Origin of the sequence: Mesorhizobium sp. NZP2077, assembly GCF_013170805.1 — a bacterium.
GTDB lineage: Bacteria > Pseudomonadota > Alphaproteobacteria > Rhizobiales > Rhizobiaceae > Mesorhizobium.
In genome coordinates this window covers 6,932,431-7,325,125 of sequence record NZ_CP051293.1, presented here as the reverse complement: position 1 = coordinate 7,325,125, position 392,695 = coordinate 6,932,431, and the positions used below count along the sequence as shown (strand labels likewise).

Below are 392,695 nucleotides of genomic sequence, written 5' to 3'. Positions count from 1 at the left end.
GATCGAGTTCCTTGCTTTTCTGTACCTGTTTTCCGCTGGGGATGCGCCTCCTGCATCCATTTTTCCAGCGACTATGTCTTCGCTACGATGCCCGTTGCCGCCGCCGGCCATGAACGTCGCCCACTATTCGGAGGGAACCGGTGCCGGCCCATGGAAGCCAGTCCGCGTTGGGTATGTCAGGGCAATACAACACCGTCCGGCGTAAAAGCGCCGGCGCGCCGTCTACCTGCCATGTCTTGTTACGCCAGTCCCCTTACCCACATCAAAAAAGACAAACCAATCCCGTTCACGGACTTGATCCGCGTTGCAAATCCGGCCAATTTACGCTGGCTGATTCGGACTGGGTTAAGGGCCACGGGCCCGTCCCTCTTGATGACCCAACATTACCGAAATCGCTGTGGATAGGGCAAGGCCACCCCTAACTGATTTTTAAGGAATCTGGTTACCTCGGGCTGGTTCGAGCCGCATGCCGCAACGGCATATTTTGACAAAGCCATTGTGATTCAAACCCTTTTCCGGCGAATATGAAAAAGTCGGGCCGGCGCGAAATATTCTGAAATAATTCGCTTGACAGCCGGTTGTCCTCCCGTCCGTTTGGAACGTTGTGGACAAGCTGTGGACGACCACAGATAACTATCTGAAAAACATCGTTTATTTTTGATGGTTAAGAATTTTCAAGTCGCCATTTTTCAAGCATGTCAACGATCAACACGCATGCATGTGCCGGCAAAGCATTTGGAAGATTGGAATCCGCCTTGGGCACCGTTTCCGAGCATTCTTTTTAAGTACTTGCCGGCAAACGAAAAAACCCGGCACGACCGGCCGGGTTTCAAAGAAGCTTAATCTGTAAAGGCGATGTCAGGCAGACAGCACCTTGAGGCGCGCGGCCAGACGCGACACCTTGCGGGACGCGGTGTTCTTGTGGATCACGCCCTTGGTCGCGGCACGCATCAATTCCGGCTCGGCGACCTTGAAAGCGGCCTGGGCGGCAGCCTTGTCACCGGACGCAAGTGCCTCCTCGACCTGGCGGACGTAGGTGCGCACGCGCGAGCGGCGGTTCTTGTTGATCGCCGCGCGACGGACGATCTTGCGCGTTGCCTTTTTGGCCGAGGATGTGTTGGCCATGATGCCTCTCTTCTGATCTGGTCGGCGCACGCGGCATGCCGCAGGGCGCAAAAAACAAACGGGCAGCCACAGGGCCGCCTCGGTTGGTGCGGCTTATAGTTCAGCTTTTCCGGCGCGTCAACGCTGCCTGGCGTTCTTTTTGGCCGACGCCACAGGGTTTCGATCGCTAGCCGGCAACGCTCTATCGATTTGTGAAATTCGGCTTCCGCTTTTCGGCGAAGGCGGCCATGCCTTCCTTCTGGTCTTCGAGCGCGAAAAGCGAGTGGAACAGGCGGCGTTCGAACCGCAGTCCCTCGGCCAGCGTCGTCTCATAGGAACGGTTGACGGCTTCCTTCGCCATCATCACCGACGGCAGCGAGAAATCGGCGATCTTGGCGGCTGCCTTGACCGCCTCCTCGACAAGCTCGGCTGCGGGCACCACCCGCGACACCAGCCCTGAGCGCTCGGCTTCCGATGCATCCATCATCCGTCCGGTCAGGCACATGTCCATCGCTTTCGACTTGCCGACGAACCGGGTCAGGCGTTGCGACCCGCCCATGCCTGGAATGACGCCGAGCGTGATTTCGGGCTGGCCGAATTTGGCCGTGTCGGCGGCAATGATAAAGTCGCACATCATTGCCAGTTCGCATCCGCCGCCCAGCGCATAGCCGGCCACCGCCGCAATGATCGGCTTGCGTGTGCGCGTGAACTCTTCCCAACCTGCGAAGAAGTCCTGGCTGTAGGCGTCCACATAGGAGATCGCCTGCATCTCCTTGATGTCGGCACCAGCGGCAAAGGCCTTGTCGGAGCCGGTAAGAACCATGGCGCCGATGCCAGGATCGGCGCCGAAACCGTTCACGGCTGCGACGAGTTCAGCCAGGATCTGGGAATTCAGTGCATTGAGCGCCTTTGGCCGGTTCAGCGTGATCAGTCCGACCTTGCCGCGCCTCTCGGTGATGATCGTTTCATAGGCCATGGCTGCTTCTCCTAGCTATACCCTGGTCTAACTCAGCTCTGACACGTGCGGCAATAGAAGGTTGAGCGTCCGCTCTGCACGATACGCTCGATGTGGCCGCCGCAGCCGAGCTTCGGGCAAGGCTCACCCTCGCGGCCGTAGACGGCGAAGGAATGCTGGAAATAGCCCAGTGATCCGTCGGTGTGCACATAGTCGCGCAGCGACGACCCGCCGGCGGCGATGGAATCTGATATGACCGAGCGGATCGCCTCGGCCAGGCGTACGCTCTGTTCCCTGGCCTTCTTGCCCGGCTTGGCGATGGTGCCCGCCTCGCGCAAGGGCGACAGGCCGGCACGCCAGAGCGCCTCCGAGACGTAAATATTGCCAAGTCCGGCGATCAGCTTCTGGTCAAGAAGTGCTGCCTTCAGCGGCGATCTGCGGCCTTTCAGCAAAGAGGCGAGCAGCACGCCGTCCAGCGCATTGCCCGTCGGCTCCACGCCCAGTTCGGCCAGCATCGGATGCGTCTCCGGTGGTCCTTCCGCAAACAGCATGAAACCGAAGCGGCGCGGGTCGTTGAAGATCACGCGGGACCGGGCCCCGCTGGCGGCGACGACATCGAACACGACATGGTCGTGTGCCGTGCTTTTCGAGCGTTCGTGGTGGAACACGCCGGGTGTCTCGCCGTCGTGGTCGGTCTCGATGCGAAAGGAGCCCGACATGCCGAGATGGCAGATCAGCACCGGGCCGTCCTGCACATGCATGGTCAGATATTTGGCCCGGCGACCGAGCGCCGTGATGGTCCTGCCGGTCAGCCGTTCCGAAAACCGTTCGGGAAAGGGAAACCGCAGATCCGGCCGTCGCGCCTCGACCTTGGTCAGACGGGCACCTTCAAGGACCGGCTGCAGGCCACGCCGGACTGTTTCGACTTCGGGCAATTCAGGCATGGCCGCCAATCATCGCATGGAAAGAAGTGCCGTGGCGGCCGGGCGCCAGCCCGAGGTGTTCGGCGACGGTCTCGCCGATATCGGCGAATGTCGTTCTCAGTCCGATGTCGCCACCTCTCAAACCGGGTCCCGTGCCGATCACCGGGATGCGTTCCCGCGTATGATCTGTCCCTCGCCAGGTCGGATCATTGCCATGGTCGGCCGTCAGGATGAGAAGGTCGCCCTGCCGCAGCATTGCGAGTGCTTCCGGCAGCCGCCGGTCGAAGGCCTCGAGCGCGGCGGCATAGCCGGCGACATCGCGGCGATGGCCGAATTCGGTGTCGAAATCGACGAAATTGGCGAAAACGAGATCGCCGTCACCGGCATCATCCATCGCCCCGAGCGCCTTGTCGAACATGGCCATGTTGCCGGCGGCCTTGCGCACTTCCGAAATACCCCGATGGGCGAAGATGTCGCCGATCTTGCCGACGGCGATAACGCGGCTCCCCCGCGCCGTCAGCCGGTCGAGCAAGGTCGGCTCCGGCGGCGGCACGGCGTAGTCATGGCGGTTGTAGGTGCGCTGGAAGGTGGCGGCGGTCTCGCCGACGAATGGCCGCGCGATCACGCGTCCGATCCTGAGCGGATCGACCAGCCGGCGCACCACTTGGCAGAATTTATAAAGCCGCTCCAAGCCGAAATGGACTTCATGCGCGGCGATCTGCAGGACCGAGTCGACGGAGGTGTAACAGATCGGCTTGCCGGTGCGGATGTGTTCCTCACCGAACCGTTCGATGATCTCTGTACCCGGCGCATGGCAGTTGCCGAGAATGCCCGAAACCTCGCCCTCGCGGATCATCGACGCGGTCAGATCAGCCGGAAAGGCGGGAACCGTATCCGGGAAATAACCCCAGTCGAACCGCACCGGCAGGGCAGCGATCTCCCAGTGTCCGGAGGGTGTGTCCTTGCCGCTCGAAACCTCCTGCGCCGCACCATGGAAGGCATTGGCCAACAGATCCGTCCCGAAATGGGCAAAAGCCAATCCTGTCGCGGTCTCGGCCGCCTTGCCAAGCCCGAGTGATGCCATGTGTGGGACAAATAGCGGCCCTTGTCGAAGCCCCTCGCGATCCGCGCGCCCTTCGGCGCAAGCTTCGGCGATGTGCGCGAGCGTGTTGGCGCCGGCGTCGCCATAGCGCTCGGCGTCCGCCGCACCGCCGATGCCGAAGGAATCCAGGACAAAGAGGAAAGCACGCGCCATCGGGTCATTGTTGCCAGTGTGGACGCCCAGACATAGGGTTCCACGGCGGCATTGGCAATTCGGAAACCAAACGGCAACGGCTTGGCGCGGATAGTGGCATGTATCGTATGAAGCACAGGACGGTCCTGCCATGAACGCTGTGCTGAAGGCGTGCACCGCTCTCATGGTCGTTCACGGCTGGTGTGGTCTAGCGCGGGCCGACTGGCGCGATGATATCGGCACATTTCGCATCGGGATCGTCGCCGAGCCTGGCGCCGGCAACACCGTTCCGGGGCTGGCGCTGTTGACGCAATCCTTTACCAACGCGCTTGGCATGAAGGTGGAGTTCGTCGTTGCGCGCGATTATGCGGCACTGATCGAGGCGCAGGCCAATGCCCGGATCGAGTACGCGATCTATTCGGCGACGGCTTACGCCACGGCGCTGCAGCGTTGTGGATGTATCGAGCCGCTTGTGGCGCCGGTCGATTCCGATGGTGCGGCGGGCATCCGCTCCGTGCTGCTGACCAGGGACGGCAAGCTGTCTGATCTGGCGGCGATGGTGACGCACCGGATCGCCATGCCGCCGCCGGACAGCGTCGGGGGCTCGCTTTTGCCGCTGGCGGAGTTGGCCGCCGAACACGTCAAGATCGCCGGAGATGCCCCGTTCTTGATCTATGCCGATTCGGCATCCGCGGCGGAAACCATGCTTGTCGACGGCCAGGCCGACGCCTCGTTCGGCTGGGTGAGGGCGGCAGCCGACGGCCAGCCGCTGCTATCTGATGGCACGCAGGCAAGGCTCGAAGCAGCCGGCCTTTCGCCGTCGGCTCTTCAGGTCGTGTGGATGTCGGGCCTGCTGAGGTATGGTCCCCACGCCGTACGCACTGATCTCGACCCGGAAGCCAAGCGTCGGCTCACCGTGTTCCTGACCAACCTCAAATCGACGACGCCGGATGTCTACGATCTACTGGAATCGAAACACTCCGGCGGCTTTCTGACCGTGGCCCCAAAGGACTATGCGACGGCGGAAGCTATCGTGCGCCTGGTGTCGACAGATGGTGGGCAGCAGTGAAAGTCTCAGCAATCGCTGCAGGGGATCGTCAGGCTTCTGCGCGGGCGCAGATAGTAGGTCTCGCCCATCGGGATCGTGGTGGTGAGGGACTGGGTCAATCCAAGCTTTGTTTGGGTGTCCGTCGTCCAGCCGATAATCGGCGTGTAGCTCAGATTGCTGTCAACGCGGATGAGGAAGGTGCCGGCGACCTTGAGCGTTGTCGGAACCGTGGTGGCCGTGCCTGCCGTGGCATCGGCACTATAGACGCCACTGGCAACCTTGCGCGACCACGCCACCAGGACCTTGGGCGGCGTATCGGTGGTGACCTGTATTGCCGTGATGGTGATGTTCGGCGTCGAGCGGTTGTAGGGCTGAATGGTCGAGGTGCCGATTTTCATAATGGCGTCGAGATCCGCCTTGACGATGGTCGGCTGCTGCGTGACGAGGTCGGCGACCATGCTGCCGATGCGGCTGACCTTCTTGCTGGTCTCGATGGCCTGCGAAGCCTCCATGGTCATGAAGTACATGACCAGCAGGATAGGAACGATAAGAGCGAACTCGACCGCCGCCACCCCACGGCGATTGGAGCAGAATCCGACTGCCTTGCTGCAGAGTCCTGCAATTCCCGGATGTGCCCCCGCACGCATCATGCCATTGCCTTTTTTCTTGTTGGTGCTTCCGTACTCAATTGTCGAACGGCTCGTTCTGCCAGGTCACCGAAGAAAAATGCAGCGTCCTGCCACCATTCAGATTGGCCATCGACTTGGCCATCAGATCGGTCACGACAGGCCATTTGTAGAAGACCCGCAGCATGTTCTTCGATTCCGCCAGGCCAGGCGTGTTGGCGAAAGTCTGTGAGTTCGTGCCTTGCATCAGCACGACATCGCCATTCTGGATCTTGAAGCCCGCGGTGGCCGCGTCCGCGAAAGTCGGATACTCGCGAAGGTCCACGAGCAGCTGAGAGGGACAATCCGTGGAGACGATGATCTGCAGCTTGCCGCAGATCAGGGTCGTCAATTTGGTCCCGGCGACGTCGGCCGGCCGCAACTGACCCGTGCGCAACTGGCGCGCGACATCGTCGGTGATGTTTGCCATCACTTCCTGGCCGGCAAAAGAGATGCAGCTTTCAAGGATGCCAAAGACAAGAAGCGCGAACGGCAATGCAAGAATTGCGAATTCGATGGCCGTGCTGCCACGCCGGTTGCGAACGAATCGCTTCAAAAACCCGACGCGCTCCACCTTGTGCTGACCTGTCGTGCCGAATTCGTTGCCCATACCTTGTTCCTGCCACCCCTGGACGGTTCCGACAGGTGTATTAGCGCAAACCAATTGAGGTCCGGTTTGTATGATCGTTAAAGTCGGCGCGAGCGTCTTAACCGGCCGGTAACCTGGTCGGCTGTTGAGAGGCCGCGCAGCCTATTTGCTCGCACTCATCTCGGCCTCGGAGGATTTTTCAGCCTCGCTCTTGTAAGAGCTTTCGCAATAGGGCGTGCAAGACATGGTCTGGACCTCGGCACGCCGGTAGATGCGAACCGATGAGGCAGCCTGCCGCACGACGGTAACCTGCGCGTCGACGATCGGGCTGCCCTCCTGGTCGAGGACAACGAGATTGGTGACACCGAAACCCTTGCCGGTGAGCACGATCGTCGAGGCGTCCTGTACGGAGGCATCGGCGATTGCCGGGTTGCCGACGACGATCGTGTCGGCGGGGCGCGACAGTTTCACGATCTTGGCCTGATTCATGGTGACTTCTATATCGGCAGCGGCTCTGGCGGGCGTGATCAAGCTCGTGGCGGCAAGAAGCACGGCAATCAGGATTGAGGATCTCTGCACGGCCATCGAGGCGCTCCACAAGCAAACTGTTCAACGGAACATGAACGAGATTGGTGAACCAACGGTTAAGTCGGCTTGCTGGTGCCGGATGTAGCGATCGTCATGGTTGCTCGCATGGCCAGATCCACGCCGGGTTGCAACCTTCATCAAGCCCTTGCCTTTTGCGGCGTTGACCTGAGAAGCGGCACTTTAGCCGGCGCTTAGCATGGAGTTAACCACACACTCCGTTCGAGTCGGGAAAGGAATCGGTAAGGCTGTTTATTAAGCCGATCGAAAGAGCTTCTCCCTAGATTGGCAAGCATCCGATCAACCATCACAGAAGTTGACGGAAGTGCTGTAACACGTGGAGTAGGAGCTCTCAAATGTCTAACCTTTTTGCACGTTTCGTGAAGGACGAATCCGGCGCGACCGCTATTGAATATGGTCTGATCGCCGCTCTCATCGCGCTTGCCATCATCACCGGCGCCGGCGCCCTCGGCAATGCTATCAACGCCAAGTTCACCGCGATCGGTGGCACGCTGAACTCCAGCGGCAGCTGATCTGGCGTACTGCTGACAATCAGCTTGTTTCTTACAGCAAGGGCCGCCCACTGGCGGCCCTTGCTTCGTTTTATCTGGTTTACAGCCAGTTCTGGTCCTAATTTTTAGAGAACCGCCTCATCAATCGTTAATTGAAAATACCTAGGCTTGGCTGATTGGAATTGAACCTTAGGCGCGACACCGATGCTTGAAGCCCTGATCTTCGTCGTCTTTCCGTTCTGCATGCTCTTTGCCGCGATCTCCGATATGCTGTCGATGACGATTGCCAACCGCGTGTCCGTGCTGCTTGTCGCCGTCTTCGCGCTGATTGCGCCGCTGACGGGTATGGAATGGGCAGCCTACGGTTGGCATTTCGCCGCCGGCGCCCTGGTCCTTGCCGTGACGTTCGGCCTCTTCGCAATGGGTGGCATGGGTGGAGGCGACGCCAAGCTGCTGGCCGCAACAGCCGTGTGGATGGGGTTGAACATCCATCTCGTCGAATACCTTGTTGTCTCGACAATGATCGGCGGCCTGCTGACGCTCGCCATCCTGCTTTACCGGAAGTCGCCGCTGGCGGTTATAACCGGCCGCAATGCATTCCTGCGTCATTTCGCGGATGACACGACTGGGGTCCCCTATGGAATCGCGCTCGGCCTTGGCGGCCTGCTGACCTATCCGGATTCGCCCTTGATGGTGTGGGCGCTGGCAAGGCTTGCAAGCTGAACACGAGCTGATTTCCGTTACCCGGACCGCGTTGCCCGATCCCTTTGCAAACAGCCGTGGCCGTGCCCTCCGGCGCGATCCAGCTAATTTATGTAAACCTTAAATTAATCACGATCGTAAGCATTACATTAACCTTGTTTTGACGATTGCCGCTGCAAAGTCCGGCCTGGCTACGTGGTTTGCCAAGGGCGAGGGTTCGGACAGATGCCAGCATCCCGACTGATTATTCTGAGCGTGGCGGTGGCCGCGGCGGGCGGCGCTGGCTATGTCGCAAAAAATATGGTCGCCGCCCCACCGCCGCAGATCGTCGTCGATTCGGGCCCCCAGGCTCCCGCCGTGCCCCTGCAGGACGTTCTTGTGCTCTCGGGGGATGTCTTGATGGGTAATGCGCTTCAGAACAACATCTCCTGGCAATCCTGGCCGGCCGACGGCGTCAACGCGAATTTCATCACCAAGGCCAATGCTCCCGACGCCCTGGAGAAATTGAAGGGGTCGATTGCCCGCGTGCCGATGTACGCGGGCGAGCCCGTGCGGCGCTCCAAACTGATCGGCGAGGGGCAAAGCTTCATGTCCTCCATCCTGCCTTCCGGGATGCGGGCGGTCGCCACAACCATATCGGCCGACACTTCGGCCGGCGGCTTCATCCTTCCAAACGATTTCGTCGACGTCATCATGACCCGCAGGGCGGATGCCAACGGCGGCGGCACCGGTTTCAACACCGAAACCATCCTCAAGAATATCCGCGTCCTGGCAATCGACCAGACTATCCAGGAGGACGAGGAGGGCAAAAAGACCAGGGTTGGCCAGACCGCCACGCTGGAACTCACACCCAAACAGGCTGAGATCATCACCGTCGCCCAGCAGATGGCGGATCGCCTGACGCTGGCGCTGCGCGCGATCACGGACACCCAGGAAAAGAATGTGGACGAGGCCGACTATCTCGTTTCCGGCAATGGCCGCAAGGGAACGGTAAGATTGATCAAGTCGGGTGAAGTTTCCGAAGTAGGGGCAAGGAAATGAGGCTAAGCGGTAAACTGCCGGCAATCGCAGCCGCGGCATTCGGCCTGCTGCTCGTCGGAACGAATGTGCAGGGCGTTGTCGAGGCGAAGAGCACGCATGTGACGGCCACGACCGCCACCCAGCGTGTCAAGCTTGGCCTAAACAAATCGGTGGTCATAGACCTGCCGAGCGATGCCTACGACATTCTTGTCGCCAACCCGACCGTTGCCGATGCGGTGACCCGCACCGCAAGGCGTATCTACCTGTTCGGCAAGGCGGTCGGCGAGACCAATATCTTCGTCTTCGGTCCGAACGGCGAACAGATCGCCAGCCTGGACCTGGCCGTCGAACGCGACGTCGCCGGCCTGGAGGATTACATCAAGCGCTTCCTTCCGACCTCGGCCGTCAAGGTGGAACTGCTGAACGACAACGTCGTGTTGACCGGAACGGTAGATACGCCGCTGGACGCGAAACGAGCGGTCGACCTGGCGACGATCTTCGTCTCGGGCGGTGAAGCGACGACGGGTCAGTATTCACAGACCGCGGCCGGCGGCTCGGCCCAGAGCGGTGTCGATATCAACAACCCCGACACGCAGCGCCGTACCAGCAAGATCGTCAATCTGTTGCAGATCATCGGTGACGACCAGGTAACGCTGAAGGTTACCGTCGCCGAGGTCAGCCGCTCTGTGATGAAGCAACTCGGCGTCAACATGATAGGCAGCGGTGGCAGCAACGGCATAAGCTACGGAGCACTCAGTGACCCGTTCACTGGTCTTGGCAAACCGCTGTCGAACGCGGGCTTAAGCATCGGCAACTCGGCGCTGCAGGCCTACATCAATGCCATGGAGGAGTCCGGGGTCATGAAGACGTTGGCGGAGCCGACGTTGACCGCGGTATCCGGTGAGAAGGCGACCTTCAAGGTCGGCGGCGAATACAATATGGTGAGCTCGGTCGACGCCAACGTATCCACCGACAATCAGACCGGTCTGAAGACCTATTCAGTCAACAAGATCGAGTACGGCATCGGCCTGGAATTCCAGCCGGTGGTTCTGTCGCCCGGTCGGATAAGCCTGAAAGTCAGAACCTCGGTTTCCGAACCGACAACCGAGGGATCCGTGTCGGCATCGACGGACAATAAGAGTATCGGCATGAATGCCTTGTCACTGCGCAAGCGTCTTGCAGATACGACCGTCGAACTGCCCTCGGGCGGCTCAATGATGATCGCCGGCCTGGTTCGCGACGATGTCAGGCAAGCCGTCACCGGCATGCCAGGGCTGACAAAAATCCCAGTGCTCGGCGCGCTCTTCCGCAGCAGGGATTTCGTGCGCAACGAGACCGAACTCGTCATCATCATCACGCCCTATTTGACGAAGCCGGTGGCACGCAACGATCTCGCCAAGCCGGACGACAATTTCAATCCGCCGAGCGACGGCGCCGGCATGTTCCTTGGCAAGGTCAATCGCGTCTACGGCACCATGCAGACCGACAAGCCCAACGGCCGGTACCACGGCGTTGTCGGCTATATCTACAAGTGAATGAGGAAGCGGACATGTCTCAGTCAGCGTTGAAGACAAGGACCATCGCCACGACGATGCGAGCGCTGCCGCTTCTGGCAGTGGCGGTGACGGCCTTGCTGTCAGGTTGCGCCCATCGCGACAGCATCACCGTCGGCGCCATTCCCGACGATTATCGCACCAACCATCCGATCGTGATCGCCGAGAAGAACCAGAAGATCGACCTGGCCGTCGGCGCCGGTGACCGCGGCATGACCGGCTCGCAGCGCGACACGCTGCTGGGTTTCCTCGACGGCTATGACAAGAGTGCCGCGCCGACATTGACGATCCAGATTCCTAGCGGATCGGCCAATCAGGTCGCGGCGACGGCGGCCGGCCGTGATTTCGCCAGGCTCGCGGTCGCCAGCGGCATCAAGCGCAACCGCATCGTCGTGGTCTCCTATCAGGCCGGCTCGAGCGAGACATCCGCCCCGGTTCGCGTCTCCTTTATCGCGGTGAGAGCCCAGACCGACAAATGCGGCCGTTGGCCCGACGATCTGGCCGAAACGTCGGAAAACAAGCACTATGCCGACTTCGGCTGCTCCTATCAGAACAATCTCGCCGCCCAGGTTGCGAACCCGTCCGACCTGCTTGGGCCGCGCAAGCAGACCACCATCGACGCGGAAAATCGTGGTGCGGTGATCGATGTCTACCGCAGCAGAGGTATTTCGGATGAATTCCTCGGCAATTCGGAAGTCACGTACTGAGCCGAGCCCTTGAGGAAAGAAGCCACGGAAAGAGCATGACCATGAGCAACCTTGCCTATGACGCCACCGTGGACGGCGGTAATACCTCGTCGCAGGACATCGCCGCGATGCAGGCATTGCGCCCGGTTCCGCGCATCTCGATCCAGGCATTCTGCGAGACCGAGGGCGTTGCCAATCCGGTCGAGCGCGCCGGCGAGGACCGCCGCATGACCAAGGCGCATCTCAAGGTCCATATGGGCGGCGTTCCCACGGCAATCGAGTTCTATCAGTCGGCGCCGACGCCGAACCTGATCCTGCTGGAATCACGCAGCGAACCCAAGCAATTGCTGGAGCAGCTCGCCCAGCTCTCGGAATACTGTGATCCATCCTCGAAAGTGGTGGTCATCGGCCACTACAATGATGTCGGCCTCTATCGCGAGCTCATCCGCTCCGGCATCTCCGAATATGTCATCGCGCCGGTGTCGATGGCCGACATAGTCAGTGTCGTGTCGTCGATTTTCGTCGATCCGGAGGCCGAACCGCTCGGCCGTTCGGTCGCCTTCGTTGGCGCCAAGGGCGGCGTCGGATCTTCCACCATCGCCCACAATGTAGCCTGGGCAATGTCCACCCTGTTCAAGTCCGAGGTCGTCGTTGCCGATCTCGACCTCGCCTTCGGCACGGCCAACATCAATTTCGACCAGGATCCGGCACAGGGCATCGCTGAAGCGGTATTCTCGCCTGAACGCATCGACGAAGTCTATCTCGACCGTCTGCTGACCCAATGCGCCGAGCACCTCTCGCTGCTGGCGGCGCCCTCGACGCTTGAGCGCGTCTACGACTTCGACCCCGATGCCTTTGCGCAGCTTGTCGATACCGCGCAGCGCAGCGTGCCGCTTCTGGTGCTGGACGTTCCCCATATCTGGACGGGCTGGGCCAAGAACACGCTGGTCAAGGCCGACGAGATCGTCATCACGGCGACGCCTGAACTGGCCAATCTGCGCAACACCAAGAATCTGGTCGACATGTTCAAGCGGCTTCGCCCCAACGACCCGCCGCCGAAGCTGATCATCAACCAGGCCGGCGTCCCCAAGCGGCCGGAAATTTCGCCATCCGATTTCGCCGAGCCGCTCGGACTGACGCCGATGTCGGTCATCGGCTTCGATCCGCTGCTGTTCGGCAATGCGGCCAACAACGGCCGCATGCTCGGCGAGATGGATGCCAAGAACCCGGTTGTCGCGACCATCAACGAGATTGCCCATGTGCTGACCGGGCGCAGCGAAATCCGGGCGAAAAAGAAGGCTGGCCTGGGCAGTCTGCTCGGCAAGCTCTCGCGCAATAAGAAGTGACGCAGTGGGGTCGGTAGTCGATCATGTTCGGTAAAAGAGGCAACGACGACGGCAACCGGTTCACGCCGGAATTCCGCCAGCCAGCACCGGCGCCGGTCGCCCCGCCGCCTGCGGGTTCGGCGGACACGGCGGTTCTGGCTGCCCGGCCCGCGGCACCGCCGCAGCCAAGCGCACCTGTCGCGCCGCCCGCGCGCCGCGCGGTCGAGGCGCCGCCCATCGCGCCGGAGGCGAGGCGGGGCCGTGAAAAGAGCGAAACCTACTACGACACCAAGAGTCAGGTTTTCTCGGCGCTCATAGACACGATCGACCTGTCACAGCTCGCCAAGCTCGAACCCGAAAGCGCGCGCGAGGAAATCCGCGACATCGTCAACGACATCATTGCGATCAAGAACTTCGCGATGTCGATTGCCGAGCAGGAGGAACTGCTCGATGACATCTGCAACGATGTGCTTGGTTATGGCCCGCTCGAGCCATTGCTCGCCCGCGACGACATCGCCGACATCATGGTCAACGGGTCGAAGAACGTCTACATCGAAGTCAACGGCAAGGTCGAGCAGACCGGCATTCGCTTTCGCGACAATCAGCAGCTTCTCAACATCTGCCAGCGCATCGTCAGCCAGGTCGGCCGCCGTGTCGATGAATCCAGCCCGATCTGCGACGCACGCCTTCCCGACGGCTCCCGCGTCAACGTCATCGCCCCTCCGCTCTCCATCGATGGAGCAGCACTTACCATCCGAAAATTCAAGAAGGACAAGCTGACGCTCGATCAGCTGGTCAAGTTCGGCGCCATTTCCCCGCAGGGAGCCGAGGTCCTCAAGATCATCAGCCGCGTTCGCTGTAACATCGTCATCTCGGGCGGCACCGGCTCCGGCAAGACGACGCTGCTCAACTGCCTGACCAACTACATCGATCGCGAGGAGCGCGTCATCACCTGCGAGGACTCGGCCGAACTGCAACTGCAGCAGCCGCATGTCGTGCGCCTGGAAACCCGCCCGCCCAACCTCGAAGGCGAAGGCGAAGTGACGATGCGCGACCTGGTCAAGAACTGCCTGCGCATGCGGCCCGAGCGCATCATCGTCGGCGAAGTGCGCGGACCCGAAGTGTTCGACCTTCTGCAGGCGATGAACACCGGCCATGACGGCTCGATGGGAACGATCCACTCGAACAGTCCGCGCGAATGCCTGAACCGTATCGAATCCATGATCGCCATGGGCGGCTATTCGCTGCCGCAGAAAACCGTGCGCGAAATCGTCGTCGGCTCCGTCGACGTGATCATCCAGGCGGCGCGTCTGCGCGATGGATCGCGCCGCATCACCCACATCACCGAGGTCATCGGGATGGAAGGCGACGTCATCATCACCCAGGATCTCGTCCTCTACAACATCAAGGGCGAGGACGCCAACGGCAGGCTGCTGGGCGAACATGTTTCGACCGGTATCGGCCGTCCGCATTTCTGGGACCGGGCTCGCTACTACGGCGAGGAACAGCGCCTCGCCACCGCGCTCGAGGCGATGGAGAAACGTGCTGACTGAGGTATCCGCTGGCGTGAAGGTTCTGGTCGATGTTTGGAATTGACGGCACCGTATTGGCGTTTGTCGTGCTCGCCGGCTTCAGTGCCGGAGCGGTCGCTTATGCATTCCTGTTCACCCAGATCAGCAATGAGAAACAGGCGGGCAAGCGGCTTGAAACGATCAAGGCCGCCGAGACGGACCGTTCCATCGTCAAGGCCACGCGCGACCGTGCGGCGGACGCGGCCAAGCGCCGTAAATCGGTGCAGGATTCGCTGAAGGACCTCGACGAGAAGCAGAAAACCAAGGACAGCGCCGTCAAGAAGCCGCCACTGAAAGCCCAGCTTCGCCAGGCCGGCATGAAGGTTTCGATCGAACGGTTCTACATCTATTCCGCCATATGCGGGATCGCGCTGACGGTGGTCGCCTTCATGGCCGGCGCTCCGCTGATTGTTGTGCCAGGCGTGCTGTTGGCCGGCGCGCTCGGCCTGCCGCGCTGGTTCGTCTCGTTTCGCCGCGCGCGCCGGGTCAAGGCATTCCTCAACGAATTTCCAAACGCCCTCGACATCATCGTGCGCGCGGTCAAGTCCGGCCTGCCGCTGAACGATGCCATCCGCCTGATAGCCAACGAATCCCCCGAGCCGGTGAAGACCGAGTTTCGCCGCATCGTCGATTCGCAGCAGATGGGCCTGTCGATCCCCGATGCGACCTTGCGCATGCCCGAAACCATGCCGTGCACCGAGGCGAGTTTCTTCGGCATCGTCATCCAGATCCAGTCGCAGGCCGGCGGCAATCTGTCCGAGGCGCTGGGCAACCTTTCACGCGTGCTTCGTGATCGCAAGAAGATGAAAGCCAAGGTCCAGGCACTGTCCATGGAGGCGAAGGCGTCCGCCGCGATCATCGGTGCTTTGCCCTTCATCGTCGCTTTTCTCGTCTATCTCTCGAGCCCGAATTACATGTTGCCGCTGTTCAACACGAGTGTCGGCAATCTCATTCTCGGTTGCGCTGGCGTTTGGATGTCGATCGGCATTCTCGTGATGCGCAAGATGATGAACTTCGAAGTCTAGGACCACGGCATGACCGAACAAGTCATCAAATCGCTGACTGATCCGACGCTGCTGATCGCACTTTTGGTCGGCATTGCCGTGTTCGCGACGGTCTTTACGCTGCTGCCGGCGCTTGGTGGCAATCAGCTCAAGTCGCGAATGAAGTCGGTCGCGCTGGAGCGCGACGAGCTTCGCGCCAAGCAGCGCGCTCGGCTTGCCAGCGATGCCGATCGCCGCCGCAAAGGCCTGCGCGAGCAACAGTCGGAAGGCATGCGCAACATTGTCGACCGGCTCGATCTGCGGCGCGCCCTGGCCGACGAGAACACCTTGCAGAAGCTCAAGGTCGCCGGCTTCCGGGGACAGAACCCGCTGACGCGGTTTCTCTTCTTCCGTCTCGTGCTGCCTTTTGTCGGCTTCGCGCTGGCTCTGGTCTACATATTCGTGCTCGGCGGGTTGCCGGACAAACCGTTGGTCGTCCGGCTGTTCGTCTGCGTCCTCGTTGCCTATGGCGGCTTCTACACACCGGTCCTCTATGTCAACAACCGCGCCACCAAGCGCAAGCAGTCGATCCAGATGGCCTGGCCGGATGCCCTCGACCTGATGCTGATCTGCGTGGAATCAGGCATGTCGGTGGAGGCAGCACTGCGCAAGGTCGCCGACGAGATCGGCGCGCAATCGGTAGCTCTGGCGGAAGAGTTTATCCTCACCAACGCCGAGCTCTCGTATCTACAGGAACGCAAGCAGGCCTATGAGAATCTCGCAAGCCGTACCGGTCTGGAATCGGTCAAATCGGTATCGCAGGCGCTCGTCCAGGCCGAACGCTATGGCACGCCGGTGGCGCATGCGCTGCGCGTGCTTGCCGCCGAAAGCCGCGACATGCGCATGAATGCCGCCGAGAAGAAGGCTGCCGCCTTGCCGCCCAAGCTCACCGTGCCGATGATCCTGTTCTTCCTGCCGGTGCTTTTCGCCATCATCCTGGGTCCGGCCGGCATCCAGGTCAGCCAGCGCGGCATCTTCGGCGATCATTCCGGTGCGGCAGCGGCAACCAGCCAGTAAGCGGCACGGCAAGTCCTTGCGAAAATACGAAAGCCGCGCTGCATGCAGCGCGGCTTTCAACGTCTATCAGCGAAATCTGTGTGTCAGTTGGTTGCCGGCTTCGACTTGTCCTGATCCTTGAGCTGGCTCCAGGCATTCTGCTGGGCCAGCATCTGCCTGAGATAAGCGATATTGGCCTGCGCCTGCTCGGGTGAGAGCTCCTGCGAGGCGATCTTCTCGGCCTCGTCGAAGCGCCCCTGCAGGCCGACGACCAATGCCAGGTTCTGGCGCACACGGCTGTCGGCGCCGGGCTGCTGGGCGGCCGAACGCATATAGGTCTCGGCGGTGCGCAGATCCCCCTCCAGCACATAGGACATGCCGAGATTTGAGAGCACCGAGGGTTCGTTCGGTTTGAGTTCGAGGGCCTTGCGGTAGAGCTGGCGCGCTTGGTCCTTCTGGCCGATCTGATCAAGGATGGCCGCTTCCGCCGACACCAGCTTCCAGTCGGGATATTCCGGCGTCTGCGCACGGCGTACGGCGTCGAGCGCTGCCTCGAACTGGCCGTTGGCGGCGAGCGCCTTGCCATAGGCGGCAAGCACGTCGCGATCCTTGGGGTAGGCGATCGCCAGCTTGCGCATCACGGCAAGCGACTGGTCGGCATCGCCGTCCATCTGCAGCGCGGCCGCGAAGTTGGTCGCTATACCCTTGTCGTTGGGGTTCCTGGCGTAGGACTGACCAAGCGCGGCGGTGGCATTGTGCACTTCTCCCGCCGACATGCTGTCCAGCGGTTTGCCGCCGGTGCGGCCGATCGAGCCGGTGGTCATCCTGCTGGTTCCGCAACCGGCGACGCCCGCCGCCAGCGCCAGCATGAGGGCCGTGGTGACGAGCCGTTTTCCCGTGGAATTCACTGTCCGGTTGGTCGGCATCACACCCTAAGCCTCCATTCATGCGCGCGGCCATTGCGTGGCCATCTTCCCTCCCGCAGAAATATTCTGTTAACCCTAACGGACGGTTAAGAAACGCCGACTCGGCTTGGGCTCGGCAGGGAGAACATCGAATGCCTGTCGAACTCGTCGAGACGAAATTGCAAGGCGCGTTGCCGGTGCATCTGGTGGCCCGGGACGGTCTGGAGGCCGCGGGCCTTGCGCCATCTGCTGTCGCCTGGGCCAGGGCCAACGGCTTTTCCGGCGAGGCGGGCAGGATGCTGGCCGTGCCCGGCGAAAACGGTGCGCTTGCCGGCGCACTGTTCGGTATAGGTGATGGGGATGGCGCGCTCGCACTCGGCGCGCTGTCGAAAACTTTGCCGGAAGGCGACTGGCATTTCGCCTCGACGCCTGCCGAGCCGGAACTTGCGGCAATCGCGCTGGCGCTCGGCGGCTATGTCTTTACCCGTTACGGCAAGAAGTCGGGCAAGGCGCTGCGCTTCGACCTGCCGGCCGGCGTCGACGCGGCGCGCGTTCGCCGCATCGCCGATGGCATCTTCCTGACACGGGACCTGGTCAACACGCCGACCAATGACATGGGTCCGGATGATCTGGAGAAGGCGGTGCGGACTCTCGCTGAGGTTCACAGGGCTGAAGTCTCCGTGATCAGGGGCGACGATCTGCTCTTACAGAATTTCCCGATGATCCATGCTGTCGGCCGCGCCGCATCAGGCGCGCCGCGGCTGATCGACATGATCTGGGGGCAACCGGGCGCGCCGAAGGTGACGCTGGTCGGCAAGGGCGTCTGCTTCGATACCGGTGGTCTCGACATCAAGCCGTCGTCCGGCATGCTGCTGATGAAGAAGGACATGGGCGGCGCGGCCAACGTGCTTGGCCTGGCCTCGATGATCATGGCGGCCAGGCTGAATGTGCGGCTGCGCGTGCTGATCCCGGCAGTTGAGAATTCGATTGCCGGCAATGCCTTCAGGCCGGGTGACGTGCTGGCGAGCCGCAAGGGTATCACTGTCGAGATCGGCAACACGGACGCTGAAGGGAGGCTCGTGCTCGGCGACGCCCTGGCGCTGGCCGATGACGAGGAGCCGCAGCTCCTGGTCGACATGGCGACGCTGACCGGAGCCGCCCGTGTCGCGCTTGGCCCTGATCTGCCGCCTTTCTACACCGGTGACGACGCACTTGCCTCGGAGCTGGCGGCGGCATCGCTGGCGGTCGAGGATCCGCTGTGGCGCATGCCGCTGTGGCGGCCCTACGATGCGAAACTCTCGTCGAAGATCGCCGACATCAACAATGTCACCACGGACGGTTTCGCCGGTTCGATAACGGCGGCTCTGTTCCTCAAGCGTTTCGTCGAGAAGACGGCGAGCTGGGCGCATTTCGACATTTTCGCCTGGAATCCCGCTGACCGCCCATACGGTCCTTCCGGTGGCGAGGCGCAAGGCATTCGGGCGTTGGAGCGGATCATCTCGACACGCTTCGGCTGATTTGGGGCCGCAAGCAGAGCCGGCAAATCGGTGAAACTGAAACGGAACCGAAACAATTTGCCGTCATGCTGGCGTAATGTCGATTGCTATGCGCCCAAGCCAGGCCTTGCGACTGTGGCAGCAAGTGATGCTGTCGCAGGTGCGCGAAGACGCGCCCGACCTGACCATGCGCCAGACAGCCATCCTGTTCACCATCTATCTCGATCCGCCGCCGCACACCGTGCGCGGCCTGGCCGCCCGCCTCAACGTCACCAAGCCGGTGATCACCCGCGCGCTTGATACGATGGGCGCGCTGAAACTGGTGTCGCGCCATCGTGACGAGCTCGACAAGCGCAATGTGCTGATCAAGCGCACGGTTGAGGGCGCGCTCTTTGTCGAGCGCTTCGGCGATGGTATCATCGCCAGGGCGCACGAACTGCCCATCTGACCAGTTAGCCATTAGACCGAGTTAGTGATTTGACCGCCAGGGATGCCCGCCTTCACGCCTTTCGTTCCGATCTTGCCGATGCAAGGCTGAAAGGTGAGGTTACCGCCGACCGTTTTGTCAGCGGCCGTCCGGCGCGGATCACCGCGTCGGTCGCCGATGTCCGCAAGGCGCCGCGGCCTGATGCCGGTGTCAACACGCAACTCCTGTTCGGCGATGATGTCCTGGTCTTCGAGGTCGCCGAAGGCTGGGCCTGGATCCAGGCCGAACGCGACGGCTATGTCGGCTATGTCGCTGACACCATGCTGGGCGGGCGGGACCATGCCTCAACCCATATCGTCACGGTCCCCCGTACCTTCCTCTATCCCGGTCCCGACTTGCGTTTTCCGGTCGCGGGACAGTTGTCGATGGGATCGACGGTGACGGTGACGGGTGCCGCCGAGACGCGCGGCACGCACTATGCTGTCCTGCCTTCCGGCGAGGCTCTCATCGCTGGTCACCTGAGGTCAATCGGCGAAGTTGCCGCTGACTATGTCGCGGTTGCCGAGACATTTCTTGGAACACCGTATCTGTGGGGTGGCGTGTCCGGCTTCGGCATCGATTGCTCGGGCCTGGTGCAATTGGCGATGCGCATGGCCGGCAGGGACGTGCTGCGCGATTCCGACATGCAGGCGGCAAGCATCGGCGAGCCCCTTGAGCCTGGCCCGAACTATGCAGGATTGCGCCGGGGCGACCTCGTCTTCTGGAAGGGCCATGTAGCCGTCATGACCGACGCCGACACCATGATCCACGCCAATGGCCACACCATGCTGGTCTCGCGCGAAGGGCTGAATGAAGCGGTGGCTCGCATCGGCTATCTCTATGGCGGGCCGACGGGGTTTCGGCGGCCGTAAGCCTCTTCCTTCTCCCGTAAACGGGGCGAGGAACCCCAACGATCCCCTTTTGTTCCGATTTTTCTTGGCGATTGCCCACGGTCGCGCTACCTCTGGCGCGTGACAGAGCAACCGCGCATTGCCAATCAGAATGCCACTGTAGCCCTGCCCGAGCCATTCGTCAGATGGTTCGGCGAGAAAGGCTGGTCGCCGCGCGCCCATCAGATCGAATTGTTGGCGAAGGCTCAAAGCGGCCAATCGGTGCTGCTGATCGCGCCGACCGGGGCCGGCAAGACGCTGGCCGGCTTCCTGCCTTCGCTGACCGAACTGGCGGTCAGGCCGAGGCGAAAGCCAGGGCAGGCGCATCGCGGCATCCACACGCTCTACATCTCGCCGCTCAAGGCGCTGGCGGTCGATATCGAGCGCAATCTCGCCAAGCCGGTGGAAGAGATCGGTCTGCCCGTGACCATCGAAACGCGCACGGGCGACACCCCCGCCCACAAGCGCCAGCGGCAGAAGCTGGTGCCGCCCGACATGCTGCTCACCACACCCGAGCAACTGGCACTGCTGATCGCAGCAGGCGATGCCAGGCGCTTCTTCGAGGATCTGCGTTATGTCGTGCTTGACGAATTGCATTCGCTGGTGACGTCGAAACGCGGCCATCTCTTGGCGCTCGGCCTGGCGCGGTTGCGCAGCTTTGTGCCCGGCCTGCAGACAATCGGCCTGTCGGCGACGGTGGCCGAACCGGACGAATTGCGACGCTGGCTGGTCAGCCAGAACCCGCCGGGTGATATGTCCGAATTGATCGTCGTCACCGGTGGCGCGAAGCCCGAAATCTCCATCCTCGATTCCGAAGAGCGTGTGCCGTGGGCGGGCCATTCGGCGCGCTACGCCACGCCGGAGATTTACCGCGAGATCAAGCGGCACAAGACGACCCTGCTGTTCGTCAACACCCGCAGCCAGGCGGAACTGCTGTTCCAGGAATTGTGGCGGGTCAACGAGGACACCTTGCCGATCGCGCTGCATCATGGCTCGCTGGATGTCGGTCAGCGCCGCCGGGTCGAGAAGGCGATGGGTGAGAATGCGCTGCGCGCCATTGTCGCGACGTCGACGCTCGATCTCGGCATCGACTGGGGCGATGTCGATCTGGTGGTCCATGTCGGTGCGCCGAAAGGCGCCAGCCGGCTGGCGCAGCGCATCGGCCGCGCCAACCACCGCATGGACGAGCCGTCCAAGGCGATCCTGATCCCGGCCAATCGTTTCGAGGTGCTGGAATGCCGGGCCGCGCTCGACGCCAACTATCTCGGTGCGCAGGATACGCCGCCGCTGGTCGATGGCGGCCTCGATGTGCTGGCGCAACATGTTCTCGGCTGCGCCTGCGGTGCCCCCTTCCGAGCCGATGATCTGTTCGAGGAGGTGCGAACGGCGGCACCCTATGCCAGCCTTGACCGATCGACATTCGACCGCGTCATCGATTTCGTCGCCACCGGCGGCTACGCGCTGAAGAACTACGAGCGCTACGCCCGCATCCGCTTGAACAAGGACGGTTTGTGGCGCGTCTCCAATCCGCGCGTTGCCCAGCAATACAGGCTGAATGTCGGTACCATCATCGAAGTGCCGGCGCTCAACGTCCGTTACGTCAAAGCCGGGAGCAAGGGCTCGGCTACGCGCGGCGGCGCCGTTCTCGGCAAGATCGAGGAGGCCTTCCTCGAAACGCTGACGCATGGCGACACCTTCATGTTTGCCGGCAAGGTGCTGCGCTTCGAAGGCATTCGCGAGAATGAATGCTTCGTGTCGAATGCCCCCGGCAGCGATGCCAAGGTGCCTTACTATGGCGGCGGCAAGTTCCCGCTGTCGACCTACCTTGCCGAGCAGGTCCGCATCATGCTGGACGACCCACAGCGCTGGAAGAAGCTGCCGGAGCAAGTGGCCGACTGGCTGCGATTCCAGGCCGATAAATCGGTATTGCCCAAGCGCGATGATCTGCTGATCGAGACCTTTCCACGCGGCAACCGCTATTATCTGGTCGCCTATCCCTTCGAAGGCAGGCTGGCGCACCAGACGCTGGGCATGCTGCTCACCCGCCGTCTCGACAGGGCGGGCGCCAGGCCCCTCGGCTTCGTCGCCACCGACTATGCGCTGGCCATATGGTCGTTGGGCGACATGGGTGCGATGTTCAAGGCCCGGAAGCCGTCGCTCGGCGCGCTGTTCGACGAGGACATGCTGGGCGACGACCTCGAAGCCTGGCTGGCCGACAGCTGGCTTCTCAAGCGCACCTTCCGCAATTGCGCGCTGATTTCGGGGCTGATCGAGAAGCGTCATCCAGGCCAGGAGAAGAGCGGCCGCCAGGTCACTGTGTCGACCGATCTGATCTACGACGTGCTGCGCAGCCATGAGCCGGACCATATTCTGCTGCAGGCGACGCGTGCCGATGCGGCGGCCGGTCTGCTCGATGTCAGCAGACTTGCCGACATGCTCTCGCGCATCCAGGGTCGAATCATGCATAAGAATCTCGACCAGATATCGCCGCTTGCCGTGCCGATCATGCTCGAGATCGGCAAGATGCCGGTGAACGGCGAAGCCGATGAAACACTGCTGATGGATGCGGCGACACTGGTCGAGGAGGCCATGGGGCCGGGAATGGTAGAGGAATGAATTTTTCGCTGGCGCGCACATCGCTGATTGGTGAGGCCGATCTTGTAGGCATCGCCGGCGAACGTGCGGTCTGCGATCCGCGCGGCGTGCTCTATTTTCCGGAGCTCAGGCTTCTGGCCGTGTCCGACCTGCATCTGGAAAAGGGGTCGTCGCTGGCACGGCGCGGCACGCTGATCCCGCCCTACGACACCGGCGCGACCTTGCTGCGGTTGCAAGCGGTGATATCGGATTATCAGCCATCGATCGTCATCAGCCTGGGCGACAGCTTCCACGATGGCGGCGGCGCCGAGCGCATGCATGCGAGCTTTCGCGAGCGGCTGGAAGCGCTGATGGCATGCCGCGACTGGTTCTGGGTGGCCGGCAACCATGATCCGGAAGCGCCGGCCGATCTGCCCGGCGAAACCGTACGGGAACTCGCTATAGGTTCGCTGCTGTTCCGGCATGAGCCATCCAAGGTGCGCATCGAGGGCGAGATATCAGGCCATCTGCATCCCTGCGCCCGCATCGTGCAGCGCGGGCGCTCAGTGCGACGGCGTTGTTTTGCGGGCGACGGTGGCCGCATGATCATGCCGGCTTTCGGCGCCTATACCGGTTCGCTCAACGTGCTGGACCGCGCCTATGCCGGGCTGTTCCGCCTGGAATCGCTGATGGCCTATATGCTTGGCAGCGACCGCATCTTCGCCATCTCCCGCTCGATGCTGCGGCCAGGCTGACCTCAACGCCCGTAGTACAGGGTAACCGTGTGCTTCGCCTCGGCGAAGAACAGCCAGCGCTCGACCAGCATGCCGGCGAACTGGACGGTCGCGGCGAGCACTGACGGCGCCGCCGCAAAGGGCCAGGGCAAGGCAAAGGTGGCAGCGAGAAGCAGGACGGGCAGGGCGAAGGCCAGAGCCTGCGTGATCCGGCGCAGGCGTGCACTGTGCTTGCGCGCGATGCGAAAGCCCATTTCCTTGAGCAGATAATTCTCTTCGGTATGCGGCCATTCCAGTGGCCGCACCGTGCCGCCGGCCAGCCCGGTCGCGGTGTTGGCATTGGTTGGGATTTCAAGCGTGTCGTTGTAGCGCCAGGTCGCCAGTTTCCAGCCCCAGCCGAGCAAGGTGAGCAGCATCGAAGCTGCCAGAAGCATTTTTGAACCGAGAGCAAAACCCTGCAGCAGCGCATTCAACAGAACGCTTCCGGTCATGGTCGCGAAGATCAGATAAGCCGGCAAAGTATAGCGGCTGTGCCACTGGGCGATCGGCTTTAGCGAGGCATAGATCATGCCGGTCGTGCAGATGGTGACGATCGCACCTATAGCTGTCAGCAATCCGGCAATGGCCGCCCAGCCGCTTGTACGGCCGAAAAACACCCAGCCGATGCCGAACAGTCCCGCCGGGATGAAGGTGATGACCGACGACACGCCTTCGCGCGACAGCCATGAACTGCGCCACTGCGAGAACGCCCGCCAGGCGCGTTCGGGTCTGCCGAGATGGCCGGTTGAAGACAACAGGCCTGCCGCGATCAGGCCTAGCGCCAGCCCCAGGCCGACGAGGCCCAGCCAGAAATCGGCCGGGATGATCTGGAAGCCTCCGAGCACGCCAAGCAGCGCGAGCAGCCCATAGCCGGCGCCGGTGGCGGTGGTGAAGAAGACGACGGAGAAGGCGGGATGCATGGGCTAGTTCGAAAGCATGCGATCGACCCAGCCGAGGAAGCCGCCTTCGGCGCGCACCGGCTCCAGCGCCTTTGCAGGCACCGATGCGGCGCGTTGGGTGTGGGCGCGTGGCGGGAGATATTTATTGGTCGGGTGATAGCCGAGTTCCGGCATCAGGTCGACGCCACAACGCTCCGCCACCAGTTGCGAGACGGCAGACTGGGGATCGCCGAGATCGCCGAAATGCCGAGCGCTCGTAGGGCATGCGGCGACGCAGGCCGGCACGCGGTCTTCTTCGGCCAGATTGTCATTGTAGATGCGGTCGACGCACAGCGTGCATTTCTTCATGACGCCGACATCGGTGTCGAATTCGCGCGCCCCATAGGGGCAGGCCCAACTGCACAATTTGCAGCCGATGCACTTGTCCTCGTCGATCAGCACGATGCCGTCCGAGGCCCTTTTGTAGGAGGCACCGGTCGGGCAGACAGTGACACAGGCCGGCGTCTCGCAATGCAGGCAAGAGCGCGGGAAGTTGACCGTGCGCCCGCCTATCTCGGTGGTGTGCTCATAGCTGTGCACGCGGTTGAACCAGACGCCGTCGACGTTACCACCATAAGGCTCGATATCGGTCAGCGGCGCCATGTGGCCGCCGGTGTTCCACTCCTTGCAAGCGGTGACGCAGGCCTGGCAGCCGACGCAGGTGTCGAGATCGATGACGAGACCGAGCTTCTTGCCGCTTTGACTTGGCAGACAGGTCATTCGGCCGCCTCTCTTGCTCGCCGAAACTCGGCACCGAAACGGAGCGTGTCGGGCGAAGGTTCGAAATGCGGCGGCTGGTGGAAACGCTCGAATTGCGGCTCGGTGAAGCCGGCTTCCTCGGCCATGCATTTGACGATGCGCACGCGCAGGTCAAACCACGCCGCCTGGCCGGTCACCGGATCGGAATTCGAATAGCGTTTGCCCTGCCCGTCGGCCGAGGTCTGGTCGCCGATGATGTGGTTGAGCAGGAAGCCGCGGTTGCTCTCGGCGGCGTCGTCCTTCAGTCCCCAACTGCCGCGCCGCTTGCCGATCGCGTTCCAGGTCCAGACCGTGCTTTCGTTCACCCCGTCGACCAGCTTGATCTGCCCCTTCACCCGGCCATTGATGCTTTCGATCCAGACCCAGTCGTCATCGACAAGGTTGAGGCCGGCTGCGGTCCGGTGATGCACGAACAGCCGGTTCTGGCTGGTGATCTGCCGCAGCCACGCATTCTGCGAACCCCAGGAATGGTACATGTGCATCGGCCGCTGCGTCAGCGCATGCAGCGGATATTTTTCGAGGTCGACGGCCGCTTCCTCGAACGGCATGTACCAGAATGGCAGCGGGTCCATATAGGTCGCGATACGCTGGCGTTCGCTCTCGGGCGGCATCGCCCGGCCATGACCACGCGCGGCGAGCCGAAAGCGCTGCAACGGCTCGGAGTAGAGCTGGAAGACGATCGGCTCGGCTTTCGGGATAAAACCCATCTGCTCAGCAAAGTCGAGATAGGAGCGGTTGGCCATCTTGTAGTAGCGCTGGTCCTCAGCGAAGTCGTGATGCCAGAAGCCGCCATTGTCGATGTAGCGCTGCAGCTGGTTTGGGTTGACCTCGCCCTTGCCGACCGCCGTCCCATCCTTGCCACGCCAGCCGGCCAGCGGGCCAATGCCCGGCGTGCGCTCGTGATTGACGATGTAGTCGGCATAGTCGGCATACTTGGCCGATCCGTCGTCATTGACGAAGCCGGGCAGGCCGAGCCGCGCACCGAGTTCGATCAGCACCGACTGGAACGGCCTGACGTCGCGGTCCGGTTCGACGACGGGATGGCGGATGGCGTCGCCCGGCCCATCCGCATGGCTGATCGGCCGGTCGAGCAGGCTGATGCAATCGTGGCGCTCGAGATAGGTAGTGTCTGGCAGGACGAGGTCGGCGAACGGCACGGTCTCGGAATAGTAGGCGTCGGAATAGATGATGAAGGGGATCTTGTGAGTGCCCGTTTCGTCGCTGTCGGTCAGCATCGCGATGGTCTCGATGGTGTTCATCGAGGAATTCCACGCCATGTTCGACATGTACATCATCAGCGTGTCGATCCTGTAGGGATCCCCGGCCCAGGCGTTGCGGATGACTGTGTGCATCAGGCCATGCGCAGCCAGCGGCGCATCCCAGGAATAGGCCTTGTCGATACGGGTCGGAGTGCCGGCCTCGTCGACCAGCAAATCGTCCGGCCCGCAGACGAAGCCGAGCGGCGTGCCGTCCAGCGGCGTCATCGGCTTGACGCTCTTGCCGGAGGGTTTCGGGCCCGGCGGCGCCGATCTGGGGTAGGGCGGCTTGAAGCGGAAGCCACCGGGGACATCCACAGTGCCCAGAAGCACTTGCAGCAGATGGATGGCGCGGCAAGTGTGAAAACCGTTCGAATGGGCTGATATACCACGCATGGCGTGCATCGAAACCGGCCGGCCCCTGATCGTTTCGTGCCGGCGCCCGGCCCAGTCGGTCCAGGCGATAGGCAGCTCGATCGTCTGTTCGAAGGCGACATGGGCAAGTTCGGCGGCGATCCGGCGGATCGTATCGGCGGCAATGCCGCAGCGCTCGGCGACCGCATCCGGCGCGAAACTGTCATCGAGGTAGCGGTCGGCGATCAGCTGGAACACCGGCGTGCAGCGGCGGCCGTCGACTTCGAAGCTGCCGGTCAGTGCCGGCTTCGCTTCCGGGTCAGCCGCCTTGACGGAGGTCTTCGCCACCCTGTCCCAGGCCAGAGGATTGCCGTCGGCGTCGCGCACGAACAGCCCATCGTCGGAGGCGCCGGGCTCCTGCGCGACGAGGACATGGGCGTTGGTGTAGCGGAGCAAATAGTCGAGATCGACGCGGCCTGCCTTTAGCAGTTCGTGGATGAGCGCGAACACGAACAGGCCGTCGGTACCCGGGCGGATGCCGATCCAGTCGTCGGCAATCGCATTGTAGCCGGTGCGGCACGGATTGATCGACACCACCTTGGCGCCGCGGGCCTTGAGCTTGCCCAGCCCGATCTTGATCGGGTTGGAATCGTGGTCCTCGGCGACACCGAACAGCATGAAGTATTTGGTGTTGTCCCAGTCGGGCTCACCGAACTCCCAGAACGAGCCGCCGATCGAGTAAAGCCCGCCGGCGGCCATGTTGACCGAACAGAAACCGCCATGGGCAGCGAAATTCGGCGTGCCGAACTGGCCTGCCCACCAGCCGGTGAGAGACTGCGACTGGTCGCGCCCGGTGAAGAAGGCGAGTTTCTTGGGATCGGTCTGGCGGATGGCCGAGAGCCGTTCGGTGGCGATCGCGAATGCTTCTTCCCACTCGATCTCGCGGAACTCGCCGGAGCCGCGCGGGCCGGTGCGCAGCAAGGGTTTCTTCAGCCGGGCTGGGCTGTAGTGCTGCATGATGCCGGAACTGCCCTTGCCACAGATCACGCCGCGATTGACCGGATGGTCCTTGTTGCCGTTGATGTAGCGGACCTTGCCATCCTTGATGTGCACGTCGATGCCGCAGCGGCAGGCGCACATGTAGCAGGTCGTTTTGGCGATCCTGTCGGAAACATCCGGCGAGGTATTGACGCCGTCGCCTTCATCGGGCGCGCGCGTGTCGGCAAGCGGGCGTTGCGATGGTGCCGAATTTGCGCCGCGTCGCGGTCCGTTAATCATGGGCTGGTGGTGCCCGCGCGGCCGGCGGACTTGGCGCGCGTCTTCGGCCCGGGGCCGCGCATGTAGTGCTCTTCAGGGTGATAGCGATCGCCGGCCAGCCGCCGCCTTATGCCACGGGCCCAATGGGCAAGCAGGGATCTGAACCGCCCGATCATCTCTATGCGCTGCGACCTGAAGGCCAATTTTTTCTAACTTCGCCTGAAAAAATAGAATAAAGCTATCGATCTGTCTAATCAGTTGTTCTTGTAAATTCGATCGATATTGGTTCTTAATGTGCGCATGACTCTGGATCAGTTGCGCATTTTCGTCGCCGTCGCCGAACGCGGCCACATGACCAAGGCGGCGGAGCTTCTGGGTATTTCCCAGTCGGCGGCATCGGCCGCCATCCGCGCGCTTGAAGAGCAGCACGGCGTCCATCTGTTCAACCGAGTCGGCCGCAACATCGAGCTCGCCCAGACCGGCCACCGGTTCCTGCCGGAGGCCAAGGCCGTGCTCGAGCGCGCCGCCGCTGCCCGCAATGTGCTGGAACATGTTTCCCAGACGGTCACCGGCAGCCTCTCCATTGCCGCCAGCCTGACCATTGCCAGTTACTGGCTGCCGCGCCGGCTGGCGACCTTCCATGAGGCCTACCCAGCGGTGCGGCTAAGCGTCAGCATCGGCAACACAAGGCAGGTCGAGGCCAGCGTGCTGGATGGAACCGCCGATCTCGGCCTCGTCGAGGGGCGCACCGAATCCGACATATTGCGCCGCGCCAAGGTCGATACCGATCGGTTGATGCTGGTGGTCGCTGCTTCACATCCCGAGATCGCCGAAACCGCGCCGGGCCGGCCAGATATCACAGGCCTGCGTTGGATCATTCGCGAGGGCGGTTCGGGCACGCGCGAAGTGTTGGAGGATCTGGCGCGGCGTGAGGGGATTTCGCTTGCCGACCTGCAGGTGTTCCTGGTGCTGCCCAGCAACGAGGCGGTCCGCCAGGCGGTCGAAGCGGGCGCCGGCGCCACCATCATTTCGGAACTCGTCGTCGGACGCGCCGTCGCCGAAGGCAGCCTGCGGTCCGTGCCGATCGAACTACCGAAACGCGATTTCGCCATGATCACGCACCGCGATCGCCAGGCAAGCCTGGCCCAGATGGCGCTCAAGGCGCATCTCGGTGCGGAAACTAAGCGGAGTGGCGCGTCTTAGTCAGCCGAATTTCCGTTGCGCGTCGAGCGCCAGGCCAAGCCCGACCGAGCCGAACATGTCGCCGTCGATGACGGAAGCCTGCGGCACCAGCGACAGGATTTTTTCTCTCGCCAGCGGGATCGCGGTCGAGCCGCCGGTCAGGAACACGGCGGTGATGTCAGAGGGCTTGACCTGCGCGTCGCGGATGGTCTGCCCGACCGTGTCGCTGACCCGCTCGATATCCCGAGCGATCGAGGCGTCCAGCCCGTCACGCGTGATCTCGGCGGCGAACTCCATGTCAGGGAGCCTCACCGCGACTTCGGCTGATGTTTGGTCGGTCAGCTCGATCTTGGCCTTTTCGACCAACGCCGCCAGCGCGTGGCCATAGCGGTGCTCGACGATGTGGATGAAGCGGTCGACGAGATCGGCGCGCGCGGCCTCGTAGCGGATCTGGCGCAGATGCGTCATCGCCTTGGCGGTGTAGACCAGGTTGATGCGCTGCCATGTCGCGAGATCGATGAAATAGCTGGCCGGCAGATTGCGCTTGCCGTCCTTTGTCGGGGTCAGATAGCCAAGCTGCGGCATGACATGGGCGATGCTGAGCAGCCGGTCGAAATCCGTACCGCCGATATGGACACCCCGGCTGGCCAGGATGTCGTCCTTGCGGTCCGGGGATCGGGCACGCTCCGGCGAGACGCGCACGACCGAGAAATCCGATGTGCCGCCGCCCATATCGATGATCAGCGCCAGCTCCTCTTGCGTCACCCTCTGCTCATAGTCGAGTGCCGCGGCGATCGGCTCGAACTGGAAGGCGATGTGCTTGAAGCCCTGGGCATGCGCTGCCTTTTCCAGGTCGCTCTGTGCGTTCGCGTCGGCTTGCGCATCGTCATCGACGAACTGCACCGGGCGGCCGAGCACCACGGTCTCAACCAGATCGCCGCCATCCTCCTCCAGCTTTTTCCTGAGATGCCCGAGGAACAGGCCGATGATCTCCATGAAGCCGATCGAACGCGCCTTGATGCGCGTCTTTTCATGCGCCAGCGAACTGCCGAGCACGCTCTTCAGCGAGCGCATCAGCCGACCTTCCACACTGTCGGTGTAGTTGGCGATGGCCTGGCGACCAAAACAGATGCGGCCATCCTCGAAGTTGAAGAACACCGCGCTGGGCAGCGTGACCTGGCCGTCTTCAAGCGCGACGAGGTGGGGTTGCCCGTTGCGGACCACGCCGACCGTGGAGTTCGAAGTGCCGAAATCGATACCGGCGAATGCTGGTCGCAAAGCAGCCTCCTCATTGGCGCCAGGCAGCGGATCGGCGCTCGCGGGAGAAGCGTGCGCTGCGGTTCGGGCGACCGGACCGCTCTGCCGAATTGAATTGTGCGTGCTTGCCCGTTGGGCGGGGAGGTGCGGTCTATAGCATGACGCGGGAAAGGGAAACCCCTTTTGGGCGCCTCAATCCTTGCGGAAGATCAGCCTGCCGAGCCAGCCCGTCAGCATGGCCAGCGATATGGCGAAGACGCCATAGAGGAAGGAGTAATTGTGGGCGATCCGGAAGATCGACTGTTCGAAACCGGATTTGCGGATTTCGAGTTGGGCCGAACTCTCCTTGATGAACAGGCCGCTCTTGAACAGGAACGCGCGGGCTTTATGGGTTCCAACCGGAACATTCGGCGCCAGCCTGACTGTGGCACGGAAAAGGTTCTGTGACAGGAACTGCACGCCGCCGACATTCTCGCTGTAGAGGCCGGTGGCGGCCTTGCGCTCGCGCAAGGCCGTGGTGAATTCCTCGATCGTCGCCGGGCTGTCACCGGCATCGGCCGGCTGCATGTAGAGGTTGGAGGCGCCGAGCGACAGCTGCTTGTAGCTGTTCGGTTCGGTGATGTCCTGCAGCGGCCGCGTCGTCGCCACCGAATAGGACATCGGCACGTTCTCGAAGGTTTCGGAATCGAGATTGACCCAGACGCCGAGCACCCGGTCCTTGCGGCGCACCACCACCGGCTTGGGTGGCCCTTCGAGCACGACGATGACGTCGTAGCGGCCCTGGCGGGCGACCAGCGGGTCGGGGTTTTCCAGCGAGCCGAAAATGGTCAGGTCGGCACCGGAAAAGCCGGCGGTGATCGACACATTGTCGGTGGAGAGCCCGATCTGGATGCCCTCCGGCAGCGGCGTCTGTGCCTTGGCGGATACGACGACCGCAAGCAGTGACAGGACAATGGCGGTTGCGAACGCTTTGCGGCCCGTCATCAGTTGAGGCCTAAGGCAGACAGCGAATAGAGATTGGGCGGGGTGACGAAAAGATCGATCGCCAGCCTGATCGCTACAGCCAGCACCAGCAAGGCCAGCAATGCCCTGAGCTGCTCGCCGCGCAGCCTCTGGCCGGCCTTGGCGCCATATTGCGCGCCGGCCACGCCACCCGCCATCAAAATGAAGGCCAGCACGACATCGACCGTCTGGTTGGTGGTGGCGTGGACCAGCGTGGTGTAGGCGGACGTGAAGATGATCTGGAACAGCGACGTGCCGATAACGACATTGGTCGGCACCTTGAGCAGGTAGATCAGCGCCGGCACCATGATGAAGCCGCCGCCGACGCCCATGATCGACGACAGGAAGCCGATCCCGGCACCAAGGCCAAGCACCGGGATGACGCTGACGAACAGTTTTGACGCCCTGAAGCGCATCTTCAGCGGCAGCCGGTGGATCCAGTTGTGCTGGCCGGATTTCTTCAGCACCGGGGCAGCGCCACTGCGTGTGGCGCGCAGCGCATTGATGCTTTCGACCAGCATCAGGCCGCCGACCGTACCGAGGAGCACGACATAAAGCAGCGAGATGAACAGGTCGAGCTGGCCGAGCCGGCGCAGGAAGGCGAAAACGTAGATGCCGGCGGTGGAGCCGACGATGCCGCCGGCCAAAAGTACGCCGCCGAGCTTGAAGTCGAGCGTGCCACGCTTCATGTGCGAAAGCACGCCGGAGACAGAAGAGGCGATGACCTGGTTGGCGCCGGTGGCAACCGCGATCGCCGGGGGGATGTTGTAGAAGATCAGGAGCGGCGTGATGAGGAAGCCGCCGCCGACGCCGAACATGCCCGACAGGAAGCCCACCGCCGCACCCATGGCCAGCAGCACGAAGACGTTGACGGAAATTTCCGCAATCGGGAGATAGATGCCCACCCGTCAGTCTCGATCAGTTTGCCTGTCGGCGAATACAGCCGTTGTCGGCAGTCTCGCACCGAAAAGCCAATTTTTCCTTGCGCCGACGCGGCGGCGGGGCCAAACCCCGTCGCCGCGCCGAAACAAAAAATATCTCAATCAGTTAACAGGCAAATGTGTGGCAAGAGCGTCGTGGAAACGACGCTTCTCTGTTATTTGCGCGCCAGTAGCGCCCGGACCAGTTTTTCATCGACGGCACCCGTTGCCGGCAGCTTGTTATCGGTCTGGAAAGCGATGATCGCGTTCTTGGTCTTGTCGCCCATGACGCCATCGGCGCCGCCCGCATCATAGCCGTTTTTGTTGAGGATGAGCTGGATGTTCTTGACCGCCTTCTTCATGTCGATGCCGGCGGTCGTTTGCGGCGTGCCTTCCTGCCAGGATTCCGGAATGTCGGCCGAATTGGTCGCCGCATTGAGCGGCTTGGCCTTCCACAATTCGGTCGCGGCGCGCGCCCGCTCAAGCTGCTCGGGCCGCAGCGCGTTAGCGATCTCGTCGCGCTTGGCGGCTGCATCCTTGTCGCCGGTCTTGGCGACGAGCGCGAACCATTTATAGGATTCCTCGAGGTTCTGCTTCATGCCGACGCCCTTGGCGGCGAGGATGCCGAGGTTGAACTGGCTATCCTTGACGCCGAGGTCGGCGGCCTCCTGGAACCAGTGCGCGGCCGATTCATTGTCAGTCACGCCATCGGCGGCCATGGCGAACAGCACCGCCAGATTGTGCATGGCGCTGGCGTTGCCCTGTTCGGCGGCGAGCTGGTACCAGGTCTTCGACTTCTTGATGTCGCGCGCGACGCCGATGCCCTTTTCATAGAAATTGCCGATGCGGTATTCGGCCGGCGCGAAGCCGAGTTGCGCCGATTTCTCGTACCATTTCGCGGCTGCCGCCATGTCTTCCTTGACGCCGCGCGACTCGGCGTAGCGCGAGCCGATCTCGAACAGCGCCTTGGCGTCGCCACCAGCGGCGGCATCGCGCAGCGCGGCCGGGCCGGCATCGGCCGGAATGTCGAACTTGGCCGTGGCTGCCGCTGCCGGCGCATCCGTCGGCGCAACCGCACCTGTGGTGTCCTTGGCGGTGGCCTCGTTGGCCGCCGTTGGCGCGGCCACGACCGGCTTGGCATCCACATCCGTCGCTTGCGCACCCGTGGTGACAGCGGCCGGCTCTGAAGCCGTCGCATCCATCGGTGTCGTAGCAATGGGCGCAACTGGCGCCGGAGCGACCGAAGCCATCGCGTCAGTGCTCGGGCTGGAAGAGGCGGCCGAAGCCGCGGGCTCTGCAACCGGGGCGGTATTCGCCATCGCATCCGTGTCCGACGGCATCGCCACGGCGGTCTGCGCCACCATCTCGTCTTTGCTTGCCGGCACCGACGGTTCGGCCTGCCTGACGGGACGGGCCGGTGCGCTGTCCGTCGCTGCCGGCTGCGTTTCCGCCTTCGGCGGGCTAGCCGTGCCGACGGATGCCGTTTGCACCGGCTGCGCGGCTACGATTGGTGCCGCGTCGTTGCTGGCCACCTGGGCCGGGTCCGAGAGAAACGCCTTGCCGAGCTGCAGGCCGGCAAGCGCCAGCATGATCGCCGCGGCCGCCATCAGGATCGGCTTGCGCCGCGCCTTGAGCAGGTCGCCGATCCTGAGCGCTTTCACTGGCCCTTTCACCGTCGACTGGCGCTTTAAGGCGTCGGCCTCCGCGGCGGCAGCCTGTGCAGCGCGCCGCGCAGCAGCGATGAAGTCCGATTTCGCGGCGTCGCTGTCGCTGAGCTTGGCCGGCTGACCACGCTCGTCGCGCACCCGCTTCATGATCGCATTGAGGTCGGGCGCGCCGGAGCCGGGTTCCAGCGGTCGGTTGGCCACTTTCGGATCGAGCGGCTCGTCGAGATCGACACTCGGTATGTCGGCGCTTGGCGCCGAGCCGGCCAGCGGCGGAGCGTCCGCCGCCTTCTTGCCCTTGAAGGCGCGTGCCAGCCCGCCGAACATCGATTTGCGGCCTGCCGGCTGATCTTTCTCGGCGATGGTGTCGGAGCCGAGCGCGGCCATGGCAGCGGCAGCGGCGGCCTCCGCTGGCGTGCGGCTACCCAGGTCGCCACGCGGGTCGCTGCGTGTGCCCGGGTCGCTGCGCGTACCGAAATCACCACGCGGGCCTGGGTCGTTGCCCAATAGGGCGGCGGCACGGCCGTCGAGATCGGCCATGTCGCCGGTCAGCGGCATCGGCTCGTCGATATCCAGCGATGGCGCCTCGACAGCCATCTTGGCGGTCCGCGTACGGCGCTTGCTGACTGCCTCGTCCTGGCGCGTGTCCAGAAGCTCGCTTACCGCCTCGGACGGTTCGCTGGTCTCCAGCGACCCCAACCTGTCGACGATCTTGAGCAGCGTGTCGTGGATGGCTTCGAAAGTTCGCGAATTGCGCTCGTCGGAACGCCGCGTCAGCGTTTCCAGCGTCTTCAGATCCTGGGCGAGCCCGGAAACTGCCGACGCGTTGGCATTCGACCCAGCCAGCGAACGCACCGCGTTCTCAGCCGCCTCGCGTGCCGCACCGAGGATGGAATCGCGGGTCCCGGCCAGTGTCTTCTCGATATCGTTCAGGCGCGGGCTGATGTCTTCGAATTCTGGCAGCGGGGTGCTGGGCCTGGAAAGGTGGGCGGACAGGCCGGCGACCTGCGCCTCCAGGCTACGGATCAGCGCCGGATCGATGCCGGCCACCTGGGCCGCCGATGCGTCGAGCCGGCTGGAAATGTCCTCGAGCCGGCTTTCCAGTCCACGGATCGCCGCTTCGCCGGCAGGATCGGGAGCGCGCGTCTCCATGCGCGTGGCGAGTGCGGTGAAGCGGGCATCGATGGCTTCCATGATGCCGGCGCTGTCGACTTGCGGCGCGATGCGCTGGTCGAGCCGGTCGGCAACTTCGTCCAGGCGGCGCTCGAGATCCCGAAACAGCATGTTGCCCTGTTCGATGGCGTCGCCCTGGCGGCGTTCCATCATGCTGGACAGTACGTCGAAGCGCTGCTCAAGCCCCTGGAAGATGTAGTCGGCATCGGGCATGGCCGGCGCCTGGTCGATCTTGTCGGCGATCAGCGTGATCTGTTTGGCCAGCCGTTCCATCGCCTGTTCGGGCAAATTGGCGCGGCCGGCGAGTTCGTCGACCCGGCTCGATAGCGTGCCCAGACGATCCATGACCGCATTGCCGGGGTGGTCCTGCGCCACTTCCTCGATCTGCCGGGCGAGCGAGTCGATCCGCTTCTCGATGCGTTCAAAGGCTTCGTGGTCGACCGAATTGGCCTGTGCCGCGACGGTCGAGGCAACGATGGCGCGGGAAATTTCGTCCAGCCGCTCGTCGATCATGGCAAGCGTATCGCTGCCGCGATTGTCCTGCTGGCCCGCGAAGTGTTCGACGGCGCCGGCCAGCGTGCGGACCTTTTCCTCGAGCGAGCGCAGCGACAGCGATTCCGGCAGATTGTTGACGGCGTTGCTGATCTGCTCCAGCCGGTCGGTCAGGGTTGCAAGGGCGGGATCGTCGGAACGTTTACGCTGGTCGGCGTCGACGCGGTCCTCGAAAGCCGTCCAGCGGCGGTCGAAGTCGTCCCAGCGGCGGTCGACCTTCTGCACGCTCTCCTCGCGCGCCAGCGTGTCGAGCGCGGCCTTGACCTGCTCGAGCTCCAGCCGCAGCAGGTTGACGCTTCTGTCGTCGCTCTTCTCCGATAGCGTTTTGATGGCGCCGGAAAGCCGTTCGAATTCGACGCCGAGTTCGGCGCTGCCCTTGCCTGCCGCGCCGGGCTTGGCGTTCGCCTGGAAGGCGCGATCGATGTCCTTGCGCAGCGCATCGAATTCGCGCTGCAGGCCCGCCGTCATCTGGTGGCGCAGCTCCTCGCGCATGCCGCGCAACTCGCCGGCGATCTTGCCGACCATGGCGACGCTGTCTTCCTGGCCACGCACGCGGTCGATGTCGCGGGCGATGGCCTGGTAGTTCTGGTCGAAGGCGGGAGCCGGTGCCGGGTTCTGCGGGCGCGGCGCCGGCGGCTGCGGATCCTCGTACCAGCGCTGCTGGGCGGTTGGCTGGGCGGCGGGATAACGCGGCTCCGCGGCGGGAGCGCGCGGATCGGTGGTTGGATAGCGCGGGTCGGCGCCGTATTGGCGCGGAGCGGGACGCGCCGTCACCTCCTCGCGCGTCTGCCCCAGTCGCTGTTCCAGCGTCTCCAGCGAGCGGTTCAGTTGCTCGAGCGTGGTCTGTGGCCTGCGCTGCCTGCCGGCGTTGAGTGTGTCGAGATAGGACCGCTTGCTGTTCATCTGTGCGTCCGTCTTTCAGATTGGCCGGCTTGCGACCAGCTCCCCAAGTCCCTGCCGGAACGAAGGCGACCGCGCTTCCATGCCACGGTGGAAGACAAGCTTCCCGGGGGTTCACCCGCGCTCCGAAAAACCGTGAAAAATTCGATACAGGATAAACACGGGTAGCCGACGCGCCCACATTTCCCCCAACGTGGTAAACAACGCGTTAACCAAGCTTAAGAAGTTGCAAGGAAGTTGGCTTCGCTGTCCGCGCTGCGGCATAAAGCACCTTGTTAGAACGCCCCTTGCGTCATGAGGCGGCTATCGGTATAGAATTGACGTAAACGTAAAAGGCGCATTTGAGTGTGCTGTTTGCGATTTTGTTTGTCGAAACCACGGCCGGAAGCACGCCCCCGCTTCCAGTCAGGCGACGCATGGTCCAGGACCGCGACGCCACCAGACGGGGAAAGCCAGTGACCATGAAGCTTATCTCGGCCGGCGAGACCGCGGCCAATACCAACAATGCATCTATCGAAGCCGGTGAGGATCTCGTCCGCATCGGCGAAATGGCCAAGAAATACGGCGTGACGCTGCGCACGCTGCGTTTCTATGAAGACAAGGGCCTGCTCAACCCGCAGCGCGACGGTTCGACCCGTCTCTACACGCGCCGCGACAAGGCCCGGCTGAAGCTGATCCTGCTCGGCCGCAAGGTCGGGTTCTCGCTGCGCGACGTCAAGCAGATGATGGATCTCTACGATCCGACCGGTTCCAACACCAAGCAACTGCGCCTGGCGCTGGACAAGTCGGAGAAGCAGCTTGCCCGCCTGCAGAAGCAGCGGGCACTTATCGACGACGCCATCAACGAGCTTTCCGGCTCGATGTCGGCGGTGCGCCAGATGTTGACCGAGCGCACGGCGCCGCAGGCGAGCGTCGCGAGCTAACTGCCGGCTCCGCATCTGTCGGATTTTTGCCCATCAAAGCCGCGTGGCTCTGCCGCGCGGCTTTTTTGATTCTGCATCTCGCTGAGTCCTTGGTACTGGCCCGCACGACGTTGCACCGTTAGCTTCACCAAGCGCGGGGCGGGGCGGAAATCTTGTCGCATCGAAAGAATTGACGTTTACGCAAACGTCAATTTTTGCTATCCCCGCCTCAGCACGGGTCCGCATGCTGCCCTGACATGAATTCGGGGGCTTTCGGACCAGGTCCGCAGGGTGGAGAAAAGGCATGCCGACATACAGGGCTCCGGTCCAGGATACGCTGTTCGTGCTCAACGAGGTGCTGGGCTATCAGCGCTATTCGAACCTTCCCGGATTTGCTGACGCCACGCCCGACGTGCTGGAGGCGATCCTCGCCGAAGGCGCCAAGCTTGCCGAAAACGTCATGCATCCTTTGAACCGTGTCGGCGACATGGAAGGCTGCGTGCGTCACGAGGACGGCTCGGTGACGACGCCGAAAGGCTTCAAGGAAGCGTTCGACCAGTATCGCGAGGGCGGCTGGATGGGGCTGGCCGCACCGGTCGAGTTCGGCGGCCAGGGCCTGCCCTATGCCGTGCACACCGCGGTCGCCGAATATATGGTGTCGGCCAACATGTCGCTGATGATGTATCCGGGCCTGACGCAGGGCGCGATCGCGGCGATCATCACCCACGGCACTGACGAGCAGAAGGCCAAATGGCTGCCGAAGATGGTCGAGGGTTCCTGGACCGGCACCATGAACCTGACCGAGCCGCATTGCGGCACCGATCTCGGCCTGCTGCGCACCAAGGCGGTGCCGAACGGCGACGGCACCTACAGGATTTCCGGCCAGAAGATCTTCATCTCGGCCGGCGAGCACGACATGTCGGACAACATCGTCCATCTGGTGCTGGCCCGCATCGAGGGCGCGCCGGAAGGCGTCAAGGGCATCTCGCTGTTCATCGTGCCGAAGCTCAAGCTCGACGCATCGGGCAATCCGGGCGAACGCAACACACTCGCCTGCGGTTCGATCGAGGAGAAGATGGGCATCCACGGTAATTCGACCTGCGTCATGAACTATGACGAGGCGCAAGGCACGCTGCTCGGCGAAGCCAATGGCGGCCTCAAGGCGATGTTTACGATGATGAATGAGGCGCGCCTCGGCGTCGGCCTGCAGGGCCTGTCGCTTTCCGAGATCGCCTACCAGAATGCCGTCGCCTACGCCAAGGAGCGCTTGCAGGGCCGCTCGCTGTCGGGCCCGAAGGCGCCGGACAAGAAGGCCGACCCGATCATCGTCCATCCCGACATCCGCCGCTCGCTGATGACCATGAAGGCCTTCAACGAGGCTGGCCGCGCCTTGGCGCTGTGGACCGCCATCAAGTCCGACATCGCTCACCGCTCCGCCGACGACAAGGATCGCCAGGCGGCCGACGACTACACCGGGCTGATGACGCCGGTGGTCAAGGGCGTGCTCACCGACAAGGGGTTTGATCACGCCGTCATGGCGCAGCAGGTGTTCGGCGGTCACGGTTACATAGAAGAGCACGGCATGAGCCAGTTCGTGCGCGATGCGCGCATCGCCATGATCTATGAAGGCGCAAACGGCATCCAGGCGCTAGATCTCGTCGGCCGCAAGCTCGGTCTGAATGGCGGCCGCGCCATCCAGGCCTTCTTCAAGGAGGTCGGCGAATTCTGCGAGGAGAACCGCACTGATGAAAAGATGGCGCCCTTTACCAAGGGATTGAAGAAAGGCCTCAACGATCTGCAGGCGGCAACCATGTGGCTGGTGCAGAACGGTATGGCCAAGCCCGACAATGCCGGTGCGGCCTCGACCGACTATATGCATCTCTTCGGTCTTGTGGCGTTGGGCTACATGTGGGCGCAGATGGCCAAGGCGGCGCAGGGCAAGACCGGCGCCAACGGCTCCCAGTCTTTCTACGACAACAAGGTCGTGACGGCGCGCTTCTTCATGGAGCGGATCATGCCGGAGACCTCGGCCCACCTCGCCCGTATTTCGAGTGGCGCGGACACGCTAATGGCCCTGCCTGTGGAAGCGTTCTAAAGATGGTTGCCCTCCCCCTTGAGGGGAGGATGGCCCGAAGGGCCGGTGGTCCTGCGTGAAGTACGCCGACCTCAACTCTGACGATGTGCTCTGGGAGGAGTATCATAACAGCATGACCAACCCAGCCGAAATCCTGAACCTCCCGAAGCCCGCCTGGGCGGCGGATGAGGTCGGCATGCTCTACGACATGGCAACCCGGTTCATGTCGGAGGAGATCGCGCCGCGCTACGATGAGTTCGAGAAGAACGAAATGGTCGACCGCGAGAGCTGGCTGAAGGCAGGCGCGGCCGGCCTGCTTTGCGCTTCTATGCCGGAGGAATATGGCGGCTCCGGCGGCACCTTCGCGCATGAGAGCGCCATCATCGAAGCCATCGGCCATGTTGGTGTCGACGGTTTTGGCATCGGACTGCATAATTCGATCGTCGCACCTTACGTCCTCCATTACGGCTCCGAGGAGCAGAAGAAGAAGTGGCTGCCGAAACTCGCCACCGGCGAGCTGATCGGCGCCATCGCCATGACCGAGCCGGGCGCCGGCTCCGACCTGCAGGGTGTCAAGACGCGGGCGCAGAAGGACGGCAACCAGTACAAGATCAACGGCTCCAAGACCTTCATCACCAATGGCCAGCTCGCCAATCTCATCATCGTCGTCACCAAGACCGATCCGGAAAAGGGCGCCAAGGGCACCTCGCTGATCGTCGTCGAGACCGACGAGGTCGAAGGTTTTGAGCGCGGCCGTAACCTCGACAAGATCGGCTTGAAGGCCAACGACACCTCGGAACTGTTCTTCAACGACGTGCGCGTGCCAACCTCCAATTTGCTCGGCCACGAGGAAGGGCAGGGCTTTATCCAACTGATGCAGCAATTGCCGCAGGAGCGGCTGCAGATCGGCACCGGGGCGATCGCCATGATCGAGCGGGCGCTGGCGCTGACCCTCGACTACGTCAAGGAGCGCAAGGCTTTCGGCAAGGCGATCATCGATTTCCAGAACACCCAGTTCAAGCTCGCCGAGCTGAAGACCGAGGCGACGATTGGCCGTGTCTTCTACAATGACTGCGTCACCCGCCACATAAATGGTGGCCTCGATCCGGTGACGGCGTCGATGGCCAAATACTGGCTCAGCGACCTGCAGGGCAAAGTCGTCGATGAATGCCTTCAATTGCATGGCGGCTATGGCTACATGAATGAATATCCGATCGCCCGCATGTTCCGCGACGCTCGCGTCCAGCGCATCTACGGCGGCACCAACGAGATCATGAAATTGCTGATCGGCCGCTCTCTCTGAGAGCGACATCAGGCAACCCAAGGAGCAAGGAAATGGCTGACGCTTATGTCTACGACGCCGTGCGCACACCGCGCGGCAAGGGCAAGAAGGACGGATCGCTGCACGAAGTGCCGGCGGTACGGCTTGCCGCCAAGACGCTCGAGGCGCTGCGCGACCGCAATGGCCTGGATACCGGCACTGTCGATGACATCATCTTCGGCTGCGTCGATCCGGTCGGCGAGGCGGGCTCGGTCATCCCGCGCGCCGCCGCCTTCGAGGCCGGCTACGACACCAAGGCGCCTGGCATGCAGATTTCGCGCTTCTGCGCTTCGGGTCTCGACGCCATCAATCTCGGCGCCGCCAAGATCGCGCAGGGCGCCGATGAGATCGTCATCGCCGGTGGCGTCGAATCCATGTCGCGCGTCGGCATGGGCGCCTCGGGCGGCGCCTGGTTCATGGACCCTTCGGTCGGCCTGCCCGGCTGGTTCGTGCCGCAAGGCATCTCGGCCGACCTGATCGCCACCAAATACGGTTTCTCGCGTGACGACGTCGACGCCTATGCCGTCGAGAGCCAGAAGCGGGCGGCAAAGTCCTGGGCCGACGGTCGCTTCAAGAACTCCGTCATTCCGATCAAGGATCAGAACGGCCTGACCATCCTTGACCATGACGAGCACATGCGCCCGTCGACCGACATGCAGTCACTCGCCTCGCTCAACCCGTCCTTCATCATGCCCGGCGAAATGGGCGGCTTCGATGCCGTCGCGGTGCAGAAGCACCCCGAGGTCGAAGAGGTCAACCACGTCCACCACGCCGGCAACTCGTCGGGCATCGTCGATGGCGCGGCGGCCGTGCTGCTCGGCTCGAAGAAGGCTGGGAAAGCCATGGGCATCAAACCCCGCGCGCGCATCCGCACCTTTGCCAACATCGGCTCCGAGCCGGTGCTGATGCTGACCGGCCCGGTCGATGTGACAGAGAAGCTGTTGAAGCGCGCCAAGATGAAGCTGTCGGACATCGACCTGTTCGAGCTCAACGAAGCCTTCGCCTCGGTAGTGCTGCGCTACATGCAGGCCTTCGACATCGATCACGACAAGATCAACGTCAATGGCGGCGCCATCGCCATGGGCCATCCGCTCGGCGCCACCGGCGCGATGATCTTCGGCACGGTGCTGGACGAACTCGAACGCCGCGACCTCAACACCGCGCTGGTCACGCTCTGCATCGGCGCCGGCATGGGCACTGCCACCATCATCGAACGCGTCTGACGGGGAGAAGACCGATGACCTACACCAATTTCACCCTCGACACCGACGCCGACGGCATTGCGCTGGTCACCTGGAACATGCCCGACCGCTCTATGAACGTCTTCACCGAGGAGGTGATGAACGAACTCGACAAGATCATCGACCAGGTGGTGGCCGACGCCAGCATCAAGGGTGCGGTGATCACCTCGGGCAAGGACAGCTTCTCCGGTGGCGCCGATCTCACCATGCTGCAGAAGATGCTGACGGTCTTTGCCAAGGAGAAAGGCAAGGACCCGGAGAAGGCGGCAAAGCTTTTGTTCGACAATGCCGGCCGCATGGGCGGCCTGTGGCGCAAGCTCGAAACATCGGGCAAGCCTTGGGTGTCGGCGATCAACGGCACCTGCATGGGCGGCGCCTTCGAATTGTCGCTGGCCTGCCATGGCCGTGTCGCCGCTGACTCCGACAAGGTCAAGATGGCCTTGCCGGAAGTCAAGGTCGGCATCTTCCCCGGCGCCGGCGGCACCCAGCGTGTGCCGCGGCTAACCGACCAGCAGCAGGCGCTGCAAATGCTGACCTCGGGCCAGAATCTCTCGCCGCAGAAGGCGAAGGCCATGGGGCTGATCCACGAGATCGCCGAGCCGGCCAAGCTGGTCGAGACTGCAAAGGCGATGATCAAAAATGGCCTGAAAGCCGTCCAGCCCTGGGACGAGAAGGGCTTCAAGCTGCCTGGTGGCCAGATCTATACGCCTGCCGGCTTCAATCTGTGGCCGCCGGCAATCGCCATCCTGCGCCGCGAGACCTATGGCAACTATCCGGCCGCCGCTGCGATCCTGAAATGCGTCTATGAAGGCCTGCTGGTGCCGTTCGATACCGGCCTGAGGATCGAGCAGCGTTATTTCACCGAGATCATGCAGACCAAGGAAGCGGCGGCGATGATCCGCTCGCTGTTCGTGTCGCTGCAGGAACTGAACAAGGGCGCCCGCCGCCCGGCCGGCGTGCCGGAAACCAAGTTCAAGAAGATTGGCATTCTTGGCGCCGGCTTCATGGGCGCCGGCATCGCTTATGTCACCGCCAAGGCCGGCATTCCGGTGATGTTGCTTGACCGCGATATCGAGTCCGCCACCAAGGGCAAGGCGCATTCCGACAGCCTGGTCTCGGATCAGGTCAAGAAGGGCCGCGCCAAGCCCGAGGAGCGGGACAAGCTCCTGTCGCTGATCACGCCGACTGCAGACTATGCCGATCTTGCCGGCTGCGACCTCGTGGTAGAAGCGGTGTTCGAGGATTCGGCCGTCAAGAAGGCCGCCACCGAGCAGGCGGAAGCGGTGCTGAAGTCGTCGGCGATCTTCGCGTCGAACACCTCAACCATCCCGATCTCCGGTCTTGCCAAGAATTCGACGCGGCCGAAGAACTTCATCGGCATCCATTTCTTCTCGCCGGTCGACAAGATGATGCTGGTCGAGATCATTCTGGGCAAGAAGACCGGCGACAAGGCGCTGGCGACGGCGATCGATTTCGTCCGCGCCATCAAGAAGACGCCGATCGTCGTCAACGACACGCGCGGCTTCTACGTCAACCGCTGCGTGCTGCGCTACATGTCGGAAGCCTACAAGATGCTGATCGAAGGCGTGCCCGCGCCGATGATCGAGAATGCGGCCAAGGCCGCCGGCATGCCGGTTGGCCCGCTGGCGCTGACCGACGAGACGGCCATCGACCTGGCCCAGAAGATCATGAAGCAGACCATCAGGGATCTCGGCGACAAGGCCGTCGACCCCAAGCAGATGGCGCTGATCAACACCATGGTCGACGACCACGGCCGCTTCGGCCGCAAGAACGGCAAGGGCTTCTACGACTATCCGGCCAAGCCCGCCAAGAAGAAGCTGTGGCCTGGGTTGAAGGACCTCTATCCGCAGCTCGCGGCCGACAAGGTCGACTATGAGGAGCTGCAGCAGCGGCTGCTCGTCACCATCGCGCTGGAAGCGGCACGGGTGATGGAGGAAGGCATCGTCACCGATCCGCGCGAGGCCGATGTCGGCTCGATCCTGGCTTTCGGCTTCGCGCCCTACACCGGCGGTGCGCTTTCTTATATCGACGGCATCGGCGCCAAGCGCTTTGTCAAGATCGCCAAGGATCTACAGAAGAAGTATGGCGCCGAATTCAAGGCGCCGAAGCTGCTCATCGACATGGCCGAGAAGGGCGAAACCTTCTACCAGCGCTTCGACCCCTACGCCAAGGGCGACGTGAAACAGGCCGCCTGACGCAAGGATATGTACGTTTGGGCGCGCATGGCGCGCATGCTGGCCACGGCGCGCAGCCGTGGCCCCTATATGATGGGCGGTGAAAGCCGGCTGGCCTTTCGCTGCCTGCCGACCGACATCGATTTCAACATCCATCTCAACAATGCGCGCTACATGATGCTGGCCGACCTCGGCCGCATTGACCTGTTCGTCCGCGCCGGGCTGATCACGCTGGCGCGGAAGAACGGCTGGGCGCCGATGATGGGCGGGCTGCAGGCGGTCTATGCGCGCGAGATCAGGCTGTGGCGCCGCTTCGAAGTGGTGTCCTCGATCGAAACCTGGGAAGGCAGCCAGGTCATCGGCAAGCACCGCTTCGTCCTCGACAATGGCGAGACGGCCGCCTTGATCCTGACGACGGCCGGCGTCTACGACCGCAAGGCGCGGCGCTTTCTCGATATCGATGAGGTTGTCGCGGCACTTGGCCGCTCAGTAAGCCCGAGACCGCCGACGCCGGCGGAACGGCTTTTCATGACGTCGCACCAGGGTTTGCGTAGCCTCGCCAAGGCGGCCGATTGATCCCTGGAATCGGATTTGCGCAACCGCAGAAACTGCGCCCGGGGGGAGAGCGGCCGGTGGACAAATCGACATTCGCGGACTAGAAGGAAAAGGCATTTTTTCCTGTCTCGAAGGAGAGCCGCACATGCTCTCGCACGACCGCGTCTGGGCCGCCATCGATGCTCTTGCCGAGCGTTATTCGCTTTCGGCGTCAGGTCTGGCAAGGCGCGCGGGGCTCGATTCGACCGCCTTCAACAAGTCGAAACGTCTGTCCTCGGACGGTCGGCCGCGCTGGCCTTCAACCGAATCACTCGCCAAGATCATCGAGGCGACAGGCGCGTCACTCGACGAATTCACCGGGCTGATCGAAGGCCGCATGGGCGCCGCACCCGCCCACAGACGAGCCGTGCCCTTGCTCGGTTTTGCCCAGGCCGGCGCTGGCGGCTTCTTCGACGATGCCGGCTTTCCGGCGGGGCAGGGCTGGGATCTGGTCGAACTGCCGGCGCAATCGACCGAGAGTTCCTATGCGTTGCAGGTACAAGGCGATTCCATGCTGCCGCTCTACCGCAATGGCGACGTCCTCATCGTCGAGCCCGGCGCGGTCACCCGCAAGGGCGATCGCGTCGTCGTCAAGACCACATCAGGCGAGGTGATGGCCAAGGTGCTCGAGCGCCAGACCGTCAAGTCGATCGCGCTGGTCTCGCTCAATCCCGATCATCCCGACCGCGACATTGCCATGCGCGACGTCGAATGGGTGGCGCGGATTGTCTGGGCAAGCCAGTAGGTCCGGCTGGTGCGGTTTCCTCATCTTGCCCTGGCGGTTGTGATGGTCCCGGTGATGGCCGCCTTGGTCGTCGCCGGCGGCCGCACGCTGAAAGAGAGCGAAAGCACTGTTGCGGTGGATCAAATCGATCCCGGCGCGGACACGATCTCACAGGCAAGCGCCGATGCCGGGCCCGACGAGCCGGCCACGTCAGCCATTCCTGCGCCGGCCGCTGCGCAGCCAAAGCCGACGGTGCATTCGCGGGCGATCGACCCGGATGTCGTTGCGCCGCCGGAACTGCCCGCAGGCGAACTCGAGCGGGTCGAGCCGCGTCAGCCATTGAGCAAGCTGGCGCTCGCTACGCCGCCCAAGCCGAAGATGCCCGACGACTGGAACGGCACGAAGCTGTTCCAGCCGGTCGCAACGGCCGCCGGCCTGATCGAAGCGAAAGGCTATTCGGTCGCGGTTTCCGGCGTCGATGTCGTCAGCCAGGACGAGACCTGCACCACCGACGGCAAATCCTGGCCGTGCGGCATCCGTGCGCGCACGGCGTTCCGTGCCTTCCTGCGCGGCCGCGCCGTGGTCTGCACGGTGCCGCCCGAAAGCGGTCGCGACCGGATCGCGGCGGAGTGCCGGATCGGCAAGCAGGATGTCGGTCAATGGCTGGTCGACAACGGCTGGGCGCGTGCCGCCAAAGGCGGGCCCTATGTCGAGGCTGGCGAAAAGGCGCAAAGCGCGAAGAAGGGCATTTTCGGATCGGCGCCCAACCTTGCCGGCATCTCGGCGGTGCCGGCCGCGCCCGCCTCGGCGCCTCAGGCGCCGGGCTCGATCCTGGAGGAGGTCGACGGCGCCCTCAAACCAGCTGACCAGCCAGCGCCTGCTGAATGAGCGCGCGGGTCTCGGCGACGCCGTAGAGCGCGGCGAACGAGCCGAAGCGCGGGCCGCGCTCCTGGCCGATGAGCACCTGGTAGATCATCTGGAAGAAGGCGCCCGAAACGCCGGGACCGCCTTCCGGGCTCTGCTTGGAATGGTCCTGATAGCGTTCGATCTTGCGTGCCACGTTGAGCGAAGCGTTCTGGATCGCTTCGCCGCCGGCGTCCGCCGGCAATTCGCCAAGCGCCCTGTCGAGGGACTCGAGCGCCTCGCGCTCGACCGCGTCGGCCGGGCGGAAGGTTTTCGTCGGCCGCACGAAATCGTCGAAATAGCGGATCGCATGGCCGACCAGCTGGTCGAGCTCTGGATGGGTCTTTGGCGTCACATCCTTGGTGTGGCGCGAGATGAAGCCCCACAGCACGTCCTTGTTCTGCGCGTTGGAGGCGCTGACCAGATTGAGCAGCAGCGAGAACGGCACCGGCATGTCGATGGCGGGCGGGTTGCCGTCATGCATATGCCAGACCGGGTTGCCCAGCCTCTCCTTCCAGTCCTGCCGGGGATAGGCGGCGAGGAAGGTGTAATACTCGTCCACGGCCCTCGGAATGACGTCGAAATAGAGCTTCTTGGCCTGCCGCGGCCGCTGGTACATGTAGAGCCCGAGGCTTTCGGTCGGCGCATAGGTCAGCCACTCGTCGATGGTCAGGCCATTGCCCTTCGATTTCGAGATCTTCTGGCCGTTTTCGTCCAGGAACAGCTCGTAGACGAAATGCTCCGGCGCCCGCCCGCCCAGAATGTTGCAGATGCGGTCATAGACCACCGCATTGGTCTGGTGATCCTTGCCGAACATCTCGAAATCGACGCCAAGGGCCGCCCAGCGCATGCCGAAATCCGGCTTCCACTGCAGCTTCACCCGGCCGCCGGTGATCGAAAGCGTGGTTTCGGTGCCTTCGTCGTCGAAGGTGATGGTACCGGCCTTGGCGTCGACATGCTTCATCGGCACGTAAAGTACCCGGCCGCTCTTCGGCGAAATCGGCAGGAACGGGCTGTAGGTTGCCTGCCGCTCCGGCCCGAGCGTCGGCAGCATCACCGCCATGATCTTGTCATAGCGTTCGGCGGCGTGCAGCAGCATCGCGTCGAAACGGCCGGACTTATAGTAATGCGTCGCGCTGGCGAATTCGTAGTCGAAGCCGAAGGTGTCGAGGAAGCGGCAGAGCATCGCGTTGTTGTGGTCGGCGAAGCTCGCATAGTCGCCGCCGAACGGATTGGGAACCGAAGACAGCGGCTTGTGCAGGTGCGGCTCGAGCGCGGCGCGATCCGGCACGCTGTCGGGGATCTTGCGCATGCCGTCCATGTCGTCGGAGAAGCACAGCAGCTTGGTGGCAACCTTGTCCTGCGTCAGCACGCGGAATGCATGGCGCACCATCGAGGTGCGCGCCACTTCGCCGAACGTGCCGATATGCGGCAGGCCGGACGGACCATAGCCGGTTTCGAACAGGATGGTTTCGGGAAAGTCGGCGCCCTTGTAGCGCTCGATGATCTTTTTGGCTTCTTCGAACGGCCACGCCTTGCTTTCGGTCGCGGCCGCCAGCAGTTCGGGGTTGAGATCGATGATGTTTGATCCCGCCATGGTCTTGTTTTCCAAATTATTCGCCGGCCAGATTATTCGCTGGTATGGCCGCAGTGTCGATTTTCAACCGGTCCTCTAGGCGTGCATGGCCGGAGCGTCAACGAGTGGGGCGCTTTTTCCTTGCGACGCAGATGGCGCCTACCTACCTTCGAAGCCCGTCAAGGAGTAAAGAATGCCGTCGCCGACCCCGCATGAAGCCCTGATCTACCTGATGGTCATCACCTCGGCCTCCGACCGCGCCATGACCGATGTCGAACTGGCCAAAATCGGCGACGTCGTCCGCTCATGGCCGGTGTTCGAGGATTTCAAGCAGGACCGGCTGGTTCCCGTCGCCCAGGCTTGTCAGAAGTTGCTGCATGAACAGGATGGTCTGGAGGGTCTCCTGTCGCAAGTTGCCGAAGCCCTGCCGGAGCGCCTGCGCGACACCGCCTATGCCGCCGCCTTCGAAGTTGCCGCCGTCGATCTTGAAATGCGCCTGGAAGAAGTTCGGGTGCTGCAGCTGATCCGCCGTGAGCTCGATCTCGACACACTGACCGTCGCAGCCATCGGCCGCGCGGCCAAGGCGCGGCTGCGCACGCTGACCTGAAAATCTTGGCCAGGACAGCCCCTAGAAAAAGCTGACCGGGAAATAGCGCAGGTAGAATTCGGTGAAGGTGCCCTTCATCGAAATCTCCTGCAGCGCGTAATCGATCGCGGCGGCCAGCGCCGGATTGTCCGCCCTCGTGGCGATGGCCATGCCCGTGCCCAGATATTCGGGCGCCAGATAGGGACCGCCGGCAAAACGGCAGCAGCCGGCCGCATCGGAGCCGCCCAGCCAGAAGGCGAAGCGCATGCCGTCACCGAAGGCGGCGTCGATCTTGCCCGCCTTGAGATCGCTGTAGAGGGCTTCCGGTCCTTCGAAGGAGACGATCTGGACCGTGTTGAAATAGTCGCGCAGCATGCGCTCATGCGCCGAGCCCGCGAGCACGCCGACGCGCTTGCTGCGCAGCTTGTCGAAAATCGGTTCTGCAAACGCTTTGCTCTTCGGCATGATGAAGCGCGCCGGAAACTGCAGATAGGAGCGCGAAAAGGCGTATGTCTGGCGCGATTGCGGCGTTGCGGCGATGCCGGCGATGATGGCTTCGCCTTCACCTTTCTCGAGTGCCCCATCGAGTTCGCCCCAGGGCAATGCCTGGATCTGGCATTTGTCGACGATGCCGAGTTCGGCGCAGATGGCGCGTGCCAGGTCGATGTGGAAACCGGACAGTTTCCCGGCGCCATCGAGAAAATTGAACGGCGGAAAATCCGTGGTCGTCAGGAATCGCAGGCGTGGCAGCTCGGAAAGGTCGGGTTTGGGCAACCGTTCCTTGGCGTCCCACAACACCGGCACCTGCGGTTCCGCCGCGCGCCCGCCAGCCAATGGCAGCGCCGCGATCAGCAGCGACGCCAGCACCAGGGACCTCCATTGGAACGCCACGATAGGACTCCGCCGCACTCGTATTCGCACAGGTTTTGGTACGAAAATGGTGCAGGCACAATGGTTTTTGATTTCAACGCGCCGATTTCAGGGTATGCTTTAGCGCGTTTGCAAACAGCGGTGGCCACTCTGGTTGGGGGATCAGGGTTGAGAACCACAACCGGAAATGAGCGCGTTGCAATCCGCGGTCGGTGGCAAAGTGCGGACAATGGATGGACCATTGATCTCAATGCATAAGGCAACATGGGGTTGATGTTGCGATGGGTCAGTTCGATCGCACGCTGGAATACATAGACCAACTGCAGCACGCCGGAACGGCGGCGGCGGTTTGCGATAAGCTGTTGGGGATAACGTCGGATTACGGTCTGACCGCGCTGATGGCCGGAACCGTTCCACAACCGGGCACGCCGACCGGGCAGCAAAAGCAGCATGTGCTGCTGTGCGACTGGCCTGTCGAATGGTTGGAGCGCTACGTGGCGCGCAACTACGTCGATCACGACCCCGTGGTCAGCCACATGAAGCAGCTGCAGGCGCCATTCCAGTGGCGCGAAGCGGCGCAAGGCATTCGCATCGACAAGAGCAGCGGCGAAGTGATGGGCGACGCCGGCGCGTTCAAACTGCGCGACGGGCTGGCCTTTCCGCTGATCACGCTCGATGGCCAGATCGTCATGGTGTCGCTGGGTGGCGAGGCCGTGGAACTGTCGGCCGCCGAGTTCGGCCTGGTGTCGCTGGTCTCGACCTATGCCGTCGGTCGCGCCATGCAACTCCACACCATGGCGACCAAGACCATCGACCATATCGAATTGACGCCGCGCGAACGCGAATGCCTGCAATGGGCCGCCGTCGGCAAGTCGGAATGGGAGATTTCTCAAATCCTCGGAATCTCCGAGCACACGTCGGAGAAACATCTTCTTAACGCCAAAAGCAAACTCGGTGCCGTCAACCGGGTTCAGGCTGTCGCCGAAGCGATAAGGCGCGGCTACATTAGTTAGGTCGGCCGTGCCGACCTAGAACTTCATGCCTACGTGATCACGCAATTTTCTCATGAAAGCACGGCCGTATCTTCCTCTTAAACCCAGGAGACGACGGAATGCTTTTTTGTCTTACAACTCAAGAATTGATGGAACGTCCCGACCTTTGGGAGGCCGTCCATCGACTGCGCTACCAGATATTTGTCGAGGAGATGGGGTGGGAGGACCTGCGGCGCCCGGACGGATTTGAAGTCGATCAGTTCGACCATGACGAGGCCGTGCATCAGATCGTCATCAGAGGCAACGAGGTCGCGGGCTATCAACGGATGTTGCCGACCACGCGACCACATCTTTTGACCGAGGTTTTGACCGACCTTTCCGAAGGAACACCGCCATCGGGGCCTAACATCTGGGAATTGACCCGCTATGCGGTGGCTTCGGGCTTTCGCGATGGCCGTCGCGGCGTTTCGACCGTCGGTACCGAATTGATCGCCGGCTTCGTCGAGTGGGGGCTGAAGCGCGGCGTCGACAAGGTGATCATCGAGTTCGAACCGATGTGGGTGTTGCGCGCCTTGCAACTGCATTTCCTGGCGACGCCGCTGGGCTATCAGCGCACCTACGGCAATCAGCAGGTCGTGGCAACGTTGCTCTCCTTCAACGAGCACACGCTGGACGTGGTGCGGTCGCGCCGCAATCATCATGCTCCCGTTCTGGCCAGGGGATATCCCGACATGTTCGGCCAAAGGAGGGCGTCATGAGATCGCCGATGGGCGCGCACCCGCAACCCGAACTGCGCAACCACACGCTGATCGTCACCGTGTCGTCGAATGACGGCCGCCCGGTGCTCGATAGAAGGGCCTATGAAAGCCTGGCCAGGACCTTCCATGAGGCCGCCGACAATGACGAGGTTCGTGTCGTCGTGCTGCGGGGCCTGGCGGGCTGCTTCTGCCTTGGCGGCGACTTTTCCGAGTTCCTCGACGCCACCAAGCACCAGAAGCTGATTGCCGCTGTCACCGACATGTTCCGCACGCTGGCGACGTTCCCCAAGCCCATCCTCGCCTGTGTCGACGGCGATGCCGTCGGCGTCGGCTGCACCATCCTGTTCCACTGCGACATGGTGATCGCCTCGAATGAAAGCACGTTCCGGGTGCCGTTCGTCGATTTCGGCCTTGTGCCGGACGCGGCGACCAGCATCCTGGCACCGCAGAAGCTCGGCTATGCCGGCGCCTTCCGCTTCTTCTGCCTCGGCGACACGCTCCGCGCCGAGGACGCCAGGGCGCTCGGCCTCGTCGCCGAGATCGTGCATGACGGTGTGGAGGAGGCGACGCTCGGTCGGGCCAGGCAGCTCGTCAAGAAGCCGGTCGCCGCCTTGCTGCAGACCCGCGGCCTGCTCAAGGGCAACACCGGCGCGCTGTGCGATCGCATAGACCAGGAGATATCGCTGTTCCAACAAGCGTTGCAGGACGACACCACGCTGCGGCGCCTTCAGCGCATTGCCAGGCTGGCCGCCTGAGCGATTTCGAAGAAACCGCGCCGCGCTGCCCAATGGCCGCGCGGCGCGGAAGCATCAACCTTCCTTGCCGAGGAATGACGGCCCTTCGCCGATGATCTTCTTGTCTTCCTTGCCGATGACATCGAGATCGCGCCCCTCATAGGGCAGCGACAACAGGATGCGCCGCATCACCGCCAGTCGGGCACGGCGTTTGTCATTGGCCCGCACGATGATCCATGGCGCGAACTGCTTGTGGGTGCGCTCGAACATCGTATCGCGCACCTTGGTGTAACCGTCCCATTTGGTAATGCCGGCGACATCGATCGGCGAGAACTTCCAGCTCTTCAGCGGGCTGTAGCGGCGATCGTGAAAACGCTCGAGCTGCGTTTCCCGGCCGATGTTCAGCCAGAATTTGAAGAAGTGGATGTCGTCGTTGACGATCATCCGCTCGAAATGCGGCGTCTCGTCGAGAAATTTCTCATGCTGTTCGGGCGTGCAGAAGCCCATCACCGGCTCGACGCCGGCGCGGTTGTACCAGGAACGGTCGAAGGTGACGAACTCGCCCGATGTCGGAAAATGGTCGACATAACGCTGGTAGTACCATTGTCCCAGCTCGGGCGGGGTCGGCTTGGTCAGCGCAACATTGCGTGCCGTGCGCGGATTGAGATATTGGTGCACCACGAAGATCGTACCGCCCTTGCCGGCGGCATCGCGGCCTTCGAACAGCGCCATCACCCGCTTGCCGGTCGCTTGCAGCCATGCCTGCGCCTTGACCAGCTCGATCTGCAATTTCTCGAGCGTCTGGTCATACTCGTCGGTTTTCATCTTCTTGTCGTAGGGGTAGCCGCCCGCGGTCAGCTTGTTGTCCTCGACCCAGTCCGGAAGCTCCGGATTCTCGATGTCGAACTCCCGTTCCTTGCCGCCGATCCTGATCTTCAGCGGACCTGACGTCGGCGTTGCGGGAGATTCCTTGGCTTTTTTCATCGAGACGAACCCTTTTAAGCTTGTGGACTCATGCTATTGGGAGCCTCCACGCCGGTCTAGCAGGAACTTGCCATATGGCCGGACAGCGCCCGAGAGGGCTATAGGACGCGCGGATGGCTGAGCAAAGCGCAGAGCAGGCAAGTGTGGTGCAAGCCATGGCCATCCGGCTGTGGAACAGTCGCTGGCTGCTCGCCGCCGGCGTTGTCGGTATCCTGATCGCTTTCGCCTTCGCGGGGATCTCCGCCTATGTGCTGGTGCCGGCATTTCTTCTGCTCCTCGCTGCCGCACTCTTGCCGACCACCGGCACTCGCCAATCGGCCGAGAGTGCTGCCGCGATCGAGGCGATCGGCCTCCAGCGCCTGTCGGGCGAATATCTGGCTGCAGCCGTTGCCGATCCGTTGATCATCTTCGATCACGCTGCAACAATCGTTCACGCCAATGCCGCCGCCTTTGCCGCCTTTGGCGGCATCGCACCGGGTCTGTCGCTGCCGCTGAAATTCCGGGCGCCGGAAATGCAGGCCCTGCTCGACAGCGTGCTTTCGGGCAATGTCGCCTCCGATGTCGTCGACTATACCGAGAAGCTGCCGGTCGAACGGGCCTACCGGGTCAGCGCGTCCTCGGTCGGTCACGCCACAGACCTCTATGTGCTGGTGTTCAAGGACCAGAGCGAGGCGAGGCGCATCGATCGCATGCGCGCCGATTTCATCGCCAATGCCAGCCATGAACTGCGCACGCCGCTCGCATCCATCGCCGGCTTCATCGAAACCCTGCGCGGGCCCGCCCGCAACGACCCGGCGGCGCGCGATCAGTTCCTGCAGATCATGCAGAGCCAGACCGGCCGCATGGCACGGCTGATCGATGATTTGCTGTCGCTGTCGCGGCTCGAGATGAAGCCCTATCTGAAGCCCGGAACGGAAGTCGACCTGCGCGAGACGGTCGATGGCGTCATCGATTCACTTGGACCGCTGGCCAGGGAAAACGGCGTCGACATCGAGCGGAGCTACGCCGACGGACTGCTTGGTGTGCCGGGCGACCGCGACGAGCTGTTCCAGGTTTTCGAGAACCTCTTGGAAAACGCCTGCAAATACGGCCAGTCGGGCGGCCGCGTCCTGGTGTCGATCGCGCGTAGCAATGCCGATTCCGAACCCGGCATCGACGTCACGATCAGGGATTTCGGTCCCGGCATTCCCGAGGAGCACATTCCGCGCATCACCGAGCGGTTCTACCGCATCGATGTCGAGACCAGCCGGACCCAGAAAGGTACAGGCCTTGGCCTGTCGATCGTCAAGCATATCCTGACGCGCCACAACGCGAGGCTGACGATCAAGTCAGAGGTCGGCAAGGGCGCCGCCTTCTCGGTTCATTTGCCGACGCACTGATATCGCCCTAGTTTTCCCAGGGACCGTTTCTTTTTTCTGTCATCCGGCTAGCGTATCAGCGGGGATTCGAGGAAACGACTCAAGATCAAGAACCCGTGGGAAGGCATTTCATCCATGCAGTCCGTGCACATCATGAGCGCCTATGACGAGGAGCTGAAGTATCTGTCCAAGCGCATCGCCGCGATGGGCGGTCATGCCGAGCGCATGGTCGAGCAGGCGGTCGCTGCTCTCGTCAATGCCGATCCGGGATTGGCCCAGAAGGTCATCCGCGACGACGCCATGCTCGACGAAGGGCAGCGCGAGATCGACGACAAGGCAATCATCATCATTGCCAAGCGCCAGCCGATGGCGACCGACCTGCGCGAGATCGTCGGCGCCATCCGCATTTCCGCCGATCTTGAACGGGTCGGCGATCTCGGCAAGAACGTTGCCAAGCGCGTGGTCGCCGTCATCGATGGACGCCAGCCGACCAGCCTGTTCCGTGGCCTGGAGGCCCTGGCCAATCTGGCGCTGACCCAGCTTAAGGAAGTTCTCGACGTCTACGCCTCGCGCTCGGTCGACAAGATCGGCTTCGTGCGCGACCGCGATGATCAGATCGACGCCATGTACACGTCGCTGTTTCGCGAATTGCTGACCTACATGATGGAAGATCCGCGCAACATCACGCCCTGCACGCATCTTCTGTTTTGCGCCAAGAACATCGAGCGCATCGGCGATCATGCCACCAACATCGCCGAGACCATCTACTACATCGTCACCGGCGACCAGATGCCCGCCGACCGGCCGAAGGGCGACAAGACGGACAAGATCAGCCTTTCGGCAACGCAGCCGGCGCAATGAACTTCCTCTCGAACGCTTGATCATATTGCGCTAAACTATCCCGACGTTAAGCTTCTCGGGCCTTGATGAAGGCCGTGCTTTCCGGAGGCTGCGATGGAATATGTCCGAGAGTTCAAGCCCGCGGCGCCGACATCAGGCATCATCGCCTGCAGTGTCTATACGGCGGGGCGGCGTATCGCCGACATTCCGATCGAGGAAGCCGGCGAATGGGCCAAGAAATCGGGACACGTCGTCTGGATCGGGCTGCTTGAGCCCGACCGTGAACTCCTGCTGCGCGTCCAGGCGCAATTCCATCTGCATGAGCTTGCGATCGAGGATGCCGAGCATCCGCACCAGCGGCCGAAGATCGAGCAATATGGCGACGCGCTGTTCATCGTCGCTCGCACCGCGCAGCTGATCGAAGGACGGGTGACTTTCGGCGAGACGCATCTGTTCGTAGGATCGGGCTACATCGTCAGCGTCAGGCACGGCCCGTCGACATCCTACGCCGCCGTGCGCCAGCACTGGGAAAGCTGCCCGCATTCGCTCGCCAAGGGCGAGGATTTCGTCCTCTATGCCATTCTCGACTTCATCGTCGACAATTACATGCCGGTGCTCGAGCAGATCGAGGACGAGGTCGAGGCGATCGAGGACAAGGTCCTTTTGAAGCCGATGACCGGCCCCGACATCGAACGGCTTTACATGCTGCGCCGCGATCTCCTGCGCCTGCGCAATGCAGCACTTCCGCTGGTGGAGGTCTGCCGCCGGCTGACCAGCGCCGACCTGCCGCAGATCCACACTGCCATGCATCCGCTGTTCCGCGATGTGACCGACCACATCCGCACCGTCCAGGAAAAGATCGACAGTTTGCGCGAGGTGCTGGCGTTCGCGTTTGAGGCCAGCCTGCTGGTCGGCCAGAGCCAGGAAACGGCGATCTCGAAGAAACTCGCCTCCTGGGCGGCCATCCTGGCGGTGCCGACAGCATTCGCCGGCATCTACGGCATGAACTTCACCGACATGCCGGAACTGAAGCTGCAATATGGTTACCCAATGGTGCTCACCGTCATCGCGCTGATCTGCTCGTTTCTCTATTGGCGGTTTCGCAAGAATGGGTGGCTGTGAAAGAGAGCGAATGGCGAATAGGGAGTAGCGAATAGCAACAAAAAACGGCTTGCTCCCAGTCATAGAAGCCAAGCCGTTCCTATTCGCTACTCCCTATTCGCTATTCGCTATTCGCTATTCGCTAATCGCTAATCGCTAATCGCTTAGCGATTCCGCCTCCGCTCCGCTGCCGGCTGGAAGGCCACGCGGGCGTGATACTTGCAGTAGGGGCCGGTTTCGGCGGCCTCGTTGCCGCAGAAATTGAAGTCTTCCGACAGCGGATCGCCGTTCGGCCATTTGCAGGTGCGCTCGGTCAGCTCGACGAGGTGCAGATGCTTTGACACTGGCACCACGACGTTCTCGACCGGGCGGATGTAATGATGGCGTGTCACCGGCTCGGCATCGAACTGGGTCTGCAAGGCCGTTGCGCCGATCGAAGTGGTGACGTGGCGTGCCGTGCTTGCGGCGCGCGCCACCGATTTCTGAACGGTCGACCCCTGAGCCGTCTTCTTCTGGCGTGCCGGCGTCGCCGTTGCGCGACCACGGCCCGACAGCTTCAGGCGGTGCACCTTGCCGATGACGGCATTGCGGCTGACCCCGCCAAGCTGGGCAGCAATCTGGCTTGCGCTCAGACCCTCCGACCACAGTTTTCTGAGAAGTTCGACCCGCTCGTCAGTCCAGTTCATGAGACCGCGCTCCTGCTAAGCGTGCGGCAATCGGAATCCATTCCCGACCCAGCACCACTGCTGGGGCAGACACCACATATATCTAGTGATTAGGTCCGCCGCACGAAATCTAGTTATTTCTCGCCTACAACTACTCTATGCGCTGACTCGGTGACAAGAGTCTCAAGTGCAACACGAATCGGTTTTTTCGGTTTTCCCCAACTTGCCCGGTCGCTGATGAGCCGGAGTCTTGTCGGAGTGCTTGCCGCGCGCCACTACGCGACGTTTTCGTTGACTTCATGGCCGAAAAACCCGATAAGCCGCACAGGCCGCCGCTTTGGCGGCTTTTTTGATTTTCCGGTACCGGAGACGCATATAATGAGCGGTTCGGCGCTTTACGAGACCTTTGCTCGCGCACCCCTGGCCTTCGACCACGGGGAAGGCACCTGGCTGGTTACCGACAAGGGCGAGCGATATCTCGATTTCGCCGGCGGTATCGCGGTCAATTCGCTCGGCCACAGCCATCCGCATCTGGTCGCGGCTCTCACCGAGCAGGCGGCAAAACTCTGGCACGTCTCCAATCTCTATGAGATTCCGGGGCAGAGCCGGCTTGGCGAGCGCCTGGCTGATGCTACCTTCGCCGACAAGGTGTTCTTCACCAATTCCGGCGCCGAGGCGCTGGAATGCGCGATCAAGACGGCGCGGCGCTACCACTTCGTCAAAGGGCATCCCGAGCGCTTCCGCGTCATCACCTTCGAAGGCGCCTTCCATGGCCGCACGCTGGCGACCATCGCGGCCGGCGGCCAGTACAAATATCTCGAAGGCTTCGGCCCCAAGGTCGAAGGCTTCGACCAGGTCGGCTTCGACGACATCGATGCCGCCGAGAAGGCGATCACACCGGAAACCGCCGCGATCCTGATCGAGCCGGTGCAGGGCGAGGGCGGCATCCGCCCGGTGCCGACGCAGTCACTTAAGCGGCTGCGCCAGCTCTGCGACCAGCACGGCCTGCTGTTGATCTTCGACGAGGTCCAGTGCGGCATCGGCCGCACCGGCAAGCTGTTCGCGCACGAATGGACGGGCGTGACGCCCGACATCATGGCGATCGCCAAGGGTATTGGCGGCGGCTTCCCGATGGGCGCCTGTCTGGCCACCGACGAGGCCGTGGTCGGCATGACGTCGGGCGTGCACGGCACCACCTTCGGCGGCAACCCGCTGGCGATGGCGGTCGGCAACGCCGTGCTCGATGTGGTGCTGGCAGACGGCTTCCTCGAAGACGTCCAGCGCAAGGCATTGCTGATGAAGCAGGGTCTGGCGGCGATAGCCGACGAGTTTCCCGACGTCATCGAAGACATCAGGGGCACCGGCCTGATGCTTGGCCTCAAATGCGTCATGCCCAACACCAAGGTGAACATGGCACTGCGCGACCAGCATTTGCTGGCGGTTCCGGCCGGCGACAATGTCATCCGCTTGCTGCCGCCGCTCACCGTCACCGATGCCGAGATCCACGAAGCGCTCAATCGCATCCGCGCTGGTGCCAAAGGCCTGGCGGATGCCATAGCCGCGGCGGCCGCGAAGTAATTCCGGAATATTGCTGATGTCAGTTCGCCATTTCACCGATCTCTCTACCGTTTCCGAGGGCGACCTGCGCTTCATGCTGGACGACGCAGTGGTGCGAAAGGCACGCCTCAAGGCCGGCGAGCGGACCAGGCCGCTCGAAGGCAAGGTGCTGGCGATGATCTTCGACAAGCCGTCTACGCGCACACGCGTCTCCTTCGACGTCGGCATGCGCCAGCTTGGCGGCGAGACCATCATGCTGACCGGCACCGAAATGCAGCTCGGCCGCTCCGAAACCATCGCCGATACCGCCAAGGTGCTGTCGCGCTATGTCGATGCCATCATGATCCGCACCACCTCGCATGAGCGGCTGCTGGAACTGACCGAGAATGCGACCGTTCCGGTGATCAATGGACTGACGGACGACACCCATCCATGCCAGTTGATGGCCGACATCATGACCTTCGAGGAGCATCGCGGTCCGGTGGCCGGCAAGACCATCGCCTGGACCGGCGACGGCAACAATGTGCTGCATTCGCTGCTCGAGGCCTCGGCAAGGTTCCGCTTCAACCTCAACGTCGCCGTGCCCGAAGGCAGCGAGCCGGCGCAGAAGCATATCGACTGGTCCAAGGCGCATGGCGGCAAGCTGCACTTCACCCGCTCGCCCGAGGAAGCCGTCGACCAGGCCGACTGCATCGTCACCGATTGCTGGGTGTCGATGGGCCAGGAGCATCGCGCCCGCGGCCACAACGTCTTCTCGCCCTACCAGGTCAATGCCAAGCTGATGGCGCATGCCAAGCCGGACGCGCTGTTCATGCACTGCCTGCCGGCGCATCGCGGCGAGGAAGTGACGGACGAAGTCATCGACGGCCCGCATTCGGTGGTCTTCGACGAGGCCGAGAACCGGCTCCACGCCCAGAAGGCGGTGCTCGCCTGGTGTTTGGGCGCTTGATCTGCGGGGGCGCGATGCCTATCTGCGCCGCATCACGCAAATCAAGCGCGTTTGGACGCATGTGCCTCTCCGGGTCGCATGGCCGCGCCCTGGAGCTTTGTCATGTTGGAAATGCATCAAGTGACTGAACATCACCCCAAACTCGGCGAGTTCGGCTATGCCGGCGACGACCATGTGGTCCCGTTCGAGGTCGGCCCGCTCGATGTGCGCGGCCGCACAGTGCAGCTCGGGCCGATGCTCGACGCAATCCTCAGCCGCCACGATTATCCCGAACCGGTTGCCCGCCTGCTGGCGGAAGCCTGCGTGCTGACGGTGCTGCTCGGCACCTCGCTCAAGTTCGAGGGCAAGTTCATCCTGCAGACCCGCACCGACGGGCCGGTCGACATGCTGGTGGCGGATTTCTCGACGCCCTCGGCATTGCGCGCCTATGCACGCTTTGACGCCGACCGGCTGGAGGCTTTGGTCGCGGCGGGCGAAACGTCCCAGCAGACGCTGCTCGGCAGCGGCGTGCTGGCGTTGACTATCGACCAGGGCGCCCATACGCAACGCTATCAGGGCATCGTCCAGCTCGACGGCGAAACGCTGGAGGACGCGGCGCGCACCTATTTCCGCCAGTCGGAACAGATCCCGACGGATATCCGGCTCTCGGTTGCCAAGCTGTTGACGCCAGGTCCTGGCGGCGCGCGCGAACAGTGGCGCGCCGGCGGCATCCTGGCGCAGTTCCTGCCGCAGTCACCCGAGCGCATGCGCGTTCCGGACCTGCCCGGCGGCGATGGCGATCCGCGCGAGGAGATCCACGATCCGGCCGACAATTCCTGGCAGGAACTGTTGGCGCTGCTCGGCACGATCGAGCCGACCGAGCTGATCGATCCGACGATCGGCGCCGAGCGGCTGCTCTATCGCCTGTTCCACGAGCATGGCGTGCGCGTCTTCGGCGGCGTCCCCGTCGCCGACCAGTGCTCATGCTCGCGCGACAAGATCCGCGGCATCCTCGAGGGTTTTTCCGCGCAGGAGATCAAGGACAGCACCGAGGATGGCGGCATCCATGTCGCCTGCGAATTCTGCTCGACGCAGTACGACTTCGATCCGGCGGAATTCGCGGCGCAGTGAGGAATCCTTTCTCCCCGTATTAGTGACGGGGAGAAAGACCCTAATTCACCGTCCGCCTCGTCCCCGGCAGATCCAGCGAAAACGCCGGGATGGCGATATCGAAAGTCTCGCCCCGCTTGTTGCGCATCGTGTAGCGCCCGACCATGATGCCTGACGGCGTCGAGAGCGGGCAGCCGGACGTGTACTGATAGCTGTCGCCGGGATTGAGTTCGGGCTGGTCGCCGACGACGCCGGGGCCGCGCACTTCCTCGACCCGGCCGGCACCGTCGGTGATGTGCCAATAGCGCGACAGAAGCTGCACGAATTCGTCCGACTGGTTGTCGATCGTTATCTGATAGCCCCAGACATAGCGGTTCTCGGAAGGATCAGAGCGATCCTCGAGATAGAACGGCCTGACCTGCACTTCGATGTTGCGCGTCACGGCGCGGTACATAAGCGGCTCCAAAACAATCTCAAGCATGATCCCGAAAAGTGGGAACCGGTTTTCCCGGACAAACGGGTTTCCGTTTGTCCAGAGGTCATGCAACAAACAGAACCTTTCGGCGCTCCCGGCGAGCAGGTCAACGTGCGCGTCTTGTCGCGCCTGGTCTTGAAACGCAGGTGCCGGCAAAGAATGTCATTTAAGTGACACACGACAATGGTGGTGTGCAGGCACCGGGCGACTCGGCGCTCTGTCGAACTGCTGAAAACGGCCACGATGCAGGCCGTCTCTCCTGGAGTGACCAGATCTCGATGGAACTCACTCTCATAGCCGCCTCGCTTTCGACTGCCCTTGTCCTTTCAAACGTTGCCAGTATCCTGCTCGCCGCTTCACAGCTGAAACGGCGCACGACCATCGCACGGCGTGCCGGCAAGTCGCCGGCGGTGTCGATTGTCATACCGTCGCGCGGTGTCGAGCCGTTCACGCAGGAGACGCTGGAGCGCGCCTTCTCGCTCGACTGGCCGCGCTACGAGCTGATCTTCTGCGTCGCCCATGCCGACGATCCGGTGGTCAGATTGATCCGCGCCGCCATTGGCCGCTTTCCAAAAGTGCCAGCCCGGCTGTTGATCGGGGACGATCGCGTCAGCGCCAATCCCAAGCTCAACAATTGCGTCAAGGGTTGGGAAGCCGCGCGCCATGACTGGGTCATCCTGGCCGACTCCAACGTGCTGATGCCAAGAGACTACGTCCAGCATCTGATGGCGGCGTGGCGGCCGGATACCGGCCTTGTCTGCTCGACACCGATCGGCTCGCGGCCGGACGGGTTCTGGGCCGAGGTCGAATGCGCCTTCCTCAACACACTGCAAGCCCGTTGGCAGTATGCCGGCGAGGCGCTCGGCCTCGGCTTTGCCCAGGGCAAGAGCATGTTGTGGAACAAGCCGATGCTGGGCGCCAATGGCGGCATCCGCGCTCTGGCCGCCGAAATCGCCGAGGACGCCGCCGCTACCAAGCTGGTCAATGGTCTTGGCCTGCGCGTCAATCTCGTCGCAGCGCCCTTCGAACAGCCGCTCGGCCGACGCAGGCTTGGCGAGATCTGGTCGCGCCAGGCCCGCTGGGCGCGCCTGCGCCGCGTCACCTTCCCGCTGTTCTTCGCACCCGAAATCCTGACCGGCGCGGTGGTGCCGCTGCTGCTCGCACTGGTTGCGGCGGCAAGTGCCGGCTTCAGCCTGCCGCTGACGGCCATCGCCGTGCTGGCGACCTTCTATCTTCCTGAATGTGTCCTGGCCTGGTCCAAGGGCTGGCACCTGTCGCCGCGCATGGTCGCGGCGATGATTGCGCGAGACTTGATGCTTCCAATCATGTGGGCTCGCGGCTGGCTTGGCGGCGCTGTCGACTGGCGCGGCAACGCGATGACCATCGGCACCAAGGCCGCCGAACTGGAAGAGACGCCGTCGCGCGCCTGATCGCGGCGCGGACGAAAGCTGCCTCGACTGGTTCTATTTTGCGGCCTTCAGCGCCTGCGCGATGTCTTCCAGAAGATCGTCGGTGTCCTCCAGACCGACCGACAGCCTGAGCGTACCTGGCCCGATGCCGAGTTCGGCGCGAGCCTCGTCGCTCAAATTCTTGTGCGTGGTCGTCGCCGGATGGGTGATCAGGCTCTTGGCATCGCCGAGATTGTTCGAGATCAGCACGATGTCGAGCGCGTTCTGCAAGGCGAAGGCGGCCTGCTTGCCGCCCTTGACGTCGAGGCAGATCAGCGTCGAACCGCCCGACATCTGCTTCTTGACGATATCGGCCTGCGGGTGGTCGGCGCGGCCGGGATAGATGACGCGGGCAATCTGCGGCTGCTCGGCGAGGAAGTCGGCGATCTTGCCGGCACTCTCCGTCTGCTGGCGCACGCGCAGCGGCAGCGTCTCCAGGCCCTTGAGCAGTGTCCAGGCATTGAACGGCGACAGGCTGGGGCCGGTGTGGCGGAAATAGTCGTGCAAATTCTCGTCGATCCACTTCTTGTCGGACAGGATGACACCGCCCAGGCAGCGCCCCTGGCCATCGATGTGCTTGGTCGCCGAATAGACGACGATGTGGGCGCCGAGCTGCAACGGCTTCTGCTGCAAAGGCGTGGCGAAGACATTGTCGACCACGAGCCGCGCGCCGATCGAGTTGGCCAGCGAGGCGACGGCTGATATGTCGACCACTTCCAGCGTCGGGTTGGTCGGGCTTTCCAGGAAGAACAGTTTTGTGTTGGGCCTGACCGCCTTTTCCCAGTTGGCGATGTCGGTGCCGTCGACCAGCGTCGCCTCGATGCCGTAGCGCGGCGCCAGCGTCTCGACCACCCAGCGGCAGGAGCCGAACAGCGCGCGCGCCGCCACGATATGGTCGCCGGCCTTGACGCTGCACAGCATGGCCGCCGTCACCGCGGCCATGCCCGATGCCGTGGCGCGCGCATCCTCGGCGCCTTCGAGCGCGCACATGCGCTTTTCGAACATGTCGACGGTCGGGTTGGCGTAGCGCGAATAGATGAAGCCGGGCTCCTCGCCTTTGAAACGGGCTTCAGCGGCCTGTGCCGTTTCGTAGACATAGCCCTGGGTCAGGTACATCGCTTCGGAGGTCTCGCCGAATTGGGAACGCAGGGTTCCGCCATGCACGAGGGCTGTCTGAGGCTTCCAGTTGCGCTTCTTGCTGTTCATTGCTTTTGTTCCAGACACAAAAAAACCGGCCGCGAAAGTCGCAACCGGTCCATACGGCCTCGCGGCCAACGGTCCTTTAGCGACTTGTTTAACGTGGCTGCAAGCCGACCGGCCAAATCACCACGGGATAACGATCCTTTAGACCCGCGCCGCGCTTGCGTCAATTGCCGGCTTGATTAAGAGGGTTGTACCAACGGCCCAGGAGTGGAGCTTTGCGGCAGACAGGCATCCTTCCCGATCAGGACATTGCGGCGCTGTTCCAGTCCGGCGCGCTGAAGTCGTCGCGCGCGCTCGACACCGACCAGATCCAGCCGGCAAGCCTGGATCTGAGGCTCGGTGACAAGGCCTGGCGGGTGCGCGCCTCGTTCCTGCCCGGCCCCAACCACAAGGTTTCGGAAAAGCTCGACCGGCTGAAGCTGCACGAGATCAATCTGGCCGAAGGCGCGGTGCTGGAAACCGGCTGCGTCTACATCGTGCCGCTTCTCGAAAGCCTGGCATTGCCGGCCGAGATTTCGGCCTCCGCCAATCCGAAGAGCTCGACCGGACGGCTCGACATTTTCACCCGCGTCATGACCGACCGCGGCCACGAGTTCGACAAGATCGCCGCCGGCTACAACGGTCCGCTCTACCTGGAAGTCAGCCCGCGAACCTTCCCGATCGTCGTGCGCACCGGCTCGCGCCTGTCGCAGATCCGCTTCCGTACCGGCAACGCACTGCTGTCAGAAGCGGAGTTGCATGACCTGCACCGCGCCGAGATGCTGGTCGCCACCGAGCCGCCGAATATTTCCGGCGGCGGCATCGCGCTGTCGATCGACCTCAATGGCGACAGCGACGGGCTGGTCGGCTATCGCGGCAAGCATCACACCGGCCTCGTCGATGTCGACAAGCGGGCCGCGCAGGATGTCGTCGATTTCTGGGAACCGATCCACAAGAGTGGTGCCGGCGAACTCGTGCTCGATCCGGATGAATTCTACATCCTCGTCAGCCAGGAAGCGGTGCATGTGCCGCCGCTCTATGCGGCCGAGATGACGCCCTTCGATCCACTGGTCGGCGAATTCCGTGTCCACTATGCCGGGTTTTTCGATCCGGGCTTCGGCCACTCGGCGTCCGGCGGCACCGGGAGCCGGGCGGTGCTCGAAGTGCGCAGCCACGAAGTGCCGTTCATCCTCGACCATGGCCAGATCGTCGGCCGGTTGGTCTACGAGCATATGCAGAAGCGGCCGCAGGCGCTCTACGGCACCGATCTAGGCTCCAACTACCAGGCCCAGGGCCTGAAGCTGTCCAAGCATTTCCGCGCTGCACGCTGAGGCGGCCGATCTCCCCCACGAGGGGGAGATCATCTACTCACAGCGCCTTCACTGCCACCTTCACCGGCTGCTCAATCTCAAGCGGGTTGCGCAGCGGCAGGCCGAAATCCCCGGCCTCGATCTCGAACACGTCGCCGGCCTCGGTCTTGACGCCGTCGGCGAACGACAGTGTCGCCGTACCGAACATGTGCACATGCACGTCGCCTGGCTGGCGGAACGCCGAATATTTGAAGTGATGGTGTTCGAGATTGGCGATGGTGTGCGACATGTTCGCTTCGCCCGACAGGAACGGCTTCTCCCACAGCGTGTTGCCGTCGCGCACGATGCGCGACGTGCCGCGGATGTCGGAAGGCAGGTCGCCGATCAGGATCTCCGGTCCGAACGAGGCATTGCGCAGCTTGGAATGGGCGAGGAAGAGATAGTTCACGCGCTCTGTCACATGGTCCGAGAATTCGTTCGACAGCGTGAAGCCCACACGGAACGGAGCGCCGTCGTCGCCGATGACATAGATGCCGGCGACCTCAGGTTCCTCGCCGGCGTCCTTGGCGAAGGCCGGTGACAGGAGTGCGGCACCCGGCGCCACGGCCATCGTGCCGTTGCCCTTGTAGAACCATTCCGGCTGCACGCCGACCTGGCCTTTGGCGGGTTTGCCGCCTTCCAGGCCCATGCGGAACATCTTCATGGAATCGGTGAGCTGCTCCTCGCCATCGGTGCTGAGCTTCTTGTGCATGGAATCGCGCGTCGCCGCCGAGCCGAGATGCGTCAGTCCGGTGCCGGTGAGATGCAGGTGTGCCGGATCGGGATGGTTGATCGGCGACAACAGCCGCCCCTTCTTGTAGGCGGCGTCAAGATCGACCGTCTCGCCAAGCCCCTTGCGCTCGATTAGCGCGATCAGGCCGACGCCGGTGCGGGCAGCCTCCATCGCCAGCGAGTAAACGCTGCGGGCGCCGTTGATGATCCGGGTCTTGCCGCCATTGCGGGCAACGACACGGATGGTCTCGGCGTCGTCGAGAATCTGCGAGATCAGCATGATCAGTCCTCTCTCATGTGTCTTGGCCTGGTTGCCTGTCGGCAAACCCTGACCTGCGCGGCTCGGACCTCGCCGCGCCACGGGTGAAATTCTTCGTCCGGATTGCGCTCGCGGGCTTGATCCCCGAGGGGACTTCTTGATGCCGACGATTTGCCGGCAGCATCGCGATCTAGACCCGTATGCCTTCCTCGTTGCCTCGCCGGAGCGGTTCGACCCGCCCCCAGTATTTTCTTTCCATGCAATTCCTGTGGAAAACCGCGATGCAGTTTTCCTGGAATTGCTGCTGTCAGGCCTTGTTCTTGTTGTAGACGTCGAAGATCACGGCGCCGAGCAGAACCAGCCCTTTGACCACCTGTTGCCAGTCGACATTGACGCCCATGATCGACATCCCGTTGTTCATCACGCCCATGATGAAGCCGCCAACCACCGCGCCGATGACCTGGCCGACACCGCCCATCGCCGAGGCGCCGCCGATGAAGACGGCGGCAATGACGTCGAGCTCTGAGCCCAGACCCGCCGCCGGCACGGCCTGGCCAAGGCGCGCCGCGATGATCAGGCCGCCGAGCGCCGACAGCACGCCCATGTTGATGAACACCATCAACGTCAGCCGCTCGGTGTTGATGCCCGACAGTTGCGCCGCCTTGGGATTGCCGCCCATGGCGTAGATGCGGCGGCCGATGGTCATGCGCTTGGTGACGAAGACGAACAGCGAGATCAGCACGCCCATGACGAGCAGCACCACCGGCAGGCCCCTGTAGCTGGCGAACTCATAGACCAGGAACAGCGCCAGCGCGCTGGCGACCAGCGTCTTGACGATGAACAGCGGGAACGGCTCGGCCTCATAGCCATGGCGCTCGCGCTTGCGACGCGTCCTCACCCCGAAATAGGCATAGGCCAGCACGGCGATCAGGCCGAGGACGATCGTCGTCATATGCAGCGTCAGGCCGCTGCCCATGATGGTCTTGCCGGCCGCATTCACCGTCGGCGGGATCAGCGTCAGTGGGCCGATGACATCCGGGATGAAGCCCGAGCTGAGCATTTTGAAGTCGTCGGGAAGCGGACCGACCGAGGATCCGCCGCCCAACAGCGCCTGGCATATGCCGCGGAAGATCAGCATGCCGGCCAGCGTGACGATGAAGCTCGGTATTCGGTGATAGGCGATCCAGTAGCCTTGCGCCGCGCCGATCAGGCCGCCGACGATCAGGCAGACGATCGAAACCACCAGCGGATTGCTGAGCGGTCCGAGCTGCCATATGACCATCATGTTCGCCGCCAGCGCGCCGATGAAACCGGCGACCGATCCGACGCTGAGGTCGATATAGCCGGAAACGATGACCAGCAGCATGCCCAGCGCCATCACGATGATGAAGGAGTTCTGCTGCACCAAATTGCTGAGGTTGACCGGCTTGAACAGCGTTCCCGACGTGGTGAACTGGAAGAACAGCATGATGACGATCAGCGCGATGATCAAACCGTATTCGCGCAGGTTCGTCGTCAGCGCCGAGACGGCAATGCGTGGACGCTGCTCTTCGGCGACGTTGCCCTGCGGGGCGGGGGCGCTTTCGGTGCTCATGCTGCTTTTCCTTCTCCGCGAACGATGGCGCGCATTATTTTTTCCTGGCTCGCGTCCGCCGCCGGCATTTCGCCCACGATGCGGCCTTCGTTCATGACGTAGATGCGGTCGGTGATCCCCAACAATTCCGGCATTTCCGACGAGATGACCACGATCGCCTTACCCTCCGAGGCAAGCCGCGCGATGATCGTGTAGATTTCGTACTTGGCGCCGACATCGATGCCGCGCGTCGGCTCGTCGAGGATCAGCACTTCCGGGTCGGCGAACAGCCATTTCGACAGCACCACCTTCTGCTGGTTGCCGCCCGAAAGATTGCCTGTCAACTGGTAGACGCTGGACGCGCGGATATTGGTCTTCTTGCGATAGTCGTTGGCAACGGAGAGCTCGCGCAAATCGTCGATGACGCTGTGGCGCGACACGCCGCCGAGATTGGCGAGCGTGATGTTGTGCTTGATATGGTCGATCAGGTTGAGACCGTAGGTCTTGCGGTCCTCGGTCACGTAGGCAATGCCGTGTTGGACCGCCTTGCTCACCGAGGAGACATCGATCGGCTTGCCCTTGAGCAGCACCTCGCCGGTGATGCGGCGGCCATAGGAGCGGCCAAACAGGCTCATGGCGAATTCGGTGCGGCCGGCGCCCATCAGTCCGGCAATGCCGACCACCTCGCCTTTGCGCACGTTGATGTCGATGCCTTTGATCACCTGCCGCTCGGCGTGGATCGGGTGGTAGACCGACCAGTTCTTCACCTCGAACACGACCTCGCCGATGTGAGGCTCGCGCGGCGGATAGCGGTCGTCGAGCGAGCGCCCGACCATCGAGGTGATGATGCGGTCTTCCGAGATGTCCTTCTTGGCCAGTGTCTCGATGGTACGCCCGTCACGAATGACGGTGACCTTGTCGGCGACCCGGTTGATCTCGTTGAGCTTGTGCGAGATCAGGATCGAGGTCATGCCTTGGCGCTTGAATTCGAGCAGCAGATCGAGCAGCGCCTGGCTGTCCTTTTCGCTGAGGGACGCCGTCGGTTCGTCAAGGATCAGCAGCTTCACTTCCTTGCTCAGCGCCTTGGCGATCTCGACCAGCTGCTGCTTGCCGACGCCGATATTGGTGATCAGCGTCTTGGGGTCTTCCTTGAGGCCTACCTTTTTCAACAGCGCGCTGGTGCGCTGCTCGTTGGCGTCCCAGTCGATGACGCCGTATTTCGCGTGCTCGTTGCCAAGGAAGATATTTTCGGCGATCGACAGCATCGGCACCAGAGCAAGCTCCTGGTGGATGATGACGATACCCTTGTGTTCGCTGTCCTGGATGCCCTTGAACTGGCATTCCTGGCCCTGAAAAATGATCTGGCCGTCATAGGTGCCGGAGGGATAGACACCCGACAGCACCTTCATCAGCGTCGATTTGCCCGCGCCGTTCTCGCCGACCACGGCGTGGATCTCGCCTTCCTCGACGCTGAGGTTGACGTTCGACAGCGCCTTCACGCCGGGGAAGGTCTTGGTGATGTCGCGCATCTCCAAAATCGTCGAGGCCATGGGAACTACCGCTCCTTGAGAGGTCGGCAAACACTGCCGGCGAGGTCGGTAACAATACCGGGCTCGCTGGTGAACGAAAAGGGGCCCTGCGTTGCGCAGGACCCCTGTCTTTGTAACCGAGATTACTTCAGGTCTTCGGCCTTGATGTAGCCGGAGTCGACGACCAGCTTCTGGTAGTTCGTCTTGTCGACCTCATGCGGCGTCAACAGGATCGAAGGAACGACCTTGACGTCGTTGTTGTAGGTCTTGGTGTCGAGGCCGTCGGGCTTGCCGCCCGACAGCACCTTGTCAACCAGACCGACAGTGGCCTTGGCCAGGTCGCGGGTGTCCTTGAACACGGTCGAGTACTGCTCACCCGTGATGATCAGCTTGACCGAGGCGGTCTCGGCGTCCTGGCCGGTCACGATCGGCCAGGGCTGAGCGGCCGTGCCGTAGCCAACGGCGCGCAGCGAGGCGGTGATACCGCGCGACAGGCCGTCATAGGGCGACAGAACGCCGTCGACGCGGCTGCCGTCCGAGTAGTTGGCGGAGAGCAGGTTGTCCATGCGCGCCTGGGCGGTTGCCGCCAGCCAGCGCAGCGTGCCGACCTTGTCCATGCCCATCTGGCCGGACTTAATCTTGATCGAGCCGTCGTCGATCAGCGGCTGCAGGACAGAAATCGCACCATTGTAGAAGAAGAACGCGTTGTTGTCGTCGGGCGAGCCGCCGAACAGTTCAACGTTCCATGGCTTGGTGTTCGGGAAGCGCTCCTTGAGGCCCTTGACCAGCGAATTCGCCTGGATCACGCCTACGCCGAAATTGTCGAACGTGGTGTAGTAGTCGACATTCTTGGTCTTCTTGATCAGGCGGTCATAGGCGACGACGACGACGCCCGCATCAGCGGCCTTCTGCAGCGCATCCGAGAGCGTGGTGCCGTCGATCGAGGCGATGATCAGCGCCTTCGGGCCCTTGGTAATTTCGTTTTCCAGCTGGCTGAGCTGGTTGGGGATGTCGTCCTGCGCATACTGCAGGTCAACGGTATAGCCGAGAGCCTCGAGCTGGGACTTGACGGCATCGCCGTCGTTGATCCAGCGCTGCGAAGTCTTGGTCGGCATCAGCACGCCGACAAGACCCTTGTCGGCTGCGTGCGCCGAATAGGTCATGGCAGCGATGCCAAGCGCCGCGACTGCGGCCAGTGTCTTGATGATTTTCACTTAAACTCTCCCTGGTTGATGGACGCGGCACCCCGGGGGTCGCGGGCCGCGCAATCGTGCAGAAGCGCCAAGGCACCACTGCCGTCATATCGATCTCCGGTATCCTCCCATGGCCCCGAGGCGCGGATTTCAATCGATACGATTTTTATCGTGGCGACCGTTGCGTCTCGGAACATGCTGACGTTGCGACCCTTTTGCCATAACTGTCAAATGCGATCTTTGATGGTTGCTATACCGCAAGTGGTATATGTTATGAGCCATGGCGGGTTGCTGGCAAATGCCAGAGGGTCGCGAGCTGAGGCGGGGAAAGACCATGGCGGCGTTACGGAATCCGACAGGGGTTTCAAATGGTTATAATGAGACTCCAGGCGATGGCGAAACCTTGCTGCGCAGTGGTCTCAGCCTGCGCCACATGCGCATGATCGTCGCGCTTGATGACCATGGCCGGGTGAGCGCGGCGGCGCAGGTCATGAACATTTCGCAACCGGCGGCATCGCGCATGATCGCCGAGATGGAGGCGGTGCTCGAGGTCAAGCTGTGCGAGCGGCTGCCGCGCGGCATCACGCTGACGCCCTACGGCAAGGCGCTGGCCAGGCGCGCACGCTCGATCCTGCTGGAGATGCGCGAGGTCGACCGCGAAATTTCGGAACTCAAGGCAGGCAAGGGCGGTTCCGTGTTTCTCGGCGCCGTGACGGCGCCGGCGATCGAACTGGCGGTGCCGGCGATTCGTGAAATCCGCCGCATCTACCCGCGTATCGAGATCACCATGCAGGTCGAGACCTCCAATGTGCTGGCGCGCGAACTGATCGCCACGCGCCACGATTTCATCATCGCGCGCATTCCCGACGACCTCAATCCGCGGCTGTTTGAATCGCGCGTCATCGGCGTCGAGAAGGCCTGCCTGATCGTGCGCCGTGGCCATCCGCTCACCAGGGGCAGCGTGGTGCGGCTGGAAGACACCGCAGCCTATGACTGGGTCTTCCAATCGGGCGGCTCCCCTTTGCGCCAGGCGATGGAGAGCAATTTCCTCAACCGCAACATCGCGCTGCCGGACCGCATCCTCAACACCTCTTCGCTGCTGCTCACGCTGGTCATGGTCGCGCACTCCGACGCCATCGCGCCGGTTTCGGTGCAAGTGGCGAAATTCATCCAGAATCCCGACGGGCTCGCCGGCGCCATCGACGTCGTCCAGACCGAATTCGACATCGAGGTCAGGCCCTACAGCCTGATCACGGTCAGGAACCGTGCGCTGTCGCCGGCCGCCAAGATGCTGCACGATTTCATCCTGCGCGAAGTGGGATGATGGAACAAGAAGTGCGGTCGCTCGTTCAGGCCGATCGGCATGCTCGCTGGAGCCCGTTTTGGGTGAGGGAACGAGGTGCCGATGGTCAACAACTCGGGAGGTTTTGATGGAACGTCGGTTGTTTCTCACTGGACTGCTGGGCGTTGCGGGGGTCGTGGCGTTTGCTGGAGTAGCCGGACCCGGCCGCGCGGTTGCCGGTATTCCGCAGGGCAACGGAATTCTGGATCAACTGGACAAGCCTGATGCTGCGGTCTTCGAAGGCGATGACGCGGTCGAAGTGGAGCAGGTCTCCCACCGTCGCTGGCATCACGGCCGTGATGGTGACTGGCGTCGTCGTGATGGCGGACGGCGCCGCGGCTGGAGACGAGTTTGCCGCAGCTACTGGCGCCATGGCCGGCGCCATGTCCGCTGCTGGCGCAAGCGCGTATGGCTCGGCGTCTGGCTGTGACGAACCATTGATGAAAGGCCGCCACCGTAGCGTGGCCGGTGTCGGCTCTGCACAGACGCGCAGGGTCCAAGGCTTGCGTGTTGTAATGAATGGCTTGGCACAGACCACCCGTGACGGAATCGTCCGTTCCAGGTATCCTAAGATCGAATTGACGGAATCATATTAGACTTTACTAATTGAAATGCCGTCAGATAGAGGTGTGACCATGCCGAGTGGCCATTAAGGAGCAGAACCATATCCCGTAACACCGGCTACAAGTTTGCAGACCAGGGGCAATCGGCACGCATGAAAGGCGTGGCGATACTGACCGAAGCCCGCAGTGGCTCCGAATGGCTTGGTAGTCTGGCAAACAGCACCGGAATACTGGGGCAGTCGGGCGAATGGCTCGACCCTAGCAAGCTTGGGTTCAAGCCAAAATCCTTCGACGAACTTCTTCGCGCGGTGATCGATCGCGGCAAGACCGCGAATAGCAGGTTCGCTGTAAAAGTGTTTTCGCGGCACCTTGAGACGACGCAGGCGAAGTATGGAGTCGACTTCCTCACCGAATGCATCAGGCGCCATGACATCGGATTGGTCTTGCTCGAACGGAGAGACCGACTTCGTCAAGCAATTTCCTATTGTCGGGCGAAAGCGTCGGGCCGTTGGCAGAGCACGACGAGCGCTACTGATCTGGTCCCGGAGTACGACTTCGCCAGCATCTGCCAAGTCTACTTCCGGATCGAGCAGAGTCATGCCTTCTGGGGTGCCTACCTGCACATGGCCGATCTGCCCTACGACCATTTTTTCTATGAAGATCTCTTGAGTGACCCTCGTCCGTATGTCGCGTCGTTGGCGCGCCAGTTATCGGTTGAAATGCCGAACTGCAATTTCAAGACGAATTTGCGGTTGCAGCGGGACGCCTACACCGAGGAATGGGTTGAGCGCTACCGCAATGACGCCAGGTCGAAGAATTTGCTGGCGCACCTCCCCGAAAAGGTGGCGCCGCGCAACGTCGATAATCTCGCTCGGTTCCTTCTGAAGAAGCAGATGCGAATCAGTCAACTCTAGGTCGTGGCCAGCATTCAATCTCTACCTCAAGAGGCTTGGATAGCGCCGAGGCGGGGGTTCGAAACCCTCAACATCAGGCGTATGGCCCTATGGCATATGCTGGAGCGGGTAGCGGGAATCGAACCCGCGCGTTCAGCTTGGGAAGCTGACAGGCTACCATTACATCATACCCGCGCGTGCCCTCGTTACCATGAGGCTCGGGCTTCCGGCAATCGCAAAGCGATCCTCGAAACAAACGCTTTAGCGGTTGCCTCGGCGCTGGTCCGCGATTCCTATTTTGCCTTCGCGACTTTGTTGGTGGCGGCAAAGCTTGGCCAGTATTTCGAGATGGCGAGGGTCGCGCCGGCCGAAGAGAAATGACCGTAGTCGAAGTAGAGAAACTGCCTGGTGCCGGCGTCGGCGTAGGAACAGCCGGCCGCGTCGCACAGATAAGCCAGCGGATCGATGAAATCAGCCCCTTCGACGAATGGCTGCACCTGCTTGTTGATGTCCGGATCCATGGCCATCGGCCAGGATGTGTTGGCGACATGATCCCGTCTCGCGAAGAAAGCGATCTTCTGGACGTCGGCGATGAATTCCGGAGACTGGCCGATGACATAGACCTTGACGCCCATGTCGCGCAGCCGGTCGACCGTCTTTTGCAGGCCCTCAAAACCCCTGGCCTGGTAGTCGGTCCATCTGCCGCTCAGGATCACGGCTTGGATGTTGGCTTCGTGGATGATCGACAGCGCCCGTTCGTTGAAGCGGGTGCAGGCCGGCCGGGCGTAGGAAAAGTAGGTCAGGTTGGGTGGGCAGCCGGCATAGGTGTACTGGATAACATTGGCCTGGATCTTGTCAGCATTGGCCTCCAGCCCCGACACATAATGCGCGGCGAAGGAATCGCCCCACAGCAGCACATTGGTAGCAAAGCCATGCGTACGGGTGCAGTCGGCGAGGTTCCAGTTCTCGATCCGGTCCGCACCCTCGTTGAAACAGACGCCGTTGCGCCAGTCACCCACCACGACCCGTTCCGTCGAGAAGTCCGGGAACCGTTGCGGAAAACCCTTACCCAGCACGCCGGCCACGCCGCCGACGCACAGCAAGGCGATCGCCGCGGCCGAGAAAGCGAAGATGGGCAGCGGGGCGGTGAAGGCCCCCTTCTGGCGGAAGGGCTGCTCGACATACTTCCATGAGAATGTTGCCAGCGCGACACTCGCCACCATCATCGCCATGATCGTTGGCACACCGATGGCTTTCAGCGAGAGATAGTGGACGAACGAATTGATCGGCCAGTGAACGAGGTAGAGCGAATAGGAGATGAGCCCCACCCAGACCAGCGGGGTGAGCTGAAGCACGCGCGTCGCGACAGGCACCGGCCTGTCGGCATGCGCCTGGCCCGCATAGATGAGCAGCGCCGTTCCGATGCAGGGAAACAGGGCATTGTAGCCTGGAAACGGGTCGCTTTCCGAAATCGTCAGAAAGCCGAAGGCGATCAAGCCAAAACCGGCGAGGCCGATCAGTTCCGTCAGCGGACGGCTGGCCAGCGCCGGTGGTTTTTTCAGCATCAGAATCGCACCCAGCGCCAGTTCCCAGATGCGCGTCGGCAGGAGGTAGAAGCCGGCGGTCGGCGCCAGTGTGGTTGCCATGACCGCCAGGGCAAAACTGCCGATGGCGATCGGCAGCAGTATCGTCAGCCAACGCTTCGAGGCGTATCGGTAGATCAGATACACTAGGATCGGCGCGAAGATATAATACTGCTCCTCGACCGAAAGCGACCATGTGTGCAACAGTGGCCGCAGTTCCGCGTCGATGGAGAAATAGTTGGTGGTTTTCCAGAAATAGATGTTCGACCAGAAGGTCGAGGCCGCGATCACGCTGAGGCTGTATTCGTGAAGGTCCGACGGCAGAAGAATGAACCACGCCGCAATGCTCGCGAGCAGGATGACGAAAGTCAGCGCCGGCAGGATGCGCCGCGCACGCCGCCAGTAGAAGCGGCCGATCGAGAACTGGCCGCGCTCGAGATCGTCGAGCAGGCTGCCGCTGATGAGATAGCCCGATATGACGAAGAAGATGTCGACGCCCGTGAACCCGCCGGGAATGGCGGATACGCCGAAATGGAAGAGCACGACGGGCAGCACTGCAACGGCCCGCAGGCCGTCAATGTCGCGCCTGTAGTTCATTCTGCCGGTCCGTAGGCGGTGGCCCGTGGCAGTCGTGCGGCGGAACCTGACATGCTGCTCATACGGCGATCCCCGTCGTAGTCGTGGCTCGTGGGTTCCACGGACTGTGCTCTGCAACACAAGTTTGCTGCACTGCAACATGCGTGTCAAGGCAGATGCTGCGCTTTGAACGCTGGCGAAGCCGTTCGCAGGAGCGCGGTAAGTCAGGCGCCGGGCAGGTAGATCACAGCGTCGTCGTCGGCATAGGCCCGCTTCCAGCCCAACTCCGTGAAGAAGGGGATGCGGGTATCGTCCACCGTCAGCAGTGCCCAGCCGATGGCGTATTTCTTCAACTGGGCTTCGAGCAGCGGTTTTCCGTCGCTGTGTCCCGTTGCATCGTCGGTTTTCGTGAACCCGCCCAGGAACAGCTGGTCCGTCCTGCCGTCAATATAGGTCTTGATGCCGTGGAAGATCAGTGTGCCGCCGAAATTGTAGGAATTCAGCACGTTGCCCGCGAGGTGGTGATCCCTGGCGAATGCGAGGGCGCCGCTGGCCGATGTCTTCGGACTCGGCGCCACCTGATAGGCACTGCCGAGGACCAAGACCGAGCCGAACAACAAGACAGCCATCGCGCCGCCGATTGCGTAGAACCGGCTGGCGAAGAGTTTTTCCAGCCCGTCACGCTTTTCCGCCAGCCAGCTCGTGGTTGAGAGCGAAGGGTATTGCAGGGCGACCTCGACCGCGATCACCAAGGGTATCAACAGGAAGGGCAGATACACAAATCGCAGATGGGCGAGATAGATATGCAAGGCGAAGACGATGAACAACGCCTGGGCCCAGCCGATCCGCAGCCTCGATACCAAAAGCCCGAAAAGCGCCAACAGAATCGCCGCTTCCTGGAAGAGCTGCTCCTGGGCATTGAACGGCCGCCATTCCAGGATAAGAGGCACCGCCTCGTTGCCATAGGCCACGGTGAACGTCGCCAGGATGGCCTTCACCCCATAGGGATGCAGCAAGCTGACCAGGGGGCAGAGCAGGCCGAAAGCGACCCATTTTGCCAGCAGGACGGGTTTCGACAGGCCCGAGCGGGCCAGCAGAACGAGCCCGGCAAAGGCGGCGATGACGAAGCTAAGGGTGAACGTGGCATGCAGGTTGGCCCACAAGACGACAAGCACGAGCATCCACAGGGGTGGGGCCTTCTCTTCCTGCGCGGCACGAAACAGCATTGCCGTCCAGACGACGATGATCGGTAAGGTGAAGACGTGGGGGCGCGCCGTATAGATCGAGGCGATCAGGAAAGCCGCGGCGAAGGCCAGCGCTATCGCCAGTATCGGCTTCAGCCATGCGCTGAGGAACCATCCCATCAGGAAGACGGTCAGGCCGACCGTGGCGATGATCAGCGTGACGACGCCATTCCAGCCGCCCGCACGGTAGGCAAGGGCCAGAAAGACCTGCCCAAGCCATTCCTTGGCGATCCAGGGTTGGCCGGCGAAAGTATAGGAATAGGGATCGACGGCCGGAAACGTCCGGTTTTCCAGGAAGTCCAGCCCGACCTTCACTTGCCACCAATTGTCGGGATCCTGCAGGATCGCACCGGCAAAGGCGGTGAGTACAGAGGCCACGACACAGGCGCAGAGAAGGCAGAACATCAGCCGGATGCGCTGCGCGTCCCCGAGTGACGGCGTCGCCGTCGCGATTACCGCGGCCTGGGTCATGTCGCAGCTCCGGGCCATTTCGCGTTCGTTGCGGCCACGGGTTCACCCGCGCCGCCGACAAAGACGAACCGGGCCGAGCCAAGATAGAAGATGATCGAGTACAGGCAGTTTCCCGCCAGATGGACAAACGGGTTCTCGATGAAGCCAGCGGACATGGCGGCAATCACGATGCCCAGATTGGCGCTGTAGGCGACGACGAAGGTGACCGCGTAGCGAGTGGCCGCACCGGGGCGAAAGCCGCCGGCACGTCCGAACGTCCATTGGCGATTGAGGAAGAAGCCAAGCGTGAGGCCCGCGGCATAGCCTGCCGCATTGGAGACGATGTCGCCGAGGCCCAGCGCCAGCCCGGCCAGGATCAGCGTATATCCAAGCGCCGTGTTGAGAAGCCCGACGGCGCCAAAGCGCAGCAGCCGCGAGACATCAGACGGAAGAGCCGACCGCATCCTGCCCATGCCGTTCCCGCTGCATCCGCCCGACCTTCGCCTCAGCCACGCGCCGCTCTTTTCGCCATCTCCTGCAGGCGATGGACGGGCAGGTCGCTGTCCTTGGCCGGCCGGTCGCGCGCAACGATTTCGTTGACGAAGTAGAGCGGCCGCCGCTTCGTCTCCATATACATGCGGCCGAGATACTCGCCGAAGATGCCGAGCACCAGAAGCTGGACACTGCCCATGATCAGCATGATCGCGGCAAGGCTCGTCCAGCCGGGCACCACGTTGCCCCTGGACCACTCTAACAGCGTGTAGCCGAGCACGACCAGTCCGAGCAGACCGAACATCATCCCCAGCAGCGAGGCAAACCGCAACGGCACGATCGAAAAGCTGGTCATCGCGTCGACCGCCAGAAGAACCATCTTCTTCAGCGGGTAGTGGGTGGTGCCGGCAAAGCGCCGGTGCCTTTCATAGGGGAAGGCGACCTGCCTAAGCCCTATCCAGCTCACCATGCCGCGAATGAACCTGTAGCGTTCGGGCATCGCGTTCAGATGATCGAGCGCCCGGCGGCTCATCAGCCGGAAGTCTCCGGAGTCCGGCGCGATCTCGACATCGACCATCCGCCCGAGCAAGCGGTAGAACAGCGAGGCGGAAGCCCGCTTGAACCAGCTTTCGCCGTCGCGTTTCACCCTCTGGCCGTAGACGACGTCGAAGCCCTCATCCATCTTCGCCATCATCGCGCTGAGCAGTTCGGGCGGATCCTGGAGGTCGGCGTCGAGAATGAGAATGCGCTCGCCGCGGCAGAACTCCAGCCCCGCGCTCAAGGCGATCTGGTGGCCGTAGTTGCGGGCAAGGTCGATGGCGACGACATGGTCGTCCTTTTCGGCCAGTTCGAAGATAGCCTCGCGGGTCCCGTCGGTCGCTCCGTCGATGACAAGCACGATCTCGTAGGAAGGGCTTTGCTCGAGGCACACGGCGCTGAGGCGTCGGTGAAGCTCGGCCACGCCGTCGCGCTCATTGTAGCATGGCACCACGACCGACAGGGTGATTGCGCGATGCGCGCCGATTTTTCCCGTTCCCACCAAAGCCTGGCTCCCACTCTTGGAATGGCAAATAGCGGCAATTGGTTAGAAAACAGATAAGCCAGGCACCGAAATGGGGTCATCGGCCGACCGACGCCATGGGCTTTGCATCGTCAGGAGCGCACCGGCAACTCCATGCGGATGCGGGCGCCGCGCCGTGCGCCCGTCAGGATGCAGATCGTGCCGTCATGCAGCAACGCGATCTGTCGGGCGAGATTCAGTCCAAGCCCCGCCCCGCGCGACTGCGGCTGCAAGCGGTAAAAGGGCTCGAAGACGTTCTCGTGCTCTTCCGCGGGAATGCCCGGGCCTTCGTCGCGCACCTCGACGCCGCCGGTCCCGTCGACGGCGATCGTGATCGTTCCATTGCCGCCGCCATGCTCGATGGCGTTGCGCACGAGGTTGGCGAGCGCACGCTCGATCTGCAGGACATTGACCTCCACCTGGGCCTTGCTGGGTGGAGGCTCGAAAGCGAGGTCGTAACCGGCCTCGATGGCCAGCGGGGCGAAGTCGGCGGCGACCCGGCTGACGAGATCGTCGAGATCGATGATCTGGCGCTGGTCCGACGGCCGGTCGAGCAACTGATGGTCGAGCAGTTGCTGGGCAAGATGCGACAGGCGCTCGATGTCATGCAGCAGGCGCACGCTCTGCGGCTCCTGCTTCAGCAGTTCGGCGCGTGTGCGCAGGATGGCGATCGGCGTGCGCAGTTCATGCGCCGCGTCGGTGAGGAAACGGTTGTGGCGGTCGTAGCCTTGGGCGAGGCGGGCCAGCGCCTCGTTGAAGGCATGCACCAGCGGCGCGATCTCCTGGGGCACCTGCTTGACCGGCAGTTGCATGGCGCGGGTGCCGATGTCGATACGCGCCGCCTGGCGGACCGTTTCGACAAGACCGGCGAAGGAGCGGCGCACCACGGCTGGCGTCGTCACCAGCGTCGTCGTGCCCATGACGAGGATGATGGGCAACAGCAGGATCGCGATCACCAGCGCGAGCGCCGGCAGGGCGCGCTCCCAGTTCCTGCTGCCGTCTGGATTGCGGGCGACTTCGACGGTGGCCGAAATGTTGATTTCGAGACCGTCGGTCTGCTGGCGCGACGACTGTGTCGCGGCGACGATCTGCACAGTGCCGGCCCTGGTCGAAGCGTTTTCGATATAGGCTTCCGGCCGCATGTCCTTGTCGGAGAATCCGATTGTGGCGTGATCGGCCCCGCCAAGCATGTCGCCGAAGCTTTTGGTGTAGATGTCGGGGATGTTGCCGGCACGGACGCTCTCGCCGCTGCCATCGCGAACGATGTACCAGACATTGGGGAAGCTCTCGCGAAACGCGGAGAGGTCTTCCGTTTCGCGTACGATCAGCCTGCCGTCCTTGTCTCGATCGACGGCATCCTTGACGGCCGCAACGGCTGCCTCGTTGTCGATCAGCAAGCTCGGATTGGCGATCCAAAGCGCTGCCGCGCTAAGCACGATGAAGATCAGCAGCGTCGCCGCCTGCAGCAGGATTAGCCGCCGGACGAGGATCCATTGCAGCGAGCCTGTGCGGACCTTCCTCACGAGACCGCCCGCAAGAGGTAGCCAAGGTTGCGGATCGCCCGGATCTCGATACCGGCGGCGACATCGTCGAGCTTGCGGCGCAGCCGCGAAATATGCGCATCGAGCGCATTGGAGCCAATCTCGTCATCCAGCGCGTAGACGGCTTCCTCCAGCGCACTGCGCATGATGGTCCGCCCCGGCCGGCGGATCAGCGTTTCGAGCACCAGCCTTTCGCGCCGCGGCAGATCGAGCGCTTGTTCCTCGACCAGCGCCTCACGGTGGCGGAAATCATAGGTGAGGCGGCCGACCATCGTCTGGTTGGCGCGCGATGTAAATGAGCGCCGATGCAAGGCATGAAGCCGCGCGACCAGTTCCACCGTGGCGAAGGGCTTGACCATATAATCGTCGGCGCCGGCATCGAGCCCGGCGACGCGGTCTTCCAAGCCGCTCATCGCGGTCAGCGCGATGACAGGCACATCCAGGTGCAAGGCACGCAGCCGCGGTATGAGGCTGAGACCGTCGCCATCCGGCAGCCGGCGGTCCAGCACCACCGCGTCATGATAGCCCAGACGGGCCATCGCCTCGGCATCGGCCAATGTGGCGGCATGGTCGACGATGATGTCCAAACGCTCGAGAGCGGCCTTCAGCACGGAGGCCATTTCCGGTTCGTCCTCGATCAACAGGACGCGCATGCATATTCTCCTTTATCCGCGGCCGATCGGGGGCCGCGGCCGCGGCAAATCATTCGCATTGCAGCTTTGGCTGGCGGAAATTGGTGATGAACCAGCGGCCGCCGGAAGCGCGCGCGTAGAATGTGTAGAAGCATTCCTGACGCTCGATATAGCCGGGCGTCTCGGTCCCTTCATAGACGGTACCGTGTTTTGTGTGGCGAACCTCGCCGCTCGATGTTCCGGAAACCGCTGAGGTCGATACCTTGCGCCATTGATAGGCGCGTTCGCCCTGGCCGAGATCGACGACAGCGGTTGGCGGGCCGTAGTCCAGAATTACCGATTCGACCGGCTGTCCGACATAGTTCTTCATGATGTCGGAGGCACAGCCCGCGAGCGTGAGCGCGACGAACACTATCTTCAGGCCCCTTGTGGGGAGGCCGGCGCCATATGTGGACATATCGGAACAGATTCCCATCATGAAAATTCACGTGCGGGGACCTAGATCGCGAAGATTACATCGACATTGCAGCAGGGCGCGGGAAGGGGGCAATTGCGCAAAAAGCCGACCGTCCTGGGCCGCGCATGTCGAAACGATGGATCGCGCGATGCCCGGCGTGCATCGCGCGATCCAATTCGACCTGTTCTAAAACCGGTAGTTGATGCCGGCCTTCAGCTCATGGCTGCCGATCGTCGTCTTGGACGTGCCAAGGGCCGATGTCGTCTCGACGCCAGGGGTGCGGACATAGTCGTACTCGACCTTGGCGGACAGCCCGCCGGCAAAGCCCTGCTCGATGCCGGCGCCCAGCAGATAGCCCACCTTCCATCCATCGGCGCTGGTGACATTGTCGCCCTTGTCGAATTTGGTCAGCGCAACGCCACCGGTTCCAAACAACAGCGTCTGGTCGAAGCTCACGCCTGCCTTGGCCTTGGCGGCACCACGCCATTTCTCCTTGATCTTGCCGCCATGGACGTCATGTTCGGCGCCGCCCAGATAGGAGCCTTCGATCTCGGCGCCGAGGACCGCCGGACCCATCTGCTGGTTGTAGCCTGCCTGAACGCCGCCGCTGAAGCCATTTCGATCGGCGAACGGATTGGGCATCCTTGTGAACGAGGTGCCGCCATGGACGCCGACATAGGCGCCGCTCCACTGGAAGGCGGGGGGATCATTGTAGGTCGGTGAAAAGTCGGCGGCCATCGCCGGCCCGAGAAGGCAGATGCCAAGGACACCGGCCGTCATGACGATCTTTGCTTGAGAGGACACGAACATTACTCCAACACAAACGCGCATCCGGCAAATCGGTACGCAGGTTAACTCCCGGGGAGCCTGACCGTTGCGGCGGTCAGGCTCCGATTTGGTGTCTTTCAGGGATGGCTGCACGGTCCTGAAACTGGCGTTCGCCAGCTGTGGTAGGGGGGTCAGAGCGCCGCGCGGTCCATCACCTGAAAGACGCCGACTGTCTCGCAAGTGAAAATTGCACGCACATTGCGCAAAATTCGAAAATTACGATTTTGTGCTTTATTTTCAATAAATTAAAATGATCTTGTTTACCTATATTTAAGAATTGTGAATCTTCGCAAACCCGGAATTGCGATCACTTGTTCGAGATGAACAGCCTCTCCTGTTGCCCGGCTCTTGCGCGGCGGCGTACAAAATCCGTGGGCAACTGGCCTCCGGCCGGAGGCCTCGGTTCGCCGTGCCCAAAGCGATTCGAGGAAAGGCAATTCGGGGGAATTTGCTTTGCGGATCATCTATTTCCATTCGGATACGCATTCGTATGACAAGGCGATCTACCCGGGTGTGGGCCCGGCCTTCACCAAACCGTTGTCGTGGGAGGCCCGGCCGATCAGCCAGATCGGCCAGGGCGATTGCGAGGTCGCCGTCGTCGACAATCGTCTCGAACCCGGCGATGTCGAGGTGCTCAAAAAGCATCTCGCGGTTCCCGCCAGCCGTCGGCCGCTGCTCTTCTTCCGGGTCAGCGATCCGGACATGCCGGAAACGGCCAATCCCTGTGTCAGGTTCATCTTCGATTGCGCCGACCATCCCGGCGTCCACTATGCCACGACCTACGATCCCGAGGGACCATTCCTGGCCTTCGTGACGACGCTGAAAGTCTCGCGCGTCGTCCACCTGCCCTACGCATACGATTCCTCGCGAGAACTCGATACTCCGCTTTCTGGCCGTCGCCGAAAGATCTTCCTGTCGGGCAGCAATTCCAGGATCCTGTATCCGCTGCGCTATGCCCTGCGTCGCAAGCGCTCCCGGTTTCCCTGGTTGAGGCCGCTCCTTTTCGATCTCAAGCATCCTGGCTATCCGGAGGATGGAAAGCCGCCGCGTCACGACATCACACACGCACGCTTTATCAGCCTTGCCTCGCAATTCACCCATTTCTTCCTTTGCGGGACGCTCCACAATGTCGAGCTGATGAAATATGTCGAATGCGCCTATGCCGGCTGTGTGCCGGTTGGCGTGCCCGCAACCTCGCTGAAGGCGACCACGGGACGGTTTTTTCAGCCCTACACCGCGCGCGGGTTCGACCTTGCCAGGGATGTTTTCCAGGCAATGCCGGTGCTTGAGAAACGGGCGGCGGGTTACAGGGCCGTGATGCGCGAACTGAGGTCGCCAGCCAGGATCATCAAGGATTTCTCGGCCGAGGTCAGGAGCATTGAGCGCCAGTGACGGCCATGGATGACGAACGTCGAGAGACAAGGCCGGACGGCGCCATCGAGCCAGTCGTCAACGCCGTCTGGATCGGCGCGTCGCTGGACGATCTGCATGCAGCCTGCCTGCGTTCCTTCGTGCTGGCGGGTCACCGCACGCGTCTTCATTGTTACGACATCCCAGGCAATATGCCGCCCGGCGTCGAGACGGTCGACGCCTCGAAACTGATGCCGAGGGAGCGGATCGTCTACTACAAGTCGAACGGAAGCCCCTCGCTGTTTTCCAATCTTTTCCGTTTGAAGATCCTGGAGGCGGGGCTCGGTCTATACGTCGATTGCGATGTGTTCTGTGTCAGACCAATACCGAGGCAGGACTATATTTTCGGCTATCAGACCGGTGATCAGCTCAATGGCGCGGTGCTGAAATTGCCGGCCGGCAGCCAGACACTGATCGAGATGCTGAAGTTCGCGGACGATCCCTACTACATCGTGCCATGGCTCGTGCGCTCGAAGCTGCTGCGCTACAGGTTCCGCAAATTCATAGGCCTGCCGATCCACATCTCCAATTACAGCTGGGGCAAGCTGGGACCCGAGGCGATCACCTATTTCACCCGCGAAACCGGCACCATTCATCACGCGGCACCGATCGACGTCTTCTACCCGGTTAGCCATCATCAGGTCGCCTTGCTGGTCGATCCGCATCTCTCGCTTGCCGATATCGGAACACCGCGCACCCTGTGCATCCATTTGTTCGATCATACGCTGAGCCAATGGATGAAGGGCCGCGCCATTCCGGCGAGCTCGCCGCTCGGCCAGCTACTGGAGCGGTGCGGATTTTCCGCGACCGTCAGAAGCTAGCAACGGATGCCGGCTCGGCGTCCCCGGGTTAGCGCACGGACCGGGCCGGCTTGATGGATGGCCGCCAAGCACGTATCTCTGGACCGTGCCCATGAGTCCGGGCATCTCAATCGGGAGACGGCCTTGTCCGCACTGACGCGCTTTCTCGGCGACTCGCCATTCAGGGTGATCCTGAAGCTGCTGGTGGTGTCGTTCCTCGTTGGCCTTGTCATGAATGCCTTCGGCTGGTCGCCGATGGATGTGTTTTACGGCATCCAGAAATTCTTCATGGACCTGTGGAACCTGGGCTTCCACGCCATCGACCGCTTCCTCGGTTACATCCTGCTGGGTGCCGCGATCGTCGTGCCTGCTTTCATCCTGCTCAGGATCGCCAACTACCGGAAATGACCTTTTAAGCGTAGGCCGAGGCTACCTCGAACAGGATGGCGTGCCGCGCGGCAAGTGTCGGCACATCCGTGGAATAGCCGCCGCCGATGACACCGCACACCGGAATGCCGATCGCGCGGAAACGATCGATCACCATTGTGTCGCGGGCGCGCAGGCCATCGTTGGAAAGCGCCAGCCTGCCAAGCCGGTCCTCGGCATGGACGTCGACGCCCGCATTGTAGAAAACCATGTCCCAGTGCGCCCGGGCCGACAGCTCCGGCAGGATGGCGGCCAGCCTTTCGAGATAGGCGGCATCGCCCGTGCCGTCGGGCAGTGCAATGTCGAGATCGGAAGCGATCTTGCGCACGGGGTAGTTGCGCTCGCCATGCATCGAGAAGGTGAACACGCGTGGCTCGTCGCTCAGAATGTCCGCGGTGCCGTCACCCTGATGCACGTCGAGATCGACGACCAGGATGTTTTGAGCGGCACTGTCAGCGAGCAGCACCAACGAGGCGACGGCGACGTCGTTGAAGGTGCAGAAGCCGGCACCTTGCGCGCGCCGCGCATGATGGCTGCCGCCGGCGGTGTTGCAGGCAATGCCGTGGCGCAAGGCAAGGCGCGCCGCCAGTATCGTGCCGCCAGCGGCAAGCTGGGCGCGCAGCGAAACGCGAGGACCGACCGGAAAGCCGATCTCGCGTTCGATTTTTTCCGGCACCGAACAGCCGAGGACCTGGTCGACATAGTCGGACGCATGGGCAAGCTTCAGCCATGATGCCGGCGCGGGTTCCGCTGTGTTGAGCGCCTCGGGTCCGGCCAGGCCGCGTGCGCGCAAGGCCTCCATCAGCAGCGGATACTTGCTCATCGGGAAGCGATGGTTGGTGGCAAAGCCGGCGTCGTAGTCGGGGTGGTGGACGATCTGCAGGGGCATAAACGGGATCCGGCGGATTCGCGCCAGACCGGGATTTCGGTTGGCCATCGCGGCAAGGGTAATTGCGCGGTGGCCGAAAAATGGGGCACATCGGCTCTTCGATCAAGCCGCAATCAGCAAGGCAGCAATCCCTTGGACAAGGGTGCAATCCCAGCCGACGCGAGACCTTTCGTCGTCACCAACCGTTCCGTGCTCGCCATTGCGGTGCCGATGACGCTTGCCTATCTGACCACGCCGATGCTCGGTCTGATCGACACGGCGGTGATCGGGCACTTTGGCGACGCGGCACTGCTTGGCGGCCTGGCGGCGGGCGCGTTGATCTTTGACGTCGTCTTCACCAGCTTCAATTTCCTGCGCTCCGGCACCACCGGCCTTGTCGCCCAGGCTTTCGGGCGCGGCGATGTGCTCGAGGAACAGGCGGTGTTCTGGCGCGCCGTGCTGATCGCGGTCGTTGCCGGCATCGCCCTGGCGGCGCTTTCGCCGCTGATCGCCGTCGGCGGCCAGTGGTTTATGGGCGCCGAACCGCGCGTCAGCGAGGCGATGGGCGTCTACATCAGGATCAGGCTGCTTGCCGCACCCTTCTCGCTTATCAACTATGCCATCCTCGGCTATGTGCTGGGGCGCGGCGAGGGCGGGCTTGGTCTTGTGCTGCAGCTGGTGCTCAACGGCATCAACATCGCGCTCTGCTTCCTGCTTGGCCTGAAGCTCGGCTGGGGCGTTGCCGGCGTCGCCTGGGCGACCGTTACGGGCGAATTCCTGGCCATGCTGCTGGGTCTCGCCATCGTCGTCCTGCGCTTCCGCTCGACCCAGTCCTTGCCGCGCCATCGCCTGCTCGACATGAGCGCCTTCTTGCGCATGCTGTCGCTCAACCGCGACATCATGATCCGCTCGTTTTCGCTGCTCGCCGCCTTCGCGCTGTTCACCCGGCAGGGCGCGCAATTCGGCACGGTGACGCTCGCCGCCAATGCGGTGCTGATGAATTTCTTCCTCGTCGCCGGCTATTTCCTCGACGGTTTTGCCACCGCCGCTGAACAGCTCGCGGGCCGTGCCGTCGGTGCGCGTGCCGAGCAGCCCTTCCGGCAGGCGGTGCGGTTGACCCTGTTCTGGGGGTTCGGTCTGGCTGGGGCTGCCTCTCTGGTGCTGCTCTTGGCCGGCCCCAATCTGGTCGCCGTCGTCACGACGTCGCAGGAGGTGCGCTCGGTGGCCGACATCTATTTGCCCTGGGCGGCATTCACCGCGCTCAGCGGCGTGCTGGCGTTCCAGATGGATGGCGTCTTCATCGGCGCGACCTGGTCGCGCGACATGCGCAACATGATGCTGCTTTCGTTCCTTGTCTTCGTTGTCGCGCTGCTGACCTTGGCGTCGGCCTTCGGCAATCACGGTCTGTGGGCGGCGCTGCATGTGTTCCTGCTGGCGCGGGGCTTCAGCCTGCTGACGATTCTGCGATTGCGGGTGCGCACAGCGTTCAGCTGAGTGGTTTGGACGCCCATCGATCGAGGCGGCTGTCGCGCAACTCGCGGATGGACTTAAGCCGCTCTCTTTCCGCGAAACGGATCATCCCGGCGACGATCCGGCCCGGCAGAGCCGGCCCGGCATAGATCATGCTGGTGTAGAGCTGGACAAGATCGGCACCCGCGCGGATCTTCTCCAGCGCCGTCTCGGCGGAATCGACGCCACCGACGCCGATGATGGCGATATCCGGCCCGAGCAACTTGCGCATCTTCGCCAACACGATGGTCGAGCGTTCGAACAGCGGTTTTCCCGAAAGCCCGCCGGTCTCGCGCACAACGTCGCCGCTGCGCAGCGGCGGTCGCGAAATGGTGGTGTTGGAAACGATGACGCCGTCGATCCGTTTTTCAACGACCTCGGCTGCAATGTCCTCCAACTCGGCCTCGACCAAATCCGGCGCGATCTTGAGAAAGACGGGCGGCTGGGCCGCGGCTGATGCACGCGCGGCCATGACCCGTGACAACAGCTCACCGAGCTGCTCGCGCGCCTGCATGTTGCGCAGGCCAGGCGTGTTGGGCGAGGAGATGTTGATTGTCAAATAGCTGGCATGGGAAGCAAAGCGGGCGACGCCGCGCTCATAGTCATTGACGCGGTCGGTGCTGTCCTTGTTGGCTCCGACATTGACGCCGACAATGCCGGAGCGCTCCTTGCGCGCGGCAAGGCGTTCTTCGGCCGCCGCATGGCCTTCATTGTTGAAGCCCAGCCGGTTGATCACAGCGTCATCCGCCGTCAGCCGGAAGATTCGCGGTTTCGGGTTGCCGGCCTGCGGCAGCGGCGTGACGGTGCCGACCTCGGCAAAACCAAAGCCGAGGCCAAGCAGCGCGTCCGGCACCTCGGCGTTCTTGTCGTAGCCGGCCGCCATGCCGAGCGGGTTGGGGAAATCGAGACCGCAAAGGCTGACCTTCAACCTGGTGTCGCGCACCGTCCGCGCACCGACACGCAGGCCGCAGCGCAACGCCGCGATCGACAGGCCATGCGCGGTTTCCGGATCGAATGTGAACAGCAGTTTTTGGCCAAGCCGGTCGAACAGACTCATTCGGCCTCCAGTGCCGGGAAGAGGTGGGTGCCATCGGCGCCGAGCGGCAGCGGTTTGACCCACAGCACGGTGTCCAGTTCCAGCACGCTGTAAAGATGCGGAAACAGCGCGCCGCCGCGCGAGACCTCGTATTTCAGCGCGTCGCCCAGCCTGGCGCCGTCGATGGCGACCAGCAGAAGGTCCGTTTGGCCGGAAAAATGCTTTGCCGCGGTTTCCCGAACCTGTGCTGCCGTGGAGAAATGGATGAAGCCGTCGGCGACGTCGATCGGCGCGCCGGTGAAGCGCCCACTGGCTTCGGCCTCGCGCCAAGGCGCTTGCGGGGTTATCTTGTAGATAAACTGAGACATGGTTGCGCTATAGTCCGAACCAGCCACGCGGGAAAGGCCACGCCAAGGGTCTTCCCCATTTCCGGCGCAAACATGCGATAGTTCAGGCCTTGGCCATGGAGGACAACATGCGTCTGCAACACATCTTGATCCCCGCCGCACTCGTTTCACTGGTCGCGGTGTCAGCCTATTCGGAAGAAACCGACCGCTACCGGCTGGAAAAATCCGCCAACGGCTATGTCCGCATGGACACGCAGACCGGCGCGATGTCGATCTGCGAGGAACGCTCCGGTCAGCTCGTCTGCAAGGTGGCAGCCGACGAACGCGCCGCTTTCCAGGACGAAATCGACCGCCTGCAAACCTCGATGAAGGCAATGGATGAGCGTGTCACCAAGCTGGAGAATTCGCTGTCCGCGCGGCTGGAATCGAAACTGCCGAGCGAAGAGGATTTCAACAAGACGATGAGCTACATGGAACGCTTCATGAAGGGCTTCATGGGCATCGTCAAGGATATGGACAAGGACAATGGCGGTGGCGCCCAGCTGAATTCGCAGAAGACCTGAGCGCTGTAGACAAGGGAAAACGCTGCGCGCTGGTTTTGCCGCTTGAAAACAGCGCGCAGCCTCTCATAATCGTCCGACTGGTCCCGAAAAGCTTAAAAATCATCGACGGGATTAGGGGAGGGACATTTGCCGTCAGGCTATTCTTTCGTCATCGCCGACGATCATCCGCTGTTTCGCGGTGCTCTGCGCGAGGCACTTGCCGGCATCGGCAATGTCGCCGCCATTCACGAGGCCGGCGATTTCGAAAGCGCAAAGGCGCTGGTCGTGGCCAATGAGGATGTCGATCTGGTGCTGCTCGACCTGTCAATGCCAGGTGCCAGCGGCCTCTCCGGCCTGATTTCGTTGCGCGGCATCCATCCGGCGGTGCCGCTTGTCGTGGTCTCCGCGCATGACGATCCGGCGACCATCAGGCGCGCGCTCGATCTTGGCGCCTCCGGCTTCATCTCCAAATCGGCGAGTATGGAGGAAATCCGCAACGCCGTGCAATCGGTGCTCGCCGGCGACATCGCGGCGCCCGTCGGTGTCGACCTCGGCGTCGAGCGCGATCCTGAAATATCGGACCTGATCAAAAGGCTGCAGGCGCTGACGCCGCAGCAGACCCGCGTGCTCGGCATGCTGGCCGAAGGCTTGCTCAACAAGCAGATCGCTTACGAACTCGGCGTCTCCGAGGCGACCATCAAGGCGCATGTTTCGGCCGTTCTGCAGAAGCTCGGCGTCGACAGCCGCACCCAGGCGGTGATCCTTTTGTCAAAGATCGGCAGCGATCCGTTGCAGCCAGCGCACTAATCGTTATTCGGCCGCTGACGCCAGCGGTCTGACCCGGGCCATCATCGAGCGCAGCACCGCCGGTTTCAGCGGCTTGTTGATCACCGGAACGTCGAGCTCGCTTGCTGCGGCGCGCACCTCGTTGGAACGGTCGGCGGTGACCAGCACGCACGCAAGATCCTGGCCGTAGGCCACGCGCAGGGTCCTGATCGCGTCGAGCCCCGTGGCGCCGTCGAGGTGATAGTCGGCAAGCACGATATCGGGCCGGCGCGCGCCGGGTCGCAAAAGATCCTCCGACCCGGAGGCGGTGTCGACGCTGCACCCCCAGCCTTCGAGCAGCAACCGCATGCCGTCGAGGATACGCGCGTCGTTGTCGATGCAAAGCACTGCCAGCCCGGCAAGCGAAGAAGCCGGGCGCGCCGGTGCTTTCTCGGTCTCGCGCCGCGGCACCGCCACCGCCGCCACCGGCAGGATGACCGAGAACCGCGTGCCTTTGCCAGGATTTGAGAAGATGCGGATTTCGAGTCTCAGCACGCGAGCGATGCGATCGACGATGGAGAGGCCGAGGCCGAGGCCCTCGGCTTCGCGTGCACCTTCATCCAGCCGGGTGAATTCATGGAAGACCGTGTTCAGCTTATCGCCGGCAATGCCGATGCCGGTATCGATCACCTGGATTTCAGCAAGTTCGCCGCGCCGTCGCACGCCGACCAGGATGCGGCCGTGCCGGGTGTATTTGATGGCGTTGGAAACGAGATTCTGGATCAGGCGGCGTAACAAATTGCGGTCGGTCATCACGGTGAGCGACGAGGTCATGATGGTCAGCTCAAGCTTCTTTTCGGCTGCCATTGGCCGAAAATCATTGCCGATCTGGCGCAGCAATCCGTCGAGGTTGAAGGCGGTATCGTCCGGCTTCATGGCGCCGGCGTCGAGGCGCGAAATGTCGAGCACGGCGCCCAAAATGGTCTCGACCGATTCCAGCGCGGATTCGATGTTGACCGCCGCCTTGCCGGCCGGACCCTTGCCGGCCTTCTCGATCAGCGACGAGCAATAGAGCCGGGCGGCGTTCAAGGGCTGCAGGATGTCGTGGCCGGCGGCGGCAAGGAAGCGCGTCTTGCCGAGATTGGCCTCCTCGGCCAGCATCTGCGCCTGCGCCAGTTCCTCGTTGACCCGGGTCAACTCGATGGTGCGGGTCTTGACGCGCTGTTCCAGCGATTCATTGGCGCGTTTCAGCGCCAGATCCTGCTCGACGCGCCCGGAAATGTCGGCATAGGTGGCAACGATGCCGCCATCCGGCATCGGGTTGGAGCGCAGCTCCAGGATGCGGCCGCTGGTCTTCAGCTCCATCTGCCAGGGGCTGACGAAACTGGTCAGCCGGTTGAGCATCGTCACGCGCTGGTCGGAGGGGATGTCGCCGCGCTCGGCGAGATGGCGCAGAATCTGGTCGAGCGAGACGCCGACCTGGCCCATCTCGTCGGGTAGGTCGAACAGCGCCCGGTATTGGCGATTCCAGCAGATCAGGCGGAAATCGCGGTCGAAGACGGTGATGCCTTGCTCCATCTGGTCGAGCGCGATCTGCAACAGGTCGCGGTTGTGCTGCAGCGCCTCGGTGGCGTCGTCGAGTAATCGGAAGGCATCGCGGGATTCGCGGTCATGGCGTCGAAACAGCAGCGACAGGATGAGCCGCGCCGAGGAGGAGCCCACGGCACTGGCCAAAAGCTGCTCGGAGAAGCGGATGACGTCCATGCTCGCCTGCTCCTTGCCGAGCAGCGTGGTGCCGTTGGTCTTCTCGAACGACTGGAACGAGCGCTCGGTGCGCTCGACGCCGAGGTAGCGCCCGATCGTGTCCTTGAGATCGTTGACGGTGATGGCGGTGCGGAAGCGGCGCAGGCTCGGCATCGGGCCGGCATCTCTTGGCACGAAGATCGACGCCTGGATGCGTTCCAGCGGCACTGATGCGCGCGACAGCGAGCCAAGGGCGAAAAACAGCGTGTTGATCGACAGGCTCCACAACACGCCATGATTCAGCGGTTCGGCCACCGTGCCGAACAATGCCTGCGGCCGCAACGCCTCGAAGCCAAACAGCCCGTTTAAGAGGATATCGGCATCGGGCGCGACAAGTGACGGCAAAAGCAGCGTGTAGCCCCAGACGAGGATGCCGGCGACCATCCCGAGTGCGGCACCCCGGCCATTGGCGCCGCGCCAGATCAGCCCGCCGACCAGCGCCGGCGCGAACTGCGCAATGGCCGCGAACGACATCAGGCCGATCGACGACAGCCGCGCGCTGTTGGTGCTCTGGCGATAGTAGAGAAAGGCGATGAACAACAGGATGAAGATCGCCCCGCGCCGCACATTGAGAATCAGCGTCGACCAATCCTCGGTCTCCGAGGTTGAGGTCTTGAGCAGGCGGCGCACGAACAGCGGAATGACGAGGTCGTTGGAAATCATGATCGACAGCGCCACGCTTTCGACGATCACCATGGCCGTTGCCGCCGACAGCCCGCCGACGAAGGCCGCCATGGCGAGCAAATCATGGCCGCTGAACAGGGGCAGCGACAGCACGTAGAGATCGCTGCTGGTGCCGGTGCCGACCAGCGACAAGCCGGCAAACGCGATCGGCAGCACGAACAGGTTGATCGCCACGAGGTAGAGCGGAAACACCCAGGTCGCGGTGCGCAACTCGGCCTCGCCGCGGTTCTCGACGATGGTGACGTAGAACTGCCGCGGCAGCATGATGATGGCACAGCCGCTGAGGCCAGTCAGCACCAGCCAGGTGGCGAGCGACGTGTTGTAGCCCATCGCCTGTCGCACCTGGGTATTCTGCGCCAGCTTCGCGAACATGTCGCCCGGGCCGCCGAAGATCAGGAAAGTCACCATCAGGCCGATCGCCAGGAAGGCGGCGAGCTTGACCACGGTTTCGACCGCCACCGCCAGCACCAGCCCGTCCTGATGCTCGGTGGCGTCGGCATGGCGGGTGCCGAACAGCACCGCAAACAGCGCCAGCAGCATGGCGACGACCAGCGAGATGTCGCTGACGAACGGATCGAAGGAGGGCGGCGATCCCGTATAATGCTCGACCATCAGGCTGACCGAACCGGAGATCGCCTTCAGCTGGAGCGCGATATAGGGCACCGCGCCGATGGTGGCGATCAGGGTGGCGATCGCGGCGACGGTAAAACTCTTGCCGTAGCGCGCGCCGAGGAAGTCGGCAATGGAAGTGATCTTCTCGGTCTTGGCCAGCCGCACGATGCGGTTGAGCAGCGGAAAACCAAACACGAACACCAGCACCGGGCCGGTATAGATGCCGAGGAATTCGAGGCCGCGTTCGGAGGACAGGCCGACCGAGCCGAAGAAGGTCCACGAGGTGCAGTAGATGGCAAGGCTGAGCGCGTAGATGAAAGGGCGCGCCCGGCTCGGCCCTGAAATCGCCGAGCGGCGGTCGCCCAGGCTGGCGATGGCGAACAGCAGCGTCACATAGGCGATCGCAATGATGACGATGAACAAGCCCTGCACGCCGGCAAAATCCTCCCTGTGCCGAATTTCAACCCGGCTTGCCCAGACGCAATCACAGCTCAGGGCCCATGTCCACCGAGGCTTTCGGAGCATGAAGGCTACGGTTTTCGCAAGCTGCCGTCAGGGAAGGAGAAAGAGGTTGTTTTCCCCTTTTTGCCCATGTTGCAACCTCAGGTTTTTGTTATGTTGCCTTCAGGTCGATGCCGCAAGGACGGAGCGGCAGCGCGGCCGGTCATGACAAGGAGGGTCGAATGCTGAAAGAATTCCAGGAATTCATTTCCAAAGGCAACGTGATGGACCTTGCGGTCGGCGTCATCATCGGCGCTTCCTTTGGCACTATCGTCAAGTCGTTGGTCGACGACGTCATCATGCCGATTGTCGGCGCGATTTTCGGCGGACTGGATTTCAACAATTATTTCCTGCCGCTGTCCTTGGACAACAAGGCCACGACGCTTGTTGATGCCAAGGCGCACGGCGCCGTCCTCGCCTATGGCAGCTTCATCACCGCGGTGCTGAACTTCCTCATCCTCGCCTTCATCATCTTTCTCATGGTCAAGGCCGTGAACAATCTGCGTAAGAAGCTCGAGCGCGAGAAGCCTGCTGCGCCCGCAGCACCGCCGCCGGCTGATGTCGCATTGCTCACCGAAATCCGCGATCTGCTCGCGAAGCGATAATTCAGCCAGGTATTGCTGGACCAAAACCCCGGCCGTTCGCGGCCGGGGTTTTCTGTTCTAGCATCTGGTAAAGAGCGGCAGCCCTAATCAAAAACGGATTTGTCCATGAGCCTGATCGACAGCTTTCGCGCTGAAGCCCGCGCCGCACCGGAAAGCGGCATTGTCGCCGTCGTCAATTACGGCCGCCTGCGTGAGGGTCTGATCCCGCTCTGGGCCGGCGAGGGTGATCTGCCGACACCCGCCTTCATCACCGATGCCGCGTCGAAAGCGCTGGCCGGCGGCGAGACGTTCTACACTTGGCAGCGGGGCATTCCGGATCTCAGGCAGGCGCTGTCACGCTACTACGCCAGGCATTTCGGCAAGACGTTCCCCGAGGAACAATTCATCGTCACCGGATCCGGCATGCATGCCATCCAGATGTCGCTCACCGCTCTCGCCGGCGCGGGCGACGAGGTGATCTATCTGTCGCCAGCCTGGCCGAATTTCGATGCCGCCGCCGCCCTGTCGGGAGCTGTTCCGGTGGCGGTCACGCTCGACCATTCCGGCAATGGCTGGTCCTGTGACGTCGAGAAGATCGCCGCGGCGATCACGCCGCGTACAAAGGCGCTGTTCATCAACACGCCGTCGAACCCGACCGGCTGGACCGCCGATCATGAGACCTTGCAGGCGATCCTCGATCTCGCACGCGCCAGGAATGTCTGGATCATCGCCGACGAGATCTATTCGCTGTTCCACTATGGCCATGGCCGCGCGCCGTCCTTCCTCGACATCGCGACAGAGGAAGACCGCATCCTGTTCGTCAACTCCTTTTCAAAGAACTGGGCGATGACCGGCTGGCGTGTCGGCTGGATCAAGACGCATCCTAGCCTGCAGCAGGTGTTCGAGAACCTGATCCAGTATTCGAATTCCGGCGTCGCTCAGTTCATGCAGCGCGGCGCGGTCGCAGCCCTTGACGAGGGCGATGGTTTCGTCGCCGAACAGGTGGAGCGGGCGAGGAAAGCACGCGACCTGGTCTGCGGCATTCTTGGCGCCACCGGCTGCGCAAGGTTTACCGTGCCGCAGGGCGCCTTCTATCTGTTCTTCACCGTCGACGGCATCACCGATTCCCGCACGGCGGCCTTCGACATCGTCGACAAGGCCAATGTCGGCCTGGCGCCGGGCACCGCCTTCGGTCCCGGCGGCGAAGCCTTCCTCAGGCTGTGCTTCCACCGCCGCCTCGACCAGGTCGAGGAAGCGGCGCATCGACTGGCGAAATGGATGAAAACCGTCTAGCTGAGCCGCCGACGAAGCCCGAATTGAAAATCGCTCCGACGAGTCGGCTGGCGTGGGTTTCGAGAACCGGAGCGCGGTGGACATTCAGTTCCGTGAGCACCGGAAGCGCAGAAACCTGCGTCAGATGGCCGTCAGAGTAGAGTTTCAAACGGGCTTCAACCGCCCGACTTCGGCACCAGCAGAGGAACGATCCGGTCGCTCTTGGCGACAGTGGGCCGGCCGGCGGAGCCGTAGGGAATGCCCAGCGCATCCCAGGTCTCGATCAGCGCGTCCTGCAGCCCCGCGATCAGCGTGTCGGAATGGAACGGTGTCGGCGTGATGCGCAGCCGCTCCGTGCCGCGCGGCACGGTCGGGTAGTTGATCGGCTGGATGTAGATGCCGTGCACGCCGAGCAGGCGGTCACTGGCCATCTTGCAGAGCTCGGGGTCTCCGACCAGCACCGGCACGATATGGGTTGGCGACTCCATCACCGGCAAACCGGCCGCCGACAGGATCTGCTTGGTCCGGCTCGCCTGCTGCTGCTGTGCGTCGCGCTCGGCCTGCGAGCGCTTCAAATGGCGGATCGAGGTGGTTGCCGCCGCGGCGATCGCTGGCGGCAGCGCCGTGGTGAAGATGAAGCCCGGCGCATAGGAGCGCACCGCGTCGATGACTGCACTGGTGCCGGTGATGTAGCCGCCCAACGTGCCGAACGCCTTGGCCAGCGTGCCTTCGATGATGTCGATACGGTCGGCCAGGCCCTCGCGCTCGGTGATGCCGCCGCCGCGCGGCCCGTACATGCCCACCGCATGGACCTCGTCGATATAGGTCATGGCGTTGTAGCGCTCGGCGAGTTCGACGATCTCTCTGATCGGCGCGATGTCGCCGTCCATCGAATAGACGCTTTCGAAGACGATCAGCTTGGCGCGCTCGCGCCCCGCCGCCTGCAACAGGCTTTCCAGATGCGCGACATCGTTGTGGCGGAAGATCTTCTTCTCGGCGCCCGAGCGCCGCACACCCTCGATCATCGAGGCGTGGTTCAGCTCGTCCGAGATGATCAGGCAGTTGGGCAAAAGCCGCGCAATGGTCGAAATCGACGCTTCGTTGGAGACGAAGCCGGAGGTGAAGACCAGGGCGGCGTCCTTGCCGTGCAGGTCGGCAAGCTCATGCTCGAGCTCGACCAGCGGGTTGGAAGTGCCGGAAATGTTGCGGGTGCCGCCGGCGCCCGAACCCATCTTGCCGGCCGCTTCCTGGAACGCGGCGATGACATCGGGATGCTGGCCCATGCCGAGATAGTCGTTGGAACACCAGACGGTGATTTCCTCGGCACGGCCATTGGAACGCCATATGGCGCGCGGAAACTTGCCCGCGATACGCTCAAGGTCGGCGAAGACACGATAGCGACGCTCCGCGTGGAGCTGGTCGATCGCTTCTTCGAAGAACCGCTGGTAGTTCATGTCGGCTTCCCAATTTTGCGCGGGATCATAATCATTGCCCTATTGGTCGTCCACCGGACCATTTTGGTCAAAATGCCACGCCCCGGACCTGTTCCTAACGACCACGGATCGTGGCCTATTCCTTTGATGTGGATCAACTTTGTTTCAGCACGATGCCAAATTTGGTGAACGCCGGTTACCAAGGGTTCTAATGGCCACGCGGCGGACTTTCCAGTAGAGCGGGGGTTGAGACAGTTTCCGAAAAATCTTGAGATGCGAGGTCGCGGATGACAGTGTTGGTAACAGGCGGTGCCGGCTATATCGGCAGCCACATGGTCTGGGAATTGCTGGATGCCGGCGAAAGTGTGGTCGTTCTCGACCGGCTTTCCACCGGCTTCGAATGGGCGGTGGCGCCGGAAGCAAAGCTCGTCGTTGGCGATGTCGCCGACAAGGAATTGGTCGGATCGATCATCCGGGAGAACAAGGTCGACGCCATCATCCATTTCGCCGGCTCCATCGTGGTCCCGGAATCGGTCGCCGACCCGCTTGCCTATTACGAGAACAACACTTCGAAGACGCGCACGCTGATCGAAACCGCGGTGCGCGAGGGCGTGCCCAATTTCATCTTTTCCTCGACCGCCGCCGTCTATGGCGGCGCCGGGCTGGAGCCGGTGCGCGAGGATGCCCGCCTGGCGCCGGAATCGCCTTACGGCCTGTCCAAGTTGATGAGCGAATGGATGCTGCGCGACGCGGCGACAGCGCATCCCATACGCTACACGGCGCTGCGCTATTTCAACGTCGCCGGCGCCGATCCGAAGGGTCGCACCGGCCAGTCGACGCCGGGCGCCACCCATCTGATCAAGGTCGCCTGCGAGACGGCACTCGGCAAGCGCCCGTTCATGCAGGTGTTCGGCACCAACTATCCGACGCCAGACGGCACCTGCATGCGCGACTATATCCATGTCAGTGACCTAGCCGCGGCGCATCGCCTGGCCCTGCAACGGCTGCGCGCCGGGGGCACGAGCCTCGTCGCCAATTGCGGTTACAGCCATGGCTATTCCGTGCTCGAGGTCATTGAGAGCGTGCGGCGCGCCTTCGGCCATGATTTCGAGGTCAAGATGGGCGACCGGCGTCCCGGCGATGCGGCGGCCGTGGTCGCCAATTCGGACCTCGCCCGGGCGGAACTCGGCTGGACGCCGCAACGCGACGACCTCGACCAGATCGTTGCCGACGCGCTCGCCTGGGAACGTATCCTGACCAGCAAGAATTCCGCGCGGGGCTGAGCCAACCCTCAGGGCTCGCAAGGCGCGCGGCGAAGCGCTATGGAAGGCATTCGCGACGCAGCGTGGAGGCGCCGCGCCGCGACCAGCTTTGGGGGATGGCATGAAGATAGTGGTGCTTGGAGCCGGCGTTGTCGGTACGGCGGCCGCCTATTATCTGGCCGCCGATGGCCACGAGGTCACCGTGATCGAGCGCCATCCGGCGCCGGCGTGTGGCACCAGCCAGTCCAATGCCGGCCTGGTGTCGCCGGGCGATGCCACCGCCTGGGCCTCGCCGGCGGCTCTGAAGACATTTTTGCGCGCGCTCTACAACCATGATCTCGGCATCAAGGTGCGGCTGCGCTTCGATCCCTATTTTCTGGCCTGGAGCCTGCGCTTCCTGCGCCAGTGCACCGTGGCGCGGCTACGCGCCAACAGCCAGGTCAAGCTGCGGCTGGCGCTCTATTCCAGAGATTGCATCAACGCCATCTCGGCCGACACGGGCATCCACTATGACGAGCGCAAGAAGGGCATCCTCTATTTCTTCCGCTCGCAGCACAGCCTCGACACCGGCACCGACAATTACCGCTATCTCGCCGAGCATGGCCTGCCGATCGAGATCGTTGGCCGCGACCGGCTGGTCGAGCTCGAACCCGGTTTGGCCGGGGTGAAGGAAAAGATCGCCGGCGGCGTCTATTCGCCGATCGACCAGACCGGCGATTCCAGAATGTTCGTCGACAATCTCGCCGCCTATGCGCGCGAAAAGCTTGGCGTCAAATTCCTGTTCGACACCACGGTCGAAGGCCTCGATATAGACGGCGACCGCGTGCGCGCGGTGATGACCTCCGCCGGCCCCATCACCGGCGATGCCGTGGTCATTTCGATGGGCCCGGAAAGCGGCCTGCTCGGCCGCCGCTATGGCATCGACCTGCCGGTCTATCCGGTGAAGGGCTATACCGCGACCATTCCGCTGGAAGACGAGAGCAAGGGGCCGACCATGGGTGGCGCCGACGAGGACCAGCTGATGGCCTATTCGCGCCTTGGCGATCGATTGCGGTTGGCTTCGACCGCCGAATTCACCGGCTTCGACCGCACCCACAAACCCAGCGATTTCGCCACCATGTTCAGGACCGGAAAGGACCTGTTCCCCGGCGCCTTCGACGAGAAGAAAGCCGTACTCTGGGCAGGCCTGCGGCCAATGATGCCGAACTCCGTGCCGGTCATCGGCCAGGCGAAATACCGCAACCTTTACCTCGACACCGGCCACGGTCATGTCGGCTGGACCATGGCCTGCGGCTCGGGCAAATTCCTCGCCGACCTCGTTGCCGGCCGCAAGCCGGAGATCGACCCGCAGGGATTGGTCTACGTCAACTGAGGGAGCACTAATCGTCGTGCTGGCATCGAGTCCATTCTCCCCGCACCCATTCAGCGAGCCATCCGCGCTCAAGCTGGCCAATCTGTGCCAGATTGTCCTGTCTTGCGGTCAAATGGCCGAAACCGACGACTTCGAAATCTCCGCAGTCCGCGGGGTGATCATGTTCGCCGCACGTCAGTTGCCACTCACCATCGGAATGATGAACGACCAGTGTTACAGGCCTCTCCGATCGAAAGACGTGCCCACACACAATTGCTCTGGTTTCCAACATTGAGACCGTCACCGCGCCAAGTTTGACAAGTTTTGACGACGATCTGGACGATGCTTCTGACTGACAGATTCTACAAACCCTGAGTGAAAAAATGTCGGGACCGCAAGTCGCCATCGACCTTGGCCGCATCGAGCGCAACGCCCGTACCATCGTCGACCGCTGTGCACTGTCTGATATCGAGGTGTTCGGTGTCACCAAGGGCACGTGCGGCATGCCGCAAGTGGCGCGCGCCATGCTGCGCGGCGGCGTCGCCGGCATTGCCGAATCGCGTTTCGAAAACATCCGCCGGCTGCGCGACAGCGGCATCAACGCGCCGATCATGCTGCTGCGCAGCCCGCCCATGGCACGCGTCGAGGAGGTGGTGCGCACCGTCGACATCAGCCTGCAATCGGAACTCGCCACCATTCGCGAGATTTCGCGCATCGCCGAGCGCATGGGCCGCGTCCACGACATCATGCTGATGATCGACCTTGGCGACCTCCGCGAAGGCATCTGGCCGAACGACCTGATCCCCACGGTTGAGCGCATCCTCGAATTCAAGGGCGTGCGCATTGCCGGCATTGGCACCAATCTCGGCTGTTTCGGCGCCATCATGCCGACACCGGAGAATCTTGGCCAGCTCGTCGCCCATGCTTACAAAACCGAGCGCCTGTCGGGCAAAAGCCTCGACTGGATATCGGGCGGCGCCTCCTCGTCGCTGACGCTGCTGCTCGAAGGCAAGCTGCCCGCCGGCATCAACAATCTCAGGGTCGGCGAAGCGATCCTGCAAGGTGGCGTCGAAACCTTCCGCGACGTGCCGTGGCCGGAACTCGAACCAGATGCCTGCCGCCTGACCAGCGATATCATCGAGGTCAAGCTCAAGCCGTCGCGGCCGATCGGCGAGTCCGGTTACGACGCTTTCGGCAACCAGCCCGTTTTCCCCGACGAGGGCGACCGGCTGCGCGCCATCGCCAACATCGGCCGCGAGGACGTGCTGGTTGAAGGACTGACTCCCATCGCCAAAGGGATACGCGTGCTCGGCGCCTCCAGCGACCATCTGCTGCTCGACGTGCAAGACGCCGATCCGCGGCCCACCGTCGGCGACCGCGTCGCCTTCCGCATGAGCTACGGCGCTATGTTGTTGGCTATGACCTCGGAATATGTCGAGAAGGCGCCGATGCACGACGTCGCCGACTTTTCCGGCCGCAGAATGGTGTCGATCTCCGCCGAACAGGAAGCCGCCCGCATCCTCGCCCGCGAGGGTACCGGCGCGCGACTGGAAGCAATGAATTTCGACGTCGTCGAACTCGCCGATATAGAACGGCCGCCCTCGGGCATGATCCGGCTGACCGTCGGCACCGACCGTCGCGTCGCCCACAAGGCGCTGACAGCGACGGCGCGCGCGACCCATTCTTTCGGCCTTATCTGGATCGATTCCATCGCTGCCCTGATGCCCGAGGACGAGGACCGCATCGACCTGCCGGAAGCGTCGGTGTTGGCGCGTACCCTTGGTCTCGACCATAAGGCCGGCGCGCTGCAGCCGCAGCTGTCGCCGGAAAATGTCGTGATCGTCGGCCTGCGCCATGCCGATCCGGCCGAGGCGCGGGTGCTGAAGGATTCGCGGGTATCGGCCTTCACCATGACCGACATCGACGCCATGGGCATGCGCGACCTGATGCATGAGGCGATCCGCATCGTCACATCGGGCACGCAGGGCTTTCATGTCAGCTATTCGCCGACGGCCACCGAATTCGCCGGCTGGGCGGCCGGCTCCGGTGGGCTGACGGTGCGCGAGACGCATCAGGCGATGGAGGCGATCGCGCTCTCCGGTGGCCTGCTGTCCATGGATGTTTCAGGCCTGACCGCGGATCTGGAGCCGCGGATCGGCACCGACACGGTGAACTTCGTCATGTCTGCCTTCGGCAAGCGGATCCTGTGATCAGCCCTGCGCTTTGACCGCCGCGCGCCACGCGCTGACATATTCGGCCCAGACCGCGTCGGTCGGCGGCTCCATTCCCTCGCCCTTGCCGTGCGTCGTTGCCTGACCCGATGCCAGCAATGCTGCGCCAATGCTGGTGCCGGTGGCGGCCTCCGACGCGACGACGCTGCGTGCGGTTGCTGCCGCCAGCATGCGGACAAAGAGCCGGTTGCGGGCAAAGGGTCCTTCGACCGTGGTCGGGCCGTCGGCGCCGATCAGGTCCAGGCAGGTCGCCGTCATCAGTGCCAGATAGAACGAGATGGCGGCAAAACGCCGGCCGTTGTCGATGCCGTCGGCATTGATCCACGTCGCGGCATGATGCGGGAACGGCCCTGATCCTTCCTGGGTCGACGGCAGCAGCAAAGTCTTGTCCGCCAGGACCGCCAGCACATCGCTGCCGCTGCAATCCTGCGGCTTGTCGGCAGTGAGCAGCGAAAACTCGCGACCACCCATGAAACGGGCCGACGGCACGGGTTCACCCAGCGCACTGACATTGACCAGCGTATCGCGTGCCGCGTCGAGTGCAATCTCTCTGCCGCCGACGGCCATAGACACCACCCAGGTGCCGGTCGAAACGACCGAGAAGGGCGGCGCGTCCGACAGAAGATGCGGCAGCAGCGAGGCGTTGGAATCGTGGAGACCGCAGAACACCGGCGTTTGCGGATCAAGGCCGGTTCGTGCCGCCAGCGCCGGCAGGATCGGGCCAAGGCGATCCCTGGCCGGCCGCACCGGTGCCATCAGGCCGCGCCAATCCAGACGGTCGACCATCGTCGAAAAGTCAGCACCCCACGGATTCCATAGATCGGTGTGACAGCCGAGCGAGGTCATCTCGTTGGCGGCCACTCTTGTGAGCCGCAGCGCCCAGTATTGCGGGTACATCAGCATCGCTGCAGCCCTGGCGAACTCGGCCGGAAAGCGCTTCTGCTGCCAAAAGAACTGCGCGCCAAGATTGAGGCCGAGCGGCAGCCGCGGCGTGCCGGTTTCGGTGAACGGCGGGCGGATCGCGTCATAGTCGGCAGCCAGCCTGTCGGGGCCGTCGAACTCATAGTCGAGGACAGGCAGCACCAGCTCGCCCGCGGCGTCGACCAGCGCGCCCGTCGCGCCGTGCGTGGTGATCGAAATGGCGTCGATATGCTGTTCGCGGTTGAGACTGGCCAGGCTGTTGAGGATGAACGTCCACAGGGCCTCGACATCGTGATGCGGGTAGGGCGCCTGGCGCAGCGGTGCATTCGCCATGCGGCGCAACGCCACCTCGCTCAGCGTAACGAGATCGACCAGCGCCACCTTGGCGTTTGTCTTGCCGATGTCGATGACGGCGATATGGCGCAGAGCACTCATGCCATATGGAACACGGTTTCCAGGGGCACGGCCAGCGGCTCGTTGTCCGGTTTCGTTTCCATGATGTCGGCCATGTCTGCCCACCAGCGCTGCATCACCGGATGCTTCGGCAGGTCGGCCATGCCATGGTCGTCGCGCCGCCACAGCACGCCAAACAGGATGTTGGTCTCCTCATCGAGATGGATCGAATAATCCGAAACCCCGGCCTGTTTCAGCAGCGCCACCAGCGACGGCCAGATCTCGTCGTGGCGCTTCTTGTACTCAGCCCTCATGCCGGGCTTGAGCTTCATCTTGAACGCGTATTTCTCCGGCATCAGCGTCCCCCGCGCAGCCGCCGCCAAACGATCGGCAGGGCGATGACGATGATCAGCAGCAGGCCGATGAAGATCGACATGACGATGCCGGGCACGTTGAGCAGGCCGAGCCCGAAGGTCACCAGTCCCATGATGAAGGCGGCGAGCACGACGCCGACAATGCTGCCGGCGCCGCCCAGAATGCTGACGCCGCCGAGCACCACCATGGTGATGACTTCGAGCTCGTAGCCCTGCGCGATCGATGGCCTTGTCGAGCCGAGCCGCGAGGTGATCAGCACCGAGGCGATGCCCGACATCAGCCCGGTCAGGCAGAACAAGATGAATTTGATACGGCCGACGCGCACTCCCGAAAACTGCGCAGCTATCGGGTTGTTGCCGATCGCAAAGACGCGACGGCCAAAACTCGTCCGGTGCAGCAGGAACCAGTAGACAACAGCTGCGATCAGGAAGAGCACCAGTTCGAACGACACCACCCACCAGACGTAACCCTGGCCGAAGAAGGCGAAGCTTTCCGGATAGCCCTTATAGGCCTGGTCGCCGAGAATGATGAAGGCGATGCCGCGAAACAGGCTCATCGTGCCGATGGTGACGACGATGGAGGGCAGGCCCAGCCTTGTCACTAGCAGCCCATTGAAGGCGCCGCAGCCGAGTCCGACGACGATGCCGATCAGAACCAGCACCGGCGTGCCGGCGCCGGCCTGCACCGCCATGCCCATCATCGTCGAGGCCAGCGCGATGATGGCGGCGACCGAGAGGTCGATCTCGCCCGAAATGATCAGCAGCGCCATGGCGAAGGCGATCAGGCCCTTCTCGGTGAAGTTGAAGGTCAGGTCCGACAGCGAATAGGGGTCGAGAAAATAGGGCGAGGCAAAACTGTTGATGGCGAAAATGGCGACGGCCACCACGACCAGCAGCGCTTCCCAGGAAAAGATCGCCGAGGAGAGCGGCTTGTCGAGCCGGTCGGGAATATGGCGCGGGGCAGGGACGTCGGTCATGTCACCGCCTCCACTTTTCGCAGGATGATGCGTCCCTGCTGGCGTTCGCCACGTGCATTGAGCACCACGGCCAGGATGATGGCGCTGCCCGAGATCGCCATCTGCCAGAAGGGCGAGATGTTGATGACCGGCAGTGCGTTGGAGATGATGCCGAGGAACAGCGCGCCGAGCACCGCGCCGCCGACCGAGCCGATGCCGCCGGCGATAGAGATGCCGCCGATGACGCAAGCGGCGATGATGTTGAGCTCATAGCCGTTGGCGACTTCGACCGAGGCGATCACGTAGCGCGAGATCCAGAGGTAACCGGCAAGGCCGCCGATCATGCCGGAGATGCAGAAGACGATGAACTTCGTCCGGCCGACATCGATGCCGGTATAGACCGACGCAGTCGGATTGACGCCGATGGCGTAGATCGAGCGGCCAAGCGCGGTGCGCGTCATCAGCACGAAGAACAGAGCGATGACCAGGATGGCGATCCAGGACAGCACCGGAATGCCAAGGAAGGCCGCGCGCTGGAAGCCGATGAATTCAGGGCTCATCTTGTCGGCATTGACCCATGCGCCGCCGGACAGGACGAAGGTGGCGCCGCGATAGATGGTCAGCGTGCCCAAAGTGACGACGATGGATGGAATGTTCAGCCGCCACACCAGAAGGCCGTTGATGGCGCCGAGAACCAGCCCGACGGCGAGCGCGATGATGATCAGCAGCGGGATCGGGATCGCCGGGTGTGCTGCATTCAGCATCGCCACCACCATGCCGGTGAAGCACAGGTTGGAGGCCATCGACAGGTCGATCGAGCGGGTCAGGATGACAACCATCTGGCCGAGCGCCAGGATCATCAGGATTGAGGTGTCGTTGAACACCTGGCGCAGATTGCCGGGGTCGGCAAAGGCCGGGAAGCGGGTCGAGATCAGCCCGATCAAAACGATGATGGCCGCAGCCAGCCAGATCTCGCGGTATTTGAGGAAAGCCTTCATGCCGCGATCCCCGCTGCCGCCCGGACCAGTGTCTCGGCATCCAGTCCCTTATTGTCATAGACCGCCGCCACAAGGCCCTCGCGCATGACGACGACGCGGTCGGACATGCCGAGGATTTCGGGCAGTTCCGACGACACCATGATCACTGACAGGCCCTGTGCGACGAGCTCGGCCATGAAGCCGTGCACGGCGGCCTTGGAGCCGATGTCGATGCCCTTGGTCGGCTCGTCCAGGATGATCACCTTGGGCGCGGTCGCCAGCCATTTGGCGATGACGATCTTCTGCTGGTTGCCTCCCGACAGCGTGCCGACATCCTGGCTGAGCGACGAGGCTCGGAGGTCGAGCCGCTCGGTGTAGGAGCGGGCAAGCGAAAACTCTTCCGACAGCCGCAGCAGGCCCGACTTGGACGTGCGTTTGAGTGAAGGCAGCGACACGTTCTGGAAGATCGGCAGGCCGATCACCACGCCTTGCTTGCCGCGTTCCTCGGGCACATAGACGATGCCGGCCTCGATTGAATCCGCCGCCGATTTCGGCGCGATCACCTTGCCTTCCAGCGTGATCGTACCGCCTGAGGTTCGGGTAATGCCCGATATCGCCTGCATCACTTCGCTGCGGCCTGCGCCGACAAGGCCGTAGAAGCCGAGGATCTCGCCCTTGTGCAGCTCGAAGCCGATGTCATTGAACTCGGTCGGGTGCGACAGGCCGGCGACAGACAGCACCGGCGCGCCGATCTCGGCCTTGCGCTGCGGAAAGATGTGATCGACGGAGCGGCCGACCATCATGCGCACGATCTGGCTCTGGCCAGCATCCTTGATCAGCCCTTCGCCGACCATCTCGCCGTCGCGGAACACGGTGTAACGGTTGGCGATGCGGTAGATCTCGTCGAACTTGTGGCTGATGAACAGGATCGCCTTGCCTTCGCCCTTGAGGAATTCGATGAGCAGGAACAACTCCTCGATCTCCTTCATCGAAAGAGCGGCGGTCGGCTCGTCCATGATGACGATCTGTGCGTCGATCGACATGGCGCGAGCAACGGCAACGAGATGCTTGTTGGCGATGCCGAGATCCCTGAGCCGCGCATCGGCGTCGATATGGCCGGCATGCATGGTGTCGAGCACTTCGCGTGCATTCTTACGCATCGTGCGCCAGTCAATGGTGCCGAGGCGCGTGCGTGGCGCATGGCCGAGAAAGATGTTTTCGGCGACGCTCAGATCGTCGAACAGCACGGTTTCCTGATGGATTGCGGTGACGCCATGGCCGAAGGCGGCATGCGCGCCGGGCAGAGTGACGGCCTGGCCGTCGATGCTGATTGTGCCCGCGTCGGGCTGGTAGATGCCGGTCATGATCTTGACCAGCGTCGACTTGCCGGCGCCGTTTTCGCCGATCAGCGCGGTCACCTGGCCGGGATAGAGCGACAAGCTGACATCGTGCAGCGCCCGCACGCCGGGAAAGCTTTTGGAGATGCCGGACAGCGTCAGGCGTGGGGCGGGGGTCGGAAGCCCCTCCTTCACCGTGCCGTTGTGGGCTGTCGTGTCCATATCAGTATCAAGCCCTGAAACAAGGTCCGTTTAAAGTCGCGGGGGGGCGTGCGCCCCCCCCGCATCAGGTTGAAGAGTTCCAGATCAATAGATCTTGGAGAACTTCTCGATGTTGGACTTGTCGAACTGGAAGGGCGGAGCCATCGCAGCCGAGTTCGAGTCGTCGAGCGTCACCTTGCCGACGCGGCCGATCGACAAAGTCGCACCGGGCTTGGCCTTTTCCTTCTTCACCGCCAGATCATGGGCGAGGTAGACGGCGGAGTAGCCGAGGTCGATCGGGTTCCACAGGGCAACCGCCTGGCTGGCACCGTTGTCGATGAACTTCTTGAACTCGGACGGCAGTGCGAGGCCGGTGACATTGACCTTGCCGATCAGGTTCTCGTCGGTGACGACCTGGGCGGCGGCAACGACGCCGACGGTGGTCGGCGCGATGATCGCCTTGAGGTTCGGATAGGACTTCAGCAGGCCCTTGGCTTCGTCGGTGCTCTTGGCCGAGTCGTCATCGCCATAGACGGTGGCGACGAGTTTGATCTTCGGGAACTTCTCCGGCAGGATTTTCTTGGCCGCGTCGATCCAGGCGTTCTGGTTGGTCGCGGTCGAGGAAGCCGACAGGATGGCGACGTCGCCGCCTTCCGGCAAATAGTCGGCGGCAAGCTTGATGATGGTCTCGCCGATCAGGCCGGTGTCGGACGGGTTGAGGTGAAGCTGGCGGCCTTCCTTGGCGACGCCCGAATCCCACGAGATGACGGTGATGCCGCGCTCCATGGCCTTCTTCAGCACCGGCACCAGCGCATCGGCGTCATTGGCCGAAATCGCGATGGCGTTGACCTTCTGGGCGATCAGCGAGTTGACCACTTCGATCTGCGCTTCGGCGGTCGCCTTGGTCGGGCCAGTGTAGATGATGTCGACATCGCCGAGTTCCTTGGCCGCCTCTTCGGCGCCCTTGTTGGCGGCATCGAAGAAGCCGTTGCCGAGCGACTTCACCACCAGCGCGATCTTGACGTGCTCGGCGGCGTAGGCTGAATTCACGAACATGGCGGCCGAGAACGCGGCCGTAACCATCAATTTCTTCAGAAAGCTCATCGAATATCCTCCCTTGAGCGTTGCATTCCATCGTCGCTGCGGGCGTGAGGGTGTCTCAGGCCTGCAGTGAAGATTCTTCCTTTGCCGACTTGCGGGCGACGATCAGCGTCACGCCTGCGGTCTCCAACATCTTGGCTTCCCGATCCTCGATACCGTCATCGGTGATGACGGTGGCGATGCGCGACAGTCCGCACAGGATCAGGCTGGAGCGTTTGCGGAACTTCGAGGAATCGACCAGCACCACCAACTCGTCAGCCTGGTCGATCAATTTCTGTTCAGCCTGGATCAAAAGCGGATCGCCTTCCATCAGGCCGAGGGGCCCCAACCCTTGAGCGCCCATGAACATGCGGCGCGCATAAAAGTTGCGCGTCACGTCATTGTCGAAGGGCGACAGGATGATGTTCTGCTCACGATAGATAGTGCCGCCCGACAGCATCACCGTGTTCTTCGAGTGCTTGAGCAGATGCTCGGCGATCGGGAACGAATTGGTGAAGATCGGCATGCGGCGGCCGGTCAGGAAATGCACCATCTGGAAGGTTGTGGTGCCGCCATTGATGATGATCGGCTCGCCATCCCCGCACAATTCGACCGCTTCGCGTGCGATTGCCCGCTTTTGCGAAGCATTGATCGTTTCGTTGACAGAAAAGGGCCGGCCGGCCAGGCCGATGAATTGCGGCGGCGAGATCGCCTCGGCGCCGCCGCGCACCCGGCGCAGGCGCTTTTGCACGTGGAGAGCCGCGATGTCGCGCCGGATCGTCGCCTCGGAGGACTCCGTCAGGTCGACCATCTCCTGCACCGTCACCACAGGTTTTTCCTGGACGGCGGACAGAATGATCCTGTGGCGCTCTTTTTCGTGCATGGTTCCTCCCTGCCTGGCCATCTAGGCACTCAAAACGAGCAGTGTCAATCAATTCCGATCATATAATTTCATTGTGCAGTGCAATATGATCGATCTTGATCGTTTGTGATTGACATCAGGCCCGCTTGCGTAGACATTCCCGGCAAAATGGACTGCGGTTTTTTGCGTCCCAGGGAGGATACCTATGCTCGACAAGCGCTCCGGCTCGCGCCTCGCCAACCTTTGGAATGATGCGAAAGCCCAGGGGATGAGCGATCCCGAGCTTCTGGTCTATCGCTCGAACACGCTCGGCTCCGACAAGCGCGTCACCAACTATGGTGGCGGCAACACTTCGTCCAAGATCTGGCAAAAGGATCCGCTCACCGGCGACACCGTCGAAGTGCTGTGGGTCAAGGGCTCCGGCGGCGACAGCGCCTCGATCAAGCTCGACGGTTTCGCGACGCTCTACATGGACAAGTTGCGTGCGCTCAAAGGCCTCTATCGCGGCGTTGAGCACGAAGACGAGATGGTCGGCTTCCTGCCCCACTGCACCTTCAACCTCAATCCGCGCGCGGCCTCGATCGACACGCCGCTGCACGCCTATGTGCCGAAGCCGTTTGTCGACCACATGCATCCCGATGCCATCATCGCGATTGCCGCAGCGAAGGATTCCAGGGCGCTGACCAAGGAAATCTTCGGCGACGCCATCGGCTGGCTGCCCTGGAAGCGGCCGGGCTTCGAACTCGGCCTGTGGCTGGAGAAATTCTGCCTCGAACATCCCGACGCCAAGGGCGTCATCCTCGAAAGCCATGGCCTGTTCACCTGGGGCGACACGCCCAAGGAATGCTACGAGACGACGATCTCGGTGATCAACCAGGCGATCGAGTGGTTCGAGCGTCGCTCCGAGGGCCTCGCCATATTCGGCGGCGAAGTGGTCAAGTCGCTCGACGCTAGCGAGCGCCGCGCCATCGCGGCAAAACTGATGCCGAAAATCCGTGGCCTGATCTCGGAAAAGAGCCACAAGCTCGGTCATTTCGATGATTCCGCTGCCGTGCTCGAATTCGTCAATTCCAGGGATTTGCGCCCGCTGGCGGCCCTTGGCACGTCATGCCCGGACCATTTCCTGCGCACCAAGATCCGCCCGCTGGTCATCGAGTTCGATCCGGCCAAGCCTGATGTCGATGCCGTCATCGCGCGCCTCGCCGACGATGTCGCCGCCTACCGTGTCGGCTACCAGGCCTATTACGACAGCTGCAAGCATCCGGACTCGCCCGCCATTCGCGATCCCAACGCTGTCGTCTACCTGATGCCGGGCGTCGGCATGTTCACCTTTGCCGGGGACAAGGCGACAGCGCGCATCTCGGGCGAATTCTATGTCAACGCCATCAACGTCATGCGCGGCGCCTCGACCGTCTCGTCCTATGTCGGCCTGCCGGCGCAGGAAGCTTTCGACATCGAATACTGGCTGCTCGAGGATCTGAAGCTGCAGCGCATGCCAAAGCCGAAGTCTTTGGCTGGCCAGATCGCGCTGGTCACCGGTGGCGCCGGCGGCATCGGCCGCGCGACCGCGAACCGGTTGCTGCGCGAAGGCGCCTGCGTGGTGCTGGCCGACATCGACGAGGCGGCACTTGCCAGCGCCAATGAGGAACTGGCCAAGGCCTATGGCAAGGATTTCGTCCGCCCGGTGGTCATCAACGTCACCTCGGAGGATCAGGTCGTCTCCGGTTTCGCCGAGACAGCGGTCGAGTTCGGCGGCATCGACATTCTGGTGTCCAACGCGGGCCTCGCCTCCTCGGCGCCGATCGAGGAGACGTCGCTGGCGCTGTGGAACAAGAACATGGACATCCTCTCCACGGGCTATTTCCTGGTCTCGCGGGAAGCGTTCCGGCTGTTTCGGGTGCAAAAAATCGGCGGCAACGTCGTCTTCGTTGCTTCCAAGAACGGCCTCGCCGCCTCGCCCAATGCCGCCGCCTATTGCACCGCCAAGGCCGCCGAGATCCATCTCGCCCGCTGCCTGGCGCTGGAAGGTGCGGAGGCGCAGATCCGGGTCAACGTCGTCAATCCGGACGCCGTGCTGCGCGGTTCAAAAATCTGGACCGGCGAGTGGAAGGAACAGCGCGCCGCCGCCTACAAGATGTCGACCGACGATCTGGAGGAGCACTATCGCTCGCGCTCGATGCTGAAGCGCTCGGTGTTTCCCGAAGACATCGCCGAAGCGATCTATTTCTTCGCTTCCGACATGTCGGCCAAGTCGACCGGCAACATCATCAACGTCGACGCCGGCAACGCGCAGAGCTTCACGCGCTGAGCTAACGGCGGAGCGCTTCCCTTCTCCCGAAGGGCCGGATGAGGGGCAGCGCCAGCCGAACGCATTTTGGGAGGAATAGCAGTTTGTCCGAAACGATCATTTCCGCCGACCTCGTCGCCAGCCACAACGCCGCCCGCAAGGCCAACCTCGACCGCGACTACGCCTCGCTCGGCGAACGCCTCGACAGCCGCGGCTTCGCCATAGATACCATCCGCGACAAGGTCGAAAAGTTCGCCGTGGCCATCCCGTCCTGGGGCGTCGGCACCGGTGGCACCCGCTTTGCCCGTTTTCCCGGCGCCGGCGAGCCGCGCGACATCTTCGACAAGATCGAGGATTGCGCCGTCATCAGCCAATTGACGCAGGCGACACCAACTGTTTCGCTGCACATTCCATGGGACAAGGCTGACCCGAACCGGCTGAAGCAGGCGGCCTCGCGCTTTGGTCTCGGCTTCGACGCCATGAATTCCAACACCTTCTCCGACGCGAAAGACCAGAGGCTGTCCTACAAATTCGGCTCGCTGTCGCATGCCGACGCCGGCACGCGCCGGCAGGCGGTCGAGCACAATCTCGAATGCATCGAGATCGGCAAGACGCTCGGTTCCAAGGCGTTGACGGTTTGGATCGGCGACGGCTCGAATTTTCCCGGCCAGGTCAATTTCGCCAAAGCCTTCGAGCGCTATCTCGACGCCATGAAAGAGGTCTACGCAGGGCTGCCGGCGGACTGGAAGCTGTTCACCGAGCATAAGATGTACGAGCCGGCCTTCTATTCCACGGTCGTCCAGGATTGGGGCACCAACTACCTCATCGCCAAGGAATTGGGCGACAAGGCGTTCTGCCTGGTCGACCTCGGCCACCATGCACCCAACGTCAACATCGAGATGATCGTGTCGCGGCTGATCCAGTTCAAAAAACTCGGTGGCTTCCACTTCAACGATTCGAAATACGGCGACGACGATCTCGACGCCGGCTCGATCGATCCCTACCGGCTGTTCCTGGTCTTCAACGAACTGGTCGATGCCGAACTGTCCGGCGCCGAGGGCTTCGATCCAGCCCACATGCTCGACCAGAGCCACAACGTCACCGATCCGATCGAAAGCCTGATGCTGTCGGCGGTCGAGGTGCAGCGCGCTTACGCGCAGGCGCTGCTGGTCGACCGCAAGGCGCTGGAAGGCTTTCAGGACGGCAATGACGCGCTGATGGCTACGCAGACACTGAAAGCCGCCTACCGCACCGATGTCGAGCCGATTCTCGCCATGGCGCGGCTGAACACCGGCGGCGCCATCGATCCCGTCGCCGCCTACCGGGCGGCGGGCTACCGCGCCAAGGTCGCGGCCGAACGCCCGGCTGTTGCGGGCGGGTCAGGCGGCATCGTCTAACGCCGAGCCGGCCCCCCTCATCCGGCCGCTTCGCGGCCACCGCCCGGAGGGGAGAATAGACGGGCGTCGGCGCTGACAAGTTCCTCCCCCTCGGAGAGAGGTCGGATTGCCCCGAATTGCCTTTCGCAATTCGGATGGCAATCCGGGTGAGGGGGCTCTTTCTCACGCTCCTTCAATTGTTAGTGGACTCGATCAGCCCAACACGGTCTTCTAGGCATTCCCGCCAGGAGAACCCGCAATGCATCTCACCCGTCGGACACTGATCGCCGCCAGTCTTTCCCTCACCTTTGTCCTGACGCCTTTGACGCGCGTCTTCGCCGCGTCACCCGCACCGGCCAAGGGCGAACACGGCATGGTGGTGACAGCCCAGCATCTGGCCTCGGAAGTCGGTGTCGACGTGTTGAAGAAGGGCGGCAATGCCGTCGATGCGGCTGTGGCCGTGGGCTATGCTCTGGCTGTGGTCTACCCCAATGCCGGCAACATCGGCGGCGGCGGCTTCATGACCATCCGTTTCGCCGATGGCAAATCGACCTTCCTCGATTTCCGCGAACGGGCGCCGTTGGCTGCGACCAAGACCATGTATCTCGACAAGGGCGGCAACCCGGTGAAGGGCGCTAGCCTCGACGGCTATCTTGCTGTCGGCGTGCCGGGCTCGGTGGCCGGCTTTGAAATGGCGCGCGAGAAATATGGCACCCTGTCCCGCCAGGACCTGATGGCGCCGGCGATCAACTATGCCAAGGATGGCTTCATCCTCAATCAGGGCGATGCCGCTTCTTTTGCCGGCAGCGCGAATCGGCTGGCGAAGGATCCGGCCGCGGCCGCGGCCTTCCTGAAGCCCGATGGCAAGCCCTTTGGCATCGGCGAGCGGCTCACCCAGCCCGACCTTGCTGCCTCGCTCTCGGCGATTTCCGAAAAAGGCGCCGACGCCTTCTACAAAGGCGCCATCGCCGACGCCATCGTCAAGGCGAGCGGCGCCAAGGGCGGCATCCTGGCCAAACAGGATTTCGAGCAATATGCGGTGCGCGAACTGAAACCCGTGACCTGCTCCTATCGCGGCTACGAGATCACCTCCTCGCCACCGCCGAGTTCCGGCGGCGTCATCATCTGCGAAATCCTCAACGTGCTGGAGGGGTATCCCTTGTCCTATCTCGGCGCCGGCTCGGCCGAGACGGTGCATGTCATGGTCGAGGCCATGCGCCATGCCTATGTCGATCGTAACTCGGCGCTCGGCGATCCCGATTTCGTCGACAATCCGGTCTCGAAACTGCTTGATAAAGCTTATGCCAAGGATATCCGCGACAAGATCGATCCGTTCAGGGCCGGCGTCTCGCAGGACCTGATGCCGAAGGGTTTTGGCGAATCGAAGGAGACGACGCATTATTCGATCATCGACAAGGACGGCAACGCGGTAGCGGTCACCTATACGCTGAACGGCTCCTTCGGCGCCGGCGTGGTTGCCGACGGCACCGGCATCCTGCTCAACAACGAGATGGACGACTTCACCCAGAAGCCGGGCGTGCCCAACCTCTACGGTCTGGTCCAGGGCGAGGCCAACGCCATCCAGCCGAGGAAGACGCCGCTGTCATCGATGAGCCCGACCATCGTCGCCAGGGACGGCAAGCCGTTCATGGTCATCGGCAGCCCGGGCGGCTCGCGCATCATCACCATCACGCTGGAAGCGATCGTCAATGTCATCGACCATGGCATGAACATCCAGGAAGCGATCGACGCGCCGCGCATCCACCACCAGTGGCTGCCCGATACGGTCTATGTCGAGCCGTTCGGCCTGTCGCCTGACACGGAAAAACTGCTGGCCGGCATGGGCTATCATCTCGATCTGAGTGACCAGACCTGGGGCCAGGCGGCCGGCATTCTCGTCGGCGGCAAGAGCCTCGCGGAAATCGAAAAGGGCGGCGGCGCGCGCTACAATGGCGCTATCGACAGCCGCGCTGCATCGGGCGAAGCGCTCGGATATTGATACCGGTTTGCACTTTCGGAAAGGTTCTGGTTCACAGCCCGGCAAGGGCCGTCAGGTAACCAGCGTGATGGTCGATGCGATCAGCATCAGGGCGGCGATGCCGACGAACAGCGCGTAGATGCGCGGCCGGTCGAGCAGAAGCGCATTTCCGGAGATCCAGGCCGATGTGGCGCCGCCAAGTGCGAAAAGGAACCCGTTTCGATGGCCGAAGGCCATCGATGCGGCCATCAGGCCGCCAATGATCAGGGCGCCGAAAACGATAATCACGGCGACAGCGTATTTCTCGAAATCGTTGTTGCCGATCCCCGGCCCGATCGCGTTCAGATTGGGCAGGTCGTCCGGATCGAAGGGGTTCGCCGACCCATATTCGTCTTGACCGATCGATTCTCGCATCACTCGTTCTCCGCTGACCGGCAACAAACCATCAACACTTGCCGAGTGCAACCCGATCGCACGTCCCTCTCTGTGTTGACGGTCATCTTCAACACGTTCCGGCCGCACTTGTCACCGATTTTTCGGACGCCTGGCTCGCATGCAACACGCGTCCGCACTCGGATGGCACGCCGCCGTATTATTCCATATGGACCGTGTTCGCGGGGAAAAGATGATGCCGCCGATCAATTCGGCGTCGCCATGCGTTGCGCGACTGCGGCGGGGAGTCGCAGCGCCCGACATGCGACCGCTGGATTGTTCACTGTTGGTGGCATCTTTAATATTGACTATGAAACTCATGTTTCAAAGTCAACCGGCATGGGCCGCCGGGCAAGACCTATCCGCCCTTTTATGAGGGCACATCAGAGGTCAGGACCGGCGGGGCAGGGGATTTCTGGCCTTCATCGAGGATGAACTGAAGCCCCGGGTCGCCAGCCGGACCAGGATCGATGAGAAACGCCAGGCGCTTTACGGCCATTTCTTCGGCGGCCTGTTTGCGCTCTACGCCCTGTTCACGCGCCCGCTTTCGTTCCGCACCTTCATTGCTGCCATCTACTGGGAAGACCGCGCCATCGATCGCTTTCTCGAAGCTTTCGAGACAGCTGTCCCAGATGACCTGAAGGCCGCTGTGATCCTGTCGGCCGGCGAGTACGAGACCGAGAAGCTGGCGCCGTTTCAGATCGGAGCGGAGGACGAGGAAAAACGCCTGCAGCAGAAGAAGCTGACGCGCACCGACGAATTCGCGCGGGCGATGGCCGAGCGCCTCGATGCATTGCCTGGGGTACGCGCAAGCTTCGAATTGCACCCCGGCGAAAACCACATGTCGATCCTGCCGGTGACGGTCAACCGCGCGGTGCAGGCGGCGTTGGCAGTCAGGGATGAACGCTAGGCGACCCCGGTCCGAATCTCTGAAATCAACTGTTCCTGCCTTGCGGCCTCCTCCGCGTCCATCGCGCCAAAGAGCAAGCCGCAGTGGAATGTTTCCCCAGCGGCGACGCGAACGAGGCGGCCTCTTTCCTTGGCCGCGAGATAGCCATCGGGTTCGGCAGTTGCCGGCAGCACGAGGCCAAGCGCATCCTGGTCGGCGCCGCGCGTAATCCAACGAACGGCATAGTTGAGCTCGGATGGACGAAAGCTGACGAAATCCGCTGTGCGGTCCGGATGGACCTGCAAGGCGTGCGCCCAGCCTTCGGCGTCCGCCTTGGCTTTCATCGTCAGTACGAGTTCGGGGTCGATTGGCTCGTTCTTGGTCAGCGTGCGATGGCGCGACGGGGCAGCGACAATGGCGTCGCGATAGGCAAGGTAGCTTTCGCTTGGCTTGAAAAAGGGTGGCAGCACCTGGCGTACGACGATGTCGGCGTCATCATCGACCACGCTGTCGACCAGACGACCGTCATCTGCCGGTCTGAAATTGATGTGCGCCAGATACATCAGCTCCATGGCAGAGCGTTTCAGATTGGTGATGGCGATGTCGACGGCAACGCCGGTGGCGTCGCGCTGCAGCCGCACGGTCGGTTGCGTCACATAGTCGTGGCTGAAGGCGACAGTCTGGCGGCAACGCCCGGTCAGGGCCATGAACGGCCCTTCGGCATTGTCCCCGATGATCAGCTGGACATCCCCATAGGGTGCATTGGGCAGGTCGCCATGCAGCGGATGGTGGTCGTCGGGACCCGGATTCCCCATCGCAGTGGCGCCACAGTGAAGGAAAAACGCGCCATAGTTGGAGAGGTAGTCACGGGTCGCAACCGGCACGTCGAACATCGATCGCATGGTCAGCGAGCGGTTGAGGAACGTTGCGTCCCAAATCTGTTGCCCCTGGAACGGCAGCATGACGATTTCGCCCTTCGCATTGCTGATGCGAAGACCGGCAACGCCGGATCGGTAGCGAAAGGCGGTGGCGACAAGCCCGCTGTATCGCGCCACGGTGGTGTCCAGCGGACCAAACTGCTCGGGCACGAGGTCGACGAAGATATGATCGGAGTAATCGTAATGCATTGGTTCGACCTCTATCTGCCGCAAGCGCACATGCCGATAGTCGCAGGAAGCGTCTGGAAATCAACGGCAGTGAGCCTCAAATGGTCCGCCGAACCGGCTGACGTTTTCGACAGGGCGGACCGGCGGTTTGGAGATCGCGCCGGATCGTTTGTTCGAAGGTTGCGGTGTTGGTCCGACCCTAGCGAATTCCACCGGGCAATGGTCCCAAGTCAGTACGTACCTGTCAAAGTCGGTAGACTTCTCCGAGTTCGCCACCTAGCTATGACTTTGAACTGTACCTCCTGGACGGCGGGCAGGACACGAAGGAAAGCTTTAAGGAATTCGCACTCATCCGAAGCGATGGATGGGCTGCCTTCATGGCAAAGTGGGTGGACACACGGGCTAAATTCGAACGCCTGTTGGTGGGTACGAAGATTTTGTCTCCGACCCGCAAGGGACCATGAGACGCGTCATCCCGTTCTTTGCGCCAGAGGAGACACCGGATGAAGGGCGCCTGGCGCAAATCGTGAAGCAACGAAACCCACGTCGCCGTCACCAAGCAAGGCGGCGAGGAGTGGACCCGAATGCCGGTGTGAAGGCGTTCCGGAAAGTCGAGGCCTTTCGGTTCTATGACGCTGGATTGTTCCGGGAACTGGAGTCCATCGCGCAGGAAAAGCGGGATTACGAAAGCGGCCGCACCGCGCCCTTTGAGTGGCCGCTTCAGACTGCCGCTGACGAAAGCCAATTTCAGGCGCTAGATCAACAGGCCCCGCGCCATCATTCCTGTGAAGGAGGGGCGCTCAATCGACGATAGGGGATGCCATCGAAGCTTGCCGTCACAAAATCCGTGACGGACATCTTGCGCTTGCGTCCGTCGCTGCAGGCGTAAACCGGCCAACCGGCATCGCTGCATTCGCTGGCAGCGCAGATACGCGCCAAGCAGTTACCGACAGTCAACCGGAAGCCGCCCTTGCCGGCGAAACCTTGCAACAAGCTGCCGTCCGCCGAGCGCCATGTCCGCGCACGGAATTCCGCCCGCAAAAGCGATGGTTCGAGAGGGACCGCAAGATTGGTTTCGCCGGGACGTCCTGTGAGCTGCAGACGGAAGCGCGCCATTGCAGTCGTGTATGCGGTCACAAGATCCGATTCGCGAAAATAGGCGATCGGGAGGTTGGAGCGGTCAAGCAGATGAGACATGCGCTCGCTTGCCTCAACCGGCGTCAGCAAGCCAACAAAGGTAAGAAAGGCGAAGCAAGCTCGCGACATTTTCCAGCAGCCATATCGATCTCGGCCTGCCGGTTTGGCCCCGGTTGCCCCCAATAACATCCCGCCAATCGTCGCCCTGCGCAAGCCGCTTGCTGAGGCAGTCAAAAGCGGCCGAGTGTGCAATTCGCAAGGCCACCGGGTTAAAGCGCCTGGAGCCCCATCGGTCAAAGCCTGGAGCCGAAGAGGTAACCCGCATCCACGAATTTGCGCGGGCGATGGCGATGTACATCAGGCGTTTACGGCAAGGAGGACCCTCTCGCCAGCCCGGGTTCCTTAGCTGGCGGCGCGCGCCGGCGGCAGTTCGAACAGATTGGCGCCATTCTCCTGGCCGCTCTCGACATAGCCGATAATGCCGAACCATCTGGAGACGTCAGGCCCCTGCAGCCAGCTGCGCGAGTGAATGGGAAGGTTGCCGGCCAGCGCCTGGATGTGCCTGATATGCCGCTTGCAGAAGCGCACGGTCGAGCCCCGGAAGAAATCCTCCTGCGCGGCAAACAGCGTATCGGCGGCATCGCTGTTCTCATGCCAGGCGACGATCGCCACTGCCTTCTCGCCCTCGACAAGCGCGTGCGCCCGGCCTTCCTTCAAATTCATCATCAGATTGTCGTAGGCGATCTTGCTGTCCTTGCCGGCCGCCGCGTACTCGTCCGACATCCGCTTGGACAGGCCATGGAAGACATCCTCGAGATCCCCGAGCGTCGCTGCACGTGCTCTCATTTCACCTCCTGCAGCCCCGCGGGAAGTTTGCCCTACGGTCGAGGGGGCGCCAAGCAAATTGAATCCCGATGTGGCCCTGTGAGAGCAAAGTTGTTTCGTCAGACTACAGGCGATGGTTCGGAGGGATCGGCGGACATTGGCAATCGGGGTGCTAAGGGAGAATGTTGACAGTCGGGGCGCCGCTAATGCCGCTCGGCCATATTTGCCTCAGCAAGCTTTGCCAGCGCTTGCTCGACTTCCTGAGCCGAGGCGTCGGTGCGCTCGATGTGGCGCATCATCTGCCTGGCCAAATGCTCCAGTCTGGCGGAGCGATATACCTCGCCGTGCCTGGCGATCTCCGAGTGGGTCGTGATCATTGTGCAGAAGCCTTCCGGGCTGGTGGGACGATCTTCGCCATCCTCCGTTTGGCCTCGCTCATCCGACGTTGAGCGGACCGTATCCGGCCGCACAATGCCAAGCTGATGCCAACGTATATCGGCAGCGATCAACGCCAACACGGAAAACAGCGATCCGATCGAGGAATGTGTGTAAGACTAATGGTTCGCCTTTAACGCGTCTAGCAGATCTCCCCACTCCTGCATTAGCGTGACCCGCTGCTCCCAATAAGTCGCTCGGTTGTAGGTCCGCCGGATGGCGTTCTTGTCCTGGTGCGCCAGGACAGTTTCAATCACGTCTGGATCGTAGTCGCGGGCGTTGAGGATGGTGCTGGCGGTCACCCTGAAACCATGTGCGGTCACTTCGTCCTTTCCGTAGCCCATACGTCGTAGCGCAGCGTTCATGGCGTTCTCGGAAAGCGGCCGTTTTGTGGAGCGGATCGAAGGAAAGACTAGGCCGCCGTCCTCTGAGAGCTGCCAGACCTCTTCCAAGACCGAAAGCGCCTGTTTGGACAGTGGCACGTCGTGCGGAGCACGCATCTTCATGCGCTCGGCCGGAATATGCCAGACGGCTTTCTTTCGGTCGAACTCGTCGCGCGTGGCCCCCCGTACTTCGCCAGGGCGGACACAGGTGAGGGCAAGAAACCGGAGGGCGGCTCTGATGGTCGGCCAGCCGTCGTATTCGTCGACCGTCATCAGGAGCTTGCCGAACTTCTTTTCATCGGTGATAGCGGCACGACCGTTGACTTTCGGCGGCTGGAGAGCGCCCCGGAGGTGTAGGGTTGGGTCGGCCTCTGCCCGTAAGGTGACAATGGCCAAGCGGAAGACGCTGCCTATCACGCCGCGTAAACGCCGCGCTGTCTCTCTTCGACCACTCTTTTCGATCTTCTGGAGGAGTTGGAAAATTTCGGCTGGAGTGATCTCGTTAATGGGGCGCTTGGCGAGTGGGCCGGCCAGATCTTCCAGGAGCCATTTGGTTTTGGTGACGGTAGCCGCTGCAGCGTCCCGTTCCTCCATCCGCGTGACATACTCCTGGGCGACCAAGGCGAAGGTCGTGCGTGCTTCCGTGATGGCTGCGTTTTTCGCCTCTTTGCGTTTGGTGGAGGGGTTGATGCCGGCGATCAACAGCCTCTTGGCGTCGTCGCGCTTTCCTCTCGCGTCGAGAAGTGACACCAGCGGGTATTTTCCAAAGGAGAGGATATTTTCCTTCTCCAGGTAGCGGTACCGCAGTTGCCAGAGTCTGGAGCCGTTGGTGCGGACGAGGAGATAAAGCCCGTCGCCATCCGCAAGACGATACGGCTTGTCTTTGGGCCTAGCGTTCTTGCAGGCGAAGTCAGAGAGAGACATGGGTAACGGACCTCCCGGGTAATGGGTAACGCCTAAATCGTTACCCACAAACCGATGCGTTGCAACGGTACGCGTTGGGTCACCATAAACCGCCAAACTAGGCTATGTCATTGATTTGTATTGATTGGTGAGACGTCGTGGGAAGCGCTGGGAAAGTCAAATGGTGCCCAGAGGCGGATTCCAAAAGAAACAAATTTGACTTTGTTTCCAAGTGTTTGGCCCCCTGGCATCGTCACTACGTGCCAACAGAAGTACCAACTAAATATTTCTGTGGATTGTTTTGATGAATGAGGAAGTGACGCCCTCCCGCCATCCAACAGCTCTCAGCGGTCGTGACATTTACTCACAAAGGCCGAAGCCATTCCCATAAACTCATTCCCGACCAGCTCTTCGGAATTCGTTACGGCGACAAGAAGCTCTGCTTCCTGCTCGAAACCGATCGCGCCACTGAGTTGGCTTCGCATGGATCGTTCGAGCGGAATTCGTTCCTCAGGACCTTTTTGCAGTACCGGCAGTTTGTTGGCGGCCAATTGTACAAGAAGCACTACGGCATGGAGGAGGGGATGGTTGTTCTCTTCCTAACCACCACAGAGCGACAGATGCAGAGTATGATCGACTTCGTCATGTGCGTCACAGAGGGGAGAGGGAACAACTATGTCCTCTTCAAAAGTGCTCACGAGTTTGGTGGCAGAGGTACAGTTTCGTCACCACCTCTATTGGATCTACTCCTAACACCGTGGAAGCGCGCGGGAATGGCGGACCTCGCCCTTTGCTCTCTTTAACGAGTTCCCCTCCGCTAGGTGCTCCCTGTCGGAACCAGATTTTGTCGGCAACAGCAGCCCAAGACAACCGCCTTTACTGCTAAGCGTCCCGGAGTAAAGCCCTTAGCCACGCCCCGCTCAACTCTGAGTATGGCGCCTTGGGGTCCATGAGTTCTTTCAACTTGCTACGGATTTCGGTCGCGAACTCTTCTAGCCTCTTGCAAACTTTCTCATCAGTCTCGATATCTTTGCCTGCAGTTTTGGCCCTGGCGGCTGGCAATTTGGCAAGTCTAGCTTTTCGCATGGCGATTGCCTCACCGAACTCTGCTGAAAGTTCTGCAAGTTCGACGCTCAGTTTGTACAGAAATTCCAAGTCTCGTAGGTGCCTAGTGCGTGCCTGAACGAGTCCAAGGCGGTTGAGGCCATAGACCTGGATCGACACGGCACCCATCGCGCTGACGCCGGCTCGCGCCGCCGCAAGGGCAAGGTCCGAGAGATTAACCTGCGGGTTGGGAAGGATGGCCGTTTCGCCTGCGGGATAGACAAGTCCCACGAGCCGGGATCGATCCACATAGAACCGTAAGTGAAGCCGGGGGTCGTCGCGAGTTGGGTCAAGCAGTAACCGCTCCTCGCTATCGATATTGCGGTCTATCTCCGTTGCGCGAAAGGATTCCCTTGCAAGGGGGAACAGGGTCGCTTTTCCCGCAAGCAGGCTTTGCGAAGGATCCATCGCTCCTGGCATGAAGAACGGTTCGGCAGTTGCCTCGGTGGGGACGGGCACTTTCTGATCTCGACGTCGGTTACAGTCTATGCAGCTAGGAAGTAGGTTGTCCCATTGCATACCAAGCCACCAATACCCCCTGTGATTACGCACGCCCTCGACAGCGCTCTTCGGGCGATAGTGCTCGACGTCTACTGGGTGGACATTCGAATATGCACTCTCACAGTAGGCGCACTTCCCATGAAACAGTGTCTCAAGGGCCTGCTTCACGGATGCGTCACTGTATCTAGCGAATTCGTACGAGCCAGCGCTCCCGCCCGCGTAGTGAGCTGCCGCTCGGTCAAACTCCGTCCGGCCATCCTTGAAGGGTTTCTGCAGGATCGCCGGTTCCGCTACCGATGCTCGATCGACCCGCCTCATCCGACCCCACCTCGCAGGTAGTCAAGCACCTGCTTCTTCGCGCGTCGGCGCAAATCCTCGGAACGGTCGCTGCCCTCGGTACGTCGTTCCGCCAGATACTCAGCGACAGCCTCCTGCACTAGCTGCGTGACCTCCGAGCGGCCATAGGGAAGAGCGCTCGCTATCTCGTCATTGAAAGCATCGATGGCGGCCTCTGCCGGCCCCGAGAGGGGATTAGAGGACGGTGGATTGCGACTGAGAATGCTCGCAGCTTTGGCGAGCGCGCTGTCGGTGCGTTGGTGGTCGGTTGAGAAGAGCTGGAATAGGTTTGAAGTGAGCAACTGCTCGATAGTGAGGTTCTCAAAGTTCGTGAAGTTCGCGACAAGCTGCACGGCTTCCGCCTCCCGGTCAGGAAGCAGGTAGCGGTTGAGCATCCCAACCTCCCCGTTTCGCATTCCGCGCAAGCAAAGTGGATCATGAGAAGTGACTATGAAGTTGGCATTCGGCAGGGCGCGCCGGAGACCAGTCATGATACTCAGCTTCCACCGCGGATGCAGGTGCGCTTCAATTTCGTCAACAAGGACGATCGCGCTGAGGCGCCGCGCCGCGCGCGCATGATCCAAACGAGAGGCCCGCCGTTTGCCCGGACGGCTACTGCTACGCTCGGACTTCATCAGGCCCTGTAATACATCGCAGACGAGAGCAAGGATAGCACGATAGCCCGAAGATGCAGCATCGAGGCGCTGCAGCATAATGAATTCTTCACCGTTGGAGCGCTGCTTCTTAAGCTTGATCATGCAGTGCTCCAGCCCGCTGGCATCGACCTCTACGTCGATGTCCTCGAACCGTCCTTCGATCTGAATGATGTGGCGCAACGCACTCACTACCTCAGAGAGTGCGTCGCGGTCCCTTTTCCAGAGGTCGATGAGCCACGGCTCAGGGTTCGATATTTGGGCGTCTCTTTTGAAAAGCGTGTCGACGTGCCGGATTGCGCCGCGCCGGCGAGGTGAGCCAAAGAGCCTGCGTGCACCGTAGGCAAATACCACCGGCTGAAACACATTGTCCGCTTGGAGTTCGATTTCCCCGCGCTGCGGGTCGATGCTGATAGAACGCTGCTGTCCCCCTTCGAAGACCAGATGGACTTCCGCCGAACGCCGCTGGGGGCCCTGAGGTTGCGGCGCCAAACTCTCCATATACCTCGGATCAAGAGGAATGAGTTCGCGATCTGATCGCACGATCACGTTGTTTGCCTGATCGCTTGGCATGGCCGCGAGCGCGATCGCTTCGAGGAGGCTGCTCTTTCCCGCTGCATTCTCGCCGAGAATTAAGAACCCCTGGGAAAGCCTCCTGGCGTCATCCTCGTCACCAGTTAGGGTGAGCAAGGGGTCATTGCTGACATCAGGTGCCGGAGGAAGCTTAATACTAATATTCGCGAGCGACTTGAAATTTGTAATCGTCACACCCTCAAGGCGACCTCCAATTTCTGGTGGCTCCCACGCAGCAGTCCCTGGCGAGCGGCTCCCGGCCGCCAGCCCTGCCTCTCTGAGAGCTCGCAGAGCTTCGTGAAGGGTCGTGTGATAGTCGGATCGCTCCATCCAGCGATGAAAGGACGCTTGTATTGTCGCCTGACCCACCGGGAGCGTGGATCGTGCCTGCCTGCCGAATTCCCAAGCAACCCGGCGAAGCACCAAATACAAGAAGCCGCCGAACTCTCTGTGCGTGAAAGGGGTTGCCGGCGCATCATCAACCTTAGGTCTGGTCTCGAGTTCGACAAGCAATCGCTCGGTCGCGGCAGACCGCTCAGCGACCAACTCCGTTCGGTTGAGCCCGAAGTGCTTAATGGTGGCGGCGGCCCGCTTTGTCCTTCCAACGAGCGTACCATCGAGCTGCGCGGTGAACGCTGTTTGCGGATTTTCCAGCTCTCCAGGGTAGAGCAGAAGAGGCCTCTCCAAGGTCGCCAAACTTTTCAGGTCGTCGCTGGTGCTGGTCGAAGCTGGATTGGGGGCTCGATCGGCAGAGACAGGGAAAAAGTTTTTTCGGCGAGGGACACAGTCGTCACAGATGGGAAAGAAGTTGTCCCAATGGAAAGCCAGCCAAAGGTACGACGCCTTTTCCTCGGGCTTGCTGATAGGCTCTGCGTAGGCAGGTGGCCGAAACCGATAGGGTTGAAGAGCGACATTTGCCCGTTCGCAAAAAGGACACCGCCCATAGGACAGTGCCTGCAAAAGCCTCAGAACACGACTGTCGAGCGGGCGTTTCCAGACAGGCGGAACGTCCATCTGAACGCGCTCCGCAGCATTGATCTCGTAGTAACGAGCGACGCTTTCGTAGCCTGTGGCAACAAGCTCGTGGAACTCGCTGGCGCTCTCTTCATACCGAGTCTTATGATCAAAATAAAACATGTACCGCACCCCTGAGGACGTCAGCATAGCGCGAAAGGCACGGTTTTCTAGCGTATTTCTGACGCCGGGACCCGAGCGTACCTAGGATCCACCTTGGCAGTTTTGAGCGCATTGTGTATCACACATGGGGGGCAAGGATTATGCGTAGATCAACTATCGTCGCTAACCTAGATACCGCACGGAACAACTTGGCTACGTCATTAGCGGACTATGCCGCGAAGCGCGCCCGCTTGCACCCGCCGTATGGTCAGCTGCCGGGAGAATTTCTGGACCAAGACGGCGCCAAAACCCACCAATTCGGGCTCACTGCCATTGCGCTCTGGATCGCAATAAGCGACCATTCCGACACGATCGACTCGATCACCTCACTTATTAATCGTTGTAAGGAGGTCTTCGGTGATACACGCCGCGGGGCGATAAAGGATCCACTCCTAGAAAAGCTACAAGAGCATTACAGGAGCATCCTGGTAAAGCGGTGTTTGTGCCTGCTAGCGCTCGAAACTCCCGCCGAACTCGAGCAGGAGATACAGTTCCTTCTTGAAAACACGGCGGGGCCAAAGCAACGCTACGCAGGCTGGCGACCAACGCTCCGTGCCGAATCGGACAGGCGCTCAAACAATGGTGGGGCCGCGGGCAAAAGCGAAACGACAACCGCGGAGCAATCGGACCCAGAAGAGGGCGCAAACTCCAAGGACGCTGCTAACAACCTCATCACGGCCTATGTGCTCATGGCAATTGCCGACGCGATGCAGCGGTTCGACCTGAAAGCGGATGGCCTCTCAACAGAAGTGCGAGCGCGGCTTGAGCAAGTGCTGGACACACACCGCGCAAACGCTAACCGCGTCTCGGACAGCGGGGCCTACAACCATCCGATCCACAGCCTCTTCTACATCAACTGCATCTACCGGATGAGGTCGCTCGGATTCAGCGGAGAAGATCTGAACGATGTCCGCCAGGATCTTCGTCGCTTGCTTGTAAAAATCTACAATGGCTCAGCCATTGACCCGGCGTATGTGGGAACTGAGATTATTGCGTTCTACACCGACTCCGGGAAGGATCGGTATTTTCGTTTTAACATCGATGCGATCCTGCTCGAGTCGCACTTCTTCGCATACGGTGAGACGCTAGCCGCCTTCCAAAACATGCGTGGGAAGCTAATTTTCCAGCGGGTCATGAAAAACTACTCCCGATCCGACTTTCGGATCGATTCCAATGGGCAGCGCCTCACGATATACGCTGCATATCATGTCCTACGAGTGATTCGGCTGCTTCAAGGGGCGGTAGAGAACAGGCGGTCGGATAAGTGGTGGGGGAGAATAGCAAATTGGTGGTCTCTTACGGTAGCTTTAGTCAGGACCGAGTTCGATTTCAATCGCCCCGCGATCGCCCGCTTAGTCGCGTCCACGACCACTCTCTCGGTGATCGCGCTGGTTGCATTCCTATCGGCATCTGACGAGTATCGCCGGGGCTTCAGTTTCGTCTTCCTGTTGGCCGGTTTGGGTCCGCTTTCGGAGTTCCTCATGGCGAAGTTGACGGAGAGGCTAACCATTGGGAGAATGATGTGATGAAGATGCCGCCCGAAGGCGTTCTCATCGGTCTCATCCGAGATATCCTACACTCTTCGAGTGGCGAGGCAGCAGTTGGCGTCGCTGCCTTGGACGACGCCGCAGTTATCGAATGCGGCGGCGATCGGCAATTGGTTATTGCATCCGACTTTATTCGTGGCACAGAGTTCTATCTCTTTCAGCTCGGCTACCTCGATTACTTTGACGTCGGCTACTACTTAGCGATCGCGAACATCAGCGACATGGCAGCGATGGGGTGCACGCCATCTGGGTTGCTTACCGTTGTCCGCTACTCCAAGAACATGTCTGTCACTGATTTCGAGCAGGTCTTTCGAGGTATCAAAGCGGCCGCCGACGCCTATGGCACTCAGGTGGTTGGAGGAGACACTGGAGGATACGTCTCAGACGTGTTCAGCGCCACCGCCTTTTCGATTATCAAGCGAGGTGCCTACCTTACACGCAGCGGAGTTCGGGACGGCGATCTCATATGCGTGACCGGCCCTCTTGGTGGCGCAATCGGGGCCCTTACGTACTTTAAAGAGCTAAAACCCAAGGGCCTTCAAATTGACGTGAGCGACGAACAGGCGCTGCTTCAGTGCTGGAAACGCCCCCGTGCACGTGTTGATATCGGCATGCTGCTTGTGAAGCATGAGCTGGCAACGTCCTGCATGGATATTTCAGACGGCCTCAAGGCAACGATTGATCAATCTTCAGCCCTTGCTGGAATGAAATATCAGCTACAAGAGACCGATATCCCGGTGCACGAGTCAACACGCAAAGTCGCCGAACTGGGCCAACTCGATCCAGTCGCTCTGGCGCTTAGCGCCTCGGTCGACTTCGAACTGTTTTTTTCGGTGTCGCCTGAGAAATGGACAAAGGCCGAGGAGGTGCTTGCAGCGCATGGTCACCATATTTTCCAAATCGGACGCGCGGGCCGTCATTTCGGCAATGATCTCGTCAAAAAGGACCATACGGTGGTGCCTCTACCTGGGGTGCCTTGGCAACACCAGCTTGGCGATCACGTTAAGGACGTGGTGACCGCAACAACCAGAAAGTCCTCCCTATGAAAGAACAAGCCCACTATCAGAAAAGGGCACGCTGCTTCCTGTGTGGGGATGTCGAGGATCGCGGCGGAGCCGCAGGCTGTTTTGAGTCCCTCCGCGTGATTGCCGATCGTTCTCCACTTTGCCAGGGACATTTCCTACTTTCACCCATCAAGCACGAGCTTTCTTTCGCTGCGCATCTTAATTCCCGCGAAGCGACGCCGGCGATACGCGCGTGGGCATCCGCTTTGGTAGGACGGTCAAGGCCGTTCCTTCTCATGGAGAATGGGTCGTCTTCAAACGTACAGTTTTGCGGGACTGAGCACGCCCATCTGCACCTCCTGCCCTCCGAAGTGATCGTCCGCAATGCACCGCGAATAGTCGATCACATCATATCCCGGCTAACAGGTGATCATCACGTATCTGCATGGTGGCCCGATGCTAACGTCATGCGATCGGGCAATTGGACCGGCTACATCCACATCTCCTCTTCGGATGCGAAGTTTGCGCGAACCATTTACGTTCGCGAGCCTCAGCAGAGGCAACTGAGTCGCAGCGCAGTTGCGGCTGCGATCGGCAAGGGGAGCTACCTGTATGACGAGACTGTCGACTTGACTTCCGCGCGCAGGACTACGGCCCAATTGCGCGCTGGCATGGAGCGGTTGGTCGGAGCATCACCTGCAGACATAACGCTGATTGAAGGACTATCAGGTTCAGGAAAGTCGTCTGTCGTCAGTAGTCTCACGGCTGCGGATGGGCATCTAGCTATCCGGACAGGAGCGACTTTCTGTGCGCTCGCCAAGGCATATGGCGAAGCGGTGCTCAGCGCGACGCCCAATGACCTGGTTGCTATGCTGCTGGGGTTGAATGAGCCCCAGATGCCAGAGCCTGAGATTGATGAGCCTCTTAGGTCAAGGGCGGCAGCAATCGCTGCGGACGGCAAGCGGTGGCGCGCTGTGATGGATTGGCTATGGGAGCAAACTCGAGTCGCTCGTCCCTTTGTGGAGGGCATAGTGGTGGAGGGGCGAGGTTTCGAGGACAGTCGGTTTCGTGGCGTTGGAAATCGGTACTATCTCAACGCACCGGAGAGTGTGCGAGCGGCTCGAACGGCCGGCAGGATAGTCACGGGGTCTGGAAGCCTGCGGGATTATACCGATCAGAACCGGTTGGTGGGGCGGACTAGCCCGGGAAGCGGCACAGTCATAGAGACTGGGGGGAAGTCTGTAGCCGAGATTTGTGAACAGATCACTGCGCTGACTGCCCGTAAACGTCGGCAGAAGGCGCACATTGCGGCGAGCTTTGGTTCCCTAGGAAAGAGACTTGTTGGTAAAAATGGTGGGGTCTGAATAGAAGGCCGCCACTGCCTCCGCCGTGTATGGCCGTCGGTGGGGTTGGCGAAAGGTCGCGACAGGATAGACCCCACCGCGCTATCTCAATCGCAGAATTGTCCGGTCCTGGGGTTAATCCACCTACGCAACAGCGTATCATAAATACAGTCCGTCGACATTGAGGCTTGCGAGTACGGTTGGTGGTATGCGGCCGGCTTGCCCGCCGGCCGACTTGTTCTAGCCTTCTTCACGGACACAGACTTGGTCACGGCTCGTCGCCAGCGCGACTGGGAGAACGCGTTGCGTGAAACCAAACTTATTTCAGGGTTGGCAGCGGCGGCTCACGATCTCTCTCCCGTCCACGTTGTTGGAGCCTCATGTGGACGGCTCACACAAATCGTAGGACCAGGTTGGCTTTCGGTTGGCGATGCAGCTCGTTGCTTTGATCCGTGTTCAGGACAGGGAATAGCTACAGCGCTAACGACCGGCGTGGCGGCTGCCCAAGCAATTCACTCAACTGGTGCAGTAAGTGGCGCTGTCGCAGCCGAATATTCACACCTCGTTAACTCGGAGTTTGAGAAATTTCGAACCGCTCGGTTTGCCCAGTATCGACGTGAACTACGATGGACAGATAGTGCCTTCTGGCGTCGACGTTCTCAAGAAGGACTGCCCCCGGTGGGGTGAACTCGGAAAGGCCAGATGGCGAAGAAACCACAGAAATCCATCCGAAAACTAATTATCCGCCTGCTAAGAAATGGCATTGAGCCAAACGATGCTGTGCGACCTGGTGTAGCGCTCGTTCCGTTCGCCCAGTTCAAGGACTCGAGGATAGCCCTTGGCTCAAGCGGCGGCGAGACCCCAACATGGGCCTCGTTTCTGAACTTGGGTGCCGATGAAAAGGCCAAGCTCAAGAATTCGGGAGCATATGGTCTCCTCTTTCTCAAGTCAGCCGAACGATGGTTTGCCATCGCATTTGGAGGCGGCTTTCAAAAAATCAGCTCGACGAGCTTCGAACATGATTTCGGGTTGCGGGTGGTCATCAATGCTGTGGACGCAAAGAAATTGCGAAGCGCGGATATCCGCACGCCCGATGAAAATACAACGACCACGCGAACACAAGCTAGCCGCCATTCACCTCAAGAGGTGTTCGAAATCAATCATGAGCGAGACCTCGTTAGAGGCCTTGAGGGAACTCCGAGGGATGCATCCTTTGCGTCTCGAGTGTCCGGAAGCGACGCGTTGGTCATATGGAAGCGCGCCGATCTGTCGGATATTCCGACGGTTTGCAGTGATGCACTGAGTGTCTATGGGAAAGATGACTACAAGGACAATTTCAAATGGATTGACGACATCCGTCACGAGCGCGACACCGCAGTGATCGGAAGGCTCGACGGCCTATTGACAGCCGCCGTGAACGCCGCGATCGCCGACGATCGGTCGGAAAGTCTCCATCTGGCTTGGCCAGTTATATACAATGCCGAGAGCTCGAATTGGGTGCAATACGGTGGCTTTCGAAGCACTCAAATCTTCGATGATCTGGATATTCGCAACTACCTCCAGGAGCTGTCGGCTAAGGGAATTACCAGCCTAACCGCCGACCAGTTGTCAAAGCACCATGTCGCCCAGACGGACGAGGACGGCAGGAGGTCGGGAGATGATTTCCCCTTGCGAGACTGCTTCGTGTTTGAGACCGAGCATGAGGGCCGAAAGTATGTACTTTCGGGAGGTCGTTGGTACGAGATCGATAGGAATCTAGCAGCGCAAGTCCTTGCCTTTTTCAACAAGGTGGATGCGTTCGTTCTGCCGCCGCCAGCAGGAGCCGAAAACGAAAGCGAATACAACGAACGACTGGAGCGGGAAAAATCGTCGGAATGGGTGTGCCTTGACACCAAGCTCGTAACTCCAACCGACGCTCGCACCCCGATAGAGGTGTGCGACTTCTTGATATCGCCGCGCGTCTTCATTCACGTGAAGGACCAGGCAGCGTCCTCAAAACTAAGTCACCTCTTTAGCCAAGGCCATGTGTCGGCACTCACTTTCAAGACCGATCCCGACTTTCGGGACCGTGTACGAGCGAAGGCGTTGGAAATCTCCGGCGGACATCTTGGAGGTGATATGCCCGGCAGTGGTGATTTCGTCGACCCGTCCAAATTCACCGTCGTCTATGGTGTCCTTCGCGAAAAGCCGATGAAGGGCAAGCCTGTGCTTCCGTTTTTCAGCCTGGTTACCTTTAGGTACCACGCCAAAGAGCTGGACGCACTCGGCTTCAAATATGCATTCGCATGGATCCTGAAAGAGAAGGCCAGCGAGGGAAAAAAGAAGAAGAGAAAAAGTCGCAAAAAGGAAGCATAGAAGGATGCCGCTTTCGATTGCGAAAGCTCTGAGAATTGCTTCACTACGCGTAGAGGGCTGAACATCTATAGACCGCGCGCCTTGGATCGCATACCTGGGTTTCACCCGTGTTTGGTTGTTTGAGCAACCGGTTATCGGGACGACGTAAGACTCTGGTTGGCGCTTCTGGCATCGAATCGCGTATCACTGCGACATGCTCGCAGGTGCCGGCGACTTTTCTGGGTAGCCCACGAAACGGTCGGCTCGTTGCGCGCGTGGTTGAATTTAGGCAACGAACATGAGCGTTTTCGAGTCCGGACCGCGCCTTGGCGCGCCGCATGGCGATCCAGCTCGCCAAGCGTTCGCTGCGCTGCGTGGATATGGCTACCAATTATACGCCTCAGGCCTTGCTTGGCTTGGGTTAGCCGACGGGGAATTGCTCCACCTCGAGGTAGCGGAAGACTATTCCATTGTAACCGGCGAGGCGTTGGCGGGGACCCAAGTCAAAGATACGGCTGCGAGCGGCAAGATAAGCTTGCAAACCGAAGCGGTGCGTTCGGCCATTGACAGCTACGTGGAGCTGGTCGCACGCAATTCATCGCGCATCGTGTCCTTCCATTATCTCACAACGGCAGAGATTACTCTCGAGCGCCGCAAAGACCGGCGCGTGGCGAACGGATCCGCGCTAAGTTATTGGCGCCATGCTGCCGCCGGCGCAGACGTCACACCGCTACGCAAGGTACTCGAGGCGCTTGATTTGAAACCTGCCACGAAGGCCTACATTGCGGCACGGAATGATGACGCGCTCCGACGGGAACTACTCGGCCGAATGCACTGGCAATGCGGCGCCCCGAGCCTCACAAACCTCCGAGACGACCTAGAATTGGGTCTGATCGAGTTTGTGGCATCGACGAGGCGGCTTTCCAGCCAAGTAGCGAGGAACGTGTTGCCAGCGATGGTAGAGCGCCTTCTGCTGACCGCGGCGTCCAAAGAGTCACGCGAATTGCGCCGTGCCGACCTCCTCACCCTGGTCGACGACGTTTCCATGGTATCTGTGCCCGTAGACCAGATAGCCCTTCTGCGTCGCGAGTCTGGGAGTGCGATCGGCTTCTCGCGTCCATCGCTGTTAATCCCATCTAACGAATTAGCTCTGCCAAAGATTGTTGCTCCTCGCGAGGCGTTGGTGGCGAAGATCGACGCCGTCCGTCGGCAGGCGGGACTTGCAGTCGCGAGTGCGGCGACAGGACTCGGAAAGACATTCGTTGCCAGGCTTGCGGCAACCACTGGCGATTGGGCAGTCGTGGATTTTCGCGATCTTAGCCCCGCCGACACCGCAGCGCGTCTGTCGCTTGTGCTTGGCGAGTTGGCAGTGTCATCCCCAGTGCATGTCATTCTGGATGACTTGAATGAAATCGACCATCCGAACGTGCGCGACCTCGTTCGTCGTTTGTTGTCTGGCCTTCGCCGCCGAGATGCAACCGCGATCATAACCACCTATCGACCGCCTGCTCCGGCGACATTGCACCTGCTGTCTCCCGATGTCATGCCCGTCGTTGAGGTTCCTTACTTTGAAGAAGAGGAAGTATGTGAACTAGTCCTGTTGACTGGCGGCGATTCGAAATATGCCGGCGCCGTGCATCGCGCAGCGTCGCATGGTCATCCGCAGCTCACCATGGCAATGATTCTGCATCTGTCGACCATGGGTTGGTCTCGCGCGGCGGCCGCGGCTTTGCTTGGCGGAAACCTCCAGACAGAACTCGGAGCTGAGCGACGTGCGATGCGGCAGCGGCTTGTCGCCGCAGTCCCGGCCGAGGCGCAATCGCTCCTTTTCCGTACCAGCATGATCGGAGGCACTTTCGATCGGGCACTAGCCATGACTCTTGGAGAAGTCGCTCCGCCGGTTCCGCTAGTCGGTCTGTCACTGGATCGGCTCGTCGGCCCCTGGATTGAATCAATGAACGGAGACCGACTTCGAGTATCACCTTTGCTCGAAGGCGCAGGCCAGGAAGTGTTTTCCGCTGGCGAGCGCCGGGCTATTCACTCATGTATCGCGGATGCCTTGATGAGTGCGGAAGACCTTTCAGTGCTTGATGTCGGCACCGCAATGCGACATGCGCTGAAAAGCGAGGATGCGGGCCTGGTTGTGGGCTTCGCTGACAGCTTGATACGCTGCAGCGCCGATACGCTGGACCTTGTCGCGCCGTTTCTCGGAGAACTCGGTCTGTTCGAGACCAGGACGCTCATCTTTCCGCAAAATGTTTTCGCGTCCGTAATGATGCGATTTGCTCAGCTGTTATCCTTGCTTCCCTACGGATCGGTCGCACGCGCGCAGCCGTGCTGGGAAGCACTTGAGCGTGAGCGCCGCAACGTCAAGGGTAGGGTCCTGCTCGAGGGCTCGATTCTCTCGAAGCTGTTGCTCCATGGACGAGCCGGCGAGCTATTTCCGGACTGGATTGAGCTCCTTATAAGCTTCGATAGTCTGCTTGATAGGGAAAGCCGCTTAGCTAAAGCTAGCCGGAGGTTTCAATCTCAGAGTGGCGGCAACCCCCATGTTACCGGCGTGCTCTTCGCATGTCAGATGCGCAATATCAGGACTGTGGCTGGATTTCGCGCATTGCTTGAGAGGCTTGACCGCGAGTCTCCAGAGCTTCGGCAGCGCGCGTTCTCTTCCTTTCAGCCTGGCCGCGGTGATCTGTCGATTTTGGTCACACATGCCTGGCTCAAGGAGTCGCGAGCCGAAGGGTTCGATTGGCAAGCCGCGGCCGCGAATTATGCCGCCTGTGCAGAGACTGCAATGCGGTGGCAAAATCCGATGCTCGCGACACGATGCGCGATCGCTCAGTCGATCTGCCTTGATGAAAATGGCGACGACGCTGAACGCGCGCTAGCCTGTCTTTCTGATGCAGAACGGCGCTATGGATTCGATATTGCTTTGGTGCGCGCGCGAGCCAAGATCTACTGGCGGCGACGCGATCACTCTGCGGCACTGCCGCTGTTGGCTACAGCCGCGCTAGTCGGTGGTCAAGATGCGATCGAGCGCGCGTACATCGCCCGAGAGGCTGGCATCAGTGCCGCCGAGTTGGGCGACTGGTCAGCGGCTCAAACCTGGTTCGAACGTGCACAGGTTGAAGCATCGAAGCTGAAGGTGCCATCTGTTCAAGCGATGGCTATTGGCTTGCTTGCCGACACAGCGCATGCCGCGTATTTTGCTGGACATCCTGACGTCGCCATTCTGAAGCTGCGGGATGCGCTGGTGCTCCTGCCGACGATCAATCCTGGGGGAACGCTTGCTGAAGCCTATTGTCACCGCGTCTTGAGGCATGCGGTCTTGTGGCTCTTCAATGAAATCACGGGAAGCATAGCTAACGACATTCAGGATATCCGATACTCGCCTGGTTGTGCCAGCAATCCTGACCCCTCTGAGGCAATCCGATCTCATCCTTTGGCCGACATTGATCTCGCATATTATATGCTCGCTGATGCCGACGAGGCGTTGGCAGAGCCGACCGGCTTTTATCTCAAGTTCCGCCAATTCTTGATTAGAGGACCAATTCTGTCCACGGAAATTTCGCGCGTGATAGCTGGCGGCCGGAAGGCTATCCTGCGTCACGATGCCAATGACTTTGTGAGACGGCTCCGCCAGCATGCGACCATGGCCGCGATGCTGGCATCTGGCAGAGGAGGCGATCTGGGACAGCACTTGCAAGATCCCGAGCGAGGCATAGTCCCTTTGGCGACAATCGATCACAAGGCAAATGAGGATGTGCTCAGGGCAGGAGAAGACTTTCTCTTAAGCTTTTCAATCGCTGCGGCACTTGCAGGCGAGTTCGAGGCTTTGGACACGATCATCGAAGATGGGCTAGGCGCCCCAGAGATCGTCGCGCTACATACGCTTTTAGAGTTCATGGCGGGTAGCGCAAAAAAATTCAAAACAGACCGCGAGGGTGTGGCAGCGGCGGTCAGTGCTCTGCGACAGGACTTGGTAACCAACCCAACTGTGGTCTGTTGGGTTGGAATTTGGATGCTCCTTCACGTGCGCAGTTCAAAGTTGCGAGACGGGGTCGCCGATCCTGTCACCGAATGGCTCTTTGACACGTGGCGATATTTGATTCGAGAGGCTCGTTTCCGGCTGGAGGCACCGATCGTAAATGTCCCGCCGATAGAAGAAATTCTATCCAATTCCGACCGTTCATTGGCGGCTGCAGCGCGCTTGCTGCTTGTGGTTGCGCCGGCCGCCTCGACGAACATACGAGCGGACGTTCGTGAACATTTGAAAGCGATGGTAGACGGTTAGGTCTTGTCGCAAGCAGACCTTGGATGCTGGAAGCGGTCGTGGCGTGGCTCAAACTACAAGGCGAACGAAAAGGCCTACTTTCGCTGAAGGTGCCCAAATTACTCCGTGAGGCGAAGTTATAAGTCCTTCCCTCGCACTACGACTCACGATCAAGATGATCTTATGAAGAGGCCGGCGCTGACGTCAGGACTTATAGCTGAGTCCACGCAGATATGGCAGCAATGCTATGGTGAGTCATTGACCGAAGAGGCGGCGGCGGAAATGTTGACGAGGCTAGTCACGTTGGATGGTGAGCTCCTGGATGCCACCCGAAGTCATCTGCTTGGATAACGTCGCCGGGTTTGAATAGCGGCGATTGCGAGGCGATGACTTCACCGACACCCCCGCCTTGCATGAGGTCTCCGATTTTTAGTCCCGCAGCATAGTTTTTGGCCGGGCTAAGCCTTGCCCGCGTATAGGGATCGACCGACAGCCAGAGCGTCTTCACCAGCAATTCGCCGGGTTTGGGGCGCGGCACATCGCGTTCTTCTAACGTGAAGTCCTCAGGGCCTGCATTCCTGCAGGAAAACGATTGAGGGTCCAAGTAGGGTTCGATGTCATGGTGCTACCTTGATGGGAGTCAAAACAGGCTAACTGCGACCGCTACCAGTCGGTAGACGCGCCTTTGGAACTGACTGTCCGAATCTTTGAACGATGCTCGAAGGAGTCTACGACCTATCTCGCGCGCTTGGCGGAAGAGTGTTTCACTCACGAACACGTAGGGTACGGATCGACCAGCAAGGCTCGGAAATGCTGTTGCTACCGTCTGACGAACTATCAGCCTGTTGGGAGAAAACTGGTGCTGAAGGGGGTTGATCGGGCCTTGTCGGCCGAAATGCTGATGGTCCTCATGTCTATGGGCACGGGGACGACCCTCTCGTCTGCGACGTGAATCATCCAGCAGTCAAGGTCGCCAAAGACACCACCTACGGGCGGCTCATAGACATGCCTGGCTGCGATATTCCACGCGCCGTGGAAGCCATTCTCTCGTTAATGCCCCTAGACACTTTTCGTCACCGAGCCGGTGAAGCGCATAAAGGTCGTGGATAAGCCGGACTAGATCATGCCGATCCGTCAGCGCGTGCAGGAACGGATTAATCGCCTCGAGGGGGCAGATTCCGTGCCTTTTCAGGGCTCGAGCGTTTTGATTTCTGCGCCGTTCCAAGGGCCCGTTTCGCTGTTGTGCGAACCTCGGACCCTACCAGTTCGCGATGGTCGCGCCTGTTTGATTTTGGGTACCTTCGAGCCAAGAAATCGAACTACGACCGAGTAAGTTTCGTGGGCGCAACCGGCGCCGGCTGGAACGACCATCAACCCTCAATTGCCATCCCGCTCGCCCCCGAAGAGCCAGACACTACCGGGTCTTTCCGCGCTTGGTTGGCCCCTTCTTTGATTTCGCGCTCTTGCGGCCGAGACCCGACGACTTTGCAAGGTTAGAGCGGCTCGCCGAATAGGTGGGAGCAACCATCGGATAGTCGTGTGAAAGCCCCCATTTTTGGCGGTACTCGTCCGGCGTCATACCGAAGTGCGTCATCAGGTGACGCTTAAGCGATTTGAACTTTTTGCCATCCTCGAGGCAAATAATGTAGTCCGGCGTCACCGATCGCTTGGGGTTAACTGCGGGAACCTGTGCGGGCTTTTCAGCTTCGACAGGTTGACCAATACGCGCCAGCGAGGAATTCACGCTTTCGATGAGCTCCGCCAGAGACGAAACAGGCACAGCATTTTTGCTGACATAAGCTGAAACGATATCGGCGGTAAGTTCGATAAGTGCTCCAGCGTGGCTATGGGGTTCGTCGGCCAACTCTAGGCTCCATCACATGCTTGCGTGCAATCAGACATCGTTTTAATCGTTTCAATAGAAAAAGCCAGACGATCCGGAGCACAATTTCGCCCAAGTTTTTAATGGTCGTTCCTCTCCAGCGCGACATTGCTTGCTGGTGGTATATTGGCCAATCAGTCGGCTTGATTCTGTATCTGGTAAATGCGTGATCACTAAATTGTTGACATTGAACCAAGGCCACAGGCGTACTTCAGCATGACGGCGGCAAGATTCCGCATCGTAGCTTATTCGGTCTTGGGCAAAGTAGCCAAAATATGAGCGACTGCATGGTTGCTGGTGCCGCCGAGTTACCTTGAGCGAATACGCTCGTTGTTGCGGCAGTTTGGGGGATGCATGCGATACTATCCATACGGTCCATTCGAACTCACACGTTCGGACGACAATTATCTGTTTTTGGAAGAACGGGAGCGCGCCGTTTTCTGGGCGGAGGTCGATGTTCCTGGGCTTTCACACGCCTGCGGATGCTATGTATTTGCGCTCGGTTCGGGCCCGGTCCCGGTTCCTTGGTATGTGGGCAAGGCTGAGCGGCAGAGCTTCCGGGAAGAGTGCCTGACGGAGGACAAGGTCGGCAAATTCAACAGCGTGCTCGAAGGCAGAAAACGGGGACGGCCGTACCTTTACCTCTACGCTCGTACGACCGCTGGCACGAAGGCGTTCTCGAGACCAAGCCGCTCCAAGCATCATGATGTTAGGTATCTGGAACGCATGTTGATCACATTCGCGCTCGACCGGAACGCGTTTCTGATCAACAAGCAAGAGACCGCGATGTTGAGGAATATCGTTGTGCCTGGGCTGATGAACTCGCCGCCGGGCCAACTCAGCGCGGCGGCAAAGGAATTGCAGTCAGTGCTTGGCTACTGAACCATTGAGGGACTCCGGAAAGCTAGGAGCCTTCATCTGATTGCGAGCTTCGCCGGACCTGTTGAGCCGGCGAACAATCCATTGGTTGAGAAATTCGTCACCGACAATAAAAAAAGGGGAGTATTCTCCCCGCGAACTAATACCATCTTGATTATTACCTGAAGATGGTGAAGTATTAGTCGCTGCTTGGGGATGGGAGGTCGTCGCGCGGGGCGTGTAGCAGCTCTGGTCTTTGTTGCGTCGGTGGAATCGGAAGCTTTCTCTAGCTGCTCACTGTCGCCAAGAAATCGCTGATACCACTTAACGCTTGGCTTGATACGGGTTTGCGGCGGCTCACTACGGTGGCCGGAGGGGGTGTAGATTGGCCAAAAAGAGCGGATCTGTCCAAAAGAAGGAAGCGCCTAAGGCAACGCTTGCCGCTGCGGAGATGCGGGATGTTTACGCGTCGCGTCGATTTTTGGACGGTGTGACCCAAAGGAAGCTCGGGCTTAAGATTCCCATCGATACCTATTACAAAGATCCCCTCATCGCGAAGGAGAACCCTGGCTTGGAAATCGACAGCGATTTCTATGTGCCTTGGGAGCCGCGAATTGGCGATGGTCCAACAAGTGCTAGATTTGCAATCGTCGACTACGACAGCACCGCCAACAAATTGGAAACCCCGGCCAAGTGGAGCCGCGACAACAAGGCCTTCATCGATCCAGAGGGGCGGAGGGTAGACAAGTCGCTGAAAGACACGGCTCATTTTCGACAAGTGAGCACGTGGGCAATCGTGCAGAGCACGCTTGATTTCTTCGAGAGCCCGAGTGGTCTTGGCCGCCGCATTTCCTGGGCCTTCGAAGGCAACCGGTTGTTGGTCACACCTAATGCCGGGTACGGCGCGAACGCCTATTATGACCGTGAGAGTAAGTCGTTGCAGTTCTATTATTTCGATGACGAGGGCGGCCAGCGGATCCACACCTCTCTGTCGAGTGACATCGTCAATCACGAGTTTGGTCATGCTGTGCTGGATGGGATCAGGCCCTATTATCTGGAAGCCGTGTCACCGCAGACCGGCGCCTTCCATGAGTTTCTGGGTGACCTAACCGCAATTTTGATGACTCTGCGAAACAGCTCCTTTCGTCGGCAGCTTGCCGTCAGAACGAAGGGTGACTTGAAGACCAAGACCGGCCAGCAATTGATCGCTGCCGTCGCGGCTCAATTTGGCAAGGCCGTGTCCGGGCAGCCCTACCTGCGCAGTGCCGCCAATCCTAGCAAAATGGGCCAATTCAAGGATAAGATTGAGCCGCATGCGCTGTCGGAAGTGATGACGGGTGCGATGTTCGATATCTTTGTTGCGCTGACAGAGCAGTATCTGAGGCGCGAACGGGCGACTGGAGATACCCATACGCCAGCGCAATCCCTTCAGTTTGCCTCCGCTCGCATGCAGGTGATTGCCATCCAAGCGCTCGACCTGTTGCCACCTGTTGAGGTCACCTTCAATGACTACGCGCACGCTGTCTTGCGCAATCTCGCGATCGCCGATCCTACCGATCCGCACGACTACTGCCCGATGATCGCCGACATTTTTGTAAAGCGAGAGATACTAAGCAAACAGGAAGCCGCAGATATCCTGGCGCGCGCATCTTTGTACGATCGTATGCCCGGAACGATCACGCATGATCCGGAACTCATCGGCAGTTCACGCGCCGAGGCGTATCGGTATCTTGATGACAACCGTGACAAGCTATTCATCCCGGACCACGTTGATATCATCGTGGACGAAGTTTTCACGGCGCGCAAAATGGTCGGCATGGGTCTATTCCAGCCCAAGCAGATCATCCTCCAGTATCTGTGGCGGGAGGAGCTGATCCTTGAAGGGGATCGCTTCGGCACCTTCAGCGGCAAGACGACCAGCTTGTTGTGTGGTGGCACGATGGTTTTCGACGTGAACGGTAGCTTGCTCTTCTGGACCCGCAAGCCAGGCAGTGAAGCTTCTGCCCCCGCTATTGTGGCCCTGGAAAAGCGGGCGAGGCGCAAAAAGCTTTTTGGAACCGACGAGGCCGCTCTGGCCGAGACCGACGCCGGGGTTAGGCGCAAGGAAATGTATCTCCATGCGCTTGCCCGGCGAATTGAAGAGGGAATGGTAGGCGAAGAGTTGGGTGGACCAGAAGGCCTTGTCGGCAGCTTATCGCCACCGCTGATTGCTCGCGACATCGAGGGTTCGATCCGCTTCGAGCTTTCGCCCCATTTTCACATTCATGACGATGATCCAAACCTCGGAGCGATCAGATGGCAAACCAGCTCCTGATCCGCCTATACGACGTTGGACTGGGCGATTGCATTTACGTGCGTATCCCCGGCGAGACGGACGCAAAAGACGATGCATTTCACATGTTGATCGACTGCGGCACGTGGAGCGATGGAAAGCTGCTTACTAAGGCAATCGAGCAACTCAAAAGCGAGCTCCCAACCTTAGCAAATGCCAAAAAGCGCCTCGATCTTATCGTGGTCACGCACGAGCATAAGGACCATATAGCGGGCTTCGATCCTAAGCTGTTTAAGGATATTGCGGTCGGCGCGGTTTGGATGAATTGCGTGATGAACCCGAAGCATCCTCAAGCCGGGAAAACGCGCAAACTGAGGGCCGTTGCCGAGAAGGCAGTGCAAAGCCTAGCCGTCCTTGGCAAGGATCTGAGCCCTCGTGTCGCTGAGCTGCTTTCGGTTTTCCAAATTGACAATAGGGGGGCGATGCAAACATTGCGCAGTACTTTGCTCAATGGCCGCGATCCTACCTATGTGAGTGCCGGCGAGACAAACAAGACGCATGGGATCAAACTACATCGGGCAACGATAAATGTGCTCGGACCGGAGTCTGATTTCGACGGCTTCTACCTTGGTGCAACCGTTCAGCGTGCATTGCGAGGCGCGCTTGGCCCAGCTGCATTTGACACGGATGAAGGCAATGAAGTGGCGTTGACGTCGACGGATGCTCCTCTCCCGAGCAATATTAGTCCGGCATCATTTCGCGCACTTCGTGCACGGATGCAGTCCAACGGACTGGCGTTTGCCGAGCTGGATGGCAAGCTAAAGAACAATTCGAGCGTCGTGCTTTTGATCGAATGGAATAAAAAACGCCTGCTCTTCGTTGGCGACGCCGAATGGAGCAGCGATTTCAAACTGGGCAAAATGAACGGCTCATGGAACGTAATGTGGAACAAACGCAAGGAACTGCTCCGTAAGCCTGTTGATTTCCTCAAGATTGGGCATCACGGCAGTGAGAACGCCACGCCTTGGGATATGGGCAGCAGTGATAAAAAGACAGAGGCGGTCGACATACTGAATTCAATCCTACCCGTGCCCGGAACGGGTAAAAAACCAACAGCTACGGCTGTCGTGTCAACCGAGCGAGGAAAATACGCGACCATTCCACGCGCACTGTTAATGACCGAAATCGCCCGGCGTATTAGCGACACAAGGGTTTACGAGGCCGACCTAAAAGGTTTCAAGCCTAAGGACCCGGGCGACTTTGCGGCTTACGAGAGTAAATGGCTGAACCAAGCTCAGCCGCTACGAACTGATTTCGAGCGGATCAGGACAGCGGCTGGCTACATCGATGTAACCTTCCAATAGCGGGGATGTCAGCGCGACGTGTGACGCCACCACATCTTATCGACTGTACGTGATCAATCGCGGCGGAGTGGCTTGCCCAAGAGGATCAAGCCGACATAAAGCCCCAGGGAGCTCGGCCCTGCTTCATTCAGAGATTCAACTCGGTGCCCGGATAGAGGCTGATGAGCAAAAACATTGTGGTTCTCTGCGACGGTACGGGGAACGAGGTTGAGGGCGATCTCTCTAATGTGATGAAGCTATTTCGGATTTCCAAGAAGAACGCGCAGCAGGTCGTCTACTACAATCCGGGTGTGGGTACGATTGGACTGAGCGGCGAATGGAGCCGGCTCTTTCAGAACGCAAAGGGGGTTTTCGGCCTTGCGACCGGATACGGCCTGGATCAAAACATAATAGATGCCTACCGCTTTGTATGTGAGCGCTATGAAGACGGCGACAGGCTGTTTTTCTTCGGGTTCAGCCGCGGTTCCTATACGGTACGGGCCTTGGCCGGCTTAATTCATATGGTTGGTTTGCTTCGGCCAGAACAGCTGAACGTAGTAACGTATGCGCTGACTGCCTATAAGCGGGCAAGTCGAGACAACAATCTTCACCTTGCGTGGGATTTTGGACGCTTGATGGGTGGGCGCCATGCCACGGTTCATTTTCTCGGCGTTTGGGACACTGTGGCATCGATGATCGTGCCGCGTCCCGACCGGTTCTATGTTCCAAGCCTGCGTACTTTGCCATTCACGCGCAAAAACCCAAGTGTTCGCTGCTTCCGTCACGCTGTGGCCATCGATGAGCGGCGGCGCCTTTTTCGTCTGAACCGGTGGGAGGCAGGACAGATGTATGAGCCTGTACCGTTTGCCGATCCACCTTCTAATATTGCGCAGGACGTCGTGGAGATGGCATTCGCGGGCGTGCATTCCGACATCGGTGGCGGTTACGAAGAGTCAGAAAGCGGGCTTTCAAAATTTCCGTTAGCTTGGCTTGCGGATGAGGCAATCGCTGAAGGGCTCCAAACCGACACTTCGTTGTACGGACACCTTGTGAACGGCAATCCCTTGCCGGATGGCAGACACTTCTATGTCCCGCCCAATCCTGGCGCCAAGCTGCACAATTCGCTCACTTGGGGGTGGTGGATCCTAGAGCTCCTTCCGAAATGCGTGAAATGGCGAGAATGGAGACGATGCTCACTTTTGGGCTGGTATCTTCCTTTAGGAGAGCCAAGACGATTGCCTGACAGCCTGCAGGTCCATCCTTCGGTCGAGAAACGGCGGGCGGTTGCGGGTGACTACCAACCCGTCAACATCGCTTTCTCAAGCGCAGGTCCAGCACGGTCGGTGGTTCGAGACGATACCGAAGGATGTTTCAAGAAGGGCTAATGCAACGAAACCAGCGGCGGCGTCTTGAGAGCCCGCGTTGCCAAACTGCCGACTGCTTCTACAGAAGTGCAGATCGCGATGTGTCGCTTCAGGTCTCACACCTAAGAGTCCGGCCGGCTTATGCGAGAGGAAATTCTTCGTAGGTCGCCGACAGCTGGCGGATGTATTCGTGCCGCTTTTCTGTGAACGTGAGCTTGCTGCGGGTTGAGCCGCCCGCAGAGATGAGCCCGTCCCTTCGGATTGTGCCGCGCGCCCACGAGTATGCAAATACACTGCTATCAAAGTGGCGTGCAGCCAGGGACGGGCGGAAGAGGCAGCTCCCTGAATTGAAGTCCTGTTCTCAATTGTCAAGAAAAAACCGAGTCAAAAGATATTAAGACATTAATTCTTTCAACTAGTTCAGCACAGTGATAGTCTTCCGCAAAATCATTGGGCAGCGTCACTTAGGGGGTTAGATTTGGATCTGGAGGACTTGCTTTCGCCGGATGGCGAGAAGGATAATTCGTCGATCAGCCGGCAAGGCGGTCGAGTTTCCCTCGAAAAGGACGCGATCTCAAAGGCCGGACATAAACTGTTCGAGAAGCTATCGCGACAGCTCAACGCACACGGCTTTTGGACTGCGGCCCCTACTCAGAAGCAATATCTCCCCGATCGCGGCCTTTGGGCCCCACAGCGTCGTGCCGTGGGTCTTTCTCTCGCCTACCTCGCCGCTCGTCTCACGGCAAAGAATGGCGCGGGCGCTGCATTGGTCAAAATGCCGACCGGTACGGGCAAGACTGGCGTAATCGCAACGCTGGCATGCGCCGTCGACGACATTAAGCGAACGCTGGTCATCACACCGCGTCGAGCACTTGTCGATCAGATGTTGGTCGACCTTCACACACGCCTCTGGAGTCGTTTTGGTCTGATTTATTCGGGTACCGAGGTCCGCACGCGGGCAGCAGATGATCCCGATGTAGGATCGCGGACAATAAAGGGCCCAGTTTGGCGATTGCTACCGAGTGATGCCGCCACCTTGACGACCCTTGCAAACGATCGGATCGTAATGGTAGGCACGTTCGCCGCCCTCGAGCAGATACTTCGACCTGATCGTCCTGCGCATCGCCTGAGCGGCCGCCGCCCTTTGGGTGCGGACGAGATCCCCCCCGATCCTGACGAGAGCGCGGACCTTAAAGAGCCGGATCGCAAGAAACTCGTTGAACTCTTGAAGAGCTTCGACCTCGTGATTGTTGACGAGAGCCATTACGAGCCAGCGTTCATCTGGTCTCAGTGCATCAGAAACCTTGGCCTTCCAACTGTACTTTTCAGCGCGACCCCTTATCGCAACGACTTTCGCTATTTCGATATCGATGGGCGTTTCGCGTTCAATCTGTCCTACGACGAAGCAAGGAAGAGACGTCTCATTCGCGATGTCAAAGTTTTGGCAGATGACCCCTCTGCGCCTGCTGGGGAGAGCTTCCCACAACGACTCATCCGGTTCGCCGACCAGGTCGGAAGGGAAACGAACCCGGATCATCCGGAGCGAGCCCGAATTATCGTCCGAGGAGACACACACGAAAGTCTGGTCACGCTGAGACAGGAGCTTGGCGCGCTCGGTCAGAGCAGCGTTCTCATCCATCATAAGGAGAAGCGGAACGCTACCGCCCTACGATTCCAAAACGTAACGGACGCGCTTGCTGCTCGCGAAACTGACGACGTTAGATTCTGGCTGCATCAATGGAAACTGCTTGAAGGCGTGGACGACAGCCGGTTCGGCGGCGTGGCCGTCAGCGAGCCCTTCACGACCAGCCGTGCCGTGGTGCAGCAGGTCGGCCGTGTGCTTCGATATGCCGACCGCAAACGGTCGGAGACCGCGCTCGTCGTCGGGAGGGAGGGGCTGGGTGTCGATCTGGCGGAGCGTTTCGATCGCTACATGTCCTATGAGCAGCGTTTCAACGCCAATCCCAGTGACGCCCTTCGTCGCGAGACGCAGTTCTTCGAAACGCTGCGAGCCGCATCGCCGGCGGTCCAGTACATTTCCGGCGACTTCCGCGACCGGTTCGACCTGGACGATGACCAGGTTGGCTTTTCTGATATTCAACTGCCCTGTCGCGCCTACGTAATGCGGAACACAGGCGGAAGATCGTTGGACGAGATCGCCGAGGCCTCGCGACTGGCGATGGGCCTTGAGGATCGTCACGACGCCACCGTTCTCCGACCCAGCGGCGACAAGGACCCCTTAGGGCTGCGCCTTATCGTCTATGTGTTGTGGGGCAACTCCCCGCTGCTCATCCGCCGTGCCATGCCAACATGGAATCTTGGCGTAATGGCGCTCGTTGAAGTCGGCAACCGCATCTTCCTTTTGGATACCGAAGGGCTCGTCATCGACCCCGAGAAGCTCGGCCTCGAACCAGAATCCCCGGAAAAGATGCAGCTCCTTGTGCCAACTGCCGGCCCCGGCGAAACGTCTCGGGTGACGGTCGCATCGGCCCTCAGTCTCGATATATCGGACATGGGCGTTCGAGCTGCCACGGTAAGAATGCGGGACTTCAGTGAAGGGTTCTATGACCTCGCACAAGGCATGCAGGCAACTACGTCTGTTCGCGCTTCCATCCGGCGGAAGGGCGCCGCGACTACGGCCTTACGCTATTTGTCGCTACAGCGTTCTTCCGTATCGGATGGCAGCGGCAAGTACGTGCCAATCGTCCAGTATGCGATTTGGGTGAGTTCCGTCGCGGCCCAATTGGACTCGAAAGACACGCCGAGCAGGGCTTTCCAGCGGTTCGCGCAAGCGGTCCCGGCCCCTGCTGCAGGAAAGGCAGTTCCTCTGAATGTACTCTTCGATTTTGCCGAGATGATCGGTGATGGTGGAGAACACGCGCCTCCACATTGGAACACCGATCACGTCGCAGGTCTGATCTCGGCGGACCGGTGTCTCGATGTCGAGCCAGACGGCTCCTTCACGATACGAGTGGACGACCAGCTTTTCGACGGCAAGCTCAAGTACGAGATAACCGGCACTCTACGGCGCCGCGGCCGATACATCGTAGAATGCGCCGAACTCGATGCTTACCTTGTGGGTCACGATGTCACTCGCAAGGAGAAGCCACAGCTACTATCAGGTATGCTGACCCGGGATCAGGCGTTCCGGGTGATCCCGACGGATCCCACGCTCATTTACGCACAAAAGCACTTTTATCACCCCAGAATGTCAATCGACGAGATCGCAAAGAATCCACCGGGCGGACCGTTGGAATTCCTGACAGGATCTCCGTGGCTCGCGACCGTCACGTCCGAAAAGGGCAACGGCAAGTCAACCATCAAGGAGTGGGTCTCTGGAAGCATTTTTGGAGGGTTCTACGCGCAAGCCGGTCTGGCGTCTCGCGGCGCCGCCAACACAAAACATTGCAACGCCATCCGTGCCCTTGATCCCACGATGGCTGACCTTCTGGACAAGTTTTCTTTCGTCGTTTGCGACGACGGCGGCACCGAGACCTGCGATTTCATTTCTGTCGATGACGTGGACCCTCGCTTCGTACTCATCCACGCTAAGGTTGATGATACCATCATGAGCCTGAACTCCTTCCAGGCGGTGGGAAGGCAAGCTCAGGCAAGCATCGCTTTTCTGACGCGTATCGAATCGTTGCCTGACCGCACGGCGGATTGGCAGACGCCGGTCACGATTAAGGACGGACAGATCGTTTCACGCATCGTCAAGGGGACTGATCCCGTCCCAAAGCTATGGGAGCGCGCCCGAGATGCAGCGCGGTCGGTGCGCTACAAAAAAGAAATCTGGATCATGGCGGGCAGCATCCTCCAGCGTCAGGCGCTTGTCGAAGAGCTCAAGAAACCTGCTCCAAGTCCTCGGTCGCGACAGATGATTTACTACCTTGCGTCACTCCAAACGTCAGCCAATCGCGCCAACATCGGCATGCGTATCTACTGTTCCCCTTAGAGACAAAGTAAGTTCCAGTGATTAGTGGTGTTATCGTTCGTTGCGCATGCGAATGGGGGCTTCAGGCCAGTTCAGGCCATGGTCCAGGGCCGGGCGACCGCTATCGCTTTTGCGCCCTCGGGACCGCGAGATTCCTCGCCTCCCGTATTTGTTCTTCTTCCGCTGCCGCTTTCAGCCACAACTGCATTATAAATTCTACGTTGGAACGCTGAGTCGCTGAGAGGGCGCGGGGTGCACTGTATCGTCAATTTTCCCTCGACGTGGATCGACGCCTCGAAATTCGAGGCAGCGTTGACGGCATCGTGTGGCCCGCACGCGTCGAGCACCTATACTGTCGCATTCAATTTTCCTGCCGGATGCAAGATCATGGTTGATGTCGGCATCCGCCTACTTTCGCTCGCCAATCAGCTCGCCTCGACCAGTCGCCGTGTTCGCTTGAGCTTCGATGAGGGCGAAGCCGGCACGATGGGATATCTGAATCGGATGGGGTTCTTCGACCACCTTCATGAAGACGTCGAAGTCGACCCCGCTCGGCCGATGCATTCCGTTGCCCGGCTGCGACGTGGCTCGAATAGCATGCTTGTCGAGATCGCGCGCATCAATAAGGATGCCCGCGACACGAATCTGCCGAGTCGCCTTACGCAGGCCGTCAAACAAGCATGTGCCGGACGAGAAGATATCGACGAGCTCAGCGGCGCCGCTTGGATGATCTTCGCCGAACTGATCGACAACATTTTCTCTCATAGCAGGACACCGCTCGACGGCTATGCCGCGCTACAGGTCTATTCAGGTGGGAATAGACTCTCCGTTGCGGTATCGGACAGCGGCCTTGGAATCATGGACACGCTAAGGCCATCGCTGAAGACGCAGTTGCCCAACCTGGAGCGCCTCTCCGATACTGAGCTTGTAGTCGAGGTGTTCCGGCAGGGCCTCTCTCGCCATGGATCTGATCGGGGGCTGGGGCTGAAGGGTTGTGCTGCAAAGGCGATCAAGTTTAATGCGACACTTGATGTGAGGCTTCCGACGCAGCGGGTACTTCTTGTGCCAGCCAGGGGCGCATATGAACCAAACAACGCCTACTGCTATGAGGGGCTTCCGTTGCTGTGGGGAACGCACATCGGATTTGCCTTCAAACTTGATGTTTGACCTCGAGCCCGAATCTGATTAAATGAATCCGATGAACGAGGTGGTGAAGCGGGTGCTTCCTTTACGAGAGTTTATGAACCGGCCCGAGGGGTGGGGCAGGAATGAAGGAAGAGAAGTTTTCCCGCGGCTGCTTGCGTTCGTCGAACTAAACCCCGGGGTCGTGATCTTCCAGATCTCGATGACCGGCATTGAGCGGATGGATATGTCTTTCGCCTCGGAAACGATCGTCGAACTAGCGCGCCGGTTTAGGCGGACGAAGGCTTTCTGCCTGATCAACATCGACGATGTTGACCTGATCGAGAATGTCGATGCGGCGGCGGCAAAGAAGGAACAGCCGCTTCTGGTGTGGGAGGGAAATTCAGCGAGGCTGATTGGCATCAAACCGAGTGAAGGGGCACGCGAGGCATTTCAGTTTGCGATGGGTCGACCCTCATCAAGGGCAACCGAGTTCGCTGTACACAAGGGCCTGTCGATTGCCAATGCGAGTATGAAGTTCAAGCAGCTGTGGGAGCAAGGTTTCCTGCTCAGGCGGGAAAGCAACGCGGATACCGGCGGGGTGGAGTTCGTGTATTGCCGGATAGGGTAGAGACCGAGCGAAAGCTATTTTTTTTGAATGCCGTTAAGTGGATTCATTGAACCAGAATAATGCTCCCAACTAATGCAAGCTGAAAGCGGCGGTGCGACTGCTAGAAGGACGAGACAAATGATGAAGCATCAGTCACTGATGGATGTCGAAGAGAGGCCCAAGGGCATCCAGAAGATCAGGCGCCTGCCGGATGCGGCCCTTGGGGCACTCTGGGACTCGATCATCATGGACGAGAAGGAGAAGGCGCGCTTGCTGTCGCAAGCGGTGCTGAACTTCACCGTCCGGCCGAAGGTCCCGCGCAGCGTCATCCCGCTGCACGGTGTGATTCTGCTGGTCGGCCCGCCTGGTACGGGCAAGACCTCGCTCGCCCGGGGTCTCGCGCATCGGGTGGCCGAGTCGTTCAACGGTGGGCGCTTCCGCCTCCTGGAAGTCGAGCCGCACTCCCTGGCGAGTGCCGCACACGGCAAGACGCAGCGTGCCGTCACCGACCTCTTCTCGCAGTCAATTGCCGAAGCAGCCGCTGGCGGGCCGACGATCGTGCTGCTCGACGAGGTGGAGACGCTGGCGGCCGATCGCTCCAAGCTAAGCCTTGAAGCCAACCCCGTCGATGTTCACCGCGCCACCGATGCAGTACTCGTCCAGCTCGACGTTCTCGCCGAAGAGCACCCCAACCTGCTGTTCGTTGCAACCAGCAACTTTCCGAAGGCGGTTGATGGCGCCTTCCTCTCGCGCTGCGACATGATCATGCCGGTGCCGCTCCCTGACAAAGACGCGTGCGCTCGCATCCTCGCCGACTGCCTGATTGGGCTTGGCCAGACCTACGCCGCGATTGCCAAGCTAGCATCGTCGCCCGGGTTCCCGCCTTGTGCAGAAGTATGCGTCGGGCTCGATGGGCGCGCTATCCGCAAGATGGTAGCGAACGCGCTGGCGACGAACGCGAAGACCGCTTTGAACCCAGCGCTGGTAACGATCGAAGATCTGCTCGCCGCCGCCCACGCCGCCCGGAAATCCCGGACCGCCCTGGAAGCCCGCTCATGAGCACCGTCGCCAAGCGCACCTTCCGCAGCATCCCTCACCGCGACGCGTACGACACCTGGAGGGCAATCGCCGCATTGCTAACTCAGGGCCGGACCGGTTCCGACCACACCGAGCTGATGGCGGTGGCGGGCGTAGCGTCCAGCCTCATCACCGACCAGACACCGCAGGATGCCGCGATCATCGTCACCTGCGACGGTCCGCGCACGCGCATCTACTGCCTCTATTACGACGACGCTATCGACGGCGGCGACGCCAACGAAGAGAAGCTCGGCTTTGACCCGCTGAACGGAGACTGGGCTGTCTCCCTCCCGTGCCCGGCCGAGGAGCTCGACTGGGTCAGCGGCGCGCTCCAGAAGCACAGCAGCCGCATCACAGCGCGCGACAGCGCCGAAACGACCGTAGGCAAAGAGAACAGCGCAGCCACAGCGGGCGCGACCGGCCTTGTCCTCAACACTAAGGGGTTCCTCGGCTCATGACCATTGTTAGCATCAACACCTATGCCCACTCGGTCGTCTACGTGGCCGACAACATCCTCAACAGCTTGAAGAACATTATCTGGTTGAGCGGTCTCGACCCGTCCGCGCTCGTCGAGGACTGGCAGACCAACATGCGTGGCGTGCAGAGCTGGCTCGCCTCCGGCGACCTAGAGTTGGTTGTGCTCGAGATTTACAATCCCCGCACGAACGAACTGGTCGGCCGCTGGGACATAGATGTTGTCTACACCACGAGCTACGGCGACGATGGCGGCTTCTGGACCGACACCGATCAGATTCGCTACGCGGTGAAAAAAGCTGGCCTGCTGCCGAGCGAGGCGCGCTACCGTCTCCTGCTTCACACCAAGCCCGGCCGGCCCGATGTCACCGGCTGGAGCCCGGCATCCTACCGCTCAACCGCCGGCTTTGTGCGGCACAGTCTCGGCTCGACCATCGAGCACAACGGACTGGGCGCGAGCGCCGCCTACTGGAGGAAGAACTGATGCTGACGCTCGATGAGGCCTTCCGCAAGTTCAAGAGCAGGCTGGAGCTGAACGACAAGGAGCAGAAAAATGCATCGGCCCGGCAGCAGGAGGTACGCAATTATCTCGACACCAAGTTCTCCATCGCCAACAGCTTCTTGACCGGCTCCTACGCCCGTTACACCAAGACCAAGCCGCTAAAGGACATCGATATCTTTTTTGTCCTGAAAGATTCCGAGCGCCACTATCGCAGCAAGGCGCCGTCGGCAGTGATCAACGCTTTCTATGACGCCCTGGTCGAGAAGTACGGCGAGGAGGCGGTCCGCAAGCAGAGCCGGTCCGTCAACGTCGATTTCGGCGTCCATGTCGATGCCGAGGACAATACCGACTACCGCATCTTGAGCGTCGATGTCGTGCCCGCCTTCCCCAAGGGCGATGACTATGAAATCCCCGATACCGACACTGGGCAGTGGATCAAGACCAATCCCAAAATCCACGCGGAGAGGGCCACCGCAGCGCACCAAGCTTTTTCCTACGAGTGGAAGGGCCTCGTGCGCATGGTCAAATACTGGAACAACAATCCGCGCCACGGCTCCGACAAGCCGATCAAGCCGTCGTTCCTGATCGAGGTCATGGCGCTCGAATGCCTGTACGGCGGCTGGCAGGGGCAGTTCGACCGCGAGCTGCAGAGCCTTTTCTCGACGTTGGCAGACCGCATCTTCGATACTTGGCCCGATCCCGCCGGCCTCGGTCCAGCGATCAGCAACGGGATGGATCAGGCGCGCAAGCGGCGGGCGGGCGACCTGCTGATGCAGGCCAGCCGCGACGCCACCGCTGCCATCAACCTCGCCCGTCAGGGCCGTAACGGGGAGGCGCTGAAAGCTTGGCGCGCGCTGTTCGGCCCGAAGTTTCCCCTCACCTAAAGGAGCGCCCCCATGGCAGACTGGTCCCTCGCGCAATTGCTCGCCTCGCTGCATGAGGACATCCAGCAAAAGCTCTCGATCGTGCGTCGGTCGATAAATCACCCTGGATCGAAGGGCGACGCCAGCGAAGAGGTGTGGCTGGAGCTGCTGAAGACCTACCTGCCCAAGCGCTATGAGGCAGCAAAGGCACATGTCGTGGATAGCAAGGGCCAGTTCAGCGAGCAGATCGATGTTGTCGTGTTCGACCGGCAGTACTCGCCGTTCATCTTCACCTTCCAGGGGCAGACGATCATCCCGGCCGAGAGCGTCTACGCTGTGTTTGAGGCCAAGCAGACGATCGATCTGGGGCTCGTGAACTACGCCCAGGACAAGGTGGCTTCAGTGCGGCGTCTGCACCGCACCAGCCTACCTATCCCCCACGCGGGCGGGACCTTCGCCGCCAAGCCACCGATCGCCATTCTCGGCGGCATCCTGACCTTTGAGAGCGACTGGAGCCCGGCGATGGGCACCTCGCTCGCTTCGGCGCTGAATGCCGGCACCGGTGACCGGCAGCTTGATCTCGGCTGCATCGCTTCGCACGGGCACTTCGAGCGCGATCCGCAGACGGGCAGCTACAGCTTCGGACACGAGACGAGGGCGGCGACGGCCTTCCTGTTCAAGCTAATCTCTCGGCTGCAGTTTAGCGGCACAGTCCCGATGATCGATGTTGAAGCCTACGCTGAGTGGCTGGTGAAGTAGGCGCGACGGCTAAATGCGCCGAAGAGACTGAGCCACGCAAAGCGTTGACGAGACCTGAGGTCATGTACAACGGCGGCTTTACGCACACTCAGCGGCGCCTCGATATTTCCGCGAAACATCTCAGGCACCTTGCCAGACTGCCGACTGCGTCAAAAAAATTAGATTAGGCCTCTGGCACCTCGGACAGCGATGTCGGGCAAAGTGAAAAACTCGATGTTGTGAGCGTGCAGCCCCAGACCGCTCATCGTGTAACGGAGATGCTCGTTGCTGCCATAGAAGCTTACTGCCCAGCGAGTGGATGGCAGTGTATGGGAAATGATCTCCTCGAAATAAGGGGGATCCACTTCTGACAACGAGTGTCCTAGGACAACGATCAGGTCGACGTCAGTCAGTGAGGTAAAAAGCCTGCCTTCTCTTTCAATATTCGATCTGTCGGCTTGAACGTGTCTTTGAAATAGGTGTCGATCAGCTCAATCCCTTCAACGACTCGGATATCTGCCGCCTCGGGATCGGTCTCGAATCGATAGGGGTCTGGATTGCCAGGATTACGTCCGTGTCCAAGGACGAGAGCCTCGTCTGGAACTACTGCAGACCCATGTATATGCAGTCTCAGCAAAGCTGGCTGAACTTTTCTGCGTCTGCCCGGCAAGAGCCGGGCAGACGAGCCCACAGACAATCCCCCGCAGACCGGGGCAGCAGATTGTGGGAAGCTGCTACTGGAAGAAGATGCTTGCGAGTGAAGAGGGCGGGTCCCCGGCTTCTCATATCCTGCAGCAGACTCACAGTGGCGCTGAGTGACGCGATCATCTGCCGGTTGTCCTAGCCCCCAAGCGACGCGGGTGATCGCCACACTTGATTGTTCAGGTAAGACGCCGTGACCCCCTGTCGCGTCGACCCAGATCCTCACAGGAATGGTGCGTTCTGGGCGACAACCGCAGCGAGATGCGCCGCGAAGGTCGCCAGAACTCCTGACGCTGAGACGATCGCAGGCAATGAGTTGATGGTGCGCGGTCTCGCCCATCTAGCCGATGGCGCAACCGGCCCTATCTTCGCGAACGTCGCTGTCGATCAAGAAGGCCCGAACGAGTTAGAGCTGGCAGCACCGGCTCGACTATCTATCCTCAACTGCCCGAAGGAGCCGGCGAGCACAAGGACCTTAGCGGTTGCTAGCGCCGGACCACCCGAAGATCACGGCAGCAGTCGAGCAGCTCATGGCGAAAGGCATTCCGGTTTTCTCGCTGCTTTCCGACTTCGCGGCCGGCGTGCGCGAGGACTATATTGGCCTGATCAATCGCAAAGTTGGGGGGCAGCCGCTTGGATGTTTCCAAGATCGCAAAAACGGCCCAGCAAGGTGGCGGTCTTCGTCTGCAGCCACCGCTTCCAAGGGCACTAGCTCCACGCAATCGGCTTTCGCTCCTATTTCCGTGATCAAGGTGCTCGATATGCTCGTGAACCTCGAGAAGCGCCAAATCACATACCAGATCACGCTGGATCTCATGCGCCGCAACCTGAGCTCGTCAGGGCATCAGGGGCTCCGCGAGGAGGGATCTCGTCGTGCTTGAACCAATCACGCCGGAGTCGCGGTCGGCGCCGGCGGATGACATTATCGAGATGGCGGTCGCCACGCCACTGCGCCAGCTTTGCCAGGAGCTGATTATGCTGATGGCCCGGGCCATCAGCGCCGGCACCGTGGAGATTTCGGGACAGAAATTTTCTGCTGCCGGAGATGTATGAAACTGATGGAATTCCATCATGAGGGCCGAGTTTCCTTTCGCAAATGAAAGAAAGCTCGATTGACTCTCCTGCCCCATTCCGGTCTCGTGAATCAACGTGCGGTTGCGGCGTGCAGAAGCCAGTCGACGGTCGCTATTCATCAAGATCCAGCGTCCTGAAAGGACGACGAGGCAAATATTAGGGACAAATCAAGCGTTGGTTTTGGCGGAGCCTTGGCCCGATGACGAGTGGATGCGGACCCGAGCGTCGGCGCCAATTCGGCCCGGAGGACAGCCCGCCCGACCTCACGGGGTCAATATGCTGACAAAAGCGGTGTGAACGCACCGTCGGTCGGCCATGTGCTCTAGACCACCAGTTCATCGCGGATTCCCTCAGCACCGAAAACGGAGAAAAACATGTCCGATGCAAAACTGCAGAGTGTGCTTTCGTCTCTTTCGCAAGTGGCGAGACAGTTAGATGCTCTGCCATCCGATAGACCAGCGCCGGATACAAGTTGGGTAAAACTAAACACGAATGAGAACCCATTCCCGCTTCCAGCAATCATAATGCAAAGTGCGATTGCAGCCCTCGAACGGCAGTATCTATATCCAGAAGACGATAACATCAGCTTGAGGGAAGCAGCCGCGACTGCCTACGGCGTCTCCATGGATCAGGTGATCGCCGGCAACGGATCGTCTGAACTGCTTGGACTTGTCTACAGAGCTTTCCTTGCCCCGGGGGATAGCGTGGCGATGATGTCGCCAGGTTTTTCGTTCAACCGCAAACTTGCAACGTTGCAGGGTGCTCAATTTGTCGAAATCGAATTTAGCGAAGATCATTCCTTGCCGATGGAGCAATTGCTCTTCGGTCCTGCAAAGGAGGCCAAGTTCATTCTGTTAGCCAATCCGAACAATCCGACCGGAACGTTCGTTCCGGTGGCCGATATCGAACGCCTGGTAGCGAAATCGGACCGCTTGATCGTGCTGGATGAGGCCTACGTCGACTTTGCACCCGAGAATGGTCTACGCCTCATCAATCGCTATTCGAACCTTCTGGTCTTAAGGACATTTTCGAAAAGCTATGCTGCCGCCGGCGTTCGCGTCGGTTTCGGTTTCGGTCACCCTGAAATTATCGGCAGGCTACGCAACATCCAGAACGTCTTCAACATGAATGTGATCGGGCAGGCGGTTGGTATCAGCGTCCTTGCGCACCGCGCCGCCTATGCAGACAACCACAGACACATCAGGCATGAACGGCGGCGAGTGACGCTCGCGCTGTCGCAACTTGGATTTTCCGTAATCCCTTCCCACGCAAACTTCTTGCTTGCCCGCGTGCCAACGGGACAGGACGGCTCATGGTGGCAATCAGCCTTTGCAAGGCAAAAAATACTTGTTGCCTTCTTTCCCGATAAAGGCTTGGAAAATTACATCCGCGTCAGCATCGGCACAAAAGAGCAAATGGATGCGTTTCTTCGTGCCGCTAGTCGAATTAGTAGAATATTGAATATGTCAAGACCCCCGCATTAGGTTGCTAAGGCTCTGCTTTAGCATTTCGCAGGCAATAATCCGAGCGATTACACAAGCGAGAAATCTTTAAATTGCTTGGAATAACAAGCAACCGGACTTGTCGCGTCAAAAATGGAGACAATATCATGGAAAAGGCCTTTCCTTCAGGCCTAGCTGTCGGCATCTTCGATCATCTGGACGAGGACGGCCTCGATATCGCCCGACAGTACGAAGATCGCCTGATGTTAGCGGAGGCGTGCGATCACCTTGGGTTCTATGCATATCATCTCGCAGAGCACCATTGTACCCCACATGGGAGAGGTCCATCACCGAATCTGTTCTTGTCGAGCGTAGCCCAGCGAACCCGGCGCCTTCGTGTCGGCCCGTTGGTAATGCTGCTTGCCCTCTATCATCCGCTACGTGCGTTCGAAGAGATCTGTATGCTGGACCAATTGAGCGGTGGCAGGCTCGAACTTGGGATAGGGCGCGGCTCGCTCCCGATCGAATTGGGTTACTTCGGGATTGGCTCGGACGCGGCGCCAAACCACTATGCGGAAGCCAGCGAAATTCTTATCAATGCGCTGAAGGGCGGCACGCTATCCTATCAAGGCCGCCATTTTGAGTTGAACAGCGTTCCGCTGACGCTAAGAACTCATCAGCGTCCACATCCGCCGACTTGGATCGCCACCAATCGACCGGAATCGGCAGTCTGGGCCGCTGCGAATGGCGTGAACATCGCGTGCGTGGGGCCTTCCTCTTCCGTTCGAAGAATCACTGATGCCTTCCGCGCCGGTCGAGAGCACACCAGTGAGCCGGACGGCCAAGCGCCATTTCTTGGATTGCTCCGAATGGTCGTGATTGGGCGTTCTGAAACAGATGCACGTTCACTCGCCGCACCTGCTTACGAACGGTGGCTCAAGAGCTTTAAATTCCTTTATGATCTCAATGGCATGCCGACTCCACCAAACCTGCCGCTGACCTTCGATGCAGCAATCGAGAAGGAATTGTGCGTAGTAGGAACGGCAGCATCTGCGGGACAAGCTCTTCTTGATCAGCTGGAAGCGGCAGGTGCAAACTACCTCCTTTGTCAACCGGCGTTTGGGAATCTGTCGTTAGATGCTTCCCTATATACCGCAACGGCGATTCAATCCGCAATTATGGCTCGAGTTGGCTAACCCCGGTTCGAACGTTCGCTCACCCAACAACGTGCCAAGCGGCATGCTGTCGCTAGCGACGACTAGGTGCGGGTTTCGGATGACCCATCAACCGGTTGGCACAGAGGCATGCGGCTTCCTCCTCAAAGCGGCGTGTTGTTCATAGGCGAAAGCGACCGTGTATGCCGCATTCTCACCCCTCGGATAGGGCCTTCATGTCCTAGCAGTAGACCCACGATCGCCTGCCAGACTTGATCGGAGCGTTGGATACGTTCGGCCCGATCAGCTTATCGGCCCGATGTCCTTCGATCCGGCAAGCGCATCGAAAACATATTGCTTGCCTTGGCGCACGCTCGCTTCCAGCGACGCTCCAAGAGCAAGCGAGGCGGCGACTGCGCTGGCCATCATGCAACCCGTTCCGCGCATCCCTCGCGGCAAGCGGGGCGCCTCGAACCGAACTGCAGGTTGGTTCGGCTGCAAAAGCACGTCGACGCAACGGGTTCCTTGTGCATGGCCGCCCTTGACGAGTACGGCGGTCCTCACCGTCCTCGATAGCTCTTCAGCCTGACGACAAGCCCCTTCTTCGTCCGCGGCCGGTGACGAGCCGGTAAACGCAGCCAGCTCGACCAGGTTAGGCGTTACAAGCCGGCAGATCGGCATCAGATCGTGGCGCAGCATATTAATGGCATCGTCCGCCAGCAGATTGCGTCCCGAGGTAGAGGCCAGGACCGGGTCGAGTACCACAGGCACTTGGCGGTTGACCAAAACAGCGCTGACTGCCTCAACAGCCGCCGATGTCCCAATCATGCCTATCTTGACGGCTGCGACAGCGTTGGCAGCGAACGCGGCGCGCATCTGAGCGGCGACAAGCTCCGACGGCACAAGCTTGACGTGCTCGACAGCCGAGTGCGTCTGGACTGTCACGGCGGTGATGGCAAGACAACTGCGCAGCCCGAAGGCGGAAACCGTTTCTATATCGCGGGCAATTCCAGCTCCACCGCTGGAGTCCGACCCGCCAACGACAAGCACATGCGGTTCTCGCCTCAGCGCCATCGCTCCGTCTTTTCGATCCATTCTCGTGTGCGCGCTTCGGGATCGGCATTCAGCGTGATGTCGGTGACCACTGCCGCGCTATCGGCGTCCGCCGCGAAAACACCGTTGAGCCTGTCAGGGTTGAGACCGCCAATGGCGACCAATGGGATTGGCGCGACCCGGCGCTTCCACTCGCTGATCCGTTCGAGCCCTTGCGGCGCCCATTTCATCTTCTTCAGGATGGTCGGGTAGATGGGGCCGAGCGCGATATAGTCGGGCTCGGCAAACATGGCCGTTTCCAGCTCGACATGATCATGCGTGCTCAGCCCGAGCCTGACGCCGGCTGCCCGTATTCGCGCGCGGTCGGCGGTCTGCAAATCCTCCTGGCCGAGATGGACGAAGGTGCAGCCTTCCTCGATTGCCAGGCGCCAATGGTCGTTGACGATGAGCTGGCACTGATGCTCGGCGCATAAGTCCTTTGCCTTCCGGATTTCGGCGCGCAACCCGGCCTCATCCATGGTCTTGATACGCAGCTGCACCAGCCTGACGCCGAGCGGCGCCAATCGCTCGATCCAGGCAGCGCTGTCGACGATCAGGTAGAAGGGATCAAGCTTCATGAAAAACCGCCCTGCCGAATGTCGGCGTCGACGGCACGGCGACATCGCGCGGTTCGAGCATTCCCGAACCAAAAGCTTCGCGACCGGCTTCGACCGCCTTGCCGAACGCACGCGCCATGCCGACCGGATCGGCCGCCCTGGCGACCGCCGTGTTCAGGAGCACGGCGTCGAAACCGAGCTCCATGACTGTTGCTGCGTGTGACGGTCGCCCGAGCCCCGCATCCACGATCAGCGGGACACCTGGGAAATGTCCGCGCATCGAGCGTAGCGCCATGATGTTGACCGGCCCGAGGGCGGAACCGATCGGCGCACACCACGGCATCAGGACCTTGCAGCCCGCTTCCAGCAGCCGCCCGGCCACGACAAGATCGTCGGTGGTGTAGGGGAATACCATAAAGCCGTCCTCGCACAGGATGCGGGCGGCTTCGACCAGGCCGAACACGTCTGGCTGCAGCGTGTCGTGGTTGCCGATCACTTCGAGCTTGATCCAGCTCGTACCGAAGACGTCGCGCGCCATTTTCGCAGTGGTGACCGCTTCCTTGACGGAGTGACAGCCAGCAGTGTTGGGCAGGATTCTGACGCCCAGCGAGCGGATCAACGACCAGAATTTCTCGCCGGCCCTGCCATCTGCCATCTCACGGCGCAGCGAGACGGTCACCACCGACGTGCCCGATGCCTTGACCGCATCGGCAAGGATGGCCGGCGAAGGATATTGCGCGGTGCCGAGAAGCAGGCGGGAAGGAAGCGTCGTCCCGAGAAGCTCGAACATGCTAGCCTCCCTGCATGGGCGAGAGGATTTCGATCCGATCGCCGTCGCTCAACCGGAATTCCGCCCGGTTGGCTTTGTGCACGAGGTCACTGTTGACGGCGGTCGCCAGCCAATCGCCCTCATAGTCGAGCGCGGCAAGCAGCTCGGCCAGGGTGGTGGCGGCAACCTCATGCGCTTCGCCGTTGACGATCAGTTTCATTGGCAAGCTCCATGGGTTTGTCCTGACGGAAGACGAGTTCGGCCCCCTGGCGCGCCATGGCTGGGGCGAGCAGAAAGCCATGGCGATAGAGGCCGTTGATCGCGACCGCGTTTCCGCGTGCCTCGACGCGCGGCAGGTTGTCTGGAAAGGCTGGACGGATGCCGACCCCGGTTTCAACGATCTCGGCCTCGCCAAAGGCTGGATGGAGGGCATAGGCAGCACCCAGAAGTTCCATCATCGAACGCGCCGTGACCGGTCCGACGGACTGGCTTTCAATCATCGTCGCGCCGATCATGAAACGGTGGTCGGTGCGCGGCACCGCATAGAGTGGAAAGCGCGGCTGCAGCAGCCTGACCGGGCGCGACAGCGAGATGTCAGGCGTGCGCAGGATCAGCATTTCGCCGCGAACGCCGCGCAGCCTGTCATCGAAGGCGGCCATTCCCGTGCAGTCGATCTGGCGATCGAAACCGGAACCATGCCGGGTGTCGGCGCCGAAGCGGAACTCGACACCCATGGCCGTGAGCTTGTCATGAAGTGCCGCCATCGCCTGGTGCGGGTCGAGATGCGCCTCATCGGGAAAGAACAGGCCGCGCCGGAAGCGGCCGGCGAGGTCGGGCTCCAGCAGCGCGATTTCATCTTCATCGACGCGCCGATGACCCGACGTGCGGCTGGCGAACCGCTCGAGTTCGCCCGCATCGCGCGGCGCGGCCACGACCAGTGTTCCGGCCCGCGTAACCTGGCCCGGCGTTGCCGCCTCCCACCAGTCGGCGGCATCGCGTCCCAGATCCAACACTAGCTGCTCGGCGCTTTCGCGCTCGCACCATGGTGCCAGCATGCCGCCCGCGAACCATGATGCGTTGCCGCCGAGAGCATGTCTTGTCTCGGCAACTGTCACCGCCGCGCCGCGGGTGGCGAGTTCGAAGGCTGCGGTGAGACCGGCGACGCCGGCCCCTTGGACCAGCACCCTCATGATGGCTCATGCGCCTCCGACATCAGCGGTGCGCCGGCCTCCTCCGCCGGCACATAGAGATCGCCGCCCTCGCGATATTTCGCCGCCATCGCCGCCATGCCCTCCTTTTGTGCTTCGGCACGAATGTCGTGGGAAATCCGCATCGAGCAGAATTTCGGCCCGCACATCGAGCAGAAATGCGCCAGCTTGTGGGCCTCCTTGGGCAAGGTCTGGTCGTGGAAGGACCGCGCGGTTTCGGGGTCGAGCGACAGGTTGAACTGGTCCTCCCAGCGGAACTCGAAGCGCGCGCGGGAGAGGGCATCATCCCTGACTTTCGCCGCCGGATGGCCCTTCGCCAGATCGGCGGCATGGGCGGCGATCTTGTAGGTGATCACGCCAATCTTGACGTCGTTGCGATCGGGAAGGCCGAGATGTTCCTTCGGCGTGACGTAGCAGAGCATGGCGGTGCCGAACCACCCGATCATGGCAGCACCAATGCCGGAGGTGATGTGGTCATAGCCCGGCGCAATGTCGGTCGTCAGCGGTCCAAGCGTGTAGAACGGCGCCTCGCCGCAAACGGCGAGCTGCTTGTCCATGTTCTCCTTGATCTTGTGCATCGGCACGTGGCCAGGCCCCTCGATCATCACCTGGCAATCCTTGGCCCAGGCGATCTGCGTCAGCTCGCCAAGCGTTTCCAGCTCGGCGAATTGCGCCGCGTCGTTGGCGTCGGCGATCGAGCCGGGACGAAGACCGTCGCCAAGCGAGAAGGACACGTCATAGGCGCGGCAGATGTCGCAGATTTCCGCGAAGTGCTCGTAGAGAAAGCTTTCCCGGTGATGCTGCAGGCACCATTTGGCCATGATCGAACCGCCGCGCGAGACGATGCCCGTGACCCGGTCGACAGTCAGCGGGATGTAGTGCAGCCGCACGCCGGCGTGGATGGTGAAATAGTCGACGCCCTGCTCGGCCTGCTCGATCAATGTGTCGCGGTAGACCTCCCAGGTAAGGTCCTCGGCAATGCCGTTGACCTTTTCGAGCGCCTGATAGAGCGGCACCGTGCCGATCGGCACCGGCGCATTGCGTACGATCCATTCACGGATGTTGTGGATGTTGCGGCCGGTCGACAGGTCCATCACCGTGTCGGCGCCCCAGCGGATCGCCCAGACCATCTTTTCGACCTCTTCGGCCATCGAGGAGGTGACGGCGGAATTGCCTATATTGGCGTTGATCTTCACCAGGAAATTGCGGCCGATGATCATCGGCTCGCTTTCGGGATGATTGATGTTGGCGGGAATGATCGCACGCCCGCGCGCAACCTCATCGCGCACGAATTCCGGCGTGACGAAGTCTGGGATCGCCGCGCCGAAGGCTTCGCCGTCGCGCTCAAGCTTGCCACGCAGCATCTCGCGGCCGAGGTTTTCGCGGATGGCGACGAACTCCATCTCGGGCGTGATGATGCCGGCGCGCGCATAGGCGAGCTGGGTCACCGCCTTGCCCTGCTTGGCCCTGAGTGGCCGGTTGCGAGTGAGAAATTCCGGCGTCAGGCGCTCGCCGGTCGCAAATCCGTTGTCCTCCGGCCGGACATCTCGGCCGTCATAGGCCTCGACATCGCCGCGCGCTGTGATCCATTCGTTACGAAGCCGGGCAAGGCCATTTTCGATATTGGTTTCGACAGTCGGGTCGGTATAGGGGCCGGACGGATCGTAGACGGTGACGGCCGGCTCGCCGGCCGTTGGATGGACGGAGATTTCGCGCATCGGCACCCTGATCTGCGGATGGAGGACGCCGGACTTGTGGATTTTCCGTGAGGCGGGCAGTGGTCCCGTCGAGACGGCGGGGGTGAGGGCATTCATCGTGAGGCTCCTTTGCTCATGCATTGGAGACCCAGTTCTGTGCCGGAAGGATGAAAAGACGCTTTGGTCGTAGGACGTCGGGCGTGGACTCCCGCAAAGCGCTTGCACCGTCCCTACGCCAGTATGAACTGGATCAGGTTCAACGGGTCACTGCGCCGCGAAAGCCAGCAGTATCTCAGCCCCTTGCCGGGACTCCCCTGGTGAATGCGTCGAATTGAATGGGCCGGCGCTATTTTGTCAAGCGCATTCGTCCCGCAGCGGTGATCGACGACCAAACAAACCCAGCGGAAAAGCATGCTAGTATCGAGAGCAAGTGACGCCCCAGAGCAGCGGTGAAGCGCCCCCAATAAGGCGAGCCCTCATGCGGATTCGGTGCCTTTTCCAGCACGGTATTTTCGGGGCTTTCCGGAACGACGCTGCTGCCACCCAGTTGGGTGAGATTGCTATAGATGTCTGTCTTGCTCGTCGTCGGCAATCCTTCCGCTTCGGCTAGACGCCCCGTTTGTTCCCCCAGAGCAGAACATGAAGCTGCGGCAGTACACGCGCCTTGAACCACCTGTCACGGGTCACCTTTTCAACCAGCCATTCCATGCGCCTCATCACACCGGCCATGTCGATGAACGCGTCTTCGTTGCCGGGACGCGGCGGCGTGTGATTGCCGGGCTGCAGATAGATGGCCAATTGCGGGTAGCGCGCCGCGGCGTCTTTGCCATAGGCATAGTCATCATCGTCGAAGACAACGAGCTTGAGCGCCATCTGCGGCTTATCCTGCGCCGCCTCTAAGCAGGCGTCGAACGCGGCCCAATCTGTCGTCATTTCGCTTGAGGGTGGCTTGGGGCTGAGCACCAGCACGTCGAGATCCGCGAACCATTGCTTAGGCACCGAGCCTTGGGTTTCCAATGCAAAGCGGTAGCCCTCACCATGCCCGCGGTCGATCAGCGGGCCAAGCGGTTGGATGGCCGGATTGCCGCCCGACAGCGATACCATCACGGGCTGACCGCCGGAAAGCGCAATGACCTTTTGCCAAACCGCGTCGGGAGACATCATCTCCCAATCATGGCGGAAGCGACGGTCCACCGCATGCAGGCTGTCGCACCAGGAACAGCGATAATCGCACCCGCCGGTTCTTACGAACACCGTCGGCAAGCCGATCAGCACGCCTTCGCCCTGAATGGTCGGCCCAAAAATCTCGCTCACCCGGATTCCGGGATGCAACGCGCAAGTCATGGTCGGTATTCCGCCCAGGTTTTCGGCGTCTCGCTCACCCGCACGGCGGAGGTTTCGGGTAGCCGCACCTTGCACCAGTCGTAGAAGTGCCTGGCCAGACATTCCGCTGTGGCATGGTCATGCCCCAGCACGTCGTTAAGATGCCGATGGTCGAACGTCCCATCGATGTAGTGCTTGAACGCCGCCAGACCTTGGTAGTCGCGCACAAAGCCGTGTTCGTCCAGTTCGCCACCTGAAAGCTCCACTACGACGATGTAGTTGTGGCCGTGCAGACGTGCGCACTGATGGTCGGGTGGCAAGGAGGTGAGCTGATGCGAGGCCGAGAAGTGGAACTCTTTGGTAATGCGGAACATCACGCGCTCCTTGTCTGGATAGCGTGGAGCCAGAAGTCCGCGTCCTCATAATCTGTCGGGTCGGCAATGCCGGCCAGATTGAATGCTTCGCGCCGTTCGACGCATGTCCCGCAGCGACCGCAATGACGTGCGCCGCCCTTGTAGCAGGACCACGTCGCCTCGAACGGTGTGGCGTACTTTGCCCCCTCGCTGACGATGTCGGCCTTCGACATATTCACATAGGGAGCGTAAAGGCGGATATCGGCGTAGCCTGCGAGCGCATGGTTCTGCATCGTCTGAAAGGCGTCGATAAAAGCGGGCCGGCAATCGGGATAGATGAAATGATCTCCGCCATGGACGGCAGTGGCCACCGCATCGGCCTTCTGCGCGGCGGCAACCCCGAAGGCGATAGCCAGCATGATGGCGTTCCTGTTCGGCACCACCGTGATCCTCATGGAGTCTTCGGCATAGTGCCCGTCGGGCACGTCCACACTATCAGTCAGCGCCGAGCCGCTCAGGTTCCGGCCAACATCGCGGATATCGACGATCTGGTGCGGAACACCCAGCCGCTTGGCGCAGATGGCGGCAAAGCCGAGTTCCTTTTTGTGCCTCTGGCCGTAATCGAACGAAAGCAGGCCAATGAGTTTCTGCTCGGTCGCCACCTTGTGAGCGAGCGAAACAGAGTCCAATCCGCCGGAGCAGATGACGAGGGCATTCATGGTTTGAATCCTTGTTTTGACCGGGTAAGGCTGCGACCGGAGATTTCTCTGCGTTCCCACTACTCCACGGAGCCGGTTTTGTGAATGGGGTGGACGCGATTGAGCGCACGTACCTTGTTGTCAGCAAGATGACTTTGCACGCGACTTGTCGCGCATCTTCGACCGCTGGGGGGCTGAGTCCGGCGCTGCGTATGTAGGCGTATAGACGATGCAGAAATCACTGCTGTGGCGCAGCAGCATTCCCGACACACCTTCGGCTTGTCCGGTTTGCCCCAGAACTTGTACGTCCCGAGTTTCGGCGACAACGCAAGGGTCGACCGGCAGTCCAGTGAAAGGCTTCTGCCGCGTGCTTTGCCGTTTTCTGGTCTGCGCATAGATCGCCTCGAGCCGCCGCGCCTCGTCATTGGTCAGAGCTGGGAATTCCTTTCCGAGGGCGCGGCTCGATAGGGGCCACCATTCTGGTTAAGGAAACGGAAGAGCAGATCGATCAGCCGCTCGGGCATGTCGATAAAGGCATTCACCTATTGCCGGAATTGATCGTAGCGCTGCAGAAAAGCTGTTTCGTCAGGGAGGTACCGTTCGATCGTCCGCCGAGCGCAGGCAAAAAGAAATTCGGCGTGCGGGGTTGCATCGAAGTGTCAGTAGAAATCCGCGGTGTCATTCAGCACCCGGACGTTGAATTGCGGCGGCGGTTCCCGTTCGACCAATGGCAGAAGGCGCTTCGAATTGCTCTCCAGCACGCGCCTGTACTCGTCGATCTGGTCCAGGATCGCGGCCGAGACGGGAAACACCACTCCCGGCGATTGAAGCGGTGCATGGCAAGGACGTGGTGGATCAGGTAGCGGTGAATGCGGCCGTTTCCGTCCTCGAACGGATGGATGTAGACAAAGCCGAAGGCGAAGATTGCGGCGGCGACGACTGCATCAAGGTTTTGCGCTGGGCTTGATCGAACGCAATTCCAGAAACAACTTTCTGAAGGCGTCGCAAGGCAAGGCATTGTCGGCGCTGATCGTCGCCCCAGCTGATCCAAGCATCGGTTCCTGCTTGGGTCTAGCGCCCTAGGCGACGTCCTAGCGCCCTAGGCGACGCCATGGTCGGCGAGCGCTCTGGCTGACCTTAATCCAAATACCTAAGAATCACACGGTTCCATTGCGCTGATCGAGACGGCCTTCTAGCCCTATCCATGCCATGGATGCATTCCATCCAAACAACCAAGTTTACGGATCTGTCATGATGCTGCATAGCGAAATACCGGCAGGCACCGATCGATCACTCCACTGCCTTGATCATTAGATGAGCGCGCCAAAAGATTCCAATAGAAGGAGAACTGTGGATGTCCCTGTGCCAGTGGATGCCCTGCTGTTCGGCGGAACTCCGAGGGGTCCTTACGCCACACCGTACTAGCCCATTGCAACATGACCCCACCCTGCCTGTCCACTAACAAAGCGAAATCATGAAATTCGGGTCAAGCGGCGTTCGAGGATTGGCTTCGGAATTGGTCGGCAAGGCCAGCGGACTTTATGCCGAAGCTTTCGCTTGGCGTTTGATTTCCAGCCGGGTTCAGCCGAATAGTTCGGTCTTCATAGGCCGCGACCTACGTGACAGCAGTCAGGCGATAGCCGACAATTGCATGGCGGGGTTGGCCGCAAATGGTTTCCAGCCGATCGATTGCGGCACCATACCTACGCCTGCCCTGGCACTATATGCATGCAAACACGGCGCGGCGGCTCTTATGGTCACCGGGTCGCACATTCCAGCCGATCGCAATGGCATCAAATTCTATGGCCCGAATGGTGAAATCAGCAAGGCGGATGAGGCCGCGATTACGCGCTTTGTAGCCGAAAGATCAATTGCGTATTGCTTACCAAGGGCTTGTCTGGGAACGACGTGGCCTATGCACCGTGAAGAAGCGATCGCGTCTTATCGAGAGCGCGCCCATGACATGCTGGAGCCGGGCTCACTTTCCGGCATGAGACTTGGTGTCTATCAGCACAGTTCGGTCGCGGCGGAACTGTTGGTACAGGTTCTTCGATCGCTCGGTGCCAGCGTGGTCGCCGTCGGGAAAACCGGGACCTTCGTACCTGTCGATACCGAAGCCGTGGACGCAGCAACAATCGCAAAATTGAAGAAGTGGGTCCGCGAATTCGGTCTCGATGCCATCGTGTCGACCGATGCGGACGGTGATCGGCCACTCGTCGCTGATGAAAATGGCGATCTTCTTCGCGGCGACCTGGTTGGGCTTGCAACGGCTCTTTTCCTGAAGGCAGACACGATCGTGACGCCAGTGACCTCCAATTCGGGAATTTCGAAGGCCTTTGGTTTCGCGGTCCAGAGGACGAAAGTCGGGTCTCCATTTGTCATTGAAGCAATGGAAGCATCACACGGCGCCGGCGGCGTCATCGTCGGCTTTGAGGCCAATGGTGGTTTTCTGCTGGGCTCGGATTGTGCGGTGAATGGGAAGACATTGACTGCACTGCCGACGCGGGACTCATTCCTCCCGATCCTGGCCGTCCTCGGTACCATGGCGTCGACAAAAAAGAAGCTGTCGCGACTGCGCGGGCTTTGGAATCTTCCTGTGTGCGCCAGTGACCGGCTTCAGAACTTCCCTGCGGAAAGTTCACGCAGATTGATGGATCATCTCGCAAGCCGGAACGCACTGCAGCACTTTCTTGCCTCGTTCGGGACCGTCGCCGAAGTTGACGAAACCGATGGCCTCAGGGCGCGGATGCTTTCAGGTGAGATCATACATCTGCGGCCTTCCGGCAATGCCCCGGAACTGCGCTGCTACTCGGAAGCTTCGACCGAGAGCAGGGCCATGGCGATCGTCGCCTCGACGCTGCAAGGGGCACAGGCATTCGCGCTTACAGACGAGATAGAGGACCTTTGATGAAAGTGGTTCCGGTCATCATCAGCGGTGGAGCTGGTTCGCGGCTCTGGCCCGCCTCAAGGCAATCGCACCCCAAACCTTTCCTCAAGGTGGCGGATGGACTTTCGCTCATCCAGCACACCGTGTTGCGCGCCGCTTCGATGCAGCATGTCGTGGAGCTTGTTACCGTGACGTCCACGGGGCACCTCTTCCTTACGAAAGACGTTTTCGACGAGCTGGATTCCGTTGTTTTGCCACGCACCTTTCTGCTTGAGCCTGAGGGTCGGGATACCGCCGCCGCCGTCGCTGCGGCAACCGTCCATGCCAAGGCAACACAGGGTCCCGATGCTGTTCTGTGTATTTTTCCCGCCGACCATATGATTGGTGATCTGCCCGCATTTCAAACCGCCATGAACCGGGCAATCGAACAGGCGCAGCAGGGGCGTATCGCAACCTTGGGCATAACCCCGGATAGGCCAGACACCGCATTCGGCTACATCGAGGCCGACGGTGAGAAAGTTGTCCGGTTCGTCGAGAAACCGAACGCCGAGACTGCCAAATCTTATGTCGCGTCCAAACGTTTCTTCTGGAACGCCGGCATCTTCTGCTTCAAGGCACAGGTCATGCTCGACGAAATGGCTGCGCATTGCCCGGAGGTGATCGATGCCGTTCTCGATAGCTATGATAACGCTCGCGTCAGCCACGGCGAACATGTTGCCAGCGTCGAACTCTCATCTGAGCACTTCGCCATGGCGCCGCGTATTTCACTCGACCGAGCGGTGATGGAAAAAACCCACAATCTCTCCGTCGTTCCCTGCGAAATGGGGTGGAACGACATTGGATCTTGGAACGCAATGGCCGAACTGGTCGCCGCTGACGGGAGCGGCAACAGGATTCGCGGCGATGTCCACGTGGTCGACACCGTGGGCAGTTACATAAGCTCGGACAGACGCGTCATCGGCACCGTCGGCATCAGCGACCTGGTGATCGTGGATTCCCCAGATGCATTGCTTGTTGCATCCCGTGATCGCGTCCAGGACGTCAAGAAACTCTTCGAGGGCCTCAAGGCTGCGGGACATGAAGCGCATTTGCTTCACAGTACTGTGCACCGGCCCTGGGGCACCTACACGGTTCTGGAGGAAAGCGAGCGCTTCAAGATCAAGCGCATCGAGGTGAAGCCGGGCGGACGCTTGAGCCTGCAGATGCACCATCACCGCTCCGAGCACTGGGTCGTGGTCAGCGGCACTGCGAAAATAGTCAACGGCGACCAGGAGCTACTCCTGACCACTAATCAATCCACCTATATCCCTTGCGGCCACAAACACCGGCTCGAAAACCCCGGCAATATCGGACTGGTGATGATCGAGGTCCAAAGCGGCGAGTATCTCGGCGAAGATGACATCGTGCGGCTTGAGGACGTATACGGTCGAACCTGACAGTCCAACGTCACATGCCCTACGGTGGCTTGCAGACCGAACCTGCGTCGGCATGTGGGCTGTCAGGCGACCGGCTGCTAGGGGAGGCAAACCAGAACAGGTTTTATGAGTACGGCTAGTGAGCGATGTCGAACGACAGGCTGGCCGAATTGTTGAGACGGCAGTTTTCCGGCGAGATTGTCAGACGACACTTGCGCATCCGCTGCAACGGCATGCGCTGCTACAGCCGCTCGAGTTGCGGAAGGTGATCGGCAATATCAGTCGATCAGGTGCGCGATAAGGTTCGTTGCCATGTACGGCAGGCGCGACATGAGCGGCCTGGCACTCTGACGGGGTAGGCCAGCATGCGCCGGGCTGACAGGCGGGGGCCCGGAAGAGAAACGCGGCACCGGCTGACGAAGATAATACGCTCCTGCGCGCCGGTGACGGACCGGGGCCATTAGACGTAGGCGCATCGCTATCGCCATGCCAAGTGAACAATCCTATTCGGGCTGGGCAGATGGACGGTAATTCCAGCTTTCGACGGCGTTGACTTCGTCGATGCAGACCGGCCCCGATGCACCGCAGTCCTCGCATTTCATCACAACGCGCGCCTCGTCCGTCTCATATGGCCTAACCTCGCAGCTTGTGCAGAACGGGCAAGGGATCGCTTTCATCGTGACGAACCTTCCTGATGGCCTCGGGCGGTTTCGCCGAAATCTTTCGTCTAAGCCGCTCGACTTCGCAAGAATTGATCGTTGTGCCGTAGTTCGGCGCCACCATCGGGTAGGGATATTTTGTCCACATGCCCTCGTACCGGCCGGTGTGCCAGTGCAGCTGTTCGCTCGGATTCTCTCGGAACTTTGTGATCCATTCATCGTGCACGGCTTTGGCAAAGTGATGCGCCTCTCGGTCGCGACTTATGCTCGTTCATAATGGCCGCCGGCGCGCCACGTCCCGGATCATTTCCATTTTCTAAGCGGTGTGTGAACCGGATAAATTCCCACTCGCGCTCAAATTCGACAGGCACCCCTGCGTATGTTTCGCTTGGCCTCCTTTGGTCTTTTGTTCCCAAGTTCTTGTGGCTTCCTTGGGACCCATCAACGCGGCTAGCCGGTTCTCTCTATCCACAGATCTGGCCTCTCGTGCGGGCCAAGGTTACATCCGCGTCGCCCAGCATGAGGCCGATCTTCCGCAGAGCGAATCGACTCCGTAGAAATAAGAATTCTGACACCGCCCGCCGCCGTAAGGGTATTGATATACCCGTGGGATTTTGATCCGACCTGGCAGGCGGCGGGTAATCTTCAGAGGTCGACGTCAGGCAGCGTTCGGGATACCCGAGATTTCATCGAAGATACTCTCAGCCACGCCAAGCGCCCGAGCGATCCGATCGCGATAGCCCTTGTCGAAACAATGGCCAGATTCGATCAGCCCGACCTCCTCGACTGTCAGACCGCTGGTCACGGCAATGTCCTCGGTCGAATAGCCAAGATGTTCCCGATATGCCTGAATTACGGGTTTTCCGTTTGAGATTGCGGTAAGCACTGCCTCGGGCAGCGCGAAAGGCGTTGCGGTCATTTTGCCTCCAAATGCAGAGAACGGCCATTCGATAACTCGAAACAAGCGGCGGCCGATGTTGAAATAGGATGCCGAAACAGCCCGAGCCGGCGGCATCCAAAAATGCGATCACTCTCGAACGTGTGAGAGGCGCTGCGCTAATATGGCGGCCGCCGCCGTTTAGATCAAGAACCTTGGCCCGCTTTACGACGATTGCTCCAGTGGCCACAATTCGACGACACAGTTTGCAGCGCCGTCATCACGTTCACATCGATGATTGCGAGGCCCCTTTCAACGCGCGCCGGCTTACCGGCGCGATTGAGGAGCCGCGCGATCTGGCGGTCGGGCACTAGGCGCACCAGCTCGCGGACCAGCGTCAAAGTATCTGCGGGGACTGTCTAGCGATGCTTGCCGGCGGCGTTCATCTTGAGCTGTACCGTGTGGTCCCCTCCCGCCCATGCAGGAGGCCCGGCGCCCATCGGACAAGACGCTGAGGGACCAACATTTCTCTGTTTCAGCCCGACTGTTGGCTGTCAGATTCGCGACACCGGAGTAGGGCTGCGCTTCGCTGCGACTTCGTTCAACCTATTGAATGATGACCAGAAAATCCCCCGGAGGTTCCCTCTGCTAAGTTGGCACGACTTTTGATGCTTCTCGAGAGGCGACAGGAGATACCGACTGGCGTTCATCGTGGGTGACATCGCGCGCAATGCAACGAAGGAAGACAATATGTCAGGTCCGCGTCAGAATCGATTTTATGCAAGGAGGATTGCCGCCTTTAGCGCAAGGCGTTCACGAACCGCATATCAACAATGGCTTCCGTGCAAAACGCAGGGAGATCACTTGTGAAAATCCTATTCACTACGGTGGCTGTCGCGTTGCCGGCCATCGCTTTTGCTGCGCAAACGATCCCCGTATACCTCAGAGAAACGGCACGGGCCACCTTCAAGGCTCTACCGTCCATCACGCCGACAGTCGCCAACAACCCGATCACACCGGAGAAGATAGCCCTAGGCAAGGCAATGTTCTTCGATCCACGCGTCTCGGCGTCGGGCGTCTTGTCGTGCAATTCGTGCCACAACTTGGCCACCGGGGGCGACGACAATCATGAAAGCTCGATCGGCCATGGTTGGCAGAAGGGACCGCGCAACGCGCCGACGGTACTGAACGCTGTCTTCAACATCGCGCAGTTCTGGGATGGTCGTGCTGAAGACCTAAAGGCTCAGGCCAAGGCACCGATCCAAGCCGCTGTCGAAATGGCCAACACACCAGGTCAACTCATCGCCACGCTCAAGTCGATGCCGCAATATGTCGAGTGGTTCAATTCAGCTTTCCCGGGCGAAGCCGATCGCGTCACCTTCGAAAACGTCGCCAGGGCAATCGAAGCCTTTGAGGCGACACTGGTCACACCGGCGCCCTTCGATGCCTTCCTCAACGGCGATGACGCCGCTATGACTTCCGAACAGAAACAGGGCCTGACGCTTTTCATGGACAAAGGCTGCTCGTCCTGCCACGGCGGTATCAACGTGGGTGGGGAGGGCTATTACCCATTCGGCCTCGTTGAAAAGCCCAGCACCGATGTTCTGCCGGAAAACGACAAAGGCCGATTTGCCGTCACCCATGAAGCCGACGATTCCTATGTTTTCCGCGTGGCGCCGTTGCGCAACGTAGCACTCACCGCGCCATACTTTCATTCGGGCAAGGTTTGGGATCTGAAACAGGCCGTCGCCATTATGGGGACCACCCAGCTCGGCCAAGAATTGACGGAAAAAGAAGTCGACCTGCTCGTTGCCTTCCTTAATTCGCTGACCGGAAAAGTACCGGAGGTCGCCTATCCCATCTTACCCGCCGAAACCCCGACAACGCCTCGACCTGTATTGCATATCCCCGCGCAATGATTGGCCGGAACTGGCTAGGGAAGGTCGCAATCAGGAACGATTGCGACCTTCACTGGGACGAGACGATCATGACTTTCCGGCGAGGCCTATCCAACTGGAGAGCGAGGTGGACTTTCATTTCCGAATTCAATTGAAACGCTAAATGAAAACCTGACCGTCGACGCCCACATGCGTCACGACAGCATGACCGCCTTGCCGGCCAGTCGATCAGACGCTCCGACTAGCCGACTGTGTCGTGATATGTCGCTGCATGCACCCCCCGCCTTAGATTCGCTGCCAAGCTCGCAACCACCTGATCGAGCCATCACGGACAATATTCCGCGCGGCGTTGGCGTGCGCCCAGCAGAAACCGGATGCCTTCAGATCCACCCCTTCAAAACGTGCTCGATGGCGTTGCGACGCGCGAGCAGCTGTTCCAGCTCTGCAAACGCACCGATATGAAAACAAAGCTGCGACCAGCCAGCGACGTGGCTCGAGCATTTGTCAATGTACACCGCAAGTGCCGCTTGCTCTCGGGCTATCTCATCCATATAGCTCGGCGCAACCGAGGAAGCGCCAGTTGTTCAGTCTTCATCAGCCGCGACCTCCTGTGCAATTCGTTCTAACAAGGAAGAAACTATGAGGCGGCAGACCCGACCGTTCACTGTGGAGGTCAAACAAAAGCGCAATTATCAAAAACGGGGCCATTCCATCTGGGGCGATGTCGATCTCTCCGCAGCTATAGCCGACACAACAAGGGAGCTCAAAGACATGGATCTGCCAAATCGTCGGCTGATTGACTCTAATGTCATAGCCCTTGATGCTGAACACGCGCACAAACCGCGAGCGGAGTATCTCATGGCAAATCCCCTAGACGCTGAATCAGTAGAAACTGCAACCGAACACGCTCCCAAAGGAAGGACGCCTGAAACGAAGAAGAAAACCCCACCGTCGCGGAAGGCAAAGACTGAGCCCGGTCCCAAGAATGGCGCCAATACGGCGTCCCCGGCGAAGGAAGCAACAGCAACAGCAGCGGCCGTGCGGAGCGCCCGGAAGGTCTACTCCGGAGAAGAGCGCGCCCAGAAGCTCGCTCAGGTCGAGACGTCGATCAGCGGCGGCACCACTCTCAAGAGTGCCGTAAAGCAGGCCGGTATATCGGAACAGACCTATTATCACTGGAAGAGGGCCGCGGCGCCTAGATCCGATGGCGACGATCTGAAGGACCTGGTCGCCCTCGAGAAAGAAAACAAGCGATTGAAGAGCCTGCTCGCGGAACGCCTGCGCACAGAGAACGCGGAACTGAAGAGGAAGCTAGGGCTGCAATAAGGCTTCAGAAGATGCCGCCATTCGACCAGACGGATCGTAGAACTGTGATCGAAGGCTCGCCGGCTGTCGGATGGACGGAAATTTCGCGCACCAGCACCCTGATGTGCGGGTGGATGGCACCGGGCTTGTGGATTTTCCGCGAGGTGGGCAGTTCGGCCTGCCTATTTTACAAGGTTTTCGTGCATCGGACCTCGCAAAGCGCCCGTACGTTCTACGCCAGTATGAACTGATCAGGCTCAATGGGTCACTGCGCCGCGAAAGCCAGCAATATCTCAGGCCCTTGCCGGGACTCTCCTAGTGAATGCGTCAAATCGAGCGGGCGATTGGCCATCTTGTTAAGCGCATTCGGCTCGCGGCGGTCATCGGCGGCCGGTCGAACCCGAGGGACGCTCGCGCATGTGTCGGCGACAAACCAAGCTCCGGAAACAATGGGCGGATTAAGGGGACCGCCGTGCCGTCGGACTAATGATCAATCCAGCGCGGCGAATTCCTTATTGCGAGCACGGCTCGACAGGTGGCGAGCACGCCCCTGTGCTCGTTGATCTGGTCCAGTATCGCGGCCGAGACAGGAAAACCACTCCTGGCGGATTACATGGCAAGCACGTGGTGAATCAGGTAGCGGTGAATACGGCCGAAGGCGAGGATGGCGGCGGCGATGACGGCATCAAGGTTTACGCTGGGCCTTGATCGAAGGCCACCATTCCATGATGGCCGCGGCGGATTGTCAGCGCGATGTCAATGGGACGCGGATGCTGCGGGATTATAACCCACCCATGCACAGGTACTTCATTTCGAGATAATCCTCGAGGCCGTGGCGCGACCCTTCACGACCAATCCCTGATTGCTTCATTCCGCCAAAGGGTGCGGCCTCGGAGGACATGCGTCCCGTATTGATGCCGACCATTCCGTATTCGAGGGCTTCAGCCACGCGCCACACACGCTTTAGATTGGAAGCGTAGAAGTAGGCTGCAAGACCGTAAATCGTGTCATTCGCCTCGCGCACCACCTGGTCGGGATTGTTGAAGCGGATTATGGGAGCCAGCGGTCCGAAGGTTTCTTCCTGAGCAACCCGCATTGTCCTTTCGACGTCGGTGATCACCGTGGGCTCAAAGAAGGTTCCCGATTCGCCGATACGGTTGCCACCGCAACGGATCTTCCCACCCTGCCGCACAGCATCGCGAATATGATCTTCAATCTTTGCAAGCGCGCACTTATCGATCAGGGGACCGATCGAAACTTCTGGCTCGAAACCGTCACCGACGCGCAATGCACTGACGCGCTTGGTGAATTTGTCGCAGAATTCATCATACACGCTGGACTGTACGTAAAGCCGATTGGCTGAAACGCAGGTCTGGCCGGCATTCCGAAACTTTGCCTGTACCGCACCATCGACGGCAGCGTCTACGTCTGCATCATCAAAAACAATGAAAGGAGCGTTACCACCAAGTTCGAAGCTGGTTCTTTTGATCTGGTCCGAACACGCCCTCATGAGCAGCCGCCCTACCGCGGTCGACCCCGTGAAGCTAATCTTGCGGACCTTCGGGTTCGAGCAAAGTTCACGCCCAACCGCATCGCCTTCCGATGCGTAGATCAAGTTTAGAACGCCATCGGGAAAACCTGCCATCCGGGCAAGCGTGAACATAGCACCCGCGACAAGCGGTGTTTGCTCCGCGGGTTTCAGAACAATCGCGCAGCCGGCGGCAAGCGCCGGCGAAATCTTGCGAGCCACCATCGAGGCGGGAAAATTCCAAGGAGTAATGGCACCGACAACACCGATCGGCTGTTTGATTACCAGCATACGCCTGTCGTTAGAAGGCGGCGAAATCGTCTCGCCATAGATGCGATTGGCCTCCTCGGCATACCATTGGAGGTAGGCTGCAGCATGGGCGATTTCAGACTTCGCCTCTGCAAGCGGCTTACCCATTTCGGCCGTCAAAATGGCTGCAAGATCCTCGCTGTGGTCGAGGATCAGTTGGTGCCATTCCCATAAGATGTCGGAGCGTTCGCGCGCGGTGAGCGCCGCCCAATGTTCCTGCGCAGCTTCGGCCTTGTCGATTGCCAAGGAAACGTCCCGGACATCCATATCTGGAAGCTCAGCCAACAGCTCGCCTGTTGAGGGATTGAACACCGAAAAGCGCCTCGTGGCTTGCTCCGCATTCCGACCAGGCACACCGGCCAGATCGTCAAATAGCTCGGGATTTTTGAGACGTCTCGTCAGCGACTGTGTCACGGTCAAACCGTGGTCCCCCTTCATGGCTAAGTTACTAGCTGCGCTAATGTACTAATAAGCACACCTTGTGCCGGACGATCGGACGAGATCGACCGGCCCTCCGTCTTTGCAAAAGCAGCTTCCTGATTAGCCGAGAGCAATGACAGCCTCAATCTCGATTCGCGCTTCGGAAAGCTTTCACTTCATGACAGGCACACGCGGGACGGGCTCGTGAAGAGCATCGCGAACCCCTTTTGCGGTGCTGTCACGTTATTTGAGGTACGGGCGCGCAAGTTCCCGCTGTGGTTTTTCAGGCAAGCCGATAAGCAACGGCCCCTGTCGCGTCCGCTCTCGTTTTCGGTACGGAAGGTGGGAATTCTCTGCTCGGTTGTTCAATCCTTCGTGCGATCGGTGTTCCACGTTCGGCATGACCTGGCGTCTTGCCGCCCCGTAGGAGCGCAATTTGTCGGTGATCCGCTTTGGCGCGATGCCCTGGTTCTTCAGAAGCCGCATCAGCAAGCGCCTGGCAGCCTTGGTGTTGCGGCGCGTCTGGACGATCTCGTCGAGCACATAGCCCTCTTGATCGACTGCTCGCCACAGCCAGCATTTCTGACCGTTGATGCCGCACCACGACTTCATCGAGATGCCATATATCGTCCTTCGCCGGCGCCTTCCCACGTAAACGACGCGCATAGTTGGGTCCATGCTCTAATAAGGAGTTTTCGATTTCCATCATCAACTCCAGTTCCCGAGTTGCATCCTTGCCGGGACGCTGCGCGGATGAGGTCGCTCCCATGCATGCGGTCCTACGGAACCGCGAACACCAGTTCGACCCCACCCGTTCCAACGCAAACATGCGGCGATCCTTGCAATCGACCTCGGAGAGAACCCTGAGCCCGGCAGGCGCTGCACCAACGAGGAGAGAAGGAGCCTATTGACGAAGGCGATTAGAGAACTTCCTGAGACACGATCTCCGTTCGCAACGCTGCTGGCTATGCAACCTCTGCTGCACCGCCTCAACACTGGCGCATAGCTGGTCGTTTTGCGCAAACCACTTCGTCTACTGGGCTTCTCCAACCATTTGGGAGATGGATGGGTCTATCCAAAAAACTAATTTTAACTCTCTGTGAAAGCAGCATAGCACATCCCTGCCGTGCGCCGTGATTTCTGCGCGGATATCGGTCCGGATGCCGACTCGAGTTTAGGGCTGCGCCGGAGAGGCATAACATTGGTCTCGCCCTCGTGACGAAGGCACTGCGTTGATGAGAGCCCCTCATTTTGAAGGATTCGCAGGAGCAAAGAAATGCACATTCTCGATATTAACCAAATGACCCAGATCTTCGTGTATTCGCTTGAGATGGTTGTAATCTTCGCAACGTTATGCGCCGCGCTGGAGCTAACCTTTCCGGCTTATCGATACAGTTTTGCTTCATACGCTCGCGGCGTGCGAAATTATATTATTCGCCTCGGATGTGGTGCCTTTATGTGGCACTTCTACGCTGTGAGCGTGGGCTGGTTAGGGATAAAGCCGCTTGTAACGATCAATTTCGGTACGTTGCTTCACTCTGACAACGCAATCATTAATAATGGATTGGCCGTCCTTTCAGGCGTTTTGGTCGCGATTGCCGGCGACTTCTTCTACTACTGGATGCACCGCGCTCAGCATGCTGTTCCATTCCTCTGGCGCATGCACGCTACTCACCACTCGATCCGCGAATTGACGGCATGGAATTGCCATCATCACATTTCCGAGCCACTCGTTGCCGCAGGGTTGGTGTCACTACCACTCACGCTGTTCCACTTCGAATCTGGCGTAGTGCCTTTTGTTGCCATGACGCTGATTACTTTTCAGGTCCATCTTTCACACTCTAGCACCCGCATCAATCTTGGGCCGCTTCGATATATCATTGGCGACAACAAGTTCCACCGCATTCACCACTCGTTGGAACCCCATCACCAGCGCCGAAACTACGGGTTCTTTACAACTATCTGGGACACGATTTTTGCAACGGCATACTGGCCAAAAAAGAACGAGTGGCCGGAAGTTGGCCTCCGAGACCAATCCGAGCCGCTCACCGTGCGCGATTTCGTTATGTTTCCATTTGATCGACGTCGCTGGCGTAGAGCTAAAGTCGGAAGTGGTGAAAAGGCTGGGAATTAAACGAACGCAGCTTTACGCTTCTAATCCGATTGTCGAGGTCGGAACCCGTCAACTGGACCTAGAAGGGGACGGATCCTTGGCGCTGGCCTTATCGGAGACGTAGGATCTGGAACTACCACAGGTGGGCAATGCGCGGACGACTGGCCTGCCACGGGTAGTTTCCCCCACCTGAGGAGTCCGGCCTCGATTGAAGGACGGACTGATGAAGAGAAAGCGGTTTACGGAAGAGAGCAGATCATCGCGGTTCTGCGTGAGCATGAGGCGGGAGCAAAGGCGGGCGACCTGGCGCGCAAGCATGGGATCTCCGAGGCGACGCTGTATAACTGGAAGGCGAAGTATGACGGGATGGACGTCTCCGATGCCAAACGGCTGAAAGCCTTGGAAGACGAGAACGCAAAGCTGAAGCGCGAGCCCCAAACCTTTTCCGACCGGCTCCATTCCAAAAAAAGGGGGCGGCATTGCTGCCGCCCTTCGAGATTGGTGAGAGGCGCGGACCTTAGAAATCCATGCCGCCCATGCCGCCCATGCCGCCCATGCCGCCGCCGCCCATGCCGCCCATGCCGCCGCCGCCCATGCCGCCAGTCATGCCGCCGCCAGCCGACTCCTTCTTCGGAGCCTCGGCGATCATGGCTTCGGTGGTGACCAGCAGGCCGGCGACCGAGGCCGCGTCCTGGAGAGCCGTGCGCACGACCTTGACCGGATCGATGATGCCCATGGCGATCATGTCGCCATATTCGCCGGTCTGGGCGTTGAAACCGAAGGTCGCGCCCTTGTTCTCGAGGATCTTCCCGGCAACGATCGAGGCTTCTGCACCGGCGTTGGCCGCGATCTGGCGGGCCGGAGCCTGCAGCGCACGACGCACGATGTTGATGCCGGCGGCCTGGTCGGAGTTGACGCCGACAGCGTTGATGGTCAGCGACGCGCGCAGCAGGGCAACGCCGCCGCCGGCAACGATGCCTTCTTCCACGGCCGCGCGGGTCGCGTTGAGGGCGTCATCGACGCGGTCCTTCTTTTCCTTGACTTCGACTTCCGTCGCGCCGCCGACGCGGATGACGGCAACGCCGCCCGCGAGCTTGGCGAGACGCTCCTGCAGCTTCTCCTTGTCGTAGTCCGAGGTGGTCTCCTCGATCTGCTGCTTGATCTGGGCGACGCGGCCCTGGATCTCTTCCTTCTTGCCGGCGCCGTCGACGATGGTGGTGTTTTCCTTGGAGATCGACACCTTCTTGGCGCGGCCGAGCATGTTGAGGCCGACGTTCTCGAGCTTGATGCCGAGGTCTTCCGAGATGACCTGGCCACCAGTGAGGATGGCGATGTCTTCCAGCATGGCCTTGCGGCGATCACCGAAGCCCGGCGCCTTGACGGCGGCGATCTTCAGGCCGCCACGCAGCTTGTTGACGACCAGCGTGGCCAGGGCCTCGCCTTCGACGTCTTCCGAGATGATGAGCAGCGGCTTCGAGGTCTGCACGACGGCTTCGAGAACCGGCAGCATGGCCTGGAGGTTGGAGAGCTTCTTCTCGTGGAGCAGGATGTAGGCGTCCTCGAGATCGGCAACCATCTTGTCGGCGTTGGTGACGAAGTAGGGCGAGAGATAGCCGCGATCGAACTGCATGCCTTCGACGACTTCGAGTTCGGTCTCGGCGGTCTTGGCTTCCTCGACCGTGATGACGCCTTCGTTGCCGACCTTCTGCATCGCTTCCGCGATCATGGCGCCGACCGACTCGTCGCCGTTGCCGGCGATCGTGCCGACCTGGGCAACCTCTTCCGAGGTCTTGATCTTCTTGGCGTTCTTGATCAGCGTTGCGACGACGTCGGTGACGGCGAGGTCGATGCCGCGCTTCAGGTCCATCGGGTTCATGCCGGCGGCAACCGCCTTGTGGCCTTCCTGGACGATCGACTGCGCCAGAACGGTCGCGGTCGTGGTGCCGTCGCCGGCAATGTCGTTGGTCTTCGAAGCAACTTCGCGGACCATCTGTGCGCCCATGTTTTCGAACTTGTCTTCGAGCTCGATTTCCTTGGCGACGGTGACGCCGTCCTTGGTGATGCGCGGGGCGCCGAACGACTTGTCGATGACGACGTTGCGGCCCTTGGGGCCGAGCGTGACCTTCACCGCGTCGGCGAGGATGTTGACACCACGCAGCATGCGCTCGCGGGCATCACGGGAGAATTTTACGTCTTTGGCAGCCATTTTGTACTCCTGGGCATTTCGCCCGAAATTCAGATTGGATGGTACGGATGAAAGGCGGCGGCGTGTTAGCCGATGATGCCCATGATGTCGGCTTCCTTCATGATCAGAAGGTCTTCGCCATTGAGCTTGACTTCGGTGCCCGACCACTTGCCGAAGAGGATGCGGTCGCCAGCCTTGACGTCCAGCGGGACCAGCTTGCCAGCTTCGTCACGAGCGCCGGAGCCGACAGCGATGATCTCGCCTTCCTGCGGCTTTTCCTTTGCCGTATCCGGGATGATGATCCCGCCGGCGGTCTTGGATTCGGATTCGACCCGGCGAACGACCACGCGGTCATGAAGCGGGCGGAACTTCGACTTTGCCATTTTTTCTTCCTCGATGAGAACGGTGGGAAAAGCGTCCGGCAGCGCCGGACAACCTACAAAGCTCGGCTATGCCGGACCTACTGTTAGCACTCACCAAGGACGAGTGCTAACATGGTGACGGCATAAGGCCTAGGCTGGGGCTAGTCAAGACAAGAGGTGGGCGATCACGATATTCCGGGCGATGCAGGCCTGAAAGAGTTCGAGCGAATCGATGGTGTTCGGAACCTCGGCCCGAAAGATAATATCCGCCCTTTCGGATCGCTAACCCCTTGGGCCTTCAGCGATGCGCAAGCGCCGTTTCGTTGCACCGGAGAGAGCGAGTGTGAGGCGCTGAGCATCTAGTAGCGACCGAGACGTGCCCAGCTTTTGCGTGGGGTGGCCATGCGGGATGTCTCCTGTAGCATTATCGCCCGCACCAGAGGCTTGCCCGTTTATTGGACTGTATTTCTATCCATAGGGTGGATGCATCTCATCGAAACAAACGATTTTCTCAATCTTCCGGAATCTCGCATTGACAGCACCTCACACGTCCTGATTGCCCGCTACCCTCATCGTGTGACAACTGCGAAAAAAGAGCCTGAAAGGAGAAGATCTTTCCATGAGCTCAGACGTGCGATGGAAGTTGCCGCGGGAAAATGAGCTGCAGTTGGATGCCAACGCCTCAGAGCAACCGGAACTCATCCGGTCTCCATAATCCGATTGGTGTTGGTGGGTTGCACAAGCCTGGTCAGGGACGATTTTTGCGACGTGACTGGCAGAGGTATGGCGCCGCACCCACGTCAAAAGGCATTGCTATGGAAAGGAACACAATGGCTGATCAACTCGCAACGGAAATCATTGCCACGATCAAGAACCGCATCGAATCGGAGAGCGGCGAGAGTGCGTCCATCATCGGCGAAATAACGACTGCCACGGAACTGACCTCGCTCGGAGTCGATTCGCTGGGTCTGGCGGATCTCCTCTGGGATGTGGAGCAGGCCTACGACATCAAGATCGACATGAACGCGGCGGATGCCTGGTCGAATCTCAAGAATGTCGGCGACATGGTGGAAGCTGTCCGCGGTTTGCTCGCGAAGGGGGTCTGATTGGACAGGCGAGTCGTCATTACTGGGATGGGCGGGCTTTGCGGCCTAGGCAACAACGCCGCCTCTATCTGAAAAGAGATGCGCGAAGGTCGCTCCGCCATCCGCCCGATGGTCACTTCTGCGCTTCATGAGATGAAGGGCACTGTCGGTACCGAGATCAAGGAGCTGCCCAAGCACGACATCGGCCGCAACCAGCTCGTCTCCATGGACCGCCACAGCTTGCTCGCTGTGCTTGCAGCGCGCGAAGCCATGCAACACGCCGGACTTTCCTGCGATGAGGGAAATCCGTATCGCTTCGGCGCGACAGTGGGCGTCTGCGGCTGGGGAACGGTCGAAGAAACCTACCGCGACCTCCTTTTGGGCGGGGCGAAGCGTGCTGTCATTTACACTGCACCACGGGGGTTGCCGAGCGCCGCTGCCAGCCAGGTCAGCATGAGTCTCGGCCTGCGCGGCCCGGTCTTTGCCATCGCCTCCGCATGCGCATCAGCCAACCATGCGATCGCTTCGGCCGCGGATCAGATCAGGCTCGGCCGGGCCGACGGGATGCTTGCCGGAGGCGCCGAAGCGCCGCTCGTATGCCTTCGAAGGCATGGGAAGCAATGCGCGCGCTCGCTCCGGATACTTGCCGGCCCTTCTCCGCCGACAGGAAGGGAGTGGTGATAGGCGAGGGTGCGGGCATGGCCGTGCTGGAAAGCTATGAGCATGCCGCCGTACGCGGTGCCACAATGCTTGCCGAGATCGCAGGCATCGGCCTTTCCGGCGACGCCTTCCACATCGTCGCGCCGTCTATCGAGGGGCCGGAGGCCGCGATGCGCGCTTGCCTTGCCGACGACGGGCTGAATGCCGAGGACGTGGACTACCTCAACGCCCACGGCACCGGCACCAAGGCCAACGATCAGACCGAGACGGCGGCGATCAAGCGCGTCTTCGGAGACTATGCCTATTCGATGTCGGTCTCGTCCACCAAGTCCATGCACGCGCATTGCCTGGGCGCAGCGAGCGCACTTGAAATGATCGCCTCCGTGATGGCGATCCGGGAGGGCGTCGTGCCGCCGACCGCTAATTATCGCGAGCCAGATCCCGATTGCGATCTCGACGTCACGCCCAATGCGGCGCGCGAGCGCAAAGTGCGCGTGGCACTGAGCAACGCCTTCGCCATGGGCGGCATGAACGCAGTTCTGGCGTTCAAGCAGGTGTAAAAGCGATGCGAGATGCCTCCAGTGACTCTATCTTCGGATCCAAATGCTTGCCGGATCACGATTGTGAAGGACCTGCCCCTTGGACCGCCTCGGTGAATGCGCCAAGTGGCAGCGGAAGCTGGACAAGCCGGGCCCCATTTTTTGGTAAAATTCTCAACTGTTGAAGCGACGTGGACGTACCGCTACCCGGAAGGTTAAGCGAGGCCCTTCGAGTCCGGCTCGAGGGCCTGTCCAAAGCTGTACCCGATAATGTCTGGAAGGCGCATGGCCGCCAGTGACCGCTTCCGTGCGAAGCCGGTCCTTAGAAAGGGAATCGATAAATGTTTGATCTGACCGGCCGCAACGCGCTCGTCACCGGAGCAAGCGGTGGAATCGGCGAGGCCGTGGCGCGGGCGCTGCACGCGCAGGGCGCAACCGTCGGCCTGCACGGCACGCGTGTCGAAAAACTCGAGGTGTTGGCTGCCGAGCTTGGCGGGCGGACAAGACTGTTTCCGGCGAACCTCTCGAACCGTGACGAGGTCAAGGCGCTGGGCGCAAACGCGGAAGCCGAACTCGAAGGCGTCGACATACTGGTCAACAATGCCGGCATCACCAAGGACGGGCTTTTTATCCGCATGTCGGACGCGGACTGGGACGCGGTACTCGAGGTCAACCTGACCGCCGTGGTCCGGCTCACCCGCGAACTGACCCATTCGATGATGCGCCGCCGCAACGGCCGCATCATCAACATCACCTCGGTGTCCGGCGTAACCGGCAATCCCGGCTAGGCGAACTATTGCGCGTCAAAGGCTGGCATGATCGGCATGTCGAAATCGCTGGCGCAGGAGATCGCGACACGCGGCGTGACGGTGAACTGCGTGGCGCCGGGCTTCATCGAATCGGCCATGACCGACAAGCTGAACGACAAGCAGAAAGAAGCGATCATGGCCGCCATTCCGGCCAGGCGCATGGGCACCGGCGTGGAAGTCGCCTCGGCTGTGGTCTACCTGGCCTCGAACGAGGCCGCCTACATCACCGGCCAGACCATTCATGTGAACGGCGGCATGGCAATGATTTAGCCTCAAAAGTTCAGTGCGCCCCGATGACGCGTATCAACAGTGGAGGAAGTCCCACCCATAGCTGTCGGTTGGTCTGGCAACTGACGAGCGGGTCGGTCGGGCAACTGGCCGGGTCGAAGCCTCGTGATAAAGGCCGCCTTGGGGCCGAGGCTAGACAAGCTCTTTGAAACGCATGCTTTCCTATCCATAGCGTGGATGCATTCATCGAAACAAAGGATTTTGCCCATTCTGCAGAACGTCGCATAGTAAGATTTCAAAGATGTAAGCCAAAAGGTAATTATCGATGTTTGTATTGGCTCCGAGCAGTATTTTTCTGGTGTACGCCTTCCGGTGTGCTCGGAACACAACCGAGTCGCATGTTCATTGCGGCTAGTTTCTTCGGTGACCTGCGCAAGCTACATCGAGCCGGCTCGATGCGACAAGCGTCCTCCTGCTAGGCGCTTCCCCAACAAAACAGCAACAATGATGAGGTCTTTCCATGTGCTCTGACGTGCGGTGGAGGTTGTGCTGGGAAAATGAGTTGCAACAGGCCGACCATGTCGAACTCTCCGAGTTTTTCCGAAAGACCTACGGACCGACTGGGGCCTTCAACGCAGAGCCATTCGAAGGCGGCCGTAGCTGGGCCGGTGCGAGGCCGGAGCTCCGCGCAATCAGCTACGACGCGCACGGCGTAGCGGGTCATATCGGCATACTACGCCGCTTCATCAAAGTTGACGAGGTCGAGCTCCTGGTGGCCGACCTGGGGTTGTACGGGGTGCGACCGGATCTTGAGGGACAAGGGATCAGTCATTCAATGCGCCTTGTATATCCAGTGTTGCAGCAGCTTGGGGTTCCATTCGCTTTCGGCACCGTTCGGCACGCGATGCGGAACCATATGGAGAGGTTCTGCAGAGACGGCCTGGCGGCGATTGTGTCGGGCGTTCGTGTGCGGTCCACTCTCGCAGATGTGTATCTCGACCTGCCGACCACGCGCGTCGAGGACGTGCTCGTCGTGGTTGTGCCGATTGGACGCTCGATGAGTGAGTGGCCATCCGGCACCCTGATCGTTCGGAACGGTCCGGAGCTATGAAACATCTTGAAGGTGCCGGGTGATGGCGCTGAGGACAAGAGCGGCGGTTTTTTTGCAGAGCTACTCGGACTGAATACGCGTTCCCATTCACGTTAGCTGTGGATAACAAGGCTGAATTAACATGCAAAATCTGCGCATCTAAGTCGATCCGAGCACGAGGTTGCACGCGCACGGATTTTGCGGACCTGAATCGCCGTCACCCTGAAATCGACGAGGCATCGGCTATCCCAAAATTGGGGCTTGACGTTACGTAAGGTCCCATGTTTTCCGATGTGCGGGAACGGCTTCCAGTCTCATCCTAAGGGCGACGAAAATGAGGGGCAGTAATGGTGGCTGGCGAACCTAATGACGTGCGCGTCAAGCGGTGCGGTGGGGGATGGGTCGTTCATACTGTTGAGGACGGCAAACTGACAGTTCTTCGGTTCAAGACACAGTCTCCCGCCGAAAATTTCGCCGATGGCCAACGAGCCAGGCTCGGCCTTGCTGCCAAGCCGCCGATCGACGAACGCTGATATGCAACCGGATCAGGCGTTAGATGGCTGGTGAGCCCATGGTGCCGGCGGGAAACACTTTGCCGAAGGCCCACCTCAGTGCTGCTTGCGACCGTTCGGCTAGCCATATTCGCGATGATGGTTGGCACCGCTGCCGATGCGGAAGACGATGGCCTGCTTGATCGACACGGCGGCAAAGATCATGAAAAGCCAGGTCGTCAAGGACCCAGCCGCGGCGCTTGAGAAGGCAGCAAGAATTTGCAAGCCGCCACCGCAAGTAACCTGAGACAAGGGTCAGACATGCAAACCGCTGTTCGCCGATCAGCAGATGCGAGACATTGCGCCATCCCACGAAGGCCCACGGTGCCCAAGGCGCAGTGGGCATCAGCCTTTCGAAGCTGAGCGTCAGCAACTTCGTCGAGTCTTAGACTAGACGCTCTTCAGTGCCGAGCACGTTGCAACGGGGCGAAGAGGCTCGCACATCTGTGGAGCGCGGCTCACGCCCCGGAGACCAGGGCAGGAATGACCAAAGGCTCATCCGCCTCGTCAAGAATCGCGAAACTGTAACGGCCGTCTGTGTCAATATCGACGGAGTAGCTCAGGCGGTCGAGTATGTGGTTATCCTGGTCGAACGTGACGATCCGCGGCTTCAGCGAAGTGATATGCGCTTCGTCCAGGTAGATGGAGCTGCAGACGATAATCGGGTCGTCGGGCTGACAGGTGCGAGCCGCCGCTCCGTTGAGGATGCAGCACCGTGAACCGCGCTCGCCGAGGATGACATAGGTCGAAATCCGCGCACCGGAATTCTTATTCCATATCTCCACGAATTCCATCGGCAGGATCCCGGCTGCCTCGCAGTGGTCGGGGTCGAGCGTTATCGAACCATGGTAGTTGAGGTTCGCTTCGGTGACGTGAATGCCGTGCAGCTTGCCGGCCACTATTTTTCGCATTGGTTCTGTTGTCCTCATCATCATACAAGGTGAATCTTGGCAGCTGGTTCGCTCGGCTAAATTCCGACGACGAGGGCACCGCCGCTGAGGCCCGCGCCCGCCGCCGCCAGAAGAATTTTCTCGCCCGGCCGAAACGGCTGCATCCGATGGGCCAGCGACAGCGAGAGCGGGATCGTTGCGGCGGAAGAATTGCCATAGTCGGCGATCGTCTTGACGATCGCGTGATCGGCTATGCCTAGGTTCCTCCCGACCGCGTCGAAAATGCGGGCGTTGGCCTGATGCGGCACGAACCGATCGATATCCTGCGGCCGCATTTGGGCTGTAGCGAGCGCGTCCTCCGAGCAGGCAGTCATCATCTCGACCGCCTTGCCGAACACTTCACGGCCGTCGGTGATCGTCATGCGGATCTGCTCGAGATCGAGGTCGCCATGGAACGGTCTGTTGCTTCCTCCCGCCGGAATCTGGATCAGCCCGTAGCGCGAGCCGTCGGAATCCACCGAAGCGCCGAGAATGCCTCGATCCGGGTCATCGCACGGACCAATCACCACGGCGCCGGCGGCATCGGCAAACAGCACGGCGCTGGCGCGCTCGGCCGGATTGATGCGGCGGCTGAGGATGTTAGCAGCAATGACAAGGCTCGCTTTGCCGTGGAGGCGGGTAAAGCCTTCGACAAACATCAGCGCATAGATGAAGCCGGCGCAGGCACCGGTCAGATCGATCGCTCCAGCACGACCCAGTCCCAGCCGATGTGCGACCAGTGGCGCGCTCGGCGGCAGGAGGTGATCGGGTGTCGAGGTGGCGAGCAACAGCAGGCCGATGTCGCTCCGGTTGATGCCCGCATTTGCCAGCGCCATGTCGCCGGCATGCGCGGCAAGGCCCGACAGCGTGTCTTCGTCCGTTGCCCAGAAGCGCGACCGAATCCCGGTGCGCCGCTCGATCCAGCCGGGTTCAAGCCCGAGACGATCTTCGATTTCCGGGTTCTCCACCTTGCGCGCCGGCGCATGATGACCAAACCCGAGAATGCGCGACGACCGGCTCATGGCTTTGAGCCGAAGCGTTCGCCGGCCTCCTCGATGGCGTCATAGAGCCCGTCCAACTCGTCTCCGGTGATGCAATAGGGTGGCAGAAGATAGAGGACATTGCCGAGCGGGCGCACAAGCAGGCCGCGCTCAAGGAAGAATGCGCGCAGTTTTGGCCCGATTTCGGCCAGATAGCCGGCAGAGTCGGTACGCAGATCGAGGGCGGCGATCGTGCCGGTCGCCCGGCTGTCGGAGAAATATGGATTGTCCCGGAAGCGTTGAAGCCCGGCGGCCTGCTTCGCGCTCAGGGCCGCGATCCGCTCGGCCACCGGCTCGTCCTGCCAGATCTCGATATTGGCAAGTGCTGCCGCGCAGGCGATCGGATTGGCGGTGTAGGAGCTCGAGTGGAAAAAGGTCTTCTTGCGGTCCTCGGAATAGTGAGCCTGGAAGATGGCGTCATTGGCAAGTGTGGCGGCCAGCGGGATGGCACCGCCGGTCAAGCCCTTCGAGGTGCACAGGATATCAGGAGATATGGACGCCTGCTCGCAGGCAAACATGGTTCCGGTGCGTCCCCAGCCGGTCATAACCTCGTCTGCGATCAAGAGCGTGCCGGAGGCCTCAGTGATCTTCTTCAATTCAGCCAGAACCGAAGCCGGATACATCAGCATGCCGCCAGCGCCGAGCACGAGCGGCTCGACGATCAGCGCGGCGACGCGCCGGTCACGGCTGACAGCCTCGAAACGATCCAGCGTTTCCTGCTCGCGGCCGGCGGCCGGGAAGGGGATGGTGTCGACCTCAAAGAGCAAAGGCTCGTAGGCGGCGTTGAACACGCCGCGGGCGCCGACGCTCATCGTGCCGATGGTGTCGCCATGGTAGCTGTGCTCCATGACGGCAATGCGCGAGCGCGGCGCGCCGAGGTTGCGGAAATAGCCGAGCGCCATTTTCAACGCGACTTCGACGGAGGTCGAGCCGCTGTCGGAATAGAACACCCGGTCGAGGCCGGGCGGGGCGAGGCCGACAAGCGCCTCTGCCAGCTGCTCGGCCGGCTCGTGGGTGAAGCCGGCGAAGATGATCTGGTCGAGGCTCGACGCGGTCGTCTCGATGGCCTTCATGATGCGGGGATGGCGGTGGCCATGGGTGACGACCCACCAGGAGGAAATCGCGTCCAGGATGCGGGAGCCGTCGGCCTTGTGAAGATAGGCGCCTTCCGTCCGGACAATCTCGGGGATTGCCGGCTCGAGCGCGTGCTGGGTGAAGGGATGCCAGACTCGAGACTGCGTCATCATTCGCCTCCTGCGATCGCTGTGAGGTCGAAGCCGGCAACCATCGCTTCCCTCAGCGTCTCACTTGTCAGCGGATCGAGAAGCGGCAGTCTGCCAAGCTGGCGCACGCCGCTGAATTCCACGATCGTCCTCTGCGTATCGGCCACCTCATCGCCGATGAAGGCGATGCCGATGAGCGGGATGGAACGGGCCCTGAGCGCTTCGATCGACAGCAAGGTGTGATTGATCGTGCCGAGCGTGGTGCGGGCGCACAGAATGACCGGCATCCGCCACTGTGCGAATATGTCGACGAACTTGGTGCGCCGGTTGAGCGGCACCATCAGTCCCCCGGCACCTTCGATGACGATCGGACCCGGCAAGTCCGGAAGCGAGAGCTTTGCCACGTCTATCGCGACGCCGTCGAGTTCGGCTGAACGATGCGGCGACAGCGGCTCCTTCAGGCGATACACTTCGGGCAGGACGCGCCCCATCGGCAGGCCGGCGAGCCGTTCCACAACCTCGCTGTCGGTTTCGCCGTCGAGGCCCGATTGCACCGGCTTCCAGTAGAAACCGTCGAGCAGGCCGGCGAGTCCTGCCGAAAACACTGTCTTGCCAATTCCGGTATCTGTTCCGGTGACGACGATGCGCTTGGTCATGTCGGCTCCGGTCATGTTTGGGCCAACACCTCAACGAGCGCCTCGACCATGGCGGAAATGTCGGCTGCGCCGACGTTGAGCGTCAGCGAAATGCGCAGCCGCGACGTGCCCTCGGGAACGGTCGGCGGACGAATGCCACGTATGTCGAAACCGCGAGCTTGCAATGCCGCCGCCACCGCCATGGTGCGCCTGTTGTCGCCGATGACAAATGGCTGGATCTGCGAGCCGCTGGGTACCACGCCGCAACGCTCGGCCAGTTGGCGGCCCGCGAAGGCAACGCGTTCCTGCAACTGAACGCGGCGCACGGGCTCGTCGGACAGCATGGCGAGCGCTTCGCGCACTGCCACTGCCATCAGTGGCGATGGCGCGGTGGCGTAGATGAATGGCCGGCAGCGATTGACGAGATAGTCGCACAGCGTTCGTGGTGCGGTGACAAGCGCGCCGGAGGCGCCAAGCGCCTTGCCGCATGTATGGAGCGCGATGATGTTGTCACGGCCCTCGAACGCGGCGGCCAGCCCCCGGCCGTCCGGCCCCCAGACACCCGTGGCGTGCGCCTCGTCGACCACGATGAATGCTTCATGCCGATCGGCAAGCGCGACGAGGCTCTCCATCGGCGCGCGGTCGCCATCCATGCTGTAGAGGCTTTCGACGGCGATCCAGACGCTGCCCATGCCGCCGTCGGCGCGCCAGCGGGTGATCGCATCCTCGACGGCATCGACGTCGTTGTGCGCGGTGAGCTTGAACTCGGCGCGGCCACCGCGGGCCCCCTCATGCATGCTGGCATGAGCAAGCTCGTCGAGGATCAAGAGGTCGCCCTTTTGCGGCAGCGTCGTCAGCAGAGCGAAGTTGGCGATGTAGCCGCTGCCGAAGAACAGCGCGCGCTCGGCTCCGAAGAACGCCGCCGCGTCCGCCTCCAATTGCTCATGCTCCGGTGCATGGCCGCGCAACAGCCGCGATCCGGTCGCGCCCACCGGCGTGCCCCGCGCAATCGCCGCCGCAACCGCCTCGCCAAGTCTTTTGGAGGCGGCAAGTCCGAGATAGTCGTTCGACGAGAAGTCGAGCCCGGCGCGCGGCACAAGTGTGCGCAGCCGGTCCTTGCGCGCCAGTCCCTGCAAGGTAGCGTCATAGCGGGCAAGTTGTGCCCCGTTCATTGCGCCCCGAGTTCCATCGGCTCGATGCCGAGACGGCGGAACAGAAGGCTATCCTTGTCCTCGCCCGGATTGTTCGCCGTCAGCAGCGTGTCGCCGACGAAGATCGAGTTGGCGCCGGCAAAGAAGCACAGTGCCTGCATCTCGTCGGTCATGGCGGTGCGGCCGGCCGAAAGCCGGACATGCGATTTCGGCATCATGATGCGCGCCAGCGCGATCACGCGCACGAATTCGATCGGCTCGATGGGTTTAGCTTCGGCCAGCGGGGTGCCGTCGATCGGGATCAGCATGTTGATCGGAACGCTTTCGGGATGCTCCGGCAGATTGGCCAGCGTCACCAGCATGTCGATCCGGTCGATTGGCTCCTCGCCCATGCCGACGATGCCGCCGCAGCAGACCTTGATGCCGCTGTCGCGGACATTGGCCAACGTATCCAGCCGGTCGGCAAACGTGCGGGTCGAAATGATCTCGCTGTAGTAGCGCTCCGACGTGTCAATGTTGTGGTTATAGTAGTCGAGGCCCGCCTGTTTCAGTCGAGCGGCCTGCTCGAGATCGAGCATGCCGAGCGTCATGCAGGTCTCCATGCCCAGCGCCTTGACGCCTTCGACCATCGCCACCACCGCATCCATGTCGCGCGCCTTGGGGTTTCGCCAGGCAGCACCCATGCAATAGCGGGTGGCGCCGGCGTCACGCGCCTTGGTCGCCTCGGCGATGACGCGCCTGACCTCCATCAGCTTTGACGCCTTCAAACCGCTTTCGTGATACGCCGACTGGCTGCAATAACCGCAATCCTCGGGGCATCCGCCGGTCTTGATGCTGAGCAGCCGGCTGAGCTGGACCTTGTTGGGATCGAAATTCTGGCGATGCACGGTCTGCGCTTGAAACAGCAGGTCGTTGAAGGGCGCGTCGTGGAGCGCCTGGGCTTCCGCTCGCGTCCAGGGGGGAAGCGCCCAACCGATTGGATCCGAGGTCAGGTCTGGGCTGAGTTCGTTCATAAGGTCTTGTTCTCCATAATCTTCCGTCCTTGGCCTGGAGCGTTGCAGTGGATGCTGAAGACAAGGCGCATGCCAGCGGGAAGTCTTCTATCGAAACGCGTGAGCGGACTCTCCAACTGCTGCCCGCAGGCTCAACTCACGTCATCCGTGGGGATTACGGTTTCCGTTATTTTACTTTGAGCACAGGAATGCTCCTTTCTGATCGCGTCGCAGGATTCGGTGAAGGCGACGTCCAGCAGATAACCCAGAAGTTCCAGCCCGTGAGAGGCCGCCAACTGGCGCATCTCGTCGAGTCGGCAGATGATGACGCCAAGGGCTGCGACGCGGCTTTCTGTGCCTTGCTGGTCCGTCCCTCCCGCCTCCGTTGTTGAAGCGTGTCGCTTGGCGCCGAGAAGGCTTGCGTCGGCTGTTGGTGGAACCGGGGACGTGCTGACGCAGGTTAGCCTGCCACCAAAGGAGTTCCTGCGATCCCGGTTCATGTCCTCTCCATCAGTTCAGATGCCTGTTGCAATTTCGGTCGGCCGGCATGTCGAGACCGATGTCGAGAATGGGCGCGCTGTGGGTAAGCCAGCCGACCGATATGAGGTCGACGCCGGTCGCCGCAATTGCCGTGGCGCTCGCCCGCGTTACCCGGCCCGAAGCCTCGGTGATCGCGCGGCCACCGACCATAGCCACAGCCTGCGCAAGGTCCTCGACCGACATGTTGTCGAGGAGCACGGCGTCGACGCCCGCTGTAAGCGCGATCTCCAACTGGTCCAGCCTGTCGACCTCGACCTCGATCTTGACCATGTGACCTATGGCGCTACGCGCCCGCTCGATTGCGGTGCGGATATCGCCGGCAATGGCGATATGGTTGTCCTTGATCAGTACGGCGTCATCGAGCGCGAAGCGGTGATTGGCGCCGCCGCCCGCTCGCACCGCATATTTTTCCAGGACACGCAGGCCGGGCGTTGTCTTTCGCGTGCACACGATCTTTGCGTTATAGCCGCGCACCGCGTTTACGAGCGTAGCCGTTGCCGTCGCGATGCCGCTGAGCTTGCACAAGAAATTGAGCGCCGTGCGCTCTGCGGTCAGCAAGCTGCGGGCCGGCCCGCTTACGATCGCAATCGTCTCTCCGGCCGAAACCTTACCGCCTTCAGGACACCGCAGCTGCATGCTGATCCCGGGATCAACCAGCAGGAAGGCAAACATGACCAAATCGAGCCCGGCAACAACGCCGGCCTGCCGGGCATTCAACGCCAGCGTCGCTTTGCAATCGGCGGGGATTATCGCATCGCTCGTGATGTCGCCGGCTCTGCCCAAATCTTCCAGCAGGGCGTAGCGCACGATGGGCTCCATGATGATCTGTGGAAGCGGTGCAAGTGAAGTCATGTCAACGGCTCCGTTCGGATGCTTGCCATCTGAGCGTGACGGCATTCTCAAAAGCTGTGCAGAGCGTCAGTCGCGAAGGGAGGGCGGCGGCATCGCGCCCGGGGAAATCGGACCGATAATGCGAACCGCGGCTCTCTTCGCGTCGAAAAGCTGCGATCGCCATCAACAGTGCCACCAGGGCCGGATCGGCCGCGGCCGTCTCGCCGACAGAGATCGGCAGCAGTGTCGCGACCGTGTCGCGCAATGATTTCCCATTCCGAACAATGCCAAGCGCATTGGACACAATCGGGCGAATAGGTGAAGGGTCGGGCCGGATGGGAACAGTTGCCGGAAGCCTAGGCCACTGCCAACCCGCAGAGGTAGCCGCGACGCTTTCAGCCACCCAGGCGGCGGTTGCAACCGCTTCGGTCAGCGAGTTGCTGGCAAGCCGGTTGGCGCCATGCAGTCCTGTGCATGCGACTTCGCCACAGGCCCACAGGCCGCTAACGGAAGTTCGCCCCTCGGCGTCAACGGCCACGCCGCCCATGTGATAGTGAGCAGCGGGACGCACGGGAATGAGTTCCACCGCCGGATCGATGCCGGCATGCTTGCAAATAGCGTCGATTGCCGGAAAGCGCCTTGCGAATTTCTGCCCGAGACAATGTCGGGCATCGAGATAGACGCCATGCCCGGCGGCGAGCTGATCCGAGATCGCCCGCGCAACCACATCGCGCGATGCGAGTTCTGCCCCGGGCGTGTCTGCCAGGAAGCGATGGCCGTGCTCATCGATCAGCACCGCGCCTTCGCCACGCACTGCTTCGCTGACAAGCGGCATTGGCCGGCGCGCAATGTCGAGGGCCGTCGGGTGGAATTGCACGAATTCGAGATCGGCTAGTTCCGCGCCAGCACAGGCTGCAAGCGCCAGGCCGTGCCCGAATGAGGAGAGCGGGTTGGTTGTATCGCAAAACAGGCCGCCTATACCACCGGTGGCCAGCACCACGCGGCGTGTGGGCAATGCGAACACGGCGCCATGCAGGACAGTCAGCAAGCCCACAATGCTGCCTTCCGCGACAACCAAGCGAAGCGCTGTCATGCCTTCCATGATCGTGATCGAACGGGTTCGCCGCGCCACGCCGAGCAGCGCCCGAAACAACTCGCGGCCAGTTGCGTCGCCGGCGGCGTGCACGATGCGGCGACGCGAATGCGCCGCTTCCAGGCCCAGCCGTAGCCTCCCGTCTAGCGACCGGTCGAAAGGAGCACCAAGACGAATGAGGTTCTCGACGGCTTGAGGTACGGCCTCTACCACCCGCCTGGCCATTTGTTCGTCGCAAAGCCCATCGCCGGCAGCAAGCGTATCGGCGAGGTGCAGGTCGGGGCTGTCGTCCTCCCCCAGACTCGCTGCGAGCCCGCCTTGGGCGAGCGTGCTCGAGGCTTCGGTTCCGAGCGGGGTCCCGGACAGAAGGACGACTGTTTGCGGCGCCAAGTGTAGCGCCGTCATGAGCCCGGCGATACCAGCGCCGATGATGACCGGCGCTCCGCCAATGTGATGGATGTCCGCCGTCATACAAAGAGCATGCGTTCCACGGCCCAGCGGGCCCGTTCAGCGACATGAGGATCGATCGTGACGACGTGGCGGTTCTCCTCGAGCGCGGTCCGGATGTTGGCGAGCGTGATGCGCTTCATATGCGGGCACAGATTGCATGGGCGCACGAAATCTACTTCCGGATGTTCGACCGCGACGTTGTCGCTCATGGAACATTCCGTCATCAGCACCACACGCGCCGGCCTATGCCGCGCGACATAGTCGGACATCGCCGCCGTCGAGCCGGCGAAGTCGGCTTCCGCGACCACTTCAGGCGGACATTCGGGATGGGCAAGTATGCTGATGCCGGGATGGGCCTCACGCAGCTCGCGGATGTCGGCCGCCGTGAAGCGTTCATGCACCTCGCAGCGCCCTTTCCAGGCGATGATCTCGACTTTGGTTTGCGCCGCGATGTTCTTTGCCAGATATTCGTCGGGCAGCATGATCACGCGCGGCACCCGGAGCGACTTCACCACTGCGAGCGCGTTGCCCGAGGTGCAGCAGATGTCTGACTCGGCTTTCACCGCGGCGGAGGTGTTGACGTAAGTGACGACCGGAACGGACGGATAGCGCTGCCGCATCAGGCGTACGTCTTCGGCGGTGATCGAGTCCGCCAGCGAGCAGCCGGCGTTGAGGTCCGGGATGAGCACTGTCTTGTCGGGATTGAGCAGCTTGGCTGTTTCTGCCATGAAATGCACGCCGGCGATCACGATCACATCGGCGTCGACTGTCATCGCCTTGCGGGCCAGCGCCAGGCTGTCGCCGACGATGTCAGCCACGCAGTGAAAAATCTCCGGCGTCTGGTAGTTATGCGCCAGGATGACCGCATTCCGCTGTCGCTTCAGATTCAGGATTGCGTCGATATCCTCGACGAAGACCGACCACTCGATCCGTGGGATAACGCGCCGAACGCGGTCGTACAGTGAGGCGCTCGAAGGCAGGACGGCGCTCATCGAGCCTCCAGTTATAGTCCACCTGATTATAAGACGTTTATAATCGTTGTGACTATAAGGGGTGTCAAGCCCGTGCGAGCGGTAATTTTGTGCCGGCCACAGGCCTCTCGTCGAGAATAGTATGGTGGAAGCGGTAGAGCTGCGCAGGCCGGCCGCCGGTCTCGGCGGTCGTCGCCCCGGTCTTCTCAACCAGTTCCTGCTGCTCTATGAGCCGGCGAAAGTTCGGCTTGTTGATGAGCCTGCCGGAGAGCGCCTCCACAGTTCGCTGTAGCTGCAAAAGCGTGAAGAGCGGCGGCATCAGTTCGAACACAACAGGCCGGTATTTGATTTTGGAGCGCAGTCGCGCAATAGCCGTTGCCAGAATGCGGCGATGATCGGCGATCATCGATCTGCCCGGCACCGAAGCGAGGATGGCCGAAACTCCGCCGCGCTTTGCCTCCTCCACCAGGGTGGCTTCGTAGAGCAGCTCGTAGCGCTGCAGCGCGAGCTCTTCGTTCCATGCCCGGCCGTCCAAGGCAAAGGCAACCGCCGCTCGCCGTCGGCGATCGAAGCGCGTCGCGCCGTCGTCCGCGCCGTCCGCCCATTCGATAAGGCGCGGCCGCAATTCTTCCAGCACTATCGGGGGCCTGCCGGAGCGATGATCCTCCCAGGGGAAATAGTCGTACCAGCTGGCCCAACTGCGCCTGCCCGAGGCGCCCGTATCTTCTTCGCGGGTGAGTGCGAGATAGCTGATCGAGATCACGCGCTGGTTGGCGCCGACCCGATCGCGATCGGCAAAGGTGTAGAGCTGCTCGATATAACCGAGAGGCTGACCGGTCTGCAGTTCCACCCATGCCCTGAGGCCCGACTGGAGCGAACGATGAGCGAGCTCAAACGGGCCCGAGGGAAGGGCGCCGCCCTCTTCGATGGTCAGAACACAAGGTCCAGCGTCGTTCACGGCAACGACGACTGCGATGAGGTCCGCGTTGACGTCGTTGGTCTTGCCTATGGCTCTGCCTTTCCTTGGTCCCTTTGCCTGATCCATAGTTCCTGACCTACTTGGCAGAGCTCCGCCTGTCTAAACCGATTTAGTTCTGTTCTTTATCATACCACTCGTCGCGTCAACACCACGCGCTCTGGCGATTTTACCTCTTCGCACCTCGACAAAAATATGCCAAACGCGACACTGGCCGTGGGTGACGCTGGGTGAGGAGAGACGTGGATTGAGCGCCACAGGTGTCGTCAAGGCGATCACGCCGCCGAACATCCGTGCGCGAAAGGGCAGCACGCCGCTGGTCTGCCTGACGGCCTACACCACGCCGGTCGCAAGGTTGGTTGACGGCCACTGCGACATCGTTCTTGTCGGCGACAGCGTCGGCATGGTTCTCCACGGCCTTCCCTCCACGCTCAGTGTCACGCTCGATATGATGATCATGCACGCCAAGGCGGTTCGGCGGGGAATGGAGCGGGCGCTCCTGGTCGTCGACATGCCGTTCGGCTCGTACGAGGAAAGCCTAGAGCAGGCCTTCCGCAATTCCGCGCGCCTTATGGCGGAGACCGGATGCGCTGCGGTCAAGCTCGAGGGCGGCGCGACGATCGCCGAGACGATTCGCTTCCTCACAGCGCGCGGAATCCCGGTCATGGCGCATGTCGGCCTGACGCCGCAGGCGGTCAACGTGTTTGGCGGATATCGCGTGCAGGGCAGGGGCGAGGATGCCGAGCGCATTTGGCGCGATGCTCTTGCGGTCAGCGAGGCTGGCGCCTTTTCCGTCGTACTGGAAAAAGTGCCCGAACCGCTCGCCCGCCGCATCACCGAGAAAATCCCAATCCCGACGATCGGCATCGGCGCCTCGGCGGCCTGCGACGGGCAGATCCTGGTCGTCGACGACATGCTGGGCCTGTTCGGCGACTTCCGCCCGAAATTCGTCAAGCGCTATGTCGAACTGGGAGAGGCCGCTTCGGCAGCGATCGAGGCCTACGCGTGCGACGTGAAGGAGCGCCGGTTTCCGGCGGCCGAACATGTCTTCGGCGATGAACCGAAAGCCATTAAAGGAGGAGAAGCGACATGAGCACACCGATCGTCCGGACCGCCGAGTCGCGCAAATCCGTGGCGGCATGGCGCAGGCAGGGCATGAAGGTCGCGGTCGTGTCAACCATGGGCGCCCTTGCATGAAGGCCATCTCAGCTTGGTGCGCGCCGCACTTCAGCGCGCCGACCGGGTGATCCTTACCCTCGTCGCAATTGAACGACGCAGACGATCTTGCCGCCCACCTACGCACGGAGCATGAGGACGCCGCCAGCTGGCGCCGCTCGGCGCCAGATGCTTTACGCGCCGGATGCAAGAGAGATGTATCTGGAGTGGTTGCCACCGCGGTCTCGGTGAGAGGGGTGAGCGGCGGCCTGTGCGGCGCGGCCCAAGCCATTTCGACGGCGTGGGGGAGATTGGTGACGAAGCTCTTTCTCCAGACCGGCGCCGTCCGCCTTCTTCGGGGAGAAGGATTTTCAGCAGTTGCAAGTGCCCCGGCTTGCCCGCGACCTCGACATACCGATCGGGATTATCGCCTTTCCGACAAGGCGCGAAGCCGATGGCTTGGCGATGTCGTCGCGCAACTCTCAGGCTGTCGGCCGCACAGCACAGAGCGTGGCGGCGCCAAAGCGAAATTCTCTTGAAGCGGCCGAGAGGTTGGCACCGCCACGCGAAGCTGTATTCGCCGCGGCGACGCGATCCTTGCCGCCGGCTACAGAGTCGTTGAATATCTCGAATTACGGGCCGGCGCCGAGAGGAGGCTGCACCGCCTCACCGAGCCGAACCAACGCACGCTTGATTTGTCCCAGCTCTTCGCCTCGTTCGCTATGTCGCGGCCCGACATACTGAAGTTCGACAGCCGGTTCAGAGATTCTTGATCTCGATACCGTATTTCCTCAGCGCGTAGCCAATCTGGCGCGGCGTCAGTCCAAGCAGGCGCGCTGCCTTTGCCTGTACCCAGCCGGATCTTTCCATGGCCGCGATGAGACGCTCGCGATCGGTCATCTGCGCGTCGCTTACGAGGGCTACCCGAACAGGCGCTGGCAGTGCCTGCTGGCTGTCAACGGGCGGGGCCGCAAAGGCGGCCGAAGCAAAATCACCAGACGAACGCATGGCCGGGTTCAGTGGCGATGGTGCGATCGGCTCCGATTTCGGCGCAGTCTCCTTCGATGCGTGCTTCCATAGCATCGCGGAAAGGCATCGGCCGTGGCAGCAGTCAAAGTCGTTTCTGCCGATTGACGCTCCCGCTGCCAGGGTCGCTGTCCTCTGCACGCAATTTTCAAGCTCGCGGACATTTCCGGGAAAAGCACAGTTCATCAGCACTTCAGTCGCACTCGCATCGAAGACCATCGTACGGCCGTTCTCGCTGTTGAAATTCTTGAGAAACTCAGCGGCAAGAAGCGGAATATCACCGCGCCTTTCGCGCAATGGCGGCACCAGCAAGGGAACAACGCTGATGCGGTAATAAAGGTCGGCGCGAAACTCGTTCCTTGCAACCGCGTCTTCCAGGTTCCTGTTCGTGGCAGCAATCACGCGAACGTCGACCTTAATCGTCTGGTTGCTGCCGACGCGCTCGAACTCCTGCTCTTGCAGCACGCGCAGCAGCTTTGCCTGGAACGAGGCCGAAATCTCACCGATCTCGTCCAGAAACAACGTTCCCTTGTCGGCGAGCTCAAAGCGCCCCTTGCGCGAGTTGAATGCACTGGTGAAGGCACCCTTTTCGTGACCGAACAGTTCGGATTCCAGGACTGTCTCAGGGAGCGCTGCGCAATTGAGCTTGATGAACGGCCGCTTGGCGCGCCCCGACAGCTCGTGAACGGCCTTGGCGACCAGCTCCTTGCCGGTCCCGGATTCCCCGCGCAGCAAAACGGTGCTGTTGGACCTGGCTACTAACGCGACCTTCTCGAGCAGCCCGCGCAGCGCCGGGCTGTCGCCAACGATCCCCTTGACATTAGCCCTCTTGCCCTCATGCCCAGGCTGCTTGAGTTCGCCGAATTGCTTTTGCATCCCGATTTTCTCGGCCATCAGTCGCTCGCGGTCGGACGCGAACATGCGATGCAGCTTCACTGTCTGCCCAACCAGATTGGCGATTATGGTAAGGAGGCGGAGGTCATGATCGAGAAGGGAACCTGATTTGTTGTCCAGGATGCGGTCGATGGTCAGCGTGCCCACGACGTTCGCATCGACGTGAATGGGTACGCCGATGAACGACACTTTCATGTTGTCGGACGCCCCGAGCACGTCCTTGTCGGCGGCGTTGAAGGCCGGATCCAGCGCTATGTTCTCGGCGACCAGCGCCATGCCCGTCGTTATGATTTGGTCGATCGCCGTCCGTGGCAGATGCTTCCGGTAGCGCTCATCGTTGTCTTCGCTCCAGCCGGCGCCGACGGTCATGTCCGGTATGCCGGTACCGTCCCAGAGCGAGATGATGCCGTGCCGCACCTGCACCAACGATGGCAGGAGATCGACGACGTTGGCCAACGTGGCTTCCAGCCCAGACGGAGCGGTGAGCGCTTTCGACGTTTCAAAGATGTCCAGCGCCCTCTCGTGCAACGGCACAATAGGGACCCCGTTATTCGTCTCGGACTTTGAATTGGGCCTTTTCATTTTTGGAAGCGATATGCAGCGTGACGAGATCTGCCTGGCACTTTACTCGGAGTTGCGAGCAGCGTGTTGCATGTGATCATCCATCTCGCGCCATGAAATCGATGCTCGAGGCAAGTGCGCCTATCCTCCAGCGCGTGGATGTCCTTGGCGGATCGCATTCGTGGGCGTCTTCGCTCCGCAGGCCACTGCACAATCGACGAGTTTGCTCGCCTCGACCTGGCACGCGGGGACTCATTGAAGCACGAAAAGGCGTTGATGAAGATAGTCGTGACGATTGATCCATCAGCAAGACGGACGTCTGCAGCCGGCTTTTCGCGAGCAATGAAATTGCCATCGAGATGATAGCTAATGTCGATGCCAGTCAGGCCCGGGCCGCGGGCAAGTGCGGTCCTGGCAAGTTGGGGCGGCGTCATGCGGTCGATCGCAAAGCGGAGCGATGCTTGACGCATGGCTTTCCTTTCTCTTCCATGAAGTGCGGGTCGTCGTTCTCGGCTGACTGGCTTCCGCCGCGCAGCAATCATTCGTTGTTAAACGAGACCGGAATGAGGCAGGTGAGTCAATCAAACTCCCGCTGCTTTTCTTTCATGAATGAAAGGAAATTAGGCTCTCATGATAGTATTTTATCAGTTTTTCAGATGTTTTCCGGCAGATAGATCTCAAACGGCAGAAAAGTCTGCCCAAGCGTCTCCGAAGTGCCGACCTTGATGGCCTGGGCCATCAGCGTCATCAGTTCCTGGCAAAGCAGGCGCTGGGGCGTGGCGACCGACATCGTGATCATGCCATCTGCGAGTGCTGCCCGTGACTCCGGCGTGATCTCGTTAACGATCGCGACGAGACCCCGGCTTTCGCCTTCTTCACGGAGCGCGGAGATCGCTCCCTCCATACCTCCGCCGGCCACATAGAAGCCGGTGAGTTCGGGTTCCCGTTGCATGAGATCCAGCGTGGCCTCGTAGGTGATCTGCCGTGCCTCAAGGTTCACGAGCGGATCGAGCAGCTCGAATGCCGGTGCATTCTCACGGAAATAGGAGCGAAAGCCGACCTCCCGCAGCTCCTGCCCCTGAAAACGGTGGCTGCCGACAAAAACCGCCACCTTGCCCGGCCGTCTTGCGACCTTTGAAAGCATCCACGCTGTCGTCCGCCCGACCTTGCGGTTGTCGAGGCCGATATAACCCTCACGAACACCTTCGGCGAAATCGGAAAGCAGCGAGAAAACGGGGATGCCTTTTGCCTTGAGTTCTTGGACGGCTGCCGTGATCGCCGGATGGTCCGGCGCAACCATGGCGATCGCGTGGCAGCGCGCGCCGAATTCCTTGAGCAGTGGAACAAGGTCGCACGGCATGTGCGACGGCGCGAATTCGATGAGCGAAGTGCCATGGAAGCACTTCGCCGCGTTGACCGCCACTTCGGCCTCACGCGCGAAGCCCTGGTAGAAGTGGTGAGTCGGTTTTCTCAAGATGAAGCCAAGCCGATATTGCGGCAGGTCCGGCTGCAGGCGCTGCTTGATAAGACCTGCGGCGTGATATCCGATGGCCTGTGCGGCCGCTAAGACCCGCTGCGCAGTCTCCTTCCGCACCGGATGACGGGCATTCAGAACTCGGTCAACGGTGGCAACACTTACCCCTGCTTCCCGGGCGATATCAGCAATTATAGGTCGCTTCGCCATTGTTCGAGTCCGATTAAACGACATCAAGAGTCCCGGCAAAGGTCGGTTCAGTAAAATCTGTCATTCCTGCATTGATCCTGTTCGCTACCGAATTCTTGTCGTGGCATGGTGCGAGGTAGAAGCCGAAACGTGGAGCGTGGGCGAATTGTTCAGCCGTGCCGACGGCTCCAACCCAGCTCCGCGCCCGGTTCCACGAACCGTCGCAAACTTCGGAAGCATTAAGCGCATCATCGAGGACTTGTGCGTCGTGACCGGTGCAAGACCTTCGCAAGGCGCAGATGATTTTGCACCCACTGCATTTCGGGATTCTTGATTTCATCGGCCCGCGAGAGTTTGTTTGGAACCCGCGGCCCGATCGTCCGGCGTTTGCGACCAGCCAGGCGATTCAACCGGCAGCGATGCTGCCGAGTTGCTCGGCGCGGGCGTTATCAGTGGCTGGCCGGTTGATGTCTCGGCAGGCTGGTGGCCGGAGAATGCAGCTTTCAATTGCGCCTGATCCAGTTCGCCTTCCCAGCGGGCGACGACGAGCGATGCCACCGCGTTACCGACCAAATTCGTCAGTGCCCTGCATTCCGACATGAAGCGGTCGACGCCAAGGATCAGCGCCATTCCAGCAACGGGAACAGCCGGCACTACGGAGAGCGTAGCGGCCAACGTGATGAAGCCGGCACCTGTGACACCTGCTGCACCCTTCGAGGAAAGCATCGCGACGAGCAACAGCAGGACCTGATCGCTAACTGACAAATCCGTATTCGTCGCCTGCGCGATGAAAAGGGCCGCGAGGGTCATGTAGATATTGGTGCCATCCAGATTGAAGGAATATCCGGTCGGGATGACCAAGCCCACGACCGAGCGCTTGGCGCCGGCCTTTTCCATTTTCTCCATGAGAGAGGGCAGCGCAGCCTCGGAGGAGGACGTTCCGAGGACCAGCAGCAGCTCCTCCTTTATGTAGCGGATAAGAGAAAAGATCGAGAAGCCGTTGTAGCGACAGACTGCACCGAGAACCCCGAATACGAAGAGCAAGGCCGTGAGATAGAAGGTCCCGACCAGCATCGCAAGGTTGGCTACCGAACCGATGCCATATTTGCCAATCGTGAAGGCCATTGCTCCGAAAGCGCCGATCGGCGCGGCTTTCATCAGGATGCCGACCAATTTGAAAACGGGTGCGGTGAGGTCCTGAAGGAAGGAAAGAACCGATTTGCCCGATTCTCCGACCATCGCCAGCGCGATGCCGAAGAGGACGGAGAAGAACAACACCTGTAGAATGTCGCCTTCCACAAAGGCGCCGACAATCGTGGTCGGGATCATGTTCATCAGGAAGCCGGTCACGGACTGCTCATGGGCCTTTGAGGCATAGCCATTGACGGCTTGGACGTCGAGCGAGGTCAGATCGATGTTGAGGCCGGCGCCAGGCTGAATGACATTGCCGACGATGAGGCCGACGATAAGCGCGAGCGTCGAGAAGGTGAAGAAATAGAGCATCGCCTTGCCGGCAACACGGCCGACCTTCTGAAGATCGCTCATGCCGGCAATTCCAGTCGACACGGTCAGAAAGATAACGGGCGCGATGATCATCTTGACGAGCTTGATGAAGGCATCGCCGAGCGGCTTCAGGTTTTCTCCGATCTGCGGATAAAAATGGCCAACCGCAACTCCGAGGAGGATTGCGACAAGCACCTGCACGTAAGGCTTGGCAAAAAGGGTCTTGCGGGGTGCGCGCTTTACGCTTGGAGCCAGTGGGGTCAACATGTAAGTTTTCTCTCCCTGACCGGTTTGGGGCGGGCTCTTCCTCCCCGCGGCTTCTCCCATCGCGGCGCCCCGGTCGAACGCCGCTGCGTTGTTGACCGCAAGAGCCGTGCCAAGCCAAGAGAGCGCGGAGCCTCAGGTATCTTCAACAGATCGCGCAGCAAGATTGTGCGGTTTTCCGCACGGATCGCCTTCCCTTCTGGCGGAACCCCGCACTATGGTTCGTCAATGATCGGTTTTAAGAATGCGATGGCAGAAGAAGAAGACATTGGTAATGGCGCCTTCCAGCGCGCCCCATTGGTCTTCCCTGGTAAATCCGGCGGTCGATCTCTCTGGCTTGTGGTTGTGCTTGTAATTCTTGGTGCGGCGCTCTGTTTCGTCGTCTTTGCAACGGGACGCATCGCCGGCACCAGAGCAGAGTATGCCCTACGCGACCGTGCTCTTGCCGCGTTCCCGCTTGCAGCCGACAGTTTGAAAGGAGAGATCGAGAAGCAGCGCGTGATTCCGCTGGTTCTGGCACGCGACGGTGCGGTTCAGGAGATGCTTCGCAGCCCGAGCACTGCCAACGAAGCCACGCTTGATGAGAAGCTTCGCGCCATCGCGCGCGACGCCGGCTCTTCTATACTCTACATCATAAATCCTGACGGCATAGCGGTTGCTGCGAGCAACGCCGGCGAGCCGACCAGTTTCGTCGGCAGCGATTACCGCTTTCGCCACTACTTCACCGAGGCGATGGCGGATGGCGCGGCTATGCAATATGCGCTCGGCACGGTTAGCGCGCGCCCTGGTCTCTATCTGTCGAGCCGGGTCGATGGGCCGGAGGGGCCGCTCGGTGTGGTTGTGGTGAAGGTGGAGCTCGACCGCGTCGAGTCGCGTTGGCTGGAGAGCGGCTTCGTGGTCTTCACGACCGATGAGCGAGGCGTGGTTCTTGCCACGAGCGTGCCCCAATGGCGTTTTGGCGCTCTCTCACCGCTTTCCGCAAAGGAGAAGCAAACCGCTCGCGATCGTCTGCAGCTACCGGGCGTGACTTTCGAGCCGGTGCCGCTTTCCCGCCGCGGCGACAACCTGGTCACCGCAACTCCTGAGAGTCGATCAGCCGGTTTCGTTGCGGTTTCGCAGGATCTCGGCAAAGCAGTTCCGGGCTGGCGCATGTCGTTGCTCATCCCCGCCGACGCCGAGATATCCTCGGCGGTCATGACAGCCCGCGTGACGACGCTGCTTGCCCTCGTTCTCGTTGGATTCGTCATTTTCATCATTGTTCGACGGCGGCGGGCGGCCCGGCAGCGGCAAGAAGTGCTTGTGTTGCTGAATGCGGAACTGGAGCATCGCGTCGAACTGCGCACGGCGGAGCTCCAGAGCTCGAACGAGGCGCTCGCCGGTGAGATCGCCGAGCGAGAGAACGCTGAAGAAAGAGTGCGTCGCCTGCGCGATGAACTCGCCCAGGCGAACCGCTTGTCAATCCTGGGACAGATAACGGCCGGGGTCGCCCACGAGATCAACCAGCCGGTCGCCGCAATCCGCACCTATGCTGAAAATGCCGCGCGTCTTCTAGGGATCGGCCGGTCGCAAGACACCGCCGAGAATCTGACCTCGATCGTCGCCATGACCGGCAGGATCGGCACGATCACTGAAACGCTAAGGTCCTTTTCCCGCCGCGCCAGCGGATCGATGGGACCGATACTGGCGGACGACGCGATCGACGGCGCTCTGTCGCTTCTTTCAGGCCGAATTCGCGATTCCGGGGTGACGATTGAACGGAAGCGGATCGATCCGCCTCCAATTGTCATGGCAAGCCGCATGCGACTGGAGCAGATACTCGTCAACCTTCTCCAGAACGCGCTTGACGCTCTGAAAGATCAACCGGATCCCCGCGTCGAGATAGCGCTCGCCGAAAACGCGGAAATGGTCGCTATTTCCCTTCGGGACAACGGCCCCGGCCTTGCCCCCGACATTCGCGGGAGCCTCTTCATGCCGTTCGTTACCAACAAGGAAAAGGGTCTCGGTCTTGGCCTGGTCATTTCGCAAGAGATCGCACGTGAGCTCGGCGGCTCGTTGCGGCATGATGATACCGGCCACGGGACAGGGACTTCCTTCACGGTCGAGCTGAGGCGAGCGGCATGAGTGCTGAATCAGGACCGGTCATTTTTATCGACGATGACGAGGATGTGCTTCGCGCAGCCACGCAGATGCTGAAGCTTGCCTCGTTCTCACCGAGCGTGTTCGGTTCGGCCGAGGCCGCACTCGCCAGAATCGACGGGAACTTCGATGGCCCTGTCGTGAGTGACATCCGTATGCCCGGGCTGAACGGACTTCAGCTCTTCGAGCGAGTGAAGGCGATTGACCCGGAAATCCCGGTTGTCCTGATCACCGGGCATGCCGACGTCGAGCTGGCCGTTGCCGCCATCAAGGATGGCGCCTACGATTTCATCTCGAAGCCATATGCGAACGACCGGCTTCTCGTGACGCTGCATCGCGCTTCGGAAAAACGGCGCCTGGTCCTGGAAAACAGACGTCTTAGGGATGCGGTTGTCCGATCTGCGGGCGATATCCCGCTGATAGGGGAGGCACCGACCATGATTCGATTGCGCGAAACTCTCCGCCAGATCGCCGATACCGATGTGGATGTCCTTGTGGAAGGCGAGACGGGCACGGGCAAGGAGGTGGTCGCGGATCTGCTTCACCGCTGGAGCAGACGACGCACGAAGCCCTTCGTTGCCCTGAATTGTGGAGCGCTGCCCGAAAGCGTCATCGATAGCGAACTTTTCGGGCACGAGGCAGGCGCCTTTACTGGCGCGCAGAGGCGCAGGACCGGTCGCATCGAGCATTCGAACGGAGGGACGCTCTTCCTCGACGAAATCGAGTCGATGCCGCCAGCACTCCAGGTGAAGCTCCTGAGGGTGCTTGAGACCCGGCAGATCACGCCGCTCGGCACGAACGAAACCCGCAGCGTCGACCTTCGTGTCGTGTCGGCTACGAAGGCCGATCTCGGCGATCCGGCCGCTCGCGGAGATTTCCGGGAAGACCTTTATTTCCGGCTCAATGTGGTGACGCTCCGTATCCCGCCGCTTCGCGAAAGGCGCGAAGACATCCCGATGCTCTTTGGGCATTTCCTGGAACGCGCCTCCAAACGCTTCAGCAGGCCAGTTCCGGACATAAGCGCTGGCGTGCGCGATCGCCTCGTGAGCCACAATTGGCCCGGCAATGTCCGTGAACTCGTGCATTTCGCCGATCGCGTTGCATTGGGACTCGAAGGGCTAGGCACGCCCATTGCGTCAGGTCGAAAGGAACAAGCGGTATCAAGCCTCCCCTTGTCCGAGAAGGTCAGCCTTTATGAGGCGACTGTCATCCGCGATGCCTTGCAGGAATGCGGCGGCGACGTGAGGTGCACGATCGAAGTCCTGGGAGTTCCCCGCAAGACCTTCTACGACAAGCTGAAACGACATGGGATAGACGCGGCCGATTATCGAAAAACCGCCATTGGCTGAAGCCTTCTTGCTCGCATGTCGCGGAAAAGAAATTTCGCCATTCTCATCCGACTCAAAGGATGCACTATGGGCCAGGTTCTGCATGGAGCGCCACAACGACAGAGGCGATCCGTCGAGCGATACAACATAGTGAAGCGAGCCTGAGGTCGCTTTCGAAGCGCTATGGCATCAACCCCAAGACGGTCGCGAAGTGGAGAAGCGGAATTCGACCGCCGATCTGTCCACCGGCCCCAGGGAGGCGACAGTTCTGTCTGCCGAGGAAGAGGACCGTTGTTGTGGCCTTCCGCCGCAACAGGCTGCTGCCGCTCGACGATTGCCTCTACGAGTTGCAGCCGACGTCCCGCATCTGACGCGCTCTTCATTGCACCGCTGGCTGCAGGCAAGCATCGGCCGATTGCCAGATGTCGACGGCGACAGGCCGGCGAGAAGAGTCGAGAGAATGAACCGGACCATCAAGACGCAACCGTCAAGCGCTTCCACTACGACGATCGCGACCAACTGCGTCGGCATCTTGCCGACTTCGTCGCGGCCTACAATTTCGGCCGCAAGCTGAAGACCCTCAAGGGCCTCACGCCCTGCGAGTTCATCTGGAAGGCATGGGCTTCCCAGCCCGAGCGTTCACTTTCAATCCGCTCCAGCAAATGCCGGGACTAAACATTTAGCAAATGGCGGATGAGGTGCACGATGCAAGTTAGCACGTCGCCTGGGGAAAGGTGCGCCGATCGCCTCCCTCTTGGCCAACCAGTTCCAGCTTGCCTTACCAGGCCCCGCCAATCTCGTTGCGTTCTTGTTTAGCATTGCAACAGATCCTTCAAAGAAATTCATGGAATCGTTGCGAGCGCAAATCGCTGTCAATGGTACGCTCATCACAACTTTCGAGATCAGTGGCGGCAGAAATCTGGTGTCGTTTTATGTTCCGCCGCCAAACAGCATTTACGAAGAGCGCGAAATGACAAAGTCAGCAGGAGGAGGCACCAGCCATGCGCACATCGATTACACCCAAGTCGCCTGCGGATATTGGCTACGACGACGATGCCATCGGCTTTGATGGCCGAAGTTGCGCCGTCGTTCAGGCTCTCACTGGGCAGTCGCCCGACATAAGCCAGGGCGTTGATGAAGGACGATGGCAGGATCTCGAGCAAGGGCGGGATCAGGGCCTCATGTTTGGATTCGCATGTTTTCGATCTCCGACCGAAAGGCATCATCAAGATGCTTGATCTCTTACGCCCGATATACCGCAAGACGGGGACATACGGACACTTCGGCCGTGAAGAGCCTGAGCTCACCTGGGAGAAGACGGACAAAGCCGACGACTTGCTGCGTGAAGCAGGACCGGCAGCCGCGTGAGGGCTGATGGATCAAGCGCATGCGGCAACCCATTTCAACTCGCTAGGCCCGCGCCCGGCCGCGGCACGCGCTTCGACATCATGCTGACGGCTGTGTGACCGACACGGGCGGTTACCGGAAAGGCGACAAAAAAGTGCGTTACGAGATCGTTATCATCGGAGGAGCCATCGTCGGCTCTTCGATCGCCTACTATCTGCGTGAAGAAGGGTTTTCCGGCTCGATCGCGCTGATCGAGCGCGATCCGCAGTTCGCGCACGCGGCAACGACGTTGTCCTGCGCCTCCATTCGCCAGCAATTCTCGATCCCGCAGAACATCCGCCTGTCGCAGTTCACGCTGAAACTGTTCCGACGGCTGAAGGAAACCTTTGGAGCTGACGCCGATATCGGTTTCCGCGAGGGCGGCTTTCTCATTCTCGCCAGCGAGAACGGTCTGCCGATCCTCAAAGCCAATCACGAGGCGCAGAAGGCCGAGAGCGCTGACATCGTGCTGGAGGACGCCGACCAGCTTACCCGCCGCTTCCCTTGGCTGTCGACCGAAGATATATCCGCCGGCGCCTATGGCCGCAGCGGCGAAGGCTGGTTCGACGCGCATGCGATGCTGACGCTGTTCCGCAAGGCGTTGCGCAGCAAGAACGTGGACTTTATGACCGCCTCGGTCATCGGCATCGAGCGACAGGGCCACCGTGTCACCAGCGTCAGGCTCGACAATGGCGAGACGATCGAAGCCGGCACCGTCATCAATGCCGCCGGGCCGAATGCCGGCAAGGTCGCTGCCATGGCCGGGCTGGCGCTGCCTGTGGAGCCGCGCAAGCGCAACGTCTTCGTCTTCGAGGCGCGCGACAAATATTCTGATATGCCGCTGCTGGTCGATCCCTCCGGCATCTATGTCCGGCCGGAAGGCTCGGTCTATCTCACCGGCGGCGCCGAAACGGAAGAGGGCGACGGCCCGGCCGACCCCACCGATTTCGAGGTCGACTGGCCGCTGTTCGAAGAGGTGATTTGGCCGGTGCTGGCGACCCGCATTCCGGCCTTCGAGGCCATCAAGCCTACCCGCGCCTGGGCCGGGCACTACGATTACAACACGCTCGACCAGAACGCGGTGATCGGGCCGCACCCCAAGGTGAAAAATTTCCTCTTCGCCAACGGATTTTCAGGCCACGGTCTGCAGCAGGCCCCGGCGGTCGGCAAGGCGCTGGCCGAGCTTCTCGTGCATGGCGGCTACCGCACGGTCGATTGCTCCGCGTTTGGGTACATCCGTGTCGCCGAAGGGAGGGCGTTTAGGGAATTGAATGTGATCTAGCAACAACGGCGCCGCGACGGTCTCCTTTGGTGCCGGCGGGACAGAGGGGCGCGAAGGTTCGCGACAGGCGGTGCCCCGGTACAAAGGCCTTGATGTTTAGCTTGCCCTGTTCGGTTGGGATCTCCGCAATATCAATTTGGAAGAAGCCGATGCTTGCGCTGCAGACATAGGTGCAATGAAGAGCGCGTCAGATGCGGGATCGTCGGCTGCAAGGCCGTAGAGGCAATCGTCCAGCGGCAGCAGTGTGTTGCGGCGGAAGGCCACAACAACGGTCCTCTTCTACGGCAGACAGAACCTTCGATCTCGGCTCCCTGGGGCCGGTGGGCAGATCGGCGGTCGAACTCCGCTCCTCCACTTCGCGACCGTCTTGGGGTTGATGGCATAGCGCTTCGAAAGCGAGCTCAGGCTCGCTTACAGCTCGACGCATCGCCTCTTTCTTTGTGGCGCTCCCATGCAGAACCTGGCCCAGTCGAAACTTCGTGGCCGCGGCCCGCGCTCATGGCCGGCTCACTTAGGTCGATGCTGCGTGCTGTCACCGTGAGGTTCCGCTGGGGTTAGCGGTGCGTCGAGCACAGCGAGAGGGTTCACAGCCAACGCTCTGGAACCCATGTCACTAGCCATCCATGGCGTGGATGCGTTTCATCGAAACAGACGATTTTACCGATGTTACGGCACGATGCATAGAAAGAATTCAAGAATGTAGCAGCCTTAAGGAAAGTGGTTGATGTTTGCGTTGGCTCCGAAGAGCATTTTCTGGTCTGCGCGGAAGACCAGCCCAGGCGCGCGTCCATCGCGGCCATGCACTTCCGCGACAGACGCAAGCTACATCGCATTGGCACAGCACGACAATCTTCCCCGAATTGCGCAGGCGCTTGCCTCAAACGCAGCAGCAAAGCTGAGGCTTGTGGTGTTCTGGAGAGAGGCAATTTAGATGCTTGTTGATCGCTCAAGGAACGATCGGTTCGTTGTTTCTCGACGGCGCACGGGTCTCGGTGATTGCCTGTGGTCTCTCGCGTCGGCTTGGGACTACGCACATCGGACGGGACGAGCTTTAGCAATAGATTGGCGCGGCTCTTGTTACCTTGACAACCCGTTTGCGAATGCCTTTCCAGCTTTCTTCAAGCCAATTGAGAATATCGGTGGTGTACGGGTCATTTGCGATGACCAGATCAACCACGTCTCATTCCCTGGTCCCTTCTTCCCGTCGTGGTGGAACAAGCCATCCATCGACTGCGTGTACCGTCCGGATGAACAGATTTTCCAAGAACGTGACGAGCTTAACGATCTTTTCCAGGCCCAAGATGATTGTGAAGCCAACACGGTGGTGTGTGATGCTTGCTTGATGTGGCGCTGCGATGAAAAGGCCGAGCGAACCATATTTAGGAGCATCACACCGAGGGTCGAAATTGAGAATCGCATTGAAGCGCTCTACCAGGAACATTTTGACGGGCACAGCATAATTGGAGTCCATGTCCGCCACGGCAACGGCGAAGATATTATGGATCACGCACCTTTTTGGGCTGATCCGAAAGTTGCCTTAGAGCAGGTATGCACTGCCATCCGTATGGCCAAGGCGCAACCGCATTCAAGACCTGTAAGGGTGTTCTTGTGTACAGACAGCGCCAAGGTTGTTGATCACCTGTCGGGCGTATTTCCCGAACTTTTCACCGTCCCAAAACGCTTCCAGGCGGATCAGGCCGGCCCCTTACACAGTGCAGCACTGGGCACCGACGGGGGTTTTTCCGCTCTCGTTGAGATGTATCTCCTCGGTCGATGCGACACTGTTATTCGCTTTCCTCCGACTAGCGCCTTCACCCGCTATGCCCGCCTCTTCGTGCCACGAATTATCGAATTCGATTTGAATGACCCGCGTCGTTTGATCTTGATCGACAACTCTTTCGAACGTTCCCCGGCTCCATGAAAGGCTGGCATCCCGCTCGAACTCTCTCTTGCCTTCGCGAAGAGGCCCCCGTTCGCCCTGCCCAATGCGCCCCTTTCTCGCCACGCAATCCCGCCGCAGGCGAGCATTTTCATGGGCGCGTCAAAATCAAAAGGATTCAAGCTTGTCAAAGAGAAAAGTCGCTTTAATCACCGGAGTCACGGGGCAAGACGGTTCCTACCTCGCAGAATTGCTTTTAGAAAAGGGCTATTCTGTGCATGGGATAAAGAGACGATCGTCTCTTTTTAATACGGGCCGTATAGACCATCTCTATCATGACCCTCATGAAGGTGGCGTTGATCTTACACTTCACCACGGGGACTTGACAGACTCGTCCAGCCTTACGCGTGTCATCCAACTGGTTCAGCCGGACGAAATTTACAATTTGGCAGCTCAGAGCCACGTTGCAGTCTCCTTTGAAGAACCAGAATACACCGCGAACTCCGATGCCTTGGGTGCGCTGCGTATCCTCGAGGCAATTCGGATCCTGGGGCTCGTCGAGCATACGCGCTACTACCAAGCGTCGACGTCTGAGCTCTACGGGCTGGTGCGGGAAACGCCGCAGACCGAGACGACACCGTTCTACCCCCGATCACCCTACGCTGTTGCCAAATTGTATGCTCACTGGATCACCGTAAACTATCGAGAAGCTTACAATTTATATGCGTGTAACGGCATTTTATTTAATCATGAGTCACCCGCGCGCGGAGAAACATTTGTAACGCGCAAAATCACGCGCGCCCTGGCTCGGATCAAGCTTGGAATGCAGCGGACTCTATTCTTGGGCAACCTTAATGCGCGTCGCGATTGGGGGCACGCACGAGACTACGTCCAGATGCAGTGGTTGATGCTGCAGCAGGAGCAACCTGAAGACTTTGTGATCGCTAGCGGTGAGCAACATTCGGTGCGCGAATTCGTCAGCGTCGCGGCCGCTGAACTCGGCATCGGTGTTCGTTGGGTGGGGGAAGGGATCGACGAAGAGGGGTACGATGCAAAGACAGGAGCTCTGATCGTAAAAGTAGATCCCCGTTATTTTCGTCCTGCAGAAGTCGAGACACTTCTCGGCGATGCCCGCAAGGCGAAAGAAAAACTTGGGTGGGAGCCCAAAATCTCCTTCATCGAATTGGTTAGGGAGATGGTTCGGGAAGATTTGCGCATGGCAGAGCGTGACGCAGTGCTGATGAAGCAGGGTTATTATTCACACAGTCCACGAGAGTTATGCTGACAACGGCGGCGCCATGCTGGGTTGTTGTCAGTGCTATGGTGGCCTTCTTAAGGAGCGCTCAGAGCGTTAACAATGGAAAACAAAAAGATGAAGAAAGTCTATGTGGCAGGCCATCGCGGCCTTGTTGGATCCGCCACAATGAGAGCCCTCGAGGCGTTAGGATCCTATGAGATAATAACACGTACTCACGACGAACTGGATCTATTTGACCGGAGCGAGACGCGCAAGTTCTTCATGTCGCAGCGGCCAGATTACGTCGTTATGTGCGCCGCAAAGGTTGGTGGTATACTGGCGAACGCTAGCTCCCCTGTCGATTTCCTTCATAACAACTTAGCGATTCAACTCAGTGTTTTTGATGCCGCTTACGCGTCCGGCGTCGAACGGATGATTTTTCTTGGCTCCTCGTGTATCTATCCACGCGACTGTCCGCAGCCGATACGGGAGGAATACCTTCTCACCGGTCCGCTTGAAGCGACGAATCGTCCCTACGCTTTGGCAAAAATTGCAGGTGTCGAATCGTGCTGGTCTTTCAACCGGCAGTACAAGGCGCGCTATCTCGCGTTGATGCCGACCAATTTATATGGTCCCGGCGATAATTATCACCCCGAAAATTGTCACGTTCTGCCTGCTCTGATACGCCGCTTTCATCAAGCTAAAATGAACGGCGCCTCCTCTGTGGGGGTCTGGGGATCCGGAAATCCTCGGCGAGAGTTTATGTATTCGTCGGATGTAGGCGATGCCATTGCGTTCCTGCTTGGCCTGCCAGATTCGGATTTTGACGCCTTGACAGCCCCCGACACTGCGCCCCTGATTAATGTTGGCGTTGGTGAGGACGTCACAATTCGCGAGGTGGCGGAACTCGTCAAGGCGGCGGTCTGCTGGGAGGGCAATTTGGTGTTCGACACGACGAAGCCAGACGGTACTCCGCGCAAGCTACTGGACGTAACGCGCTTGCGTAACCTTGGCTGGAAAGCCAAAACGTCTCTTGGTGCCGGGTTGCAAGCGACGTATGAGGATTTTCTTCGCCTACATGCGGCTTGATGTGGAAGCGCGCATCCTGGTTGGACTGCATGTCCGACCGGGTGCAAGCTTGTTCAGTCAGGCCAAACAGAAGAGAGGGACGCATACATACCGAGGCGGCCGCAATATTGGCCTGTGCTAACGTTGCAGACCCGACCTCTCTGCGACCGGCGACGCAGAGGATCACCCAGAAGCTTGCCCAAGCCAATGGGAAGGGGGAAGGCCGCATAACCGGCCGCACCTGGAACGGCTGTGCGTGAGCGCCGTCCTCAAGCCGCCAGTTGGAACTGCTCGACCTCGCGGGAGCCGCTGCTTACGAAGCCGGCATCGACACGAAAGCCAACCAGGCCCGCATCATGCCTCGGGGCAGGCCTTATCCAAGGCGGTGCATGCGGAAATGGCGGACGTCGACGTATGCTTTTCAACTAGCGCTTAGCCGTTGTCCCGCTGCGTGGTGTAGCTGGCGGCATTGGTCGCCGTGCTCTCCGGCATGGGCCGGGCTGATCGGATTGGTTCAGTCTGCGTTGTTAGCGCCGGACTCACTCGCCTCAAGGTCATGGCGCCACAAGCGCGGATTCGCGGCGCCGTGGTGCGGGCGTTACAACTCATGCAGCAGCGGGTCTCGTTGATGGCGAAGCGGGCTGCCCTGAACCAAATCGCTCGCGTCTGCGGCGCGCCAAGCTGTCGCGCAACGCGATCATCCTGACGCTCTGGGATGGCAGTGGCAGGTGACCGCCTATGCGGTGAGCACGCTTGGCCTTAGCTCGATTGGCATCGACCCCAACCGGCCCTGATCATCATGCCGTGCCACTGCTTTACGGCCAAGTGAAGCCGATCAGCTGCGACCGGTCGCCGCGACAACCATGGCGCCAGACTATGGTCTGCTCGGCTGGTTCGAGCCCGTCGCCGCTGTGTTCATCCGCAGCATCGAATGCCATATCCGCTGCAGCCTCGAATGCAATAACCGTCGTAGCTTTTCAGAGCGCCTCTCGGAGTTGTTGAAAAACCCGGAAGTCAATTGCCCGTTTTACCTTTTCGGCAGTGTGGAGGCGTCTGGGAATGGCTCAAACGATTCCCCGTTTGGAATGCAATGTCTCGCCCAGTCCGACGAGACGGGCCGCGGCTTGACCCGTCGGCATGTCAATGACCGTGATTGCCCTTTCTGCAAGGAAGCGACGCTCGTTCTTGGTCAGCTGTGCTGTATCGATTGCCGCAAAATGTGGGCCATGGGAGCGCTTCATGATCTGTCGGGCATAGGTGCGCAGCATCTGATCATTGAAGCGGCAGCCGAGGAAGAAAAGACCACGGCTGGCTCGCCGTTCCTTCACCAGGTCAGGGATCGGCGTCTGGATGTCGATTTCGCTCAGCACTTCAACGTAGTCGGAATCTGCGACGAGGAAGTTTGCGGCCGGCCTGGCACCGCCGTGAGGGGCGTAGAGAACCGTCTTCGCCGCTGGTGCGGATTCGAGTAACATCCCGGACAAATCGTAGGCTTTCGTCCAAATGTCACCGATCTCGTGCGCCCGTGTTACGCCCTGTATTTCGACGACGTCCGTTCGGCGGGTCTGTATTAGGGCCGCGCGCATGGCACCGTCGTACCAGCTGTCGACGATCACGGAGAGCGGCAGCGTTGCAAGCCAGGCATGCAAGATGGTCGGCACCACCGGGGCCGCGAATATTTCGGCCATCCAAACTTGAAGCGTCCGGCGGTGCCGGCGCTGTTCGATATACTGCGCTACCGACCACATGTTGGTGCGAATCTTCGAAGGGGCTGGCGCGCGCTTGTTGAGCGCTGCGGCAACGGCTTCGGGGGTATGGGGTACGGGCGGTCCCGCGGAGCGGATCTCAAGCAGACCCGGGCCGAGATAGGGAATGACCTGATCGGCCGCGAGCCCTTTCTTCAAAAGGTCAAGCTGCCTTTCGGCAAAACTGTCCCGAATGACGACGAGATGGCCCGAGGTCATTGTGTTCATGCTCGTATCCCTTTGCCGCTCTCTTTGTGTAAACCCGAAGGTCAGTCCTCGTCGGAAATCTTCCTTGCTTCGACGGTAATCGGCAAAGGCGTATCCCGCGGAAGGTCGGGCAGGACTAACCGCCAGCCGTTCTTCAGCGTCACGGCCCCACCCCATAAGTGTTCGTTGTCGACCTTGATGATCGGCTCTTCGAGATCCTTTTTGGGAATATAGGCCGACAAGCCAGCACCGGTCCTGCGGATCATTACCCTCATCGGGCCGTTCCTTCGTCAAACCCAGCACCGATTTCGGCACTGCAACGAATCCCAGCCGTCTCAAGGCTCATGAGTTCCCGCGCACGCATGCCGACGACGGTGCCGCGATCAATCCATTCGACCGCATAGATGTAGAACTGCTGGAGAAAGGTGCCGATGTCGCGCACATAGCCCTCGTCGCCTTTGCGCACCAGATTTTCACCGATCTCCTTGCCCGGATAGGTGCCGTCATTTTTTATGTGGCGTGTGGCGCGGACCCGCTCACCCGGCATGAATCGCGGCGGTGTACGGATTTCGATGTCCTGTTCGCGTCCGAGGCTCATGGCCGTTCCTTTCTCTCGGCTGCAGCTTTCCAACAGGAGGTCAATGGTCCTGCGGAGGCGCCTCGACCGTGTCGGTAGCCGAAATGGAGGTCAGGCGGGGACGCAAGTTTTCGACACCGGACATACCGAGGCGCATTGCTGCGTTTCGAAGGTCCCCTCGCATTCGGTGCACTTTATCGGATCGATCACGTAGGTCTCGCCCTTGAACTTGATCGCGCCCGAAGGGCATTCAAACTCACAGGCACCGCACTGGGTGCATTGGGAAGCGATGATCTTAAAGGCCATTTTCAACTCCGGTTCGGTTAGAATGAGGCGGCTCAGGCCGTCGCAGCCAGTGGCTCACTCCCAAACTCGGCGGCGTAAAGCGCGCCGATCGCGGTCTCGATGTAGTCATACCCGTAAGCATCCGTTGCTCGGATCCCACCTTCCTTGAGACGATCCTTGGGGCAATTTCCAATTCTCGCGCACAGCACGATGTCTACGCCTTCGAGCGTAGAGATGACGCCGTCGAGGCTCTTGTCCTCGGCCCGGCCGCCGAGGCAATACTGCTCGACCTTGCGATGACCGACGAAGCTGATCCCTTTCGGCGAGGCCTCATAAACCTGGAATTCCTTCGCATGGCCGAAATGTTCGTTGATGCGGCCGCCACCCTTGGTCGCCACCGCGACCAGAAGCGATTTGCCGGAGCCCGCGGTCTTGACCATCCCGAGCGCCTCGCTCTTGGCCGCCATGCGGTCGCCCCGCTCGCGAGCGACCACTGCCCGATATGTCTCGCGCTTGCTGGCGTCGTACGTGACCTTGTCGGGAAGCCGGTCGAGCGTGAATTCCTGGCCACGATCCTCGCCGAGCAGGCCGACAGCATCGGCCCGGCACTGCCGGCAGTGGCGCATCAACTTGGCGCCGCCTTCGAGACGATCCTGAAGGGCCTTCAGCTCCATTGCCTTGGGGCCGCGCTGCCCGCTCAGGCCGTAATGCGTACCGTGTGCCGGGTCGGAAATCAGCGGCATGACATTGTGCAGGAACGCGCCGCGCTCCTTGACCCATTTATTCACCTCGATCAGGTGCTCATCGTTTACGCCGGGGATCATCACCGAATTGATCTTGGTGAGGATGCCGCGCGCCGTCAGCATCTCCAGCCCCGACATCTGTCGTTCGTGCAGGATCGTGGCTGCCTCAACGCCGGTATAACGGCGGTTGTCATAGAAGATCCATGGATAGATCTTGGCACCGATCCGCGGGTCGACCATGTTGATGGTGATCGTCACGTGATCGACATTCATTTCGGCAAGCTCGGCGACGCGGTCTGGCAGCGCGAGCCCGTTGGTTGAGATGCACAGCTTGATGTCGGCGATTTCCTTGGCGACCCGTTCGAATGTCGCCTTTGTGTTTTTCCAGTCGTAACAGGCATCGCCCGGTCCGGCGATGCCAAGCACGGAAAGCTGCGGCACTTCGTTGGCAACCCCGATCACCTTGCGCAGCGCCTGGTCGGGCGTCAGCCTTTCCGAAACCACCCCAGGCCGGCTTTCGTTGGCGCAGTCATATTTGCGATTGCAGTAGTTGCATTGAATATTGCAGGCTGGGGCGACCGCCACATGCATGCGCGCGAAATAGTGGTGCGCTTCCTCTGAAAAGCAGGGATGATCCTTGATCTTCTCCCAGACAGCCGAGTCCATCTCGTGCGGCTTTGCGGAGGAGCCGCAGGATGAAGATGCGCAGGCACCGGATTTCGCTCCCGCCGGCAACTGATCGAAGACAGTCGTGCCGGAAAGGCTCTGTAGCGAAATCATCGGTGCGGACATCGAACGGCTCCGTGCGTGGTGTGAACATCGCACTTCAGAGCGCAAGAGATATGCCAACTCGAAAAGCGGTCTTTATCCGTCATGCTGGCTTTACGTCGGCCTTTTGTGTCCAATTGTGTCCGTTTCCTGCGACACGGTTTTGTCAGGTCGCCGACAACGGTCAAAAGCAACGCGAAAAGGGACGTCTTGTCTCAGTTACGCCCGGTGCGGGCAGCAACCGCGCTCCCAAATGTGGTGTCATCAATGGCGTTAGAACTTCTTCACTTCGATATGATGCCGGCGCAGAGCATAGCCGACCTGCCGCGGCGTGAGACCGAGGAAACGAGCCGCCTTGGCCTGAACCCAGCCGGCTTTCTCCATCGCATCGATCAGTCGGTCGCGTTCCGTCAGACGCTGGTTCATTGCTGGGCAAGCTGGATGGTTGGGGTCGCAGGTCTCGCCGGGCGATGCCTCATTCTGGGAGGGGCCGACTCGCATGGCAGGCAGCGGCGATCCAACCGGCATCATATTGCCACGTGCGAACTCGTCGACGGCATAGGCGCCGTGCGAACGGCCGACTCCTTTCCACAGAAGCGAAGAAAGGCACTGGCTGTTCTGGCAGGCGAAATCCGACGGAGTTATTGTCATTGAACGCGCAAGTGTGGCCGTCCGTCGCACACAATTCTCCAACTCACGCACGTTGCCAGGGAAATAGCATTGCGAGATCAGGTCAAGCGCCGACGGCGTGAAGGCAAGATCGCGATGGTTCTCCTTGTTGAATCTATCGAGGAGAGTTTTGGCAAGGCGTGGAATATCGCCCGGCCGCTCTCTGAGGGGAGGCAGGACTATTGGCACCACATTGATGCGGTAATAAAGGTCGGCCCTGAACTCTCCATTCCGGACAGCCGTCTCGAGGTCCTTGTTGGTGGCGCATATGAGCCGCACGTCAACTTTTAGGGTCCTGGTGCCGCCCACTCGCTCCAGTTCTCCTTCCTGCAAGACGCGCAATAGCTTGGCTTGAAAGGCAGGCGAAATCTCGCCGATTTCATCAAGCAGCAGGGTTCCGCCATTCGCCAATTCGAACCGGCCGGCGCGCTGCAGGATAGCTCCGGTGAAGGCGCCCTTCTCGTGGCCAAAGAGCTCCGATTCCAAGACGCTTTCGGGCAGTGCGGCGCAGTTCAATTTGACGAAGGATTTCTCCCTCCGATGTGAAAGCCTATGGATGGCCTGTGCAAAGAACTCCTTGCCGGTACCGCTTTCGCCTCGCAGAAGCACGGTGGAATTGGTCCTGGCCACGACCGAGACGATCTCCAGCACTTGCTTGAGTGCGGGACTTTCTCCGATGATTCCGTCGACCTTGACATGCGGATGTCGGGCCGGATGGGTCCTGTCCTCGTCGAGCGACTGCTCTGGTCTCGATTGCTTCTCGATAAGTCGCTGACCAGCTGTGCTCAAAGTGCGATGCAGGCGAATGGTCCGGCCGACCAGATTGGCGACCATGGCCAGGAAACGTAAGTCCTCCTCGTAACGGAACTCGGTGGTACCGTTCCTGACGCGGTCGATCGACAGCGTCCCGAAGATCTTTTCCTCAGCCTTTAGCGGGACACCGATAAACGCAGTTGCGATCGTGCCGCTGGTCGATTGAGGATCAGCCTGAAACAGCTCCGACGTGTTTGTGTCTTGTATGACGATCGGCACTCCAGTAGCGACGATTTTGTCTATTACGGCCTGGGGTATGACACTGCCGATGGCTGACCGAGGCACAGCGCCGCCGGTAGTTGCGCTAATCTGCGGCTCTCCTTCAGCGTCCAGGACGACGATTGCGCCATGACGCATTTGCACAAACGAGGAGAGGATATTCGCGACATTGGCAAGCGTAATCTCCAGCCGGGTCGGGGCAGTCAGAATCTTCGATATCTCGTAGACTCCCCTGAGCCAGCTGTCCGCATTGCGCGCCGCTTCGACCGCAGGTTCAGGCGGGGTGTTCCGAGATACAATTTCACCGACCTGATCTGGAAGCATGTGAGCCATGCAAACACCTCAAGGGTTGTCCAAGGTGCTCCTCCCAACCCCTTTTTTGTATTTCGAGTTCCAGAAACATAGTATTTTCAGCTTTTCGGGCAATTTTGAACGATATTGGCGGTCTTGACCGCAATTGCGAGCCTCTCGTTTCTCGCTCTTTGCGCCAGTCATCCAAACTTGAAGAGAACGCCAAAGCCGCCGCGCGGGTAGTTCCATACGATCTCACCGCTGGCCTCGCACAGCACGCGACAGGTGCCGCATTCCATGCAGCCGTCGGAAGTCGTCTCCACCTGTCCCTTGTCGTTCAACTCATAGCACTTGGCCGGGCAGATGTGTGTCAGCGCGAGCAGGTTCGCGCTCGGCCTCTCGTGCGGTCGCACTTTGATATGCGGGCGGCCCGGATCGACCAGATAGCGATTCTGATAAAGCTTCTCCTCGACACGTAACTTCGTCACGGCCATCGTCATCCTGTTTCTCCTTCAGCGCCACGCGAGTGCCAGGCGGACCACATCGCTGATCAGCCCCCAGCGCGAACGCGCCTTGATGAAGGCAGCAGTGGTCGCCTTTTCCTTCTCGATTTTCGGGGTGCCGTCGACCCGCATGAAGTTCTGCGCGGCCTGCGACATTAACTGCGGGTAAGTCATGAAGAAATTGCGGGAATTGGTGTGTATCAGGGCCGGCATGTCCTTATATTTCATCAGGTCTTTGACTACAAAGGACTTGTCCAGCATGGTCTTGTAGAGGGCGAGGTTCCTCCTGATCATCGGCTGGTTGCGGCCCTTGATCTCAATGATTGCCTCGCCCGCGATGCGGCCGGAAGTCATGGCGAGGTTCGAACCCTCGCGGTGGATAGCGTTGTTCAGTTGGGCGGCATCACCGACCGCCACCCAACCGTCGCCGAAGAGCTGCGGAATTGCCTTGTAGCCACCTTCGGGAATGAGATGCGCGGAATACTCCTTGACTTCCGAGCCCGCGATCAGCGGCCGGATCGAAGCATGGTTTTTGAAGGCGTCGAGGAGGACGTAAGGGCTCTCCATTGTCTGGGCGAAATCGGAGACGAGGCAGCCGATGCCGAGAGAGATCGACTCCTTGTTGGTGTAGAGGAAGGCCAGTCCGGCCATGCTGCGGGAAATCGTGCCCGCCGCTTCGATCACGCAGCCTTCGTCGCCCTGGAGGCCGAACCGCTGCTCAATGACCTCATCGGGTAGAAAATGCATTTCCTTGACAGCGAGCGCCACGCTTTCTGGCTTCGGCATCTTGCGCAGACCGGCCCGTGTACCGAGCAGCCCGTTGACACCTTCTGCGAGCACGACGACGTCCGCGTAGATCGGCCCGCCAGCCCGGTCGGTGCGCACGCCGATCACCTTGCCGCTGGCACTGCGGACAAGTTCGGTCACCGTCGTCTCGCACAGCACCGTCGCGCCGGCTTGGCGCACCTTGCGCGAAAACCACTTGTCGAATTGGGCGCGGATGATCGTGTAGCGATTGGGCTTCGCCTCGTTGAAATCGTCCGATCGATACTGCATCCCGGTGTGGGAGGTGTCGTCCATCACCCAGAATCGCTGCTCGACCAGATGCCGCTCGAGAGGTGCATCATCCCGGAAATCCGGAATGATTTGCTCCAACATGTCGGCGTACATGATGGCGCCCTGGACATTCTTGGAGCCCGGATACTCGCCGCGCTCCAACTGCAGCACCGTCAGGCCCTGGCTTGCCATGGTGTAGGCGGCCGCGTTTCCGGACATACCGGCCCCGACGACGATGGCGTCGAATTCTTCCTCGATCATGGCCGTCTCCCTTAGCTCGCAAGCTTGTCGTGGCTATGCGGCGACAGCCGCCGGGTGAAAGCTTCCGTCAATGCCGGCAGGAAACGGATTGCATCGGTGACGATGCCGAGGTGGGCAAAGTCGAAGATCGGGGCGTTCGGGTCGGTGTTGATGGCTACGATCAAATCAGCCCCCTCCACGCCAACCCGATGCTGAATGGCGCCGGAAATCCCGGCCGCTATATAGAGCTTTGGCCGGATGGTCTTGCCCGTTTGGCCAACCTGCCGATCGGCCGGCATCCAGCCCTTCTGGACCAGCGGGCGCGAACAGCCATATTCGGCGCCGATTGCCCGCGCTAGATTCTTCACAAGCTGCAAATTCTCCGCTGAGCCGAGACCGAGGCCTCCGGCAACCACGATGTCGGCGTAGGCGAGATTTGCCTTTGCCGATTGGCGATCGAGGTTGAAGCCAAGGACTTTGGTGATGATCTCTTCCTCGGTCATTGACAGCTTGTGCCGGATGACACGCCCGACCGGCTTATCCGTCCGCGGTGGCATGGCCATAACCCTCGGTCGTACGGTGGCCATCTGCGGCCGGTAGTTGAGCGTATAGATCGTGCATAGCAAGGAACCGCCGAAAGTCGGACGGGTCGCGGCGAGCGAACCGTCGACAACATCGAGTTCGGTACAGTCGGCAGTGAGCCCTGTCAGCAAGGTCGTCGCTACTGAGCCAGCGAGATCCCTGCCGAGCGTGGTCGCACCGAGAAGCAGGATCTCCGGCTTGTGGGTATTGACCAGATCCGTCATCGCCTTGGTGAAAGGCTCGTTGCGATAGTCGGCAAGCAACGGTGCCTCGACGAGATAGACAAGGTCGGCGCCGTAAGCAAAGGCCTCGGCAATGGCATGCTGAGTGGCCTCACCCGGCGGTCCGAGCACGATCCCCGCAAGCTGCATGCCTAGCTTGTCGGCGAGCTTGCGGCCTTCGCCAAGCAGTTCGAAGGACACGGGATGGACCTCGCCGCGTTCCAGTTCGATGAAAACCCAGACGTGCCGATAGTCCCTAAAGTGCTCAGGCAATTCCCTCTTGATGCCGGCACGGCCGGCGGAAGGAGGGGCTTCGCGGTTCGCGTTCGACATCATCTCTCCTTGCCGTCCCGTCACTGGCCGCCGTCGAAGGCGAGTTCGTGTTCCAGCGCTGGCTGGCGGGTAAAGATTGCGGCGATCAGTTCGTCAGCGAGGTCGTGCTGCGTCTTGTCGGTCATGTCGATCTGCGTCGCCTTTTCCGCCCGCGTGGTTGGGGCGAAAACGCGCTTGACGACCGTCGGCGAGCCGCGCAGGCCGCATTTGTTGAGGTCGTCAATGCCAGCTTCGGCCGCGCTCCATTTCACGATCTGGCTGCGCGCGGCGCGCATGGCGTCGTCGAGCGAGCCCCTGCGGATTTCGTTGGTGCCTTCCAGCATTGTGACGAGGCAAGGCAGCCTGCTTTTCAGCATCTGCGTACCGCCTTCCGAACGGCGCTTGACGGTGATCTCGCGCGCATCGACATCGATAGAGCCGATCTTCGCCACATAGGTGAACTGCAGGAGGCCGAGGCGCTTGGCGATGCCGGGCCCGACCTGGGCGGTATCGCCATCAATCGTCTGCTTGCCGGCGAAGACGATGTCCGGCGCGCCAAAGGTCTCACCAATTCTCACGATTGCGCGAGAAAGCGCGAAGGACGTCGCCAGCGTGTCGGAGCCGGCAAAACAGCGGTCGGTCAAGAGTACCGCGCGGTCGGCGCCATAGGTGAGCGCCTTTCGCAGCGCATCTTCTGCCATCGGCGGACCCATCGTAAGCACGGTGACCTCGCCGCCATGGGCGTCGCGCAATCTCAGTGCCTCTTCGAGGGCGAACAGGTCGTAAGGGTTGATGATGGTCGGCACACCCTGGCGCATGATCGTGTTCGTCACCGGGTGGACACGTATCTGCGCGGAGTCCGGCACCTGCTTGATACAGATTACAATGTGCATTGCGTCTTTCTCGGCTCCAATCCGCAAGCGGCCCTGGCGTTCATCTCCTTCGCAGCATCATTCGTGCCAACCGTTTTGCGTTGCTCTGTTCCCTTTGACATGGGGTTGGTTTGTTTCGAAGGTGCCGTCGTGATGACCGGGTTTGTCGGCTTTTCGACCTTGTCGCGTCGCACTAGTGTCGCGTTCATTTTGTCCCGAACCGCCTCAGGATCGACTCGAACGGGACAAAGGTGTGGTCCCGAGTGGCCGGTTTGTCGGGATCGTGCTCTTTGAGCACCTTGAAGACCCGGTGGGTGAGTGGCGAGGATGTCGCGAAATCCTCATAGGCGCGTTCCAACGTCGCACGCGCCCGCGCGGCGATCACCCCGTCGGGAAGACCGGCGAAATCCTCTTCAGCGAGATATTGTCCCATGCGCTTGAGGATATGCAGCCGTGAGACATTGAGCACCTTCGGATCATAAGAGATGCAAAGGACTGCGAAGAACTCCTCCGCAGCCGACAGGCTCTTCAGCCGGGCGAGGATGTCGGTGACATCGATGGCACGACTTTCAGCGAAACAACTGCGCATTGCATTCTCCTGGGCCCGAAACGGTGGTCGGGTTTGCGTTGTCGCCCAGGCCTGGAGCTGATTGAAGTCCTCTGACCTGGCTGGCAGATGGGGAAAGCTGACGCAGCTTCTCAACGATCCCGGGCATGACTTCGAGCACCCGGTCGACGTCCTCCTCGCCGTTGTTGCGCGAAAAGGAGAAACGGATTGCGCCGTGTGCTGTGCTATTGGGGATATTCATCGCCACCAAGACGTGGCTCGGCTCCAGCGAGCCGCAGGCGCAAGCAGAGCCGGAGGAGCAGGCGATGCCCTCGCGATTGAGGAAATGCAGTATGCCCTCACCTTCGATATCTTCAAAGGCGATGTTTGCGGTGTTCGGCAACCGCTTTAGCAAATCGCCGGCGACGAAGGCGTGTGGGATGCGCTGGAGAAGTTCCTTCTCCAGGCGGTCGCGCAACGCCTTGACCCGTGTGTTCGCGTCGTGCATGAATTTCAAGGCAAGATCGGCGGCCACGCCGAGACCGACGATGCCTGGCGTATTCTCCGTGCCGGCGCGGCGGTTGCCCTCCTGGCCTCCCCCCTTGATCAGCGGACAGAAGCGGACGCCCCGCTTTACATAAAGTGCGCCGACCCCTTTCGGTCCGTGTAATTTGTGACCAGACAGAGACAGCATATCGATTGCCGTCGATTTCAAGTCGATTGCAAGCTTGCCGACCGCTTGCACCGCGTCGGTATGGAAAAGGGCGCCGACTTCCTTGGCCAGCTCAGCAAACTCCACCACCGGGAAGATGGTTCCGGTCTCGTTGTTCGCCGACATGATCGAGACGATCGCCACGCGCGGGGTGAGGGCGGCCTTATAGGTGTCGAAGTCGAGCCGGCCGTGGTGATCCACCGGGATCCTATGCACCTTGATGCCGCGCGTCTTCTCAAGGTCGGCGCAAAGCGTCAGCACGGCCGAATGCTCGACTGCGGAAGTCACGATCTCTGTGCGCTCAGGCATCACCTCGAGCGCCGAAAGGATCGCCGCGTTGTCGCTTTCCGTCCCGCCCGAGGTGAAGGTGATCTCGTCGTCGAACTCCGCGCCGATCAGCGTTTGCACCTGCCGGCGCGCCTTTCTCACCGCCGCCCCGGCGGAAGCGCCAAAATCGTGGCTCGACGAAGGGTTGCCGAATTGGTCGGTAAAAAACGGCAGCATTGCTTGAACGACTTCAGGATCGACCCGTGTCGTTGCGTTGTTGTCCAGATAAACAGGTCTCATGGATGTGATCCTTCTCCTGAGCGCAATCACGCAAAGCGCACGCCCGGTCTGTCATGATGATGATGATGGTTAGCCGAAGGAGTTGCCGCGGCCACATTCGGCCTGCGCGCTTCTTGGCGCCGGCGCGGTAACCCGTCTCGACCTTGGTGCGCCAGCGTTGCGCCGGCTCGGCCCCCGGCAAGCGCGGTCTTTAGGCCACGGCGTTTTCGGTGCGCTGGATCATGGACTGTCTCTCCTTCAGGCCGGACACGTTCGCGAAGAGCTACGCATGGACCGTGCCAAAGAAGGGAATCATTTCAAAACAATATGATGGCTCCAGCACTGCTATGTCGCATTTCCGACATCGGCGGGAATTGTTCAACGCGGAACGCCGTTGAATCGGGCGTAGATTCCGCCTCGCGTGAGGAGCAATCCTGTCAGGCCGTTCGCCAAGGACGCCCGCGCGACCGAGGCGTCCTGTCGGGTTTGTCGAGTGCGCGACACGGCACTGTTACGCCCCGGTTGCCCTGCTGAGATCTCGTTTGTCATTGTAGAATATGCAGAAAATTCTTCTGAGCTTCTTTCTGAGCCTTTGGCGCGGTTTTTGCGGTTCTCTCGTCGTAGGGCAGCGCGTGCCTGCGGCCGATATTCATCTCGCGGGTGACATCGCGATCGATGGAACGAAGGAAAGAAAGCAACATGTCAGCTCCAGATCAGCCACCCGCATTCCGAGCGATGTTTTCGTCCTCACGCAGACCTTCCATTTCGGGTTTCTTGAGACCGAGCGGCCTGCTGCGCTCGTACAAAGCCACGCGGCGTTTTCACATCGATCTACGCGGCGCCGCCTTTCGCGACGTTTTCGCCTTCACCATACGCCACTGGAGCAGGCAGCCGGTCCGGCTCGCGATCATTATAGTCGCGGTGCTGGTGGCAACGCTCCTTGACGTTCTGACGCCGCTCTATTCCGGACGGCTCGTAAACGCGGTCGCCCAAGGAGCGGCAGCCGACGCCGTCGTGTGGGATGCGGCTCTTGCGGCCTTTTCAATGTTGATTGCGCTCGCACTCGGCGCCGTCGTCATGCGCAACATCGCCTTCATTGCCGTCAATGACTTCATTCTGAAGATGATGTCGGACATCGCCAGCGACGCGTTCCATCGCGTCCAGCGCTTTTCGACCGATTGGCATGCGAAAACCTTCGCCGGCTCGACGGTGCGCAAGATCACGCGCGGCATGTGGGCGTTCTGCCTCCTTAACGACACGATCCTTCTTGCCTTGTTCCCGTCGCTCATCATGCTCGTGGGGTCGAGCGTTCTGCTCGGCTGGTATTGGCCGATGATGGGGCTGATCATCGCTTGCGGCTCGGTTGGCTATGTGGCGCTGATCATTGTCCTGTCGCTCGGCTATGTGGCGCCAGCCGCAAACCTCGCCAACAACTGGGATACGAGGCTTGGCGGCTCGCTTGCGGACGCGATCAGCTGTAACGCGGTGGTCAAAGGCTTCGGCGCCGAGGTGCGGGAAGATCATCGTCTGGCGAAAGTCATCTCCAAGTGGCGGCACCGGACCCTCCGGACCTGGGTGCGCGGGACGGTCAGTGCTGCATTCCAGGGGATCATGCTTCTTGCACTGAGAGCGGCTTTGATCGGCTATGCCTTATTTTTGTGGTCGCGCGGCCAGACTACCCCAGGTGACATCGCCTTGGTGCTCGGGTCTTTCACCGTCCTATATGGCTACTTGCGTGATGTTTCCATACACGTGCGCAACATCCAGCGCTCTGTAAATGAGATGGAGGAACTGGTCCAAACCTACAGCCAGCCGCCCGACGTGGCCGATGTTCCGGGCGCCAAGCCGATCCGGATCACGAAGGGTCACATCGATTTTGAGAGCGTCCATTTCCACTACGGCAATCATTGGTCGCCCTTCTACAGCGACTTGTCGATTTCGATTGAGGCCGGCGCACGGGTCGGTCTGGTCGGCCCCTCTGGCTCCGGCAAGACCACCTTCGTCAAGCTCATCCAGCGGCTTTACGATCTGGATGCTGGACGAATCTTGATCGACGGGCAGGACATCTCGCGGGTGACGCAGGCCTCGCTGCGCTCGCAGATCGCGATCGTACAGCAGGAGCCTCTCCTGTTCCACCGCTCGCTGGCCGAGAACATAGCCTATGGGCGGCCGGGTGCTTCTCGGTCCGACGTCGAGCAGGCGGCCCGGCTCGCCAGCGCGCATGACTTCATTGCGCGCCTGCCGAACGGCTACGGTACGCTGGTCGGCGAACGCGGCGTGAAGCTCTCAGGCGGCGAGCGCCAGCGTGTGGCGATAGCGCGCGCCTTCCTCGCCGATGCCCCGATCCTGATTCTGGACGAGGCGACATCGAGCCTCGACTCGGAATCGGAGGTGCTGATCCAGAAAGCGATGGAGCGGCTCATGGTCGGGCGCACCACGCTCGTCATTGCGCACCGGCTCTCGACGGTGCGCGAACTCGACCGGCTGCTTGTCTTCGACCGTGGTTGCATCACCGAGCAGGGCGACCATGCCGCGCTGATCCGTCGCGACGGCATCTACCGCCGCCTGTTCGAGCGGCAGGCCTTGGAGCTGACAAGGGGGTGGAATGAGACCAATGTGCAACGCGGTTGAACGCGGCGTGAATTCAGCTTGCCTCCCCAGCAATCCTGTCGGGCCGTTCCTGAAAAGGCGGCCGCAACCTGTCGTCGGGCTTGTCCAATCCACGACACGCCTGGTGCCGGCCTGTCTTCCTGCCGCGCTCTTGAGCAAACCCATCAATGCGATGAAGACAATTTTTTATGAGCTGCGTCCTGGGTTCCCGGCACGGCGCTTGAGGCTTCCTCCTGAGGCGGCAGCCGCCGCGCGATCATTTGCCTGGTTGATGCGATCAATGGAGCGAAGGAAAGCAACGCGCCGGATCGACGCGAGATCCGCATTCTCTGGCATAGGGGCGTCGCCAAATCGACACCCTCACAATATGCGCTCACCGCCCGCGTCGACGTCGGGAACAAGATCTTGATTGTCGTCTGCGCTCAACCGCTCTTATGCCGAGCTCGAAGGATACGGACCTGCGTCTCGCCGCGCGGGATTGCGTAAGCTGGCTGCAGCGTCTCGCCTACCATCGGCATCACCGGTTCGGCTTCGAGACGTTCCGCAAACCCGCCGAGGCCGGCACGCCGGCGATGCGGTCGTGGCCATCGAAGCGCGTCCCGACATGGCGCGGGCGTAACGACCGGCTTGCGAGGAAGGGGATCATGTCAGACCTTGCGCTGTTGCAGAAGAAGGTCCGCAAGCTGCAGTCGCGCGCGGGAGCCGCCAAGATGGAATTGCACGACCTTGCCGAGGACCTTCCGGTCAACTGGACCGAGATCAAGGCAGTCGCCTGGAAAGCCTTCGAGGTTTTTTCCGAGTTGGATGCGGCAAAGGAAGAACTCGCAGCGTTGGAGAATTCACAATGACGGGCGCTTTCGTCACCCGCGACGGCTCTCCCTGGACGCCGCACTATCTGACGGCGATCGATGGCGCGACCTGCATCGGCTGCGGCCGCTGCTTCAAGGTCTGCTCGCGCGAGGTCATGCACCTTCATGGCGTCGATGACGCAGGCGAAATCCTCGGCATCTGCGCGGGCGAGGACGACGACTTCGATGGCGAGCTCAACCGCATGGTCATGGTCGTCGACCAGGCCGGCCGCTGCATCGGCTGTGGCGCCTGCGGCCGCGTTTGCCCGAAGAACTGCCAGACCCACCTTGCTGCCGACAAGCTCGCTGCATGAGCCGAGGACAAGACCAGGAGAACGGCGCCACATTCGCCCATCACCGTGGCTGTTTTCTCACCAGCCAATGGTCGCCGACCGGTCTGGCGACGGCGTTCGACCGGCATGTGCTTGCCTGTGTTGTCTACCTCGCGCTCAAGGAGGTCGAGGCCGGCAAGGCGACCGCGACCGAAGCAACCGGCCTTTCGCGTGCCGACCTGCGAGATGTCATGACACGCTATTTCCCGGCTGTGCCCGTCAACGCCTTCGCGCTGGAAAAGCTGACCGATCCCGAGCCGGATATGGAGGAAGGGCTTCTGCGCGACCTGCTCATTGGGCATGCCAGGCCAGGCGATCCGGCGAGCATCCTCTTCGCCAAGATCATCGCCAGGCGGAGTTTGCGCAATGACCATCTGTGGCAGGATCTTGGCCTTTTCGATCGGGCCGAACTCAGCCGCTTGATCGCCAGGCATTTCCCGGCGCTGGCGGCCGGCAACACCAAAAACATGAAATGGAAGAAGTATTTTTATCGTAAGCTCTGCGAGGCTGAAGGCTTTTCGCTATGCACCGCGCCCAGTTGTCAGGAATGCCGCGATTTCGAAAGCTGTTTTGGCCCGGAGGAAGGCGAAAGCCACTTGGCACGGACCAAGAACGGGTTCGCTTTGGATTAAGAGCCGCCTTCGTCGCCGCCGCCGCCCGGGCTTGATTGGCATCGAAGCCGCACGCGCTTTTCCCGGCGACGTCGCGCGGAGGACGGGATGTTCAGCGCCTCACGATATTTCGCAACCGTGCGGCGAGCAATGTCGATCCCGGTTTCCTTGAGCCGGGTGGCGATGTCGTCGTCGGAAAGCACTTCGTCGGGCGATTCCACGGCAACCATCGCCTTGATTTGATGGCGGACAGCTTCGGCGGAGTACGCGTCGCCGCCTTCGGAGGAGCCGATCGCGACAGTGAAAAAATACTTCAGTTCGAACACGCCGCGCGGGGTCAGCATGTACTTGTTCGACGTTACCCGGCTTACCGTCGACTGGTGCACGTTGATCGCATCCGCGACAGTCCTGAGATTGAGAGGCCGCAGGTGGGCGACCCCATGTTCAAAAAAGGCGTCCTGCTGGCGGATGATTTCAGCCGCTACCTTGAGGATCGTCTTGGCGCGCTGATCAAGGCTGCGGATTAGCCAGTTCGCGTTTTGGAGGCATTCGTTGAGAAATGACTGGTCTTTCGAATTTTGGGCGCTTAGGCGGGAGACCTGGGCAAAATAGTTTTGGTTCATCAGCAGCCTGGGCAGCGTGTCTGGATTGAGTTCGATTTGCCACCCACCTCCGGGAGAGGGCTGGACCAAGACGTCGGGAATGATCGATTCAGGCCCTCCAGATTGGAATCGGTTTCCAGGCTTGGGATCGAGCGCGCGGATTTCGTGCAACATGTCGAGAAGGTCGTCTTCATCGACACCGCAATGGCGCTTCAATGTTTGAAAATCGCGTCGCGCCAGCGCTTCAAGATTGGCGACCAGCGCTGCCATTGCCGGGTCGAACCTGTCTAGCTGCCGCAATTGTATCTCAAGGCATTCGCTGAGAGTTCGCGCAAAAATACCCGGTGGATCGAACTGCTGCAATGTTCCGAGAACCCGTTCCACAACAGCCTCCCGGACATTCAGGCTGCGGGCCAGTTCCGAAAGGTTCACCGGAAGGTATCCGGTGTCTTCCAGATGACCGGCAAGCTCGCCAGCTATTCGCCGCTCCAGCGGCGCGAATGCGCTGAGAGCGATCTGACGAGCGACATGGTCGTGCAATGTTTCGATGGACGTCCAGGAATCTTCGAACGCATGGTTTCCCCCCGGTTGGGCATTGTTTTTGCCGCGGATTGATTTCCACTGCGAGGCCCGATCCGATATTCCGCCCGTGGTCGGCCCGATGCGCGGGTTCCCGGCCGAAATCGACGGAATGTCCTTCGGCGCCCGGTTTGATGCCCGTTCCAGAAAGGGGTTCTTCTCGATTTCCTGCTCGACGAACTGATGCAGTTCGGGATGCGCCAGTTGCAACAGGCGAATGGATTCCATCATTTGCGGCGTCAAAACCAACGATTGCTTCTGACGCTGAAGCAGGCTTGCTGAGGACTCCATGGCTAGCGTGAAACTCCTACCGAGCGACCCTTCGCCTTGTGCAAGGGGACTTTCGAGACGTTGACTCGTCTAGATCATGCAGCCGTCACGGCTTTGGCGGCTCTCAGCGTTTCAAGGACGTTCTGCGGCGACGATACGCCATAGGGGTCGGCCTCGCAGTTGTCGCAGAAACCGTCCTCCTCGAACCACTGCTCCACCACGCCATTGTTGATCACGGCAGCGTAGCGCCAGGAGCGCATGCCGAAGCCGAGATTGTCCTTGGCAACCAGCATGCCCATCTTGCGGGTGAACTCGCCCGAGCCGTCTGGGATGAGCTGGACTTTCTTCAGCCCCAGGGCCTTGCCCCACGCATTCATGACGAACGCATCGTTGACGGAAACGCAGTAGATTGCGTCAATTCCCTCCTTCTCGAACTCGTCGTAGAGCATTTCGAAATCGGGCAACTGGAAGGTCGAGCAGGTCGGGGTGAAGGCACCGGGCAGCGAGAACAGGATGATGCGCTTGCCGCTGAAACAGTCGTCGGATGTCTTGTCTTCCCAGCGGTGCGGGTTTGGTCCCTCGATGGAATCATCGCGAACACGCGTGCGAAAGGTGACGAAAGGAACCTTTTTTTTGACGGTCATCAATGTGCTCCTGGAGGAAAACTGGTGCGCTGCTTTTTCGGTTGAAACTGACACGGCATCGACCGCGGCCGGCAATTCGGTCGAGCGCAGCGCGTTTTGCGTCGACCTTGGATCAGCCATGGCAAAACCGCTCGCGAGCACGGGCGTCTGAAGAAACAAGGTCTCGATTTGCGGCGGCAACGAGAACGGTACGCGCTTGTACGGGGCGTCGCGATGTCAGCAATGGTCTTACTCCTGGCCACCTTGTGATGGGTTCTGCCGAGTACGACGCAAGCGCCGTGCCATTTGATTTTCAGGCTGGGGGTCACACTGTTTTTTGCAGCGACACTCTTTGCCTTGAGCGGCCAAGACCGTGCCTTCGCCGAGAGCGAGCGCGCCCATAATCATCTGATCGTGAGCTCTGGGCAGAGGGGATCCCGTTTATGCGTATCAAGCCGCGCCCCTCTTTGTCCGAAGCTGGACAAAAATGTCGGAAGTCGGACCGGAGGGTCGCCGGGTCGCCGGCGCGGCGAACACGTGGCTCGTATTCGAAGCGAAAATCTGGGCTCAAACTCGGAACGAGGGACAGGAGTCGATCGGGGTTAACCTGACGATCAGGATTGAGACGGCTGACAGGCCCACGCGCTTCGCCCTATCGACGCTCGCGAGACCGCTTCGAAATCGACAACGGGTACAAAAAAGCCAGCACGTCCATTAGCAAGCTGGCCATGTGATCTTTCTGAACCGCGCTTGCGTGAGGCGGGCACGGTCCCAAGGTGACGGAAAAAGCCGCCTTGTGCTCTCGTAGCATTTTGAAGCTGCCGCGACTTTGCTGTCGGGTTTGTCATGTCCGGGACACGGGCTCTGCTCCGCCAGGCTTGCGGCTGCGCATTCGTTCAAGCTGTTGAATGATATGTAGAAAATCTCCTGCAGGGCTCTTTCCGCGCCGTTGGCACGACTTTTGAAGCTCTCATGTGAGACGGCAGGAGATACCGACTGGCGTCCATTCGTGAGTGATATCGCGCTCAATGCAATGAAGGAAGACGACATGTCAGGTCAGCGTCAGTTCAGATTCTATCCGAAACGGGCATTGCCCGCGGAATGCAATATCGACCGGCGTGACTGGCGTCACCGTCACAACCGCCCGGCACCGGCCAATGGCCACCGATCGACCTGCAGATACGGTTCGACCAGAATGTGCTTGCTCCTGTCCTCTCGCCGGCGCTTGAGGAGACCGGCGAGCACTTCGGCGGCCAACCGGTCTTTCGCGTGCCGCGCTGCGGATATCCTCGAAGAGATGATCGACCCCGAACCGCTGTGGAGCAAGAGCTTCATTCCGGTTCGCCGTTCGAAGCTGGAAAACGCCGCGTCTCCGACGATTTCGCTCGTCGGCTCTTTGGCGGGCAGGCAGCGGTCTGGCCAAGAGGGTTACAAGTTGCCGGATGGCCAAGATGCAATGCCGCGCGGCCTGGTTAGTTGTCAGACAGCAGGAGAAATCCAATGGCGCTCAACCCGGTTCCAGATCATGTCCCGCCCGAAATGGTGGGGGACTTCAGCCTGTTCACGTCGCCTGGCATGCTGCCGACGCCCGACGGGGACCCGCAGGCCGCCACTGCTTGCGTTCATGCCGGGCCACCGATCTTTTATTCCCCCTTTAACACGCGCGATGGCCGAGGCACCTGGGTCATCACTCGCGCCACAGACCAGCGCAGGGTGCTGCAAGACGCTGATAGCTTCTCCAGCCACCGAAGCATCTTCGCCTCCGCGCTTGGCGAGAACTGGCCGATGATCCCGCTTGAACTCGATCCACCGGCCCATGGCGTCTTTCGATCGCTACTCAATCCGCTGCTCTCGCCCAAGCGGGTGACGGCACTCGAACCGGCTGTCCGTGAGCGAGCGATAGCCCTGATCGACAGCATTGCCGCATCGGGCACGAGCTGCGACGTCATGCAGGATTTTGCCTTTCCTTTTGCGGTCAGCATCTTCCTTCGCCTTCTTGGGCTACCCGATCACCGACTCCATACATTTGTCGGCTGGGCGAACGACCTGCTCCACGGCGACGATGTCAAAAGACCGGCGGCGGCCCGGACGATCCTGGCGTTCATCGACGAGCTCGCGGCCATGCGCCGCGAGGAACCGGTCGACGATTTCATGACCTTCATCGTGCAGGCACAGGTCGAGGGCCGGCGGCTGACCGACGAGGAAGTCCGTGGCATCGGCGTGCTGGTGTTCGTCGCGGGACTCGACACGGTCGCTGCAGCGATTGGCTTTGACCTGGCCTTTCTCGCGCGTCATCCCAAAGAACAGGAACTGCTGCGGAGCGAACCGAACCGAATCGTGCTCGCAGCCGAAGAATTGCTGCGTGCCTATCCGACCGTGCAGATTATCAGGGTGGCAAGAAAAGATATCGACTTCGAAGGCGCGCCGATCCGTAAGGGGGACTATGTTTCCTGCGCCACGATGATTGCCAATCGCGATTCGGCGGAATTCGAATGTCCCGACACGATCGATCTCATGCGCGAGGACAACCGCCACGCCGCCTTTGGCTATGGTCCCCACCGCTGCCTTGGCTCACACCTCGCCCGGCGAGAGATTGTTATTGGCCTGGAGGAATGGTTGGCGCGCCTCCCGGCCTTCCGGATCAAGGAAGGTACAGCGCCCATCGCCTATGGCGGCCATGTGTTTGGGATCGAAAATCTGATTGTCGACTGGTCCTGACCAAGCAGCCTTAAGCCACGGCACAGACAATGGAGGAGCGCCATGCACATCGTCGTCCACAAAGCCAAATGCCAGGGTCACGCACGATGCTGGGCGCAAGCTCCGAACATCTTCAAGCTTGATGATGAGGGCTACGTCCTGCCTGGCGACATCAATGTCGCGCAAGAGGACGAACTGCTCGCGTCACGGGCGGTGCGATCCTGCCCCGAAAGTGCGCTGGAAATCGATCGCACATCGGCCGCGCGGTTCGAACCAGCCGAAATGCAACCAAGAGCTGGGGAAGCTTAGGTGGAATCGACGAGACGTGGCCCCACACCGCAAGGCAAGATGTCCGGCCGCTTCCCTGCCTATCTCCTCTCCGGCATCGAGACCTCAATGACACGCACGCGACGCGTGAAGTTTGTCTCCGTTCTGGCTTCTTCAGTTGCCGATCGGTTCGTCCTTACACGCACCTAGAGGCACGAAGCGCCTCTTCCAATCTCAAAATTTGCGACAGAGCGATGGGCCAGGCAAAAATCACCGAACTGCGCGACCGCGAGGCGATCCGCGACTGCCTTTATCGGTACTGCCGCGGCATAGACCGCGCGGATAAGGCTGCGCTGCGCAGTGCGTATTGGCCCGATGCGCATGACAATCACGGTGCCTATTGTGGCTCAGCCGAGGGCTTCTTTGAGTTTGCGTTTGGTCTCTTAAAGACCGGACCGCGCTTAATCCACCAGATCACGAACGTATTGATCGAATTCATCGACCCGGCGGAGGCCGTGGTTGAAAGCTATTTCACCGCGCTGCAACGCGGACCGGACAACGACGGAGAAGCACGCCAGGTGCTTCTCTGCGGCCGTTACTGCGACCTGTTTCAGAAGAGGGAAGGGGCGTGGCGCATTGCCGAACGGACCGTCGTCTACGATTGGTTCGAAGAGCAGACCCCACCAGCGGTCCCCGAGGCAGAACGGTTCGGCCTACGGCAACCGATCGGAGCAGCGCATCCCAATGACCCGGTTTACGCGCTCAGGAAGCGCCGCAGCTCGTCATCAAAATGAAAATGCAATGCATGTCACCACAATGCTTTCCAAGGGTCCCAACTGGAGAGCCGCATCGCGGGAGCGGTCCCGGAACGCAACACGTCTGCCCGGTATGGAAACTTGCGGTCACCAGGACGTCTTGCAATGCCGCGACCGGCTGGCTCGCGTCGAGATCGCTGACGCTGGCTGCGGAGAGGTTCGTATGAAGCAGGCAGGACGCATCGTCATCATTACGGGAGCGGTAGGCGGGATCGGCCGTGCGCTGGTCGATATCGTTGCCGCTGATGGAGACATCGTCGTTGCGGTGGACCTTCCTGGCAGCGGCGTCCTTGAACTGGCCGACGGTCTCGGCCATCCGCATCTGGGCCTCGAATGCGATGTCTCGCGAAAAGAGGACATTATCGCGCTATACGGTCGCGTCGAAGCGCAGTTTGTGAAAATCGATGTTCTCGTCAACAACGCGGCGATAGGACCGGCCATGGCTTCGACTGTCGACACCGGTTTCGAGGCCTTCCGACGCGTGCTGGCAACAAATCTGATCGGGCCTTTCATCATGGCCGGCGAAGCGGCGAGGCGCATGCAGCCCGGCGCTGCCATTGTCAACATCGCTTCGCTGGCGGGCGTGCTCGGCAATCCCAAGCGCAACGCCTATGCCAGCTCGAAGGCAGGCTTGATCGCTCTCACGAGGTCGCTTGCATGCGAGTGGGCCTCGCGCGGCATCCGCGTAACGGCGGTAGCGCCAGGATACGTGCGCACGCCGATGGTGGCGGAACTGGAACGCGCGGGCAAGATGGACCTCGCGGCCGTGCGCCGCCGCGTGCCCATGGGGCGAATGGCGCGCCCCGACGAGATCGCTCGGGCCGTGCGTTTTTTGGCCAGCGCACAGACGGGCTACATCACCGGATCGGTGCTGACGGTCGACGGCGGTTGGATGTCGTTCAACCAGCCGGGCGACGCGCACCCTCCGGTCGACGAGCCGCCTCGAGCCGAACTCTTACGGCCGGCCGAACGAACCGGCGCGCGCACAGTGGTCGTGACGGGCGGCGCGAACGGTATAGGCGCCGCCGTCGTTCGCCGCTTTGCCGCGAACTCCGACACAGTCGTGATTGCCGATAAAGATGGTGCTGGGGCGGCAGAACTCGCTGGTTTGCTGGGCGGCAGGCACGTGGCGAAATCCGTCGACTTGGCGGTCGAGAGAGAGGTGGTGGCGCTGTTCGAGGAAATACGGGGGCGCTTCGGTCGCATCGAGGTCCTCGTTAACTGTGCTGCTATTGCCGATACGTTTGTGCGAGGGATCGAAATCCCGCAACAGATCGAGCGGGTGCTGGACGTCAATCTCACCGGCACCTTCACCTGCGCGCGCGAGGCGATCAAGTCGATGGACGCCGGCGGCGTAATCCTCAATCTTGGATCGATCAATAGTTTCCTGCCCTTCGTGCCGCGCCATGCCTATGGGGCGTCCAGGGCGGGTATGAACATTCTGACCCAGTGCATGGCGGCCGAACTCGGGTCGGTCGGCATTCGAACGGCCACCGTCGCTCTTGGCTACATCCGTACGCCTGACATTGCTCAGTTGGTCGAGTCCGGCTGCATCGATTCCGTAGCGATCACACGGCGCATCCCGATGGGCCGGATGGGAGAGCCCGAAGACGTCGCCGAGGCAGTGTTCTTTCTGGCCTCGCCTGATGCCTCATACGTAAACGGCTCGACCCTCTACGTGGACGGCGGCTTGACCTCGTTGGCTGACGCGCGAAACGCCCAGCCAACCGATCAAGAAGATCCAACGGAATGTTCGCCGGCGACGGGTTGCGGTTCGTCGAAGCCGACGAGGTTCGAGGATTGAGACTGCGGCTGGATGGCATGTGCCAAGCGCGGCTTGCCAAGTGATCGTCTTCATCGGTGACGGAAAACTCGTCTTCAGGGTCGAAACACCAGCCAAGTTTTGGCGCTTGCCTGCGGCCGCCGAACGATATGCGCCTTTGCGCAAGATCGTCGACTACGTCGCCGCCAGGCCGGATCGATACGCCCACACGCAATCGGCACAAGTCGAAGGCTTGATTGGCCAATTTGTGTAAACGAGGACACGCCATGGAATTCGCGACTTTCATCTTGGCGGCCCAGCGAGGCTATCATCAATCGTGCGACAGCGTCATCGGTAACTCCATAGAACAGGCAATCGCTTCGGAGCAGGCCGGCTTCAACACCGCTTGGTTCGCCGAGCACCACTTCAACAATTACAGCCTGGTTCCCTCGCCCTTAATGATGGTGGCACATTGTGCTGGCCTTACGAGCACCATTCGCCTTGGCACCGGCGTGTGTGTGCTGCCGCTATATCAACCGCAGCGCCTGCTCTCCGAGATCGGCTTTGCCGATATCGTTTCGAACGGCCGCCTCGAACTCGGCGTCGGCTCGGGATACCAGCAGTTCGAGTTCGAGCGCTTTGGCGTCGATGTCGAGGAGGCGCCGGCCGTGTTTGCGGAATACCTGGATATTCTTCTCAAGGGCCTCAACCATAAGGTCTTCGAGCACAATGGCCAGTATGAGAAGATACCTTTAACGGCGATTTCGCTGCGCACCATCCAAAGGCCAACCCCACCGATCTGGATCGCCTGCGGGTCCGCGCGAAGCATGTGCCGGGCCTATCGTGAGGGCCACAATCTTTTCGTCACGGCGTTCCACAACGGCTTGGAAAACGTAAGAACGTTGCGTGAGACCATCGAGGCGGCAGCGGCCTCGCGGGGTAAGGATGTCACGGCCGCCAAGATAGGGCTTCTGCGCTGCTGCTATGCCAGCGACGATCAGGCGGAGATCGACAGCTATCTCGACAATGCCCGCTTCCAGCGCCGGCTATCTGAAGCACTTCATAAGCGCCGCCAGCAGAGCCGGGACGGCTATCTGCTGCAGGAAACACCGACGCAGCAGGATCTGTCGTTCGAGACCATGCGCCAGAACCTGCCGATCGGCAGCGTAAGTCGCGTCATCCATCGCCTGCTGGAAGAGATAAGTATCCTGAAGCCGGACCAGATCGCAATTCAGACCCAATTGGGAGATTTCGACCAAAAGACGATGCTGCGCCAGATTGAGCTCTGGGGAGACAAGATCATTCCAGCGATCAACAAGTCGCTTGGTCAGGTCAAGGCTTGAAGTTCGCGGCGGCCACTGGGGGAGCTGAAATCTCGCATGCCGATGCTCGACACTTCGTCCATGAGGCATGGATAAATAATCAAGCCGACTGGCGATTGCCGGGATCGTAGACCAACGTCGTCCGTCCTTGCCTGCACGGACCGCCGGTCTTCCGCTCCCTGGCCATCTCGCTTGAGACCGTTGATCGGCAGCCTCGGAACGGCCGCCATGGCGTAGACGAATAGCCACTCCCGCGACCCTTCTTGTGTCCGAAGTTGGACGAGGATGTCGGAAGCCCGACAAATGGTCGAGAGGGGACCTGGCCCGCCGGTATGGAGAACTGGTGCGGCGCAGGTGGTTCGCCAATTCGGCACGCGCCTTGCTTCATTGATTCTGTATGGGTGCACGACAGTGGCGGATCGCCAATCGGTGGGCAGAGCGTGCGTCACTGAAAGTACTTCGTGCGGCAGCGATGACAGGCTTGTCGGCTGGATAGCGTTGGTGGAGGTGAGACCGCATGGTGGACAGGCAGTCTGGTGCGCAGACGCGCGAGAGCTTGCGCCGAATGATCGCGTCCAGTGAACTCGCCTTCGCAATGGAGGCTCATGACGGCCTTTCGGCGGCGATTGCCGAGCGCGCTGGCTTCAAGGCGCTCTGGGCGTCCGGCCTCTCGATTTCATCCAGCCTCGGATATCGAGATGCTAACGAAGCTTCCTGGTCCCAAGTCGTCGACGTCGTTGAGCGAATTTCCGACACGGTGGACATTCCAGTCCTCGTCGACGGGGACAGCGGGTTCGGGAACTTCAACAATGCCCGTTTGGTCGCCCGCAAGCTGAGCCAACATGGCGCGAGCGGCATATGTCTCGAGGACACGGCGTTCCCGAAAATGAACTCGTTCATCGGTGATCGGCACCCGTTGGCCGATATTCCCGAGTTCTGCGGCCGGCTTAAGGCGGTGAAGGACCAAGTGCCGGATGCGGAGTTCGTTCTGGTCGCTCGGATCGAGGCGCTCATCGCCGGCCGCGGAGAGGATGAGGCGCTGGCGCGAGCACAAGCCTACGCTGAGGCGGGCGCCGATGCTATTCTGATTCATTCCCGCAAGTCCAACGCTGAGCAGATTTTCGCCTTCACGCGCGCCTGGCAGAACCGCCTTCCGGTCGTGATCGTGCCTACGAAATATTTCCGCACGCCGGTCTCCGCGTATCGGGCGGCCGGAATCTCCACGGTCATCTGGGCGAACCATAACATGCGCGCGGCGATCTCGGCCATGCGCCAGGTCTGCGACCGCATCCTCCGCGAAGAAAGTATCGCCGGTATCGAGGACGAGGTGGCGACGCTCGACGAACTCTTCGATCTCCTCAACTACCAGGAACTCTCAGCGGCGGAAGAGAAATATCTGCCGCAGACGGCGACCTGCGTCCGGTAGCAGGCCCAGCCCGTCTTTTGAAAGCAAAACGAAAACGGGAGCGCACATGCTTGCGCATCGGACAAACCTGTTTGGCACATCGGGTACCGCCGCGGCGCGCGCTGCCGCAAAAGCGGCGGCCGATGCTGGCAAGGAGATCATCGATCTGACCGCCGGCGAGATCTGGAGCGAGCTTGCTCCCACGATTCGCGACGGCGCGATCGACGCCATCAATAAGGGCGTCAATCGCTATACCGATACGGTTGGCATGGTGGAGCTGCGCGAGGCACTGGCGCGGAAGATCTCCCTCGATACCGGACAGATCTGGAAGGCCGAGGAAGTTGCCGTGACGTCCGGAGCGAAGCAGGCCTTGTTCAATGCCGCAATGGTGCTGCTAAACCCGGGCGACGAGGTCATCATCCCGGCGCCTTACTGGACAACGTTTCCAGCCCAGGTGCTAATCGCCGGCGGCACACCAGTCTTCATCGACACCAAATCCAATGGTTACGTCCCGCGCCCCGAGCACATCAAGGACGCGGTCACTGAGCGCACGCGGGCGATCGTCATCAACACGCCCAGCAATCCGGCCGGTGCGGTCTACGATGTTGAGACCCTGATGGCCATCGCTCAACTGGCGGTCAGCCACAACCTGTGGATCATTTTCGACGAGTGCTATGGCGGCTTCGTGCATGAGGATCATACCCACCATCCGATCGTCTCGGTCGCTCCCGAAATTCGAGCACGCGCGCTGATCGTCAATTCCTTCAGCAAATCACTGGCATTGACCGGCTGGCGCATCGGTTATCTGGCGGGTCCAAAAGAGGTGATCAATGCCGTCAAGGCCCTGCAATCGCACACCACCTCGAATCCAAACGTAATTGCCCAGCACGCGGTGCTCGCCCATTTGCAAAGGGGTGGCTCGGAGTATGAAGGCAAGCTGCGCTCACGCCTGACAAGCGCCAGACGGGTCGGTCTCGACGTGCTTGCTTCGTTGACGCGTGTACCGGTCGCCAGGGCGCAAGGGGGCTTTTATTTCTATCTCGACCTTTCCCATCTGCTGCGACCGGGATCGGAAGACGGCGCCTCAACGACAGCCGACGATATCGTGACGGGTCTGCTTGCCGAAGCTGGCGTCGCAGCTGTGTCGGGCACCGCGTTCGGTGACCCCGCCGGCCTGCGCCTGTCCTATGGAATTCCACCTGAAAAACTCGCGACCGGCCTGGCCCGGCTCGTCGAACTCCTCAACGCCTGGAAATGACACCGCAACAAAACGAAAGAGGTGAATGAGATGCCTCCCGCTGCTCCCAGGAAAGCCGTCATTCTCGCTGCTGGCTTCGGCTCCCGCCTGCGTCCGCTGACCGATCTGTGTCCCAAGCCACTCGTCGAAGTCAACGGCACACCGATACTTCACAATGCACTGTGGAACCTTCAGGCGGTGGGAGTCGAAGAGGTGACGATTGTTGTCGGCTATCGCAAGGATGCCATTCGCCATGCCTGTGGCAAACGCTTCGGCAGACTTGAAATCAACTATGTCGAGTCCTCGGTCTTCGACAAGACAGGGAGCGCCTACTCGCTCTGGCTGGCACGCGACACGCTTCTTTCTGGCGACTGTTATCTCCTCGAAGGTGACGTCTTCTTCGAAGAAGATGCGCTGCGCCACCTGATCAGGGTCGAGGCGCCCAATGCCGCTGCGGTCGCGCCCTTCGATCCATCCATGGAAGGATCCGCGGCCGTCCTTTCCAGCGACGGCTTCATATCCGAAGTCCGGTTGAAGCAGACGGCGGCAAATCTGGCATCAGGCACCCCGGTGCTCTTCAAGATGATGAACCTCACCCGGTTCTCTGGCGCCGAACTCCAAACGGTGATCGTCCCGGTCCTCCACGACCTGATCGGCTCGGGCGCAATCAAAGCCTATACCGAGGAGTTGTTCGCGCATCTCATCGAGCAGCGCGGACTGCAACTCGCCGCGGCGCGATGTGACGATTTGCGATGGTACGAGATCGACAGTGAACAGGACCTGCGAGTAGCGGAAAGGATTTTCGCCTTCGAGCGACCTCACAGACATAGTGCCGACGCGCCGGCCGCCGTGGCGGGGGTAGGAGGATGATCCGCTATCTGTTCGACGCTGCAAATGCCATTACGGCCCTTGGGCTGATCTTGGCCACCACGGCGATCTACTTTGCTTTGATCGGGCGCTTCGAGATTGGCATCTGTTTCGGCTTGTGGGCTCTTTTGGCGGATGATGCCGACGGCATGATCGCGAAGAGTTCCCCGAACCGGTCCGCTTTGATGGCACAGCTGGGTGGCACGTTGGACGGGCTGCTTGATTTGGTCTACGCAGCCGTCTTTCCAGCGGTTCTCATTTTGTCCTTCAACGCGTTCTCCGTTCCCGCATTGTTGGCTGCCAATTGCCTCATCCTGTCAGGGGCTCTGCGCCTCAGTTATTTTTCGACGTTCGGACTGGACGCTGACGGATTCGGCAGAGGATTGCCGTTGAACAATAATCTCTTCGTGTTGGCGTTCCTCTTCGTCGCCGACCATCACTTGCCGGTGCAAGGCCTGGGCAACCTATTGATCGGTGCAGGGTTTGTGCTGTCGGTCCTGCATCTTTCAAACTTCAAATTTCCAGGTACCGGCAGTGCGTTGCGCTTGGCCAACCTTACACTTGTCGCAACCGGATCTGTCGCCTTGCTCACAACGTGAATTGGTTTGTAGCTATAGGGAAGAGAATACATGGAAAACTCTTTCGAGATCGAAACTCGCACCGTCTTTGATCGCTACCAGCGCCAGCAGGAGAATGACGACCACATATTCGACAGGTTGGTCTCTCTGATCGAGGAGGAATATTTCGGCCTGCCAACCGGCAGCTTCCGCGGCCTTGATGTCCTGGATGCGGGCTGCGGCTCCAACGCGAATGCGTCCTATGCGTTTCTCGACAAGGGGGCACGAAACGTTGTTTCGCTTGAATTGAGCAATGATTGGATGGATTGCGCGCGCAAACGGCTCAGCCGATTCGGGCCGCGCTCGGAACTGGTCGCTGGCAGTGTGCTCGATCTGCCGTTTGACGACTTCAGCTTCGATTTTGTCCATTGCGCAGGGGTTTTGCCGCACACCAGCAATCCGAAAAAAGGCTTTGAAGAGCTTGCCCGTGTAACCCGCCCCGGCGGCAGCTTCTTTTTGACGATTATGGGTACCGCCAACGGCGTCATTTACCGATGCATCAATCACTTGCGAGAACTCTACCAAAGCGACGAACAATTCCGCAGTTCCATCGACAATCTAGATGCATCCACCGCACGCGAAGCCATCAACTGGCTGTTGCGAATAAAGGACGGCGAAGAGGAAGAATATATCCCTGGCGAAAACGAATTCTTTCGGAGTCTTTTTGATGATGATTTGTTCGTGACGATCCGGGATCGTTTCCAGGCGCCGACCTATCACGAGTTCGCCTTCACCGAGGTGCAAATCCGAGGCTGGTATGGCGAGTGCGGCTTCGAGAAGATCCGCAGGATCTCAAGATATACAAAAAATTTCCATAATCTTCGGCGCTTTCTCGCTCCGATGTACCGTCATTATGACCACCCGCTGGCCCGCTTCTGGTTCGGAGATGGCTGCATCCAGATGATCGGCGAAAAGCCGAGCACGTAGTTGGCGGTATTCGTGCCAAGAGAGCGACCCCAATGTGCGGAATCTTTGGGATAGTCCTCAAAGACGAGGGAACACCCGTTTGTGCTGAGGCCGTTGAGCGTTGCGCTGATGCTCTCGCTCATCGCGGGCCTGATGCCCGCGGCCTATACATTGATCAATCGGTCGCATTCGCGCATCGACGGCTATCGATTGTCGACGCTCATTCTCGCGCCAATCAGCCCTATCGCGATGACAATACCGGAGTGGTGGTAACGTACAACGGCGAGATATTCAACTATCGGGAAATTAAAGCTGAATTGAGGGACATGGGTTTTTCCTTTTCGACGGCGTCCGACACCGAGGTTCTAATTCTTAGCTATATTGCTTGGGGAAAGTCATTCTTAAACCGCCTTGACGGGATGTTTGCCTTCGCGCTTTTCGATCCCCGGAACTCGCTTGCTCTCATCGCCCGAGATCGTTTGGGGGTAAAACCCCTTTACTACACGATCTGCGATGTTGGCCTTCTCTTTGCATCGCAGCCGAACGCTCTCATTCGCTGGCCGGGCGTGATGCGCGGACCCGACATCATCGGCGCGCTTAGTTTTCTATCCTATCGCGCGGTTGTCGGTGCCAGGACGCTGTTTGCCGGGATTTCCAAGTTAGAGCCCGGCCATCTCCTCGAAATAACAAACGGGCGACACACGTTGGAGCGTTGGTGGAATCTGTCGGAGCGCATTTCGCGATCGAAGCCGGACTATTCCGACATAAGGAGACTATTTGGAAGCGCCGTCGAACGTCAGCTGGTGGCTAACGTACCGGTCGCCGCATTGTTGTCCGGTGGACTTGACTCGAGCATCCTCGCCTATGAGGCATCCGCTCGCTCACAAATCCGTCCGATCTGCTATACCGGCAAGGTCGAGACCGCCGATTATGACGAGACGGCTTATGCGATGGAGGTCGCCGCAGAATTCGGGCTCACTCACCGGGTCGTCCCAATTGGAGAACCTTCCGATATCTACGCTGTGTCAGAGCTGGTTCGCCTGCGCGGACATCCGCTTGGGATGCATAACGAAATCGCCATGTTTACGCTCGCAAAGGCGATTTCGAAGGAGCATAAGGTCGTCCTCACCGGCGAGGGTGCCGATGAGATTTTTGCTGGCTACAGCCGATTGTTCCGTACGCCGTATGATTACAATCGAAGCAAGATCATCGCCGCATTACCACGTGCTCTTGCCCAGGTCGCACGCCGGCGCCTCGGACTCGACGTCCATTGCTCTCAATTGCAGTTCTTCCTGGCGCGTTACAGCTACTTCCCGACCGATGAAATCCGCTCGCTTGCCATCGATGGGCGGATACGAAAGGAGCACGAGATGGCTCTGTTCGATCACTTCTCGACTCAATTTGCAGAGGCCGGCGGAGATTTCTTTAGCAAGATCTCATATGTTCTCGTCTCTACGCATTTGCCCGCATTGCTGGAAATGGTTGACAACACCACAATGGCGGCTGGGCTTGAAGCTCGCGTTCCCTATACCGATCACCAGCTCGTTACTGCCGCAATGGCGATGCCCGGCTCACAGCGGTTGAGGTGGAGGGCTCCAATCGCTTCGGTCCAGGCACTGTGGCATCCGGTTGCTTCCTTCAGCGAACGTCTCGATGTCTCAAAATTCCCCTTAAGAAGGGAATACCGGAGCGTCTTGCCCAGATCTGTTCTATCTCGCAAAAAGATGGGATTTCCACTGCCACTGGGTCAGTGGGCCGTTGGCGAGGGAGCAACGGAATATCGAAGGCTGCTGTTTGATAAGGACTCTCCACTGGGAGATTTGTTCGATCCTGCTGCTTTGCGGCGTTGGTTCGAGGAGGGACAACGAAACCCATCAGATTCATTTGGCCGAAAATTCTGGCTGCTCGCCAACCTTGGGATATTCTTCAATGAGGTATTCTCATGATGAATATGCGATCCCGCAGGCGGGCGGCTGCGGGCTTTTTACAGAAGCCCCTTTGCCGAAAACGGGACCTCGGACAATCCCAAGATCTGAGCAATGGTTGGCGTGAACTCTTCAGCGGAGCCCCAGGCAATATTGCAAGGTTGCATTCCAGGGATGCTCAACAGGCATATCCGATCGTCCTCCGCGCTCCCCGGTCGAAAACCGTGAGTGGACAAGTATCGAGGTCTGCCCGTCGGGCTGGCTTCTTGGGTGTCTCCAACGGTCTCCTCGAAGGAGTGTCCAGGAGGTGCGACATAGGTCGCTATGCAATCGCGTTCATTTACCGGAACATGGTCGCTCGACCACGGCTCCACTTGGAAGCGCGCCAACAGTCTGTCTGCGATTCTGCGGTCATGAGCTCCGTCAACCAGGACATGGAGCGTCGCTCCTTCACTTTCCCAAAGCAAGTCAGGGATGATCGCATCCGGATAAATGGTTGTGTGGACGGCGCTATGTCCATGGTCACTTGCGACTACGATCGCGTAATCGTCTTTCCGCCCGACTCGCCTCAGTCCTTCGATGAGAGCGCCAATCATCATGTCGGCCGCGGCGATAGACCAATGTGCCGCCTCGCTTTCGTATCCGAACTGATGCTGAATCGAATCCGTCATGTCGATCTCGGTCAAAATGAGATCAGGCGGGTTCTCCGAGCAAGCCAGCGCTCCTGCAGCCCCGATCATGAGATGATCCGCGGCCAGGCCCGCAACGAGAGGAGTGCTCGCAACGGTGTCGCTACTGGACGGGAAGCCGAAGAGATCGAGCACGCCGGCGGCTCGCAACCGCCCATTTGGATCCTTGATCATGCGCGAGCGAGCGATGCGGTTTTCGGGCAGGCTCTTAAATGACCGGCTTCCCTGGAGAAACCCTCGTTCCCACCAGGCCGGCACGAAGACATCGCAATCGGCTGGGTCGATCAACCCAGCGCCGATGGACGCGACATCAAGCCCGCTATTTTTGGCAAGCTTTGCAATGGTCGGAACCCGCAGATCAGACGCGTCGGCGCAGACAAACGAGCCATCTCGCACAATGTGGTTTCCGTAGATCCCGTTCGCTTGAGGCGCCGCGCCGGTTAGCATGCTTGCGCGCCCCGGCATCGACGTTCCCGGCACCGTTGAGCGCAGGCGACTGATGGACAGACCGTCTCCTGCCAAACGAAGAAGCGTCGGCAACCGATGTTTGTGCTTTTCGAAATAGTCCGCGCTCACGCCGTCCATGAGGATCAGAATCGCTTTCGTAGGAGCGCGCGGCTTTATTGAGGCAGGCGTCTGAAAACGAGCGGTAGGCTTGGATGGATTGGTGTGGGTCATATTGCACCTCGAAGAGACCGATCGAAACCGAAGTCCCCTATAGGCTTCGGATGACGCCGGTATGAACGCATCAAGGGATACTTCGAGCGCCCGCAAGTCGTTTTGATTTTGGGAATGGGCGCTTCTACGCGCGCTTTTTGCTTCCTTCAGAAGAAAAAGGAGTCCGAGGTGGCCGATACGACCCGTGCTATTTTTATCCTCGATTTCGCAGGGCCAAAAATACATCTGTGGAGTGGCAGCTACGATGCACCGTTGGTTCCTATCAACGGTCAGCCGCTCTTGGACCGCCTCGTCAACGCCTGTGTCGAAAACGGCATTGAAGATGTCACCGTCGTTGAAAACTTGAGCAGCGGCACATTCGATGGGTTCCGCCTGCAGGACAGTACAAATACGCTTTCGTGGCACGACGCGCATGACGGCGATCTCATTGAGAAGTTCCGCCAACATGATGGCGATACCCTCCTGATATGGGGAACGCCGCTTTTCGACAGTGAGGTTCTTGACGGTATCAATACCAACAAGGGTTTGCGCGGCTCCGCTTGGCGGCCCGACGCGCCGACCGGGATTTATCGATTGAGTGCTGATGTTCTACGCAATCTTCTGGCCGAAAGCCGCGCCGCGGCATCTCTGCATCAGGCCTTCAGCAGGTTAGTCGCGGGCCTGTCCCAGCTGGACGTAGCGTTGCCTGACAATGTGCTGACTGCCGGCTCCAAGCTGCTCGATATTTGCGACGGTGTCGACGCATCCATCGCGGAATTTCGGTGTGACAAGGAGAACGTGCTGCGGCGTCTGGAAACGAGCGTCGGAGGTTATTGGCGCAAGCCAATCGCCGAGCACATGCTTCTTTGCAATACCCGCTTCCCTCCCAAGACTTTTTACGATCGGCTGGCGGCGAGGCTCGAAGGCGTGTTGACATGCTATCCTTCTCAGCAGATCGATATCGCTTCAGTTGTTGGCACGATGACCTCGCAGCAGCCGGACTTTATTGCGGTCGGAAACGGGGTGACCGATCTCATCCAGGCGCTCTATTCAGCGCTGAACCCCACAATCGCGATTCCCGTGCCCACGTTCGCCGGCTTTCAAACACCACTCGATGACGAACAAAAGAACAACTTCGTCCTCACCCCGCCCTACTTCGATCTCGACGTTCGAGCTTTCCTGGAATTCGTACTGGCGACAGGCGCGGATACGGCAATCGTTGTAAATCCAAACAATCCGACCGGTCGACTTGTTGATCATGCTGACGTGGCATGGCTGGCGGAGGCCCTAGGATCTCGAGGGCGACGGCTGATCGTGGATGAATCGTTCATTGATTTTCCCGCTGATGGCCGACCAAACAGCGTTGAGAATCTGGTTCCGTCCTGTGCCAATTTGATCGTGGTGAAGAGCCTTGGAAAGGTCTTCGGACTTGGCGGAATCCGGCTCGCCTACCTCATGGCTGGCGATCCCACCCTCGTTGCCGCCGTGCGCCGGAAACTGCCGCTGTGGAACATTAACGGCATTGCGGAATACACACTGTTCCTGCTTCCCGAATTTGCAGAGGAATTGGAACACAGTCTAGAGATGTTGCGAGAAGATAGAGAGCTGTTCATCGAGGAGCTGCGGACGGTACCGGGCCTCGACGTCGTACCTTCGCAAACGAATTTCATCTTGTGCCGGCTGCCTGAAAATTCGGTATCCGCTGCCGAGCTCAAGCGCCGCCTCGTTCTGTTCGAATCCGTCCTCGTAAGAGAATGCGGCTATCAAGCCATGAACGACGCAGATCGATATCTGCGCCTGACGGTTCGAAGTCGGACGGAAAACGAAAGGCTGGCAAAAGCTCTGCGGCGCACCTTAAGCCGCTCAACGGCCTCTGAGAGTGACGCCCTGACGTGACATTTGCGCAGCGAACTGAATATTCTTTTTTCGAATGCCGCGAGAGAGAGAGAAGCATGTCGCTTAGTTACAATCGTCATAAAAGGCTCGTTGAAATCATCCAGGCGAATGGCGAAGTGCGCATCCGAGATTTGATGCAGCGGTTCAATATTTCAGAAGAGACTGCGCGGCGGGATATCAAACGGCTCGAGCAGGATGGCTTGGTCGCACGGGTCCATGGTGGCGCGGTCGCAACGCAACAGCCAAAGCTACTGGCCATCTCATCGCGAGCTGTTTCCGAGCGCGCGGAAAAAAGCACCATCGCTGAGATCGCCCTGGGTCTTCTGAAGCCCGGTCAGAATCTCTTCTTCGGGGGCGGCAGCACCATTCTGTCGTTGGCCAGCCGCATATCGGCCCTCCCGGAAATGCGCGTCGTCACCAACATGGTCGATACTGCCATCGCCGCGGCCGAAGGCTATCGGCATCGCGTTGTCATGCTGGGGGGCGATTTCAATGTCGATTTCCGGACCGTAACCGGATTCACCGCCTTGCGTACACTCCGCGAACAGCAGATCGACGTCGCATTTATCGGCGTCAATGCGGTGCATCCGAATGGCGTCTTCGACCATGAACAGGTCGGACAGGAGCTTGCTGCGACGCTCTGCGAGCAAGCATGGAAAATTGTCATTCTCGCCGATCACAGCAAATTCGGCTTGTCGGCGCGTTACCGCATCCTGCCCCATTCGGCGATTACCGCGATCATCACCGACCGGAGGCCTGCATCGGACATGCTGGACAAGATCGAAGCCGCCGGTGTTGAAGTTCTATATCCGCAAAACCGTCACAACCCCGCACTGGTCTCTACTTGATCCTCTTCTTTCAGCCCTCACGGCTGCCCCAACCGTGAAACATTTTTTTCCTTTTGATTTCAATAACCAACACAATCCGTCTCAAACCTGCAAAAAACCGTCACATAACCGCGCTATGTCTCAGCCCGTCTCGGGAGCGGATTTCATTCGCTCCGATTGTCATCCCGACTGAAAGAGAGGGGATTTTGATATGCAAACGACACGTCGCAGATTTCTCGGTATGACCGCCATGGCGGCTGGCGCAATAGCATTGCCGAACACGATCATGGCGGCAACCGGCCGGCGGCCGAACCTCAATATTGCCGTTCAGGACCTGCGCACAATTCTGGAACCGGTGGACGGCTCCTCCATCGCCAACGTTTCCTGGCGGGTGCAATACAGCATTTTCGATCAGCTTTTACGGACCGACTACAACGACAATTTTCGCCTGAATTTCGCGCTCGCGACATCATTGAAGCAAATTGACGCCACGATCCATGAGATCAGGTTGCGCGACAATGTGAAGTTTCATGACGGTTCCACAATGACGGCGGATGACGCTGTCTTCTCGCTCGGGCCGGATCGACTGCGCGGCGAAAATGCGCCGGGCGCGGCCGTGTTTGCCAACTTCCTCTCCTCGCTTGCCGATGTGCAGAAGATCAATGATCGCACTGTCCGTTTGATCACCAGGACAGAGGATCCGGTCTTTGCCCAGCGGCTCGGCGCGTGGGGCACGCAGATCATCAGCGCCAGAGCACGGGCTGGCGCCAGCAGCTATGACGCCTGGGCGGCGAAGCCGATCGGGACCGGCCCTTACAAGATCGGCGAGGTCCGCAATGGGGACGAGATCACACTGGTGGCGCACGACGAATATTGGGGAGGCCAGCCGCCATTTGCCTCGATCCGCTTCAAGCGGCTGCCGGAAATCGCCGCGCGCATCGCCGGACTGAAGTCGGGCGATTACGATATCGTCACAGACATTACTCCGGACCACATTGCCGAAATTGAGGGTGTCAACGGCCTCTCGATCCTTGGTGGCGAAGCCATGTGGTTCCGCTTTCTCACATTTGCTCCGCTCAGGACTCCCATCCTGAAAGATGTCGATCTGCGTCGCGCGCTCGCTCTCGCTATCGATCGCGGTGCGCTGGCGGACGGCCTCTGGGACGGCCGGGCGAAAGCGCTGACCAGCTGGCAGCTACCGATCTTCGGCGAGATCAACGACCCCAACCGCAAGGGGGTGTCCTATGATCCGGCGCAGGTCAAGGAACTGCTCGCCAAGTCATCCTACAGAGGTGAGGAAATCCCATACCCTTCCGTCGGCACCTATTATCCGATGCAGCTCGCCGAGAACCAGGCGCTTGTCGAGATGTGGAAGGCTGCCGGAATCAACGTCAAGCTGATCATGTGTGAAAACTGGACGCAGGTCGGCGACATTGGCGGCATCAATGACACGTCCGGCGGCGCCTTCTACGCCGATCCCGTTTCCATGCTGTGGCAGATTATCGGTCCGACCAATGACCTCCAGTCAACAGGTGGCTGGACCAATGCCGAGTTTAACGCGCGCGGTCACGAGCTTGAAACGACGACCGATCTCGCCAAGCGCCAGGCGGCCTTCAAACGGATGCAGGACATTGTCGAGATCGAGGACCCTTGCATCACGCCGCTGCACTCCATGCCCTTTATCTATGGGCAGAAGGCGGATGTCAGCTGGCAGCCCAACCCGTTGCCGCAAATGTATCTCGGTCCGAAGATGCCGCCTGAGCCGGTGGCCTGAGTTCCATGCTGCATAAGTCTTTCCAGAACAGCGCGGGCGCCGCGCTGTTGCCGGCTCATGGCATCGGGGCTTCCGCCACCAAACCTGCCATCAGCATTGCTGGCTTGAGGGTGGCGTTCGGCGATGTGCCTGTGCTGCACGGTGTCGATCTCGCTGTGAACAAAGGCGAGGCCTTGGGTATCGTTGGCGAATCCGGCTGCGGCAAGTCCGTGACTTGGCGGGCGGTTCTTGGCCTGCTGCCGAAATCCGCCGAGATCGGGGGCGAGGCCAGGATTGGTGATCTCGATCTTGTGGGCGCACGACAATCCGTTTTGGATCGGGTGCGCGGCGGACGCATTGCCATGATCTTCCAGGATCCGGCCAGCGCGCTGAACCCGGTGCATCGCATCGGCGCGCAGATCACCGAAGCGCTTCGCCTGCACCGTGGCCTCAGCGGTGCCGCCGCCCGTGCCCAGGCCTGCCGCCTGCTCGACCAGGTCGGGATAGCCGCTGCGGCAAGCAGGCTCAACACCTACCCCCACGAACTGTCGGGCGGCCAGAACCAGCGGGTGATGATTGCCATCGCGCTCGCCGGCCGGCCCGAACTGCTGATCGCCGATGAGCCAACGACCGCGCTCGACGCTACCGTGCAGGCGCAGATCCTGCTGCTGCTCAAAGATATTCAACGCGACACAGGCATGGCGCTGGTCATGATCAGCCATGATCTCGCCGCGGTGGCGGCCGTCTGTGACCGGGCATGCGTCATGTATGCGGGCCAGATCGTCGAAACGGCGCCGAAACACACGCTTCTGACCGCGCCGGAGCACCCCTATACACGCGACCTGATCGGTGCCATTCCGCCCTCGCACGGTCCGCGCATGCGGTTGACCGCCATTGCCGGCGCGCCGCCACAACGCAATCTGCCGCCGGGATGCGCCTATGCGCCACGCTGCCGGCACGCGATCGCGGTATGTCGCACGAGCCGACCGGAACCGCGGCAGGTCGCCGCGCGGCATTCGGTGCGTTGCCTTCGTTTGGACGCCGGCACGTATCAATGACCCTGCTGCGTCTCAACAACATCACCCGTCGCTTTCCGCTCGGCTCGCCACTCTACGGACCGCGGAAATATCTTGTAGCAGTCGATGGCGTGTCGCTGGATGTCGAGATGGGCCGGACGACCGGCATTGTCGGCGAATCCGGATGCGGCAAGTCCACCACCGGCCGTATTGCGCTCGGTCTGGAGCCGCCGGACAGCGGAGGTGTGCTGTTTCAGGGTTTTCCGCTGCCGCGCATCGACAGCAAAAAGTGGCGCGCGCAGCGGCGCCAGATGCAGCTGGTCTTTCAGGACACCTTGGCAGCGCTTGACCGCCGAATGACTGTCAGCGCTCTCATCGCCGAGCCGCTGGCGATTCACGGGATTGGCGATCCGGCAAGCCGCGAGCAACGTGTGGCCGAGCTTCTCCACGGCGTCGGCCTCGGCGAAGACCATGGCAGGCTCTATCCGCATCAGCTTTCCGGCGGCCAGCGCCAACGCGTCGTGCTTGCCCGGGCGCTCGCGCCAAAACCCTCGCTTCTGGTTTGCGATGAGCCGGTCTCGGCGCTCGACCTGTCCGTCCAGGCGCAAATCGTCAATCTGCTCATGGATCTTCAGCAGGAGCTCGGGATCGGCCTCTTGTTCATCAGCCATGACTTGCGGGTCGTTCGCCATGTCAGCGACCGGATCGTCGTCATGTACCTTGGCCGCGTTGTCGAGCAGGGGCGCGCCGACGCCATTATCGATCAACCCGCCCATCCCTATACGCAGGCGCTCGTCTCGGCCATGCCGAGGCTTCCGGGCGGCTTCGATCATTATGTGGCGTTGCCAGGCGAGCCGCCGAGCCCCACCGATCGGCCCTGCGGATGCCCGTTTCATCCACGCTGTCCACTTGCGCGCGATGTCTGCCGCCAGAGCCTGCCCGAACTCCTGCCGCTAGGACCGGAACGGCAGGTCGCCTGCCATGTGGTGAGGCATTGATGAGTGCGGTGTTTCGTTTCGCCGGCCCCAAGCTCCTGCGTGCGGGCCTGTCGATCCTGATCGTAGTGACCTTTACATTCGTGGTGCTGCGGGCCTCTGGAGACCCGGCGCTGCAGATACTCGGTCCCAGCGCCCGCGCCCCGGATCTTGAGGCGTTTCGCCGGCATTGGGGGCTCGATCAGCCTCTGTATGTGCAATATGTCCGCTATGTCCTGGCGGCACTTCACTGCGATTTCGGGAATTCCATGCTGGCTGGAAAACCGGCCCTGCAGCTTGTGTTCGAGCGCGCGCCCCTGACATTGGCGCTGATGCTGCCGGCGCTGGCGCTCACGATGCTAATCGGCATTCCGGTCGGCGCCTACGCCGCCATGCATCGCGACACCTGGGTCGACCGATCGGTGATGATGCTGACCGTGTTCGGCTTCACCGTGCCAAGCTTCGTGCTCGGGCTATTGCTGATCCTGATCTTTTCCGTGGCGCTCGGCCTGTTCCCGTCCGGCGGCGCGGATCGGCCGGAAAGCTTCGTACTGCCGGTGCTCACGCTTGGTCTGGGCGGGGCGGCCATTATCGCGCGCTTCACGCGTAGCGCCATGATCGAAGTTCTGTCGCAGCTCTACATCGTGGCGGCCAGCGCCAAGGGCGTGACGTGGCGGCAGGTGGTTCGCCACCATGCCTTTCCGAATGCGATCATTCCTGTGCTGACGCTGTTCGGCCTGATGCTCGGCGGCCAGGTCGCGGGCGCCGTACTGGTGGAAAGCGTCTTCGGCTGGCCCGGCATCGGCCAATTGCTGGTGGTTTCGGTTGCGAACCGTGATCTCGCCGTGGTGCAGGTCATCCTCCTTCTCGTGGCGCTGACCATGACGTCGGCCAACCTGCTGATGGACCTGCTTTATGGCGTGTTCGATCCGCGCTTGCGTGGAACAAACTCAGGATCGCAATGAAAACGGCCACTGTAGAAACCAACCGTCCGTCGCCTCGCACGGTGGACCTGCCGACACTCCTTGCTGTGGGCTGGGTTCTCCTCATGCTCTTCACGGCGCTCGCCGCGCCGCTAATCGCTCCTTATGAGATCACTTCTATCGACCTGCGCCATCGCCTGACGCCGCCCGTCGGCTTTGGCGGAACGATGCTACATGCCCTGGGAACCGACGATCTGGGCCGTGATGTGGCCTCGCGTCTTTTCTACTCGATCCGCACCAGCTTGCTGGTCGCCTTCGGCGCCACTGCGATCAGTGTGTTGGTCGGTACCGGGATCGGCTTCATCGCCGCGTATTTCCGCGGGCTCGTCGAGCATGCGCTGCTGCTAATGATCGACGTACAGGCTTCGCTACCATTTCTAATCGTGGCGCTGGCAATGCTCGCCTGTTTCGGTAATTCGCTGACGCTGTTCGTCGCCCTGATGGGACTTTATGGCTGGGAGCGGAATGCGCGGTTGGCACGAGGACTGGCAATCACCGCCAGCGCGCAGGGCTATGCGAGCGCAACGCGCCAGCTCGGCGCCCATCCGCTGCGTGTCTATCTGCGGCATATCCTGCCCAACAGTGCGGCGACGCTTCTCGTGGCGGCGACGGTGACCTTTCCGGAAATCGTCCTGGTGGAAAGCGGACTGTCCTTCCTCGGCCTCGGCGTTCAACCGCCGATGACCAGTCTGGGTGTCATGGTCGCGGCCGGCCGCGAGTATATCACCCGCGCCTCCTGGATGCTGCTCGCTCCAAGCCTCGTCATTGTCATCACGGCCGTTGCCGTTAGCGTCCTCGGCGACTGGTTGCGCGATAAGCTCGACCCGACCCTCAAATAACGGTTTCCCAATGCAAAGGAGCTGATCTCCACACTTGTCGACGGCTACGCTCTTGCACGGGACGGGGTGCCGAACCTTCGCCCGCGGCCGGTATCGACGTAACCGGAATACAGCATATGGATCTCGTCGCGGGCCCGCGTCAGGCCAACATAGAACAGCCGTCGGCTTTCGCGTCGCGCCGCCGGCTGCTCGTTGCGCCAGGGCAAACCGCCCAGATCGAGTCCCACCATGATCACGACATCATCTTCGCAGCCCTTTGCCGAGTGCGGCGTCAACAGATTAAGATGGAGAGGCGACGCGTCGCGTCCACCGAGGCTCGCCAGATCCAGGTCGGCGAGCGGCCCGCCGACAGCGAGCGCCGCCGACATGCGCACCACCTGTTCGCGCTGATCGGCGAGGCTTGGCTCTGCCGCCATCAGCGCATCGAGCATTCCCGCCCGCAGCGCGCCGATTGGCGAAGTTTGTAATTTTGATCCGCGAAATTCGCACGGCGCCGTCCCCCCAGTTTTTTCTATTCGCGGATGTAATTGGCTCGCTCGGCGATATCGGCACATCGCGCCATCAGCGCTTCGAAAGGCTCCGCGTCTTCCAGAAGAAGCCCGTCGTCGACCATGCGGGCGTAGTCCTCTTCAAGCGCCTTCAGACCATCGCCTGCGGGCACAAGCCGCAGACCGCCGTTGACAGCCGCCGCGTAATCGATGGGCGTTCGATCGGGCGCTTTCTCGGCGAAGAACATGGTCTTGTGGCGCGCCACTGCGTTCGCCAGATCGCGATCAGCAAAGGCGGACGCGGTAAAACCGGTTTCGTCCAACCGCGCGACATCGTGCCAGTGACGAGCAAAGCGATCGCCGCGCCGGCGCTCCTGCAGGCAGAAGACATGGATGGCCGTCGCCTTCTCCCAGAAGGTTCGCTCCGCATGCATCACGCGTGGACGAGCCGTGGGAAAGGTCACGCCCTCGATCAGGCCAGACGCGTCGCAGGCGATGTCGCGCAAGCTCGCGGGCTCGCCCGTCGATCGTGCTCCGAATTCGAGCATCACGCTCGGCGCCACATAGCCGGAGCCAGCCGTCGCGGCTTCGTAATCGATGAACAGCTTCTCGTGGCGGCCGCCAAAGCTTCAGCCGCGAGCGCATCTGCGATGATCGGCTGAACGCTTCCTTCAACCCAATTGGGCAGGCGCTTGCGCACCTCGCTGGACCAGCGTTTTTCCTCGCTACGGGTCTCCGGCAACGCTTCGCCGTCGTCGCCCACCAAGTCGGGTGCAATCGCCCGGATGTCGTATGTTAGGCGTGGACGTCCTCGGAAAACCGCTGGATAACCTGATAGGCTTTGGACAGCGACGTGCCGCCCTTGAACACCAGATGTTCGCCGAGCGCCGAGCCGTAAAGGTGGCGAGCGCCCAGACCACCCACACGTCCTTCTCGAGGAGATGCGCCGGCCTGCCGGACCGATCGGCCGCGACGCCGAGCGCCTCCCGCCGATCCTCGATCGGGAGGTGGAGAAAGGGATCAGCCATGTGCGGCCTTGCCCACGCTGCGCGCCATCCAGGTCGGAAGCTGCGGCGCTACCGCGACCAACTCGCTGAAGGCGCCCGGCGGGAGTTTCCGCTTCAGTGTCTGGAGGGCGGCCTCAGCCTTCTCCGGCCCAAGCCAAGCCAACGCTCGCACCGCCTCGCCAGCGGGCCGATGCGCCATGGCGAGCTGCCAACGAGGCGCGTGGCGAAGCTCGACGACCTGCTTGCCGAGGCTCATCTTCCGGGTGCGGCCGGAAGTCAGATAGACCGACCGGACCGGCACCTGTGTCGTGAGACCGAGGGTGTTGGCGGCAACGGCCCCACTCGTGACGATGATCTCCCCGCGCTGGCTGGCAAGCGCCTCGACCGCTTGCTCCACGGAGGGAGCCCGGGTGCCGAACCTGCTCGTGACCGGAAGGAGATAGACGCCGCGACCCGCCCGGATCAACTGCGTCCGCTCGGCTAGACGCGACAATGCCTGATCCACCGCGGCGCGATTCCCGAGGTGAAGCAAGCTTTTAGCTGCGACCGGCGTGCCCTCTGGCAGCCCTTTCGCGTGCGCAAGAATCTGTTCGGTCAACCGTTGCATGGCCATGCTCCTGTCAGAAATGTATGCGATTTTCTGACAGTTTTTCAAGGCGGGCAGCGACGGGCACCTGCACGCGGAACCCGTCCAGCAGGCCTTGTGGTCAATCATCGCCGCGCGAATCGACCAATCCCTGTTTCGCGCCGTTCTCCGAACGAGCCTCGCCCGTCCTGGGGCCGAGGCCCTCTGGTCGGCGCCGAGATATTTCTCTTGTCAGCGCAAGAACTCGACGCTGGTCAAAAAGCACCGTCGCGTAACATATATCGCGCGTCCCCACCGATGCCATTCAACAGAAAGAGAGCACTGCTCGGACTGCCTGCACCTTGATCAAACCCAGTATTCTGGTTATATTACTGGAAATGAGAAATGAAGACTGTCTTTTTATTTAGATCTGTATGTTCCTTCTTGTTGTAGTTATGATGTATGTCGAATGTATTACGTATGTGTGTTGTAGTCGGAGGCAACTATGAGCAGCTCGCAAAAACGCGCCATTCAAAACTATCGATCTCGCCTCAGCGAGCGCGGCTTGGCGCGCTTCGAGGTGCTTGGCCGCGATGCCGATCGCGACCTCATTCGATCTTTGGCTCGCCGCCTGGCCGAAGATGGACCGGATGCCTCTAGCCTGCGCGCTGCTGTCAGCCAGACCATCGCCGGCGAGCCACCCAAGCTTGGCGGGATTCTCGCCGCATTGCGTCGTTCGCCGCTCGTGGGAGCTGACCTCGATCTTTCCCGCCCCCATGAAGAGGGGCGGAAGATCGACCTGTGACACGCTACCTCCTCGATACCAACATCATCAGCGATGTCGTCAAATCGCAGCCTTCGGAATCGCTCCTGGCATGGATGTCGAGACAGCGTGACGAGGATTTGTTCATCGCTTCGCTGACCGTTGCGGAAATTCTTCGCAGGGTTCTGGAGAAGCCGCGCGGGAAAAAACGCGACGCACTCGACAACTGGGTCTCTGGGCCTGAGGGGCCGCAGGCGCTGTTTGCGGGCCGCATCCTCTCGTTCGACGACAAGGCAGGGCTGATCTGGGCGCGGCTGATGGCAGGAGGAAAACTGGCCGGCAAGCCGCGCAGCGGGCTCGACATGATCATCGCCGCTGTCGCCGGTGCGAACGAGTGCGTGCTGGTAACGGATAACGAAAAAGACTTTGCCGGGCTCAAGGTCGTCAATCCGATACGCGGAGCGGTCTGATGCGGCGGCGGGGTTAAGGAATGCTCGGGAGGGCAAGATGGCTGAAACTCAGATAGAGTGGACAGAATCCACTTGGAACGCTCGCGGATTTGGCTGATCCCCGCTCCTTCAGCGCGCCAAATCCAGCGGGACGAGCTCCCAGATGATCTACAGCCAAGGGAGGGTCTTCTCGAGCTCGGCGATCTTCTCGCTGTAGATGGCGATCTGCTGGAGGTAGAGACGACCAACGTCGCGGACGATCGGCTGGATGAGGCCTTCCTCGTCTTCGATTGCATCAGCAAGGCGCTTCACGTGGGCCGGGCCGTGTGGGGCGACGACCCCGTGCTTCGGCGAGGTGGCCGCGCAGGGCGTTTATCTGCTGCGTGCGCTGGCGCACCAAGAGTTCGCGCGTGCGGAAGATCATCGACCGCGCCTCTTGCTCCTCGGTTTTGACAGCCACGAAGCGCATTGTCGGCCTGAGGGCCGCTTCCGCGTGCCGCTTTACAAAGGACTTCACATAGACCGGCGGCAGGAGCCGGACGGCATGCCCGAGCCCGCCGATCGTACGCCCCCAGTCGTGGGCGGTCGCGCTTCCATCGCCACCGTGCACCGGGGCTGTCCGGCGAGAAACGGCAGCAACTGCGCGCGACAGCTTCTTGCGAAAGACAACCTTCCCGTCACTCGCCGCGCCGTGAACCTGGAAGACCCGCTTTGCGAGATCGATTCCAATGATGGTAACTTCCATGGATGCTGTCTCTGTCTTGGTCGATTCTGGCAATCACCAAACTGGCACATTGCGATGGCGTCGGGAGGGGGCATCTACTCCATCAGATTTTGACAACTAGCTTCTTTCCGGGCTCCGCGGCCGACGTCTCACTCAACGCCATCCGACATTTCCTGTCGCCTTTGTCAGGGCCGCGACACAAGTTTATTTAGCCAATTTAATATTTTTGCCAAATGTTAAACAGCTGAAAAGCAATCATAAAATTTCTTCTTCGATCCAACCGGCCGAATTGGCACGAGTTTTGAAACGATCGGTGCGAGGCGGCGGGATCTGCCGACCGGCATTGAAGTCGCGGTAACCGCTATGGATGGAAAGAAGGAAGGAAGCAACATGTCAGGTCTGCGTCAGATCGCATTCTACGGAAAGGGGGGCATCGGCAAGTCCACCACCTCTCAAAATACGCTAGCCGCCCTGGTCGACCTCGGACAGAAAATCCTGATCGTCGGCTGCGACCCCAAAGCCGACTCCACCCGGCTGATCCTGAACGCAAAGGCGCAGGATACCGTTCTGCATCTCGCCGCCCAAGAAGGTTCTGTGGAAGACCTTGAACTCCAGGACGTGCTCAAGATCGGCTACAAAGACATCAAGTGCGTGGAGTCCGGCGGCCCCGAGCCGGGTGTCGGCTGCGCCGGCCGCGGCGTCATCACCTCGATCAACTTCCTCGAGGAGAACGGCGCCTATGATAATGTCGACTATGTCTCCTACGACGTGCTGGGCGACGTGGTGTGCGGCGGCTTTGCGATGCCGATCCGCGAAAACAAGGCCCAGGAAATCTACATCGTCATGTCCGGCGAGATGATGGCGCTCTATGCCGCCAACAACATCGCCAAGGGTATCCTGAAATACGCCCATTCGGGCGGCGTGCGGCTCGGCGGGCTGATCTGCAATGAGCGACAGACCGACCGCGAGCTCGACCTCTCCGAGGCGCTGGCCGCCAGGCTCAATTCCAAGCTCATCCACTTCGTGCCGCGCGACAACATCGTCCAGCACGCCGAACTGAGAAAGATGACGGTAATCCAGTATGCGCCGGACTCCAAACAGGCAGGGGAGTACCGCGCGTTGGCCGAGAAGATCCATGTCAATTCGGGCCAGGGCACCATCCCGACCCCAATCACCATGGAGGAGCTCGAGGACATGCTGCTCGACTTCGGCATCATGAAGACGGACGAGCAAATGCTTGCCGAGCTTCAGGCCAAGGAAGCGAAATTGGCCGTCGCTCAGTAGCCGCCGCTACCGACAGGGGGCGCCGACCTGACCTGGCGCCCCTTTGTACGAAACAAGGCCTCGTTGGCGAGGCGTTACCCGAACCTTGAAAGGGGCAGGTCCCATGGGCCTCGACTATGAGAATGACGGCGCTTTGCATGCGAAGCTTATCGAAGACGTGCTGTCCCAATATCCAGACAAGGCGGCGAAGCGTCGCAAGAAGCACCTCAGTGTCGCAACGAGCAAGGACGAGGCTGGAGGTGAGGACAAGGGCCTTTCCGAATGCGACGTCAAATCGAACATCAAATCCATTCCGGGCGTGATGACTATCCGCGGCTGTGCCTATGCCGGCTCCAAGGGCGTGGTGTGGGGTCCGGTCAAGGATATGGTCCACATCTCGCACGGGCCAGTCGGCTGTGGGCAATATTCCTGGTCGCAACGCCGCAACTATTACGTCGGCACGACGGGTATCGACACGTTCGTGACAATGCAGTTCACCTCCGACTTCCAGGAGAAGGACATCGTTTTCGGCGGCGACAAGAAGCTGGAAAAGATCATCGACGAGATCGAGGACCTATTTCCGCTCAGTGGCGGCATCTCGGTGCAGTCCGAATGCCCGATCGGCCTGATCGGGGACGATATCGAGGCCGTGTCGCGCAAGAAAGCCAAGGAGCACAAAAAGACGATTGTACCGGTGCGCTGCGAAGGTTTCCGCGGCGTTTCACAATCGCTCGGCCACCACATTGCCAATGATGCGATCCGCGATTGGGTCTTCGACAAGGACGATGTCGCGTTCGAGTCCGGCCCATACGACGTCAACGTCGTCGGCGACTACAACATTGGCGGCGATGCCTGGGCCTCGCGAATCCTGCTCGAAGAGATTGGGCTTCGGGTGGTCGGCAACTGGTCGGGCGACGCCACACTCGCCGAAATAGAGCGCGCTCCCAAGGCCAAGCTCAACCTGATCCACTGCTACCGGTCGATGAACTACATCTGCCGGCACATGGAGGAAAAGTACGGCATCGCCTGGATGGAATACAATTTCTTCGGCCCCTCCCAGATCGAGGCCTCCTTGCGCAACATCGCCAAACACTTCGGCCCGGAAATCGAGGAGAAGACCGAAAAGGTCATCGCCAAGTACCGGCCCTTGGTCGATGCCGTCATCGCCAAGTACCAACCGCGCCTCGAAGGCAGGACGGTGATGCTCTATGTCGGCGGCCTGCGCCCCCGTCACGTCATCACTGCCTACGAGGACCTCGCTATGGTGATCGTTGGCACCGGCTACGAATTCGCCCACAACGACGACTATCAGCGCACCGGCCATTACGTGAAGAATGGCACGCTCCTCTATGACGACGTCACCGGTTATGAGCTGGAGAAGTTCATCGAAGGCATCCGCCCGGATCTCGTTGGCTCCGGTATCAAGGAGAAGTACCCGGTACAGAAGATGGGCATCCCGTTCCGCCAGATGCACTCCTGGGACTATTCCGGCCCGTATCACGGTTATGACGGCTTCGCCATTTTCGCCCGCGACATGGATCTGGCCATCAACAACCCGGTCTGGGGTCTCTACCGCGCGCCGTGGAAAAAGATGAAGGACGCGCCGCCGACGGCGGTCGCCGCCGAATGAGGACTGGCCTCCCTCCCTGGCAGGGAGGCCGATAAATGCTTGGGGCGTGCTCGATCCACGCTGGATGCCCTTTAACGCTTTGATGTCCCTGTGCTGCCGCTTGCCGCAGCCAGATGGAAAAGGTGACCACCATGCCGCAATCGGCCGAAAAAATTCTCGACCATGCTCCCCTGTTCCGCGAGCCGGAATACAGACAAATGCTTGCCGAGAAGAAACTGAATTTCGAATGTCCGCACCCTGATCAGATCGTCACCGACCAACGCGAATTGACCAAGACTTGGGAATACCGCGAAAAGAACCTCGCTCGCGAGGCGCTTGTCATAAATCCCGCCAAGGCCTGCCAGCCGCTCGGCGCGGTGTTCGCGGCCGCGGGCTTCGAGCGCACCATGTCTTTCGTTCACGGTAGCCAGGGCTGCGTTGCCTACTACCGCTCGCATCTGTCGCGACATTTCAAGGAGCCTTCGTCAGCGGTTTCCTCCTCGATGACCGAGGACGCGGCAGTGTTTGGCGGCCTGAAGAACATGGTCGACGGGCTCGCCAATACCTACAAGCTCTACGACCCCAAGATGATCGCCGTCTCGACCACCTGCATGGCCGAGGTCATTGGCGACGACCTGCGGAGCTTCATCGAGAACGCCAAGAACGAAGGCTCGGTCCCGTGCGACTTCGACGTGCCTTTCGCTCATACGCCTGCCTTCGTCGGCAGCCATATCGATGGCTATGACGGCATGGTGAAGGGCGTGCTGGAGCATTTCTGGAAGGGCAGCGAGCGCTCGCAAGCCGCTGGGACCATCAACATCATTCCAGGCTTCGACGGATTCTGCGTCGGAAACAACCGGGAACTTAAGCGCCTCCTCGACCTGATGGGTGTCACCTATACCGTCATTCAGGACGCCTCAGACCAGTTCGATACGCCGTCGGACGGCGAATACCGCATGTATGACGGTGGCACCAAGATCGAAGACGTGAAAGGGGCACTCAACGCGGAGGCGACACTGTCGCTGCAGCATTACAACACCCGCAAGACGCTGGAATATTGCAACGAGGTCGGGCAGGCGACGGCATCCTTCCACTATCCGCTGGGTGTCCAGGCGACCGACGAATTCCTGATGAAGATCTCGGCGATTTCCGGCCAGGAGATCCCCGAGACAATCCGGATGGAGCGCGGCCGACTGGTTGATGCGATGGCGGACAGCCAGTCATGGCTGCACGGCAAGAAGTACGCAATCTATGGGGATCCGGACTTCGTCTACGGCATGGCCCGCTTCGTCATGGAGACCGGCGGCGAGCCGACACATTGCCTCGCGACCAACGGCACATCGGCCTGGGAGGCCCAGATGAAGGAATTGCTTGCATCCTCGTCCTTTGGCCAGGATGCCCAGATCTGGGCGGGCAAGGATCTCTGGGCGATGCGTTCGCTGCTGTTTACAGAGCCGGTGGACCTGCTGATCGGCAATTCCTATGGCAAGTATCTGGAGCGCGACACCGGCACACCGCTGATCCGGTTGATGTTTCCAATCTTCGACCGGCACCATCACCATCGCTTTCCCCTCATGGGCTACCAGGGTGGACTACGCGTGCTGACGACGATCCTCGACAAGATATTCGACAAGCTCGATCGCGAGACGAGCGAAACGGGCGTGACGGACTATTCCTATGACCTCACCCGCTAAGCCCGTGCCGGCTTTTCGTCGAGGCCGTCCATTGCCCAATGGACTTCGGAGACTGACGCAATGACCTCGCTCAGTGCCAAGATCCAGGACGTTTTCGACGAGCCCGCCTGCGATAACAACCGCGGCAAGGATGCCAAAGCGCGCAAGGAGGGCTGCTCGAAGCCGCTGACCCCCGGGGCGGCAGCCGGCGGCTGCGCCTTTGACGGCGCCAAGATCGTCCTGCAGCCGATTACCGACGTTGCGCACCTGGTCCATGCGCCGCTCGCCTGCGAGGGCAATTCCTGGGACAACAGAGGCGCAGCTTCGTCCGGGCCAACCCTGTGGCGGACAAGCTTTACAACCGACCTCACCGAACTCGACGTCGTGATGGGGCAGGGCGAGCGGAAGCTGTTCAGGGCGATCCGCGAGATCAAGGAAACATATGCGCCGCCGGCAGTCTTCGTCTATTCGACCTGCGTGACGGCGCTGATCGGCGACGACATCGAGGCCGTGTGCAAACGCGCGGCCGAAAAATTCGGCTTGGCCGTGGTGCCGATCAATGCGCCGGGCTTGGCCGGCTCCAAGAACCTCGGCAACAAACTGGCCGCCGAAGCGTTGCTCGATCATGTCATCGGCACGGTGGAACCCGACGACGCCGGACCCTACGACATCAACATCCTTGGCGAATTCAACCTCTCCGGCGAATTCTGGCTGGTGAAGCCGCTGCTTGATCGGCTCGGCATCCGGGTGCGCGCCTGCATTCCGGGCGATGCGCGTTACATCGACGTTGCATCCGCGCACCGCGCCCGGGCGGCTATGATGGTGTGCTCGAGCGCACTCATCAATCTTGCCCGCAAGATGGAGGAGCGCTGGGACATCCCGTTCTTCGAGGGCTCCTTCTACGGCATAACAGATACCTCCGAAGCACTTCGCAACATTGCTGAGCTGCTGGTGAGAAAGGGCGCCGATGCGGAGATCCTCGATCGCACAGACACGCTGATTGCTGAGCAGGAGGCGATTGCGTGGAAGAAGCTCGAGGCCTACCGCCGGCGGCTTCAAGGCAAGCGCGTGCTGCTCAATACGGGCGGCGTGAAGTCCTGGTCAGTCGTCCACGCCCTGATGGAGATCGGCATGGAGATCGTCGGCACCTCGGTCAAGAAATCCACAGTCGAAGACAAGGAACGGATCAAACGCATCCTCAAGGACGAAAACCACATGTTCGAGCAGATGGCAGCGCGCGATCTCTACGCCATGCTCTCAAAACACAAGGCCGACATCATGCTGTCGGGCGGGCGTACGCAATTCGTCGCCCTGAAGGCCAAGACACCCTGGCTCGATATCAACCAGGAGCGCCAACATCCTTATGCCGGCTATGACGGCATGGTGGAACTTGTACGGCAGATCGACCTCGCCATTCATAACCCGATCTGGGGCCAGGTGCGGGAGCCGGCGCCATGGGATTGCCAGCCTGCCGGGGAGGACGATCTGGCGAGCACGAAGAACGGGACCGCGACTGTGAACGCTTTCAATGAATTCGCCGGCGCGACGGCTCACCGCTTCGGCGACCGATGAGGAAATCCGATGGTCCGCATCCTTCGCAATACCAAATCAGCGGCGGTCAACCCGCTGAAGTCGTCGCAGCCGCTGGGTGCCGCCTTCGCTTTTCTTGGAGTCGAGGGTGCGATGCCCCTGTTCCACGGCAGCCAAGGCTGCACCAGCTTCGCGCTCGTGCTCTTCGTGCGGCATTTCAAGGAAGCGATCCCCTTGCAGACAACGGCGATGGATGAGGTGGCAACCATACTCGGCGGAGCGGACCATCTGGAAGAGGCGATCCTCAACCTCAAAACCCGCACTAAGCCAAAGCTGATAGGGGTGTGCACGACCGCGCTGGTGGAGACCCGGGGCGAAGACTGCGCGAGTGATATCGCCAACGTCAAGCTGAAGCATGGGGAAGAGCTCGCGGGTACGGAGGTTGTGCTGGCCAACACGCCTGATTTCGGCGGCGCTATCGAAGAAGGCTGGGCCAAGGCTGTCGCGGCGATGATCGAAGGGATTACACGGTCGGGCGCACGGACCCGGCAGCCGAAGAAGATCGCGATCCTGCCCGGATGCAACCTCACTGTCGCTGACGTCGAGCATTTGCGTGACATGGTTGAAAGTTTTGGGCTCAAGCCGGTTATCCTGCCGGACGTCTCCGGCTCACTCGACGGCACGGTTCCTGACCGCTGGGTAACCACTACCTATGGCGGCACCAGCGTCGAGGAAATCCGCGAGCTTGGCACGGCCGCGCAATGCATCGTCATCGGCGAGCACATGCGCCACCCGGCGAAAACGCTGCACGGGTTGACCGGCGTGCCTTACGCGGTGTTCCAGTCGCTGACCGGATTAATGGCCGTCGACCGGTTCGTCTCGCTGCTATCGGCGGTTTCGGGCGCGGCGGTGCCGGACCGGGTTCGCCGTCACCGGGCGCAATTGGAGGATGCATTGCTCGACGGACATTTCCATTTCGGAGGCAAGAAAATTGCGATCGCTGCTGAACCAGACCAACTCTATCAACTCGCAACCTTCTTCACAGGCATGGGCTGTGACATCGCGGCGGCGGTCACGACGACCGATATGTCGAAGATTCTGCAAAAAGTACCGGCGGAGTGGGTTCAGATCGGCGATCTCGGCGATTTGGAAGCTCTTGCAGCGGGCGCGGATCTTCTCGTAACACATTCCCACGGTCGCCAGGCGTCGCGACGCCTTGGCATTCCGCTCATGCGCGTCGGCTTCCCGATCTTCGACCGGCTCGGCAGCCAGCACAAGCTCACAATCCTCTATCGGGGGACCCGCGACCTGATCTTCGATGTTGCCAATATCTTTCAGGCCAACCAGCACGCGCCGACGCCTGAGGCGCTTGATCTATTCCGGAAACGAGAAATGCCAGATGAGCTCCGTTCGTCGCCTCTCACTCGTCACTGACGAGGTTCACGCACCGATGACGGACCGACGGGCAGGCGCATTGCGCGTAGCCATCGCCACGCAAGACATGACGAATCTCAATGCCCATTTCGGGTCGGCCAAGCGCTTTGCTGTCTACGATGTGACGCGCGAGGAGTGGCATCTCGTGGAAGCCGTGGCCTTCGATGACGTTTCCGATGAGAGCGGGAAGCGTCGGACCGAGGGCGATGACCGCGTCACGCCGAAGGTGGAGGCGCTGAAGGGCTGCCATCTGCTGTTTTGTCTGGCCATCGGCGGGCCTTCGGCAGCCAAGGTTATTTCGGCAAAAATCCATCCAATCAAGGTGCCGCAGCCACAAACCATCCAAGAGGTGCTGTTGCGCACGCAGATGATGCTGAGAACGTGTCCTCCGCCCTGGCTGCGCAAGGTGCTGGCCGAAGCTGGTGTCGCCGAAAAGAAACCCTCCTTCGAGGATGAGGACTGAAACAAGGAAAGAGCAAAATGTTTGAAGTCGCGATCAGCCCTGCTGTCAACGATGACGAGGCGGCCCTTGCCAGCCCGTTCGTCAAGTGCCTCGTGCGGCTGATCCTTGCTCAAGATTCCCACGGGTCGTGGGACGGCAAAGCGGACGCCGAGTTGCTGGCCGACTTCATCGTCAGCAAGGAACGGCGTCGTACGATCCCAATCATCGGCGATCCCGATCCGGACGTGCTGTGGAGGCTCGACAAGTTTTACACTGCCGTCGCCCTTGCGATCGAGGAGCGCTCCGGCCTGATGGCATCGCCGATGATCGAAATGAGCCATGAGGGGTTCGGGCGCGTGCTTTTCACCGCCGGGCGGCTGGTCGTTTTGTCCAAGACCGTGCGCGACGTCCATCGGTTCGGCTTCGAGACGTTCTGCAAACTCGCCATCGCCGGTACGAAACTGGTCGACGATGCCATCGCAGCCATCGACGCCTATCCCGAGGTGGCACGGGCATGAAACCAATTTTCGAGCAAGAGGATCATGTCAGGCCTTGAGGAGCCGCGATGGCCAGCCCACGCGGCCGACGCGGTCGAGGCCAATGTGGTTCTCGGGGTAGCGCTGATGAAGCCACTCGTCCTGATCTGTTCGCAAGATGCGGAGTTCTATCTGTTCCTCAGCCACATACTGGAGGTGGACGGCTTCGTCAGTGAGCCGGCAGGCGGCGCCAAGGAAGCACTTGCAAAGGCCGACGAGCGGGAATTCCAGGCCGTGGTGCTGGACTGCGGTCCAACGAGCCTTACCGGGTCCGCAATCTGCGCCCGGCTCAAGCGGGAACCCCGGACCGGCGGCCTGCCCATCATTGCCCTGATCGCGCCCGGCGCCGAGAACCAGCACCTTGATCTGTTGAAGGCCGGCATTGACGAGAGCTTTGTGCGGCCAATGGCGCCGGCCAAGCTGCTCGATTATCTGCGGACGAGGCTGGCGCTGCCGAAGCCGGGTTCAAACGGGATTGAAAACGACAGCTGGCTTTCCTATGGCAGCCTTGAGATGAAGCTCGATGCCCACCGGGTTTGCGGCAATGGCCATGACATCCATCTCGGACCGATCGAGTTCAACGTGCTGCGGCATTTGCTGGAGGCTCCCGGCAAGGTCTTCAGCCGGGACGAGCTGATCGGCGGGGCCTGGCCGGCCAATATCCATGTCGGTCTACGCACAGTCGATGTCCATATCAGTCGGCTCAGAAAGGCTCTGGAGACGGCCTCGACCGGTATCGTCATCCGTACCGTCAGGTCGGCCGGCTACTCGCTCGAGAAGCTGGACGGCTGAATCGAGTGCCGGGTCTGGTGCCACTCCCTTTTCCTCGCGCTGTGATCCGGTCTTGCGGCCTGAAACGCCCTCATCGAACACTCAGGAAGAAAGCAGGAAAATGGGCTTTAAAACCGTAGTCTGTTCGACCGGCGCTGACCATTCCGATCAGGACGTCAGAACTGCTGCCGGCTTGTGTGCGGAAATCGGCGCGCACCTTTCCCTACTGATCATACCCCCTCCGACGCTCCTTATGTCGCATCGGCGGATCGGAGATGGTGTCCCCGAGTGGCCGGTAGGACGTGGACAGGCAATTGCCAGATTGAACGATCGGTTTCGGCAAATCGATCGAGTAACACAGGACGCGGTCAGACTGGAAAAACGCTCCCGAGATATCCACAAACTGCTGGAATCTATGTCGCTCGCCTATGACGTTGACACCGACTATTACGATCCGGCCAGCCTCGGTGAAGTGGCACGACAGCGGGCGCTCTGCGCCGACCTCACGATTGTCGGACCAGGGCTACTCGACGACGAGAATCTCGGACCTCCTGTGGTCAACGGCTGCTTGTTCGATACGGGAAAGCCGGTGCTCGTTGTGCCGAAGGGGGCTGAGGCGACGCTGTGGCCACGGCGCGTCGTGGTCGGTTGGGATTCCCGAGTCGAGGCGTCCCGTGCGGCTCGAGAAGCGCTGGGTCTCCTATGCGCTGCTGAGGAAGTTCGCGTCGCCCTGGTCGATCCGAAGGCCAACTACAACTGGAACGGGGCGGAGCCCGGAGCCGACATCGCTGCCTATCTCACTCGGCACGGTGCTCGGGTGTCGGTTGACCTCCTGCCAAGTGCCGGCAAATCGGCGGCCACGGTGCTTGCGCAGCACGCAATCGACACGTCTGCCGACATGATAGTCATGGGCGCCTATGGCAGCCGTCGGCTGCGTGAGCGGCTCTTTGGCAGTGTGACCAGATGGATAGTCGAAAAGCCGCCATTGCCGCTGTTTTTGGCTCGCTGAATGGTTTCGGAAGTCCCTATCTCGGACCGATCGATTCCAACCTAGATGCGGTTGCTGGCGTGCAATGGATGTCCTCCCACCTTGCGTTCTCATTGGCCTTCGTCGCGAGGCCGAGCCGAGCTCAAGACGTTCGCCGAGCGCCCACGCGGCTGGCCCGATCATGCGCGAGGCCTGATAGTCAGCTGCGCAACGGAAATTCCTTTTCAAGGGATCGACACTCGGCGCCGAGGCGATTCCTCGATGACGACCGTGTGGAAGTGCCAAGACCGCCTGCAACGTTACGAAGCCGAGAAGTACGACTACGTGCAAAATCGGTGACGGTGCAAGGTTTCGGCCTCAATGTCGGATACTCGACAGGATCGCAAACCATGCCTGTCGTTGCTTTGCCGATGTTTTGCTCTGGCACGTTCGATGCAGGGGACTTCCCGAATTCAGCAGCGGATGTCTTCTATGATCAAACCTACGGAAAAATGCTGTCGCCGCACTGATGACCGTGCCCTTGCTGGTCGCCAAGCAGGCCGAAGGTCAGCTCATCGCGGTCGGGGCGGGCAACTGAGCCCAATTGCGATGAGGGATAGGTTGCGAAAGCATGTCACTGACCACGCGGGGGTCATCGAGGCGGGAGTCTCGATGCCAGACATATCGCCGGCATGAGTGCCGATCTCATCACGGAGCCGGGATCCGCGGGCGTCACACCCGATACTACGAACGCGCGGACAAGCTGTGACAAGTCCGGCAGTGTCGACGATGCCTGCGGGGAGGGCAAGCCCAACGGCCATGGCCGACATTCGCTGCGCACAGCGTCTGTTTGGGAAAGGTCAGTAGAAGCAAGACAACTGGATCTCTCTTGCATTGGGATCGGTGCTGGCCCATCCAATTTGAGCCTTGCGTGTCAGATACACGAGCAAATCGGGCACGGGGCACTGTTCTTGGATCGGCAAGTCGACTTCCGCTGGCATCCAGGCAGCGCATTCGATTCCTCAGAACTCCAGGTCAGCCACATCAAGGATCTGGTCACGCTGGTGAATCCGCGATCCGCCTACACTTTCATAAACTACCTGCACGAGAACGGGCGTCTGTATCACTTCCTGAATGCACAGTTCGATGCTGTGCTCAGGGCTGAGTTCGAGCAATATCTGAACTGGGCGTTCCGCAGAAACCCGCTTGTGCGCGGCGGCGAGACCGTGCGCGAAATACGCTATGATGGCGAGTTTCGGGTGCGAACGGACGATGCAGTTCTCGGTGCAAGAGACCTGGTGGTCGGCATAGGCAAGCAAGCGCGGATTCCACCTCAATTTCAGGGCTGGATCGGACGCAACCTGTTCCATTCATCCGATTTGCTGCACATCCATCCTGAGGTGCGCCATAAACATGTTTGCATCGTAGGTGGAGGCCAGTCGGGAGCCGAGGTGCTGTTGCATTTGGTCGGTGGGCCAAGAGAACGGCGGCCTTCCTCGATCACCTGGGTCTCGCAGCGCGAAAACTACCTGCCTCTCGACAACAGCCCGTTCACAAACGAGTTGTTCATGCCCTGTTTTTCGGATCGTTTCGCGGCCATGAGCGAGCCGCAGCGCAAGTTATTCCTGCGGCGTTTCGTGCTTGCCTCGGATGGTATTTCGGATCGCACTTTGCGCGCCGTCTACCAGGCGCTGTATCGCCACGAATTCCTTGAGCCAGACCTGTGTGACATCGCACTGCGGCCGGGTCGCAACGTTTCGCGCTGCATCAACGCCGGCGCAGGTCATAGCTTGACGCTGCAGCGCGGCTTGGCCGACGTCGAAGAAGTCACGGCCGACATCGTCATCCTGGCCACCGGTTACGAGAACGCCGTGCCAAGCTTTTTGGAACCGATGGCGGATCGACTGCAACAGACCGACAATGAGTTGGTCATCAACGAGGATTTTTCGGTGTGCTGGGACGGACCGCGCGACAGACGCATCTTCGTACAGAACGCCAATCCCGGGCAGCGCGGGCTGGCCGATCCGAACCTAAGCCTGCTGGCCTGGCGAGCTCGCCGCATTCTTGACAGCCTTCTACAGCGCGCGCCGTGCGCGAACTCCGAGCATCGCGGCTTTATCAGCCGTACTTCCGTCGAGACCTGGCCCGACCCAGTAGCCGAAGAAATGGGCAGCGGGATATGACACGTCGACTGCTGATCGTCGGCGGTGGCATCCAAGAAATGATGTCCGCCTCCGCTGGAGCGACGGCCGGAGCCCGCTCCGAACTCATCGTGACTGAACATGCCCTTGGACCTATGGGCGCATCGCTTTATTCTGCGGGCGTCCATTTGCCCCACGGTCGTCGAAACCGTACCAGGTCGCTCACTCGAAAGTGCGTAGCGGCCATGGCTGCGTCGGCCGTCAGCGGAGGCTTCCGGCTCGCAGCGATGCGTGTGGTGGCTGGACCGGGTGAGGTGAATGATCGGGACGAGCCTAGGGAAGTCCTGGGCCCGGCTTGCCTGGGATGGCCAGTCTAGCGCTGAACTCTCCGCGGATAGTATCCGTTCTTGGAGATCGATGGACTCATGCCGCCGACGTGCCCTCCCTGATCGGCCGACCGGAACGGGAACTTGTCGTAAACATTCGCGTGGCCCACGGCTTGCGTTGCGTCAGGCTGCACGAAAGGTCGCCTTATGGGCAGTCGCACCATCAACAGCATGCTCGGCCGTGACTCCTACAAACACGTATCGGATCGACAAATCTTTACGAGCCCGGACAATCGCTCCATTGAGGAGGGACAACACAGCCTTGAAATCCAGCCGGAGCGGAATGCACTTAGCGTCGCCGCCCACATGCCGTGGACTATCGTCTCCGTGGGTCGGCCTAGCTGTGCGCGCCCGCGCTTCGCCGGCGGCGAATGATGCTAGATGAGCCGACGCCAACATTACCGCAGGGCAGACAGCCAAGCCGCTCTCGCCCTCAAGCGTCTGACGCATGATGCGTGTCCAAAAGCTGACAGCAGCAGAAAACATGTCGGGTTCAAAACAACCGGCCGTCTTGGGCTTGTAAGGTCATGAGGCAGAATGATGCATTTACTGCGGGCAACGCGCTGGCATGACGTTTGCTGGTTGAGATCGGCAATACTGAGTGAGGGCTGATCGCATGAGAACACGCAAGACTTTGATGGTCTCCTAAGCGGTGTGTTCCGTTCTGAGAGAACTAGCTCGCGCATAAACGTCAGGAAAGGTGTGGGAATGGAGAACAACATGTTGCGTAGAGAGTCCCCGGCTCCTCTGATCAAAGTGGACGACTGGCTGCGTGGCTAACCTCTCACGAACTTTCAGCCCGGCAAGGTGTCGGGATGACAAGTGGAATGGAACCCTGGTCAATTCGCCCATTTTCTGCAGCGCGCCCGCAGTAACTATGTCCATGGAGCACAGGGTCGACCGTTTGCTACAGGTCAAGGCTCGGACCTTAGACTTCCAATCGAATAGCCGCGGCGGCGATATTCGACGCGAATTTGGCCCGTCGTTGAAGACGTCACAGTCCAGGACCTGTTCAAGGTCGGCCACAGGGGCAGCATTTACGTGGAATCGGCCTGGCGAGGCCGGACGTCGGCTGCGTAAGCGAGCCCGAAGTCGGCGTAACCGAAAGCAGAAATTCTCCGTTGAGGACGAGATCTGAAATTGAGGAAACGAAATGTCTCACGCAGCGCTTGGCCCTGCCGTCAACAAGGATGGCGAGGCCCTTGCCCGCCCGTTCGTCAAATGCCTGCTGCGGCTGATCCGTGCTCAGGACTTCCACGGCTCATGCCAACGGAAATCGGACACCGGGCTGCTGGCCGATTTCATTATCACCGAGGAACTGCGCCGGAATATCCACTCATTGGCAATCCGGATCCGGGCGTACTGTGGAGGCTCGACAGGTTTTAGACCGTAGCGGAGCTGGCGATCGAGGAGCGCTCAGGCGTGATGACATTGTCAACAACAGAAATCAAACGTCTGTCGAGACGTCTACCGGTTCGGCTTCGAGACTCTCCGGAAACTCGCGGATACCGGCGCGAAACTGGTCGGCGATGTGACTGCAGCTATTGCCTGTCCCGACGTGGCGCGGGCGTGAAGAAACCCATTTTCGAGGAAGGATCATGTCAAACCTGGATGAGATGGCGAAGAAAGTCCGAAAGCTTCAACTGCGCGCGGCAATTGCCAAGACGAACTTGCGCGACCTTGCCGAGGGTCTCCCGGTCAAATGGATTGAGATAGAGGAAGTCGCCGAGAAAACGCATGCCGTTTATGCCGAGTTGGATGGTGCCAGGAGAGAGCTTGCCAAAATGAAGACTTTGCGATGAGGAGCAAATTCATCAGCCGCGACGGCTCCATATGGGTGCCGGAATATCTGATCGCTATCGATGGCAAGATCTGTATCGGCTGCGGCCGCTGCTTCAAAGTCTGCTCGCGCGAGGTCATGCATCTTTACGGCGTCGATGACGCGGGTGAAATCCTCGGCGCCTGCGACGCCGATGACGACGATTTCGATGGTGAGCTCAATCGTATGATCATGGTTGTCGACCATGCCGGCCGCTGCATTGGCTGCGGAGCCTGCGGCCGCGTCTGCCCAAAGAACTGCCAGACCCATGTCGCGGCCGACCAGATCGCAGCATGAGCTGCATGATTTGACGAGACAAAATCAGGAGAACGGCATGCGCTTCATCATCTTTTGTCGGCTCCTCGGGCTGGTCCTGTGCGGCAACGCTGTGACGGTTTACTTCGCCTCGCACTCTTTCCGTCTAGCAGTCGTCATGACGCTGGGCTGTTCGCTACTTCTTCAGCTGGGCTATTTCGCAAGTGTCCTCTTTCTGATTTGGCGATCGAGCTGCGCTGGCAAAGCCGGGCAAGGGCCCGAGCTTTTCGATGGGTCCCAGGAAGTTCGGTACCAGTCGCGCGACGATGAGCATAGGAATGAAACTCAAGATCGGGCCCAGCGCAGTCAAACGCTCGGCATATCGCTGCTACTCCCTTGAGGCGCCGTAACAAGATCTGAGCTCAGATTCATCGCTTTGTTCAAGTTTGATTATTGAGGTCATTGTCCCCTGGTATGATCGAAGGCGACGGCATTCTCATCGTTCTAACGCCAGGGGAATGCAGTTTCGATTCTCCGGGCGGATTCGCTGATGACGGTCCTGTGTTTCGGCGTGCGATTTTGACACCTGAGGCGGGGAATCGGCGTCCAATTTTGGCTCTGACTCAGTTTTGATGACATTGTGACGTCGGCTGGCACTGGTTTCACAAAAGGAATCAATGCCATGGGCCAGGCCCTCCGACCATCGACTCTCGTCCCTCGCGGCTTTGTTGTTGAAGATGCCGCCAGTGCGGTCGACGCGACGCTCATCACGATCCGACCTTTGAGCATGGCGAGTGCCTGTCCGGGCTGCGGAACGAGATCGGAGCGGATCCACAGCCGGTATCAGCGGCGCTTGGCGGATCTGCCGTTGGCTGGAAAGCCTGTTCGGCTGGTCGTCCTGGTGCGCCGGTTCCACTGCGACGCGGTTCTGTGCGGCCGGCGAATCTTCGCCGAGCGCTTTGACGAGGGCGTCCTGGCGCCATGGGCGCGGCGAACCGCTCGCCTCGACGATATCGTTCATCATCTTGGGCTTGTTCTGGGCGGGCGCCCGGCAGCGGGCTTCGCCCGGAGACTGATGCTGCCAGTGAGCAACGACACCCTGCTGCGCGTCGTGCGGCGGCGCGGCAGCCCGCGCTTCGTTCCGCCAGCCGTGATCGGGATCGACGACTGGGCGTGGCGACGCAACCAGCGCTATGGAACCCTCATCTGCGATCTGGAGCGGCGCAAGACCATCGCATTGCTGCCTGACCGGGAACCAGCGACGGCTCAGGCCTGGCTCTCTGACCAGCCTCAGATCGGCATCGTCGCCCGCGACCGTGGCGGTGGCTACGCAATGGCTGCAGCCAAGGCTCTGCCGAAGGCGATCCAGGTGGCCGACCGTTGGCACTTGATGGAGAACGCCAGCCGCGCCTTCCTCGACGCCGTGCGCAAATCCATGCGCCAGATTCGGTCCGCGATCGGCGCAGTCACGATCAATCCCGACCTGCTCACTGCCGCCGAGCGGATCCAATATGAGGGATATCTTCGCCGGGAAGACACCAACGCCGCCATTCTCGGCCTGGCCAAGACCGGGGTGACGATCAAGGAGATCGTTCGCCGGACCGGGTACAGCCGCGGCCTTGTCCGTCGCGTCATGCGCGGTCAACGCTCGGATATCTTCCGCGTCCGCGAGAACTCGCTCGAACTGCACCTGCCATGGCTCGACGCCCAGTGGTCGGCCGGACGGCGGAACGGCGCCGAGCTATGGCGACGGCTCAAAGGCCAAGGGTTCCGTGGTAGTCTTCGGGTTGTCACCGAGTGGGCTACGCGCCGTCGGAAGGCGGAAAAGGTCGATGGTGGCGCCTTGAGCCGGGCGCCCTCGGCGCGGACCATAGCGCGGCTGATGACCGTCGGTCGCGACAACCTCTCCAAGTCCGAAACCGTCCTTGTCGCCGCGATTGAGGGCGGTGTGCCCCAGCTGGTCGATGCCCGAGGAATCATCGCCGCCTTCCAGGCCATGATCCGCAAGAAGTCTCTCGTCGATCTTGAGCCATGGCTGGAGCAAGCTCGATCGGGCCTTGTTGCCCCCTTCGCCAACGGCATCGTCAAGGACCGAGCGGCTGTGAGCGCGGCGATCACATCTCCCTGGTCCAATGGCCAAACCGAGGGGCAGATCACCAAACTCAAGCTCGTGAAACGCCAAATGTACGGCCGAGGAAAACTCGACCTACTCCAGGCGCGCGTCATCGGCGCTGGGTAGGCTCCATCACCACCAAAAGTGCGTCAGAGCCCAATTTTGACCCCCGGTTGGAGAGCGCCCTAGGGGTGGACACTGATCAGGCTGCGGTTTTGCCCGTCTGCCAGATGTGTTGATCCTCGCGATCATCTGCGCGACCGCATTCGCCGCGCCGTCTCTCGTGGCCGCGCCCTCTTGAATTGAAGGTACAGACAGTTTCCTCTTTTAAAAGCGACATCCGCCCTGTCCGTCAGCCGGAGAACAGTCGGAGCTAAAACCCGGTCACCACCAGTTCGCCAGGTCGAAATGGAGCGAACGACCTTGCGGGGGCGCTCAGGTTCAGGCGTAGGTCGATGCCGAGAGGCACGTTCGGCATTGTCCGATAACCGACAATGTCGGCTATGCAACGTAGAGGAAGCTGACTCTTGGGTGTTTTTTAAATGCTTTTTGGCTTGGCACGGTACATGCTCGTTATTGCGCAAAACGCACGGATTGAGTGGTCCCGCCGCCACGAAAGTCGCTAGCTTACGCCACCTCCCAAGGCGAACCCGGCCCGGCAGGGAGCTCCGTCTCTGCCGGGCATGCCTTTGAGACGACTCGCGTTCAGAACAGCAGCAAGTTCACGTCAGCAACACCGACACAGATTACTAATCAGTTGCTGGATACCGCTAGGACCGACATGCTCGTCAACTACAATCCGACGACTTACGGCCGCGGCGAGACCAGCCTTTCGAGGGCATTGGCACCCCGTTTCGATCAGGTAGACGAGCACTTCGATCGAGCAGCTGGAACCTCTGTGAGGCGTTGAGCGCCACAAAAATCGCCTCGCGGAATTCGGCTCGGCAACCGTGCAGTTCCTGCCGGTCCAATCGCAAACAAGTGCCACTGCGTTTTTATCGAAGTCTGTTGGTTTGGCGGTCTGGCTGCACTTGCGAAGCTGGCAAAAACGCAGATGCCGACCGCGAGGCGTCGTAGGTTTCCTAGGCGATGGTCGCGTCATCGCAGCATGGCGACATGTGGATCGCTTCGTCTCAATCGCAAGGAGAGCGCTGGAAATCCCCAAAGCTCTGATGGGTGATCAGAGAGCGCGGCCGACCAATCCAAGCAGCGCTTATGGAACGAGTTTTGCGTGGCTATTTCAGCTGAATGATCATCGCCGGAGAGAATATGCTGGAAAAATTCGAGCGTTACCCGCTCACCTTTGGACCCACACCCATCGAGAAGCTCGACCGGCTCGGCAAGCATCTGGGTGGCAAGGTCGAAATCTACGCCAAACGCGAGGACTGCAACTCCGGTCTGGCGTTCGGCGGCAACAAGCTGCGCAAGCTCGAATACATCATCCCCGACGCGATCGCGTCAGATGCCGATACCCTTGTCACCGTCGGCGGCGTGCAGTCCAACCACACGCGCATGGTCGCCGCCATTGCCGCCAAGATCGGCATGAAATGTCTCCTGGTCCAGGAGAGCTGGGTTCCACATGAGGATGTCGTCTACGACCGGGTCGGCAACATTCTCTTGAGCCGCATCTTGGGCGCAGAGGTGCGTCTGGTCGACGATGGCTTTGACATCGGTATCCGCCGCAGCTGGGAAAAAGCGCTCTATGAGGTCAAGGCAAGGGGCGGCAGACCCTACGCGATACCGGCCGGGGCGTCGGTTCATCCGAATGGAGGCCTCGGCTATGTGGGGTTCGCGGAGGAAGTGCGCGCCCAGGAGGAACAGCTAGGGTTTCGCTTCGACTACATGGTCGTTTGCACGGTCACCGGTTCAACGCATGCCGGCATGCTCGTCGGATTCGCCAAGGACGGTCGGCAGCGCAACGTGATCGGTATCGATGCCTCTGCTATCCCGGCCAAGACCAAGGCGCAGGTGCTTAGCATTGCCCGACATACAGCGACCCTCGTTGAGCTAGGAACGGACCCTGTCGAGGATGACGTGGTGCTGCTCGAAGACTACGCGTACCCGCGTTACGGCATTCCATCCGAGGAAACCAAGGAGGCGATCCGTCTGTGTGCGCGGCTCGAGGGTATGATTACCGATCCCGTCTATGAGGGCAAATCGATGCAAGGGCTAATCGACCTCGTCCAAAAAGGCTTTTTTCCAGAGGGCTCGAGGATACTTTACGCGCATCTCGGCGGCGCGCCGGCCATCAACGGTTATGGTTACACCTTTCGCAATGGCTGATGCTCGACAGATCTCCACGTGCTGTACCTGCCGTAACAGCGCTGCGCCAAGTTTGACCGAAGGCCCGTTGGCAAACTTCAGCGGGCAGCTGTTAACTGCCGCCACGACGTGGGGTCGTGGTGCTGGCATGCTTGGCAGCATTTGCCTGTGCTCAATGTGACCTGAAGCCGCATAAGAAGGGAGAAGACATGGCCGTTTGGCTTTTTTGTCATTTTGCGATGCGGCGATAATCGCCGTAAATTTCATAAATTGTAAGCCACCGAAGATATCCGCAGGCGCGTGGTATCTACTTGAGCAGGTATGGAAGCTGTGACCAATCGTGCTCGAGCGGGTCGTCGTCGGCGAGCACAGCCGGACACCCCCAGCGCGGCGGTGAACTGGGCCAGCATGGGGGAGGGAAGAGGCGCCCACCGCGACGTGACAGCGGGCAGTCGGTATCCGGCTTAACCAGGGCTTGCTCATACCTATTGCGAGCGTCGACGAGACTGTCGTCCCTTCGGCAATTTTGACCGAAACGGCGCGTTCAGCCGGCGCGTTGCCTTCGGGCGGGTTCCTCCACCTGGCGCTCTTTTAGCACTACGTGCGGAGGGGCTGGGGGCTACGACGTAGCTGAGCCGCTCTATACGGAGGGGCGCGCGCGAGGCGAGGCGACGATGAGGTCGAGTTGTCCCCCGGTCGCCTCTTGGTAGCTCTAGGTGTCGACAGATACATATCGGCCTGTTGCTCGATCTTCGAGACAGAGGGCTGGTTGATCTTGAGGGACAAGGCAATCTCCGCGTGGGCCTTCCCAGCGGCACGGCGCAGCTCGCCGTTCGACCTCCGTCCTTTAACTCCTCGAAACGTGCGTCGACACGCTCCCGACGCTCCTCAGGGAGGGCTGCGATCACGTCATCAAGCCTGCGTTCCATCACTTCCTCTCCTTCTTGTTCGCCGCCGCCCGGCGGTGAGATGCCCTTGATGGCATTTGTCCAATGGCGTGTTGATTGGTGGCCCGGAACGGGAAGTCGCATCTGGCCATTGCCATCGCCCGGGCGCTTATCCGCGACAGCGGGCGCGGCTACTTCGACGGAACAACGACCGCACTGCTCGATCCTCCCACGCATCACATCGAAATCGGACATGAATCCTGGCGCTCCAAGAACCGTACCTGATCACCACATCGCCCAAGACGATCCGCGCTCGCCGGGCTTCGCAACCCGGACCAGCTCCGCCCGGCCAGCGCTAAACGCGATGCGCTGCCGCCAATTTTTACCGGGATATTCGCTGCGGCCAAGCAAGAGGGACATCTTCTCAAAAAAAAGCAAAACTGGGCCCATTATCGATGTAGCACCGCCAAAGTGCTCTACTGGGTGCATTTGCAGAGCGCGATTGACGGGTATCTGGGAGGGTTTTGCGCCGAGCTGGATGGTTCATGCAGTCCAAAATGCGTTCTAGGCTCAGGACCCATTAATCCGGCGGACGCCATGGTTGCTTTGAGATATAAGCGGACTCCGCTCCTCGGGGTATGTCTAGATTCCCGAGCATTTCACCAAGCTGGGGCAGCGCCAACTCGCCTTCGCATGCTATAGCGGTAGCGGCGAACCATCTTAGCTCGGTATGTTCATCATCGATAAGGCGCGGACGGCCGCGCCACTTATCGACGCGATAGACGTGGAACGTGGCGGATGCCTCGGGCGGGGCTTCTGATACGAATCTCCCGACAAACTGCCAATGCTCTGGCGTTACGCCTATTTCTTCCATCAGTTCTCGGCGCATCGCTGTCTCAGCGTCTTCGCCATCCTCAATGTGGCCACCTGGGAGGCTCCAACGATCTGGATGCACCTTGCGCTTCGAACTTCGTCGCGCAAGCAGCACGGCTCCGTTCTGGGCTAGGGCGCCCATCGCAATGTCGGGCATCTATGCTTCTCCGTTTCGTCGATATCGCGCCGATGCTGCCTGTCGCCACGGCTCTTTGCAATGACCGGCAGTCCCCATTCCGGTCATTCATCAATTTGAGGATTTCACACTCGCGTAAGCCATGATTCAAAGGGGTAGGAGGTGCCACCCATGCCTGATCATTACTGGATTACCGAAGCCCAACTCGAGCGCATCAAACCATACTTGCCGCGTTCTCACGGGAGGCCGCGTGTCGATGATCGGCGCGTAATCAGCGGAATCACCCACGTCATTCGCAATGGCTTGAGATGGCGCGATGCGCCTGAGGTCTATGGGCCGCATAAAACGCTCTACAACCGCTTCATGCGCTGGAGCCGGCTCGGTGTGTTCAACCGCATCTTTGCAGGCTTGGCGGCAACCGGCGGCAAGCCCGACCAGTTGATGATCGATGCGACCCACCTGAAGGCACATCGCACGGCTGCAAGTCTGCTTAAAAAGGGGATGTTCCTCGACGTATCGGACGCACCAAAGGGGGATTGAACTCAAAACTCCATGCAGTTTGCGACGGCAAGGGTAGGCCCCTCATCATGCTGCTAAGCGAAGGGCAGATGAGTGATTACAAAGGCGCTGCGCTCATGATCGACGCCTTCCCCAAGGCCAAAACCCTGCTCGCCGACCGAGGTTATGATGCCGACTGGTTTCGCAATGCCTTGGCCGAACGCAACATCTTCGCCTGCATTCCTTCAAAGGCCAATCGAAAGGTGCAAATGCCGCACGACGGGACACTCTATCGTCGGCGGCACAAGATCGAGAACATGTTCGGTAGGCTCAAAGACTGGCGGCGCATCCACACCCGTTACGATCGTTGTGCCCACACTTTCATGTCCGCCATCTGCGTCGCTGCAACCGTCATCTTCTGGCTCTGATCAATGAGTCCTGACCCTAGGAAAATAGGATCACTTGGCGAAAACGGCTGTTTGACCCGAATCTTTCTTTCAGTGGCTGAGCGGAGTCAGATTGGTCGATGTCTGCATCGTGATGGTTGTTGCAATCAACGATGCCCAAAAATGGCGAGCAGCATCTGGCGGTCAATGCCCTCAAGGGATTTGGCGGCCGAATCCTTGCGGTGGTCGACGACTTAGACAGGGATACTTATCGCCCGTCCAGGCCGTCGCTTCGCTGGTGTGATCTGCATCGTTGCTTCCAGAAGAAAGGCAGGGACACGCCCAAGTGCGAAGTCGATCTCGTTACGGCGATTGAAGGTGGCTGAGACGCACGATCGCGAAAACTATGGCAAAGGAACACAGTCATGACTGAAGAATCACCGGCGAAATGACCAGCGGCAACGTGTTTGCGGATTTGGGCTTTGATAATTCCGAAGAGGAATTGCCGAAAGCCAAGCTCGCCCGTGAGATCCGCGCCATCATTGTGCGTCGGCGCCTCACTCAAGCGAAATCAGCTCAATTGCTTGTTATGAAACAGCTCGACATATCTGCGATAGTCACGGGGCGAACAGACAAGTTCTCTATAGATCGCCCGGTGCGCTGCCTCGATCGACGCGATAATAAGGTGGACGTTGTGGCGCGCCACAAGCCGCGCAAATCGGCACGAATGGCCGCACAAGCAGCCTAATCGTTGGCGCAAGCGTGGGGTCCAGCTCTCGACAAGATCGTCTTCCTCGGGATTTCCATCTCCTCGTCCTCCTGGCCTATTTCGGTTGCTACGAGGATCATGAGTGCCGAGCTGCCCTTTGCGCCCCAGTTTTACTCCACGAAGCGGCTCGCTTCGCAGCGGCACGGATGACCTTATCCGGACGACGATGGCTCTTCCGATTCTTAAGTCCAAATGCTCTCTGGCGTGAGAATCTCGAACGGAACAATCCGCTGTTCGATTACCCGTGTCCGTGCGTTCGATCATTCGCAGCATTACGTCGATGAGTTCTTCAGGCATCCTGTCGACGGGATGGCACAAGGAAGCAGTAATCAAGCCTTCGCTCAATCCCTTGCGTGTCTCGGGCCCGATGTCGCGGCAGACGACCCGGATTTTGCACTGCTGCTCCGCAGCGAGCTCGCGCATAGCACGGAGAACGCCGGAAATGCCGCCGCCATTGACGAAGATGCCCCTGAGCTCCGGCTCCTCCGCTATCAGCCTGCGAACGACTGCATAGGCGTTCTTCGGCGTCTCATGGGTCAGGAGGGTTTCGCTGACATGGAACTCGGGCGCGTGCTCGCGCATGTAGGAGCGAAAGCTCGCATCCGAGATATCTTGGAACTGATAACGATTGCTGCCGATGAGAGGAAAGACCTTGCCGGGCCGACCGGACGTCTGGCTGATAAACCATGCGGCGGTGCGGCCGGCCTTCCTGTTGTCGGTTCCCACAAAGCCGGCCCGGCTGCCGGCGGACAGGTCAGTGACGTAGGCGATCACTGGAACGCCCTTGACGCGCAACTCATCAATCGCCTGGCCGACGAGCGGGTGATCGGCCGAGATCACTGCGATTGCATCGGTGCTTCCGCCTATCTTGAGCAGATTGGCAGCAACCGCTTCGGGGGAAGGGTCGTCCTCGAAGAGCACGTCTGGCTCAATAACCGCATCTGTGCGTCGCGCGCAGGCACCGAGAAGCGCCTCGGCCCAGATCCGGCAGAGCGGCCGGTGCGATCGCTGCGTGAGAAAGCTCAAGTGCCGATGCGGGAGATTGTCCCGCCTGCGTTCGTGCAGTGGCCCCGAACTGCGGAAGCCGATCTGCTGCGCTGCGCTCAAGATGAGGTCGGCCGTCTGCGGTCGCAGTGTGCCAGTTCCGTGCAAGAGCCTATTGCCGTGGAAACACTTACGCCCGCGGCTTTCGCCAGATCGGCGATCGTTGGCCTGTTCATCAGTCGCCTCTCATATGCAATTCGTGAATGACTTCGTTCAAGTGCAAAGGCCATGTCAGCGGCGAAAGACGCGTAGCTCTCCGGATCCTTCGAGGAGAGGCCTGACATGTTGCAAGAAATCTCCGCGCCGCCTGACGCCAATCGGCAAGATTGTTCGCCCGCGGCCGTCCGTTTTTCCCGATAGCACCACGCGCGCTACGGCTGTGCGATCCGAAGCCGCGCGGCGCGCTGCAACGCGAAGGCGCCAATCTGGCTGACGTCAACGGACAGTGCTTTCTGGACCTCGACAACACTTTCGCCATTCTGATGCATAGGGATGGCCTTGCCCCGGCGCTTGATGCGGTCGCGCGCATCCTTCATGACGGCAGCGGCCTTTTCAATTCGACGGTACATGAGATCGACCTTGCTGAACTACCTGCTCGATTGCCTTCCGGCGGTCGAGCGGATCCATTTCGTCAAACATCGACACTGAGGCTGTGACGATCGCCATCAAGACGGCACGCGCATTCACTGGACGCAGGAGCATTGCCAGATCGAAGGCGCTTATCAGGAATCCTATGATTGGGCCGAGGTAGGCCAGGGGAGGGATATCCGCAACATCGCGTCGCCGCAGGCGCCTGCGCCCGTGCCGGCTTTACGCAGGCGCCGGCATCGATTGCCGATGAGGTCGTCATTCGTCGCCTCAATGATGCCAATGGTGCGTCCATGCTGGTTATGGACCTGCATGGACGATCCTCCAGGATAAGGGCAGGCTCGGGCATCACCGCCTCTCGTCGAAACCACAACCTCCCTTTTTCTTGGCGGTACGCTCCACGATCCGACTGGGATTAAGGATAATAACCGCGGCCTGCTCGCCATGGTGCTGAACTCCCCTACCAAACAGCACCACGCGAACGGCAAAGATCATCAAGGTCGATGGTATGGAACAGCCCTTCGAAACGGCATCGAAGGCGCCTACCCTCGTCGTGCTGAACACCACAAAGAGAGGGAAACGATCTATGGAACAGATTGCCACCGTCGGCCTGGATCTGGGCGCTCACGTCATTTCATGAGCGGCCACCGGTGCCTCTTTGCGGGATCGGAATTGCTCCCATCCTACTGCGCGAAGATTGCACTCGACGCAGGTCCCGCAACCGAAACCCCAGCTATGTCTATGCTCTCGGTCTCCGCTATAGCAAGTGTGGCTTCCCTCGCAGATGAGCTTCACCAGCGCCTCGCCGCCCAGCCAATCCGCCAGCGCCCAGGTCTGCGCCTTGTCGCGCCGCATGAGAGGTGTGTGAATGACGAAACGCGTCTCCATTCCAAGGTTCAGGGCAAGTTGCATCGCTTTAACTGCGTCATCTCGACAATCCGGGTAGCTGAAACGATCCGTCTCGGACACGCCGATCACGAGGTGTTTCGCGCCCATCCGGTAAGCTGTCGCGGCCGCAAAGCCGAGGAACAGAAGGTTGCGGCCAGGCACGAAGGTATTTGTTAGACCGTTCGCGTTCAGTGCGACCTCGACGTCACGCGTGAGCGCGGTATCGCTGATTTGGCCGAGCACGGCCATGTCAATCATGTGGTCCTCGCCTAGTCGCCCACGCCAGGCCGGAAAGTCTGTTCGAATGCGCCCGAGCAGGTAGGGCCGCACATCGAGCTCGATCCGATGCCGCTGCCCATAGTCGAAGCCGATTGTCTCGACGCGCTCGAAGTTCTCCAGCGCCCAGGCCAGGCAGGTTGTCGAATCCTGGCCGCCGGAGAAAAGGACGAGTGCGGTTCCCGGATCTCGTTGCATCGGGTCAACCCCCGTATTCAGCCCAGCACAGCGGTGTCTCATAGACTGTTACCGAGCACATTTGGCCAAGAAGCGGCTTGGTTTGGTTCCAGATCCAGATCGCAATGTTTTCCGCGGTCGGATTGTCGAGACCCTCAACCTCATTCAGATGCTGATGGTCGAGCCGTTGCAGAAGCGGTCCGAACACAGCCTCGACATCGAAGAAATCGATGACAAAGCCCGTGTCTGGATCGACGGGCCCTTCCAGACGCAGTTCCACACGGTATGAGTGGCCATGCATGCGGTGACAGCGATGGGTCTTAGGCACGCGCGGAAGACAGTGCGCTGCCTCGAAGGTGAAAGCTTGCGTAATTTTCATGGGATCCCGAGAGACTTGTGGGTTTGAAGGCTCAAGCGCCAACGTGGGTTGGCAAGACAATAGGCCACTGCGGCGGCTGTATTCGCCTCGCGCTCGGGTCCATCCATCGGCTGAAGCAAAAGGTGGTCAAACGCGAGAACTTCGAAATGTTCGGGCTCCGCGCCGATCTGAGGATATACGAGCTTTAGCTCGTCCCCTGCCATGACCACGAGGCGTGCATTGCATTTCGGACTGACGCACAGCCAGTCGATGCCGGCGGGTGTGGGGATGGTCCCGTTGGTCTCTACGGCAATTTCAAACGCCAAGGAATGCAGCGCTTCCAGGAGTTCTTCGTCGATCTGGAGGAGGGGTTCCCCTCCGGTGAGCACGACAAGGCGCTGCCCAGTTCCCGACCCGCGCCAAGCTTGCTCGACCGCCAAAGCAAGCTCCCGTGGGGTGTCAAAATGTCCGCCGCCGGGGCCATCTACCCCAACGAAATCGGTGTCGCAGAATCCGCAGAATGCTCGCGTTCGGTCGCCCTCACGTCCCGACCAAAGGTTGCAGCCGGCGAAACGACAAAATACGGCGGCCCGCCCGGCATTTCGTCCTTCACCTTGAAGGGTGTAGAAAATTTCCTTGACCGCATATGACATTGCTTAAGCGGCCTTCGACCGAGCAAAGGAACATCTCTGCAGGCTTACGAGACGCGGCAAAGGGTGAGGAATGCCATGCGGCACGTTTTGCAGCTCGTTCCACAGTCGAGGGTTGTTGCCGAAAACCCACTCTCCCGAACTCCGGGCAGAATTAGGTTTCAGCGAGCGGAGGCTTTGGGGAAGGGCCTCTCGCTCTTTGAAGCCAGTCACCACGAGAAACGCTTCGATCACGTCGCTCATGGCGATGGTGCCTTGACGAGGACGAGGCGTGAGAATCCTGGGGTCTCCTCGAAAGCCTTCCTTATAGCACGGAAGAACTCGCTCATCAGACGCAAGCCGCGCTCCAGGATGAGGCGGTCGAGCGATGAGTAGGTCGTGTGCGGCGGCAGGGCGCGGAGAAAATCCGCCATGTCCTGATCGGTGATCTGAAGGGCTTCATCGATGGTCCTGCCGACAATGAATTCGGTAAACGCCGAGGAAGTGGCTATGGCCGAGCCGCGGCCGAAGGTCTGGCACGTTGCGGCGGTGATCGTCTGCGTCGTACGGTCGAAACCCATCGTCAATTTAAGCCCATCGCCGCAGGCGACGGCGCCGACCTCGCCGGCCGCATCGGGGGTTTCCAAAGCGCCGACATTGTGCGGGTTGATGAAATAGAGCTTGTCGCTGAAGAGGTAAAAGTTGTCGGTGTCGTCCCGCATGGGCGCCGATCCTTGTCGTGATGGCCGCTAGCCGAAGGACTTGCCGCAGGCACATTTGTCCCGCGCATTGGGATTGTCGAAGACAAAGCCCGAGGACTCCAGGTCCGTGACGAAGTCAACGGTCACGCCGGCGAGATGGGGCTGGGAGTTTGCGTCGACGAACACCTTGAACCCGTCCGTCTCCATGATGGCATCGCCCTCGCGCGAGACGCTTTCCAGACCCATCAGGTATTTGAGGCCGGCGCAGCCGCCCGCCTCGACCATGATGCGAAAGCCTTCCGCCGGTTCGTCGGCGCGGGAAAGCGCGGTCTTGACGGCAGCGACGGCGTTTTCAGTGAGTGTGATCATGAGACTATTTTCTTGCTGATGCATTCGCAAGCGCCGCTGCACAGAACGTGCCAGAGAGGAAATTCAATAGAAGCCACTGATTAGCGGATTTGGCGCCCTGTCTCACATCCAACAATTGTCGGATGTCGGACAAAGTGAAACCTTGCGTACAGAAGCGGCGTTGGACACATCGCTAGTGCGTCGCCTGAGCTAGCGTTTTCGATCATATGAAATGTTGACCAGTGTAAGGGTGGGAACTCTTAAGTCGTGCTGCGCTCCACAAGGCGCCATCGTGACCACGCAGTGCGGTGGCGAACACCGGGTGGTCGATAGCCGCATCGATCGCGCCTTCTCGAAGCAGGCGCCGTCTGCGTCAGCTCGTGGGTGCCGAACACCACTCGCGTGCACGCCCCGTGGCCTGCAGTGCGGCCGTCACCTCGCAAGGGCCGACTGTGGCATTGTAAATGCCGTCAAGCCAGGTGGGCCAACGCGCCGCCCAGAGAACAGCCCAATCACCGACACGGCGGCCACGGCCTCGATTAGAAGCCGTGGTCAGTTCCAGTTGCTATCGCAAATCGCGGTCTGGCTCGTCCGCGTTCCAAAACGAAACTCGAGCGAGCACCGGTCTCGCCGTCACATCGAAGGAGAGAAATCGCTATCTGTCACAGCTACTCGTCGGCAAGGATCCCGTCACGGCCGACATAGGGAAGTACCCAAGCATCGTTGTTGCAGTCATGCTTGGAAAAACCGGTGCGGCTATGTCAGTGGCGCCCGCCAACAACGTCGCCGATAGCGTTGCCGCAAGGCGGGTACTGACTGTCACGCTATCGTCATCCGAAGCGCTGCAACAGATTCGTCAAACAAGTTTACAGACTCTTTGCGAATGCAACTCGCTGATCGTGATACGTTCGCTTTAAAGCAGAGATTGGCCGAGCTAATCGTCGAAATCAGTGGTTTGGAATGCGTGAACATAGAACCTGCAGCGTTGATCGCAAGACGCATACAGAGAGGCCCTTTAATGGATATCGACATTTTCGAAGCTTATGAGTCTAACGTTCGTCGTTATGGACGCTCGTTTCCAACAGTCTTTAAAAAGTCACTTGGGGCGACAATCTGGGACGAGTCCGGAAAGGCTTATATTGATTTCATTGTAGGGTCCGGCGCGCTCAACTACGGTCATAACAACCCGGATATTATTGAACCGGCAATTCAATATCTCACCGATCAAAATATCGTCTTGTCGCTTGATATGTATACAGCTGTAAAGCGTGATTTCATCGAAGTGTTTGTCGAGTCGATCCTGAAGCCCCGGGGCCTTTCATACAAAATACAGTTTCCTGGGCCGACCGGGACGAACGCTAACGAAGCGGCGTTGGCGCTGGCGCGAAAATATACCGGCCGCTCAAGTGTCATGGCCTTCACAAATTCGTACCATGGCATGTCGCTCGGCTCCTTGGCGGTTTCGGGTTCAGCGTCAACCAGACAGCTTGGCGGCGTTGCTCGCCACGATGTGATCCGTGTCCCTTACGAGAATTATCCGAACCAAACTTTCGATTCCGCGAGTTACATTGATCACGTCTTGGGCGACCCAGGCAGCGGGATAGAAAAGCCGGCCGCAATCATCCTGGAGCCCATCCAGGCAGAAGGCGGCATGAACACCGCATCCGCACCATGGCTTGCAGAAATTCAGCGCATTTGCCGTAAGCACGACGTTGTTTTCATCGTCGATGACATTCAGGCAGGTTCGGGACGAACGGGCGATTTCTTCTCATTCGAGTTCGCGAAAATCGAGCCCGACATCGTTTGTCTTTCGAAATCGCTAAGCGGTTCAGGTAATCCGTTGTCCATAGTTCTGATTCGCCCCGAGATGGACATATGGAATCCGGGAGAACATAGCGGGACCTTTAGAGGGAATAATCTCGCCTTTGTGACTTCCGCGGCCATGTGCAAAATGTGGTCCGATAGGCAGTTTACTAAAGCCGTCGAGGGGACGGCCGTAAAATTGCAAGAACACCTTGATCGCCTCGTTGCGAAATTCCCGAAGTGCATCGAACAAAAGCGCGGCCGGGGTCTGATGGCCGGCCTCAAGTGCCGTTCACAGGCCGTTGTTGGCCGTGTGCACGATGTCGCGTTCGAAAACGGCCTGCTGATCGAATCGTCGGGGCCAAATCGCGACGTCATCAAAGTCCTTCCGCCGATAACAATCTCAGATGACGAACTTGATCACGGCATTGCCATCCTCGATCAGGCACTACAGGAGAAAACAAATGGCGACTAACCAAGCACTTCAAACGCCGGCCATCTCGCCTCTTACGATCGAGGAACGAACCGGCTCGATCAGCACCGCGGAGATCATCTCGGTCCTAAAAGGTGAGATCACGGCTCTGCATATCAGCCAAGCTTTCAGCGCCGAAATAGCCGAGGAGATCACCGCGAAGTTTTTTGGCAGTCCCGGTCTCAGGGAGCGCAAAGATGGCGTCCCCGGACAATATGTGGGCGCATCCCACTACAGGAAGGATGCAGCCACCTATTTCGCGGAGGCAGAAACTGCGCGGCCACACGTTGACGCTCTTTTTGGCTTTTTAGTTGACCCGGTCCGAGCCTTATTCGACGCGTTGAAGCGCGAGCTTCACAACCAAGGCATTGAATTGCGGCTGGCGCGCTCAGAACACGGTCAGGCGAACGTTTGTCGGGCTCTCAGTTGGACCGGAAGCGGCACATTTTCCTTGGACCCCCACGACGATGTCGCTCAAGTGTTACGTGCCGGGAACGATTACGAGCTTTCTGCGGTGGCGCACAACACCGTCGCAGCACTCAACTTTTATCCCAGCATGCCTGAGGAAGGTGGCAATCTGCGGCTCTGGAGCCACAAGCCGACAGTGGCAGATCGAAAGTCGCAGGGTGTGGAGACCACGGGATATCCCTACTCCGCAGCTTATCTCGAGGCCGTGCCTAGTCGCGAAATCCAGCTCAAGGCCGGGGATATCGCGCTACTTGACGGCGGTTTCGTTCATGGGGTTACCGGTCAATCAGGCAACGGAAAGCGTCGCGTGCTGCTGAATTGCTTTTTCGGATTTGCGCGGCCAGATCTTGTTCTCTGGTGGACCTGACGTGAATGTCGCAGCCGCTGAGCGTGACCTGATGTGGTGGACGGCCTCCGCTCCCGGCATCGCAATGTGCCAAAGTGTGGCTGTCGAAAGTCACATGAGGGAGAGCCGTCCATGGAGAAGATTACCACAATTGGGGTGGATAACGCCAAGCACCTGTTCCAGGTCCACGGGATCAATGCTGCTGGCGCAACCGTGACCCGCCGTAAGCTGCGCCGCGACGATGTCGTTGGATTCTTCGAGGCTTTGCCGCCGTGCCTGATCGGTATCGAGGCTTGTGCGACAGGACACCCCTGGGCTCGGGTTCTAATTGCACTGGGCCACGAGGTTCGGCTGATGCCGGCGTCTTACGTCAAGCCATATGTGAAGCGGCAGAAGAATGACGCCACTGATGCAGAGGCGATTTGCGAGGCGGTGACGCGGCCGACGATGCGCTTCGTTCCGGTGAAGAGCGAGGAGCAACAGAGTGTGCTGATGCTACATGGGGTCCGCGAGCTTTTGATCCGGCAGCGGACGATGCTGGTGAACGCCTTGCGCGGCCACTTGGCCGGGTTCGGCATCGTAACGCGACAGGGGATTGCCGGGGTCGGTATGCTGATCGCGTTGATCGAAGACGGTGATCCCGATCCCGTCCCGCCGCTTGCGCGGTCCGCACTTCTTCCGCTGATCCAGCAGTTGCGGGAGGTGCACGAGAAGGTCCGTGAGATGGACCGCCAGATTCATGCGTGGCATCGCTCGAATGAGTTGAGCCGACGCCTTGAGACGATCCCCGGAATAGGCCCGATCACTGCCAGCGCACTCACCGCGACAGTGACAGACGCATCGCTCTTCAAATCCGGCCGACAACTGGCGGCGTGGATAGGCCTGGTGCCGCGGCAGAACTCATCGGGTGGCAAGGACCGCCTCGGAAGGATCAGCAAACAAGGCGATCCCTATCTCCGCCGGCTTCTCGTTGTCGGAGCACACGCAGTGCTTCGTTTCAGCCGCAAGGCCGAAGTTGCACCTACGCGATGGGCCGCCGAGCTTCTGGTGAAGAAGCCGTACAACGTCGTCGCTGTTCGCTTGGCGAACAAGATGGCACGGATCGTCTGGGCGCTAATGACGACGGGCAGGCGCTTTGAGTCTACCGTCGCCCTTTGAAAGATCGCGAGGATGCAGAAATTGGTGAGGTGCTGATGGTGTGATGGCGAACGGTCGAGCCGGGATCGGACAAACCCGATCAGTGGGTGCCGCTTGAAAGCGCGTTGACCTGTCTGGGATCCGATCCGCGGACTACATCAGGGCCAGCGGCATAAACGCGCCGCAATCAAAGGCCGTATACATGCCTGCACCCGACCAATCGTCAGAAACGCCGAAAAGCACTTGCCACGCGGGGGCCGTCCATACATGCCACTGAGCTTTCATCCAGTGGCGATCAGGGCCTCGGCTGTTCCTGTTACGCCGTATGGCGCGGTTTGAGAAACCGGCGGAGACGCCAAGCCTTAATTGTGCGCAGCGTCGAAGTCGGTTCCGGCGAAGGCCGCCGGGGTCTCGTAGCCGAGCGAGGAATGCGGCCTCGCGGTGTTGAACAACACGACGAAAGAACGCCTACGGGACCGAGGAACGCAAGTTTCTTTATCCATGGCATCCTTGGGCCGGCGTTGGGTTCATGTTCATGAGGTGATCGAGAAGGCAGACCGGGAGGGTTTCCGCTGCAGTCTCTCTGGCCACGCCTCCGATCGGTGGCTGGAGGTTCCGGCCTGGATGTTTGATCGCGTGGTCTGCACCGCGTGGCGCATTGCCGCTGCCCCCCATGTCGATCTCAGAACGCTTGGCGTCTTGGTGACACTGCTGCATCCGCGACGGCCAATTCCCACACCCCATCGCAATTGGAGGATTCGGGCGCAGCATCGGGTCCTCACGACGCGAATCGGGGGTCCATGCCGCGCCAGCCCACAACATATCAGTTCGATCTGTTCTCCAACCCGCACGACGCGCAGTGCAACCATGGCAGGCGCTGCCGCAAGAGACGCGCCTGACGCGACAAAGCTGATGGTGCGCCTGATCCTCGACCACGTCGACGGCGAGCGCGTCGCTCCACGCGAGGAGGAGCGCAATGATGCATGAGAAGATCCGGCCCCACCATCTCGAGCGCAAGGCGATCTCGAGGAGTTCGCCAGAAGGGAACTCACCCACGATGATCATGTGGTGACCAAGGCGACCGGCAATGCCGCGGCGGTCGCTGAAGTGCTTTCGCCCTACGTGGATCGGATCGTGATCGCCGATCCCAAGCAGGTAAGACTGACGAGACCGACGCCACTGTCCTTGCGAAGCTATGTGCCTCGGGCTTTCTACCGGAGGTCTGGGTTCTGGATCCGGCGTTGCGGATCGAGGACATCGACCGGCGGACGGAAGTCATCCGTGTTCCTCACAGCAAGACGCAAGCCTGCTCGCTCCTGCCCCTGAAGGATCCGGTGGGCGAGGCCGTGCTCGCTTATCTGCGTTCGGGACGGCCTGCGACCGATGCCAGGGAATCTTCATCCGCAGGCCCGCGCGCCCTATCGCAAGCTCGAGAAGCTATACAGTCTGTTCCGACAGCGGCTCCGCGATGCCGGCATCAAGCCGCCAGGCAATGTGGACCACACATCTTCCGTCATGCGAGTGCGGTCGAGATGCTGCGCGCGTCAATTCCGCAAAAGGTCATCGGCGACTTGTTGGGGCATCGCTCAACCGCGTCGACAGTTCCCTACCTCGAGCTTGTCTCCGAGGATCTCAGGGACATCGCGCTTGATGTGCCGGGCGCGGAGGTGCTGGCATGACCGCTCGTTGGCCCGATCCCAATCGCACGACCATTGACCCGCTATCTCGCGATTTTTGATCTGTGCAGCATCAAAAGCCAAATCTGCTACCGCCAAGTCTTGCACGGCTTCCAGGACCACGGCAAACTCGATCAGGACGTGCTGATCGTGTGGCTGCGTGTATCGGCCGAAATGCTGGGGCAGCGACGACGCTGCTAGACCGTACCCGCATTATTGACCGCTCCTCGATCATCTTCTGAAAGTCGGGGCGATTGACCGCCACCCCATCTGATCAGCAGTCCATGCCGGTCTGGCGCGCTCTGGCGTCGCGCAATCCAGGAAAAGGCTTTTGCTCAATTGCGTCGACCATAGCCCTTCGGCAGCGTGCGGGAAGAAGTCATGGCTGAGCACGTCGCGCGGATGCGGAATTGGGGATACAAATACTCCTCGCAGTCGGAGAGATTGTTGAGGTTCGACCACTTACCTGCAGTGGAATCCGGCATTTCAGGATCAACCGATCGGTGCCCGGCGAAAACAAGGTGAGACTCACCTTGTTTGTCGCAGCGCACGGTTCGTACCATGGCGTCGCCGACCTTGCTGACACCACCTCTCGATCGGTCTCACCGGCTTTTATTTTTTTGGCGTAAGCCCGAAGTATGCTCCGAACGTACTGGATTTTCCAAACAGCATCGGGTCGTCCACCGCCGAGCGATAGGTGAGCGCGACCAAGGCCCCGACGTCAGATCACCTGACGCTGGGCCTTGCGTTTGGCCCGCGGCTGCGTTTTGAAAGGCATCAGCTCCGCTGCTGCCGTTGCCGCTTGCCTGAACCCACACCAATAAACGATCCGTGCACCAACGCCCCTTTGCTATCATTTTGCGTCTTCTGTAGTCTCAGATCGTGAGACTCACGTTGTAATCCGTCAGGAAATCCTGCAGGGTCAGGATTTTCTCAACCCGCCTGAAGTTGTCGGTCGCATCGAGCAATGCCCGGCACTGGTCGAGAGACAACAGCGGGGCCACTGCCGCATTGCGGTCATTCAGCAGCGCGGTGAACCGCGTGCGCAGCATTCTGTCATAGGTGGCATCCTGGATAATCGGATACGCGCTCTTCACACGTTGGACCACCGACTGCGGGAGCAGGTCCATCGTGGCGGCTCGCAGCAGACTCTTCTCGCGCCCGTCGAAGGCCTTCTGGGCCCATTGGGTGCCGAACACGTACTCAACCAGACGGTGATCGCAGTAAGGGACCCGCACCTCAAGACCCAAAGCCATGCTCATCCGGTCCTTGTGGTCGAGCTCCATCGGCAGGTAACGCGTCAGGAAGAGGTAGGAGATCTCGCGCATGCGACGCTCGTGCGGATCGGCCGAGGCCGGCCCGGTCAGGGCCGGTACTTCCGCAAGTGCCCTGCGGTACTGCTCGTCGAGGTACCCGGGGAGGTCGAGTTTCTCGACAAGGCCAGGGTCTAAGCACCGCCGCACGATATCGTCGCTGTCATCGATCCAGGGAAACGTGTCGGCCTGAATGTACGAGGGATCGTGGAAAAACCGGTAGCCGCCGAAAAGCTCGTCGGCACCCTCCCCAGAGAGGGCCACCGTCGAGTGTTGCCGGATGGCCCGGAACAGCAGGTAAACGGAGCTATCTTGGTTCCCGTAGGTCAACGGCAGGTCGCGGGCGTGGAGGGTGGCGGCCCGCACGTTCGAGTCCATGAGTTCGTTCGCCGACAACGTAATGTCCGTGTGGTCGGTACCGACGAACTTCGCGACATCCTGCACGTATGGCCCGTCGGGTGTGGGGTGCGCCGGGCCAGGAATGAAGTTGTCAGTGTAGCCGACGAAGTCGAGGGCGAAGGATCGGATCCGTTCGTCGCTGAAGCGCGCGGCCAGGGCGGTCATAGCCGAGGAATCAAGCCCGCCCGACAAGAGTGTGCACAGCGGCACGTCGGCGATGAGCTGCCGCTGGATCGTGTCCTCGAGCAACTCTCGGACGCGCCGAACCGTCGTAGGCACGTCGTCGGTGTGCCCGCTGTCGGTGAGCTGCCAGTAGCTCACCTCCTTGATGCTTTCGCGGGTCACGCGGACGATGTGGCCGGGCCGTACCTCACGCATGCCACGGAACACGGTGTTATGCGGGTCGGCGACGAGAGATAGTGTTCGCCGAAGCCCGTCGGCGTCCATGGCCCGCTCGGCGAGACTATTGGCGAGGATCGCCTTTGGCTCGGAGCCGAACAACACTCCATGCTGGGTGGGATAGTAGTAAAGCGGCTTGATGCCCAGCCGGTCGCGTATGAGAAGCAGTTCGCGCTTGCTGGAGTCCCACAGTGCATAGGCAAACATCCCGTTGAGTTCGCTCACGGCTCTGCGGGGGTCACGCTGGCCCCACTCGCGGTGGGCGCGCAGCACCACCTCGGTGTCACTGCTCGTGTCGAACCGATGGCCCTGGGAGGCAAGCCGTTGACGCAGTTCGCGGTGGTTGTAAGTCTCGCCGGTGTAGACGAGCACCAAAGCCGGTCGGCCATCCTCCTGGTGCGTTATCGGCTGACGGCCGCCCTGGAAATCGATGATCGCCAGGCGGCGGTGTCCCAGTGCCGCAGGCCCGTCGATCCAAGTCCCCTCGTCGTCCGGACCACGATAGGCCATGGTGGCCGTCATATCGGCAAGCTCCCTTCGCGCGTCGGGACTTCCTAGGTCACGATCGAAATCAATCCATCCACAGATGCCGCACATATTTTGATTCCTTGCCTGGGTAAATGTCGAGTCCATGACGTGGTTTACCGATGAGCACGCATGCGCCATGCCAAATGAGAAACCGTTTCGAGGCAAAGGGATAGATTTGGCTCAGCTACGTTGCGTGTCCGACGTTGTCGGACACCGGACGGCGCCGAAGTCGAAACGCTTGCGGGTCAGGAGGATATCTTGCTCGTGCAAAGAGTGCGCCTCGAGGATAAGCGATTGCGTCGAGGCACCTTTCCCGAATCGTCTTGATGGTTAAGTTGCATACTCAATCAGATAGGTTCGGTCTCCGAGGTGCCGATCTCCATGCCCAGAATTCTCGCGCCGGCCGTCACTGTTGACGCGACGGCAATGATGATGGCGACCGACAAGATGCGGCCGCCGCAGCGCGCCTTCAGGTAGGTCGCATCGATCCACAAATACGGCCAGTCACCCTCGATCGGCCGCTCAAGGAAGGCCTTAACCTTGCCGTCAAGCTCCTCGCAGAGCCGGCTCGCCTGGCTCTTGGAGACGCCGCTCGCGCCCATCGCCGACCGAGCGAGTCGGCGGCGACAATCAATATTTGACGGCTTCTCTCCCAGATTGTCGCGCTACACCTGACATAGGTCGAGCAAAGGCCAACAGGGACGCAGGTTACACGACTTCGCCGAATAGGGTAGCAATGAAGTGCGCTGAGCGCCCATGTCATTCGCTGGTGCGCTGACAGTCTGTCTCTTGCGGATCATCGCCATCGCCTCAGTCGGCAATCGTGGTCACCGCCTGGTCCGGAGTTGGCGTGAGCGAGCAGCTGGCGAGCCCGAGCTGGGTCGTGGGTCGCACCATTTCGGTTCTTTATTATGATTCATAGATGGCGGCATCGCGCCGGCGGTTGGGTCTGGAGCACCGTGGCGCAGAACCAATCCTTTGCCTGGGCGCCGGAGGCTCTGTGAATGGCCAGTCGAGGAGCACCGTCGTCTGCTGTCCGATCATAGTCGCCATCATCAGGGTCTGGGGGCCGCCCACGAGGGCCGGCGAGCGCGTGGTCGAGCCATTTTTTGGGTATGAGCCTCTCTAAGGGCGACGTTCGGACGATCGCCATTCACAGCCTTGCCGCACAGAAACGGGCATGGACCAACATCCCGCCCAAGAAGAACAGAACCGGCGGTTTCTCGCATAGCCTCTGAAACCGCAACTGATACGTTTGTCAGATTTGTCGAGCCCACGACGTAGCGGGACCTGCCTGATTGACGCTGCATCCTGATCAAGTCGTTGACAGACAAGAAGAAAATTTAGTTCGGCCTCCCTTCTGTAAAGTTGGCACGACTTTTGATGGGACACATTGGCTACGTGGGCGGGGTTGCCGATGATGACAAGCGTAAATTATCTTTGATGGAGAGTCATGTGGACAAGCAGAGATTTCGTGATCTTGCCAGCATAATTGAGAAGTCCAGACCAGATTTCGACTATGCGTACTCCAAAGGAATAATGACACTGTATGCCCGCTCGCTTGAGCGGCGACACGTGGAGCTCGAGCCGGGACGATCGGTGATAGAATTCGCGAGAGGCAGTTATCTCGGGCTTGATAACCATCCGATGATCGTGGACGCTGCAATAGCAGCATTAGCGTCATATCGCTCGATACAGTGGTCCGGTGCACGCACGAGATTGAATTTCTCGCTAACCCGAGATCTCGAATACAGCTTATCTGAACTTTTCGATGCACGGGTTGTCGTATACTCCTTGGTTCTGACAGCGAACATGAGCGCGCTCCCGTTACTCGCATGCGGGGCTTTTACCAGAGGACGCAAGCCGGTACTTGTGTTCGACCGATTTGCCCATGCCACTTTGGCATACCACAAGGCTGTTATGGCCGAAGATGCAGAGGTTCTGCAAATTGGGCACAACGACATTGAGGAACTGGAGGGTATTTGTCGGAAACACACACGCGTCGCCTATATATGCGATGGTGTGTATTCAATGGGCGGAAATGCCCCAATTCGTGAGCTTTTGCGTCTCCAAGAACGTTATGGGCTATTCATCTACATCGATGATGCGCATGGTATCTCAATCCGGGGAAGGAATGGCCAAGGATATGCCAAATCGCAAATGACAGATCTAGGCGAAAACACAATCATCGCGGCTTCTTTGAGCAAAGGCTTCGGAGTAACTGGCGGTGTTCTCATGCTTGGGACGGAAGAGCAGGAGAAACTGCTTAGACGTTACGCCGTCCCGCATGCATTCTCAATGGGGCCAGACTTGGCCGGAATTGCAGGTGCCTTAGCATCAGCAGAGATTCATCGGTCTGCGGAGCTGGGTGAGCGCCAGGCCCGCCTGAGTAGGGTCGTTCAACGTTTTGACGAGAAAATGCCGACGCAATCGTCAGGTGACGGAATGCCAATCCGGATGGTCCCGATTGGTGCGTCTCGGGCAGCGGTGGATACGGCGGCAGAGCTATTGCGGCGTGGCTTTTATGTGGCCGCAGCATTTTATCCGACGGTGCCCCGCGACAAGGCTGCTCTGCGCGTATGCCTGACCGCAGACCATAGTCTGGAAGAGGTCACCCAACTTTGTGAGTCAATCCGAGACGTAGCTAGTCTGGGCCGGAGACTCATTAGCGCGCAGCCAAAGCCGGATTGAGGCGAGCTGGACCATGGCGAGGAAGTTGGCCGGGTACCATCTTACACCTACTTCCTAGATGACGAGACCTTAGACGTCCAGCGCGAGGCCTATGGCGAGTTTATTGCTGAGAATGGCCTGGGAGCAGGGCGGGCGTTCAAGAGCCTGGAGGTGATGACCAACGACATCAAGGCGATGGCAAAGTCACTTTTCAATGCGCCCGACGATGCCGGCGTCTCCTTCACCTCTGGCGGCACTGAAAGCGTCTTCATGGCGGTAAAGACGGCCCGGGACCTTGCGCGACACAAACGAGGCGAGCCGCCTGAACGCTACAACATTGTTGCATGTGTCACCGCTCATCCTTGTCTTAACAAGGCTGGAGAGCTTCTCGGCGTGGATATCATTCGAACCCCGCACACCAAGGAGTTCAGGGCCGACCCCTCGTTGATGCGCTCCGCCATCAACGACAAGACCATAATGCTGTTTGCATCTGCGCCCAACTATCCCTTCGGCACCTTTGATCCGATCGCAGAGATCGGCAAGCTGGCACAGCATTCGGGTCTTCGGCTTCACGTTGACGGCTGCTGGGGCGGCTTTCTCTCACCATTTACCGAGCGGCTCGGCTATCCGGTGCCCCCGTGGGACTTCCGGGTTCTAGGCGTATCCAGTTTGTCGGCCGATATCCACAAGTTCGGGTACGCAGCCAAGGGCGCCAGCCTGGTATTGTATCGGTCAGCCGATGACCAGGATCATGAAGCGTTCTCATTCAGCGGGTGGCCTCGGGGAACATACTCCACCCCTACATTCCTCGGGACCCGGGCCGGCGGCGCAATCGCGTCCGCATGGGCGGTAATGCACTACCTTGGCATGGAGGGCTATCTGCGCGCGGCGAGGCTCACGATGGAGGCCACCACGCGGCTTATCGCTGGCCTGAACAGCATTCCCGACATCGAGTGCCTGGCGCCCTACGGCGAGAGTAACCTGATCTCCTTTGTGTCGCTGGACTCCGCGCTTGACATCTATGCAGTCGCCGATCGCCTGGAAGAGCGCGGTTGGCTGCGCGGGCGTATGCGCGAGCCCCAGGCGATCCAACAGGGTGTCAACCCAGCTCATCTGGCCACCGTCGAAGAGTATCTATCGGCGGTGCGGGAAGCTATCGAGTTTGTACGTCGGAACGCTAGCGCGCCGGTCGCTTACGACGAACACAGCTATTAAAGGCCATCCATTGGCCATGGTCGTCGCCTGTCGCGGATGATCTCCGGCTCGCGGGCCCCCAGCTGGCACTGTCGGATCATTGGCCCTCGCCGCCATTCCAAGGCAGCATCTGCGACCCGCTTGTCGCAGCAAGCCCCGGCGCATTTCGCCTGAGGGAGGATTTTCCATCGTGGCAGACCAGAGCTTGATCGATGATTGCGGGCTGGTCGGGGAAGCCGCGGTCAAATCCCGTGCCCAAGAATACTGGCGCCCTATGTTGGCGACTGCCTCGAGCGATATCGGGGAAGGGCAGCGTGCGTCCTCGAGCCCGCCGTGGCAAATGCAGAACGCGTGATCGCACCACCCTAGGGCGGCAGGATCGTACCTCAAGCCGGCAACACGACGCCTTGGACAATGTGCTTATAGTTGAGGCTGGTGTCATCCTCAAGAACACACAGCGGCCGGACGCGAGGCCGCGCGACTTTTTCCATCAGACTTGCAGCTGAGGGCAGCGCACAGATCGTCGGAGTGGTGTCGACCAACACCGGGGCATCAACGTACTTCATTACTCCAATTGTAGAAAGACACCTTCGATTAATTTTCGGACGGTTACGATGTTCCAGGGCCGTCAGTTTGAACCGCGCCGGGTTTTCCGGAGGCCGTTTCGTTTGAGTCACGCGGCCACGGCTGGTTCTTCCAGCATGGCATAGTAGCGTTCCTCGGCTTCGGCCGGCGGGATGTTGCCGATGGGCTCCAGCAGCCGGCGATTGTTGAACCAGTCGACCCATTCTACGTCGCGAACTCGACGGCCTCGAACGAGCGCCATGGTCCGCGTCGATGAATCACCTCGGCCTTGTAGAGGCCGTTGATCGTTTCGGCGAGAGCATTGTCGTAGCTATCGCCGACACTGCCCACCGAAGGCTCGACGCCGGCCTCCGCCAAGCGCTCGGTGTATCGAATGCTGACGTATTGGCTGCCTCTATCGCTGTGATGGATGAGCCCGCTTCCCTGCACGGGCCGCCGATCATGGAGAGCCTGTTCCAGAGCGTCCAGAACGAAGCTGGCATGCGCCGTCCGGCTCACCCGCCAGCCGACGATCCGGCGAGCATAGGTGTCGATGACAAAGGCGACATAGACGAAGCCCGTCCAGGTCGCGACGTAGGTGAAGTCGGAGACCCACAGCATGTTCGGCGCCGGGGCATGGAACTGGCGATTGACGTGATCGAGAGGGCATGGTGCCGCCTTGTCGCTCACCGTGGTGCGGATCGGCTTGCCACGGATGATGCCTTCGAGGCCCATGGCCTTCATCAGGCGGGCAACCGTGCAGCGGGCGACATCGAAGCCCTCGCGCTGCAACTGCCGCCAGACCTTGCGAACGCCGTAGACGCGGAAATTCGCCTCGAACACGCGTCGGACCTCATCCTTCAAAGCCTCATCCCGCTTTGCCCGAGCCGACAGCCGGGAGGGAGCGATGCGCTTGGCGACATGGTCGTGGTAGGTCGACGGGGCGATCGGCAGCGCCTTGCAGATCGGCTCGACCCCATGCGCCTCGCGGTGATCGTCAATGAATGCGATCATGGCTTGAACCGGCGGTCGAGCTCCGCCTGGGCAAAATACGCGGAAGCCTTGCGAAGGATTTCGTTGGCCTGGCGAAGCTCGCGGTTCTCGCGTTCCAAAGCCTTGAGTTTCGTCGCCACATCCGTAGGCACACCGGCTCGCACGCCACTGTCGCGCTCGGCCTTCTTCACCCACTCATGCAGCGTCTGCGCCGTGCAGCCGATCTTGGCGGCGATCGACGACACCGCCGCCCACCGCGAGGCATGCTCGCCTTCGTGATCCAGAACCAGCCGCACCGCACGGGCTCGGACCTCGGGAGAGAACTTGTTGGTCGTCTTGCTTGTCATTGGAGCCTCCGATCAACCCGGCGCGGTTCAGTTCGACCAATCAGTCGGCGCTTCCTAAGACGTGTCGATCCTCAGTTGACAATCGTCGCTTCCGTCGCGCTGTGGAGCTCGCCGTTGGTGTCGCCGTCAGCGAGCTCCACTACCTTCAGTCCGCCCCTCGACAACATCGAGAACAGCACGATTGACAATGATTCGATCGACAACTCGCTGGCCCGTGTGCAGGCCTTCAGCACCTTGGATTCCCGACCTTGTTGGTGTGGTCCATGACACGGCCACTTCCTTACACCAGCAACGAGTCCATCGCGCTACCCGGTCAGGATCGAGGCCTCCAATCGAAAGCCTCGAGCTCGGCGATGCAGATCGTACAGGTTTGCGGCCGGCGAGTTGAAGGTGCGCGCCGTCATGCGAAAGATAAGATTGCTGGAGGTGCCCGCCTTCTACGACTTCACAATTGACAGATCTGCATTAGGCCGGTTTCAAGCGCATATGTGAAGGTCCTGTACTCCTTGCCCGCCCCAAACTGATCCAAAACGTCCCTCCATTGATTGCCCGATGGCGTCACGAGCAACACAGGGTCGTTCATGCTGACCGGCGGCCCGGTCGCGGACTGCAAGGCGGGTAAAGTGCTCCCCGGACAGATGCCAGAAACCGGTCTCGTCAATGCTGACCGACGGCTACGATAGCAACGCCATCCGCCGCCAGATCAGTTGACGGGGAGCCTTCGCCAACATCCCGCCCAAGTCCAATCGCATCTGGATCGCCGCTACCGTCAGCTTCTGATTATGAATCCGGACCCTAATGGGGGCCCGGCCAAGGACGAGACCCCTTGTTGAATGGCCGAATTTCTTCCAGTGATTGCGTCATCATGGAATTTGCAGCTGGCCACGCTGCGAACTCCGCCGCGCTCTGATCTATTTCGCCTTCTCCGCGAGCGGCTTCGTCACGTCCACACCGGACAGCCCGCCTCTGTTTTTTAACACAGGAATTATGACAATACTGCCATGTTTATTAAATTCTGGACGGTGAAATATTAATCATAATTCACATACGATTACTGCATGTGGTGCTATTTTTGAGTAAATCTCGGGCAGCAACAACTTCTTATAGCGCAACTAGCCCAGTCTTATAAGCTTACTTGTGAAGGACACCCGTGCGTGTGCCAGGTCGTTCGGCTCGTCGCTGTACCCGTCTCCACAGTGTAAGAGGAAGTAGATCGTGGACCAAATTTCACAGGCAACCACATTCGCCGGCAAGGTGGCTCTGGTGACAGGCGCGGCGCGGGGCATTGGATTTGCGATTGCCACGCGATTTATCAACGCCGGCGCAGATGTGGTGCTGGCGGACCTCTCCGAGAGCGACCTGAACGCCAGCATTTCGACCCTGTCTTCGGACTATACTGGCCGGGCCTTGGCGGTGGGTGCGAATGTGTCCAAAGATGCTGATATCACGCGAATGGTCGAGGCCGCATCGGCCCGATTCGGGCGGGTCGACATCTTGGTCAACAACGCTGGAATCTCTCCGAAACACGGCGGACGGAAGGCAAGGGTGGAAGATATGCTCGCTGCGGAGTGGCGTCAGGTTCTGGAAGTTAACCTGACAGGCGCCTTCCTTTGCTGCCGGGCCTGCCTTCCCCACATGCGGGCGGCGAAATGGGGCCGGATCATCAACATTGCATCGGTAGCCGGCCGAACGAAAACCGAGATTGCAGGAGCCCACTATGCCGCGTCCAAGGCCGGCATGATGGCCCTTGCCCGCACCCTTGCGGTTGAAGTAGGCTCAGCGAACATCACGGTGAATTCCATTGCGCCGGGCCGCATTGAAACACCAATGGCTACCGCAGCTGGTGCCGAGCTTAACCAGGCTTATGTCGCCCGCATTCCTGTCGGCCGACTTGGCACCGGCGAAGACATCGCCGCCGCGGTCGCCTACTTGGCATCTGAAGACGCTGCCTTCCTCACTGGTGTGACGCTAGATGTTAACGGCGGCTCGTTCATGATCTGATCCGCCTAGCCGCTGAAACTACAAGACGTGAAAGTTTGGAGTTCTAGGTACGAGTGTATCCATCGGGCTGACGGCTGATCGAACGCGCCTATATCGCTGGCGAGTGGATTTCGGGCTGACGTCGCTTTGACCTGACCTGCTCGTTGCGTTGGTCCCGATAACCGACGGATACGGTGGCGCTAGCGATCGACATCGCGCACCGCGCAACGGGAATGAGCCGGCACGTGCACTATCGACGCGAAGACTATCGAGGCGGGGCGCCTCCCTTCCGGCTTAATACGGAAGAAGAGACATCAGGCTGAGTTCGGTCTCGCATCCCACGGGACCAAGGAACGCAAGTTTCTTTATCCATGGCATCCTTGGGCCGGCGTTGGGTTCATGTTCATGAGGTGATCGAGAAGGCAGACCGGGAGGGTTTCCGCTGCAGTCTCTCTGGCCACGCCTCCGATCGGTGGCTGGAGGTTCCGGCCTGGATGTTTGATCGCGTGGTCTGCACCGCGTGGCGCATTGCCGCTGCCCCCCATGTGCCGCGCCAGCCCACAACATATCAGTTCGATCTGTTCTCCAACCCGCACGACGCGCAGTGCAACCATGGCAGGCGCTGCCGCAAGAGACGCGCGTGACGCTGACAAAGCTGATGGTGCGCCTGATCCTCGACCACGTCGACGGCGAGCGCGTCGCTCCACGCGAGGAGGCGCGCAATGATGCATGAGAAGATCCGGCCCCACCATCTGGAGCGCAAGGCGATCCTTTATGTGCGGCAGTCCTCGGCCCATCAGGTTCTACACAATCGTGAGAGCCGCGCCCTGCAGTATGCGATGCGCGATCGCCTGGTGGCACTCGGCTGGTCTTGCATCGAGACGGTCGATGACGATCTCGGCCGCTCTGCTGCTGGCGGTGTCGCGCGAGCGGGCTTCGATCGGATGGTCGCCGCAGTCTGTCTCGGCAAGGTTGGGGCGGTTGCGGCGGCGGGAGGTATCGCGCTTCGCCCGCAACAGCCGCGACTGGCAGCAGCTCATCGAGATGTGCCGCGTCGTCGATACCGTGCTGATCGACCAGGAGACGGTCTACGCACCGCGCCAGGGTAATAACCGGCTGCTGCTGGGATTGAAGGGCAGTCTCAACGAGTATGAGCTCGATCTTCTGCGTCAGCGCTCCCTGTCGGGCCGCTATGAGAAGGCTCGGCGCGGTGAACTCGTCGTCGCTGGCCCCGGTCGGCTTCATGAAGGTCGGCGACCGGCTGGAGAAGGATCCCGATCGTCGCATGCAAGAGGCCATCACCCTTGTGTTTGACAAGGTGGCGGAACTCGGCAGTGCCCGTCAGGCCTTGCTCCGGTTCCTCGAACATGGGCTGGATTTGCCTGCCAAGCGCAACAACGGGCGATGTGGTCTGGCGCAGGCCAAGCTATGCGACCATCCACCGAATGATCGAGAACCCGATCTACGGCGGCGCCTACGCCTACGGTATGACTCGTGCTGCGTCGGGATATGATGCAGCAGCCATTCGCTCGCGCAGCCGCCGTAAGGCGCGTGATGAATGGCTGGCGCTGATCCCGGGTGCACACGAAGGCTACGTCGGCTGGGAAAGGGCGGAAGCCATCCGCAAGATGGTGCGCGACAACGTGCCCACGAGCCGGCATCATGGGCGCCCAAGCATGGCGACGCTCTGCTCGCCGGCCTTGTCCGCTGCCGGCGCTGCGGCCGCAAGCTGACGGTCCGCTACACGGGAACCAAGCACAACATTCCGCGCTATTCCTGCTGGCGTGGTCTGCTTGACAATGGCGAGCCGCGTTGCATCGCCTTCGGTGGACTACGCGTCGACGACGTCATCGAGGAAGCTTCTGCGGGTTGTCGAGCCGGGAGCGATAGCGGCGGCCGTCGAGGTCGAAGCACAAGCGGCCAGTCGCCGCGATCAGGTCCGCGATGCTCTGATGCGCGATCGCGAGGCGGCACGCTACGGCGCCGATCGGGCGTTCAGGCAATACGACGCCATCGATCCGCAGAACCCGGCTGGTCGCGGCGGAACTGGAGTTGCGATGGAACCGGGCGCTTACGCGTGTCGGCGAGATCGAGAGCAGGATTGCCGCGCATGATGCCTCGACATCGGAGCCCTCACTTCTGTCGCCAATACACGTCACCGCGCTCGCCGCCGATCTCAAGGCTGTGTGGGCGGCGCCGACGACGGATGCAAGGCTCAAGAAGCGCATCGTTCGCACCGTCATTCGAGAGGTGGTCGCCGATGTCGATGACGAAGCGTCAGAGATCGTTCTCCTGATCCATTGGGTTGGCGGCGTCCATACTGAACTGCGCCTGCCGAAGCGGCGCCGCGGACAGCGCGACAGCACGTCCGGCGATCATCTCGGCCGTTCGCCAAAAGGTGCTCATCGACAATGATGATCTGATTGCCGGATCCTCAACCGCAATGCACTGGTGACCGGCCACGCCAATCGATGGACACGCGAACGGGTCACCGCGCACAGGTCGCATCATAAGATCCCTGTCTTCCGGCCAGCGGCGGATGCAAAGGGCCATGGCTTAACCTGAACAAGGCGACGCGCCTTCTCGGCGTTGCACGGAAGACCCTCAGGCTCGCCGCCGAGGCGGGTGAGATCGGAGGCGTTCATCCTCTGCCAGATGGTCCATGGGTCTTCAGCCGATCAACGCTTAGCGAACCCGCAGCTCAGCGCATCGTTCATCGCGCGCGGCAAAACCCAAAATACCCCATGGGATCGCATCCAGATCAGCAAAACCTATTCACTTCAACGACATAGACAGATGGGTGTTATGAAACAGGATTTTAGTCGGCGCGCGACAGGGCGATGGCTACGCGCGCGCGCCTGAGCCAGCGGAGCCCTCGATGAAGCCATTATCCGGCATGTTGTTCTCGGTGCCATCGTTTGTTCGGTCGTCAGGTTTGGCTAAGCTTGGTGGATCCGGGCCACGGGGCACCGGGAGCAGGCAAGTGCGGGCAGGCCGTCGTATGCAGATGAACTGCGAGTTCGAGCACATTATCTGGTCGCCCCAACGACTCGCCCGGATGCGCTGCGAGCGCGGATCCGTATTTGTCGTGTTGCCCGCAGGCTCCCTGTTCGTGACTAACGATGGAGGGAACCGTGCGTATTATCGGCATGGACATACATCGCGTAGCCGCCGAGGTTGTGTCGTTGCTTGATGGAGAGATCGTCAAGCTCTGCCGCGTTCAAATGCTACGCAATAAGCTCGAGGAATTCGAACTCACCCACGATGACCATGTGGTGATCGAGGCGACCGGCAATGCTGCGGCGGTCGCTGAAGTGCTATCGCCCTACGTGGATCGGATCGTGATCGCCAATCCCAAGCAGGTGCATATGATCGCGCACGCGAAGGCGAAGACTGACGCGGTCGACGCCGCTGTCCTTGCGAAGCTATATGCCTCGGGCTTTCTACCGGAGGTCTGGGTTCCGGATCCGGGGACCCTTGCCAGGCGCACACAACTGGTTCGCCAGTGTTCGCGGCTGAAGAACCTGATCCAGTCAATCCTCCACGCCCACCTGATCCCGCCGTGTCCACATGGGAACCTCGTCGGGGTCAGCGGGCGCAAATGGCTGACGAGGCAAATAATGCCTGCCGATGAGCGCGCTCCGTTGGCATCGGCTTGCCCGGCGCGATGTAGTGCCATTCGACGCGATGACCGTTCGGCCGGCTTGATGGGTTCCCGAGCACGCCGAAGAGCTTTGAACCGATCGGAACCATGGACACCATCATGCCGGCGGCTGCGTGCCGACCGCGAACAGAAGCAAAGAACCTGCATCGAACGTCACGCCTTGGCTGGAGGACACCGAATACAGAAGCAGATCATCGCGGTTTTGCGCGAGCATGAAGCGCGTGCAAAGGCGGGCGATCTTGGGCGCAAGCACGGGATCTCCGAGGCGACGCTGTATAACTGGAAGGCGAGGTATGGGGGGTGGACGTCTCCGATGCCAAACGGCTGAAAGCCTTAAGACGTGAAGGCGAAGCTGAAGAAGCTGCTCGCCGACCAGATGCTCGAAGCGTCGGCACTGCGCGAGCTTCTGTCAAAAATGTATGGTCCGCCCCGTCCGTGCAAGGGTTCGCGACATCGCCGACGACGATTCCAGTTGCGTAAATGTATTCGGCCTCGCGAGTGAGCTGCTGTTGCAGCCAGGCCATGATGACATCCGCAGCACGCCGTTCCCAATAAATGGTTCGGGCAGGAACCCCGTTTTTTGCACAGGGCTTACGGCATGCTGATCCACTGTTTCGTCATCGCTATTCCCGAGCCTTGCAATCGAGCCGGAGGGTCAGGCGAAAGCAAGGTCCCTGCGTTCGTAGAGCGCTCCCGGCTTGGTCAGGACAACCCAGACAAGGGCGCGCCATCTTGGCGGCAAGTGCGACAACGGCCTTGTTCGGGTGCATACGGCTCTGCAACCGGCAACGACAGATCATGCGAACTCGTCCGGACCGCGCCCTGCATCGAGCGCGCTATTCCGTGGACGGCTCAACCTAAGCTGCCGACCAACGGAAATCCTGTTCGTCAACCCACATGCGGTGAAGGGTGACTGCCATTCGTCTGGCGAGCGCGACCTTTGCACGTCGGGCACCCTGTCGATTGGCAATCTTCATGGCCCAAGCCTTCATGCTTGACCATCGGGTCGTCGGGCGCAGGATGACGTTGGCCGCCTCGAACATAAACGCCCATGCCAATCTCCTCTTGGCAGGTCGGCTCTGAGCATCAGACAAACGTCAGACGTTCAGCGAGCTGAACCGAATACCCCATCTCTTCAGAGAAGCGGCTATGTTTCATGTCCTGAATCCTCGCGGTGGGCCAGAACGAACTTCAAACCGGATTAGTTCAGAGGGGCAAGGTCAAAGGTTAACGAGTGAGCCTTCCCAGTACGGCTTCCTGCCGGAGAGCGCGGCGACCAACGCCGGCAGTTATACCACTTCCCGAGACACGATCATCTAATATTGCAACAGAGACGCCAAAAAGAATTTACAGAACCTTTGTGACCACAAATTGCCGACGATGATACATTCATCACAAGATCTGAGACCGCGGTCGGCCGACAAAGCTGATGCCGATTTGTCTCGGCTGTCGTCCAGCAGGCAACGTCGGAGTCAACAGACCAATGGCAAGAAGAGCTGTTATCCTGATTGAAGGCCATAAGGGTAATGGTCTAGCATACGTCCAAGCAGCCCGGCGTCTCGGCCTTCATCCAATTACTCTGTCCGCTGATCCAGCTCAGTACGACTACGTTGCGACGGAAAGTGTTCAGGCAATCCGTGTCGAAACAGACAATCTTGACGCAATGATCCACGAATGTTTGCAGTTACGCACCGGGTATGACATTGCCGGCATTACTGGCTTCTCGGGCGACGACGAGTCGGTCTATGTGGCAGTTGCCAAGCTCTGCCGACATTTCGATCTACCGGGGCCGAACCCCGCGTCGATTGAACTGTGCTGCGACAAGTTCGTTCAACGTCAGATCTTAACGGAGGCCGACGTTCCAATGCCTGCTTATCGCTTGGCAGCAAATGCGACGGAGATAGAAACTTTTGCCGCTGAGATTGGCTTGCCGGTAATTCTCAAGCCTGCCGAAGGGAGCGGAAGCAAGGGTGTCCGATTGTGCCGTAGCGTCGATGAGTTGATCGAACACACGACCTATCTGCTGAAGGGCAAGTACATATGGCGGTCGTCGCCAAGGATATTAATCGAAGAATTCGCACAAGGCCCCCTTTATAATGCTCAGATAATGGGCAGTGAGATTATTGGAATTTCCGAGAGTGAGTTCGGTCCCCCGCCGCACTTCGTCTCTAGGGAGTTGACCTTTCCGATCCTCCTACCTGATCAGGAACGTGAACGTATTTCTGATATTTCGCTAACTTGCTTGCAAGCTCTAGGCCTGGGGTGGGGGCCAACAAACATTGAATTCCGGTGGACGAAGCGCGGCCCAGCCATGATTGAGGTCAATCCGCGTCTCGGCGGTGCTCCCGACCCACAACTGGTCCACCTCGCTTGCGGCGTCGATCTTATCACCGAGCACGTCAAGCTTGCCATCGGCGACAAATGGGATTTGGTCAAGAGCCATTCGCAAACTGCGAGTGCCCGAAAGCTGATCGCTGATCGCGATGGGATCCTTGAACGGATCAATGGCCACGATCGGGCGGCTGCTATTCCAGGTGTCGCCGAGGTTAGATTCTATGTCCAGCCCGAGACGCCGATCATCACAAAAGGCGATTCTCGAGACTGCATCGGATATGTCATCGCCGCTTCACCGAGTCGTGCCCGGACCAAAGCGACACTCCAGCGTGCCGTCGACTTAATCGATTGGCCGATCACGCCCTTTGCGACTCCAGGCGAACGGGAACAATTTGCGGCCTCTGATTTCCCGAGATGACGGGAGGTGGTTTGCGAAGGCAGGCTGGCCAGCGTGTTCGTCTGCACCCGCACGAGGAAGCTCGTACCAAGTGTTCTGCGCGGTGCGATAGCGCTCGTAGATGTCGCTCTCCTAGCCTGAATATCTCAAAGTGAGGGGTGCATCGGCCCCGAGAATCTGAGAAACTGCTTTTGCAACAAAGAGTTATCAGATCCAAGGACGGGGTCCGATGCAAACACACTGGGCTTCGACGACCACAAAGTTGTCGCCGGTTTCGACGGTGGGGCGATCTCCTCGGATGCCGGCGCCTTGCTGCTTCGCCACGCCGACGGGGCTATCGGCCTTTTCGACCGGGTGGCCGCTTGCTTCATCGACCACCGCGATCCGGATTGCACGGTGCACAGTGTCCAGACGCTGGTCAGACAGCGCATCTCAGCAATCGCGCTCGGTTACGAGGACGTCGACGATCACGATACGCCTCGCCACGACCCGGTGCTGGCGCTCTTGTCGGAAAGTCTGACGCCGAAGCGCTCCGATTGCGGCGTCCTTGCCGGCAAGTCGACGCTGAACCGGCTGGAGCACGGCCGCGCCGGGGAGCCGACGCGCTATCACAAGATCCGTTACGACAAGGAGGCGATGGAAGCCCTGTTCGTGGATCTGTTCCTGGAAGCCCATGATAAGCCGCCAGGCGAGATCGTGCTCGATCTCGACGCCACCGATGATCCGCTGCACAGCCAGCAGGAAGGCCGCTTCTTCCACGCGCAAGGGAGCGGTCGAGGAGGTTGCGCGGATTGTGAGGCAAATCCGCAAGTCGTGCGCGCCGATTCCGGCTTTGCCCGCGAGGCGCTGATGGCCTGGTGCGAGCAAAACCGCGTCGACTATGTCTTCGGGGTCGCCCGCAACGAGCGGCTGGAAACGAAGATCGCCCCAGCCTTGGCGGAAGCCTGCCGGGCGTCCAAGGCAAGTGGTCAGGCCGCACGCGTCTTTAGCGACTTCATGTGGTCGACGAAAGACAGCTGGTCCCGCCGCAGGCGGGTCGTGGCCAAGGCCGACTGGACGACATTGGGTGCCAATCCGCGCTTTATCGTGACGTCCCTCAAGCCGGAGCGCTGGGCGGCACGGGCGCTTTACGAGGATCTCTATTGCGCGCGCGGCGACATGGAGAACCGCATCAAGATCCTATGGGGGTGCGCCGGGAGACCGGCAAGGAGTAGATGGTGAAAGTCCATTACGATGAAGGAGTGGCGATCCACGTCGGCCCCGAGCCGTGCGCAGGCATCCGCGAGGATGTCGGCGAAGCGTCGGTAGGGGAGCATGCAGGCCAGCCATTGAGCCGCGAAAGGGATCTTATCTCGGATGCCGACGCTGTCCTCATAGCGGAAGGCAATATGGGAGGTGCGCTATGCGAGTGCCTCACCAATCCGGCGCGGTCTTTTTTTAGACCGCATGGACGCTCTTTGTACGGGAACCGGGAGATCTCCGGGTCGACCATGGCCTTTTTGGAGGACATGGTCCGCAGCGGGAAGGCGAGGAGCCGTAGCCGCTGATGCACGACACGGAGAAGTCTGACTCTGGCATAGTAGCTGGGAAGCCGACGAACAAAGCCGGGCAACCGGTGGCGGCGCAAGGCTGAGGAAGAAGGATCGGTTCACCGCGCTCTTCCACCACCTCACTGTCGATGCATATGTCCGGCGCGACGGTTGCAGGCGATACGCTCCCCGATGAACTCGTTTGTGCAAATCTACGAGCGAGGCTCGAGGTCTGCCTCGTAGTCCTGCCACATCATGCCATCCACCCCGGGGGCGGCCTTGCGCCTGAGCGCGAAGAACGCCGTGCGAAATGGCGCAAGCGCTCGCCGCCCGCGCGCAGGCCGTGAACTCGCACTCGGATGCGCTGATTGCGCGGCTCAGGCTGGAGATCGAGAAGCTGAAGCGCGAGATCCATGGCAGCCGCTCGGAGCGGAAAGCCGGCTTCTCGAACAGATGGAGCTGCAGCTCGAGGAGCCGGAGGATGATGGCCCGCACGATGCGTTGGATGCGCTGTTTACAGCGATCGACAAGCGGCAGGTGAACTGGATCATCGACGCCGACATCCAAAACTTCTTTGGGGCTGTCAGCCAGACATGGCTGGTCCGCTTCCTGGAACATCGGATCGGCGACAAACGCATCATCCGCCTCATCCAGAAGTGGTTGAAGGCGGGGAGGGGTACCCATCCGGTGAAGACCGGTGACCTTGCCAGTGCGCACGCGATGATCCTCGCCGAGCGTGCGGCCCGCCGTGAGGCTGCCAGCGAAGACGAACTGGCAGCGGATCTGGCTGTGCGGTCATCGACCGTCCGGGCCTTTGAACGCAAGCGCCCCTCAAGGAAGCCGTTTCTCGAGCACCTGCCGCGCGAGCGCGTCGCGACCTATTCGGGCCATGCAACAGACTAATTGTCACTTCGGCGTCAAAGTGCTTCAAGTGACAGTTTCCTTGTCAAGTTTACAATTTGATTATCTGTAACTTTAGAGCTTTTATTGCCGCGGTTGTTCTGCTGTTAGTGTCCATTTTTTTCATTACGTTTTTTATATGGAAATTAACGGTATTTACAGATATCCCTATAATCTTTCCTATCTCCCACGAGGATTTCCCTCTCGCCGTCCATAGGATGCACTCTTTTTCTCTTGGAGAAAGGTTAGATTTCTCCTCAATGTGGCTCGAATTAGCGAACACCGCAACTCTCAGATGGAAATGTAACGCCGCAAGTTGCAAGTACGTGATCGTTGTCTTTTGGAATTCACCGTCCCAGGGGTGAGCAAAGTTCATGATCGCAAAGCTGCCTTCGGGGCCGTGCAACGGGACGCTAATGCCTGATCTTAAGCCAAACTTGGCAGCCTCGTCGAAAACGCGCCGTTCGTCTTCAGTCGTGCTTTCGTCATTGTACACCTCGCTCCACCGAATGGCTTCTGCTCGCCTCCGACTTCTCTTGATGGTGGGGTCCATCCTGTCATAACCCATTTCGAAATAGCGCTCCTGCCATTCATCAGGATAGTTCAGCATGACCGCCGGATCGCCTCGCGCCGGCTTTAAGCCTTTTTGGTCTGGTGCAAGGGAGCTATAGGCGACCCACGGACAATCAAAATTCAGAGCAAAGGCAGATAACAAGTTGAACAACTGCTCGGGTTTTCCGGTACCATCGGTCTGGTCGAGAAAACGGGCGAACTCGACCGCAAACGCTTCCCTGGATGCCTCAGGGAAATTCATCCTGGTGAACAAAAAAGCTGGTTGGACACTCTGGTTGAGAGCCCTCGAAGTTCAGAGACAGCAGTCATCCGCGGGCATTCTATAGTCTCTGCTCAGTAGCCATTTGCGTTGGATGTTGTCCCTGGCGCACCAAAGCTTCCGGCTGTGAGGCTACGGCTCCGCGGCCGTCGTCGGCAGGCCAACATCGTCAGAACTCTAGCATCTCGCTGCAATTGGCGAAGTTAATTTAATTTAAACCCTGTGATGCGCAATCGTCATGCGAGCGCAACAAAGATAAAGAACCGCAACGTCATCCGCGCTAGGCAACGGCGTGTCAAGCTACATTGGTGGTGGTAAGCTTCTGAACTTGCGTGTTCCGGGCTGTGGGTGCACTAATTGGATCCAGATCAGCCTTGCAGATGTTCCGAAGGGCTAAGGTCGTGAGGTGCTTCACGAAAATTGTAAGCGCCGCCATGCGTTCAGCTTGAGGCGCGGATGCGCCGCTCCAGAGTGCGGCGCATGGGTCGGTTACGTGGCGGCAGGGCACAAAGTGAATCCTCCGAATCGGAAAAACCACCGGCATACCCGGCCGACCGCGACCACCAGTCCAGATGCGCCCAGTCGCAAACTTGCCCTTCGCCAGGATGCGGATGGTGGTGTCGTCGCCATTAAGGCGCTCGGCTGTGAGCACATGGCGCTCGATCAGCTGGAAGAGCGGCATGACGCGAAGTTCCGTGGCTGACCTGATCGGCCAGCCTCGACAGCGGCAGCTCGATCCTCTCGGCCTGAATCGCGCGCTCCGTCGAGTGGAGCATGCCGAACTTGTCGAACAGGATTGTCATCAGCAGTTGGCGACCGATAAATCGTGAACGAATGCAATACTGACGGAGCGCCCCCGCATCCTGTTCGGGCTTTATGCCATCCTTCGTCTATCTCAAATCCAGATGGCCTCAATACACACACTGAATTTGACGCAGCCCTTCGGCAACTAAGCCGGCTAACAGCCAAAAAAGCAAGGAGGCTTCCATCGGGTCCATCATCCTGGGCGCGGTGCACAGATAACGTACCAAGTTGATCGACAGTCAGGTCAAAAGCGACATTGAAGCTAGTGTGACGCCGGTCCGCGCAAAGGGCGGAATTAAGGTTGCGGCATGCGGCTAAGGATCGATCCACCACCCGGAATTGATAGCCGCTTCATCCAGCAGTCAGACACAGCTCTCTTCCAACCAAAAAAGGGAATGCAACATGACAATCTCACGACCTGAGCGTCCACAGCGCCGACGAGATCGCCGCCGTGGCCGCGGCCCTCAATGCTCGACCGAGAAAAACTTTAGGTTGGAAAACGCCAGCTGGGGCGCTTGACGAGTTGCTGTCATGAGTGAACACAATCAGTTTTGCGACGACCGCTTGAATCCGTCCAATACGCCTGCGGGGCCTACTCCGAACTTCTGCATCGTCACGATATCCAGGCGAGCATGAGCCGTGTCGAGAATCCTTACGATAACGCGAAAGCGGAAAGCTTCATGGAAACGCTCAAGCAGGAAGAAGTGCAAGGCCTCACCTATAAGGATGCGGCCGATGCGACAAACGGATCGGAGCCTTCATCGATATCATCTACAACCAGCAACGGCTGCATTCGGCGCTCGACTATCTAACTCCGGACGAATACGACAGAAGCATTCACGCAGACGAGAGATGGACAAGGCCGCATAAGCGTAACACGGAAGGTGTCCGCGATTTTCCTTGTCTCAGTCTGGGGATGCACTCCATCACTGTCCGGGATTTAGCGAAAAGGGTGTCCGGGAATTACCGAAACACGCACTTTCTTCCCAGTCGCGTGAAAATCAGACGGTCGCAACGCCGGTCACGCCCCTGGAGGTCGTCACAGAGTCCGCCTTCCACGGCATAGTCCGCGACGATCGCCGCCAGGCCCGTCCTTCGGAACAATCAGCATCACAGCGCCCACGGTTCATTTTTAAAGATGACCTCCGGCGGGGCAGGGGGGCCATTGGCGGTTAGCCAGGGATTTTCACGAAGTTGCTCCAGTCCAAAAGCGAGATATTCCCTCGCGCTGAGGCCGTGAATTTCGCCACGCCCAATCGGAGCAACCCGAATAAGAGATCGTTCAGTCGCCTTCTTCTCCAGCGCCATGCCGTTCGGTTTGCAATTGGGGACGCGCGGGAAGGCGAAATATATCCACTCCTCTTCACGCTGCTGTCCGTGTTCGCGAATAGCGCATCGAAACAGCTTGTCACGGCGAAACGGCACGTCAGCCATCTTTTCGATATAGTGGCAGAACGTGGCCCACCACATCCCAAGGCCTAATGTGCATATCACCCCATTAGCCTTGACAAGATTATCAAAAACACTGCCCTCGCCGAAGCACCGATTGGAAATGTTTCGTAATATGACTTGAGCTTTAGGTCCTATCGCTGCCCACGACAGCAACGGATCGCGCGACCGTATGGCATTCGTCCGGCTTCGGAACACCTCCGGGAATTCGCCAGTCACTGAGGGCGTTAACTCGACATCATACACCTGGCCGAGCTCAAAAGAATAGGCCGTGAAGGTCGGAACAAGAAGTGTTCCGTTCGTCCCTAGCACCTCAAGGAAGGCATCTATCACGAAGTTCGACAGTGCTCGATAGTTGCGCTCGACCGCCTCCGGCAATCCGAGCCGACCGAGACTTACGTGCAATGAGACAACGTCGCCTGGACGGATGCCGATCGCTTCGATCGCCTTCAAAAGGTCTTCGCGGGTGTAGTGGTAATCCATCATCGCTACTGACTCCGACACAATTCGGGAAAAGACGTCCATCGCAGCCTTCGGTTGATCTGTTCCGTGGCGGATTCCAACAGAAAAACACTCTCCTTCGGAACGACCCGCATCAGCCAGGCTTGGCTAATCGGTCCAGAATTCCAATGAGTCCCCCGATCGTCTGGAATTCGTACGACTGCATATCTTCCGCCGAGAAGGTAACACCGAGTGCACTTTCAAAATCGGCAATCATCGTGACGATGCCGAAGGAATCGATCAAACCATGATCAAGATACTGCACGGTCAACGCGTCTTTTCCAGTTGGAAGGGGCGACTTGGCGTGCCGCGCAAAAAACTCACGAACCAGCTCTTCATGCGTCATTACAATCTCACTTAAACCTTTGTCCTCGACAATTCCGATGCAGCGGACGGGCGAACCGTCTCCTTCTCGTATGTTCAGCGGCAACGCAATCAGTTCGAATTCATCCGTTCCCAGCGCCCTCAGGTTGGTCATGTATTCGAGCTTGATCACGCCCGCCCTGAGAAGAATCTTGTGCACAGGAGAGTCACGTTCCGAACCGCGCCCGTTCTTCGGGCTATCGGCTTGCGGAGTGTCCATACCGAGCAGCCGTACGCTGCGCCTCACCAGCCAACGAGCGGCATCTTCCGAGATGAAGGGCTGCTCCGAATAAAACTTCAACGTTCCCCAGTGATCAGACCAGTCGAACCTCATGACCAATCGATCAATGTGCCGGCCGCCGATACGTCTTTCGAAGTCAGAAACACCTATTTCCTGCAAGGGCTTGGCGTCCGTAAAATCCACCACCGTTGCAGGACCGACGAATGGTTCGAGCGCCAGCTGATCGATCGTCGTTCCGCCGGGAATGAAATGTCGCGGCGCATCGACATGCGTACCGCAATGCGTTCCGATGACGATCTTCCGCGACTCTCGGCCTTCGATCGCGTGCCTACCCAACTGTGTCATCTCAAACGGCGGCGACCAGGGCACGGGATAGGTGGTCATACCGTCGTGCAATACGTATGAAAGATCAACAAACTGTCGCATTTTTCTGAACTCCCCGCTACTACCGAGATAAAAGGGATCGACGATGTAAGCATCGCTCCCTCAAAATGCATGTTCGTCCATCGCTCGATCTGCACAAGAATTGCGCGCATGGGTTCTCGCGAAAATGAAAGGTCCGGCAGCCAAAACAATCTTCTGTTTGCGGCATCTGGCGTCAGACCATGATGGCTGTCCAAAATCGCCCGCCTTTTCGGGCGGGAAGCGGCGACAACATGATCTGGAACCCGGAATTTGCCGAAGAATTTTGCCGCTACCCCGAGGTGGAACCGGGTGGAAAGATTTGCGCCGATCACCTCCGGTGAAGGGAATATTTGAGTTGGAATAATAGTCATTAAGATCTTCGTCGGAGAAAACAGGAGAGACAAATACAAAGCCACAACCCTTGCAACTCGCGCTCGCCACGTCGAACTGGACCGATCCGGTATGGGTACGAGTGAAAGCTGATTGCGCCGAAAGCGACGCCAGATCGTTGCTTGCACAAACGTCACAGCCGCGCAGTTCCAGGCGAATGACATGATCGCTCACGAGCCAGCCCCCGTCACGCTGCCGCTTTGGTCGCTTTCAATGAGCACCTCTCTTATCGCCAGCTTCCGAATTTTCCCAAAATTCGTCACCGGAAACACATCAAAGGCAACGAACCGGTCCGGCACCGTCGAAGGCCCCAGAGCCGAAAGGCACTGCTCGCGCAAGCTTGCCAGGACATCCTCTAGTTTGACGCCAACATTAGGTATGAACGCCGCGACCACCTGCTCGCCATAGAAATCGTGAGGAATGCCGACTACTGCGGCGTCGTTGACGGCTGGGTGCTGGAGCAGAACCTCTTCGATCTGCCGCGGACTGATATTGAAGCCCCCTCGGATGATCAGATCCTTTACGCGCCCCGTGACGTAGAGATATCCGTCATCGTCCAAGTGGCCGACGTCTCCGGTGTCGAACCAGAATCTTGCCGGCGCCGCGGGGGCACCCGTGTCGAAATCGATGTAGCCGGCGGACGCGAACGGGGTGTGGACGAAAATGGCGCCATCGCTGCCGGCTGCCACCTCCGCTCCCGCTCCATTGCGAATAGTGATGCGGACTTCCGGCAGGCAAGGCCCCACTGACAAGTCCTTTCGCCCGGCAGGGCCGGCATTTGCCGCAATCAGCAGCAATTCCGAAAGACCATAGCTCTCAGTCACTTCGACTCCGTATTTGGTTTCGAACTCGCGCCGCACCTTGGTGGACAATGGCGCCGTCGCACTAAAGATCCGAATCGCCTTCGAGCGACAGAGCTCGATCCCAACTTCACCACGATCTATCCGCGTTAATGCGGCAAGCATCGTCGGCGACATCCAGATTGTATCTCCACCATACGCCTTTACCGATTCCCAGAAGCGCAGCGCGCTTCGGGGCCCAAACTGCGGCGCAAGAATAATCGATGCTTCTGTGGTAAATGCGCCCAATAGCGTGTTCAGAAATCCGGCCATGTAAGGCATCGGCATAACATGCACAAATCGGCTGTCGCGGCCGATCCCAAAGGTGCTGTTGAACGAGTGAGCGTTTCCAAGCAAGGCGCCGACTCGATGGGCCACGCCCTTCGGAAGGCCTGTCGTTCCGGACGTAAAATGAATCGACCAGAGACGATCATCGTCGATCGTGGCCATGTAGCGATCCATTTCATCTTGCTTTGCAACCTGCAGTGAGCGGCCTGCCATCGAGCCGTCACTGCAAATTGTCAGTATTAGCGGGCGAAACGGTGAAGTCTCCTGATAGTGATCGGTATCCGCAGAAGCAATCCCATCGCCCATCCCGCCCGTCAGGAGTGCCGACAAACGAGAATTCTTCAGGACGAATGCGCGTTCTTTGTGAGACAAGGCATTGTTTACCGGAACTGCTGTCAGGCCACCAAAAAGACATGCAAAATAGACCGTGGCGAAAGCCGCACCGTTGGGCAGCAGAACTCCGACCCGGTCCCCCCGCTTTATCCCGTGACGCTCGAGTTGCTTGACCAGAGAAGCCGATCGGCGGGCCAGGTCTGCATACGTCGTCACCTCGCCGGTCGCGGAGTCGATCATGTACGCGCGTTCGGCGTTATCGCCGAAAATGCGAGCCAGCCGTGTGGACCATGTCTGCATCAGAATCTCGTCGGCTCCGGCTTCTGTTCGGCCCCGTAATATCGGTCGAGGAGGAATCTGGCCGAGAAAGCGTCTTCCGGCTCCGCGCTAAGCGCTTGCGCCAAGTCTTCGACCATGGCCCGCGGGGCATTGACCTTGTCTCTTTCGCATAAGGCGATGATGAGTTTGCGCGGATCGACTCCGAACTTGCTCGAAAACTCCCTGATCACATCCATATAGCTCGAGTGAAACTGTGCATATCCAGCCACGATATCGAGCGAGTTTAGCCCATCGCGGCGAATGAGCGGCTTGATGTACTTCTCGCCGATGTCCATGACGCGCAACGGATCGAAGCCCATGGCCACCCCGAGTCGCTCCATGACGGCGATGAACAACTCGGTGGGCGTATTTCCCGCGCTGCGGCCCATGCCTTGCAGCGATGTATCGACGATCGCCGCTCCTAGCTCCGCCGCACGGACCGCGTTGGCTACCCCAAGACCAAGATTATTGTGACCATGGAAGCCTATCTTAACGTCACAAACGTCGCGCACCGCGCGGAAATAGCTTTCCATATCACGCGTTAACATCCCACCGGCGGAGTCTACGATGTAGACGACATCTGCACCATATTGCTTCGATAGCAGCGCATTGCGCGCGAAGTCCTCGGGCGCGGCGACGTATGATTTCATGTAGTTGGCGCAGACGAACATGCCATGTTTCTTCGCCCGCCCGATAAACTCCTTGGAATCAGGAACGTCGGCGACGTCGGTTCCTACACGGATGAACTTCATGCCGTAATCCGCCGCCATATCGATTTGCTGCAGGGTCGCGACCCCAGGGATGCAGAACATCCCCCACATGGCGCGCTTCAACGTGTCTGCGGCGGCGGCCAAATAGGCCTCGTCCGTTTCCGCAGCACGGCGGCAATTTCGCTGCGACGCTCCAAGGCCAATCCCATGCCCGATCTCGATTAGCTCGAAGCCAGCAGCTTCCAGCTGTCCCGCGACGAGGGCCGTATCGCGCGCGGTGAACTGGAAGTTGATGACGTAGCTACCGTCCCGAAGCGTCGTATCCAATAAGCGCAGACGTTCGCTCATTCCAAGATCCTCTCCACCAGCCCTCACAATGCAATGCCCGCATCAACGAAATCACATTCCCGAATGGCACTCGGGCAGTTTCAGTGCGTTTGATCTGCGAGCGAGCGGCACATTAACCAGCACAGAAGATGCGCGCACCTACCAGAACTGAGAGTGCGCTCAATCAGCCGGGTTCTGCAAACTTTTCGGAAAGGTCATTTGCTGCATGACGCTTGCTCTTTTTTCCGGGAGTTTGTCATGTTCAAAGGCCGCCATTTTGATCGTAAGCGTCACGAGCACCGCATGGCTGTCCTTGCTTGACAGAGGCAGGGTTCAGATGCGGGCCGCTTTGACTCGCTTGGGCATGAAGTACGAGCGGATGGCGACGCCGTTTTTTGCAACGGCGGCGACGCCCGCGTCGTCGAGACGGGAGTTCACCCCGTTGTGGCCCGGATCGGGGCGATGATGTCGCCGGGCTGCGGCATGACCGCGGAGAACGGGGCGTCGACCAGTGGAAGGGTCGAAGGAATCGTCATTGCGTTGCGCAAAGCGCGCCAGGTTCCGGCGTTTCGACAAGCCCGATCGATATCCGGTTATAGTTGGCAACGAGCGTCTGAACGGCGAGCGCCTCGGTCGTGCCTTCGAGCGCCATCAGCGCTTTCTCGCCTGCAAACAGAGGAATCCATTGGCGCGAGTCGATGAAGCGCGGACCGATGATGAGCGCCGCCAGATAGCCGTCGAGCCCATTCATGGCGAAGACGGGCGGATGCGGCCGCTGCTTGTGCAGGAACGTCTCGGACCGAGGACGCCGCGGCGGGCCGAGCGGCGACGGGCCCCCTCGACCGACGAGGGCGTTATCAACTTAACTCGCGTTCAAAGATTTGCGGCATAGATCGATGTCAGAACACCACACCGTCAGCTACAACGCCATCGTTCCCCGCCGCAGATCATCGCCGATGCGGTTTCGCTCTACTACAGGTTCCCTTGAGCCTGCGTCTGGTAGAGGAAATGCTACTGGAGCGCGGGATCGTGGTTTCGTATGAGACAATCCGCCGGTAGGGCATCAAGTTCGGTCCGCGCTACACTTGTTGCTTGCGCCGCAACCGGGCGGAGAATGCACATGTGCCGCTGCGAAAACGGGAGCGGATGATGCAAGGCTTCCGATCACCAGGAGCACTGCAACGCTTCGTTTCGATCTTCTCGGCTCGTCCCGCTCAAAACGCTCCGCTCTCGCTACACATATTCACTGCCTGCAGGCCATGGCGGAATGGAAAGCCGTGGCCTGGGTCAGCTGACATCAGCGGCCGCAGGTCTCAACGCGTGTATATGTAGACAACGTGACATCGCCGGCCGACATATTGGGGTTGAAACGCTACATGAGTCCCGCTTCATGGCCGGATTGAGCGCGTTCGGCGGGTTGATCTCGGATATCTCGCGGGAGGAAAGCGGTTTTCCTGACCTCGACACGGCGCTTCGACGCTGCCGGCGTCTCCGATATCCTGGCGCGGTTGAAGGTGTCGGGCGAGGCATTCCTGGAACAGGCCGGCGTTGAGCCTGACCTGCGGCGTTCGAATTCTCCTTTCTTGGTCGTTATGAATACCAATCCTGGGGAGATCGAGGTCCATTTCGATGCCACGGCGCGCGCGTCGATGCGGACTGTTTGATCCCAGGCGTTGATGGGCATCCTTGTCCTCCGAATCAAGGGATGCGCTATGGGCCAGGTTCTTCATGGGAGCGCCACGACGACAGAGGCGATCCGTTGAGCGATACAGCATAGTCAAGAGAAGCCTGAGGAGCCTCGCCAAACGCTATGGGAAACCAGAAGACCGTCGCCAAATGGCGGCAGAGGACCTCGGTGGCCGATTTGCCGACCGGTCCGAGAGAGCCTAGATCGACAGTGCTCTTGCCCGAGGAGGAGGCCGTCATCGTCGTCTTCCGGCGCTACACTCTGTTGCCACTCGATGACTGCCTCTATGCCTTACCACCGACGATCCCACACCTGACGCGCTCGTCACTGCATCGCTGCCTGCAGCGCCTGCCGGACGTAGAAGGCGACAAGCCGGCGAAGAAGAAGTTCAAGAGCTATCCGATCGGCTACTTCCACATCGACTTCGCCGGAGGTGAGTCGAACTGCATGAGAAGGCCACCACCGCCATATCGAGAGACTTCCTGCTGCGCCTGATCGCGGCCGTTCCCTACAAGAAGCACACCGTCCTCACCGACAACGTCCTAAGCGCGGAACGAAATGGAGCCTGCAGTCAAGGTCTCTCTATCCGCCAGCATGCTCTCGCTGCGTGACGTTGGTCAAGTCGTCGAAACAGGCGGCTTCCACCGGCAAGGGAAAAGGTCTCGTCCATAGCAAACAAAGGGTACGCACGGAGGCGGCCCTCACCGTCCTCAACACGAGCTTCTGATCCAGGCGGAAGACCCGAACATTATCTACAGGGTCATCGAAGCGATGCCCTCACGGCCCTAGCTGACAGAGGTTCTTCCACCTGGCACCCGCCCTTCAACGAAGGGCCGGTAGTCGGAACCACCTTTGACGACAGCGTGCACGACGCGCGCCATCTTGGCGGTAATAGCGGTCATTGCCTTGCGGCGTAGATCGGGATTGTCGCGATCCCTAGCAATGTAGCGTTCGAACTTATGACGGAAGCCATTCTCCCGCTGGCGGATGGCGACTTGTCCGGCGATCCACAGGGTGCGGCGCAGCCGAGCATTGCCGAATTTGGAAAGGCGGGTCTGGCCCCGATATTGGCCTGACTGCTGTGTCGAGAGGTTCAGCCCGCAGAACTTTAGAAACTGGCGATGATGACCGAAACGGCGAAGATCGCCGGCTTCGGCAATGATCGTCAGCGCATTGATCGGCCCGATGCCGGGGATCTGGCGTAGGAGCTGATAATCCTGGCTGTGCCGCAACAGCTCATCGGCCTGCGCTTCGATCTCATTGCGTTGCCGGATCAGGCCGCGTGCCTCGTCAATGACCATCCGGAACATGCGAATGGCAGGGGCATCGAGCGGCAGCGGCAGTCCGATCGATGAGCGCGCCGCCCGGCGCCGGCGGTTCGGCCGTGCCATTGATCAAGGAAGCCATCGCAAACGGCGAACCCTTCTGGGCCATGCCTTCGAATACGCCTGCGCGACGAACGACATCGAGCACCGACAACCAAGGCAAGAGGGAACGGGAGCATTGGCGCTCTGGAACTGCCGCTTCAACGGTCCGCAGGGCGCGCTGCGGGCTTGAGCATCGATCCGAAAAGTGGATCAGGCGGTATGGATAGCTTTGATAGGGATGAAGCTCGCAGTAAAAGCCATTAAGGAGAGGAAAATCATTCGTTTTCTCGCGGCATCGATGCCTTGCGCGCAACCTCGAACTTTCTGGATTCCTCAGTTTGGTTATCCCGTCCTTGGAACGAGAAGTCGCAGACCCTCCCCGCAAGATCTGCGATCGCTGTAGTAAACACTGAGGGCCGATCATTTCTGTACATGGCCGCATATGGTATCGGTGGCAAAGTAGGTTTGACGGGGACGATCGCGAGCTTGTTCTCATTGACAAGGGGATGGAAGCACTGTTGCGGCAGGTAGCTTACTCCAATGCCCGCAGTCACCAACCCTATAACAGCCGTCAAACTGTCACACGAGATCGTGCGTTGGAACGCAATCCCGTTCGCTCTCAACCACTTGTTGATTAGCAGGCTCGACCCAGACCGGCTCCCTTGAGCCAATATAGTATATTCTGCAAGTTTTCCGAAATCGAGTGCGCGGCGGGTTTTGATCATTCCCGGACGGGCGGTCCAGACGTTGGACACTTCGGCGATTCGGACTGATGTAATCTCGGGGTCAGAAAATGCTTCGGGTATGACGATGATATCGATGGTGTCCTCAAGCAGCCGATCATAGAGATTGCGGCTCATATCAACTTCCGGCTCGAGGCTGACTGTTGGATATTCGTCTTGGATTGCCGAAACCAATCTCGGAAGCCACGAGAGCGCACACATTTCCGTAACGCCTAAGCGAAGATGTCTGGACGGTGGTTGTTCGGCGTCCTTTAGTTCCAGGATCTGCTGCTGCATGTAGAGCATATCCCGGCCTAAAGAGAGAAGCTGTTCCCCCTGTTCGGTCAGACGGGCCCCGCGCTGACTGCGATCGAAGAGAGCCAGACGTGTTGACGCCTCAAGCTCCACGATTCGTTTGGAGATCGCTGATTGCGTCGTATTGAGTTTGGCCGCCGCCCGCTCGAACGTACCAAGCTGCGCGATCCAGTGCAGGGTTTCAAGTTGCTTCAGCGTCACCATCTGCGGGCTTTGCCTTGCGATAAGGGTGGCGCGAGCGTTGTTCGAGCAGGCGTCAGCCACATTCATAAAAGGGATGCATTAGGATGAGTTTCTATCGGTTTCTTGAATGACGATCAAGTTATAGCGCCGTCCGAACCTCTCAGGAGTCGACGAATGTCAAAAGCTGGTTGGACGCATTGCCAAGCTGACGGTGTCAAGATTTTGGCTTGGCGACGGCCAATCGCCATGGCGGCAATTGCTTTGCACATATGTCCAGCCCGAGAAAATGAGTGCCAGCGCACAACTGGAATGGCAGACAGTTCTTCACAACTACTCGACGGAGTTCCCGGATCTAATCATGAATGCTATCCAGATTAATGGGAAGGTGATTGCCGAAGCCCTGCGCACTCGCGTCGCGCGCGATGTGGCCTTGGTTCAAACCGAATGTAATGCCACTTCAGTCTTGGCCTGTCGTGTTAGTCGGCGAGGACCCGGCCAGCTCGGTTTATGTGAAGAGGAAAGCCAGACAAGCGCAGCTGTTGGGTTCAAGTCTCAACAGTTCCTGCTGCCCAGCGATGTCGAAGAGGCCAGGCTGCTACGACTTATTGACGAGCCCAACACAGACGGCTCCATCTGGCCTGCTGCCGGTTTTCGTGGACACCGAGATAAGGGTGTTTAAGGGACCGGAGAGTGGAAATGCAGAGAAGGAAGTTCAGCCGCGAGTTCAAGCTTGAGGCAGTGAGGCTGGTGAAGGATCGGGGCGTTGCGGTGGCGCAGGCGGCCCGCGATCTCGATCTCCACGAGAACGTGATGCGCAAATGGGTGCGCGATCTATCGGCCGATCCGCAGCATGCCTTTCCCGGCCACGGACAGATGGAGCCCGAGGAGTTGGAGATTGACCGGCTGCGCAAGGAGGTCGCGAAGCTAAAGGCGGAGCGCGACATCCTAAAAAAGGCCGCAACCTCCTTCGTTCAGGTGTTGCGACGACCGCTTGAATCCGCCCAATATACGAGCGAGCAATTCCAGCGCCTGATGGCCGATCACGGCATCACCTGCTCAATGAGCCGGTCGGGCAACGTCTGGGACAACGCTGCGATGGAGAGCTTCTTCTCGTCGCTCAAGACCGAGCGGACAGCCCGCAAGGTCTACAGGACGAGAGATAACGCCAGGGCGGATGTGTTCGATTACATCGAGCGCTTCTATAACCCTCGGCGAAGGCACTCGACGCTAGGCTAGTTTCCGTCCATAAACGTGCGTATTTCAGTGCCTTTACAATGGGTTGCGCGCGATTGAAGGTGCCTTGACGGGCGCGGACGGGTCGAAGAGTGTTGTTTGTCGCCAAAATAGTGTCACCGGCGTGTGCGGTGGCGGCCGGCATCGGTCAGCGCGGGGCAACCTGCGATCCCGGGGGCAGTTCTGGTCGGCTTGAGGCGCGTGAGGATGACGAGGTTGTAGGCCACGACCGAGGAGCGGACGTAGGTCTTGAAGTGATCGAGGCCGCCAAGTGCAACGCGCCAAACCGTAAGCACGCTTGAGGCATGAAATGCCGGCCTCGATGCCGGCGCGGAAGTTGCGCAGCTTGCGATAGACCCACTTGCTTCTGACCATGTCCTCGATCCTCAGGCCAGCTTTCTTGTGGAAGGCCATGTCGCAAACGCCCCACGCCTTGGCTGTGGCCAGGTTGTTGCGCGTGGCGAAGCCGCCATCGGCCGCCGCTTGCCGTGGTGCCGGACCATAGGGGGCGATGTGGCGCAAAAGCATCGGCAGCAAGCGGTCGCTGTCGGCTGGGTTGCCTGCTTCGATCATCAGATCGAGGATCATTCCGCGCCTGCCGGTGTTGAGGGTGAGCTTGTGGCCGTATTCGGTATCGCGGCTGCCTTTGACGATGATATCGGCATGCTCTTCGAACAGGCTGACCAACTTCTCGCCGGCGGGCACCGGCTCGCCGGCCAAACGGTATGCTCGCCACGGCCAAAGGCTCGCTCGCCTGCTCCAGATAGGCCAAGGTCGCACGGGTGATTGCGATCAGCTCGCGGTAGAGTTGGACCCGGTTGGGTCGACCGCGCGTGAACTGGATTTTGCGAGCCCGCTTCTTGGCTGCGCGGCAGTGATCGCGCCATGTCATGCTGCCGGAGCGATCCGCGCCTATGCCAATCGGTGGGCCGTCAGCCCCGCCCGACAGGTCGCGATCTTCACCAACGATGACGATAGGCACCGCACTGCGCTGGATCTATTGGCGCGCGGCGTCGAGATCGCCGCAGTGGTCGATGTGCGGACTAAGGCCAGACCGCAACGGGAATACCGCCTGATGACCGGGGCCGTGGTCAGCGGCAGCAAAGGCCGCCTGGGATTGAGATCCGTCGAAGTGGCGACGGGCCATACGGTGGCCTTGAACCCGCCGTAGCACCATCCCGTATTCAGGTAGAGTCCCTGGATCGGCGTGCAATCGATGATTGGCGAGCCGTCCGTCGACATGTCATGATGCCGCCCCACACACGCAGCAACCGCGCCCGGCCGATCATCGGCATCAGCGCCATGCCGCCCTCCGTGCTGCGCGTACGAGTTATAGCCGTCAATGTTGCCACCGAAGACGAGACCGCCTTTGTCGGACTGACTGACGTAAAAGTGCCCCGCGCCGAATGTGATCACGCCTGGAATGGTCGGCTTGAGTCCCTCGGAAACGAATGCTTGCAGCACATGACTTTCAATCGGCAGCCGCATGCCAGCCGTCGCCATGACCCGGCTGGTGGACCCCAGCGACGGCAACGCTCACCTGGCCCGCGCCAATATAGCCGCGTGACGTCTCGACGCCCTTGATGCGGCCTTTCTCGATGCGGAACCTTGTAACCTCGCAGTTCTGGATCAGGTCGACTCCGGCCCGATCAGCGCCGCGGCATAGCCCCAGGCAACGCCGTCATGACGTGCGGTGCCGGCGCGACGCTGCAGCAGCCCCCCTTTGACGGGGAACCGCGCATTGTCGAAGTTGAGGAAGGGAATCATTCTGCGGAGTTGGTCGAGCTCGAGCAATTCGGCGTCCGCACCGGCCAGCAGCATCGCGTTACCGCGCCGTCGGTAGGCATCACGCTGCGCATCGGTATGAAACAAGTTCACGATTGCCGCGCTGGCTGACCATGGCATTGAAGTTGAATTCCTGCTCGATCTCTTCCCAGAGCCTCATTGAAAACTCGTAGAAGGGCTCGTTGCCGGGCAGCAAGTAGTTCGAGCGGATGATGGTAGTGTTGCGCCCGATATTGCCCGAGCAGCTAGCCATCCCTTCTCGAGCACGGCGATGCGCGCCTTCTCGAAGGCCTTGGCGAGATAGCAGGCGGTGGCCAACCCGTGCCCGCCGCCTCCGACTATCACGTAATCATAAGCTCGCTGGGCCTCGGGTTCGCGCCACAGGGGACGCCAGCCCCGATGCCCCGTGAGGGTTTCTTTCAGAATGCGAAAACCCGAATAGCGCAAGTCCGTTCATCCTAAATGCGACAAGTTGGACTCGATCTTTAGTTCGGATCTGGGACCAAGACTGATTGGCACGCACAAATTCTTGCCAATTTTGGCCGTAACTGCTTAGGGTGCGTTCAGTTGCCTCGATCGAAGGCTAAGGGTGGCCCGACAAGGGAGCCACCCTTGCGAATGCTAGCCGCGATTGCCACCAAACTTTTGGACAAACAAGCGGCCTTCATCGATCCGGTCATGAGATAGCTGCCTGGACTCGTCGTCAATCTTGCCGTCAATGATCCAGTCAGCGAGGCGCCTGCCAATCGCAGGTGCCAGTTTGAACCCGTGGCCGCTGCCTCCCCAAGCATCTGCATAACCTTCTATGCCAGTCTGCGGGCCTGCGAATGGATACCGGTCCGGGGTCACGTCATGGAGGGATGAATAGGAGTCTATCCGCAGAGCGCCTCGGAACACGGGGAGCCGCCTTTCCAAGCGCTCCAGGACATCGCTGACAAACTCCTCGTCGGCGTTTGCATTGTAGTCGTACGGATCCACGTCATAGTATTCTTTTCGGGAAACCTCGGCCAACGACGAAACGACGATTGCCGAGGGGCCTCAGATAGATCGCATCGACGGCGCTGGAGATGGGGCCTTCGGGAACAGGGCGGCCAGGCCGTGCTTCCCAGACCGTATCCTGTTCACGAACAATCCGGAGTGCCATGCCAATGCCGACGCTCTCGCCGAGCCGGCCCGCCCACGGCCCGCTTGCACTGACCACCAGGTCGGCCTCGATGGTTTCACCGCGAACCTTCAGGCCGGTGACGCGCTTGCTGTCGCCGGTGAGCGCCTCCACAGGAGTCTTGCTGCGGAATTCGCCGCCTAGTTCCTTAAACGCCGCGACGAAGGCTTCGGTCGCATGGACGGGATCGGCATATCCGCCATCGGGCTCGTGAACGACCGCGGCGACATCTTCCGGGTCGACCAAATCGGCGATCCTTGTCGATGCGAGGTCTTGCAAGGCGGTCGTTATGCCATGCCGGTGAGCATAGCGATGTTGGCACGCGCGCCTTCCAGCATCGCTTCAGGTACCAGCATGTGATAGCCTGTGCGGGCAAAACCCGTCTGGAAGCCCGCGTCGAAAAGAGCTGATAGGATACCAATGGATTCGCGTGTGAGATTGGCTGCAAGCTGGTTGGAGTAATGCTGACGGATAATCGCCGCACACTTTCCGGTGCCGCCTGCGGCCGCCTCTTCGCGGTCGAGCAGCAATACATTTGCGACTCCGCGCTTCTTGAGGAAATAGGCTGTCGCGACCGGTTATGCCCGCGCCGACCACAATGACGTCGAATTTCATCTTCGTATCCTTAGAGAGAGACGTTGGAGGTGGGGCTTTCGCTATGCGACATCCACGGCGGCCTCGGCCCTTACCTTGCCGAATCTGATGTCCTCTTCCTTGAGTGCCGGATCTCGTTGAGAAGGGTTGCCGTAACCACCCGCCCCGGGCGTCTCCACCTCCAGGCGCGCAGTTTCGGGTATCCGTAGACTGGTAATCTTCCCGCGCACCGATGTGATTTGCCCATCATCGTGTACGAGGCTGAGCCGTCCCGCTCGACCGGGCGTGCCGCCGAACAGCCCCCAAGGCTGGTAGATGAAGCGCTCGCCCTGCCCACTGAAGCGGCAGGTATGATCGATCGGACGATAGACCCGCCGCAGGCCGAGTCCGCCGCGCCACTTGCCGGTACCGCCAGAGTTTTCGATGAATTCGTATCGCTCGATGAGAAGGGGATACTCGCGCTCGAGGGCCTCGATCGGAAGATTAGAGGTATTGGTAACGTGCACCTGTACCCCGTCCGTACCGTCCTTGTAGGAACGCCCACCGGCACCGCCACCGATTGTCTCCATGTAGACGTAGTCAGTGCCGTCGACCGCCCTTCCAGAGAACGAGCAACTCATGTTGCTTCCATTAGACGCTGCGATAACCGCGTGCGGCGCAGCCTGAGCAAGCGCACCAAGAACCACGTCAATGATACGCTGACAAGTTTGGGCACGCGCCGCTGTCGCAGCGGGAAACCTGGCGTTCACGATTGAGCCCTCGGGCGCTATGATCGCCACAGGGTTCATCATGCCACTATTAGTCGGGCCGTCGTGGTCGACGAGAACCTTCAGAGCATAAAGCACGCTCGCCTGGAGACCGCTCATCGTAACGTTGATGTTACCCGTTACCTGCGGCGATGACCCTCCAAAATCCAAGGAAATCTCATCGCCTTTGATTTCGATCTCGACTCGGATTGGGATGTGGTTGGTGTCCACTCCATCGTCGTCGAGGTGATCCTCGAAGGCGTATTTCCCGTCAGGCAGTTCGCTAATGCCGGAACGGATCCGCCGCGCGACCGCGCTCAGGATCGCTTCAGCCCCTTCGTTGAATTGGTCGACCGTCCAGCGGCGGAAAAATTCTTCCATCCGACGTGCCGCGAGCAGGTTCGCCGCGAACTGGGCATTGTAATCGCCGCGCCGCTCATGTGGGACCCGCACGTTCAGCAGCACAAGGTCCATCACGTTGTTGTCTATCTTGAAGTCCCGCATCACGCGCAGCGGTGGAATGCGTAATCCTTCCTGATAGATCTCGGTCATCCCTCCGGCCATACTACCGGGAACCATCCCGCCGATATCGGCGTGATGGGCGATGTCAGCGACGAAAGCGACAAGTCGTCCGTTGGTGAATATGGGCATGACTGCGGCAACGTCGGGGAGATGCGACCCGCGTCCTACATAGGGATCGTTTGACAAGAACATGTCGCCAGGCTGGATCGCGTCGGCGCCATATTTTTCGAGGACGACCTCGACGAGACCCAGCATCGAGGCGAGCAGCAGGGGTAGGCTCTCCCCCTGCACGATGGTACGCCCTTTCAAGTCGAAAATCGCTGTACTATGGTCCCGCCGCTCCTTGATGTTGGTGGAATAGGCGCTCCGCATGATCGCGACATACATCTCGTCGCAAATGCTGGTTAAAGCATTGCGCATCATCTCAATTTCGATTGGGTTGAGGGACATCAGGCGACCTCGCGACGAAGTTTGATGATAATGTTGCCCCACCGGTCGACGAACGCCTCGTCGCCGGGGTAGATGAGGGTGGTTGCATCCTGCTGATCGATGATCGCCGGCCCAGGAATGCGCTGCCCCTTCGCAAGGTCAGCCCGCTCGTAAATCGCTGCATCGACAGGTTCAATCTGATCAAAGACGACTTTGCGGACGCCAATCGGCCGGCCGAACTGCCTCTCCGGCAAATCGGTCGGGCGCGCGGTTTCAATCTTCTGCCGTGCCTTCAGCTTTACGCTGACCAACTCGACCACTTCGCCTGGCATCGAGAATCCATAGGAACGTTCGTGCGCGACGTGGAAGCCTTGGCGCAGTTCATTAATCGCGTTGCTCGCGAGCTTGTCCTCGGAAAGCGGCAACGAAAGCTCGAAATTTTGGCCGCGGTAACGCAGTTCAACGCGCCAATCATAGCTCCACTGGTCTGCCGGAACCCCTTCGCTGGAGAACCACGCGGCAGCCTCGGTTGCCAGCGCGTCGCGCAGGCCTGCGATCGCCTGTCCGGCAGACTCGGCGAGCTCGCCCAGATAGGTGCCGACGAAATCATTTGTAAGGGCACAATAGTGTAGTCCCTCGGCGCACATCAGACCCGGATTGAGGGGTACCACAACAGTCGATATGCCGATTTCCCTGGCAACATCGGTCGCGAACAATGGCCCTGCCCCGCCAAAGGCAAACAGAGCGAACCCCGAAGGGTCGTGGCCACGCTCAATCGACACCTTGCGCAACGCCTTGACCATGGTGCCACCGGCCAGCTTCAGAATGCCCAACGCGGTATCCATGGTCTCTAGTCCAAGCTCTTGGGCAAGCCGAGCGACCGCCTGGCGTGCCATTTCCGGCTTGATGGGCATGCGCCCGCCAAGAAGAGCCTCGTTGCTGAGGCGCCCCAGAAGCACGTTCGCATCCGTAGTCGTGGCGGCGACACCGCCAAGATCGTAGCAGGCAGGCCCCGGATACGCACCGGCACTGTGCGGACCCACCTTCAGAAGGCCGTCTTTGTCGATCCATGCAATCGTACCGCCACCAGCACCGACCGCCGTCACATCCACCGCCGGCATGCGCACTGGGAAGCCACCCACATCCTGCAATGAGACTTCTGTAGCCTCATATTCGCGGATCATCGCGACATCCGAACTCGTGCCGCCAATGTCGAGCGTGATCACGTCCCGATAACCCATTTCGCGCGCCCAATGGACGACTGCCGACACGCCTGCCGCTGGACCGGACAGCGATGCACGGATAGGAAGTTCCTTCGCCATATGTGCCGACATTAGCCCACCGCTGCTCTGCGAGATCAGCGGTCGCGCCACTGTTCCGAGCGCCTTCACCCCGGAGATGAGTTCGCCAATGTAGCGATCCATCACCGTGAGAAGCGCACCGTTCAGCACCGCGGTATTGAAGCGTTCATACTCGCGGAACTCTGGGTAGACCGACGCCGACGCGATAACATGAACGCCAGCGGGCAGCGCCGCACGCAGCACATCGACGGCACGGCGCTCGTGTTCGGGATAGGCAAAAGAGTGGAGAAAAGCGACGACGACGCAGTCGACCTTCCTGTCGATGAGGACCGGAACCAGCTCAAGAAGACGATCCTCATCGAGCGGTGTGACGACGGTGCCGTTGGCCCGGACGCGCGCGGGCACTTCGAAGCGGCAATCGCGCGGAACGAGCGGCGCGGGGAAGTCCTGGTGGATATCATAGACCTTTGGCCGCGTCTGCCGGCCGATCTCGATAAGATCGCGAAATCCCTCGCTCGTGACCAGCGCAACTTTACCGATGCGGCGTTGGATCAGCGCGTTTGTTCCTACCGTCGTTCCATGGAAAAGCGACTCGACAGCCGAGAACGGCAAGTCGTGTAGGGCCAGGAGCTCCTTAAGACCATTGAGAATCGCTTCCTGCGGCTGCGCAGGCGTTGACGGTCGCTTGTAGCGGATCGTGCGCCCCGCTTCTTCGTCAATGACAAAGAAGTCGGTGAACGTTCCTCCGACATCGACCCCGACCTTGAGAGGCATTTGCTGGTCGCCCTTTCCATTTCGTATATGCGGCATATATTATCTTGCTTGAGCGGCGTCAACAAGCAATCTGCGGAAGCACCTGTGTGCTTGGAGGACCTTGAAGGGCTTGGCAGAGGCAACCCCTATGGGCCCAGAAGAAGGAATGTTGTGGATATGACAACACAAGCCGTAGATATGATCCCTGCTGGCCGCCAAGCGGGTACTGGAGCACATGCCAACACGACAGAAAGAGAAGAATGAAGGACCAGTTGAGCTTTCGCTCGCTGTCGCCGCGACGAACACGATTCGCGACCGAATTCTGGATCTGAGCCTTCAGCCGGGAGCTCAGCTTGACGAGACCATGCTTCGCAACGAACTTGGTATCAGTCGCACACCGGCCCGTGAGGCACTCAATCGCCTGACGACGGAAGGTCTGATCGAGATGCACCGCAATCGCGGCTTCTTCGTTCGACCGCTCGATCTCAGCGACCTGACCCAGTTCTTCGAAGCCTATCTCGTCAGCGAGCGAAGCTCGGCATATTACTGCCGCCTCGCCCAGCCGCATCTGGTCAAGGATTTGGAGTCAATACAGGACAATCACCACCGGGCGGTCAGCAATCAGATGTTCCTCGAAATCTCCCGTTACAACGCGGCCTTTCATATACGGATCGCCGAGGCGACCGAAAATGAATACCTCATCGGGTTTGCGAGCCGTCTGCACAACATGGCGCGACGCCTAGCCTACTACGTGTACTTGCGAGAATCCGGCGAACAGCAGGCCTTTCAGAATAGGCAGCGCATCATCGTCGACGAACACAGGGCGATCATCGAGGCGATCCGCAACAAGGACCGAGATCGGCTCCTGGCCACGATCACGAACCATGCCGAACTGTTCAGGCGGCGCATCGGAGCCTTCATAGAGGGCAAGGGAAAACCGGTTTTCATGCTTACCTGATCAGCATCATAATTGTCCCCTCAGACCCCATCCCGAAAGGGTAGTGCGGCTGAAGCGCCCGTGATTCCGGGGAGTTGTATAAGCCACCGTGATGGCTCACCCCCGCCGGCATCTCCGACAGTGCTGGGGGTTAGGCAAGGCCGCCTACCTCGATATTGTGGTCGAGATCATCTACCATCCGACGACCAGAAAGGCTTCGAAGTCTTGCCCGCCGCTGGGTCGCCGAGCGAACCTTCAGCTGGATGACGCGGTCGCGGAGGCTCGTGCGCGACTAGGAGAAACGCATCGACGCCTCTCACTCCATGATCCTCGTCGCTATGGGCGGCAATTTTATCCGCATCCCTGATTTTCAAAACAGATGGGGTGATTGGGGTCTCGCCCGAGCCAGATTGAGGGCGGCTGCTCCTGTCGAGATGTGAGAACGTGGTCGATGTAGATCGCCACAAACATCAGGAGGAGCAGCCATGAAGTATTTTGCCGGACTTGACGTGTCTTTGGAAGAGACCGCGATTTGCGTGGTCGACGAGGCCGGGCGGATCGTGAAGGAGGCGCGTGCGGCGAGCGAGCCGCAGGCGTTGATCGAAGCGTTGCAGAAAGTCGATCTGCCGCTGGAGCGCATCGGGCTCGAAGCGTGTTCGCTGACGGCCTGGCTTCACGACGGGATGTGCGCCGATGGCCTGCCGGCCATCTGCATTGAGACCCGGCAGGCCAATGCGGCGATGAAGACGATGCCAAACAAGACGGATCGGAATGATGCCCGCGCGCTGGCGCAGATCATGCGCACCGGCTGGTATCGACAGGTGCATGTCAAGAGCCGGCAGTGCCGTCTCTGGCGATCCCTCCTCGTCGCCCGCCGCACGGTGCTGAACGAAATGCGCACCATCGAGAACGGGGTCAGGGCGATCCTGCGGGAGGCTGGCATCAAGCTGGGCACGCCGTCGCGAACCGCCTTCGCCAGTCGTGTGCGCGAGTTGGCCGACACAGATCTGGTTGTCATGCCACTAGTCGAGCCACTGCTGATGATCCTGGCCACCATGCTGCGCGAGTTCGGGCGACTGACAAAGCAGGTCCTCATTATCGCCCGCCAGGAGCAAGTCTGCCGGCGACTCATGAGCGTTCCAGGTGTCGGACCCATCACCGCGCTCGCCTTTCGTGCCACGATCGATCAGCCGGACCGCTTTCGTCGCTCGAGGGATGTCGGCGCGCATCTGGGTCTGACCCCGGCACGTTACCAATCTGGCGAAACGGACATTCAGGGCAAGGTGAGCCGATGCGGTGACGAACTCGCCCGCACGGCCCTCTATGAGGCGGCTCATTCGCTGCTCGTGCTGAGCAAGAAATGGTCGAGCCTCAGAGCGTGGGGCATGAACGTCGCCAAACGGCGCGGTATGGCTCGAGCCCGAGTTGCTGTTGCCCGCAAGCTCGCTGTCATTCTGCATCGCATGTGGAGTGATGCAACAGAATTCCGCTTCGGCAAGGAACCCGGCCGCGTATCGGCATGAAATGGAGATAACGGACCAACGAAGGAGGAATTGATTCCGCCCGAAAGGGCGTGATCCGGATCGTTCCCGTGGGGACGACGGGCAAGGTGATCTCGTTAGCAGGCACGATCCTGGGCGAACTCTCCCAAGGTCGTTCAACAGATTGAGACGTCTCGCTCTACTGACCCCATCGTGCGGCGGCCTAACGTCGACCGCGAAGAGAAGCGAGTGACCCGCGGGGCGACATGGTCCGGAAAAATATCAGGAGGAGCTTGACCTCAACGACCCCAATCAGAGAGGACTCTCAGGGTCACTGTAATAATATGCAATATTAGCGAGGACGCGAGCGTGCATGTGCCAAAGCCATCAGTCAAGAACCGACTGATACTGCGCCTCTCGGAAGGAGCGACTTGCCCCGTTCGTCAGCCACGGCGATCGGTCAACCCGGTCGTCGTGGCTTTGGCCTCACATACGATCTCGAACGATCAGCTCATCTTGCTCAGCGCTGCGACACTGCCGCAGCGCGCAGGGCTTCGGCAAAGGCATTCAAAGCCGGCTCATGATCGGAAACAGGAAGTACTGCAGTTTTTTGGTCAGGCGCTGCCGCAAAGCGGTTGACATAAGGCCATGCGGAGTTGATGGCGATCACCACCTTGTCCTTCGGATAGACGAAGATCCTCTGCCCAGCACCGCCTGAACCTACATAATAGTCCTTGTAGATACTCCAGTTAATAAAACCCTTGCCCAGCGGACCGTCCGAACTTGCACCGGGGACGAAATTGACTTGGACGCTCGTTGCTGCGGCCAGGAAGTCTGGCGGCACGACCTGGACGGCGCCGGCTTTGCCGCCCTCTAGGATGAACTGGCCGAAGCGTACTTGGTCGCGCAGGGTTACCGAGAGAAACCCTCCTGCTTGCTCGTTGCCGCTCGCATCCAACTGCCAGTATGCGTCCGCTTCCATCCCATAAGGTTGCCAGATTTTTTCGGAGAGGTACTCCGATAGCGGCTTTCCGACTGCGCTCGAGATAACAATCCCGGCCAAGTGGGCGTCGCCATCGGTGTAGTTGTACATAGTGCCCGGCGGATTGGCTCGAGGCAGACGGCGCATGTAAGAGACGATGCAATCCACATCAGTGTCGAGCACTGGTGCCCAATAGGACAAAAAGTTGGCATCCGGATGGGTGTAATCTCCCTCGACGTCTTCGATCCACCTGACGCCCGACGTAAATGTCAACAGGTGGCGGATCGTCACGTTATCGTAGGCGCTGCCTTTGAGCGCGGGAATGTAGTCAGTAACGAGCGCATCGACGCTTTTGATGTAGCCATCTTTGATCGCGGCACCGACAAGAGTCGCTGTATAGCATTTCGTCGCGGACGTTAGGAGCCAGGCATCTTTTTCCGTGCGACCGAGCCCATAGCGCTCCAAGACTACCTTACCATCTTTGAGAACAATACTGCCCGAGCTCCTGTACGTGTCCATATATCGATCCACGGTCATCTCCTGGCCTTTCCAATTCCAGCTTGGCGAGATTTGCTGGTCGGCCTTAGGCAAAAGACGGACATGCGTGCCGTGACGCACAACATGGACTGGATTGATCTTCTCCAGTGAGCGGAAGCCAATGGCCATCTGTTCCGGCGACCACGTCAAATACGCCGCGCCACCCGGCGGCAGAGTTTCGGTTTCCTCGGGCGCGGCCGTAGATCTCATATTCATTATTCCTCCTTTGTTCCTTGTATTGCGCGTCGGAAAACCTAAGCGGGCGACTGCTACTGTGCTCGTATAAGTTAGCTCGCCGCGAGGGACGTGCCGTACATCCAGCATTTTCGCGCCGGTCATGTTAGGCGGGACGGGACACCGCGAAAAGCGATAAAAAATACTGGGTTTTGATCGCTTATTCGAATATTCGGCTGACTATTTGATGCTGCTCGCTTGCCGCATTTGCATAGACCGATGTGCGGCCCGGCGCGCAAACTCGTTAGCTATTCCGATGATGAATACGCGCAAGGCGTCCTCACAATGAACAACAGTACAAACAAACTCGGATGTGATCGATCGATAGACGAGGCCAAGGCATCGCCTTATGAAGCCAGCTTGGAAAAGATGCGAAAAGACTCCTTCGCGCCGGTACGCTGTCACCGCTCTCCGCCCCTTTGCTGCAGCGGCCAGGCACGTGCTCGAAGATTGGCACCTAAAAAAGTCGCGGGAATGGCATGCGTCCCCTCTGGCTGCGCACGGAGCCTGAGACGGCTACAGCGCAGCCCCACTCAGGTTCGCCTTGCATTCCAAAAGTAGATGCCATTGGATAACAATTAATCGTTTTTTTCAAATACAAGCACCTATTAGACTCCTTGTGCGGCCAAAGCCATCCGTAGTGAGGATATGAGGATAAATGTCCATTCAAATTTCGGACCGAGCAGCTGCTCTAAAACCTTCCGCGAGTATCGCGGCAAAAAAGATGGTTTCCGAGCTTCAGGCCGCGGGTCACAGGATCATAGACTTCACTATTGGCGAACCTGATATAGCCACCCCTTCTTACATTATTGACGGTGCACTGCGAGCAATGCGCGGGGGCGACACGCATTATACTGCCTCGGCCGGTACCTATACACTCCGCGCAGCCATCGCCGATAGCCTAGTGCGGGGAAAAAGGATCCCTTGTAGAGCCGAGAATGTAGCGGTTGGCTGTGGCGCCAAGCAGCTCATCTTCGAAGCTTTTGCCTCGACGTTGAACGCTGGCGATGAGGTCATCATACCTGCGCCCTACTGGGTGTCCTATCCGGATATCGCCAGTCTTCATGGGGGCCGCCCGGTAATCGTGACCTGTGGTGAGGATGTCGATTTCAAGCTAACGGCGGCAGCTCTAGAGGCGGCGGTTACGCCGAAGACTCGGTGGTTTGTCCTAAATTCGCCGAACAACCCGACGGGAGCGGTCTATTCCGCGCAAGAGCTTTCCGAGCTCGGCGAGGTGCTGCGTCGCAATCCCCATGTCTGGGTCATGACGGACGAGATCTATGAGTACTTGTGCTACGAAGGCTCTCGTGCGCCAAGCCTGATCGAGGTCGCGCCGTTCCTTTTCCAACGTGCCCTGATCATCAACGGCATGTCAAAAGCTTATGCCATGACCGGTTGGCGCGTTGGCTATGCCGCCGGGCCGAAAGAGCTGATCGATGTCATTGTCAAATTGATCGGCCAGAGCACCACTTGCGCAAGCTCTATCAGCCAAGCTGCGGCAGTCGCTGCCCTAACGGGCGATCAGTCGTGCGTTGCGGCTGCTGCGGACATGTATTGCGCTCGCCGCGATCGGATGGTCGAAATCCTCTCCGACGCTCCCGGACTTAAAACGCTGCCTCCCGCTGGCGCCTTCTATCTATACATCTCCGTCGCCGAGTTGATCGGCCGGCGAACGCCGGGAGGCAAGGAGATCACGACGGATCTAGATGTCTCCCTGTACTTCCTGGAATGGGCGAAGGTCGCGGTCCTCGACGGCTCCGCCTACGGTCTGTCTCCATATCTGCGTGTTTCTTTTGCCGCTTCGATGGAGGCGGTGGAAGAAGGTGGCGAAGCCATTGTTGACGCATGTAGAGCTCTTTTTGAAGCCGACATGCCCAAAGCCGTCAAAGCGCGAGGTGCCGTGAATGATCGGGAATAGAGTAATTCCAAGTGCGCAGCAGGCAGACGAGGCGGTCGTCAGCGCTTTCCGCAAAAGCTCGACCGCTATCATCAGTGACAATCTGCACCGCCTGCCCGGAGCGATCGGTCTTCGGCCCTTTCACAAGGTGAATGGTGCGATGGCGGGGACGGCGCTGACCGTTCGTGTGGCCGCTGGCGACAACCTCATGATCCACAAGGCTCTTGAGCTCGTCCGTCCCGGTGACGTGGTTGTTGTCGATGGAGACGGGCAGATCAACCGTGCCCTGGTCGGCGAAATTATGACCACAATCGCTGAAACGCGAGGAGCGGCCGGCTTCGTGATCAACGGCGCAGTTCGCGATGCAGGTGCGCTCGCCAAATCGGAATTTCCCTGCTTCGCATGCGCAGCCATCCACCGCGGTCCGTATAAGAACGGCCCCGGTGATATCAACGTGAATGTGTCGATCGGAGGGCTCGTTATCGGGCCTGGAGATATCGTCGTGGGCGACGAGGACGGGGTGGTCGCGTTCCCGCAGGCTATTGCTGCCGATCTTCTCAAAGCTGTGCACGCGCAGGAGAAGAAGGAGGAACATATCCTTCGGAGCATCCGCGAGGGCAGCTATATCGATGCTTACGGAAAGCCGGAGCTCTCTAACGAATTGTCTTGAACACTTAATACAGGTTAGCCTTGAGCCTGCGTCTGGTAGAGGAAATGCTGCTGGAGCGCGGGATCGTGGTTTCGTATGAGACAATCCGCCGGTGGGGCATCAAGTGCGGTCCGCGCTACGCTTGCCGCTTGCGTCGCAAGCAGCACAGCCGAAACGACGAGATCGTCATCACCATCGCCGGCAGGAAACACTGGTTGTGGCGCGCCGTCGAACAGGATGGCGATGTGCTGACGAAGTCGTCCAGAACCGCTCAACACCAAAGCGGCTCAGCTGACGCGGCTGCTGAAGAAGCAAGGCATCGCGCCAAAGCGCATGATCACCGACAAGTTGCGCTCCTATGGAGCAGCCAGGCGATAGGTTGATGCCGGGGGGGTCGAGCATTGGTCGCATAAGGGATTGAACAACGGGCAGAGAATGCACATGTGCCGCTGCGAAAAGGGAGCGGATGATGCAAGGCTTCCGATCACCACGATCACCGCAATGGCTCATTTCGATCTTCTCGACCCTGCGCAGTCTCTTCGTCCGCCCCGCTCAAAACGCTCAGCTCTCGCTACACATAAGCTCTGATCCCGGAAATCTGGAATGTTCCAAAGTGCAGTTTTCCGCGGTAACATCCCTTGGCTGGGAGGAGCGGAAGACGATGTAGCATCGAAGTTTTCGGACGTGCAGAAGGCGTTCATTCTGAAGCAGGGATCGGATGGTATCCCCGTCACGGAGATTTGTGGACGGGCGGGATCAGCCAGGCGACGTACTTCAACTGGAAGAAGAAAGGCGACGGACTGCTGCCGACCAATGAAGCGGCTGAAGCCCTTAAGGACGAGAACGGCAAGCTCAGGAAGCTGATGGCCGATCTCTCCTTGGACGGGGAGATGCTACAAGACGACATTCGCCGAAAGCTCTGGTCGCAAACGCGAGCTGGTGGCCGAGACGTGTGATGAGTGGAACGTGTCGATCCGGGATTGCCGGCTTCTGGAGTTCGACACGTCGACCTATCACTACAAGTCCAGCCGCCGAGATCAGGCCGGTATCGAAGCTCGGATCAAGGACATCTGCCCCAGACAAGTCCGCTACGGATAACGCCGTGTTCACGCCGTCGAAGGCATTAGCTTCTCCACTGCGCCCAACGAGACGCTGGCGCTGGTCGGAGAAAACGGTTGCGGCAAGTCGACACCGCCAAGCCGCTGGCCGGGCTTGTCCTCTACCAGGGAGATATCGCCATCGGCGGGCGCATTCGGTCCGGCCTAGGCCGCGACGCGCAAAAGGCGGTGCGCCGCGACGTGCAGATGATTTTCCAGGATCCTTATGCCGCGCTCGATCCGCGAATGCGTGTCGGTTATATCGTCGCCGAGCCGCTGCTGATCAATGGCATCGCGTCGAAGAGCGCACAGAGCGTATCGCGGCATTGTTCGAGCGCGTCGGCCTGTCGGCCGACCAGATGGCGGTTACCCGCATGAATCCTCCGGCGGCCAAACATCGCCGAAGAGAGTGTTTCGGCCCTCGACGTGTGGGCAGGCACGCGTGCTGGATTTGTTGAAGGAACTGCAGCGCGAGTTCGGCGTCGCCTATCTGTTCATCTCGCACGACATGGCGGTGGCAGAGAATATTGCCGACCATGTCGCGTCATGTATCTCGGCCAGATCGTCGAAATGGGCACGCTCGATCAGGTTTTTTCGAACCCGCGCCACCCCTACACGAAACGTCTGATCGAATCTGTGCCGGTGCCCGATCCAGCCCGACGCCGGACGCGTTTTGCGCGCTCGCGATCAGGACATCGCCAGCGCGACGCGAAAGATCGGTGACACCCCGACGAGGCTGGTCCTGAAAGATGTCGGAGGCGGGGATCTCGTCGCGGTCTGAGTGTGGGCCACGACGCAGAAGACCCTGCTGGAGACCAAGCGGTTGCGGTTACACGACGGCAGCCATTGCCTTTGGCCTTCTCGATATTGGTATGCTGCATTAAGGTACCACCTTATGTATCTTTATTCAGCCTGCAGTGCGCTCCAAAGAGACGCTTGTTCCTTTGGATTCAATGGCGAGGGAAAAAAGTCGATGGCTCGGGCTTGCGCGGGGCACTTGTCGACCGCTCAATTGACAACGTTAATTGCGGTGCATGCTTTCCTTGGTGCAGAAGGAGGATTTTCTCGTCCAGTTCCTTGTCTGCCTCTGTAAGACGATGATTCAGGCGAAGGTAGTCGGTCCAGGTCGGCGTGCGGAATGTCTCCGTCCACTCTATGGGCTCCCGCAGGTTGCGCTGGAGAGTCCAGTGCCGAGCACCGACGCGGCTCTGTACATGCCGGCGCTCGCGCATAACTTCCAGGAAAGCCTCGATGTTCTCTTCATGGATCAGATATTCGACCCTTACCACGATCGGACCGCTTCTCGGCTTCAGGTGGAGTTCGACTGCCGGGGCGTCGAATTCCTCCAAAGGGTCGGGCTCGGCCTCGCGGCGCTCGCGAAGGGGAAACAGCACGCCGGCTGCAGCGACGAGCAATAGGGCACCAGCGGAGCCCTCCAGTGCCCAGGTCAGGGAATGGTTTTGGGAAACGGTGCCCCACACCCAGCTGCCGGCCGCGATGCCGCCGTCTATCAATGCATAGTAGATTGAGATCGTACGCCCCACGACCCAGCGCGGGCTCGCCAGCTGTACGCTGACGCCAACCCCGGACCAGGCGGTGACCCAGCCCGCGCCGCCCAAGGCGAGCGCGATCGCCGCCACCGCAATCGAAGAGGTCAGTGCAAGGGAAAGGGAGCATGCCGCGCAGGCGACGCACGCGAGCCTCATCAACCGTTCCTGCGACAAGCTCCGTCTGAATGTGCTGTTGGAGAGGCCGGCGAAGACGGCGCCTGTGCCGAAGCCGGCCATGAGCGTGCCATATGCGAGCGGTCCTCCCCCCAAATGATCGCGGACAACCAGCGGCAGCAGCGCGAGTATGGCGATGCTCGCCAGACCAAAGAGGGTTCCGCGCGCGATCGCCGCCTTGATTTCCGATGACATCGCTGTGAAGCGCAGCCCATCATAAATCGCCGTCTTCATCGATTCACGTGGAAGAGGTGACGAGCGAACCTTCCACTTGCAGCGCCATATGGTGCCCAGGGGCACCAAATAGGCGAGTGTGGTCACACAGAAGGCCGCCATAAGCCCGAACGAGGCAACGACGATACCGCCGAGGGCCGGGCCCACGGTCCGAACAGTGTTGAAGCCGACGGAGAGCAGGGTAACGGCAGCGGGAACGTCGCGTCGATCCACGATATCGCCGACGGACGCTTGCCATGCGGGATCGTTGAGAGCACCGCCGCTTGCGATCAAGAAGCTGAAGCCAAGGATCATCCACGGACTGACAAAGCCCAGCGCCACAACAGCGGTCAGCATCGCAGAGGCTATCACCATAAGGCAGCGGCCGGCGAACATGACCCTGCGACGGCTGAAATTGTCGGCGAGCACCCCGGCGAAGACAGATAAAACGAATGCGGGCAGATTCGATGAAGCCTGCACCAGCGCAACCATCAGATCGGAAGTCGAGATCGTCGCCATCAGCCAGCTGATGGCAACAGTCTGCATCAACCAGCCGAGAGAAGAGACCTGGGTGGCGAGCCAGATCGAACGAAAGGTCGGATTCCTGAGCGGCGCAAACGTCGCCGGCCAAACTACATCCGCATCTGCGCCCGCCGCTCTGCTCATTGCTCCGACCGATTCTGTTTCGCCGAGCTAGACCACTTGGCGCGACACGATCCAATTACCGGTCGGATGCGTCAAATGCAGTCTTTGTATTATGGTCATCTAGCAGCGAGATGGTCCTGGGCGAACAATTGACCACAACAGTGACGCGATACGCAATCTTCAAGGGGTATCGCGTGATGCTAAGGGGTGAACTTCAAAAACTGCTGGAACGCACCGTGTTGACCGGACAAGCAGCGTAGACGATGACGCAGAGGCTTGCGCATATGTTCATAACTATGACTTCCGATCCGCCGCGTGTTGAGGGATCAACTCAGTGCAGCGCCGCACGACAACCGAGAGGCCCGCCTGCGCGATTCCCGAGATCAGAGTACGAGCCTGCCTAAAAGGGGACATTTCATCCGAACAAATTTCAAACAAGGTACCAGACGCTACGTCGTCCTTCCGATCGCCCCGGGCGAAGGTGCGATCGGAAATCGCATGATCCACGGTCGAGATCGCGCCGGATTTCGCTCTTTCATTGCACAATCTGCCCGGCGTGCTATTCGGCGAGGTGCGGCTTCAAGACAGGCGGGGCATGCACATCGTGTTGGACGGGAAGACTGCGCGTTCATCCATGCCCGAGTCCCGCACCTCGCCCATGATGGCAATCAGCAGCTGATGCAGGCACTCCTTGCGCTTGGGCAACGGAACCTTCGCCGACGACGACTTCAGCATGGTGACCTTCACCCACGTCGAGATGGGCGAAGCCGTGTTCGGCATCGCGACGGGATCATGCGGAAGTCTGGGCGACGTTGCGCACCCGGCGCGACGAGTGCATGGCAAACTGTGCGCCACCCCCGAGGCGCTGGTCAACAAGATCGCCGGCGAGCCTCCCCATTGCCCCCGGTGGGAGTCTCTCGGCTAATTTTAGCTAACGTCAACTTGCATGCAGAAAACGCGACATTCCGCCGCTCTTAGCGCCGAAATCAAAAAGAATGGTTTGATGTCAACCTCTAATACGAACTCAGTCATGAGTTGCCCGCCAAGCACCAGCGCTGTCACCCCCGCCCCGCCGAAGTTTGGTTGGCAGCGCGACGGCGAGCCACGGCGCACCGGGGGCCGGGCATGATTGCAACGCAAAGGTTTGGAAGAAATGATCCCGACAGATTTCGCCACCACCGGCTGTTGCCAGTCGAGGATCAGAACGATCGGGGCGCGTTCCGCTGCCAGACAATCGCCAGTCGCGGCAAAGCCGAAGAACGTGAGGCTCGACCCGCATGATCCATCGCTTTCTCCTGCATAAACTGCCGACGGTTTCTATCGCAACCGCTGCGCCGCGGGATGCCTTGTTCGATTTCAACTTTCACTCTCTTTACGATTCTTGGAGTCGTAGTTAGCAAGCACTTCACCCGCGAACGGAATGTGTGGCGGAGTAGGAATTATCCTCATCGATCGCTGTGCCTTAGGTGCATCTCGTCGCCAGATGACGACGATATAAAAACTGCATTTGACGCAAGCCGCTGGGACGGTTGAATGTTTGCTTGAAGCAAAGCATGGAACATTAAGTACAGCTTCAAACATCGGTCCGATGCGTATTGTTGCGTAACCGAACCACGAACATGGCAAACATTGAGGTGAGATATGGCGGCGATGTCCTCAGCTATTCCTCTGACGGGTGTCCCGTTCCCGAGATCCGAGTACGAGCGCAGGCAGCTCAACGTGCTCGAGGCAGTGGCGAGCGCGGGGCTAGACGCACTTGTAGTGACTGCCCATGGCCATCTTCGGTATCTCAGCGGATATGACGGCAGTGGTGGGTACTTCGCACCGTTCCCTTTGATCATGGTGCCCGGTCGGGCGCCAATATACGTGGTACGACAGTATGACGAGCAAGCGGTTCGTGCTTATAGTTGCATTGACGAGATCGTTACTTATACCCATCAGCAAGATTTTGGTAAAGTTTGTGCCGACGTCCTTCGTCGCTATGGTTTGCAAAGCAAGAGGATCGGCTTTGAACTTGGGTGCTGGAACCTCGCGCTAGCAGATTTCAATGCGCTCCAGGCGCAGCTTCCGAACATAAAGTTCGCTGATGCGACTCGGCTAGTGTCTTCGGTAGCAGCGGTGAAAGGCGAGCTAGAACTGGATTGCATGCGCGACGCGATGCGCATGACGGACCTAGCAGTACGAACCTTCCAGAACTCGCTCCGGGAAGGCGTCACCGAACTGGAAATGGCGGGGGCCATGACGGCGGCGATCGAGGCAGAAGCCAGCAATGTGGGCGGTGAAATTGGGATGTCTCCCCCCACCATTCTGTTCGGGGAACGGACGAAATTGCCGCATGGCCCCCCATCTCGGCATCCAATTAGTAATAACGAGCCGGCTTTTCTGGAAGTCGGCGCATCGAAACACGGATACACCGTAGGGATGGTCCGGTGCGCTGTGCTTGGCCGACATCCTGAAGCTGAGTCTCTACACACCTTGGCCGAGGAGGTCATTGACGCCCTCGTTGCCGCTGTTAAGCCGGGCACCTCCGCGGCGGTAGTCGACGCTGCCGGCCGTGAGGTGCTGAGGCGATCTGGAAGAAAGGGTGTCTTTCGCCAACGAACGGGATACCAGACCGGCATTAATTGGACTGAACGCGGGGACCTAAGTTTGGAGCCGGGCGCGGAGGATATCCTGAAGTCCGGCATGACCTTGCACATGCCGAATATATTGTGCAGCGAAAACGGCTACTTATTCGGGCCTGGCGCTCACGTCCTAGTGACGGAGCGTGGTGCGGAACTGCTGAGCCAAACACCACCCACGCTCTATCGCGCATGATGCCTCGCCGCCCCCCGACACCCTTAACTGACCCGATGATTGCGCGAACGCGGAAGACAGTGCGCCGACTGCGATAGCCGACGAGGTCGCTTGCATGAAACGTCTGCGATTTATCCAAAACTCAGGTCGCCGGAATGAGCCCTGATCCGGGGCTCCGGCGTTGGCGAAATAGCCTCAGGCCTGAGCCCAGAAGGCTCAGGTTCCAAGAAAACGTGAGCTGCGGTTGTACAAGATCCTTCAATCCATTCTTCGCCCTGATTCGACTTGCTTAGGTGAGTAAAGCCATCATCGAGGCCTATGTCCTACGTCAAACCATTCGAAACTGAGAAGGTATCAAGGTGACGCCTATCACCGACGATGCAAACATGGGCAGATTGAGTTGATGGTAGAATCGAGCAACGTTACGCTTGACGTTGGCTATCTAGATCAAGGTGGTGCCCTTATCGCCGCTGGAAGAGGCGTCCTCTAGCAGATCGATTAGGGGAAGGGGCGCGATGCCGCTCATGCCGACGCATACCGCCAGTATCAGCGCCGCCGGCGCAATCACGAGCAGTACGCCCGAGCGCTTCCTCGCCGATCGCCATGAGACTCGACCGCTCGGTTGGTCATCGACTATGCGTCGATGCCCGTCGAAATCATCAGGCCGAGCTTCAGCGCGCGCTTCTCGTGGCGCGGTGCGCCTTCCGGAGTAACCACCCGATTGTTACCGCCTGCCTGACATCGTCGTGATGGCCTATGACACGTGTTTAACGACGTCGTTTGCGACGTGTCTTGGGCGAGGTTTTGGGATGCGTGTCGAGATTCTTGGTGCGGAACGGCGTCGTCGCTGGGGTGATGAGAAGAAGCTCGACATCGTCATGTCGGTTGGAATTGCCGGGGCGACTGTGACTGAGGTTGCCGAGCGGCATGATGTGACGCGGCAGCAGATTTATACCTCGCGGCGAGAGCTGAGGAGGAAGGGGCTCTTGTTGCCGTCGGCGGGTCCTATGTTCCTTCCCGTGGACATGCCCGTGGCGCAGAGCGCACCCCGTATGGGCAAAGGCACCGACAGATTGTCAGCCCTGGTCGAATTGCAACTGTGCTGCGGGCGGAACCTGCGCTTTGACAGAGAGATCGATACCGCCACTCTGACTCGGCTTATCAAGGCGGTTGAGGCAGCATGATCGGACCGGGAACTGGCGTTCGGGTGTACCTTGCCTGCGGGTTCACGAATATGCGCAAAGGGATCGAGGGCTTGGCTGCACTGACGCAAGATGTGTTGCGCCAGAAGCCGACGGGAGGCGCGGTCTTCGCGTTTCGGGGAAGGCATGGCGACCGTTTGAAGCTTCTTTATTTTGATGGCCGGGGGTTCTGTCTTTATTACAAGGTCTTGCAGCAGGGTCGCTTTCCGTGGCCGTCGGCGGCCGACGGGACGGCCCGGCTGACGTCAGCGCAAATGGCGATGTTGTGGGAAGGAATTGATTGGCGGCGTCCCGATTGGGGTGCGCCGCCTGCGCGTGTCGGGTGATTTATCTCTCTGAATCTAATGGTTTTTATGGCTACTCGCCCTGACTTATGGTAGTCAGGCGCATGTCGAATGTCGCCGAAAATCTTCCAGACGATCCCGCCTTTCTGAAGGCGATGATCGCCGCCTTGCAGGCGGAAAATGCGAAGATGTCGGCGACGTTGCAGGCGCATGACCAGTTGATCCAGGCCTTTCGGCTACGCATTGCCCGGCTGAAGAAACAGGTCTTCGGCAAGTCTTCAGAAAAGATCGAGCGAGAAATCCAGCAGCTGGAACTGGCGCTGGAGGATCTTTTGATCGCCGCGGCGGAGAGCAATGCCGGGCCAATCAATGAGGCCGACGAGGCAGCGCCTGTCGCGCCTATGACGAACGCACCCGAAAGGATCAGGCGCCGTCGTCCGCGCGTATCGCACAAGGCAGTTCGCGAGCGCAGGCAGCTCGATCCCGGCGCCTGCTGCCCCGCCTGTGGCGGCGAACTACGTCTTGTGGGCGAAGACGTAAGCGAAATCCTCGACATGATCGCCGCGCAGATGAAGGTCATCGAGGTCGCCCGGTTGAAGAAATCGTGCCGCTGCTGCGAAAAGATGGTGCAGTTGCCTGCGCCCAGCCGTCCGATACCAGGCAGCATGGCGGGCGCCGGCCTTCTGGCTTACATCCTGGTCTCTAAGTTCGACGATCACCTGCCACTGTATCGCCTGCACGAAATCTTCGCCCGCATGGGTGCCGACAAGGTGCTTCAGCCCCTGATCGAGCGGATCGGAACCGTGATCATGGCCAGCGACCTTCTCCATGCCGACGATACCCCGATCCGGGTGCTGGATCGCTCCATGCAGGACAAAGGGTTGGGAAAGGCGTAAAGAAAGGCCGGATCTGGACGTATGTCCGCGATCAACGTCCATGGGCGGGCGGCGCTCCGCCTGGCGCGGTCTACTACTTTGCTCCGAACTGGAAGGAAGACCACGTCCACCGCCACCTCAGGCAGACAAGCGGCATCCTTCAAGCTGACGGCTACAAAGGCTACGGCAAGCTTTATGAGCCTGGAGCCGATGGAACATCCCGCTTCCGAGAGGCGGCATGCTGGGCGCATTGGCGACGCGACTTCCATGATATCTTGACCTCGAACAAATCCGAGATCGCACGCAAGGCTCTCGGCCGTATCGGTGCGCTTTATGACATCGAGCGCGACATTGCGGGTCAGCCTGCCGATGCCCGCCTTGCCGCACGTCAGAAGCATAGCAAACCATAGATCGGGGCATTCCGTGTCTGGGTCGAAACGCAACTGACCCGCATTCCGGGCAAGAGCGATTTGGCAAAAGCCTTCCGTTATGGTCTGAGCCGCTGGCCTTCATTCTGCCTGTTCCTCGAGGATGGCCGCGTCGCCATGGACAACAATGCCGCCGAGCGAGCCCTGCTGAAAGAACTGGCTATTTGCTGGCGCCGACACCGGCGCCGAGACTTTGGCTCGCGCCATGACAATCATCGAGACGGCCAAGATGAACGGCATCGATCCGCAGGCATATCTCGCAGACGTGCTCGACCGCATCCACGATCACAAGATCAATCGCCTCGACGATCTGCTTCCCTGGAATTGGTCACCTGTCACCACCATCTCCGCCGAGGCTGCCTGATGGCAACGGTAACCTATGTGTTCAGCATCGACTACGTCGCCAAATTGCTCGATGAAGATGCCGAACTCCTTCAGGCGATCGTCAGCAACGATGACAACCTGAGCTACGGCAGCATCATCAGCGTCTACACCGGGCCGGACGAGGCAATAACTTCGCTTACCCGCGACGGAATGGAAGAGCTGGAGCAAATGCTTGCCCATGCGCGCCGCACCGCTGACGAATGGAATGACTTCCTCGAAGCCTTCGTCTCAGAACCGCACACCATTGCTCGCATCAAGGCCAAATCTCCACGGTAACAACCGGGCGGTTACCTTCCGGATCAGCCTGCCCAGCTTGATCGTCTCGCGCATATCTTTTTGCGCGGTAGCCGGGGGATCCGGCGCCGCCTGAGATCTGCCCGGCCGTTCCGAAGGAGCGGTATCGAAAGGCGCAGCAATACATCGCCAGGCGTGACGTGCCTGTCGCAGCGCCTTTGTGAACATCGAGCAGCGGTAGTCCCAGCAAGCCAGGCGGCGGCCATCTAAGAGCGCGATGGCACCGCTCGGAACATTATATTGGCGAATTGAAGACAGCTCGGTACATACTCGTAGAACGGAGTACGCAAAGCCGGCGCCTGGTCGCCCGATACTCGCAATAGGATGAACGATGAGCGAAGCACCACATCTTACGTTCGATCTCGACAAGACTGGCGTTAGCACGGGGCATCTTGTTGTCCCCAAAGGCGCGGACTGCGAAGCTCTTTCGCTCCCAGTCTTCAGCTGCAATAGAGGGGAGGGGCCGAGCCTACTTATCACTGGCGGAAACCATGGCAACGAACTGGAGGGGCCGATTGTTGCTCGGCGGCTTGTTGAATGGCTTCCCGAAGCGCAGAAGTGCGGAAGGATTATCATCGTACCTGAGATCAATCCACTTGCCGTGCAAGCTTGGACCCGCAACACACCAATTGATGGAAAGAATCTCAACCGGGTGTTTCCGGGCCGGTCGGATGGCTCGGTAAGCGAACGAATCGCAGATGCGATTTCGCGTGTATTGTTGCCTATGGTGGACACCATATTTGATCTGCACAGTTTCGGACCGACATGGAATTATCCCCCGGCGGTCATCACGCATCCTATTGCTGATGTCGATCTGCTGACGAAGACGCTCCGCATTTCAGAGGCATTCAAATTACCGGTGACGTTGCTCTGGGAGCACGACGACACGGCTGGAATGTTCGATACTTGGGCACATAGCCAAGGCAAGATATTCATTTGCGCTGAATTTGGCGGCGGCACAATCAGCGCCGAAGCTCTCACGATCTACGACGCTGGGGTGCGCAATGGCCTCATTGCGCTAGGGCTGATCGAGGGCAAAGCCGAGTATCCAATGTTCCGTCAGCAAAAGTCCGGCCAAACACTCGAAACGAATCCCTCCGACCAGTTGAAATCTCCTGCACCGGGCATCTTCGAACCGCGCTGCTCGGTGTTGGATGAAGTGAAGGAGGGAGATCTCATAGGCATCCTGCATCCGATGGGATCGCTGTCCGCTGATTCCATCGATATTCGCGCGCCAACTACGTCCATCGTCTGCGGCATTCTCTCAGGAGTGTACGTCCAAGGCAACGAAGAAGTGGCGTCTCTCGCGCGACCCTTAGCGATCTGAGGATCGGATGTTCGTCGACCGCCCGGGAGATCAAGAGGAAAAACGATGACATGCCGGGCAGTACTCATATGCCTCCGCCGTCAACGTTTCTATCTAGCACAGCGGAGAGTCGAAGGTGTCAAGCGGACGCGCCTGGCGAGGAGATGAGCAAGCCCAGAGGGGGGTGCGGCCGCAATTTTGTGACCTCAAGTTACTCCCGTCATTGGGCAGACGATTAAGGCTGCCGGCGCCAGGCTTTGGTACCTGCCGCCCTACCCTTCTAACCTCAATCCGATCGACCGGGCCCTCGCCAAGATCAAACACTGGATGTGCCAAGCTCAGAAACGCACCGTCGAAGACACTTGGCGCAAAATCGGCAACCTCGTCGAAAGACCGAGGTCGCCGCATGCAGGAACCACAAAAGCAGGATACGCTTCCGTCAACTCGCACAAACGTGCCACGCTGTGATCTAACCAGCGCAGGCGCCAAAAACGGTCAACCCCAATTCCCGCAGCGCCAGCTTACGGCAGCGAAAAATTCATTGGCCCGAGGATTTAATTGCGACGGGCTTCAGCGTCGTTGGACATGATTAAATTCATAACGTCTGGATTTGTGACCTCAAATAATGGAGCGACTTGATCGATGCCGGACGACGCAACCGACGAGCAAGCCCTTAACACCGAGTTCGATGTGTTGGCCAAACGGGCCGGTCTCAAAATTTCGGAAAGTCGAAGGCCGGCGCTGTTACAGGGCTTCCAAGACCTGAAGCGCATGACAGAACTGATGCGCCAGCCACGCACGGAGGCAAACGAGCCCGCAGCCACCTACTCAATTCTCAGCGTCACCAGGAGCGTCTGACATGGCCAAACCCCTGCACGACTACTCGATTGCCGAGGCCGGCGCGCTTCTCCGCAAGGGCACGATCACCTCGACGGCGCTGACCGAACATGCGCTCGATCGCATCAAGATGATCGATCCGCTGATCTCCAGCTTCATCACCCTGACGCGCGAGCGCGCGTTGGCAGATGCGGCGACCGCCGACGCGGACTTTGCCAAGGGCATCGACAAAGGTCCCATGCAGGGCATTCCCCACGCACTCAAGGATATCTATGCAACCGCGGGCGTTCGCACAACCTGCCACTCGAAGCTGCTCGTCGACAACGTGCCGGCGGAGGATTCGGTCGTCGCGGCGAAATTCAAGGCACAGGGCGCGGTGCTGCTCGGCAAGCTTGCAACGCACGAGTTCGCGCTCGGTGGGCCGTCGTTCGATTTGCCGTTTCCGCCGGCGCGCAATCCTTGGAATCCGGATCATATTCCGAGCGGCTCCTCGTCAGGATCAGGCGCTGCGGTCGCCGCAGGCTTGGTGCGCATGGCGATGGGTTCGGACACGGGAGGGTCGATCCGTGGGCCTGCCGGGTACTGCGGAACGATCGGATTGAAGCCGACCTACGGCCTCGTTTCGCGTCGGGGCGTGTTTCCGCTTTCTTATACGCTCGATCACTGCGGCCCGCTGTCGTGGACCGTCGAGGACAGCGCTATCGCCATGGAGGTGATCGCGGGTTTCGATCCGCAAGATCCCGGCAGCGCCGACGTGCCCGTTCCCGACTTTCACTGCAAGCTCGGCGCCGGCGTGCACGGTTTGCGGCTCGGTCTGCCCCGCCGCTGGTTTGTCAAGGCCGACGGCGTGTCGGCGGAGACGATCGCCGCGATTGACGACGCCGCTCAGACGCTCGCCAGGCTTGGTGCAACCATTGAGGAGATCGAATTGCCGGACTACGAGCTGTTCATCGCGTGCGGACGCGTGATCATGTTCTCGGAAGCGTTCGCGATCCACGAGAAGGACCTTCAGACTCGGCCGCTCGACTATGGCTTGTTCACGTATCTGCGTATGAGCATGGGCGCGTTCGTCACGGCCGTGGATCTCACGCAGGCGATGCGCCTGCGCCGGGAATTGGCGCTCGCGGTCAACGCCCAGCTGAAAAGCTGCGATGCACTGATCACCGCCTCGACGCTCGCACCCGCAACGCCGTTTTCGGATGTCAATCCGAACAACCCGCCGACTTTCCCGGTGCAGGCCATGCCGTTCAACGTGACCGGCAATCCTGCGATGTCGATCCCGACAGGATTCTCGAAGAGCGGCCTGCCGCTCTCGATGCAGATCGTCGGCCGTGCGTTCGATGAGCCGACGGTGCTTGGCATCGGCGCGGCCTACGAGGCTGCGACCAATCTTTATCTGCGGCGTCCGCACTTCGGCGTGGCCAAGGCCGCCTGATGCGGCGATCGTGTTCCACACTCACCCGCGTCAACGCCGAACCGTTGCCCTGAATTCATAAAGGAGCCGTTCATGCCGCGGCACTATCTGACCATGCACAGTACAGCCCCGGATTCTGGTTGCCAGCGTGGTTTCATGAAGCGCACTGCGTCAGCCCGCTGCGAACGGAACTTCGAATTTGTGGTGACCCGCGGGCACGCGCTGCTGGACAAGGCAAGCATTTCGCGCGCGGCCCTGGGCGGCGGCGTTCGAGCCCTGGAGGAAGCTGGCGCGGAAGTGGTCCCGGCCCTCTCTGCGGTGCCGCCGCCCGGCGGCCCGGATAAGGAAGTGGACATGGTCATGGACCACACCAACAAGGTCGGGCATCCAAGGTGCTGAAGGCCAGCACACAGCCGCTGAGCGGCCAGCGCGCTGTCGATCGGATCATTGTCAATCTTGCTGTGCTCGATGTTGTCGAGGGGCGGACTGAAGGCAGTGGAGCTTGCTGACGGCGACACCAACGGCGAGCTCCACAGCGCGACGGAAGTGACGATTGTCAACTGAGGGTCGACACGTCTTAGGAAGTGCCGACTGATTGGTCGAACTGACGGCCCTGGAACATCGCAACCCTCTGAAAAGGTGTCTTTCTACAATTGGAGTAATGCCCAGTGTTGGTTGACACCGCTCCGCCAATCTGGGCGCTGCCTCAGCCGCAAGACTGATTGGAAGAAGTCGCCCGGTCGGATGCGGTTCATTCGCCGTAGCAACAGTACAACCTCCGCGACTGCAGGCGGAACCGGGTACGCCCCCAATTCCGGTGTTGCCGGCTTGAGGTACGATCCTGCCGCCCTAGGGTGGTGCGATCACGCGTTCTGCATTTGCCACGGCGGGCTCGAGGACGCACGCTGCCCTTCCCCGATATCGCTCGAGGCAGTCGCCAACATAGGGCGCCAGTATTCTTGGGCACGGGATTTGACCGCGGCTTCCCCGACCAGCCCGCAATCATCGATCAAGCTCTGGTCTGCCACGATGGAAAATCCTCCCTCAGGCGAAATGCGCCGGGGCTTGCTGCGACAAGCGGGTCGCAGATGCTGCCTTGGAATGGCGGCGAGGGCCAATGATCCGACAGTGCCAGCTGGGGGCCCGCGAGCCGGAGATCATCCGCGACAGGCGACGACCATGGCCAATGGATGGCCTTTAATAGCTGTGTTCGTCGTAAGCGACCGGCGCGCTAGCGTTCCGACGTACAAACTCGATAGCTTCCCGCACCGCCGATAGATACTCTTCGACGGTGGCCAGATGAGCTGGGTTGACACCCTGTTGGATCGCCTGGGGCTCGCGCATACGCCCGCGCAGCCAACCGCGCTCTTCCAGGCGATCGGCGACTGCATAGATGTCAAGCGCGGAGTCCAGCGACACAAAGGAGATCAGGTTACTCTCGCCGTAGGGCGCCAGGCACTCGATGTCGGGAATGCTGTTCAGGCCAGCGATAAGCCGCGTGGTGGCCTCCATCGTGAGCCTCGCCGCGCGCAGATAGCCCTCCATGCCAAGGTAGTGCATTACCGCCCATGCGGACGCGATTGCGCCGCCGGCCCGGGTCCCGAGGAATGTAGGGGTGGAGTATGTTCCCCGAGGCCACCCGCTGAATGAGAACGCTTCATGATCCTGGTCATCGGCTGACCGATACAATACCAGGCTGGCGCCCTTGGCTGCGTACCCGAACTTGTGGATATCGGCCGACAAACTGGATACGCCTAGAACCCGGAAGTCCCACGGGGGCACCGGATAGCCGAGCCGCTCGGTAAATGGTGAGAGAAAGCCGCCCCAGCAGCCGTCAACGTGAAGCCGAAGACCCGAATGCTGTGCCAGCTTGCCGATCTCTGCGATCGGATCAAAGGTGCCGAAGGGATAGTTGGGCGCAGATGCAAACAGCATTATGGTCTTGTCGTTGATGGCGGAGCGCATCAACGAGGGGTCGGCCCTGAACTCCTTGGTGTGCGGGGTTCGAATGATATCCACGCCGAGAAGCTCTCCAGCCTTGTTAAGACAAGGATGAGCGGTGACACATGCAACAATGTTGTAGCGTTCAGGCGGCTCGCCTCGTTTGTGTCGCGCAAGGTCCCGGGCCGTCTTTACCGCCATGAAGACGCTTTCAGTGCCGCCAGAGGTGAAGGAGACGCCGGCATCGTCGGGCGCATTGAAAAGTGACTTTGCCATCGCCTTGATGTCGTTGGTCATCACCTCCAGGCTCTTGAACGCCCGCCCTGCTCCCAGGCCATTCTCAGCAATAAACTCGCCATAGGCCTCGCGCTGGACGTCTAAGGTCTCGTCATCTAGGAAGTAGGTGTAAGATGGTACCCGGCCAGACCGCCAATCGAAATCAAGCGATTTCATTCGCTTGAGCTCCTGCATAACGACATCTCTGGCGACACCCTTTTCGGGGATGGTTTTCAATTGAGCCTCCTTACAACGCTATGCTGCACATACCCATATGCGGACATGAGCAGCTCTCCTATCTTGGCAAATGTCGCTAGACGACGGCGATGTGCCGGCGTCGATCCAAAATAAACCGGACGCGGTTCGAACCACTGCCAGTCATGTATGCGCCACTCGGCGTAGGACTCACCAACATAAAGTCGCGAACCGTACCATCGCTCTTTTAGATCACAGACGTGGTCCCCCTTGAGATGCGCTCGGCCACTTCGGGAGACCAAACGAAAGGCCTTCATCGTGCTGTCGCGTTTCGACAATTTCGGATCTCTGTCGAGGCAGTAGAGCCAATCATACTGGAATTTATGGAAGTGCGCGGCATCGAGATTCGCTATCTGCCGCCGGCGAAGCGCACCACCCCTGGTCCGGGCCCGAAAGTCAGGAGTTCCGCGACCGCTTTGACAGCGCTCGGCAAACAAACGCCGTTTTGGCGTTGCTGTAACCTTCTCGATCAGCGCCGAACCTGTCGGCAAGGCCCTTCTTGAGAAGCCCATATGTTTTCGCCGCGTCGGGATTGGCGCGGAGGTAGTCGCGAAAAGCTATATGCCGCCCGAGTTCTGCATTGGCCGCTGAACGAACGTAGAGGTGATGCGCCGGCAACCTGCTCGGCTGAGTAAAGGCGTGACGCCCATCAATTCCTCTCTCACCCCCATACGTATATACAATTTTCGAGAGCTTAGGGATTGCAACAGAAAGGTCGGCTTCGGTTGGAATCGCCACGTCCATCATGCCCCACTGCAGGCCGCCTCGTGGCCACTTCTTATCCACAACGCGGGCGATTCAGACTTCCGCTTCTGCTCTTCCTCGATGTCCGATATGGCACCCGGATGGCTCAGCCTGCGCGGAATTCTCGTCATCCACTAAATTACAAGAAATCCAAAACGACGTGCGCCGCCACAAAGCGAAGCACGTCGACGAGATCCGCAGCAGCAATTCGTGGGTTCAGGCTTCCAAAACACGATCGGCTGCATTGGCCAGCCGAGACAGGTAAAAGATAGCCTAATTGTCTTATCCCCTGCCGCCATACACAGCTATTGGATCGCCGAGGCTACCCGGTAAGGGTTGTTGACCGAGTCCGGGTCGATCCGAGGCTTCCACCACTCCTACGCCACCCTGAATCAAGATGGGTGCATCCGTAAATGCGTCGTTAAGGCTACGTGCTAGCGGGTTGTATACAGAGTGGCGGAGCTCCTTCGGGACGGACTGAGCCAAACCGAAAATCGCACCCTGAACTATCCCCGTTCCCCCAACATCTTGAATGGTCATCGGAATCCCTGCCGTCACACACATATCGCGGGCGCGGCGGGCCTTTGTCAGACCACCCACTCTTGAGATCTTGATATTGATTAAGTCTGCGGCACTATCGGCGATAATCCGCATCACCATCTCAGGCGAGTCAACGATTTCGTCGAGGATCATTGGATGATCCGTCCGACATCTCACCGCGAGGCAGTCCTCGTATGAATAACAAGGCTGCTCTATATAGACGTCAAGATCGCGAATTTGTCGCATTACTCGTAGGGCTTGATCCCGTGTCCACCCGCGGTTGCAGTCGGCGTAGTATTCCTCACCCGGTTGGGCTTGTTCAAAGATTGCCCGCATTTTTGACACATCGTGCGCGACATCTCCGCCCAATTTCAATGACATACGCCGGTATCCCTTCTCACGGAAGGCCGCGGTCTCTGCCAACAACTCTTCAACTGACCCCTGGGGGTCGCACATAAGATCTAATCCCCCTTCGAACCTTCCGCCGAGAAGATCGCACAGCGGCATTCCCGTTGCTTTGCCGAGAATATCCCAACAAGCCATGTCGATTGGCGATTTACCGTATGGATGGCCGTACAAGAAATGGTCCATCAAATAGTTGATTCGATCGGTCTGGAGCGGATTTTCTCCAATGAGGTGAGGAGCTAATTCGGCAATGGCCGCTATGGCGCCCTTTGCGAACGCCGGCAGATAATTCCCTCCCATCGTTTCGACTTCGCCCCATCCGACGATCGCCGCGTCAGTCTCGATTGCTACAATGGTGCTTTCGAAAGATGTCCATGTCCGACCACGCGATAGGCTGTAGCCATGTGGAAAAGGCGTCACAATTTGAAAAACTGATATGCGAGTTATTTTCATTAGAAGTTACCTCCTTGTCTTTGAGCCTAGCTCGACGACCGCATGCATGTCGGCGCCCAGCGGTCCCACGTCGAGCACGACACCCACTAGGACATTGCATTCTGAGTCTTGAGCTACTTCACTAGCTGCCGTGATCGTTATGTTTTCCGGCCTGACGCATAGATCAGCATGGTCCTATTGATTGGATAGCGGAGTTCTTGCGTGGATCTCATAAAGTATCGCGCATAGACCGGGAGAATGACCTCGGTGTAGTTTTCGTTGGTAAGGGGGAGCTCCCTCCTTCGAGCCAATCCGACCTGGCTCGAAGATGCGAAAGCTCATCAAACACCGCCAACATCGGCCGCGCAAGGAATAGGAGCATTGATCCCACTGCGGGGAATAGCAGTAGCATTTGGGCTCTCGTCCGGCTTTGGGTTTATTTCGGACAGCGCGTTTTTCTCCTAAAGAAGTGGCATGACCTCCTGCTCCCATCGCTTCATCCACGCATTGGCCTGCTCGGAAACATAAGTCCAGTCTGGAATATAGATATACCGGTCCATTTCCTCGCTGTTGAAAACGAAGGGCCTCATTTCGTCCGAGTTTTTCGCCTTTATATTGACGGGGATGCCCGAAATGTTGCGGTTGAACTCTTCGTTGTTTCCTGCATTGATCGCAAAGTTGGCGAATTTGAACGCCGCATCAGCATGCCCTCCTTTTAGTACGCACCATCCCTCTTGGTAAAGGAACGTTCGAAATCCTGACTCTGGATCCATTTTGGTTAGGTATTTGATCTTGAAGTCACGCAGCACCGGAAGCGCCCCACCGCCCTCAAAACTTATGCAAGTTTCGCCGGAACTGATGGAATTGTTGATATCAGAATCGTCGGTAGCCACCCTGCCGATATTTCCGCTACGCGCCAGCTCTTTCACGAAGTCCCAAGCCGGCTCCATGTTCCGCTCGTCACCACCTCTGTGAAGCGCGAGCCCAACCATCTGCAGATTGGAGTTGTTGCTGGGCGCCGGAAAACAAATTTTCCCCGCCAGCCGAGGGTCCAAAAGGTCATCAATCTTGCTAATCTCAAACGGAGCCTTATCTTCCCGATAGAACCAGGAGATCGACGATATAGTACGGGGTATGTTTATGACATTCCCCGCGCCATCCTTGATCAGCAGCTTTTTCGGGATATCGGCCAAATTCGGCACCTTCTCCACCGTGACCGGCTCCGCCCAGCCTTCCCGGGCGATTGCTTGCATCGAAAGATCCCACCCCGCCACAAGGTCTATGCCAGGGTTCGGCCATGTAGCCTTGATCTTGGGCAGAATAAGTGCGGCCCCGCCGGAATACAGTTGCCAGTTAATCTTGACATCCGACTGTTTGGCCGCGATTTTCTGGATCTCGTCGATGTAATTTCCGCCCCATTCAGTGGCCGTAATTGTGTCGGCGGCGTACGCCCTGTCTACCACCAACGAGCCGAGAGTGCCTATGGCCGTGGCCGTCGCTGCGTCTTTCAGGAATTTGCGTCGTGACACCGGATTCTTAAACATGTCATTGTTCCCCTTTGTTATTTTGTCGTGCTGGAATGACAGCGCCGTCACGCCCGGCTGACAAGCATAATTTTGATATTGCGGCCATCTGGGATTCAGATAACCAAGTTAGCCCACCCCACACAGGCAGTTCACCCGACAAGCCGGGTAGCGGTTGTCACGTGGGGAAGAGCCTGGGTGTCTTCAATCCTGCCAACAGGCCGTCCTGCCCCGTGCATTGCGAAGGCAGAGGCGAGCGTCAACGATTTGGCGACCGTCGCCAGCGTGGGCACGCGGCCTTCCATTCGCGCTGCCGGACGGAGAGTCTGGGAGATTCCTTGCCTATCCGTTATGTGCAGCGTTTCTGCGGTAGCAGCCAATCGCGTACTACCGCAGCCTTATCGTAAGCGATGTCCCACCACTCATTGGCTTGCGGCTTGACGTTAGCCACCGAGAGAGTTGCGTGGATGTCTTAGTCTAGGGCGGCGCGGGCGAGGAGGTGGCGTAAGGGGGCCAAGGCCTGCGCCGCCTTCCGACGGACCGCCAAGCTCCGCAACCCCACTTCTTCGACCGTGCTGAGTTACAAGGACGACTGAGGCCGATCGACCATGAGCTCCCGCGCATCCGCCAAGCCTGCCATGGTGATCGCCGACTTGAGTCATTGCGGCGAAGATCTGCTCTGGATCCCTGATCCGGCCAATCGGGCGAGGATAGTTTCGGCGTCATCGAAGGCAGAAAGCTGCTAAACGAATTGATGCGTTCGCCAATCCACGCGAGGACGTTGCCGATATTGACGCCCGACCCCGCTGCACGCATCCGACGCTCCAATTCGAATACACGGCGTTACCATTGGTAACGTCGGCGATCCGTCTTAGCACCACACGAATTTCCCTCGTGAGACTTAAGCCAGCCACACTTGGCACACCGCATACCGGAAGCGGATCGTCAACCACATCGGACAATTTGCAGGCAGTAGCGTCCATCTCACTTCTAGATGAGGATGATATACAAACTGCATTTGACGACAACCACCGGGCGACCGATGTTCAAGTGAAAGTCAAATGCCAATCGGCCGGGAAATATGCAGGAGCAACGGATGCACAGCGTTGAGACTTTCCGAGATTTGCAGGGCGAGGCAACCGAGTGGCGCCGCTACCTCCACCAGAATCCCGAGCTCGGTTATGGAGTACACAACACAGCTAGCTTCGTGGCCGAGAAACTAGCTTCATTCGGCATCAATCATATCGAAACGGGAATCGCAGAAACCGGTATTGTCGCAATCATTCAGGGCGAAGGCGGAGACGGGCCGACGATCGGGCTGAGAGCCGACATGGACGCCCTGCCGATTCGAGAAGCCTCGAGCAAACCCTGGTCTTCTCAAATACCGGGCAAGATGCACGCGTGCGGCCATGACGGTCACACGGCCATGTTGCTGGGGGCGGCAAAATACCTGGCAAAGACGCGGAACTTCAAGGGCTCCGTGGCCCTGATCTTTCAGCCGGCGGAAGAAGATGGACTGGGCGGCCAAAGGATGGTCCAGGAAGGCATCATGGAGCGGTTCGAGATTTCCCAGGTTTTCGGGATGCACAACTCGCCGGGCCTAGACGTTGGCAAGTTCGCGATTTGCGATGGCCCTACCGCTGCCGCTCTTGATGAGTTCGACATAGTCGTGAAGGGCAGGGGGGGGCATGCAGCCAGTCCGCACCAGACCATCGATCCAATCGTTATAGCCGCACAAATCGTCCTAGGCCTCCAGACTTTGATCTCGCGGGGCACGGACCCGCTCGAGTCCCTCGTTATTTCTGTCACCAAGCTAGAAGCCGGCACGGCGTACAACATTATACCAGAATATGTTAATATATCCGGGACCGTGAGGTCCCTCGCATCTGAGCTCAGGGAATATGCTGAACGACAGATCAGGAAATGCGCCGAAGGCATAGCGCAAGGATACGGCGCGGAAATCGAGTTTAAGCATCGGCGGCTCGAACCCTGCATGGTAAACCACACGGAAGCGACTAATGTGGCGATAAAGGCGGCATGCGGTCTCGTCGGATCTGAGTCCGTTAACGATAGGCTGCGACCCAGCATGGGAGGTGAGGATTTCGCTTACATGCTTGAGGCGAGGCCCGGATCTTACATTGAGCTCGGCAATGGCCAGACCGCTGCATTGCACAACCCGACGTATGACTTCAATGACGAAGCCCTACCCTATGGCATCGGCTATTGGGTGAACCTGGTCGATACGACGCTGGCGGCCTGACTAAGGCCGTACGACTGAATTGCGAAACAAAAAAGGTATTCCGTCCAGCGACGACATTTTGAGGAGGAACAAACAATGAGCCTGTCAATAAACCGCAGACGTTTCATGCATGGAGCATCCGCTATCGCGGTAGGTGCGATGTCTTACCAGTCCCGCCGCGCTGCTGCTCAGTCCCCGGGCGAACTGAGCGTCGCTCTCAATGGTGGCGATTACGCAAAGGCCTGTATCGAAGCCTATGTAAAGCCTTTCGAAGCCGAGACGGGAATTAAAGTGACCCCGGTCGCTGAAGAAGTCCCCGCAGCCACGCTTGAGCTAATGGTGTCGACCAATAGCGTTTCGGTGGATGTGATCCCCGTGGACGCGGCCACAACTTTCAAAGCTCCTGAGAAGGGCCTCCTGGAGAAGATCGATTACTCAATCTACAAGAAGGATGAGTTGGATGCGATTGTAGACTTCACCCGGACTCCGTATAGTGTTGGGTCGATCGTCTACGCGCTGTGTATGGTTTACAATACTGAGAAGTTCCCAGCTGGCAAACCGCGGCCAGCCACTTGGGCAGAATTTTGGGATGTCAGCGAGTATCCCGGGGTTCGTGCGATGTCCTCGGGCGTGGACGGAGGCGGCCCATGGGAGGAAGCTCTGCTGGCGGATGGTGTTCCTGCTGATGCCCTCTATCCCTTGGATATCGACCGAGTTTTCGCGAGCTTGGACAAGATCAAGCCGCATATCCGCAAATGGTTTGTTACCGGGTCCGAGAACCAGCAATTGCTGCACGACAAGGTTGTCGACCTTGCGCAATCCTACGACGGCCGAGCGATTGCATTGATGGACCAAGGCGCGCCGATTGAGGCCAATCGAAACCAACAAAAAGTGACTTGGGAAAGCTGGGGTATCCCAAAGGGCACCAAAAATCTGCAGAACGCACAGAAATTCATTGAATTCATCACCCGCGCCAACACACAGGCCGCATTTGCAAAGCTCATTCCTTATGGCCCCGCGAACCGAAATGCGTATAAACTGCTGCCAGACGATGTCGGACGAAAATTCGCCAGCCACCCTGATTACCTGAAGTCTAGCATAGTGGTGGACTCCAAGTGGTACGCTACGGCAGGATCAGACGGCGTGACAAACGTCGAACGGCTTATCCAGCGTTGGAACGAGTGGATTCTTCAGTGATCGCCGATCAATGAGTGTTTGGGGAAGGCGGCCAAACGGTCGCCTTCCTGCCTGACTGAGAAATGGATTGAGCCCCTCGGCCGGCACCCGGCTACCTCGAAGCAATGTGCCAAGCAGCCGTTTTCGTGTCGCGGGTTGGAGGATCAATCATGACCTTGCATCTCAAAAGCACCACCCTGCCAATGGCCAAGGATGAAGCATTGATAATGAGTTCGGCTTCGGCGCAGATTGAGTTCTGCAACGTGACCAAGATGTATGGCGCGGTCGCTGCGGTCAAGAATTTGTCACTTGAGGTTCGTTGCGGCGAGTTTTTGACTATTCTAGGGCCAAGCGGTTCGGGCAAGACCACAGCGTTGATGCTGCTCGCCGGGTTCGTAGAGCCTACTGAAGGAGACATCCTGATCGGTGGGAAGTCGGTCGCCTCGGTGCCGTCCTACCGGCGCGACCAGGGCATCGTCTTTCAGAGCTATGCACTGTTTCCGCACCTCACAGTGCGCCGGAATCTGGAATTCCCACTCGAAATGCGCGGCGTCAGGGCCGCCGAGAGGGCAACGCATGTCGATCGAATGCTTGAGCGCGTCCATCTTAAGGATTATGGCGGCCGGATGCCATCGCAACTAAGCGGGGGCCAGCAGCAGCGCGTAGCGCTTGCGCGAGCGCTGATAGCCGATCCGCCGATCCTCCTGCTCGACGAGCCATTGGGCGCCCTTGACCGCAATCTTCGCGAGCAGATGCAGGGCGAGATCAAGAGCCTGCACCGAGAGTTTGCCAAAACCACTGTATGCGTCACGCACGACCAGGAGGAAGCGCTCACGCTGTCGGACCGCATCGTCGTTATGCGCGACGGCCGAATCGAGCAAACCGATACACCAGAGGCTCTCTATGACCGGCCTGCGACGCAGTTCGTGGCGAATTTTCTGGGCGAGGCCAACATCCTCGAAAATTGCGGATTCAAAGTTGAATCCGATACCGTGCCGCTCTCGGGCGCCGTTGCGATGCTTCGGCCAGAACGCATCTGCGTCGCCGCTCGTGCGGCTCCAATGCGAGCCGACGCTGACCAAAGACAGTCTATCGCCGGCACTGTCGCAGACATGATTTATGCCGGCCCGTTGCGGAAATACTATGTGCGCGCCGGGAACAGTGTGCTGATTGTGCGCGAGCACGTTGGCGCCGGCCAACAGATCTTTCGAGCTGACGATGAGGTACGCCTCGACTGGTTGCGCTCAGACGTTCGCTTTGTCAGTGCGTGAGGCGCCGAAAGGGGAATTGGGATGAAGACGTTTCGGAAACTGGGCCGAATGCCCATCGTGCTCATTGGCCCCGCCCTCGCCGTGCTGCTCGTCGTATTCGCCATTCCGATCATCCTGCTCTTTCTGACCAGCCTCAAAGCGCCCGCCTTCTCGCTTACCAACTACCGGTCGTTTTTCAGCCAGCCGGCGAATGTCCGTGTGCTCTACCAGACCCTCGAGATCAGCGGGGTAGCCACGGCAATCTGCCTCCTCGTCGGCTACCCTACGGCCTATCTGATCGTGGCGGCATCGAAGAGGCTGGGCATGGCTCTCATCCTGGTCGTCGTCATCCCCTACCTGACCAGTCTGCTAGCGCGCACCTATGCGTGGATCGTGATCCTCGGCGACAATGGCTTGATCAACAATCTGCTGCTCGAACTTGGACTTATCTCCAGTCCTCTCCAACTCATCTATAACCGCTTAGCCTTGTATATCGGAATGGTACACATCATGCTGCCGATGATGATCCTGGCGCTGGTTAGCGTCATGATGGGTATCGATAAGTCTCTCATGGCGGCCGCCCGTAGCATGGGGGCGCGGCCGTTCACCGCCTTCTGGCGAGTATTCTTCCCGCTCAGCATGCCGGGCGTGCGCAGCGGCTGTCTGTTGGTCTTTGTGATCTGCCTCGGCTTCTACATCACGCCCGCAGCCCTTGGCGGGTTGGGGGACGCCATGCTTTCCACCTTCATCGCGTCGCAGGTCCATACTTTCTTTGACATGGGGCGTGTGGCTGCATCGGCCTTTATCCTCCTGGCGGTCGCCATCGTCGTGCTCTCCACGTTCGGGCTTGATCTTTCTGGTACACAGGGACGAGCGGTGCAACCTGCGCGGAAGTCTTGGGCCAATCGACTGCCGGTTTTCGGAGGGTTTAAACGCCATCTGGACGAAATTTTTACTCTCCGTCGTGCGAAACGTTGGACGATGCACCTCTACCAAGCTGCCGGTAAAAGCGATTGGTCGAAGATGGTCGGCATTATATTCCTCGTGTTAGTCATTTTCTACTTGCTGGTTCCGGAATTGCTCGTCGTCGTCATGTCGTTTAGCGCGGGACAGTTTTTGCAATTTCCGCCCCCAGGCCTTTCGCTGCAGTGGTATCGCGCTTTCTTCAGCGATCCGTCTTGGTATGGTGCCGCCTGGACCAGCATCCAGATCGGCATTGTAACTACTATCCTATCCACCATCCTAGGCACGCTGGCGGCTTACGGCCTCAATCGTAGTGTTCCGCAGTTGCGCAGTACCTTGACGATGGTGATCCTGACGCCGATCACTTTTCCGGTTATCGTCGTGGCAATAGCGACCTATCTCGGGCTGCTCAAACTCGGGCTGCTCGGCTCGATGACCGGCATTGTCCTCGCGCATACCATTGGCGCTGTCGGCTATGTCGTCGTGATCGTGTCCGCCACGCTGGCAAATTTCGATCCCGCGCTGGAACGGGCGGCCATGAGCATGCGGGCGAATCCTTTGCGGACTTTCATTAGGGTAACGTTGCCTTTGATCAGGCCTGGTATTATTGGTGGCGCCGTGTTCGCGTTCCTCGCCTCCTTCGACGAGGTCGTCGTCACATCCCTGGTAGCTGGGTTCTCGATCCGCACGCTGCCATTGAAGATGTGGGAGAATATTCGCAACCAGATCGATCCTACAATTGCCGCTGTGTCATCGCTACTGATCCTCATCCCGGTACTCTGTCTAATCCTCCTCTACGTCGCGGGGTGGCGATCGGCGCCTGGCCTTCAGCGCGCGGGTCCAGCAGCTGCGGCTTGAGATAGCGCCTTCAGTGTCAGAGGTGGGTAGACCGTAGTATGAAGCGCTCTTGATCCATGCATCACGACAAGGATCTAAGGCCTCAAATTCGGCGCTGGCAGTGGGGATGTCACTCGAGGCGATCTACAGCGGCGGACGTTCAAATTGGAATCAAGAGGGAGGTCGGTAAGGCAGCGTTTGTGATTCATTCCCGGTAGGAACTGATTTGCGATCCCCAAGCCCCTATTCGATAGATCTGCGTGAATGCGTTGTGGCTATGTCGAAGCCGGCCATTCACGACGCGCCGCCTCGCTCGTCGTGTCTTGATGAGGAACGTGCGCATCCGAACAAGGCCGTCTTGTAGGCCTCGTGGGGTTTGGCACTGACTGTCCTTGTTGACGCCAATGAGGACAGTGCGGAATGGAACGGCTTGAGATTATCGATAGCGGCCGGCGGCGACGCTTCAGCAGAGAGAAGAGGCTCCAGATTGTCGCTGAGATTAATTCGGAACCTGGCTTGTGCGCGACGACGGCGCGGCGACATGGGATTTCTCGTTCGCAGCTCTATGAATGGCGACGGCTGGCACGAGCGTGGCAACTGGATGTTGCGTCGCCTGCTGGCGGCTTTATCCCTGCACTGCTTGTTCCAGAGATAGAGCCGGCAGCAGGGTCATTGCCGCAGGCTAGCCGGATTGAGGTTGTCAGCGCAAATGGTCGTTGTGTGCTCGTGGACCGCAATGTCGACGTTGAGGCGCTGGTTCGGATCATGCGCGGACTGGAGACGTTGTGGTGGTTCCGTTTCCGATAGGGATCGGAGGCAAGGTATGGCTTTCGACGCGGTATACGGACATGCGCTGTGGCTTTCCCTCTCTGGCGCTTCGGGTGCAGGAGGTTTTCAAGCACGATCCGTTGTAAGGGCATCTCTTCGTCTTCAGGGGCCGCAGATCGAATATTTTGAAGATCATCTGGGGCATGATGGCCTGGGCGCGTGCCTTTTCAGCCGTCGGCTGGAGACGGGCCGGTTCATCTGGCCGAACGTGGAGGGCGGTGCTGTTGAGATCTCACCGGCGCAACTGTCTTATTTATTGTCCGGGATGGACTGGCGCAATCCGCAAGAAACCTGGCGTCCGACACGGGTCGGATGTATCGCATTGGAAATCCGGGGAAAATATGGTTGAATGGCTTCATGTCTTTCGAAGCCTTCCGATCTTCCGGCGGACCTTGCGAGCGCCCTGGCATTCCTTTGCGAGCGTGAGATGTTACGGGCTGAACGCGATGTCGTTGTCGCCGAGCGCGATACCATCGTCGCCGAACGGGACATTGCGGTGGCGCAAACCGCCTGTGCGCGGGCCATGCTGTCTGACAGTGAGGTCCTGATTGCACACCTGGAACTCGCGATCGAGAAGCTGTAGCGCGAACTGCGCGGCCGGCGTTCAGAGCGCACGGCACGCCTGATCGACCAGATGGAATTGCAGCTCGAAGAGCTGGTGATGGCGGCGACGGAGGATGAGGTGCGGTGCAGGCGGCTGCCGCAAGGCCTCGAGTGTGCGTCCGTTCACGCGCAAACGGCCGGTCCGATAGCCCTGGGTGGAGGATATCGAGCGCGAGCGCCTGGTCATCGATCCGCCGACCTGTTGCGGCGGGTGCGTTTATCGAGACTGGGGCAAGACGTCACCGAGACGCTGGAAGAGATCCCACGTCGGTTCAAAGTGACCGAGACGGTGCAGGAGAAATTCACCTGCCGCGACTGCGATGCGATCAGCCAACGCCGTCCAATAAATCGTCCGAATCCGCACCGGCGGCGAGTCCCTTGTTCGCGTCGGCTCGACTATCTGAATTCCAGATGGCCGCAATATCGAAATAATGCTTGTGGCCGATTGTGATGGCGCTTTAATTCCCACCACAACAAAATGAAAGGGGAACAATGACATGCTTAAGCATCCGGTGTCACGACGCAAATTCCTGAAAGATGCAGTATCGGTTGCGGCGATAGGCACTCTCGGCTCGTTGGTGGTAGACAGGGCGTATGCCGCCGACGCAATCACGGCCACTGAATGGGGCGGAAGTTACATCGACGAGGTCCAGAAAATCGCGGCCAAACAGTCGGATGTCAAGATTAACTGGCAACTGTATTCCGGCGGGGCCGCACTTATTCTGCCCAAGATCAAGGCTACATGGCCGAACCCTGGCATAGACCTTGTGGCGGGGTGGGATCTTTCGATGCAAGCAATCGCCCGGGAAGGCTGGGCGGAGCCGGTCACGGTGGAGAAGGTACCAAATTTGGCAGATATCCCGAAAAAGCTGCTGATCAAGGATGGCGCGGGGAATGTCATAAACATACCCCGTACTATATCGTCGATCTTCTGGTTCTATCGGGCAGATAAGGCTCCGTTTGAGATTACCAAGATTGATGACCTCTTGGACCCTCGGCTGGCGGGAAAAATTTGTTTTCCGGCGCCCAGCATCAACTCTAATATACAGATGATTGGGCTCGCGCTTCACAGAGGTGGTGACGAGCGGAACATGGAGCCGGCCTGGGACTTCGTGAAAGAGTTGGCACGCAGCGGAAATATCGGCCGCGTGGCTACGGACGGGTCTGATCTTTCGAATTCCATCAGCTCCGGCGAAACTTGCATAAGCTTGACTAATAGCACCGGCGCGATTGAGATGGGGCGCGCCTTCAAGCTCAAAAACCTAAACAAAATGGATCCGGAGTCAGGATTCCGGACGTTCCTCTACCAAGAGGGATGGTGCGTACTCAAAGGAGAACATGCTGACGCGGCGTTCAAATTCGCAAACTTTGCGATCAATGCGGGAAACAACGAGGAGTTCAACCGCAAAATTTCGGGCATCCCCGTCAATATAAAGGCGACAACGTCGGACGAAGTGAGGCCCTTCGTTTTCAACAGCGAGGAGATGGACCGGTATATCTATATTCCAGACTGGACTTATGTTTCCGAGCAGGCCAATGCGTGGATGAAGCGATGGGAGCAGGAGGTCATGCCACTTCTTTAGAAGAAAAATGCGCTGCCCGAAATGACACCAAAAGCCGGAGACAGTGGATGAGAAGTACGAGAGCCCAAGTGCTACTGCTATTCCCCGCAGTGGCATCAATGGTCCTATTCCTTGCGCTGCCGATGTTGGCGGTGTTTGATCAGAGCTTTCGTATCTTCGAGCCAGGTCGGATTGGCTCGAAGGAGGGAGCTCCGTTTACGACCGAAAACTATACAGAGATCATTCTCCCGGTCTATGCCCGATACTTTATTCAGACTTATCTCTTGGCCTTCTGCGCGGCAGCCATTGCCATTCTCATTGCCTTTCCGATTGCATATTGCATTGCCAGGCGTGCATCGCTGCTAGTCAGAAAGGCAGCGATTTCAACCCTTATCGGCCTCATGTTCCTGAGCTCCCTGGTTCGTGTCTATTCAATTGATTTGACCTTCGGGTCAGTCGGGATATTCACGTGGATCATGTCCGCTGCTGGGATAAATACTAATAGCTATCTGTACATCTATTTCGTGGTCATCGCGGGGTTGCTCCACTACGCAATACCGACGTCAATCCTGGTTTTGATCGGGGCCATTCAAAATTACAATCCGCACCTCGCAGAGGCGGCCCAGTCCCTTGGCGCATCGGCAGTTAAGACTCATATCACGATAACGTTGCCATTGTGCATCCGCGGACTTGTCTCTGCGTTTCTGGTATCGATGACGATGGGCGTGAGCGCCTTCGTTATCCCGTTGATCTTGGGCCGAGGGCGCGTGCTATTTGTATCAAATCTTATCTACAGCCGCTTCGGCGAAGTTGCCAATTACCCCAGTGGAGCGGCAATCTCGGTCACTATGTTGGTTCTTTCTTTGCTTCTGATTTTCGTCATGTCCAGAATCGCCACATCATTTGACTGGCAGTGAAAGAATGCTCAGCAATAGAAATGCAGATGCCCTGCTCGTTTTGTGCGTAAAGGCGGTTATCGCGGGAACCGCAACATTCCTCCTATTCCCGGTGATCGTTACCGTGTCCATGGCATTCGACGGGCGCGAGTTCATCGGCCCATTCCCTCCGCCGAGCCTGTCGATGAAATGGTTCGACCGGCTTTTTGACAATGCTTACTTGTGGTCCGGGTTCCAGACCAGCTTGCTGCTGGCAATTGCTACGACGGTCCTAGCGACAGTGATCGGTACATCAGCGGCGGTGGCGATCAGCCGAATGTCTCCGCGATGGCGTGACGTAATCACCACCATGTTTTTATCACCTCTCGTAATACCCGGCGTGATCATCGGGTTCGCGTTACTTATGTTCTTCTCTCTATTTGACCTCCTTCCGCCTTTTGCCAGGCTGCTTGCCGGACATTTAATCATCGCATTGCCTTATACTATAAGGATGACATTGATCGGGCTTACTGGCATTAGCGAAACGCTGGGCGAGGCCGCGTTGAGCCTCGGCGCTAACGCGCGACAAACATTCTTCACGATCACCTTGCCTCTCGCCAAGAGCGGCATTTCCGCTGGCGCGATTTTTGCGTTTGCGTTCTCTATGGACGATGTCGCGATCAGTATATTTTTGTGCGACTTCAATACTTACACGCTACCCATTGCGTTAGTTAGTTTAATGAGGTCGCATTTAGATCTCACAATCGCTGCGGCAGCAGTGGCCCTAATGGGCCTGACCTTCGCTTTACTGGTCGTGCTTGACCGTGTAATCGGCCTTGAGCGAGCAATCGGTCGGGGCATTTATAGGGCTTGATCGAATGAATGTTTTGGAACTGAAAGACGTCACCAAAAGGTACGGAGAATTCACTGCAGTCGATGCCGTATCTCTGAAAATCGAGAAAGGAAAGGTGCTTTCTCTTTTGGGGCCGAGCGGTTGCGGCAAGACGACCACGCTTCGCATCATTGCAGGTTTCACGTCGCCTGACAGCGGGACCGTGGAAATCTCCGGCGAGAATGTTGGGCACTTGAAGCCCTATGAACGCAACGTCGGACTGCTATTCCAAGATTACGCGCTGTTCCCTCATATGACCGTAGCTCAAAATGTCGCTTACGGAATGCGGTACCGCGGAACGCCGAAAGCGGAGATACCCTCTCGTGTCAAGCAGATGATGTTACTGGTTCAGCTGGCCGGCATGGAGGCCAGGTATCCGAGCCAGCTAAGCGGCGGACAACAGCAGCGTGTCGCGCTTGCGCGAGCGCTTGCAACTGATCCCCAGATTGTTCTTCTAGACGAACCTTTGTCAGCACTTGATGCGAAGCTTCGTCTAGAATTGCGCATTGAGTTGAAGGAGATTCTCCGATCGGTCGGCGCGACGACCATCGTTGTGACCCACGATCAGGAAGAAGCTCTCAGCTTAGGCGACGAAGTTGTCGTTATGCGGGGTGGGAAAATCGTTCAGCGTGGATCGCCGACGCAGATATATGCGGCGCCCGCCGACAAATTCGTCGCCGAGTTCGTCGGGAGGTCCAACTGGTTTCATGGATCAAGGCGCGGCAGATCGAGTGAGGGCGTCAGCATCTATGTCACGAGCGAAGGAGTTGAGATCCACGCGAGAACACCGCCATCCAATCAACATGACCATGCTGATCTATGCGTCAGGCCGGAAAACATAACGCTCACGGGCGGGGCAGCGAGTGAAGTAGCTCAAGACGCAGAATGCAATGTCCTAGTGGGTGTCGTACTCGACGTGGCACCGCTGGGCGCCGACATGCATGTGGTCGTCGAGCTTGCAGGAAGGGGCAGATTACTGGCAGTCCGCAAGAATGTCGGGAGAACTCCGGGATTTGTGGCGGGACAGCCAGTGCACGCCCATTTTTCAGCGTCGGATGTCCTCGTGTTTCAGGCTGAAGGGCATATGTGAGGTGGAGGAATGTCATAGCAACTGAGCTTTGGGGCAATCAAGTTCTGTCGCCTCGCCGGCACCTGCTCTGGCACGTGGCTTGCGCTACCAACGGATCATGTCTCGCAACTTAGCGCATCCAGGCGAGCAAACAATGAGGTAACTTCCAATGAAAATAACTCGCATATCAGTTTTTCAAATTGTGAGGCCTTGTCCACCATACAGCCTATCGCGTGGTCGGACATGGACATCTATCGAAAGCACCATTGTAGCAATCGAGACTGACGCGGCGATCGTCGGATGGGGCGAAGTCGAAACGATGGGAGGGAATTATCTGCCGGCGTTCGCAAAGGGCGCCATAGCGGCCATTGCCGAATTAGCTCCGCACCTCATTGGAGAAAATCCGCTCCAGACCGATCGAATCAACTATTTGATGGACCATTTCTTGTACGGCCATCCATACGGTAAATCGCCAATCGACATGGCTTGTTGGGATATTCTCGGCAAAGCAACGGGAATGCCGCTGTGCGATCTTCTCGGCGGAAGGTTCGAAGGGGGATTAGATCTTATGTGCGACCCCCAGGGGTCAGTTGAAGAGTTGTTGGCAGAGACCGCGGCCTTCCGTGAGAAGGGATACCGGCGTATGTCATTGAAATTGGGCGGAGATGTCGCGCACGATGTGTCAAAAATGCGGGCAATCTTTGAACAAGCCCAACCGGGTGAGGAATACTACGCCGACTGCAACCGCGGGTGGACACGGGATCAAGCCCTACGAGTAATGCGACAAATTCGCGATCTTGACGTCTATATAGAGCAGCCTTGTTATTCATACGAGGACTGCCTCGCGGTGAGATGTCGGACGGATCATCCAATGATCCTCGACGAAATCGTTGACTCGCCTGAGATGGTGATGCGGATTATCGCCGATAATGCCGCAGACTTAATCAATATCAAAATCTCAAGAGTGGGTGGTCTGACAAAGGCCCGCCGCGCGCGCGATATGTGTGTGACGGCAGGGATTCCGATGACCATTCAAGATGTGGGGGGGAGCGGGATAGTACAAGGAGCGATTTTCGGTTTGGCTCAGTCCGTCCCGAAGGAGCTCCGCCACTCTGTTTACGACCCGTTATCACGTAGCCTCTCCGACGGATTTACGGATGCACCCATCTTGATTCAGGGTGGCGTAGGAGTGGTGGAAGCCTCGGATCGGCCCGGACTCGGTCAACAACCCTTACCGGGTAGCCTCGGCGATCCAATAGCTGTGTATGGCGGTAGGGATTGATGGTGAGGTCATCTTTGACCTTTTGGCCGGCTCGATAAAGCGCAATGGGGATTTGTAGCCCTATGCAAGTATGGCTGGTGTCTCCCGCCCACGCTTGTCGGGACGTCAGCTTAACTAAACCCTGAATAACTATATAAGCGCCCTGAATAGGGTGGCAAAATCCTATCCTTTAGCGGAACTAGGGACACGGCGGGCCAGCAGCGAGAATTGCCGATGTAAGCGTGTTCGACCTTAGTCCGGTGAGTCCGACACATCATCGCTGGATCCAATAGAGATGCCTAAGGGGATGTCGCGCAAGCGGATTATGCCGGTGTTTGCGGGAGAGATAGCTGTCGAACATGACGATCCGCGACATATAAGCGGTGAACGTGCGCCGCTGGAGACGCGGTCGCGTTCGGGACGGGTCAATCTGGTCGAGCGCCGTGATCTCGGCGAAGGTGAAAACCCTGTCGGGCGCGGCGTCTGGCTTGGCGAGGCTCGCCGACATATTGACGAAGAATATACGCCAGATGATTGCCGAGCTGAGGACAATGCCCTTCGTGAGCCTGTGTGTGGTCTCGAGCCTCGCCTCCTCGGCAGGGCAGGCAGGACTTACTGACCTTGTGGAAGAGGTCCGGTCCACCGCCGGGCGTACCAGCCGAGCTTCTGGACCGCCCCGGAAAGACCGTCGATCGCAAGTTGGCTACTAGCTTCTAGTCGATCAGGTCCGAGCGGCAGGTCCCCTTTCAGCGGTTGGATGTAAGTCAGAACCGACGGACTGTAGCGGTTCTGCTTGCCCACGGGCGGCAAGTATTGGGAGCGGTAAACTTTACCTGCCGCCAAGTCGTCTCGTCCTGATCAACCTTAATGCGATGACGTCTCGCCCAAGGCTCGGCCGGTTGGCGAAACGCGACGATCAGGGTCACATGCCAGCCTGTTCGTCTGAATACGCACGAGGAAGGGAGCTGGTGCTACGGTCCTGAGCGGTGCAACAGAGCTTTTGTAATAGGCCCTTACTCGTCAAGTCCCTTCGAGTGATCATCACGCGGCAGGGATCATGCTGCTGTCCGTGCTCAGCACCAAAGACTGCCACATCATGCCAGCATGATTTGCGGAAGCCGTCGCAAGCATGTCATGGCCCTCGATGAGATCGCGAATGCGCGCCCCGAACCGCTTTCGGCATCTCCGGCTCACCTCGCCAACCTTGAGCCCGTAACCACGTGAATTCCGTATGCTGAGCTCGACGTCGAGCAGCTTGGCCTGCAACAGCGTAAGCGGTGCGCCAAGGCACCTTGCATTAGGCCGATGAACATGGAGTTTTCGGGCCATGACATTGGAACATGCAAGGGGTGATATGGTCGCCGAGTTAAGCGGCATCGCACCGGCCGAAGATCGTGCAACGGTGCCCAGGCGCTCGCGGCAACGGAGGCTATGGAGTTGCACCGAGAAGCGCGCGTTGGTCGACCTGGCGAGCGCGGCGGGGTCGTCGGTGACCGAGGTCGCGGAAGCGTTCGGCGTAGCCCATCCCAGCTCTATGCCTGGCGCAAGCAGATGGGCAGCGGCGAGCTGGATGCCGATCAGGCGATGGCAACTTTCGCGCGGATCGAAGTGAACGATCTGCCCGAGGTCGAGCGTCCCGTCGCCGATTGCCCGGACCCGGCCGGCAGGATCGTCGTGGCCTTTCCGAACGGCGCGCGATTGCGAATCGACGGGACCGTCGACCCGACGGCGCTGCGTATCGTCCTGTCGGAGTTGAGGTGATCACGGTGGTGCCGACCGACCGGATTTACCTTTGCTGCGGCGCGACAGACATGCGCATACCCGAAAGACTTCGTCTACGGAAGCAAAATCGACACAAATCAAACCGAATTTAGCCGGCCAGACGCGGTCGATAAATCTTGTTCGGCCGGCGTCGCGGGATCAACAGCCTGGCGCGGATGGTGCAGCAGGTGCTCGCGCTCGACCCGCACACCGGCGCAATCTTCTGCTTCCGGGGACCTCAAGGGTCATATCATCAAGATTCTGGCGCATGACGACCAAGGGTTCTACCTTTTTACAAAACGGCTTTCCGAGGGTTGTTTTGCCTGGCCAACCACCAAGGATCAGGCCGCCGTGTCGCTGACCAAGGCGGATCTTTCGCTGCTTCTGGAGGGGATCGACTGGCGGTAATTTGGGTGTCGGAACAAGCTCCCTCAATCGCTGATTTCTTCGCCCGGATCGCCTTTCTGAAAGCGGCCGTTTCCGCCCGTGACACCACCATCGCCGAACGGGATGAGCAGCTGCGAAGAAAGCGCGCCGAGGCCGCGCTTCGCATCCATCGCCTGCAGCTGCGGATCGATCGCTTCAACCGCAAGGCCTTCGGCCGCTCCTCCGAGAAGCTGGGCCAGATGCAGCTCGAACTCGAAGATCTCGAGACCGATTTCGCCGCCAGTGCGCCCGATCTCGAACTGCCTATCGTCGCTGACAGCGACAAGGTCCGGGTGCTGCCGGTGCGCAAGCTCAACCCGAACCTGCCGCGCAATCGGATCGTTCGCGAGCCCTCTCGCGCATGCTGCCCGGGCTGCGGCGGCGATCTGCGTGCCATGGGCCAAGATAGCGAGGAGATGCTCGATCTGGTCGCCCAGGCCTGGCAGGTGATGGAGACCGTTCGACCCAAGTACAGCTGCCGGACCTGCGATAAAATCATCCAGGCGCCGGCACCAGCCAAGGCCATTGCACGCGGCAAGCTCAGCTATGCCGCGCTCGCCCATATCATGATGGCGAAGTGGGGTTATCATTTGCCCTTCTACCGTCAGGCCCAGATGATGGCCGCCAAGGGCGTCGATATCGAGCGATCCACGCTTGTGCGCAGCGCCGGCTACGCCGCCGCCTTGCTCGATCCGATCTACAATCGCATCCGCGAGATCGGCCGTACCCGCACCAAGATTCACACCGACGAGACGCGGCTTCCGATCCTGGCGCCAAGCACCGGCAAGACGCACAAGGGCGCGCTCTGGATTTACGTCGCCGACGACCGCAACTCGGGTTCGAAGGAGCCGCCAATCGCCCGGTATCCATAGGCCGCTCCGGCGAGAGCGTTATGAGCGAGCTCGCCGGATTTGCCGGCACGCTCCAGGCCGACGGCTTCAGGGGCTACAATCAGACTACAAGGGCGGCGCCATTCGCGAAGCTGCCTGCCTGGCCCATCTGCGTCGCAAGATATTCGACGTTCACGACAGCCAGCCGACCGAGCTCAGCACGACGGCGATGGCCGGTATCCAGGCGATCTACAGGATCGAGGAAGAGATACGGGGGCTGCCGTCCGCCGAGCGATTGGCCGCACGACGAAGTCGGACCCGACCACCGGTCCGCGCGCTGCGACGACAGCTCATGCGCCAGGGCAAGGGTTTGTCGCGCCATGCCGATATCGCCAAGGCCTTCGCCTACGGCGCCAAGCGATGGCGCGCGTTCAACCGCTTCCTCTACGATGGCCAGCTCGAGCCCGACAACGTGATCGCGGAGCGGGCCATTCGTGGATTTACGGTCGGAAGGCGCAACTGGCTTTTCTCGGGCAACTTCGCCGCGGCAGAGCGGTCAGCGGTCGTGCTCAGCATCATCGAGACCTGTAAGCTCTGCGGCGTCGATGCCGAAGCCTACCTGGCCGATGTCACCGAGCGCATCCAGAACGACTGGCCAGCCTCGCGCTGGGACGAACTGATGCCACGGAACTGGGCGCGCCGCGAAGAGATGCCGCTCCCGTTGGCGGCATGAGCGCGTTCGATGACATGGCGCTGTCGGACGAGGCGCTCGAGGCCTTGATGGCTGCCAAGACCAGCCGCCCGCTGGTGCGGACCATGTCGGCGCTGGATGGCTTCGTAACGGCGGCGGTCAACGGGCCGCGCTGCCCGGACCCGCAAGACTGGATGTGCCCAACCGATCACGCCGTGTTTGCCAGCGTCGCCAGGATCCACAACCGGATCAACGAGACGCTCTTCGACAGACCGCAGGATTATGCGCTCCACTTCGCAACCAAGCCCAGCGGCGGCATCGACCCCCGGCCCTGGTGCCAAGGATTCTACGCGGCCATGAATCTCAACATCAAAAAATGGAAACGACTACTTGACCTCGACAACCCCCACCACGGTCTGCTGCCGATCCTGATCTACTGCGTCGACAAAAAGGGGAAACCCGTGCTCGGCAAGCCCAGGCCGGGGCCCGAGACCGCGCACTTCATCGAGCACGAGGCGTACAAAGACATTGCCCTCGTCATCCCCGCCCTGCGCGAACTCCATTACGTCACCCGCTATGGCAACCCGGAGTGATCGCCGCCGGCGTGCCGACTAACGGCTGACCTACCATAGACGTATCATAGGACGATATTGGGAGGTGCCTTGGCGCACCGCTTACGCAACAGCTTGCGGCCGACCATTAGGGCCCGCACGACCTGGGCATCTGCAGATTTGGCGTGCATAGGACAGTACCAGCCTATTCGCAGCAACTGGGCGATCCCGCGAGCATGCTTGCGACTTTCACCGCCATTGCCGCCTTACCATGCCGTGTGTCCAGCAACGCCACCTCAAAGTCGGCGTCGACCAGACCCTGGCGCAACAACTGCCATAGCAGGCCGCCTCATGGCCGACGCGGATGACGGGCAACCCAGATCGGTAAAATGCTGCAATAGCGACTCAGGCTCGCTCGCCACCTTCGTCTCTCGCACGATCTTGCCCGATGAACCCACCACGCAAACGCTGTCAGTTTTAGCGACACATCAATCCCTGCACAATTAAATGGTTGTCCCTCGTTCGATGCTTGGGCCAAGACAATCGGAGCCCATTCAACATGATCACTTTAAGGGACAGCCACCTTCCTGGCTATGCTAGGCGCGCCGGCCCATTACGGCATCGAGTAGATATTGCTCTCCCGTTCACCCGCATGCACGCAGTACTCCGGCGCCAACGAGCGCGCACGTTCTACACATTTTGCGCGACAATTGCCATTTCCTACGGCGTGCCGAACGAAGTTCTCTTGATCTTCCTATCGGCGCAGTCTCTCACCTTCGCGTCGACTTGTGAATCGTATGTTAGAAACGGAACTCCGTTGAATGGCAGCGGTTAAGCGGCCGTCCACCTTTCGACGGAGAACCAACTCAACGCGAGCGCATCCCAACACGGCTACACCCCTGTCATCTGAAAACGCGATGGTACCGTTCGCGACTCTATGTTGGCGCATCCAACGCCAAGTGGCGCATACTTCACGCGCGTTTCCATCTACATCAGTCCCGCAGCGCGGAATTAAGTTGAGCACTTTCTATGACGACCATGCTGCGATCCGAACAGGTCTGATACAGGACGACTTCGTCCATTTTGGTGAACCGATGCGACCGGGTTCACATAAATCCGCTTTTTTTGAACTGTCATTGTTGTTCTGGGAGGGACAACATGGAATGCTAAACCTCGTCCATTCTGACTCCCAGGGTCGCGCCGTCGCAAGACATGGCAGCGCGATGGAGCTTTCTGGCGCCGATGACAGCCCCCTCACTCTTGAGCCATTCCGCGCAATCTTACCCTTCCTCGACTACGACACATGGCTCTTTCCGTTCCGGGCATCGCAATCTCTGAACACTCACGTATCATCGAGCAAGGTGCGGAAACCTTCTGCAACTTGGCCCGCCTCTTCCTCGTCAAAATAAGGGAACCGTATGCGCGGCTATTCGGTTTTTTCCATCCTACGCAATGGCCTTGCCGGCGACAGGTGCTGGCGGCGCGCCTGGCGCTCTCCCGATCCGAAGCCGGCCTATGATGTTGTCATTGTAGGCGGTGGCGGGCACGGCCTCGCGGCTGCATTCTACCTCGCCGAGAACCACGGCATACGCAACGTCGCCGTGCTAGAGAAGGGCTACGTCGGCGGCGGCAATGTCGGCCGCAACACCACTGTCATTCGCTCTAACTACCTGCTCGACGGCAACACCCAGTTCTACGAGTTCTCGATGAAGCTCTGGGAAGGCATGTCGCAGGCGCTGAATTTCAATGTCATGTTCTCGCAGCGCGGCATGCTCATCACGGCCCATTCGGCCGACCAGCTCGATGGCTTCGGCCACCGCGCCAATATCATGCGGCTGAACGGCGTCGACGCCGACATTCTCGACCGCGACGAGGTGCAGCGGCTCGTCCCCTACCTCGATTTTTCCGAAACGGCGCGTTCTCCGATCCATGGCGCGATCTTGCAGGGCCGCGCCGGCACGGCACGTCATGACGCGGTGGCCTGGGGCTACGCGCGCGCCGCCGACGGCCATGGCGTCGACATCATCCAGGGCTGCGAGGTGACGGGTTTCGTCCGTGACGGCGAGCGCATCGTCGGCGTGGAGACGACGAAGGGCCGGATTGGGGCCGGGAAAGTAGGGCTTGCGGTGGCGGGTCACACATCGGTCCTCGGCCGGAAGGCGGGCCTCGACCTGCCGATTGAGAGCCATGTCCTGCAGGCTTTCGTGACGGAGCCGATCAAGCCCCTTGTCCACCAGATTGTGGCCCACGGCACCGAGCATTTCTACGTCAGCCAGTCCGACAAGGGTGGCCTGGTCTTCGGCGGCGGTCTCGACGGCTATAATTCTTATGCTCAGCGCGGCAATCTCGGGATGGTCCGCGAAGTCGCGGAGGCGGCAGTCGCGCTAATGCCCTGCATTTCTCGCCTGCGAATTTTGCGCCACTGGGGCGGGGTGATGGACATGACGCCGGACGGCAGCCCCATCATCTGCCCAACGCCAGTCGACGGGCTCTACCTAAACGGCGGCTGGTGCTATGGCGGCTTCAAGGCCACGCCGGCCTCAGGATGGTGCTTCGCGCATACCATCGCCACCGGAAAGGCACATCCGCTCAATGTCGGCTACAGTCTGGCCCGTTTTCGCACCGGCCGCACGATCGACGAGGCCGGCGTCGGGCCGTTCGCCTGGCTGCAATAACCGAGAGACCCTAGACCATGCTACGCATCGAATGTCCCTGCTGCGGACCGCGCGACCACGACGAGTTCCGCTACGGTGGTGACGCGTCGGTCCTCCGTCCTGTCCACAACGACGCGGATTTCGAGGCCTGGTACCGTTACGTCTTCGTGCGCGAGAACCCGGCCGGCCCGCACCGCGAGTACTGGCAGCACGTGATGGGCTGCCGTCAATGGTTGGTGGTCGTGCGCGATACACGCAACCACGAGATTTCCTTGGCCCGGTTCGCACGGGAGGCGCGCGCATGAGGCGGCTCAAGGAAGGCGGGCTGATTGATCGTTCGCAGCCGGTTGCGTTCACCTTCGATGGGAAGGCGATGGCTGGTTTCCGCGGCGACACGCTCGCGTCGGCGCTGCTGGCGAACGGCGTGAGCCTCGTCGGCCGCAGTTTCAAGTATCACCGCCCGCGCGGAATCTATTCGGCCGGGCCTGAGGAGCCGAATGCGCTCATGACTTTAGGAACCGGCGGGCGGCGCGAACCGAATCTGCCGGCGACCACGGTGGAACTGGCGGATGGCCTGGTTGCCGAAAGCCAGAACCGCTGGCCATCTCTCAAGTTCGACGTTCAAGGCATCAACGGCTTGTTCTCGCCGTTCCTGTCGGCGGGCTTCTACTACAAGACCTTCATGGGTCCGACCCGGCGGGCCTGGATGTTTTACGAGCACTTCATCCGCAACGCGGCGGGGCTCGGCCGCGCGGGGAAAGAGCCCGATCCTGACCGCTACGAAATCCGTCATCTGTTCGCCGATGTGGCGGTGATCGGGGCCGGACCGGCGGGACTTTCGGCCGCGCTTGCTGCGGGCAAGGCGGGCGCCAAGGTGGTTCTCGTTGAGCAGGATTTTGTTGCGGGGGGCTGTCTTTTGTCGGAGCCGGCAGACGGCGAGGCCCGAGCCTGGCTTTCCGTAACGCTCGCACGGCTCGCCGATATGTCAAATGTTTCGATGATGACGCGCACCACCGCGTTCGGTGCCTATGATAGCAATGTGCTCGGGCTCGTGACGCGGCACGGCTCAGCAACCACCGATCCGGCGAAAGGCGAGGCGCGCCAGATAATAGCGCTTTTGCGGGCGAAAACGATCGTCTACGCTACGGGGTCGATCGAGCGGCCGCTTACCTTCGCCAACAATGACCGACCCGGCATCATGCTGGCCTCCGCGTCGCGGATCTATCTCAACCGCTTCGCCGTACTTGCGGGTACGAGGGTGATGGTCGCAACCGACAACGACAGTGCCTACTCCGCAGCCTTTGACCTTGCGGCAGCCGGGGCCGAAGTGACAATAGCCGACAGCCGCGCGGAACCGACACATGAACTTTTGGAACAGGCGTACCACTGGGACATTGCCGTCCGCAGGAAATCGCTGATCTCCAATGCATTGGGGCGTTATGCCGTACGCGCTGTTACGCTTTCCGCACCGGGCGGTACCGTTACGCTGGAATGCGACCTAGTCGTGGTCTCGGGCGGTTGGTCGCCGACGGTGCATCTGACCTCCCATCTTGGGGTAAAGCCGGTATATCGCGAGGACATAAGCGCTTTCGTTCCCGGAAAGCTCGGAGCGGGACAGTTCGTGGCCGGCGCTATGACAGGAGGCTTCATCACAGCCGGCGCCATCGAGGAGTGGCATAGCGCGGGGGCAGAGGCAGCAGCGTTCTGCGGAGCAACGAAATCAGTCCAGTCGCCCTTTAGCTTCGACGACGCTAGACCTAATGATAGCCCGCTCGTCGCGCCTCACTTCGTGGGGAGAAAGGATGGTAGCCAGGGTAGGCGGCCGGAGCATAGTTTCCCCCTTCGATCGGCGCAGAGGAGGTTCGGGAACCCAAAGGCGGAACTTACCAAAGGCAAGGCCTTTATCGACCTGCAGATGGACGTAACCGTAAGTGACGTCGCGCTGGCGCATCGTGAGGGGTATGAGTCGGTCGAGCATCTGAAGCGCTATACGACGCTTGGGATGGGCACCGATCAGGGCAAGACAAGCAATCTCAGCGCGATTTCCGCCATGGCCACTCTGCGCGGGATGGCGGTTCCGGATGTTGGCACGACCACATTTCGGCCTCCCTATACCCCAGTTGCCATTGGTGCGCTGGCTGGGCGCAGCCAGAGTCATCTTTACAAGCCGATGCGGCGCACGCCAATGCATGACTGGCATGTCGCCAACGGCGCGCAGATGCTTGAGACCGGCGCCTGGATACGGCCCTGGTTCTACCTTGCTTCCGGCCGCGATGTGGACGAGGCCTATGTCGCCGAGATGCGGATGGTGCGCGAGGCGGCAGGGCTGATGGACATCTCCACGCTCGGCAAGATCGACATACAAGGGCCGGACGCGGCCAACTTCCTCGACCGCGTCTATGTCAATGGTTTTGCCAAGCTGCCGATCGGCCGCGCGCGTTACGGCATCATGCTGCGCGACGACGGCATCGTTTTCGACGATGGCACAACGACCCGACTCGGCGAGCGGCACTTTCTTATGACGACATCGACCGCGAACGCCACGGACGTAATGGCCCGGCTGGAATTTCTGCTCGACACCGCCTGGCCAGACCTCCGCGTGTCGGTGACCTCGGTCAGCGACGAATGGGCTGCGATGTCGGTTGCCGGTCCGAAGAGCCGCGATATCCTCGCCGCCGCGTTTCCCAACCTCGACGTCTCCAACGCGGCGCTGCCGCATATGGGACTGATTGAGGCAAAGTATAACGGCCGGCCCTTGCGCATCATCCGCCTCAGCTTTTCGGGCGAGCGGGCTTACGAGATCTATGCCGGCGCGAGCGTGGGCAAGGAGGTGTGGTGCCGGCTAATAGAGGCCGGCGCGCCTTTTGGCCAGAAGCCTTACGGCGTCGAGGCCCTGGGCGCCCTGCGCGTCGAGAAGGGGCATGTCGCGGGACCGGAGATCGACGGCAGGACGACGCTCGACGACCTCGGCCTCAGCCGCATGGCGGGCAAGCGCAGCGGCTATGTGGGCGAGGTGCTTGGCCGCCGCGAAGCCTTCAGCGACCCGGCGCGCCCGCGGCTGGTCGGGCTGCGCAGCCTCGAGCCGGGCAAGCCATTGCGCGGCGGCTCGATCCTGTTCAGGCCTGGCGAGCCTATCCATGGCCACGGTCTCGGCCGCATCACCTCGGTGACCTACAGCCCCACACTGGACGCGTGGGTCGGGCTGGGACTGCTTGCCCGGAATGCCGCGGAGGAGGGCACCGAGATCGTCGCAACTTATCCCATGAAGGGCCAGACGGTTCGGGCCCGGATAGTCTCGCCTATATTCCTCGACCCGAAGGGAGAGCGGCTGCATGGCTGATGGTTCGAACATGGCCGGGTTCGAGATGGCGGCTTATGACTGCTCTATCCTCCAACTCGAGGGCTGGGATGGCGCGATGGCGCAATTCGAGGTGGTCCTGAATAGGATACTGGGCGGGCCGCTGCCGAACAAGGTCGGCGACACTGCTCGTCATGACGAGTGGCTCGTCATCCGCATTGCGCCGCGCCGATTCTGGCTGCTTTGCGATGGCCCGGCGCCTATTATCGACGTCGACGCGGAACGCGGCTGCGCCCTCCCGCTCGGCGAGGGCAGGGTTCGAGTCCGGCTTTCCGGCAGGGGCGTCAAACAGGTGCTGGAGCGGTGCGTCGCCGTGGATTGGGAGACACTGGGAGATGGACGGGCAGTCCAGACCGGTCTCGATCGCATGCCGGTGCTGCTGCTGCGCAGGAGCGGGTTCGAATGCGACCTCCTCGTCCCGCGCAGCCTCAGCAAAGGCCTGATGGAGTGGATTGCCGACGCCTCCGCGGCCGGTACCTGACTTACGCCTCGAACCGGGCGACGTGGGCTACCCACCTAACCAAATGAACAATCGGGGTTCAGGGCGCCTTGAAGAAAGCAACACCAATTGATCGCCTCCTGCGATCGACGTTTACCAAGATAGGAGAAAGCTGCTCATGCCCACATCTAGTCAACAGGGACGCGTACCTGGATTTAGTCAGCAGGAATACCGCGAGCGCACTGCTCGGCTGCGACAGCAAATGGCGGCGCGCGGAATGGATGCGCTGCTTGTCATGGACGAGAATAATATGAATTACCTCACCGGCTATGACGGATACTCGGAGTACGTTCCGCAGCTCGCTCTCGTGTGTCAAGAAGATGAAGATCCGTGGCTGGTTTTGCGCGAAATCGACACTTTGTGTGCAACACCCACCTCATACCTACCGCAGTCGCGCATTCTCAGTTATCCAGAGAAGTACATTGGCTCGAGCCAGCGAACGGCATGGGAGCCGATTGGCGATCTAATCCGCGAGCGCACTAAGTCGAGCCGAATCGGGGTCGAACTGACGGCCAAGACGTTTGGAGTGAAAGACCATGCCGCCCTCGGTAACAGCTTGGACGCATCGAAGTTTATCGATGCCGATGGAATGATTGCTAAGCTGAAAAAGGTAAAATCACCAGCCGAGCTTGCATACATGGAGCAAGCCGGCAAGATTGTTGATAGGGCCATGCAGGTGGGCCGGCTCGAGATTGCTTCTGGAGCGCGCGAATGTGACGTGGGCGCCGCTATAGTGAATGCTTTGGTCAAAGGCACTCCGGAAATCCCGGGGGGAGTTTGCCAGTTTCCAACTATGCCGGTTGGCTCTCCCGCCAACGCACCGCACCTTTCGTGGTCCGACGCAAGCTATAAGATGGGCTGTCAGACTAATTTCGAAATTGGCGCTTTCCGACACCGCTATGCCTGCGCCTTGTCACGGACAGTTTTTTTGGGTGAGCCGACCGCTCGGGCCCGGCACTTACATCAAGCCGCTTTGGACGGTTTCCTCGCAGAGGTCGAAACGATACGGCCGGGAGTTACGTGCTCTGAAGTTTCGCAAGCGTTCCAGCGCGCCTTTAAACCATACGGCGTGCGTAAGGAATCCAGGAGCGGCTACTCCATCGGCCACGGTTGGGTCGACAGCGGAATCAGCTTCCAGGAGGACGATGACACCGTGATTGAACCCAATATGACCTTCCACGTCCTCATCGGCATTTTTGAGAAGGATGACGGCTACGTCTTCAGTGAGACTGTCCGAGTGACCGAGAACGGCGCGAAGTCGCTAAGCAGCATGTCCCGTGACCTGCTGGTAAATTGCTGACTTTTCAGGATTGCAATGCCAGCGTAGCGCCAATACGTTGCGCCGGCATTTAACATCACCAAGCTGTGCTGGTTGTGCGTCTAACACTTGTTTCCCACGGGTGACCTTTTTTAGGAAGCGTTCAACAAGACACGGCTAGTGCGTGGCCGAGCCGACCACCTCGACGTCGTGGAGCTTGTGTTGCCCGTGACGCCGTCGCGCAATCAGTGGCGGGACGTGTGGGACCAGTTCAGGGCCCACAAGGGCGCGCTCGCCGGGGCTGCTGTCTTCTTCCTGATTGTCGTCGGCGTCGCCTTAGGCCCGTTCGTTGGGCGCATAAGGCCCACCTATATCGACTTCACGACTTTGAGCGCGGGACCAAGCTGGGCCCATCCGTTGGCCACCGACCAGCTTGGGCGCGATCTGCTCGCGCGGGTGATGACAGGCGGTCGGATATCAATCGCCGTCGGCCTGACGGCGATGGTCATCTCGATTATTCTCGGCACTTTTATAGGCGTCGTTGCTGGCTATTTCAAATCCCTCGATGACCCACCAGGGCAACGAGCTCAGGTTAACTTCCTGCGGCGTCTGCAGCCCTACCATTTCGGCATTCCCTGCGCCGACTGGCTGCGAGTAGTGATGAACCGGATCGGACCGGACCAGTTCGCCTCCTGCTTTCTGGCCTTCGTCGCCGAGCGTCTGCCCGAAGCGGTCGGTCAGATCGCCATCGATGGCAAGACCTCGCTCCGTAGCCACGATAGCGGGCGCGGATAGGCGGCCCTACACCTGGTCTCGGCCTATGCGACAACCCACAGCCTCGTGCTGGGCAATTGGCGGTGGCCGACAAATCCAATGAGATCACCGCCATTCCCTTGCTGGTGAAGGAACTGGCCGCGTCCGGAGCGCTGGCGTGCAGTTTCGTTTCCATCGACGCCATGGGCTGTCAGTCCGACATCGCGGAGACGATCGTCGATCTCTGCGGCGACTATCTCTTGGCCACCAAGGACAATCAGAAGACTGCCCATGCCGACAGCTCTATTTCGACGCCGCTCCCGTCAATGAGATCGATGCGCTCACCGAGGTCGAAAGGGGCCATGGCCGCATCTAGACGCGCCGTCATCTCGTCTCACAGCGCGTCGACTGGATGATTGGCAGAAGGCGCTATCCCGACGAGCCGCGCTTCAAGGGCCTCAGCACCATCTGCCATGGTCAAGACCCACATCGAGACCAGCGCCGAGGTCAGGGTCGAGCGGCGATGCTACATCTCCTCTTGCATCCTCACCGCAAAACCCTTCGCCGAGGCAACCCATTGGGGATCGAGAACGGGCTACGTGAATTCAAGGAGGACCAGTCCCGCCTGCGCCGGGGGCCACGGCGCCACAAACATGGCCATGGTCCGCCACCTCGCGCTCAACCTCATCCGAGCCATGTCCGGAAAACAATCCGTCAAGGGAAAGCGAAAACTCGGAAACTGGGATACCGACTACCTCTTGGCCGCCCTCCAAGCGCGTTAACCTGGACTCGTTGCCCTGGATGGCCCACCGATGCGGCTCACTGATCTGTTTCTGTCATTGCGGGTGCTGCCAATGCTATTGATTACGGTGATGCTGTTCCGCAACGCGGTGGCGAACATTCTCGGAGTCGAGATGGGGAATTTCATCCTCATCGTGTCGGCTATCGGATTGACGAGCTGGATGCAAAACTGCGCGCAGCGTTCGCGGCGAAGTTCTGGCCGTCAAGCGGCGCGAATTCGTGTTGGCATCGCGCAGCATCGGCGCGCCGCCGCGCCGGATTATCCGTTGTCATGTGCTGCCCAACGTCATGTCTCATTGTCTCAAGCACTCTCCAAATCGCCGATGCCATGATTTCGGAGAGCTTACTATCGTTTCTTGGCCTCGGTTTTCCGCCGGATTTCCCGATTTGGGGGCGCCTGCTTTTTGACGGAATCGAATACATTCAGGATTAACCGCAACTAGTGCTGTGGCCGGGCATTGCGATTTCGCTCACTGTTACTCAGCGTCGCCTATATCGGCGACGGTCTCAGAGATGCGCCAGATCCGCGACTGCGGCGATGATGCACGTTTGGTACTTGAAATTATACGACGAGGAGAACGTGCTTCCGGCTGCGAAGTGAGCGAGGCCTATGGTCGCCGAGATGCGGCTGGTGCGAGGCCGCCGGACCAGACGCGGCGCGTGCCTTCACCGGCGAAGGCCGCGGAGGCGATGTCCCGGCTCGAATTCCTGCTCGACATCGCCTGGCCGGGTTTGCGCGCGAGTTCCAATTTCGACGTCTCCAACGAGGCGTTGCCGCATATGAGGCTGCTTGAAGAGAACTATCTCGAAAGGCCCTGCGCATCATTTGCCTATGCCGGCGCGAGTGTGGGCGACGAGGTATGGTCCCGGTTGATCGAGGCCGGCACGCCTTTTCGGGAGGCTCTGGGCGCCTTGCGGGTCGAGAAAGGCACCATGTCGCGGGACCGGAGATCGACGGCAGGACGACGCTCGACGACCTCGGGCTCAGTCGCATGGCGCGCAAGCGCAGCGGCTATGTAGGCGATGTGCTTGGCCGCCCTGAAGCTCTCACTGACCCGGCGAGACCGTGGCTGGTCGGGCTATGCTGCCTTGAGCCGGGCAAGAGGTTGAGCGGAGGCGCTATTCTGTTCAGGCCTGGCGAGCCGATGCACGGCCATGGTCTCTGCCGCATCACCTCGGTGACATAGAAGCCCACGCTCGACGCCTCGGTTGGGCTCGCTTTGATAGCCCGAAATGCTGCGGAGGAGGGCACTGAGATCGTCGCGACCTATTATCCCATGAAGGTCAGATGGTTCGGGCCCGGATAGTCTTGCCTATTTCCTCGATCCGAAGGGAGATCGGCTCCATGGCTGATGGTTCGAACATCGGCGGGTTTGAGATGGCGGCCTATGACTGCTCGATCCTGCAATTTGAGGATTGGGATGGCACGGCGGCACAAATTGAGGTGGTACTGAATAGTATGCTGGGCGGGCCTCTGCCGAACAAGGTGAGAAGGATGACGGCTACATCTTCAGTGAGACTGTCCGACTGACCGAGAACGGCGCGATATTGGTTAGCAGCAAGTCCCCTGACCTGCTGGTAAATGCTCACTTTGTGGGTTTCATCGCGGCGCCTCGGTTAATTTGAGAATACGATTGTTTTATTTCCGTTGAGCATGATCCGCTGCTCCAGATGCAGCTTGACGGCCCGTGCAAGGACGCGGCTTTCAATATCGCGGCCCGTCGCGATGAAATCCTCGGCGTTCATTGAGTGCGTTACGCGCTCAGTTTCCTGATCTATGATGGGACCCTCGTCGAGGTTGGGCGTCACGTAATGCGCAGTCGCCCCGATAAGCTTCACTCCTCTCTCGTAGGCCTGATGATACGGCTTTGCGCCTTTGAAGGAGGGAAGGAAGGAATGATGGATGTTGATAACCTTGCCGAACAGGCGAGTTGACATGTCGTCAGACAGGACTTGCATGTACCGGGCCAGGATCAAGAGGTCCGCGGCAGTCTCGCGCACGAGACACAGAAGTTTATTTTCCTGCTCGGTCTTGGTGTCCTTGCATACCGGCCAGTAATGATAGGCAAAGCCCTCCCGCTCGGCGGCCCCACGGCTGTCTTCGTGGTTAGAAACGATCGCAACCACGTCCGCGTTCAGCCAACCAACCTTGATCTGGTAAAGCAAATGAAGCATCGCATGATCGAATTTCGACACCATTATGATGATCTTCGGCCTCCGGCGCGCATTGACGGTGTGAACACACAAACTGAAGTGCTCGATCGCCGGTCCGAGCGCACGCTCGATTGACGCGCTCGAAAGCGACTCGTCTCCTTCGACGGCCAGACGCATGAAGAAGCGATTGCTGGTGCGGTCCCAGAATTGGCTGCTCTCGGCAATGTTGGCACCGAGCGCAGTCAGTCCGGTTGCGACGGCTGCTACAATGCCGGGGCTGTCATCGCAGGTTAGAGTTAGAATCTGGAGTTGAGACATTGTACCTTCGGGTCAAATCGATCTGGAAAGCTCGGGCAGGATGACGAAAGGTCGCTACGATGCGCCTCGGCGACCTGGAAGATTGGCGATCCCTCGTCCTTGTTGATGGCAATGATTACCTTTGAAGCCATCATGCCCGCAAGGTGCTGAATGGCGCAGGAGATGACGACCTCAATGCAAACATCAGGTGCCATGACCTTGCCGTTCTGGCCGACCTGCCAGTCGTTTGGCGCATAGCCGGCGTCGACAGGAAAACCTTTTGGAGCCGATTCTCAACGAAGCTGGAGAGGCCGGGGTCGGCTGCCGCCGAGACATGCTTGACGGACAGTCGAATTGCCTTGGGAGCTAACGGGAAAGAAGCCGCCGCCCGTACGGCAATGACCTTCCATGGATCGGTCGACTGCACGGCCTGGATGGCGTCGCTGGCAAGGATCGGGCGCTTGAAGGTGTCGGGCGAAACCACGGCGATGATCTCCGACACCTCCATGACGACCAGGAGGGCGACCCGCGGCATCACGTTCTTGCCCATGGTGGCCGCCGGCGGGACCAAATCTCATGGCCCTCGGCGAGCAGCACAATGCGCACGCCCTTGAGCTTTGCGGCGGCATCGGCGGCTGCTTTCGCGCACCTCCCGGCGACCAGCACGTCGACTTCCGAACCGATCTAAAGCGCGGCAGTGAGTGCCTTCGCGGTTTGGTCGGAAAGGCTCTGGTTGTCGTTTCGGCAACGAGAAGAATCGCCATCTGTCTGTTCCTTCCCAAATCTCAGAGCCCGCCGGCTTCGTTCTTGAGCTTTTCGACAAGTTCCCCGCCTTCTTGTTGACGCCGGCCCTGCGGCCGCCAGGCTCCTCGGACTTGAGCTGAGCCTTGACCTCGGAAGACGCCGGAACGCGAATTGACGTGAACCCGGGCGTTATCGGTTCGACAGCATAAATGAAGCCGTGGTGCACTGCGTCGACCCGATAGAAAAATGCTCCATAGCTTAGCTAGGCACGAGGAGGACGTCTTTCATCTTCTCTTCACTTCACTTCGCTCTTTCTTTCGGATGGCGTTGAAGGCGGATGCAATTCGATCCGCTACGTGCCGTAGTATCTGCCACTTGGCTTTGGCTCCGCCAATATAATGTTCCGAACGGTGCAATCGCGCTTTTAGATGGCTAGCGCCGGCTGGATCCGCACCGGTGAGGCCAAGGCCTATGTGAGCCTTTCCATCGCCGCACCTGTATTCGGCCCGCAAGCCATACGCCAATCTCGGCCGCGCCGCCAGTCAGGACGATGACGACGCTTACGCGTCATCTGGAACACGGTCGACTGACCGGCTAGCGAGGGCCGCGTTTCCCGTCGAACCTCGCGCGCCCGAAGGGGCCTCGAAAACTCCCGCCCGACTCTTCGCCCGTCACTGAAGCGATCTCGCTCGTCCACAACCGCGATCCTTGATCGCCTGCTTCATCACTCGACAGTGGTCACCATCCGCGCGACAGCTACCGGCTTCGCGAATGCGTGGTTCCGGCCTGTTGCAGAAGGCCGGAACGACGACGCTCGAGACCAACGCGAGATGATCGGCTTTGCCGAGGCGACCTGGACGCAAATGCTCTCCGGCTGGATTGGCTCACATGTCCGGATGTTTGTTTTTTCACGGCATTCCAGAATCACCATTCTCGACAATCTGAAATCGGGCAAATCAAGTTGGAGCGTAGGTGGGAGGAAGCTGTACCGAGACGATCTCTCCGCACCGGTTGCCGGCGATGCCTTGAGCAGAGTGTGGCCGCGGCCTTATGCATCGTATCGCCTTGCGGACGCAGGCGCCCGGGTCATCAAGGTTGAAAAGCCCGAAGAGACTTTGCCCGAAAGGGCTTGCCTGGACTTGAGGTAGGAGGCGGAGCGCGACGTCCTGGAACCGCTCATCGCCGTTTGCTGACGTCTTCTTTAGAACCCGAAGCCGGGCAGCATCGAAGACTGGGATCGCTTTCCGCGGCGATCACCTGCGACCTGCAACACGACTATAGCACCTAAAACGGTGGGCGCCGGCGTGAGCCACCTGTCGTTGCGCCTACGGTGCTACAGCTGCGCCGATGGCAAAGACGTCACTCTTCTCGGTCCAAAAGGACCTCTAGGTTGGCGGCTCGGCAGGGCCGCGATGGGCAGGGTGTCGAAGCGGAAGAGGGTGCTAGGCATAATGGCGCATGCTCCGCTCAGGCCCGGCCCGTTTGCGCCCAACCGAGTCGGTCCGATGCGCCGAAGAAGGCGGCTAACGCCTTCTGCCATGTATCCTGGTATGGCGTGCCTGTCGTGACGCCATCGAATATTTCGATGAGGATTATCTACCCCTGGTGACCGGCTGGACATTTCCTGAGACAAAGCCTGGGTGAGCGCTTCGGTGCGGTCGTGGTCTATTTCTTTTCGGCTGAGGCAGCCGCCAGTGCCGGCATGCCGAGCAGGTCGCGGCAACGGCGAGCTTTTGCGCCCGGTGGGGATTGCCAATAGCTGAAATGAACCGAACCGTTCTCGATTAGGCGGTTCTTGGAGATGGCTACGCGATGTGTGTAGCGCCCAGCCGAAGAGAAGGCCGGAGGAGTGCCTCGAGAGACCCCCATGCCGGCCCACGATACAATTCAACGCGGATGGTGAACAACTGTCGCAAAAGGTTTAACAAGTATATAAAAATATTACAAATATTTTCTTTAACTATACCTCTTCACATGCAAAACTCGACTAAAATCGGAAATAACATAACGGAAAGAAACATAGACGGAGAAAACGATATGAATGATAATGTTGGCAAGACTGTTGCTTCATCAGAACTTGACTCATACTTCAGCGAAGATTACGTTCACTTTGGTGATGTGGTAAATCCGCCAAAGACAAGCGACCAGCAAGTGGGGATAATTTGGAATCTTCTCTCTCTTACACAAGGCAGCCCGGTTCTTGAACTCGGGTGCGGATATGGTCGGATTTCCAACCGATTGGCGGAAAAAGGAGCACGGGTAACGGGAATGGATAGGTCCGCGATCCTCCTAAAAAAAGCCGAAGCGGATGCGGCCGAACGCGGAGTAGATGTCGAATATGTTCTGGGCGACATGCGCTCAGTTCCCTGGCGAGATCGATTCGACGCGGCTTTTCTGTGGTACACGACCTTTGGCTATTTCGATGATGCGGATAATGAGAGAGTTCTTCGGGAAGCCGCTTCTTCGCTTCGAAAGGGCGGGCGTCTGCTAATCGATAACCCCAATCGCTTCGAGTCCCTGCGCCACGAGGTTCCCGTGTGTTCCGTTGTGCAGCGTAACGACGACGTACGAATCGATATATTTAGCAACGATGTGCTACGCGATCGGGAGAACCTCGAAAGGATTATCGTCCGCGATGGACGCGTTAGACGAACGCACCTTTCTTATAAGCAGTATGGGTTTTCTGAATATGTTCGCATGCTGCAAAGCGCGGGGTTCGAGACTGTTGAAGCTTATGGGCAGGAAGGCGGAGCATTTACATCCGATAGCTCGCGCCTCATGGTTGTCGCATACAAATAATACCTACGGCATAACCTAGCTGCACTGCGTGCCCGAAAAACCATTCGCAGGCCAGCGGCGAAATCCCTCGTTAGACGCCGCATCTTAAAGGATTTCGGCAAAACTCATGGTTTTTTGGGCCTTTGCGCGTTAGCCAACATTACGCCTTCGAGAAGGTAAGCCAATTGATCGCCTCCTGCGATCGACGTTTACCAAGATAGGAGAAAGCTGCTCATGCCCACATCTAGTCAACAGGGACGCGTACCTGGATTTAGTCAGCAGGAATACCGCGAGCGCACTGCTCGGCTGCGACAGCAAATGGCGGCGCGCGGA

Annotated in this window: 330 protein-coding genes, 1 tRNA gene, 44 pseudogenes, 2 riboswitches and 1 other annotated feature (1 of these 378 cut by a window edge); of the genes and pseudogenes, 221 read left to right on the top strand and 154 right to left on the bottom strand. The window is 60.1% G+C overall.

The features are described from left to right. Positions 1–858 precede the first annotated feature (858 nt). The 4 genes from rpsT to HGP13_RS35835 all read right to left on the bottom strand — a co-directional run bounded on the left by rpsT (position 859) and on the right by HGP13_RS35835 (position 4,237). A complete protein-coding gene (rpsT, locus tag HGP13_RS35850) occupies positions 859–1,125 on the bottom strand; it encodes a 30S ribosomal protein S20 (protein WP_027043520.1) in 267 nt (88 codons plus the stop codon). A gap of 181 nt (positions 1,126–1,306) precedes the next feature. After that, on the bottom strand, positions 1,307–2,080 hold the full coding sequence (locus tag HGP13_RS35845) for an enoyl-CoA hydratase (protein WP_172234568.1): 774 nt from the start codon (positions 2,078–2,080) through the stop codon (positions 1,307–1,309). A 32-nt stretch (positions 2,081–2,112) separates the two neighbouring features. Beyond that, entirely contained in the window at positions 2,113–3,003 is an 891-nt protein-coding gene (gene mutM / locus HGP13_RS35840; RefSeq protein ID WP_172234567.1) for a bifunctional DNA-formamidopyrimidine glycosylase/DNA-(apurinic or apyrimidinic site) lyase, read from the bottom strand. Beyond that, complete coding sequence (locus HGP13_RS35835) at positions 2,996–4,237, bottom strand: phosphopentomutase (RefSeq protein ID WP_172234566.1); 1,242 nt, start codon at positions 4,235–4,237, stop codon at positions 2,996–2,998. Before HGP13_RS35835 ends, mutM begins: the two co-directional genes overlap by 8 nt. 130 nt (positions 4,238–4,367) lie before the next feature. Between HGP13_RS35835 and HGP13_RS35830 the strand changes: the two genes are divergently transcribed. Continuing rightward, on the top strand, positions 4,368–5,285 hold the full coding sequence (locus HGP13_RS35830) for a phosphate/phosphite/phosphonate ABC transporter substrate-binding protein (protein WP_172234565.1): 918 nt from the start codon (positions 4,368–4,370) through the stop codon (positions 5,283–5,285). 5 nt (positions 5,286–5,290) lie between these two features. On the opposite strand, the gene HGP13_RS35825 is transcribed toward HGP13_RS35830, so the two are convergent. The 3 genes from HGP13_RS35825 to HGP13_RS35815 form a co-directional block, all read right to left on the bottom strand. Then, positions 5,291–5,914: a TadE/TadG family type IV pilus assembly protein gene (locus HGP13_RS35825; protein ID WP_172234564.1), complete on the bottom strand. Its 624-nt coding sequence runs from the start codon at positions 5,912–5,914 to the stop codon at positions 5,291–5,293. A gap of 34 nt (positions 5,915–5,948) precedes the next feature. Further along, complete coding sequence (locus tag HGP13_RS35820) at positions 5,949–6,539, bottom strand: TadE/TadG family type IV pilus assembly protein (protein ID WP_172234563.1); 591 nt, start codon at positions 6,537–6,539, stop codon at positions 5,949–5,951. A 141-nt stretch (positions 6,540–6,680) separates the two neighbouring features. After that, positions 6,681–7,103, bottom strand: coding sequence for a pilus assembly protein N-terminal domain-containing protein (locus HGP13_RS35815; RefSeq protein ID WP_172234562.1), 423 nt, complete (start codon positions 7,101–7,103; stop codon positions 6,681–6,683). Positions 7,104–7,459: 356 nt separating this feature from the next. Between HGP13_RS35815 and HGP13_RS35810 the strand changes: the two genes are divergently transcribed. From HGP13_RS35810 to HGP13_RS35770, 9 genes are all read left to right on the top strand, one after another. After that, positions 7,460–7,636 carry a Flp family type IVb pilin gene (locus tag HGP13_RS35810; protein WP_172234561.1) on the top strand — a complete coding sequence of 59 codons (177 nt, stop codon included), beginning with the start codon at positions 7,460–7,462 and terminating at the stop codon, positions 7,634–7,636. A gap of 183 nt (positions 7,637–7,819) precedes the next feature. After that, complete coding sequence (locus HGP13_RS35805; RefSeq protein WP_172234560.1) at positions 7,820–8,338, top strand: prepilin peptidase; 519 nt, start codon at positions 7,820–7,822, stop codon at positions 8,336–8,338. Positions 8,339–8,542: 204 nt separating this feature from the next. Continuing rightward, positions 8,543–9,358 carry a Flp pilus assembly protein CpaB gene (gene cpaB / locus HGP13_RS35800; protein WP_172234559.1) on the top strand — a complete coding sequence of 272 codons (816 nt, stop codon included), beginning with the start codon at positions 8,543–8,545 and terminating at the stop codon, positions 9,356–9,358. Then, positions 9,355–10,872 carry a type II and III secretion system protein family protein gene (locus HGP13_RS35795; protein ID WP_172234558.1) on the top strand — a complete coding sequence of 506 codons (1,518 nt, stop codon included), beginning with the start codon at positions 9,355–9,357 and terminating at the stop codon, positions 10,870–10,872. The genes cpaB and HGP13_RS35795 overlap by 4 nt, the downstream gene beginning before the upstream one ends. A gap of 14 nt (positions 10,873–10,886) precedes the next feature. Then, the gene (locus HGP13_RS35790; RefSeq protein WP_172234557.1) at positions 10,887–11,597 is read left to right on the top strand and encodes a CpaD family pilus assembly protein; all 711 of its coding nucleotides are present in this window, start codon (positions 10,887–10,889) and stop codon (positions 11,595–11,597) included. A 35-nt stretch (positions 11,598–11,632) separates the two neighbouring features. Next, positions 11,633–12,922 carry a CpaE family protein gene (locus tag HGP13_RS35785; protein ID WP_246707242.1) on the top strand — a complete coding sequence of 430 codons (1,290 nt, stop codon included), beginning with the start codon at positions 11,633–11,635 and terminating at the stop codon, positions 12,920–12,922. A 23-nt stretch (positions 12,923–12,945) separates the two neighbouring features. Then, entirely contained in the window at positions 12,946–14,454 is a 1,509-nt protein-coding gene (locus HGP13_RS35780; protein ID WP_172234556.1) for a CpaF family protein, read from the top strand. A 29-nt stretch (positions 14,455–14,483) separates the two neighbouring features. After that, positions 14,484–15,497 carry a type II secretion system F family protein gene (locus HGP13_RS35775; protein ID WP_172234555.1) on the top strand — a complete coding sequence of 338 codons (1,014 nt, stop codon included), beginning with the start codon at positions 14,484–14,486 and terminating at the stop codon, positions 15,495–15,497. Between the two features lie 9 nt (positions 15,498–15,506). Further along, on the top strand, positions 15,507–16,532 hold the full coding sequence (locus HGP13_RS35770; protein WP_172234554.1) for a type II secretion system F family protein: 1,026 nt from the start codon (positions 15,507–15,509) through the stop codon (positions 16,530–16,532). 83 nt (positions 16,533–16,615) lie between these two features. Here the strand turns inward: HGP13_RS35770 and HGP13_RS35765 are convergent, their stop codons facing one another. Next, positions 16,616–17,437 (bottom strand): tetratricopeptide repeat protein, encoded by an 822-nt coding sequence (locus HGP13_RS35765; RefSeq protein ID WP_172234553.1) that lies wholly within the window; start codon positions 17,435–17,437, stop codon positions 16,616–16,618. A gap of 131 nt (positions 17,438–17,568) precedes the next feature. Between HGP13_RS35765 and HGP13_RS35760 the strand changes: the two genes are divergently transcribed. From HGP13_RS35760 to pdeM, 5 genes are all read left to right on the top strand, one after another. Then, positions 17,569–18,933 (top strand): leucyl aminopeptidase family protein, encoded by a 1,365-nt coding sequence (locus HGP13_RS35760; protein ID WP_172234552.1) that lies wholly within the window; start codon positions 17,569–17,571, stop codon positions 18,931–18,933. A gap of 76 nt (positions 18,934–19,009) precedes the next feature. Then, complete coding sequence (locus HGP13_RS35755; protein WP_140744160.1) at positions 19,010–19,360, top strand: MarR family winged helix-turn-helix transcriptional regulator; 351 nt, start codon at positions 19,010–19,012, stop codon at positions 19,358–19,360. A 29-nt stretch (positions 19,361–19,389) separates the two neighbouring features. Then, positions 19,390–20,250, top strand: a complete 861-nt coding sequence (locus HGP13_RS35750; protein WP_172234551.1) for an NlpC/P60 family protein — start codon at positions 19,390–19,392, stop codon at positions 20,248–20,250. A 99-nt stretch (positions 20,251–20,349) separates the two neighbouring features. Beyond that, positions 20,350–22,884 carry a ligase-associated DNA damage response DEXH box helicase gene (locus HGP13_RS35745; protein WP_172234550.1) on the top strand — a complete coding sequence of 845 codons (2,535 nt, stop codon included), beginning with the start codon at positions 20,350–20,352 and terminating at the stop codon, positions 22,882–22,884. After that, positions 22,881–23,597: a ligase-associated DNA damage response endonuclease PdeM gene (pdeM, locus tag HGP13_RS35740; RefSeq protein WP_172234549.1), complete on the top strand. Its 717-nt coding sequence runs from the start codon at positions 22,881–22,883 to the stop codon at positions 23,595–23,597. The genes HGP13_RS35745 and pdeM overlap by 4 nt, the downstream gene beginning before the upstream one ends. A 2-nt stretch (positions 23,598–23,599) precedes the next feature. On the opposite strand, the gene HGP13_RS35735 is transcribed toward pdeM, so the two are convergent. Genes HGP13_RS35735 through HGP13_RS35725 form a run of 3 tightly spaced genes read right to left on the bottom strand, consistent with a single transcriptional unit; the run spans position 23,600 to position 28,200 of the window. Next, entirely contained in the window at positions 23,600–24,535 is a 936-nt protein-coding gene (locus HGP13_RS35735) for a DmsC/YnfH family molybdoenzyme membrane anchor subunit (RefSeq protein WP_172234548.1), read from the bottom strand. 3 nt (positions 24,536–24,538) lie between these two features. Beyond that, a complete protein-coding gene (locus HGP13_RS35730; protein ID WP_172234547.1) occupies positions 24,539–25,273 on the bottom strand; it encodes a 4Fe-4S dicluster domain-containing protein in 735 nt (244 codons plus the stop codon). Continuing rightward, positions 25,270–28,200: a molybdopterin oxidoreductase family protein gene (locus HGP13_RS35725; protein WP_172234546.1), complete on the bottom strand. Its 2,931-nt coding sequence runs from the start codon at positions 28,198–28,200 to the stop codon at positions 25,270–25,272. Before HGP13_RS35725 ends, HGP13_RS35730 begins: the two co-directional genes overlap by 4 nt. A 279-nt stretch (positions 28,201–28,479) precedes the next feature. Here HGP13_RS35725 and HGP13_RS35720 point away from each other — a divergent pair, with 279 nt between their 5' ends. After that, positions 28,480–29,382, top strand: a complete 903-nt coding sequence (locus HGP13_RS35720; RefSeq protein ID WP_172234545.1) for a LysR family transcriptional regulator — start codon at positions 28,480–28,482, stop codon at positions 29,380–29,382. On the opposite strand, the gene HGP13_RS35715 is transcribed toward HGP13_RS35720, so the two are convergent. The 4 genes from HGP13_RS35715 to HGP13_RS35700 all read right to left on the bottom strand — a co-directional run bounded on the left by HGP13_RS35715 (position 29,383) and on the right by HGP13_RS35700 (position 36,832). Beyond that, positions 29,383–30,639 carry an Hsp70 family protein gene (locus tag HGP13_RS35715; protein WP_172234544.1) on the bottom strand — a complete coding sequence of 419 codons (1,257 nt, stop codon included), beginning with the start codon at positions 30,637–30,639 and terminating at the stop codon, positions 29,383–29,385. It abuts the gene before it with no gap. A gap of 171 nt (positions 30,640–30,810) precedes the next feature. Beyond that, positions 30,811–31,602, bottom strand: a complete 792-nt coding sequence (locus tag HGP13_RS35710) for a TIGR02186 family protein (protein WP_172234543.1) — start codon at positions 31,600–31,602, stop codon at positions 30,811–30,813. After that, positions 31,602–32,525 carry a sulfite exporter TauE/SafE family protein gene (locus HGP13_RS35705; RefSeq protein ID WP_027043492.1) on the bottom strand — a complete coding sequence of 308 codons (924 nt, stop codon included), beginning with the start codon at positions 32,523–32,525 and terminating at the stop codon, positions 31,602–31,604. Before HGP13_RS35705 ends, HGP13_RS35710 begins: the two co-directional genes overlap by 1 nt. A 191-nt stretch (positions 32,526–32,716) precedes the next feature. Further along, complete coding sequence (locus HGP13_RS35700; RefSeq protein ID WP_172234542.1) at positions 32,717–36,832, bottom strand: peptidoglycan-binding protein; 4,116 nt, start codon at positions 36,830–36,832, stop codon at positions 32,717–32,719. A gap of 458 nt (positions 36,833–37,290) precedes the next feature. Here HGP13_RS35700 and HGP13_RS35695 point away from each other — a divergent pair, with 458 nt between their 5' ends. From HGP13_RS35695 to HGP13_RS35660, 8 genes are all read left to right on the top strand, one after another. After that, complete coding sequence (locus HGP13_RS35695; protein ID WP_172234990.1) at positions 37,291–37,752, top strand: MerR family DNA-binding transcriptional regulator; 462 nt, start codon at positions 37,291–37,293, stop codon at positions 37,750–37,752. 283 nt (positions 37,753–38,035) lie between these two features. Next, positions 38,036–39,826, top strand: coding sequence for an acyl-CoA dehydrogenase (locus tag HGP13_RS35690; protein ID WP_172234541.1), 1,791 nt, complete (start codon positions 38,036–38,038; stop codon positions 39,824–39,826). Positions 39,827–39,938: 112 nt separating this feature from the next. After that, entirely contained in the window at positions 39,939–41,108 is a 1,170-nt protein-coding gene (locus HGP13_RS35685; protein ID WP_172234540.1) for an acyl-CoA dehydrogenase family protein, read from the top strand. A gap of 32 nt (positions 41,109–41,140) precedes the next feature. Next, positions 41,141–42,349: an acetyl-CoA C-acetyltransferase gene (locus HGP13_RS35680; protein WP_172234539.1), complete on the top strand. Its 1,209-nt coding sequence runs from the start codon at positions 41,141–41,143 to the stop codon at positions 42,347–42,349. Positions 42,350–42,363: 14 nt separating this feature from the next. Next, entirely contained in the window at positions 42,364–44,583 is a 2,220-nt protein-coding gene (locus HGP13_RS35675) for a 3-hydroxyacyl-CoA dehydrogenase NAD-binding domain-containing protein (protein ID WP_172234538.1), read from the top strand. 9 nt (positions 44,584–44,592) lie between these two features. Further along, positions 44,593–45,138 carry a thioesterase family protein gene (locus HGP13_RS35670; RefSeq protein ID WP_172234537.1) on the top strand — a complete coding sequence of 182 codons (546 nt, stop codon included), beginning with the start codon at positions 44,593–44,595 and terminating at the stop codon, positions 45,136–45,138. Positions 45,139–45,262: 124 nt separating this feature from the next. After that, entirely contained in the window at positions 45,263–45,901 is a 639-nt protein-coding gene (locus HGP13_RS35665) for a helix-turn-helix transcriptional regulator (protein ID WP_172234536.1), read from the top strand. Positions 45,902–45,910: 9 nt separating this feature from the next. Further along, on the top strand, positions 45,911–46,768 hold the full coding sequence (locus tag HGP13_RS35660; RefSeq protein WP_348647118.1) for a thermonuclease family protein: 858 nt from the start codon (positions 45,911–45,913) through the stop codon (positions 46,766–46,768). On the opposite strand, the gene HGP13_RS35655 is transcribed toward HGP13_RS35660, so the two are convergent. After that, the gene (locus HGP13_RS35655; protein WP_172234534.1) at positions 46,734–48,380 is read right to left on the bottom strand and encodes a lysine--tRNA ligase; all 1,647 of its coding nucleotides are present in this window, start codon (positions 48,378–48,380) and stop codon (positions 46,734–46,736) included. The genes HGP13_RS35660 and HGP13_RS35655 overlap by 35 nt on opposite strands. A 172-nt stretch (positions 48,381–48,552) precedes the next feature. On the opposite strand from HGP13_RS35655, the gene HGP13_RS35650 reads away from it, so the two are divergent. Next, positions 48,553–48,966, top strand: coding sequence for a tellurite resistance TerB family protein (locus HGP13_RS35650; protein WP_172234533.1), 414 nt, complete (start codon positions 48,553–48,555; stop codon positions 48,964–48,966). Positions 48,967–48,987: 21 nt separating this feature from the next. Here the strand turns inward: HGP13_RS35650 and HGP13_RS35645 are convergent, their stop codons facing one another. Continuing rightward, positions 48,988–49,836: a transporter substrate-binding domain-containing protein gene (locus tag HGP13_RS35645; protein ID WP_172234532.1), complete on the bottom strand. Its 849-nt coding sequence runs from the start codon at positions 49,834–49,836 to the stop codon at positions 48,988–48,990. A gap of 260 nt (positions 49,837–50,096) precedes the next feature. Here HGP13_RS35645 and HGP13_RS35640 point away from each other — a divergent pair, with 260 nt between their 5' ends. The 3 genes from HGP13_RS35640 (at position 50,097) to HGP13_RS35630 (ending at position 52,320) form a co-directional block, all read left to right on the top strand. After that, on the top strand, positions 50,097–50,828 hold the full coding sequence (locus HGP13_RS35640; protein ID WP_172234531.1) for a LuxR family transcriptional regulator: 732 nt from the start codon (positions 50,097–50,099) through the stop codon (positions 50,826–50,828). A 98-nt stretch (positions 50,829–50,926) separates the two neighbouring features. Then, the gene (locus HGP13_RS35635) at positions 50,927–51,565 is read left to right on the top strand and encodes an acyl-homoserine-lactone synthase (protein WP_172234530.1); all 639 of its coding nucleotides are present in this window, start codon (positions 50,927–50,929) and stop codon (positions 51,563–51,565) included. An 8-nt stretch (positions 51,566–51,573) separates the two neighbouring features. Next, positions 51,574–52,320 (top strand): enoyl-CoA hydratase-related protein, encoded by a 747-nt coding sequence (locus HGP13_RS35630; RefSeq protein ID WP_172234989.1) that lies wholly within the window; start codon positions 51,574–51,576, stop codon positions 52,318–52,320. Between the two features lie 54 nt (positions 52,321–52,374). On the opposite strand, the gene ppk2 is transcribed toward HGP13_RS35630, so the two are convergent. Further along, positions 52,375–53,283 (bottom strand): polyphosphate kinase 2, encoded by a 909-nt coding sequence (gene ppk2, locus HGP13_RS35625; RefSeq protein ID WP_172234529.1) that lies wholly within the window; start codon positions 53,281–53,283, stop codon positions 52,375–52,377. 113 nt (positions 53,284–53,396) lie between these two features. Between ppk2 and HGP13_RS35620 the strand changes: the two genes are divergently transcribed. The 3 genes from HGP13_RS35620 (at position 53,397) to HGP13_RS35610 (ending at position 56,603) form a co-directional block, all read left to right on the top strand. After that, a complete protein-coding gene (locus HGP13_RS35620) occupies positions 53,397–54,662 on the top strand; it encodes an ATP-binding protein (RefSeq protein ID WP_172234528.1) in 1,266 nt (421 codons plus the stop codon). Positions 54,663–54,776: 114 nt separating this feature from the next. Beyond that, positions 54,777–55,502, top strand: coding sequence for a phosphate signaling complex protein PhoU (gene phoU / locus HGP13_RS35615; RefSeq protein WP_172234527.1), 726 nt, complete (start codon positions 54,777–54,779; stop codon positions 55,500–55,502). 93 nt (positions 55,503–55,595) lie between these two features. Next, the gene (locus HGP13_RS35610) at positions 55,596–56,603 is read left to right on the top strand and encodes a magnesium and cobalt transport protein CorA (RefSeq protein WP_172234526.1); all 1,008 of its coding nucleotides are present in this window, start codon (positions 55,596–55,598) and stop codon (positions 56,601–56,603) included. Between the two features lie 143 nt (positions 56,604–56,746). Here HGP13_RS35610 and HGP13_RS35605 read toward each other — a convergent pair whose 3' ends face one another. After that, a complete protein-coding gene (locus HGP13_RS35605; protein WP_172234525.1) occupies positions 56,747–57,268 on the bottom strand; it encodes a GcrA family cell cycle regulator in 522 nt (173 codons plus the stop codon). Positions 57,269–57,625: 357 nt separating this feature from the next. Here HGP13_RS35605 and HGP13_RS35600 point away from each other — a divergent pair, with 357 nt between their 5' ends. From HGP13_RS35600 to HGP13_RS35590, 3 genes are all read left to right on the top strand, one after another. Continuing rightward, positions 57,626–58,825: an aspartate aminotransferase family protein gene (locus HGP13_RS35600; protein ID WP_172234524.1), complete on the top strand. Its 1,200-nt coding sequence runs from the start codon at positions 57,626–57,628 to the stop codon at positions 58,823–58,825. Positions 58,826–58,841: 16 nt separating this feature from the next. Further along, positions 58,842–59,753 (top strand): ornithine carbamoyltransferase, encoded by a 912-nt coding sequence (gene argF, locus HGP13_RS35595; RefSeq protein ID WP_172234523.1) that lies wholly within the window; start codon positions 58,842–58,844, stop codon positions 59,751–59,753. Between the two features lie 78 nt (positions 59,754–59,831). Then, positions 59,832–60,863: an Hsp33 family molecular chaperone gene (locus HGP13_RS35590; RefSeq protein WP_172234522.1), complete on the top strand. Its 1,032-nt coding sequence runs from the start codon at positions 59,832–59,834 to the stop codon at positions 60,861–60,863. A 40-nt stretch (positions 60,864–60,903) separates the two neighbouring features. Here HGP13_RS35590 and apaG read toward each other — a convergent pair whose 3' ends face one another. After that, positions 60,904–61,296, bottom strand: a complete 393-nt coding sequence (gene apaG, locus HGP13_RS35585) for a Co2+/Mg2+ efflux protein ApaG (protein ID WP_027146773.1) — start codon at positions 61,294–61,296, stop codon at positions 60,904–60,906. A 299-nt stretch (positions 61,297–61,595) separates the two neighbouring features. Between apaG and HGP13_RS35580 the strand changes: the two genes are divergently transcribed. Then, positions 61,596–62,747, top strand: coding sequence for a ceramide glucosyltransferase (locus HGP13_RS35580; protein WP_172234521.1), 1,152 nt, complete (start codon positions 61,596–61,598; stop codon positions 62,745–62,747). A gap of 33 nt (positions 62,748–62,780) precedes the next feature. Here HGP13_RS35580 and HGP13_RS35575 read toward each other — a convergent pair whose 3' ends face one another. Beyond that, the gene (locus tag HGP13_RS35575; protein WP_172234520.1) at positions 62,781–63,971 is read right to left on the bottom strand and encodes an O-succinylhomoserine sulfhydrylase; all 1,191 of its coding nucleotides are present in this window, start codon (positions 63,969–63,971) and stop codon (positions 62,781–62,783) included. A 56-nt stretch (positions 63,972–64,027) separates the two neighbouring features. Beyond that, positions 64,028–64,105, bottom strand: a riboswitch (SAM riboswitch). A 78-nt stretch (positions 64,106–64,183) separates the two neighbouring features. Between HGP13_RS35575 and HGP13_RS35570 the strand changes: the two genes are divergently transcribed. Further along, positions 64,184–65,278 (top strand): 2'-deoxycytidine 5'-triphosphate deaminase, encoded by a 1,095-nt coding sequence (locus HGP13_RS35570; RefSeq protein ID WP_172234519.1) that lies wholly within the window; start codon positions 64,184–64,186, stop codon positions 65,276–65,278. Positions 65,279–65,315: 37 nt separating this feature from the next. On the opposite strand, the gene araD1 is transcribed toward HGP13_RS35570, so the two are convergent. From araD1 to chvE, 4 genes are all read right to left on the bottom strand, one after another. Then, positions 65,316–66,308, bottom strand: a complete 993-nt coding sequence (araD1, locus tag HGP13_RS35565) for an AraD1 family protein (protein ID WP_172234518.1) — start codon at positions 66,306–66,308, stop codon at positions 65,316–65,318. Positions 66,309–66,594: 286 nt separating this feature from the next. Next, a complete protein-coding gene (gene mmsB / locus HGP13_RS35560) occupies positions 66,595–67,881 on the bottom strand; it encodes a multiple monosaccharide ABC transporter permease (RefSeq protein WP_172234517.1) in 1,287 nt (428 codons plus the stop codon). Beyond that, the gene (mmsA, locus tag HGP13_RS35555) at positions 67,878–69,410 is read right to left on the bottom strand and encodes a multiple monosaccharide ABC transporter ATP-binding protein (RefSeq protein WP_172234516.1); all 1,533 of its coding nucleotides are present in this window, start codon (positions 69,408–69,410) and stop codon (positions 67,878–67,880) included. Before mmsA ends, mmsB begins: the two co-directional genes overlap by 4 nt. 122 nt (positions 69,411–69,532) lie before the next feature. Further along, positions 69,533–70,603, bottom strand: coding sequence for a multiple monosaccharide ABC transporter substrate-binding protein (chvE, locus tag HGP13_RS35550; RefSeq protein ID WP_172234515.1), 1,071 nt, complete (start codon positions 70,601–70,603; stop codon positions 69,533–69,535). 313 nt (positions 70,604–70,916) lie between these two features. On the opposite strand from chvE, the gene HGP13_RS35545 reads away from it, so the two are divergent. The 3 genes from HGP13_RS35545 (at position 70,917) to HGP13_RS35535 (ending at position 73,401) form a co-directional block, all read left to right on the top strand. After that, positions 70,917–71,906, top strand: a complete 990-nt coding sequence (locus HGP13_RS35545) for a LysR family transcriptional regulator (RefSeq protein WP_172234514.1) — start codon at positions 70,917–70,919, stop codon at positions 71,904–71,906. A 106-nt stretch (positions 71,907–72,012) separates the two neighbouring features. Continuing rightward, positions 72,013–72,354, top strand: coding sequence for a protamine-2 (modular protein) (locus HGP13_RS35540; RefSeq protein ID WP_172234513.1), 342 nt, complete (start codon positions 72,013–72,015; stop codon positions 72,352–72,354). A gap of 285 nt (positions 72,355–72,639) precedes the next feature. Further along, on the top strand, positions 72,640–73,401 hold the full coding sequence (locus HGP13_RS35535) for a Stf0 family sulfotransferase (RefSeq protein WP_172234512.1): 762 nt from the start codon (positions 72,640–72,642) through the stop codon (positions 73,399–73,401). A gap of 100 nt (positions 73,402–73,501) precedes the next feature. Here the strand turns inward: HGP13_RS35535 and HGP13_RS35530 are convergent. From HGP13_RS35530 to HGP13_RS35490, 9 genes are all read right to left on the bottom strand, one after another. Next, a tRNA-Gly gene (locus HGP13_RS35530) sits at positions 73,502–73,575 on the bottom strand. A 98-nt stretch (positions 73,576–73,673) separates the two neighbouring features. Continuing rightward, on the bottom strand, positions 73,674–75,560 hold the full coding sequence (locus HGP13_RS35525; protein WP_172234511.1) for an acyltransferase family protein: 1,887 nt from the start codon (positions 75,558–75,560) through the stop codon (positions 73,674–73,676). Positions 75,561–75,763: 203 nt separating this feature from the next. Beyond that, positions 75,764–77,254 carry a hypothetical protein gene (locus HGP13_RS35520; protein ID WP_172234510.1) on the bottom strand — a complete coding sequence of 497 codons (1,491 nt, stop codon included), beginning with the start codon at positions 77,252–77,254 and terminating at the stop codon, positions 75,764–75,766. Continuing rightward, a complete protein-coding gene (locus HGP13_RS35515; RefSeq protein WP_246707241.1) occupies positions 77,251–77,697 on the bottom strand; it encodes a GtrA family protein in 447 nt (148 codons plus the stop codon). The genes HGP13_RS35520 and HGP13_RS35515 overlap by 4 nt, the downstream gene beginning before the upstream one ends. A gap of 41 nt (positions 77,698–77,738) precedes the next feature. Then, positions 77,739–78,764: a glycosyltransferase family 2 protein gene (locus HGP13_RS35510; RefSeq protein WP_172234508.1), complete on the bottom strand. Its 1,026-nt coding sequence runs from the start codon at positions 78,762–78,764 to the stop codon at positions 77,739–77,741. Between the two features lie 113 nt (positions 78,765–78,877). Beyond that, positions 78,878–80,308: a HAMP domain-containing sensor histidine kinase gene (locus HGP13_RS35505; protein ID WP_172234507.1), complete on the bottom strand. Its 1,431-nt coding sequence runs from the start codon at positions 80,306–80,308 to the stop codon at positions 78,878–78,880. Further along, a complete protein-coding gene (locus tag HGP13_RS35500) occupies positions 80,305–80,979 on the bottom strand; it encodes a response regulator transcription factor (protein ID WP_172234506.1) in 675 nt (224 codons plus the stop codon). The genes HGP13_RS35505 and HGP13_RS35500 overlap by 4 nt, the downstream gene beginning before the upstream one ends. 49 nt (positions 80,980–81,028) lie before the next feature. Next, a complete protein-coding gene (locus tag HGP13_RS35495) occupies positions 81,029–81,415 on the bottom strand; it encodes a hypothetical protein (RefSeq protein ID WP_172234505.1) in 387 nt (128 codons plus the stop codon). A gap of 186 nt (positions 81,416–81,601) precedes the next feature. Continuing rightward, complete coding sequence (locus HGP13_RS35490; RefSeq protein ID WP_172234504.1) at positions 81,602–82,219, bottom strand: outer membrane protein; 618 nt, start codon at positions 82,217–82,219, stop codon at positions 81,602–81,604. Between the two features lie 477 nt (positions 82,220–82,696). On the opposite strand from HGP13_RS35490, the gene HGP13_RS35485 reads away from it, so the two are divergent. The 3 genes from HGP13_RS35485 (at position 82,697) to HGP13_RS35475 (ending at position 84,861) form a co-directional block, all read left to right on the top strand. Further along, the gene (locus HGP13_RS35485) at positions 82,697–83,635 is read left to right on the top strand and encodes a hypothetical protein (protein ID WP_172234503.1); all 939 of its coding nucleotides are present in this window, start codon (positions 82,697–82,699) and stop codon (positions 83,633–83,635) included. A 5-nt stretch (positions 83,636–83,640) separates the two neighbouring features. Continuing rightward, on the top strand, positions 83,641–84,474 hold the full coding sequence (locus tag HGP13_RS35480; RefSeq protein WP_172234502.1) for a galactosyltransferase Lgt5: 834 nt from the start codon (positions 83,641–83,643) through the stop codon (positions 84,472–84,474). A 123-nt stretch (positions 84,475–84,597) separates the two neighbouring features. After that, a complete protein-coding gene (locus HGP13_RS35475) occupies positions 84,598–84,861 on the top strand; it encodes a DUF6460 domain-containing protein (protein WP_172234501.1) in 264 nt (87 codons plus the stop codon). Positions 84,862–84,865: 4 nt separating this feature from the next. On the opposite strand, the gene HGP13_RS35470 is transcribed toward HGP13_RS35475, so the two are convergent. After that, complete coding sequence (locus tag HGP13_RS35470) at positions 84,866–85,768, bottom strand: histone deacetylase (protein ID WP_172234500.1); 903 nt, start codon at positions 85,766–85,768, stop codon at positions 84,866–84,868. Positions 85,769–85,900: 132 nt separating this feature from the next. Here HGP13_RS35470 and HGP13_RS35465 point away from each other — a divergent pair, with 132 nt between their 5' ends. Further along, complete coding sequence (locus HGP13_RS35465) at positions 85,901–87,241, top strand: MATE family efflux transporter (protein ID WP_172234499.1); 1,341 nt, start codon at positions 85,901–85,903, stop codon at positions 87,239–87,241. On the opposite strand, the gene HGP13_RS35460 is transcribed toward HGP13_RS35465, so the two are convergent. After that, positions 87,234–88,313 carry a quinone-dependent dihydroorotate dehydrogenase gene (locus tag HGP13_RS35460; protein ID WP_172234498.1) on the bottom strand — a complete coding sequence of 360 codons (1,080 nt, stop codon included), beginning with the start codon at positions 88,311–88,313 and terminating at the stop codon, positions 87,234–87,236. The two genes, HGP13_RS35465 and HGP13_RS35460, sit on opposite strands and share 8 nt — an antisense overlap. After that, positions 88,310–88,660: a DUF952 domain-containing protein gene (locus tag HGP13_RS35455; RefSeq protein ID WP_172234497.1), complete on the bottom strand. Its 351-nt coding sequence runs from the start codon at positions 88,658–88,660 to the stop codon at positions 88,310–88,312. Before HGP13_RS35455 ends, HGP13_RS35460 begins: the two co-directional genes overlap by 4 nt. A gap of 107 nt (positions 88,661–88,767) precedes the next feature. On the opposite strand from HGP13_RS35455, the gene HGP13_RS35450 reads away from it, so the two are divergent. Beyond that, the gene (locus HGP13_RS35450) at positions 88,768–89,202 is read left to right on the top strand and encodes a hypothetical protein (RefSeq protein ID WP_172234496.1); all 435 of its coding nucleotides are present in this window, start codon (positions 88,768–88,770) and stop codon (positions 89,200–89,202) included. A gap of 126 nt (positions 89,203–89,328) precedes the next feature. After that, the gene (locus HGP13_RS35445; protein WP_172234495.1) at positions 89,329–89,988 is read left to right on the top strand and encodes a response regulator transcription factor; all 660 of its coding nucleotides are present in this window, start codon (positions 89,329–89,331) and stop codon (positions 89,986–89,988) included. 3 nt (positions 89,989–89,991) lie between these two features. Here HGP13_RS35445 and HGP13_RS35440 read toward each other — a convergent pair whose 3' ends face one another. Further along, on the bottom strand, positions 89,992–93,477 hold the full coding sequence (locus HGP13_RS35440; protein WP_172234494.1) for a PAS domain-containing hybrid sensor histidine kinase/response regulator: 3,486 nt from the start codon (positions 93,475–93,477) through the stop codon (positions 89,992–89,994). A gap of 251 nt (positions 93,478–93,728) precedes the next feature. Between HGP13_RS35440 and mscL the strand changes: the two genes are divergently transcribed. Next, positions 93,729–94,151: a large conductance mechanosensitive channel protein MscL gene (mscL, locus tag HGP13_RS35435; RefSeq protein WP_027043436.1), complete on the top strand. Its 423-nt coding sequence runs from the start codon at positions 93,729–93,731 to the stop codon at positions 94,149–94,151. 105 nt (positions 94,152–94,256) lie between these two features. Beyond that, entirely contained in the window at positions 94,257–95,423 is a 1,167-nt protein-coding gene (locus tag HGP13_RS35430) for a pyridoxal phosphate-dependent aminotransferase (RefSeq protein WP_172234493.1), read from the top strand. 155 nt (positions 95,424–95,578) lie between these two features. On the opposite strand, the gene hemA is transcribed toward HGP13_RS35430, so the two are convergent. Then, a complete protein-coding gene (hemA, locus tag HGP13_RS35425; protein ID WP_172234492.1) occupies positions 95,579–96,856 on the bottom strand; it encodes a 5-aminolevulinate synthase in 1,278 nt (425 codons plus the stop codon). A gap of 266 nt (positions 96,857–97,122) precedes the next feature. Between hemA and galE the strand changes: the two genes are divergently transcribed. The 3 genes from galE to HGP13_RS35410 all read left to right on the top strand — a co-directional run bounded on the left by galE (position 97,123) and on the right by HGP13_RS35410 (position 101,658). Then, complete coding sequence (galE, locus tag HGP13_RS35420) at positions 97,123–98,118, top strand: UDP-glucose 4-epimerase GalE (protein ID WP_172234491.1); 996 nt, start codon at positions 97,123–97,125, stop codon at positions 98,116–98,118. Positions 98,119–98,218: 100 nt separating this feature from the next. After that, positions 98,219–99,469, top strand: coding sequence for a D-amino acid dehydrogenase (locus HGP13_RS35415; protein ID WP_172234490.1), 1,251 nt, complete (start codon positions 98,219–98,221; stop codon positions 99,467–99,469). 362 nt (positions 99,470–99,831) lie between these two features. After that, a complete protein-coding gene (locus tag HGP13_RS35410; protein WP_172234489.1) occupies positions 99,832–101,658 on the top strand; it encodes an alanine racemase in 1,827 nt (608 codons plus the stop codon). Here HGP13_RS35410 and HGP13_RS35405 read toward each other — a convergent pair whose 3' ends face one another. The 7 genes from HGP13_RS35405 to HGP13_RS35375 form a co-directional block, all read right to left on the bottom strand. Next, positions 101,659–103,035, bottom strand: a complete 1,377-nt coding sequence (locus HGP13_RS35405; protein WP_172234488.1) for an FGGY-family carbohydrate kinase — start codon at positions 103,033–103,035, stop codon at positions 101,659–101,661. Continuing rightward, a complete protein-coding gene (gene rhaM, locus HGP13_RS35400; RefSeq protein ID WP_172234487.1) occupies positions 103,032–103,349 on the bottom strand; it encodes an L-rhamnose mutarotase in 318 nt (105 codons plus the stop codon). Before rhaM ends, HGP13_RS35405 begins: the two co-directional genes overlap by 4 nt. Beyond that, positions 103,349–104,344 (bottom strand): ABC transporter permease, encoded by a 996-nt coding sequence (locus HGP13_RS35395; RefSeq protein ID WP_172234486.1) that lies wholly within the window; start codon positions 104,342–104,344, stop codon positions 103,349–103,351. Before HGP13_RS35395 ends, rhaM begins: the two co-directional genes overlap by 1 nt. After that, on the bottom strand, positions 104,341–105,321 hold the full coding sequence (locus HGP13_RS35390) for an ABC transporter permease (protein WP_172234485.1): 981 nt from the start codon (positions 105,319–105,321) through the stop codon (positions 104,341–104,343). Before HGP13_RS35390 ends, HGP13_RS35395 begins: the two co-directional genes overlap by 4 nt. Continuing rightward, positions 105,318–106,859 (bottom strand): sugar ABC transporter ATP-binding protein, encoded by a 1,542-nt coding sequence (locus HGP13_RS35385; protein ID WP_172234484.1) that lies wholly within the window; start codon positions 106,857–106,859, stop codon positions 105,318–105,320. Before HGP13_RS35385 ends, HGP13_RS35390 begins: the two co-directional genes overlap by 4 nt. An 84-nt stretch (positions 106,860–106,943) precedes the next feature. After that, positions 106,944–107,942 carry a rhamnose ABC transporter substrate-binding protein gene (gene rhaS, locus HGP13_RS35380; protein ID WP_172234483.1) on the bottom strand — a complete coding sequence of 333 codons (999 nt, stop codon included), beginning with the start codon at positions 107,940–107,942 and terminating at the stop codon, positions 106,944–106,946. A gap of 55 nt (positions 107,943–107,997) precedes the next feature. Further along, a complete protein-coding gene (locus tag HGP13_RS35375) occupies positions 107,998–108,801 on the bottom strand; it encodes a DeoR/GlpR family DNA-binding transcription regulator (protein WP_013897232.1) in 804 nt (267 codons plus the stop codon). Between the two features lie 184 nt (positions 108,802–108,985). On the opposite strand from HGP13_RS35375, the gene HGP13_RS35370 reads away from it, so the two are divergent. The 3 genes from HGP13_RS35370 (at position 108,986) to ggt (ending at position 114,442) form a co-directional block, all read left to right on the top strand. After that, positions 108,986–111,088 carry a bifunctional rhamnulose-1-phosphate aldolase/short-chain dehydrogenase gene (locus HGP13_RS35370; RefSeq protein ID WP_172234482.1) on the top strand — a complete coding sequence of 701 codons (2,103 nt, stop codon included), beginning with the start codon at positions 108,986–108,988 and terminating at the stop codon, positions 111,086–111,088. Between the two features lie 83 nt (positions 111,089–111,171). After that, positions 111,172–112,464, top strand: coding sequence for an L-rhamnose catabolism isomerase (gene rhaI / locus HGP13_RS35365; protein ID WP_246707240.1), 1,293 nt, complete (start codon positions 111,172–111,174; stop codon positions 112,462–112,464). A gap of 238 nt (positions 112,465–112,702) precedes the next feature. Beyond that, positions 112,703–114,442 carry a gamma-glutamyltransferase gene (gene ggt, locus HGP13_RS35360; protein WP_172234480.1) on the top strand — a complete coding sequence of 580 codons (1,740 nt, stop codon included), beginning with the start codon at positions 112,703–112,705 and terminating at the stop codon, positions 114,440–114,442. A 51-nt stretch (positions 114,443–114,493) separates the two neighbouring features. Here ggt and HGP13_RS38880 read toward each other — a convergent pair whose 3' ends face one another. After that, a complete protein-coding gene (locus tag HGP13_RS38880) occupies positions 114,494–114,745 on the bottom strand; it encodes a hypothetical protein (protein ID WP_172234988.1) in 252 nt (83 codons plus the stop codon). 490 nt (positions 114,746–115,235) lie between these two features. Here HGP13_RS38880 and HGP13_RS38875 point away from each other — a divergent pair. Then, positions 115,236–115,352 (top strand): annotated as a pseudogene (locus tag HGP13_RS38875) (alpha/beta hydrolase); the annotation flags it as partial. 150 nt (positions 115,353–115,502) lie between these two features. After that, a complete protein-coding gene (locus tag HGP13_RS38410; RefSeq protein ID WP_246707238.1) occupies positions 115,503–115,763 on the top strand; it encodes a hypothetical protein in 261 nt (86 codons plus the stop codon). Here HGP13_RS38410 and HGP13_RS35345 read toward each other — a convergent pair. After that, on the bottom strand, positions 115,760–116,869 hold the full coding sequence (locus HGP13_RS35345) for a DUF4432 family protein (RefSeq protein WP_172234479.1): 1,110 nt from the start codon (positions 116,867–116,869) through the stop codon (positions 115,760–115,762). The genes HGP13_RS38410 and HGP13_RS35345 overlap by 4 nt on opposite strands. A 439-nt stretch (positions 116,870–117,308) precedes the next feature. Between HGP13_RS35345 and HGP13_RS35340 the strand changes: the two genes are divergently transcribed. After that, a complete protein-coding gene (locus HGP13_RS35340) occupies positions 117,309–117,662 on the top strand; it encodes a hypothetical protein (RefSeq protein WP_172234478.1) in 354 nt (117 codons plus the stop codon). Here HGP13_RS35340 and HGP13_RS35335 read toward each other — a convergent pair. The 7 genes from HGP13_RS35335 to HGP13_RS35305 form a co-directional block, all read right to left on the bottom strand. Then, positions 117,626–118,045, bottom strand: coding sequence for a hypothetical protein (locus tag HGP13_RS35335; RefSeq protein WP_172234477.1), 420 nt, complete (start codon positions 118,043–118,045; stop codon positions 117,626–117,628). The genes HGP13_RS35340 and HGP13_RS35335 overlap by 37 nt on opposite strands. 342 nt (positions 118,046–118,387) lie before the next feature. Then, complete coding sequence (locus HGP13_RS35330; protein ID WP_172234476.1) at positions 118,388–118,831, bottom strand: hypothetical protein; 444 nt, start codon at positions 118,829–118,831, stop codon at positions 118,388–118,390. A gap of 182 nt (positions 118,832–119,013) precedes the next feature. Further along, positions 119,014–119,187: a hypothetical protein gene (locus HGP13_RS35325; protein ID WP_172234475.1), complete on the bottom strand. Its 174-nt coding sequence runs from the start codon at positions 119,185–119,187 to the stop codon at positions 119,014–119,016. A 177-nt stretch (positions 119,188–119,364) separates the two neighbouring features. After that, the gene (locus HGP13_RS35320; protein WP_172234474.1) at positions 119,365–120,552 is read right to left on the bottom strand and encodes an integrase arm-type DNA-binding domain-containing protein; all 1,188 of its coding nucleotides are present in this window, start codon (positions 120,550–120,552) and stop codon (positions 119,365–119,367) included. A 323-nt stretch (positions 120,553–120,875) separates the two neighbouring features. Next, entirely contained in the window at positions 120,876–121,082 is a 207-nt protein-coding gene (locus HGP13_RS35315) for a hypothetical protein (RefSeq protein ID WP_172234473.1), read from the bottom strand. A gap of 331 nt (positions 121,083–121,413) precedes the next feature. After that, on the bottom strand, positions 121,414–122,094 hold the full coding sequence (locus tag HGP13_RS35310) for a hypothetical protein (RefSeq protein WP_172234472.1): 681 nt from the start codon (positions 122,092–122,094) through the stop codon (positions 121,414–121,416). A gap of 356 nt (positions 122,095–122,450) precedes the next feature. After that, positions 122,451–124,835: an AAA family ATPase gene (locus HGP13_RS35305; RefSeq protein WP_172234471.1), complete on the bottom strand. Its 2,385-nt coding sequence runs from the start codon at positions 124,833–124,835 to the stop codon at positions 122,451–122,453. A gap of 230 nt (positions 124,836–125,065) precedes the next feature. On the opposite strand from HGP13_RS35305, the gene HGP13_RS35300 reads away from it, so the two are divergent. From HGP13_RS35300 to HGP13_RS35275, 4 genes are all read left to right on the top strand, one after another. Beyond that, positions 125,066–126,400 carry a hypothetical protein gene (locus tag HGP13_RS35300; protein WP_172234470.1) on the top strand — a complete coding sequence of 445 codons (1,335 nt, stop codon included), beginning with the start codon at positions 125,066–125,068 and terminating at the stop codon, positions 126,398–126,400. Continuing rightward, positions 126,400–127,467 carry a thiamine-phosphate kinase gene (gene thiL, locus HGP13_RS35295; RefSeq protein WP_172234469.1) on the top strand — a complete coding sequence of 356 codons (1,068 nt, stop codon included), beginning with the start codon at positions 126,400–126,402 and terminating at the stop codon, positions 127,465–127,467. The genes HGP13_RS35300 and thiL overlap by 1 nt, the downstream gene beginning before the upstream one ends. A 2,003-nt stretch (positions 127,468–129,470) precedes the next feature. Next, positions 129,471–131,123 carry a DUF6119 family protein gene (locus HGP13_RS35280; protein ID WP_172234466.1) on the top strand — a complete coding sequence of 551 codons (1,653 nt, stop codon included), beginning with the start codon at positions 129,471–129,473 and terminating at the stop codon, positions 131,121–131,123. 277 nt (positions 131,124–131,400) lie between these two features. Then, positions 131,401–135,396, top strand: a complete 3,996-nt coding sequence (locus HGP13_RS35275; RefSeq protein WP_172234465.1) for a hypothetical protein — start codon at positions 131,401–131,403, stop codon at positions 135,394–135,396. A 277-nt stretch (positions 135,397–135,673) separates the two neighbouring features. Here HGP13_RS35275 and HGP13_RS35270 read toward each other — a convergent pair whose 3' ends face one another. Then, positions 135,674–135,979 (bottom strand): hypothetical protein, encoded by a 306-nt coding sequence (locus tag HGP13_RS35270; protein ID WP_172234464.1) that lies wholly within the window; start codon positions 135,977–135,979, stop codon positions 135,674–135,676. A gap of 344 nt (positions 135,980–136,323) precedes the next feature. On the opposite strand from HGP13_RS35270, the gene HGP13_RS38405 reads away from it, so the two are divergent. Continuing rightward, positions 136,324–136,485 (top strand): hypothetical protein, encoded by a 162-nt coding sequence (locus tag HGP13_RS38405; protein WP_246707237.1) that lies wholly within the window; start codon positions 136,324–136,326, stop codon positions 136,483–136,485. A gap of 304 nt (positions 136,486–136,789) precedes the next feature. On the opposite strand, the gene HGP13_RS35260 is transcribed toward HGP13_RS38405, so the two are convergent. Further along, the gene (locus HGP13_RS35260; protein WP_172234463.1) at positions 136,790–137,239 is read right to left on the bottom strand and encodes a MucR family transcriptional regulator; all 450 of its coding nucleotides are present in this window, start codon (positions 137,237–137,239) and stop codon (positions 136,790–136,792) included. A 372-nt stretch (positions 137,240–137,611) separates the two neighbouring features. Here HGP13_RS35260 and HGP13_RS35255 point away from each other — a divergent pair, with 372 nt between their 5' ends. From HGP13_RS35255 to HGP13_RS35180, 16 genes are all read left to right on the top strand, one after another. Beyond that, positions 137,612–138,139 (top strand): hypothetical protein, encoded by a 528-nt coding sequence (locus tag HGP13_RS35255; protein ID WP_172234462.1) that lies wholly within the window; start codon positions 137,612–137,614, stop codon positions 138,137–138,139. Between the two features lie 361 nt (positions 138,140–138,500). Beyond that, the gene (locus HGP13_RS35250; RefSeq protein WP_246707236.1) at positions 138,501–140,429 is read left to right on the top strand and encodes a serine protease; all 1,929 of its coding nucleotides are present in this window, start codon (positions 138,501–138,503) and stop codon (positions 140,427–140,429) included. Further along, on the top strand, positions 140,411–141,751 hold the full coding sequence (locus tag HGP13_RS35245; protein ID WP_172234461.1) for an MBL fold metallo-hydrolase: 1,341 nt from the start codon (positions 140,411–140,413) through the stop codon (positions 141,749–141,751). The genes HGP13_RS35250 and HGP13_RS35245 overlap by 19 nt, the downstream gene beginning before the upstream one ends. Before the next feature lie 161 nt (positions 141,752–141,912). Further along, on the top strand, positions 141,913–143,115 hold the full coding sequence (locus HGP13_RS35240) for a DUF2235 domain-containing protein (RefSeq protein WP_172234460.1): 1,203 nt from the start codon (positions 141,913–141,915) through the stop codon (positions 143,113–143,115). A gap of 457 nt (positions 143,116–143,572) precedes the next feature. Further along, positions 143,573–147,049 carry a DEAD/DEAH box helicase family protein gene (locus HGP13_RS35235; RefSeq protein WP_172234459.1) on the top strand — a complete coding sequence of 1,159 codons (3,477 nt, stop codon included), beginning with the start codon at positions 143,573–143,575 and terminating at the stop codon, positions 147,047–147,049. Between the two features lie 366 nt (positions 147,050–147,415). Next, complete coding sequence (locus HGP13_RS35230) at positions 147,416–148,195, top strand: ATP-binding protein (protein ID WP_172234458.1); 780 nt, start codon at positions 147,416–147,418, stop codon at positions 148,193–148,195. A 22-nt stretch (positions 148,196–148,217) separates the two neighbouring features. Further along, positions 148,218–148,781: a DNA-binding protein gene (locus HGP13_RS35225; RefSeq protein ID WP_172234457.1), complete on the top strand. Its 564-nt coding sequence runs from the start codon at positions 148,218–148,220 to the stop codon at positions 148,779–148,781. A 117-nt stretch (positions 148,782–148,898) separates the two neighbouring features. Next, positions 148,899–149,819 carry an AAA family ATPase gene (locus HGP13_RS35220; protein ID WP_246707235.1) on the top strand — a complete coding sequence of 307 codons (921 nt, stop codon included), beginning with the start codon at positions 148,899–148,901 and terminating at the stop codon, positions 149,817–149,819. Further along, a complete protein-coding gene (locus HGP13_RS35215) occupies positions 149,816–150,295 on the top strand; it encodes a hypothetical protein (RefSeq protein ID WP_172234456.1) in 480 nt (159 codons plus the stop codon). The genes HGP13_RS35220 and HGP13_RS35215 overlap by 4 nt, the downstream gene beginning before the upstream one ends. Then, complete coding sequence (locus HGP13_RS35210; RefSeq protein ID WP_172234455.1) at positions 150,292–150,795, top strand: HORMA domain containing protein; 504 nt, start codon at positions 150,292–150,294, stop codon at positions 150,793–150,795. Before HGP13_RS35215 ends, HGP13_RS35210 begins: the two co-directional genes overlap by 4 nt. After that, positions 150,795–151,697, top strand: a complete 903-nt coding sequence (locus HGP13_RS35205) for a CBASS oligonucleotide cyclase (protein ID WP_172234454.1) — start codon at positions 150,795–150,797, stop codon at positions 151,695–151,697. Before HGP13_RS35210 ends, HGP13_RS35205 begins: the two co-directional genes overlap by 1 nt. 12 nt (positions 151,698–151,709) lie before the next feature. Beyond that, entirely contained in the window at positions 151,710–152,435 is a 726-nt protein-coding gene (locus tag HGP13_RS35200; protein ID WP_172234453.1) for a DUF6602 domain-containing protein, read from the top strand. A gap of 1,211 nt (positions 152,436–153,646) precedes the next feature. Beyond that, positions 153,647–153,997, top strand: coding sequence for a hypothetical protein (locus HGP13_RS37695; RefSeq protein WP_210267849.1), 351 nt, complete (start codon positions 153,647–153,649; stop codon positions 153,995–153,997). Then, complete coding sequence (locus HGP13_RS37690) at positions 153,990–154,169, top strand: hypothetical protein (protein WP_210267846.1); 180 nt, start codon at positions 153,990–153,992, stop codon at positions 154,167–154,169. Before HGP13_RS37695 ends, HGP13_RS37690 begins: the two co-directional genes overlap by 8 nt. Positions 154,170–154,564: 395 nt before the next feature. Then, positions 154,565–155,674 (top strand): histidinol-phosphate transaminase, encoded by a 1,110-nt coding sequence (gene hisC, locus HGP13_RS35185; protein WP_172234452.1) that lies wholly within the window; start codon positions 154,565–154,567, stop codon positions 155,672–155,674. Between the two features lie 125 nt (positions 155,675–155,799). After that, entirely contained in the window at positions 155,800–156,828 is a 1,029-nt protein-coding gene (locus tag HGP13_RS35180; RefSeq protein WP_172234450.1) for an LLM class flavin-dependent oxidoreductase, read from the top strand. A gap of 261 nt (positions 156,829–157,089) precedes the next feature. Here HGP13_RS35180 and HGP13_RS35175 read toward each other — a convergent pair whose 3' ends face one another. From HGP13_RS35175 to HGP13_RS38395, 11 genes and pseudogenes are all read right to left on the bottom strand, one after another. Further along, positions 157,090–157,860 carry a PfkB family carbohydrate kinase gene (locus HGP13_RS35175; RefSeq protein WP_027055520.1) on the bottom strand — a complete coding sequence of 257 codons (771 nt, stop codon included), beginning with the start codon at positions 157,858–157,860 and terminating at the stop codon, positions 157,090–157,092. After that, positions 157,851–158,456: a thiamine phosphate synthase gene (locus HGP13_RS35170; RefSeq protein WP_172234448.1), complete on the bottom strand. Its 606-nt coding sequence runs from the start codon at positions 158,454–158,456 to the stop codon at positions 157,851–157,853. The genes HGP13_RS35175 and HGP13_RS35170 overlap by 10 nt, the downstream gene beginning before the upstream one ends. Beyond that, entirely contained in the window at positions 158,446–159,225 is a 780-nt protein-coding gene (locus HGP13_RS35165; RefSeq protein WP_172234446.1) for a thiazole synthase, read from the bottom strand. The genes HGP13_RS35170 and HGP13_RS35165 overlap by 11 nt, the downstream gene beginning before the upstream one ends. Position 159,226: 1 nt before the next feature. Continuing rightward, positions 159,227–159,424 (bottom strand): sulfur carrier protein ThiS, encoded by a 198-nt coding sequence (thiS, locus tag HGP13_RS35160; protein WP_172234444.1) that lies wholly within the window; start codon positions 159,422–159,424, stop codon positions 159,227–159,229. Beyond that, complete coding sequence (gene thiO, locus HGP13_RS35155) at positions 159,393–160,394, bottom strand: glycine oxidase ThiO (protein WP_172234442.1); 1,002 nt, start codon at positions 160,392–160,394, stop codon at positions 159,393–159,395. The genes thiS and thiO overlap by 32 nt, the downstream gene beginning before the upstream one ends. Then, positions 160,391–162,226, bottom strand: coding sequence for a phosphomethylpyrimidine synthase ThiC (thiC, locus tag HGP13_RS35150; protein WP_172234440.1), 1,836 nt, complete (start codon positions 162,224–162,226; stop codon positions 160,391–160,393). The genes thiO and thiC overlap by 4 nt, the downstream gene beginning before the upstream one ends. A gap of 92 nt (positions 162,227–162,318) precedes the next feature. Further along, positions 162,319–162,435, bottom strand: a riboswitch (TPP riboswitch). A 280-nt stretch (positions 162,436–162,715) separates the two neighbouring features. After that, the gene (gene queE / locus HGP13_RS35145) at positions 162,716–163,453 is read right to left on the bottom strand and encodes a 7-carboxy-7-deazaguanine synthase QueE (protein WP_172234984.1); all 738 of its coding nucleotides are present in this window, start codon (positions 163,451–163,453) and stop codon (positions 162,716–162,718) included. Continuing rightward, entirely contained in the window at positions 163,450–163,806 is a 357-nt protein-coding gene (gene queD / locus HGP13_RS35140) for a 6-carboxytetrahydropterin synthase QueD (protein ID WP_172234438.1), read from the bottom strand. The genes queE (HGP13_RS35145) and queD (HGP13_RS35140) overlap by 4 nt, the downstream gene beginning before the upstream one ends. Further along, the gene (gene queC, locus HGP13_RS35135; protein ID WP_143974696.1) at positions 163,806–164,504 is read right to left on the bottom strand and encodes a 7-cyano-7-deazaguanine synthase QueC; all 699 of its coding nucleotides are present in this window, start codon (positions 164,502–164,504) and stop codon (positions 163,806–163,808) included. The genes queD (HGP13_RS35140) and queC (HGP13_RS35135) overlap by 1 nt, the downstream gene beginning before the upstream one ends. 638 nt (positions 164,505–165,142) lie before the next feature. Next, complete coding sequence (locus tag HGP13_RS38400; RefSeq protein ID WP_246707503.1) at positions 165,143–165,295, bottom strand: hypothetical protein; 153 nt, start codon at positions 165,293–165,295, stop codon at positions 165,143–165,145. A gap of 84 nt (positions 165,296–165,379) precedes the next feature. Then, positions 165,380–165,501: pseudogene (locus HGP13_RS38395) on the bottom strand (hypothetical protein); the annotation flags it as partial. 456 nt (positions 165,502–165,957) lie between these two features. Between HGP13_RS38395 and HGP13_RS35125 the strand changes: the two are divergent. Then, on the top strand, positions 165,958–167,391 hold the full coding sequence (locus HGP13_RS35125; protein ID WP_172234436.1) for a phosphomannomutase: 1,434 nt from the start codon (positions 165,958–165,960) through the stop codon (positions 167,389–167,391). Continuing rightward, complete coding sequence (locus HGP13_RS35120; RefSeq protein ID WP_172234434.1) at positions 167,391–168,806, top strand: mannose-1-phosphate guanylyltransferase/mannose-6-phosphate isomerase; 1,416 nt, start codon at positions 167,391–167,393, stop codon at positions 168,804–168,806. Before HGP13_RS35125 ends, HGP13_RS35120 begins: the two co-directional genes overlap by 1 nt. A gap of 1,296 nt (positions 168,807–170,102) precedes the next feature. Here the strand turns inward: HGP13_RS35120 and HGP13_RS35110 are convergent. Together HGP13_RS35110 and HGP13_RS35105 are read right to left on the bottom strand one after the other, a co-directional pair. Continuing rightward, positions 170,103–170,459, bottom strand: a complete 357-nt coding sequence (locus tag HGP13_RS35110) for a helix-turn-helix transcriptional regulator (protein ID WP_032918242.1) — start codon at positions 170,457–170,459, stop codon at positions 170,103–170,105. Positions 170,460–170,527: 68 nt separating this feature from the next. Then, the gene (locus tag HGP13_RS35105; protein ID WP_133117243.1) at positions 170,528–170,722 is read right to left on the bottom strand and encodes a hypothetical protein; all 195 of its coding nucleotides are present in this window, start codon (positions 170,720–170,722) and stop codon (positions 170,528–170,530) included. A 432-nt stretch (positions 170,723–171,154) separates the two neighbouring features. On the opposite strand from HGP13_RS35105, the gene HGP13_RS35100 reads away from it, so the two are divergent. From HGP13_RS35100 to HGP13_RS35090, 3 genes are all read left to right on the top strand, one after another. Next, on the top strand, positions 171,155–172,240 hold the full coding sequence (locus tag HGP13_RS35100) for a cytochrome-c peroxidase (RefSeq protein WP_097576033.1): 1,086 nt from the start codon (positions 171,155–171,157) through the stop codon (positions 172,238–172,240). A gap of 618 nt (positions 172,241–172,858) precedes the next feature. Continuing rightward, complete coding sequence (locus HGP13_RS35095; RefSeq protein ID WP_246707234.1) at positions 172,859–173,545, top strand: transposase; 687 nt, start codon at positions 172,859–172,861, stop codon at positions 173,543–173,545. A 465-nt stretch (positions 173,546–174,010) separates the two neighbouring features. After that, positions 174,011–174,232, top strand: a complete 222-nt coding sequence (locus tag HGP13_RS35090; RefSeq protein WP_133117242.1) for a hypothetical protein — start codon at positions 174,011–174,013, stop codon at positions 174,230–174,232. A 73-nt stretch (positions 174,233–174,305) separates the two neighbouring features. Here HGP13_RS35090 and HGP13_RS35085 read toward each other — a convergent pair whose 3' ends face one another. Further along, a complete protein-coding gene (locus HGP13_RS35085) occupies positions 174,306–175,799 on the bottom strand; it encodes an NAD-dependent succinate-semialdehyde dehydrogenase (RefSeq protein ID WP_051355484.1) in 1,494 nt (497 codons plus the stop codon). A 300-nt stretch (positions 175,800–176,099) separates the two neighbouring features. Next, a pseudogene (locus HGP13_RS35080) lies at positions 176,100–176,448 on the bottom strand (DDE-type integrase/transposase/recombinase); the annotation flags it as partial. A gap of 609 nt (positions 176,449–177,057) precedes the next feature. On the opposite strand from HGP13_RS35080, the gene HGP13_RS35075 reads away from it, so the two are divergent. Further along, positions 177,058–177,915: a sterol desaturase family protein gene (locus HGP13_RS35075; RefSeq protein WP_097576030.1), complete on the top strand. Its 858-nt coding sequence runs from the start codon at positions 177,058–177,060 to the stop codon at positions 177,913–177,915. Between the two features lie 202 nt (positions 177,916–178,117). After that, positions 178,118–178,323 (top strand): annotated as a pseudogene (locus HGP13_RS35070) (transposase); the annotation flags it as partial. Positions 178,324–178,411: 88 nt separating this feature from the next. Here the strand turns inward: HGP13_RS35070 and groL are convergent. Both groL and groES read right to left on the bottom strand, forming a co-directional pair. Continuing rightward, positions 178,412–180,100: a chaperonin GroEL gene (gene groL / locus HGP13_RS35065; RefSeq protein ID WP_172234432.1), complete on the bottom strand. Its 1,689-nt coding sequence runs from the start codon at positions 180,098–180,100 to the stop codon at positions 178,412–178,414. A gap of 65 nt (positions 180,101–180,165) precedes the next feature. After that, positions 180,166–180,462 carry a co-chaperone GroES gene (gene groES, locus HGP13_RS35060; protein ID WP_006333965.1) on the bottom strand — a complete coding sequence of 99 codons (297 nt, stop codon included), beginning with the start codon at positions 180,460–180,462 and terminating at the stop codon, positions 180,166–180,168. An 809-nt stretch (positions 180,463–181,271) separates the two neighbouring features. Between groES and HGP13_RS35055 the strand changes: the two genes are divergently transcribed. From HGP13_RS35055 to HGP13_RS35040, 4 genes and pseudogenes are all read left to right on the top strand, one after another. After that, positions 181,272–181,547 carry an acyl carrier protein gene (locus HGP13_RS35055; RefSeq protein WP_172234430.1) on the top strand — a complete coding sequence of 92 codons (276 nt, stop codon included), beginning with the start codon at positions 181,272–181,274 and terminating at the stop codon, positions 181,545–181,547. Next, positions 181,548–182,746: pseudogene (locus tag HGP13_RS35050) on the top strand (beta-ketoacyl-[acyl-carrier-protein] synthase family protein). 320 nt (positions 182,747–183,066) lie between these two features. After that, positions 183,067–183,804 (top strand): annotated as a pseudogene (fabG, locus tag HGP13_RS35045) (3-oxoacyl-[acyl-carrier-protein] reductase). A 478-nt stretch (positions 183,805–184,282) separates the two neighbouring features. Then, positions 184,283–184,873 carry a NodA family N-acyltransferase gene (locus tag HGP13_RS35040; RefSeq protein WP_027056586.1) on the top strand — a complete coding sequence of 197 codons (591 nt, stop codon included), beginning with the start codon at positions 184,283–184,285 and terminating at the stop codon, positions 184,871–184,873. Positions 184,874–185,861: 988 nt separating this feature from the next. Here HGP13_RS35040 and panD read toward each other — a convergent pair. The 11 genes from panD to HGP13_RS34985 form a co-directional block, all read right to left on the bottom strand. After that, positions 185,862–186,314 carry an aspartate 1-decarboxylase gene (gene panD / locus HGP13_RS35035; protein ID WP_097576706.1) on the bottom strand — a complete coding sequence of 151 codons (453 nt, stop codon included), beginning with the start codon at positions 186,312–186,314 and terminating at the stop codon, positions 185,862–185,864. A 56-nt stretch (positions 186,315–186,370) separates the two neighbouring features. Further along, a complete protein-coding gene (locus HGP13_RS35030; RefSeq protein ID WP_172234428.1) occupies positions 186,371–187,354 on the bottom strand; it encodes a beta-ketoacyl-ACP synthase III in 984 nt (327 codons plus the stop codon). After that, complete coding sequence (locus HGP13_RS35025) at positions 187,351–188,616, bottom strand: adenosylmethionine--8-amino-7-oxononanoate transaminase (protein ID WP_172234426.1); 1,266 nt, start codon at positions 188,614–188,616, stop codon at positions 187,351–187,353. The genes HGP13_RS35030 and HGP13_RS35025 overlap by 4 nt, the downstream gene beginning before the upstream one ends. Continuing rightward, a complete protein-coding gene (bioD, locus tag HGP13_RS35020) occupies positions 188,616–189,251 on the bottom strand; it encodes a dethiobiotin synthase (protein ID WP_027056582.1) in 636 nt (211 codons plus the stop codon). Before bioD ends, HGP13_RS35025 begins: the two co-directional genes overlap by 1 nt. Positions 189,252–189,262: 11 nt before the next feature. Beyond that, positions 189,263–190,402, bottom strand: a complete 1,140-nt coding sequence (locus tag HGP13_RS35015) for an 8-amino-7-oxononanoate synthase (protein WP_172234424.1) — start codon at positions 190,400–190,402, stop codon at positions 189,263–189,265. Next, positions 190,399–191,394 (bottom strand): biotin synthase BioB, encoded by a 996-nt coding sequence (gene bioB, locus HGP13_RS35010; protein WP_172234422.1) that lies wholly within the window; start codon positions 191,392–191,394, stop codon positions 190,399–190,401. The genes HGP13_RS35015 and bioB overlap by 4 nt, the downstream gene beginning before the upstream one ends. Before the next feature lie 131 nt (positions 191,395–191,525). Continuing rightward, complete coding sequence (locus HGP13_RS35005) at positions 191,526–191,873, bottom strand: hypothetical protein (RefSeq protein ID WP_097576701.1); 348 nt, start codon at positions 191,871–191,873, stop codon at positions 191,526–191,528. 10 nt (positions 191,874–191,883) lie between these two features. Continuing rightward, positions 191,884–192,765 carry a carboxylating nicotinate-nucleotide diphosphorylase gene (gene nadC / locus HGP13_RS35000; protein WP_109671345.1) on the bottom strand — a complete coding sequence of 294 codons (882 nt, stop codon included), beginning with the start codon at positions 192,763–192,765 and terminating at the stop codon, positions 191,884–191,886. A 1-nt stretch (position 192,766) separates the two neighbouring features. After that, positions 192,767–194,308, bottom strand: coding sequence for an L-aspartate oxidase (locus HGP13_RS34995; protein WP_172234420.1), 1,542 nt, complete (start codon positions 194,306–194,308; stop codon positions 192,767–192,769). After that, positions 194,305–195,279, bottom strand: coding sequence for a quinolinate synthase NadA (nadA, locus tag HGP13_RS34990; RefSeq protein ID WP_027056576.1), 975 nt, complete (start codon positions 195,277–195,279; stop codon positions 194,305–194,307). Before nadA ends, HGP13_RS34995 begins: the two co-directional genes overlap by 4 nt. 64 nt (positions 195,280–195,343) lie before the next feature. Beyond that, the gene (locus HGP13_RS34985; RefSeq protein ID WP_027056575.1) at positions 195,344–196,303 is read right to left on the bottom strand and encodes a membrane protein; all 960 of its coding nucleotides are present in this window, start codon (positions 196,301–196,303) and stop codon (positions 195,344–195,346) included. A 178-nt stretch (positions 196,304–196,481) separates the two neighbouring features. Here HGP13_RS34985 and panB point away from each other — a divergent pair, with 178 nt between their 5' ends. Together panB and HGP13_RS38390 are read left to right on the top strand one after the other, a co-directional pair. Further along, positions 196,482–197,327: a 3-methyl-2-oxobutanoate hydroxymethyltransferase gene (panB, locus tag HGP13_RS34980; protein ID WP_172234418.1), complete on the top strand. Its 846-nt coding sequence runs from the start codon at positions 196,482–196,484 to the stop codon at positions 197,325–197,327. A 446-nt stretch (positions 197,328–197,773) separates the two neighbouring features. Next, positions 197,774–198,133 (top strand): pantoate--beta-alanine ligase, encoded by a 360-nt coding sequence (locus HGP13_RS38390; protein WP_246707496.1) that lies wholly within the window; start codon positions 197,774–197,776, stop codon positions 198,131–198,133. A 15-nt stretch (positions 198,134–198,148) separates the two neighbouring features. Here the strand turns inward: HGP13_RS38390 and nifA (HGP13_RS34970) are convergent, their stop codons facing one another. From nifA (HGP13_RS34970) to HGP13_RS34960, 3 genes are all read right to left on the bottom strand, one after another. Beyond that, entirely contained in the window at positions 198,149–199,891 is a 1,743-nt protein-coding gene (gene nifA / locus HGP13_RS34970; RefSeq protein ID WP_027056573.1) for a nif-specific transcriptional activator NifA, read from the bottom strand. A 631-nt stretch (positions 199,892–200,522) separates the two neighbouring features. Further along, a complete protein-coding gene (locus HGP13_RS34965; protein ID WP_027056572.1) occupies positions 200,523–201,554 on the bottom strand; it encodes a LacI family DNA-binding transcriptional regulator in 1,032 nt (343 codons plus the stop codon). Positions 201,555–201,869: 315 nt separating this feature from the next. Continuing rightward, the gene (locus HGP13_RS34960) at positions 201,870–203,303 is read right to left on the bottom strand and encodes a dicarboxylate/amino acid:cation symporter (RefSeq protein WP_172234416.1); all 1,434 of its coding nucleotides are present in this window, start codon (positions 203,301–203,303) and stop codon (positions 201,870–201,872) included. A 225-nt stretch (positions 203,304–203,528) separates the two neighbouring features. On the opposite strand from HGP13_RS34960, the gene HGP13_RS34955 reads away from it, so the two are divergent. The 6 genes and pseudogenes from HGP13_RS34955 (at position 203,529) to HGP13_RS34930 (ending at position 209,432) form a co-directional block, all read left to right on the top strand. Continuing rightward, positions 203,529–205,421 (top strand): sensor histidine kinase, encoded by a 1,893-nt coding sequence (locus HGP13_RS34955; RefSeq protein ID WP_246707233.1) that lies wholly within the window; start codon positions 203,529–203,531, stop codon positions 205,419–205,421. Continuing rightward, complete coding sequence (locus HGP13_RS34950; RefSeq protein WP_172234414.1) at positions 205,418–206,785, top strand: sigma-54 dependent transcriptional regulator; 1,368 nt, start codon at positions 205,418–205,420, stop codon at positions 206,783–206,785. Before HGP13_RS34955 ends, HGP13_RS34950 begins: the two co-directional genes overlap by 4 nt. A 66-nt stretch (positions 206,786–206,851) precedes the next feature. Beyond that, positions 206,852–207,447: pseudogene (locus tag HGP13_RS34945) on the top strand (IS3 family transposase). Positions 207,448–207,518: 71 nt separating this feature from the next. Continuing rightward, entirely contained in the window at positions 207,519–207,833 is a 315-nt protein-coding gene (locus HGP13_RS38385) for a hypothetical protein (protein ID WP_172234412.1), read from the top strand. Positions 207,834–207,958: 125 nt separating this feature from the next. After that, positions 207,959–208,132, top strand: a pseudogene (locus HGP13_RS38380) (methionine adenosyltransferase domain-containing protein); the annotation flags it as partial. A 133-nt stretch (positions 208,133–208,265) separates the two neighbouring features. Next, entirely contained in the window at positions 208,266–209,432 is a 1,167-nt protein-coding gene (locus HGP13_RS34930) for an FAD-binding oxidoreductase (protein ID WP_172234410.1), read from the top strand. A gap of 91 nt (positions 209,433–209,523) precedes the next feature. Here the strand turns inward: HGP13_RS34930 and HGP13_RS34925 are convergent. Further along, positions 209,524–209,901 (bottom strand): annotated as a pseudogene (locus tag HGP13_RS34925) (IS481 family transposase); the annotation flags it as partial. Positions 209,902–210,363: 462 nt separating this feature from the next. On the opposite strand from HGP13_RS34925, the gene HGP13_RS34920 reads away from it, so the two are divergent. The 3 genes from HGP13_RS34920 to HGP13_RS34910 all read left to right on the top strand — a co-directional run bounded on the left by HGP13_RS34920 (position 210,364) and on the right by HGP13_RS34910 (position 213,637). Beyond that, a complete protein-coding gene (locus HGP13_RS34920; RefSeq protein WP_172234408.1) occupies positions 210,364–211,353 on the top strand; it encodes a nodulation protein NodZ in 990 nt (329 codons plus the stop codon). A gap of 142 nt (positions 211,354–211,495) precedes the next feature. Then, a complete protein-coding gene (gene gmd, locus HGP13_RS34915) occupies positions 211,496–212,596 on the top strand; it encodes a GDP-mannose 4,6-dehydratase (protein WP_172234406.1) in 1,101 nt (366 codons plus the stop codon). Positions 212,597–212,668: 72 nt separating this feature from the next. Continuing rightward, positions 212,669–213,637 (top strand): GDP-L-fucose synthase, encoded by a 969-nt coding sequence (locus HGP13_RS34910; RefSeq protein ID WP_172234404.1) that lies wholly within the window; start codon positions 212,669–212,671, stop codon positions 213,635–213,637. 1,043 nt (positions 213,638–214,680) lie between these two features. On the opposite strand, the gene HGP13_RS34905 is transcribed toward HGP13_RS34910, so the two are convergent. From HGP13_RS34905 to HGP13_RS34845, 13 genes are all read right to left on the bottom strand, one after another. Then, positions 214,681–215,589 carry an SIR2 family protein gene (locus HGP13_RS34905; RefSeq protein ID WP_172234402.1) on the bottom strand — a complete coding sequence of 303 codons (909 nt, stop codon included), beginning with the start codon at positions 215,587–215,589 and terminating at the stop codon, positions 214,681–214,683. A gap of 41 nt (positions 215,590–215,630) precedes the next feature. Further along, positions 215,631–215,843: a putative nitrogen fixation protein NifT gene (gene nifT, locus HGP13_RS34900; RefSeq protein ID WP_097574884.1), complete on the bottom strand. Its 213-nt coding sequence runs from the start codon at positions 215,841–215,843 to the stop codon at positions 215,631–215,633. Further along, a complete protein-coding gene (locus tag HGP13_RS34895; RefSeq protein ID WP_097574885.1) occupies positions 215,840–216,166 on the bottom strand; it encodes a nitrogen fixation protein NifZ in 327 nt (108 codons plus the stop codon). Before HGP13_RS34895 ends, nifT begins: the two co-directional genes overlap by 4 nt. A gap of 90 nt (positions 216,167–216,256) precedes the next feature. Then, positions 216,257–216,451: a 4Fe-4S dicluster domain-containing protein gene (locus tag HGP13_RS34890; protein ID WP_027056561.1), complete on the bottom strand. Its 195-nt coding sequence runs from the start codon at positions 216,449–216,451 to the stop codon at positions 216,257–216,259. A 32-nt stretch (positions 216,452–216,483) separates the two neighbouring features. Continuing rightward, the gene (nifB, locus tag HGP13_RS34885) at positions 216,484–217,965 is read right to left on the bottom strand and encodes a nitrogenase cofactor biosynthesis protein NifB (protein ID WP_172234400.1); all 1,482 of its coding nucleotides are present in this window, start codon (positions 217,963–217,965) and stop codon (positions 216,484–216,486) included. 249 nt (positions 217,966–218,214) lie between these two features. Continuing rightward, positions 218,215–219,975 (bottom strand): nif-specific transcriptional activator NifA, encoded by a 1,761-nt coding sequence (nifA, locus tag HGP13_RS34880; protein WP_172234398.1) that lies wholly within the window; start codon positions 219,973–219,975, stop codon positions 218,215–218,217. 158 nt (positions 219,976–220,133) lie between these two features. After that, a complete protein-coding gene (locus HGP13_RS34875; protein ID WP_006333856.1) occupies positions 220,134–220,433 on the bottom strand; it encodes a ferredoxin family protein in 300 nt (99 codons plus the stop codon). Between the two features lie 12 nt (positions 220,434–220,445). Beyond that, complete coding sequence (locus HGP13_RS34870) at positions 220,446–221,753, bottom strand: FAD-dependent oxidoreductase (RefSeq protein ID WP_172234396.1); 1,308 nt, start codon at positions 221,751–221,753, stop codon at positions 220,446–220,448. 11 nt (positions 221,754–221,764) lie between these two features. Continuing rightward, on the bottom strand, positions 221,765–222,868 hold the full coding sequence (locus HGP13_RS34865; protein WP_143976578.1) for an electron transfer flavoprotein subunit alpha/FixB family protein: 1,104 nt from the start codon (positions 222,866–222,868) through the stop codon (positions 221,765–221,767). A gap of 20 nt (positions 222,869–222,888) precedes the next feature. Next, positions 222,889–223,740: an electron transfer flavoprotein subunit beta/FixA family protein gene (locus HGP13_RS34860; RefSeq protein WP_172234394.1), complete on the bottom strand. Its 852-nt coding sequence runs from the start codon at positions 223,738–223,740 to the stop codon at positions 222,889–222,891. A gap of 184 nt (positions 223,741–223,924) precedes the next feature. Then, a complete protein-coding gene (nifW, locus tag HGP13_RS34855; RefSeq protein ID WP_172234392.1) occupies positions 223,925–224,308 on the bottom strand; it encodes a nitrogenase stabilizing/protective protein NifW in 384 nt (127 codons plus the stop codon). Continuing rightward, on the bottom strand, positions 224,289–225,545 hold the full coding sequence (gene nifS, locus HGP13_RS34850; RefSeq protein WP_172234390.1) for a cysteine desulfurase NifS: 1,257 nt from the start codon (positions 225,543–225,545) through the stop codon (positions 224,289–224,291). Before nifS ends, nifW begins: the two co-directional genes overlap by 20 nt. Before the next feature lie 524 nt (positions 225,546–226,069). Next, positions 226,070–226,225, bottom strand: a complete 156-nt coding sequence (locus HGP13_RS34845; protein WP_172234388.1) for a hypothetical protein — start codon at positions 226,223–226,225, stop codon at positions 226,070–226,072. Positions 226,226–226,259: 34 nt separating this feature from the next. On the opposite strand from HGP13_RS34845, the gene HGP13_RS34840 reads away from it, so the two are divergent. The 4 genes from HGP13_RS34840 to HGP13_RS34825 all read left to right on the top strand — a co-directional run bounded on the left by HGP13_RS34840 (position 226,260) and on the right by HGP13_RS34825 (position 229,946). After that, positions 226,260–228,155 carry an ABC transporter ATP-binding protein gene (locus HGP13_RS34840; protein ID WP_246707495.1) on the top strand — a complete coding sequence of 632 codons (1,896 nt, stop codon included), beginning with the start codon at positions 226,260–226,262 and terminating at the stop codon, positions 228,153–228,155. Between the two features lie 623 nt (positions 228,156–228,778). Next, a complete protein-coding gene (locus HGP13_RS34835) occupies positions 228,779–228,982 on the top strand; it encodes a CCE_0567 family metalloprotein (RefSeq protein ID WP_097574920.1) in 204 nt (67 codons plus the stop codon). Continuing rightward, complete coding sequence (fdxB, locus tag HGP13_RS34830) at positions 228,979–229,296, top strand: ferredoxin III, nif-specific (RefSeq protein ID WP_172234386.1); 318 nt, start codon at positions 228,979–228,981, stop codon at positions 229,294–229,296. The genes HGP13_RS34835 and fdxB (HGP13_RS34830) overlap by 4 nt, the downstream gene beginning before the upstream one ends. Continuing rightward, positions 229,293–229,946, top strand: coding sequence for a nitrogen fixation protein NifQ (locus HGP13_RS34825; protein ID WP_172234384.1), 654 nt, complete (start codon positions 229,293–229,295; stop codon positions 229,944–229,946). The genes fdxB (HGP13_RS34830) and HGP13_RS34825 overlap by 4 nt, the downstream gene beginning before the upstream one ends. On the opposite strand, the gene rpoN is transcribed toward HGP13_RS34825, so the two are convergent. Together rpoN and HGP13_RS34815 are read right to left on the bottom strand one after the other, a co-directional pair. Continuing rightward, a complete protein-coding gene (gene rpoN / locus HGP13_RS34820) occupies positions 229,943–231,397 on the bottom strand; it encodes an RNA polymerase factor sigma-54 (protein WP_172234382.1) in 1,455 nt (484 codons plus the stop codon). The genes HGP13_RS34825 and rpoN overlap by 4 nt on opposite strands. A gap of 74 nt (positions 231,398–231,471) precedes the next feature. After that, complete coding sequence (locus tag HGP13_RS34815; RefSeq protein WP_036241566.1) at positions 231,472–232,020, bottom strand: peroxiredoxin; 549 nt, start codon at positions 232,018–232,020, stop codon at positions 231,472–231,474. Here HGP13_RS34815 and HGP13_RS34810 point away from each other — a divergent pair. The 13 genes from HGP13_RS34810 (at position 232,010) to asnB (HGP13_RS34750) (ending at position 245,840) form a co-directional block, all read left to right on the top strand. Continuing rightward, a complete protein-coding gene (locus HGP13_RS34810) occupies positions 232,010–232,171 on the top strand; it encodes a hypothetical protein (RefSeq protein ID WP_172234380.1) in 162 nt (53 codons plus the stop codon). The two genes, HGP13_RS34815 and HGP13_RS34810, sit on opposite strands and share 11 nt — an antisense overlap. A gap of 1,328 nt (positions 232,172–233,499) precedes the next feature. Next, on the top strand, positions 233,500–234,717 hold the full coding sequence (locus HGP13_RS34805; protein ID WP_172234378.1) for a cytochrome P450: 1,218 nt from the start codon (positions 233,500–233,502) through the stop codon (positions 234,715–234,717). 42 nt (positions 234,718–234,759) lie between these two features. Next, entirely contained in the window at positions 234,760–235,005 is a 246-nt protein-coding gene (locus HGP13_RS34800; RefSeq protein WP_172234376.1) for a ferredoxin, read from the top strand. Positions 235,006–235,217: 212 nt separating this feature from the next. Further along, a complete protein-coding gene (locus HGP13_RS34795) occupies positions 235,218–235,757 on the top strand; it encodes a nuclear transport factor 2 family protein (RefSeq protein WP_172234374.1) in 540 nt (179 codons plus the stop codon). 184 nt (positions 235,758–235,941) lie between these two features. After that, the gene (locus tag HGP13_RS34790) at positions 235,942–237,582 is read left to right on the top strand and encodes an SDR family oxidoreductase (protein WP_172234372.1); all 1,641 of its coding nucleotides are present in this window, start codon (positions 235,942–235,944) and stop codon (positions 237,580–237,582) included. A gap of 40 nt (positions 237,583–237,622) precedes the next feature. Further along, positions 237,623–237,814 carry a hypothetical protein gene (locus tag HGP13_RS34785; RefSeq protein ID WP_172234370.1) on the top strand — a complete coding sequence of 64 codons (192 nt, stop codon included), beginning with the start codon at positions 237,623–237,625 and terminating at the stop codon, positions 237,812–237,814. Between the two features lie 13 nt (positions 237,815–237,827). Continuing rightward, the gene (locus HGP13_RS34780) at positions 237,828–238,883 is read left to right on the top strand and encodes an LLM class flavin-dependent oxidoreductase (protein ID WP_172234368.1); all 1,056 of its coding nucleotides are present in this window, start codon (positions 237,828–237,830) and stop codon (positions 238,881–238,883) included. A 496-nt stretch (positions 238,884–239,379) separates the two neighbouring features. Further along, positions 239,380–240,288 (top strand): phosphoenolpyruvate mutase, encoded by a 909-nt coding sequence (aepX, locus tag HGP13_RS34775; RefSeq protein ID WP_172234366.1) that lies wholly within the window; start codon positions 239,380–239,382, stop codon positions 240,286–240,288. 46 nt (positions 240,289–240,334) lie between these two features. Next, the gene (locus HGP13_RS34770; RefSeq protein ID WP_172234364.1) at positions 240,335–241,525 is read left to right on the top strand and encodes an aminotransferase class I/II-fold pyridoxal phosphate-dependent enzyme; all 1,191 of its coding nucleotides are present in this window, start codon (positions 240,335–240,337) and stop codon (positions 241,523–241,525) included. Positions 241,526–241,555: 30 nt separating this feature from the next. After that, positions 241,556–242,374, top strand: coding sequence for a phosphocholine cytidylyltransferase family protein (locus HGP13_RS34765; RefSeq protein ID WP_172234362.1), 819 nt, complete (start codon positions 241,556–241,558; stop codon positions 242,372–242,374). After that, positions 242,371–242,970 carry a phosphatidylcholine/phosphatidylserine synthase gene (locus HGP13_RS34760; protein ID WP_172234360.1) on the top strand — a complete coding sequence of 200 codons (600 nt, stop codon included), beginning with the start codon at positions 242,371–242,373 and terminating at the stop codon, positions 242,968–242,970. The genes HGP13_RS34765 and HGP13_RS34760 overlap by 4 nt, the downstream gene beginning before the upstream one ends. 30 nt (positions 242,971–243,000) lie before the next feature. Beyond that, the gene (locus HGP13_RS34755; RefSeq protein ID WP_172234358.1) at positions 243,001–243,915 is read left to right on the top strand and encodes a class I SAM-dependent methyltransferase; all 915 of its coding nucleotides are present in this window, start codon (positions 243,001–243,003) and stop codon (positions 243,913–243,915) included. Positions 243,916–243,947: 32 nt separating this feature from the next. Further along, positions 243,948–245,840, top strand: a complete 1,893-nt coding sequence (asnB, locus tag HGP13_RS34750) for an asparagine synthase (glutamine-hydrolyzing) (protein ID WP_172234356.1) — start codon at positions 243,948–243,950, stop codon at positions 245,838–245,840. A 38-nt stretch (positions 245,841–245,878) separates the two neighbouring features. Here asnB (HGP13_RS34750) and HGP13_RS34745 read toward each other — a convergent pair whose 3' ends face one another. After that, on the bottom strand, positions 245,879–247,186 hold the full coding sequence (locus HGP13_RS34745) for an alkaline phosphatase family protein (RefSeq protein WP_172234354.1): 1,308 nt from the start codon (positions 247,184–247,186) through the stop codon (positions 245,879–245,881). Positions 247,187–247,354: 168 nt separating this feature from the next. Between HGP13_RS34745 and HGP13_RS34740 the strand changes: the two genes are divergently transcribed. From HGP13_RS34740 to HGP13_RS34710, 7 genes are all read left to right on the top strand, one after another. Further along, positions 247,355–249,061, top strand: coding sequence for a histidinol-phosphate transaminase (locus tag HGP13_RS34740; RefSeq protein WP_172234352.1), 1,707 nt, complete (start codon positions 247,355–247,357; stop codon positions 249,059–249,061). Positions 249,062–249,117: 56 nt separating this feature from the next. Further along, entirely contained in the window at positions 249,118–249,909 is a 792-nt protein-coding gene (locus HGP13_RS34735; RefSeq protein ID WP_172234350.1) for a DeoR/GlpR family DNA-binding transcription regulator, read from the top strand. Positions 249,910–250,099: 190 nt separating this feature from the next. Beyond that, a complete protein-coding gene (locus tag HGP13_RS34730; protein ID WP_172234348.1) occupies positions 250,100–251,662 on the top strand; it encodes an ABC transporter substrate-binding protein in 1,563 nt (520 codons plus the stop codon). A 5-nt stretch (positions 251,663–251,667) separates the two neighbouring features. Further along, positions 251,668–252,699, top strand: a complete 1,032-nt coding sequence (locus tag HGP13_RS34725) for an ABC transporter ATP-binding protein (RefSeq protein ID WP_172234346.1) — start codon at positions 251,668–251,670, stop codon at positions 252,697–252,699. After that, the gene (locus tag HGP13_RS34720; RefSeq protein ID WP_136617676.1) at positions 252,696–253,655 is read left to right on the top strand and encodes an ABC transporter ATP-binding protein; all 960 of its coding nucleotides are present in this window, start codon (positions 252,696–252,698) and stop codon (positions 253,653–253,655) included. Before HGP13_RS34725 ends, HGP13_RS34720 begins: the two co-directional genes overlap by 4 nt. Beyond that, positions 253,655–254,596 carry an ABC transporter permease gene (locus tag HGP13_RS34715; protein WP_172234344.1) on the top strand — a complete coding sequence of 314 codons (942 nt, stop codon included), beginning with the start codon at positions 253,655–253,657 and terminating at the stop codon, positions 254,594–254,596. Before HGP13_RS34720 ends, HGP13_RS34715 begins: the two co-directional genes overlap by 1 nt. Next, positions 254,593–255,453: an ABC transporter permease gene (locus tag HGP13_RS34710; protein WP_172234342.1), complete on the top strand. Its 861-nt coding sequence runs from the start codon at positions 254,593–254,595 to the stop codon at positions 255,451–255,453. The genes HGP13_RS34715 and HGP13_RS34710 overlap by 4 nt, the downstream gene beginning before the upstream one ends. A gap of 44 nt (positions 255,454–255,497) precedes the next feature. On the opposite strand, the gene HGP13_RS34705 is transcribed toward HGP13_RS34710, so the two are convergent. From HGP13_RS34705 to HGP13_RS34695, 3 genes and pseudogenes are all read right to left on the bottom strand, one after another. After that, positions 255,498–255,884 (bottom strand): 3'-5' exonuclease, encoded by a 387-nt coding sequence (locus HGP13_RS34705; RefSeq protein WP_172234340.1) that lies wholly within the window; start codon positions 255,882–255,884, stop codon positions 255,498–255,500. 80 nt (positions 255,885–255,964) lie between these two features. Beyond that, positions 255,965–256,969, bottom strand: a pseudogene (locus tag HGP13_RS34700) (nucleotidyl transferase AbiEii/AbiGii toxin family protein). Further along, positions 256,962–257,555, bottom strand: coding sequence for a DUF6088 family protein (locus tag HGP13_RS34695; RefSeq protein ID WP_044551219.1), 594 nt, complete (start codon positions 257,553–257,555; stop codon positions 256,962–256,964). The pseudogene HGP13_RS34700 and the gene HGP13_RS34695 overlap by 8 nt, the downstream one beginning before the upstream one ends. 463 nt (positions 257,556–258,018) lie before the next feature. On the opposite strand from HGP13_RS34695, the gene HGP13_RS34690 reads away from it, so the two are divergent. Together HGP13_RS34690 and HGP13_RS34685 are read left to right on the top strand one after the other, a co-directional pair. After that, positions 258,019–258,318: a hypothetical protein gene (locus tag HGP13_RS34690; RefSeq protein WP_006331763.1), complete on the top strand. Its 300-nt coding sequence runs from the start codon at positions 258,019–258,021 to the stop codon at positions 258,316–258,318. After that, the gene (locus HGP13_RS34685) at positions 258,315–258,746 is read left to right on the top strand and encodes a PIN domain-containing protein (RefSeq protein ID WP_172234338.1); all 432 of its coding nucleotides are present in this window, start codon (positions 258,315–258,317) and stop codon (positions 258,744–258,746) included. The genes HGP13_RS34690 and HGP13_RS34685 overlap by 4 nt, the downstream gene beginning before the upstream one ends. Before the next feature lie 147 nt (positions 258,747–258,893). Here the strand turns inward: HGP13_RS34685 and HGP13_RS34680 are convergent, their stop codons facing one another. Continuing rightward, positions 258,894–259,037, bottom strand: a complete 144-nt coding sequence (locus tag HGP13_RS34680) for a hypothetical protein (protein ID WP_157385576.1) — start codon at positions 259,035–259,037, stop codon at positions 258,894–258,896. Between the two features lie 34 nt (positions 259,038–259,071). Next, a pseudogene (locus HGP13_RS34675) lies at positions 259,072–259,470 on the bottom strand (IS110 family transposase); the annotation flags it as partial. A gap of 369 nt (positions 259,471–259,839) precedes the next feature. Between HGP13_RS34675 and nifH the strand changes: the two are divergent. From nifH to HGP13_RS34590, 17 genes and pseudogenes are all read left to right on the top strand, one after another. Beyond that, positions 259,840–260,733, top strand: a complete 894-nt coding sequence (gene nifH / locus HGP13_RS34670; RefSeq protein WP_006331760.1) for a nitrogenase iron protein — start codon at positions 259,840–259,842, stop codon at positions 260,731–260,733. 103 nt (positions 260,734–260,836) lie between these two features. Next, a complete protein-coding gene (gene nifD / locus HGP13_RS34665; protein WP_172234334.1) occupies positions 260,837–262,342 on the top strand; it encodes a nitrogenase molybdenum-iron protein alpha chain in 1,506 nt (501 codons plus the stop codon). Between the two features lie 131 nt (positions 262,343–262,473). Next, positions 262,474–264,015, top strand: a complete 1,542-nt coding sequence (gene nifK, locus HGP13_RS34660; RefSeq protein ID WP_172234981.1) for a nitrogenase molybdenum-iron protein subunit beta — start codon at positions 262,474–262,476, stop codon at positions 264,013–264,015. Positions 264,016–264,075: 60 nt separating this feature from the next. After that, the gene (gene nifE / locus HGP13_RS34655; RefSeq protein ID WP_172234332.1) at positions 264,076–265,566 is read left to right on the top strand and encodes a nitrogenase iron-molybdenum cofactor biosynthesis protein NifE; all 1,491 of its coding nucleotides are present in this window, start codon (positions 264,076–264,078) and stop codon (positions 265,564–265,566) included. 9 nt (positions 265,567–265,575) lie between these two features. After that, positions 265,576–266,958: a nitrogenase iron-molybdenum cofactor biosynthesis protein NifN gene (nifN, locus tag HGP13_RS34650; RefSeq protein ID WP_172234330.1), complete on the top strand. Its 1,383-nt coding sequence runs from the start codon at positions 265,576–265,578 to the stop codon at positions 266,956–266,958. Next, positions 266,924–267,421, top strand: a complete 498-nt coding sequence (gene nifX / locus HGP13_RS34645) for a nitrogen fixation protein NifX (protein ID WP_010913613.1) — start codon at positions 266,924–266,926, stop codon at positions 267,419–267,421. Before nifN ends, nifX begins: the two co-directional genes overlap by 35 nt. A gap of 17 nt (positions 267,422–267,438) precedes the next feature. After that, positions 267,439–267,918, top strand: coding sequence for a NifX-associated nitrogen fixation protein (locus HGP13_RS34640; protein ID WP_172234328.1), 480 nt, complete (start codon positions 267,439–267,441; stop codon positions 267,916–267,918). A 24-nt stretch (positions 267,919–267,942) separates the two neighbouring features. Then, on the top strand, positions 267,943–268,728 hold the full coding sequence (locus HGP13_RS34635) for a response regulator transcription factor (protein WP_136617667.1): 786 nt from the start codon (positions 267,943–267,945) through the stop codon (positions 268,726–268,728). A gap of 100 nt (positions 268,729–268,828) precedes the next feature. Next, positions 268,829–269,716 carry a universal stress protein gene (locus HGP13_RS34630; protein ID WP_172234326.1) on the top strand — a complete coding sequence of 296 codons (888 nt, stop codon included), beginning with the start codon at positions 268,829–268,831 and terminating at the stop codon, positions 269,714–269,716. A gap of 836 nt (positions 269,717–270,552) precedes the next feature. Further along, entirely contained in the window at positions 270,553–271,857 is a 1,305-nt protein-coding gene (locus HGP13_RS34625; protein ID WP_172234980.1) for a lysine N(6)-hydroxylase/L-ornithine N(5)-oxygenase family protein, read from the top strand. A gap of 1,497 nt (positions 271,858–273,354) precedes the next feature. Next, positions 273,355–273,774 (top strand): annotated as a pseudogene (locus HGP13_RS34620) (DUF269 domain-containing protein). 25 nt (positions 273,775–273,799) lie between these two features. Then, entirely contained in the window at positions 273,800–274,003 is a 204-nt protein-coding gene (locus HGP13_RS34615) for a CCE_0567 family metalloprotein (RefSeq protein ID WP_027033222.1), read from the top strand. Then, a complete protein-coding gene (gene fdxB, locus HGP13_RS34610; protein ID WP_027056516.1) occupies positions 274,000–274,317 on the top strand; it encodes a ferredoxin III, nif-specific in 318 nt (105 codons plus the stop codon). Before HGP13_RS34615 ends, fdxB (HGP13_RS34610) begins: the two co-directional genes overlap by 4 nt. A 37-nt stretch (positions 274,318–274,354) precedes the next feature. Then, positions 274,355–274,675 carry an exopolysaccharide production repressor protein gene (locus HGP13_RS34605; RefSeq protein WP_172234324.1) on the top strand — a complete coding sequence of 107 codons (321 nt, stop codon included), beginning with the start codon at positions 274,355–274,357 and terminating at the stop codon, positions 274,673–274,675. A 282-nt stretch (positions 274,676–274,957) separates the two neighbouring features. Next, entirely contained in the window at positions 274,958–276,514 is a 1,557-nt protein-coding gene (locus tag HGP13_RS34600; RefSeq protein ID WP_172234322.1) for an ISL3 family transposase, read from the top strand. A gap of 1,143 nt (positions 276,515–277,657) precedes the next feature. Further along, positions 277,658–278,671, top strand: a complete 1,014-nt coding sequence (locus HGP13_RS34595; RefSeq protein WP_172234319.1) for a 1-aminocyclopropane-1-carboxylate deaminase — start codon at positions 277,658–277,660, stop codon at positions 278,669–278,671. 986 nt (positions 278,672–279,657) lie between these two features. Continuing rightward, entirely contained in the window at positions 279,658–279,822 is a 165-nt protein-coding gene (locus HGP13_RS34590; protein ID WP_172234317.1) for a hypothetical protein, read from the top strand. A gap of 295 nt (positions 279,823–280,117) precedes the next feature. On the opposite strand, the gene HGP13_RS34585 is transcribed toward HGP13_RS34590, so the two are convergent. Beyond that, positions 280,118–280,567, bottom strand: a complete 450-nt coding sequence (locus HGP13_RS34585) for an NUDIX domain-containing protein (RefSeq protein WP_172234315.1) — start codon at positions 280,565–280,567, stop codon at positions 280,118–280,120. 150 nt (positions 280,568–280,717) lie between these two features. Between HGP13_RS34585 and HGP13_RS34580 the strand changes: the two genes are divergently transcribed. The 3 genes from HGP13_RS34580 to HGP13_RS34570 all read left to right on the top strand — a co-directional run bounded on the left by HGP13_RS34580 (position 280,718) and on the right by HGP13_RS34570 (position 282,178). Continuing rightward, a protein-coding gene (locus tag HGP13_RS34580) for an IS5 family transposase (protein WP_172234313.1) occupies positions 280,718–281,472 on the top strand; the annotation gives its coding sequence in 2 pieces (ribosomal slippage) (positions 280,718–281,051 and positions 281,051–281,472; 756 coding nt in all). 131 nt (positions 281,473–281,603) lie between these two features. Further along, on the top strand, positions 281,604–281,816 hold the full coding sequence (locus tag HGP13_RS34575) for a hypothetical protein (RefSeq protein ID WP_246707231.1): 213 nt from the start codon (positions 281,604–281,606) through the stop codon (positions 281,814–281,816). Between the two features lie 62 nt (positions 281,817–281,878). Continuing rightward, positions 281,879–282,178, top strand: coding sequence for an XRE family transcriptional regulator (locus HGP13_RS34570; RefSeq protein WP_172234311.1), 300 nt, complete (start codon positions 281,879–281,881; stop codon positions 282,176–282,178). Between the two features lie 203 nt (positions 282,179–282,381). On the opposite strand, the pseudogene HGP13_RS34565 reads toward HGP13_RS34570, so the two are convergent. The 7 genes and pseudogenes from HGP13_RS34565 to HGP13_RS34535 form a co-directional block, all read right to left on the bottom strand. Beyond that, positions 282,382–283,419 (bottom strand): annotated as a pseudogene (locus HGP13_RS34565) (LacI family DNA-binding transcriptional regulator). A 195-nt stretch (positions 283,420–283,614) separates the two neighbouring features. Next, the gene (locus HGP13_RS37680; RefSeq protein ID WP_210267844.1) at positions 283,615–283,779 is read right to left on the bottom strand and encodes a hypothetical protein; all 165 of its coding nucleotides are present in this window, start codon (positions 283,777–283,779) and stop codon (positions 283,615–283,617) included. Between the two features lie 676 nt (positions 283,780–284,455). Next, a complete protein-coding gene (queC, locus tag HGP13_RS34555) occupies positions 284,456–285,193 on the bottom strand; it encodes a 7-cyano-7-deazaguanine synthase QueC (protein ID WP_172234307.1) in 738 nt (245 codons plus the stop codon). 4 nt (positions 285,194–285,197) lie between these two features. Then, a complete protein-coding gene (queD, locus tag HGP13_RS34550; RefSeq protein WP_172234305.1) occupies positions 285,198–285,551 on the bottom strand; it encodes a 6-carboxytetrahydropterin synthase QueD in 354 nt (117 codons plus the stop codon). Beyond that, a complete protein-coding gene (gene queE, locus HGP13_RS34545) occupies positions 285,548–286,183 on the bottom strand; it encodes a 7-carboxy-7-deazaguanine synthase (RefSeq protein WP_172234303.1) in 636 nt (211 codons plus the stop codon). Before queE (HGP13_RS34545) ends, queD (HGP13_RS34550) begins: the two co-directional genes overlap by 4 nt. Positions 286,184–286,419: 236 nt before the next feature. Then, entirely contained in the window at positions 286,420–286,881 is a 462-nt protein-coding gene (locus HGP13_RS34540) for an iron-sulfur cluster assembly scaffold protein (RefSeq protein ID WP_172234301.1), read from the bottom strand. 27 nt (positions 286,882–286,908) lie between these two features. Beyond that, positions 286,909–287,229, bottom strand: a complete 321-nt coding sequence (locus tag HGP13_RS34535; protein WP_172234299.1) for an iron-sulfur cluster assembly accessory protein — start codon at positions 287,227–287,229, stop codon at positions 286,909–286,911. Positions 287,230–288,226: 997 nt separating this feature from the next. On the opposite strand from HGP13_RS34535, the gene ectB reads away from it, so the two are divergent. The 3 genes from ectB (at position 288,227) to HGP13_RS34520 (ending at position 291,455) form a co-directional block, all read left to right on the top strand. Next, positions 288,227–289,486 (top strand): diaminobutyrate--2-oxoglutarate transaminase, encoded by a 1,260-nt coding sequence (ectB, locus tag HGP13_RS34530; RefSeq protein WP_172234297.1) that lies wholly within the window; start codon positions 288,227–288,229, stop codon positions 289,484–289,486. Next, a complete protein-coding gene (locus tag HGP13_RS34525) occupies positions 289,476–290,318 on the top strand; it encodes a hypothetical protein (RefSeq protein ID WP_172234295.1) in 843 nt (280 codons plus the stop codon). The genes ectB and HGP13_RS34525 overlap by 11 nt, the downstream gene beginning before the upstream one ends. Positions 290,319–290,429: 111 nt before the next feature. Beyond that, positions 290,430–291,455: an IS110 family transposase gene (locus HGP13_RS34520; protein ID WP_172234293.1), complete on the top strand. Its 1,026-nt coding sequence runs from the start codon at positions 290,430–290,432 to the stop codon at positions 291,453–291,455. Between the two features lie 260 nt (positions 291,456–291,715). Here the strand turns inward: HGP13_RS34520 and HGP13_RS38375 are convergent. After that, positions 291,716–291,883: pseudogene (locus HGP13_RS38375) on the bottom strand (IS3 family transposase); the annotation flags it as partial. Between the two features lie 616 nt (positions 291,884–292,499). Here HGP13_RS38375 and HGP13_RS38370 point away from each other — a divergent pair. From HGP13_RS38370 to HGP13_RS38365, 3 genes and pseudogenes are all read left to right on the top strand, one after another. Further along, positions 292,500–292,717, top strand: a pseudogene (locus HGP13_RS38370) (IS110 family transposase); the annotation flags it as partial. Further along, positions 292,691–293,113 (top strand): tyrosine-type recombinase/integrase, encoded by a 423-nt coding sequence (locus tag HGP13_RS34515; RefSeq protein ID WP_246707494.1) that lies wholly within the window; start codon positions 292,691–292,693, stop codon positions 293,111–293,113. The pseudogene HGP13_RS38370 and the gene HGP13_RS34515, both read left to right, overlap by 27 nt. Positions 293,114–293,146: 33 nt before the next feature. Then, a complete protein-coding gene (locus HGP13_RS38365; protein ID WP_246707230.1) occupies positions 293,147–293,311 on the top strand; it encodes a hypothetical protein in 165 nt (54 codons plus the stop codon). Between the two features lie 674 nt (positions 293,312–293,985). Here the strand turns inward: HGP13_RS38365 and asnB (HGP13_RS34505) are convergent. The 3 genes and pseudogenes from asnB (HGP13_RS34505) to HGP13_RS38360 form a co-directional block, all read right to left on the bottom strand. Continuing rightward, entirely contained in the window at positions 293,986–295,818 is a 1,833-nt protein-coding gene (gene asnB, locus HGP13_RS34505; protein WP_172234979.1) for an asparagine synthase (glutamine-hydrolyzing), read from the bottom strand. Positions 295,819–296,165: 347 nt separating this feature from the next. Then, positions 296,166–296,354 (bottom strand): annotated as a pseudogene (locus HGP13_RS34500) (transposase); the annotation flags it as partial. Positions 296,355–296,751: 397 nt separating this feature from the next. Next, positions 296,752–296,838: pseudogene (locus tag HGP13_RS38360) on the bottom strand (ABC transporter permease); the annotation flags it as partial. A gap of 294 nt (positions 296,839–297,132) precedes the next feature. On the opposite strand from HGP13_RS38360, the gene HGP13_RS34490 reads away from it, so the two are divergent. Further along, a complete protein-coding gene (locus tag HGP13_RS34490; protein ID WP_246707229.1) occupies positions 297,133–298,440 on the top strand; it encodes an aminotransferase class I/II-fold pyridoxal phosphate-dependent enzyme in 1,308 nt (435 codons plus the stop codon). 6 nt (positions 298,441–298,446) lie between these two features. After that, positions 298,447–299,634, top strand: coding sequence for an aminotransferase class V-fold PLP-dependent enzyme (locus HGP13_RS34485; RefSeq protein ID WP_172234977.1), 1,188 nt, complete (start codon positions 298,447–298,449; stop codon positions 299,632–299,634). Positions 299,635–300,286: 652 nt separating this feature from the next. Here the strand turns inward: HGP13_RS34485 and HGP13_RS34480 are convergent. Continuing rightward, positions 300,287–301,517, bottom strand: a pseudogene (locus tag HGP13_RS34480) (IS3 family transposase). Then, positions 301,117–301,233, bottom strand: a sequence feature (AL1L pseudoknot). (Overlaps the previous pseudogene by 117 nt.) 71 nt (positions 301,518–301,588) lie before the next feature. After that, positions 301,589–301,750 carry a hypothetical protein gene (locus HGP13_RS34475; RefSeq protein ID WP_246707228.1) on the bottom strand — a complete coding sequence of 54 codons (162 nt, stop codon included), beginning with the start codon at positions 301,748–301,750 and terminating at the stop codon, positions 301,589–301,591. A 982-nt stretch (positions 301,751–302,732) separates the two neighbouring features. On the opposite strand from HGP13_RS34475, the gene HGP13_RS34470 reads away from it, so the two are divergent. The 3 genes from HGP13_RS34470 to HGP13_RS38350 all read left to right on the top strand — a co-directional run bounded on the left by HGP13_RS34470 (position 302,733) and on the right by HGP13_RS38350 (position 305,230). Continuing rightward, complete coding sequence (locus HGP13_RS34470) at positions 302,733–303,518, top strand: SDR family NAD(P)-dependent oxidoreductase (RefSeq protein ID WP_210267839.1); 786 nt, start codon at positions 302,733–302,735, stop codon at positions 303,516–303,518. A gap of 867 nt (positions 303,519–304,385) precedes the next feature. Continuing rightward, positions 304,386–304,811: a recombinase family protein gene (locus HGP13_RS38870; RefSeq protein ID WP_348648962.1), complete on the top strand. Its 426-nt coding sequence runs from the start codon at positions 304,386–304,388 to the stop codon at positions 304,809–304,811. A 131-nt stretch (positions 304,812–304,942) separates the two neighbouring features. Beyond that, the gene (locus HGP13_RS38350) at positions 304,943–305,230 is read left to right on the top strand and encodes a recombinase family protein (protein WP_246707492.1); all 288 of its coding nucleotides are present in this window, start codon (positions 304,943–304,945) and stop codon (positions 305,228–305,230) included. 114 nt (positions 305,231–305,344) lie between these two features. Here the strand turns inward: HGP13_RS38350 and HGP13_RS38340 are convergent, their stop codons facing one another. Beyond that, positions 305,345–305,500, bottom strand: coding sequence for a hypothetical protein (locus tag HGP13_RS38340; protein WP_246707502.1), 156 nt, complete (start codon positions 305,498–305,500; stop codon positions 305,345–305,347). 49 nt (positions 305,501–305,549) lie between these two features. Between HGP13_RS38340 and HGP13_RS38335 the strand changes: the two genes are divergently transcribed. The 3 genes and pseudogenes from HGP13_RS38335 to HGP13_RS34450 all read left to right on the top strand — a co-directional run. Next, positions 305,550–305,912, top strand: coding sequence for a hypothetical protein (locus tag HGP13_RS38335; protein WP_246707501.1), 363 nt, complete (start codon positions 305,550–305,552; stop codon positions 305,910–305,912). A 719-nt stretch (positions 305,913–306,631) separates the two neighbouring features. Next, a pseudogene (locus HGP13_RS34455) lies at positions 306,632–307,132 on the top strand (transposase); the annotation flags it as partial. 189 nt (positions 307,133–307,321) lie between these two features. Next, positions 307,322–307,588, top strand: a pseudogene (locus HGP13_RS34450) (transposase); the annotation flags it as partial. 430 nt (positions 307,589–308,018) lie between these two features. Here HGP13_RS34450 and HGP13_RS38330 read toward each other — a convergent pair. Continuing rightward, positions 308,019–308,204, bottom strand: a pseudogene (locus HGP13_RS38330) (IS110 family transposase); the annotation flags it as partial. Positions 308,205–308,644: 440 nt separating this feature from the next. Here HGP13_RS38330 and HGP13_RS34445 point away from each other — a divergent pair. The 4 genes and pseudogenes from HGP13_RS34445 to HGP13_RS37675 form a co-directional block, all read left to right on the top strand. Beyond that, the gene (locus HGP13_RS34445) at positions 308,645–309,913 is read left to right on the top strand and encodes an acetyl-CoA carboxylase biotin carboxylase subunit family protein (RefSeq protein ID WP_172234287.1); all 1,269 of its coding nucleotides are present in this window, start codon (positions 308,645–308,647) and stop codon (positions 309,911–309,913) included. A 219-nt stretch (positions 309,914–310,132) separates the two neighbouring features. Then, a pseudogene (locus tag HGP13_RS34440) lies at positions 310,133–311,068 on the top strand (transposase); the annotation flags it as partial. A 663-nt stretch (positions 311,069–311,731) separates the two neighbouring features. Next, positions 311,732–311,895: pseudogene (locus tag HGP13_RS34435) on the top strand (IS66 family transposase); the annotation flags it as partial. 246 nt (positions 311,896–312,141) lie between these two features. Then, a pseudogene (locus HGP13_RS37675) lies at positions 312,142–312,294 on the top strand (hypothetical protein); the annotation flags it as partial. A gap of 79 nt (positions 312,295–312,373) precedes the next feature. Here HGP13_RS37675 and HGP13_RS34425 read toward each other — a convergent pair. After that, positions 312,374–313,135 (bottom strand): LuxR family transcriptional regulator, encoded by a 762-nt coding sequence (locus tag HGP13_RS34425; RefSeq protein ID WP_172234285.1) that lies wholly within the window; start codon positions 313,133–313,135, stop codon positions 312,374–312,376. A 583-nt stretch (positions 313,136–313,718) separates the two neighbouring features. Further along, positions 313,719–313,977, bottom strand: a pseudogene (locus HGP13_RS34420) (transposase); the annotation flags it as partial. A gap of 395 nt (positions 313,978–314,372) precedes the next feature. Between HGP13_RS34420 and HGP13_RS34415 the strand changes: the two are divergent. Next, positions 314,373–314,492 (top strand): annotated as a pseudogene (locus HGP13_RS34415) (IS30 family transposase); the annotation flags it as partial. Between the two features lie 97 nt (positions 314,493–314,589). Then, on the top strand, positions 314,590–314,769 hold the full coding sequence (locus HGP13_RS34410; protein ID WP_246707227.1) for a hypothetical protein: 180 nt from the start codon (positions 314,590–314,592) through the stop codon (positions 314,767–314,769). A gap of 298 nt (positions 314,770–315,067) precedes the next feature. On the opposite strand, the gene HGP13_RS34405 is transcribed toward HGP13_RS34410, so the two are convergent. From HGP13_RS34405 to HGP13_RS34380, 6 genes and pseudogenes are all read right to left on the bottom strand, one after another. Next, on the bottom strand, positions 315,068–315,931 hold the full coding sequence (locus tag HGP13_RS34405; RefSeq protein WP_172234281.1) for an AAC(3) family N-acetyltransferase: 864 nt from the start codon (positions 315,929–315,931) through the stop codon (positions 315,068–315,070). Between the two features lie 70 nt (positions 315,932–316,001). Continuing rightward, positions 316,002–316,937: a cyclase family protein gene (locus HGP13_RS34400; protein WP_172234279.1), complete on the bottom strand. Its 936-nt coding sequence runs from the start codon at positions 316,935–316,937 to the stop codon at positions 316,002–316,004. Positions 316,938–316,997: 60 nt separating this feature from the next. Further along, on the bottom strand, positions 316,998–317,480 hold the full coding sequence (locus tag HGP13_RS34395) for a hypothetical protein (protein ID WP_172234277.1): 483 nt from the start codon (positions 317,478–317,480) through the stop codon (positions 316,998–317,000). After that, a complete protein-coding gene (locus HGP13_RS34390; RefSeq protein WP_172234275.1) occupies positions 317,477–319,066 on the bottom strand; it encodes a class I adenylate-forming enzyme family protein in 1,590 nt (529 codons plus the stop codon). The genes HGP13_RS34395 and HGP13_RS34390 overlap by 4 nt, the downstream gene beginning before the upstream one ends. Then, complete coding sequence (gene dmpG / locus HGP13_RS34385; protein WP_172234273.1) at positions 319,066–320,142, bottom strand: 4-hydroxy-2-oxovalerate aldolase; 1,077 nt, start codon at positions 320,140–320,142, stop codon at positions 319,066–319,068. Before dmpG ends, HGP13_RS34390 begins: the two co-directional genes overlap by 1 nt. Positions 320,143–320,454: 312 nt before the next feature. After that, positions 320,455–320,917, bottom strand: a pseudogene (locus tag HGP13_RS34380) (UPF0149 family protein); the annotation flags it as partial. 179 nt (positions 320,918–321,096) lie between these two features. On the opposite strand from HGP13_RS34380, the pseudogene HGP13_RS34375 reads away from it, so the two are divergent. Both HGP13_RS34375 and HGP13_RS34370 read left to right on the top strand, forming a co-directional pair. Beyond that, positions 321,097–321,416 (top strand): annotated as a pseudogene (locus tag HGP13_RS34375) (hypothetical protein); the annotation flags it as partial. A gap of 471 nt (positions 321,417–321,887) precedes the next feature. Next, a pseudogene (locus HGP13_RS34370) lies at positions 321,888–322,347 on the top strand (IS481 family transposase); the annotation flags it as partial. A gap of 246 nt (positions 322,348–322,593) precedes the next feature. On the opposite strand, the pseudogene HGP13_RS34365 reads toward HGP13_RS34370, so the two are convergent. Both HGP13_RS34365 and HGP13_RS34360 read right to left on the bottom strand, forming a co-directional pair. Next, a pseudogene (locus HGP13_RS34365) lies at positions 322,594–323,169 on the bottom strand (IS110 family transposase); the annotation flags it as partial. Positions 323,170–323,450: 281 nt separating this feature from the next. Continuing rightward, the gene (locus tag HGP13_RS34360) at positions 323,451–324,416 is read right to left on the bottom strand and encodes a LysR family transcriptional regulator (protein WP_172234271.1); all 966 of its coding nucleotides are present in this window, start codon (positions 324,414–324,416) and stop codon (positions 323,451–323,453) included. A gap of 337 nt (positions 324,417–324,753) precedes the next feature. On the opposite strand from HGP13_RS34360, the gene HGP13_RS34355 reads away from it, so the two are divergent. Both HGP13_RS34355 and HGP13_RS34350 read left to right on the top strand, forming a co-directional pair. Further along, positions 324,754–325,074, top strand: a complete 321-nt coding sequence (locus tag HGP13_RS34355) for a hypothetical protein (protein ID WP_172234269.1) — start codon at positions 324,754–324,756, stop codon at positions 325,072–325,074. A 17-nt stretch (positions 325,075–325,091) separates the two neighbouring features. Beyond that, positions 325,092–325,631 carry a transposase gene (locus tag HGP13_RS34350; RefSeq protein WP_172234267.1) on the top strand — a complete coding sequence of 180 codons (540 nt, stop codon included), beginning with the start codon at positions 325,092–325,094 and terminating at the stop codon, positions 325,629–325,631. Positions 325,632–325,813: 182 nt separating this feature from the next. Here the strand turns inward: HGP13_RS34350 and HGP13_RS34345 are convergent. From HGP13_RS34345 to HGP13_RS34315, 7 genes and pseudogenes are all read right to left on the bottom strand, one after another. Next, positions 325,814–326,526: pseudogene (locus HGP13_RS34345) on the bottom strand (transposase); the annotation flags it as partial. Between the two features lie 251 nt (positions 326,527–326,777). Beyond that, positions 326,778–327,860, bottom strand: a pseudogene (locus HGP13_RS34340) (sarcosine oxidase subunit beta family protein); the annotation flags it as partial. Positions 327,861–328,034: 174 nt separating this feature from the next. Further along, the gene (locus HGP13_RS38705) at positions 328,035–328,391 is read right to left on the bottom strand and encodes an FAD-binding oxidoreductase (protein WP_172234265.1); all 357 of its coding nucleotides are present in this window, start codon (positions 328,389–328,391) and stop codon (positions 328,035–328,037) included. A gap of 1 nt (position 328,392) precedes the next feature. Next, on the bottom strand, positions 328,393–328,854 hold the full coding sequence (locus HGP13_RS38700; protein ID WP_281411314.1) for an FAD-dependent oxidoreductase: 462 nt from the start codon (positions 328,852–328,854) through the stop codon (positions 328,393–328,395). A gap of 8 nt (positions 328,855–328,862) precedes the next feature. Then, positions 328,863–329,138: pseudogene (locus HGP13_RS38695) on the bottom strand (FAD-dependent oxidoreductase); the annotation flags it as partial. 93 nt (positions 329,139–329,231) lie between these two features. Then, a complete protein-coding gene (locus HGP13_RS34320; RefSeq protein WP_172234261.1) occupies positions 329,232–330,887 on the bottom strand; it encodes a hydantoinase B/oxoprolinase family protein in 1,656 nt (551 codons plus the stop codon). After that, on the bottom strand, positions 330,887–332,941 hold the full coding sequence (locus HGP13_RS34315; RefSeq protein WP_172234259.1) for a hydantoinase/oxoprolinase family protein: 2,055 nt from the start codon (positions 332,939–332,941) through the stop codon (positions 330,887–330,889). The genes HGP13_RS34320 and HGP13_RS34315 overlap by 1 nt, the downstream gene beginning before the upstream one ends. Before the next feature lie 214 nt (positions 332,942–333,155). Here HGP13_RS34315 and HGP13_RS34310 point away from each other — a divergent pair, with 214 nt between their 5' ends. The 3 genes and pseudogenes from HGP13_RS34310 (at position 333,156) to HGP13_RS34300 (ending at position 335,380) form a co-directional block, all read left to right on the top strand. Next, the gene (locus HGP13_RS34310; RefSeq protein WP_172234257.1) at positions 333,156–333,878 is read left to right on the top strand and encodes a GntR family transcriptional regulator; all 723 of its coding nucleotides are present in this window, start codon (positions 333,156–333,158) and stop codon (positions 333,876–333,878) included. Positions 333,879–334,008: 130 nt separating this feature from the next. Further along, positions 334,009–334,150, top strand: a pseudogene (locus tag HGP13_RS34305) (IS5/IS1182 family transposase); the annotation flags it as partial. Between the two features lie 192 nt (positions 334,151–334,342). Beyond that, entirely contained in the window at positions 334,343–335,380 is a 1,038-nt protein-coding gene (locus tag HGP13_RS34300) for an IS110 family transposase (RefSeq protein ID WP_172234255.1), read from the top strand. A 478-nt stretch (positions 335,381–335,858) separates the two neighbouring features. Here HGP13_RS34300 and HGP13_RS34295 read toward each other — a convergent pair whose 3' ends face one another. After that, the gene (locus HGP13_RS34295; RefSeq protein WP_172234253.1) at positions 335,859–337,073 is read right to left on the bottom strand and encodes a serine hydrolase; all 1,215 of its coding nucleotides are present in this window, start codon (positions 337,071–337,073) and stop codon (positions 335,859–335,861) included. A gap of 676 nt (positions 337,074–337,749) precedes the next feature. Between HGP13_RS34295 and HGP13_RS34290 the strand changes: the two genes are divergently transcribed. The 5 genes and pseudogenes from HGP13_RS34290 to HGP13_RS34270 form a co-directional block, all read left to right on the top strand. Continuing rightward, positions 337,750–339,009 (top strand): pyridoxal phosphate-dependent aminotransferase, encoded by a 1,260-nt coding sequence (locus HGP13_RS34290; RefSeq protein WP_172234251.1) that lies wholly within the window; start codon positions 337,750–337,752, stop codon positions 339,007–339,009. Continuing rightward, on the top strand, positions 338,996–339,658 hold the full coding sequence (locus HGP13_RS34285) for an RraA family protein (protein ID WP_172234249.1): 663 nt from the start codon (positions 338,996–338,998) through the stop codon (positions 339,656–339,658). The genes HGP13_RS34290 and HGP13_RS34285 overlap by 14 nt, the downstream gene beginning before the upstream one ends. 8 nt (positions 339,659–339,666) lie before the next feature. Further along, positions 339,667–340,304: pseudogene (locus HGP13_RS38315) on the top strand (IS6 family transposase); the annotation flags it as partial. Continuing rightward, positions 340,280–340,732, top strand: a pseudogene (locus tag HGP13_RS38310) (transposase); the annotation flags it as partial. The pseudogenes HGP13_RS38315 and HGP13_RS38310, both read left to right, overlap by 25 nt. A gap of 3 nt (positions 340,733–340,735) precedes the next feature. After that, positions 340,736–341,515, top strand: a pseudogene (locus HGP13_RS34270) (ATP-binding cassette domain-containing protein); the annotation flags it as partial. A gap of 169 nt (positions 341,516–341,684) precedes the next feature. Here HGP13_RS34270 and HGP13_RS34265 read toward each other — a convergent pair. Beyond that, on the bottom strand, positions 341,685–343,337 hold the full coding sequence (locus tag HGP13_RS34265; RefSeq protein WP_172234245.1) for an MFS transporter: 1,653 nt from the start codon (positions 343,335–343,337) through the stop codon (positions 341,685–341,687). Positions 343,338–343,895: 558 nt separating this feature from the next. Then, on the bottom strand, positions 343,896–344,051 hold the full coding sequence (locus HGP13_RS38305) for a hypothetical protein (protein WP_246707226.1): 156 nt from the start codon (positions 344,049–344,051) through the stop codon (positions 343,896–343,898). Between HGP13_RS38305 and HGP13_RS38300 the strand changes: the two genes are divergently transcribed. Both HGP13_RS38300 and HGP13_RS34255 read left to right on the top strand, forming a co-directional pair. Continuing rightward, on the top strand, positions 344,050–344,241 hold the full coding sequence (locus HGP13_RS38300) for a hypothetical protein (RefSeq protein WP_246707225.1): 192 nt from the start codon (positions 344,050–344,052) through the stop codon (positions 344,239–344,241). The genes HGP13_RS38305 and HGP13_RS38300 overlap by 2 nt on opposite strands. Positions 344,242–344,957: 716 nt before the next feature. Then, positions 344,958–346,133: a Xaa-Pro peptidase family protein gene (locus HGP13_RS34255; RefSeq protein WP_172234243.1), complete on the top strand. Its 1,176-nt coding sequence runs from the start codon at positions 344,958–344,960 to the stop codon at positions 346,131–346,133. Here the strand turns inward: HGP13_RS34255 and HGP13_RS34250 are convergent. Next, on the bottom strand, positions 346,071–346,247 hold the full coding sequence (locus tag HGP13_RS34250) for a twin-arginine translocation signal domain-containing protein (protein ID WP_281411321.1): 177 nt from the start codon (positions 346,245–346,247) through the stop codon (positions 346,071–346,073). The two genes, HGP13_RS34255 and HGP13_RS34250, sit on opposite strands and share 63 nt — an antisense overlap. 674 nt (positions 346,248–346,921) lie before the next feature. Here HGP13_RS34250 and HGP13_RS34245 point away from each other — a divergent pair. The 9 genes and pseudogenes from HGP13_RS34245 (at position 346,922) to HGP13_RS38295 (ending at position 353,535) form a co-directional block, all read left to right on the top strand. Next, entirely contained in the window at positions 346,922–347,296 is a 375-nt protein-coding gene (locus HGP13_RS34245) for a transposase (RefSeq protein ID WP_172234239.1), read from the top strand. Further along, positions 347,293–347,640, top strand: a complete 348-nt coding sequence (tnpB, locus tag HGP13_RS34240) for an IS66 family insertion sequence element accessory protein TnpB (RefSeq protein WP_172234237.1) — start codon at positions 347,293–347,295, stop codon at positions 347,638–347,640. The genes HGP13_RS34245 and tnpB (HGP13_RS34240) overlap by 4 nt, the downstream gene beginning before the upstream one ends. 62 nt (positions 347,641–347,702) lie before the next feature. Next, a pseudogene (locus HGP13_RS34235) lies at positions 347,703–349,265 on the top strand (IS66 family transposase). Then, positions 349,265–349,561, top strand: a complete 297-nt coding sequence (locus HGP13_RS34230) for a hypothetical protein (protein WP_172234235.1) — start codon at positions 349,265–349,267, stop codon at positions 349,559–349,561. Before HGP13_RS34235 ends, HGP13_RS34230 begins: the two are co-directional and overlap by 1 nt. A gap of 349 nt (positions 349,562–349,910) precedes the next feature. Next, the gene (locus HGP13_RS34225) at positions 349,911–350,906 is read left to right on the top strand and encodes a succinylglutamate desuccinylase/aspartoacylase family protein (protein ID WP_172234233.1); all 996 of its coding nucleotides are present in this window, start codon (positions 349,911–349,913) and stop codon (positions 350,904–350,906) included. Between the two features lie 213 nt (positions 350,907–351,119). Next, positions 351,120–351,275, top strand: a pseudogene (locus HGP13_RS34220) (IS630 family transposase); the annotation flags it as partial. 252 nt (positions 351,276–351,527) lie between these two features. Further along, complete coding sequence (locus HGP13_RS34215; RefSeq protein ID WP_172234231.1) at positions 351,528–351,743, top strand: hypothetical protein; 216 nt, start codon at positions 351,528–351,530, stop codon at positions 351,741–351,743. 1 nt (position 351,744) lies between these two features. Then, the gene (locus tag HGP13_RS34210) at positions 351,745–353,157 is read left to right on the top strand and encodes an amidase (RefSeq protein WP_172234229.1); all 1,413 of its coding nucleotides are present in this window, start codon (positions 351,745–351,747) and stop codon (positions 353,155–353,157) included. Between the two features lie 72 nt (positions 353,158–353,229). Then, positions 353,230–353,535, top strand: coding sequence for a M81 family metallopeptidase (locus tag HGP13_RS38295; RefSeq protein WP_246707223.1), 306 nt, complete (start codon positions 353,230–353,232; stop codon positions 353,533–353,535). Between the two features lie 798 nt (positions 353,536–354,333). On the opposite strand, the gene HGP13_RS34200 is transcribed toward HGP13_RS38295, so the two are convergent. The 4 genes from HGP13_RS34200 to HGP13_RS34180 all read right to left on the bottom strand — a co-directional run bounded on the left by HGP13_RS34200 (position 354,334) and on the right by HGP13_RS34180 (position 359,273). After that, positions 354,334–355,590: an aminotransferase class V-fold PLP-dependent enzyme gene (locus HGP13_RS34200; protein ID WP_172234227.1), complete on the bottom strand. Its 1,257-nt coding sequence runs from the start codon at positions 355,588–355,590 to the stop codon at positions 354,334–354,336. Between the two features lie 414 nt (positions 355,591–356,004). Continuing rightward, the gene (locus HGP13_RS34195) at positions 356,005–356,355 is read right to left on the bottom strand and encodes a GrpB family protein (protein ID WP_172234225.1); all 351 of its coding nucleotides are present in this window, start codon (positions 356,353–356,355) and stop codon (positions 356,005–356,007) included. Positions 356,356–356,634: 279 nt separating this feature from the next. Next, positions 356,635–357,750 (bottom strand): enolase C-terminal domain-like protein, encoded by a 1,116-nt coding sequence (locus HGP13_RS34190; RefSeq protein ID WP_172234223.1) that lies wholly within the window; start codon positions 357,748–357,750, stop codon positions 356,635–356,637. 440 nt (positions 357,751–358,190) lie between these two features. Further along, positions 358,191–359,273 carry an extracellular solute-binding protein gene (locus HGP13_RS34180; RefSeq protein ID WP_172234221.1) on the bottom strand — a complete coding sequence of 361 codons (1,083 nt, stop codon included), beginning with the start codon at positions 359,271–359,273 and terminating at the stop codon, positions 358,191–358,193. Positions 359,274–360,348: 1,075 nt separating this feature from the next. Between HGP13_RS34180 and HGP13_RS34175 the strand changes: the two genes are divergently transcribed. The 13 genes and pseudogenes from HGP13_RS34175 to HGP13_RS34120 all read left to right on the top strand — a co-directional run bounded on the left by HGP13_RS34175 (position 360,349) and on the right by HGP13_RS34120 (position 372,828). Then, complete coding sequence (locus HGP13_RS34175) at positions 360,349–361,512, top strand: M20 aminoacylase family protein (protein ID WP_172234219.1); 1,164 nt, start codon at positions 360,349–360,351, stop codon at positions 361,510–361,512. A gap of 75 nt (positions 361,513–361,587) precedes the next feature. Next, positions 361,588–362,688, top strand: coding sequence for an ABC transporter substrate-binding protein (locus HGP13_RS34170; RefSeq protein WP_172234217.1), 1,101 nt, complete (start codon positions 361,588–361,590; stop codon positions 362,686–362,688). 149 nt (positions 362,689–362,837) lie between these two features. Further along, positions 362,838–363,938 carry an ABC transporter ATP-binding protein gene (locus HGP13_RS34165; protein WP_172234215.1) on the top strand — a complete coding sequence of 367 codons (1,101 nt, stop codon included), beginning with the start codon at positions 362,838–362,840 and terminating at the stop codon, positions 363,936–363,938. Positions 363,939–363,986: 48 nt separating this feature from the next. Continuing rightward, positions 363,987–365,738, top strand: coding sequence for an ABC transporter permease subunit (locus tag HGP13_RS34160; protein WP_348648958.1), 1,752 nt, complete (start codon positions 363,987–363,989; stop codon positions 365,736–365,738). Between the two features lie 399 nt (positions 365,739–366,137). Then, positions 366,138–366,524 (top strand): transposase, encoded by a 387-nt coding sequence (locus HGP13_RS34155; protein ID WP_172234211.1) that lies wholly within the window; start codon positions 366,138–366,140, stop codon positions 366,522–366,524. Between the two features lie 41 nt (positions 366,525–366,565). Continuing rightward, positions 366,566–366,631 carry a hypothetical protein gene (locus HGP13_RS38865; RefSeq protein WP_348648977.1) on the top strand — a complete coding sequence of 22 codons (66 nt, stop codon included), beginning with the start codon at positions 366,566–366,568 and terminating at the stop codon, positions 366,629–366,631. Between the two features lie 29 nt (positions 366,632–366,660). Then, entirely contained in the window at positions 366,661–366,894 is a 234-nt protein-coding gene (tnpB, locus tag HGP13_RS34150; protein ID WP_348648976.1) for an IS66 family insertion sequence element accessory protein TnpB, read from the top strand. Beyond that, positions 366,895–367,482 (top strand): annotated as a pseudogene (locus HGP13_RS34145) (IS66 family transposase zinc-finger binding domain-containing protein); the annotation flags it as partial. Positions 367,483–367,645: 163 nt separating this feature from the next. Beyond that, positions 367,646–368,731, top strand: coding sequence for an extracellular solute-binding protein (locus tag HGP13_RS34140; protein ID WP_172234209.1), 1,086 nt, complete (start codon positions 367,646–367,648; stop codon positions 368,729–368,731). Next, entirely contained in the window at positions 368,689–369,627 is a 939-nt protein-coding gene (locus HGP13_RS34135) for an ABC transporter permease subunit (protein ID WP_172219774.1), read from the top strand. Before HGP13_RS34140 ends, HGP13_RS34135 begins: the two co-directional genes overlap by 43 nt. Positions 369,628–369,631: 4 nt before the next feature. Further along, positions 369,632–370,459 (top strand): ABC transporter permease, encoded by an 828-nt coding sequence (locus HGP13_RS34130; protein ID WP_172234207.1) that lies wholly within the window; start codon positions 369,632–369,634, stop codon positions 370,457–370,459. Then, on the top strand, positions 370,422–371,567 hold the full coding sequence (locus HGP13_RS34125) for an ABC transporter ATP-binding protein (RefSeq protein ID WP_172234205.1): 1,146 nt from the start codon (positions 370,422–370,424) through the stop codon (positions 371,565–371,567). Before HGP13_RS34130 ends, HGP13_RS34125 begins: the two co-directional genes overlap by 38 nt. A gap of 148 nt (positions 371,568–371,715) precedes the next feature. Further along, entirely contained in the window at positions 371,716–372,828 is a 1,113-nt protein-coding gene (locus HGP13_RS34120; protein WP_172234203.1) for an enolase C-terminal domain-like protein, read from the top strand. Positions 372,829–373,932: 1,104 nt separating this feature from the next. Here the strand turns inward: HGP13_RS34120 and HGP13_RS38290 are convergent. Further along, positions 373,933–374,073, bottom strand: a pseudogene (locus tag HGP13_RS38290) (IS110 family transposase); the annotation flags it as partial. A gap of 285 nt (positions 374,074–374,358) precedes the next feature. Here HGP13_RS38290 and HGP13_RS38285 point away from each other — a divergent pair. The 16 genes and pseudogenes from HGP13_RS38285 to HGP13_RS34050 all read left to right on the top strand — a co-directional run bounded on the left by HGP13_RS38285 (position 374,359) and on the right by HGP13_RS34050 (position 387,920). Next, on the top strand, positions 374,359–374,568 hold the full coding sequence (locus HGP13_RS38285) for a hypothetical protein (RefSeq protein WP_246707221.1): 210 nt from the start codon (positions 374,359–374,361) through the stop codon (positions 374,566–374,568). Positions 374,569–374,744: 176 nt separating this feature from the next. Continuing rightward, positions 374,745–374,840, top strand: a complete 96-nt coding sequence (locus HGP13_RS38860; protein WP_348648974.1) for a hypothetical protein — start codon at positions 374,745–374,747, stop codon at positions 374,838–374,840. After that, on the top strand, positions 374,818–374,976 hold the full coding sequence (tnpB, locus tag HGP13_RS38855) for an IS66 family insertion sequence element accessory protein TnpB (protein WP_348648973.1): 159 nt from the start codon (positions 374,818–374,820) through the stop codon (positions 374,974–374,976). Before HGP13_RS38860 ends, tnpB (HGP13_RS38855) begins: the two co-directional genes overlap by 23 nt. A 5-nt stretch (positions 374,977–374,981) precedes the next feature. Further along, positions 374,982–375,866 carry a transposase gene (locus HGP13_RS37665; RefSeq protein ID WP_210267835.1) on the top strand — a complete coding sequence of 295 codons (885 nt, stop codon included), beginning with the start codon at positions 374,982–374,984 and terminating at the stop codon, positions 375,864–375,866. Then, a complete protein-coding gene (locus HGP13_RS38690) occupies positions 375,859–376,557 on the top strand; it encodes a transposase (RefSeq protein WP_281411320.1) in 699 nt (232 codons plus the stop codon). The genes HGP13_RS37665 and HGP13_RS38690 overlap by 8 nt, the downstream gene beginning before the upstream one ends. Beyond that, a complete protein-coding gene (locus tag HGP13_RS34100) occupies positions 376,554–377,108 on the top strand; it encodes a UPF0149 family protein (protein WP_172234201.1) in 555 nt (184 codons plus the stop codon). The genes HGP13_RS38690 and HGP13_RS34100 overlap by 4 nt, the downstream gene beginning before the upstream one ends. A gap of 1,376 nt (positions 377,109–378,484) precedes the next feature. Beyond that, positions 378,485–379,741, top strand: coding sequence for a sarcosine oxidase subunit beta family protein (locus tag HGP13_RS34095; RefSeq protein WP_172234199.1), 1,257 nt, complete (start codon positions 378,485–378,487; stop codon positions 379,739–379,741). 17 nt (positions 379,742–379,758) lie between these two features. Continuing rightward, positions 379,759–380,025 (top strand): sarcosine oxidase subunit delta, encoded by a 267-nt coding sequence (locus tag HGP13_RS34090; RefSeq protein ID WP_172234197.1) that lies wholly within the window; start codon positions 379,759–379,761, stop codon positions 380,023–380,025. Next, positions 380,022–383,060 carry a sarcosine oxidase subunit alpha family protein gene (locus HGP13_RS34085; RefSeq protein ID WP_172234195.1) on the top strand — a complete coding sequence of 1,013 codons (3,039 nt, stop codon included), beginning with the start codon at positions 380,022–380,024 and terminating at the stop codon, positions 383,058–383,060. Before HGP13_RS34090 ends, HGP13_RS34085 begins: the two co-directional genes overlap by 4 nt. Beyond that, positions 383,053–383,559, top strand: a complete 507-nt coding sequence (locus HGP13_RS34080) for a sarcosine oxidase subunit gamma (protein ID WP_172234193.1) — start codon at positions 383,053–383,055, stop codon at positions 383,557–383,559. The genes HGP13_RS34085 and HGP13_RS34080 overlap by 8 nt, the downstream gene beginning before the upstream one ends. Before the next feature lie 136 nt (positions 383,560–383,695). Next, positions 383,696–384,877, top strand: a complete 1,182-nt coding sequence (locus HGP13_RS34075) for a Xaa-Pro peptidase family protein (RefSeq protein ID WP_281411312.1) — start codon at positions 383,696–383,698, stop codon at positions 384,875–384,877. 186 nt (positions 384,878–385,063) lie between these two features. Further along, positions 385,064–385,630: a hypothetical protein gene (locus tag HGP13_RS34070; RefSeq protein ID WP_246707490.1), complete on the top strand. Its 567-nt coding sequence runs from the start codon at positions 385,064–385,066 to the stop codon at positions 385,628–385,630. A 62-nt stretch (positions 385,631–385,692) separates the two neighbouring features. Then, complete coding sequence (locus HGP13_RS34065) at positions 385,693–386,004, top strand: transposase (protein ID WP_172234189.1); 312 nt, start codon at positions 385,693–385,695, stop codon at positions 386,002–386,004. Positions 386,005–386,385: 381 nt separating this feature from the next. Then, positions 386,386–386,931, top strand: a pseudogene (locus HGP13_RS38275) (ABC transporter permease); the annotation flags it as partial. After that, entirely contained in the window at positions 386,903–387,409 is a 507-nt protein-coding gene (locus HGP13_RS34055) for a hypothetical protein (RefSeq protein WP_172234187.1), read from the top strand. The pseudogene HGP13_RS38275 and the gene HGP13_RS34055, both read left to right, overlap by 29 nt. 325 nt (positions 387,410–387,734) lie before the next feature. Further along, positions 387,735–387,920 carry a hypothetical protein gene (locus HGP13_RS34050; protein WP_172234185.1) on the top strand — a complete coding sequence of 62 codons (186 nt, stop codon included), beginning with the start codon at positions 387,735–387,737 and terminating at the stop codon, positions 387,918–387,920. An 86-nt stretch (positions 387,921–388,006) separates the two neighbouring features. Here HGP13_RS34050 and purU read toward each other — a convergent pair whose 3' ends face one another. Together purU and HGP13_RS34040 are read right to left on the bottom strand one after the other, a co-directional pair. Continuing rightward, a complete protein-coding gene (purU, locus tag HGP13_RS34045) occupies positions 388,007–388,861 on the bottom strand; it encodes a formyltetrahydrofolate deformylase (RefSeq protein WP_172234183.1) in 855 nt (284 codons plus the stop codon). A 54-nt stretch (positions 388,862–388,915) separates the two neighbouring features. Then, positions 388,916–389,604, bottom strand: a pseudogene (locus tag HGP13_RS34040) (FAD-binding protein). A gap of 417 nt (positions 389,605–390,021) precedes the next feature. Here HGP13_RS34040 and HGP13_RS38850 point away from each other — a divergent pair. The 4 genes and pseudogenes from HGP13_RS38850 to HGP13_RS34025 form a co-directional block, all read left to right on the top strand. Further along, positions 390,022–390,174, top strand: a pseudogene (locus HGP13_RS38850) (DUF736 family protein); the annotation flags it as partial. 240 nt (positions 390,175–390,414) lie between these two features. Beyond that, entirely contained in the window at positions 390,415–390,732 is a 318-nt protein-coding gene (locus HGP13_RS34035) for a CoA transferase (RefSeq protein ID WP_172234181.1), read from the top strand. 889 nt (positions 390,733–391,621) lie between these two features. Further along, positions 391,622–392,383 carry a class I SAM-dependent methyltransferase gene (locus tag HGP13_RS34030; RefSeq protein WP_172234179.1) on the top strand — a complete coding sequence of 254 codons (762 nt, stop codon included), beginning with the start codon at positions 391,622–391,624 and terminating at the stop codon, positions 392,381–392,383. A 213-nt stretch (positions 392,384–392,596) separates the two neighbouring features. Next, on the top strand, positions 392,597–392,695 hold the start of the coding sequence (locus tag HGP13_RS34025; RefSeq protein ID WP_281411312.1) for a Xaa-Pro peptidase family protein. Its footprint extends 1,083 nt past the window's final position; 99 of the gene's 1,182 nt are visible here — the first part of the coding sequence; its start codon is at positions 392,597–392,599; its stop codon lies beyond the right edge, outside the window.

Bases quoted from the DNA above. Each gene is read 5' to 3' on its own strand.
- rpsT (WP_027043520.1), bottom strand. From the start codon at position 1,125: ATGGCCAACACATCCTCGGCCAAAAAGGCAACGCGCAAGATCGTCCGT.
- HGP13_RS35845 (WP_172234568.1), bottom strand. From the start codon at position 2,080: ATGGCCTATGAAACGATCATCACCGAGAGGCGCGGCAAGGTCGGACTG.
- mutM (WP_172234567.1), bottom strand. From the start codon at position 3,003: ATGCCTGAATTGCCCGAAGTCGAAACAGTCCGGCGTGGCCTGCAGCCG.
- HGP13_RS35835 (WP_172234566.1), bottom strand. From the start codon at position 4,237: ATGGCGCGTGCTTTCCTCTTTGTCCTGGATTCCTTCGGCATCGGCGGT.
- HGP13_RS35830 (WP_172234565.1), top strand. From the start codon at position 4,368: ATGAACGCTGTGCTGAAGGCGTGCACCGCTCTCATGGTCGTTCACGGC.
- HGP13_RS35825 (WP_172234564.1), bottom strand. From the start codon at position 5,914: ATGATGCGTGCGGGGGCACATCCGGGAATTGCAGGACTCTGCAGCAAG.
- HGP13_RS35820 (WP_172234563.1), bottom strand. From the start codon at position 6,539: ATGGGCAACGAATTCGGCACGACAGGTCAGCACAAGGTGGAGCGCGTC.
- HGP13_RS35815 (WP_172234562.1), bottom strand. From the start codon at position 7,103: ATGGCCGTGCAGAGATCCTCAATCCTGATTGCCGTGCTTCTTGCCGCC.
- HGP13_RS35810 (WP_172234561.1), top strand. From the start codon at position 7,460: ATGTCTAACCTTTTTGCACGTTTCGTGAAGGACGAATCCGGCGCGACC.
- HGP13_RS35805 (WP_172234560.1), top strand. From the start codon at position 7,820: ATGCTTGAAGCCCTGATCTTCGTCGTCTTTCCGTTCTGCATGCTCTTT.
- cpaB (WP_172234559.1), top strand. From the start codon at position 8,543: ATGCCAGCATCCCGACTGATTATTCTGAGCGTGGCGGTGGCCGCGGCG.
- HGP13_RS35795 (WP_172234558.1), top strand. From the start codon at position 9,355: ATGAGGCTAAGCGGTAAACTGCCGGCAATCGCAGCCGCGGCATTCGGC.
- HGP13_RS35790 (WP_172234557.1), top strand. From the start codon at position 10,887: ATGTCTCAGTCAGCGTTGAAGACAAGGACCATCGCCACGACGATGCGA.
- HGP13_RS35785 (WP_246707242.1), top strand. From the start codon at position 11,633: ATGACCATGAGCAACCTTGCCTATGACGCCACCGTGGACGGCGGTAAT.
- HGP13_RS35780 (WP_172234556.1), top strand. From the start codon at position 12,946: ATGTTCGGTAAAAGAGGCAACGACGACGGCAACCGGTTCACGCCGGAA.
- HGP13_RS35775 (WP_172234555.1), top strand. From the start codon at position 14,484: ATGTTTGGAATTGACGGCACCGTATTGGCGTTTGTCGTGCTCGCCGGC.
- HGP13_RS35770 (WP_172234554.1), top strand. From the start codon at position 15,507: ATGACCGAACAAGTCATCAAATCGCTGACTGATCCGACGCTGCTGATC.
- HGP13_RS35765 (WP_172234553.1), bottom strand. From the start codon at position 17,437: ATGCCGACCAACCGGACAGTGAATTCCACGGGAAAACGGCTCGTCACC.
- HGP13_RS35760 (WP_172234552.1), top strand. From the start codon at position 17,569: ATGCCTGTCGAACTCGTCGAGACGAAATTGCAAGGCGCGTTGCCGGTG.
- HGP13_RS35755 (WP_140744160.1), top strand. From the start codon at position 19,010: ATGTCGATTGCTATGCGCCCAAGCCAGGCCTTGCGACTGTGGCAGCAA.
- pdeM (WP_172234549.1), top strand. From the start codon at position 22,881: ATGAATTTTTCGCTGGCGCGCACATCGCTGATTGGTGAGGCCGATCTT.
- HGP13_RS35735 (WP_172234548.1), bottom strand. From the start codon at position 24,535: ATGCATCCCGCCTTCTCCGTCGTCTTCTTCACCACCGCCACCGGCGCC.
- HGP13_RS35730 (WP_172234547.1), bottom strand. From the start codon at position 25,273: ATGACCTGTCTGCCAAGTCAAAGCGGCAAGAAGCTCGGTCTCGTCATC.
- HGP13_RS35725 (WP_172234546.1), bottom strand. From the start codon at position 28,200: ATGATTAACGGACCGCGACGCGGCGCAAATTCGGCACCATCGCAACGC.
- HGP13_RS35720 (WP_172234545.1), top strand. From the start codon at position 28,480: ATGACTCTGGATCAGTTGCGCATTTTCGTCGCCGTCGCCGAACGCGGC.
- HGP13_RS35710 (WP_172234543.1), bottom strand. From the start codon at position 31,602: ATGACGGGCCGCAAAGCGTTCGCAACCGCCATTGTCCTGTCACTGCTT.
- HGP13_RS35700 (WP_172234542.1), bottom strand. From the start codon at position 36,832: ATGAACAGCAAGCGGTCCTATCTCGACACACTCAACGCCGGCAGGCAG.
- HGP13_RS35695 (WP_172234990.1), top strand. From the start codon at position 37,291: ATGAAGCTTATCTCGGCCGGCGAGACCGCGGCCAATACCAACAATGCA.
- HGP13_RS35690 (WP_172234541.1), top strand. From the start codon at position 38,036: ATGCCGACATACAGGGCTCCGGTCCAGGATACGCTGTTCGTGCTCAAC.
- HGP13_RS35685 (WP_172234540.1), top strand. From the start codon at position 39,939: ATGACCAACCCAGCCGAAATCCTGAACCTCCCGAAGCCCGCCTGGGCG.
- HGP13_RS35680 (WP_172234539.1), top strand. From the start codon at position 41,141: ATGGCTGACGCTTATGTCTACGACGCCGTGCGCACACCGCGCGGCAAG.
- HGP13_RS35675 (WP_172234538.1), top strand. From the start codon at position 42,364: ATGACCTACACCAATTTCACCCTCGACACCGACGCCGACGGCATTGCG.
- HGP13_RS35670 (WP_172234537.1), top strand. From the start codon at position 44,593: ATGTACGTTTGGGCGCGCATGGCGCGCATGCTGGCCACGGCGCGCAGC.
- HGP13_RS35665 (WP_172234536.1), top strand. From the start codon at position 45,263: ATGCTCTCGCACGACCGCGTCTGGGCCGCCATCGATGCTCTTGCCGAG.
- HGP13_RS35655 (WP_172234534.1), bottom strand. From the start codon at position 48,380: ATGGCGGGATCAAACATCATCGATCTCAACCCCGAACTGCTGGCGGCC.
- HGP13_RS35650 (WP_172234533.1), top strand. From the start codon at position 48,553: ATGCCGTCGCCGACCCCGCATGAAGCCCTGATCTACCTGATGGTCATC.
- HGP13_RS35640 (WP_172234531.1), top strand. From the start codon at position 50,097: ATGGGTCAGTTCGATCGCACGCTGGAATACATAGACCAACTGCAGCAC.
- HGP13_RS35635 (WP_172234530.1), top strand. From the start codon at position 50,927: ATGCTTTTTTGTCTTACAACTCAAGAATTGATGGAACGTCCCGACCTT.
- HGP13_RS35630 (WP_172234989.1), top strand. From the start codon at position 51,574: ATGGGCGCGCACCCGCAACCCGAACTGCGCAACCACACGCTGATCGTC.
- ppk2 (WP_172234529.1), bottom strand. From the start codon at position 53,283: ATGAAAAAAGCCAAGGAATCTCCCGCAACGCCGACGTCAGGTCCGCTG.
- HGP13_RS35620 (WP_172234528.1), top strand. From the start codon at position 53,397: ATGGCTGAGCAAAGCGCAGAGCAGGCAAGTGTGGTGCAAGCCATGGCC.
- phoU (WP_172234527.1), top strand. From the start codon at position 54,777: ATGCAGTCCGTGCACATCATGAGCGCCTATGACGAGGAGCTGAAGTAT.
- HGP13_RS35610 (WP_172234526.1), top strand. From the start codon at position 55,596: ATGGAATATGTCCGAGAGTTCAAGCCCGCGGCGCCGACATCAGGCATC.
- HGP13_RS35605 (WP_172234525.1), bottom strand. From the start codon at position 57,268: ATGAACTGGACTGACGAGCGGGTCGAACTTCTCAGAAAACTGTGGTCG.
- HGP13_RS35600 (WP_172234524.1), top strand. From the start codon at position 57,626: ATGAGCGGTTCGGCGCTTTACGAGACCTTTGCTCGCGCACCCCTGGCC.
- argF (WP_172234523.1), top strand. From the start codon at position 58,842: ATGTCAGTTCGCCATTTCACCGATCTCTCTACCGTTTCCGAGGGCGAC.
- HGP13_RS35590 (WP_172234522.1), top strand. From the start codon at position 59,832: ATGGCCGCGCCCTGGAGCTTTGTCATGTTGGAAATGCATCAAGTGACT.
- apaG (WP_027146773.1), bottom strand. From the start codon at position 61,296: ATGTACCGCGCCGTGACGCGCAACATCGAAGTGCAGGTCAGGCCGTTC.
- HGP13_RS35580 (WP_172234521.1), top strand. From the start codon at position 61,596: ATGGAACTCACTCTCATAGCCGCCTCGCTTTCGACTGCCCTTGTCCTT.
- HGP13_RS35575 (WP_172234520.1), bottom strand. From the start codon at position 63,971: ATGAACAGCAAGAAGCGCAACTGGAAGCCTCAGACAGCCCTCGTGCAT.
- araD1 (WP_172234518.1), bottom strand. From the start codon at position 66,308: ATGCTGATCTCGCAGATTCTCGACGACGCCGAGACCATCCGTGTCGTT.
- mmsB (WP_172234517.1), bottom strand. From the start codon at position 67,881: ATGAGCACCGAAAGCGCCCCCGCCCCGCAGGGCAACGTCGCCGAAGAG.
- mmsA (WP_172234516.1), bottom strand. From the start codon at position 69,410: ATGGCCTCGACGATTTTGGAGATGCGCGACATCACCAAGACCTTCCCC.
- HGP13_RS35545 (WP_172234514.1), top strand. From the start codon at position 70,917: ATGGCGGCGTTACGGAATCCGACAGGGGTTTCAAATGGTTATAATGAG.
- HGP13_RS35540 (WP_172234513.1), top strand. From the start codon at position 72,013: ATGGAACGTCGGTTGTTTCTCACTGGACTGCTGGGCGTTGCGGGGGTC.
- HGP13_RS35535 (WP_172234512.1), top strand. From the start codon at position 72,640: ATGAAAGGCGTGGCGATACTGACCGAAGCCCGCAGTGGCTCCGAATGG.
- HGP13_RS35525 (WP_172234511.1), bottom strand. From the start codon at position 75,560: ATGAACTACAGGCGCGACATTGACGGCCTGCGGGCCGTTGCAGTGCTG.
- HGP13_RS35520 (WP_172234510.1), bottom strand. From the start codon at position 77,254: ATGACCCAGGCCGCGGTAATCGCGACGGCGACGCCGTCACTCGGGGAC.
- HGP13_RS35515 (WP_246707241.1), bottom strand. From the start codon at position 77,697: ATGCGGTCGGCTCTTCCGTCTGATGTCTCGCGGCTGCTGCGCTTTGGC.
- HGP13_RS35500 (WP_172234506.1), bottom strand. From the start codon at position 80,979: ATGCGCGTCCTGTTGATCGAGGACGAACCGGAAATGGCCTCCGTGCTG.
- HGP13_RS35495 (WP_172234505.1), bottom strand. From the start codon at position 81,415: ATGTCCACATATGGCGCCGGCCTCCCCACAAGGGGCCTGAAGATAGTG.
- HGP13_RS35480 (WP_172234502.1), top strand. From the start codon at position 83,641: ATGGATGACGAACGTCGAGAGACAAGGCCGGACGGCGCCATCGAGCCA.
- HGP13_RS35470 (WP_172234500.1), bottom strand. From the start codon at position 85,768: ATGCCCCTGCAGATCGTCCACCACCCCGACTACGACGCCGGCTTTGCC.
- HGP13_RS35460 (WP_172234498.1), bottom strand. From the start codon at position 88,313: ATGAGTCTGTTCGACCGGCTTGGCCAAAAACTGCTGTTCACATTCGAT.
- HGP13_RS35455 (WP_172234497.1), bottom strand. From the start codon at position 88,660: ATGTCTCAGTTTATCTACAAGATAACCCCGCAAGCGCCTTGGCGCGAG.
- HGP13_RS35450 (WP_172234496.1), top strand. From the start codon at position 88,768: ATGCGTCTGCAACACATCTTGATCCCCGCCGCACTCGTTTCACTGGTC.
- mscL (WP_027043436.1), top strand. From the start codon at position 93,729: ATGCTGAAAGAATTCCAGGAATTCATTTCCAAAGGCAACGTGATGGAC.
- HGP13_RS35430 (WP_172234493.1), top strand. From the start codon at position 94,257: ATGAGCCTGATCGACAGCTTTCGCGCTGAAGCCCGCGCCGCACCGGAA.
- hemA (WP_172234492.1), bottom strand. From the start codon at position 96,856: ATGAACTACCAGCGGTTCTTCGAAGAAGCGATCGACCAGCTCCACGCG.
- galE (WP_172234491.1), top strand. From the start codon at position 97,123: ATGACAGTGTTGGTAACAGGCGGTGCCGGCTATATCGGCAGCCACATG.
- HGP13_RS35415 (WP_172234490.1), top strand. From the start codon at position 98,219: ATGAAGATAGTGGTGCTTGGAGCCGGCGTTGTCGGTACGGCGGCCGCC.
- HGP13_RS35410 (WP_172234489.1), top strand. From the start codon at position 99,832: ATGTCGGGACCGCAAGTCGCCATCGACCTTGGCCGCATCGAGCGCAAC.
- HGP13_RS35405 (WP_172234488.1), bottom strand. From the start codon at position 103,035: ATGAGTGCTCTGCGCCATATCGCCGTCATCGACATCGGCAAGACAAAC.
- rhaM (WP_172234487.1), bottom strand. From the start codon at position 103,349: ATGCCGGAGAAATACGCGTTCAAGATGAAGCTCAAGCCCGGCATGAGG.
- HGP13_RS35395 (WP_172234486.1), bottom strand. From the start codon at position 104,344: ATGACCGACGTCCCTGCCCCGCGCCATATTCCCGACCGGCTCGACAAG.
- HGP13_RS35390 (WP_172234485.1), bottom strand. From the start codon at position 105,321: ATGAAGGCTTTCCTCAAATACCGCGAGATCTGGCTGGCTGCGGCCATC.
- HGP13_RS35385 (WP_172234484.1), bottom strand. From the start codon at position 106,859: ATGGACACGACAGCCCACAACGGCACGGTGAAGGAGGGGCTTCCGACC.
- rhaS (WP_172234483.1), bottom strand. From the start codon at position 107,942: ATGAGCTTTCTGAAGAAATTGATGGTTACGGCCGCGTTCTCGGCCGCC.
- HGP13_RS35375 (WP_013897232.1), bottom strand. From the start codon at position 108,801: ATGCACGAAAAAGAGCGCCACAGGATCATTCTGTCCGCCGTCCAGGAA.
- HGP13_RS35370 (WP_172234482.1), top strand. From the start codon at position 108,986: ATGCTCGACAAGCGCTCCGGCTCGCGCCTCGCCAACCTTTGGAATGAT.
- ggt (WP_172234480.1), top strand. From the start codon at position 112,703: ATGCATCTCACCCGTCGGACACTGATCGCCGCCAGTCTTTCCCTCACC.
- HGP13_RS35345 (WP_172234479.1), bottom strand. From the start codon at position 116,869: ATGCATTACGATTACTCCGATCATATCTTCGTCGACCTCGTGCCCGAG.
- HGP13_RS35340 (WP_172234478.1), top strand. From the start codon at position 117,309: ATGAGACGCGTCATCCCGTTCTTTGCGCCAGAGGAGACACCGGATGAA.
- HGP13_RS35335 (WP_172234477.1), bottom strand. From the start codon at position 118,045: ATGTCTCATCTGCTTGACCGCTCCAACCTCCCGATCGCCTATTTTCGC.
- HGP13_RS35330 (WP_172234476.1), bottom strand. From the start codon at position 118,831: ATGAGAGCACGTGCAGCGACGCTCGGGGATCTCGAGGATGTCTTCCAT.
- HGP13_RS35325 (WP_172234475.1), bottom strand. From the start codon at position 119,187: ATGATCACGACCCACTCGGAGATCGCCAGGCACGGCGAGGTATATCGC.
- HGP13_RS35320 (WP_172234474.1), bottom strand. From the start codon at position 120,552: ATGTCTCTCTCTGACTTCGCCTGCAAGAACGCTAGGCCCAAAGACAAG.
- HGP13_RS35305 (WP_172234471.1), bottom strand. From the start codon at position 124,835: ATGTTTTATTTTGATCATAAGACTCGGTATGAAGAGAGCGCCAGCGAG.
- thiL (WP_172234469.1), top strand. From the start codon at position 126,400: ATGAAGATGCCGCCCGAAGGCGTTCTCATCGGTCTCATCCGAGATATC.
- HGP13_RS35280 (WP_172234466.1), top strand. From the start codon at position 129,471: ATGGCGAAGAAACCACAGAAATCCATCCGAAAACTAATTATCCGCCTG.
- HGP13_RS35275 (WP_172234465.1), top strand. From the start codon at position 131,401: ATGAGCGTTTTCGAGTCCGGACCGCGCCTTGGCGCGCCGCATGGCGAT.
- HGP13_RS35255 (WP_172234462.1), top strand. From the start codon at position 137,612: ATGCGATACTATCCATACGGTCCATTCGAACTCACACGTTCGGACGAC.
- HGP13_RS35245 (WP_172234461.1), top strand. From the start codon at position 140,411: ATGGCAAACCAGCTCCTGATCCGCCTATACGACGTTGGACTGGGCGAT.
- HGP13_RS35240 (WP_172234460.1), top strand. From the start codon at position 141,913: ATGAGCAAAAACATTGTGGTTCTCTGCGACGGTACGGGGAACGAGGTT.
- HGP13_RS35230 (WP_172234458.1), top strand. From the start codon at position 147,416: ATGGTTGATGTCGGCATCCGCCTACTTTCGCTCGCCAATCAGCTCGCC.
- HGP13_RS35225 (WP_172234457.1), top strand. From the start codon at position 148,218: ATGAATCCGATGAACGAGGTGGTGAAGCGGGTGCTTCCTTTACGAGAG.
- HGP13_RS35220 (WP_246707235.1), top strand. From the start codon at position 148,899: ATGATGAAGCATCAGTCACTGATGGATGTCGAAGAGAGGCCCAAGGGC.
- HGP13_RS35215 (WP_172234456.1), top strand. From the start codon at position 149,816: ATGAGCACCGTCGCCAAGCGCACCTTCCGCAGCATCCCTCACCGCGAC.
- HGP13_RS35210 (WP_172234455.1), top strand. From the start codon at position 150,292: ATGACCATTGTTAGCATCAACACCTATGCCCACTCGGTCGTCTACGTG.
- HGP13_RS35205 (WP_172234454.1), top strand. From the start codon at position 150,795: ATGCTGACGCTCGATGAGGCCTTCCGCAAGTTCAAGAGCAGGCTGGAG.
- HGP13_RS35200 (WP_172234453.1), top strand. From the start codon at position 151,710: ATGGCAGACTGGTCCCTCGCGCAATTGCTCGCCTCGCTGCATGAGGAC.
- HGP13_RS37695 (WP_210267849.1), top strand. From the start codon at position 153,647: ATGGCGAAAGGCATTCCGGTTTTCTCGCTGCTTTCCGACTTCGCGGCC.
- hisC (WP_172234452.1), top strand. From the start codon at position 154,565: ATGTCCGATGCAAAACTGCAGAGTGTGCTTTCGTCTCTTTCGCAAGTG.
- HGP13_RS35180 (WP_172234450.1), top strand. From the start codon at position 155,800: ATGGAAAAGGCCTTTCCTTCAGGCCTAGCTGTCGGCATCTTCGATCAT.
- HGP13_RS35175 (WP_027055520.1), bottom strand. From the start codon at position 157,860: ATGGCGCTGAGGCGAGAACCGCATGTGCTTGTCGTTGGCGGGTCGGAC.
- HGP13_RS35170 (WP_172234448.1), bottom strand. From the start codon at position 158,456: ATGAAGCTTGATCCCTTCTACCTGATCGTCGACAGCGCTGCCTGGATC.
- HGP13_RS35165 (WP_172234446.1), bottom strand. From the start codon at position 159,225: ATGTTCGAGCTTCTCGGGACGACGCTTCCTTCCCGCCTGCTTCTCGGC.
- thiS (WP_172234444.1), bottom strand. From the start codon at position 159,424: ATGAAACTGATCGTCAACGGCGAAGCGCATGAGGTTGCCGCCACCACC.
- thiO (WP_172234442.1), bottom strand. From the start codon at position 160,394: ATGAGGGTGCTGGTCCAAGGGGCCGGCGTCGCCGGTCTCACCGCAGCC.
- thiC (WP_172234440.1), bottom strand. From the start codon at position 162,226: ATGAATGCCCTCACCCCCGCCGTCTCGACGGGACCACTGCCCGCCTCA.
- queE (WP_172234984.1), bottom strand. From the start codon at position 163,453: ATGACTTGCGCGTTGCATCCCGGAATCCGGGTGAGCGAGATTTTTGGG.
- queD (WP_172234438.1), bottom strand. From the start codon at position 163,806: ATGTTCCGCATTACCAAAGAGTTCCACTTCTCGGCCTCGCATCAGCTC.
- queC (WP_143974696.1), bottom strand. From the start codon at position 164,504: ATGAATGCCCTCGTCATCTGCTCCGGCGGATTGGACTCTGTTTCGCTC.
- HGP13_RS35125 (WP_172234436.1), top strand. From the start codon at position 165,958: ATGAAATTCGGGTCAAGCGGCGTTCGAGGATTGGCTTCGGAATTGGTC.
- HGP13_RS35120 (WP_172234434.1), top strand. From the start codon at position 167,391: ATGAAAGTGGTTCCGGTCATCATCAGCGGTGGAGCTGGTTCGCGGCTC.
- HGP13_RS35110 (WP_032918242.1), bottom strand. From the start codon at position 170,459: ATGCCGCCGGCTCGGGCTGTTTCGGCATCCTATTTCAACATCGGCCGC.
- HGP13_RS35100 (WP_097576033.1), top strand. From the start codon at position 171,155: ATGGCTTCCGTGCAAAACGCAGGGAGATCACTTGTGAAAATCCTATTC.
- HGP13_RS35095 (WP_246707234.1), top strand. From the start codon at position 172,859: ATGAGGCGGCAGACCCGACCGTTCACTGTGGAGGTCAAACAAAAGCGC.
- HGP13_RS35090 (WP_133117242.1), top strand. From the start codon at position 174,011: ATGATCAATCCAGCGCGGCGAATTCCTTATTGCGAGCACGGCTCGACA.
- HGP13_RS35085 (WP_051355484.1), bottom strand. From the start codon at position 175,799: ATGAAGGGGGACCACGGTTTGACCGTGACACAGTCGCTGACGAGACGT.
- HGP13_RS35075 (WP_097576030.1), top strand. From the start codon at position 177,058: ATGCACATTCTCGATATTAACCAAATGACCCAGATCTTCGTGTATTCG.
- groL (WP_172234432.1), bottom strand. From the start codon at position 180,100: ATGGCTGCCAAAGACGTAAAATTCTCCCGTGATGCCCGCGAGCGCATG.
- groES (WP_006333965.1), bottom strand. From the start codon at position 180,462: ATGGCAAAGTCGAAGTTCCGCCCGCTTCATGACCGCGTGGTCGTTCGC.
- HGP13_RS35055 (WP_172234430.1), top strand. From the start codon at position 181,272: ATGGCTGATCAACTCGCAACGGAAATCATTGCCACGATCAAGAACCGC.
- HGP13_RS35040 (WP_027056586.1), top strand. From the start codon at position 184,283: ATGTGCTCTGACGTGCGGTGGAGGTTGTGCTGGGAAAATGAGTTGCAA.
- panD (WP_097576706.1), bottom strand. From the start codon at position 186,314: ATGCGAAAAATAGTGGCCGGCAAGCTGCACGGCATTCACGTCACCGAA.
- HGP13_RS35030 (WP_172234428.1), bottom strand. From the start codon at position 187,354: ATGAGCCGGTCGTCGCGCATTCTCGGGTTTGGTCATCATGCGCCGGCG.
- HGP13_RS35025 (WP_172234426.1), bottom strand. From the start codon at position 188,616: ATGACGCAGTCTCGAGTCTGGCATCCCTTCACCCAGCACGCGCTCGAG.
- bioD (WP_027056582.1), bottom strand. From the start codon at position 189,251: ATGACCAAGCGCATCGTCGTCACCGGAACAGATACCGGAATTGGCAAG.
- HGP13_RS35015 (WP_172234424.1), bottom strand. From the start codon at position 190,402: ATGAACGGGGCACAACTTGCCCGCTATGACGCTACCTTGCAGGGACTG.
- bioB (WP_172234422.1), bottom strand. From the start codon at position 191,394: ATGAACGAACTCAGCCCAGACCTGACCTCGGATCCAATCGGTTGGGCG.
- HGP13_RS35005 (WP_097576701.1), bottom strand. From the start codon at position 191,873: ATGAACCGGGATCGCAGGAACTCCTTTGGTGGCAGGCTAACCTGCGTC.
- nadC (WP_109671345.1), bottom strand. From the start codon at position 192,765: ATGACTTCACTTGCACCGCTTCCACAGATCATCATGGAGCCCATCGTG.
- HGP13_RS34995 (WP_172234420.1), bottom strand. From the start codon at position 194,308: ATGACGGCGGACATCCATCACATTGGCGGAGCGCCGGTCATCATCGGC.
- nadA (WP_027056576.1), bottom strand. From the start codon at position 195,279: ATGAGCGCCGTCCTGCCTTCGAGCGCCTCACTGTACGACCGCGTTCGG.
- HGP13_RS34985 (WP_027056575.1), bottom strand. From the start codon at position 196,303: ATGGATCAGGCAAAGGGACCAAGGAAAGGCAGAGCCATAGGCAAGACC.
- nifA (WP_027056573.1), bottom strand. From the start codon at position 199,891: ATGAAAAGGCCCAATTCAAAGTCCGAGACGAATAACGGGGTCCCTATT.
- HGP13_RS34965 (WP_027056572.1), bottom strand. From the start codon at position 201,554: ATGGCGAAGCGACCTATAATTGCTGATATCGCCCGGGAAGCAGGGGTA.
- HGP13_RS34960 (WP_172234416.1), bottom strand. From the start codon at position 203,303: ATGTTGACCCCACTGGCTCCAAGCGTAAAGCGCGCACCCCGCAAGACC.
- HGP13_RS34955 (WP_246707233.1), top strand. From the start codon at position 203,529: ATGATCGGTTTTAAGAATGCGATGGCAGAAGAAGAAGACATTGGTAAT.
- HGP13_RS34950 (WP_172234414.1), top strand. From the start codon at position 205,418: ATGAGTGCTGAATCAGGACCGGTCATTTTTATCGACGATGACGAGGAT.
- HGP13_RS34920 (WP_172234408.1), top strand. From the start codon at position 210,364: ATGCTTGTTGATCGCTCAAGGAACGATCGGTTCGTTGTTTCTCGACGG.
- HGP13_RS34910 (WP_172234404.1), top strand. From the start codon at position 212,669: ATGGAAAACAAAAAGATGAAGAAAGTCTATGTGGCAGGCCATCGCGGC.
- HGP13_RS34905 (WP_172234402.1), bottom strand. From the start codon at position 215,589: ATGAACACAATGACCTCGGGCCATCTCGTCGTCATTCGGGACAGTTTT.
- nifT (WP_097574884.1), bottom strand. From the start codon at position 215,843: ATGAGGGTAATGATCCGCAGGACCGGTGCTGGCTTGTCGGCCTATATT.
- HGP13_RS34895 (WP_097574885.1), bottom strand. From the start codon at position 216,166: ATGAGCCTCGGACGCGAACAGGACATCGAAATCCGTACACCGCCGCGA.
- HGP13_RS34890 (WP_027056561.1), bottom strand. From the start codon at position 216,451: ATGGCCTTTAAGATCATCGCTTCCCAATGCACCCAGTGCGGTGCCTGT.
- nifB (WP_172234400.1), bottom strand. From the start codon at position 217,965: ATGTCCGCACCGATGATTTCGCTACAGAGCCTTTCCGGCACGACTGTC.
- nifA (WP_172234398.1), bottom strand. From the start codon at position 219,975: ATGGCTCACATGCTTCCAGATCAGGTCGGTGAAATTGTATCTCGGAAC.
- HGP13_RS34875 (WP_006333856.1), bottom strand. From the start codon at position 220,433: ATGACGATGGCCGTGACGAAGTTACGTGTCGAGGAGAAGCTTTATCAG.
- HGP13_RS34870 (WP_172234396.1), bottom strand. From the start codon at position 221,753: ATGATCGAGGAAGAATTCGACGCCATCGTCGTCGGGGCCGGTATGTCC.
- HGP13_RS34865 (WP_143976578.1), bottom strand. From the start codon at position 222,868: ATGTCGAACGCGAACCGCGAAGCCCCTCCTTCCGCCGGCCGTGCCGGC.
- HGP13_RS34860 (WP_172234394.1), bottom strand. From the start codon at position 223,740: ATGCACATTGTAATCTGTATCAAGCAGGTGCCGGACTCCGCGCAGATA.
- nifW (WP_172234392.1), bottom strand. From the start codon at position 224,308: ATGCGCAGTTGTTTCGCTGAAAGTCGTGCCATCGATGTCACCGACATC.
- nifS (WP_172234390.1), bottom strand. From the start codon at position 225,545: ATGAGACCTGTTTATCTGGACAACAACGCAACGACACGGGTCGATCCT.
- HGP13_RS34845 (WP_172234388.1), bottom strand. From the start codon at position 226,225: ATGTTGCTTTCTTTCCTTCGTTCCATCGATCGCGATGTCACCCGCGAG.
- HGP13_RS34840 (WP_246707495.1), top strand. From the start codon at position 226,260: ATGTTTTCGTCCTCACGCAGACCTTCCATTTCGGGTTTCTTGAGACCG.
- HGP13_RS34835 (WP_097574920.1), top strand. From the start codon at position 228,779: ATGTCAGACCTTGCGCTGTTGCAGAAGAAGGTCCGCAAGCTGCAGTCG.
- fdxB (WP_172234386.1), top strand. From the start codon at position 228,979: ATGACGGGCGCTTTCGTCACCCGCGACGGCTCTCCCTGGACGCCGCAC.
- HGP13_RS34825 (WP_172234384.1), top strand. From the start codon at position 229,293: ATGAGCCGAGGACAAGACCAGGAGAACGGCGCCACATTCGCCCATCAC.
- rpoN (WP_172234382.1), bottom strand. From the start codon at position 231,397: ATGGAGTCCTCAGCAAGCCTGCTTCAGCGTCAGAAGCAATCGTTGGTT.
- HGP13_RS34815 (WP_036241566.1), bottom strand. From the start codon at position 232,020: ATGACCGTCAAAAAAAAGGTTCCTTTCGTCACCTTTCGCACGCGTGTT.
- HGP13_RS34805 (WP_172234378.1), top strand. From the start codon at position 233,500: ATGGCGCTCAACCCGGTTCCAGATCATGTCCCGCCCGAAATGGTGGGG.
- HGP13_RS34800 (WP_172234376.1), top strand. From the start codon at position 234,760: ATGCACATCGTCGTCCACAAAGCCAAATGCCAGGGTCACGCACGATGC.
- HGP13_RS34795 (WP_172234374.1), top strand. From the start codon at position 235,218: ATGGGCCAGGCAAAAATCACCGAACTGCGCGACCGCGAGGCGATCCGC.
- HGP13_RS34790 (WP_172234372.1), top strand. From the start codon at position 235,942: ATGAAGCAGGCAGGACGCATCGTCATCATTACGGGAGCGGTAGGCGGG.
- HGP13_RS34780 (WP_172234368.1), top strand. From the start codon at position 237,828: ATGGAATTCGCGACTTTCATCTTGGCGGCCCAGCGAGGCTATCATCAA.
- aepX (WP_172234366.1), top strand. From the start codon at position 239,380: ATGGTGGACAGGCAGTCTGGTGCGCAGACGCGCGAGAGCTTGCGCCGA.
- HGP13_RS34770 (WP_172234364.1), top strand. From the start codon at position 240,335: ATGCTTGCGCATCGGACAAACCTGTTTGGCACATCGGGTACCGCCGCG.
- HGP13_RS34765 (WP_172234362.1), top strand. From the start codon at position 241,556: ATGCCTCCCGCTGCTCCCAGGAAAGCCGTCATTCTCGCTGCTGGCTTC.
- HGP13_RS34760 (WP_172234360.1), top strand. From the start codon at position 242,371: ATGATCCGCTATCTGTTCGACGCTGCAAATGCCATTACGGCCCTTGGG.
- HGP13_RS34755 (WP_172234358.1), top strand. From the start codon at position 243,001: ATGGAAAACTCTTTCGAGATCGAAACTCGCACCGTCTTTGATCGCTAC.
- asnB (WP_172234356.1), top strand. From the start codon at position 243,948: ATGTGCGGAATCTTTGGGATAGTCCTCAAAGACGAGGGAACACCCGTT.
- HGP13_RS34745 (WP_172234354.1), bottom strand. From the start codon at position 247,186: ATGACCCACACCAATCCATCCAAGCCTACCGCTCGTTTTCAGACGCCT.
- HGP13_RS34735 (WP_172234350.1), top strand. From the start codon at position 249,118: ATGTCGCTTAGTTACAATCGTCATAAAAGGCTCGTTGAAATCATCCAG.
- HGP13_RS34730 (WP_172234348.1), top strand. From the start codon at position 250,100: ATGCAAACGACACGTCGCAGATTTCTCGGTATGACCGCCATGGCGGCT.
- HGP13_RS34725 (WP_172234346.1), top strand. From the start codon at position 251,668: ATGCTGCATAAGTCTTTCCAGAACAGCGCGGGCGCCGCGCTGTTGCCG.
- HGP13_RS34720 (WP_136617676.1), top strand. From the start codon at position 252,696: ATGACCCTGCTGCGTCTCAACAACATCACCCGTCGCTTTCCGCTCGGC.
- HGP13_RS34715 (WP_172234344.1), top strand. From the start codon at position 253,655: ATGAGTGCGGTGTTTCGTTTCGCCGGCCCCAAGCTCCTGCGTGCGGGC.
- HGP13_RS34710 (WP_172234342.1), top strand. From the start codon at position 254,593: ATGAAAACGGCCACTGTAGAAACCAACCGTCCGTCGCCTCGCACGGTG.
- HGP13_RS34705 (WP_172234340.1), bottom strand. From the start codon at position 255,884: ATGCTCGATGCGCTGATGGCGGCAGAGCCAAGCCTCGCCGATCAGCGC.
- HGP13_RS34695 (WP_044551219.1), bottom strand. From the start codon at position 257,555: ATGCAACGGTTGACCGAACAGATTCTTGCGCACGCGAAAGGGCTGCCA.
- HGP13_RS34690 (WP_006331763.1), top strand. From the start codon at position 258,019: ATGAGCAGCTCGCAAAAACGCGCCATTCAAAACTATCGATCTCGCCTC.
- nifH (WP_006331760.1), top strand. From the start codon at position 259,840: ATGTCAGGTCTGCGTCAGATCGCATTCTACGGAAAGGGGGGCATCGGC.
- nifD (WP_172234334.1), top strand. From the start codon at position 260,837: ATGGGCCTCGACTATGAGAATGACGGCGCTTTGCATGCGAAGCTTATC.
- nifK (WP_172234981.1), top strand. From the start codon at position 262,474: ATGCCGCAATCGGCCGAAAAAATTCTCGACCATGCTCCCCTGTTCCGC.
- nifE (WP_172234332.1), top strand. From the start codon at position 264,076: ATGACCTCGCTCAGTGCCAAGATCCAGGACGTTTTCGACGAGCCCGCC.
- nifN (WP_172234330.1), top strand. From the start codon at position 265,576: ATGGTCCGCATCCTTCGCAATACCAAATCAGCGGCGGTCAACCCGCTG.
- nifX (WP_010913613.1), top strand. From the start codon at position 266,924: ATGAGCTCCGTTCGTCGCCTCTCACTCGTCACTGACGAGGTTCACGCA.
- HGP13_RS34640 (WP_172234328.1), top strand. From the start codon at position 267,439: ATGTTTGAAGTCGCGATCAGCCCTGCTGTCAACGATGACGAGGCGGCC.
- HGP13_RS34635 (WP_136617667.1), top strand. From the start codon at position 267,943: ATGTCAGGCCTTGAGGAGCCGCGATGGCCAGCCCACGCGGCCGACGCG.
- HGP13_RS34630 (WP_172234326.1), top strand. From the start codon at position 268,829: ATGGGCTTTAAAACCGTAGTCTGTTCGACCGGCGCTGACCATTCCGAT.
- HGP13_RS34615 (WP_027033222.1), top strand. From the start codon at position 273,800: ATGTCAAACCTGGATGAGATGGCGAAGAAAGTCCGAAAGCTTCAACTG.
- fdxB (WP_027056516.1), top strand. From the start codon at position 274,000: ATGAGGAGCAAATTCATCAGCCGCGACGGCTCCATATGGGTGCCGGAA.
- HGP13_RS34605 (WP_172234324.1), top strand. From the start codon at position 274,355: ATGCGCTTCATCATCTTTTGTCGGCTCCTCGGGCTGGTCCTGTGCGGC.
- HGP13_RS34600 (WP_172234322.1), top strand. From the start codon at position 274,958: ATGGGCCAGGCCCTCCGACCATCGACTCTCGTCCCTCGCGGCTTTGTT.
- HGP13_RS34595 (WP_172234319.1), top strand. From the start codon at position 277,658: ATGCTGGAAAAATTCGAGCGTTACCCGCTCACCTTTGGACCCACACCC.
- HGP13_RS34585 (WP_172234315.1), bottom strand. From the start codon at position 280,567: ATGCCCGACATTGCGATGGGCGCCCTAGCCCAGAACGGAGCCGTGCTG.
- HGP13_RS34575 (WP_246707231.1), top strand. From the start codon at position 281,604: ATGCCCAAAAATGGCGAGCAGCATCTGGCGGTCAATGCCCTCAAGGGA.
- HGP13_RS34570 (WP_172234311.1), top strand. From the start codon at position 281,879: ATGACCAGCGGCAACGTGTTTGCGGATTTGGGCTTTGATAATTCCGAA.
- HGP13_RS37680 (WP_210267844.1), bottom strand. From the start codon at position 283,779: ATGAAGGATGCGCGCGACCGCATCAAGCGCCGGGGCAAGGCCATCCCT.
- queC (WP_172234307.1), bottom strand. From the start codon at position 285,193: ATGCAACGAGATCCGGGAACCGCACTCGTCCTTTTCTCCGGCGGCCAG.
- queD (WP_172234305.1), bottom strand. From the start codon at position 285,551: ATGAAAATTACGCAAGCTTTCACCTTCGAGGCAGCGCACTGTCTTCCG.
- queE (WP_172234303.1), bottom strand. From the start codon at position 286,183: ATGTCATATGCGGTCAAGGAAATTTTCTACACCCTTCAAGGTGAAGGA.
- HGP13_RS34540 (WP_172234301.1), bottom strand. From the start codon at position 286,881: ATGCGGGACGACACCGACAACTTTTACCTCTTCAGCGACAAGCTCTAT.
- HGP13_RS34535 (WP_172234299.1), bottom strand. From the start codon at position 287,229: ATGATCACACTCACTGAAAACGCCGTCGCTGCCGTCAAGACCGCGCTT.
- ectB (WP_172234297.1), top strand. From the start codon at position 288,227: ATGGATATCGACATTTTCGAAGCTTATGAGTCTAACGTTCGTCGTTAT.
- HGP13_RS34525 (WP_172234295.1), top strand. From the start codon at position 289,476: ATGGCGACTAACCAAGCACTTCAAACGCCGGCCATCTCGCCTCTTACG.
- HGP13_RS34520 (WP_172234293.1), top strand. From the start codon at position 290,430: ATGGAGAAGATTACCACAATTGGGGTGGATAACGCCAAGCACCTGTTC.
- asnB (WP_172234979.1), bottom strand. From the start codon at position 295,818: ATGTGCGGCATCTGTGGATGGATTGATTTCGATCGTGACCTAGGAAGT.
- HGP13_RS34490 (WP_246707229.1), top strand. From the start codon at position 297,133: ATGGGACACATTGGCTACGTGGGCGGGGTTGCCGATGATGACAAGCGT.
- HGP13_RS38870 (WP_348648962.1), top strand. From the start codon at position 304,386: ATGACGATCTCGGCCGCTCTGCTGCTGGCGGTGTCGCGCGAGCGGGCT.
- HGP13_RS38350 (WP_246707492.1), top strand. From the start codon at position 304,943: ATGATCGAGAACCCGATCTACGGCGGCGCCTACGCCTACGGTATGACT.
- HGP13_RS34445 (WP_172234287.1), top strand. From the start codon at position 308,645: ATGGCAAGAAGAGCTGTTATCCTGATTGAAGGCCATAAGGGTAATGGT.
- HGP13_RS34425 (WP_172234285.1), bottom strand. From the start codon at position 313,135: ATGAATTTCCCTGAGGCATCCAGGGAAGCGTTTGCGGTCGAGTTCGCC.
- HGP13_RS34410 (WP_246707227.1), top strand. From the start codon at position 314,590: ATGAGCCGTGTCGAGAATCCTTACGATAACGCGAAAGCGGAAAGCTTC.
- HGP13_RS34405 (WP_172234281.1), bottom strand. From the start codon at position 315,931: ATGGACGTCTTTTCCCGAATTGTGTCGGAGTCAGTAGCGATGATGGAT.
- HGP13_RS34400 (WP_172234279.1), bottom strand. From the start codon at position 316,937: ATGCGACAGTTTGTTGATCTTTCATACGTATTGCACGACGGTATGACC.
- HGP13_RS34390 (WP_172234275.1), bottom strand. From the start codon at position 319,066: ATGCAGACATGGTCCACACGGCTGGCTCGCATTTTCGGCGATAACGCC.
- dmpG (WP_172234273.1), bottom strand. From the start codon at position 320,142: ATGAGCGAACGTCTGCGCTTATTGGATACGACGCTTCGGGACGGTAGC.
- HGP13_RS34360 (WP_172234271.1), bottom strand. From the start codon at position 324,416: ATGGTGACGCTGAAGCAACTTGAAACCCTGCACTGGATCGCGCAGCTT.
- HGP13_RS34355 (WP_172234269.1), top strand. From the start codon at position 324,754: ATGAATGCTATCCAGATTAATGGGAAGGTGATTGCCGAAGCCCTGCGC.
- HGP13_RS34350 (WP_172234267.1), top strand. From the start codon at position 325,092: ATGCAGAGAAGGAAGTTCAGCCGCGAGTTCAAGCTTGAGGCAGTGAGG.
- HGP13_RS34320 (WP_172234261.1), bottom strand. From the start codon at position 330,887: ATGTCCCTCAACCCAATCGAAATTGAGATGATGCGCAATGCTTTAACC.
- HGP13_RS34315 (WP_172234259.1), bottom strand. From the start codon at position 332,941: ATGCCTCTCAAGGTCGGGGTCGATGTCGGAGGAACGTTCACCGACTTC.
- HGP13_RS34310 (WP_172234257.1), top strand. From the start codon at position 333,156: ATGCCAACACGACAGAAAGAGAAGAATGAAGGACCAGTTGAGCTTTCG.
- HGP13_RS34300 (WP_172234255.1), top strand. From the start codon at position 334,343: ATGAAGTATTTTGCCGGACTTGACGTGTCTTTGGAAGAGACCGCGATT.
- HGP13_RS34295 (WP_172234253.1), bottom strand. From the start codon at position 337,073: ATGAATATGAGATCTACGGCCGCGCCCGAGGAAACCGAAACTCTGCCG.
- HGP13_RS34290 (WP_172234251.1), top strand. From the start codon at position 337,750: ATGTCCATTCAAATTTCGGACCGAGCAGCTGCTCTAAAACCTTCCGCG.
- HGP13_RS34285 (WP_172234249.1), top strand. From the start codon at position 338,996: ATGATCGGGAATAGAGTAATTCCAAGTGCGCAGCAGGCAGACGAGGCG.
- HGP13_RS34265 (WP_172234245.1), bottom strand. From the start codon at position 343,337: ATGAGCAGAGCGGCGGGCGCAGATGCGGATGTAGTTTGGCCGGCGACG.
- HGP13_RS38300 (WP_246707225.1), top strand. From the start codon at position 344,050: ATGGTGACCTTCACCCACGTCGAGATGGGCGAAGCCGTGTTCGGCATC.
- HGP13_RS38305 (WP_246707226.1), bottom strand. From the start codon at position 344,051: ATGCTGAAGTCGTCGTCGGCGAAGGTTCCGTTGCCCAAGCGCAAGGAG.
- HGP13_RS34255 (WP_172234243.1), top strand. From the start codon at position 344,958: ATGGCGGCGATGTCCTCAGCTATTCCTCTGACGGGTGTCCCGTTCCCG.
- HGP13_RS34245 (WP_172234239.1), top strand. From the start codon at position 346,922: ATGCGTGTCGAGATTCTTGGTGCGGAACGGCGTCGTCGCTGGGGTGAT.
- tnpB (WP_172234237.1), top strand. From the start codon at position 347,293: ATGATCGGACCGGGAACTGGCGTTCGGGTGTACCTTGCCTGCGGGTTC.
- HGP13_RS34230 (WP_172234235.1), top strand. From the start codon at position 349,265: ATGGCAACGGTAACCTATGTGTTCAGCATCGACTACGTCGCCAAATTG.
- HGP13_RS34225 (WP_172234233.1), top strand. From the start codon at position 349,911: ATGAGCGAAGCACCACATCTTACGTTCGATCTCGACAAGACTGGCGTT.
- HGP13_RS34215 (WP_172234231.1), top strand. From the start codon at position 351,528: ATGCCGGACGACGCAACCGACGAGCAAGCCCTTAACACCGAGTTCGAT.
- HGP13_RS34210 (WP_172234229.1), top strand. From the start codon at position 351,745: ATGGCCAAACCCCTGCACGACTACTCGATTGCCGAGGCCGGCGCGCTT.
- HGP13_RS38295 (WP_246707223.1), top strand. From the start codon at position 353,230: ATGCCGCGGCACTATCTGACCATGCACAGTACAGCCCCGGATTCTGGT.
- HGP13_RS34195 (WP_172234225.1), bottom strand. From the start codon at position 356,355: ATGATGGACGTGGCGATTCCAACCGAAGCCGACCTTTCTGTTGCAATC.
- HGP13_RS34190 (WP_172234223.1), bottom strand. From the start codon at position 357,750: ATGAAAATAACTCGCATATCAGTTTTTCAAATTGTGACGCCTTTTCCA.
- HGP13_RS34180 (WP_172234221.1), bottom strand. From the start codon at position 359,273: ATGTTTAAGAATCCGGTGTCACGACGCAAATTCCTGAAAGACGCAGCG.
- HGP13_RS34175 (WP_172234219.1), top strand. From the start codon at position 360,349: ATGCACAGCGTTGAGACTTTCCGAGATTTGCAGGGCGAGGCAACCGAG.
- HGP13_RS34170 (WP_172234217.1), top strand. From the start codon at position 361,588: ATGAGCCTGTCAATAAACCGCAGACGTTTCATGCATGGAGCATCCGCT.
- HGP13_RS34165 (WP_172234215.1), top strand. From the start codon at position 362,838: ATGACCTTGCATCTCAAAAGCACCACCCTGCCAATGGCCAAGGATGAA.
- HGP13_RS34160 (WP_348648958.1), top strand. From the start codon at position 363,987: ATGCCCATCGTGCTCATTGGCCCCGCCCTCGCCGTGCTGCTCGTCGTA.
- HGP13_RS34155 (WP_172234211.1), top strand. From the start codon at position 366,138: ATGGAACGGCTTGAGATTATCGATAGCGGCCGGCGGCGACGCTTCAGC.
- HGP13_RS34140 (WP_172234209.1), top strand. From the start codon at position 367,646: ATGCTTAAGCATCCGGTGTCACGACGCAAATTCCTGAAAGATGCAGTA.
- HGP13_RS34130 (WP_172234207.1), top strand. From the start codon at position 369,632: ATGCTCAGCAATAGAAATGCAGATGCCCTGCTCGTTTTGTGCGTAAAG.
- HGP13_RS34120 (WP_172234203.1), top strand. From the start codon at position 371,716: ATGAAAATAACTCGCATATCAGTTTTTCAAATTGTGAGGCCTTGTCCA.
- HGP13_RS38285 (WP_246707221.1), top strand. From the start codon at position 374,359: ATGGGCAGCGGCGAGCTGGATGCCGATCAGGCGATGGCAACTTTCGCG.
- HGP13_RS38860 (WP_348648974.1), top strand. From the start codon at position 374,745: ATGGTGCAGCAGGTGCTCGCGCTCGACCCGCACACCGGCGCAATCTTC.
- HGP13_RS34100 (WP_172234201.1), top strand. From the start codon at position 376,554: ATGAGCGCGTTCGATGACATGGCGCTGTCGGACGAGGCGCTCGAGGCC.
- HGP13_RS34095 (WP_172234199.1), top strand. From the start codon at position 378,485: ATGCGCGGCTATTCGGTTTTTTCCATCCTACGCAATGGCCTTGCCGGC.
- HGP13_RS34090 (WP_172234197.1), top strand. From the start codon at position 379,759: ATGCTACGCATCGAATGTCCCTGCTGCGGACCGCGCGACCACGACGAG.
- HGP13_RS34085 (WP_172234195.1), top strand. From the start codon at position 380,022: ATGAGGCGGCTCAAGGAAGGCGGGCTGATTGATCGTTCGCAGCCGGTT.
- HGP13_RS34080 (WP_172234193.1), top strand. From the start codon at position 383,053: ATGGCTGATGGTTCGAACATGGCCGGGTTCGAGATGGCGGCTTATGAC.
- HGP13_RS34075 (WP_281411312.1), top strand. From the start codon at position 383,696: ATGCCCACATCTAGTCAACAGGGACGCGTACCTGGATTTAGTCAGCAG.
- HGP13_RS34055 (WP_172234187.1), top strand. From the start codon at position 386,903: ATGCGCCAGATCCGCGACTGCGGCGATGATGCACGTTTGGTACTTGAA.
- HGP13_RS34050 (WP_172234185.1), top strand. From the start codon at position 387,735: ATGGCTGATGGTTCGAACATCGGCGGGTTTGAGATGGCGGCCTATGAC.
- purU (WP_172234183.1), bottom strand. From the start codon at position 388,861: ATGTCTCAACTCCAGATTCTAACTCTAACCTGCGATGACAGCCCCGGC.
- HGP13_RS34035 (WP_172234181.1), top strand. From the start codon at position 390,415: ATGATCGGCTTTGCCGAGGCGACCTGGACGCAAATGCTCTCCGGCTGG.
- HGP13_RS34030 (WP_172234179.1), top strand. From the start codon at position 391,622: ATGAATGATAATGTTGGCAAGACTGTTGCTTCATCAGAACTTGACTCA.